General features: G+C 40.3%; 440 protein-coding genes, 2 rRNA genes, 5 pseudogenes and 5 riboswitches (2 of these 452 running past the window's edge). Of the genes and pseudogenes, 150 read left to right on the top strand and 297 right to left on the bottom strand.

Translation table 11 applies throughout. From position 1 onward, the window contains the following. From AUO94_RS10890 to AUO94_RS10875, 4 genes are all read right to left on the bottom strand, one after another. Positions 1-142 carry the 5' portion of a metal-sensitive transcriptional regulator gene (locus tag AUO94_RS10890; RefSeq protein WP_049693154.1) on the bottom strand. Its footprint begins 119 nt before the window's first position, so the window shows 142 of its 261 coding nt (coding positions 1-142); its start codon is at positions 140-142; its stop codon lies off the left edge, out of view. A 144-nt stretch (positions 143-286) separates the two neighbouring features. Further along, complete coding sequence (locus tag AUO94_RS10885; protein ID WP_058384237.1) at positions 287-670, bottom strand: DUF302 domain-containing protein; 384 nt, start codon at positions 668-670, stop codon at positions 287-289. Between the two features lie 169 nt (positions 671-839). After that, a complete protein-coding gene (locus tag AUO94_RS10880) occupies positions 840-1,289 on the bottom strand; it encodes an OsmC family protein (protein ID WP_058384236.1) in 450 nt (149 codons plus the stop codon). Between the two features lie 14 nt (positions 1,290-1,303). Further along, positions 1,304-2,245, bottom strand: a complete 942-nt coding sequence (locus AUO94_RS10875) for a carbohydrate kinase family protein (protein WP_058384235.1) — start codon at positions 2,243-2,245, stop codon at positions 1,304-1,306. Positions 2,246-2,387: 142 nt separating this feature from the next. Between AUO94_RS10875 and AUO94_RS10870 the strand changes: the two genes are divergently transcribed. Continuing rightward, positions 2,388-2,951, top strand: a complete 564-nt coding sequence (locus tag AUO94_RS10870; protein ID WP_058384234.1) for a GNAT family N-acetyltransferase — start codon at positions 2,388-2,390, stop codon at positions 2,949-2,951. Between the two features lie 150 nt (positions 2,952-3,101). Here AUO94_RS10870 and AUO94_RS10865 read toward each other — a convergent pair whose 3' ends face one another. The 4 genes from AUO94_RS10865 to AUO94_RS10850 form a co-directional block, all read right to left on the bottom strand. Continuing rightward, a complete protein-coding gene (locus AUO94_RS10865; RefSeq protein WP_058384233.1) occupies positions 3,102-3,923 on the bottom strand; it encodes a MetQ/NlpA family ABC transporter substrate-binding protein in 822 nt (273 codons plus the stop codon). 12 nt (positions 3,924-3,935) lie between these two features. After that, positions 3,936-4,607, bottom strand: coding sequence for a methionine ABC transporter permease (locus AUO94_RS10860; RefSeq protein ID WP_058384232.1), 672 nt, complete (start codon positions 4,605-4,607; stop codon positions 3,936-3,938). Further along, positions 4,597-5,610: a methionine ABC transporter ATP-binding protein gene (locus tag AUO94_RS10855; protein WP_058384231.1), complete on the bottom strand. Its 1,014-nt coding sequence runs from the start codon at positions 5,608-5,610 to the stop codon at positions 4,597-4,599. Before AUO94_RS10855 ends, AUO94_RS10860 begins: the two co-directional genes overlap by 11 nt. Positions 5,611-5,678: 68 nt before the next feature. After that, a riboswitch (SAM riboswitch) is annotated at positions 5,679-5,782 on the bottom strand. Between the two features lie 49 nt (positions 5,783-5,831). Continuing rightward, positions 5,832-6,620 (bottom strand): carbon-nitrogen family hydrolase, encoded by a 789-nt coding sequence (locus tag AUO94_RS10850; RefSeq protein WP_058384230.1) that lies wholly within the window; start codon positions 6,618-6,620, stop codon positions 5,832-5,834. A gap of 85 nt (positions 6,621-6,705) precedes the next feature. Here AUO94_RS10850 and AUO94_RS10845 point away from each other — a divergent pair, with 85 nt between their 5' ends. Continuing rightward, positions 6,706-7,869 carry a pyridoxal phosphate-dependent aminotransferase gene (locus AUO94_RS10845; RefSeq protein ID WP_058384229.1) on the top strand — a complete coding sequence of 388 codons (1,164 nt, stop codon included), beginning with the start codon at positions 6,706-6,708 and terminating at the stop codon, positions 7,867-7,869. Positions 7,870-7,935: 66 nt separating this feature from the next. Here AUO94_RS10845 and lepB read toward each other — a convergent pair whose 3' ends face one another. Continuing rightward, the gene (lepB, locus tag AUO94_RS10840) at positions 7,936-8,469 is read right to left on the bottom strand and encodes a signal peptidase I (RefSeq protein WP_058384228.1); all 534 of its coding nucleotides are present in this window, start codon (positions 8,467-8,469) and stop codon (positions 7,936-7,938) included. A 253-nt stretch (positions 8,470-8,722) separates the two neighbouring features. Between lepB and AUO94_RS10835 the strand changes: the two genes are divergently transcribed. Together AUO94_RS10835 and AUO94_RS10830 are read left to right on the top strand one after the other, a co-directional pair. After that, on the top strand, positions 8,723-9,742 hold the full coding sequence (locus AUO94_RS10835; RefSeq protein WP_058384227.1) for an SEC-C metal-binding domain-containing protein: 1,020 nt from the start codon (positions 8,723-8,725) through the stop codon (positions 9,740-9,742). A 445-nt stretch (positions 9,743-10,187) separates the two neighbouring features. Then, positions 10,188-10,691, top strand: coding sequence for a DUF421 domain-containing protein (locus tag AUO94_RS10830; RefSeq protein WP_058384226.1), 504 nt, complete (start codon positions 10,188-10,190; stop codon positions 10,689-10,691). Between the two features lie 44 nt (positions 10,692-10,735). Here AUO94_RS10830 and AUO94_RS10825 read toward each other — a convergent pair whose 3' ends face one another. After that, positions 10,736-11,215, bottom strand: a complete 480-nt coding sequence (locus AUO94_RS10825; protein WP_058386830.1) for an acyl-CoA thioesterase — start codon at positions 11,213-11,215, stop codon at positions 10,736-10,738. Positions 11,216-11,309: 94 nt separating this feature from the next. On the opposite strand from AUO94_RS10825, the gene AUO94_RS10820 reads away from it, so the two are divergent. Continuing rightward, the gene (locus AUO94_RS10820) at positions 11,310-12,113 is read left to right on the top strand and encodes an AAC(3) family N-acetyltransferase (protein ID WP_058384225.1); all 804 of its coding nucleotides are present in this window, start codon (positions 11,310-11,312) and stop codon (positions 12,111-12,113) included. Between the two features lie 41 nt (positions 12,114-12,154). On the opposite strand, the gene AUO94_RS10815 is transcribed toward AUO94_RS10820, so the two are convergent. The 4 genes from AUO94_RS10815 to adh form a co-directional block, all read right to left on the bottom strand. Continuing rightward, positions 12,155-12,745: a Fic/DOC family protein gene (locus AUO94_RS10815; protein ID WP_058384224.1), complete on the bottom strand. Its 591-nt coding sequence runs from the start codon at positions 12,743-12,745 to the stop codon at positions 12,155-12,157. Continuing rightward, positions 12,738-12,926 (bottom strand): hypothetical protein, encoded by a 189-nt coding sequence (locus AUO94_RS10810; protein ID WP_058384223.1) that lies wholly within the window; start codon positions 12,924-12,926, stop codon positions 12,738-12,740. Before AUO94_RS10810 ends, AUO94_RS10815 begins: the two co-directional genes overlap by 8 nt. Positions 12,927-13,331: 405 nt before the next feature. Then, a complete protein-coding gene (locus AUO94_RS10805; RefSeq protein ID WP_058384222.1) occupies positions 13,332-13,694 on the bottom strand; it encodes a DUF779 domain-containing protein in 363 nt (120 codons plus the stop codon). A 52-nt stretch (positions 13,695-13,746) separates the two neighbouring features. After that, positions 13,747-15,267, bottom strand: a complete 1,521-nt coding sequence (gene adh, locus AUO94_RS10800) for an aldehyde dehydrogenase (RefSeq protein ID WP_058384221.1) — start codon at positions 15,265-15,267, stop codon at positions 13,747-13,749. Between the two features lie 209 nt (positions 15,268-15,476). On the opposite strand from adh, the gene AUO94_RS10795 reads away from it, so the two are divergent. After that, positions 15,477-16,184 (top strand): pseudouridine synthase, encoded by a 708-nt coding sequence (locus tag AUO94_RS10795; RefSeq protein WP_058384220.1) that lies wholly within the window; start codon positions 15,477-15,479, stop codon positions 16,182-16,184. A gap of 13 nt (positions 16,185-16,197) precedes the next feature. Then, positions 16,198-16,914, top strand: coding sequence for a DUF6904 family protein (locus AUO94_RS10790; protein WP_058384219.1), 717 nt, complete (start codon positions 16,198-16,200; stop codon positions 16,912-16,914). Positions 16,915-17,020: 106 nt separating this feature from the next. On the opposite strand, the gene AUO94_RS10785 is transcribed toward AUO94_RS10790, so the two are convergent. From AUO94_RS10785 to AUO94_RS10725, 13 genes are all read right to left on the bottom strand, one after another. Then, positions 17,021-17,320 (bottom strand): cupin domain-containing protein, encoded by a 300-nt coding sequence (locus AUO94_RS10785; RefSeq protein ID WP_058384218.1) that lies wholly within the window; start codon positions 17,318-17,320, stop codon positions 17,021-17,023. A gap of 95 nt (positions 17,321-17,415) precedes the next feature. Next, positions 17,416-18,285 (bottom strand): glycine betaine ABC transporter substrate-binding protein, encoded by an 870-nt coding sequence (locus AUO94_RS10780; protein WP_058384217.1) that lies wholly within the window; start codon positions 18,283-18,285, stop codon positions 17,416-17,418. Between the two features lie 15 nt (positions 18,286-18,300). Next, positions 18,301-19,137 (bottom strand): ABC transporter permease, encoded by an 837-nt coding sequence (locus AUO94_RS10775; protein ID WP_058384216.1) that lies wholly within the window; start codon positions 19,135-19,137, stop codon positions 18,301-18,303. Beyond that, positions 19,134-20,327: a quaternary amine ABC transporter ATP-binding protein gene (locus AUO94_RS10770; protein WP_058384215.1), complete on the bottom strand. Its 1,194-nt coding sequence runs from the start codon at positions 20,325-20,327 to the stop codon at positions 19,134-19,136. The genes AUO94_RS10775 and AUO94_RS10770 overlap by 4 nt, the downstream gene beginning before the upstream one ends. A 32-nt stretch (positions 20,328-20,359) precedes the next feature. Beyond that, entirely contained in the window at positions 20,360-20,827 is a 468-nt protein-coding gene (locus tag AUO94_RS10765) for a thioesterase family protein (protein WP_058384214.1), read from the bottom strand. A gap of 23 nt (positions 20,828-20,850) precedes the next feature. Beyond that, positions 20,851-21,831, bottom strand: a complete 981-nt coding sequence (locus AUO94_RS10760; protein WP_058384213.1) for an L-carnitine dehydrogenase — start codon at positions 21,829-21,831, stop codon at positions 20,851-20,853. After that, entirely contained in the window at positions 21,831-22,724 is an 894-nt protein-coding gene (locus AUO94_RS10755) for a beta-keto acid cleavage family enzyme (RefSeq protein WP_058384212.1), read from the bottom strand. The genes AUO94_RS10760 and AUO94_RS10755 overlap by 1 nt, the downstream gene beginning before the upstream one ends. Positions 22,725-22,974: 250 nt before the next feature. Continuing rightward, on the bottom strand, positions 22,975-23,598 hold the full coding sequence (locus AUO94_RS10750; protein WP_237150107.1) for a TetR/AcrR family transcriptional regulator: 624 nt from the start codon (positions 23,596-23,598) through the stop codon (positions 22,975-22,977). A 116-nt stretch (positions 23,599-23,714) separates the two neighbouring features. Next, positions 23,715-24,131: a CBS domain-containing protein gene (locus tag AUO94_RS10745; RefSeq protein WP_058384210.1), complete on the bottom strand. Its 417-nt coding sequence runs from the start codon at positions 24,129-24,131 to the stop codon at positions 23,715-23,717. 150 nt (positions 24,132-24,281) lie between these two features. Continuing rightward, positions 24,282-25,004 carry an amino acid ABC transporter ATP-binding protein gene (locus AUO94_RS10740; protein WP_058384209.1) on the bottom strand — a complete coding sequence of 241 codons (723 nt, stop codon included), beginning with the start codon at positions 25,002-25,004 and terminating at the stop codon, positions 24,282-24,284. Positions 25,005-25,016: 12 nt separating this feature from the next. Continuing rightward, a complete protein-coding gene (locus AUO94_RS10735; RefSeq protein ID WP_058384208.1) occupies positions 25,017-25,685 on the bottom strand; it encodes an amino acid ABC transporter permease in 669 nt (222 codons plus the stop codon). Between the two features lie 28 nt (positions 25,686-25,713). Continuing rightward, positions 25,714-26,553, bottom strand: a complete 840-nt coding sequence (locus tag AUO94_RS10730) for a transporter substrate-binding domain-containing protein (protein WP_058384207.1) — start codon at positions 26,551-26,553, stop codon at positions 25,714-25,716. 75 nt (positions 26,554-26,628) lie between these two features. Next, positions 26,629-27,471 carry a MurR/RpiR family transcriptional regulator gene (locus AUO94_RS10725; protein ID WP_058384206.1) on the bottom strand — a complete coding sequence of 281 codons (843 nt, stop codon included), beginning with the start codon at positions 27,469-27,471 and terminating at the stop codon, positions 26,629-26,631. Between the two features lie 498 nt (positions 27,472-27,969). Between AUO94_RS10725 and AUO94_RS10720 the strand changes: the two genes are divergently transcribed. From AUO94_RS10720 to AUO94_RS10705, 4 genes are read left to right on the top strand one after another with little or no spacing between them, the layout of a single operon-like run. Next, complete coding sequence (locus AUO94_RS10720; RefSeq protein WP_058384205.1) at positions 27,970-28,719, top strand: carotenoid biosynthesis protein; 750 nt, start codon at positions 27,970-27,972, stop codon at positions 28,717-28,719. Further along, positions 28,716-29,390 carry a lysophospholipid acyltransferase family protein gene (locus AUO94_RS10715; protein WP_058384204.1) on the top strand — a complete coding sequence of 225 codons (675 nt, stop codon included), beginning with the start codon at positions 28,716-28,718 and terminating at the stop codon, positions 29,388-29,390. Before AUO94_RS10720 ends, AUO94_RS10715 begins: the two co-directional genes overlap by 4 nt. Further along, the gene (locus AUO94_RS10710; RefSeq protein WP_335339245.1) at positions 29,387-30,493 is read left to right on the top strand and encodes a glycosyltransferase family 2 protein; all 1,107 of its coding nucleotides are present in this window, start codon (positions 29,387-29,389) and stop codon (positions 30,491-30,493) included. Before AUO94_RS10715 ends, AUO94_RS10710 begins: the two co-directional genes overlap by 4 nt. Further along, positions 30,490-31,983: a phytoene desaturase family protein gene (locus tag AUO94_RS10705; RefSeq protein ID WP_058384202.1), complete on the top strand. Its 1,494-nt coding sequence runs from the start codon at positions 30,490-30,492 to the stop codon at positions 31,981-31,983. The genes AUO94_RS10710 and AUO94_RS10705 overlap by 4 nt, the downstream gene beginning before the upstream one ends. 549 nt (positions 31,984-32,532) lie before the next feature. Here the strand turns inward: AUO94_RS10705 and AUO94_RS10700 are convergent. From AUO94_RS10700 to AUO94_RS10635, 14 genes are all read right to left on the bottom strand, one after another. After that, a complete protein-coding gene (locus AUO94_RS10700; protein ID WP_058384201.1) occupies positions 32,533-33,366 on the bottom strand; it encodes a phytoene/squalene synthase family protein in 834 nt (277 codons plus the stop codon). Continuing rightward, complete coding sequence (locus AUO94_RS10695) at positions 33,363-34,820, bottom strand: phytoene desaturase family protein (RefSeq protein WP_058384200.1); 1,458 nt, start codon at positions 34,818-34,820, stop codon at positions 33,363-33,365. Before AUO94_RS10695 ends, AUO94_RS10700 begins: the two co-directional genes overlap by 4 nt. Further along, positions 34,817-36,343 carry a phytoene desaturase family protein gene (locus AUO94_RS10690; RefSeq protein ID WP_058384199.1) on the bottom strand — a complete coding sequence of 509 codons (1,527 nt, stop codon included), beginning with the start codon at positions 36,341-36,343 and terminating at the stop codon, positions 34,817-34,819. The genes AUO94_RS10695 and AUO94_RS10690 overlap by 4 nt, the downstream gene beginning before the upstream one ends. Positions 36,344-36,597: 254 nt before the next feature. After that, on the bottom strand, positions 36,598-37,164 hold the full coding sequence (locus AUO94_RS10685; RefSeq protein WP_058384198.1) for a 3D domain-containing protein: 567 nt from the start codon (positions 37,162-37,164) through the stop codon (positions 36,598-36,600). Between the two features lie 248 nt (positions 37,165-37,412). After that, positions 37,413-38,858, bottom strand: coding sequence for a DEAD/DEAH box helicase (locus tag AUO94_RS10680; RefSeq protein WP_058384197.1), 1,446 nt, complete (start codon positions 38,856-38,858; stop codon positions 37,413-37,415). A 142-nt stretch (positions 38,859-39,000) separates the two neighbouring features. Next, positions 39,001-40,872, bottom strand: coding sequence for an alpha-E domain-containing protein (locus tag AUO94_RS10675; protein ID WP_058384196.1), 1,872 nt, complete (start codon positions 40,870-40,872; stop codon positions 39,001-39,003). Next, complete coding sequence (locus tag AUO94_RS10670) at positions 40,865-42,328, bottom strand: circularly permuted type 2 ATP-grasp protein (protein ID WP_143039484.1); 1,464 nt, start codon at positions 42,326-42,328, stop codon at positions 40,865-40,867. Before AUO94_RS10670 ends, AUO94_RS10675 begins: the two co-directional genes overlap by 8 nt. A 107-nt stretch (positions 42,329-42,435) precedes the next feature. Next, positions 42,436-43,077: a hypothetical protein gene (locus tag AUO94_RS10665; RefSeq protein WP_058384195.1), complete on the bottom strand. Its 642-nt coding sequence runs from the start codon at positions 43,075-43,077 to the stop codon at positions 42,436-42,438. Between the two features lie 122 nt (positions 43,078-43,199). Then, entirely contained in the window at positions 43,200-44,108 is a 909-nt protein-coding gene (locus AUO94_RS10660) for an HD domain-containing phosphohydrolase (RefSeq protein WP_058384194.1), read from the bottom strand. Between the two features lie 82 nt (positions 44,109-44,190). Then, on the bottom strand, positions 44,191-44,649 hold the full coding sequence (locus tag AUO94_RS10655) for a hypothetical protein (protein WP_058384193.1): 459 nt from the start codon (positions 44,647-44,649) through the stop codon (positions 44,191-44,193). Between the two features lie 358 nt (positions 44,650-45,007). Further along, on the bottom strand, positions 45,008-46,495 hold the full coding sequence (locus AUO94_RS10650; protein ID WP_058384192.1) for a glutamate synthase subunit beta: 1,488 nt from the start codon (positions 46,493-46,495) through the stop codon (positions 45,008-45,010). Positions 46,496-46,558: 63 nt separating this feature from the next. Further along, a complete protein-coding gene (gene gltB / locus AUO94_RS10645) occupies positions 46,559-51,139 on the bottom strand; it encodes a glutamate synthase large subunit (protein WP_058384191.1) in 4,581 nt (1,526 codons plus the stop codon). A 258-nt stretch (positions 51,140-51,397) separates the two neighbouring features. Further along, positions 51,398-53,170 carry a DNA helicase RecQ gene (gene recQ, locus AUO94_RS10640; RefSeq protein WP_058384190.1) on the bottom strand — a complete coding sequence of 591 codons (1,773 nt, stop codon included), beginning with the start codon at positions 53,168-53,170 and terminating at the stop codon, positions 51,398-51,400. Positions 53,171-53,326: 156 nt separating this feature from the next. Further along, the gene (locus AUO94_RS10635; RefSeq protein ID WP_058384189.1) at positions 53,327-53,683 is read right to left on the bottom strand and encodes a helix-turn-helix domain-containing protein; all 357 of its coding nucleotides are present in this window, start codon (positions 53,681-53,683) and stop codon (positions 53,327-53,329) included. 410 nt (positions 53,684-54,093) lie between these two features. On the opposite strand from AUO94_RS10635, the gene AUO94_RS10630 reads away from it, so the two are divergent. After that, positions 54,094-55,590, top strand: a complete 1,497-nt coding sequence (locus AUO94_RS10630) for a peptide MFS transporter (RefSeq protein ID WP_058384188.1) — start codon at positions 54,094-54,096, stop codon at positions 55,588-55,590. A gap of 286 nt (positions 55,591-55,876) precedes the next feature. Here AUO94_RS10630 and AUO94_RS10625 read toward each other — a convergent pair whose 3' ends face one another. Beyond that, on the bottom strand, positions 55,877-56,518 hold the full coding sequence (locus tag AUO94_RS10625) for a pentapeptide repeat-containing protein (RefSeq protein WP_058384187.1): 642 nt from the start codon (positions 56,516-56,518) through the stop codon (positions 55,877-55,879). A gap of 70 nt (positions 56,519-56,588) precedes the next feature. Next, positions 56,589-57,278: a universal stress protein gene (locus tag AUO94_RS10620; RefSeq protein WP_058384186.1), complete on the bottom strand. Its 690-nt coding sequence runs from the start codon at positions 57,276-57,278 to the stop codon at positions 56,589-56,591. Between the two features lie 312 nt (positions 57,279-57,590). On the opposite strand from AUO94_RS10620, the gene AUO94_RS10615 reads away from it, so the two are divergent. From AUO94_RS10615 to AUO94_RS10580, 8 genes are all read left to right on the top strand, one after another. Continuing rightward, positions 57,591-59,993 carry a Na+/H+ antiporter subunit A gene (locus AUO94_RS10615; RefSeq protein ID WP_058384185.1) on the top strand — a complete coding sequence of 801 codons (2,403 nt, stop codon included), beginning with the start codon at positions 57,591-57,593 and terminating at the stop codon, positions 59,991-59,993. Further along, complete coding sequence (locus AUO94_RS10610) at positions 59,980-60,402, top strand: Na(+)/H(+) antiporter subunit B (RefSeq protein WP_058384184.1); 423 nt, start codon at positions 59,980-59,982, stop codon at positions 60,400-60,402. The genes AUO94_RS10615 and AUO94_RS10610 overlap by 14 nt, the downstream gene beginning before the upstream one ends. Before the next feature lie 3 nt (positions 60,403-60,405). Beyond that, positions 60,406-60,744 (top strand): Na(+)/H(+) antiporter subunit C, encoded by a 339-nt coding sequence (locus AUO94_RS10605; protein WP_058384183.1) that lies wholly within the window; start codon positions 60,406-60,408, stop codon positions 60,742-60,744. Continuing rightward, positions 60,737-62,221, top strand: coding sequence for a Na+/H+ antiporter subunit D (locus AUO94_RS10600; protein ID WP_058384182.1), 1,485 nt, complete (start codon positions 60,737-60,739; stop codon positions 62,219-62,221). The genes AUO94_RS10605 and AUO94_RS10600 overlap by 8 nt, the downstream gene beginning before the upstream one ends. 31 nt (positions 62,222-62,252) lie before the next feature. After that, complete coding sequence (locus AUO94_RS10595) at positions 62,253-62,738, top strand: Na+/H+ antiporter subunit E (protein WP_058384181.1); 486 nt, start codon at positions 62,253-62,255, stop codon at positions 62,736-62,738. Next, the gene (locus tag AUO94_RS10590) at positions 62,735-63,019 is read left to right on the top strand and encodes a Na(+)/H(+) antiporter subunit F1 (RefSeq protein ID WP_058384180.1); all 285 of its coding nucleotides are present in this window, start codon (positions 62,735-62,737) and stop codon (positions 63,017-63,019) included. The genes AUO94_RS10595 and AUO94_RS10590 overlap by 4 nt, the downstream gene beginning before the upstream one ends. Further along, the gene (locus tag AUO94_RS10585) at positions 62,997-63,347 is read left to right on the top strand and encodes a Na+/H+ antiporter subunit G (RefSeq protein ID WP_058384179.1); all 351 of its coding nucleotides are present in this window, start codon (positions 62,997-62,999) and stop codon (positions 63,345-63,347) included. The genes AUO94_RS10590 and AUO94_RS10585 overlap by 23 nt, the downstream gene beginning before the upstream one ends. A gap of 243 nt (positions 63,348-63,590) precedes the next feature. Beyond that, positions 63,591-64,778: a CDP-glycerol glycerophosphotransferase family protein gene (locus tag AUO94_RS10580; protein WP_058384178.1), complete on the top strand. Its 1,188-nt coding sequence runs from the start codon at positions 63,591-63,593 to the stop codon at positions 64,776-64,778. 190 nt (positions 64,779-64,968) lie between these two features. On the opposite strand, the gene AUO94_RS10575 is transcribed toward AUO94_RS10580, so the two are convergent. Next, entirely contained in the window at positions 64,969-65,724 is a 756-nt protein-coding gene (locus tag AUO94_RS10575; RefSeq protein WP_058384177.1) for an exodeoxyribonuclease III, read from the bottom strand. A gap of 242 nt (positions 65,725-65,966) precedes the next feature. Between AUO94_RS10575 and AUO94_RS10570 the strand changes: the two genes are divergently transcribed. Then, a complete protein-coding gene (locus AUO94_RS10570; protein ID WP_058384176.1) occupies positions 65,967-67,244 on the top strand; it encodes an MFS transporter in 1,278 nt (425 codons plus the stop codon). A gap of 210 nt (positions 67,245-67,454) precedes the next feature. On the opposite strand, the gene AUO94_RS10565 is transcribed toward AUO94_RS10570, so the two are convergent. The 11 genes from AUO94_RS10565 to AUO94_RS10515 form a co-directional block, all read right to left on the bottom strand. After that, on the bottom strand, positions 67,455-68,174 hold the full coding sequence (locus tag AUO94_RS10565; protein WP_237150106.1) for a YkuS family protein: 720 nt from the start codon (positions 68,172-68,174) through the stop codon (positions 67,455-67,457). A gap of 88 nt (positions 68,175-68,262) precedes the next feature. Next, positions 68,263-68,751 (bottom strand): energy coupling factor transporter S component ThiW, encoded by a 489-nt coding sequence (gene thiW, locus AUO94_RS10560; RefSeq protein WP_058384174.1) that lies wholly within the window; start codon positions 68,749-68,751, stop codon positions 68,263-68,265. Beyond that, positions 68,748-69,365, bottom strand: a complete 618-nt coding sequence (gene thiE, locus AUO94_RS10555) for a thiamine phosphate synthase (protein WP_058386828.1) — start codon at positions 69,363-69,365, stop codon at positions 68,748-68,750. The genes thiW and thiE overlap by 4 nt, the downstream gene beginning before the upstream one ends. Positions 69,366-69,384: 19 nt before the next feature. Beyond that, positions 69,385-70,230, bottom strand: coding sequence for a bifunctional hydroxymethylpyrimidine kinase/phosphomethylpyrimidine kinase (gene thiD, locus AUO94_RS10550; protein ID WP_058384173.1), 846 nt, complete (start codon positions 70,228-70,230; stop codon positions 69,385-69,387). After that, positions 70,227-71,012 (bottom strand): hydroxyethylthiazole kinase, encoded by a 786-nt coding sequence (gene thiM / locus AUO94_RS10545; RefSeq protein WP_058384172.1) that lies wholly within the window; start codon positions 71,010-71,012, stop codon positions 70,227-70,229. Before thiM ends, thiD begins: the two co-directional genes overlap by 4 nt. A gap of 1 nt (position 71,013) precedes the next feature. Then, positions 71,014-71,697, bottom strand: coding sequence for a thiaminase II (gene tenA / locus AUO94_RS10540; protein ID WP_058384171.1), 684 nt, complete (start codon positions 71,695-71,697; stop codon positions 71,014-71,016). A 128-nt stretch (positions 71,698-71,825) separates the two neighbouring features. Further along, a riboswitch (TPP riboswitch) is annotated at positions 71,826-71,929 on the bottom strand. A gap of 121 nt (positions 71,930-72,050) precedes the next feature. Beyond that, positions 72,051-72,608, bottom strand: a complete 558-nt coding sequence (locus AUO94_RS10535) for a hypothetical protein (protein ID WP_058384170.1) — start codon at positions 72,606-72,608, stop codon at positions 72,051-72,053. 209 nt (positions 72,609-72,817) lie between these two features. Then, entirely contained in the window at positions 72,818-73,891 is a 1,074-nt protein-coding gene (rlmN, locus tag AUO94_RS10530) for a dual-specificity RNA methyltransferase RlmN (RefSeq protein ID WP_058384169.1), read from the bottom strand. Between the two features lie 269 nt (positions 73,892-74,160). Continuing rightward, on the bottom strand, positions 74,161-75,684 hold the full coding sequence (locus tag AUO94_RS10525; RefSeq protein WP_058384168.1) for a succinyl-CoA:acetate CoA-transferase ScpC: 1,524 nt from the start codon (positions 75,682-75,684) through the stop codon (positions 74,161-74,163). A gap of 286 nt (positions 75,685-75,970) precedes the next feature. After that, positions 75,971-76,615 (bottom strand): LytTR family DNA-binding domain-containing protein, encoded by a 645-nt coding sequence (locus AUO94_RS10520; RefSeq protein WP_058384167.1) that lies wholly within the window; start codon positions 76,613-76,615, stop codon positions 75,971-75,973. 99 nt (positions 76,616-76,714) lie between these two features. Beyond that, positions 76,715-78,217, bottom strand: coding sequence for a succinyl-CoA:acetate CoA-transferase ScpC (locus AUO94_RS10515; RefSeq protein ID WP_058384166.1), 1,503 nt, complete (start codon positions 78,215-78,217; stop codon positions 76,715-76,717). Positions 78,218-78,635: 418 nt separating this feature from the next. On the opposite strand from AUO94_RS10515, the gene AUO94_RS10510 reads away from it, so the two are divergent. Both AUO94_RS10510 and AUO94_RS10505 read left to right on the top strand, forming a co-directional pair. Continuing rightward, positions 78,636-79,835: an MFS transporter gene (locus AUO94_RS10510; protein WP_058384165.1), complete on the top strand. Its 1,200-nt coding sequence runs from the start codon at positions 78,636-78,638 to the stop codon at positions 79,833-79,835. Positions 79,836-79,971: 136 nt separating this feature from the next. Then, entirely contained in the window at positions 79,972-80,859 is an 888-nt protein-coding gene (locus AUO94_RS10505; RefSeq protein WP_058384164.1) for a MerR family transcriptional regulator, read from the top strand. Positions 80,860-80,913: 54 nt separating this feature from the next. On the opposite strand, the gene AUO94_RS10500 is transcribed toward AUO94_RS10505, so the two are convergent. Both AUO94_RS10500 and AUO94_RS10495 read right to left on the bottom strand, forming a co-directional pair. Continuing rightward, positions 80,914-81,099 carry a hypothetical protein gene (locus tag AUO94_RS10500; protein WP_008498283.1) on the bottom strand — a complete coding sequence of 62 codons (186 nt, stop codon included), beginning with the start codon at positions 81,097-81,099 and terminating at the stop codon, positions 80,914-80,916. Positions 81,100-81,191: 92 nt separating this feature from the next. After that, the gene (locus AUO94_RS10495) at positions 81,192-82,490 is read right to left on the bottom strand and encodes an NCS2 family permease (RefSeq protein ID WP_058384163.1); all 1,299 of its coding nucleotides are present in this window, start codon (positions 82,488-82,490) and stop codon (positions 81,192-81,194) included. A gap of 601 nt (positions 82,491-83,091) precedes the next feature. Between AUO94_RS10495 and AUO94_RS10490 the strand changes: the two genes are divergently transcribed. Beyond that, positions 83,092-83,901, top strand: a complete 810-nt coding sequence (locus AUO94_RS10490) for a nuclease-related domain-containing protein (RefSeq protein WP_237150105.1) — start codon at positions 83,092-83,094, stop codon at positions 83,899-83,901. Positions 83,902-84,654: 753 nt separating this feature from the next. On the opposite strand, the gene AUO94_RS10485 is transcribed toward AUO94_RS10490, so the two are convergent. The 6 genes from AUO94_RS10485 to AUO94_RS10460 all read right to left on the bottom strand — a co-directional run bounded on the left by AUO94_RS10485 (position 84,655) and on the right by AUO94_RS10460 (position 92,752). After that, positions 84,655-85,866 carry a NupC/NupG family nucleoside CNT transporter gene (locus tag AUO94_RS10485; protein ID WP_058384162.1) on the bottom strand — a complete coding sequence of 404 codons (1,212 nt, stop codon included), beginning with the start codon at positions 85,864-85,866 and terminating at the stop codon, positions 84,655-84,657. A 546-nt stretch (positions 85,867-86,412) separates the two neighbouring features. Then, positions 86,413-89,460 (bottom strand): efflux RND transporter permease subunit, encoded by a 3,048-nt coding sequence (locus AUO94_RS10480; RefSeq protein ID WP_058384161.1) that lies wholly within the window; start codon positions 89,458-89,460, stop codon positions 86,413-86,415. 100 nt (positions 89,461-89,560) lie between these two features. Further along, positions 89,561-89,806, bottom strand: coding sequence for a hypothetical protein (locus tag AUO94_RS10475; RefSeq protein WP_058384160.1), 246 nt, complete (start codon positions 89,804-89,806; stop codon positions 89,561-89,563). 121 nt (positions 89,807-89,927) lie between these two features. Continuing rightward, positions 89,928-91,094, bottom strand: coding sequence for a TraB/GumN family protein (locus AUO94_RS10470; RefSeq protein WP_058384159.1), 1,167 nt, complete (start codon positions 91,092-91,094; stop codon positions 89,928-89,930). Positions 91,095-91,237: 143 nt separating this feature from the next. Next, complete coding sequence (ypfJ, locus tag AUO94_RS10465) at positions 91,238-92,083, bottom strand: KPN_02809 family neutral zinc metallopeptidase (RefSeq protein WP_058384158.1); 846 nt, start codon at positions 92,081-92,083, stop codon at positions 91,238-91,240. 57 nt (positions 92,084-92,140) lie between these two features. Beyond that, complete coding sequence (locus tag AUO94_RS10460) at positions 92,141-92,752, bottom strand: class I SAM-dependent methyltransferase (RefSeq protein ID WP_058384157.1); 612 nt, start codon at positions 92,750-92,752, stop codon at positions 92,141-92,143. A 105-nt stretch (positions 92,753-92,857) separates the two neighbouring features. Further along, positions 92,858-93,036, top strand: a riboswitch (Lysine riboswitch). A gap of 127 nt (positions 93,037-93,163) precedes the next feature. Here AUO94_RS10460 and dapA point away from each other — a divergent pair. Beyond that, the gene (gene dapA / locus AUO94_RS10455) at positions 93,164-94,054 is read left to right on the top strand and encodes a 4-hydroxy-tetrahydrodipicolinate synthase (RefSeq protein ID WP_058386826.1); all 891 of its coding nucleotides are present in this window, start codon (positions 93,164-93,166) and stop codon (positions 94,052-94,054) included. A 48-nt stretch (positions 94,055-94,102) separates the two neighbouring features. Here the strand turns inward: dapA and AUO94_RS10450 are convergent, their stop codons facing one another. The 5 genes from AUO94_RS10450 to rpmG all read right to left on the bottom strand — a co-directional run bounded on the left by AUO94_RS10450 (position 94,103) and on the right by rpmG (position 97,510). Next, entirely contained in the window at positions 94,103-94,942 is an 840-nt protein-coding gene (locus AUO94_RS10450; protein WP_058384156.1) for an STAS domain-containing protein, read from the bottom strand. Positions 94,943-95,074: 132 nt separating this feature from the next. Next, positions 95,075-96,013: a GGDEF domain-containing protein gene (locus tag AUO94_RS10445; RefSeq protein WP_237150104.1), complete on the bottom strand. Its 939-nt coding sequence runs from the start codon at positions 96,011-96,013 to the stop codon at positions 95,075-95,077. A 13-nt stretch (positions 96,014-96,026) separates the two neighbouring features. Continuing rightward, positions 96,027-96,839: an alpha/beta fold hydrolase gene (locus tag AUO94_RS10440; protein ID WP_058384154.1), complete on the bottom strand. Its 813-nt coding sequence runs from the start codon at positions 96,837-96,839 to the stop codon at positions 96,027-96,029. A gap of 204 nt (positions 96,840-97,043) precedes the next feature. After that, positions 97,044-97,313, bottom strand: a complete 270-nt coding sequence (gene rpsN, locus AUO94_RS10435; RefSeq protein ID WP_058384153.1) for a 30S ribosomal protein S14 — start codon at positions 97,311-97,313, stop codon at positions 97,044-97,046. Positions 97,314-97,360: 47 nt separating this feature from the next. Further along, positions 97,361-97,510, bottom strand: a complete 150-nt coding sequence (gene rpmG, locus AUO94_RS10430) for a 50S ribosomal protein L33 (RefSeq protein ID WP_058384152.1) — start codon at positions 97,508-97,510, stop codon at positions 97,361-97,363. Positions 97,511-97,726: 216 nt separating this feature from the next. On the opposite strand from rpmG, the gene AUO94_RS10425 reads away from it, so the two are divergent. Next, the gene (locus AUO94_RS10425; protein ID WP_058384151.1) at positions 97,727-98,527 is read left to right on the top strand and encodes a YsnF/AvaK domain-containing protein; all 801 of its coding nucleotides are present in this window, start codon (positions 97,727-97,729) and stop codon (positions 98,525-98,527) included. A gap of 132 nt (positions 98,528-98,659) precedes the next feature. Further along, positions 98,660-99,466: a DUF2382 domain-containing protein gene (locus tag AUO94_RS10420; RefSeq protein ID WP_058384150.1), complete on the top strand. Its 807-nt coding sequence runs from the start codon at positions 98,660-98,662 to the stop codon at positions 99,464-99,466. A gap of 38 nt (positions 99,467-99,504) precedes the next feature. Here the strand turns inward: AUO94_RS10420 and AUO94_RS10415 are convergent, their stop codons facing one another. Beyond that, positions 99,505-100,131, bottom strand: a complete 627-nt coding sequence (locus tag AUO94_RS10415; RefSeq protein WP_058384149.1) for a Yip1 family protein — start codon at positions 100,129-100,131, stop codon at positions 99,505-99,507. A gap of 212 nt (positions 100,132-100,343) precedes the next feature. On the opposite strand from AUO94_RS10415, the gene moaC reads away from it, so the two are divergent. Continuing rightward, positions 100,344-100,829, top strand: coding sequence for a cyclic pyranopterin monophosphate synthase MoaC (moaC, locus tag AUO94_RS10410; RefSeq protein WP_058384148.1), 486 nt, complete (start codon positions 100,344-100,346; stop codon positions 100,827-100,829). 89 nt (positions 100,830-100,918) lie between these two features. Here the strand turns inward: moaC and AUO94_RS10405 are convergent, their stop codons facing one another. Genes AUO94_RS10405 through modA form a run of 5 tightly spaced genes read right to left on the bottom strand, consistent with a single transcriptional unit; the run spans position 100,919 to position 104,610 of the window. Beyond that, a complete protein-coding gene (locus tag AUO94_RS10405) occupies positions 100,919-101,419 on the bottom strand; it encodes a MogA/MoaB family molybdenum cofactor biosynthesis protein (RefSeq protein WP_058384147.1) in 501 nt (166 codons plus the stop codon). 18 nt (positions 101,420-101,437) lie between these two features. After that, positions 101,438-102,457: a ThiF family adenylyltransferase gene (locus AUO94_RS10400; RefSeq protein WP_058384146.1), complete on the bottom strand. Its 1,020-nt coding sequence runs from the start codon at positions 102,455-102,457 to the stop codon at positions 101,438-101,440. A 59-nt stretch (positions 102,458-102,516) separates the two neighbouring features. Next, on the bottom strand, positions 102,517-103,155 hold the full coding sequence (locus AUO94_RS10395) for an ATP-binding cassette domain-containing protein (protein WP_058384145.1): 639 nt from the start codon (positions 103,153-103,155) through the stop codon (positions 102,517-102,519). A gap of 4 nt (positions 103,156-103,159) precedes the next feature. Continuing rightward, complete coding sequence (modB, locus tag AUO94_RS10390; RefSeq protein ID WP_058384144.1) at positions 103,160-103,843, bottom strand: molybdate ABC transporter permease subunit; 684 nt, start codon at positions 103,841-103,843, stop codon at positions 103,160-103,162. Then, the gene (gene modA, locus AUO94_RS10385) at positions 103,840-104,610 is read right to left on the bottom strand and encodes a molybdate ABC transporter substrate-binding protein (RefSeq protein ID WP_058384143.1); all 771 of its coding nucleotides are present in this window, start codon (positions 104,608-104,610) and stop codon (positions 103,840-103,842) included. Before modA ends, modB begins: the two co-directional genes overlap by 4 nt. 381 nt (positions 104,611-104,991) lie before the next feature. Between modA and AUO94_RS10380 the strand changes: the two genes are divergently transcribed. Together AUO94_RS10380 and AUO94_RS10375 are read left to right on the top strand one after the other, a co-directional pair. Continuing rightward, a complete protein-coding gene (locus AUO94_RS10380; RefSeq protein WP_058384142.1) occupies positions 104,992-105,930 on the top strand; it encodes a Gfo/Idh/MocA family protein in 939 nt (312 codons plus the stop codon). A gap of 380 nt (positions 105,931-106,310) precedes the next feature. Beyond that, the gene (locus AUO94_RS10375; protein ID WP_058384141.1) at positions 106,311-106,982 is read left to right on the top strand and encodes an HAD family hydrolase; all 672 of its coding nucleotides are present in this window, start codon (positions 106,311-106,313) and stop codon (positions 106,980-106,982) included. Positions 106,983-107,024: 42 nt separating this feature from the next. Here AUO94_RS10375 and AUO94_RS10370 read toward each other — a convergent pair whose 3' ends face one another. From AUO94_RS10370 to AUO94_RS10350, 5 genes are all read right to left on the bottom strand, one after another. Further along, complete coding sequence (locus AUO94_RS10370) at positions 107,025-108,083, bottom strand: LLM class flavin-dependent oxidoreductase (RefSeq protein WP_058386825.1); 1,059 nt, start codon at positions 108,081-108,083, stop codon at positions 107,025-107,027. A 190-nt stretch (positions 108,084-108,273) separates the two neighbouring features. Next, complete coding sequence (locus AUO94_RS10365; RefSeq protein WP_058384140.1) at positions 108,274-108,576, bottom strand: methyltransferase domain-containing protein; 303 nt, start codon at positions 108,574-108,576, stop codon at positions 108,274-108,276. A 194-nt stretch (positions 108,577-108,770) separates the two neighbouring features. Further along, complete coding sequence (locus tag AUO94_RS10360) at positions 108,771-109,988, bottom strand: CynX/NimT family MFS transporter (protein ID WP_058384139.1); 1,218 nt, start codon at positions 109,986-109,988, stop codon at positions 108,771-108,773. 265 nt (positions 109,989-110,253) lie between these two features. Then, positions 110,254-110,646 carry an RDD family protein gene (locus tag AUO94_RS10355; RefSeq protein ID WP_058384138.1) on the bottom strand — a complete coding sequence of 131 codons (393 nt, stop codon included), beginning with the start codon at positions 110,644-110,646 and terminating at the stop codon, positions 110,254-110,256. Positions 110,647-110,651: 5 nt separating this feature from the next. Further along, complete coding sequence (locus AUO94_RS10350; protein WP_058384137.1) at positions 110,652-111,041, bottom strand: DUF4181 domain-containing protein; 390 nt, start codon at positions 111,039-111,041, stop codon at positions 110,652-110,654. A gap of 88 nt (positions 111,042-111,129) precedes the next feature. Here AUO94_RS10350 and AUO94_RS10345 point away from each other — a divergent pair, with 88 nt between their 5' ends. Beyond that, complete coding sequence (locus tag AUO94_RS10345; protein WP_058384136.1) at positions 111,130-111,474, top strand: hypothetical protein; 345 nt, start codon at positions 111,130-111,132, stop codon at positions 111,472-111,474. 77 nt (positions 111,475-111,551) lie between these two features. Next, positions 111,552-112,148: a hypothetical protein gene (locus AUO94_RS10340; protein WP_058384135.1), complete on the top strand. Its 597-nt coding sequence runs from the start codon at positions 111,552-111,554 to the stop codon at positions 112,146-112,148. A 44-nt stretch (positions 112,149-112,192) separates the two neighbouring features. On the opposite strand, the gene AUO94_RS10335 is transcribed toward AUO94_RS10340, so the two are convergent. Next, a complete protein-coding gene (locus tag AUO94_RS10335) occupies positions 112,193-112,927 on the bottom strand; it encodes a glucose 1-dehydrogenase (protein ID WP_058384134.1) in 735 nt (244 codons plus the stop codon). 157 nt (positions 112,928-113,084) lie between these two features. Here AUO94_RS10335 and AUO94_RS10330 point away from each other — a divergent pair, with 157 nt between their 5' ends. Continuing rightward, a complete protein-coding gene (locus AUO94_RS10330; protein WP_058384133.1) occupies positions 113,085-113,669 on the top strand; it encodes a TetR/AcrR family transcriptional regulator in 585 nt (194 codons plus the stop codon). Positions 113,670-114,039: 370 nt separating this feature from the next. Here AUO94_RS10330 and AUO94_RS10325 read toward each other — a convergent pair whose 3' ends face one another. Both AUO94_RS10325 and AUO94_RS10320 read right to left on the bottom strand, forming a co-directional pair. Next, the gene (locus tag AUO94_RS10325) at positions 114,040-114,408 is read right to left on the bottom strand and encodes a DUF4181 domain-containing protein (protein ID WP_058384132.1); all 369 of its coding nucleotides are present in this window, start codon (positions 114,406-114,408) and stop codon (positions 114,040-114,042) included. Between the two features lie 49 nt (positions 114,409-114,457). Continuing rightward, the gene (locus tag AUO94_RS10320; RefSeq protein ID WP_058384131.1) at positions 114,458-114,829 is read right to left on the bottom strand and encodes a DUF4181 domain-containing protein; all 372 of its coding nucleotides are present in this window, start codon (positions 114,827-114,829) and stop codon (positions 114,458-114,460) included. Between the two features lie 367 nt (positions 114,830-115,196). On the opposite strand from AUO94_RS10320, the gene AUO94_RS10315 reads away from it, so the two are divergent. Continuing rightward, the gene (locus tag AUO94_RS10315) at positions 115,197-116,429 is read left to right on the top strand and encodes an AI-2E family transporter (protein ID WP_058384130.1); all 1,233 of its coding nucleotides are present in this window, start codon (positions 115,197-115,199) and stop codon (positions 116,427-116,429) included. 40 nt (positions 116,430-116,469) lie between these two features. Here AUO94_RS10315 and AUO94_RS10310 read toward each other — a convergent pair whose 3' ends face one another. Then, positions 116,470-116,892, bottom strand: a complete 423-nt coding sequence (locus AUO94_RS10310; protein ID WP_058384129.1) for a MarR family winged helix-turn-helix transcriptional regulator — start codon at positions 116,890-116,892, stop codon at positions 116,470-116,472. A 112-nt stretch (positions 116,893-117,004) separates the two neighbouring features. Here AUO94_RS10310 and AUO94_RS10305 point away from each other — a divergent pair, with 112 nt between their 5' ends. After that, positions 117,005-117,991, top strand: coding sequence for a YhdH/YhfP family quinone oxidoreductase (locus tag AUO94_RS10305; protein ID WP_058384128.1), 987 nt, complete (start codon positions 117,005-117,007; stop codon positions 117,989-117,991). 443 nt (positions 117,992-118,434) lie between these two features. Here AUO94_RS10305 and AUO94_RS10300 read toward each other — a convergent pair whose 3' ends face one another. Then, positions 118,435-121,359 (bottom strand): DEAD/DEAH box helicase, encoded by a 2,925-nt coding sequence (locus AUO94_RS10300; protein WP_058384127.1) that lies wholly within the window; start codon positions 121,357-121,359, stop codon positions 118,435-118,437. A 44-nt stretch (positions 121,360-121,403) separates the two neighbouring features. Beyond that, the gene (locus AUO94_RS10295) at positions 121,404-121,799 is read right to left on the bottom strand and encodes a (deoxy)nucleoside triphosphate pyrophosphohydrolase (protein ID WP_058384126.1); all 396 of its coding nucleotides are present in this window, start codon (positions 121,797-121,799) and stop codon (positions 121,404-121,406) included. A 281-nt stretch (positions 121,800-122,080) separates the two neighbouring features. Between AUO94_RS10295 and AUO94_RS10290 the strand changes: the two genes are divergently transcribed. The 3 genes from AUO94_RS10290 (at position 122,081) to AUO94_RS10280 (ending at position 124,449) form a co-directional block, all read left to right on the top strand. Then, positions 122,081-123,034, top strand: coding sequence for a carbon-nitrogen hydrolase family protein (locus tag AUO94_RS10290; RefSeq protein ID WP_058384125.1), 954 nt, complete (start codon positions 122,081-122,083; stop codon positions 123,032-123,034). A gap of 51 nt (positions 123,035-123,085) precedes the next feature. Further along, positions 123,086-123,484, top strand: a complete 399-nt coding sequence (locus AUO94_RS10285; RefSeq protein WP_058384124.1) for a RidA family protein — start codon at positions 123,086-123,088, stop codon at positions 123,482-123,484. Positions 123,485-123,657: 173 nt separating this feature from the next. After that, entirely contained in the window at positions 123,658-124,449 is a 792-nt protein-coding gene (locus AUO94_RS10280; protein ID WP_058384123.1) for a putative hydro-lyase, read from the top strand. Positions 124,450-124,515: 66 nt separating this feature from the next. On the opposite strand, the gene AUO94_RS10275 is transcribed toward AUO94_RS10280, so the two are convergent. Beyond that, a complete protein-coding gene (locus AUO94_RS10275; RefSeq protein WP_237150103.1) occupies positions 124,516-125,877 on the bottom strand; it encodes a M20/M25/M40 family metallo-hydrolase in 1,362 nt (453 codons plus the stop codon). Between AUO94_RS10275 and AUO94_RS17090 the strand changes: the two genes are divergently transcribed. Next, positions 125,858-125,983 carry a hypothetical protein gene (locus tag AUO94_RS17090; protein WP_237150102.1) on the top strand — a complete coding sequence of 42 codons (126 nt, stop codon included), beginning with the start codon at positions 125,858-125,860 and terminating at the stop codon, positions 125,981-125,983. The genes AUO94_RS10275 and AUO94_RS17090 overlap by 20 nt on opposite strands. A 350-nt stretch (positions 125,984-126,333) precedes the next feature. Further along, on the top strand, positions 126,334-128,733 hold the full coding sequence (locus AUO94_RS10270; protein ID WP_237150101.1) for a putative bifunctional diguanylate cyclase/phosphodiesterase: 2,400 nt from the start codon (positions 126,334-126,336) through the stop codon (positions 128,731-128,733). A gap of 76 nt (positions 128,734-128,809) precedes the next feature. On the opposite strand, the gene AUO94_RS10265 is transcribed toward AUO94_RS10270, so the two are convergent. From AUO94_RS10265 to kdpF, 7 genes are all read right to left on the bottom strand, one after another. Next, positions 128,810-129,415 (bottom strand): flavin reductase family protein, encoded by a 606-nt coding sequence (locus tag AUO94_RS10265; protein ID WP_058384122.1) that lies wholly within the window; start codon positions 129,413-129,415, stop codon positions 128,810-128,812. 402 nt (positions 129,416-129,817) lie between these two features. Next, positions 129,818-130,360: an NADPH-dependent FMN reductase gene (locus AUO94_RS10260; protein WP_058386823.1), complete on the bottom strand. Its 543-nt coding sequence runs from the start codon at positions 130,358-130,360 to the stop codon at positions 129,818-129,820. A gap of 65 nt (positions 130,361-130,425) precedes the next feature. After that, entirely contained in the window at positions 130,426-131,409 is a 984-nt protein-coding gene (locus tag AUO94_RS10255; protein ID WP_058384121.1) for a ring-cleaving dioxygenase, read from the bottom strand. Positions 131,410-131,808: 399 nt separating this feature from the next. Beyond that, complete coding sequence (gene kdpC / locus AUO94_RS10250) at positions 131,809-132,447, bottom strand: potassium-transporting ATPase subunit KdpC (RefSeq protein WP_058384120.1); 639 nt, start codon at positions 132,445-132,447, stop codon at positions 131,809-131,811. A 12-nt stretch (positions 132,448-132,459) separates the two neighbouring features. Further along, positions 132,460-134,526, bottom strand: coding sequence for a potassium-transporting ATPase subunit KdpB (kdpB, locus tag AUO94_RS10245; protein WP_058384119.1), 2,067 nt, complete (start codon positions 134,524-134,526; stop codon positions 132,460-132,462). A gap of 15 nt (positions 134,527-134,541) precedes the next feature. Then, entirely contained in the window at positions 134,542-136,236 is a 1,695-nt protein-coding gene (gene kdpA, locus AUO94_RS10240; protein ID WP_058384118.1) for a potassium-transporting ATPase subunit KdpA, read from the bottom strand. A gap of 26 nt (positions 136,237-136,262) precedes the next feature. Continuing rightward, a complete protein-coding gene (gene kdpF, locus AUO94_RS17820) occupies positions 136,263-136,337 on the bottom strand; it encodes a K(+)-transporting ATPase subunit F (protein ID WP_078080859.1) in 75 nt (24 codons plus the stop codon). 264 nt (positions 136,338-136,601) lie between these two features. Here kdpF and AUO94_RS10235 point away from each other — a divergent pair, with 264 nt between their 5' ends. Continuing rightward, entirely contained in the window at positions 136,602-139,313 is a 2,712-nt protein-coding gene (locus tag AUO94_RS10235) for a sensor histidine kinase (protein WP_058384117.1), read from the top strand. After that, entirely contained in the window at positions 139,306-139,998 is a 693-nt protein-coding gene (locus AUO94_RS10230; protein WP_058386822.1) for a response regulator transcription factor, read from the top strand. Before AUO94_RS10235 ends, AUO94_RS10230 begins: the two co-directional genes overlap by 8 nt. Before the next feature lie 489 nt (positions 139,999-140,487). Here AUO94_RS10230 and AUO94_RS10225 read toward each other — a convergent pair whose 3' ends face one another. From AUO94_RS10225 to AUO94_RS10210, 4 genes are all read right to left on the bottom strand, one after another. Next, positions 140,488-140,994 carry a CueP family metal-binding protein gene (locus tag AUO94_RS10225; protein ID WP_058384116.1) on the bottom strand — a complete coding sequence of 169 codons (507 nt, stop codon included), beginning with the start codon at positions 140,992-140,994 and terminating at the stop codon, positions 140,488-140,490. A gap of 287 nt (positions 140,995-141,281) precedes the next feature. Then, entirely contained in the window at positions 141,282-141,941 is a 660-nt protein-coding gene (locus AUO94_RS10220) for a potassium channel family protein (RefSeq protein ID WP_058384115.1), read from the bottom strand. A gap of 102 nt (positions 141,942-142,043) precedes the next feature. Beyond that, the gene (locus AUO94_RS10215) at positions 142,044-142,811 is read right to left on the bottom strand and encodes a TerC family protein (protein WP_058384114.1); all 768 of its coding nucleotides are present in this window, start codon (positions 142,809-142,811) and stop codon (positions 142,044-142,046) included. A 743-nt stretch (positions 142,812-143,554) separates the two neighbouring features. Continuing rightward, positions 143,555-144,124: an NADPH-dependent FMN reductase gene (locus AUO94_RS10210; protein ID WP_058384113.1), complete on the bottom strand. Its 570-nt coding sequence runs from the start codon at positions 144,122-144,124 to the stop codon at positions 143,555-143,557. 437 nt (positions 144,125-144,561) lie between these two features. Between AUO94_RS10210 and AUO94_RS10205 the strand changes: the two genes are divergently transcribed. From AUO94_RS10205 to AUO94_RS10185, 5 genes are all read left to right on the top strand, one after another. Next, the gene (locus AUO94_RS10205) at positions 144,562-146,985 is read left to right on the top strand and encodes a PAS domain S-box protein (protein WP_058384112.1); all 2,424 of its coding nucleotides are present in this window, start codon (positions 144,562-144,564) and stop codon (positions 146,983-146,985) included. A 216-nt stretch (positions 146,986-147,201) separates the two neighbouring features. Beyond that, entirely contained in the window at positions 147,202-147,876 is a 675-nt protein-coding gene (locus AUO94_RS10200; protein WP_082707530.1) for a response regulator transcription factor, read from the top strand. Beyond that, entirely contained in the window at positions 147,873-149,246 is a 1,374-nt protein-coding gene (locus tag AUO94_RS10195) for a sensor histidine kinase (protein WP_058384111.1), read from the top strand. Before AUO94_RS10200 ends, AUO94_RS10195 begins: the two co-directional genes overlap by 4 nt. A 131-nt stretch (positions 149,247-149,377) precedes the next feature. Next, complete coding sequence (locus tag AUO94_RS10190) at positions 149,378-150,412, top strand: ABC transporter permease (protein WP_058384110.1); 1,035 nt, start codon at positions 149,378-149,380, stop codon at positions 150,410-150,412. Position 150,413: 1 nt separating this feature from the next. Beyond that, a complete protein-coding gene (locus tag AUO94_RS10185) occupies positions 150,414-151,088 on the top strand; it encodes an ABC transporter ATP-binding protein (protein WP_058384109.1) in 675 nt (224 codons plus the stop codon). 84 nt (positions 151,089-151,172) lie between these two features. Here AUO94_RS10185 and AUO94_RS10180 read toward each other — a convergent pair whose 3' ends face one another. The 3 genes from AUO94_RS10180 to AUO94_RS10170 all read right to left on the bottom strand — a co-directional run bounded on the left by AUO94_RS10180 (position 151,173) and on the right by AUO94_RS10170 (position 153,624). Continuing rightward, positions 151,173-151,733 carry a copper resistance CopC family protein gene (locus tag AUO94_RS10180; protein ID WP_058384108.1) on the bottom strand — a complete coding sequence of 187 codons (561 nt, stop codon included), beginning with the start codon at positions 151,731-151,733 and terminating at the stop codon, positions 151,173-151,175. A gap of 70 nt (positions 151,734-151,803) precedes the next feature. Next, positions 151,804-152,130, bottom strand: a complete 327-nt coding sequence (locus tag AUO94_RS10175) for a hypothetical protein (protein ID WP_058384107.1) — start codon at positions 152,128-152,130, stop codon at positions 151,804-151,806. A gap of 132 nt (positions 152,131-152,262) precedes the next feature. Continuing rightward, complete coding sequence (locus tag AUO94_RS10170; protein WP_058384106.1) at positions 152,263-153,624, bottom strand: hypothetical protein; 1,362 nt, start codon at positions 153,622-153,624, stop codon at positions 152,263-152,265. A gap of 348 nt (positions 153,625-153,972) precedes the next feature. Here AUO94_RS10170 and AUO94_RS10165 point away from each other — a divergent pair, with 348 nt between their 5' ends. Genes AUO94_RS10165 through AUO94_RS10150 form a run of 4 tightly spaced genes read left to right on the top strand, consistent with a single transcriptional unit; the run spans position 153,973 to position 158,405 of the window. Beyond that, positions 153,973-155,583, top strand: coding sequence for a diguanylate cyclase (locus AUO94_RS10165; protein ID WP_058384105.1), 1,611 nt, complete (start codon positions 153,973-153,975; stop codon positions 155,581-155,583). Beyond that, positions 155,580-156,632, top strand: coding sequence for a HEAT repeat domain-containing protein (locus AUO94_RS10160; RefSeq protein WP_058384104.1), 1,053 nt, complete (start codon positions 155,580-155,582; stop codon positions 156,630-156,632). Before AUO94_RS10165 ends, AUO94_RS10160 begins: the two co-directional genes overlap by 4 nt. Next, positions 156,632-158,029 (top strand): glycosyltransferase family 2 protein, encoded by a 1,398-nt coding sequence (locus AUO94_RS10155; protein WP_058384103.1) that lies wholly within the window; start codon positions 156,632-156,634, stop codon positions 158,027-158,029. Before AUO94_RS10160 ends, AUO94_RS10155 begins: the two co-directional genes overlap by 1 nt. 19 nt (positions 158,030-158,048) lie before the next feature. Next, on the top strand, positions 158,049-158,405 hold the full coding sequence (locus AUO94_RS10150; protein ID WP_058384102.1) for a response regulator transcription factor: 357 nt from the start codon (positions 158,049-158,051) through the stop codon (positions 158,403-158,405). Positions 158,406-158,569: 164 nt separating this feature from the next. Here the strand turns inward: AUO94_RS10150 and AUO94_RS10145 are convergent, their stop codons facing one another. Next, complete coding sequence (locus tag AUO94_RS10145; protein ID WP_058384101.1) at positions 158,570-161,428, bottom strand: ATP-binding protein; 2,859 nt, start codon at positions 161,426-161,428, stop codon at positions 158,570-158,572. A 314-nt stretch (positions 161,429-161,742) separates the two neighbouring features. Here AUO94_RS10145 and AUO94_RS10140 point away from each other — a divergent pair, with 314 nt between their 5' ends. Continuing rightward, entirely contained in the window at positions 161,743-162,228 is a 486-nt protein-coding gene (locus AUO94_RS10140) for a nucleoside deaminase (RefSeq protein ID WP_058384100.1), read from the top strand. A gap of 109 nt (positions 162,229-162,337) precedes the next feature. On the opposite strand, the gene AUO94_RS10135 is transcribed toward AUO94_RS10140, so the two are convergent. After that, positions 162,338-162,769 (bottom strand): Lrp/AsnC family transcriptional regulator, encoded by a 432-nt coding sequence (locus AUO94_RS10135; RefSeq protein WP_058386820.1) that lies wholly within the window; start codon positions 162,767-162,769, stop codon positions 162,338-162,340. Positions 162,770-162,927: 158 nt separating this feature from the next. On the opposite strand from AUO94_RS10135, the gene AUO94_RS10130 reads away from it, so the two are divergent. The 3 genes from AUO94_RS10130 (at position 162,928) to AUO94_RS10120 (ending at position 165,402) form a co-directional block, all read left to right on the top strand. After that, complete coding sequence (locus AUO94_RS10130) at positions 162,928-163,524, top strand: beta-class carbonic anhydrase (RefSeq protein ID WP_058384099.1); 597 nt, start codon at positions 162,928-162,930, stop codon at positions 163,522-163,524. 127 nt (positions 163,525-163,651) lie between these two features. Continuing rightward, complete coding sequence (gene cynS, locus AUO94_RS10125) at positions 163,652-164,095, top strand: cyanase (RefSeq protein WP_058384098.1); 444 nt, start codon at positions 163,652-163,654, stop codon at positions 164,093-164,095. 104 nt (positions 164,096-164,199) lie between these two features. Continuing rightward, positions 164,200-165,402, top strand: a complete 1,203-nt coding sequence (locus AUO94_RS10120) for an MFS transporter (protein WP_071152776.1) — start codon at positions 164,200-164,202, stop codon at positions 165,400-165,402. A 128-nt stretch (positions 165,403-165,530) separates the two neighbouring features. On the opposite strand, the gene AUO94_RS10115 is transcribed toward AUO94_RS10120, so the two are convergent. The 5 genes from AUO94_RS10115 to AUO94_RS10095 form a co-directional block, all read right to left on the bottom strand. After that, positions 165,531-165,764, bottom strand: a complete 234-nt coding sequence (locus AUO94_RS10115) for a hexameric tyrosine-coordinated heme protein (protein WP_058384097.1) — start codon at positions 165,762-165,764, stop codon at positions 165,531-165,533. A gap of 181 nt (positions 165,765-165,945) precedes the next feature. After that, positions 165,946-166,152 (bottom strand): hypothetical protein, encoded by a 207-nt coding sequence (locus AUO94_RS10110; protein ID WP_058384096.1) that lies wholly within the window; start codon positions 166,150-166,152, stop codon positions 165,946-165,948. Between the two features lie 93 nt (positions 166,153-166,245). Further along, positions 166,246-166,671 (bottom strand): DUF4064 domain-containing protein, encoded by a 426-nt coding sequence (locus tag AUO94_RS10105; RefSeq protein ID WP_058384095.1) that lies wholly within the window; start codon positions 166,669-166,671, stop codon positions 166,246-166,248. Positions 166,672-166,704: 33 nt separating this feature from the next. Next, positions 166,705-167,661, bottom strand: a complete 957-nt coding sequence (locus tag AUO94_RS10100) for an ABC transporter permease (RefSeq protein ID WP_058384094.1) — start codon at positions 167,659-167,661, stop codon at positions 166,705-166,707. Then, on the bottom strand, positions 167,654-168,574 hold the full coding sequence (locus AUO94_RS10095; RefSeq protein WP_058384093.1) for an ABC transporter ATP-binding protein: 921 nt from the start codon (positions 168,572-168,574) through the stop codon (positions 167,654-167,656). Before AUO94_RS10095 ends, AUO94_RS10100 begins: the two co-directional genes overlap by 8 nt. A gap of 352 nt (positions 168,575-168,926) precedes the next feature. Here AUO94_RS10095 and AUO94_RS10090 point away from each other — a divergent pair, with 352 nt between their 5' ends. Next, positions 168,927-170,456 carry an FAD-dependent monooxygenase gene (locus AUO94_RS10090; RefSeq protein WP_058384092.1) on the top strand — a complete coding sequence of 510 codons (1,530 nt, stop codon included), beginning with the start codon at positions 168,927-168,929 and terminating at the stop codon, positions 170,454-170,456. 76 nt (positions 170,457-170,532) lie between these two features. On the opposite strand, the gene AUO94_RS10085 is transcribed toward AUO94_RS10090, so the two are convergent. The 3 genes from AUO94_RS10085 to AUO94_RS10075 form a co-directional block, all read right to left on the bottom strand. Further along, the gene (locus AUO94_RS10085; protein WP_058384091.1) at positions 170,533-172,083 is read right to left on the bottom strand and encodes a PTS transporter subunit EIIC; all 1,551 of its coding nucleotides are present in this window, start codon (positions 172,081-172,083) and stop codon (positions 170,533-170,535) included. 208 nt (positions 172,084-172,291) lie between these two features. Continuing rightward, a complete protein-coding gene (locus AUO94_RS10080; protein WP_058384090.1) occupies positions 172,292-172,981 on the bottom strand; it encodes an N-acetylmannosamine-6-phosphate 2-epimerase in 690 nt (229 codons plus the stop codon). 19 nt (positions 172,982-173,000) lie between these two features. Further along, positions 173,001-173,843 (bottom strand): MurR/RpiR family transcriptional regulator, encoded by an 843-nt coding sequence (locus tag AUO94_RS10075; protein ID WP_058384089.1) that lies wholly within the window; start codon positions 173,841-173,843, stop codon positions 173,001-173,003. 994 nt (positions 173,844-174,837) lie between these two features. Here AUO94_RS10075 and AUO94_RS10065 point away from each other — a divergent pair. Then, on the top strand, positions 174,838-175,389 hold the full coding sequence (locus AUO94_RS10065) for a helix-turn-helix domain-containing protein (RefSeq protein WP_058384087.1): 552 nt from the start codon (positions 174,838-174,840) through the stop codon (positions 175,387-175,389). Between the two features lie 8 nt (positions 175,390-175,397). Here AUO94_RS10065 and AUO94_RS10060 read toward each other — a convergent pair whose 3' ends face one another. After that, on the bottom strand, positions 175,398-175,658 hold the full coding sequence (locus AUO94_RS10060) for a hypothetical protein (RefSeq protein WP_058384086.1): 261 nt from the start codon (positions 175,656-175,658) through the stop codon (positions 175,398-175,400). Next, positions 175,658-176,590 (bottom strand): MFS transporter, encoded by a 933-nt coding sequence (locus AUO94_RS10055; protein ID WP_058384085.1) that lies wholly within the window; start codon positions 176,588-176,590, stop codon positions 175,658-175,660. The genes AUO94_RS10060 and AUO94_RS10055 overlap by 1 nt, the downstream gene beginning before the upstream one ends. A 684-nt stretch (positions 176,591-177,274) precedes the next feature. Here AUO94_RS10055 and AUO94_RS10050 point away from each other — a divergent pair. Further along, a complete protein-coding gene (locus AUO94_RS10050) occupies positions 177,275-178,681 on the top strand; it encodes a DHA2 family efflux MFS transporter permease subunit (RefSeq protein ID WP_058384084.1) in 1,407 nt (468 codons plus the stop codon). A 52-nt stretch (positions 178,682-178,733) separates the two neighbouring features. Here the strand turns inward: AUO94_RS10050 and AUO94_RS10045 are convergent, their stop codons facing one another. Together AUO94_RS10045 and AUO94_RS10040 are read right to left on the bottom strand one after the other, a co-directional pair. Continuing rightward, positions 178,734-179,141 (bottom strand): DUF4181 domain-containing protein, encoded by a 408-nt coding sequence (locus tag AUO94_RS10045; RefSeq protein WP_058384083.1) that lies wholly within the window; start codon positions 179,139-179,141, stop codon positions 178,734-178,736. 13 nt (positions 179,142-179,154) lie between these two features. Beyond that, positions 179,155-179,352 (bottom strand): DUF6366 family protein, encoded by a 198-nt coding sequence (locus AUO94_RS10040; RefSeq protein WP_058384082.1) that lies wholly within the window; start codon positions 179,350-179,352, stop codon positions 179,155-179,157. A 237-nt stretch (positions 179,353-179,589) separates the two neighbouring features. Here AUO94_RS10040 and AUO94_RS10035 point away from each other — a divergent pair, with 237 nt between their 5' ends. Both AUO94_RS10035 and AUO94_RS10030 read left to right on the top strand, forming a co-directional pair. Continuing rightward, positions 179,590-180,774: a MalY/PatB family protein gene (locus tag AUO94_RS10035; RefSeq protein WP_058384081.1), complete on the top strand. Its 1,185-nt coding sequence runs from the start codon at positions 179,590-179,592 to the stop codon at positions 180,772-180,774. A gap of 25 nt (positions 180,775-180,799) precedes the next feature. After that, positions 180,800-181,123, top strand: a complete 324-nt coding sequence (locus AUO94_RS10030) for a hypothetical protein (RefSeq protein WP_058384080.1) — start codon at positions 180,800-180,802, stop codon at positions 181,121-181,123. 82 nt (positions 181,124-181,205) lie between these two features. Here AUO94_RS10030 and AUO94_RS10025 read toward each other — a convergent pair whose 3' ends face one another. The 4 genes from AUO94_RS10025 to AUO94_RS10010 all read right to left on the bottom strand — a co-directional run bounded on the left by AUO94_RS10025 (position 181,206) and on the right by AUO94_RS10010 (position 186,935). Next, positions 181,206-182,708: a BCCT family transporter gene (locus AUO94_RS10025; RefSeq protein WP_058384079.1), complete on the bottom strand. Its 1,503-nt coding sequence runs from the start codon at positions 182,706-182,708 to the stop codon at positions 181,206-181,208. 148 nt (positions 182,709-182,856) lie between these two features. Further along, complete coding sequence (locus tag AUO94_RS10020) at positions 182,857-183,807, bottom strand: ribose-phosphate diphosphokinase (protein ID WP_058384078.1); 951 nt, start codon at positions 183,805-183,807, stop codon at positions 182,857-182,859. Between the two features lie 379 nt (positions 183,808-184,186). Beyond that, positions 184,187-186,616: a DEAD/DEAH box helicase family protein gene (locus tag AUO94_RS10015; RefSeq protein ID WP_058384077.1), complete on the bottom strand. Its 2,430-nt coding sequence runs from the start codon at positions 186,614-186,616 to the stop codon at positions 184,187-184,189. Continuing rightward, positions 186,609-186,935, bottom strand: coding sequence for a nucleoside triphosphate pyrophosphohydrolase (locus AUO94_RS10010; RefSeq protein WP_058384076.1), 327 nt, complete (start codon positions 186,933-186,935; stop codon positions 186,609-186,611). Before AUO94_RS10010 ends, AUO94_RS10015 begins: the two co-directional genes overlap by 8 nt. A 347-nt stretch (positions 186,936-187,282) precedes the next feature. On the opposite strand from AUO94_RS10010, the gene AUO94_RS10005 reads away from it, so the two are divergent. The 7 genes from AUO94_RS10005 to AUO94_RS09975 all read left to right on the top strand — a co-directional run bounded on the left by AUO94_RS10005 (position 187,283) and on the right by AUO94_RS09975 (position 192,529). Next, on the top strand, positions 187,283-188,218 hold the full coding sequence (locus AUO94_RS10005) for a DNA/RNA non-specific endonuclease (RefSeq protein ID WP_058384075.1): 936 nt from the start codon (positions 187,283-187,285) through the stop codon (positions 188,216-188,218). Positions 188,219-188,266: 48 nt separating this feature from the next. Then, on the top strand, positions 188,267-188,668 hold the full coding sequence (locus AUO94_RS10000; RefSeq protein ID WP_058384074.1) for a DUF4362 domain-containing protein: 402 nt from the start codon (positions 188,267-188,269) through the stop codon (positions 188,666-188,668). 1,301 nt (positions 188,669-189,969) lie between these two features. Continuing rightward, positions 189,970-190,173 (top strand): hypothetical protein, encoded by a 204-nt coding sequence (locus AUO94_RS09995; RefSeq protein ID WP_237150100.1) that lies wholly within the window; start codon positions 189,970-189,972, stop codon positions 190,171-190,173. Between the two features lie 150 nt (positions 190,174-190,323). Beyond that, positions 190,324-190,692 carry a hypothetical protein gene (locus AUO94_RS09990; protein ID WP_058384073.1) on the top strand — a complete coding sequence of 123 codons (369 nt, stop codon included), beginning with the start codon at positions 190,324-190,326 and terminating at the stop codon, positions 190,690-190,692. Between the two features lie 222 nt (positions 190,693-190,914). Beyond that, on the top strand, positions 190,915-191,145 hold the full coding sequence (locus AUO94_RS09985) for a hypothetical protein (protein ID WP_058384072.1): 231 nt from the start codon (positions 190,915-190,917) through the stop codon (positions 191,143-191,145). A 95-nt stretch (positions 191,146-191,240) separates the two neighbouring features. Next, entirely contained in the window at positions 191,241-191,696 is a 456-nt protein-coding gene (locus AUO94_RS17815) for a glycosyl-4,4'-diaponeurosporenoate acyltransferase CrtO family protein (protein WP_058384071.1), read from the top strand. Between the two features lie 323 nt (positions 191,697-192,019). Further along, the gene (locus AUO94_RS09975) at positions 192,020-192,529 is read left to right on the top strand and encodes a MepB family protein (protein WP_058384070.1); all 510 of its coding nucleotides are present in this window, start codon (positions 192,020-192,022) and stop codon (positions 192,527-192,529) included. A gap of 273 nt (positions 192,530-192,802) precedes the next feature. Here the strand turns inward: AUO94_RS09975 and AUO94_RS09970 are convergent. Further along, positions 192,803-193,437 (bottom strand): annotated as a pseudogene (locus AUO94_RS09970) (copper homeostasis protein CutC). 352 nt (positions 193,438-193,789) lie between these two features. Here AUO94_RS09970 and AUO94_RS09965 point away from each other — a divergent pair. Beyond that, positions 193,790-194,170, top strand: a pseudogene (locus AUO94_RS09965) (VOC family protein). A 59-nt stretch (positions 194,171-194,229) separates the two neighbouring features. Here AUO94_RS09965 and AUO94_RS17420 read toward each other — a convergent pair. Beyond that, on the bottom strand, positions 194,230-194,661 hold the full coding sequence (locus AUO94_RS17420; RefSeq protein WP_237150213.1) for a DUF5412 family protein: 432 nt from the start codon (positions 194,659-194,661) through the stop codon (positions 194,230-194,232). A 286-nt stretch (positions 194,662-194,947) separates the two neighbouring features. Here AUO94_RS17420 and AUO94_RS09955 point away from each other — a divergent pair, with 286 nt between their 5' ends. The 5 genes and pseudogenes from AUO94_RS09955 to AUO94_RS17275 form a co-directional block, all read left to right on the top strand. Next, complete coding sequence (locus tag AUO94_RS09955) at positions 194,948-195,235, top strand: hypothetical protein (protein WP_058384068.1); 288 nt, start codon at positions 194,948-194,950, stop codon at positions 195,233-195,235. A gap of 46 nt (positions 195,236-195,281) precedes the next feature. Next, positions 195,282-196,244 (top strand): DUF3885 domain-containing protein, encoded by a 963-nt coding sequence (locus AUO94_RS17065; RefSeq protein WP_082707526.1) that lies wholly within the window; start codon positions 195,282-195,284, stop codon positions 196,242-196,244. Positions 196,245-196,480: 236 nt separating this feature from the next. Next, complete coding sequence (gene relB, locus AUO94_RS09945) at positions 196,481-196,693, top strand: type II toxin-antitoxin system RelB family antitoxin (protein WP_058384067.1); 213 nt, start codon at positions 196,481-196,483, stop codon at positions 196,691-196,693. Between the two features lie 36 nt (positions 196,694-196,729). Beyond that, positions 196,730-196,963 (top strand): type II toxin-antitoxin system RelE family toxin, encoded by a 234-nt coding sequence (locus AUO94_RS09940; RefSeq protein ID WP_470382004.1) that lies wholly within the window; start codon positions 196,730-196,732, stop codon positions 196,961-196,963. 210 nt (positions 196,964-197,173) lie between these two features. After that, positions 197,174-197,251 (top strand): annotated as a pseudogene (locus AUO94_RS17275) (AbrB/MazE/SpoVT family DNA-binding domain-containing protein); the annotation flags it as partial. 353 nt (positions 197,252-197,604) lie between these two features. On the opposite strand, the gene AUO94_RS09935 reads toward AUO94_RS17275, so the two are convergent. Further along, entirely contained in the window at positions 197,605-197,901 is a 297-nt protein-coding gene (locus AUO94_RS09935; RefSeq protein WP_058384065.1) for an AbrB/MazE/SpoVT family DNA-binding domain-containing protein, read from the bottom strand. Positions 197,902-198,141: 240 nt separating this feature from the next. On the opposite strand from AUO94_RS09935, the gene AUO94_RS17270 reads away from it, so the two are divergent. The 4 genes from AUO94_RS17270 (at position 198,142) to AUO94_RS09920 (ending at position 199,252) form a co-directional block, all read left to right on the top strand. After that, on the top strand, positions 198,142-198,282 hold the full coding sequence (locus AUO94_RS17270) for a hypothetical protein (protein ID WP_156423942.1): 141 nt from the start codon (positions 198,142-198,144) through the stop codon (positions 198,280-198,282). Positions 198,283-198,343: 61 nt separating this feature from the next. Further along, positions 198,344-198,544 (top strand): hypothetical protein, encoded by a 201-nt coding sequence (locus tag AUO94_RS09930; RefSeq protein ID WP_058384064.1) that lies wholly within the window; start codon positions 198,344-198,346, stop codon positions 198,542-198,544. Positions 198,545-198,601: 57 nt separating this feature from the next. Further along, entirely contained in the window at positions 198,602-198,781 is a 180-nt protein-coding gene (locus AUO94_RS09925) for a hypothetical protein (RefSeq protein ID WP_058384063.1), read from the top strand. 18 nt (positions 198,782-198,799) lie between these two features. After that, positions 198,800-199,252, top strand: coding sequence for a GNAT family N-acetyltransferase (locus tag AUO94_RS09920; protein ID WP_058384062.1), 453 nt, complete (start codon positions 198,800-198,802; stop codon positions 199,250-199,252). A gap of 351 nt (positions 199,253-199,603) precedes the next feature. Here the strand turns inward: AUO94_RS09920 and AUO94_RS09915 are convergent, their stop codons facing one another. Continuing rightward, positions 199,604-200,812: an ABC transporter permease gene (locus tag AUO94_RS09915; protein WP_058384061.1), complete on the bottom strand. Its 1,209-nt coding sequence runs from the start codon at positions 200,810-200,812 to the stop codon at positions 199,604-199,606. Then, positions 200,799-201,698: an ABC transporter ATP-binding protein gene (locus AUO94_RS09910; protein WP_058384060.1), complete on the bottom strand. Its 900-nt coding sequence runs from the start codon at positions 201,696-201,698 to the stop codon at positions 200,799-200,801. Before AUO94_RS09910 ends, AUO94_RS09915 begins: the two co-directional genes overlap by 14 nt. Before the next feature lie 301 nt (positions 201,699-201,999). On the opposite strand from AUO94_RS09910, the gene AUO94_RS17630 reads away from it, so the two are divergent. Beyond that, entirely contained in the window at positions 202,000-202,161 is a 162-nt protein-coding gene (locus AUO94_RS17630; protein ID WP_335339249.1) for a hypothetical protein, read from the top strand. A gap of 97 nt (positions 202,162-202,258) precedes the next feature. Here AUO94_RS17630 and AUO94_RS09905 read toward each other — a convergent pair whose 3' ends face one another. From AUO94_RS09905 to AUO94_RS09855, 11 genes are all read right to left on the bottom strand, one after another. Then, a complete protein-coding gene (locus tag AUO94_RS09905; protein ID WP_058384059.1) occupies positions 202,259-203,263 on the bottom strand; it encodes a histidinol phosphate phosphatase domain-containing protein in 1,005 nt (334 codons plus the stop codon). Continuing rightward, positions 203,263-204,030 (bottom strand): DeoR/GlpR family DNA-binding transcription regulator, encoded by a 768-nt coding sequence (locus AUO94_RS09900; protein ID WP_237150099.1) that lies wholly within the window; start codon positions 204,028-204,030, stop codon positions 203,263-203,265. The genes AUO94_RS09905 and AUO94_RS09900 overlap by 1 nt, the downstream gene beginning before the upstream one ends. Positions 204,031-204,041: 11 nt before the next feature. Continuing rightward, a complete protein-coding gene (locus tag AUO94_RS09895) occupies positions 204,042-205,046 on the bottom strand; it encodes an ABC transporter ATP-binding protein (protein ID WP_058384057.1) in 1,005 nt (334 codons plus the stop codon). Then, positions 205,043-205,828 (bottom strand): ABC transporter permease, encoded by a 786-nt coding sequence (locus tag AUO94_RS09890; protein ID WP_058384056.1) that lies wholly within the window; start codon positions 205,826-205,828, stop codon positions 205,043-205,045. The genes AUO94_RS09895 and AUO94_RS09890 overlap by 4 nt, the downstream gene beginning before the upstream one ends. Further along, a complete protein-coding gene (locus AUO94_RS09885; protein ID WP_237150211.1) occupies positions 205,828-206,604 on the bottom strand; it encodes an ABC transporter permease in 777 nt (258 codons plus the stop codon). The genes AUO94_RS09890 and AUO94_RS09885 overlap by 1 nt, the downstream gene beginning before the upstream one ends. Before the next feature lie 129 nt (positions 206,605-206,733). Further along, complete coding sequence (locus tag AUO94_RS09880; RefSeq protein WP_058384055.1) at positions 206,734-207,561, bottom strand: alkaline phosphatase family protein; 828 nt, start codon at positions 207,559-207,561, stop codon at positions 206,734-206,736. Then, positions 207,551-208,645 carry an ABC transporter substrate-binding protein gene (locus AUO94_RS09875; RefSeq protein ID WP_058384054.1) on the bottom strand — a complete coding sequence of 365 codons (1,095 nt, stop codon included), beginning with the start codon at positions 208,643-208,645 and terminating at the stop codon, positions 207,551-207,553. Before AUO94_RS09875 ends, AUO94_RS09880 begins: the two co-directional genes overlap by 11 nt. Before the next feature lie 738 nt (positions 208,646-209,383). Next, positions 209,384-210,193, bottom strand: coding sequence for a hypothetical protein (locus tag AUO94_RS09870; protein WP_058384053.1), 810 nt, complete (start codon positions 210,191-210,193; stop codon positions 209,384-209,386). Positions 210,194-210,292: 99 nt separating this feature from the next. Continuing rightward, entirely contained in the window at positions 210,293-210,604 is a 312-nt protein-coding gene (locus AUO94_RS09865) for a TIGR04104 family putative zinc finger protein (protein ID WP_058384052.1), read from the bottom strand. 4 nt (positions 210,605-210,608) lie between these two features. Further along, complete coding sequence (locus AUO94_RS09860) at positions 210,609-210,884, bottom strand: hypothetical protein (protein ID WP_058384051.1); 276 nt, start codon at positions 210,882-210,884, stop codon at positions 210,609-210,611. Positions 210,885-211,351: 467 nt separating this feature from the next. Next, positions 211,352-212,422 carry an aldo/keto reductase gene (locus AUO94_RS09855; protein WP_058384050.1) on the bottom strand — a complete coding sequence of 357 codons (1,071 nt, stop codon included), beginning with the start codon at positions 212,420-212,422 and terminating at the stop codon, positions 211,352-211,354. 205 nt (positions 212,423-212,627) lie between these two features. On the opposite strand from AUO94_RS09855, the gene AUO94_RS09850 reads away from it, so the two are divergent. The 4 genes from AUO94_RS09850 (at position 212,628) to AUO94_RS09835 (ending at position 217,029) form a co-directional block, all read left to right on the top strand. Then, positions 212,628-213,446 (top strand): alpha/beta fold hydrolase, encoded by an 819-nt coding sequence (locus AUO94_RS09850; RefSeq protein ID WP_058384049.1) that lies wholly within the window; start codon positions 212,628-212,630, stop codon positions 213,444-213,446. Between the two features lie 132 nt (positions 213,447-213,578). Beyond that, positions 213,579-214,397 carry an aldo/keto reductase gene (locus AUO94_RS09845; protein WP_058384048.1) on the top strand — a complete coding sequence of 273 codons (819 nt, stop codon included), beginning with the start codon at positions 213,579-213,581 and terminating at the stop codon, positions 214,395-214,397. Positions 214,398-214,665: 268 nt separating this feature from the next. Next, a complete protein-coding gene (locus tag AUO94_RS09840) occupies positions 214,666-216,000 on the top strand; it encodes a hypothetical protein (RefSeq protein WP_058384047.1) in 1,335 nt (444 codons plus the stop codon). Between the two features lie 57 nt (positions 216,001-216,057). Beyond that, positions 216,058-217,029: a class F sortase gene (locus tag AUO94_RS09835; RefSeq protein WP_058384046.1), complete on the top strand. Its 972-nt coding sequence runs from the start codon at positions 216,058-216,060 to the stop codon at positions 217,027-217,029. A 67-nt stretch (positions 217,030-217,096) separates the two neighbouring features. On the opposite strand, the gene AUO94_RS09830 is transcribed toward AUO94_RS09835, so the two are convergent. From AUO94_RS09830 to AUO94_RS09820, 3 genes are read right to left on the bottom strand one after another with little or no spacing between them, the layout of a single operon-like run. Next, entirely contained in the window at positions 217,097-217,588 is a 492-nt protein-coding gene (locus tag AUO94_RS09830; protein WP_058384045.1) for a methylated-DNA--[protein]-cysteine S-methyltransferase, read from the bottom strand. Next, complete coding sequence (locus AUO94_RS09825; RefSeq protein ID WP_058384044.1) at positions 217,585-218,481, bottom strand: DNA-3-methyladenine glycosylase family protein; 897 nt, start codon at positions 218,479-218,481, stop codon at positions 217,585-217,587. The genes AUO94_RS09830 and AUO94_RS09825 overlap by 4 nt, the downstream gene beginning before the upstream one ends. Then, positions 218,478-219,047, bottom strand: a complete 570-nt coding sequence (locus AUO94_RS09820) for a bifunctional transcriptional activator/DNA repair enzyme AdaA (protein ID WP_058384043.1) — start codon at positions 219,045-219,047, stop codon at positions 218,478-218,480. The genes AUO94_RS09825 and AUO94_RS09820 overlap by 4 nt, the downstream gene beginning before the upstream one ends. 220 nt (positions 219,048-219,267) lie before the next feature. On the opposite strand from AUO94_RS09820, the gene AUO94_RS09815 reads away from it, so the two are divergent. Then, on the top strand, positions 219,268-219,624 hold the full coding sequence (locus tag AUO94_RS09815) for a hypothetical protein (protein WP_058384042.1): 357 nt from the start codon (positions 219,268-219,270) through the stop codon (positions 219,622-219,624). A 70-nt stretch (positions 219,625-219,694) separates the two neighbouring features. On the opposite strand, the gene AUO94_RS09810 is transcribed toward AUO94_RS09815, so the two are convergent. The 15 genes from AUO94_RS09810 to AUO94_RS09740 all read right to left on the bottom strand — a co-directional run bounded on the left by AUO94_RS09810 (position 219,695) and on the right by AUO94_RS09740 (position 233,051). Next, positions 219,695-220,381, bottom strand: a complete 687-nt coding sequence (locus tag AUO94_RS09810; RefSeq protein WP_058384041.1) for a FusB/FusC family EF-G-binding protein — start codon at positions 220,379-220,381, stop codon at positions 219,695-219,697. A gap of 151 nt (positions 220,382-220,532) precedes the next feature. Next, entirely contained in the window at positions 220,533-221,276 is a 744-nt protein-coding gene (locus AUO94_RS09805) for an SDR family NAD(P)-dependent oxidoreductase (protein WP_058384040.1), read from the bottom strand. A 105-nt stretch (positions 221,277-221,381) separates the two neighbouring features. After that, positions 221,382-222,224, bottom strand: a complete 843-nt coding sequence (locus tag AUO94_RS09800) for an ABC transporter permease subunit (RefSeq protein WP_058384039.1) — start codon at positions 222,222-222,224, stop codon at positions 221,382-221,384. Further along, a complete protein-coding gene (phnE, locus tag AUO94_RS09795; RefSeq protein WP_058384038.1) occupies positions 222,224-223,012 on the bottom strand; it encodes a phosphonate ABC transporter, permease protein PhnE in 789 nt (262 codons plus the stop codon). The genes AUO94_RS09800 and phnE overlap by 1 nt, the downstream gene beginning before the upstream one ends. A 12-nt stretch (positions 223,013-223,024) precedes the next feature. Further along, the gene (gene phnC / locus AUO94_RS09790) at positions 223,025-223,807 is read right to left on the bottom strand and encodes a phosphonate ABC transporter ATP-binding protein (protein ID WP_058384037.1); all 783 of its coding nucleotides are present in this window, start codon (positions 223,805-223,807) and stop codon (positions 223,025-223,027) included. Positions 223,808-223,884: 77 nt separating this feature from the next. Next, entirely contained in the window at positions 223,885-224,925 is a 1,041-nt protein-coding gene (locus AUO94_RS09785) for a PhnD/SsuA/transferrin family substrate-binding protein (protein WP_058384036.1), read from the bottom strand. Between the two features lie 102 nt (positions 224,926-225,027). Further along, positions 225,028-225,843, bottom strand: coding sequence for a PHP domain-containing protein (locus AUO94_RS09780; protein WP_058386817.1), 816 nt, complete (start codon positions 225,841-225,843; stop codon positions 225,028-225,030). Continuing rightward, the gene (locus AUO94_RS09775; protein ID WP_058384035.1) at positions 225,833-226,558 is read right to left on the bottom strand and encodes a phosphonate C-P lyase system protein PhnL; all 726 of its coding nucleotides are present in this window, start codon (positions 226,556-226,558) and stop codon (positions 225,833-225,835) included. Before AUO94_RS09775 ends, AUO94_RS09780 begins: the two co-directional genes overlap by 11 nt. Before the next feature lie 577 nt (positions 226,559-227,135). Next, positions 227,136-228,317 (bottom strand): phosphonate metabolism protein PhnM, encoded by a 1,182-nt coding sequence (gene phnM, locus AUO94_RS09770; RefSeq protein ID WP_058384034.1) that lies wholly within the window; start codon positions 228,315-228,317, stop codon positions 227,136-227,138. A gap of 13 nt (positions 228,318-228,330) precedes the next feature. Then, positions 228,331-229,170, bottom strand: coding sequence for an ATP-binding cassette domain-containing protein (locus AUO94_RS09765; protein WP_058384033.1), 840 nt, complete (start codon positions 229,168-229,170; stop codon positions 228,331-228,333). Further along, positions 229,163-230,029, bottom strand: a complete 867-nt coding sequence (locus AUO94_RS09760; protein WP_058384032.1) for an alpha-D-ribose 1-methylphosphonate 5-phosphate C-P-lyase PhnJ — start codon at positions 230,027-230,029, stop codon at positions 229,163-229,165. Before AUO94_RS09760 ends, AUO94_RS09765 begins: the two co-directional genes overlap by 8 nt. Next, positions 230,019-231,134, bottom strand: coding sequence for a carbon-phosphorus lyase complex subunit PhnI (locus tag AUO94_RS09755; RefSeq protein ID WP_058384031.1), 1,116 nt, complete (start codon positions 231,132-231,134; stop codon positions 230,019-230,021). Before AUO94_RS09755 ends, AUO94_RS09760 begins: the two co-directional genes overlap by 11 nt. Beyond that, positions 231,135-231,731: a phosphonate C-P lyase system protein PhnH gene (gene phnH, locus AUO94_RS09750; RefSeq protein WP_058384030.1), complete on the bottom strand. Its 597-nt coding sequence runs from the start codon at positions 231,729-231,731 to the stop codon at positions 231,135-231,137. 37 nt (positions 231,732-231,768) lie between these two features. Continuing rightward, positions 231,769-232,191 carry a phosphonate C-P lyase system protein PhnG gene (phnG, locus tag AUO94_RS09745; RefSeq protein ID WP_058384029.1) on the bottom strand — a complete coding sequence of 141 codons (423 nt, stop codon included), beginning with the start codon at positions 232,189-232,191 and terminating at the stop codon, positions 231,769-231,771. A 182-nt stretch (positions 232,192-232,373) separates the two neighbouring features. Beyond that, complete coding sequence (locus tag AUO94_RS09740) at positions 232,374-233,051, bottom strand: GntR family transcriptional regulator (protein ID WP_058384028.1); 678 nt, start codon at positions 233,049-233,051, stop codon at positions 232,374-232,376. A gap of 240 nt (positions 233,052-233,291) precedes the next feature. On the opposite strand from AUO94_RS09740, the gene AUO94_RS09735 reads away from it, so the two are divergent. Further along, positions 233,292-234,329, top strand: a complete 1,038-nt coding sequence (locus tag AUO94_RS09735) for a PTS sugar transporter subunit IIC (RefSeq protein ID WP_058384027.1) — start codon at positions 233,292-233,294, stop codon at positions 234,327-234,329. Between the two features lie 66 nt (positions 234,330-234,395). On the opposite strand, the gene pabB is transcribed toward AUO94_RS09735, so the two are convergent. From pabB to AUO94_RS09630, 20 genes are all read right to left on the bottom strand, one after another. Beyond that, positions 234,396-236,039 (bottom strand): aminodeoxychorismate synthase component I, encoded by a 1,644-nt coding sequence (gene pabB, locus AUO94_RS09730; RefSeq protein WP_237150098.1) that lies wholly within the window; start codon positions 236,037-236,039, stop codon positions 234,396-234,398. A 90-nt stretch (positions 236,040-236,129) separates the two neighbouring features. Continuing rightward, positions 236,130-236,753: an anthranilate synthase component II gene (locus tag AUO94_RS09725; protein ID WP_058384025.1), complete on the bottom strand. Its 624-nt coding sequence runs from the start codon at positions 236,751-236,753 to the stop codon at positions 236,130-236,132. 251 nt (positions 236,754-237,004) lie between these two features. Further along, a complete protein-coding gene (locus AUO94_RS09715) occupies positions 237,005-237,352 on the bottom strand; it encodes a GNAT family N-acetyltransferase (RefSeq protein ID WP_058384023.1) in 348 nt (115 codons plus the stop codon). Positions 237,353-237,378: 26 nt separating this feature from the next. Continuing rightward, positions 237,379-237,783, bottom strand: coding sequence for a DUF1259 domain-containing protein (locus AUO94_RS09710; protein ID WP_058384022.1), 405 nt, complete (start codon positions 237,781-237,783; stop codon positions 237,379-237,381). A 456-nt stretch (positions 237,784-238,239) separates the two neighbouring features. Beyond that, the gene (locus AUO94_RS09705) at positions 238,240-238,692 is read right to left on the bottom strand and encodes a flavodoxin domain-containing protein (protein WP_058384021.1); all 453 of its coding nucleotides are present in this window, start codon (positions 238,690-238,692) and stop codon (positions 238,240-238,242) included. Then, complete coding sequence (locus AUO94_RS09700; RefSeq protein WP_058384020.1) at positions 238,673-239,719, bottom strand: ribonucleotide-diphosphate reductase subunit beta; 1,047 nt, start codon at positions 239,717-239,719, stop codon at positions 238,673-238,675. Before AUO94_RS09700 ends, AUO94_RS09705 begins: the two co-directional genes overlap by 20 nt. Before the next feature lie 12 nt (positions 239,720-239,731). After that, a complete protein-coding gene (locus AUO94_RS09695; RefSeq protein ID WP_082707524.1) occupies positions 239,732-242,017 on the bottom strand; it encodes a ribonucleoside-diphosphate reductase subunit alpha in 2,286 nt (761 codons plus the stop codon). Between the two features lies 1 nt (position 242,018). Then, the gene (locus AUO94_RS09690) at positions 242,019-242,504 is read right to left on the bottom strand and encodes an acyl-CoA thioesterase (protein WP_058384019.1); all 486 of its coding nucleotides are present in this window, start codon (positions 242,502-242,504) and stop codon (positions 242,019-242,021) included. A 148-nt stretch (positions 242,505-242,652) separates the two neighbouring features. After that, a riboswitch (cobalamin riboswitch) is annotated at positions 242,653-242,829 on the bottom strand. 96 nt (positions 242,830-242,925) lie between these two features. Beyond that, a complete protein-coding gene (locus tag AUO94_RS09685) occupies positions 242,926-243,702 on the bottom strand; it encodes a PAS domain S-box protein (RefSeq protein ID WP_058384018.1) in 777 nt (258 codons plus the stop codon). A 208-nt stretch (positions 243,703-243,910) separates the two neighbouring features. Beyond that, entirely contained in the window at positions 243,911-244,096 is a 186-nt protein-coding gene (locus tag AUO94_RS09680; RefSeq protein ID WP_058384017.1) for a DUF3934 family protein, read from the bottom strand. 86 nt (positions 244,097-244,182) lie between these two features. Next, a complete protein-coding gene (locus AUO94_RS09675) occupies positions 244,183-244,788 on the bottom strand; it encodes a TetR/AcrR family transcriptional regulator (RefSeq protein ID WP_058384016.1) in 606 nt (201 codons plus the stop codon). 22 nt (positions 244,789-244,810) lie between these two features. Continuing rightward, on the bottom strand, positions 244,811-245,548 hold the full coding sequence (locus tag AUO94_RS09670) for a GTP pyrophosphokinase (protein ID WP_058384015.1): 738 nt from the start codon (positions 245,546-245,548) through the stop codon (positions 244,811-244,813). 262 nt (positions 245,549-245,810) lie between these two features. Continuing rightward, on the bottom strand, positions 245,811-246,287 hold the full coding sequence (locus AUO94_RS09665; protein WP_058384014.1) for a glutathione peroxidase: 477 nt from the start codon (positions 246,285-246,287) through the stop codon (positions 245,811-245,813). A 39-nt stretch (positions 246,288-246,326) separates the two neighbouring features. After that, positions 246,327-246,764: a MarR family winged helix-turn-helix transcriptional regulator gene (locus tag AUO94_RS09660; protein WP_058384013.1), complete on the bottom strand. Its 438-nt coding sequence runs from the start codon at positions 246,762-246,764 to the stop codon at positions 246,327-246,329. Positions 246,765-246,787: 23 nt separating this feature from the next. Further along, the gene (locus AUO94_RS09655) at positions 246,788-247,207 is read right to left on the bottom strand and encodes an organic hydroperoxide resistance protein (RefSeq protein WP_058384012.1); all 420 of its coding nucleotides are present in this window, start codon (positions 247,205-247,207) and stop codon (positions 246,788-246,790) included. A gap of 145 nt (positions 247,208-247,352) precedes the next feature. Next, on the bottom strand, positions 247,353-247,910 hold the full coding sequence (locus AUO94_RS09650) for a methyltransferase family protein (protein WP_058384011.1): 558 nt from the start codon (positions 247,908-247,910) through the stop codon (positions 247,353-247,355). Between the two features lie 230 nt (positions 247,911-248,140). Beyond that, the gene (locus AUO94_RS09645; protein ID WP_058384010.1) at positions 248,141-249,793 is read right to left on the bottom strand and encodes a b(o/a)3-type cytochrome-c oxidase subunit 1; all 1,653 of its coding nucleotides are present in this window, start codon (positions 249,791-249,793) and stop codon (positions 248,141-248,143) included. Then, entirely contained in the window at positions 249,790-250,263 is a 474-nt protein-coding gene (locus tag AUO94_RS09640) for a cytochrome c oxidase subunit II (protein WP_058384009.1), read from the bottom strand. Before AUO94_RS09640 ends, AUO94_RS09645 begins: the two co-directional genes overlap by 4 nt. A 25-nt stretch (positions 250,264-250,288) precedes the next feature. Further along, positions 250,289-250,411 carry a hypothetical protein gene (locus AUO94_RS09635; RefSeq protein ID WP_058384008.1) on the bottom strand — a complete coding sequence of 41 codons (123 nt, stop codon included), beginning with the start codon at positions 250,409-250,411 and terminating at the stop codon, positions 250,289-250,291. 149 nt (positions 250,412-250,560) lie between these two features. Further along, positions 250,561-251,262, bottom strand: coding sequence for a Crp/Fnr family transcriptional regulator (locus tag AUO94_RS09630; RefSeq protein WP_058384007.1), 702 nt, complete (start codon positions 251,260-251,262; stop codon positions 250,561-250,563). Between the two features lie 185 nt (positions 251,263-251,447). On the opposite strand from AUO94_RS09630, the gene AUO94_RS09625 reads away from it, so the two are divergent. Together AUO94_RS09625 and AUO94_RS09620 are read left to right on the top strand one after the other, a co-directional pair. Beyond that, positions 251,448-251,912, top strand: a complete 465-nt coding sequence (locus tag AUO94_RS09625) for a universal stress protein (protein ID WP_058384006.1) — start codon at positions 251,448-251,450, stop codon at positions 251,910-251,912. Positions 251,913-252,279: 367 nt separating this feature from the next. Continuing rightward, a complete protein-coding gene (locus tag AUO94_RS09620; RefSeq protein WP_058384005.1) occupies positions 252,280-253,602 on the top strand; it encodes a murein hydrolase activator EnvC family protein in 1,323 nt (440 codons plus the stop codon). Here the strand turns inward: AUO94_RS09620 and AUO94_RS17810 are convergent. Then, on the bottom strand, positions 253,567-253,779 hold the full coding sequence (locus AUO94_RS17810) for an RNA polymerase sigma factor (protein WP_418054988.1): 213 nt from the start codon (positions 253,777-253,779) through the stop codon (positions 253,567-253,569). The genes AUO94_RS09620 and AUO94_RS17810 overlap by 36 nt on opposite strands. 1,414 nt (positions 253,780-255,193) lie before the next feature. On the opposite strand from AUO94_RS17810, the gene AUO94_RS09615 reads away from it, so the two are divergent. After that, a complete protein-coding gene (locus AUO94_RS09615; protein ID WP_058384004.1) occupies positions 255,194-257,194 on the top strand; it encodes a sensor domain-containing protein in 2,001 nt (666 codons plus the stop codon). A 99-nt stretch (positions 257,195-257,293) separates the two neighbouring features. Beyond that, the gene (locus AUO94_RS17625) at positions 257,294-258,802 is read left to right on the top strand and encodes a GGDEF domain-containing protein (protein WP_082707522.1); all 1,509 of its coding nucleotides are present in this window, start codon (positions 257,294-257,296) and stop codon (positions 258,800-258,802) included. Positions 258,803-258,912: 110 nt separating this feature from the next. Here the strand turns inward: AUO94_RS17625 and panB are convergent, their stop codons facing one another. From panB to AUO94_RS09580, 6 genes are all read right to left on the bottom strand, one after another. Continuing rightward, positions 258,913-259,749, bottom strand: coding sequence for a 3-methyl-2-oxobutanoate hydroxymethyltransferase (panB, locus tag AUO94_RS09605; RefSeq protein ID WP_058384003.1), 837 nt, complete (start codon positions 259,747-259,749; stop codon positions 258,913-258,915). Positions 259,750-259,965: 216 nt separating this feature from the next. After that, the gene (locus AUO94_RS09600) at positions 259,966-260,499 is read right to left on the bottom strand and encodes a GNAT family N-acetyltransferase (RefSeq protein WP_058384002.1); all 534 of its coding nucleotides are present in this window, start codon (positions 260,497-260,499) and stop codon (positions 259,966-259,968) included. A 29-nt stretch (positions 260,500-260,528) separates the two neighbouring features. Next, complete coding sequence (locus AUO94_RS09595) at positions 260,529-260,879, bottom strand: DUF6176 family protein (RefSeq protein WP_058384001.1); 351 nt, start codon at positions 260,877-260,879, stop codon at positions 260,529-260,531. After that, entirely contained in the window at positions 260,880-261,362 is a 483-nt protein-coding gene (locus AUO94_RS09590) for a GNAT family N-acetyltransferase (protein WP_058384000.1), read from the bottom strand. Further along, positions 261,359-262,138 (bottom strand): alpha/beta hydrolase, encoded by a 780-nt coding sequence (locus AUO94_RS09585; protein ID WP_058383999.1) that lies wholly within the window; start codon positions 262,136-262,138, stop codon positions 261,359-261,361. The genes AUO94_RS09590 and AUO94_RS09585 overlap by 4 nt, the downstream gene beginning before the upstream one ends. Positions 262,139-262,147: 9 nt before the next feature. Next, entirely contained in the window at positions 262,148-262,834 is a 687-nt protein-coding gene (locus tag AUO94_RS09580; protein WP_058383998.1) for a Type 1 glutamine amidotransferase-like domain-containing protein, read from the bottom strand. Between the two features lie 250 nt (positions 262,835-263,084). Here AUO94_RS09580 and AUO94_RS09575 point away from each other — a divergent pair, with 250 nt between their 5' ends. Next, positions 263,085-263,696, top strand: a complete 612-nt coding sequence (locus AUO94_RS09575; protein WP_237150097.1) for a nucleotidyltransferase domain-containing protein — start codon at positions 263,085-263,087, stop codon at positions 263,694-263,696. 16 nt (positions 263,697-263,712) lie between these two features. Here the strand turns inward: AUO94_RS09575 and AUO94_RS09570 are convergent, their stop codons facing one another. From AUO94_RS09570 to gnd, 10 genes are all read right to left on the bottom strand, one after another. Next, on the bottom strand, positions 263,713-264,258 hold the full coding sequence (locus AUO94_RS09570; protein WP_058383997.1) for a GNAT family N-acetyltransferase: 546 nt from the start codon (positions 264,256-264,258) through the stop codon (positions 263,713-263,715). Positions 264,259-264,294: 36 nt separating this feature from the next. Further along, positions 264,295-264,834: a GNAT family N-acetyltransferase gene (locus AUO94_RS09565; RefSeq protein ID WP_058383996.1), complete on the bottom strand. Its 540-nt coding sequence runs from the start codon at positions 264,832-264,834 to the stop codon at positions 264,295-264,297. A gap of 44 nt (positions 264,835-264,878) precedes the next feature. Continuing rightward, a complete protein-coding gene (locus AUO94_RS09560) occupies positions 264,879-265,283 on the bottom strand; it encodes a GNAT family N-acetyltransferase (protein ID WP_058383995.1) in 405 nt (134 codons plus the stop codon). Further along, positions 265,276-265,428 (bottom strand): hypothetical protein, encoded by a 153-nt coding sequence (locus tag AUO94_RS17415; protein ID WP_169793174.1) that lies wholly within the window; start codon positions 265,426-265,428, stop codon positions 265,276-265,278. Before AUO94_RS17415 ends, AUO94_RS09560 begins: the two co-directional genes overlap by 8 nt. A gap of 31 nt (positions 265,429-265,459) precedes the next feature. Continuing rightward, positions 265,460-265,927 (bottom strand): DUF4181 domain-containing protein, encoded by a 468-nt coding sequence (locus AUO94_RS09555; RefSeq protein ID WP_058383994.1) that lies wholly within the window; start codon positions 265,925-265,927, stop codon positions 265,460-265,462. 243 nt (positions 265,928-266,170) lie between these two features. After that, on the bottom strand, positions 266,171-266,602 hold the full coding sequence (locus AUO94_RS09550; RefSeq protein WP_058383993.1) for a DUF4181 domain-containing protein: 432 nt from the start codon (positions 266,600-266,602) through the stop codon (positions 266,171-266,173). Further along, positions 266,592-268,262: an FAD-binding dehydrogenase gene (locus AUO94_RS09545; protein ID WP_058383992.1), complete on the bottom strand. Its 1,671-nt coding sequence runs from the start codon at positions 268,260-268,262 to the stop codon at positions 266,592-266,594. The genes AUO94_RS09550 and AUO94_RS09545 overlap by 11 nt, the downstream gene beginning before the upstream one ends. A gap of 445 nt (positions 268,263-268,707) precedes the next feature. After that, entirely contained in the window at positions 268,708-270,252 is a 1,545-nt protein-coding gene (gene gntK, locus AUO94_RS09540) for a gluconokinase (RefSeq protein ID WP_058383991.1), read from the bottom strand. A gap of 66 nt (positions 270,253-270,318) precedes the next feature. Further along, positions 270,319-271,659, bottom strand: coding sequence for a GntP family permease (locus AUO94_RS09535; protein WP_058383990.1), 1,341 nt, complete (start codon positions 271,657-271,659; stop codon positions 270,319-270,321). Positions 271,660-271,751: 92 nt separating this feature from the next. After that, positions 271,752-272,636: a phosphogluconate dehydrogenase (NAD(+)-dependent, decarboxylating) gene (gene gnd / locus AUO94_RS09530; protein WP_058383989.1), complete on the bottom strand. Its 885-nt coding sequence runs from the start codon at positions 272,634-272,636 to the stop codon at positions 271,752-271,754. Positions 272,637-272,762: 126 nt separating this feature from the next. Between gnd and AUO94_RS09525 the strand changes: the two genes are divergently transcribed. After that, positions 272,763-273,614, top strand: coding sequence for a MurR/RpiR family transcriptional regulator (locus AUO94_RS09525; RefSeq protein ID WP_058383988.1), 852 nt, complete (start codon positions 272,763-272,765; stop codon positions 273,612-273,614). Between the two features lie 44 nt (positions 273,615-273,658). On the opposite strand, the gene AUO94_RS09520 is transcribed toward AUO94_RS09525, so the two are convergent. Beyond that, the gene (locus AUO94_RS09520) at positions 273,659-274,261 is read right to left on the bottom strand and encodes a zinc-binding dehydrogenase (RefSeq protein WP_058383987.1); all 603 of its coding nucleotides are present in this window, start codon (positions 274,259-274,261) and stop codon (positions 273,659-273,661) included. A gap of 363 nt (positions 274,262-274,624) precedes the next feature. Here AUO94_RS09520 and AUO94_RS09515 point away from each other — a divergent pair, with 363 nt between their 5' ends. After that, the gene (locus AUO94_RS09515) at positions 274,625-275,851 is read left to right on the top strand and encodes a dicarboxylate/amino acid:cation symporter (protein ID WP_058383986.1); all 1,227 of its coding nucleotides are present in this window, start codon (positions 274,625-274,627) and stop codon (positions 275,849-275,851) included. Between the two features lie 87 nt (positions 275,852-275,938). Here the strand turns inward: AUO94_RS09515 and AUO94_RS09510 are convergent, their stop codons facing one another. Further along, positions 275,939-276,508 (bottom strand): class I SAM-dependent methyltransferase, encoded by a 570-nt coding sequence (locus AUO94_RS09510; RefSeq protein ID WP_058383985.1) that lies wholly within the window; start codon positions 276,506-276,508, stop codon positions 275,939-275,941. Positions 276,509-276,667: 159 nt separating this feature from the next. Between AUO94_RS09510 and AUO94_RS09505 the strand changes: the two genes are divergently transcribed. Then, positions 276,668-277,261 (top strand): histidine phosphatase family protein, encoded by a 594-nt coding sequence (locus AUO94_RS09505; protein WP_058383984.1) that lies wholly within the window; start codon positions 276,668-276,670, stop codon positions 277,259-277,261. On the opposite strand, the gene AUO94_RS09500 is transcribed toward AUO94_RS09505, so the two are convergent. Beyond that, on the bottom strand, positions 277,255-278,067 hold the full coding sequence (locus AUO94_RS09500) for a PP2C family serine/threonine-protein phosphatase (protein ID WP_058383983.1): 813 nt from the start codon (positions 278,065-278,067) through the stop codon (positions 277,255-277,257). The genes AUO94_RS09505 and AUO94_RS09500 overlap by 7 nt on opposite strands. A 159-nt stretch (positions 278,068-278,226) precedes the next feature. Between AUO94_RS09500 and AUO94_RS09495 the strand changes: the two genes are divergently transcribed. Continuing rightward, the gene (locus AUO94_RS09495) at positions 278,227-278,571 is read left to right on the top strand and encodes a heme oxygenase (RefSeq protein ID WP_058383982.1); all 345 of its coding nucleotides are present in this window, start codon (positions 278,227-278,229) and stop codon (positions 278,569-278,571) included. Positions 278,572-278,670: 99 nt separating this feature from the next. After that, on the top strand, positions 278,671-279,870 hold the full coding sequence (locus AUO94_RS09490; protein WP_058383981.1) for an MFS transporter: 1,200 nt from the start codon (positions 278,671-278,673) through the stop codon (positions 279,868-279,870). Between the two features lie 157 nt (positions 279,871-280,027). Here the strand turns inward: AUO94_RS09490 and AUO94_RS09485 are convergent, their stop codons facing one another. Next, positions 280,028-281,077, bottom strand: coding sequence for an NAD(P)/FAD-dependent oxidoreductase (locus AUO94_RS09485; RefSeq protein ID WP_058383980.1), 1,050 nt, complete (start codon positions 281,075-281,077; stop codon positions 280,028-280,030). Between the two features lie 131 nt (positions 281,078-281,208). Here AUO94_RS09485 and AUO94_RS09480 point away from each other — a divergent pair, with 131 nt between their 5' ends. From AUO94_RS09480 to AUO94_RS09465, 4 genes are all read left to right on the top strand, one after another. Continuing rightward, complete coding sequence (locus tag AUO94_RS09480) at positions 281,209-282,000, top strand: ABC transporter ATP-binding protein (RefSeq protein WP_058383979.1); 792 nt, start codon at positions 281,209-281,211, stop codon at positions 281,998-282,000. 5 nt (positions 282,001-282,005) lie between these two features. Beyond that, positions 282,006-282,932 carry an iron-hydroxamate ABC transporter substrate-binding protein gene (locus AUO94_RS09475; RefSeq protein WP_058383978.1) on the top strand — a complete coding sequence of 309 codons (927 nt, stop codon included), beginning with the start codon at positions 282,006-282,008 and terminating at the stop codon, positions 282,930-282,932. An 88-nt stretch (positions 282,933-283,020) separates the two neighbouring features. Next, positions 283,021-284,019, top strand: a complete 999-nt coding sequence (locus tag AUO94_RS09470; RefSeq protein ID WP_149456873.1) for a FecCD family ABC transporter permease — start codon at positions 283,021-283,023, stop codon at positions 284,017-284,019. After that, on the top strand, positions 284,016-285,023 hold the full coding sequence (locus AUO94_RS09465; protein WP_058383976.1) for a FecCD family ABC transporter permease: 1,008 nt from the start codon (positions 284,016-284,018) through the stop codon (positions 285,021-285,023). Before AUO94_RS09470 ends, AUO94_RS09465 begins: the two co-directional genes overlap by 4 nt. 47 nt (positions 285,024-285,070) lie before the next feature. Here the strand turns inward: AUO94_RS09465 and AUO94_RS09460 are convergent, their stop codons facing one another. Together AUO94_RS09460 and AUO94_RS09455 are read right to left on the bottom strand one after the other, a co-directional pair. Next, positions 285,071-285,430, bottom strand: a complete 360-nt coding sequence (locus tag AUO94_RS09460) for a potassium channel family protein (RefSeq protein WP_058383975.1) — start codon at positions 285,428-285,430, stop codon at positions 285,071-285,073. A gap of 120 nt (positions 285,431-285,550) precedes the next feature. Beyond that, positions 285,551-286,543 carry an EAL domain-containing protein gene (locus AUO94_RS09455; protein ID WP_058383974.1) on the bottom strand — a complete coding sequence of 331 codons (993 nt, stop codon included), beginning with the start codon at positions 286,541-286,543 and terminating at the stop codon, positions 285,551-285,553. A gap of 228 nt (positions 286,544-286,771) precedes the next feature. Here AUO94_RS09455 and AUO94_RS09450 point away from each other — a divergent pair, with 228 nt between their 5' ends. Beyond that, positions 286,772-287,308, top strand: coding sequence for a dihydrofolate reductase family protein (locus AUO94_RS09450; RefSeq protein WP_058383973.1), 537 nt, complete (start codon positions 286,772-286,774; stop codon positions 287,306-287,308). A 122-nt stretch (positions 287,309-287,430) separates the two neighbouring features. Here AUO94_RS09450 and AUO94_RS09445 read toward each other — a convergent pair whose 3' ends face one another. From AUO94_RS09445 to AUO94_RS09435, 3 genes are all read right to left on the bottom strand, one after another. Continuing rightward, positions 287,431-287,919 (bottom strand): hypothetical protein, encoded by a 489-nt coding sequence (locus tag AUO94_RS09445; RefSeq protein WP_058383972.1) that lies wholly within the window; start codon positions 287,917-287,919, stop codon positions 287,431-287,433. 199 nt (positions 287,920-288,118) lie between these two features. Further along, complete coding sequence (gene chrA, locus AUO94_RS09440; RefSeq protein ID WP_058386815.1) at positions 288,119-289,312, bottom strand: chromate efflux transporter; 1,194 nt, start codon at positions 289,310-289,312, stop codon at positions 288,119-288,121. Between the two features lie 23 nt (positions 289,313-289,335). After that, complete coding sequence (locus tag AUO94_RS09435) at positions 289,336-289,644, bottom strand: PadR family transcriptional regulator (RefSeq protein WP_058383971.1); 309 nt, start codon at positions 289,642-289,644, stop codon at positions 289,336-289,338. A gap of 288 nt (positions 289,645-289,932) precedes the next feature. Between AUO94_RS09435 and AUO94_RS09430 the strand changes: the two genes are divergently transcribed. Then, on the top strand, positions 289,933-290,232 hold the full coding sequence (locus AUO94_RS09430; protein ID WP_058383970.1) for a hypothetical protein: 300 nt from the start codon (positions 289,933-289,935) through the stop codon (positions 290,230-290,232). Positions 290,233-290,744: 512 nt separating this feature from the next. Here the strand turns inward: AUO94_RS09430 and AUO94_RS09420 are convergent. Then, entirely contained in the window at positions 290,745-291,428 is a 684-nt protein-coding gene (locus tag AUO94_RS09420; RefSeq protein WP_058383969.1) for a hypothetical protein, read from the bottom strand. Between the two features lie 261 nt (positions 291,429-291,689). On the opposite strand from AUO94_RS09420, the gene AUO94_RS09415 reads away from it, so the two are divergent. Further along, positions 291,690-292,049, top strand: a complete 360-nt coding sequence (locus tag AUO94_RS09415) for a hypothetical protein (RefSeq protein ID WP_058383968.1) — start codon at positions 291,690-291,692, stop codon at positions 292,047-292,049. A 346-nt stretch (positions 292,050-292,395) separates the two neighbouring features. On the opposite strand, the gene AUO94_RS09410 is transcribed toward AUO94_RS09415, so the two are convergent. Next, positions 292,396-292,644, bottom strand: a complete 249-nt coding sequence (locus AUO94_RS09410; protein WP_058383967.1) for a hypothetical protein — start codon at positions 292,642-292,644, stop codon at positions 292,396-292,398. A gap of 468 nt (positions 292,645-293,112) precedes the next feature. On the opposite strand from AUO94_RS09410, the gene AUO94_RS09405 reads away from it, so the two are divergent. Then, the gene (locus AUO94_RS09405) at positions 293,113-294,462 is read left to right on the top strand and encodes a transposase (protein ID WP_058383966.1); all 1,350 of its coding nucleotides are present in this window, start codon (positions 293,113-293,115) and stop codon (positions 294,460-294,462) included. 415 nt (positions 294,463-294,877) lie between these two features. Here the strand turns inward: AUO94_RS09405 and AUO94_RS09400 are convergent, their stop codons facing one another. Continuing rightward, a complete protein-coding gene (locus tag AUO94_RS09400; protein ID WP_058383965.1) occupies positions 294,878-296,590 on the bottom strand; it encodes a sensor histidine kinase in 1,713 nt (570 codons plus the stop codon). Beyond that, positions 296,577-297,293: a response regulator transcription factor gene (locus AUO94_RS09395; RefSeq protein WP_058383964.1), complete on the bottom strand. Its 717-nt coding sequence runs from the start codon at positions 297,291-297,293 to the stop codon at positions 296,577-296,579. Before AUO94_RS09395 ends, AUO94_RS09400 begins: the two co-directional genes overlap by 14 nt. 176 nt (positions 297,294-297,469) lie before the next feature. On the opposite strand from AUO94_RS09395, the gene AUO94_RS09390 reads away from it, so the two are divergent. Continuing rightward, the gene (locus AUO94_RS09390; protein WP_058383963.1) at positions 297,470-298,159 is read left to right on the top strand and encodes an ABC transporter permease; all 690 of its coding nucleotides are present in this window, start codon (positions 297,470-297,472) and stop codon (positions 298,157-298,159) included. Next, a complete protein-coding gene (locus AUO94_RS09385; protein ID WP_058383962.1) occupies positions 298,159-299,064 on the top strand; it encodes an ABC transporter ATP-binding protein in 906 nt (301 codons plus the stop codon). Before AUO94_RS09390 ends, AUO94_RS09385 begins: the two co-directional genes overlap by 1 nt. A gap of 300 nt (positions 299,065-299,364) precedes the next feature. On the opposite strand, the gene istB is transcribed toward AUO94_RS09385, so the two are convergent. The 5 genes from istB to AUO94_RS09360 form a co-directional block, all read right to left on the bottom strand. Then, positions 299,365-300,138: an IS21-like element helper ATPase IstB gene (gene istB, locus AUO94_RS09380; protein WP_058383961.1), complete on the bottom strand. Its 774-nt coding sequence runs from the start codon at positions 300,136-300,138 to the stop codon at positions 299,365-299,367. After that, entirely contained in the window at positions 300,135-301,667 is a 1,533-nt protein-coding gene (gene istA / locus AUO94_RS09375) for an IS21 family transposase (RefSeq protein WP_058383960.1), read from the bottom strand. Before istA ends, istB begins: the two co-directional genes overlap by 4 nt. A 622-nt stretch (positions 301,668-302,289) precedes the next feature. Continuing rightward, positions 302,290-303,153 (bottom strand): polysaccharide deacetylase family protein, encoded by an 864-nt coding sequence (locus AUO94_RS09370; protein ID WP_058383959.1) that lies wholly within the window; start codon positions 303,151-303,153, stop codon positions 302,290-302,292. A 170-nt stretch (positions 303,154-303,323) separates the two neighbouring features. Further along, a complete protein-coding gene (gene rsiV, locus AUO94_RS09365) occupies positions 303,324-304,196 on the bottom strand; it encodes an anti-sigma-V factor RsiV (protein WP_058383958.1) in 873 nt (290 codons plus the stop codon). Next, on the bottom strand, positions 304,193-304,690 hold the full coding sequence (locus AUO94_RS09360; protein ID WP_062429933.1) for an RNA polymerase sigma factor SigV: 498 nt from the start codon (positions 304,688-304,690) through the stop codon (positions 304,193-304,195). The genes rsiV and AUO94_RS09360 overlap by 4 nt, the downstream gene beginning before the upstream one ends. 857 nt (positions 304,691-305,547) lie before the next feature. Between AUO94_RS09360 and AUO94_RS09355 the strand changes: the two genes are divergently transcribed. Continuing rightward, positions 305,548-305,979: a MerR family transcriptional regulator gene (locus AUO94_RS09355; RefSeq protein WP_058383957.1), complete on the top strand. Its 432-nt coding sequence runs from the start codon at positions 305,548-305,550 to the stop codon at positions 305,977-305,979. A 71-nt stretch (positions 305,980-306,050) separates the two neighbouring features. After that, positions 306,051-306,899, top strand: a complete 849-nt coding sequence (locus AUO94_RS09350; RefSeq protein ID WP_058383956.1) for an aldo/keto reductase — start codon at positions 306,051-306,053, stop codon at positions 306,897-306,899. Between the two features lie 506 nt (positions 306,900-307,405). On the opposite strand, the gene AUO94_RS09345 is transcribed toward AUO94_RS09350, so the two are convergent. From AUO94_RS09345 to AUO94_RS09325, 5 genes are all read right to left on the bottom strand, one after another. Next, the gene (locus AUO94_RS09345) at positions 307,406-308,077 is read right to left on the bottom strand and encodes a DUF1129 family protein (protein ID WP_058383955.1); all 672 of its coding nucleotides are present in this window, start codon (positions 308,075-308,077) and stop codon (positions 307,406-307,408) included. Further along, positions 308,074-308,406, bottom strand: a complete 333-nt coding sequence (locus tag AUO94_RS09340; protein WP_058383954.1) for a PadR family transcriptional regulator — start codon at positions 308,404-308,406, stop codon at positions 308,074-308,076. Before AUO94_RS09340 ends, AUO94_RS09345 begins: the two co-directional genes overlap by 4 nt. Positions 308,407-308,976: 570 nt before the next feature. Next, the gene (locus AUO94_RS09335) at positions 308,977-309,549 is read right to left on the bottom strand and encodes a uridine kinase family protein (RefSeq protein ID WP_058386813.1); all 573 of its coding nucleotides are present in this window, start codon (positions 309,547-309,549) and stop codon (positions 308,977-308,979) included. A 72-nt stretch (positions 309,550-309,621) separates the two neighbouring features. Further along, positions 309,622-310,053, bottom strand: coding sequence for a nucleoside 2-deoxyribosyltransferase (locus AUO94_RS09330; protein ID WP_058383953.1), 432 nt, complete (start codon positions 310,051-310,053; stop codon positions 309,622-309,624). A gap of 311 nt (positions 310,054-310,364) precedes the next feature. Beyond that, positions 310,365-311,231, bottom strand: coding sequence for a helix-turn-helix domain-containing protein (locus AUO94_RS09325; RefSeq protein WP_058383952.1), 867 nt, complete (start codon positions 311,229-311,231; stop codon positions 310,365-310,367). Between the two features lie 538 nt (positions 311,232-311,769). Between AUO94_RS09325 and AUO94_RS17805 the strand changes: the two genes are divergently transcribed. From AUO94_RS17805 to AUO94_RS09315, 3 genes are all read left to right on the top strand, one after another. Next, entirely contained in the window at positions 311,770-311,892 is a 123-nt protein-coding gene (locus tag AUO94_RS17805; RefSeq protein WP_169793191.1) for a DUF5412 family protein, read from the top strand. A 21-nt stretch (positions 311,893-311,913) separates the two neighbouring features. Next, the gene (locus tag AUO94_RS09320; RefSeq protein WP_058383951.1) at positions 311,914-312,774 is read left to right on the top strand and encodes a polymorphic toxin type 44 domain-containing protein; all 861 of its coding nucleotides are present in this window, start codon (positions 311,914-311,916) and stop codon (positions 312,772-312,774) included. 507 nt (positions 312,775-313,281) lie between these two features. After that, on the top strand, positions 313,282-313,734 hold the full coding sequence (locus AUO94_RS09315; RefSeq protein ID WP_058383950.1) for a DUF5412 family protein: 453 nt from the start codon (positions 313,282-313,284) through the stop codon (positions 313,732-313,734). A gap of 370 nt (positions 313,735-314,104) precedes the next feature. On the opposite strand, the gene AUO94_RS17505 is transcribed toward AUO94_RS09315, so the two are convergent. From AUO94_RS17505 to AUO94_RS09300, 3 genes are all read right to left on the bottom strand, one after another. Next, on the bottom strand, positions 314,105-314,398 hold the full coding sequence (locus tag AUO94_RS17505; protein ID WP_058383949.1) for a hypothetical protein: 294 nt from the start codon (positions 314,396-314,398) through the stop codon (positions 314,105-314,107). Between the two features lie 440 nt (positions 314,399-314,838). After that, on the bottom strand, positions 314,839-315,582 hold the full coding sequence (locus tag AUO94_RS09305; RefSeq protein WP_058383948.1) for an amidohydrolase family protein: 744 nt from the start codon (positions 315,580-315,582) through the stop codon (positions 314,839-314,841). Between the two features lie 1,096 nt (positions 315,583-316,678). Next, complete coding sequence (locus AUO94_RS09300; protein WP_058383947.1) at positions 316,679-317,029, bottom strand: hypothetical protein; 351 nt, start codon at positions 317,027-317,029, stop codon at positions 316,679-316,681. A 1,111-nt stretch (positions 317,030-318,140) separates the two neighbouring features. Here AUO94_RS09300 and AUO94_RS17755 point away from each other — a divergent pair. Then, on the top strand, positions 318,141-319,913 hold the full coding sequence (locus AUO94_RS17755) for a hypothetical protein (RefSeq protein WP_335339243.1): 1,773 nt from the start codon (positions 318,141-318,143) through the stop codon (positions 319,911-319,913). Then, complete coding sequence (locus AUO94_RS17750) at positions 319,877-321,328, top strand: hypothetical protein (RefSeq protein ID WP_335339242.1); 1,452 nt, start codon at positions 319,877-319,879, stop codon at positions 321,326-321,328. The genes AUO94_RS17755 and AUO94_RS17750 overlap by 37 nt, the downstream gene beginning before the upstream one ends. A gap of 107 nt (positions 321,329-321,435) precedes the next feature. Here AUO94_RS17750 and AUO94_RS09290 read toward each other — a convergent pair whose 3' ends face one another. Next, complete coding sequence (locus AUO94_RS09290; RefSeq protein WP_058383946.1) at positions 321,436-322,305, bottom strand: hypothetical protein; 870 nt, start codon at positions 322,303-322,305, stop codon at positions 321,436-321,438. A 47-nt stretch (positions 322,306-322,352) separates the two neighbouring features. After that, a riboswitch (cyclic di-GMP riboswitch) is annotated at positions 322,353-322,440 on the bottom strand. 130 nt (positions 322,441-322,570) lie between these two features. Between AUO94_RS09290 and mgtE the strand changes: the two genes are divergently transcribed. Together mgtE and AUO94_RS09280 are read left to right on the top strand one after the other, a co-directional pair. Beyond that, positions 322,571-323,929 (top strand): magnesium transporter, encoded by a 1,359-nt coding sequence (mgtE, locus tag AUO94_RS09285; RefSeq protein ID WP_058383945.1) that lies wholly within the window; start codon positions 322,571-322,573, stop codon positions 323,927-323,929. A 135-nt stretch (positions 323,930-324,064) separates the two neighbouring features. After that, positions 324,065-324,478, top strand: a complete 414-nt coding sequence (locus tag AUO94_RS09280) for a DUF4395 domain-containing protein (RefSeq protein WP_058383944.1) — start codon at positions 324,065-324,067, stop codon at positions 324,476-324,478. Between the two features lie 49 nt (positions 324,479-324,527). On the opposite strand, the gene AUO94_RS09275 is transcribed toward AUO94_RS09280, so the two are convergent. The 8 genes from AUO94_RS09275 to mnmH all read right to left on the bottom strand — a co-directional run bounded on the left by AUO94_RS09275 (position 324,528) and on the right by mnmH (position 336,429). Continuing rightward, positions 324,528-325,805 carry a glutamate-5-semialdehyde dehydrogenase gene (locus tag AUO94_RS09275; RefSeq protein ID WP_058383943.1) on the bottom strand — a complete coding sequence of 426 codons (1,278 nt, stop codon included), beginning with the start codon at positions 325,803-325,805 and terminating at the stop codon, positions 324,528-324,530. Between the two features lie 28 nt (positions 325,806-325,833). Then, the gene (gene proB / locus AUO94_RS09270) at positions 325,834-326,604 is read right to left on the bottom strand and encodes a glutamate 5-kinase (protein ID WP_058383942.1); all 771 of its coding nucleotides are present in this window, start codon (positions 326,602-326,604) and stop codon (positions 325,834-325,836) included. 545 nt (positions 326,605-327,149) lie between these two features. Beyond that, complete coding sequence (locus AUO94_RS09265; protein WP_058383941.1) at positions 327,150-328,547, bottom strand: alkaline phosphatase; 1,398 nt, start codon at positions 328,545-328,547, stop codon at positions 327,150-327,152. Positions 328,548-328,721: 174 nt separating this feature from the next. Further along, positions 328,722-329,927: a multidrug effflux MFS transporter gene (locus AUO94_RS09260; protein ID WP_058383940.1), complete on the bottom strand. Its 1,206-nt coding sequence runs from the start codon at positions 329,925-329,927 to the stop codon at positions 328,722-328,724. A 211-nt stretch (positions 329,928-330,138) separates the two neighbouring features. Beyond that, the gene (locus tag AUO94_RS09255; RefSeq protein ID WP_058383939.1) at positions 330,139-331,212 is read right to left on the bottom strand and encodes a branched-chain amino acid aminotransferase; all 1,074 of its coding nucleotides are present in this window, start codon (positions 331,210-331,212) and stop codon (positions 330,139-330,141) included. A 143-nt stretch (positions 331,213-331,355) separates the two neighbouring features. Further along, positions 331,356-331,970, bottom strand: coding sequence for an NUDIX hydrolase (locus AUO94_RS09250; RefSeq protein WP_058383938.1), 615 nt, complete (start codon positions 331,968-331,970; stop codon positions 331,356-331,358). Between the two features lie 86 nt (positions 331,971-332,056). Further along, positions 332,057-335,209 carry a DEAD/DEAH box helicase gene (locus tag AUO94_RS09245; RefSeq protein ID WP_058383937.1) on the bottom strand — a complete coding sequence of 1,051 codons (3,153 nt, stop codon included), beginning with the start codon at positions 335,207-335,209 and terminating at the stop codon, positions 332,057-332,059. A gap of 170 nt (positions 335,210-335,379) precedes the next feature. Continuing rightward, the gene (gene mnmH / locus AUO94_RS09240) at positions 335,380-336,429 is read right to left on the bottom strand and encodes a tRNA 2-selenouridine(34) synthase MnmH (RefSeq protein WP_058383936.1); all 1,050 of its coding nucleotides are present in this window, start codon (positions 336,427-336,429) and stop codon (positions 335,380-335,382) included. Positions 336,430-336,633: 204 nt separating this feature from the next. Here mnmH and AUO94_RS09235 point away from each other — a divergent pair, with 204 nt between their 5' ends. After that, complete coding sequence (locus AUO94_RS09235; protein ID WP_058383935.1) at positions 336,634-337,617, top strand: cation diffusion facilitator family transporter; 984 nt, start codon at positions 336,634-336,636, stop codon at positions 337,615-337,617. 63 nt (positions 337,618-337,680) lie between these two features. Here AUO94_RS09235 and AUO94_RS09230 read toward each other — a convergent pair whose 3' ends face one another. Next, entirely contained in the window at positions 337,681-338,562 is an 882-nt protein-coding gene (locus AUO94_RS09230; protein WP_058383934.1) for a Cof-type HAD-IIB family hydrolase, read from the bottom strand. 317 nt (positions 338,563-338,879) lie between these two features. Between AUO94_RS09230 and glcT the strand changes: the two genes are divergently transcribed. From glcT to AUO94_RS09215, 3 genes are all read left to right on the top strand, one after another. Continuing rightward, positions 338,880-339,722 carry a glucose PTS transporter transcription antiterminator GlcT gene (glcT, locus tag AUO94_RS09225; RefSeq protein WP_058383933.1) on the top strand — a complete coding sequence of 281 codons (843 nt, stop codon included), beginning with the start codon at positions 338,880-338,882 and terminating at the stop codon, positions 339,720-339,722. A 157-nt stretch (positions 339,723-339,879) separates the two neighbouring features. Beyond that, the gene (ptsG, locus tag AUO94_RS09220) at positions 339,880-341,916 is read left to right on the top strand and encodes a glucose-specific PTS transporter subunit IIBC (protein WP_058383932.1); all 2,037 of its coding nucleotides are present in this window, start codon (positions 339,880-339,882) and stop codon (positions 341,914-341,916) included. Between the two features lie 197 nt (positions 341,917-342,113). Beyond that, the gene (locus AUO94_RS09215) at positions 342,114-342,656 is read left to right on the top strand and encodes an ECF transporter S component (RefSeq protein WP_058383931.1); all 543 of its coding nucleotides are present in this window, start codon (positions 342,114-342,116) and stop codon (positions 342,654-342,656) included. A 399-nt stretch (positions 342,657-343,055) separates the two neighbouring features. Here the strand turns inward: AUO94_RS09215 and AUO94_RS09210 are convergent, their stop codons facing one another. The 9 genes from AUO94_RS09210 to AUO94_RS09170 form a co-directional block, all read right to left on the bottom strand. After that, positions 343,056-344,555, bottom strand: a complete 1,500-nt coding sequence (locus tag AUO94_RS09210; RefSeq protein WP_058383930.1) for a malate:quinone oxidoreductase — start codon at positions 344,553-344,555, stop codon at positions 343,056-343,058. A 273-nt stretch (positions 344,556-344,828) separates the two neighbouring features. Continuing rightward, a complete protein-coding gene (locus AUO94_RS09205; RefSeq protein ID WP_058383929.1) occupies positions 344,829-345,968 on the bottom strand; it encodes a mannitol-1-phosphate 5-dehydrogenase in 1,140 nt (379 codons plus the stop codon). Positions 345,969-345,973: 5 nt separating this feature from the next. Next, on the bottom strand, positions 345,974-348,061 hold the full coding sequence (locus AUO94_RS09200) for a BglG family transcription antiterminator (RefSeq protein ID WP_058383928.1): 2,088 nt from the start codon (positions 348,059-348,061) through the stop codon (positions 345,974-345,976). Positions 348,062-348,157: 96 nt separating this feature from the next. After that, positions 348,158-350,071 carry a PTS mannitol transporter subunit IICBA gene (locus AUO94_RS09195; RefSeq protein ID WP_058383927.1) on the bottom strand — a complete coding sequence of 638 codons (1,914 nt, stop codon included), beginning with the start codon at positions 350,069-350,071 and terminating at the stop codon, positions 348,158-348,160. Between the two features lie 184 nt (positions 350,072-350,255). Beyond that, a complete protein-coding gene (locus tag AUO94_RS09190; RefSeq protein WP_058383926.1) occupies positions 350,256-352,730 on the bottom strand; it encodes a sensor domain-containing protein in 2,475 nt (824 codons plus the stop codon). A 469-nt stretch (positions 352,731-353,199) separates the two neighbouring features. Continuing rightward, complete coding sequence (locus tag AUO94_RS09185; protein ID WP_058383925.1) at positions 353,200-354,378, bottom strand: ankyrin repeat domain-containing protein; 1,179 nt, start codon at positions 354,376-354,378, stop codon at positions 353,200-353,202. 19 nt (positions 354,379-354,397) lie between these two features. Then, positions 354,398-355,618, bottom strand: coding sequence for an amidohydrolase (locus AUO94_RS09180; protein WP_058383924.1), 1,221 nt, complete (start codon positions 355,616-355,618; stop codon positions 354,398-354,400). A gap of 22 nt (positions 355,619-355,640) precedes the next feature. Continuing rightward, positions 355,641-356,867: an amidohydrolase family protein gene (locus AUO94_RS09175; protein ID WP_058383923.1), complete on the bottom strand. Its 1,227-nt coding sequence runs from the start codon at positions 356,865-356,867 to the stop codon at positions 355,641-355,643. Positions 356,868-356,935: 68 nt separating this feature from the next. Beyond that, positions 356,936-358,507 (bottom strand): glutathione ABC transporter substrate-binding protein, encoded by a 1,572-nt coding sequence (locus tag AUO94_RS09170; protein ID WP_058383922.1) that lies wholly within the window; start codon positions 358,505-358,507, stop codon positions 356,936-356,938. 260 nt (positions 358,508-358,767) lie between these two features. On the opposite strand from AUO94_RS09170, the gene AUO94_RS09165 reads away from it, so the two are divergent. The 8 genes from AUO94_RS09165 (at position 358,768) to AUO94_RS09130 (ending at position 367,019) form a co-directional block, all read left to right on the top strand. Beyond that, entirely contained in the window at positions 358,768-359,670 is a 903-nt protein-coding gene (locus AUO94_RS09165; protein ID WP_058383921.1) for an ABC transporter permease, read from the top strand. 28 nt (positions 359,671-359,698) lie between these two features. After that, positions 359,699-360,619 carry a nickel ABC transporter permease gene (gene nikB / locus AUO94_RS09160; RefSeq protein ID WP_058383920.1) on the top strand — a complete coding sequence of 307 codons (921 nt, stop codon included), beginning with the start codon at positions 359,699-359,701 and terminating at the stop codon, positions 360,617-360,619. A 16-nt stretch (positions 360,620-360,635) separates the two neighbouring features. Beyond that, complete coding sequence (locus AUO94_RS09155) at positions 360,636-361,652, top strand: ABC transporter ATP-binding protein (RefSeq protein ID WP_058383919.1); 1,017 nt, start codon at positions 360,636-360,638, stop codon at positions 361,650-361,652. Further along, entirely contained in the window at positions 361,652-362,647 is a 996-nt protein-coding gene (locus tag AUO94_RS09150) for an ABC transporter ATP-binding protein (RefSeq protein ID WP_058383918.1), read from the top strand. The genes AUO94_RS09155 and AUO94_RS09150 overlap by 1 nt, the downstream gene beginning before the upstream one ends. 149 nt (positions 362,648-362,796) lie before the next feature. Beyond that, positions 362,797-363,552 carry a sensor histidine kinase gene (locus AUO94_RS09145; protein ID WP_058383917.1) on the top strand — a complete coding sequence of 252 codons (756 nt, stop codon included), beginning with the start codon at positions 362,797-362,799 and terminating at the stop codon, positions 363,550-363,552. An 8-nt stretch (positions 363,553-363,560) separates the two neighbouring features. Then, positions 363,561-364,253 carry a response regulator gene (locus AUO94_RS09140; protein ID WP_058383916.1) on the top strand — a complete coding sequence of 231 codons (693 nt, stop codon included), beginning with the start codon at positions 363,561-363,563 and terminating at the stop codon, positions 364,251-364,253. Then, complete coding sequence (locus AUO94_RS09135) at positions 364,250-365,593, top strand: sodium:solute symporter family transporter (protein ID WP_058383915.1); 1,344 nt, start codon at positions 364,250-364,252, stop codon at positions 365,591-365,593. Before AUO94_RS09140 ends, AUO94_RS09135 begins: the two co-directional genes overlap by 4 nt. Further along, complete coding sequence (locus AUO94_RS09130; RefSeq protein WP_058383914.1) at positions 365,580-367,019, top strand: cytosine permease; 1,440 nt, start codon at positions 365,580-365,582, stop codon at positions 367,017-367,019. The genes AUO94_RS09135 and AUO94_RS09130 overlap by 14 nt, the downstream gene beginning before the upstream one ends. A gap of 36 nt (positions 367,020-367,055) precedes the next feature. Here AUO94_RS09130 and AUO94_RS09125 read toward each other — a convergent pair whose 3' ends face one another. From AUO94_RS09125 to AUO94_RS09105, 5 genes and pseudogenes are all read right to left on the bottom strand, one after another. Further along, positions 367,056-368,270 carry an amidohydrolase gene (locus AUO94_RS09125; protein ID WP_058383913.1) on the bottom strand — a complete coding sequence of 405 codons (1,215 nt, stop codon included), beginning with the start codon at positions 368,268-368,270 and terminating at the stop codon, positions 367,056-367,058. Positions 368,271-368,376: 106 nt separating this feature from the next. Continuing rightward, the gene (locus AUO94_RS09120; RefSeq protein ID WP_058386812.1) at positions 368,377-369,891 is read right to left on the bottom strand and encodes a glutathione ABC transporter substrate-binding protein; all 1,515 of its coding nucleotides are present in this window, start codon (positions 369,889-369,891) and stop codon (positions 368,377-368,379) included. Between the two features lie 108 nt (positions 369,892-369,999). After that, positions 370,000-371,520: an amidohydrolase family protein gene (locus AUO94_RS09115; protein ID WP_058383912.1), complete on the bottom strand. Its 1,521-nt coding sequence runs from the start codon at positions 371,518-371,520 to the stop codon at positions 370,000-370,002. Beyond that, positions 371,517-373,031 carry an amidohydrolase family protein gene (locus AUO94_RS09110; RefSeq protein WP_058383911.1) on the bottom strand — a complete coding sequence of 505 codons (1,515 nt, stop codon included), beginning with the start codon at positions 373,029-373,031 and terminating at the stop codon, positions 371,517-371,519. Before AUO94_RS09110 ends, AUO94_RS09115 begins: the two co-directional genes overlap by 4 nt. A 244-nt stretch (positions 373,032-373,275) precedes the next feature. Then, positions 373,276-373,616: pseudogene (locus tag AUO94_RS09105) on the bottom strand (winged helix-turn-helix transcriptional regulator). Positions 373,617-373,773: 157 nt separating this feature from the next. On the opposite strand from AUO94_RS09105, the gene AUO94_RS09100 reads away from it, so the two are divergent. Beyond that, entirely contained in the window at positions 373,774-374,268 is a 495-nt protein-coding gene (locus AUO94_RS09100) for a lactoylglutathione lyase family protein (protein WP_058383910.1), read from the top strand. A gap of 85 nt (positions 374,269-374,353) precedes the next feature. Here the strand turns inward: AUO94_RS09100 and AUO94_RS09095 are convergent, their stop codons facing one another. Further along, a complete protein-coding gene (locus AUO94_RS09095; RefSeq protein ID WP_058383909.1) occupies positions 374,354-375,166 on the bottom strand; it encodes a MerR family transcriptional regulator in 813 nt (270 codons plus the stop codon). Between the two features lie 80 nt (positions 375,167-375,246). Here AUO94_RS09095 and AUO94_RS09090 point away from each other — a divergent pair, with 80 nt between their 5' ends. Further along, complete coding sequence (locus AUO94_RS09090) at positions 375,247-375,681, top strand: GNAT family N-acetyltransferase (RefSeq protein ID WP_058386811.1); 435 nt, start codon at positions 375,247-375,249, stop codon at positions 375,679-375,681. 53 nt (positions 375,682-375,734) lie between these two features. On the opposite strand, the gene katG is transcribed toward AUO94_RS09090, so the two are convergent. The 11 genes from katG to AUO94_RS09045 form a co-directional block, all read right to left on the bottom strand. Further along, positions 375,735-377,951 carry a catalase/peroxidase HPI gene (katG, locus tag AUO94_RS09085; RefSeq protein WP_058383908.1) on the bottom strand — a complete coding sequence of 739 codons (2,217 nt, stop codon included), beginning with the start codon at positions 377,949-377,951 and terminating at the stop codon, positions 375,735-375,737. A 238-nt stretch (positions 377,952-378,189) separates the two neighbouring features. Continuing rightward, on the bottom strand, positions 378,190-379,383 hold the full coding sequence (locus tag AUO94_RS09080; RefSeq protein ID WP_058383907.1) for a DUF4317 domain-containing protein: 1,194 nt from the start codon (positions 379,381-379,383) through the stop codon (positions 378,190-378,192). Positions 379,384-379,536: 153 nt separating this feature from the next. Beyond that, complete coding sequence (locus AUO94_RS09075) at positions 379,537-380,022, bottom strand: nucleoside deaminase (protein ID WP_058383906.1); 486 nt, start codon at positions 380,020-380,022, stop codon at positions 379,537-379,539. A gap of 29 nt (positions 380,023-380,051) precedes the next feature. Further along, positions 380,052-380,669 carry an NAD(P)-dependent oxidoreductase gene (locus tag AUO94_RS09070; RefSeq protein ID WP_058383905.1) on the bottom strand — a complete coding sequence of 206 codons (618 nt, stop codon included), beginning with the start codon at positions 380,667-380,669 and terminating at the stop codon, positions 380,052-380,054. 285 nt (positions 380,670-380,954) lie between these two features. After that, positions 380,955-381,914, bottom strand: coding sequence for a nucleoside hydrolase (locus tag AUO94_RS09065; protein ID WP_058383904.1), 960 nt, complete (start codon positions 381,912-381,914; stop codon positions 380,955-380,957). A gap of 49 nt (positions 381,915-381,963) precedes the next feature. Then, positions 381,964-382,377, bottom strand: a complete 414-nt coding sequence (locus tag AUO94_RS09060; RefSeq protein WP_058383903.1) for a MarR family winged helix-turn-helix transcriptional regulator — start codon at positions 382,375-382,377, stop codon at positions 381,964-381,966. A 144-nt stretch (positions 382,378-382,521) separates the two neighbouring features. After that, a complete protein-coding gene (locus AUO94_RS09055; RefSeq protein ID WP_058383902.1) occupies positions 382,522-383,823 on the bottom strand; it encodes an MFS transporter in 1,302 nt (433 codons plus the stop codon). After that, a complete protein-coding gene (locus AUO94_RS09050; RefSeq protein WP_058383901.1) occupies positions 383,816-384,613 on the bottom strand; it encodes an SDR family NAD(P)-dependent oxidoreductase in 798 nt (265 codons plus the stop codon). Before AUO94_RS09050 ends, AUO94_RS09055 begins: the two co-directional genes overlap by 8 nt. Before the next feature lie 32 nt (positions 384,614-384,645). Beyond that, on the bottom strand, positions 384,646-384,813 hold the full coding sequence (locus tag AUO94_RS17535) for a hypothetical protein (RefSeq protein ID WP_218916858.1): 168 nt from the start codon (positions 384,811-384,813) through the stop codon (positions 384,646-384,648). A gap of 62 nt (positions 384,814-384,875) precedes the next feature. Further along, positions 384,876-385,013, bottom strand: coding sequence for a hypothetical protein (locus AUO94_RS17260; protein ID WP_156423940.1), 138 nt, complete (start codon positions 385,011-385,013; stop codon positions 384,876-384,878). Positions 385,014-385,292: 279 nt separating this feature from the next. Further along, positions 385,293-385,964 carry an ankyrin repeat domain-containing protein gene (locus tag AUO94_RS09045; RefSeq protein ID WP_058383900.1) on the bottom strand — a complete coding sequence of 224 codons (672 nt, stop codon included), beginning with the start codon at positions 385,962-385,964 and terminating at the stop codon, positions 385,293-385,295. Between the two features lie 101 nt (positions 385,965-386,065). Here AUO94_RS09045 and AUO94_RS17395 point away from each other — a divergent pair, with 101 nt between their 5' ends. Both AUO94_RS17395 and AUO94_RS09040 read left to right on the top strand, forming a co-directional pair. After that, the gene (locus AUO94_RS17395) at positions 386,066-386,203 is read left to right on the top strand and encodes a hypothetical protein (RefSeq protein ID WP_169793172.1); all 138 of its coding nucleotides are present in this window, start codon (positions 386,066-386,068) and stop codon (positions 386,201-386,203) included. Between the two features lie 411 nt (positions 386,204-386,614). Continuing rightward, positions 386,615-387,304 carry a class I SAM-dependent methyltransferase gene (locus AUO94_RS09040; RefSeq protein ID WP_058383899.1) on the top strand — a complete coding sequence of 230 codons (690 nt, stop codon included), beginning with the start codon at positions 386,615-386,617 and terminating at the stop codon, positions 387,302-387,304. Between the two features lie 136 nt (positions 387,305-387,440). On the opposite strand, the gene AUO94_RS09035 is transcribed toward AUO94_RS09040, so the two are convergent. Further along, the gene (locus AUO94_RS09035) at positions 387,441-387,812 is read right to left on the bottom strand and encodes a winged helix-turn-helix transcriptional regulator (RefSeq protein ID WP_058383898.1); all 372 of its coding nucleotides are present in this window, start codon (positions 387,810-387,812) and stop codon (positions 387,441-387,443) included. A gap of 207 nt (positions 387,813-388,019) precedes the next feature. On the opposite strand from AUO94_RS09035, the gene fdhA reads away from it, so the two are divergent. Then, the gene (fdhA, locus tag AUO94_RS09030; protein ID WP_058383897.1) at positions 388,020-389,237 is read left to right on the top strand and encodes a formaldehyde dehydrogenase, glutathione-independent; all 1,218 of its coding nucleotides are present in this window, start codon (positions 388,020-388,022) and stop codon (positions 389,235-389,237) included. A gap of 317 nt (positions 389,238-389,554) precedes the next feature. On the opposite strand, the gene AUO94_RS09025 is transcribed toward fdhA, so the two are convergent. The 4 genes from AUO94_RS09025 to AUO94_RS09015 form a co-directional block, all read right to left on the bottom strand. Beyond that, complete coding sequence (locus AUO94_RS09025) at positions 389,555-391,063, bottom strand: DUF1846 domain-containing protein (RefSeq protein WP_058383896.1); 1,509 nt, start codon at positions 391,061-391,063, stop codon at positions 389,555-389,557. A 596-nt stretch (positions 391,064-391,659) separates the two neighbouring features. Beyond that, complete coding sequence (locus AUO94_RS09020; protein WP_058383895.1) at positions 391,660-392,964, bottom strand: GTPase; 1,305 nt, start codon at positions 392,962-392,964, stop codon at positions 391,660-391,662. A 228-nt stretch (positions 392,965-393,192) separates the two neighbouring features. Further along, complete coding sequence (locus AUO94_RS17700; RefSeq protein WP_257721241.1) at positions 393,193-393,321, bottom strand: hypothetical protein; 129 nt, start codon at positions 393,319-393,321, stop codon at positions 393,193-393,195. A 1,099-nt stretch (positions 393,322-394,420) separates the two neighbouring features. After that, complete coding sequence (locus tag AUO94_RS09015) at positions 394,421-395,872, bottom strand: ATP-binding protein (protein WP_058383894.1); 1,452 nt, start codon at positions 395,870-395,872, stop codon at positions 394,421-394,423. A 269-nt stretch (positions 395,873-396,141) separates the two neighbouring features. On the opposite strand from AUO94_RS09015, the gene AUO94_RS09010 reads away from it, so the two are divergent. After that, the gene (locus tag AUO94_RS09010) at positions 396,142-396,456 is read left to right on the top strand and encodes a hypothetical protein (protein WP_058383893.1); all 315 of its coding nucleotides are present in this window, start codon (positions 396,142-396,144) and stop codon (positions 396,454-396,456) included. 120 nt (positions 396,457-396,576) lie between these two features. After that, complete coding sequence (locus tag AUO94_RS09005; RefSeq protein ID WP_058383892.1) at positions 396,577-397,524, top strand: PIN domain-containing protein; 948 nt, start codon at positions 396,577-396,579, stop codon at positions 397,522-397,524. Between the two features lie 139 nt (positions 397,525-397,663). On the opposite strand, the gene AUO94_RS09000 is transcribed toward AUO94_RS09005, so the two are convergent. Next, entirely contained in the window at positions 397,664-398,776 is a 1,113-nt protein-coding gene (locus AUO94_RS09000; RefSeq protein ID WP_058383891.1) for a YecA family protein, read from the bottom strand. Between the two features lie 317 nt (positions 398,777-399,093). Between AUO94_RS09000 and AUO94_RS08995 the strand changes: the two genes are divergently transcribed. Continuing rightward, on the top strand, positions 399,094-399,822 hold the full coding sequence (locus tag AUO94_RS08995; protein ID WP_058383890.1) for a M48 family metallopeptidase: 729 nt from the start codon (positions 399,094-399,096) through the stop codon (positions 399,820-399,822). A 21-nt stretch (positions 399,823-399,843) separates the two neighbouring features. On the opposite strand, the gene AUO94_RS08990 is transcribed toward AUO94_RS08995, so the two are convergent. From AUO94_RS08990 to AUO94_RS08975, 4 genes are read right to left on the bottom strand one after another with little or no spacing between them, the layout of a single operon-like run. Then, positions 399,844-402,774, bottom strand: a complete 2,931-nt coding sequence (locus AUO94_RS08990; RefSeq protein ID WP_058383889.1) for a type I restriction endonuclease subunit R — start codon at positions 402,772-402,774, stop codon at positions 399,844-399,846. Continuing rightward, positions 402,771-402,995, bottom strand: a complete 225-nt coding sequence (locus AUO94_RS17800) for a restriction endonuclease subunit S (RefSeq protein WP_058383888.1) — start codon at positions 402,993-402,995, stop codon at positions 402,771-402,773. Before AUO94_RS17800 ends, AUO94_RS08990 begins: the two co-directional genes overlap by 4 nt. Beyond that, entirely contained in the window at positions 402,986-404,128 is a 1,143-nt protein-coding gene (locus AUO94_RS08980) for a restriction endonuclease subunit S (protein ID WP_058383887.1), read from the bottom strand. The genes AUO94_RS17800 and AUO94_RS08980 overlap by 10 nt, the downstream gene beginning before the upstream one ends. Continuing rightward, a complete protein-coding gene (locus tag AUO94_RS08975) occupies positions 404,118-405,599 on the bottom strand; it encodes a type I restriction-modification system subunit M (RefSeq protein WP_058383886.1) in 1,482 nt (493 codons plus the stop codon). Before AUO94_RS08975 ends, AUO94_RS08980 begins: the two co-directional genes overlap by 11 nt. A 692-nt stretch (positions 405,600-406,291) precedes the next feature. On the opposite strand from AUO94_RS08975, the gene AUO94_RS08970 reads away from it, so the two are divergent. Next, the gene (locus AUO94_RS08970) at positions 406,292-407,038 is read left to right on the top strand and encodes a hypothetical protein (protein WP_058383885.1); all 747 of its coding nucleotides are present in this window, start codon (positions 406,292-406,294) and stop codon (positions 407,036-407,038) included. A gap of 175 nt (positions 407,039-407,213) precedes the next feature. Beyond that, on the top strand, positions 407,214-407,816 hold the full coding sequence (radC, locus tag AUO94_RS08965; protein WP_058383884.1) for a RadC family protein: 603 nt from the start codon (positions 407,214-407,216) through the stop codon (positions 407,814-407,816). Between the two features lie 78 nt (positions 407,817-407,894). Here the strand turns inward: radC and AUO94_RS08960 are convergent, their stop codons facing one another. From AUO94_RS08960 to AUO94_RS08950, 3 genes are all read right to left on the bottom strand, one after another. Continuing rightward, positions 407,895-408,464: a MerR family transcriptional regulator gene (locus AUO94_RS08960; protein ID WP_058383883.1), complete on the bottom strand. Its 570-nt coding sequence runs from the start codon at positions 408,462-408,464 to the stop codon at positions 407,895-407,897. A 104-nt stretch (positions 408,465-408,568) separates the two neighbouring features. After that, on the bottom strand, positions 408,569-409,147 hold the full coding sequence (locus AUO94_RS08955; protein ID WP_058383882.1) for a recombinase family protein: 579 nt from the start codon (positions 409,145-409,147) through the stop codon (positions 408,569-408,571). 264 nt (positions 409,148-409,411) lie between these two features. Further along, a complete protein-coding gene (locus AUO94_RS08950; protein WP_058383881.1) occupies positions 409,412-409,699 on the bottom strand; it encodes a hypothetical protein in 288 nt (95 codons plus the stop codon). Positions 409,700-409,902: 203 nt separating this feature from the next. On the opposite strand from AUO94_RS08950, the gene AUO94_RS17040 reads away from it, so the two are divergent. Continuing rightward, a complete protein-coding gene (locus tag AUO94_RS17040; RefSeq protein ID WP_156423939.1) occupies positions 409,903-411,603 on the top strand; it encodes an S-layer homology domain-containing protein in 1,701 nt (566 codons plus the stop codon). Beyond that, positions 411,590-411,841: a DUF3006 domain-containing protein gene (locus AUO94_RS08940; RefSeq protein WP_058383880.1), complete on the top strand. Its 252-nt coding sequence runs from the start codon at positions 411,590-411,592 to the stop codon at positions 411,839-411,841. Before AUO94_RS17040 ends, AUO94_RS08940 begins: the two co-directional genes overlap by 14 nt. A gap of 151 nt (positions 411,842-411,992) precedes the next feature. Here the strand turns inward: AUO94_RS08940 and AUO94_RS08935 are convergent, their stop codons facing one another. Next, positions 411,993-412,559: a hypothetical protein gene (locus tag AUO94_RS08935; RefSeq protein ID WP_058383879.1), complete on the bottom strand. Its 567-nt coding sequence runs from the start codon at positions 412,557-412,559 to the stop codon at positions 411,993-411,995. Positions 412,560-412,562: 3 nt separating this feature from the next. Beyond that, positions 412,563-413,462 (bottom strand): replication initiation factor domain-containing protein, encoded by a 900-nt coding sequence (locus AUO94_RS08930; RefSeq protein ID WP_058383878.1) that lies wholly within the window; start codon positions 413,460-413,462, stop codon positions 412,563-412,565. A 527-nt stretch (positions 413,463-413,989) separates the two neighbouring features. Between AUO94_RS08930 and AUO94_RS08925 the strand changes: the two genes are divergently transcribed. Then, positions 413,990-414,658: a helix-turn-helix transcriptional regulator gene (locus AUO94_RS08925; RefSeq protein WP_058383877.1), complete on the top strand. Its 669-nt coding sequence runs from the start codon at positions 413,990-413,992 to the stop codon at positions 414,656-414,658. Positions 414,659-414,665: 7 nt separating this feature from the next. Beyond that, positions 414,666-415,697 (top strand): annotated as a pseudogene (locus tag AUO94_RS17620) (recombinase family protein); the annotation flags it as partial. 612 nt (positions 415,698-416,309) lie between these two features. On the opposite strand, the gene rlmH reads toward AUO94_RS17620, so the two are convergent. Together rlmH and AUO94_RS17030 are read right to left on the bottom strand one after the other, a co-directional pair. Next, complete coding sequence (rlmH, locus tag AUO94_RS17615) at positions 416,310-416,789, bottom strand: 23S rRNA (pseudouridine(1915)-N(3))-methyltransferase RlmH (RefSeq protein WP_082707516.1); 480 nt, start codon at positions 416,787-416,789, stop codon at positions 416,310-416,312. A gap of 89 nt (positions 416,790-416,878) precedes the next feature. Further along, a complete protein-coding gene (locus AUO94_RS17030; protein ID WP_071152944.1) occupies positions 416,879-417,043 on the bottom strand; it encodes a CxxH/CxxC protein in 165 nt (54 codons plus the stop codon). A 387-nt stretch (positions 417,044-417,430) separates the two neighbouring features. Between AUO94_RS17030 and AUO94_RS08915 the strand changes: the two genes are divergently transcribed. Continuing rightward, positions 417,431-418,180, top strand: coding sequence for an SDR family NAD(P)-dependent oxidoreductase (locus AUO94_RS08915; RefSeq protein ID WP_058383876.1), 750 nt, complete (start codon positions 417,431-417,433; stop codon positions 418,178-418,180). Positions 418,181-418,362: 182 nt separating this feature from the next. On the opposite strand, the gene AUO94_RS08910 is transcribed toward AUO94_RS08915, so the two are convergent. The 14 genes from AUO94_RS08910 to rpsF all read right to left on the bottom strand — a co-directional run bounded on the left by AUO94_RS08910 (position 418,363) and on the right by rpsF (position 433,149). Further along, positions 418,363-419,565 carry a S1C family serine protease gene (locus tag AUO94_RS08910; protein ID WP_049693586.1) on the bottom strand — a complete coding sequence of 401 codons (1,203 nt, stop codon included), beginning with the start codon at positions 419,563-419,565 and terminating at the stop codon, positions 418,363-418,365. Positions 419,566-419,911: 346 nt separating this feature from the next. Then, entirely contained in the window at positions 419,912-420,700 is a 789-nt protein-coding gene (locus AUO94_RS08905) for an MBL fold metallo-hydrolase (protein WP_058383875.1), read from the bottom strand. Between the two features lie 13 nt (positions 420,701-420,713). Continuing rightward, positions 420,714-421,520, bottom strand: a complete 807-nt coding sequence (locus AUO94_RS08900; RefSeq protein WP_058383874.1) for a two-component system regulatory protein YycI — start codon at positions 421,518-421,520, stop codon at positions 420,714-420,716. After that, positions 421,507-422,850 (bottom strand): YycH family regulatory protein, encoded by a 1,344-nt coding sequence (locus AUO94_RS08895; RefSeq protein ID WP_237150096.1) that lies wholly within the window; start codon positions 422,848-422,850, stop codon positions 421,507-421,509. Before AUO94_RS08895 ends, AUO94_RS08900 begins: the two co-directional genes overlap by 14 nt. Next, on the bottom strand, positions 422,841-424,667 hold the full coding sequence (gene walK / locus AUO94_RS08890; protein WP_062429931.1) for a cell wall metabolism sensor histidine kinase WalK: 1,827 nt from the start codon (positions 424,665-424,667) through the stop codon (positions 422,841-422,843). The genes AUO94_RS08895 and walK overlap by 10 nt, the downstream gene beginning before the upstream one ends. A gap of 4 nt (positions 424,668-424,671) precedes the next feature. Further along, entirely contained in the window at positions 424,672-425,379 is a 708-nt protein-coding gene (gene yycF / locus AUO94_RS08885) for a response regulator YycF (RefSeq protein ID WP_058383871.1), read from the bottom strand. A 286-nt stretch (positions 425,380-425,665) separates the two neighbouring features. After that, a complete protein-coding gene (locus tag AUO94_RS08880; RefSeq protein ID WP_058383870.1) occupies positions 425,666-426,952 on the bottom strand; it encodes an adenylosuccinate synthase in 1,287 nt (428 codons plus the stop codon). 131 nt (positions 426,953-427,083) lie between these two features. Next, complete coding sequence (gene dnaB, locus AUO94_RS08875) at positions 427,084-428,439, bottom strand: replicative DNA helicase (RefSeq protein ID WP_049693565.1); 1,356 nt, start codon at positions 428,437-428,439, stop codon at positions 427,084-427,086. Positions 428,440-428,451: 12 nt separating this feature from the next. Continuing rightward, complete coding sequence (gene rplI, locus AUO94_RS08870) at positions 428,452-428,901, bottom strand: 50S ribosomal protein L9 (protein WP_058383869.1); 450 nt, start codon at positions 428,899-428,901, stop codon at positions 428,452-428,454. Continuing rightward, on the bottom strand, positions 428,898-430,874 hold the full coding sequence (locus tag AUO94_RS08865) for a DHH family phosphoesterase (protein ID WP_058383868.1): 1,977 nt from the start codon (positions 430,872-430,874) through the stop codon (positions 428,898-428,900). The genes rplI and AUO94_RS08865 overlap by 4 nt, the downstream gene beginning before the upstream one ends. Positions 430,875-430,888: 14 nt before the next feature. After that, positions 430,889-431,848, bottom strand: a complete 960-nt coding sequence (locus AUO94_RS08860) for a YybS family protein (protein ID WP_058383867.1) — start codon at positions 431,846-431,848, stop codon at positions 430,889-430,891. A 203-nt stretch (positions 431,849-432,051) separates the two neighbouring features. Beyond that, the gene (gene rpsR / locus AUO94_RS08855) at positions 432,052-432,288 is read right to left on the bottom strand and encodes a 30S ribosomal protein S18 (protein ID WP_006830564.1); all 237 of its coding nucleotides are present in this window, start codon (positions 432,286-432,288) and stop codon (positions 432,052-432,054) included. Between the two features lie 49 nt (positions 432,289-432,337). Then, entirely contained in the window at positions 432,338-432,811 is a 474-nt protein-coding gene (gene ssb / locus AUO94_RS08850) for a single-stranded DNA-binding protein (RefSeq protein WP_008497641.1), read from the bottom strand. A gap of 50 nt (positions 432,812-432,861) precedes the next feature. Then, entirely contained in the window at positions 432,862-433,149 is a 288-nt protein-coding gene (rpsF, locus tag AUO94_RS08845; RefSeq protein WP_058383866.1) for a 30S ribosomal protein S6, read from the bottom strand. Between the two features lie 179 nt (positions 433,150-433,328). Here rpsF and AUO94_RS08840 point away from each other — a divergent pair, with 179 nt between their 5' ends. Further along, entirely contained in the window at positions 433,329-433,886 is a 558-nt protein-coding gene (locus AUO94_RS08840; RefSeq protein WP_058383865.1) for a DUF3267 domain-containing protein, read from the top strand. Positions 433,887-433,903: 17 nt separating this feature from the next. Here the strand turns inward: AUO94_RS08840 and AUO94_RS08835 are convergent, their stop codons facing one another. From AUO94_RS08835 to rpmH, 15 genes are all read right to left on the bottom strand, one after another. Further along, positions 433,904-434,284, bottom strand: coding sequence for a gamma-glutamylcyclotransferase family protein (locus AUO94_RS08835; RefSeq protein ID WP_058383864.1), 381 nt, complete (start codon positions 434,282-434,284; stop codon positions 433,904-433,906). Between the two features lie 598 nt (positions 434,285-434,882). Next, the gene (ychF, locus tag AUO94_RS08830; protein WP_058386809.1) at positions 434,883-435,983 is read right to left on the bottom strand and encodes a redox-regulated ATPase YchF; all 1,101 of its coding nucleotides are present in this window, start codon (positions 435,981-435,983) and stop codon (positions 434,883-434,885) included. Positions 435,984-436,071: 88 nt separating this feature from the next. Continuing rightward, positions 436,072-436,272 (bottom strand): DUF951 domain-containing protein, encoded by a 201-nt coding sequence (locus AUO94_RS08825; RefSeq protein WP_058383863.1) that lies wholly within the window; start codon positions 436,270-436,272, stop codon positions 436,072-436,074. Positions 436,273-436,287: 15 nt separating this feature from the next. Further along, positions 436,288-437,178, bottom strand: a complete 891-nt coding sequence (locus AUO94_RS08820; protein ID WP_082707515.1) for a mechanosensitive ion channel family protein — start codon at positions 437,176-437,178, stop codon at positions 436,288-436,290. A gap of 18 nt (positions 437,179-437,196) precedes the next feature. Beyond that, entirely contained in the window at positions 437,197-437,910 is a 714-nt protein-coding gene (locus AUO94_RS08815) for a DUF554 domain-containing protein (RefSeq protein ID WP_058383862.1), read from the bottom strand. A gap of 128 nt (positions 437,911-438,038) precedes the next feature. After that, a complete protein-coding gene (locus AUO94_RS08810) occupies positions 438,039-438,872 on the bottom strand; it encodes a ParB/RepB/Spo0J family partition protein (RefSeq protein WP_058383861.1) in 834 nt (277 codons plus the stop codon). Beyond that, positions 438,865-439,626, bottom strand: coding sequence for a ParA family protein (locus AUO94_RS08805; protein ID WP_058383860.1), 762 nt, complete (start codon positions 439,624-439,626; stop codon positions 438,865-438,867). The genes AUO94_RS08810 and AUO94_RS08805 overlap by 8 nt, the downstream gene beginning before the upstream one ends. A 219-nt stretch (positions 439,627-439,845) precedes the next feature. Next, positions 439,846-440,712, bottom strand: coding sequence for a nucleoid occlusion protein (gene noc / locus AUO94_RS08800; RefSeq protein ID WP_058383859.1), 867 nt, complete (start codon positions 440,710-440,712; stop codon positions 439,846-439,848). 79 nt (positions 440,713-440,791) lie between these two features. After that, positions 440,792-441,505 (bottom strand): 16S rRNA (guanine(527)-N(7))-methyltransferase RsmG, encoded by a 714-nt coding sequence (rsmG, locus tag AUO94_RS08795; protein ID WP_058383858.1) that lies wholly within the window; start codon positions 441,503-441,505, stop codon positions 440,792-440,794. A gap of 93 nt (positions 441,506-441,598) precedes the next feature. After that, a complete protein-coding gene (gene mnmG / locus AUO94_RS08790; RefSeq protein WP_058383857.1) occupies positions 441,599-443,488 on the bottom strand; it encodes a tRNA uridine-5-carboxymethylaminomethyl(34) synthesis enzyme MnmG in 1,890 nt (629 codons plus the stop codon). A gap of 22 nt (positions 443,489-443,510) precedes the next feature. Next, on the bottom strand, positions 443,511-444,896 hold the full coding sequence (gene mnmE / locus AUO94_RS08785) for a tRNA uridine-5-carboxymethylaminomethyl(34) synthesis GTPase MnmE (RefSeq protein WP_058383856.1): 1,386 nt from the start codon (positions 444,894-444,896) through the stop codon (positions 443,511-443,513). Between the two features lie 312 nt (positions 444,897-445,208). Further along, positions 445,209-445,949: an RNA-binding cell elongation regulator Jag/EloR gene (gene jag, locus AUO94_RS08780; protein WP_058383855.1), complete on the bottom strand. Its 741-nt coding sequence runs from the start codon at positions 445,947-445,949 to the stop codon at positions 445,209-445,211. Further along, positions 445,946-446,725, bottom strand: a complete 780-nt coding sequence (gene yidC / locus AUO94_RS08775; protein ID WP_058383854.1) for a membrane protein insertase YidC — start codon at positions 446,723-446,725, stop codon at positions 445,946-445,948. The genes jag and yidC overlap by 4 nt, the downstream gene beginning before the upstream one ends. Positions 446,726-446,785: 60 nt before the next feature. Beyond that, the gene (rnpA, locus tag AUO94_RS08770; protein WP_058383853.1) at positions 446,786-447,127 is read right to left on the bottom strand and encodes a ribonuclease P protein component; all 342 of its coding nucleotides are present in this window, start codon (positions 447,125-447,127) and stop codon (positions 446,786-446,788) included. Between the two features lie 81 nt (positions 447,128-447,208). Further along, the gene (gene rpmH, locus AUO94_RS08765) at positions 447,209-447,346 is read right to left on the bottom strand and encodes a 50S ribosomal protein L34 (protein WP_038705267.1); all 138 of its coding nucleotides are present in this window, start codon (positions 447,344-447,346) and stop codon (positions 447,209-447,211) included. A gap of 491 nt (positions 447,347-447,837) precedes the next feature. Here rpmH and dnaA point away from each other — a divergent pair, with 491 nt between their 5' ends. The 9 genes from dnaA to AUO94_RS08725 all read left to right on the top strand — a co-directional run. Continuing rightward, positions 447,838-449,181, top strand: coding sequence for a chromosomal replication initiator protein DnaA (dnaA, locus tag AUO94_RS08760; protein ID WP_058383852.1), 1,344 nt, complete (start codon positions 447,838-447,840; stop codon positions 449,179-449,181). A gap of 172 nt (positions 449,182-449,353) precedes the next feature. Then, on the top strand, positions 449,354-450,490 hold the full coding sequence (gene dnaN, locus AUO94_RS08755; RefSeq protein ID WP_058383851.1) for a DNA polymerase III subunit beta: 1,137 nt from the start codon (positions 449,354-449,356) through the stop codon (positions 450,488-450,490). A gap of 106 nt (positions 450,491-450,596) precedes the next feature. After that, the gene (yaaA, locus tag AUO94_RS08750; RefSeq protein WP_058383850.1) at positions 450,597-450,836 is read left to right on the top strand and encodes a S4 domain-containing protein YaaA; all 240 of its coding nucleotides are present in this window, start codon (positions 450,597-450,599) and stop codon (positions 450,834-450,836) included. Next, a complete protein-coding gene (gene recF / locus AUO94_RS08745) occupies positions 450,826-451,938 on the top strand; it encodes a DNA replication/repair protein RecF (RefSeq protein ID WP_058383849.1) in 1,113 nt (370 codons plus the stop codon). Before yaaA ends, recF begins: the two co-directional genes overlap by 11 nt. 149 nt (positions 451,939-452,087) lie before the next feature. Beyond that, a complete protein-coding gene (gyrB, locus tag AUO94_RS08740) occupies positions 452,088-454,016 on the top strand; it encodes a DNA topoisomerase (ATP-hydrolyzing) subunit B (protein ID WP_058383848.1) in 1,929 nt (642 codons plus the stop codon). 30 nt (positions 454,017-454,046) lie between these two features. Then, positions 454,047-456,629, top strand: a complete 2,583-nt coding sequence (gyrA, locus tag AUO94_RS08735; protein ID WP_058383847.1) for a DNA gyrase subunit A — start codon at positions 454,047-454,049, stop codon at positions 456,627-456,629. A gap of 524 nt (positions 456,630-457,153) precedes the next feature. Next, positions 457,154-457,372, top strand: a complete 219-nt coding sequence (locus AUO94_RS17250) for a hypothetical protein (protein WP_218916857.1) — start codon at positions 457,154-457,156, stop codon at positions 457,370-457,372. A gap of 379 nt (positions 457,373-457,751) precedes the next feature. Beyond that, a 16S ribosomal RNA gene (locus AUO94_RS08730) occupies positions 457,752-459,301 on the top strand. A 198-nt stretch (positions 459,302-459,499) separates the two neighbouring features. Then, positions 459,500-461,373 (top strand): 23S ribosomal RNA (locus AUO94_RS08725) (it continues 1,059 nt past the right edge of the window). Together the 16S and 23S rRNA genes form the textbook arrangement of a ribosomal RNA operon.

The raw sequence follows: 461,373 nt of genomic DNA, 5'->3' as shown, positions 1-461,373 counted from the left end.
CACGGTCTACTGCACTTCTTACTGCTGAAAGTTGCATAACGACATCTCTACACTCTCCGTCGTTTTCTACCATTCTAATAACACCCCGAAGCTGACCTTCTATTCTTTTCAATCGATTTTCAACAAGTTTGTCGTATTTCATATTATTGATGCCTCCTATTAATAAACGAAAGGATTCTTGCTTACCTTTATAATATACCCCTAAGGGTATGATGTCAATAGATGAGCTTACAACAACAATCACGTTAAACTTCGGGGATTAACCTTTATAAAAGCGTCTGACTTTTTATGCAGACTGGTCGATGCACTTGATCAAACGTTCTTCAATATCCTCAGCAATCGACTTGATGGTTGGATCTTCAACCATACCAATCAAAGCAGTAGGCTTCGGCATTCCAATTTTCACACCATCACTTTCTTTATACACTACGATTTTACACGGTAAGAAATAGCCAATCATTAAGTTTTCCGATAACACCCGATTCGCTTCTTTTGGATTACAAACCTCTAGAATTCTATAAGGCGTATCGAAGTCTTCCCCTTTTTCTTGAAGTTTGGCAGTTAAATCAAAATTCCAAAGAACACCAAATTTCTCCGCCTTTAAGTTTTCCTCTAAAGCTTCAACCGCTTCGTTTACTGTTTTTAATGTATCTACTGTGTAATTAAACATGTGTTAGTTCCTCCTTTTGTTTTTCGCTCTATCAGTACCCTACCCGGTATAAATCCACCTAAACATTGCACTGTCAGGATTTTCTCAAAAAAATAATAGACGAAGAAAAAGAAAACCTTTTTCTTCGTCTATTATTTTAAAGGTTTCCGGGGCATGCCTATACTGAATCTCAGTTTTCTTTTCTTATATCCGCTTGCAATTCAACTTCCACATTACCTTTAATCGCACGTGTAATCATGCAAGAGCTTTCAGCTTTTTCTGCCAGTTTCTGAACTAATGCTAAATCCTTGTCAGAAGCAGTCGCTTTTAAAACCACTTGTGGTTTGTGAATAATGCGCTTGTACGTAACTACGCCTTTTACGACTTCTACAATACCTTCTGATTCCATCGTTAAAGAAGATTTTTCTACCTTGCTGCGCTCCATCATAGCGGCAAGTGTAATAATGTAACAAGTAGCCGCGGCACCCAACAACATTTCATCAGGATTTGTGCCGATTCCGGGGCCATCCATTTCCGGTGGAATCGATATCTGAGTTTTTAATCCGCCTACTTCAATATCTCCTACGTCGTTGCGTAGACCCGGCCAATCTGCTTTTAAATGAAAACTATGCAAAGTCATAAAGTTTCTCCTTCTTAATCCTTATTTTTCTCAATCTCTTCAATACGCGGCATTGCTGTTAACGCACCTGTTTTTGTCGTACAAAGTGCGCCCATTTTATTACCAAAGTCAGTACAGCGAATCACTTCCTGATGTGTTTTAGGCAATCCAAACAAATGGATGTATCTGAGAATACCAGCCATGAAGGCGTCACCCGCTCCTGTTGTGTCTACCGGTTGCACAGGAATAACCGGTACGTGAAAGGTTTGATCTTTACAAACGGCATACGTGCCATTTTCACCATCTGTAACAAAAACCAACGGAATATGATTATGGGATAATTGGGTAATCCCATCTTCCATTCGTTCCGTTTCCATTAAAAAGGCAAGTTCTTCTGTCGTTAGTTTAACAATGTCTGCCGATGAAAGAAAATCCAATATGGTTTTGCGGCAAAGGTCTTCGCTTTCCCAGCGCAATGGTCGAATATTAACGTCATATGAACAAAGGACATCATATTCCTTTGCTAGTTTTAATGCCTTTTGAGTAGTGGCTCTTGCTTTAGGATGAAAAAGAGTTCCTGAACAGAAATGGAATACACTAGCATTTTCAAAAGCTTTTGGTTTTAGTTCATCGCTCGCTACTTGAAGATCAGGAGTTTTGTTAACATATGCTGAGAACACACGATCAAATTCAGGCGTCAAATGAATGTAAACACCACTCACCCTCTTTTCGGGTACCTTGATGGCATAAGTTAAATCTACGCCCTCCTTCAGTAATTCGTTTCGTACAAAAGCAGAAGTCTCGTCGTCTCCTGTAATTGTAATAAATCCTGACGGCACACCTAAACGGCTAACGCCTGCAGCCACATTCACGGTAGCTCCACCAAGATGACGTTCGAAAGTATCATTCGCGGCATTGGTCGCTATATAATCCACAAATGTATCTCCGTATGTCAGCACATGTTTCGTATTTACCATCCGTAGACCCCCTTCGTGTTAATAAACGCCTTCATTGATATACTATATGTTGAACTACTTCTCTATAGCTCAGCTTTTACACTTCTACGATCTATTATTTCAGTCTAAGCAGGTTTTAATCAAGTAACAGGAGGCATACTACATGAATATTATTATACGACAAGCGCAACCCGATGACGCAAAAAAAGTCGCACCACTCATTATCAATGCGATTGGAGACATCGCAAATCACATGACTGCACAAAAAGAATCAGCAGCGGTACTTGAAAAAGTGGAGGATATGATTCGTGGAGAAAATACACGTCATAGCTACCGTTATACATACGTTGCATTAGTAGATGGCAATATTGCTGGCACTTTGGTGCTTTATCACGGCAATCAAGCTGAAGCACTAGATCGCTACTTGGCTGATCAACTGAAAAAACAAGGGCACAATCGTTCAATTGAGCCAGAAGCTCATACCGACGAGTGGTATATCGACACTGTTTCAGTCGATTCTTCCTATCAAGGCCAAGGAATTGGCTCAAAACTTTTCCAATTTGCGGAGGAGCTGGTTTCTTCTCAAGGAGGAGGCAAACTTTCGTTAAACGTTGATATTGATAAAGACGGGGCGATTCGTCTTTACAAACGTCTAGGCTATTCTATTGCCGAACCTTGGACTATTATTGGTGAGCCTTTTCATCATATGGTTAAAGAGATTTCTTGAGCATTTAACTTTTCGTTTGCTTGTGTTCTTTATTTCTTCCCATATATATAGAAGAAAGCCGCTTCAGATTTTTCATCTGGAGCGGCTTTCTAGTTGTACTGGTCTTACTAATTCAACGTGAAGAAGCTTTCATACAATTAGATTCATTGTTTATTTAGCCAGCCATTCAGGCTTACCAAAACCAACAAATTCTTCATCGATTACAGCTTCAAATTCTTTTGATTCTACAACTTCTATTAAATCTTTAGCAAAATCACTATCTTCATTCTCTGCGTTCACTGTTACTACATTACGGTATTGGTCAGGCATATTTTCAAGTGCTAGTGCATCCAGTAGATCCATTTCAGCTGCTAGTGCAAAGTTTCCAGGAACAGCGGATAAATCAGATCCTTCAACTGCACGTGGCAATTGCCCAGCTTCGATTGGCTGGAATACTAGGTTTTTTTTATTTGTAATAACATCTCTTTCGGAAATCTTTAAATCATCCACTTCTGGGTCTACTTCGACTAGGCCTTGATCTTCGAGAATTTGTAAAGCACGTGCTGCATTAACAGGATCATTAGGAATGGCAATAGTCGCACCGTCTTCGATATCTTCTAACGCGTCAAATTGATTGGAATAAAGGCCCATTGGCGCTGTTGGTACGACGATTAAACCTGATAAATCCATATTGTTTTCTTTTTCAAAATTCTCTAAGTAAATTGTATGCTGGAATAGGTTGGCATCAATATCGCCGCCGTCAAGTGCGATATTTGGTTGAATGTAATCGCTAAACTCCACAATTTCTACCGTATACCCTTTTTCTTCTAAACCAGGCACAATTGCCTTACTCAACATATCACTGTATGGCCCCGCAGTAGCACCTAATTTAATATCTTTTGAAGTTTCTCCTGTTGATTTACTTTCTTCTCCACTACCACATGCTGCCAAAGCCAATGCGCTCGCTGCTACTATTAATCCTAGTTTTTTCATTTTGCTCTCCCCTTATCGTTTATCGATGACTTTCGCCGTATAATCGCCTGCCTGTTGAACCAATTGAACCAGCAGAATTAAAATAACAACAGTCACAATCATGATGGTGTTATCATATCGGTAATAACCAAAGCGAATAGCTAAATCTCCAATACCTCCGCCTCCTACTACACCTGCCATAGCAGAATAGGCCACTAAGCTGATGATGGTCAATGTGACGCCTTGAACAATACTAGACTTTGCTTCAGGCAGCAGCACACCTGTAATGATCATCCATGGTGTAGCTCCTACTGCAATAGCTGCCTCGATAACTCCTTTGTCAATTTCGCGAAGTGAATTTTCTACAATGCGCGCGAAAAAAGGAATTGCTGCGACAGATAGTGATACACTGGCCGCAACCGGGCCAATTGTTGTTCCTGTGATAAATTTCGTTAACGGAATAAGTGCCACTAACAAAATGATAAAGGGAATAGAGCGTACAATGTTTACAACAAAGCCCACTACCGAGTTTACCGATCGATTTTCAAGAAACAGACCGCGATCGGTTATGAATAACAAAATTCCGAGCGGCAAACCGACAATCAATGATACCGATAATGAGATGCCGATCATCATTAATGTTTGGAAAAATGCTGTTTGTATTTCTGGCCATAATTCAATAATTCGTCCCCATTCAATTTCCACTCGATATCACCTCCACGATTGCTGCTCTGTTTTCCAAATACTTCAATGCCTCCATAACTTCCATTTCAGCGCCTTTTAACTCCATAATAAAGACGCCAAGCGGTCGTTCTTGAATGTACTCGATAGCTCCGTGCAAAAAGTTGCCTTTTACCGAAAAGTTCTGCAGCATATCGGAAATGACGCCTTCGCCTGCTACGCCACCTTTGAACAGCACTTTCACTAAAGTTCCTTTAAATTCTTTCAAAATATGTACTGGAACATTAAAGGATACGACACTAGAAATAAATTCTTTCGTTAGCTCCTTTTGAGGATCTGCAAAAATATCGTAAACTTGTCCTTCTTCAATGACACGTCCGCCTTGCATGATCGCCATTCGATCGCAAATTTCTTTAACTACGTTCATTTCATGCGTAATTAGTACAACTGTAATTTTCAATTTACGATTGATGTCTTTTAATAACCGCAATATAGATAACGTCGTATTAGGGTCGAGCGCGGATGTCGCTTCGTCACACAACAAGACTGCTGGGTTGTTTGCTAATGCTCGAGCGATACCAACTCGCTGTTTTTGACCTCCACTCAACTGTGCAGGGTAGACATCCCGTTTATCTGACAAGCCGACCATTTCTAATAGCTCTTCTACGCGGATTTTAATGTCTTTCGTAGGTGTACCTGCTGCCCGAAGTGCAAAAGCAATATTGTCATAAACCGTCTTCTGGCTGATCAAATAAAAATGTTGGAAAATCATACCAATTTTCAATCTCGCTTTTCTTAATTGATTGCTGCTCAACTTCGTTAAGTCTTTGCCATCGACTACGACACTGCCAGAGCTCGGTCGTTCCAGCAAGTTGATGCAGCGAATCAGCGAACTTTTACCAGCTCCTGAATAACCAACAATCCCAAAAATTTCACCTTTTCCTACTTTCAAAGAAATATTGTCGACTCCAGTAACGGTGCCATGTTTAGTGGTATATGTTTTTGTTAAGTTCTGAATATGTATCATGGCTTCCTCCTGGCAACAAAAAGATGCCTCTTTCATCAAGAAAGAGGCATCGAAAAGTTTATTTTCTCGACTTATCTTCCGGAACATTTTACATTCCGCAGGACTTGGCACCTTCCCAAATGGGGGTTGCCGGACGTCATAGGGCCTACCCCTCGGTCTCTCTTGATAAGTTAGTATATTAGATTGAATTTCATATTACAGACATAGATTCAGAGTGTCAATCAAATTTTAAATGTTTCGTACAATTTTTCACGACGATCATCAAAGACCGGAATCCGTTTTCGGACTTTCTCTACTTCGTCCAAATCAATTTCCACATACCCCACGCCTTCGTCTTTTTGCATATCCAAGCGAACTTCTCCCCAAGGAGCTATGACCATCGTACTGCCGCCAAATACATTTTTCGGATCGCTGCCGACGCGATTCACAGCAACGATAAAGCACTGATTTTCAATTGCACGAGCTTGTAAAAGAATACGCCAGTGGTCAATTCGCGCTTCTGGCCATTCCGCTGATACGAAGATCAGTTTCGCTCCATTTAGTGCTTGTGCACGAATCCATTCAGGAAAACGAATGTCATAGCAAATAACTCCGCCATAAACAGTGCCGTCCAGTTTAAACGTCCCAAGTGTATCGCCTTCTTCAAGATGAATATGCTCATCCATTAAACCAAAACGATGTGCTTTGTCGTATTCTGAAACAAGTTCACCGTTTTTATTAACGACATACATCGTATTATAAAAGCCGTTATTCTTCTGTGTTGAAACAGAACCTCCGACAATATTCACAGCATGTTCTTTCGCAAAACTTTTCAGTAGCTCTACAGTTTGGTTAGTGCTGTCTGCTAAAGTACCAAGCTCAGTCAGTGCATATCCCGTGTTCCACATTTCTGGCAAAACAATTGTCTCCGCTCCGTTAGCGGCTGCCTCCGTTAAATAATTTATGACTTGCTGATAGTTCTGTTCGGGCTCTCCGAATATGATATCCATTTGAACACATGCAATTTTCATGTTTTCTCCTCCAGTAGACAAGCTAATCTAAATTCTATAAGATTCGGAGTAGATGTGCAATTATTTCGAAAATGAGGAGAATTTTATGGACTTTTCAAATCGCTTACAAAACTTACCTACTCAGTTTTTTGCTTCACTAGTTGCCAAAACGAGCAAAGCCGTCGCTGAAGGACGCGATGTCATCAATCTCGGACAAGGTAATCCCGACCAACCAACACCCGATCATATTATTAAAGCATTACAAACGGCGGCGGCTGATCCGAAGACACATAAGTACTCACCTTTCCGCGGCATTTCAGAATTACGTCAAGCTGCTGCGAATTTCTATAAACGCGAATATGGTGTAGACATTGATCCTGATTTAGAGGTCGCCATTTTGGCTGGAACCAAAATTGGACTTGTTGAATTGCCCTTGGCATTGCTTAATCCGCAAGATCTTTTGCTGCTGCCGGACCCGGGCTATCCTGACAACTTTTCCGGTGCTCCATTAGCGAATATTGACTACGAATTGATGCATCTCCACCCTGAAAATGGTTATTTACCAGACTTTAATGACTTGTCAGAAACTGTTTGTTCACGTGCAAAATTAATGTATTTGAACTACCCCAATAACCCGACAGGCGCCGTTGCAAATAAAGAATTTTTTGATGACACCGTCGCTTTTGCAAAAGACCATAACATCGCTGTTGTTCACGATTTTGCATACGGCGCCGTAGGATTTGAAGGAAAAAAACCGGTAAGCTTTTTGCAATCTGAAGGTGCCAAAGAAGTTGGGATTGAGATGTATACGTTATCGAAAACTTATAATATGGCGGGATGGCGAATTGGCTTTGCTGTGGGGCATTCGAAAATGATTGAAGCTTTAAATCTAATCCAAGATCATTTATTTGCCGGTTTGTTCCCTGCTGTCCAATTAGCTGCTGCAGAAGCTTTGAATGCGGATCAACAATGCGTAGCCGATTTGGTAGATTTGTATGAAAAGCGACGTAATGTGCTCGTAAAGGAATGCACGCGTATTGGCTGGAATATCGAAGCACCTCAAGGCTCTTTTTTTGCTTGGCTGCCAGTGCCGGAAGGCTTCACCAGTATCGAATTTGCTGATTTTTTACTTGAAAAGGCAGCTATTTCAGTCGCAGCTGGCAGCGGTTTTGGTGATAGCGGAGAAGGATTTATTCGCGTTGGGTTATTGGTTGATGAAAACCGAATCATCGAGGCAATGGACCGTATTGATAAACTAGCACTATTTTAAACTCAAAAAAGACAGCAATCCGTGTTAAAGGGTCGCTGTCTTTTTAAGTTTTAGCGTGACTGTTTTTTATTCTACGATACCCATATGGCTAAAAGGCGCAATTCTGATTTTCACTTCTCCGACAATAGATTTTTCAGAAATAAATCCTAAAATCCTTGAATCCGTACTGTTTAAGCGGTTATCTCCTAAGACAAAATAAGATTCCGCAGGTACAGTGAATTCCTTGAAGTCTTCAGTTAAACGAATCATTCCACGCTGTTTCGCAGTTTTTAAGTTGTTTTCTAAATAGGGCTCAACTTGAGCTTTACCGTTTAGATACAATTGGTCGTCCACCATCGAAATGACATCTCCTGGTACACCAATCACACGTTTAATGAAATTGACGTCATTTGGTGCAGTGAAAACAATCATATCAAAATTTTCTATTGTGTATATTTTCGCTAATACAACTTTGTCATCTTCTTCAAATGTAGGCATCATCGATTCACCATGAACAGCTACCGGCTCAAACAGAAAATGCCGAGATAGCAAGACAATAAGTACCGTTACTAAAATGACGCGCATCCAGGAAATCGATTCTTTTACTGGATCTGTATACATATTGTCACCTCCTGCTTGTCGTTACTCACTGTATTATAATACGCCTTCAGCTTCGTGCATACTTTCTAGTAGTTGTCATACTGCCTATTGTTCAAAAAGGTCATCAACTTACAAAGGACTCCACCTCATTTTTCTAAGCACAATCATCATGTATATCTGCTATTTCCAAGGACCATACTGGCGTCTGAATCGTCAGACTTTTGAGCCCATCGCAATTTTATGTTACACTCAATAAAAAATGTAGGTGATTAGAATGGTAGGAAGAAATGATCCATGTCCATGCGGCAGTGGCAAAAAATATAAAAAGTGTCACGGGAAACAGCAAACTGTGTCTATCAATGATTTGATTAATGAAGAACTATTCAAAGTACGCCAACAGTTCTTCTCGGAAAACCCAAACCAGACACATATTACTGAGTTCCGTGAATTGCAACAAGAATGGCAGCCACATCTAATGAAATCGATGGCTGAAAACGATGCGCAAGCATTTGTTATTGAGAATTTCCTGTTTATGAAAAAACCCGAATTGTGGGAAGAATTTTTAACAAAACACATTGACCTTGCTCAACGTCCAACAACAAAAGAAGTACTTGGAAATTGGAAAGACGTAAAAGTATTCCTTGGTCAATATGTTAAAGGCGATACTGAGAAAGCTCAGTTTACAGACGTCTTCACTGGTGAAACGCTTGAAATGGCAGACCAGCCTCCAACTGATATGGAAAATGGACAAGGTTTACTGGCTATCCTTCTTCCAGACTCTCGTGTTGGAGAAAAAGGCGTTCTTTTCCTAAATGGCTATTTAACCGTTGTTGGAGAGTTTAGTCCATTCTTCGAACAATTAAAAGCACAAATAGCTGCTGAAAATGCTACGCAAGATGAAAGCTATTTACGCGACAACTATTTACCAATTGTTGAACAAATTGTTAAGTACTCAACAGGCAGCGTAGAAGAAAGCATTCAGCTTTCTCCAGAACATGACGCTGTTATGACTGAACTTGATAAGCATATCGAGCAGGCAGAGTTTGATAAAGAAACTGTCGACAACATTACAAGCATTTTAAACAGCTACCTTGTCAGTCAACAGCCGACTGTTCAAAAACCCGAAGCGCTTGTTGCGGGGTATTGGAGATTCTTGCAGGATCACGAACTGATTGAAGGTCCGATGCTTTCTGCAAAAGACTTAAGTGAAAAATTTGGTGTATCTTCTAGCACGATTTTAAAGCGTTCAAAAGAATTTAGCGCATACTTCGAAGAATTGTTAGCCAAAAAATAAAAGTTTATCGTGTGAGATATTCTCTTAACGAAAATTACAAAAAAAAGAGTAGCCTCGGTTACTCTTTTTTTGTGTGTTTTTTTAAGTAATGCATACACCTAGCATCATTTTATTATCAGCTAAACATAATTTAATGGGTTACTCCGATATCAAGATACTTATTTTTATTTCTCTTTAAGAGAAGTTTAAATCATTCTCACTGTTTTTCTGCTTATTTTGTGTTTGTTGATAACCCTAAAGGGAATTATAGAGTCGAATAGCAAAACGCTTGAAAACCCGTTATTCCACATAAACTCTCTAACTACCTAGCCTTATGCACAGTAAAATGGATGTTTCTGTGTGCTATGTGGATAAGATGTTTGAATTTTGTTAATTTTATCATATGAATAGGACTTATTAACATGTGGATAAGTTCTATTGAAAGACACATAAGAGGAGGAATTACATGTTTGAAATTACGCTCACTAGCTTTATTCGAATTGTCACTGTCGGTTTTTTAGCTTACGTGGGACTTATTATCTTACTTCGTGCCTCTGGTAAACGTACATTAACTAAATTAAATGCCTTCGACTTAGTCGTAACTGTTGCTTTAGGTTCAACACTCGCCACCATATTATTAGACAGCAGCATTAGCTTACTTGAAGGAATGACTGCATTTGCGTTACTGATTTCCCTGCAGTATTTACTTACTTTTTTTTCGGTTCACTCCAAATGGGTGAACAACGTCATCAAATCAGAACCACGTTTGCTATTTCTGGATGGAAATTTTTTAAGAAAAGCGATGAAAAAAGAACGAATCAAAGAAATGGAGATTTTACAAGCCATCCGCAATACAGGATTTGGTTCTACCGAAAAAGTAAAAGCAGTCGTTCTCGAAACGGATGGGAGCCTATCCGTTATTAGTAGCGAAACGGGCAACGCATTAGAGAACGTAAATTCTGAAAGTTAATCGAACAAAAAAGGTGTATGGAGTTTAATCCATGCACCTTTTTCTTATGTTCTTGGTGTTTTCACTCTCATTTTTCGGTGTTCGCGTCTTGCAGGTGCTGTGTTAAAAAAGAGTTTTTCTCCTGCAGATTCCGGTAATACGGGTGGGACAGGAGTTGGTTTTCCGTCATCTCCCATTGCAACCATGGTCAAGAAGGATTCCGTTGTTAGCTTTTCTTCACCCGTTTGCAGATTTTTCGACTTTACTCGAACATATACCTCCATCGAAGTTCGGCCGGTTGACGTGACATTTGCTTCGAGTTCGAGTACGTCTCCAACACGTGCTGAAGACAAAAAGTCCACAGAATCGATCGATGCAGTTACAACTACTTGACGGCGTGCATGTTTCATTGCCGTGATCCCTGCAATTTCATCGATATAAGCTAATACTTTGCCACCAAATATGGAGTCCATATGATTGGTATCGGGTGGGAGGACCAACTTTGTTTGGATTGTTCTTGATTCTTTCATTGGTTTTGCTTCCATTTTCATCATTCCTTTCTCTATTGCCCTAACATCAGAAGTTCCCCAAAAACAGTGGGCTTTCCTATATACTATATTGAAATGAGGAGGATGCTTTATGTCAGAGTTATTGAATATTTTAAATACCCCTGAATTCCAATCAAAAACAACTATAAAGCATCAACTTCGGCAACTAGGCATTGTTGCTGGAGATGCGTTAATGGTTCATTCTTCACTGAAGTCCATGGGATGGATCGCTGGAGGTGCTCAGGCGGTCGTTGAAGCGTTGCTTGAAACAATTACAGAAGCAGGCACAATTGTCATGCCTGCGCAGTCTACGGACAACTCAGACCCTAGTTACTGGATGCAGCCACCAGTCCCTGAAAATTGGCATCAGCCAATACGCGAACAGCTTCCTGCTTTCGATCCCCACTTAAGCGGATTACGCGGCATGGGGAAAATTGCAGAATGCTTCCATAGCCATCCTGCAACTATACGTAGCCCTCACCCTTCGCATTCCTTTGCAGCCTATGGAAAACAAGCTGCTGAATGGATGAGTGAACAACCCCTCGAGGACTCTTTCGGGGAAAACTCGCCGCTCGCAAAAATGTTGCAAGTAGATGTGAAAATTTTATTTATTGGTGTTGGCTTTGATTCGTGTACGGCGCTTCACTATGCTGAATTTGTTCAAGAAAACCGACCTACTATACCGCAAGGCGCAGCTGTTTTGAAGGATGGAAAACGCGCTTGGCAAACTTACGACTGTGTGGATATGGATTCAGACCGCTTCCCAGAAATTGCAAAAGCTTTTCCAGGTAATATTTCTGAAGGTTTGCTCGGGCAAGCTGAAACCCGTCTTGTAGATATGAAACCCCTTGTCGAATTTGGAATCGACTGGCTTCGGGAACATCCTATAACGTAACATGCAGAAAATGCCAGTACTCTCTGAGTAACTGGCATTTTTCATGGCGTAATGATGTCGTCCAACAGTCTTTCTAGACGGTTATTATCTTTATTAAAGGAATCGACAAAAGCATTAATAATCTCAGCGGGCTCTGGTACTTTTCCCCAATCCAATCGATAACCCGCATTGAGTACCAACTGGCGCGCAAATTCGCGAACACTGCGTCCATTACCTTCACGAAAAGGATGTAAAGCATTCAATTCTGAAAGAAAATAAGCAAGTCTTGAGATCAGCTGACTTCGCGGTAATTTCTTCAAATAATTTTCCGATTTTAAGTCAGTAAAAATTTTTAGCAACTGTGCTTCTATGTGTTTAGGATGAGCAAAAGAAGAAGAACCTTTGGAAATCATTTCTTGTCTCAATTCTCCAGCAAACGGATAAACGTCCTGAAGGATATATCGGTGGATGGCTAAAAATGCGTTAATATCCAAAAGATTTATCGGTTTCTGCAGTTGAAGTTCCGAAAGACGAAGCAACGAATAAACTTTCTCCAATTCTTTCAGTTTTTCTTCATCTTCTACATGAAATAAATTAATCAATACATCAGTCCCAGAGTAACAATACATGGAAGTGTGCTGATAGTTAGACATCAAACTTCCTTTTGATGGCTTGATGGAATTGTGCTTCCGTCCGTTCACCAGTCAATACCGACCGAACGAAATTTTCATCCTCACTTGTTACTTCAAATCCTTCTGTAACTAAAGAATGCGAAGCGTAGGAAATCGCATGATTGGCTTGTTCGCGAGAAACTCGGTTCACTAATTTCGTCAACTGGATAACCACCTTTCATGCTAAAATTATACCATTTTACTAGCCTACTTTCTATCTTCACCCCTTGTTCCATATGGCTTAAACTAATGATTTCCACTTGTAGACATTCTACAAACTAGCTATGCTTTCGGGCCTACAGGATGTGGGTCATGCAACTGGTGCTTCAGGACAACGCGGTGCCAGTTGCCAAGGGCTCGCGGGAGTCTCTACTACTTTTCTCCATATCTTCTAGTTAACAATGGAAACATAGACAATGCCTTCTTATTCAACAGGTTACCTAGCGCAAGCTGGGCAAAGCGGTGTAGAAAAGTCGGTTTCTTTCATTCAACTTATATGGAGCGGCTTCTCGAATATCAAAAAATTTATAAACAGTAAAAAACCGGATGCATTTGCATCCGGTTTTACTCAAGCTTGTTGCTGTAATTCTTTGGTTTCATCTGAAGTGAAAGCTCTCGATCTCGTTAAAAATCGTTTACCCTCGACTCCTTCCAGCGAGAACATTCCGCCGCGTCCTGGAACGACATCAATGATTAGCTGCGTATGGCTCCAATAGTCAAATTGGTTTTTGTGCATATAGAATTTGCTGTCTCCGATAACTCCCATCAAAATATCCTGATCTCCGATAAACAAGTCACCTTCTGGATAACACATCGGTGAACTGCCGTCACAGCAGCCACCTGATTGATGGAACATAACCGGTCCATGCTTTTCTTTCAGCAATTCAATCAATTCAATAGCAGCATCTGTCGCAATAACGCGTTCGACCATTGCTATCCCTACTTTCTTGGTTCACTGAAACACTTGTAGACTTCCTCTAGAATCAAAAGAATCCTTGTTTATCTTCACTATAGCTAACTAACATATTTTTTGTTTGTTGATAGTGGTTGAGCATCATCAAATGGTTTTCACGGCCAAAGCCTGACATTTTGTATCCACCGAAGGCTGCGTGAGCTGGATATTGGTGGTAGCAGTTTGTCCATACGCGTCCTGCTTGAATGCCACGGCCAAAGCGATAAGCTGTGTTGGTATCACGCGTCCAAATTCCCGAGCCTAATCCGTATAGCGTGTCGTTGGCAATTTCAAGCGCTTCTTCTTTCGTTTTAAAAGTCGTTACGGAAACAACTGGTCCAAAAATCTCTTCTTGGAAAACACGCATTTTGTTATGGCCTTTAAAGACTGTTGGTTGAATATAGAAGCCTTCAGAGTAATCACCCTCTAATTTATTGCGATCGCCTCCTGCAAGAACTTCAGCTCCTTCTTGCTTGCCGATATCTAAGTAGGACAAGATTTTCTCCATTTGTTCTGTGGAAGCCTGTGCTCCCATCATTGTTTCTGGATCAAGCGGATTTCCTGTTTTGATGGCTGCTACGCGCTTTAGTGCACGTTCCATAAACTCATCATAAATGTCTTCTTGAATTAACACACGAGATGGGCATGTACACACTTCGCCTTGATTCAATGCGAACATGACAAATCCTTCGATCGCTTTGTCAAGAAACGCATCGTCTTTGTCCATTACGTCTTTAAAAAAGATATTCGGTGATTTCCCGCCCAGTTCCAGTGTAACTGGAATCAGGTTTTGAGATGCATATTGCATGATCATACGACCTGTAGTCGTTTCACCGGTAAATGCTACTTTACTGATACGCGGACTTGAAGCAAGCGGCTTACCTGTCTCAAGACCAAAGCCGTTAACGATATTCAAGACTCCAGGAGGCAAAATATCCCCAATCAGTTCAGCTAACACTAGAATACTTGCCGGCGTTTGTTCAGCTGGTTTTAATACGACACAGTTACCCGCAGCAAGAGCAGGTGCTAGTTTCCAAACAGCCATTAATATCGGAAAGTTCCATGGGATGATTTGAGCAACAACACCAAGTGGCTCGTGGAAGTGATAAGCTACAGTATCATTGTCAATTTGGCTTAGCGAACCTTCTTGTGCCCGAATAGCTCCAGCAAAATAACGGAAATGATCGATTGCCAGTGGCAGATCGGCGTTCAAAGTTTCACGTACTGCTTTGCCGTTATCCCATGTTTCAGCTACAGCGAGCATTTCTAGGTTTTGCTCCATACGATCTGCAATTTTAAGCAAAGCATTGGCACGTTCAGTAACTGAAGTTTTTCCCCAAGCTTCTTTTGCCGCATGTGCTGCGTCAAGAGCCAGTTCTACGTCTTCTGCAGTGGAGCGAGCAATTTCCGTAAACTTCTTACCAGTTACCGGTGAAACATTATCAAAATATTGCCCTTTAACAGGTGCTTTCCACTCTCCATTTATAAAGTTGTCATACTTATCTTTAAATGTAACTTTTGAGCCTTCTGTATTCGGCATTGCGTAGACCATTCCCATTTCTCCCCTTTACTCGTATTACCGTTATGTACGCGCTTACATTATTTCAGCTAACCCAAGGCGCATCAATAACAGCTTCCCTTCTATATTGTCAAACTAATCTAAAAATTGCAACTGTGGAACATCAAATTTTTTTATTCGCTCACGCAGTTGATGTATAATAAGAGCGAGACTAGGAAATATGGAACTGAGAGGAATTTATTATGCGAATCAATAAGTTTTTGAGCGAAACAGGCATTACTTCAAGACGCGGAGCCGATAAGTTCATTGAAGCAGAACGTGTGACGATTAATGGCAAATTAGCCGAACTGGGTAGCCAAGTCGAATCCAACGACGAAGTCCGAGTTGATGGCAAAATCATCGAACAGCCCAAGCAACAATACGTCTATTTGGCATTAAACAAGCCCATTGGCATTACCAGTACAACAGAACGGCATATTGACGGAAATATTGTTGACTTCGTTAATCATCCAGAACGTATTTTTCACATAGGACGCTTGGATAAAGATTCAGAAGGACTTATCCTATTGACTAATGACGGAGATATCGTCAACGAAATTTTACGTGTTGAGAATGAACATGAGAAACAATACATCGTCAAAGTAGATATGCCGATCACCGAATCCTTTTTAGCAAAAATGGAAGAAGGTGTCGAAATTCTCGATACAAAAACACTTCCAGCAAAAGCTGAAAAGTTGTCTAGTTACACCTTTAAACTAACCCTACGTCAAGGTTTAAATCGCCAAATCCGCCGCATGTGTACAGCGCTTGGCTACGAGGTTCGGAGTTTACAACGAGTCCGCATTATCAATATCTTTTTAGAAGATCTGCCTGTTGGAGAATGGCGCGATTTGACTGACGCAGAACGAAACGAGCTATTCAATCAACTCGGTTACACACCAAAACGTTGAGGAGGCTATTAACATGCTGAATATGAAAAGTACACCGAACCATACAGGCGTTAAAGTCAGCGGCGATTACTTCGATTTAGACGAACTCAACGTGGCCATTTATAAAATGATTGGTCAGGAAGACCAGTACTATGGTTACGAAGGATCGCGGATGCGAATCCTTAATGCAGCTTATCAAATTCGCCAAGCTGCTCAAGGTGATCGCAATGTAGATTTTGTTTTTAACGGACTGCATGAACATACGATGAAACAGCATGGCTTGATCGCTCCCAACAAGAATATTTATTTTTCCACAGAAATACTATGGCCCGAATTAATCTACGCCGCTATCGCTTTGAAGGATTTCGTCAACTTCTATCAAGAAGATAAAAAATTTCCACTGTGGGATGTTCACTTACCGACCATTTTCCGCTTTCAATCCTTGGTCCTCGACTGTCTCCAGGGACACGTGCCAGCTGAAGAATTTGACGTTATCCTAAAAGCCTTTAATCAACCTGCTTCAGTAAATGATTACGCAATTCAATATGTTGACTTACTGAACTTGAAATACATTGGCATGACGAAAGAACAACGTGAAAAAAGTCTGTCCACTATCGCAATGAAAATCGCCGTACAAGATCAAGATTACACGGCCTTCCGCAATCAAGTCATTGCCGCCGCAACACCTTACAAAAAGCCAATACATGAAATCGACATAAAGGCCGAGTACCCAGAAAAATTTGAGTGGTAACAAGAAAAGCAAAGGCTGCCATGTAGATTCGACAGATATAATGGAATTATAAGAAGCCTAAATCTAAAAAAGTAAAAAGCTCACGCTAACGATGCGTGAGCTTTTTTCATTGGTTAATTTGCAGAACCAACAAATCGCTTGGTTCAATAGCTAGCAAACTGTGTTTTTCTTTTGGACTCATATGCAGAATATTTTCAGGTGTTACGACTACCGTCTCACCTTCTACACTAAACGAAACTTTACCACTCCGTACGATAATGATGACATCAGCCACTGAATCATGTTCTGCAATGTTTTCACCTGTTTGTAATTGCATATTCACAACCTTAGTATTGCCAAAACTTAAGGCTTTTTGGACATGCTTGTTTTTTTCACCTAATAGATTAGGCGTTCCAATCATTTCCATTTATATCACCTCGCTCCCTTTTCTACCTATATACCCGTTATAACCAAAAAGTGTATTTCCTATTGGTTAAGCAATAGGAAATACACTTTTTCAATTTACTTACCTAACATTTCATCTACCTTGTCCTGATTGTTGTCAATCCATTCTTGTGCAACTGTTTCAGGATCGTCACCTTCTTCAATCTTCACAATCATTTCTTCCACATCATCAATTGAAATACTCCAGTTACTTAAGAATTCATAAGCTTCTGGTGCATTCCCTTTTAATTCATTGTTCGTGATGACTTCAACAGAAGAGGTTTCGAAAAATCCTTTTTCATTCGTCAACACTTTTAAGTCAAATTTGTTGAACATAGTATGTGGTCTCCAGCCATAAAAGACAACCGGTTCTTCATCAGCCATCATTTTTTGAGCCTGAGCTAGCATACCGCCCTCTGAAGAATTTACTTGTGTCATATCAAATTCATAGGCTTCAAGAATTTCGTTACTTTCAATCGTTGCTCCTGCCCCTGCTTCAATGCCATAAAAATTATTGCCAAATTCAGCTTCGCGACCTTTTAAGTCTTCAACAGTATTGATATCTTCCATGTAAGTAGGAACCGTCCAGCCTGTTTCTCCATCCGGATAGCTTACAGAAGTACTTGAAATGGTGTCTTCGTATTTATCAAGATATGTTTGGTGGATCGGTACCCATGCATCCATAAATACATCAAGATCTCCACGAGACAAGCCCGTATAAACGCTACCTGCATCTGCACTTGTTTCAACAACTTCATAGCCCATATCTTTTAAGATCAAACCAGCAATTTTTGTTGGTGGTACAGTACTGGTCCACGGAGTTACACCGAAAGTGATTGTTTTTTGTTCGGCACCTTCTGCTTTTCCTGTTTCTTCTTTATCAGAACCACAAGCGGCTAATACTGCAACCATTAATGCAATCATTGTTACAAATAAAATCTTTTTCATCATTCATTTCCCCTTTTATTTTTTATTTTTTTGAACCAATCCTTGAGTAATGCGATCCATTACAATAGCTAACACAACGATACCTAAACCGCCTGTCAGGCCAAGTCCCACATTTACCGTAGAGATTCCTTCAAGAACTACTGAACCAAGTCCAGGTGCTCCAATCATTGAAGCAATAACTGCCATTGATAAGGCCAGCATCATCGTCTGATTGATTCCTGCCATAATTGAAGGCATTGCTAAAGGTAACTGTACTTTATAAAGCAGTTGCCATTTAGTCGAACCAAAAGCTCTTGACGCTTCGACAACATCCGCAGGAACCTGCTGAATACCGAGCGTTGTCATCCGTACTGCTGGTGGTGTAGCAAATACGAAAGTAGCAATTACGGCCGGAACATTTCCAAGCCCGAATAAAAGAATAGCCGGTATTAAATAAACAAAACTTGGCAAAGTCTGCATAAAATCCAAAATCGGGCGAACAATGCTAGCCATCGTTTTGTTGGTAGCTGCTAATATTCCAAGTGGAATACCGATAATGATGGATATCAACGTAGAAACGATAACGATGGATACCGTCTGCATTGCTGCTTCCCACAAATCAACAGATCCCAGATATAAACTCCCAAGCAAAGCGAACAACGCCAGTCCTTTACCAGAGAATTTCCAAGCAATTAATACAAGAATTAGCACAAGCACTTCTGGAGGAGCTGCAATCAAAAAATCCGTTACACCATCGACAAAAGTACGAAGGCTATTGCTAATACTATCGAAAAAATCACCTGTGACCGGTAATAGCCAATCATCTACAAATCGATTTGTCCATTCTTCAAGAGGCAATGTGAAATAATTCATGAGCTAGTCACCTCACCTTTCCCTAACACTAAGCCGGAAAGAATAGAAACACGTGATACGATGCCAAGTAACTTTCCGTTCTCTATTACTGCCAGTGGATATTTCGCTTCGACAGCCACACCAAAGAGGTCATTTAAAGGGGTATCTGGAGAAATTTCGTGAATATCTTTAATTAATACCGTTTCAATTGCCAATTCTTTTTTATAAGCATTGATGGCATTGTCGATTGTTAACAAACCTTTGAAATTTTTCTCCTTATCAACTACAAAAATACTTGAAACTCCGGCATCTTCCATTTTGCGGACAGCAGCTAACGCACCGCTTTTATCCATCATGTGAACAGCTGGCTTTTTCATAACATGAGAAGCCATAAGAACTTTGGAGCGATCTACATCTTTAACGAAATTTGACACATATTCATTCGCAGGATTTTCTAAAATTTCATCCGCTGTTCCTACCTGAACAATTTCACCGTTTTTCATAATAGCGATTCGGTCTCCAAGTTTTAACGCTTCATCCAAATCGTGTGTAATAAACAAAATGGTTTTCCCTAATTTGTTCTGCAGATTTAACAGTTCGTCCTGCATTTCTTTACGGATTAATGGATCTAGCGCACTGAATGCCTCATCCATTAAAAGAATATCCGAATCATTAGCGAGTGCACGCGCAAGACCGACGCGCTGCTGCATTCCACCACTCAGCTCTTTTGGGTAACTGTTTTCATACCCATGCAAACCAACATCTTCAATTGATTGTTGAGCGCGCTTGTTGCGTTCTTCTTTTTTGACTCCTTGAATTTCAAGACCATAAGCTACATTTTGCAAAACAGTTCGATGTGGAAACAATCCGAATTGCTGAAATACCATGCCTAGCTTTTTCCGTCTCGTTTCAATCAGTTTGTTTTTTCCCATTTCCACAATATTTTCGCCATCAATTAGCACTTCACCTGAAGTCGGCTCGATTAATCTGTTTACTAAACGGATTAATGTAGATTTCCCACTTCCTGACAATCCCATAATAACAAAAAACTCACCTGCTTCTACCGAGAAAGAAGCTTGATTAACCCCCACAGTCATTCCAGTTTCTGCTAAAATATCATCTTTTTGTTCACCGTTCATAAGTCTTTTCAATCCTTGTTGCGGATGAGAGCCAAAAATTTTTGTTAGGTTATTTACTTCTATCTTTTTCATCAACATACCCCTTAATTTTTTGTTTCAGATGATCATCGAAAGCCAATCTTTCTGCCTGCTTGTTCTGGTACCGGTTGTCCTTTTTGTTGTGTTCTTAGCACTTCTATTGCTATTGCTATCGTTTCTGGAAACGGTGTAGGTTTTCCTAGTACAGAATCCATTCCCATCCACATTTGTTCACTTGTCGCGACCAAGTCACCAACTGAGTTATTCATTGTCAAAAAGACATGTAATCTTTTCGCATCACAATTCAGCAGCTTCACCCTAATTGCTAAGCTATCGTGTTCATGGACTTCCTTTAAGTAGCATAAATGTGTTTCTAGCGTGAAGATCGTGTAATTTAGTTGGGTTCGAACATTTCCAGTCAAGCCCAGGAATCCGATAAAGCTATCCGTTGCTTGGCTAAATACTTTTGCATAGGCCGCATCATTCATATGACCATTGTAATCAACCCATTCACTTTGAACTTTTTCTTCATATAGAAAGGTCGAACGTGCCACACCTCTTCCCCCTTCCCAATAATCTATTTTTCAACTACTAGTTTTTTAGTTGCTGTAGTTTCTGGCCAATAAGATTCAACCAAACTTAGTAGCTCAACTAAAAATTCGTTGCGTTTATTTTCTAACTCACCAATCGTTACGTCACCTGCATGGCTTTCGCATCCTGAAATAACTTTTTCTTTTAATTCATCCGTTAGTTCAGGGGCCTCTAGTTTGGTCCAAGGTAGTTTTAGTGCAGGACCAAATTGTTCAAGCATGTGACGCATTCCTTTTTCGCCGCCAGCAAGATGGAATGTTAAGAATGGTCCCATTTGAGCCCAACGCAAGCCTGCTCCATAAATGATAGCAGCATCTACTTCTTCAGTAGTTGCAACTCCGTCATTTACCAGATGCAATGCTTCTCGCCACAATGCTTCCATCAACCGATCTGCCAAATGACCTTCGATTTCCTTTTGAATAATCAACGGCTTCATCCCTATACTTTCATAAAAGCTTTTAGCACGATCCATAACGAGTTGATCCGTTTTCCTACCTGCTACTAGTTCAACCAAAGGCAATATGTAAACTGGATTAAAAGGATGTGCTACGATCAGGCGTTCAGGATGTGCTAAACCTTCCTGCAAAACACTCGGCATAATACCTGAAGTGCTCGACCCAATAATAGCGCTTTTCTTAGCATGTGCATCAATACTTGCCAATACGGCTTTTTTCAAGTCTTCTCGTTCTGGCACATTTTCTTGGATTAAATCAGCATCACAAACGGCTTTTTCAATAGTCGGCATAAATGCGAGACGGTTTCGATCCGCACCTTCTGCTAAGCCTATCTTCTCTAAAGATGGCCATGCCTGTGCTACGGCTTTTTGGGTCCGCTGCTCTGCACCTTCAGAAGGGTCAAATGCGATGACGTCATAGCCTTGAGCTAAAAAGCGAGCTATCCAACCATTACCGATTACACCTGTCCCAATTACCGCCACTTGGTTTATCTGTTGCAGATTATTCCCCATTATTTCTCACCTCTATAAGGATTTCTCAAGTTAAAGTGGATACGCGCTTCTTGCGGCGTCATCACTTCTACATGTGCAGCGTGCAGCTTTGTTACCGCTTGGTCAACAAGTTGTTCGTTGCGTGCAAAAATTCCCTTTCCTAAATAAAGATTATCTTCAAGTCCCACACGAACATTTCCACCGTTTTGTGCGGCCATTTCCAAAATCGGCATTTGCATCCGTCCGATACCAAAAGCTGACCAATGAGCATTGTCTGGAAGACGATTTTTCATGTACAACATCGTTTCTTCGTCAGCTTCTGCTCCCCACGGAATGCCCAGACAGAATTGGAACATCGGATCCCCATCAACTAGACCTTCTGCTATTAATTGCTTGGCGAACCGAAGATGTCCCGTATCGAAACACTCAAGCTCTGGCTTCACGCCGCTTTGTTGTATAAGCCTTGCCTGTTCACGTAGCCAACGAGTTGGGCTCATATAAACCATATCGCCAAAGTTGACACTTCCACAATCTAACGTACACATTTCTGGAAGCAAACTGCCTATTGGCTCGTGTCGTTCTTCAGGCGTTTGCATATCTGTACCTTCTGCGCCCATTGAAGGGTTTGACAGATTAGGGATAAAGTCTCCTCCACCACCAGATGTAATATTGATTATTACGTCTGTTTCAGATTCACGAATACGTTCAATAATTTCTCGGTAATGATCTAGACTATGGCTAATACCACCTGTTTTAGGATTACGTGCATGAACATGTGCAACAGTTGCGCCTGCTTTTGCAGACTCAATTGCAGAGTCTGCTATTTCTTTGGGTGTCACAGGAACATATTGATTTTTCCCTGCTGTATCCCCAGCTCCCGTCACGGCTACTGTTAATAAAACTTTTTGTGTCATATAATCTCTCCCTATTTGATCTTTAGGTATGTACTCTAAGTTAAATTACTTTTTATTCCATATAACCAATTAAGTGTTTTTTATATTTTAAACTGTACCATCCAGACGGTATTGTTTCAAGGCGATTTCCCTCGTAAACGTCTCAACTAGTCTATAGAAAACTCCTTCATCCTAGACGCGGCTTGGCTTTAACCCATTATTAAAAAAATTTAAAAAAATCACACCATTTTGTTAAATGGTGTGATTTTTATTATTCATCTATCCAATTTTTTAACTTCATATAAATTTCCTGCTTTTTTTCTTCACCTAAATAATGTATATCAAAAAGTTCAGACAACCAAATTCCATCTGTCGCTAAACGAATAATAGTAGCTTTAATAGGATCGATACCATCGCCTTCAATTTCATCTTGCCATTCATTATAGAGGTCACGAATTGGATCCAACAAATCAGAATTCACAGCTTTAGCGGCTAATAAACCCGCATGCATTTCTTTATTTGGGTATGGATTATTAAAAGTTACATCAGCGTATGCGCGAATCCATTTCCCTTTTTCTTTGGATGATTCTTCTACTGAAGTTGCAATTTTATGACGGTAATTTTCAGCTAAGTGGTCTACCATTCCTTTGACTAAAGCTTCTTTTGAGGGAAAATGATAAAGCAATCCACCTTTACTAACTCCAGCTTCAATAGCCGCTGCTTCTAACGTCAAATTAAAAATGCCCCGTTCACTGACTATTTTGGACGCTGCATGAAGAATTTCAATTTTTCTGGTTGCTCTAGCCATATGCATCTCCTCTATCAGAATAGATTTTGTTATAACTATACTCCCCGGACGGTTTTTTTTCAAATTATTTTCTAGTTTTACAAGCAATCAAGAAACAGAGCATTCGTTACATGTGTTTGACAATTGATAAATGTTGCCTTTCATCAACTAATCTATTATTTAAAGAAAAAAATCGACTCCATGAAGAATCGATTTTCTAGCTTTTAGTCTATTTTGGAAATGTTAACGATCGCATTTTCTGCGTGCTGGGTTTTTAAAACGTCTTTTGCAGCTAGGTCGCATAAAGAGACTATGCCAATTACATGTTCATCTGCAACAATCGGTAGCCGATGAATCTTATGTGCGGCCATCAACTCAGCTGCTTCTTCGATTGTTAACTTTGCCGTTCCAGTAATAACTTCTGCCGATAAGATTTCCGATATGGGCGCATCATTCGGAATTTGTTCAGCCATTCCTCGAATGACAATATCCCTATCTGTAACGATGCCGACTAGGCGGCCTTCTTGACAAATAGGAATAGACCCTACATTGATTTCCCGCATCTTCGAGGCAACTTCTTGAAGCGTTGATTCAGGTTTACATGTTTCGACATCAACCGTCATGATTTCTTCGATTTTCATCCCTTCTGCCTCCTTAAACGATTTCATTACTATACCTTAGCCTTTTTGGAAGCTAGCAAACATCAATTGTGAAAACAAAGAAGGAATCAGTTCATTTGAACCGATTCCTTCTTATTTCGCATAGTATTTTCAACCTATTTGCTAGCCTTGCTATTCAACTAGCTGAATAAATTGTTTTGTCCGTTCGTTTTGCGGATTTTCAAAGAAGTTTTTGGGATCTGCCGATTCAATAATTGTTCCTTTATCAATCATAATAATACGATCCGCTACTTCTTTAGCGAATTTCATCTCATGAGTCACAACAACCATCGTCATTCCTTCTTCAGCTAGTTGTTTCATAACTTGAAGCACTTCTCCAACTAACTCTGGATCTAGTGCTGAAGTTGGTTCGTCAAAAAGCATGACTTTTGGTTCCATCGCAAGTGACCGCGCAATGGCAACACGCTGTTTTTGTCCGCCCGATAGTTTGCTTGGATAGACATTTGCTTTATCTTCCAACCCTACTTTTTTCAACAATTCCATACCTAAAGCTCTCGCTTTTTCCTTTTTCATCTTTTTAACAGTGATCGGTGCTTCAATTACATTTTCCAATACCGTCTTATGAGGAAATAAGTTGAAATGTTGGAACACCATGCCGACTTCAGCGCGAATGTTCGTTAAGTTGTCTTTTTTCGTATTTACCATATGACCATCAATGGTAATTTTTCCATCATTAATCATCTCAAGAAAGTTAAAGCATCTGAGAAGTGTACTTTTACCAGAGCCACTGACTCCAACAAGGACAACCACTTCTTGGGGCTTTACGTGAAGGTCTACCCCTTTTAACACCTCGAGGTCACCAAAAGATTTATGAATGTTTTCTCCAATAATCATGTGTGTTCCCCCTTAGGCTTTATCGACATCGAGTTTATTTTCATACCAACGCAATAGGTACGTGAAAATCATTACTAGTACCAAGTAATAAAGTGCAACAACTAAGAAAGATTCAAAAGGTTGGAAAGACTGTGCTGCTTCACGGTTTGCGAGCGCAAAAATTTCCGATACCCCAATAATATAAACAAGAGATGAATCTTTTAATGTGATGATAAACTGGTTGCCAAGTGGCGGAATTGAGCGACGCAACGCCTGTGGAAATACAATCCGTTGCATCGTTTGTTTCCGGTTCATCCCGAGCGACATACTCGCTTCACGCTGACCAGGGTCAACGCCTTGAATCGCGCCGCGGAAAATTTCGGCAATATAAGCCCCGTTGTGAATACCTAAAGCAATTGCACCTGCCCAGAAATTATCCATCGTATAAATTTCTACTATACCAAAGTACAAGAACATAATTTGAACGATTAACGGTGTACCTCGGATAATGGTGATATAGACATTCGCAATGCCCTGTAAAATTTTCGATCCTGAAATTTTCATCAATGCAAAAACTAAACCAATCACCGTACCTAGAATAACACCAATCGCAGTCAATTGAAGCGTGACAACGGTTGCTCTCAGAAATCCTGGATAGGTCCGCATGAACACTTCATAGACTGTTGAAAATAACTCTAACATAGACACCACTCCTCCTTATCCCAAATGATTACTTGAGGATTTCTACCCCTTCAAGATCTACATCAAGGAGGTTACGGCCAAACCACTTATCTGAAATCTCTTCGTATGTGCCATTTTCAACGATTGCAGCTAGTGCTTCGTTTACTGCAGCTAATAGTTCTTCGTCTTCTTTGTTAATTGCAACTGCTGCTTGTTCAATCCATAATGGATCTCCTACCATTTCGACTTCAAGTCCAGCGTTTTGTGCTTCAAATCCTACTACATCGGCAGTGATAACTGCGTCTAAACGGCCTTCAATCGCCAAATCTTGCAATGCGACAACATCACTATTGTAATACTGGATATCGTCTGTGTATTTTTGTGCAGCTGTGTCGTAGGTGCTTTGTCCGACAACGCCAATTTTCGCACCTTCAAGATCGGCTTCAGATGTAATTTCTGTATTGCCTGCTCTAGTGAAAATCACACCACCTGAGTAGTAGTAAGGATCAGAGAATGAAACTTGTTTTTCACGCTCTTCTGTAATCGCCATCGATCCGATAATTGCATCGAAACGATTTGTCGTCAAGCCTTGAAGAATGGTTTCCCAAGGTGTTGTAACCGGATTTGGTTCTAGTCCCATTTCTTCTGAAAGTGCGTTACTAATATCAATATCAAATCCCGTCAAGTCGCCACCTTCTGTAAAGTTGAATGGCTTATAAAGACCACTCGATGCCGTAGTAAATTTTCCTTCTTCAACCAATTTCAAATCGCTGCTTCCGCCTTCTGTGTTTGATCCTTCTTCCGAACTAGTTGAGTCGTCTCCTCCACAAGCTGCCAATAGCATTCCCGCAGAAAAAATTACGCTTAAAAATGATAATTTCTTTTTCATTTTGCTCTCCCCTTTTCGTTTATAGTTGACCAAATCGCCAAGGCGTTCCGGAAATTCCCAGTAAATTGAATACGATTAAATAAAAAGATTTCGATCTTTATAGACTGCTTCCACTTTTGCTAAATTACCATTCACTTTTGCATGCTCCTTAACGTAAACAAACCGCATGATCGAAGTTAAAAGTGCATGGACAGAAGTATACGAATCAATATTCAAATTTGAATTAACGGATACAGTCAGTGCGTAGTCTGCATAAGACATCGCTGGAGAATCATTTGAATCAGTCAAAATGATAACTTCAGCTCCTTGTGCTTTAGCAGTTTTTAATGTATCGATAACCATTCGGGTATATCGCGGAAAAACAAAGGCAATTACCAAATCTCCTTTTTTCAATTTCGATAGCTGCGTATAGTATTCTCCAGTCGAAGGATACATTGTTTCCGTATGACCAAGTACCAGGTTCAGCCAATTAGCGAACCAATGGGCTATCCCATAATCAAAAAAATTGCCAGTTACATAAATCTGATCTGCTTGACTGATTTTGTCGACAACTTGAAGCAGTTTCTCCTCATTTATCGATTTCTTCAGTTTGACGATACTCAAAATGTCTGCGTCCAGTAAATTCTCCAAAAAAGACTGATCATCAACAGGTTCTGGGGTATTCTGCTCCGCTTTCTCCAGACGTTCTTCAGCTAGTTTCCGCTGCACAACTTGTTGAAATTCTGCATATCCCTTGTATCCAAGTTTTTGCGTCCACCTAATTACCGTCGATTCACTGACATTGACTCGCTTGCCGACTTCAAGAGCAGTAGAAAATGCTAAGAAAATAGGCTCTTTGAAAAACAAATCACCCACCTTTTTTTGGCCTGAACTAAAATCTGGATAAGAATTAGAAATACTTCGCAGTAAATCCTGCATATTTAACGCCTCCACTTGAAGAACACACTCATTTACTCTCTAAAGTATACTATCATGCAGGAAAACCTGCAATAGTTTACAGAAAATTCTACAGAAATTATTTTCTCAGATTATTTATAAACATGCATAAATAGCCACCCGCAAAGGAATAGATACACTCATTCAAAACAAAAAATTTAGTTTTTTTAGTTTGATTGCTTACATCAGTTTTGCGAAAACAACAGTTGATACAAGATAAAAAGTGGAATAGCATTCGCTTTAATGCCAAAAAGGCCTAGATTATTGTTTTAAAGGTTCGTTTACAGAATAGTTATATCAGAGCAATGTCCCTGACAAATAACTATTATGTCTAATTATCCTCTTCAAAGATTAGGCTTCTTTAGACAATTCATAGGAAAAATCCACTGCTCTTTTCTATCTAGCATCGGTTCTTTTCGTATTTCTCTTTCTCTCCTGTATAATATTTGTATAAGTCATTTTATTGAGGGGCTGTTTATCGTGTGGGAAAATCGGATATTTAAACTTTTTATCTTTTGGTATGTTTGCGGCATCATTTTACTCGGCTTTGACATTTTGCCATCTTGGCTTGAATGGGCCAATGCATTCTTTTTGATTTTAGCTGGTACATTAGGCTTTTTGTATTTCCTTAAACGTTTTGGTGTTGTTGGTGGTTCTGTGCTCGGCGTCTTTGTATTCTTTTCAACATTTATTGTGGAATGGGCAGGTTCGGACAGTGGGTTCTTATTTGGTTCTTATGATTACACAGATCGTTTTGCCCCCAATGTATTCGGTGTTCCAATTGCCATAGGTTTCGCTTGGTTAATGGTCATGGCAACCACCCATGTCGTAGCGCGTTGGATTGTTCCGAGCGGTGGCTTAGTGTATGCCATTGTCGGAGGCATTGGGGCTGTAATTATTGACTTGATTATTGATCCAGTAGCCTATCAAATAAAACAATATTGGATTTGGGCTGATACCGGACTCTATTATGATATTCCTTGGACTAATTTCTTTGGTTGGTTTGTCGTAGCATTCGTTCTTCATCTGATTATCGACTTGATGATGAAAAAACGAAAGATGATCATTACTAGCAACTTAGCTGAAAAACGGATGGTTCTTCTCTATGTATTGATGATTGCCATGTTCGTCATGCTTGGCGCAATCGGTGGTTTAACCTTAGCTGCTATTTTAACCACTTGCTTAACTGCCGCGATTGTCTTGCTTGCTTGGAAGAGGAAACCTGTATGATTAGCGCGAAAAAATCGGCTTTATTTGAGGCAGGATTCACGATGTATTTGACGCCGCTCATCCGGTTTTCCTTTTCTCGGATACTTGGACAAGGAGTAAAGCCGATACCGGATAAGCCCGTTTTGTTTATTGCTAACCATAGTTCTTGGTGGGACGGACTTGTTTTTTTCTACTTAAACCGTACAGTCTGGCATCACGATATTCATATGATGATGCACGAAGAAGGGCTTAAAAAACATTCTTTTTTTCGCTACCTTGGAGCATTTTCTATTAATCGTCAAAAGCCCAAAGAAATTTTGACTTCGCTTCAATACGCTGAAGCATTACTAAAGCAAGGAAAGTCCGTTGTTCTTTTTCCTCAAGGCGATGAATTTCATCTCGAAACAAGGCCACTCGCTTTTCAAGCAGGAGCCGCTTACTTAATAGAACATTGTCCAGAAGTCCCTATTGTGCCACTCAGTTTCTATTACTCTTTTGGACATCAGCAAAAACCCGAGCTGTGGATTCAACAGCACCAACCGATACGAGCGAGTACGCTTGAACATATGACACGCAAAGAAAAAACGCTTTATCTTCAACAACTTTCCACAGAACAACTTGATTCCTTAAGAAATACAGTAATCAGCGAAAACAGCGAAACATTTTATTCTCTCGGAAGAAGAAGAAAATGATGATGGCTAGCTATATCGGAATCCACTTATTTTTCCTAGCCTGGATTATTATCAATCGTTTGTTTCTTCCAGCTCTGTCTAAACATCCAAAACTTTCAGCTGAGCCTTTGGTATCCGTTTTAGTTCCCATGAGAAACGAGGAGCGCAATGTTGAAATTCTTATAAAATCCTTAAAGAATTCCTCTTACAGCCGTATGGAATTTATTGTCCTAAATGATCAATCGACGGATGGCACGCAAAGGGAGTTGGAGCGCACAATCGCTGGTGACGACCGTTTCACTATTTTACAAGGCAACGAATTGCCTGTAGGTTGGGTTGGAAAGGTGCACGCTTGTCACCAATTGCAACTCGCCGCTTCTGGAAACTATTTACTGTTTGTCGATGCTGACGTTCGTTTTCGTCCACAAGCCATTGAGCAGTCACTGGCGTTAATGCAGCGAAAAGGTACGCAACTGCTCACTGGCTTTCCGGCTTTTGATGTCACTCCTTTTCTAAGTAAGCTTCTCGTACCGATGCTACATTTTGTAATTTTATTCCACTTGCCGATTGCACTGGCCAATTACACTAAATTCAAAGCGGCTACAGCAGCTAACGGCATGTGGATGATGTTTGAAAGAACCAGTTACAAAAAAATTGGCGGACATGCTGCTGTCCGTGATTCGCTAGTCGAGGATGTTCATATCGCACGTCAAGTAAAAGCTCACGGCTTTAGTGTGGTGTTAGCGAATATTACGATGTCAGTAAAATGTCGAATGTATGAGACGAACGCTGAAGTGTGGGAAGGATTTCTTAAAAATAGCTATGCAGGAATCGGTCGCTCTCCGCTAATGGCCTTCTTTCTTATCTTATTTTATTCGATATTTTACGTTCTCCCTCCATTTTTAGCTATTTACGGCGTATTCAGTGGCTCTTACTGGTGGATTGCCCCTTACGCGTTGACAGTTGTTCAGCGCTGGTACGTAGACATGGTCACCAACCAACGTTGGTACTTGTCTTTCCTGATTCCCCTTCAAGCAGCAGCTATGCTTGCCGTATTGGTGGAATCGATGCGAAAATCCTTGAAAAAACAGCCTTATTCGTGGAAAGGAAGGCATTATTCATGAAAAAAATCGTTATAGTCGGTGGCGGATTGGGTGGACTTTCTTCCGCAGTAACGCTTGCCCATGCAGGGTTCGATGTAGAACTTTTTGAAAAAAACAATCATCTTGGTGGCAAACTTATGCCCGTTAAACTGGGAAGTTATCATTTTGACTTTGGTCCAAATACCATCACAATGCCAGATGTCTTCAATAGTGTCATCTCACAGACTGGCGAAAGTCCACAAGATTACCTGAACTTCATTCCGTTAGAAGTTCATACTCGCAATCATTTCCCTGATGGTCGTGCATTTGACTTTACTAACAATCAACAACAAATGATTTACCAGCTTCAAAGCTTTGACCCTGTAGCCGCTGAAAAATACAAGGCTTTCATAAAAGAAATCAGTCGCTTATATGCATTGTCAAAGCGCTATTTCTTTCCGGTAACGTTCCAATCCTGGCGTGATTATTTATCACCTTCTCTTGGCTTTGCGCTTTTACAAGTACGCCCAGCAGAGTCCATGCATCATTTTTTCCAGCGCTACTTCACCGAGCCTTACTTAGTTCAAGCATTTGACCGCTATGCCACATATATTGGTTCTTCACCTTACCGGGCACCCGCCACTTTTTCCATGATCGCCTATTTGGAATTGGTTGAAGGTGTCTACTATACAAAAGGTGGAAATACCGGAATTGCGGATGCTTTTGCTGCTGTTGCTAGAAAATCAGGTGCTCGATTGCATACCGGTACAGAGGTTGCAAAAATAGTAACAGCTGATAAAAAAGCAGTTGGCATTGAACTTGCAGATGGTACCCACGTTGCTGCTGATTTGGTTATTTTAAATGGAGACTTATTATCAGCGTTTCCCGCTTTAGTTGAAGAAGCAAAACGTCCTTCTTTATCCGATGCGAAAGTGGCAGCTTTCGAACCATCAATATCGGCATTCGTTATAACTGTCGGTTTAACTAAACGACTCGATATTTTGAAGCACCACAATGTTTTTTTCTCATCGAATTATCAAAAAGAGTTTAGCGATTTATTTGAGGCTTCTGCATATAGCGACGAACCCACTGTCTATATTAGCAACTCGTCCTATACGGATTCTTCCGTTTCACCAGATGGCGACAACCTGTTTATCTTAGTCAATGCACCTGCACTGACTAAACAAGGACATCTTCAAATTGATCCTGAAGCTTACAAGGAACGTATTTATGACTTCTTGTTCAGCTATGGCGTCGACATTCGTAGCTATTTAGCAGAAGAAAAAATTTTCACCCCTACTTTTATTCGTGAAAAATTCGGTTCATTCCGCGGAGCTTTGTACGGTCCTTCTTCCAATAAGCGAAAAGATGCCTTTTTGCGCCCCGCTAATGCTAGTCGTGATATTCAAAATCTCTATTTCGTCGGTGGAAGTACTCATCCCGGCGGTGGATCGCCAATGGTTGTGTTAAGCGGACTGAACGTCGCCGAAAAAATCATTTCAGCTTCTAAAAAAAGGGTTTCGTTAAAGTGACATACCTGCATAACCTAAAGATAAAAAAAGACACGTAAACACAAGGTAAAAACTTGTGTTTACGTGTCTTTTTTCTAGAGAATTTATCTAGTTCGTTCATAGCGTCACTATGAGCCTGATTTCCCTATGGCCTCATCGCTGCCTGTTTCATTAAAAGAAACTATACTACATGTTTGGTTGCAAGTCATTGTCTTCATGATTTGCGCTCTCTTTCAATCGATGACTCCTGCTGTGCGGCAAAGTGCGCCGCTTCGCCAGATCGTCTTATGCCCGGCAGAGCTACACGGGTGCTTGCGCTTTTCTTTTTGTCCAGCTCCAGCACCCAGCTCTTTGGGTCATAAGCCACTCCTGCTGTGCGGCAAAGTGCGCCGCTTCGCCAGATCGTCTTATGCCCGGCAGAGCTACACGGGTGCTTGCGCTTTTCTTTTTGTCCAGCTCCAGCACCCAGCTCTTTGGGTCATAAGCCACTCCTGCTGTGCGGCAAAGTACGCCGCTTCGCCAGATCGTCTTATGCCCGGCAGAGCTACACGGGTGCTTGCGCTTTTCTTTTTACAAGCAAGCTAGGATTGCTTGTTTTGATTTGTCTGGTACGTAATGCTTTTCGCTGAAGACATTGTATTCTTTCAAGCGGATGGTCGAAAGGATTTCCCGGTATACGAGTGCTGCCCCTTTGACTGGAACTCTTGAAGACAATGGGTAGTCTTGAATTGTTTCAAACGCTTTTTTATAATGAAATTCAGCTTCGTCTGCTAAGCATTCCCAAACAGCAATAAATTGCGGACTCACAATTCCAGATCGCAGCTCATCTTCGTCCAGTTCGTATTTATGCATAATTTCTTCCGGCAAATAGATTCTACCCATCTCTAGATCCTCTCCGATATCACGGAGAATATTGGTTATCTGCATAGCATAGCCAAGAGAAATAGCACCTTCTTTTAGAACGGCTGTTTTACCTGGCGCCAAAATTGGCAGCAGCATCAGTCCGACTGTACTTGCCACGTGATAACTGTAGTTCAACAGTTCTTCCATCGTTCGGTAGCGGTTGATCGTCAAATCCATTTCTTGCCCCGTGATCAACCCTAAAAATGCCTCGACATCCATTTCATAATTTTCGAATACGTGAGCAAGCGCCACCCACATCGGATTTTCAGAATCATAAACGCCTTCTATGAATTCATTAAAATCGTGCTTGAATTGCTCGAGCTCTTCTTTTGAATTTAGTCCTTCGTCGACAATGTCGTCAACTGTACGGCAAAACGTATAAACGGCCCAGACAGCTTTACGCTTTTCCTTTGGCAATAAAGAAAAAGCTTTATAAAAACTTTTCGAATGCATAGCAATAACTTTTTCACAGGAGGTATAAGCATCTTTTAAGTCCATCATGCGTTGCCCCTTTCCTTTGCAAAATCGCTTTGTATTTGCTCTGCTAGCAGTTTTGCACCTTGCATGACAATCGGTATTCCTCCTCCTGGATGAACTGAGGCACCAACTGCATACAAATGATCTGTCTTAAATGGTTTGACTTGAGGACGAAAAACGCCTGACTGGAACAAAGTCGGACCGATTCCAAAACTGCCTCCTTTAAACAAACCAAAAGCTTCTGCTTCTTTAGGCGTCCGAATTTCCATCCACTCGACTGCTTCTCGGAAATTTGGAAAAGCTAACTTCTCCATGCGATCAATAATTTTGTCAATCCAGACGCTATCGTTTGCCCAGTCGATATCTGTTCCTGAAGGTACTGGAACCAATACATAAAGAACACCTTTACCTTCTGGAGCCAACGAATCATCTATTTTCGATGGATGGAAGGTGTAGATGGCCGGATTTTCCGTTTTCTGCTTTTTCACGAATACATCATCCATATGATCTTCATAGCTATCACCCATGAAAAATTGATGCACATTGCCTTCTTCATAAACCTTATTTAGTCCAAAATACAACAAGACACATCCTGAAGAAGCTGTGTACTTTCGTTTTTTCTGCGCTGGCACTATTTTTTCGATACCTGGAAAATCACCGTTATAAACAATCGCGTCAAATGCTTCAAAGCCTTCTGCCGTCTCAATTCCTTTTGCTTGCTGATTTTCTGTGACGATTTGTTGTACTGAACTCTCTGTTTTAATCGTGACGTTATTACGTGCTCGTAATTCTTTTTCCAGAACTGGAATCAAGCTACCGTAGCCACCTTTTAAATAATACACTCCGTGTTCATGTTCGCTAAAAGGAACAAGAGCATACATCGCTGGAGCACGAAAGGGATCTCCACCGATATACAAAGATTGTAAGGAATACGCTAATTGCAACCGTTCATCCCGAAAGTAATTCGACATCAGCTTATTAACAGACTGGTGAGGTTTTAGCTTTAATAGTTTTTTTATATTTCCCGCTGTCCAAAAATCGGCTTTTTTTACAAATGAATGTTCTAAAAATGAGGACTTGCCAATTTTAAAACGTTCACGCCCTTCTGAGATAAATCGAAGAAATCCTTCTTTTTCAGTTGGAAAGACGTTTTCGATTTCTTGTAACTGACGATCAATATCTGGGTACTTGGTATACACCGTACCATCTGGAAAACGAATTGAATAAAGTGGATCACATAATAACAATTCGATATCCTCTGCTTGAATCCCTGCTTGTTGGAGTAGTTCTTGAAACATTTCAGGTAATAAGACGATGGTTGGACCTTGATCTACTTTGAAACCGTCTCTTTCTACGAAAGTTAAGCGACCGCCCAGCTTCTTCTCTTTTTCCAAAATAGTAACGTCAAATCCCATATTCGATAAATATAAAGCGCCCATCAGACCACCGACGCCACCACCGACCATAGCTATTTTCATGCAAATCCCTCCATTTTAGGTAGAGGTAAAATTGGTATTCCTGTTTTTCCGTGTTGCTGAAGAATGCCGTTAGCTGTTATGCGCGCAGACTCCAAAATAGTCGGCAACCCACTTCCTGGATGAGTTCCCCCACCAACCAACCAGCAATTCCCTAATTCTTCAAATTTATTGTGAGGACGAAATACCATCATTTGAGTTAGTTGATGTCCAAGGTTAAATGTTGCTCCTTGATAAACTGAATAATCCTCTTGCCAACCCATAGGTGTCAGCATTTTTTCAACTTCTATATGATTTCTCAAGTCTTTAAATTCCGTTTTCTCTTCAATCGTATCCAATACCAATTCTCGGAACGCATGTTGTTCATTTTCCCAGCCAATATCACTAAAATTATTAGGCACAGGTGCTAAAATATAGAGCGCTGATTTCCCTTCTGGTGCCAAGGTCGGATCAGTGACACTAGCGTTCTGCACATAAATCGAAGGGTCTGCTGAAAGAATACGAGACTTCGTCATCTCTTCAACATTTCTTTTGTAATCTTTTGCAAATACAATTGTGTGATGAGAGAGATCGTATTTTTTATCCAATCCTAAATACAACATAAATGTTGAGCAAGAATATTTTTTCTTTGCCAATTTTTCAGGTGTGTATTTTTTCAGAATCCCCGGTTCCACTAAATTGTTCATCGCGTGAGCAAAATCCCCATTAATGATTACTTCGTCCGCTATTTTACGCTCACCATTTTCAAGGTCTACGCCTTTAACTTTGCGATTTTCAATCCATAATTTCTTTACACCCGTACTCGTGTGAATTTTCCCACCTAATTCTTCTACCACTTTTGCCATCGCTTGTGATAATTGATTGACTCCACCAATTGGATGGTAGATGCCGTAAGCATGTTCCATATAGGAAAGAATTGAAAAAGCACCAGGGCATTCCCACGGCGACATTCCTAAGTATTTCGATTGAAAAGCAAACGCCATTTTCATCCGTTCATCTTTAAAGTAGCGAGATAATACGTCGTACAAAGTTTTGTTTACTTCAAGTTCTGGAAGAGCTTTTAAAACTTTCGGGTGAACCATATCAAAATAACTGTCCATCTTCGATTGCAACATAGGCGATAAGGCTTCTAGCTTTTTCCCTGTTTCTTTCATGAAACGTTCATATCCGTCTCCATCACCTTTAAAGTTCTCATTTATTTGTTTCTTCATCTCTTGATTATTCCGTGTCATGATCAAATTTTGATCTTCAAAAATCAGCTCATACATAGGATCCAACTCAACTGCATCCATATAATCTTTTAAGTCGCGTCCAGTAGCTTCAAACAGTTCTTCTACCAAATGCAACATACTTAAAAAAGTAGGCCCTGTATCAAAGGTAAAGTCACCAAGGCGCAGTTCGGCATTTCTGCCTCCGACCCATGGTTGTTTTTCGTAGACGTCTACTTGATAGCCTTTACTGGCCAGTAGCATAGCTGCAGCTAAACCGCCTGGTCCAGCTCCTATGACAATCATTTTTTCCGGCATAACAGATGCCCTCCATTTCGAATCACCCTAAAAGTTCTACATTTACTATACAAATATTATACCGTGTAAGTTAATAAAAGACTATTTATTTGAGTTTACCCTCTTTTGATCTTTTCAATGTGCGGCTCAAGTAGATAAACCCATTTTAAGAGAACGACCTGTAATTGTATTTTTGTAAAACACGGATTGAATATCAAGTGACACCTCTTTTTAACTAAAAAAACTCCGACTCATGAAAATGAGTCGGAGTTTTTTTAGTTAAGTATTTTTATTTTTACATTTTTGCGTCCCCACTTAAGTGCTTTGCTTTGAGTTGGGATGAAAACGTCAATTTTTTTACCTTTGATAGCGCCGCCCGTGTCCCCAGCAACCGCATAGCCATAGCCTTCAACATGAACTTTCGTCCCTAGCGGAATGACCTTCGGATCTACTGCGATAACTTTTAGTCCAGGATTCTTCTTTAAATTAAGTCCAGTTCTTGTCACTCCTGAACACCCTTTGCAATATGCTGTATAGGCTGTTGAACTAACTGTAAACTCTTTTTTTACCGATCCACTCGTAGCACGTGATGGAGTCTGTTTTTTAGAAGCTGGCTTTGCTGTTGTTTTTTTCAATTTGAGTTTTTGTTTTGGATGGATTGTATTGGATTTTAAGCCATTCCAAATCTTTAAATTACTAACCGATACTTTCTGTGTTTTCGCAATCTTATATAATGTGTCCCCACTTTTTACTGTGTAAACATTAGTTGCAGCTGAACTTACAATCGAAGTGCTTAGGAATAAAACCAGTGCAAAACTCAATACGATTAATAGTTTTTTCAATCCGCTATCCCCTTTGCTTTTTCTAAGTACAACCAAAATAGCACGGCAATATTACAGACGTGTAACAATAAAGAACATATTCCATTACAATAAGAATTCATTTTGTGACATAAGTATTGTATAGACATATTTTTTAGCCTAAATAATGGTATATAAAAAGACTTTTTAACTATTTCATATGTTACACAGCAATTTTATTTCCAGGAAAATAAAAAAACCACAGACTTTTAAATGCCTGTGGTTGCTACTTATTTATTTGCTTTGTGCACTTTGAGTGTCTTTCCTTTTATGGTTTTATCTTTCATCGCTTTTAGCACCATAGGGCCTTTGCCGTTCAAAATATCAATATACGTCACTGTATCTTGAATCTTAATAATTCCAATGTCTTCAGCTGTCACTCCCGGAATGCTCGTCAAAGTTCCAACGAAATCAAAAGCACGAAGTTTCTTTTTCTTGCCCCCATTAAAGTACAACTTAAGAATATCTTTATTCACTTGCTCATTTTTATTTCTTTTGAGTTTTGGACGGCTTTCAAGCTTCTCAGTAAACGCAGGCATTGCACGATCCACATCATTAACTGAAGGAGCTGTTCTACGCGGAATTTCAAATCCGATATAATCTTCGATTTCCGCAAGAAATTTATCTTCGTTTGGTGTTACAAACGAAATCGCTCTTCCTGTTTTACCCGCACGTCCGGTACGTCCTGAACGGTGCACATAACTTTCTTTCTCCATTGGCAAGTCATAATTAATGACGTGCGTAATACTGTCAATATCAATTCCGCGTGCTGCAACATCTGTCGCTACTAAGTAACGGAATTCTCCACGCTTAAAATCGTTCATGACTGCTGTACGATCTTCTTGAAGCATACCACCGTGCAATTTATCACAAGTATAATAATGCTTTTCCAATTGTTCCATGACAAAATCGACATTGTCTTTTGTGCGACAGAAAATGATGCAGCTATCCGGATTTTCAACAATTGTTACGTCACGTAACAGCGAAAACTTCTTCTGTTCAGCAACAACAAATAACGAATGATCGATTTGAGCTGTTAAGCTTTCAGTGGCAGCAATTTCTATATGCTTGGGATCAGTCATGTATTTTTTCTGCAGTTTTTCTACATTTTCAGGCAAAGTCGCTGAAAACAGCATGGTTGTGCGCTGCTTCGGCAATTTGTTGATAATAGCCTCTACTTGTTCGACAAAGCCCATATTCAGCATCTCATCCGCTTCATCAAGAACCAAGTACTCTATACGCTCTAAGTTCAATGTTCCACGTTCAATATGATCAAAAACACGGCCCGGTGTTCCAACGACGACGTGACATTTTTGCTTGAGTTCAGCCTGCTGATAAGCAAAAGGCTGTTTACCATAAACTGCCGCCGCTTTAATGCGTTTAAAGCGGCCGATATTTGTTAAATCTTCTTTTACCTGATCTGCTAATTCTCGCGTTGGTGTCAAAATTAATGCTTGCGGTTTGTTTTCTTCCCAGTCAACTAGTTCGCAGATTGGAATTCCGAACGCTGCTGTTTTACCGCTTCCTGTTTGCGACTTTACCGTTAGGTCAGTCTTTGACAATGCTACAGGAATCACTTTACTTTGGACTTCTGTCGGTTCTGTATAGCCCAGTCCTTCAAGAGCCTTTACAATTGGTTCACTTACTCCGTACTCACTAAACTTTTTAATGTTCATAATCATTCTCCATCTCCGTTCAAAAATTTCAGGTTCTCCTATTATCGCACGGATTAGAAAATTCTGCAGTTAAACGATTATTAAGTTTTATCCAGCTTCGTCAATTACTAATAACAGTAAAAATCGTGTGGCACAAGAGTTACTACTGATCCATAAGGCTCACTGAGACTTTAACATCCAACGATTGGCTTCCCCCACGGTAAACCCCTTGAACCGGGCTGACATCGTTATAATCCCGACCAACACCAACCCGAATATGGCTTTCCAACGCTTCCACATTATTAGTAGGATCTAGACCGACCCAACCGATGCCCGGCACCATTACCTCTACCCATGCATGACTCGCAGCATCACCCACTAGTGCAGAGTTTTCGCCTACATACAAATAGCCACTAACGTAACGCGCCGGTATGTGCTTGCAACGCAAAATCCCTAACATCACGTGCGTAATATCCTGACAAACACCTTTTCTAAGGTTAAAAGATTCTTCCGCTTTCGTATCGACAGTCGTAGATTCGCCATCGTACGTAAAATGCTGATGAATGTATTCCATTACATCAATTGCATATTGCACTGGATTCTTCATTATTCCAAGTTCACGATCGATTTGACTCATTTGCTCCACGGTTAAGTAGGTATATGCTGTATTACTCAAAAACGCTAAATAATGCTCACCGAATAATTGCGAATGAAAAATAGCATTCATTTCTGGTGAGTAATCAATTCTGTGAATAAACGGACTTTTTTGAATGCTGACAATTGATGTTGTCTTGACTTCAAGATGTTGATGGTGCTCAGCAATAAAAAATGTTTCCACGTGATTGCCCCAAATATCGATATGTTCTTTCGTCAAAGAAGCGGGTGTAATGTCGGCACGGTAAGATAAAAGTCGCTGACATTCATCGGTTCTTGGCTTTAACCGAATTGAATTCATGCTTTGATCAACAATAGTTTCATACTCGAAAACATTCGTATGTTCAACTTTATATTTCATAGATGTTATTCCTTTCGCGCCCATGCTTTGTGATTGGCTGGACTCTACAGAGTTTATCTCAGAATCGCTTAAATAATAGGTTTTCGAAAAAATGTGTCCCACTTCATTACAGCCATTTTGGAAGTCGTTTAGAAAATCCATAATTTCGTCCGAGCTTAGCTCATCTATACTAATTTCTTTAAATTCCTCTTGCAACTGATCTAATTTTGCATAGAGTTCCCATGAATAATGAGAAATTTTCCCACCTTCCAATTCATCAATTGCTTGACGAACGTGCGCAAGGCAATAACGAATCGAACGCGGAAAATCAGTATTCGCAATCAAAAACGCCAACACTCTCTTTGGCTTCATCTGCGGTGGATTCATTTTTAAATAAGCATTGTACCCATTCGTCATTCGTAAAGCAGCTAGCCAATAATAGTAATCTTCCGATTGGGTTTCTACCGACCGTTCTCTTGTTCGCTCGCAAACGACATTTAAAATACGTGCTGTTTTTTCTGCGCGTTCCAACCATTTGGCTATTTTGATAATTTGGTAAGGAACACCACGCGGCATCGAAGATTCAACGATTCCTTGCGTAATCAATGACGTTAACTTGACCTGTTCAAGAAATAAACGCATTTCTTGAACTGTACAGCTTTGCTGATCCATTTCCTTTAACATTAAGTAACAGCGATTCCAAGCTTCCCAGTAGTCATCAGGAATATGATCTCTGCTAATTCTTGCATTTTCACGGACAACTTTTACACAGCTTGCAACAGAATTAAAATTACTTTTCTCCATCGCTAAATAATAAACAAGCTGATCTTCTTGGTAACTAGGCATCGATTTGATTTGTTCCATTGTCTCTGTTGAAGCACAAATTTCATAAATAAGTTTCCAATCACTGCCACCGACTAGTTCTTCGTCAGAAGCTTCGATCATTCGTAATAATTGAACATCTAAAATTCGCGCATTATTTTCCGCTCGTTCAACATTTCTTGACATCCAATACAACGAATTCGCTACACGACTAAGCATTAGGAGTCCCCTCCTCTTCTCTTTTCTTAAATACCCATGTATCTTTTCCGCCACCGCCTTGTGAAGAATTGACGACAAGCGATCCTTTTTTCAAAGCAACACGGGATAGTCCGCCCGGCATAACCTGTGTATCTACCCCTCGGATCACAAACACTCTCAAATCAACATGGCATGGATAAAATTCTTCTCCTTGGTATGCAGGAGCTCTAGATAGTTTAATCGTAGGTTGAGCAATATATTGATGAGGGGATTGAATAATTTTTTCTCGGAATTCTTCGATTAGCTCTTTAGATGCATGTGGTCCGACTAACATGTCGTAGCCACCTGAAGACCCTACATTTTTGACTACTAATTCGTCTAGATGTTCTAAAACCCATTCCCGTTCTTCAGGTCTATCGAGTAAATACGTTTTTACATTGTCAATGATCGGCTCTTCGTTCAAATAATAGCGAATCATATCCGGAACATAAGCGTATATCGCTTTATCGTCTGCCACACCATTGCCAATACCGTTCAAAATCGCCACATTGCCTTTTCTATAAGCCAGCAATAAACCAGGAACGCCCAAAGCAGAGTGAGCCAAAAATGCTTCAGGATCTAAATAATCATCATCAATTCGACGATAAATAATATCGACACGCTTTAACCCTCTCATCGATTTCATATAGACAATATTCTTTTTAACAATAAGGTCCCTGCCTTCTACTAAATCGATTCCCATCTGTTGAGCCAAAAAGACATGATCGTAATAGGCAGAGTTGTACATACCAGGTGTCAACAAAACGGCAAAAGCCTTATCTTTTCTTGATTCTGGTGCATGATCTAATATCGCTTGATGCAAATGAGACAATTGGTGCTCGAGGGTGTGAACTGACTGACTGGCAAAAAATTCGGGGTAGACTTGACGCATGACATAACGGTTTTGATAGACATAAGACAAGCCAGACGGATTGCGTAAATTATCTTCAAGCACATGGTATTTTCCATTCTCATCACGAATCAAATCAATGCCCGCTAAAAAAATATGATTTTTTAACGGAATATCAATTCCCTTTATTTGTTCATCGTAATAATAGGGATTGTCTTCGACTAGTCCTCTCGGAACGATTCCATCTTGAAGAATCCGTTTGTCATGATAGACATCTTCCAAAAATTGATTGAGTGCTTCCGCTCGTTGAATCATTCCTTTTTCAATCACTTCCCAGTCTTCAGAAGGAATGATAATGGGAACAAAATCAAAAGGCATGGTTCTTTCAGTGCCCACGTTATTGTTGTAGACAGTGAATGTAATTCCTTGCCTTAAAAAAGACAATTGAGCTGTTTCATGCTTTTCTCTCAGCTCTTCTTCTGAAAATCTTTGAAGGACGTCAAAGAAATTTCGGTAATGTGATTTTGGTTTTCCATATGGCGTAAACATTTCATCAAAAAATGCGCCCGTTGAATAAGTTTTAAACAAGCTAGCATCCCCTTTCGTTTTTCGAATATTCCGATAAAATAAGAAAGAAAAAAACTATGCCGTTTCTGCAAACGTGCATAGCTTTTTCTTCTTTTATTATATCAAATTCATTTTCCGAATGTTGAATCATCTTTAGGTAAATTATCTTTTTTCGACGAATTTTCCGATAAGTTCTTTTTCAAGGAATCTGTATATTCCGTACTTCCACCAAATGTTTCCTTGGTGTTAGAAGAAGAATTGTCTTTGCCAAATGTTGAATCATTCTTTTTCTCTGAGTCATTCGACACACCTTTTTTTAGTGACTCTGTATATTTGGTGCTTCCTCCATAAATCCCACCTGTTGGTTTGTTGGTGTTAGGAGAAACACTTTCTGTAGAACTTGTATCGGTTTTATCAGTAGTTGAATGAGTACGCTTGTCAGCATTCTTTCCAACTTCGTCTTGTAATGTTTTGTTAGCTTTATCCAACGCATCCTTTTCCTTGTTCATCATGTCTTGTTGTGCATCAATTGCTGTTTTCACTTTTTCAACAGCTTTGTTAACTGTGGGTTTCACTTTATCTACCATTCCACCAGATTGCTCATTTAAACGATCGAGCCCTTTTTTAATATTCGCTTTCATATCTGCTTTGCTCGTTTGAGAGGTCCCACTTGTTCCTGTTTTCTGCTGAGTCATTGCCGAACCAATTAATGCACCGAGGCCAATTAATACAAGTTTACCGAACACGCCACCTGATGATTTTCTAGCCATATGAATTCCTCCTCAATTGTATAAATGATTGTGTATAAAGTATTGACTAAATGAGACACTCTTAAACATTTTCGACAAAACAAAAGACACCTCAAAATATTTCAGGCGTCTAGATTTAGCATTTATAAAATTAGTTTGCCTTCTTCTTTTATCACTTGTTCGAAGGCGTTAACAACTTCTCCATCGTATTGAATCCCAATTAAATTTTTGATTTCGGTCATCGCATGTTCAGCAGAAAATGCAGATCGGTACGCTCTGTCTTCTGTCATCGCATCGAATGTATCGCATACCCCGATAATTTTAGCTTCTAACAATATTTCTTCAGCCATTAGTCCAAATGGATAGCCTTTTCCGTTAACACGCTCGTGGTGTTGTTCAACGATAGCTGCAATTTCTGCATAAGGTGTTTCTCGAATCATGTTAGCGCCGTCACCTGGATGTTTTTTCATCAAATCGAATTCTTCATCTGTTAACTTTCCTGGCTTTTTCAAAATTTTTTCCGGAATGTTAATTTTGCCAATATCGTGCAAGATAGAAGCTAATAACAAATTTTCCATTTGTTCTTTTTTTAAGTTCATTTTAGAAGCTGTTTTCACAGCGTAATTTGATACACGAGCACTATGATTGAAAGTATATCTATCTTTTTTTTCAACTGCTTCTCCGATACTTCTTAACTTACTTATTATATTACTTAAATAATGAAAAACTGGAACAGTAGAAACAGACAAAAAAGTTAAGTCAGCTAATGTTTTGAATTGTACTGTACCCTCAAGGTTTTTCGCAGAAATAAAATCATTTGTCCCAAGCTGTACGATACTACCATTTATATTAGCCTCAATCTCGCCACTCAATATATAAAAAAATTCTTGAGCTTCTTTATCTTGACTAGGAAATAATACAAATATACTATCCTTTAATATCGTTTGCTTCATTAATTCGATACCATTTCCACGACCTAACAGACTCAGCGTTGTTGCACCATTATTCACTTTTTCAAGATAGCTGTCTGTTAATATGTTCAAGCCTTTCACCGATACACTTCCTCTATTAAAAATATAAGAGTATAGAAAACTCTCTATACTCTTGTATCACTTTATTTTTTTGATAATATTATTACCAGCCCACAACTAATATAGGGTCAATTAACTCAGTGCGATCGGAAAACTCAACGGTTTCTAAATATATCTCTACTATTAATCCCGCTTTCTCAGCCTTTTCAATTCCTTTAATTGTCATTCTCTCAGTTTTCACTTTTAATTGGCTGATTAACTTATCAGATTGTTTTTTGTAGTCTGCAGTTAATTTGGCTTGTTTTGATGAATTTTGGTGTTTGATCAAATCTTTATTGTATCTATTGTATAATTTTTCATATTTGATAACTGTCTTTTCAATTTCTACGAAAATTTTTGCATTCGTTTTTTCCACTTCTGCTAATGCTTTAGCTATTTCTGGCGTTACTTCTTCTGAGTCATATTTCACAGTTTGAATATTAGTTTGTGCAAATGTACTCGTACCTAAAACCATAGCTATCATCAATGAAAATAAAACAGCGATTACACTCTTTTTAAACATATTTCTCCTCCTCGTTCAATTTAATTAGTAGAAACCGAAAACTCAAACTCTTGCAAACTAAAATAAATAACATACCGCTTTAATTTTACTTAAAATACCAACTATTACCTTCTATAGTATACACTTATTGGGTTTTTAGCACAACCAGATACTATATTTTTTAGACAAAGACATTTTTTCAAATGAGTAAAACAGAACTGGATTAAGTAATTATCAAATTACTACCAAATTTTAAAAACCTTATATTTGTGATATAATTTATCATTTTATTCATACTTAGATGTCATTTTCGCATAAAAAGCTGCAGCAGAACTTGTTATCAAGTTCTGCTGCAGCTTAAAATCCAAAATTCTATTCATCACGGTAACACAGTAGAACCCATCAAGAACCGGTCACATTCACGCGCTGCTTCCCGTCCTTCATTTATTGCCCAAACAATTAAACTTTGACCACGGCGAACATCTCCTGCTGCAAATACACCTTCTACATTAGTCGTGTATTTTCCATACTCCGCTTTTACTCGGGAATTTTTCTCTGTCTCGATCTCTAATTGTTGAATTAGGTCTTGTTCAGGTCCGCTAAAGCCGATAGCGATTAAGACCAAATCCGCTTTCCAAACTTTTTCAGTGCCTGGAATTTCCTCGCGGATCCGGTTGCCTTGCTCATCTATTTTCAATTTCACATTAACGGTGTGCACTTCCTTGACTTGCCCTTCGCTATTGCCAACAAATTTCTTTGTCATAACCGCGTAAGCTCGCGGATCTTCGCCAAAAGTAGCAGCCGCTTCTTTGTGGCCGTATTCGACACGGTGAATTTTCGGGTATTGTGGCCACGGATTGCCTTTTTCGTCACGAATCGCGCCTTTTTTATCGTAGACATCAAACTGAACGAGACTCTTGCATTCGTGACGAACAGACGTCGCTAAACAATCTGTCCCGGTATCTCCACCTCCAATGACAATGACGTTTTTATCTTTAGCCGAAATATAATTGCCATCATCAAAATTCGAATCCAGCAAACTTTTTGTACTCGCGTGCAGGAAGTCCATGGCAAAATGGACGCCCTCTAATGCACGACCTTCTACATCAATATTCCGATGGACGGTTGAACCGGTACACATGACTACTGCATCAAAATCATTCTGCAATTTAGCAGAAGGGTAATTCTTCCCAACTTCTACACTTGTGATAAAAGTGATGCCTTCTCGCTCAAGAATCTTGACACGTCTTGTGACCATATCATATGACAGTTTCATTTCTGGAATTCCGTATGTCAACAAGCCACCCACACGGTCACTTTTTTCGAAAACCGTTACTAAATGTCCTGCTTTATTCAATTGAGCAGCGGCAGCGAGTCCAGCTGGTCCAGAACCAATCACTGCTACTTTTTTACCGGTTCGCGTTTTAGGTGGTTCAGGCACAACCCACCCTTCTGCAAATCCACGTTCGATAATGGAACGTTCGACTGTACGAATGGCTACAGGGGGTGCATTGATGCCTAGTACACAGGCGCCTTCACACGGAGCCGGACAAGCCACTCCTGTAAATTCAGGAAAGTTGTTTTTCAGGTGCTCACGGTGTAACGCTTCTTTCCATTGACCGCGGTAAACAAGATCATTCCATTCTGGGATGAGGTGATTTACAGGGCAACCGGTCGTTACATTATCTAGTTCCATTCCGGTATGACAAGTTGGCACTCCACAATCCATACAACGTGCCCCTTGTTTTGCTACTTCTTCATCTGACAAAGGAATTGTATAGTCGTTCCAATCCTTTGTGCGCTCACCGGTTTTACGCTCTTTGACTGTTTGTCTGTCATATTCCATAAATCCAGTTGGTTTCCCCATCGTTTCCCTCCTATTCACAATTCATTCTATTATATCTGCAGATTCCTGCTGTAATGTTCTCACCTAAACTCCAGCCATTTTGCTTTCTTCAAACGCTGCCATTTCAGCTTCGTCTCTTGCCATGCCACTACTTTGCAACTTGCTGATTCGTTCATTGATTTGCAGATAAGCTTTCGGAATGACGCGCACAAATTTTGCGGAGTAAATCTCCCAATGCGCCAGTAACCGTGTTCCATTGGTACTGCTCGTATAATGCACATGTTTTTGGATCATTTCTCGCAACTCTTCAATTTCTGCTGGATCGGCAAGCGGCTGCAAATGAACCATTTCTGGATTGCAGCGTTCACTGAATGTCCCTTCTTCATCGAGAACATATGCTATGCCACCTGACATACCAGCCGCAAAGTTTTTACCCGTTTGTCCAAGAATGACTACTCGACCACCTGTCATGTATTCACAACCATGATCGCCTACGCCTTCGACAACAATTTTCGCGCCACTGTTTCTGACCGCAAAACGTTCGCCTGCGACGCCATAAATATAAGCCTCACCTGCAGATGCCCCATAAAACGACACGTTACCAATAATAATGTTTTTCTCAGGTAGGAATGTTGAATCCAGTGCTGGATAAACCATAATTTTACCGCCTGACAAGCCTTTACCGACAAAGTCATTGGCATCTCCTATTAAATTCATCGACATCCCTTTTGGAATAAATGCGCCGAAGCTCTGTCCTGCAGATCCTTGGAAGTTTAAGTTAATCGTGTCGTCAGGTAAGCCTTCTGCACCATAACGCTTGGAAATAGCACTGCCCACAATTGTTCCTGTAGCTCTATGAATATTCCGAATAGCTGTTGCCACTTCTACACGTTCACCTGTTTCAATGGCTTTTTTGCAACGTGGCAACAGTTCCTGATAATCTAATGTTTGTTCTAGTTCATGATTTTGTTTGACTGTTGCATAACGTCCTACTTTTTCCGGTAGATTTGGCTGGTACAACAATGCACTCAAATCAATGCCGCCTGCTTTCCAATGATCAACTGCCTGATTCGCTTCAATAACGTCTGTTCGACCAATCATTTCATTGACTGTACGAAAACCAAGTTCTGCCATTAATTCGCGGGCTTCTGTCGCAATAAAACGCATGAAGTTTACGACATGTTCCGGATCTCCACCGTACTTCTCGCGCAGTTCTGGATTTTGAGTGGCAATGCCAACTGGACATGTATCCAAATGACACACTCGCATCATAACGCAGCCCAGTACGACAAGTGGTGCAGTAGAAAACCCGAATTCTTCAGCTCCAAGTAGAGCTGCTGTTACTACATCTCGACCTGTCATCATTTTGCCGTCTGTTTCTACGATAATTCGGTCACGCAAGCCATTTAATAGAAGAGTTTGATGCGTTTCAGCTAATCCAATCTCCCACGGCAAACCGGTATGCTTCAAACTAGTCTTTGGTGCAGCTCCTGTGCCGCCATCATAACCACTAATCAACACGACATCTGCACGACCTTTTGCAACACCTGCTGCAATTGTTCCAACCCCAACAGCCGATACCAACTTGACGCTAATTCGTGCATCTGGATTTGCATTTTTTAAATTGAAAATCAATTCTGCTAAATCTTCAATCGAATAAATATCGTGATGTGGAGGTGGTGAAATAAGCTCGACACCTGGAGTTGAACCACGAACTTCTGCAATCCATGGGTAAACTTTCTTACCTGGCAAATGTCCACCTTCTCCCGGCTTCGCTCCTTGCGCTACTTTAATTTGAATTTCATCAGCATTCACTAAGTAATGACTCGTTACACCGAACCGCCCAGAAGCTACTTGCTTGATAGAACTTCGGCGATTATCTCCATTTTCATCAGGAATAAAGCGAGAAGTCTCTTCTCCACCTTCTCCTGAATTGCTCCTCCCGCCTACACGGTTCATCGCAATTGCAAGAGCCTCATGCGCTTCTTTACTAATAGAGCCATATGACATAGCACCTGTTTTAAAACGCGCACAGATTTCTTCAACCGTTTCTACTTCTTCAATTGATACTGGCGTCCGCTTTTTAAAGGACATTAAACCTCGCAACGATTGAAGGTTGGCTTTCTCATCTGTTAGTAAGTTCGTGTATTTCTTGAAAACTTCGTAGTTATTCGTTCGGCATGCATGTTGTAATGTATGAATGGTTTTCGGATTGTATTGATGATTTTCACCATTTTCGCGGTATTGAAATTCGTCACCGGATTCTAATGCTTGATTGTCACCTTGAGCAACTGGATAAGCTATTGCATGTCTCATGAGAACTTCTTTTGCCATAATATCGAGACCAATTCCACCTAGTCGAGAAGAAGTCCGAGTAAAGTATTTATCAATTACATCCATATGAATACCGACTGCTTCAAAAATCTGCGCACCCCGATAACTTTGAATTGTCGAAATTCCCATCTTAGACAATACTTTGATGATTCCATCCGTAACAGCTTTCACATACGTTGCTTGCGCTTCTTCAAAAGTAACATTGTGTATATCTTCAATTTCAATCAAGTTTTCAATTGTATCAAAAGCTAAATATGGATTAATGGCTTCCGCACCATAACCTAGAAGAGCAGCAAAATGATGAACTTCACGAGGTTCTGCAGATTCCAACAAAATACTCATCTGTATGCGTGTATTCTCACGAATCAAATGGTGATGCAAGCCCGAAACCGCTAACAGTGCTGGAATCGCTGCATATTCTTCATTTACTCCGCAATCAGATAAAATGATCAGTTTTACGCCTTTTTTAATTGCTTGATCCGCTTCTGCAAAAACTGCATCTAATCGTTGTGCCATTGCCTGTGTTCCACCGTTTTTTGCAAATAAAATTGAAATCGTAGCAGCTTTAAAATCAACAATCGATTGCTGTCGTAACTTTTCGAGCTCAAAATTAGTTAAAATGGGTGTTTCTAAGCGGATGTGGCGGGCACTTTTAGGAGTTGGCTGAACCAAGTTAGCTTCTGCACCAATGGTTGTGCGTGCTGCCGTAATTATATGTTCACGAATCGCGTCAATCGGTGGATTCGTTACTTGAGCAAATAGTTGCTTGAAATAATTATAAAGAAGTTGTGGTTTTTTCGACAACACAGCTAATGGCGAATCATAGCCCATTGAACCAACAGGATCTTTGCCTTCAGTCGCTAGTGGCTTGATTATTTTTTGAACTTCTTCCATTGTATAACCGAAAGCTAGCTGTCTTTTAATCAACGCTTCTGTTTCGTTAAAGTTGGATGGTTTCAAAGGCTCTGGAAGATCATCCATATCAAACATATTTTCTTCGATAAAATCTTTATAAGGAAGTTCTCCGGCAATTTGAAGTTTGATTTCTTCATCCGGAATAATCTTTCCTTCTTCTAAATCGACTAATAGCATTTTACCTGGACGCAGACGATCTTTGTAAATAATGTCATCCGCAAAAATATCCAAAGCCCCTACTTCTGAACCCATGACAATCATGCCACTCTTCGTCACGTAATAACGAGCAGGACGCAACCCGTTGCGGTCAAGACACGCCGCAATTTGTTTACCATCTGTAAAAACAAGCGCAGCTGGTCCGTCCCAAGGTTCCATTAATGTGCTGTGGTATTCATAAAAATCTCTTTTCTCTTTTTTAATAGTTGGATCATTGACCCAAGGTTCTGGCACCATCATCATCGCCGTATGCGCGAGCGATCTGCCAGATAAATGCAAAAATTCAAAGCAATTATCGAACATAGAGGAGTCACTGCCAGTTTCATCGATAACCGGCAAAACTTTTTGAAGGTCTTCCGCATTAAACGCTGGAGATTCGCATAGTACTTGACGGGCGCGCATCCAATTGACGTTTCCTCTTAAAGTATTAAATTCACCATTGTGGATTGAATAGCGGTTAGGGTGTGAACGCTGCCAGCTTGGGAAGGTATTTGTACTAAAACGGGAGTGGACGAGAGCCAATGCTGATTTGAATTCAGGATGGTTGAGGTCAATATAAAACGAGTCTAGTTGTTCTGGGATTAGCATACCTTTATAAACAATCGTACCTGCTGAAAGACTACTAAAGTAGACATCTTTAAACTCTTCTTTTCCAAGCATGGTCTGCTCAATTCGTTTACGGATAATGTATAATTTCCGCTCAAGGTCTATCCGATTTTCCAATCCGTGCGCAGCACCAACAAATACTTGACGAATAACAGGTTTGGTTTTTGCTGCAACTTTTCCAACAAACGAATCATTGACCGGAACTGGACGCCATCCAAGACAAATTTGACCTTCTTCTTGAATAATTTGATGAATCATTTCCTTGGTTTTCATTCGCAAATCGTAATCTTGTGGCATAAATAGCATACCAACGCCATACTTGCCTTCGTCAGGCAAAGTGATGCCTTCTTTTTCACATTGTTTCAAGAAAAAACGATGAGGAATCTGAGTTAAAATTCCAGCTCCGTCTCCAGTGCTCGTATCAGAAGATTGGCCACCACGGTGTTCCAGGTTGCACAATATATTGATTGCATTTTGAACGATTGCGTGCGATTTTTCCCCGTTAATATTGGCGATCATTCCTATTCCGCACGCTTCGTGCTCTTGATCTGGATGATACAGTCCTTGTGGGATTGGATACTCTTTCTTGCTCATCAAACCGCCTCCTTCATAACACTCAAGTGTCATAATATTTTGATAGTATATCATAAGTCTGAATATATATACAATTCGATAGAGTAAAAAAATAAAATTTATAAAGCCAAATCCCTATGACCCAATTGAAAACGCTTCCACTTAACATAGTATTGAACACTATTTTCCATAGCAATTTAATGTATATTTATGCATACTTATTATTTTCAAAATAAAAAAACCTCACTATTATTTGAGGTTTTCCTTGTTTATGGTTATTCATTTATTTGGAGCATCAAACGAATGGATTGCTTGTAAAAAGGCATCGCCATACTTTTCAAGTTTGTTGGCACCTACTCCATTGACTTCCAAAAATTCAGCATCATTCTGCGGTCTTCTAGCTACCATATCTTGCAAAGTCTTATCAGAAAAAATAACGAAAGGTGGAACACCATCTTTATCAGCCAAACTTTTCCGTACTACACGTAATTCTTCGAATAAAGGATCGTTAGCAGCGATTTGCTTTGTCACGACTGCTCCTTTTCTAAGGACCTGACGTTTACCGAGCAAGACATCTCTGCCCCCAGCTGGAACGTAGATAGTTGGGAATGAGCCTTGTTCGACCGCTAATAATTCTTGTGAAATCATGAATTCGATTAAATTCGAAACTTCTTTGGAGTTTTGGTGTTTTAAAATTCCGTATGTTGACAGCTTATCGAACTTGAAATCTAACACTTTTTTATTGCGTGACCCGGTCAACACTTGAGCTGTCATCACTTTACCGAACTTCTGCCCCATCCGAATGACACACGACAAAACCATCTGAACGTCTTTAGTAACATCTAAGCTTTCACGATCATCTATACAACTTCCACAATGCCCACACGTTTCTGCTGCGGTATCTCCAAAATAGTGAATGATAAATTGTTGGAGGCAACTTTCTGTATGACAGTAATCGACCATTGCCTGTAATTTCACTAATTCTCCTGGAATGCGGCTAGGATCTTGTGCTTGATCAATTAAAAACCGCTGCGTTTGAACGTCCTGCGAAGCATATAACACAATACACTCACTTGGCAGGCCGTCTCGCCCAGCACGTCCTGCTTCCTGATAATAACTTTCCATGTTTTTCGGAAGCTGGTAATGAATAACAAACCGAATATTGGATTTGTCTATCCCCATTCCAAATGCATTGGTGGCAACCATGACCGTCACTTCATCATTCAGAAAACGCTCTTGACCACTCTTTCTTTCATGATCAGGCATACCGGCATGATACTTGGCCGCTTTAATGCCTTTTTTAAGTAGCATTTCGTATACCGAGTCTACTGTTTTACGAGTAGCCGCATAAATGATTCCGGCTTCCTTATCGTTTTTTACCACATATTCTTTCACGAATCGCTCACGATCTTGCCCTCGTATGACGGAAAATGTTAAATTAGGTCGTTCAAATCCCGTCATGATTGTATGCTGCTCTTCAATGTTCAAAATTCGGCAAATGTCTTCCCGCACTTGAGGTGTTGCAGTGGCAGTCAGAGCCAGTACTGTCGGATTGTTCGGAAACAATTCTGTCATCCGGCTAATCAACCGGTAACTCGGACGGAAGTCATGCCCCCATTGTGAAATACAATGAGCTTCATCGACAGCAATCAACGGCACATGAACGCCTTGCAATTCATTAAGGAACATCTCTGAATCCAATCGCTCAGGTGCAATATACAGTAATTTGATCGCTCCACGCTGTACGTCCATTAACGTTTCTCTCACTTCATCAAAATCGAGAGAACTATTTATATAAGCCGCCGGAATACCAGCGGCCAAAAGTGCATCTACTTGGTCTTTCATCAGTGAAATCAATGGTGACACGACAATGGTGGTGCCTTCCATAACAAGCGCTGGAATTTGGTAGCACATAGATTTCCCTCCGCCTGTCGGCATGACGCAAATCGAATTATGTCCTTCAAATACTTGCGTAATAGCTTGCTCTTGACCTACTCGAAAGGACTCATAACCAAAATGGGACTGCAGTAATTTTTTTGCGCTTTCCAACAAAATAGAACACTCCTAATACTCGTATCGTATGAGTTAGCTTACCACATTTCCGCACCTTTTTCTGTGACAGAATCTTAAGAAGAAATGGAAGGCACACGCAAAAAAATGCCCACTCCAATTTAAAAGGAGCGGACATTTTATTAACTCATCAAGCAATCAAGAAGTCGCGGCTCCATAACTGCCCATACGCCGTTTAACTTGAATGAATGATGCAGCCTCAGCAATCTCAGTTTGGTTTAGTGGCTGGTCATCTAGCATTAAATTGTAGTCATTTAAGAAACTAGTATTTTGAAGATCAACATTGATAGTCCGTTCGTCGCGATCCAACAAACTGTCGACCGAAATCTCAAAATAATCAGCAAGTCTTTCAAGATGCACTACAGAGACTTGTTTTTTCCCACTTTCATAAGCCCAAACCGTACTTTTTGCAAAGCCGATTGCTTCTGCCAATTCTTCAGTAGATAGTCCTTTAGCTTCTCTTAAGTCCTTGATTCGTTTACTTAATTGTTTCATTGTATACTCCTGCTCCCTAAATAATATTCTAACTATTTTAAATATACTGCACCTTGCGCTTTTTCACAATCTTTTTTGGATAATTCTTTAAAAAAATGTGAATAATTAGTGAACACCATCTACAAATCCCTAATTGTGGTAATTACTTAGTTTTTTATATCCACTAAATTTATCATATTAAAAAAGATTTCAAATAGCAGGTAAATAGACTCTTTTAAGAAAAAAATTCTTTGAGTTGCAAATTACCTTAAAATAAAATTTGAATTTAATAACTATTCTAAAAAAACTTATTTTATTTTCTTCTTACTTTATTCAAGAAAAAGAACTTTTATATACTAAAGAAAAATAAATTTTGATTTTTTCAACTAAAAAAAGTATTATGTTAGAATAAACAATTGGAGGTTAGTATGATGTCTGAAAAGTATTCAAGGCAAGAAATTGTTGAAAGTGTTCCTCAAAAAGGCTTTTTTGGTCATCCCAAAGGACTATTTACGTTATTCTTCACAGAGTTCTGGGAACGGTTCTCCTACTATGGGATGAGAGCTATTCTAGTTTTTTATATGTACTACGAAATGTCCGCAGGTGGTCTTGGTCTAGATAAAACGACTGCACTATCCATCATGTCTGTATATGGATCACTTGTTTATATGTCTGGAATTATCGGCGGCTGGTTAGCCAATCGAATATTTGGTACGTCGAGAGCTGTATTTTATGGTGGCGTTCTCATCATGCTCGGACACATTGCTTTAGCGATCCCTGGAAACCTTGCTTTATTCTTCGTTTCTATGGTGCTTATTGTTCTAGGTACGGGTCTTTTGAAACCAAACGTATCCAGTGTTGTAGGTGAAATTTACGCTGAAAACGATGACCGCCGCGATGCAGGCTTTAGTATTTTCTATATGGGGATCAATATGGGTGGGTTTCTTGCCCCGCTAATCGTTGGTACTGTCGGCATGCAAATCAGCTTCCATCTAGGTTTCAGTCTTGCAGCTGTCGGCATGTTCTTAGGTTTGGTAATATTTTTAGCTACTAAAAAGAAAAATCTTGGTTTGGCAGGAACTGTTGTACCCAATCCTTTGTTGCCATCGGAACGTAAGAGAACGATTAAAATTTTCACGATTGCTACGTTAGTTATTGCAGCAGTTGTTGCTATCGGTATTCCAACTGGATTACTAACTTTTGACAGCTTCGTTGCGATTGTTGGTATTTTAGGTATTTTGATTCCGACCGTTTATTTCACAGTTATGTACCGCAGTAAAAAAACAACCGATGTGGAACGTTCACATCTACTGGCTTATATTCCATTGTTTATCGCCTCAGTCATGTTCTGGGCGATTCAAGAACAAGGTTCAACGATTCTTGCTGCGTATGCGGATACTCGTACGGACCTTGAATTTGCAGGAATCACTATTTCTCCTGCCTGGTTTCAGTCTTTAAATCCATTATTCATCATTATGCTGGCCCCGGTCTTCGCTTGGCTATGGGTTAAACTTGGAAGCAAACAACCATCTATTCCACAGAAATTTTCACTCGGCCTGTTGTTTGCCGGATTATCATTCTTGGTAATCTTATTACCTGCTTATTTTGGTGGCGCTTCAGCACTAGTCAACCCACTTTGGTTGGTTCTAAGTTATTTCATCGTCGTACTTGGCGAACTTTGCCTGTCTCCAGTAGGACTATCGGCAACAACCAAATTAGCACCTGCCGCTTTCTCAGCGCAAACGATGAGTCTGTGGTTCCTTTCAAATGCTGCCGCTCAAGCAATCAATGCGCAGTTAGTTAAGTTCTATACAGTAGAAAATGAAATGATGTACTTTGGAATCATCGGGGGAGCTTCCATCGCCCTCAGCATCCTATTGTTCATCTTCGCACCACGCATTCAAGGATTTATGAAAGGCGTTCGTTAAAGCAGAAGCAGCCATGAAGCCCCGACAAGCATAAGACGCTCTGACTGTGCGACGTGTTTTTAGTCGCATAGTCAGAGTGACTTCTAGATCCTTAGAAAAGCGGAAATGGCTTATAATAAAAACATGAGGCTGTCCATAAGCCCCTAACATAAAACAGACGGAGAAAAAGAAAATCTTTTTCTCCGTCTGTTTTTTTGAATCCCGGCCGACAAAAGGGGCTGCATTCAAAGTCATTGTTCATGACCTTTTGAATGCAGTCCCTTATTTTCTTATGTCTTCTATAAGATTACCTATTTTCGACAACCAACCCCATTTGTCGTGCAAAGGCGATGGCTTGATCGGGTGATACTTTACAGCCCCGCAATTTTTCAATCGATACTTGGATGCTTTCAAAAGTATTGGTACTCAGATCGATTCCCTTTAAACTCGTTTCTGTAAAATTAATATCGTTCATATCGCACATACTGAATTCACTGCTCTTTAATTCCATCTCATAAAAGTCTGCAAAACGCAGAGAAGAAGAAACAAAACTCACTGTATTGCATAGAGAAAAACCGAAAGTTGCATAATTCATCACACACTCATCAAAAAGAGTATGACGAATTCCGGCTTCCGCAAAATTTGTGCCGAGCAATTTAGAATTGCGGAATTCAGTTCGGTGAAAAACCGCACGACTCATATCCATATTCGACAAATCACAATTCAAAAAAACAACATCAACAAATTCTGAACGCGGCCAAACCGTTTCAAGAAAATGAACGTTTTCAAAAACGACCCGATCGATATGAAGAGCTTCTTCTGTACTAAAATCAATGGTCTCCTGTGAAATTCGGCAATTGCTTATGTACTGATCATCTAAAGCTTCAACAAAAGAACACGTTTCTAATTCCTTTGGAAGAATGGGTGCTAATCTTTTAGTCTTCTTCATGATTTACTGATTCTCCTTTTAACTAAACAAAAGACTGCTCCAGTGGCGAAGCAGCCTTTTGTTAGTGGATTTATTTTCTTACCAATTCTTTGTCTAAGCACTTATCAATAACTTCAGGCAAATCGATCCGATCTTCTGTTACTTCTACCTGATACAATTTATTATCATGCATAAACTTAAAGACCCCGTTATCAAAATCGGTACCGATTTCTTTAAAGAAAATCCCTTCAAGCTGACAGTTTTTTGATTGTGTAAAGTTAATTTTATAGCTGTTCTCGTCTTTTACCAAGTAACAGCGAACCCCTTTTTCAAACTCGTCTCCTTCGACACCTTTTACTGTGCGTGCCAATGAAACGACATGCAAATCTACAAACGGAATTTCGCGCAGTAGCATGTTAAGGAACGAACCTTTAGTAATTTCTTCCCATCTGCTTTTAGCAGTCTGCCCCATAACAATTTGCGTAATATTGAATTTATGAGCCACTTCCGCAATCACTTTTGCAGAGGGGCGTTTTTCATTATCACGAACAATAAATTCTTCAGCTTCGTACTCTTCGGCAAGCTCTTTCCATCTTTCAATATAAGATGCTTTCTGAGCGTCAAATTCATCAACGGACGCTGCATCTACCGTTAGAATATACAAGGGACAATCTAGCATGGTAGCCAGTTTATTTCCTCTATTGATTAATCGCTCTCCATTCGGTCCGTAAAAAACGCACACCAGAATGCTTTCATCCATTCGTCCTCTGATTTTTTTCATTTATGTTCACCCCCCTGAAAATATCATTCCTATCCTGACATTCAAAACTATGAAATTATACTTCTTCTGTTGTAGAAAATCAAGAGATTATGGCCAATTTTAAACTTTCTATCCCTATAGATTTTCAGCATTTTTCAATTCAGTATTGGCTAGCAAATGAAAAGTCTGTGGACTTCCTGTATAATTTACAATGATTGTGTTGCGTACTTCAATCATCTTACTAAAAAAGCAAAATTTTTTCCTTTATATATACCCGCTCAATGGCTTTTCCATACACAATTGCTCGTCTATTCCAATACAGGAGGTTCTGCTGTGCATCTATTGATTTTAGCTATCTTCATTCCTTTTATTGCTACTGCTCTGATTCCACTCATACATAAACGAATAGGCTCGTTGCATATTGGCTGGCTCGTGCTACTCGTCCCACTCACTTTGTTTGTTGTGTTCGTCATCCAAATTCCCGCTGTTGCAAATGGTGAAACTTTCATCCAGACAGTCGATTGGATTCCTTCATTAGGCATTAACTTTACCGCTTATCTTGATGGCCTCAGTTTGATCATGGCTTTATTGATTACCGGTATGGGAAGCCTTGTCGTTCTTTACTCCATCTATTATTTATCATCATCCGACTCATTCCCTCATTTTTACGCTTATCTGTTGCTATTTATGGGCGCTATGCTCGGAGTCGTCCTATCTGATAACCTCCTTGTTCTGTATATTTTCTGGGAATTAACCAGTATTTCTTCTTTCTTGCTGATTGCTTTTTGGTATCATCGCAAAAATTCCCGTTATGGTGCTCAAAAGTCATTGTTAATTACCGTCTTCGGTGGTTTCGGAATGCTTGCTGGATTTTTAATGTTGCATTCGATGACTGGTACTTTCAGCATCAGGGAAACTATTGCTGTCATCGGCCAGTATACAGATTACGCCCTGTTTTATCCAGCTATGTTCCTAGTGCTGCTCGGAGCATTTACAAAATCGGCACAGTTCCCCTTCCATATTTGGTTGCCCGATGCGATGGAAGCACCAACACCCGTCAGCGCTTATCTTCATTCAGCGACGATGGTGAAAGCCGGACTTTATTTGGTTGCTCGTTTTATACCGATTTTCGGCGGCACTGCTGCCTGGTTTTGGACGGTGACCATCGTTGGACTTGTCACCCTGTTCTGGGGAGCCTTCTGCGCTGTGCGGCAAACAGATTTGAAGGCGTTGCTTGCCTATTCCACAATCAGTCAACTCGGCTTGATCATGAGTCTATTCGGCCTCGGTTCAGCGGCTTTGCATTTTGGTGATGGTGAGCGAGGTGCTTTGTACGGCTTAGCTATTTTTGCCGCCTTATTCCATATGGTCAACCATTCCACATTTAAAGGTGCGCTTTTTATGGTCGTCGGCATTATCGATCACCAAGTTGGAACTCGTGATATACGGCGATTAGGTGGCCTTTCGGCATTTTTGCCTATCACGTTTACATTCGCTGTTATTGGTAGCTTTTCGATGGCTGGACTGCCGTTCCTTAACGGATTTTTGAGTAAAGAGATGTTTTTCACAGCGACAGTTGATGCGGTCAGTCTCCCCGCTTTTGGTGTTTCTACATGGGGGTTGCTGATTCCAGTAATTGCTTGGATTGCTTCTGTCTTTACTTTTATCTATAGCATGATTTTCGTGTTCCGCACTTTTTTCGGAACACCACAATTAAAGAAGTTGGATCGCAAGCCAATAGAGCCATCAATTGGCATGCTCATTTCTCCAGCTATTCTCTGCATATTGATTGTGAGTCTGTTTTTCGTCCCTAATCTGCTCGGTGACTATTTACTGAAACCTGCGATGAGTGGCATTATTCCTGGAATTTCAGGAGCGGCTCCGCAAATTTCAGCATGGCACGGTTTTAATACGGAATTGTTTATGACACTGGGGATTATAGTAGTCGGTACTTTTCTTTTCCTTACTTTCCGCAGTTGGCATAAGATTTACCTGCTTCAGCCAGCAGGATGGAATTTTACTGTACTGTACAATTCTTTTCTAAAGGATTTGAAACGCGTAGCCAATTGGCTGACTACGCGTTACATGACAGGTCATCTGCCTACTTATTTTGCCTATATCTTTGTTTTTTTCATCGTAACTTCTGGGGGGGCCTTGATTTTTACTGGTGCGTTATCAATTGATCTGACAGCGGACTCGCCCATTAGTTTTTATGAAGGCATGCTAGTTGTGGTGATGGCCATCGCGGCCATCGCTATCCTATTTGCAAAATCTCGCCTTACAGCCATCTTGCTAAATGGTGTGCTGGGCTTTTCCATCGCTATTTTCTTTGTGTTGTTCCGAGCACCCGATTTGGCATTGACGCAATTGGTTATTGAAACCGTAACTACCGCCTTATTTCTTCTCTGCTTTCACTTTTTACCGGAATGGACAAAAGAAGATTCTCCAAAATGGATTAAAGTTCGGAATGCGATGATTGCCATCGGAGCCGGTGTCACAGTTACGTTGATTGGCCTAACAGTTAATAGTGGCACATTATTTGACAGCATTTCTGGTTATTTTGAAAATTCCTATGAACTGACAGGAGGAGACAACATCGTCAATGCGATTCTGGGTGATTTCCGCGCTTTCGATACGATGCTTGAATCACTGGTCTTGTTTATTGCCGGACTCGGTGTCTATACATTAATCCGTTTAAAGCTGGGAAAGGGGGCGGACAAAGATGAACATCAATGATGTGATTTTAAAAACCGTCTCAAAAGCTGTTGTTTTAATCATTTTAACTTTTGGTATCTATCTGTTCGTATCCGGACATAACCAGCCGGGTGGTGGATTTATTGGTGGATTGGTTATTGCTTCGGCTTTTGTCTTAATGTTTCTATCCTACGACTCGGAAACCGTCAGTGAAGCATTGCCCATCGATTTTAAGAAGCTTTCTGCACTCGGTGTATTGTTGGCCATGATGAGCGGTGTAGCTCCTATGTTTTTTGGTGGCGCATTTCTGAGCCAAAGCTTCGGCTACTTTGATTTACCGATCTTTGGGAAAACTGAGCTTGCCACTGTCACCATATTTGAAGCTGGTATCGCATTAACCGTTATTGGCGTTGTCGTGAATATTATTCTAAGTATAAGTGAGGATGAGTAGCCTGTGGAATCATTGATCATTATTTTGGTCGGCGTCCTTACCACGGTCGCCATCTACCTCGTATTATCAAAAAACGTAGTGCGTGTCATATTAGGGACGGCCATTCTGTCTCATGCTGTTCATCTGCTGATTTTGTCGATGGGCGGCTTAAAGCTGGGTACGGTTCCGCTGCTCGGTGAAGAAGCTAAATCCTACGTGGACGCACTGCCTCAGGCATTAATCCTAACAGCCATTGTCATCAGTTTTGCTGTTACCGCTTTTATCCTAGTGCTAGCCTACCGGGCTTATCAAGAGCTGGGTACCGACAATTTAGGAACAATGAGAGGTTCTGATGATGAATAACATCTTAGTTCTTCCCATGTTACTCCCGATTATTGTTGGTGTATTATTGATTTTTCTCCGGACCTACGGACGTATCCAGGCCTGGATCAGCATTGCAGCTATGGTTATGACTGCAGGAATTTCTTTCTATCTATTACATACGGTACAGACCGATGGAATTTTCCGTTTGGATTTTGGCGGCTGGGAACCGCCCTTCGGCATTTTATTCGTTGCGGACTCCTTTTCTATTCTGCTGGTGCTGACTTCTAGCATTGTGACAGCTATCTGCTTAAGCTATGCATTAATCTCCACTAGCAAAGAATTACAGACCATGTATTTTTATCCGACCGTGCTATTTCTGATAGCAGGGGTCAATGGCTCATTCTTGACTGGTGATTTATTTAATTTGTTTGTCTGTTTTGAAGTAATGCTATTGTCTTCTTATGTACTACTGACTTTAGGGAATTCCAAACGTCAATTACGAGAAGCTGTAAAATATGTCTCTATTAATATCGTCTCTTCCTGGTTTTTCCTTGTCGCCTTAGCTTTTCTCTATGGAACGCTCGGCACGTTGAATATGGCACATATAGCTGAACGAGTTGCAGAAGTTGGTCAAACACCGCTTCTGACAACCATCAGCATCGTCTTTCTAATTGTTTTCAGTTTAAAGGCTGGTTTACTTCTGTACTTCTGGCTTCCAGGGTCTTACAGTTCACCACCTGTTGTTACTTCCGCCCTTTTCGGGGCACTACTAACGAAGGTTGGTATTTATGCCCTGTTCCGTATCTTTTCATTGATTTTTTACCATCAGCCAGAAATCACACATACTATCATCGGAATTATGGCTGCGTTGACTTTAATCGGCGGTAGCTTAGGTGCAATCGCCTTTAACGATATCCGCAGCATTGCAGCTTATAACGTTGTCATTGCCGTAGGGTTCATGCTTGTCGGTTTGGCAATCGCCACACCCGAAGCAATTGAAGGAGCTATCTACTATATGATTCATGATATGGTTGCCAAAGCATTGTTGTTTCTACTTGTTGGTACGATGATTACGCTGAGCGGCACTTCGAAAATGGCAGGAATGAGTGGACTCATGAAGAACTATCCGCTACTTGGTTGGTCTTTCTTTATCACAATGCTATCGCTTGCCGGAATTCCTCCCTTCAGCGGTTTTATCGGCAAAGTTCTGATTTCGAGTGCAGCAATCGATAGCGGTTCCTATGTATTGTTGACCCTGGCACTATTATCGAGTATTTTTGTTCTTTACTCATTGCTTCGCGTTTTTAAAAACTGTTTTTGGGGTGAGACAATCGTCAGTAAAGAAGAACAGCTGCCACTGCGTAGAGGTGTCTTGTTGCCTTGTTTGGTGCTTGTATTCCTAACTATCGGCATTGGCTTAGGCACTGAAGGTCTGTCGGTTTATGTCACAGAAGCTGCTGAAACATTACTGGATCCCGGTATTTATATCAATGCAGTATTAGGCATCCATCAGTAAATCCATTCTCGATTGAAAGGAGTGAATCCAAGTGCCAGCTCAGTTTCTATTAAATATCACCATTGCCTTGCTATGGACATTATTAATGGATGAAGATGCTTTTTATATCACAACTTTTCTTAGCGGTTATTTGATTGGTATCGGCATTCTTTTTCTGATGCACCGTTTTTTTGGAACTAAGTTTTACTTGCTGCGCGTTTACTCTACCATCAAATTGCTGCTGATTTTTGTTTCGGAACTTTTCCAATCGAGCCTGCTGATTATGAAACAAATTTTAAGTCCAAAGCTGAATATAAAACCTGGCATCTTCACTTATGAACATAGTATGGAAGGCGATTACGAATTGACCACACTGGCCCTTTTGCTAACCTTGACTCCTGGTTCTGTCGTTATGGAAGTCTCGCCAAATGGTAAAATTTTTTATATTCATGCGATGGATGTAGAAAGTTCACGTGAGGCCGTACTGAAGTCTATCAAGGCTTTTGAAAAAGCAATTATGGAGGTGACAAGAAATTGATAAACACATTATTAACCATTGCTCTTTCCCTTTTCATCCTAGCGATCATTCTGGCACTTTACCGAATCATCCGTGGACCTTCCATGCCCGATCGTGTTGTCGCACTGGATATGATCGGTGTCAATTTGATTTCGGGAGTAGCTGTTTTTTCTGTGGTTCTTCACACGCATGCTTTTCTAGAAGTTATCTTGATTGTTGGAATTTTAGCATTCATCAGTACTCTTGCCTTGGCACGTTTTGTTGAAAGGGGCGATATTGTTGAGCATAAACACAATCGCTGAATATTTCGGAGTTGTTCTAATTCTAATCGGTAGTATCATGGCTGTAATCAGCGCCATTGGAATTCTTCGGTTGCCCGATGTCTACACGCGTTCACATGCTGCTACGAAAAGCTCTACACTCGCTGTTTTGTTATCGTTATCTGGAACCTTTATCTATTTCTGGGCATCTGAAAACTTTATCAGCGTCAGGCTCCTATTAGGTATAACCTTTGTTTTTTTAACTGCGCCGGTTTCGGGACATCTGATTACACGAGCTGCATACCGATCAAATGTTAAATTGGCTGACTCCTCTACTGAAGATGCATTAGAAGAATTGTTTAAGAAGTAAAAAAAGTGGTGTGGCGCCTTCTGCTATCCCACTTTTTTACTCCTAAAGCGCTTAGTAGCGTTATTTCGTCAATATGGAATTGCACATCTACAATCGACATCTTCTTCTTGAATCGCTGTCTTTGGCTATCGTTCTCGGCAGTTCCCCCTTTTAAATCCATTTTTTTGCTAACTGGCAATAGACAAAGACTGTGATATGTGGAAAACTAAAGTAATGACAACTAGTAGAAAGCAGGGCTTTTAGATGAGTATAGAATTAAAAGAAAAAAGGAGATGGGATCCTTTAAAGGTATTTTTTAAGGTTTCAATTGCCTATACTCTTTCCTTTTTTGTAAAGAACAAAGATGGAAAGAAAATTGCTTTAGTCGGTGGAAATCTTGGAGAAAAATACGAAGACAATGCCGCAATTTATCATAACTATTTATTGAGTAACCATAAAGAACAAGTAACGGCTTATTGGATGTACGATCCAAAAACTACCTATGCTAAAAACGAGAATATTGAAAACGCTGTTTCGCTTGGTAGTTTCAAAAACTATTTGCTGTTTTTTCAAGCTGATTATACATTCCATGGACATTCTCTTCTTTACGATATTGTTCCAGCAGCTGATAAATTTCTTTTTCTCAACCGGAAAACGATCATCACGCACATTAGCCATGGCATAGAAGGATTCAAGAAGATTTTGATTCAAAAAGAAGATATTCCTTTATTAAAAAGAACAGATTATTTCAATTGCGCTTCCCAATATGAATACAACTTGAAGCTGAATGAATGGGAAATGCCTGAACAGAAACTAATTATAACTGGCTTTCCTCGCTTTGATCGGTATCCCCAAAATCAGCCACCTAAAGAAGTCAAAAACATTTTAATGATGATGACTTGGCGTGAATGGCTTTTTGATTTGACTAAAGAACAATTTGTTGACAGCGCTTATTTTAAAAACACAACCGGCTTATTGGAGCACAAAGGTATTCAAAAGCTCCTCGCCGATCACCATCTTCATTTAAATATTGCATTGCATCCTTTCATGAAAAAATTTGAAAGTTACTTTACCAACTTAACAAATGCTGAAAACGGCATTACATTTATCGACTCTAGTCAAGAAACAATTGCTTATTCGATTGATCATAATGACATGTTATTGACTGATATCACCAGCGTGTCATGGGACTTCCTGTATTTAAATAAACCTATTATATTCTTCATGTTTGATCAAGAAGAATATTTAGACAAAAGAGGATCTTATTTAAACATGGATACAGACCTTAGCGGATATAAAGCAAATTCAATCGATCATGTTTATGAATACTTGAAAAAAATCATCGAAGAAAAAATCACTTGGAACGAGTGGTACCCAAAAGCTACAGCTTATATTGATTATTTCGACCAAGATAATTGCAAGCGCCTGACAAAGCGTGTTATGAAGCTTTAATAGTTCCACGTGAAACTTATAGATATCCTATACATTTTTAAAATTAAAATGGCAGAGAAAAATTATCATTTTCTCTGCCATTTTTTCTTTTTATGCAGTTTCAACATACCGATCAAGTCGAGAAAGTACGAAAGAACATTCCGGTATCGTTGCACAAACTTTGTAGAAAGCCATTTCCGATTAACATTTTTTACAGTTTTATCTGCAATTCTACCGGACAATGATCTGATCCCCATGTGTCTGCATGTATTTTTGCGCTTGTAAGTTGAGGTACGAGCTTTTGAGAGGCGAGGAAGTAATCAATTCTCCAGCCAACATTCTTTTCACGACAATTAGAGCGGTACGACCACCACGAGTAAAAGTCAGTTTCTTCCGGATGAAAATGGCGGAATGTATCCACAAATCCACTTGATAAAAACTGCGTCATTTTGCCACGTTCTTCAGGGGTAAACCCTGAATTTTTCTTATTCGCTTTCGGATTTTTCAAATCGATTTCTTCGTGTGCCACATTTAAATCTCCACATAAAATAACCGGTTTTTGGTTATCCAACGCTTTCACAAATGATAAAATAGCCTCTTCCCACAACAACCGATAAGCTAAGCGAAGCAATCCGTGCTGCGAATTTGGGGTATATACCGTTATAACATAATGGCTATCGAACTCTAATGTAATCATTCGTCCTTCCGTGTCGTGTTCTTCTATACCTAAACCATATTGAATCGACAACGGCTTTTGCTTCGTAAAAATAGCGGTACCTGAATAGCCTTTCTTATGGGCATAATTCCAATATGTATAATAGCCGGGAAGGTCCATTTCTATTTGCCCTTCCTGCAATTTGATTTCTTGTAGGCAAAATACATCTGCATCCACTTGAGTAAAAAAATCCATAAAGCCTTTTTTCATAACAGCGCGAAGGCCGTTAACATTCCACGAAATTAATTTCAATGATGCCCCTTCTTTCTTAACCCTCCCTTAGTTTAAAGGAAGCATAGATTAGACTCAACCAATCACTTATAACACTTCATTTATGTAAAATTTCTGTATTTTTTAAAACATTCCGCATTATTCAGAAGGAACTTCTTGTACAATAAAGTTATCTTGTAAAGTAACATGCTACGTGCCCGAAATGCAGTCTCTTGAATATAAAAATTTCGATTCCGCATCTCAAAGACAAAGGAGGAAAGAACATGAAAAAATTTTCGAAAGAGGAGAAAAGCTGGGCACTATATGATTGGGGAAGTTCTGCTTATACCCTAATTATCACGACAGCTGTATTCCCTATTTACTATAAAGCCTCTGCCACTGAAGCCGGTGTTAGCTTAGCCAATTCAACTGCTTATTTAGGTTATACCATTGCTATTTTTACCTTTATTTTAGCGATGATTGGTCCCATATTGGGTACTATTGCGGATTATGAAGGATTGAAAAAACGATTTTTCGTCGGCTTTTTCATATTAGGAACTGCGTCAACTGCATTGCTGGCTTTCGTACCCAGTGAAAATTGGTTACTCATGTTGATTTGCTATGTCTTCGCCGCTCTTGGTGCGACAGGTGCTAATTTGTTTTACGATGCATTTATTGTAGACATTACGACAGAAAAACGAATGAACAGCGTCTCCGCATTTGGATACGGACTCGGATATATCGGCTCGACCATTCCATTTATATTATCGATTGCTATTATTATACTCGCTCAAAATGGTCTGTTGCCCATTTCTGTAACTATCGCTAGCCGTATCGCTTTTATGATCACCGCCATTTGGTGGATTGCTTTTTCAATCCCCATGTTTCGCCATGTTAAGCAACTGCATTATATTAAACGAGAACCGCGTCTAGTTCGCCAAAGTTTTAAACGGTTAGGAAAAACGCTCCGGGAAATTCGGCAATACCGAGCATTGGTCTTGTTTTTAATCGCTTATTTCTTTTATATTGATGGTGTTGGAACCATTATTGCGTTGTCGACTGCATACGGCACTGATTTGGGATTAAATTCATCGAGCTTATTGATTGTCTTACTGGTTACACAAATAGTCGCTGCGCCATTCGCCATTCTCTACGGTCGTTTGGCTAATCGATTTACCGGAAAAAAAATGCTTTACGTAGGAATTTGTGTTTATATCGTTATTTGTATCTATGCTTATTTTCTGGAAACCATTACGGATTTTTGGATTTTGGCTATGCTGGTAGCAACAAGCCAAGGGGGCATTCAAGCATTGAGTCGTTCTTATTTCGGAAAACTCGTCCCTAAAGAAAATTCCAATGAGTTTTTTGGTTTTTACAATATCTTTGGGAAGTTTGCCGCAATCCTTGGTCCTTTGCTTGTAGCTATTACTTCTCAAGTGACAGGTAAATCCAATATGGGTGTGTTCAGTCTGGTTATCTTATTCGTCATCGGACTGATCGTATTGTCTCGTGTACCTGAACCAACATCGCATGACTCTGTAGACGAAGTATCCGAGGTCTAAAGTGACTAAACGACAACAAATTGAAATCAAAAAAGGTGCCTTCCAACTGAGTTGGGGCACCTTTTTATCATTATTTTTTGTTAGAGTTGTCTGCTTTAACTGTTACGTTGCCAGCATTGTCTTTTTTGATCGTTGCATCTTTCAAATCGACCACTTCGGTGCCGCCTGTTTCTTTGTCGGCTTCTTTATTAGCTTTTTTGATTTCTTTTTCTACTGCTTTTTCAGCTTTCTCGTGTTCTTTCTCAGCTTTCTCTTGCTCTTTTTCTTCTTTTTCATTACTTTTTCTTGCTCTTTCACTTCTTTTTCAATAGCTTTTTCTTGTTTTTCAACTTCTTTTTCTTCTTGTTTTTCTACACGTTTTGCCTTGAGTTCGTCAGCTTTGTCTTTCGCTTTTTCGGTATAATCGCTTGCTTTATCTTTAGCAGTTTCTGTATAATCACTTGCTTTTTCTTTTAGTTGGTTTACTTTGTCCTTCACTTGATCTACTGCACCGCCTGAACCTTCAGCGTTGTCTTCTTTTAAAGCCATTGCTTTTTCTTTAACGATTTCTTGAAGTTCTTTGCCGCTCTTTGGTGCGAATAACAATCCAGCTGCGGCTCCAATAACTACACCAGTTGCTGCGCCAGCTAAGAAGCCGCCACCGCCACCGCTTTCTTTTCGTTCAGCTTCAGTTGGTTGCGGCTCTTGAATTTTCCCACCGCGCACAAGACGTTCTTCTACTTCTTCCACGATTTCATATAATGTACGGCCTTTAGCTTCGACAAGTGACACGCTCATGTGATAGTCAGCTAAATCTGCTTGGTCTCTCACAACAATAACGTCGTAATCAGTAGAATCTACTTTGTCTTCAAGCATGTCTGCCTGGTACCCCTTTTTCTCTAACGCTTCACGTACCGATGTAAATGGATGCTCGACTGCAATTTTCACCATATTCTGTCCACTCCCTTTTTCTAAATGTCTATATCTTTCATTTTCCCTTATTTACGAAGTTATAAACACGTTTAGAAAGCTCTATGATTTACTGCCAGGCTTTTGGAGTCTGGGTCTTCATGAGACGCGTTGCCAACACAACACCTAACACGGCACCAGACAAACTGGAAATAAAAAAAGGTGGCACAAAAAATAAAGCGCCAAATTCAGTGCCAAGGAAAAGCTGTGCATAAGGAACCGCTACTAGTGAAGCAATGAGTCCAGTGCCTACTACTTCTCCTAGAGCAGCTAGCCAAATCTTACCGAACTTGGCATACATAATGCCGGCTAGGCAAGCTCCAATCATTCCACCAGGAAAAGCCAATAACGAGCCGGTTCCCGTTAGTATTCGAATGACCCCGGTCATAAAGGCAATCAACACAGCCGGACCTGGCCCCAGGAGAACTGCTGCAATCACATTGACCGCGTGCTGAATTGGATAGGCTCGAGCAATTCCTGCTGGAAAATAAACAAAAGCAGAACCTGCCACTCCAATCGCCACAAACATCGCCATAACGACCATTTTTTTCGTTGTCATGTTCTATGCTCTTCTTTGCAGGGAACTTGTAACAGTTGAATGCGTTCTGCAATATCCGCTGCTTCTGTGATTGCGGTTATAACGGCAATTCCTGAAACGCCTGCTTGCCAAACTTGATGGGCATTTTCAGCAGTAATGCCGCCGATGCCGACAATCGGTAAGTTAGGCAATTCATTTTTAACTGCTAAAATTTCTTTGACGCCAGCCGGTTTTTTGGCATCTGCTTTTGAAACTGTTCCAAAAATCGGACCCATTCCAACGTAATCTGCTCCCTCTCTACTAGCAATTTTAGCTTCTTCTACAGAATGAACAGAAACGCCTAAAATTTTGTCGGCTCCGATCAGTTGACGAACTTCTTGCGTCGCTGCATCATCCTGACCGATATGAACACCATCTGCTCCAATACTACATGCCAGCTCGACTTGATCATTGATAATAAACGGCACGCTGTACTCACGACACAATCGCTGGCAATGTAACGCAAATTCAAGTAGTGCTGAACCCGTCAATGCACCATCACCTTTTTCTCGCAATTGGAAATGGTTGATGCCGCCCCTTAATGCTGCCTCGACTACTTGCAAAGGGTCTCGAACTCCTGAGTTTTTTGAACCCATAATAAAATAGATGGATGATTTAGTAGAAAACTTCAATTTTATGTGCCTCCCTCTTTTCTACTATCCTAGCTTTATATGCCGCATGGTTTGTGGGTCCATGACCTTGTCCAATATTCAGTGGTTCACTAAGAGCCGCTTGAATAAATTGTTTGGCCGTAAAAATAGCGTCTTTTAGTTGCTGACCTTTTGCTAGCTCTGCTGTCACAGCCGCTGCAAACGTACAGCCAGTACCATGCGTTTGTTTTGTTGAAATCCGAGCTGATCGGTACACGAACGATTCCCCATTTGCCTGCAAAAAATAGTCTTCTGCATAGTCTCTATCCATTGCATGGCCACCTTTAATAACGACGGATTTCGCACCTAGTGACAAAATTTTTTCAGCTGCATGTTGACGACTACTAACATTTGTAATGGGGATGCCCGTCAAAGCTTCTGCTTCTGGAATGTTTGGGGTAACGAGTAATGCCAGTGGCAATAAATGCGTTTTCACTGCATCTACTGCTTCTTGCTGCAATAAATCCGCGCCCCCTTTAGCAATCATGACGGGATCCACAACGACATTTTTCCAGTCGAACTTGTGAATTGCGGTTGCCACTTCTTTAATAATTTCAGAATTGAATAACATACCTGTTTTTAAAGCCGTTAGTTCAAAATCGCTAGCTACCGCTTCTAATTGCATGTGTACGGCTTGTGCCGACATTGGGTAGATAGCGGAAACACCCATCGTATTTTGAGCAGTTACGGCCGTAATAACAGAGGTGCCATAGACATCCAGCTCTTGAAACGTTTTCAAGTCTGCTTGAATGCCTGCCCCTCCTCCAGAATCGGATCCAGCAATTGTTAAAGTTTGCGGTGTTTTTGTCATAGCACTCTCTCCTGTAAATAAATTTGTTCGGCGACTTCGCCGTCCGTTAAACTGGCTAGTCTATTCATGAAAGCAAGTTGAAAATCTCCAGGGAGACTCACGCTTTGACTAGCTAGTTCACCAGCAATCGCAAAATAGCGCAAAATAGCGCTCACTGTTTCTAACGGATTTTCAGAATCAACAGCAAGACCTGCAGCGACAACGCTACTCAGTAAGCAGCCTGTTCCTGTAATCGAAGCCATAATCGGACTTCCAAAAGGAATTTCATCAACACAGTCTCCGTCTGTCACACAATCTATTTTGCCCGTGACCGCTACAATCAAGCCCAACTGTTTCGCAGTAGACATAGCAAGCTCTTTAACGTCTAGAAGCCCCTCTCCGGCATCAACACCTTTAGACTGCCACTCTTTACCCGCTACAGCTGCGAGCTCTCCTGCATTGCAGCGAAGAACGCTGACGTCAACTGTCTCTAAAATTTCTCGAACAGCATGGATTCGGAAGTTACTTGCTCCTGCTCCAACAGGATCTAAAACAACCGGGATGCCCAATTGGTTTGCCTTTTTTCCAGCGATCAGCATACTTTTCAGCGACTCCGCGTGTAAAGTTCCAATGTTTAATGACACTGCCTGTGCTAATCCAGCGAGTTCCTCTACTTCTTCAGGCGCTTCTCCCATGATTGGAGAAGCGCCTATTGCCAATAGACCATTCGCTTGAAAATTCGAAACTACATGGTTTGTGATGCAATGAACCAACGGGTTTTTTTGTTTTATTTGTTGAAACATGTTAAACACCTACTTTTTGAGTTGGCTCTATAGACCAGGATTCTTGTCTCCAGGCTTGATCCCAAAAGTTCAATTCATAATAACTGCTTTTGCGGAAATGGTCTTTTAATTCTTTACGGCGTGCTTCTGGCAAGTCTTCTGACAACTGATTCATCCGTTCAATTTGTTCGTTGACCAGTTCACCAAATTCTTCGGACCCGTAAGTCTCAATCCACCGGTCATAAATCGGATGATCCGGTTTTGCATGTTTCAATCGCTCACCGATTTCGTAATACAACCAGTAACAAGGCAATATGGCTGCTAATACATCTGCCAATTCCCCTGCAGATGCGCGGTACATATGAGATACGTACGCATACGCTGTAGGTGAAGGTTCGAATTGGGACCAGTCTTTTTCCGTAACACTTAACATTTTCATAAATGATTCATGTAACGATAGCTCGGCTGTACTGGTATGTGTCGCATGAATTGCAAAGCGTTGCGTCGTTTCCATATCCTTTGCTTTAGACGCACCGAGTGCCTGAATTTTAGCAAAATGGGATAAGTAATAAGCGTCTTGCATGACATAAAAACGGAATATCTCGACTGGTAATGTCCCATCTTCAATTCCCTTTACAAACGGATGATCAAAACTTGCTTGCCATAAACTGTTACATTCTTTTCTCACTTCTGTACAAAATGTCATTTTCCTATCTCCTTTTCTGTATCTAGTTTCCGTGCCTTGCTCTGACAGGCACGGTCAATTTTCTTGCACAAAATAAAAACGCCGCTCCCCAATAAAGGGAAGCGGCGTATGCAGTCGATAAGAAAATAGCAGACGTTCCGCCACTTCCCTCCGCTGGTATGATCCAGATCAGGTTCAAAGGGTCCGAGCTTATGCTCATCTCAGCCGATATCCGGCTCCCCTAGTGGTGTTTTTAATTATGTTTTCGACATCACTATATCATAGATTCTACTAATTCTATAGTCTTTATACAATTCTTTTTGCTGGTTTGGTATAGAACTACGTGTACTTCTAAATGGTGTTCTCCAAAAACATTAATTAATAAACACGTCAATGTCATTTTTATTTTTCTCGACTAATTTTTCTACTAACCTATTATAGTCTTCCCCAAAGTCATCCATCCATGTTAGATCATTAACGTTTCCTCCCCCTAGTTTCTCCTCAAGATACGTATTGATATAAGCATTTTGTTCATTAATTTTTTTACCGTATTGCTTTTGGAATTCTTCGGGTGACATATCTAGTTTTTCAGCTTGAGCGATAGCATACGCACGCACTTGCTTTCCACCTTCATCTTTTGTATTCGCTGGAGGAAGTTTTTCAAATTCTTCCGAGGTTGTTTCTCCTGTAAGATGTGGAGAAATATCAAGGTTCATTTCCTGTACCTCTTGTTTGATCAACTCTACAGCTATTGCTGAATCCAAGTAATCTAATGCGCTATCGTCAGGATATAAAAATCGTAAATCCCCTATTGTAATTTCATGATTATTTACAATAGCGGCTACTTCATCATCTTCGTGTGTTGAAAGGCCGCTACAACTAGCTAAGGTGACTGCTCCAAGCAAAATTACTGTACACAGAACTTTCTTCAATCCCCCACTTCCTTTCTTAACCCATTATTTATAAACTTTTGACCAAAAATAATCGATTAGATAAATTACTCGTGCTACTAAGATTCATACGTTCTTAATGTTCAGAAAGTTTCATTTACTAAAAAAGTATTTTTTGAAAGACCATTGTTTAAAATAGTTTGTTTTCAGCATAAAAAAACGTTCCTGAAAATCAGGAACGTTTTTGCTTATTAAACGGTTACTTCTTTTTTCTCTTTTTTGATTTGCTTGCTTCGTAACTGTCCACAAGCAGCATCGATATCGGCGCCTTGCTCGTGACGTACGCCACAGTTGATGCCTTTTTTCTTCAATGCATCGTAGAAAGCACTAATGGCTTCTGGTGTACTTTGTTGATATTGATCGTGCTCATCAACTGAATTGTACGGGATCAAGTTCACGTATGACAAGTGACGCTTATCTTCTAGCAATTTCGCTAATTGATGCGCTTCTTCTACATGGTCATTGACGTCACGCAATAAAATATACTCAAACGTGATGCGACGGTTGGATTTCTCTAGGTAATAATCGATCGCAGCCATCAATTTCTCGATTGGATATGCTTTATTGATTTTCATAATACGCGTACGCAACTCATTAGTCGGTGCATGAATTGAAATTGCCAGGTTTACTTGTAAGCCTTCATCTGCATAATCGTAAATTTTTGGCACGATACCGCTTGTTGAAACGGTGATGTGTCGAGCTCCGATAGCCAAACCTTTTTGAGAATTAACGATGTTTAGGAAGCCCATCAAATTCGTATAGTTATCAAATGGTTCGCCGATACCCATTACGACGATGTGACTCACACGTTCTTCTTTTTGCTGTGTGTCAAAATGCGCTTGCACTTGCATAATTTGCTCAACGATTTCGCCCGCGTTTAAATCGCGGCTCTTTTTCAATAGTCCGCTGGCACAGAAACTGCAGCCAATGTTACAACCCACTTGTGTGGTTACACAAACAGAATTTCCGTATTTAAAACGCATTAATACCGTTTCGATCAAGTTACCGTCTTGCATTTGGAAAAGAAACTTAATCGTGCCGTCTGCAGATTCTTGCTTCACTGTTTCTTTCAACGTGCGAATCGCAAAGTTGTCTTCTAGCAACTGAACACAGTCTTTCGACAGATTGTTCATTTCTGCGAATTCAGTGACGCGTTTTATATACAACCAATCCCATACTTGTTCCGCACGGTATTTTTTCTGACCATTTTCTAAAAACCAGTCTTTTAACTGGTCTATCGTTAATCCATAGATGGAATTTTTCATTTAAAGAACCCTCATTTCAAATTTCACAATTGCTTATTATAATACTAAAAATAACGCTTGACAACAACTATTTTTGTTTAGACAGAAAAATCTGATTAATAAATGCTTTTATACCGCCTATTTCAAAAATAAAAAAAGGTAAAAAGAAGGATCTTTCCTATACGGAATTGCCTATTTAATTGAAGCTTATTGGAAACAATAAAACCAGGCGCTGTTAAGCAGACCTGGTTTCATTGATTTTTATAGAAGCGTTTTATTTCCAAACTATTTTACACAGATACGGCTGCCTGCTGTTTTTTCTGTAGCATGGTACCGTTTTTTGCTAAGTCCGTGTGCCAAGAGAACGCTTTTTCTAAGACATGTGGAGTTTGCCCACCGCGTGTTAGCGCTTCGTCGTAATACGCGCGAAGTTGTGCACGATACGATGGGTGTACACAGTTTTTCAAGATAACTTCCACGCGTTCGCGCGGTGCTAAGCCACGAAGATCTGCATAGCCTTGTTCCGTGACAACGACATCCACATCGTGTTCTGTGTGGTCAACATGCGAGACAAATGGAACGACGCTTGAAATATTTCCACCTTTGGCAATTGATTTTGTTACAAAAATCGCCAAACGAGCATTGCGCGCAAAATCACCTGATCCGCCGATGCCGTTCATCATGTTAGTGCCTGAAACATGCGTCGAGTTAACATTTCCATACATATCAAACTCTAATGCGGTATTAATCGAAATGAGTCCGAGACGGCGGATAATTTCCGGATGATTGGAAATTTCCTGTGGACGCATAATAATTTTGTTGCGGTAGTTTTCAAATTCCCCAAAAACTTGTTTCATTTTCGGTTCGGACAATGTAATTGAGCAACAAGATGCGAAATTTACTTTACCCGCATCCATCAAATCAAAAACAGCATCCTGTAAGACTTCCGAATATACTTGTAAATCTTTAAATTCCGAATCAACCATTCCGTGTAAAACGGCATTCGCTACAGATCCAATACCTGATTGCAAAGGAGCCAAGCTTTCTGTTAAGCGACCTGCACGAATTTCAGCACGTAAAAATTCAAGCAAATGGCCAGCCATAATTTCTGTATCTTCGTCAGGTGGCACGATAGTTGAAGGAGAGTCCAATTGTTCAGTAAAAACAATGCCTCTCACTTTTTCCATATCGATCGGGATACCAACTGTGCCAATGCGCTGATCAACAGCGGTTACTGGAATTGGCAAGCGCTCACCTTGTTTGCCTGTATCGTAGATGTCGTGCAAGCCTTCAAATAATTGGGGCTGTGCCATATTAATTTCAACGATGATGTTTTTAGCATGTTTCGCAAACACTGCCGAATTTCCAACAGAAGTTGTCGGAATGATCATGCCGTCTGCTGTAATAGATAACGCTTCTACAATAGCAAAATCAATCGGTTCTGTAACGCCTGTACGAACCCATTCTGCCGTGTGTGACAAATGATGATCGACAAACAGCATTTCGCCGTCATTAATTTTTTTGCGCATTGCCGGTTCTGCTTGGAATGGCAAACGTTTGTTGACAATCCCCGCTTCTGCAAACAATCGATCGATATCTGAGCCTAACGAAGCGCCTGTGAAAACATTCACTTTAAAGCTTTCATTTTCTGCACGTTTCACCAAAGCGAAAGGAACCGCTTTCACATCTCCAGCACGCGTAAACCCGCTAAGTCCAAGTGTCATGCCGTCTTGTATCCATGAAGCCGCCTCTTCAGGTGTCACTACTCGCTCCTGCAACTGTTTGGCTTTGATTCGATTAACTTTCTGTTCCATTGTAGATCACTCTCTTTCACTATTAATTTTAATGGCTTTTTTAAAATAAAGCGTTTTCATGAGCGTACGCTCAGTTTAAAATCGCATTTCACGTAAAAAAGGGTAGAGCATGTCATTATCGATTATCTTTTAATTATTAGATAATTTTAACTTATCCTGTTAAAAAACTGAGTTTTACAGCACGGACAAGCGTTAACTGTCACAAAGCAGAGAAACAGCTGTCTCAAACAGCATTTTTTTAAGCAAAAAAAAGCGCATGATCGCTTTTCGCGGACATGCGCTTTTCTTAAAACCCTAAAAGTTTTCGGAAATAGCTAGAATAAGACTGACTGACGGGGATTCGTGCTCCGTTATTCATTGCCAAAACAAATGTGGAATGTGTATCTGGGTAAATTTCTTCTATATGATGCACATTAACAATAAATGAACGATGGCAGCGGATAAATGATTCACGTGGCAGTATAAATTCAAATTCCTGAAGAGAGTTTTTATTGGTGCCCGAATAGCCTTCTGCATGAACATGGGTTTTGCGATCTTTGACTTCCAAATACTTCACTTCTGTAAAAGGAATCGGCTTCCAGCCATCTGGACTTTTCACAGTAACCACTGACTTCCCTTCAGTAAATGCCGGATAAATGGCCATGACACATCCTTGCAATTTACCTTCATGTTCAAAAGGTACAGCCATGCCGTGATATGGAACACCAAAAATTTCACGATTAATGAATTCAGACGTTTTCTGATTTGCCAGCAATGCTTTGTGTGCAATCGTTCCAGGCTTGACCAAATCGCCTGGTTTGATTTTTAAATCTACTCGCTTACTTGGACGATAGTAAATATATTCTTTTGTATTTGTAACGGCTATTGAAATTTCGTCAGAGAATAATTCTCCCATGACATCCAATAGAGAACCTAGCGTAAAACTTTCCATTCGAATCCTCCTGTTTAAACTCATCCTTCTAATTATACATGAACTAGCTTTCTTCTATAAATAGAAAAACCAGCCCTTTAAAGGGACTGGTCTATACGGCTACTCCGGTAGAAGCATCGTACCGCTAATTGTTAAATTTGCATGCCATGAAAATGCTTTTTCCAGTACATGAGGCGTTTGTCCACCACGTAATAGTGCTTCCTCATAGTAAGCGCGCATTTGATTGCGGTACATTGGGTGCATGCAGTTGTCAATAATTAGAGGAACCCGCTCACGCGGAGCGAGCCCACGTAAATCTGCATACCCTTGTTCAGTCACAACGATGTCGACATCGTGCTCAGTATGGTCAACGTGCGTGGCGAATGGCACAATACTCGAGATGATGCCGCCTTTGGCAATCGATTTCGTAACAAATATCGAGAGACGTGCATTGCGAGCAAAATCACCAGAACCCCCAATGCCATTCATCATTTTACTGCCTGAGACATGCGTTGAATTGACATTGCCATAAATATCAAATTCCAATGCTGTATTAATGGAAATTAACCCAAGTCGGCGAATCAATCCGGGATGATTCGTAATTTCTTGTGGCCGCAAGAGGATTTTATCACGATACTCTTCAAAGTTTCCAAACACCTGATCCATTTTTTCTTTAGACAATGTAATCGACGAAGCGGAAGCAAATTTCACTTTCCCAGCATCAATCAAGTCAAAAACAGCATCTTGAAGAACTTCTGAATAGACTTCCATGTCTTCAAACTCCGAATCAATTAAACCGTGCAAAACAGCATTTGCGACCGAACCAATTCCCGACTGCAAAGGAGCAAGCTGATTAGTCAAGCGTCCCGATGCGACTTCCGAGCGCAGGAAATTCAGGAGATGTTGAGCCATCACTTCGGTGTCGTCATCCGGTTGCAGAATAGTTGAAGGAGAATCCGGCTGATCAGTAAAGACGATCGCTCGGACTTTTTCAAGATCCACGGGTATCCCGATTGTTCCGATTCGATCACTAACATGTGCCAAAGGAATCGGCGAACGCTGACCTTGTTTTTCAGGTTCATAAATATCGTGTACGCCTTTAAACAGTTGAGGCTGCGAAAGGTTGATTTCTATAATAACGTTTTTGGCGTGCTTGACGAAAACCGAAGAGTTGCCAACCGACGTCGTTGGAATAATCATGCCGTCTTCTGTAATCTCCAATGCTTCAATAACCGCGTAGTCGATTGATTCGATGACTCCAGCCCGGATCCATTCAGCCGTTTGTGATAAATGGTGATCAACAAACAGCATATCCCCATTATTTATCTTTCTGCGCATAGCCGGATCTGCTTGAAACGGCAACCGTTTGTGCACAATTCCTGCTTCTGCCATTAATTTATCGACATCTGAACCTAAAGAAGCCCCAGTAAAAACATTTACTTTAAACTGCTCTGTTTCAGCGCGGCGAACCAATGCATAAGGAATTGCTTTAGCATCTCCCGCACGTGTAAATCCACTTAATCCGAGCGTCATTCCGTCTTTGATCCAAGACGCCGCCTCATCCGCAGATACCACTCGGTCCTGTAATTCGATAGCTTTGATACGATGAAGTTTATTGTCCATCCTTATCACCTTTCGGAGGCTTTAGTTTTTGTTAGCCTATACATTAATTATATCTTATTCATTGGTTCATCGACTCTATACTAAGCTTCCAAATACAGAGTTTTCCTGCTATTCTTCACAGTCCTGCAACAAAACACAAGAACATTTCATTAAATTAATTCTTTATTCTTGCAATCAAAAAATGTAATTTTTTCAAGCTTATGAATTTTTGTGGGTACTCGAAATTCTTGTCTTGTTAACACGTGGAGTCTTTTCTTAGTTAACGTAAATTTCGATTTCACTACTCTTTTCTATGGATTTAACAGATGGAAAATATAGCAAGACTGTTCCATTGACAACAAGTTTCTACTGAAATAACATTGAAAAGTTATAGAAAACAAATTTGTACGAACATATAGAAGAAAAGAGGGTGCGCAACATGTCTGCAGACCAAAAAAAGAAGATTTTCATCTTAATGATTAATATGTTTATCGCGGTTGCAAGTTTTGGAATTGTTATTCCGATTCTGCCTTCGTACTTGGTCTCAATCGACCAAGGCGGCATGGCAGCAGGCCTGATGATTGCTATTTTTGCCGCTTCCCAATTTATCTTTTCCCCAGTTGCTGGTAAATGGGCCGATCAATACGGTCGCCGAAAAATGATTATTTACGGTTTATTTGGATTAACCATCTCCATGTTTGTTTTTTATGCTTCTGATTCTATTTGGATTTTGTATTTTTCTCGTGTCATCGGTGGCGTTGGGGCAGCGATGCTGATTCCAGCGATTTTTGCCTATATCGCAGACATTACCACTTTCGACCAGCGCGCAAAAGGAACGAGCATGGTTTCTGCAGCGATGTCGCTCGGCATTGTGGTTGGACCTGGAATTGGTGGATTTTTAGCCGATTACACCTTAAAATTACCTTTTCTCGTCTCAGCACTCGTATCACTAGGAGCTGCTGTTTTTTCTGTCATTTGGTTGAAAGAGCACGACGCTACAGATGCCAATCCTTCACTGGCTGCAAAGTTAACCGATGAAGAATCTATGTTCACTAAAATTGGCCGCTCCACCAAGATGCCGTATTTTATTCCGTTAATCATTACTCTCGTTATGAGCTTTGGTTTGCTAGCCTACGAATCAGTAGTTGGTTTGTATTTAGACAATCAGTTCGATTCCACGGCGAAAGATATCGCTGTTATGATTACTGCAACAGGCGTCGTCAGTGTAATTGTGCAATTATTTGTTGTAGATCGGATTGTTCGCCGTTATGGTGAAGTGTCCATTTTGGTTGCATTTCTTGGCGTCGCTGCATTTGGCTTTTTGCTGTCTCTTTTTGCTGGAAGCTATGCTATGTTCTTTGCTGTTTCGCTAATCATTTTCCTTGCTACTTCTATTTTACGACCTGTCTTAAATACACTGATTTCCAAAATGGCTGATGGTGAAGTTGGCTTTGCGATGGGCATGAACAATGCCTATATGAGTATCGGAAACGTAATTGGTCCTTTACTAGCAGGTGTTCTTTACGATATTAATATTGTCTATCCATTCATTTTAGGACTGATTATGTTACTGATCACATTGTTGATTACTACAGCTTGGCAACGCTCACGTGCCGCAAAAAATTCGGCAGTTATCTGAAACGGATTCTCACCAGAGAGTTCGTTTTTTGTTGTTTTTATCACTTACGGTGTCCTGCTTTACGGCTCTAACGATACGTTGTATAATATTTGTACAACATGCACGATAAATCTATAAATAGAATGAAGGTAATGCTATGTATAACATTAAAGCAGCTGCCAAAATTTTAGATATGCCGAAAGTGACAATTCGTTCTTGGGAAACGCGTTATAGTGCGATTACTCCTGCCCGAACAGAATCTGGACATCGCTTGTATTCGGATCAAAATCTGGAAGATTTGAAATGGCTAAAAATACAAGTACAAGGCAACGGCATGAAGATAAGTGAAGCTGTAAAAAAACTACATGCTTCACGCAAGAAGTTTATTGTTCCGAATAACGAACTTCCTAACAGAGAGACATTAGAATACGGCGAACAAATTGATCAACTTTTTCAGGCCGCTGCCGAAATGGATACGGAACGCTTTAACTATTTGTTGGATTTGCATTTTTCTTTATTTCATCATCAAACAGTCTTTTTTTATATTATTGCGCCACTGATGGTGCGAATTGGAGAGGCTTGGGAGAACGGCATCATTAGTGTTGCTCACGAACATATGATTACCCATATCGTTCAACAACGCTTTAATCAGTTTTTCCGCATTTTCCCAATTTCCCCAAACTTGCCAAAAGTCATGGCACTTAGCCCAAGCGGTGAACAGCACCAGCTTGGCTTACTGCTGTTTACTTTGTTCTTACGCGAGAACGGTTTTTCCGTAGTTTACATTGGACCGGATACGCCTCTTGAAGGCTTAGAGGAAATGGTCGCTAAACAAAATTTCAAATTACTCTGTATGTCCATCGCTTCTCCTAAGATGTTGCCACTGGCCAATGACTATATCGACGCTTTAGCCAAGGCAAATCCAGAAATGCATTTTGTTCTTGGTGGGCAAGGTGTGGACTGCGAACAAACTAAAGAAAATCGCTGGTATTTAGGTAGCGATGTAAAAGTTTGGCAGCAGTGGTTAGATGACCAAAAGTTTTAACGCCTATACAAAAAACTCCTTCAATAATGAAATTGAGGGAGTTTTTTTTGTGTTTTATTGCCAATCAAGATCTTGGTAGTCTTTTTGGTATGGTCCGTTGTCTGTGACTTCTGAGTGATAAAGCGCTTTTAACGCAAAGCCTTTTTCAAGCTCCATCTCATCCTTCAGCACTTTCAACCGTTTTTTCAATTCCGGATGATCACTGACCAATTGCTCCATTTTGGATTTGTTGTATTTCATCTGTATCCGCTCCTTTTAGATCTTCTTGTCTTTATTGTACACTGCTGCAGAAAAAAACGCACTTGCTCAGCAAGTGCGTGACCATCTATTGTTTATCCTAAATAATGAAAAACAAAATTCGCCAGGAATAAACTAGCGATGACGTAGAGCGTCGGAGATACTTCGCGTCCTCTGCCGACAGCGATTTTTAAAATCGGGTACATAATAAAGCCGATCGCGATTCCATCGGCAATGCTGTACGTAAACGGAATCAACGCCACAATTAAAAGCGCTGGAAAGCTTTCCGTCATATCGGTCATATTAAGGCTTTTAATGTTTTGCAGCATCAAAAAACCAATGATGATTAAGATTGGCGCAATTGCACTATCTGGTATCAGCTTGATGACCGGAATGAAAAACGAAGCGACCAAAAACAACAATCCCGCCGTAATCGACGTTAATCCCGTCCGGCCGCCAGCTGTCATGCCCGCAGCACTTTCAACTGTCGCTACAGTTGGACTCGTACCAAAAATTCCCGACGTCATCGCAGACACAGACGTTGCCTGAAAAGCACGACTGAATTTCTCAGGGCGCTCAATAAACGCCACTTGCCCATGAACCAGCCCAATGTTTTCAAACACTAGCACCATGGTCAGAGAAAATACCGCAACCCAAAACGTGGTAGACAGGATATTGCCAAAAGACAAAGCCCCAAATACTGCAAAAGCTTCTGTCGCGTTGATCGACGACTCGTTCATGCTGCCAAAGTCGATAAGGCCGAAAAACGCCGCGATGACTGTTCCCACAACAATGGTAATTAGGAAATTCCCTGGCACATTGCGAATAAACAACACTACCGCAATAATAACCGTCAAAACAGTGGCCAATACATGCGCATCCGCAAGTGAACCAAGTGCCAAAATCGAACTCGTGCCACGCTCAACAATGCCGCCTTTTTCTAGACCAATCAGCATAAGAAATAAGCCGAGCCCGACAGTGATGGCTTCTTTCAGCGAATGCGGCACGGCGGCACTCAGCATTTTCGCAAAACGCGTAAAAGCCACCGCCACAAAAATCACACCGGAAACAAACACTACCGCTAGCGCTTCCTGCCAAGACAAGCCCATAGACTGAACCATCGTGTACGAAAATAGCGCATTAATGCCCATACCTGGCACTAACAAAATCGGTGCATTGCCCCAAAAGCCCATGAGCAAACAGCCAAAGACCGACGCCACAATCGTCGCAACAATCGCTGCTTCAAGCGGCATGCCGGCTTCCGACAAAATCAGCGCATTGACGGCAATAATGTAGACCACCGTAAAAAAGCCGATTAAGCCCGCTGTCATTTCACGCTTAACTGTCGTGTCATTTTCCTGAAGACCGAAAAACCGATCCATCCAATTAAACATCGTCATAACCTTCTATTAAATTAGCCCTCTCCCTACCCGCTCTGCCTATCGAAATAGGTAAGCCAAGGTAGGAGTGTAATCTAAAAAGAAGACACTGTCAAGGTGTTTCGCTTGGCGGGTGGGTATTTGGGATGTGAGTGTGCGTATTTCTCCACGACCGTGCATATGCCTTCGCTGAACGTGCGTATTTCTCCACGACCGTGCGTATCCCTCGCTGAACGTGCGTATTTCTCCACAACCGTGCGCATGCCTTCGCTGAACGTGCGTATTTCTCCACGACCGTGCGTATGCCTTCGTTGAACGTGCGTATTTCTCCACGACCGTGCGTATCCCCGAAAAACTAGTTGGTTTTATCGCTTTTCGCTCGCGAAAAGCCGGTAATTAGGGTTTTAAAAATAAGCTTTTGCAAGAAAGCTGCGAGTGCTATAATTCAAGTAATTCACACAAAGGAGGGAACGACATAACGAAAAAAATTAGTTTATTAACACAAGCAGATGCTTTAACGTTACTTCTAGCAAGGCTTAGCTGTCACCATCCACAACGGCAATTTCTTGAAAGGGAGCTCTACTGGATTACGGCGGGAAAGCGTGGAGAAAATCGGATGCAGAAGAAATTCAATGAATTCCATTTTGAAGGAGAGTTTCATATCTTATGGGATGTAAACTTGAAAATCGACAACTGGTCTGTCCAAATGGATGGTCTATTGCTGACTAAGCGTTGCGTAATCATCATTGAGTCTAAAAACATTAGTGGCCAACTCCATTTTGATGAACAGACGGATGAATTTTTCCGTATTAATTCCGCAGGAGAAAAAACGGTTATGGAAAATCCGAAAATCCAGCTGAATAAGCATATTCGTTTTCTGACACAATATTTTAAACTGCATAAAATTAATTTACCCGTATCTGGCTTGGTTGTTTTCACCGCTAAAGACAGTGAATTTATTTCCAAACCACGCGGTGTTGCTAGTTGTAAGACTTACCAAATGATCGAATACCTTTTGAAAATTCTACAGGCTTTCCCCCTCGAAGCCGAAATGATAAAACTGACCAAACTCAAGAAATTGATTTTGACCAATCAAACCCCTTATAAAAAACTCCCTTTGTGCGCTTACTATTTTATTGATCCAATAGATTTACAACCTGGCGTCTATTGTCAAACTTGCAAAGCTTTTACGATGCAACGGAACAAGCGTAGCTGGGTTTGCGATTATTGCGGAGTACGAGACGCATCTGCGCACCTTTTGGCTCTTCAAGAATATTTCACGTTTGTAGGGCCGACCATAACAAATCAAAAGCTTCGTAATTTCTGCGGATTCGCATCACGTGCGGTTGCCACCAGGTTGCTTGGTCAATTGGATTTAGAGAAAACCGGAGAATCAAAAGCCTCCTCGTATTGCATACGAGAATAATGCAAAAGCTTCCCGTTAGAGTGGGAAGCTTTTTTGCTGAGTTTTTTGAACGTGCGTATTTTTCTACGAACGTGCGTAAGTCTCGCTTGAGCGTGCAGAAATCTCGGTGAACGTGCGTATCTGCACCCCGAGCGTGCGTATTTCTCCCCGAGCGTGCATATGCCGCAGCTATTTGTCGCTCACCCTTCATTCGCTTCACGCACACAAACCAAAATCCAGATGCCTCGCTTTTCGCTGGCGAAAAGCACTAAAATCTAATTTTTTCACTGAACGTGCGTATTTCTCCCCGAGCGTGCGTATGCCGCAGCTATTCGCCGCTCATCCTTCATTCGCCTCACACACACAAACCAAAATCCAGATGCCTCGCTTTTCGCTGGCGAAAAGCACTAAAATCTAATTTTTTCACTGAACGTGCGTATTTTTCTACGAACGTGCGTAAGTCTTCGCTGAACGTGCGTATTTCTCCACGAGCGTGCGTATCTGCATCCCGAACGTGCGTATTTTTCTACGAGCTTGCGTAAGCCTTCGCTGAACGTGCGTATTTCTCCACGAACGTGCATATCTGCATCCCGAACGTGCGTATTTCTCCCCGAGCGTGCATATCTGCATCCCGAACGTGCGTATTTCTCCCCGAGCGTGCATATCTGCATCCCGAACGTGCGTATTTCTCCCCGAGCGTGCATATGCCGCAGCTATTCGCCTCAAAACCTAAAAAGGACCTGCAATAGCTGCAGGCCCTCATTAGTTTATTTTTTACACGAACATTCCGGCAATTGCTGCACTCAATAATGAAGCGAGTACACCCGCCGCAACGGCGCGCATGCCAAGACGAGCAATATCTGAACGACGACTTGGTGCGATCGCACCAAGTCCGCCAAGTAAGATTGCCAATGAGCTTAAGTTTGCGAATCCGCAAAGAGCAAAGCTGACAACGATGACCGTTTTAGGTGACAAGTTGGCAATTTCAGGAGCAAAAGCTGAATACGCAACAAATTCGTTAAGTACTAGCTTCTGTCCGATAAAGCTACCCGCTTGGACTGCTTCAGCCCAAGGTACACCAATTGCCCATGCAAGCGGTGCAAAAATGACACCTAAAATACTTTGGATAGTCAAACCACCAAAACCGAACCATCCACCGATGCCGCCAAGTACACCATTTAGTAAAGCAATTAATGCGATAAATGCAAGTAACATCGCGCCCACATTTAACGCCAATTGAAGACCGTCAGACGCACCACGTGCTGCTGCATCTACGACGTTAACTGAAGCTTCGTCTTTTTCCATAACAAACTCTTTTTCTTCGACTTCTTCTGTTTCCGGCATCATGATTTTAGCCATGATCAACCCGGCTGGAGCAGCCATGAAACTTGCAGCTAACAAATATTCAAGCGGTACACCAAGAAGTGCGTAACCCGCCAGAGTAGAACCTGCTACAGAAGCCAGTCCCCCTGTCATAACTGCAAATAATTCGGACTTGGTCATCCCCGCGATAAAGGGGCGAATGACTAGCGGTGCTTCTGTTTGGCCAACGAAAATATTCGCTGCTGCTGAAATTGACTCTGCTTTACTCGTTCCAAGAAGCTTCGATAATGCGCCTCCTAGAATTTTGATGACAATTTGCATAACACCTAAGTAATATAGTACTGAGATTAAAGAAGAAAAGAAGATGATGATTGTCAAAACTTGGAAGGCAAAAACAAATCCAAATCCACCAATGTCAGCCGCTGGACCAAATAAGAAAGCAATTCCTTCACCTGCATAGTCAATTACATTTTGGACTTTATTCGAAAGACCTAACAACATTTTTCTTCCAAATTCCCATTCTAGTACCATAAATGCAAATGTAATCTGGATGGCTAATCCGCCGAGAATTGTCCGTGGCTTGATAGACTTCTTGCCGCTTGATAATAAGAAGGCGATTCCAAGAACAACGAATACGCCAAAGATGCCCCACAATAAATTCACAACTTCACCTCATCTATATATATTTTTATCAGAAAATTAAGCAAATACATTGTTTAACTCTACTGTCGTCAGACATCTTACCAAATCTAGTGAAAGAAGTAAATGACTATCGTGTGACAAAATGATAACGCATACATTGTCCACCTATCCCGCTGTGACACGCTTTGTTTCATTTTTTTAGTCTCTTCCTTCATTAAAGTAAGTCATTTTCTTAGAAAAAAAGCTGAAACTACTCCGATAATACTTCGGATGTTCACTCCAGCACCTGAAATCTGATTCTTTGTCTGTCGTATTCACAGTATGGCTTAAGTTATTCATGTTACGAGGTGAAACTGTAGCGCGCAGAATCGGATTGAGCATTGCCGGAAAGACTCAGCCCTACGCACTAGCAAAAACGAAGCTTTCGCCATGTCACCTGCTTGTTCTGTTGAATCCCCTTTATAACTCACTCTTTCGATCAACGTTACTTTATTACTGATCTGCTCACTTTCAAATACTCATCATTCAAATAAAAACTGCACAACCCAAAGGCTGCGCAGTCTATTGTTATTCTGTCACTTGATTTCTGCGACGGTTCACACGGTAAAATACCAAGTAAAGTGATGGAATCATCACCAGTGTGAACAAGCTTGAGAATGCAAGTCCTGCAATGATTGTAATGGCTAATGGTTCAAATAATGGATCTCCTGATAAGGCGACTGGCACGAGTGCGATGATTGACGTGATAGTTGTCAAAAGGATTGGTTTGATACGGGCATAGCCTGATTCGACAATGGCTTCCTTAATATCAAAGTCTCCTGATAGACGACGTGTTTCTACAAAGTCAATCAACACAACTGCGTTTCGCACAACAATCCCTGTCAGGGAAACAATTCCCATAACGCCAAGGAAGCTTAGCGGTGTTTGCGTTAAGAACAATCCAAGAATTGCACCAGAAATACCTAAGTAAACAGCGATCAACACAAGGAATGGTAAGCTAAACGATTTAAACTGGAAAGCAATAACTAAGTACACTAACAAAATGACAACTAAGAACAATAGACCAATTTCAGCAAAGAAAGCTTCTTGATCAGAGTTTTCTCCACCTGTCGATAATTCGTAGCCATCTGTCAATGACTCACGCTCTTTGTCAATGACAGCCAACATTTTGTTTTCAAAGTCATCAATGTCACCAAATGCACGAATTGTAATCGAACGGTCTCCTTCTTTATGCGGTACCTGTGACAATTTCGTTGTGTCTTCTGGTGTTAGCAACTCATTCATCGGCACCAATGTCGGTGGTCCTTGTTCACTAAGCGCCGGAACTTCAAACTGAGACAAGTCAATTGGTTGACCATCGTCAATGCCTGATTGCTTCAAGAACACTTGGTATGGCATTTGACCTTCATAAATAGTGTAAAGAGGCACACCTTGTGTCAACAGCTGGAGTTGATTGGTCACTGAACTAAGCGCGATTTTGTTTTCTTGTAGCGCCTGTTGATCTGGTACATACTCAATCGCTGGAACCGCAGCTCCTAAATTATCGGTAACAATCGTAGCGCCTTCTGCCAACAATTGCGCTTTTAATCCATCGCGTATAGACGCCAATTCTTCAATATCTTCACCTGTAATATCCACTGTAACTGGAGCTCCTACAGGTGGCCCTTGTACAATCGTATCCAAGAAAATTTCGGCTTCTGGGAAACGTTCACGCAACTCGGGCTGCCATTTATCGATAAAGTCCGAAGCGGTTGTTTGCTCACGATCAATACGGAATACCACTTGACCGGTGTTGCCTCCTGTGTTGTTCATTGAAGAGGCAAACAAGTTTGGTAATCCTTCACCTGAAAAGATTGAAATTTCAGCAATGTTATCATCTTCAGATTTGACTTCTTCCGTTAAGTTAGCAAGAAATTCATCCGTATTTTCAATCGTTGTGCCTTCTGCAAGGCGGACGTTCATCGTTACCTCTTCACGGTCAGCTGCTGGGAAAAATTCAAAAGGCGTAAAGAGCGCAAGAGATAATAATCCTGTCGCGACTAACAAGCCTCCGACGCCAACAAGTAGAGGGCGTTTTAATACGCCACGCAATACTTTATTCGAATAAAACAACGCAATTTTCTCGAGTGGTTTCCCTAAGAATCCAGGGGTATCTGAAATTTTCTTTGCTCTTCGTTTCGTTTTCAAATATTGCATCATGGGTACAAGTGTAATCGACAGCACCGTTGAAGCTAATATTGTCGTAATTAAAATACTTGGCAAGGCCTTGATAAACGCACCATTACCGCCTGATAGCAATAACAATGGAGAGAATGTCACGACAATTGCCAAACTAGAAGAAATAATCGACGGGTATACTTCACGGACGCCGGTAATCGCTCCATCGCGAGCGGAATCCCCTAGCTTATAACGCCGCTGAATATTATCGTTAACAACAATACTGTCATCGACTAAAATACCGATGGCAATAATGAGGCCAATCACTGAGATTTGGTTCAAGTCAACGCCTAACCACGGAATTGGGATCATCCCGATGAGTACGGAAGCTAAGACAGTTAACGCGACTGCAAAAGATCCATACAACGTTAATCCAGCTGTTGTGACGATCAAAACAGCTAAGACAGCGATGGCCAATGAAACATATAGGCTGTCGAAGATTTGATTCACATTATCAGCTTGAGATTCGTATTTCTCAGCTTGAACGCCAGCTGGAAGATCAGCTGCAAATTCTTCAATAACTTTAGAGACCTTATCATCTACAGAAGGAACGTCTTGTGCCGTTTGCAAAAAGACCGTATACGAAATGGCGTCTTCGCCTTCAAACGTTACAATGTCTTCTGTTTCTTGATCTACCGTCTCGATCGTTGCAACATCTTCAAGTGGTACTGCTGCTGCACCTACTTGTAGTTCTTTTAGTTTGTCGATGCCTTGACCTTGTTGCACAGTTAGGCTCACTTGCTCGTTGCCATTATCATGTGTGCCAAGTGACAATGGCTGATTTGCTTGTTGAAGCGATTGGAGTACTTCAAATGGCTGAAGCCCATTAGCGGCTAGTTCTTCACTATTGAGTTCAATTAGAACTTGCTGTGAGTTTAATCCTTTAACCGTTGTTCCAGCAACTCCTGAAACGGCTTCTACTTCTTCAGAAAGCGTGGCTAACGCATCTTCCATATTTTTCAGTTCTTCTTTATCCCCATAGAACATGTACGACACTAAGGGGAAAGTTAAATCTAGTTTTTCCACCGTTGTTTCTGATGCGTTATCAGGAAATCCTGATGTCGCATTTCCTACTTGTTGCTGGATACTGTTGATTAACTCATCCGGATTCTCACCATCTTCTATTTCCAGTGTAATGATGGAAGCAGAATTGGCAGACACGGATTGCAGCGATGCAATGCCATCTACTTGTTGGATTTCACGCTCGAGCAGATTGGTGATGGACGTTTCCACTTCCTCAGGCCCTGCACCTGGCAAAATTGTTGAAATTAAAACAAGGTTTGATGGGGTTTCCGGAATCTCACGTTGCGGTAATGTGATAAAGACATATGCCCCAACGATCGATAAGATTAAAATTAAAAATATGAATAACTTGCTTCGATCTAATAGATATTTCATTGGCCTGTCTCCTCTGCATTTTTTGTATAACAATTGTATAACTATGGCTTTGGAATTACCAGTGGCATGCTTAGAAAAATCGGCTGAAATTACCAGCCGATTACGAATTGGGTGTCTTTTGCTGTTTCATCAAAAAAGCAGCAACCAACAAAAGGATCGGCAACAAGATACCAAACTGGAACCAAACTCCATCTCCCCCCATATAAATAAGTAGCATCGGTGGAAGCAAAGCAATTCCGCTCCAGGCTAACGCTTGCCAGGAACCCCTCCAGAAACCAATTATTGCCAACACGACGGACAAAATGACCAACGACCACAGTAAAATGCCTACTAGAAAAAAGCTCATCTCCATGCGCCTCCTTATTTCTAATGATCTTTTGTTATATATACCCGTTCTTAAACTATCAGCAACAATAGAAAAACAAAAAACCGGACAGCAAAGTTTCGCCGTCCGGTAGGAAATCTACTTATAGGTTTTGGAAAAACAAACGAATAACGTCTAATCCACCAATTACATTGCCTGCTGCCGTACCCAAATTTGTTAACACCACAACCAGTAGAACACGCGTAACTTTATTGTCCCAAAAGCCTTTAAGCGTAAACACGTCCTTCGATAAAGTTTGGAAATCCCCAACGTTCGGGCGACGAACATAGGCTTGTGCAAGTCCTGAAAACCAGCCTGCCGCTAACAATGGATGTAGTGCACCGATCGGACCCCCGACAAAAGCAGTGAGAATTGCTAATGGATGACCGAAAGCTACAGCAGCACCTATTGCCCCAAGACATGCGGTCCAAAGGATCCAGCTAATCGTTTGGTCGAGACCAGCCGCAGGGTTATTCATAAACGTGATGGCAATCATAGCGACCAATGCTAACGGAATCGCCCAACCGATAACTTTCGGCCACTTTGATTTGGCTGGAACTTTTGACAGTTCTTCCAAATCGTGTTCGTTGTGGACTTCTTTAATGATTCCTGGAACATGTGCTGCACCAAGAACCGCGACAATTTTTTGACCAGGAGCTTCTTTAATTTTTTGCGCCAAATATTGGTCTCGTTCGTCAATGAGCGGCTCTTTCAGTTTAGGGAAAGATTGGGTAAAATCATTCATTACCGCGTTGAGGGTATCCTGTGACTTCATCTTTTCCAAATCTTCTTCTGAGATCGTCTCTTTGCTGAAAATACTAAAGAATACGGAAGTCAGCAATTGCGCTTTCCCCATAAAACCGATATTGCCCCAAATGCGCGAAAACGTTACTTGAATATTGCGGTCAGCGAGTACCAATTCTGCGCCAGTTTCTTTAGCAGAAGCAATCCCTTGAATCATTTCTTGTCCAGGTTTGATGCCAAACTGATCTGCAAGACGGTTCTGAAAAGAGGAAATAGCCAAATTCATGAGTAACAAACTTGCTTTTTTGTCTTTGATCACTTTGAAAATGTCGGTTTCTTTCCATTTGCTGTCTTGAGTTACCGATTCATAGCGCTGCGCATCTAATTCGATGCATACCGAATCCGGTCGCTCGGTTTCAATGACGGCTTTCACCTGCTCTGCACTAGCTTTAGAAACGTGTGCCGTACCGATTAGGATTAATTCTTTGCCGTTGTATTCTAGGCGTGTGATATTGTCATCCAACATGCTGTACTTCCTTCGCAGAGCTATATTTCTTTCCATACGAAATGAAAAGACTGTCTATTTTATATAATGAATCACATCAGCAAAAATATCAATGCTGCACCCTTTTATTTGCATGCTAAAAGTGATTTTCACTTTAGGTGCCATCACAAATCAGTTGCATTAAACGTGTCGCCTTCTTTTAAATTACCGGCTTGAAAGCCTTTTTTAAACCATCGCTGGCGCTGTTCGGAACTACCGTGTGTAAAACTCTCAGGTACAACGTAACCACGGGACCGCTGTTGAATGGTGTCATCCCCTACCGCACTTGCCGCTGTCAATGCTTCTTCTAGGTCACCTTCTTCTAAATAGCCCATACCTTGCGCATGGTGGGCCCAGACGCCCGACAAATAATCCGCTTGCAACTCCAAGCGTACTTGCACTTTATTGTATTCTTCTTCACTAAGCTGGCTGCGAAGTGGCTGCACGTCTTCCATAACACCAAGAAGATTTTGAACGTGGTGTCCAACTTCGTGTGCCACGACATACGCCATGGCAAAATCACCGGGTGCTTGAAATTGGGTTTGTAGGTCATTGTAAAAACTCAAATCAATATAAAGTTTGTAATCGCCTGGACAATAAAAGGGTCCGACGGCTGCGCCTGCTGTTCCACAGGCAGACTCGACGCTGCCACTATACAAAACGAGTGTCGGCTCAACATATTCCATGCCTTCTTCTTTAAAAACTTCTGTCCAAACTTGTTCCGTATCCGCTAGAACGACTGACACAAATTCAGCCAATTCTTCTTCTTGTGGAGTTGATTCGTAAGACTGGTTTGAAGTCGTTCCTGAGGATCCACCCAATTGATCAAGAATGACACCTGGGTCGCCTCCTAAAAAAGCCACTAATAACACAATTAAAATACCGCCGATGCCGCCTCCTGCTACTAGCGCTCCACCTTTCCCTCGCCGATCTTCAACGTTTCTACTGGCTTTTCTACCTTTCCATTCCATAGGGGTCCCTCGTTTCACAATTGTTTTACTGTAAACATACCCTTTAGAGCACTAGTTCTAATCCATTTTAGACAATCGATAAATTAAAAATCGTTCGCGCGGATCTTTATGGAAATCCGACAATTGAATTTCTTCTATTAGCTGAAAAACTCCGTTAGTTTCCAGATAATCACTGTAGTCTTGAGAGGCAAAAAACAAAATCACGTCTACCGTCCGTGGAGATTTTTCGACTGAAGCTAAAATTTTATTCACAAATGCGATGAATATCGCCACTGAAAAAGGGTTAAAGAAATAGAATACGGTATCGTCTGCTGTAACTGGGTATTTCTGAGCTAAGCAATTACAAAAGTTAATGTGAAACTCTGCACCTTTGTGCTTTTTCGCGTACTGTTTTTTATTTTCGAGGGCTTCTGTGTAAAATGTCGGATTCATTTCGATGCCTACACTTTTTACACCAAAAAAATGATGCACATAAAAATTCAAGCGCCCTTTTCCACAACCAACATCAACGATACAATCTTCAGGAGACAGGCTATAATGCTCAAACAATTTGTCGAGTAAATCGTAAGGTGTAGGCTCATAACGATTATGATGCAAAGAGGCGTTAAATCCTTGCTGGTTTCCTGTTGTTGCAATCACTAGCAGTTGGTCATAGGCTTGCTCACTCATTCTATCTCTCCTCGGCTATAATTTTTTGCGTTCTTCATCTTGCAATTAATAGAAACATTTGTTATAGTACAGCTAATTCAATATTTCTTGCTCTTGTTTTTACAAGAGTAGGATAGAGGCGCAAAAACCATTAGTACGCAAAACGAGGATGATGAGATCCGTTGACGTTTGCCGAAAGGGGGATTTGCCGAAGTGGCGGAGATCTCACATTTCCGTGCGCTGGGTCTGCATTTAATAAATGCAGGACTGTCATATAGGAAACTATATGGAGGGCTATCTGATGTACAGGAGCAAATGGTAAACATTGTTTCTACTGCAGCAACAGGACCTCCTGTTGCTGCTTTTTTGTTTGTTCCTGACTGGCCTCTCACCTCTAAGCTTCGAAAAAAATTAGAAAAGGGTGTGTTCTGTATGAATTTCGGCCAAGTAATTACAGCAATGGTAACACCATTCGACCAATACGAGGAAATTGATTTTCCGGCAACGCAAAACTTAATCGAGCACTTGATTGCTAATGGATCTGACGGTCTTGTCGTCGCAGGAACTACAGGCGAATCGCCAACTTTATCGATAGAGGAAAAAATAGAATTGTTCCAGTTTACCGTCAACACTGTTGCCGGACGGATTCCGGTCATCGCAGGAACCGGCTCGAACAATACGCGGGCATCGATTTCTTTGACTCAACAAGCAGAGAAAGTCGGCGTAGATGGCATTATGCTAGTTACGCCTTATTACAATAAGCCTTCACAAGAAGGCATGTTCCAACATTTCCAAGCCATTGCGGAGTCGACTCATCTACCTGTCATGCTCTATAACATTCCAGGACGTAGCGTCGTTAACTTGCTTCCAGAAACCGTCATCCGCTTGTCTCAAATTAACAATATCGTTTCTATTAAAGAAGCGAGCGGTGATTTGGATGCTGCTTCAGAAATTATTGAACACACAGCTGAATCTTTTACTGTCTATAGCGGCGATGACAGTCTGACTTTACCGATGCTGTCTATCGGTGGTGCGGGCATCGTTTCGGTTGCTGCACATATTATCGGCAACGATATGCAAGACATGATTACGAGTTTTAAAACAGGTGATGTGAAAACAGCAGCAGCTATTCATAGACGGTTATTGCCAACAATGAAAGCATTGTTCGCTGCGCCAAATCCATCTCCAATCAAAGCAGCACTGCACATGACAGGTGTTTCGACTGGGGGCGTTCGGTTACCAATGATTGCACTGACTGACGAAGAAACCCTGACGTTACACAAGTCTTTACCCAGTCTGCATTCAGAAGCAGTAACAAATTGACTAACTAAAAAAAAACGCTGAAGTCTAGGAACTTCAGCGTTTTTTTAGTTAAGTGACATTCATCTGATGTAAGACGCGTTTCAGGCTGCCACCAATTTCAATGTCTTTTAAATCGACGCCAATACCAATAAGCATCGCTGCAATTTCTGGACGGATTCCCGTGAGAACCGAGCGTATACCTACGAGCTTTAGCGACTGGATGATTTTAATAATTTGTTCTGCAACGATTGAGTCGACTCTCACGACACCTGACAAATCTACAATCAATACCGTAATTTTTAGTTGATTTGCTGCTAGTAAGGTTTTCTCCAGTATATAACGAGCTCGGTCCATTTCAATGCTACCCACTAGTGGTAAAATGGCAATCTGATCACTGACCGGGACAACGGGTGAGGAAAGTTCAAGAAATTCTTTTCTTGCGCAGTTCAATTTTCGTCGATATGAAACTGTGTAGGCTTCTGTATAGGAAACAGCTGCATAATCCAGTAACGAATGAAAGGTCTCCATACTATCAAAAAGAATTTGAATGTTAATCTTCTTGTGAAGGGCTTCTGTTTTGATGACTGTTCCGATGTGTTTTCGAAATAAAGAAACTTCGGCAAGTGCGTCTTCTAGCGATCGATTGTTTTCAAGAAAAAAATCACCTGTTTTTTCTCCCCATTGTTGAATCTTCGTATAGACCTCTTGAATATTGTAACTATTGCTAATGGATTGTCCGATCAAATCCACAAAATCAGTTCGAATGTTATTTACAACTTCAATGAAGGCTTTCGTCATTTGCAACTGCTCAGCCTGAAGATTCGCGCTGACTTCTTCATGGATCAATTGTGCGATCAATTCTCTATCTGCCGACACGCGTTCCCCCAATAACCGATTCTCTTTTTCCATAAGTCCTCCAGAGGCAAAGATATTTTGTACGCTAATTATAGCTGTTAAATGAATGGTTGCAATGAGTCCAGTTCCCTATTTCTCCCAATAAATAAACATCCGTTTTTAAAGACGGATGTTAAAGGTAGTTCTTTATTCATTGCCAAAGACACAATTTCTTCCATTAGCTTTTGCTTTGTACAGAAAACTGTCAGCTCTGGATAGCAAGCTTCCTACTTCGTCTCCAAGCGCATAAACGGCGACACCGATACTTACCGTGATGGGTACATGCATCCAGTCAGCAGCTTCTATGTGTTTACACAAAGAGTCAGCCATAGCTAAGCCTTCTTCAATTCCTGAGTCTGGCATCACGACGACGAACTCTTCTCCTCCGAGACGTGCTACAATGCCAGCCGCTCCAACTTTCGTTTCTAGATGCCACGCTAATTCCTGCAATACTGCATCACCTATTTGGTGACCATATGTATCGTTAACTTGCTTAAAATAATCAATATCCAAAATCAAAAGAGCCACTTTTCGACCATTTTGCGCCTGCAGTAAAAAGTCATGAAGTCGTTCTTCCAAATAGCGACGATTTTTCAAGCCTGTTAGCGAATCCGTAATGGACAATTGTTGAAGTGTCGAGTTGAGATCAATCAGTTGTTGCTGTTTACTTTCTACTTCGCTCATTAAGTGTTGTAGTTTCTCATAGGCTTCTACTGTTTCACGGTTGATCTTTTCTGCATTACGTTTGGCTAATAGGAGTTCTTTTTCATATTCACCACGAACACTCATCTGCATCAATGCACATTCGTACAAACCATTTTGCTCTACTGCATTCATCAAGACTGGCATATGTCCTGCCGCACTTTTCAAGGTCAAAAACATTTCATTTACGGTGCCATGCATTTTAATAGAAGGAGTAAAGTACGTTTGGAAATACATCCGGGAAGCGATAGTCAGTAAATCATGGATATGCTGCGGATTTTCTACGCTTGTCAAATTCCGCAACGTGCTATTCATTTCAACGACACGCAATTCCTGGTCCAGAACCAAATAACCACAAGGGGCTCTATCGAGTTGCTGTTCCACGATTTTCACTCCTCTATTCTGCTAAATACGCCTTAATGCGTTTTACCGTTTCCTCTGAATCACTCAAATGTGGATTGTGTCCCATTGCTTCCATTACAACCAATTGACTACCTGAGATATGATCGCGGAGATATTGACCAATTTCTAATGGTACAATGGCATCAAATTTTGGTTGAAGAATCAACGTAGGTACTGTAACTTTATCTAATTGGTCACGAAGATCTGAAGTGAATGTTACTTCAGCGAATTGACGAGCAATCATCGGGTCATTTGAACACAATAATTGCTCAAAATCCGCAGCCAGTTCAGGACGTTCCTCGTTTTGCATGACGACAGGCGCCAAATACTTCGCCCATTCTTTATAGTTTATTTCCATCATATCCAATAATTCATCGATATCAGATTGTTCAAATCCACCATTGTAGCCAGGTTCGTTCAGATAATAGGGAGATGGTCCAATCATAATCATTTTCTCCATCAACTCTGGACGTTCGATTGAAGCAAGCATCCCAATCATAGCGCTGACAGAGTGACCAATAAATAAGATTTCCTCAAGTGCTAACGCAGCGCAAACTTCTAGAAGATCCTGTTTGTAACCGTCTAACGTGCTATAGCGTTCGGTCGAATAAGCGGCCTTATCACTTTTCCCTGCACCGACATAGTCAAAAGTGACAATTCGATAATCTGCTGAAAATTCTACAATGGTATTGTCCCAGACTTGCTGATCGCAGCCAAAACCATGACCAAATACTAAGGTTTTTTCACCTTGACCAATAACCTGAACGTTATTGCGTTTTAAAATATCATTTGCTGTTTGAACTGTCATTCTAATTACCACCCTTTGTGCATTTCTTATTGCAAATTTTTTCTTATATATAAGTTAAATATATCCTAATCATAGCATCAAAAGTTATATTTAAAAGAGCCCGGTAGAAAAAATTTTATTAGTTAAAACACTTTTTTTTGTGATAGTTCTATATAAATTAAAAAAACAGCAGATTTTTATCTGCTGTTTTTGATTGGGTTTGTTTTACCAACTTGCTTTTTTAACGCCAGGAATTTGACCTCTATGCGCCAATTCCCGGAAGGTAATACGCGACATCCCAAATTTCCGCATATATCCACGTGGTCTTCCTGTCACCAAGCATCGATTAGCTAGACGAGTGGGAGAAGAATCTTTCGGTAAATTGGTTAATGCGTGAATGTTCCCTTGTTCTTTAAAGCTTTGTCGCTGCTCAGCAAACTGCGCGACTAGCTGCAGTTGCTTATTATGACGTGCTATTTTTGATTTTTTAGCCATGAAATTACCTCCAAAAGTAATTGCTACGTTTTATACTACACAAAAAATTATTTTGTTTCCCGGTGAATAGTAACTTTATTAAGACGTGGGCTGTATTTTTTTAACTCAATGCGCTCGGGGTTTGTCCGCTTATTTTTCGTCGTACTGTAATTCCTGTCGCCTGTTTCTGTACACGCTAACGTGATATTGACTCTCATCTTTTCCCCTCCTTTTGTACATTGTCGTCCATTTTCACAAATAGTAATCATTACGTTTTATAGTGTATTAAAAAGTTAACAGGAAAGCAAGCGTTTATTTTCAAGCTATAGCATTTTTGCTTATTCAAAACCAATGGGTTTGTTCTGAAAAACAACAGGGTAAATTATCACTACCTTGCTCTATAGGTGATCTATCACTATTAGGAGGAATTAGAAATGACAAACAAAGAAACAGTAATGATTCAATCATATGATGTACAAGCAGAAGTTTTACACAAAATTAGCGAATTAAAAGCACAAGGCTATAAAGAAGAAGATATGTATGTGATCGCTAAGCGTAACGATCAGCTATCTATGGTTCAAGGCCAGACAGATGTTCATTTAAATGTCCAGGATGATGAAGATATGATGGACAAATTCAAGTCATTCATTTCTGGTGGAGACTCGACGCATGATGCATTTATACAAATGGGGTTAGGAAGCGGCGAAGCAGACGAATATTACAGACAAGTCGAAAACGGCAAGTTAGTGCTTTACGTGAATAGCGATTACGGCGCATCGTACAAGCCACACACTTATACTCAAACAGAGGCGCGAGCAACTACTGCTGAAGAAGAACATCTACGTCTTCACGAGGAACGACTAAGCGTTGACAAAAAACGGGTTCAGACAGGTGAAGTAACTGTCGGAAAGCACGTTGTCGAAGAACAACAAACTCTCGAAATTCCAGTTGAACGTGAAGAAGTTTATGTAGAACGTCGTCCGGTAAACGAAGAAGTCCACTCTAATACAACTAATTCAGCAAATATAAACCTTTACGATGATGAAGAAACGATTCATATTCCTGTTTCAGAAGAGCGTGTCAACGTCCGTAAGAAAGACGTCGTTAGTGAAGAAATTATTGTCGGTAAACGCACAGTTCAAGACTCCGAACTGGTGAGCGAAACTGTCCGACACGAAGAAGCGGATATTGATGAACTAGTAAAACCGAAAAAAGATGAGCGCGATTTATTTTAATGGGTAAAAAAGCGTATCCGGACGATTTTGTTCGGATACGCTTTTTGATGTTGAGGTTTATCTAGAACGTGACTACGGGTAAATGAGCCTTAACAAAGCAATTCGGTACAATTGACAGGGGAGGAATTGGGCATGGATAAAAAAGAAAACAAACGCATTGGATTATTTGATGCGCAAGCACAAGTGCTGATTACAGTCGGTGAACTCAAAGCAGTAGGATACGAAGAAGAGGAACTGTATTTAGTATCAAAACATGACGAACAAATAGAGTTGCTAATCACGCACACAGCTGTCCATGTGGATACACAAGACCGGGACAATTTCAAAGGCAAAGTCATTGCTTTTTTAGCCGGCGATGACATCACAAAAGATGCCTTTAACCGGATGGGATTGAGCGCGGAAGAAACAGATTATTATTTCCAGCAGGTTGAGAATGGTAGACTCCTCCTTTACACAAGCAGCGAACCCTTGTCTGCACTTCAATCCGAACCCTCTTCGCCAGCTGAACAAACAAATAAAGCTATTGCTACTGAAGAACAACGCCTTGCCTTACACGAAGAACGGCTAAGCATTGATAAAGAAAAAGTTCAGACAGGGGAAGTCCAAGTTCATAAAAAAATGGTCGAAGAAGACAGAGAAATTCAAGTACCTGTAGAGCGCGAGGAAATCGTCATTAACCGACGTCCCATTACTGAAGAAACAGCTAATGAAAAAAGTGAACATACATTAACACCGCAGCAAGCGTATGAAAAAGGCGATGCCATTTACATTCCGCTGTCCGAAGAACGTTTAGATATTGGCAAAAAGAAAGTCATTCGAGAAGAAATTGTCATTGGCAAACGTACCGTTCAAGACGTAGAGGTTGTCAAAGAGACGGTCCGTCGAGAAGTAGCCGATGTTGAAGAAACTGGAGTTGTTCATAAGGTAGAAAAACCATAAAACAAGGCAGCCTTATTGGCTGCCTTGTTTTTGATAACTTACATAATTGTCGTTAGAACCGCGGCAATAATGGCCACAATGACTCCAATAAACACGATCCCAGGAAGAACAATGATGAAAAACCCTTTCCAAGCAGAAAGTCTATGTGCTTCTCCTACAGCTTTACACTGAACAACAAACGTCCAAATAGACACTACCCCTAAAATAAGAAAAAAAATCATTGACAGTAGATTCGTATCTTCAAATGGCAGTTGGTCAGACTCTACAAAATAAGTTTCCGGAAATACGAGCATCCAAAATAACAGAAGCGGAAAAAGCCAGATTTGTGGAATTTGTCCTGTTAAAATTGCACGAAACATTTCAGTATATGTAGCTTCGCCTTTAAATAACCGACCTACTAACAAATAAATACCAGCTCCAATCGCGGTACTTACTACAGCCCCAATCGGTCCACCTAGTAACGCTAGCAAAAGAATTCCCCATACAGGAAGAAATAGCTCTGAATCCAGGCTACTGAGAAGACCTCCCACAAAGCCTGACAACACGATTAATAAAAAACTAAAATTAGACTCTTTTTCTTCAATCACATATCGAACGGTCTCGCGCGGACGTGTCCAAATAGCCGTAAACGGATTCAAATTATCTTGGTACTCTGTCGTTTTCAATTGATCTCCACCTTTTTTTATACTCTCTCTATTCAAACATACTGGAATAATAATGTAAATATTAGAAAATACAGCCATCATAAGAGTTTATTCAACCTACGCGGTGTTAAGCATTCTTCTCGCAAACATCGGTGTAACCGGATTGAATAGTTAAAGCAGTCGATATCCGTCATGCTATACTGACATTATTCACTCGCGAAAGGATGATTTCATTGTCAAAACTCACACATTTTAATGCCCAAGGTCGTGCCAAGATGGTCGACGTCTCCGACAAGAAAGACAGTGTCCGCACAGCGCGTGCGACTACTTCTGTCTTGTTAAACAAAGCAATTTATCAACAAATTAAAGAGGGTACCAATAAAAAAGGCGATGTTTTTGCAGTTGCTCAAGTAGCTGGCATTATGGCAGCTAAAAACACTTCACAAATCATTCCGATGTGTCATCCATTAGCACTTAGTGGAGTCGATATTGAATTTGAATGGAATGTTGATGAAGAAAAAAACCATTTCGAAGTGTTGTTGACCGTTGCTGTAAAAACAAAAGGACCTACAGGGGTTGAAATGGAAGCCCTTACCGCCGCTTCTGCTGCTGCACTGACGATTTATGATATGTGCAAAGCTTCTGGCAAAGAAATGGTCATTGGACCGACGATGTTGCTTGAGAAAACTGGCGGGAAATCTGATTATGCGCGTGATTAAATTGTTACTTTATGAATTTAAAAACCCTGTGGTAATGTCATTCAACTGACAATGCCACAGGGTTTTTCAATCAGTGATTATGAACGTGATTAATGTTTCGTCAATTCCGAGTAAATATGCTTAATCTCCGGTAAAATCAATCGCTCCATCGCCAGCTTTACAGCGCCGCGAGATCCTGGCAATACAAAAATGGCTTTGTCATTGGCTACTCCTGCTGCCGCTCGGCTAAGAAGTGCTTTAGTGCCGACATCTTCAGTGAAGCTTACGTAACGAAAGAGTTCTCCAAATCCGGATATTTCTTTTTCAAACAGCGACTGAACAGCTTCTAAAGTGACATCGCGTTTCGCTATTCCCGTTCCACCAGTTGTAATAATCGCATCTATATCATCTTGCTCCAACCAGTCAGAAATCCTTAATCGAATGCTTGCAATATCATCCTGAACGATCGCATAATCCCTAACTTCTAGCGCATTATCTTTAGCCATTTTCTGTACGAGCTGACCCCCAGTATCCGTTTCTTCTGTCCGGGTGTCACTAACAGTTAATACTGCAATGCGCACTTGATGGTCTGTGTGAAACGTTTCCGACATCCAATCTCCCCTTTCTGATTAGCCAAATACTTGGTGATATAATTTCCGACCTTCTGCTATATTGTGAACGCCGTGAATTAGCAAGCGGCCATTACCGAACAAGACCATGCGATGATTGAATACTTTCAGTTCAACAAAATAAGGCGTTCTTTTTACACCAGCTGCTAATCGGTTGCCGACCTTTTCGGCGTCGTCTAACGTAATCGGACGGTTCGCATCAGGCAATATTTGTACAGCATCGCGTCCGCATAAAACGGCATAAGCACTTGCGACTGTCTCGTTGAGTGACGGGAATACCGCATCTTCTCCGCACGTTTTGCAGTTAGGATCTTTAATGCGCGAAACGCCAATATCTATTTGACTATTGTCCCATAAATTGAAATGATGGATTTTTTTACGCAGTGCATCACGGTTGTTACTCAACCATTTTAATGCTTCGGTGCATTGTAACGCAGCTGTTACTTGAACAGCTGGAGAGATAATGCCGACTGTATCGCACGTTTCATTAATGGCAGGAAGCACCGGTATTAAGCAACGAAAACATGAGCTTTCTCCTGGCACAAATGGAAACACAACACCTGAACTGCCAACGCAAGCACCGTATATCCAAGGTACACCAAATTTTACAGAAGCGTCGTTGATCAACAACCGTGTTTCAAAATTATCCGTCGCATCCAAGATCAAATCACTGACTGCTGCCAACTTTTCCATTCCCGCTGCATCGAGATGTTCTAAATACGTAAATAATTGCAAATCGCTGCGGATGGCTTTTAGTCTTTGCTCAGCCGCTGCCACTTTGGGCATCATTTGACGCGCATCTTCTTCCGTAAATAATTGCTGGCGCTGCAAATTGGATACTTCAACGTAATCACGATCGACCAAATGAATCGTTCCAATACCAGCTCGTGTCAAGGTTTCTGCAATCGCTGAACCTAAAGCTCCGCAACCAACAATGGTAACGGCCGCAAGTGATAAGTGTTGCTGCCCCGACTCACCAAGCGGTTTGAATAAGACTTGTCTTGAATAACGTTCATCCACTGTGATTCCCACTTTCTAGCCGCTTGATCTCTCAAACGATTTTATACTTTTCTATATTCTCAGCGCACCGTTTCTTCAGTCATCTGTCCTTTTTCAATTCTCATAATACGGTCGGCTAATTTTTCAGCGTCCGCAATTCGGTGTGTTACGAAAATAATGGGAATCTGCCACTTTTCGTGAATTCGCAACAGTTCATTTTGGCAGCGGTCACGATTGGCATCGTCCAATGCTGAAAAAGGCTCATCCAACAACAAAATATCGGGTTGTGCGGCTAACGAACGCGTCAATGCGACACGCTGTTTTTCGCCACCTGAAATTTGGTGTGGGTATTTTCCTAACAAACCTGTAATGCCAAGAATTTTCGTTAATTCCGTAATATGTGCAATAGCGCTTTCTCTTGGCACTGCGTAAAGAATGTTTTGTTCTACGGTCAAGTGCGGAAATAGTGCATAGTCTTGAAATAAATAACCAACTTTGCGCTTTTGTATTTTTAGTGGCTTTTGATCATCGCTATAAAATTTTCGTTCATTCAATGAAATTTCACCAACATCCGGATGGACAATACCTGCGATGCAGTTTAATAGCGTCGTCTTACCCGAACCAGAAGAGCCAACCAATGCTAAAATTTCCTTATCCAATCTAAATTGCATCGTTAAACTAAAATGCTCTAATTGCTTTTTGAAATCCACTTGCAGCATTTGCTCATTCCCTTCCGATTCGTACAGCGGTCTTTTTACGCCAATAATTCACCCACGTAATTGCAGCTACTCCGAGTGACGACACAATCAATACCCAAAACAAAGCTTTTTCCATATCGCCTGCTTCATAAGCAAAATAAATAGCCAGTGGTATGGTCTCTGTTACCCCTGGAATATAGCCGGCAATCATTAGCGTCGCACCAAATTCACCGATGCCGCGTGCAAAAGCTAAGATTAATCCGGCCAATATACCCGACCAGGCAAGTGGAAACGTAATGGTCCGAAAAATTCGCCATTCAGAAACGCCCATAGTTCGCGCTACATTTTCCCAGCGCGGATCTACTTTTTCAAAAGCGGCGAGAACACTTTGATACATAAGCGGCAACGACACAACAAACGAAGCAATTGCTGCACCAATCCATGTAAACACTACGCGAAAGCCGAACCACTGTTCAAGTAACATACCTAGTGGCCCATTTACGCCAAACAACACAATTAACCCAAAGCCAATTACTGTCGGTGGCAATACTAGAGGCAATAGGATCAACGCTTCAAGAAAACTTTTGCCGAAAAAATCACGTCTCGTCATAAAGCGAGCCAGCGCAAGACTCACGACAAACACAAATAACGTTGAAATCACTGCGACTCTGAGCGATAACCAAAGTGGAGACAAATCATAAGCCATCATGGCGTTTCTCCAGCTGGGGACATAAATCCATATTCTTTAAGAATGGCTTGCCCTTTTGAACTGGTGACAAACTCTAAAAAAGCAGTTGCTGCAGGCTGATTTGCGGAATCTGCAACGACTGCCCCTGGATAGATAATAGGGTCTGTCTGCCCTGGCACTTCAAGTGTCCCACTTATTTCCCGGGAAATAACCGCATCTGATGAGTAAATAATTCCGAGTTCTGCATTTCCGCTTTCCACATAAGTAACGACTTGACGAGCATCTTTTGCATAAATTAGACGAGCACTAAGGGAGTTCCACAAGTTTTCGTTTTCTAATGCTTTTTTTGAATAGGCGCCAAGGGGAACACTGTCCGGTTCTCCAATCGCAATCTTTTCTTCTGTATTCAAGACGAGTTCTTGAAAATCAGTTGTTTCCGGAAATTCTTCTAATGACGCTAAAACGAGCTGATTTTCAGCAAACGGCTCAACGCTATCTATATTTATTAATTGTTGGGATTCCAGTAATTCCATATCTGTTTCACTAGCTGACAAAAACAAGTCGGCCGGTGCGCCTTGTTCAATTTGGCTTCTCAACTTACTAGATGAGCCATAATTGAAGGTCAGCTCAATATTCGGTTCGATTTCATGAAATTGCAGTTCCATTTCTTTCAGTACATCTGTCAGACTAGAGGCTGCTGAAACTAACAATTTTTCGTCATTTGCCGAAGTATTGCTACAACCACTCATCAACAAAGCCAAGCTTATAAGACCCATCGTTTTTTTCATTTTAAGGACTCCTCATGCATTAAAGTAGAGCTCAGCTATTCCAGTGAAGCTTCTGTACTTACAGTATAACTTCCGTAGCAGAGAAGCTGAATCATTTTCCGAACAAACTTTAGAAAGAACATCCCTCCCAGCTTGTAGACAAAAGAATAGTAATTCATTGTCTCGTATTTATGTGGGATCCTCCGCATCAAACGGACGCTTTCCGCGGACGAAGCGCTGAGCCCACGGAAAGCGAAGTGGTTAGCCCGCTTGGAAGTTATACACCGCTATTCACTTTAATGAGACTTTTTCTACAGTCTGATCCCTCCCGCTCTTTTGGGAGATATTTAGGTTAGAATAGAGAATGAGAATCGTATCTATATTTATATTGGAGGAGTTACAATGAAGTTTGGCATTATCGGCACAAATTGGATTACCGACCGATTTATTAAAGCGGCTAAAGAGCATCCTGAGTTTACACTTGGAGCTGTATATTCCAGAAAGTTAGAAACTGGTAACGCATTTGCAGAAAAATACACGATTGAAAACGTCTATACCGATATGGCGGCTATGTTCAGCAGCGGACAGATTGAAGCGGTTTATGTCGCGTCACCTAATGCTATGCATGCCGAGCAAAGCATATTGGCGATGAAGCACGGCATTCATGTTCTTTGTGAAAAACCGGCTGTTACATCAATTGAAGAAATGGATCAAATTATTGAAGCTTCAAGAACATACAAAACCACTTATATGGAAGCGATGAAATCAACATTGGTTCCTTCTTTTTTGAACTTGAAGAAAAATATCGATAAAATCGGACCAATTCGTCGCTTTGTGTTTCATTATAACCAATATTCTTCACGTTACGATAAATACAAAGAGGGCATTATTGAAAATGCCTTTAAGCCTGAACTTGGCAATGGTTCTAAAATGGATTTAGGCGTTTATTGCATCGCGCCGATTATTCATTTGGTTGGCGCCCCTGAGTCAGCAATGAAAAATCAATTACTATTATCGACAGGTGCCGATGGGCAAGGCAGCATGATTTGGAATTATGCGGATATGGAAGCGGTTATTATGTATTCGAAGATTTCGGATTCTTTTCTGCCAAGTGAAATTCAAGGCGAGAATGGCACCATTGAAATCGACCGCATCAGTGATCCGAAAAATATCCTTATTAAGTACAGAGACGGTCAGACTGAAGACTTGTCTGTAGCGCATGACTTTGACTCGATGTATTATGAGTTGGCAGAGTTTATCAGCTGCGTGAAAAACGAGCAGTTAGAATCAACGATCAACACACACGCTATTTCTCGTGAAGTGACAAAGTTGTTGGCGTAGGGTTTAATTCAGGAAAAAAGAAAGCGATGCAGGCGAACACTTTCTTCTTTGTAGTCAACGCATTTCCTACCTTTTTCAAGCGAATGAGCATTGCCAAAAAGCACAATGGGGTTGCTTTCCGTTCCAGCGCTCGCTTTCCGCGGGCACGGCCTCAGCCGCTTCACTCACTGCGTTCGCTCCAGGGTCTTCAGCTCGTGCTGTTCCGCAGGAGTCGAGCGCTTGCACTGCAAGCATTTGATGAGATTAGCTACAGAGAAAATCGGCAAACATCTTCGCGCTCTCTTCTAGGTGTGTTGTACTTAAGATATTCAGTAATAGAAATAGAGTATCTTTAATTTTGAAGAATAGCTTATTCAATTAAACAGCAAAGGACGTGCCTTATGATAAATGGAATTATATTTGATTTTGACGGATTGATTTTTGACACAGAAACACATCAGTATCAACTTCTTCAAGAAATGTTTGCCGAGTATAATAGCGAATTGCCACTAGGTATGTGGCAAAATGAAGTAGGTACAGATGGTTCGTTTTCACCGTTCCATTATATGGAGCAGCAAATTGGTAAGCCCGTAGAACATGAGTTACTAAACAAACAATATAAAGAAAGATTTCTTTCTGTTTTGTCTAAAGAAAAACCACGCGATGGTGTCGTTGAGTACTTGGAAACAGCAAAAGAAATGGATTTGAGAATTGGTTTGGCATCGAGTTCTAGTTATCGCTGGGTTTCGGGTCATTTAAAACGCCTAGATCTGTATGATTACTTTCAGTGTATCCGAACATCAGACCATGTTGAAAAAGTAAAACCCGATCCTGCTTTATATCTACAAGCAGCCGAGCATTTGGATTTAGCTCCTGAGACATGTCTTGTTTTTGAAGACTCGGCTCATGGTGCCACAGCGGCAAAACGCGCGGGTATGAGTTGTGTAGTGGTGCCGAACAAAATCACAAGCACAATGAATTTTGGTCACGTAGAGCACCGCCTGGATTCGATGGCGGATATGCCGTTGAAAGATCTTTTAGACTTTGTAGCGACTGTAAAAGTAAAACAGTAAGATTCGAAAAGATGGTTCAGGCGAAATGCCTGAACCATCTTTTTATTTTTTCATCGTATATTTCCGAATCGCTGGCAAAATTTCTGTACCAATCAAGTCGATATTGCGCTTTAAGCGGTCAATCGGCACGCCACCAAAATCCATTTGCGCGATATAGCGTTGATGACCAAACAGTTCATGTTGGTAAAGGATTTTTTCGATAATTTGCTGGGGACTGCCGATGTTCATGACGCTATCCATTTGTGCACCGTGCATGAATGCCGCTTGTGGGTAACCTTGTCCATTGGTTTTTCGCATCCCTTTATCCACATGTGGATAAACTTCTTCCATGGCTTGTTGAGTTGTTGCGGCCACGTTGAAAAACCCAGCAGTCGCAACAGGTAACGCAGAGGGACTAAAGCCACTTTCTTCCGCGGCTTCGCGGTAAGCATCAATCGTATGTTTGAATGTTTCTGCAGGACCGCCGAGCGTCGCAAGCATCATCGGCACACCCGCATGCCCTGCTTTAATCGCACTTGCTGGGTGTCCACCAACCGCACGCCAAATGGGAAGCGAACCTGTAAGCGGACGCGGAATAACTTGTGCGCTACGTAACGGAGCACGAAACTGCCCGCTCCAATCGACCGTTTCTTCTTTGTTGATTTTTAGCAGTAACTCAAATTTCTCTTCATACAATTCTTCGTAATAACGGATGTCGTAGCCAAGCAAGTCAAATAATCCAACACGCGACGCTCGCCCCGCAATAATTTCTGCGCGGCCATTTGAAATCAAATCGATGGTCGCGAAATCTTCAAACACACGTACCGGATCTGACGTGCTAATAATAGTAGAAGAGCTAGAGATTTTGATATTTTTCGTTGCTTGCGCAATCGCCGCGAGTACCACCGTATGCGCTTGAGTGGCAAAATATTCTTGATGGCTTTCACCGACACTGAAAAAGTCGAGTTCCGCTTGATCTGCTAGTTCTGCCAAGCCAATGATTTCTTGAATGCGCTCTCTTGCAGAAATCCGCTGCCCAGTATGCGGGTCTGGCAGATGATCTCCCAAAGTATAAATACCAAATTCCATGCCTTTGTCTGGATTGATGCGGTACTGTTCCATATCCACTGTCCTTTCTATTCCTTGAATCATATTTATACTTTTTGTTTTATTTGTGTAGCAGCAATCGCAAAATAGGTACCGGGTTCCTCTGAAAAGATTACGCGTTCAAAATGAGCGTTAATTCCAGCGTTACCTATTAGTTACCCATAGAAAACTACACGCATTTTGCGCTGTCAAATTCATAGAAAATCTAGTCGTCTTCTCCACACATAAGATAAGTGTATTCAACTTCCGTTACTTGGTCTTTTGTGTCTAAGTCATAGCTCCATTCCAAATAGCGCAGGCCATCGGAGTTCAAATGTTTTTTAGCATTTTTCATTACCGTGAGTAAATCATTTTTATCCGTAAAATAAGAAATTACGTCATGAATAAATACCAAATCAAAATCGCGCCCTGCGTCGATGATCCCCATTTCGCTTTGCATATGAAGACAATCTGGGTTCAACTCCCGACTCACTTCCAACATATTTGGTGACAAGTCCGTCAAAGTCATTGAAAAAAACTTTTTAAAGTAAAAAGCATTGCTGCCACCAGTTGGCCAACTCCTTGTACAGTTTCACGCGAATCACCCTTTCGCTTTTCTATCATTATATAACTTGGCGAGAAGATTGTACTCTAGTTGATTTTCTCCATAAAAAAGACTTTCCTTATGATAGGAAAGTCGAGTGATAAAAGCTTATCGTGCATTTATGCTATTATTTTAGCTCGTTCTGCAATTGTGCCTTCTTTACCAGAGATGATCCCTGCAATCAAGATAACAATAGATATCAACATCAAGAATAACAGTGGCAATGTCCAACCGCTGCCGATATCGTACAAGACGCCTGCAAAAACAGGACCAATAGCTGCCAGCATATAACCAAATGATTGAGCCATCCCTGACAATTCTACTGCTTCTTTTGCATCTTTCGTTCTTAATGTAAAGAATATCATTGAAAGACTAAATCCACTTCCTCCAGCAATTCCGAGACACACGGCCCACAACGGAACCAGCACCATACTCCCAAAAAGCAAGCCCGAAAAGCCGGTCATAAACAACAAAGCTGTAGCAATCGCAAGACCGACTTGATTTTTTAACTTCTCAGCAATCACGGGAACTACGAACGTAGTCGGAATAATGGCCGCTTGCATTAGAAAGACCATCCATCCGGCAGAACCGGCATTGTACCCAATCGTGTTTAGTATATCTGGCATCCAGGCGACTAAGGTATAAAAGACTAAAGACTGTCCTCCCATAAAAAGAGTGACACTCCAAGCAAGCGGGGATCGCCATAACTTGGTTTTTTGTTTTGGTTGTATCGGTGCTTTTGACACGGCTCCTTGCTGTTTGCGCAATTGCGGAAGCCACACGATTAAGGCAATGGTGGCAAGTAATCCCCAAATCCCAAGGGCACCTTGCCACCCCATATTACCGATACCAGAAATCGGTACACTTAAACCAGAGCCTAACGCACCGAATATATTCATAAAGACTGCATATATACCCGTCATGACGCCGATTCGATATGGAAAATTCATTTTGATAATTCCCGGGATCAACACATTTCCTATAGAAATCGCCAATCCGATGAGAAGTGTTCCGATAAACAGGAAACCAATTCCCGTTACAGACCTTATGGCAATTCCGATAATTAGAAACACCATGGATAAGGCGATTGTCCATTGCATGCCAATACGATTTGCGATTTTCGGTGCAAAGGGAGAAAGCACAGCAAAAGCGATTAAAGGCAATGTCGTAACCAATCCTGCGACCGCATTGCTTATAGCAAGATCTTCACGGATAAACGACATTAACGTACCCACCGACGTGATCGGCACACGTAAATTTGCTCCAATTAACACAATACCAATCAACAATAACCATCCAGCTTTTTCAGTATTGTTTATTTCTATTTGTTTCTTCATACAAATCCTCCAACAGCTTACTTTTATATTCTTTCGAACCATCTAGTTCATCGTTTTGACGTATACGTGTGCACTTGTCACCCGGCAAAAAATGATGGAATGACTAGCACCTTGGATATTGTAGCGCTAAAAAACAAGATTGTATATCGATAGAATATATTCTCACAAATCAAACGAGTAGGATATGCCGGTAGATTATGTCTTGTATCTTGCAATATCATTTTCAAAACAAAAAAATCTCTCCTTGAATAAGGAGAGATGACCGTCAATCTACTTCTTTAACGACTGTGTGCGCATAAAGATCATGTGGGTATTTTTCACCTTTGTAACTATCGTAGCGTGCTCGATTTTTCACATACATGAAGGCACCTATCGTATCTCGGTGCACGATGTGTTTGAGAATTTGTTCTGCGCTTAGCTCACCACCGGCTTCATCTTTTAACGCAATGCCTACCGCTTTCTGTCCGACTGTTTGCCCGTTCACTCGTAGCTGCGCATACTCAAGCACCCAGAAAACTAATGAAGGCGAAACTATCTGGTGAAAAAACGGACTTTTTATTCTCTTTTTTAATAACAGTTCTGCGCCCAATGACACAGTCGCAGCAATCACCGAATCGATCAACAACGCTTTGGCTCTCTTTTTCGTTACCCTATACATAGTCATTACCCTCCCGTTGTAAGTAATAAAGCAAAAATTAGTCCAACAAATACTGTTTCAGTCCAATCATACCAATAGCGCTCTTTGTCTCTATGGAGCACCCACTCTTCAAGCCCTGTAACAACTGTTTGGAGAACAAAGAGACCTGCTAAAGGACTGATCTGGACAGCTAAAGAAAGTTCTGCAAAATCTAGTTCTGCAACTAGGTACATACACGCGTAAATAAAACCGATGAAAATAACTCCTTGCAAAATCAGTACGTAACGATTTTTGTCTTCGTGAAAAATACTTCTCGAACCTCTTTTGATTCCACGCTTTTTCTTTAAATATACGTCCGAGAAAAGAAAATAAGAAATGACAAGAACAAATAACCCCATATACATCACAACTTCCATATGCAAGCACTCCTCTACCTGTTAAAATTCTACAAAAGAGACGATTTCACCTGCTACTTATTTTTCTACGTGATTGGAGGCATATGCATTGGAGACGGATACAGATTCACTTGTCACTTTCCTCATTGCGTTTGGTGTACCCATTGCAATGATGACATGGGCTTATTTCAAAATGAACGCGACTGACCAACAGTCTGTAAAGTCTGATTTTACATCGCCAAAATTCCTAGTAAGTATGGGCTCGTTTGCTTTAGGGGCTTTTCTTATCGAATTCAGTGATACCTTTGCTGTTCCCATGATCAAAACAATGGGCCTTGTGTTACTAATTATAGGTGGCATTGGTTCAAGCATTGTCACATGGAAAGCTAGTAAAGTCAGAAGCTTACTAATTCTCGGTTTGTTTGCCCTTATGGTTTTTTTCCATGTTAGCTAAACCACTCGTTCGTTTGTCTATAGCTTTTTAAGGGAACTAGTCACTTAATAACTTTACTCTAAAAAGGAGTGCTACCCGTGATTTTTTTGATTGTCTGGCTACTACTAATCGGCTATGCTGTTTTTCTAGCACCTGGTGGCGAAACAGATCCAATCTTGTCGAGCATATTCAGTGGCGACCTCGGTGCCATTGATCCGCTCGTGCTCGCTGTTTTCAATGCGCTCGGCTTGTTTCCACTGGTTTTTTTGACTTTGCTGCTACTCAATGATCGACAAAAATGGCCGGCGTGGCCGTTTGCACTGCTGTCTTTCGGTATCGGTGCTTTTTCACTCTTACTGTATTTCGCTTTTGGCAATCGACACACCGACAGAAAATTACGGACTCCCGACTGGCTTGCTCGCTTTCTTGCTTTCCGCTTTTGGCTGGTTGTGCTTATGGTGTTTTGGTTAATCAATGGCCTGACATTATTGCAGGGGTTTTCATTAGCTGCTTACCGCGAAGCTTTTTTCGCATCAAGCCTGGTATCTGTCATGACTGTTGACTGGTTTGTGCTATGGGGCTTATCCGTCTATGCTACTTATCATTTTTACCCACACGCGAAACTCAAAGCGCTCGCTTGGATTCCAATTATTGGACCCGTACTCGTATTGTTTTTAAACAAAAAAACAAAATAAAAAGCCGTTACGCAAATTGCAGCGCACCGGCTTTTTATTTTTTTTTACTGAGCTGTTAGTCCACCATCAACAAGAAACTCTGAACCAGTAGAGTAGCTTGCATCGTCAGAAGCTAAGAATAATACCATGTTCGAAACTTCTTCAGATTGCGCAACGCGCTTCATTGGAATTGTTTTTGAAAATGCTTCTACAGCTGCTTTTGTATCTTCTTGAACAACCATTGGCGTTGCGATAACGCCTGGGTGTACAGAGTTTACACGAATACCGTAGTTTGCGCATTCAAGTGCTGCTGCTTTTGTCATGCCGCGAACTGCGAATTTTGTATCTGTGTAACCGATTGCTCCACCAACCATCCCGTTCATAGAAGAAATGTTGACGATCGAACCGCCGCCTACTTTTTGCATAGCTGGAATGACTGTTTTCATTCCAAGGAATACAGATACTTGGTTAATATCTACAATGCGACGGTATTCTTCTTCTGTCGTTTGTAAGATTGATTTTGCCATCGTAATACCGGCGTTGTTAACCAATACGTCTACTTGACCGAATGCTTTTTCAGTTTCTGCTACTACTGTTGCCCAGTCTTCTGCGTTTGTGACGTTTTGCTTAACGAATAATGCATTGTCTCCAAGTTCTTTCGCTAGCGCTTCGCCTTTTTCTACGTTTAAGTCCGTAATTACCACTTTTGCGCCTTCTTCGATAAATTTCTTCGCATGTGATGCACCCATACCTTGTGCCGCACCCGTAATAATTGCTACTTTGTCTTGTAATCTTGCCATTTTCTATTCCTCCTGTGGTTTTACTGGAAAACGATTCATAATTAAACTACACTTGTAAGTTAACAGATAAATATTCAGTTTGTCCAATGAAAAGATTCCGTGTCATACTTAAGTCATAAATGGCTTCATTTTCTAGATACAAAAGGAGGAACATAAGGTGAACAGCACAGAAGACCGCCGTATCCTGCGAACACAAAAAAAGTTAAAAACAGCCTTATTGTATTTATTGAAAGAAAAAGAACTGAAACAACTGACTATTACAGAAGTCGCGAAACGCGCAGACTGTAACCGGGTGACGTTCTACTCACATTATAAGGATTTGAACGACTTGCTCGCAGCTATCGTGACAGATCACTTGGAGAGTCTCGCGAGTTATTTCCGTAAGAGCTTTCAGGATCTTAAGCGTTTTTCTTCAACCGACATACAGCGCCATTTGCCGATTTTTGAACACATTTACCAACACCAATTTATCTTCCAACTGATTATTAAAGGAGAAGTACTGCCTGGTTCACAAAATCAATTTTGTGAAACCCTCATTCAGATATCCGCTACAGAGCTGCAATTGGAAGAAACAAGCGACTTAGAAATTCCCACACTCAATTATTTTATGACCTACGGTAGCTTAGGTTTTTTCTTTTATTGGATCCAGCAAGATTTTAAAGATTCTCCCAAAATCATGGCGGGTAAACTTGCGCAACTTCATGGCAAAATGTATGACGGTTCGGTAGTGTTGGATAACTAGTCCACATGAGAATGAATAGTAGTGTATACTTCCAAGCGAGCTGACCACTTCGCTTTCCGTGGGCTCAGCCCGCTTAGAAGCAGGCGGCTTTAATCAAAGAGAGCAGACTATTTATCCGTTTCTTACTTTGAGATGCTGAATACGTGTAGCCTCGACACTCCAGGATTCGAAGGGCAAAGCGGCGAAGGACAAAGAGGTGCTCCTGCCGGATAGCGAAGCGACGAAATCCACTCGGGCGATTAGCCAGAGTTAGTTCGGGGCAAGCCCGCGGAAAGCGACCGACTGGAGCGCAGAATCCGGTATAAACAAGAGAAAAGAATATTCATTCTCTACTGATTATGCTTATGCTTTCGTCATAGCGAGATCTCTTTTAAAAGTTTGCAAGCGTCCATTTCACAACTTCAACCAACCCAACTAGCGACAAGACAAAAACAAGATTTAAAACTAAGCTAATAACAGATCGTTGCGTATTTCTAACATAACCCCATTCAAGAACAGCCTGGAACAATGCTACTATTCCAAAAAACAATAAGACATTTATGTAATTGATCGTTACCTCGTTTATCGACAAAAGTATAAGTACAATCAAGCTCGTGACAAGGATCCATCCTACCCATCGCTCGATTTTCTTTACGGGCGCTGCTTTTCGGTCTACTCCGTGCTTTTTCTCTATTCGCTGGAGCAAGAAGCCAATAAACAGCAGAAGAGCACCAAGTCCAATTAGTATAAACGCCTCCATTTCACTCTACCTCCTCAAAAAATCAATTTGCCTGAAAGTTTTTCATCTACTAGCTTACTTGTAAGGAAGCCAACGTCATGAAAACGACCAAGGTCACTGCTACGATTGAAAAGTACAGAAGTGACGCCTGATACTTTCGAGATCCTTTTAAATACTTCCATTCTAAAATAATTTGCATGGCACTCCCCACAAAAAAAATACAAAATACCCAAAAGAAAAATCTTTCTAATGAACCTTGGAACATTAAAGCTATGACAATGATTGCAGCTACAGTCAGCAGACCATTCCAACGCTCGAATTTGTTAACCGGGACTCCCGCATGTAATTCTTTATCAATCCCAAAGCGCTTTTTCAAAAATATTCTTAAAAAATGAAAGCCGAAAATAACGACTAGCCAAACAAACAAAAAACTTGTATCCATATCTCGCACCTCCTAACCGCTTGTCTATTCTACGAACGAAAAGAATTGAGGTTTCGGTTTTTTCTGCTCTTTAATTTAGTGGATAGTGAAGGAGAAGTTGTTTAGGGATTGGACCTAACCTTGAATATGTGGATGATTTCACGTAGAAACGGGGATAACTATGTCATTTTGTCATTCTCTGCCACTTATCCACATGTGGACAAATACGTTAGAAATTTACGACAAACTTTCAACATAACTAGAAACAATTTGAAAGAAAAATTCTTTTTAGTGTGAAAAATCGGCTATCCGGGTATTTTAATCTTACTATAAGAAATGGAATTTCAAAACGAGACTAGCTAGAGTTAGTGAGAAAGAGGTGGACATGATGGAGCAAGATAAAAACAAGAATGCTTTTAGCCATGCAGCTTCCTGGTTTACAAAATGGGTGCTGAACAACAAAGCGGTAGCCATACTGATTATTGTTTTGTTGATTTTAGTAAACTTGCTACTGTTACCAAAAGTTAGTTTTATATTCCGGCCATTCACTGCTTTTTTCGATGTCATGGGGCTGCCATTAATCATGGCGGGGGTCTTTTATTACTTGCTTAATCCACTCGTTAATTGGATGGAAACGAAAAAATTCCCACGCTCGGCTAGTATTTTAATTGTCTTTGTAGTGATTGCTGGGTTGCTCGCTTGGGGCATTGCGACATTGATTCCGATTATCCGAGAACAGACAATAAGTTTACTTGAAAACTGGCAAGACTATTTGAATACCTTTGTCTCTCAAATCGATAGCTTTTTCCAAAGTAATTTGCTGTCACAACTGCAAACGCAGCTAACGGGAGGAACAGAGAACTTATCCACGTCCATTACTAGTCAAGCAGATAATGTGGTGGGGACGACCGTGACTGGCCTCGGTAGTGTCTTTGGCGTCTTGTCGACAACGTTACTCGCTATCATCACGACTCCATTTATTCTTTTTTACTTGCTGAAAGACGGCCACCATCTGCCTTATCACATTATGAAGCTCGTACCTTCGCATATGCGTGAACATAGCTACCTGTTGTTGCGCGAAATGAACTTGCAGATTAGCCAGTATATCCGAGGACAATTGATTGTCGCCTTTTTTGTTGGACTGATGTTCTGGATTGGTTTTAGCATCATTGGACTCAAATACGCGTTAACCCTAGGTGTACTGGCGGGCATTTTGAACTTGATTCCTTTTCTTGGATCCTTTATCGCTTTCGTTCCTATCGTTATTATCGCGATTGTCGTCCATTCGCCGTTTATGCTCGTTAAAGTACTGATTGTCTTTTTTATCGAACAAACTTTAGAAGGGCGCGTTATTCAACCGCTTATACTTGGCAGTAATTTACAAATTCACCCTGTTACCATCATTGCGGTTTTGTTGACTGCGGGGAATCTCTTTGGTATTTTCGGCGTCATTCTCGGAATTCCGGCCTACGCCGTCCTTAAAGTAATTTTGAGTCATCTGTTCACCTGGTACAAGTCCTACACCGGATTATATGCAGATACTTACAATCCAGCACCAGAGCCGCCCATTTCAGAAAAGAAAAAGAAAAAACAGCTTAGCTTAAAAAGAAAATTACGATAAGAAAGAGCTACCGAATCCCTCGATTCGGTAGCTCTTTTAGTTAATAAAAATCAGCTTGTATGATACTTGCTAATGATTTCTTTAGCACCACTTTATCGCTATCTGAGAGAAATTGCAGCACTGACTCATTTAGCTGTTCAGTCGTTGCTTCTACGTCTTGTTGAATCGCTTTCGACTTTTTCGTGGTGGCTACTAAAATGTTTCGGCGGTTTTCAGGATCGATTGAGCGTTCGATAAAGCCTGCTTTTTGCATTTTATCTAAAATTCCAGACACCGTCGAAGCTTCCAAATGCATCATGGCACCAATTTGTTTAGGAGACATTTCACCTTTTCTCCATAAACAATTTAACACTCCATATTGAGCTGGGGTTAAGTTGTATTCTTCTAATAGCTTGCTAAAGTGTTTAAACACCTTGTTTTGGCTAATACTCAGTAAGTAGTTAATACACTCATTTAGTTCCATTTGATCTCCTCCATCTTGACAATATCCATCTTATCATGTTAGGTTTTGTATTCAAATAGTTTTGTTGCAGAACTATTCTGCAGAAACAACAAATAGAGAGGGGCAATTATTTATGAATCCGTTTAAAGCAATTCGAGTTAATGAACAAAATACTGAAGTCACTTATGATTTAGAAGAGGTCACCATCGACCAACTCTCAGAAGGTGAAGTCTTAATCAAAGTTGCCTACTCCTCCATCAATTATAAAGATATGTTAGCTGTTCAAAAAAATACCGGGGTGATCCGCAATTATCCGATGACACCAGGAATCGATTTGAGCGGAACAATCCTTGAGTCGACAGATTCACGTTTCAAAAAAGGGCAAGAAGTCATCGTTACAGGCTTTGCCATGGGCATGAGCCACACAGGCGGTTTCTCAGAATACGCACGTGTCCCTGCAGATTGGATTGTCCCATTGCCTGGTAACTTGAGCTTAAAGGACGCGATGGTCTTCGGAACAGCTGGATTTACTGCAGCACTTTCTATTGGTGCGTTGGAAAAGAGCGGAATGGACGCAGCGAACCATCCCGAAATTTTGGTTACCGGTGCAACAGGCGGAGTCGGCAGTATCGCACTTCAGATTTTATCGAAAATGGGCTTCCAAAACATTTCGGCACTTGTTCGGAAAGACAACCAAGTTGAAGTCGCAAAATCACTTGGCGCAACAAACGTCGTTTTCGCAGATGACTTAGGTGAATTGCAAAAGCCATTAAACAAAACACGTTTTGATTATGTGGTCGATACAGTCGGTGGAGATGTTGCCGCTGTACTCATTCCTCAACTTGCTTACGACGGCAGTATGAGTATGTGTGGCAACGCTGGTGGCTTGCAAATCACGACTACGGTCTTGCCCTTTATCTTGAGAGGTGTAAGCTTGCTTGGTATCGATTCGGTGAACGTACCGATTCACAAGCGTGGAGCTATTTGGGAGAAGATGGCCAACGAATGGAACATCACCCAAACGACTTTAACGGATGAAGTAACGCTTGAAGAATTGCCTCAGACGATTGAAGCGATTAAAAACGGCCAGCATTTAGGAAGAACGATTGTGAAGTTGTAGGATTTTCAGGGAAAACAGCATAAAAAAGAAGGGTTGTCTCAAAAGGTCATAAAAAATGACTTTTGGTGACAGCCCTTTTATTGTTCTCGAAAAGACCGGCTAATTTTCATTGCGGCGGACGCTTTCCGCGGGCACGGCCTCTGCCGCTTCCTTCGCTCCACTCAGTCCAGTGGCTCCAGCTCGTGCTGTTCCCGCAGGAGTCGCCGCCTTCATTTCAATCAGCCTATTCTAAAATGGAGATAAAGTAAAAATTAATAAAGTAAAATCAAGCATTAATCGTACTTATAGAGACTCACGAGACAGCAGTTTTTTATGTAAGCACATTTTTTACCTGCTACTTTCCAGTCATGCGAATCACGTATCTAGTCACCGATTACTGTACTCATTGCCGGCAGTGGTGAATCTAAATACGTGTCTTCCCTTTGCAAGAGCTGATGTTAAAATCAATTTTCTTCACTCGTAATGTAGTGATACAACTTACTTTCCACAGTATTCTCTAACGCTAAATGCATATGGACTACCGGGATTTCTTTTAGATTTTTATCCGTCATTAACGCTTGCTCGATGTTTTCTTTATCTGGAAGAGCTTGACCCAAATAATAAAAATCGCCACCCTCGTCGTCATCCTTTTTGATAAACAAATGAAGATCAATATTATTTTCAGCAGCATCTATAATGGTTTTTACTTCTCCAGATGCTAAAGTGCGATTACTTCTTGTTGACCATTTAAAGATTTCAGGACTGATAAAGCCTTCTGTATAGGCGACGCTCGATTCTACTTCATCGTTTTTGTGATACGTAACAAAAATCGGACAAGAACCGTGCTTTGTTTTATAGCCATAAATCGTGGAGCTTTCATCGCTTGACCAGTTTAATAAACGGCACGCATCTTTACGCGTGTATTTTTTATAAAGTGTTAAAGCACGATTACATTCGTAGCTTTTGCTCAATTCTTTAGCACTCACTATTAGATCAACAAACATTTTTCGGAAGCTCGTATTCTTCTTTAAGCTTTCTTGAATATCTTCATTAAAATAGATGCTGCTTTCTCCAAAGACCACAAGTGGTTTATTGCCATATTTTTTACGTGGACCTTGGTTGAAAAAGCTTAAACCTAAGATGCGCTCTACCGAAGCAAAAGTGTCCGAATTGACCGTACAGTTATGGGATTTTACAGATTGCTCGTAAGTGCCCAGCGTGACTTGGTCTTTTTCCACTAATAATTCAAGCAATAGGATCTCATGCAGCCTTTTGCCGTTTAGAATTTCCTGAGATAACATAGTTAGTATCTGATCTTCGTATTTATTTAATACCTGTTCTGTTTCTTTTAATTTTAATAAAAACTGATAATAATTTAAAAAGAGATTGTAGCTTGCTTTATTCTTTTTATGAGTTTTCACTATTATCATAGGATCAATAGAGTTGTGAATTATAAAGTCTTCAAATCGAGGAATTTTCCCTAGTCGATTTTTCAATTCAAAATAAGCCTCTCTTAAAATTTTTATATTGACTAGTTTACTTTGACTAATAGAACTAAAAATACGATTTTTCGCAATTTCTTCAAAATTCACTGTGGAAATCCCTCTGATGTAGCTAGTGTCTTTCATTCGGCGGCGAATATTATCCTTGTTTTGTGAACGCTCACCTGACAACGCGACCGGAATGAGGTAGTTATTTTTATAGTTACCGATGAAATCAATGATGGTTACGAATTCTTTTGATCCGTGCTTGCGAAGACCACGGCCCAACTGCTGGATAAAAATAATGCTAGACTGTGTTTGTCTTAGCATAACCACTTGATTGACACTCGGAATATCGATTCCTTCATTAAAAATATCGACAGTTAAAATATAATCAATGATGCCATTCTCTAACCGGTCAACGTGTAAAATTCGTTCTTCTTGCGAATTTTGGCCAGTCAATGCTACCGTCTTTAACCCTCTACGATTCAATTCTTCTGAAAGCTTGATAGCTTCCTCTTTTCGGCTACAGAACATGAGCCCTCTCACTTTTTCACCTGAATGTCCATAGTAATTGATTTTTTGCAGAAGATGATCGACTCGTTCTTCTGTTATCAATTTCGAAAAAACGGTCGCTTCGTCAATCACGCCTTCTTCATACTCAACGTCGGTTACGCCAAAATAGTGAAACGGACAAAGCATGTCTTCTTCTAATGCCTCTTGTAAGCGAATCTCATACGCAACGTTATAGTCGAATAGCTCATATATATTAAAATCATCGGTTCGTTCCGGTGTTGCCGTCATGCCCATGAGAAAATTCGGCTGGAAATGCTCGATGACTTTCTGATACGACTTAGCTCCCGCTTTATGTACTTCATCAATCAAAATATAGTCAAAAGCTTGCGGATCTAGTTGATTGAGCGTCGCTTCTTTTGAAATGGTTTGAATCGTCGCAAACAAATAACGCGCATCCGTTTCTCTCAAATTTCCTGAAAGAATTCCAAAATCACTTTCCACTCCGCCCAGTATTCGAATAAAGTCCGACTTTGCCTTTTGAAGAATTTGTTCTCTGTGAACGATAAATAGCATTCTTTTTGGAGCAAAACTTCGGACGTCAAAAGCAGATAGATAAGTTTTCCCTGTCCCCGTCGCCGAAATTACCAAACCTTTGTCATTTCCAGCTTCACGTACTGACTGTATTTGTTGAAGAGCAGCTTCTTGCATTTTGTTCGGCTTGATATTGATGGCTTCTTTTAACGGATTTTCAGTATACACTTCGGGAAATTCAGCTATATTTTTTAATTCTTTGCGGTATTCAATCGGTACATAAGATTGTTCATAGTTTGTAATCCACTGTTCTGTTAGTGGTTGTGCACTTTCCCAAACCTCTTCGAATTGCTGATAAAAATGGTGGACCAATTCTCCGTTTTCATGAGAACTCAATTTGACATTCCACTCATAGTTCACTTGCAAGGCTTGTGCCGTTAAATTAGAACTGCCGACAATTAACGTCTGATGCGTTTCATGTGAAAAAATATAACCTTTTGAATGAAAACCTTTTATGTTCGATAACCTGACTTCCACATTATTGATTTTCATAAGTTCTTTAAATACTTTAGGCTGATTGAAATTTAAAAAAGTCGAAGTTAAAATTCTTCCTTTGATTCCTTTTCGGTCAAGATCCGATAAATGCGTTTTTAAGGTCGCCAAGCCACTTTCTGTCACGAATGCTACAGAAAAGAGAAATGATTGACAGCTATCTAACTCTTCTGTAATGGAATTCAACACAGTGTCATTTGTTTTCGTATTATTGATCAGCAAAGTTGGCTTGAAACGTTCACCACTTGGTTTTGCTTGGTCGATAAACCCTTTATATAGAGAGTCTTCTAAATTCTGAAGAAAATTCATACCTATCCCCCGCTTTTCTTTCAGCCAATTTTATATCTCTAAACTTAAGCATACTGTTTTAGTTTTTGTATCGCTGGAATATCTGCTGGCGCCCATTCTAGCTGCTCGAGTTCGTGCGCTTCTAACCATTCGATTGCTATATGTTCTGTTAATACTGGAGTTCCTTCGACTAATTGGCAGTAAAACGTAGTTAAGTGAACAATACCAAAGTCGTATTTATACACCGTATGTTCTACTTGTTCACCAATTTCTACTTGGCAATGCATTTCTTCTTGGATTTCTCTTCGCAACGCTGCTTGTGGCGTTTCAGTTTCTTCTATTTTGCCTCCTGGAAATTCCCATAAACCAGGCAAACTTTTTTCCATTCCACGTTGTGCACACAAGATTTTGTTACCGTCTTTAATAACTGCCCCAACGACATGTATGTTTTTTATTTTCATTTTTCTCACCTACTTTTATTTTCATTTAAGTTAAAGCAGTGGTAATAGATTGATTTAAATTTGATATAATTTAACTGTTGCAAAATTCAGATTTGGAAAAACGGTTTAATTGTTACGATATAAGTTATGTCTTCTTATCAAGGATATATACAATGCAGCTTTGGATCAAGTCAACTTTCCACTATTTCTATTTTATGGAATATTTTTTGTGTATATTCGAAATTTTTTTCAAACGAGTTGGGATTTTTCAAAACACCTATCAGATAGGAAAGGATGATCACATGAAAAAAATCACGAAATTCAAAGTAGCCGTCGTGCAAGCCGGTGCTGAAATCATGGACAAAGAAAAAGGCGTAGCCAAAACGGTTCGTTTGATTCAAGAAGCAGCTAGGCAGCAAGCTAACATTATTGTCTTCCCAGAAGCATTCATCCCCGCCTATCCGCGTGGTATGTCGTTTGGTGCAGTGGTTGGCAGCCGTGATTGGGAAGGTCGCAAAGATTTTCGTGAATACTGGGACCATTCCATCACAGCACCTGGTCCTGAAACACAAGCGATTGGCAAAGCAGCGAGACAAACGGGAGCTTACGTCGTAATCGGTGTCATCGAAAAAGACTCGAACGGTAGCCAAGGCACGCTGTATTGCACGGTCTTATTTTTTGGACCTGATGGCGAATTGCTCGGCAAGCACCGTAAGTTAAAACCGACCGGGTCGGAACGTCTTATTTGGGGACAAGGCGACGGCAGCACATTGCCAGTTTTCGAGACACCTTACGGACGACTTGGTGCGTTAATTTGCTGGGAAAATTATATGCCCCTCGCACGTGCTGCAATGTATGACAAAGGCATCCAGATTTACGTTATGCCAACTGCTGATGGACGGGATACGTGGACGTCAACGGTTCGACACGTAGCGGCAGAAGGGCGTTGCTTCGTATTGTCGTGCAATCAGTATTCAACAAAATCAATGTACCCAGAAGCTATTTCGTCACGGGCTGAATTTCAAGAGTTGCCAGAGGAAATGTCTCGTGGCGGAAGTTGCATAGCAGGACCTCTAGGGGAGTTGATCGTCGAGCCGGTGTACGGAGAAGAAACCATTCTCTACGCCGAACTCGATTTAGACCAAATCGCCGAAAGTCAGTTTGATTTTGACGTATCGGGACATTACGCTAGACCGGATGTTTTTCAGTTGAGTGTCAATGAGAAAGCGCAAAAAAACGTGGTGTGGAACAACTGATCATCCTTTCTTTTTCTAAAAATACAATTGCAAAGAAAGGTGGGAAGCCTAGTGGAAAACGATAAAATCACCAGACGCAATCCCATCGGTATGCCGAAACCCGTCGGCAATTACACACACATTACGAGAATCCCCAGAAATGCAGAGCTGTATGTGACTTCGGGGCAAATTGGTCTAGATGCGAACGGCAAGCTTCCTAAGGGATTCCATTCTCAAATTACCAATACAGTTAAAAATATTAAACAAGTTCTCTATTCAGAACAGTTAACTGCTGAGAATATCATCAAAGTAAATATATGGGCTACCGAAAAGATCGATTGGGATTTCTTATATGCTGAATGGTCACAGCTATTCGGCACTGATTATCCAGCCATGACGATTGGGTACATTACAGAACTGGGGTTGCCCGACATCAAAATTGAAATTGAAATTTGGGCAGCTCAAGTTTGATCCACTATGAAAAAGCACAGCCAGAACGGAGTACCGTTTTGATTGTGCTCTTTATTGTTTTATTTGATGTATAAAATAATGATCAGATGTTACTTTTATTGCTAATCAGTAACCTCACATAACAAGACTACCAATTGATAAAACTCACGCTTTCAGATGGGAGAAGTTCGCAAATGATCAACTTACAAAATTCCACACCAGAAGAAATCCGGCAGCTGATTCGAGAAGGCAATTTAAAGAGTCCTACTTCGGGGATGGCGAATGGCTTTTTGCAAGCTAACCTTGTCGTTCTTCCAAAAGACATGGCGTTCGATTTCCTGCTATTTTGCCAGCGCAACCCAAAATCTTGTCCATTAATAGACGTCACCGATGCCGGTTCATTTACACCTGTCCAATCCGCGCCTACAGCAGATATAAGAAGTGACATTCCGCTTTATCATGTTTACCGAGACGGGAAATTAACGGAAACGCTGACAAACATTACGGAGCTTTGGAATAATGACATGGTCGCGTTTCTCATTGGTTGTAGCTTTACGTTTGAAGAAGCTTTAGTCAACAATGGCATTCCGATTCGCCACAACGACGAAGGAATAAATGTACCGATGTACAAAACATCTATTCCAACCATTAAAGCCGGAATATTCGAAGGACCCACTGTTGTCAGTATGCGTCCTGTTGCCGAAAAAGATGTGGTACGCGCTGTGCAAGTAACAAGTCGTTTTCCAACCGTCCACGGTGCACCGCTCCATATTGGCAATCCGGAAAGTATCGGTATCGACGATATAAATCAGCCTGACTACGGTGACCGCGTGACGATTAACGATGGTGAAGTGCCGCTTTTTTGGGCTTGCGGGGTCACGCCACAAGCCATTGCTGCACATGTCAAACCGCCATTCATGATTACTCATGCGCCAGGGCATATGTTTATTACAGATATAAAAACCGAAGAAGTCGGAGTCATATAAGTTCAGATAGAACAAAAAGCACAGCCAAACGGGGGTCCGTTTTGGCTGTGCTTTTTGTTTTTGTCATTAAACTGTCTCAAGTACTTTTTTACACAAACTCTTCATCAAACTTTCCAGCATATGCGGCGTATGAACAAAAGCACTGTCCATATGAAGCCGCTCTGTATACTGATGAGCGTCTTTGCCGAACGGACCAACATTCAACACAGGCGCTTGTAGCTCAAGCATGTCGGCAAACGGAATGCTATAGGTTTTTCCCCATACAGGCGTGTTGCATTCATACGAGCTCCATCCGTTACCAGGGTCGCTATAATTAACATAACTCAAATCGCAAAGTCCGTTAAAATAGTGAACTTGATCAACTTCAACGCCATTTTCTGCGGCTGTTCTTTTTACAGTGGCAATGCACTCCATGATAAATGGATCTTCCGATGAATTGACTGCCGGATAATAAGGCGGTGCAAACAACAAGATGATTGCTGGTGCTAATTCGTGACATTGAATCATCAGTTTATCAGCAATACGCAACGATTTCTCGCGTTCGTCCCATTCTGGATGTGCTAAAATTTCTGCTTTTAGTTTTGAAACAAAGCGAACACCGCGTTTCGCTTCTGCATACTTAAGTAACTGCTCAAAGCGCAATACCTGTACTTCCCCAATGCCTTCGATCCCTTCACGCCTGCATAGTCCGCTATATGCCGTATTACACATAGTCGCCGCTTGCATTGCCGTTTGTTCAAACAGTTCCATCACTTCGGCAGCATTTCGTTTCATGAGAAAAACATTATACAAAGCAGTTGCTCGGTAAGGTGTTTGTGTCGAATACTGCATTTTCAAATCTTTTTGTTGAAGCGAAACCGGTAGCGGTGTACTTTCACCAAGATCACTTTCGCGGTATAGAGCGTTCCACTCCATCGCTTGCGATAGAAAAGAAGCCATGTAATTCGCTGTCATGCCTTTTAACGGTTCACCCACATGCGTTTCTTTGCCATAGAAAAGTGCAGCTGGCATGATTTTTCCGAGCGTCCCCGAATAGACGTAATGCTTTTCGTCACCCGGTTTTTGTGAAAATGCCGGCTCACTGTTAAAGAACATCTTGTACGACAAGCCGCGCTCTTCGCGTAAGTTAACAAGCTCACTCACCGCTTTACGCATGCCCATTGAGTTAACTTCTTCGTCGGGCACAGTCAATAACACGAGGTTCAGCGGCCAGTTTTCCGTACTGGCTTTTTCAATGAGTGCCATATGGAGAGCCAGCCCCATTTTCATATCCATCGTGCCACGGCCAAATAAGTAGTTACCTGACTCGAGATCTGCACGCGCCTCTTCTGGAAGATCGTCTTTTCGCTCAAACAGCTTTTTCGTCACTTCTTCTGTTGGCGCTTCTATCCTTAATCGTTTTGGAAAAGTGCAAGGTGCTCTTAGCATCGGTGTTGTCAGCTATAACTTGACAGACGAGCGACTTGCGTTTCTAGCACAGCAAGTGAAAGAAACAAGTCAGCGTATTTCGGCTAAATTGGGCTATAACTATTAGCTAAAATGAAAAAGACTTATTCCCAATAGTAGGAATAAGTCTTTTTAAGTTGGATTATCGTTGATTTCCTCTCCTTTAATCCGTTCACTGAAAAGAACACACCGAAAAAACTGACGACAGGAGGGAGTCAGTCTTTTTGTCGTGAGTTTTAACACATTACGTTAAATGAATAATTTGGTAGGCTATTGGACTTTTAAAATCATATCAAATAAAGAATAATATTTATTAAGTAAATGTTATTTTATGGGATATATCTATTCCTTTCTTTCAGAAAATCTTTATACTTAAGAAAATACGAGTGAATTTCCGACCTTGATACTCTAGCAGTTAATTCTGCTCTCTAAAAAGAGGTGAAGCATATCGAACGTTCCAACATTAAAAGTAAATTTTCTAGCTATATCTTTCTTCATATTTCTATTTACTACGCTTGGATTTTGTTTAGCGATAGCAACGAACGTACTTTTGTATTGGTCGAAAACCTGATTTCGTGGCTTGCGCCTATCGTTGCTTGTGTCACGTTGTTTATCGTCTCCCGTCAATCAGTTGGCAAAAACCGTCTGTTTTGGTTACTGCTTTCTTTAGGAGCTTTCAGCTACGCAATCGCTGAAGGTATTTGGGTTTATAGCCATAACGTTTCATATGAAGAGCCCAATTATCCAGGGTGGCCAGATGTCTTTTACTTTTTCCAAATCTTTTTCTATTTAGCTGCTGTTGTTTACCAGTTTAAGCAAAAGAAAGAAATTTCTTATGAAATTAAATTTATTTTCGATATGATGATTATCATTACTGTTTCTACCGCTCTCAGCTGGCATTTTTTGATTCAGTATTTACTGATGGAAGAATCTTCACCAATGATGCTCGTTGTCTCTATAGGTTATCCACTTGGAGATTTGTTGTTGCTATTTGGTGCGATCAGTTTTTACATTGGCTTTTCCCACTTGTTACCAGCACGTGTGTTTGTTTTAATCATTATCGGCCTAACTTTTCAGATTTTTGCCGATACCGCTTACCTGTATTCAACAGTTACTGATACTTATGGTTCGGGTACTTTATATGATCCATTTTGGTCTCTTAGTCTGTTACTAGTGGCACTTGCTGGCTTGCATGCTCTTGATCCTTTACCCAAAAATGGTTTACAAGCAACTTCAACAAGGGCACATGAACGAATTTCAATTCGTATGCTGTTACCGTACCTGAGTCTCCTTCTTCTATTCACCATTATGCTTGTTGAACAAAGAGAAAACATGAAGGGCTTGATTGCTGGCGCTTTTGTGGCGGCTGTTCTTATTATTACGAGACAAGTTTTTACGCTACGTGATAATCGGAGACTGCTATTCAACTATGACCAGCTAACCTCTGTCCTTGAGCATAAAATTGAACAACGAACAGTAGAAGTCACTTCTAAAAACGAACAGCTAGAAAAAGCGGTCAAACAAATGGAGCACATGGCTTATCACGACGTATTAACCAACCTTCCAAACAGAAGGCTATTCGTTGAAAAAGTGGAGAATTCCATAGCAGTTGCCAAACAAAATGGTCAAAAGCTCGCTGTCGTATTCATAGATTTGGATCGTTTCAAAAATATTAATGATACATTCGGCCACGAATTTGGAGACTTATTGCTTCAAGCATTTTCGCAAAAAATATTGGCGAATTTGCGTCCGATTGATACCATTTCTCGACAGGGCGGTGACGAATTCACACTTTTCCTTGCTGATATCCATCTTAAAACAGACGTTATCCCAATCATTCGTAGGTTACAGTCTGATTTTGCAAAGCCTATGAACATCAATGGGCAAGAATTGCCTATCTCGATGAGTATTGGCATTGCCATGTATCCAGAAGATGGAGAAACACCAAGCGAATTGCTAAAACATGCGGACAGGGCCATGTATAGTGCAAAAGCAAAAGGCAAAAATAATTATCAATTTTTCTCAACTGATATGACTTTCGTTACTTCCAGTAAATTAGTATTAGAAAATGATCTGCGTCGCGCTTTTTCCAATGAGGAATTCTTTCTTCATTATCAACCACAAGTTTGTGCTTCGAGTGGTGATGTTATCGGAATGGAAGCGTTGATTCGCTGGCAAAAAGCAGAGGGTACCATCGTTTCTCCCGCAGAATTTATTCCTTTGGCTGAAGAAACTCGCTTAATTCTTCCTATTGGTGAATGGGTGCTTTATACAGCTTGCAAGCAAGTAAAAGAATGGCATAATTCTGGATATCCTCACCTGAAGCTCGCTGTAAACTTATCGCCCCTTCAGTTTTTGCAAGACGATTTGTTGGAGACGATCAGTCTGGTATTAGCAACTACCCACTTTCCAGCAGCTTTGTTAGAACTAGAAATTACGGAAAGTGTGGCGCTTGATGATGCGGAAAAAGCCATTTCTCGAATGCACGCATTGAGAAAAATGGGCATTCAGATGGCGATCGATGATTTTGGAACTGGCTACTCATCACTAAACTATTTGAAACGTTTCCCACTCAACAACTTGAAAATCGCTCAACCTTTTGTCCAAGACATGACCACAAATCCATACGATAAAGCACTCGTCGAAGCGATGATTTTTATCGCTCATAGCTTCGATATGTCAGTAATTGCAGAGGGTGTGGAAACTGAAGAGCAATTGGCGCTACTAAAAGAATTGGGCTGTGACGAAATCCAAGGCTACCTCTTTAGCAGACCGCTACCTGCTGATCGTTTTACTCAGTTGTTGGTCACCGGATTCCCTTCAGTCAACATGATTTAGTCTGTTCCTAAAAATTCATCAACTAAAAACAAGACAAGCCGCTATCTGACAGCGGCTTGTCTTGTTTTTAAATTCTTTATTTTGGACGTTCCATTGAAAAAATTTCGCCGATCGCTGCATAATTTGTTCCTGCTAACCGGCTTACAGCATCCAGTCCTTTCGGATCGATGCGTCCTTTTTCGTAAATAGCTTCGTCAATGTGGAACTGCACAATTTCCCCAATGAACAAATCACTGCCTGCACCGTCTCCACCTAACGCAACTGACTCTACTAAGCGGCATTCCATACGAATTTTCGACTCGACGATGCCTGGAACCGATACGATTGAACTCGGCACTTGCGTCAGCCCTACTATTTCGACTTCGCTTTCTGATGGAGGCAAAGAAGCGGCTGTTTCGTTGATTTTTGTTACATTGTCACGGTCTACAATATGCACGACAAACTCACCGTTGCCATAAATATTACGAGCAGTGTCTTTCATGCCACTTGCTGGTCGTTGAATCGCAAGCGACACCATCGGCGGATTGGAAGACACAACATTGAAATAGCTGAACGGTGCACCGTTAACGACTCCTGACGCGGATTGCGTTGTGACAAACGCGATGGGTCGTGGAATAATCGAGCCCACTAATAGTTTGTAATTGTCGCGTTCCTCGTTTTGTTCCGGATCAATTGATATCATGCTTATCCACTCCTTTACTAATGAGATTGATCTTTATAAATGAGCTATTTTTTACATATCGCTTTGGGCATAGCTTCCGTAAGAAATGTTCTGCAATGGCTATTCCACAAACCAGCTACGCTTTCCTGCGAGCTTGCACCAAACTAACTCGGACTTTACGCCTGAGTGGATTTCGACACTTCGCTATCTCGCGGGAGTCTACGCTGGTTTGCTCCATAGCCTGATGATTTGTTAATTGAACAGGCTAAGAAAAAATTGCGCTAGCTTCGTTGCAAAACGTCCGTTTGCAGCGAGTTCTTCTTTCATTCAACTTATTTACTCAATTTACGTCATCTATAACCCATTGTAACTAAAAAACAGAATGCGCGGATAGTTACGCACATTCTGTCGGTTTAGAGAAGATTAACGGATTGTTTTCAATGCTGTTGACCACGGAATTACTTGGTCGAGCATTTGATTGACGGAATCTGCTTGAACCGGTGCAGCTTTTAGCTCTGCGCCATTTTCAAAGTCTGTGAACAATGACAATGCTGGATGAACGCGAACGTCCGCTACAGATAATTCACCCAAAATGCCCCGTAAATGTTCTGCAGCACGCGCTCCGCCGACAGATCCGTACGATACGATACCCGCTGCTTTATTGTTCCATTCCACGCGTAAATAATCGAGTGCATTTTTTAGTGACCCTGTAATGGAATGGTTGTATTCTTGTGTAATAAAGACAAAGCCGTCTTGTTTAGCAATCGCTTCAGACCAGCCAGCTGCTCCGGATGCGTCGCCACCGTTTTCGCCAAGAAGCGGCAATTTGTATTCAGCAATATCAATAATTGTATAGTTCGCGTCACCGCGTTTGTCTGCTAATTCTTTTACCCAGTTGCCTACTTGTGGGCTTAAGCGCCCTTCGCGTGTTGATCCTAAGATGATGCCGATATTTACTGTTGTCATTGTTATTTCCTCCTCTTGTTTGGTTCCGAACAATTTACTCATTATGCTTGTTCTTTTTCCCATTGTTACAAAACCTCTTTTTCAATCGTCTGTGTGCTGCGTACCGTATTGATTGGACGAACTAATTGTTCAATTTCCTCACGTTTTGGTTCTAAAAATGGTGGCAAAGATAATTTTTCTCCGACTGTTTCATAAGGTTCATCCCCCATGAAGCCCGGTCCATCCGTTGCCCATTCAAACAAAATGCCTTGTCCCACTCGTGCATACAATGATTCGAAGAAGAAACGATCGACGTAACCGGATGTATGGAACCCAAGACTTTGCATCCGGTCGATCCACTCTTGCAATACGTCAGTATCTGCTACACGGAAAGCCGCGTGGTGAACTGTACCAAAGCCTTGGCGTCCAGATGGCAACGATGTGTTATGCTCGACAATTACTTGTGCTCCGTTTCCACCTTCTCCTATTTCAAACAAATGGAAAGCATCTTCTTTTGCAATTTCGCGCATCAACATTGCATGTTCTAATACTTTTTTCAAGCTATCAAAATCTGCGATTCGAATATGCACGGGGCCAAGTCCTGTAATCGCAAACTCCAGTGGAACAGGACCATTTTGCCACGGTGTACCGGACGCTACGCCTCTGTTGTTTTCGTCTGAAATCAGCATGTACTGCTGATCGTCAAAATCAACAAACGAAATCGTTTTTTTGCCGAATACTTCTTCGATACCTTTATGTGCCACTTGGTATTTGTCAAAACGTTTGATCCAGTAATCGAGTGCGCTATCCGTTGGCACGCGGAAAGCTGTTTTGTAAATTTCGTTTGTTCCGTGCACGCCTTTTTGAATGTTCGGGAAGTCAAAGAACGTCATATCTGTTCCCGCTGACCCTTTATCATCTGCAAAGAATAGATGATACGTTTGGATATCGTCTTGGTTCACCGTTTTCTTGACAAGACGCATGCCCAATACATACGTAAAAAATTCATAGTTTTTTTCCGCGCTGCTAGTGATGGCTGTTACGTGGTGAATTCCTTTTAATTCGTTCATCAAATTCTCTCCTCTTTCTGAAAGCAATTAATATCTCGAATTCGAGATATATAGCTAAAAAAATTTAGTCGTTCTATAATTTTCAGTGGCTCAACGGAAGCTTATTAAATTTCACAATTAATAAATCCAAGATTCTATCAACACAAACTATCTCGAAACAATTTATCTTTAATTCGAGATAATAATACCATGTAGTTTTTGGGGTGTCAACTAGTTGAGTTGGTTTTTCTAGTTTGATGTTTAATTGGTTCTGCTGTGATATAAAAAACTGATTTAGGTTGGTAGTTGAGAACAATCAAAACTATACATAAAAGAAAAAGAGCATCTTTTTAAGTTACATTAGATGCTCTTTAACAACTTATACTTTGTATTGATTTTTATGAACTGCTAGCAAAAAGATTATTTTTCATTTATTTTTTGAAAAATAGCTATATTTGACCCTAAAACATTCATCTTATCTTCACCCAATAATCCCAATACTTTATTTTCAGTATTGTCCAGCACAATCGTATTTATTTCCTTTATAGATAATCCACTTGCTTGTGCTACTCGGCTCACTTGAATCTGTGCAGCTTCAATACTAATATGAGGATCAAGACCCGACCCAGAGGCAGTCATCAAATCTGCTGGAATTTGCTCGCGTTTTACATCTGGATTAGCATTCAAAAATGCGACTATGTCTGTTTCAATTCGTTTCTCCAGTTCTGGATTAGAAGGTCCATAATTATATGTCCCCGAGCTAACACCTCCAAAAGCTATGTCGCCATTTACATCCGGTAAGGTATCTTCTTTTGTATAAACATTGTAATTAATTGCAGATATCCGACCTGAAAAATAAGCTGGATTTGTGAACGCTTGTCCCACATTTTTAGATCCCACTACTTTATCGTCAACCTGGATTAAATTACCGTTTGCTTGTTGTTTGAAAAACACTTGCGCAACACCAGTGACTGCAAATGGATAAACTAGCCCGCATAAGATGAACAACGAACACGTTATAAACATGGCTTGTTTTGTATATTCAAAAAGTCCTCTCATTTCATCTACCTCCTATAAATTCATCATAGTTAAAATAGGACTTGTCAGTATATCAAGCAATTTAATGCCCACAAAAGGCGCAATAACCCCACCTAGACCGTAACGTAGCAAGTTCCTAGTTAATAATTTCTCTGTACTCATGGGTTTGTAAGAGACACCTTTTAACGCAATAGGGATGAGCAATGGAATGATGATTGCGTTAAATAACAATGCGGAGATAATCGCACTTGTTGGTGAATTTAAATGCATAATATTTAAGACGTCCATCTCTGGAATCGCTACCATTAGCATCGCTGGTAGGATTGCAAAGTATTTTGCAACGTCATTGGCAATACTAAAAGTTGTCAATGCACCTCTAGTCATTAGCAATTGCTTTCCGATTTCTACAACTTCAATAATTTTGGTTGGATTCGAGTCTAAATCAACCATATTTGCCGCTTCTTTGGCCGCATTTGTTCCAGAATTCATCGCTAATCCAACATTGGCTTGCGCAAGTGCAGGTGCATCATTTGTACCGTCACCAGTCATAGCGACAACCTTCCCAAGCGCTTGCTCTTCTTTAATCAAATTGATTTTGTCTTCAGGTTTGCTTTCTGCAACAAAACTATCAACACCTGCTTCTTTTGCAATTGTGGCTGCTGTCAATGGATTATCCCCGGTGCACATAATGGTTTTAATACCCATCGCGCGTAGTAGTTCAAAGCGTTCTTTTAAACCAGATTTCACAACATCTTTTAAATAAATGACGCCCAGTATTTTTTCATCTATGGCAACTACTAACGGGGTTCCACCAAGAGATGATACTTGTTGAACGATGCCCTCCAAGTCTTTCGGTATCACTTGATTGGCAGCATCACTCATTTTTTTCATTGAATCGTAAGCGCCTTTTCGAATTTTTTGACCATTCTCTAAATCCATCCCACTTATACGCGTCTGGGCTGTAAATACTACGTGAGTGCTCGTTTCGACAAGTTTTTTTTCATCATTTTTTTCAATACCTAATGTAGTTGCAAGAGTTAAAATGGATTTACCTTCCGGTGTATCATCTTTTAGTGAACTTAGCCATGCAGCACGTAGAAGTTTTTTCCGATCAATACCCTGTACTGGCAAAAACTCTGAAGCTTGACGATTTCCATAAGTAATTGTCCCCGTCTTATCTAAAATCAAAGTATCTACATCTCCACAGGCTTCCACAGCTTTTCCTGACATTGCAATTACATTAAATTGCGTCACGCGATCCATACCTGCAATTCCAATTGCCGATAATAGCCCACCGATTGTTGTTGGTATTAAACAAACGACTAACGCAATAAGTGTTGAAATGGGGATATCAACATCTAAATAGATGGTCATAGGGTAAAGTGTGACCACAACTAGTAAAAAGATAATAGTTAAACTGACTAATAATGTATTTAATGCAATTTCATTTGGCGTTTTTTTACGCTTTGCTCCCTCGATTAACGCAATCATCTTGTCTAGAAACGATTCTCCTGGTAACGAAGTGATTTCAACTTTCAACCAGTCACTTGTTATAGTCGTACCACCGGTAACTGATGAAAAGTCTCCACCACGCTCCTTCACTACCGGAGCAGATTCACCAGTGATTGCAGATTCATCAACAGTGGCAATTCCATCCACTACCTCACCATCGTTAGGAATGATTTCACCAGTCTTTACTAAGACAACATCTCCCTTTTTAAGATCTTCAGCTTGTTTCATAAGATGCGTACCATCAGCCATCACGACACGTGCATCTGTACTTGTTTTTGTCTTCTTAAGTGTCTGTACTTGAGCCTTACCTCGACCTTCCGCAATTGCTTCAGCAAAATTTGCGAAGAGAATTGTGATAAACAAAATAGCCGCAACGAGCGCGTTATAAAGACGTGCATACTGAACGCTACTATCCTCTAATAAAGCGGGAAAAATAGTTAATACAAGAACAAAAATAAAACCGATTTCGACTACGAACATTACCGGATTTTTCACCATATAAACGGGATTTAACTTTTTAAAAGCTGCTGTAATGGAACTTTTCATAATTTCACTTGTGATAAAACTTTTTTTAGATACAGTCTCCATCGTTGTCTCTCCTCGTCAAGAACGTATTTGCAAGTGTTCTGTAATTGGACCGAGTGCCAAAGCCGGTAAAAATGTCAAAGCACCAATCATTAGTACAATTGAAATCAGCATGAATGCAAACATTACGTTATCTGTTTTTAATGTTCCAGCCGTTTCACTGTGTAGTAACTTAGTCGCAAGCATAGAAGCAATAGCCAGTTGAATAATAATTGAAAGATAACGACCAAAAAACATCGCTAAGCCCGTTGTCACATTCCAAAACGTTGAATTATCCGCTAATCCTTCAAAGCCAGAACCATTATTTGCTGAAGAAGAGGCGTACTCATAAAGAATTTGTGACAACCCGTGTGCACCTGGATTTGTAATACCTGCGATACCTGCCGTAGTCGAAATTGCAATTGCTGAGAAACTTAAGATAATTGCCGGATGAATTAAAATACACAGCGCGATTAACTTCATTTCTTTCTCCTCAATTTTCTTACCTAAAAACTGCGGCGTGCGTCCAATCATCAGACAAGCAATAAAAATTGTCAGCAAGACATACATCATCATATTCATCAACCCAACACCTTTACCTCCAAACACAACGTTAAGCATCATATTAAATAATGCAACCATACCTCCAATTGGCGTTAACGTATCATGCATATTATTTACAGTACCCGTTGTAAAAGCCGTTGTTACAGTAGTAAATAAAGCCGATTGTGCAATACCAAAACGCATTTCCTTCCCCTCCATACTACCCAGTTCCTGAGTAATACCGAGTGAACTAATGATTGGATTTCCTTCACGCTCTGCCATATAACAAGCAGTTAAGCCAGCCAGAAATAAAATTCCCATCGCAGCAAAAATAACCATTCCTTGCTTTCCAATTAAGGCTCTCTTACGTCGAGCTGCAACCATTAAGCCAAACGCAATAACGCACGCCCCTGGCAGTATCATCATAGATAATATTTCAATAATATTTGTTAACACAGTCGGGTTTTCAAATGGCGTCGTTGAATTGGCACCGTAAAAACCGCCGCCGTTTGTACCAACGTGTTTGATAGATTCTAAAGATGCCACAGGCCCAAGGGCAAGATCTTGCATCTTTCCTTCAATAGTTTGAACAGTTTCGTTTGCTTTAAAAGTTTGCGGTGTACCCTGGAACACTAAAATCATTGAAACAATAAATGAAATCGGCAGTAACACTCGAGTGATTACACGTACCATATCGACAAAAAAATTGCCGAGTGTATCTTTTTTTGCTACTAAGCGTCGACAGAATGCCATGCACGCCGCGTAACCCGTTGCTGCAGAAGTGAACATCAGAAATGTAATAACAAGCATTTGAGACAAATAACTTAGTCCTGATTCACCGCTATAATGTTGTAGGTTTGTATTGGTAATGAAGGAGATAATCGTATTAAATGATAACGTTGCTTCCATATTAGTAATTTCATTTGGATTTAAAAATAAGACTGACTGAATACGCAGTACAATATAACCGATAAATACCATGAGCGCATTCGAAAGAATGAGTGCCAGCACATATTGTTTACCAGTCATATCATTTTGCTTAACACCAGAAATTTTGTAAATAACTCCATCGATACGATCCATAACCGGATCTAACCATGTTTTTTCGCGCATTGTTACATGATATAAATAATGGCCTATTAACACGACCATAGGTAGATAGATAAGTAATACGAAAGCGATTTGCCACATTTTCTTAACCTCCTATTGGCTTATTACTATTTTTCTGGGTAGAGTAATGCATGACCTAAATAGACAAACAATCCAACGATAATGAGGATAACAACCCACATAAAATCTCCTCCTACTTATTTTCTTTCTGATAACACCAATTAGTAAAACCGTAGAGACTAGTAAAGCAAATGCCGAGTAAAGCGACCATATAAACATCCATCACATCTATCACCCTTTCTACTTAGTAATTATTTTCATCATACTGCTTGTTAAATTAACGTAGCGTTAGAGAAAGACAAATTGTATTAAGACAGTATTAAGATGCCAATCTTAATACTGTCTTAATGATAGTTCGCGGTATAATCAAGAAGAGGTGAAGACTGATGGAAGACAACCGGCCGAATCCAGAAAAAATCTTAGCAAAAATCAAACAACAGCAGATGGACTTAGAAAAAGGAAAGTTAAAAATATTTCTTGGGTATGCGGCAGGTGTTGGTAAGACCTACGCAATGCTAGATGCTGCGCATCATGCAAAAGCGCTTGGAATAGATGTAATAATTGGCTATATTGAGCCACATATCCGACCAGAAACCACAGCTTTACTCAACGGTCTTGAATCCATACCACCAATTAAAATCGACTACAAAGAAAAGACCTTCAAAGAACTCGATATCGATACAATTCTTAAAAGAAAGCCTTCAATTGTAGTGATAGATGAGTTAGCACATAGTAATGTTCCAACCATGCGTCACTTAAAGCGCTTCGGCGATGTAAACGAATTATTAGCACAAGGCATTGATGTTTATACCACCGTTAACATTCAACATATTGAAAGTCTTCACGATTTGGTCGAAGAGATTACTGGAGTCAATGTGCGCGAGCGTATTCCAGATTTTATGATTGACAATGCCTCTCAGATTAAGCTTGTCGATATTGAACCAGATGATCTGATACAGCGATTAATAGAGGGGAAAATTTATAAATCTGAACAAGTCAAATACGCAATGGATCACTTTTTTCAAAGAAAAAATCTTGTTGCACTTCGAGAAATTGCACTTCGTCGTACAGCAGATACCGTTTATCGTCGAACGGCTCACGAAGCGGGTTCATTCGGGACCAGCGGGCATATAGAAGAACACATATTAGTTGGTATAAGTAGCTCGTCTACTAATCCTAAAGTGATACGGTCAGCAGCACGACTTGCCCAAGCCCTTCACGGGAACTTCACCGCTATATACGTACAAAAAGATGATAATGATCGGTCTTATCCTTCAGACTCACAACGAATTCAAGAACATAGCAAATTAGTAGAACAGCTTGGCGGGCGCGTTGTCAGTATGCAAGCAGATGATGTCGCTGCGACTATCGCAAACTATGCACGGATGAGTGGTGTAACAAATTTAGTAATAGGGAAGTCGGTAACTAAAAATCGATGGTGGTCTACAAATTTTAAAATAGCTGATCAGATTAGTAAGTACGCGCCTAACTTGGCGATGTTCATTGTCGTAGATGAACATCAAGAACCAAAAGGTTTTCTTCCTGTAAAGCCACAGTTTTCACTTGACTGGAACGACTTATTAAAGATGATAGTAATTTTTATTGCGGTATCAGCAATCGGTTTGCTTTTCTTTACATTTGGCGTAGGTGAATCGAATATTATTACTATTTATATTTTAGGAGTGTTAGTACTCGCCTTGTGGTCAAGTGGGTGGATGGTCAGCATAGTCAGTTCGCTAATTGCCGTATTACTTTTCAATTTTTTATTTACTGAACCCAGATTTTCGTTTGAAGCATATCATCGGGATTACGCAATGACGTTTCCCATCATGTTCATATCTGGTTTTATTACAAGCAGTTTGACACGAAAAGTAAAAAAACAGGCTAGGGAAGCGATACGCAAGTCCTATCGAACAGAAGTATTGTTAGAAACAAGTCGCAAATTAAACTATGCAAAATCGCTGGAAGAGATTATTACAGAAGGAATGTCTCAAGTTGTAAAACTCATCGAACGACCTGTTATTTTTTGTGAAATTGCAAACGAACTCATCACACATTCAGTAGCTTCGTCTTCTGACGTCTTAACAGCTCAGGAAAATAAGGAGCTACTCTCCAAATTCCATAATGCCAACGAGCGTGGTGTAATAACGTGGGTAGCAAATAATAACCAACAAGCAGGTATGACAACTGATACGTTTCCTGAAGCGAGCGCTTATTATGTTCCATTTTTTTCTGGTGAAAGTGTTAAAGGCGTCCTCGGTATTTTACTACCCATTGAAGTGCCACTACCCGCTTTTGAACGTCATATTTTGAATGCTATTCTCAATGATTTTGCGTTTGCACTAGATAAATGGTATTTGCAAAAAGCGACCGAAGAAGTAAAACGAGAAGCAGAACTAGAGCAAATGAGGGCTAATTTATTGCGTGGGATTTCACATGATTTGCGTACACCTTTAACAAGTATTTCAGGCAACGCAGATATATTATTGACTAGCTCAAACAAAATTACCGATGAACAAAAAAATCAGTTGTATCATGATATTTACAGCAATTCAAAATGGCTCGTGCAGTTAGTTGAAAATTTACTAGCTGTATCTCGATTGGATGAGGGGAAACTCGCGATTGAAATGCAGCCTGAGATTATGCAAGATATTATGCAAGAAGCTCTTTTACATGTAGTTCACAACAAAACCACACACCGTATTTCATGCCAAGTCGAGCCTGCATTAGCAATCGCGATGATGGATGCTAGGCTGCTCATCCAAGTACTAATTAATCTCATTGATAATGCATTAAAGTACACACCTGTAGGCACTGAAATAAGTTTAAAAGCTGAGGAAATTGATGATGATATTCAAATTACTGTTAGTGACACTGGACAAGGTATTGACGACACATTGAAATCCATACTATTTGAACCTTTTACTACAGGAAAAATACATCGAAGTGACAGTGGTAGAGGACTTGGACTTGGATTAGCATTATGTCAGTCAATCCTACACGTACACGGTAGTCAATTGACGGTATTGGACAATCATCCAACAGGTACTATTTTTAGTTTTATGCTAAAAAAAGGAGACATTAATGACGATGAATAAACGAATTCTTGTGGTAGAAGATGATGTTGCAATTGCAAATTTAATTAAAATGACATTAACAGTGAATGGATATGAACATGAAATTGCAACTAATGGTGAGTCTGCACTGCAAAAGGTGCTCTCCATTCAACCAAACCTTATTATTCTAGATCTTGGGCTGCCTGACTTGGATGGAATTGATGTGATTCATAAAGTCCGAAGCTGGTCACAAACACCAATCATTATAGTAAGCGCTCGAGGAGAAGACCATGACAAGATAAATGCGCTTGACGCAGGCGCAGATGATTATGTAACAAAACCGTTTAGCGTTGATGAACTTTTAGCTCGTATTCGTGTGGCTCTTAGAAGAAATACGATCGAACGCAACTATGAGAACGAACAACCGGTGTTCAAAAATGGTGACTTATGTATTGATTACTTAGCAAATACCGTTTTTATCGGTGGACAAGAAATTCACTTGACTCCGATTGAATATAAATTACTGATTGTACTTTCCAAAAATGTAGGAAAAGTTTTGACGCATAACTTTCTATTAAAAGAAGTTTGGAAGCATGTATCTCAATCTGACGTTCCGAGTTTGCGTGTATTTATGGCCACTTTACGAAAAAAAATCGAAGAAAACCCTTCAGATCCAAAATACATTCAGACCCATGTACGTGTTGGTTACAGAATGCTAAAGCTTTAATTTAAAAAGGCTGTCCCATAAGGTCATGAAAAATGACTTCTTGAGTGCAGCTCTTTTTGCCTACTACAGAATAGGCTGATGTCTACTTTAATGGAGTCAAAAAAGATGAACCAGCCTTTGCCTTTTCCAACGATCATCCCGATCATCTACAGAAGTACGCGACAATACTTGGTGATTGATGCAATTTTTTATTGGAAGGATTAGTTGTTACTTTAGAAGTGACTTCCCTCAATTCAGAACTTTATTGTGTTTACCATAATTAAGTGAGAAACTAAAAAACATCTTCGAGATGCTAGACTTTAAAAGTACGCGAATGCAAATCCGATCCCCCAAAAATTAGGCTGCTTGCGCCCAGGAAATCCAGGGCGCAAACAGCCTAATGACAATGTTATATAAGTTTCTCAACTCATTATGGTCGTGTAATTCATGCCAATTTTTTCAAGACACCAAGCACAATGTTAAAGGAAGTTACACTAGTGAACTTTCAACTTAGCTCAGCAGTAAATCGGTTAAACAAGTAGGATCGCCTGCAAATGTAGAAAAGCCAATCTCTCCCTTTTTACCTTCTGCTTCAATTTCAATTGTGTATGTTCGGTCACGAGGCAACCAGAGGTCGATAAACCCGTTTGCCGGCGTTGTCATCACTTCGTCTACATAAACTTCTCCTTGATCATCTATAATCTTTACCATCATTTCTTTTTCTGCTAGCTCTCCTTGGCATCCCGTCAAACTATGAATTTCACAAGGATGTGTGTATGTCTCATAAGGTGCGATTGAAACAAAAAACTCTTCTCCTGCTAACGGATAGACAACTGTTTCTCCCTCGTCTTCAACCGTTAGTTCTTGATCATCTATCGAAGCTGCACTGACTTTGTCACTCCCACTTAAGTCAGACACTAACTCCTTTACTTCAGCTTGGGTTAGCGATGGTTCCTCCGTACATCCTGCTAGTAACCCTAGTAAAGCCACCATAATCACAAAAAATGGAACTCTCATAGTATCTCTCCTCTCTTCCTTACTATAGCAAAGTTGGTTCTTGCATTATGCGTTAATTCTTACGACTTTATGAACCTAGCTATTTACACAAAAAAGAAGGAACTCCAGCATGACTGAACTGAGCTCCCTCTTTTGCTATGACTTCTCTAGCGTTTCCTTCGACACAACCATACGCCATTACTCAAGACGATAATTCCAACTCATCACTATACGTTAAGAAAATCGTTTTAGCTTACTGTTCGTTACCTTTGTTTAGCCGTCTCTTTCTAAAACCAAACAGGGGAAAGCTATGACAGTCCTTTTTCCTCAAATTGCTTTAAATCATCTTTATGGCCCATCAAGACCAGAATATTTCCTTTGACAATCTCATCTTCTGGACTCGGGGCAATGTTGACATCTTCAAAACGTTTAATCGCCAGTACCGTGCAATTAAATTTGGCACGAATATCAAGCTGAAACAAGGTTTTTCCTGAAATAGACGGGGGAGCGACCAATTCGATGATGCTATATTCCTCCGAAAGATTAATATAATCAATGATTTTTTCAGAGTTTAGGTGATGTGCCATACGAACTCCCATCTCGTATTCCGGTTGAATCACTCGGTCTGCTCCCACCTTCTCAAGAATTTTTTGATGTTGCAAGTCTCTAGCTTTGACCCAGATAGTTGAAATCCCCATTTCCTTGAGGATTAACGTACATAACACACTAGATTGAAGATTATCTCCAATAGCTACAACGGCGTGTTCAAAATTGCGCACTCCTAATGATTTCAATACATTTTCATCTGTGGCATTTGCTATAACGGCTTGAGTCGTACAATCCGAGACTTCATTGACTTTCTCTTCATCCGTATCAATAGCGAGTATGTCATGTCCTAATCGATTTAACTCTCGGCACATGCTTGTCCCAAATCTGCCCAGTCCAATAATAACAACTTCTTTTTTCAACTTATTTCCTCATTCCTTAAGTATGTGATTACTATAGCAACATATTTAAATGAACTTTTTTCCTTAGATTCAACATACATGTGGCCTTTTGGATACTGCTTTTTATGCTTGCTGTTCTTTTTTCTTTTTGATACTTATTAATGCACCTACTGCAACGATTCCAAGCAGCACTCCCCAGAAAATAAGTTTCCACTCTGTAGAATGAGCAAAATCATATGGGATAATCCCGAGCTTCTCATGTCCTAGCGTAAGTACGGTCAACTTAACACCTACCCAACCAACAATGATGAAAGCAGTTGTTTCTAACTGCGGATAATCGGCTAAGAGTTTGACGAATTTGTGGGCGGCAAACCGCATTATAACGAGTCCAACGAGTCCGCCTGCCAACATGACTGCGAACTGACCCGAGTTAATGCCGCCAATTTCACTGACACCGAACAACTCCAAATGAGGCAAAGTAATCGCCAATGCAACAGCTGCTAGCATTGAGTCAATCGCAAACGCAATGTCCGCTAGTTCAACTTTTAATACAGTCATCCAAAAACCGGAACCTTTTGTCGCCTCTGGTTCAAGGCTATGCTCTTTTCTTTTTCGCTGATCATAAATATGCTTAAACGCGATAAACAGTAAATACGCAGCACCTAACGCTTGAATCTGCCATACGTTTACCAATAGTGTAATCATGAACAAAGCTGCAAAGCGAAAAACAAATGCTCCTACTAATCCGTAAAATAACGCTTTTTTCTGTTGTTTTTCTGGTAAATGCTTGACCATAACCGCCATAACGACTGCGTTATCTGCAGCTAACAACCCTTCCAACGCCACCAATACCAGCAACACCCATACGTACTCCAATAAAATCGCTTCCATCTTTCATCCTCCTCTTATTTTTTGCCAACAAAAAAGACCCTTGCCTAATAAAAGGCAAAGGTCTCGCTAAGCAAAATTTTGCTATCACAACCGATGGCTACGAACCATGTAATGACGACTGTGAAATAGGTTTCCCTATAGCTACTCCCCCTTGACGTGATGTCAAAGTCTATTGAGTTGTGTGATTAGTATAACACCTCCTGACCTACCGACTAACTAATAAATGTGTCTAAAAAAAGATTTCTTTCAAGAGTCTTGCCTGCGCATAATTATTGAATTTTTAGGGAATATATTTAGAAATAACTTGCAAAATTTAGGCAAGAAGATGTTTGGGTCTCTAAAGTGAAGTTCATTACTTCCACGGCCATTTTGACCGGAATCGCTCTTCTAGCGAAAGTTAATGAAACGATTTGTACATTGCATATTACGTATTAATCATTGGTGACTCGATTTTCAGGTGATTTCATTGCTGTTCACTACTAAAGAAAAAAGCTTATTGTGCAGAGTTGGCTTACACACGTTCGAACAAGGTATTTTAAGCCTCTACACGCTTCTTCGAATTCCAGCAAATTTTGAATGCGTGAATCTTTTTCTTAAGCTCTAAATGTCATTAACCCCTGAGGTAAATTCATGTGCAAATCTCCTGTTTCGCCACCATTCATGCATCACATTTTTTCATGTTGATTAAACTTTTCATGCAGTCCGAGCAATCCAAAAATTCGGATTGCTCTTTTCTCTACTAACTATTCATTTTTATTTCGAAGTGGCTCAAACGCATTGGTCCACGCATTCACTTGATCAAGCAAGGTCGTCACTGATTTCGTATGAAGATCTGCCGGTTTGAACTCACTCATTTTCACAAAATCCGTAAATAACGACATAGCCGGATGGGTTCTGACCGTTGCGATTTGTAACTCTGCTAAAATAACCCGTAATGCTTCAGCTGCGCGCACGCCGCCTGACGAACCGTAACTGACAATTCCTGCTGCTTTGTTGTTCCATTCCGGATACAAATAATCGATCGCATTTTTCAAGGCAGACGTTACACCGTGATTGTATTCCGGACAAATAAAGACATAGCCATCGAGTTCCGCAATTTTTTTCGACCACGGAATGGCTTCAGGTGTTTTATAATCCTGACTATATGCTGCTGAAATGGGCTCTGCGTACATCGGCAACTTGAATTCTGCCAAATCCACTACTTCGTATTCAGCGTCTCCACGCTGATCAGCAATGTCTTTCACCCACTGAGCAACTTGCAAGCTATTACGTCCTGGTCGTGTACTGCCTGTAATAATCCCGATTTTTGTCATGAATGAGTTCCTCCTCAAATTGTGATGCGGTCTTAGCTCTATGAACCTTCACTCCTTGATGTCTCTTCATCATAAGGGAAATATCTCTCCGTTTCAAATCAAATGACAGAATACTCTTTCAATAGCTAGTGATGTATAAACTTATATTCAGTTATCCCCATTCCACTAAATCGAAAAATAAAATCTCCTCTCTTTGCCATGACACGATATAACTTAAAGCGATATTTCAGAAAACTATATCTTGTTGTTAGTTAATCCACTAAACTGGAGAAAGATGTTAAATACTTACTTTTAAGTAGCGATCAACTGATAGGAACAATCGACTTGACTGGAGTTGCAAGTGTCAAAAAAACTGTTCCAATCATGCATTTTCACAATACAATACATAGATTTTGAATGAAATAGTGGCTTTCTGTATCGAAGGGAGATCAAGAAAATTGAAAAACTTTTTAGACAAATCAAAACAGCCTATTTTACTTTCTACTGAACTTTTTGACTTGATGCAAGATGCGATTTTTTTGGTAGCCGAAGATTACGAAACATTCCGTTATGTTTACGCAAATGCAGCTGCTTTCAAAATTCTCTCACTCCAACAAACAGATATTGGCAAAAACATAGAAGATGTCCTATCTCCCGCGCGAGCTCAAATCCATTTTGAGTACTATCGTAAAGTTCATTCTTCACAAACATCGATCGAAATGATTGAAAGTATTGAAACCGAAAGCGGAGAAATTTTAGGAGAAGTTGTACTCAATCCCATCTTGACAGAAGACGGCTACTGCCACTATATTTTAGCCACCGTAAAAGACATTACAGAACAAAGGAACAAAGACAACATGCTGCAAGAAACGCTTCAATCTTTGGATGCAGAACGACAAAAAGGAATATCTATTTTTGAAAACAATATTCATGCTGTATTCGAGTTTGACCAGCAAAAGAAAATCGTCAACGTAAATGCTAAAGCTATTGAAATCACCGGCTTTAGTAAAGAAGAATTGCTCGTTCAATCTTTGTTCTCCTTAACTGTCGAAAACCAATTAGTAGCTACACTTTCGAATTTCGAACAGGCTTTAGCAGGAATACCTATTGAATTTGAAATGACTCTTTATACAAAAACACATGAAGTAGTTGTTTTTCAAGTGAATACGGTTCCTATAGTTATTGAAGAAACGTTAACTGGAGTCTATGCGATTGCCAAGAATGTTACCACACAGAAAAAAACAGAGTGGCTTTTGCAAGAAAGTGAGCAGCGCTATAAATCACTAGTCGCTAACCATCCTTACGGAATTTTTGTTTTTGACGAAAAGGGGCATTTAAAGAACGCAAATCCTGGAACAGAAAATATTACTGGGTATTCTGTAGAAGAATTGCTCGAGACATCCTTTATAGCCATGATTATCCCGGATGAACTAGAAAAAATAAGTTATCATTTTCACGAGACAATCACTAACAATAAGTCCGAGCGTTATGAATTTGCTTGCCATCATAAAAACGGCCAGCTCATTTATCTTCAAGCAACAAATATCCCCCTCGTCTTACATGGTCAGTTGGTTGGAATTCATAGCGTTGTGACCGACATCACTGAAATTACACAGGCTCAACAAAGCTTAACTAAAACAAAAGAAGAACTTGAAATCTTTTGGAAAAATTCCGCAGTTCCCATCTTTTATATTGATGCACAAGGAGATATCTTAAAAGTAAATCCTGCATTTGAAGAAACATTTGAATTTACAGAAGAAGAAATGATAGCCGGTAAAGGGACTATTATTCCGAAAGGGATGAAGTCAGATCAACATCATATTGTGGAAAGAATTTTAAAAGGAGACACGGTCAAATCTCATGACACACTCCGTGTAACCAAGTCAGGGAAATTACTAAATATCATTTCTTCTTATTCACCTGTGCGTAACGAGAGGAAAGAAGTCGTTGGAGCAACCATCATATACAACAATGTATCCGAACTTAAAAAAATTGAAAAAGAACTTCAAAAAAGCCAAGAGAAATACAGATTGATCACAGAGAATACATTAGATATCATTACACTAATGGATCTTTCTGGAAAAATCGAATACGTCTCTCCTGCTAGCGAAAAAGTTCTAGGATTTTCTGATCACGTATACATTGGGAACTCCTTTACTCAAAATATTCATTCAGAAGACGTTTTGCATTTATCAGATCGTATTACGGCTCTTCTTAATGGAGGAAAGCCGATTCCATTAGACGTTTGTTACTTGCACCGGGATGGTCACTACATTTGGATGGAAGTTTCTTTTAATCCGGTCTTTTCAAATGGAGAAATGATTCAATTGTTTACACTTGCTAGAGATGTTACAGAGCGCAAAAAACTTCAAAGTGAAATTGCAAAAATGGCTTTTTATGACCATTTATCAGGAATTCCTAATCGACGCAATTTTGATAGCAAATTGGAAAAAGCCTTTCTACAAGTTGATCCATCAAGCAAAAAAATCGCCCTTTTAATGCTTGATGGACGTAAGTTCAAACAAATTAATGACCAATTTGGCCACGATGCGGGAGATGCCGTCATTAAAGAAATGGCTAGGCGACTACAAGCTTGCGTTCGTCCGTGTGATACGGCTGCACGTTTAGGTGGAGATGAGATGGCTGTTATTTTGCCTGATATCGACTCTGTAAAAACCGCGATTGATACCGCTAAACGAATTTTAACGTCATATGAAGCTCCATTTCTTTTTAACGGCTATAAAATTACGATGGGCGCAGGCATCGGAATTTCCTTATATCCCGATCACGCTACTAGTGAAAAACAATTGATTAAATGTGCCGATTTAGCTTTGTATGAAGCTAAAAAAATTGATCGCGATGCGTATAAAGTTTATGAATAGGTCTGGCAACTAGTAGGCATCCCTTCGTTAATCCATTAGTAGATGCACCAAATAACATGCAGGCTTTACCAAAAAGATGCTCCACACAAAACAGAGGCAATCCCTGTTTTGTGTGGAGCATCTTTTACTGAGGATGACAGAAAAGACCGCGCCCTCTTCCTAAATCCGCACTTTCACCAAATCACTGTATAATACAAATCAAGGAGGCTGATTTCAATGATTCGAATATTAGCAGTGGATGATGATATGCATATGTTGAATTTTGTTGCTACCGAACTTCGCCAAACAGGCTATGAAGTCCTAGAAGCAAACTCAGGCGAGCAGGCTTTACAACTCTTGGAATCCGAAACAGTCGATTTAGCAGTTGTTGACGTAATGATGCCAGGCATCGACGGCTTTGAGCTGACACGCATACTTCGCGCAGACTATAAGTTGCCCGTAATTTTACTAACAGCTAGACATCATATCGAAGATAAAGAACGCGGATTTTCAGCTGGTTCTGACGATTATTTGGTCAAGCCGTTTGAAGCAAAAGAGCTTTTGTACCGAGTCAAAGCTATTTTGCGACGGTACAACCATCCTGAAAACGACTTACTAACTGTAGGCTCTTTAACTATCGATTTAAAAAGCTATGAAATCAGATCGACTACCGGTATGTTATTTATTCCGTTAAAGGAATTTGACTTACTGGCACTTCTCGCTCTAAAATCTCCTCAAGTTGTAAGCCGAGACCATATCATTGAGTCGGTTTGGGGCATTGATTTTCAAGGAGACGAACAAACGATTAGCGTTCATATTAAACGACTGCGTCAGCGTTTAGAGCGGTTTGCACCTGACGTTCGGATTGTCACGGTCAGAGGCGTGGGCTATAAGCTGGAGGTTGTTGGATGAGTCTTTATGTCAAATTTATTTGGTTTACTTTCGCGACAATGCTCGTTAGTAGCAGCATCGCATTTTTCGGAATGAATGCTTATTATCACAGTCATTTAAAAGAACAAAACAATGATAAAAACATGGCCATTGCGTTGTCTTTTGCAGATTTTTTAGATGGAGAATCTACAGAACGAGCACAAGCCACTTTGACAATGCTTGGCGATGCTGGCTATCAACTTTATGTAACAAACGGTGACTCCGTAGAACGTTTTGGCGGCGACTACCGGGATGAGTCAATTGATCTAGCTGATATTCAACAAGTGCTTGCTGGAGAGTCCTTTAATGGGATTCGTGAGTTCCCTCGCGAAACGTTCGTTACTGGTTTTTTTGCCAATGAATTGAAAAACACAGTGGGTGTTCCAGTTGAATTAGACGGTGAGCCCTATGCACTCTTTATGCGACCTGACATTAAATTACTATTTCAAGAACTTCACTTACTATTTGGTGGCTTGGCAGTAGGCATTATTTTACTTAGTTTTATCGGCATGTTGATCGTTGCACGCTTGCTAATACAACCGATTACAAAATTGACCGAAGCGACTGAAAAAATGGGAACGGAAACGTTTGATGTGCCGCTCACTATCCATCGCAAAGATGAAATTGGTCGTTTGGCTGATCAATTCTTAACGATGCGTTCGCGAATCGAACAATCCACCTTAAAACGCAAAGAATTTGTCCATAACGTTTCCCACGATATTCAGTCGCCGCTCCACACTATCCAAAGTTATCTGGCCTTGCTTCAAAAAGAAGGCCTTCAAAAGAGCGAAAAAGAACATTACGCCGCGATTATTCAAGATGAAACAGCACGCTTATCTCTACTCACAAAGCAATTGCTGACTCTAGCATCCTTTGACGCAGAATCTGCAGAGCTATCTGAAAGAGTGCCTGTACACCAGCAACTTCAGCAAACCCTTTCGCACCTGCGCTATGCTTTTGAAGAAAAAGACATTGGCATTTCAGCGCAACTAGAAACCGGGACTGTAAAGGGAAATGCCGTTCTTCTTCAAACCGTCTGGGAAAATCTTTTGACCAATGCCATCAAATACAGTGAACCGGGAAGTTCTATCGATGTCCAGTTACGTATTCACTCTGGACAACTCCTGTTAGCCATTCAAGACGAAGGCATCGGCATGTCCCCAAATGAAGTCGAACACGCCTTTGACCGATTTTATCGTGCAGACCAAGCACGGACTCGCTCATCAAAAGGGTCAGGCTTAGGGCTTGCGATTGTAAAAGAAATTGTAGAGCTTCATAGCGGAACGGTCCTACTATCCAGTGTTCCGGGAGAAGGCACTACCGTACAAGTAACACTCCCTTTGTCCGAATGACCCGTACTTTAAAAAGCCGATTTTCTCTTCTACAGAGAAAATCGGCTTTTTTATCATTGTCACCCTCTGTTCATCTTCCGTTCATCTACGAGCGTTAAACTTAAGTTATTAAAGAAAACGGAGGCGCTATGATGAATATCGCATGGAAAGAAATTAAAAAAAATAAAGTACGGTTCGCAATTTTAGGTTCAATTGTTTTTCTCGTTAGCCTTTTAACATTTATTATTTCAGGACTAGCAAATGGGCTTTCTCAAGATAATGCAGCGCTTATTAAAGATTTACCAGACGGCCAGTTTTACATGGCTGAAGATGCGGAAGGCACCAATAATTTATCGCGTATCAATGTAGAGATTCAAGATGAAATGCTAACAGAAACCAAAGATGCCGTTGCTTTATCCATTCAAATGGGCTTTTTGAATGATGAAGAAGACAAACAACGCAGTGTTGCGTTTGTTACTTCTACAGAGTCCCCACTGTTTGAAGATGTGAAAAAAGGCGAAATCGTACTCGATCGCTCATTAGAAGAAGCGGGCTTACAAGTGGGCGACACATTAACAAATGACCAATTCAGCGGCGAATTTGTTGTAAAAGATTTCGTCGATCAGCAAAAATACAGCCATGCCCCTGTTGCTTTTATTAATATGGACAATTATAAAGAAATGTACCGCACCACTGAAATGCAAATGCTATTTGTTCCTGAAAGTGATACGTACCCGACCATTGCTGGCATGCAATCTTTTACGAACAAAGAGTTTCTTTCGGCTATGCCAAGCTATAGTGCCGAACAACTATCACTTAACATGATTGTTTGGTTTTTAGTAGTCATTAGCGCTTTATTGTTCGCTATTTTCTTCTATATGATGAATGTACAGAAAATAGGCTTGTATGGCATATTGAAAGCCATTGGCGTGAAAACCAGTACCTTGTTTAAAATGATGTGGATGCAAATGTTCTTTATTACAGGAATTGCGTTGGTCTTTTCAATTACACTGAGCCAACTTTTCAACCAATTTGCACCGGCTGGCATGCCATTTAGCTTAACAGCTACCGTAACAATTCAGCTATCGATTGTATTCTTAATCATCGGGTTTATTGGAGCTACGTTATCAGGCATTCAAATTAAAAAAGTCGAACCGCTACAAGCGATTCAACAAGGAGAGGTTTAAAATGACCATTTTCACAGCTCAAGAAGTGAGAAAGACATTTACCAATGGCGAAATAGCGGAAGAAATCTTGAAAGGCATTGATCTTTCACTTCACGAAGGCGAGATTACCGCACTTGTCGGGGCTTCTGGTTCCGGCAAGAGTACGCTACTAACCATTGCTGCAGGACTACAACCAGCGACGGATGGTCAAATTATTTTTGACGGTAAAAATTTGACTGCGATGAATCCAGGACAAATCCGAGAAATTCGGGCAAGTGAGTTTGGCTTTATCTTTCAATCCGCACATTTGGTCCCTTTTCTGACAGCGCAAGAACAATTGCTATTGATGCTTGAAGTGTCAGGATCCAAATTAACCAAACAGCAGCAAAAAAAAGAAGTGCGCGAACTTCTAGAACAAATTGGGATGAGTCACAGAAAAGATGCGTATCCGGCATCCATGTCAGGCGGAGAAAAGCAGCGTGTGGCGATTGCGCGTGCCATTATCCACAAACCTAAAATGCTGTTTGCCGATGAACCAACGGCGAGCTTAGATTCAAAGCGCTCGAAAGAAATCATGGAGCTGATTCAAAATTTGACCAAAACTTTGGGTATCACTACGCTATTAGTTACACATGACGAAGACATGCTGTCATATGCTGACCATATTGTTACGATGAAAGATGGTTTGGTTGAGTAGTTGGTCGTCATTCCATTAGGCAATTGCACAAAAAGAGAGGCAGCTTTATTAGAAGCTCCTCTCTTTTTTTGCTTAGCTATCATGTTATTTTTTCTTCATAAGTCGATACCCAACAAATCCAATGACCAGAACGGCTAACACTAGCAAAATGGTAACTAATGAACTGCCTTCATCTTCTGAAGAGTTGTCTACAGTTTGAGCAGTTTTTTCTTCTGCCACTGATGCTTCTTTTTCTACAGCTGGTTCTTCTACTGTTTCAGTTGCCGGCTCTTCTACCACTGGCTCTTCGGCTACCGCCTCAACATTCAACTCAAACGACACAATTCCTTCTATTGGATGGCCATCTACACCGATGATTTTCCAGTTAATCGTATACGTATCGTTCGGTAGCTCTTCTGTTATCGTCCCTGTCATGACTTCATCTGACAGTAAAACTTCATCAAACTCGTAAGTAGTTCCTTCGCTTTCTAATGTCATTGTGCTTCCTTGTTCAACGACAGTTCCGAAAGTCAGAACCACTTCTTCTAATGATTCAACCACCACTGACCCTTCTGCAGGTGATGATGAAGACAGCGTTGTGTGTGCTTGGCCAACTAATGGCATTGAGAAGAGCGTTAATACGAGTAGTAGGATAATTTTTTTCATCTTTAGTCGCTCCATTTCCTGTTTTTAAAATTTAAAATCATCAACTCTTTATTGTTTCTTTCCTCAAACTTTACTTTGTCTCTTTTATCACCTTGCGAAACAATGATGTAACAAAAGGGACCGAAAGAAATAGCAACCCAACTATTTTACCATGAAAAGGTTTTTCTGCCGAAATTGATACGACCTTCTCCTCAAACACCGTAGTCAAAATTCTTTTTTTCATTTGGGCTGAAAACACGCCATCATTCATGAGGGAAGGGAGTTCACTTATGAACTGCATAAGTTCCTGACACTCCTGACAAACCTCTAGATGCTTTTCAACCTTTTCTTCCCACTTTCTTTCAAACGGCAAAGACCTATTGATGCAATCTACAACAAAGTCACATCCCATCTCCATAATCGAATACCTCCTCTTGTATTCAGTGCAAGGTTTAATGTAATAGCTTTCCAAATAAACACAACTTCCTTAAGCGAATGCGATAAAAAAAAGCTAGCCAGTTAGGCTAGCTTTTTCCGTTTAAACTAACGCTTATTGCTTGCGTGTACGAACTGCGACTACGGTCGTCAATGCCGCTAACATTAAGCCGGCCAGTACCCACATGAATGGGAATGATCCGGTATCAGACATACCACCCATGCCTGTTTTTGGCATTTCGGCTGGCATTTCAGTCGCGCCGAATTGGTCTGGGAATTGATCGACAATCGCTGCTGACAAGCCGGCTGCTGGCATTTGCATATGTGCATACGCCTCGCGAATCGAGCTGTACGCTGCGTCATAATCGCCCGCTACATACGAATCAAATGCTGCCAATAGTTGCCCAACATGGGCAGTTAAACCTTCTTCCAATGCTGCTGCAGGAACGCGACCTTCTGTTGCTGCGTCTAAGAAGGCTGCTTGGTCTACGATGTACTGATCAAGCTCGGCACGTGCTTGTTCTTGCCCTTCTTTGTTGCCTTCACCCGTTGCTGTTACGTAATCCACAAAGTAACCAATGTGCGACTTCCATGTTTCTTCAAACTGTGCACCGGCTTCGTCGCCGTAAACCGATCCTACGGCTGCTGACAAGTCATCGGCGTTCGCAAGAAGTGCCCCTGCTGCTTGGTCAAAACTTTCAGCACCGTCCGCGCCGTCTTGCATCGCCATAACCGCAAGTCCTGCGTGTTCAGTGAACGTTTGGTTCAATGTTGCACGCAAATCAATGGCCGGTGTATCGGCACTGGTGTTGTCAAATTTGTCCGGGAATTGCGTCGTGATCGCTACTGACAAGCTTTCGGCGAACATGCTCATGTGTTGAATCGATTCGCGCTCAAGTGAGTAAGCTTTTTCAAAATCGCCGGCTACATACGCGTCAAACGCCATGATCAACTGATCGACGTGCATGTCCAATCCTTCTTGAACCGCCGCTGCTGGCAAGAGTCCGCCTGTGGCAGTATCAAAGAATTTCGATTGTTCGACTTTGTAGGTTTCCAGTTCTGCTAACGCTTGATCTTTGCCTTCTTGGTTGTCTTCAGCGGTTGCTGTCACGTAATCGACGAAATAGCCGATGTGCGACTTCCATACTTCGTCAAACTGTGTGGCGCCTTCTTCCCCGTAAACTGAACCAACAGCTGCAGACAAGTCGTCAGCGTTTGCCAGTAACGCCCCGGCTGCTTGGTCAAAATCTTCTGCCCCGTCGACGCCTTTCCGCATCGCTTCAACTGCTAGAAATGCGTGCTCTGTTAAGGTCGTATCCAGTGCGATGCGCAGTTCCGCCGCAGGTGTTGTCGTGCTTACTTCCGTTGCGGTTTCGCTTGACGCAGAATGACCGCCGTGGCTGTCGGCAAGTGCTGCCGTTGGTACAAGTAACGCTAGGCTAAGTGGTAGGGCTAACAGTAATTTGTTTAATTTCATACTAAAATCGCTCCCTTTTTCTTGTTTTTTTTAAGTTATACAGACATAACGCAAAGGGCATTTGTTTAGATCACTTTATTTTTAAAAAGATGATTTGGTTACTTCCATACATATAGGAACTTCTTGTAATTTGGACGATAGACACTATCCATAGACTGATCTAAACAACTTGTTCCAGTAAGCTAGCAATCACAAAGCACACAGCTACTATCCTTTTAAACCAGGAAAGCATCATACTTCTTATCCGTAAATATCGCGAACTATCTTAGTTATACATCACTACATAAAAGGAATTTATATAGTATAGTGGAAGTATCTAGATATTTTTTCAAAAGAAGGTGAATGATAATGGCACCAACAAATTATAAAGTTTTGCTTTCTGATAGAGTGGAGCAAGATTTTTCAAAATGGTTTAAGCAAAAAGAAATTCAAGAGCGCGAAGTTTATCGTTTTTTGCATACGATGAAAGGTACTGCAGGAACCATTGGACTTATGGAGCTATCTGACTTTTGTGGAACACAACTCGAGCATTTTTCAGAAGACAGCATCCGTTTACTGCCCGTTGATTCATTAGAAGAATTCATGTTGACCTTAAAAAGTTTTTTTGTAGTAGAGGACTTTTCTCCAAACGTAGAAGTAATTGTAGATTTAGAAGAACACGCGCTTACTAAAAAATCATTGGTGTTAGTTATTGATTCTGATCCAGAATTTGCATCGCACATAAAAGAATCATTGGAAGAACAAGGAGTTCCTGTCGTGATTGCACTTGATGGTAAAAAAGGAATGGAGTTCTTTTATACCCTTCAACCGCAAATGATCCTAGTTGACTCAAACTTACCAGACGCAGATGGCTTTAAGTTGGTCACTCAAATTCACGACGCTGCTCAAAGCCGTTCCCTTCCCATTGCCGTCGTCAGTGAGGACAATCACGTGGATAACCAAGTTCGAGCAATGGAAATAGGCGCAACAGATTTTCTTCCTAAGCCTTTGAATATGGCTATTTTTGTGCCTTATGTGATGAACCGGCTGCGTAATCAAGAACTGATCTTACAAGAAACACTTTTTGATGAGTTAACTGGAGCCGGAAATAGACGGTACTTTAATGATGTATTGGTACAAATGACGAATTCATCAGAAAGAACAAAAAACATCTTCACTCTTGTTTTATTTGATTTGGATCATTTTAAAAAAGTAAATGACAGTTACGGTCATCCTGTAGGCGATGACGTTTTGCGGACATTCGGTCAGCTTTTCCTAAAAATGAAAAGACAATCAGATTATTTCTTTAGATACGGCGGAGAAGAGTTTGCTTTGATTCTTCCAGATACAAAGGCACTAGATGCCAAAGTTTTAGTAGAACGAATTCGCATAGCCTTCGCGAATATGACTTTTCCAAATGACACACATGAAACATTTCATGTTACGTTTTCTGCTGGAATTAGTCAGTACCGACTAAAACAAGATACTTTAGTGAGTACGGCAGACCAAGCTTTGTATCAAGCTAAAAAGAATGGCCGAAATCAGACGATGATTTATGAAATGGCTAGTGAAGATTTAAGACGTCATCTCAATATCATCATTGTCGATGACGATTCGCTCGTACGTAGACTGGTTTCAAAACAATTCTCTACTTGGAAGCCAGATGATTTTGATCTCTATATAAAAGAATTTGCTGATGGTGTTAGTTTTATCGAGTCCGAATGGTACACACCGGATGAAAATTATATGATTTTACTTGATGGCGTCATGCCGAAAATGGATGGGTTAGAAGTATTAAATCATGTGCGGAGTCAGTACCCTAACGAAAACATTGTCATTTCTATGTTGACGTCACGTACAAATGAATCGGATATCGTTCTCGCTTTGAAGAGTGGTGCAGATGACTATATCGTTAAGCCATTTTATGCACAGGAAATTGTGGCACGTGTTCAACGCCTAACGATGAGGATGTTCAATTGACTATATACTATCTATGGATTGTCGTTGCTGCACTGTTTCTTAGCCAACTTGTTCTTCTGTTCATTTTAGCTTGGCGAAAACAACGTTTACGGACGAAAGAACAAGCTATCCACGCGCAATATGAAGCCTTAACCGATTCATTTAGTACCTATATGCTAGACCCTTCTGATGAAAAGTTTAGTCAAGAACTACGCAGCAGTTCCTATAAGGAAGTAGTTCTTGAACACTTATTAAACGGTTATGTTTCTGTTACAAAAGGCAGTAGCACATCTCCCCTTGTCGCAAAACTTTCAGAAGATTTTTTGACCGAACGTTATACGAAGCAACTCGAGCGTAAGAGCTGGGCTATTCGCATGAATACATTGTATTTTATCGAAGATTTTCATATGCAATCCCTCTCCCCACTGCTTAAAGAAAAACTTCACAAATCGGTTCGATTGGATCAAGAAACGCAACAACTTATTCGAACCTTAGCCTCGTTAAACGAGTCGGAAACTGTTTCTGCGTTAGCAAAATATCCCGATGCACCTGTTCGCTTGTACATTGACGTATTCAAGCGAATGGAATTGAGTACGCAAGAAAGAGCATTGCATGCTGCTCTACAAGCTGATCACGCGAATAAAACATTGAAATATGCTGCGATTTCTTATATCGGAATGGCTGGATTAACAGCATTTCTCCCTCTGATTGAGAAAGAATTAAACAGTCAAGACAGCGAAATACGAATTCAAGTTTTAAAGTCAATTTTACGTTTACAATATATAACGACACCAAGCTCATTAATGCCATTTTTTCACTCTACCTCTTGGCAAGAGCGCATGTTCGCTTCTCGAATTGCGGGAAGACTTCAGCTATCCCGCTTTAAAGAAATACTTGGTGAACTACTTGGCGATTCAACTTGGTGGGTACGTTATTCATCAGCTGAAGCTTTGACACAGTTTTCAGATGGGGATATTTTACTCACCCATTTAGCTATTAACCACCCCGATCGCTTTGCTCGAGACATGGCAGCTCAGTGGGAAACATTCCTTTTAGGAAGTGAAAAGTAATGCACACGTTTTTTGAAATTTTAGCCTATGTAATTATTTTTTACATGATTTTTTCAAGCTTAAGTTATGTAGGTCTTTTCATGCTCGCATTCGGAAAAGTAAAAAAAGAGAGCAAGCTAGACCGTAGAGAGTCAACCGAAGACATCTTGAAAAATCCGTATACGTACCCCGTTTCTATACTGGTTCCCGCTTACAATGAAGAGGTAGGTGTCGTTAGCACAGTACGTTCGTTGTTAGCACTCGAATATCCCGAAAAAGAAGTTATTGTAATTGACGATGGTTCGAAAGATTCTACCTCTGAACGAATGATTCAAGAGTTTAACATGGTTCAAATCCCTTTTGCTGTTCGTACACATATACAAACAGCAAAAATCGATGCAATCTATCAATCTTCCATATTCCCTTACATCCGCCTGATTAAGAAGGCCAATGGCGGAAAAGCAGATGCGCTAAATGCCGGCATTAACCTGTCCTCTTATTCCTATTTTTGTGCGATTGACGGCGATTCCATTTTAGAAAATGATGGACTGCTTAAAACGATGAAACCCATTATCGAGTCGGATGGACAAGTTATTGTAACCGGCGGATCGGTGCGGATTGCAAATGGTTCCACCATTTCGAGAAGTAAAGTAGAAATTATTGATCTTCCAAAGCATCCTGTTGTGCTTATGCAAATTATTGAGTACTTCCGCGCATTCTTAATCGGCAGACTAGCTTTGAGCCATTTGAACATTTTACTTATCGTCTCTGGCGCTTTTGGCGTATTTAACAAAGAACGAGTTATACAAGCCGGCGGATACAACAAAAACACAGTCGGTGAGGACATGGAACTGGTCGTCAGGCTGCACCGACTTTTACGAGAAGAAAAATCCAAACAGCGCATTGAATACGTTCCCGATCCAGTTTGTTGGACCGAAGCCCCGGAGTCACTTGAAGTTCTTAGATCTCAAAGAGTGCGATGGCAACGCGGATTATTCGAAACTTTATGGACGCATAAAAAAATGATGTTCAATCCTAAATATGGCGCAGTTGGATTGGTATCAATGCCTTATTTTCTTTTCGTTGAACTTCTCGGCGCAGTCTTTGAATTTTTTGGTTATTTCATTATTGTTGGTGGCCTTTTCTTTTCTTTGGTCGATCCACAAATTGCCGGCATTCTGTTCTTAGTGACAGTTTTATATGGCTCTCTCATTTCGGCATTAGCTGTCTTATTAGAAGAATTAACACTCCACAAATATCCAAAAACGTCTCATTTAGTACGCCTATATTTTTGGGCATTAACAGAAGCTTTTTGGTACCGCCCGCTAATGGTGTTGTGGAGAATTCAAGGCATTTTTGCCACTTTTCGCAAACAAGCGCATTGGGGCGATATGAAACGCAAAGGAATTTCGTCTTAATTTTAGGAGGTAAGCTTAGTTGAAAAAAATATTAGTAGCAGATGATGAAGACATTTTGCGCATCCTCATTACGGATACACTTGAAGACGATTTTGATATTGAAGAAGCAGAAGATGGCAAAGAAGCGCTTCAAAAAATTAGAGACAACGATTACGATTTGATTGTTCTTGATTATATGATGCCTTACTTAACAGGCCTCGAAGTATTAGAAGCAGTAAGAAACGATCATAACACCACCAAAGTGCTGATGCTGACGGCTAAAGCACAAGATGCGGACCGGGAAAATGCGATAGCAAAAGGAGCGGATTATTTTATGTCCAAACCATTTAGCCCAATGGAACTGCTCACACTTGTCGAGAACATATTAGCTTCATAAGAAAAAACGAACAGATCCTTTGAGGACCTGTTCGTTTTTTGTGAAATTACTTTTTAAAATTTCGAACCAAATAGAAAATTCTACCTGGTTGCTTAGCGCCGGCGCATCCACGTAAGCGAAGCGGTATCAAAAAATCGGTTTCTTTCGTACAACCTGCACACTCGCTATTCGTTATCAATATAATCTTTTCTAGCGTAAAAAATAACGCCGTCTTCATCTTGACCAGCCAATAGCTTTTTCATTACTTTTGATAAGTTAATTGGCGCGTATGGTTTTGTTAAGTAATGGCTAATTTTATTGATTTTCTTGGCATCAGAAGAAGGATCTAGCGCAGAGGAAATGACGATTGGGATGTTTTTGGTTAAATCATCCGCTTTCATCATGTCGACAAGGTCCCAGCCATCCATTTCTTCACCGAGCATAATATCGATAACTGCTCCTACTAGCGGTGTGCGTTTTGCTTCTTCAAAGGCGGCTTTTGGACAAGTATGGTAAATCACTTTAAATCCGTTGACCTTTAGTTCTTCAGAAAGTAAGAGCGTCAGACTCATATCATCTTCTACGATCATCACTGGCGGATTTTCTTCTGCGCCTTCGTGAGTCGCGTGTCCTTGCAGTTTAGAAACAAGCGGCAACTCAAAATGAATGACTGATCCTATTCCTTCTTGCGATTCTATCCAAATTTTTCCGTCGTGTTGAAGGATAATTTCCTGACAAATTGCAAGACCCAGACCAGTTCCACCAATTTTTCGGCGTGAGCTGTTATCAATACGCTGGAATTTAGAAAATAGTTTTGGAATATCATCAGGTGGAATACCGATTCCTTCATCTTCTATCGATACACGCAAGTTGTTCGCATCGTTTTTGATAGAAATGGTCACTTTACCACCAAGTGGTGAAAACTTAACAGCGTTGCCGATTAAATTCATCAACACCTGGGCAATACGCTCTTGATCTCCTTCAACAATCACGTCAGAAGCATCGTCCACAAAGACAATTGAATGATCTTTTTGCGTACGGAATTTCTCAGCAGTTTCGATGATGATTTCATTGAGTGAAATTTTGTCCATGCGATAGACTTGGTCTCCAGACTCCATTCGTTGCAAGTCTAAAAAGTCATTGATAAGGTTAGTTAAACGTTTCGCTTCTTTGTAAATGGTTTTTAAATAGCGTTCTTGTTTTTCTGGCTTGAGTTGCTTGTTAAGCAATAACTCGGTGAATCCGAGAACACTGGACAATGGTGTTCGAAGCTCATGGCTCACGGTACTGACAAGCTCAGATTTCATTTTATCCACTTCGTGTTCTCGCGTAATGTCTCGGTGGACAAAAATAGTACCGGTTTTTTCATTTTCTACAATGACCGGTGTACTGTAAACATCGATCACGCGCTCATACGGTTCTTTTACAGTGTACTGGAATGTATTGGCTTCTCGGTCTGTTTCGCGAATGCAGTTAGTTAAAAACGTAAACATCGATTCAGAATCAGTGGTCTGATCAGACATGCCCTTAATCCATATGTCTTGAGTAATCGAAGTATCCAGTGGTGCCTCGCCACAATTTAGCATTGTACACATGGTGTCGTTGCGCTGCACCATGTCTCCATTTTTCGAAATAAATTGAATGCCTTCGTTTATATTATTGATAATTCGTTCATTTAGCGTCCGCTCATGGATGGCCGCATCGTAAAGTTGAATGCGATCAATCGCTAAGTGAATGCGGTTTAACAATCCACTAATATCTTGTTCTTCTTCAGTTGAAAAAGTTCTGCCTACTCGCGATAAGCCAATTAACGCAATATGATCATTTTCTTCGTTTTTCACTGAAGCATATAGATCATGGATATATACAGTATCAGCAGTAAATCCTTTTTCTTGCTGCGCTTCTCTTTTTACAGTAAACGATTGGCGATCTTTCAATCTAGCTTTCAAATAATTGATTCGTTCTTCTTGAAATTGCTTGAACATGATAGCTGTAAATCCTTTTAACGTATACTCACCAGTTTTAGGCAACCACAGTACTCCCGTATCAACTTCATACGTATCATTAAAATATTCAAGCGTTGCATTGATCAACTTCTGTTTATCCAACGTAAAAGACAAAATATGATTTAGCTCATTAAATCGAATCAACCGTTCTTTCGTTTTCTCGGTTTCTTTTAAAGATGCCCCGAGCTTCGTTTGTTTTTCTTGTAATTCTGTCTCGTTTAAAAGCAACACTTGGTTTTGAGAAGTTAACTCTTCTTGGTTTTTTTGAATGGTGTTGATCATTTCATGGAAAGTCTTAGACAAAACGCCTAGTTCATCTGAGCGTTCGAGTGGTTTGTAGGCGACTTCCTCTCCTTGCACAAATCCTTCAATTGATTTTTGCATTCCTTCGATAGGCTTCACAATATCGTTTAAAGCTCTTAAAATAATAAAAACAATGACGATAAATAAAAGAACAAACAAAAGAATTAAGACAAACGAAAAAGTTTCTGCTTCTTTGAGCATATCTTCGTTTAATTTATTCAATGTATTTTCATTAGCCGCTTGATATTCCTCAGAAAATGCTACAAATTCATTTACTGCAGTGTTCGTACCGCCTTGAGATAACTTCCGTAATTCTTCGTAATCATTATTCCGAACAGCAGCAACTGCAGCAGGAAAGATTACTTCTTCGAATGTACCAACAAAATCACTTAACTCAACAAGCCGCTCTTTTTCTTGTCGCGTAATTGATAGATCATTCATGTCAACGATTGATTTTTTTAAATCCTCTAGCTCTGTATATGACATAATCAATTCTTGTTCGTTTTGAAAAGCATAAAATCCTCTAGTTCGGAAAAATAATTGATTTAATGAATGCACAAGACTTCTAAGTGTTTCTTGTTTTTCTGTGAGTTCTGTAAATTCGTCTAGTTTTTCTTGTTGTTGGTTGTTCATATAGAAGTAAATCCCAATAATTAGTAAGCAACAAACAAGGACAGATGAAAATGTTAACCGCAAATATTTATACCTAATCCCTTTTTCAAATGAATTCTTCATGCATTTCCTCCTTGATGTCTATAGACTTCCTGTTTCGACAAACAGCTTTTACTTGCAGCTATTATCGCTTACATGCACTTAAGTTGTTGCAGGTACTTTCACACTCATGAAATGGTCACTCATAAAGTCGAGTCAATAGCCAATTTTTTCAAAATTAAACCTTCATTAGTATATGTTTTTATCTTGCATTTACAGTATACGACATTAACATTTTAAAAAAACATTTTTTTACTTTTAATATTGTTAAAAGTTTAACGAACTGGAGAGGTGGGAATAGTTGATGTATTGAAAAGAACGAAATTGCTTTTGAGAGGATGGATAACTTGGATATTATTGAACGAGTCATTCAATTAGCCAATAACAATGTAGCAGAAGGCGGCAGACCTTTTTCATGTATCATTACGCGTGGGGATGAAATTATCGCTGAACGCGCAAACCAAGTTGCGCAAACAAATGATCCCACTGCACATGCAGAAACTCTTGCTATTCAAGACGCCTGTAAAAAGCTCGGAACTGAACATTTAACAGATTGCGAGATTTACATACTGGCCAGTCCGTGTCCAATGTGTTTAGGCGCGATGTATTATTGCAGCCCGCAAAAAGTCACTTACATCACAACTAGAGAAGAGTACAAAACCTATTACCGTGACGATCGAAAATATTTTGAGTTAGAAAATTTTTACGATGAGTTCTCAAAATCCACCGATGCGCGACGCCTTCCGATGACACAAGTTGATCATTCGGAAAGATTAGCCCCTTATAAACTGTGGAACGAAAAACATGGTACAAATAAAGCATAGAAAAACAAACACCCCGGTCTAAGCACTTATCAAAAGTGCTTAGACCGGGGTGTTTTTAATTTGGATATGACTTTACATTATGAACAGGTGAACATATAAAGGTAAACTGTCACTTAATTTTACCTATTGATAAGTTAATACGATAATTTCCGTATGTTAAAAGACGTTCGAGGAACATCTCCAGCTCTTCATTCGAACCAAAATGCCCAGTCAATAAATAACAGCCATCTCCGCTCGTACGGTGCGCTTCAGAGATGGCCTCTTGTGCTTTAAAAAAGTCATGAAAGGTTTTGTGATCCGTCGTTTCGACGAAGAACGTGATAAATGCTGTGATCGGCTGTATTAGCTTTACGCGATTTATGGCGATTGTGTACTGTTCAATAATCCCCATATCTTCCAACCTTCGAATCCGATTTCCCACAGCTTGCCCAGTCATGTGTACTTTTTGTCCAATTTCTTTCCACTGTATTCTGGAGTTTTCTTTTAATAATGCCAGTATCTCAAAATCTATGTGATCAATGATAATTCCCAACCCTTTCATCATGAAAGTTGAACGTCAAAAAGCGATTCGCCAACTTATTCTTCTTTTGTCTACGACTATCTATACTTGGTTTATATCCTGTTTCACTAATTGTTTAGCCATATACATTTAGTTCATTCCTAAAGAAATAAGATATAAACCAAAAGGAGGTTATATGAATGTTACTACAGGAAATTTTAGAGCACAATGACCAGTTCGTAGCAAAAAAAGAATACGTACCTTATGAAACTACTAAAATGCCACAAAAGCGAATGGTTGTCGTGTCATGCATGGACGCTCGTTTAATTGAGTTGCTTCCAAAAGCGTTAGATATACACAATGGGGATGCCAAGATTATTAAAAATGCAGGCGGAACTATTAGCCATGCGTTCGGCAGCATTATGCGCAGTATTGTTACTTCAGTATACGAACTGAATGCTGAAGAGATTTACATTATTGGACATCATGGATGCGGCATGAGCCAAAGCAATCCACAAGGAACACTGCAAAAGATGGTCGATCGCGGTGTGACTTCTCCGATGGTTCTTTCTGCTATCGAATATGCGGGTGTTGACCTGCACAAATGGTTGTTCGGATTTGATGACGTCGTTGACTCCATAACTGCGAACACCGAATTAGTTCGAAACCATCCACTCATTCCTAAAGATATTCCCGTACACGGTCTTGTTATTGACCCGCAGACAGGAAAACTAGATGTCATCGTTGATGGATACAAAGATTTAGCAAGATCTGTTGAATTGGAGCAATCACTCTAGAAAGACGTTTTGTTGTCAGTGTCTTATACTAAAAATCGGTAAAATACAGTGCACACTAGAGGAGATGCCCAGGAGCATCCGTTCCACTTATATCAAAATAAATGAAATGAAAAGGGAGTTTTTATAAATGAATAGAAAAGAAGCAACTCAAAAAATACTTGATGCTAAATTTGCAAAAGGATTAACATGGAACGAAATCGCTATGGAAAGTGAAAATGCTGAAAGTTGGATCGTCACTGCTTTATTAGGACAAGCTACAATGACTCGTCCAGAAGCTGAAAAAATGGGAACATTATTAGATCTTGATGAAGAAGTCGTACAAGCTTTGACGCAAATCCCATTCCGAGGCGACGCCATACAAATGCCCCCTACTGATCCAGGTCTATATCGTTTGTACGAAATGGTATTGGTATACGGTCCTACCATTAAAGAACTCATCCAAGAAAAATTTGGCGAAGGCATTATGAGTGCGATTGATTTTGAACTGGATATGCAGAAAAAAGAAGATCCAAAAGGAGATCGTGTCGTTCTAACATTGAACGGAAAGTTCTTACCTTATAGAAAGTGGTAATGAATTACTATAGTATGGAATAGAGTTAGTGTAGTTTTTTTAACGCACGTTCGCATTAGAAAAAGCTATACAGCAAATAAATAGATAGATAGAGGAACCAGTATATGCTCAATAACATAAGCAAGCAAAAGTCTGTTCTAATTATCTTCGCTATTTTTGCGATATCTATCAATATGAGACCCGCCATCACATCAATTGGTCCCATGCTTGAAACGATTCGTGAGCAACTGACCTTGTCTAATGCACAAGTTAGTTTGTTGACGGCGGTTCCAGTTATTTGTATGGGTGTTTTTGCCACGATGGCTCCCGTATTAAACCGGAAATTCGGATTAAAACGGACGATTTATGCGATGCTCATTTTGATTGGACTCATGACTGCGTTACGAGGTTTTGTTTCCAGCTTTATCGTTTTAATCGGGACCGCATTAATTATTGGTATCGCGATTGCGGTAATTGGCCCCCTTCTTTCCGCGATGATTAAACAGTATTTCCCGGATCGCGCGGCAGCCGTCATTGGCGTTTACTCACTCGGTATGGGAGTAGGTTCTGCAGCTAGTGCCGGATTAACCGTTGTGTTTTTTGATAGAACCGGGTCCTACTTGTTGGCGCTTAGTAGTTGGTCTGTGCTGACACTTTTTGGTTTAGTTGCGTGGTTTTTCGCGATGAAAGGACCTATCGAAGTACGTCAACTCGATTCCGTTGTCGCGAAAGAGCATCAGAAAAAAATACGATCTCCGTGGAAAACACGCAAGGCCTGGCTATTTTTATTATTCTTCGGGTTACAGTCATCTGCGTTTTTCTCGATCATTACATGGCTCGCACCAATTGCGGTTGCGGCTGGAATGACCTTGCTGCAGGCAGGATTGTTGCTTAGCATTATGACGACCGTTCAACTGTTTTTGAACATCCTTCTACCGTTGCTCATGGAGCGTTTTCCCGCACGGAAGTTTTGGTTGTTGCTTATGCTAGTTGCAGGGACGCTCGCAGTCGCCTTGTTTTGGACAGGGATTCATCCACTCATGTGGACAGGTGCCTTTATTATGGGTATTCCGCTTGGCGGATTGTTCCCGATTGCCCTGCTGTTGCCACTGGATGAAACAAAGACAGCTGAAGAAGCTAGTTCCTGGACGGCCATGATGCAAACCGGTGGATTTATCATAGGTGGACTATTGCCACTTTTGATTGCAGTTGTTTACGACGTGACCGCAAATCATCAGTATACGTTCGGTATTATCTTGTCGCTATACGTAATGATGTTCATCTTGACGTTTATGATTGGTGATAAAAAAGTACGTGAAGATCACTAAAAAAGTACAACCCCCACAAAGAAAATAATTCTTTGTGGGGGTTATGCTGTTCACATCGATTATTTCGTATTCGGCTATTGCTGGGAAATCAGACTTTAATCAACGGTCAATCAATTTTTTACTAGTACTTACTCTTTCCAATAATTATTAGCTGCAGCTACTGTTTGAAAATTGATCGCCACCACTTGGGAAGCTAAAGTTAAACTATCTGCGTTACTTGCGTAGACTGGACGTAACTTTTTACGGATACTTTCATCTGGTTGCGTCATTCCTACAGCTTTCCGTGCCAATTTCACTGCTAATTCGTACCCTTCCTCAGGTGTATCCGTCTTTAACGTTGGTAACCACGATTCTCGACTCATCTAAATCCCTCCTAAAAATTCTTCGTTCGATTTCTAACATATTCGGTTTACTGCTTCATCTACTGCTAAAATTTTCAAAATAAACGTGAACAACACTTATAAATGATCTAATATTAACACACTTTTCAGAAAACTTAAAAGAGATTCTAATACCAAGCTGCGCGTTTGCTTACTAACTGATTTAGTTACCTCCCTTTTGTTTTTTTCGATCGAGAATTAGCCAAATATAATAAGTAATCACTCCAATAATCACCATTAACGTCGGGATCAGCTGAAGCTCATTCGGTAAAAATAGATACAATAAGATTGCTCCGATGATTAACGGGATCATTGTAGCAAAATAGACGCGTACTCTGTTATTTTTAAAACTCATATCAAACCGATTCATAGTTTTCTCCCTCTTTTCACCAATTTCATTAAGTTAAAAAAGACAACCTGGAAGATACACTGATATCTTCTAGGTTGTCTTTTCAGTTCACACTTATTCTTCAATCACTTGCTTAGACTTACGAATAAGAGCCATCACGCCCGCAATAAGATAAAAGAGTCCAGCCAAAATACCGGCTCCACTTGTAACAATTGCGACGATCACTGCGGTCGCAATAAAGATGATGCCAGCCACTACCCGCTTTTCGTTGCCTTTTAGTAAAACGATCGCAACAATCCCTAAAATCACGGCCACAACAGAAGCGATTGCGAACAACCAGCCGCCCGTCCCTAATGCATCTAGCATAACTTCCATATCGCTCATACCAAGTTCAGGATTTTGTTCAATCGTTTCATTGAACACCTCTTCCATTAACCCTTTATTATTCTGAAGCCAAATCATAAACCCACCTAAAGCTGCGGTAAACGCGTAACCCAAGGCACCGATAACGGCTAATACAATTTCTGCTGTTCGTTTCATCATCATCCTCCTAATGTTAATCCTATACTTGATTTATTGTCCTGCAATGTCCCGTTTAGTAAACGCAGTCCACGCTGCACCAATGAACAAGGCGAAATAGACCAACAAAACGACAATCGAGAACGTTAGTGTCATGCCTTCAATCAGTGGCTCTGCACCGTCCATATATTGCTTTAAATTCGTATTGGCGAACAAAATGTACTTAGACCATCCGTACTGTGAGAGGAACGCAACAATCGCATTGCCCGCCATCATTAAGAAAATCGCTAAGCCAATTGCCATGCTACTGCTTCTAAAAATGGCAGAAATCATAAATGCGAAAGTTGCCATCATAACGAGTGTTATGAGACTCAATCCGTAATCTTGCACAATTTCACCTAACACGCCATTTTGGCCAAAGCCACCCGCTTGTTGCTGCACGATAGAAGGATTCACCCCGTTAAGGCCGAATAGTATGGCTCCAACAACTAAAGAAGTGACAAGCAGGAAAACGAGCAACGTCAGTGCGAAAATTAGCACCGAGGCATATTTGGAAAACAAAATCTTAGTGCGTGAAATCGGACGAATAAGCAATAGCTTTATCGTGCCCCATTTAAATTCATTTGAAATAATTCCTGCTGCGACAATAATGGTAAACAAGCTAATGACTGATGAAAGAAAACTATTTTCTAACACATATTCCCAGCCGTCATAAGGCTGCGGTTTAATATTGTTTTCTAGATAATAGTTGTTTTCTTCAATAATCACCGGATTGGAAAATTGCAGAAATTCATCTTCCTCCATTTCAGTCGCCAGCTGTGCATTTTCCGCCTGCACTTCTTCCTGCCAATTGTCGCCGTATTCTTTAAAATCAGTTTCAGGACCCATAAATTTGGTTATCAGTCCGCCGCCTATAACAATAAGTGCTAAAACAATAAACATAATCCATGTCGATTTTTGGGCATATAATTTGATTTGCTCGTTCCAGATTAAGTTCATAAAATTACTCAATGGTATTCTCTCCAATCAAGTCGAAAAATTTATCTTCTAACGTTGCTTGTAACACACGAACACCGTAAATATTAATTCCTTGTTCGATTAAACTCTTTAAAACAGCGGGAATTTCTTCGTGTTTAATGGATATGGACAGCTCTTTTGCCGTCACTCCAATTTTATTTGTGGTCTGCGTTTCCAAATAGATTTTAGCAGATTCAAGTGGCTCTGCTTCAATGAATACTTCTTTTAACGCTTCATCGTTTTGGACGCTCCGAACCGCTTCAATCGCAATCAATTCCCCGTTTTTAATGACACCAATCCGGTCACACATCAATTCAATTTCTGTTAGTAAATGACTCGATACGATGACCGCGACATTTTCTTTTTCAGCTAAATTGCGGATGTATTTACGAATTTCTCGAATTCCAGAAGGATCGAGACCGTTAGTCGGCTCATCTAGTATCAAAATCGACGGTCCGTGCAGCAATGCTTGTGCAATCCCTAGACGCTGACGCATACCGAGTGAATACCTTCCTACTTTTTCATGAATCGCATGTTCCAACCCAACGAGTGAAATTACTTGTTTCATGCGATCTTCCGTAACGTCGTTAACCATTCGTGCATATTGCTTTAAGTTGTTCCAACCACTTAAAAATGGGTACATTTCGGGATTTTCGACAATTGCCCCAACATGTTGAATGGCTCCTTTAAAATCGGTTTTAATGCTTTTTCCTTCAATCAGCACATCACCTTCTGTAATATCGATTAAGCCGACCATCATGCGAATGGTTGTCGTCTTGCCCGCTCCGTTTGGCCCTAAAAATCCAAACACTTCTCCTGCTTGAATTTCAAAATCTAGCCCTTTAATAATTGGCTTTTTCCCAATGGTCTTTTTTAAGTTGACCAATTGCATTGCTGGTTTTGACATAAACTCGCCTCCATAAATTTTCTTCCCTTTACTTTACGAACCAAAAGAAGGAAAGTTCCTATAATTGGGAAATTAGATAAAAAAAAAGCGAAGTAATTCTCTCTTGCGGCTCGCTGCTTTCTACAGGATTACAATTTTTTAGTCCCAATTTGCTTGAACTCGTCTGATTAAGGATATAGTAGCAGTACTAGATAATTTTTTCACCAGCTTTAGAAAACGTCTCGATAGGCTGGAACAAAATTCGATCAACTCATTGCAGTTGCGTTTCTCTATTCTTTATCGACACTTCCTTAAATTAAACGAATACATTCTCATACCAATTAGTTGTTCTATTCGATAGGAGGTCTTCATCGTGAAACCACAAGTATTAATCGTAGGAGCAGGTCCAACAGGACTTGATCTTGCTTACAGCCTAGCACGCTTTCATATTCCTTTTCGGATCATCGAAAAAAAGTCCGGAACCGGTACAGCGTCTCGTGCACTCGCTGTGCATGCACGGATATTAGAGCATTACCAACAGCTCGGCTTATCTAATAGAATCGTCAGGAAAGGGCAACCCATTTTATCGCTCGATTTGAGTGATGGGAAAGAAGTCAAAGCCAATTTGAAATTTCACGATTTTGGTAAAGGCTTGAGCCCATTTCCATTAATCCTCAGCTTGCCTCAAGATGAACACGAAGAAATTCTTGTTGATGAATTGAAAAAACTCGGAATTAGCGTGGAGTGGAATACGGAACTGTCTTCTTTTGTAGACACCGGAGAAGGCATACGCGCGGTTTTAAAAAAAGAAGGAGCCCCTGAAGAAACTGCTGATTTCGCTTATTTATGCGGATGCGACGGTGCGGGAAGTACGGTACGAAAAGGACTAAACTTTGAATTTCCCGGTGGTACGTATAAGCAGTTATTTTTCGTCGCCGATGTCGAAACCGAAAAATCAGAAGTGGAAATGGAAAAAATGGATATGTATATGGATGATGACGGTTTTATGTTGTATATGTCTGTAAGAAACGCACACACAAAAAGGATACTTGGAGTTGTGCCTGAGGAACTCAGTGAGATTCCGGATGTTGAATACCACCATATGAGCGATTATATCGAAAGGAAAATTGGAGTAAAAACGTCACAGGTCAACTGGTTTTCTACTTATCGCGTCCACTACCGCGTCAGTGAGCATTTTTCCAAAGGACGTTGCTTTATATTAGGTGACGCAGGACACCTTCATAGCCCTGCAGGCGGACAAGGCATGAATACGGGTATTGGCGATGCCTTCAATTTATCTTGGAAGCTCGCAGCAGTGCTCCATGGAAAAGCTGCCTCATCCTTACTCGAAACTTATGAAACGGAGCGGATTGCTTTTGCGCGGAGATTGGTTGCGACTACTGATAAAGCCTTTCAAACCATCATCAATCAAAAGCTTCGCGGCACTTTATTGCGTAAGTTTATCGTACCGTATGTCGTGCCTTCGTTATTCAAATTTTCGCTTACTAAACTGAATGCCTTTAAAGTGTTATCTCAAATTCACATTAATTACCGGGACAGTGCCTTAAGTAAAGGAAAAGCGGGAAAAATTTTTGGAGGTATGCGTTTGCCATGGATCGAACTTGCTGACAGCAGTAACTTTCAAGCCTTGCAATCGGTTGATTGGCAAATCCATATTTATGGCAAAGCCAGTCAAGAACTAAAAGACTTCGCTGACATGCAGTCGCTTGAGGTCCATGAATTTGCGTGGCAAGCTACTATGAAAAAAGCAGGATTTCAGCAAAATGCATTGTATCTTGTTCGCCCGGATGGTCACGTCGCTTTAGCGAGTACAGCGCAAGACATTGACGCGTTGAAAAACTATTTGGCTAGTTTTGAAATAATCGCTTTTCATGCATTGTGATTTTACAGTTCAACAAAACAGAGAATCCTGCCGATAGTTAAACTCGACAGGATTCTCTGTTTGATTATTTCTACTGTTATTGCTCAAGTATCTCTTCAATTTCATTTTTAATAACCGATACTTGCGGTCCGTATACAACCTGTACACCTGTTCCGTTCATAATAATTCCTTTACTACCCGTCGCAGGAAATGCCTCTTTTTGTACAAGTTCTGGATCTTTAACCGTTACCCTTAAGCGAGTTGCACAATTATCCAGATCCACGATATTTGCTTGTCCGCCAAATGCCTCAATGATTGTATGTGGACGGCTCTGTTGCGGATCAACCGAAACCGCATTTGCTGCGGGTGCGTCCATTTTTTCATCTTCACGACCTGGCGTTTTGAAATTGAATTTCTTAATCAAAAATTTGAATACAAAATAATACATGAAGAACCAAACAATCCCAAGCGGAATCACATATATCCAGTTTGTTTTATCCTGACCTTGTAACACTCCAAATAAGATAAAGTCAATAAATCCTCCTGAGAACGTTTGACCAATTGTGATATTAAAAATATCCGCCATCATGAAGGCTAGACCATCAAAAATCGCATGAACTAAATACAAGACCGGCGCGATAAAGAGGAAAGAGAATTCTAATGGTTCGGTAATTCCCGTTAAAAACGAAGTCAATGCTGCAGATAACATAAGCCCGCCCACGACTTTTTTGTTTTCAGGTTTTGCCGTATGATAAATTGCTAATGCAGCACCTAACAAACCAAACATCATCGTAATAAAGCGACCAGACATAAAGCGTGATGTTCCTTCAAAAAAGTGAGTAGTCGAAGGATCACTCAACTGAGCAAAGAAAATGTTCTGTGTTCCTTGTACGAGCTGACCACCAATTTCAAGTGACCCGCCAATCCCCGTTTGCCAAAAGGGCAGATAAAAAATGTGATGCAATCCAAAAGGACCAAGCATTCGTAGAATAAAGCCGTAAATGAAAGTGCCAATAACACCCGTTGCGTTAACTAAACCGCCTGCCTGAGTAATCAAGTGCTGGAATAGCGGCCAAATAAAATACAACGCCGTTCCTAATAGAATGGCCGAAAAAGCAGTCACAATCGGAATAAAACGAGAGCCTCCGAAGAATCCTAAGTACTGGGGCAACTCAATTTTATTAAATCGGTTATGCAACAGCCCTGTCATGATCCCAACCATAATTCCGCCGAACACACCCATCTCGAGCGTTTGAATACCAAGCGCCATCCCTTGTCCAGCGCCGGATAACGCCTCAACAGCAAGTTCATCGTTGATGATTAAAATCCCATTAATTGATGCGTTCATCACGAGGTAGCCGATAAGTGCAGCAAGACCGGCCGTCCCTTTGTCTGAACGTGCTAAACCAATAGCAATCCCGACTGCGAAAATAACAGGCAAGTTCGCAAAAATAATGCTTCCTGCACTACTCATAATTGTAAATATCGCTTGTAAGAATGCGATATCTAGAAACGGGTAAGTACTTACTGTATTCGGGTTCGATAGAGATCCACCAATTCCAAGCAGTAATCCTGCTGCTGGTAGTATCGCAATGGGCAACATAAATGACTTTCCAAATTGCTGTGCTTTTCCAAATAAATTTTTCAACTTACAAACCCCCTTGATGATTTACATTAGATAATTTCGATTCTGCATACTGCGTACCAAAATTAGATTTCATTTTCAGTAACAGCTAGAAGCTAAAATATTCTATGCTACTCTTTTTGACAACCTCAACTTTTCCCATCACACCATCAACCAAAGAACAACTACTAAAAGAAATAGTACATCTAATCGCGCACTATACTTTTACGTTTTATTTATTCAAACTTGCAACAAAACGTTTGGTGATTTCTCTTGGCCGCGTAATAGCAGATCCTACGATACACGCATGAGCTCCATAAGCCATCGCTCTTTCTAATTCTTCCGGCTTCCAGTATCCTCCTTCTGCCATTACCGGTGTATCTATTGCTTCAGCAAGAGATTTGATCAGGTCGGTATTCGGTAGCACGTGGTCTTTTGTGTAATCCGTGTATCCCGATAATGTAGTTGCCACTAAGTCAAAGCCCAGCTTACTTGCTTTTACACCTTCTTCGAACGTTGAAATGTCTGCCATTAACACAACATCTGGAAAAATTTGACGAACCTCTACATAAAATTCATCCAGTCGCTGTCCGTTTGGCCGCAACTGATCTGTTGCATCAAGAGCAATGATTTCTGCTCCTGATTTCACCACTTCTTCGACTTCTTTTAACGTTGCTGTGATGAATACTTTGCTGTCATCGTAATCTCGCTTAACAATGCCGATAACTGGCAAATTGACTGATTTTTTAATGGCACTGATATCTTCGTAACCATTAGCTCTAATGCCTACTGCTCCACCTTCTTGAGCTGCCGCTGCTAGTCTAGACATGATATAAGAGCTGTGTAGCGGTTCGTCTTCTAATGCTTGACAAGAGACAATTAGACCACCCTTTAGTTTTGCTAACAATAATTGTTTATCCATAATGACTACTCCTTAATGTTTAATAAAGTTTATTTGCTGTGTTTTCCGAAATTTTTAGTTGTATTACTTTTGCTTCTTGTTCATTTTTCAACGCTAATCCTGTGCAAATAAGATCAATTAAAAATAACTGCGATATTTTTGAAATGAGCGATCCACTGTCTAATGGGCTTTCTTTTGAAGAAGATAGTAAGACTAAATCAGCGAATTTTGTTAAAGGGGATTTTGTATAGCTCGTCAAAGCAATAACTGTTGCTCCGTTCGATTTCGAAGCACTTACGGCGTCTACAATGTCTTTTGTACTGCCTGTCAAACTAACCGCAATAACGACCGTTTTTTCCGTCATAGAAGCTGCCCGCATCATTTGGAAATGCGAATCGGTGATGATACTTGAATTTTTTCCGATACGCATCAACCTATTTTGCATGTCTAGTGCTGCAATTCCTGATGAACCAATACCAAAAATCACAAGATCTTCAGAAGCTGCTATTTTAATGATGGCTTGGTCTAGCAAATCTTCTTCTACCACTGCAGCAGTATCTGTAATTACTTGAATCACATTATTTTTCACTTTATCAACATAGGTGTTTTCTACCGCATCGATTGTGGTTAATGAAAGTTCTTGAGCAAGCATAAACTTGAAGTCTTGGAAGCCCTTGTAGTCTAATTTTCTAAAGAACCGCAATAATGTAGCTTCTGCCACAACACACGCTTCTGCCATTTCTGTTAAAGAGTGATAAAGAACTTTCTCTTTGTTCGCCAAAATGTATTCGTAAATTTTTATATCTGATTTTGTGAAGTCTGCTTTCATTTGTGCCATTAATAGCGTCGGTTTAAGACCGACCAACTTTGTTTGTGTTTTCATTTAGCAACTCACCTCACTTATCGAAATTCATATTTTTTGCAGCCCGATAAATTCTAAAAATGTTTCAATTCTTTAATGAAAGTGCTTACAAATAATGAAAGCTGACTTTCATTATTTATTTATTTTTGACAAAGAACCTTCACTAAGTTATTGTAAGTATACTTTTATGAGAGTTTTCTGTCAATATTTTTTAAAATTTGATAGTTAGTTGTCAGCAAATCACCTTAAAGAATCAGCTACATAAACTATTCTAATGGTTCGTTTGCCACTCACTTTCGAGTTATCAGGATACTAATCGGTCTTGCATATCCTGGCACAAGTTTTTAGGTAAGAAAAAGCAGCAAGGAAAACGCCCTTGCTGCTTTTAGAAATAATAATGGATAGCTACTGTAGACTGATTTCTTCTGGTTTCCGAAACAAGATTCACACGTAGAATAGGCTTCATTTTTTAAGTAGACCTTGATTTCAGTCATCCTTCTTCTTTTTGGATAACACATTTTAATATGTACGATTTCCCCGCCTTCTCTTTCTCTTTTGCATACTAAGCATATTGATTTTTCGTCGAACCATAGATTTGCCTCTGTGAGTAATATTTTAGATATGCTGCTTTCTTTATGATTGGGTACTTTTTGATCTTCTTAATTTATTAATCATTACTCCACTTAGGAGAGTGATCACTATTAAAACATAGGATAGTTGTGTTAAAAACTGAACTCTTTCAGTAGCTGGGTGAATGAATATAAAAATACCAATTCCCATACAGACGATTGCTGAAGCCATTCCTATTATTAGTAATGCTAGCCTGAAAATTTTCATATGCTTAAAGATCACTCCTTTTTAGGTAATACGGTTGGGATTGATGTAAGTTTCATAGAGCGAGTTTCTCTCTGTAGATATAAAAATAGTCGTAAGCCTCACTTTATCTTCATCAGCCATTGTTAAAAAGAATTAATCCGTTAAAATTAATTTATACGAAAGATAAAGGAGTGGACTCATGACGAGTAATTTTGATTTGATGAAATTGATTGCTGACCCTAAAATAGAGGCGATTTTGTACTCGATTCAAGCTGTAGACAAAACTGTGAAAGAAATTGCTAGTGAATTGGATGACAAGCCTTCGAGGCTGTATTACCCGATCCAAAAGCTTTTGGATACAGGACTTATTCAAGTGAGTGAAGAAAAACAAGTTGGTAACTTAATCGAAAAATATTACTCTTCTCGTCAATTGTTCGCTACTAACGAAGAATTTATGAGCATTGAAGGAGAACTAGCTCGCACAAATTCGGCGGCGCTACTATCTCATATGTTTCTAACCTTCAACAAAGGCGCGAATTTGCTGAAGGCTGATTTAGAAGACACAGGTGAAACGCGTGCCATGTACCGAGAAGCGACAGTTTCTCTCACACATTCCGAATGGCTGAAGATCAATGAGGAAATCGAAAAATTGATCAGTAAGCGCTCTTCTACAGATGACAAGACAAACTATACGTTTTCTATCCTAACTTATGAAACAGACGCAAAAGCCAGTAAGCCTAAAAAAGCTTAATGGCTTTTTTATTCTTGTAATTGAATGTCTTCAATTTTCGGCAAGGAGCGAATGTTTTTATTGAACAAAAAGTAAAAAACAATGGCCAGTAAACCTGTTGAACTCACTAGCATCATGTTCCCAACACCAATGACAGGCGATAAAATTCCGCCAAGCAAGGCACCGAGCGGCATGGCAGATACTAACATACTATCGATAATCGACGACACTCTTGCTAGTAAATGCTCTTCAATCGATGTCTGCAAAAACGTGATTAATAGAATGCTCATCATTCCAAAAGGAAGGTGGAGATTCCGTTGTGACTCACCAAAATGGATGAAGACCACAATAAAAATGACAGAAGTGGCAAAACAATCATCAAAATCCCTAACGGATATCTCATTACTTTCACTACTAGTAAAGATCCTGCCAAATTGCCGAGTGTGATGGCGATAATGACGATGCCGTATTGTTCAGCTCCTCCTCTTTCACTGGCGTAGACTGGAAGAATAGCTTCAGCCATACCAAAAGAAAAGTTAGCGATTAAAAACGGCAAGCAAATAAAGACAATTTTTGATTTGAAAAAATACGCAAATCCAGTTTTCAAACTGGATTGATACTGTTCCCAATTTCCTGTTGTTTGTTTTGCCTCTCCTGTTGTCGACTTTATCTTTAGCATACTAAAAAATATGGCTGCTACTAAAAAGGTTAAGGCATTAAACAAGTAAATATTTTGTACGCCAATGGTCAAAATAAACCCAGCAAAAACAGCTTTCATCGAGATATCCACCAGTTGTTGTGAGCTGCTAATTAACGAGTTAAACTTTCCTCTCTCTTCTTTCACAACGATTCTAGGTACCACCGAAATTTCAGCAGTTCCTTGAAAATTTTCAAGAAATGAAATGCAAAACATAATTCCGAGAACAAGAAAAACTGATTCGTATCCGTATCCGATTCCTATAGGAATCAACAGCATTAAAAAAAATTGAAAAAACTGTGCATAAATCAATACTTTCGCTTTGTTCGTTTTTTCAATCAATGGGCCTAAGAGAAAATTAAAGCAGTTGGGGATCATGACAATAGCTACTGCCAAACCTGTATAAAAAGCATTTTGACTCAGTTCAAACACGTACCAAATTACGGCAATTTCATATAGACTGTCACCGGATGTAGAAACCAGCCTTCCCCAAAAAAGATTTCGGATATTTTTATCTTTTAACAACTCATCACCTCCACAAATAATATTTATCGTTAAAATATATTTTAACGATAAATATTATTTTGTCAACGGATTTTAAATAAGCTTATAGTCGTCTATTGTTCCTGGATCGCTGCTCCGTTAGAAAATACATAGAGATTCTACTACGAAAGGTCCTATATTCACCCGTTGTCTATGTTAATGTTACTTCAATCCTTTCTGTTGTTAGTCATCTATGATTAATTTTTTGGATATGCAACCAACAGCTTGCAAATCGATGATGCTTTTATGCGCCCGTTCTAAAAATTAATAGCACCGGTGAATAATTACTTTCATTTTTTTTATTGTTGGCGCTAAAACTATTGAGATTTTTGGGAAAGTGGTAGCACACCTTTAAAAACAGCTTGTTCCCTTGCTACGACTGGCTATTCCAAAAATTCTCAGACAGTAGGATTTCTATACATGTAAAAAGGTAGCGCTATCATTTTAATCATTGGTGAAGATATTCTTTTATATTCAGTTCACTGCATTTTCTTTCCATCAAATATGGCCAAACTGTGGATGATATGCTTTTCATCCAGTCAAATTATATTGAGTTTTCTAAGGATTTTTTGCTATAGTTGCAAATGGACTTATTGATTTTATTGAAAAGCTCGGAACGTCAAGAAAATTGACAAGTCAAAATTACAGATAGAGAGAAGTTGCGTTATGGAATCTCATGTACACGTAAAAAGACCGAAATTGATTGCCGCTATTTTAATGCTCGGATCCTTTATCGGGTTATTCGGCGAAACTGCATTGAATATGGCGTTGACTAATATTATGGAGGATTTTTCGATTAGCGCGAGTACCGCACAGTGGTTGACGACCGGTTATTTGTTGGTATTAGCCGTCTTAGTGCCGTTGTCTGCGTATTTGGTTCGTTGGTTTACTACACGCCAGTTGATCGTTTCAGCACTGGTTATTTCTTCACTCGGTGCGACGCTCGCTGCTGTGGCACCGAGTTTTTCAATCCTGTTAGCTGGTCGGTTGATCCAAGCCATCGGAACCGGAATTTTTTTACCGTTGATGTTCAGTGTGGTGTTAATGATCTTTCCAATTCAAAAACGAGGATCGGTAATGGGCATTGTCGGGCTAGTGCTAACGAGTGGTCCGGCTCTTGGACCTACACTAAGCGGATTAATCATCCAGGTCAGCAGCTGGCATTATATTTTCTGGGTAATGATCGCGTTAAACGGGTTTTTACTACTGGGTGCATTAACGATTGAAAATGTTTCAACGATTTCCAAACCTAAAATTGATGTGGCTTCGTTGGTATTATCCACCATCGCGTTTGGAGGAATTATTTATTCACTGGCGGCATTAGCAGAAACGTCTCTTACCGCGCCGCTCGTCTTTGGCCCATTAACTGCAGGATTTATTGCCTTGTTGCTGTTTATCCTTCGCCAGCTGAAGATGTCGCAGCCAATGATCGATTTGCGTGTCTTTAACTACTCGATGTTCTCATTAGGAACCTTGCTTATGGTTGCTACTCTTTTTGTTATTCTCTCGGTATCGATTTTAATTCCGATCTATTTGAAGAGTGTACTCGCTTACTCATCGATTGCTGCTGGTCTGTTGATGTTACCTGCTAACCTATTAAACATCCTCATGGCGCCTATCGTCGGCTCTAGCTTTGACCGTGTGGGTGCACGCCTCTACACACGTGTTGGATTTGCCTTTATGACAGTAGCGGCCATTGCGTTTATCGTTATTCTGTCAGCTACGACGCCGGTATGGCAAATCATCGCAGCGCTTTGTGTCCTGTACTTAGGGATTTCCATGGCCATCATGCCCGCACAAACCCATGCGATGAATCAGTTGCCACCAAATTTGTATGCAGATGGCTCAGCCGCTATGAATACATTGACTCAAGTTGCAGGTGCTGCTGGGACAGCGATTGCTATTACCTTGTTTACAGCCGGCCAAAAAAATTACATTGCAGAGTTTGGTGCGCTCAATCCTGCAGAATTTTTAGCGTTTGGGACAAATTTCGCGTTTTATGCGGTATTGGTAGCAGCCATCGTTGGATTAATCGGTTCTCTGTTTATTCGCAACAACAAAGCTGTAAATTAACATAAAAACACACCAAGCCGTTGAAAGCTTGGTGTGTTTTTATGGTTATGGATCAACCAATCGTAAGCAAATCGAATTGAATCGTCGCAACAATTGCCGCAATAACCAAAATGACGATTTCACTCATGGTCAATATCCATTGTTTTGGATTATCGGTGTATTTCCATTCAAAAAAAGCCCTGACAGAGTAATCAATAATGGTGAATGCACCCCAAACAACAAGGTAAAGAGCGATTGGGTATTGTTTATACAACACGAAATAGATCGTGAAGATCATTCCAACCATCGTTGCGATTCGGATTCCCCAGTCTATTTTTTTATGTAGCTTGTTTATATGATTATAAGAAAGCCAATCAACTTTTTCTTTCTTAATAGCAAATACTTTTCTCAACATCCATTTCACCAACCAAATTACGCCGAACAAAACTGCCAAAAACAAACCGAGCGCTAGCACATTCATCTGAATTCCCCTTTCAACTAAAAAACAACTGATAAATGATGTAGCCTATTACTAATACTAAGATTAACAAAGCCATTCCTTTCCAACCCATATCACCCGCTGCGCCTGCTCCGTTGTCGAAGCCATCTCGCAAAGTTCCACCCGGATTGTTTTTCAATTCGTCTCGCTTTAAACTTTCTCTCATTTGCTGAGGTGTCTTTTTTTTCGCCATATGGATTTCCCCTCCTAAGTTTTCTAATCATTCGATTATGTCATAGTTTCGCATTTTGGTCTTTCCTTGTCGACGAAGACTCTAAATGCGCATCTCAAAGCTATATTCGCACAAAAGGACCTTGAAAGATTGGCTTGAACGGGCTATGCTCTCATTATCTACTATGACAATTTTGTTTATTGCTTTACGATTAAAGCGAATGAATTTCTAAAATTATTTGATAAGGGAGATACGAAAATGACTTTTTTCCAACATATACACGACCGAAAAAATACCCGTTCCGTTAAATGGGACACAATGGAAACAAGATACGGTATAGAAGACAGCTCAGACATTTTGCCTATGTGGATTGCCGATATGGATTTTCCTGCACCACCTGCTGTCTTAAAAGCCTTACACGACCGAGTAGAACATTCGATCTTTGGCTATTCGTTTATGTGTGAAGAATGCCGAACAGCTGTGATTGATTGGCAGAAAAAACGAAACGATTGGAAAATCGAATCAGATTGGCTGCTTTTCCATCAAGGGATTATTCCAGCCATCGCTTCAATCATTGAGACTTTCACAGAAAAACACGATAAAATAGTCGTCACTACACCGGTCTATCCTCCCTTTTTCGAGTTGGCTGAACATCAAGATCGAGAAGTAATCTATTCACCACTAGTTGTTCAAGATGGCCAATACGTCATAGATTTTAACGATTTTGAAGAAAAACTGCGAGATGCGTCTCTTTTCATTTTTTGTAATCCGCACAACCCCGGCGGCCGCGTATGGACACCTGAAGAGTTAACTGAAATCGTCCGATTGTGTAGCAAACACGACGTTCTTATTATTTCAGATGAAATTCATGGCGATTTAATGATTAAACCTCATCGTCACACGCCGCTCGCAAAAATTGCTGGCGCTGAAAGCGATAGAGTCTTTACCTGCATGGCTCCTACGAAAACATTTAATTTGGCTGGTATTCAAGTGGCCATGATTGTTGCCACAGACAAAGAAAAACGCGACAAGCTTGAAAAACATGCACTGGCTCATGGTTCTGGCATGCTCAACGCGTTTGCACCTGCAGCTTTGACTTCAGCATATAATGAAAGCGAGTCTTGGCTTGAGGACATGCTGACGACGATTTCTGACAATATCGATTTCGCCAGCAGTGAATTGCAGAAAAAAGTTCCTGGACTGCGCGTTATGAAGCCACAATCGACTTATTTGTTGTGGCTCGATTACAGTAGACTCGACTTAACAGAAGACGAAGTCATGAAAAAACTATTGTTTACTGGAAAAGTTGCACTAGAACCTGGAAGCAAGTACGGATCTGCTGGACTGGGGTATTTACGATTAAACGCAGCTTGTCCTCGTGCAACCTTAGCTGACGGAATAGACCGAATCGCCTTAGCCTTAACAAACAAGAATCCTAACTGATTTTTCAAAGGAGACTGAAACTAAGATGACCAAGAAAATGATCATGGTGTTCATTGTTGCTTTATTCCTCGCCGCTTGTAGTGACACCGCACCTCCAAACGAAACGGTAATCGCCGGTCACGAAGAATGGGCTTCATTGCCTGAATATCCGACAATCATAGAAGAAATCGAAGACGGGGACTATAAATTCGAGACGGTTTCGGACAATCAAGAAAAACGAATTCTGCTCCTTAGTGACAAAGAAGGTGTCGAACAATACAAATCGATCTTCATCAAAAATACAGATCGACTCATCCTCACCGATATTGATGACGGCGGAGAAATTTTTAACGCTGTTTTAAAGCAATGAATACAAAATCACACAAAAAGCCTCCAAGCATTCCACTAAAGGAATACTTGGAGGCTTTTTGTGTGATTATTTCTACTCCCGATTAAACTGTTTTCTTTTTGCTTTCGATTACCTTTAACTCTGCTTTTAATGCTTTTAACAGTGCGAATACCATAAGCACCATGACCAGAGAAAATGGCAAAGCGGCAATGATAATCGTATTTTGAATGGCTGCTAGTCCACCAGCCGACAAAAGAATTGCCGCGATAGCTGATTGCAGAACACCCCATACAATTTTAACGCTATTGTCAGGCGTCAACGAGCCACCTGTCGACTGCATGCCAAGAACGAATGTCGCAGAGTCAGCAGACGAGATAAAGAACGTCAACAGCAACATAATGGCGATGATGGACAAACCAAAACCAAATGGCATTTCATTGAACATCGTGAATAACGTTGTTTCTACAGCGCTGGTCGTCAAATCAACAACGCCTTTTTGCTGGATGTCGATTGCTGTTGCACCAAACGTAGAAAACCAAATCGCACACAATACCGTCGGCAGAAGTACCACAAAGATTAAAAATTCGCGGATTGTTCTGCCTCTAGAAACACGGGCGATAAACATACTTACGAATGGTGACCAAGAAATCCACCATGCCCAGTAAAAGATCGACCAAGCGTCTAGCCATTCTCGATTGCCGCTATTAAAGGCTTCTGTATTGGTGCTGAGTGGAATTAGATTTTGGATATAGGCACCAAAGGATTGCGTAAAGACATTAAAAATGAGTAAGGTCGGTCCCAAAACGACGACGAGTAAAAGCAAGACGAGTGCTAACACCATATTGATATTGGACAAGTACTTAATCCCTTTTGAGAGTCCAGACCATGCCGAAATAATAAACAACACGGTAATAATCGCAATAATAATCAGTTGACTCCAGTTGTTATTGGGAAGACCGAACAAATACGTGAGTCCCCCGTTAATCTGGACGGCACCAAACCCAAGTGAGCTGGCTACGCCAAACACGGTTGCGAAAATCGCAATCACGTCAATGAGCGTTCCCCAACCACCTTCCATTTTCTTACCGAATAGTGGTTTCAAGGTGCTCGAAATCAAGCCCCGTTCACCTTTGCGGAATTGGAAAAAAGCAAGGGCCAACGCGACGATTCCATACATAGCCCAGGCATTAAAGCCGTAATGGAAAAAAGTTCGTTGCATGGATTCTTTAAAAGCAGCTTCTGTTTCAGGATCTGCCGTTGCGGGTTGAATGGCGTAATGAGACAGCGGTTCATAAGAGCCGTAAAAGACGAGGCCAATTCCTAATCCTGCCGAAAAAAGCATCGCTACCCAAGTGGCTCGAGCGAATTCAGGACGGTCATTAGGTTTACCTAAGCGGATATTGCCGTAGGGGCTAATAATGAGGAATCCAACAACAAATAAGATGACGGTCATGATCAGCATATAATACCAGCCGAATACAGTACTCAGTACGGAAGTAATCGAGTTTGTCGCTTGTTCATACGCAACTGGCATTAATGCAGCAATCAGCACAGCAATCACGACAAGTGAGATGGTAATGTAAAATACTTTTGTGACTTTTTTCATATCGTTCTCCTTTTCGTTTTATTGTTTACGCATTTTTAAAGATAACGTATCAGGAGAATTGCGTCAAATTAGGCAAAATTCAGTTTCTCTAACAAAAACACCGCAGAAAATTAATTCTGCGGTGTTTTACTGGAGCCTTTTCTTGTCTTTATTCAAACAAAGGCGTTACGGGTTTTTCGTTGTGAACGTGCTCAATCGCTTCTGCTAATAAAGGAGCGACTGACAGAATGTTGATCTTCGAAGTACGTTTTTCTTCAGGCAAGTAAATCGTATTCGTCACGACAAGCTCTGTAATCGCTGAGTCCTGGATTCGTTGAACGGCTTGGCCAGATAACACAGCGTGCGTACAGCAAGCATAAATCGCTTTTGCCCCGTTTTCCACAAGCACATTAGCAGCTAAGGAAATCGTCGTAGCCGTATCGATAATGTCGACAATGATGATGACGTTTTTGCCTTTAATGTCTCCGACAATGTTCACCGTTTCGGGCTCATCTGGGTGCATCCGACGTTTGTCGATAAAGCCGATTGGCACGTCTAAATGACTTGCCAATTTACGCGCACGTCCAAGTCCTCCGTTGTCGGGAGCGACGACTATGGCATCTGTTAATCCTTTGTCCAAAAAATGCTTTTCTAAGATTTTGCCACCTAACAATTGATCTACTGGGATGTTGAAAAATCCTTGAATTTGAGGCGCATGCAAATCCATAGTGATGACGTGCGTTGCGCCTGCTTTTTCCAGCATATTCGCAACAAGTTTCGCCGTAATCGGCTCACGCGAACTGGCTTTACGGTCTTGACGGGCATAGCCGTAATACGGAATGACCACATTAATGGTTTTTACAGATGCTCGTTTTAAGGCATCAATCATGATCAACAGTTCCATAACGTGTTCGCTACCCGGTTGAGATGTCGACTGTACGACGTAAACATCTGCACCTCGGACGCTTTCTTGAATATGAATTTGAACTTCCCCATCGCTAAAATGGGTAATCGCGCTTTTACCCATCTCACAGCCAAGTAAATCCGCAATTTCTTGGGTCAATTCTGGATTCGAATTCAATGTAAACAGCTTAAAGTTTGTTCCTAGTTGATAAGCCACTTGATAGCCCCCTTAGTAATTTTTTTATAAATTTGATGGATGACTAGCTCTTATGCAGGTCAATCTACTGGCATTTGACTTGCAGCAGTTGGTTTTATAATAACCTGTTCGTAGGGTAATAGCCATAGATAAAATGTGGAGAAATCGCATCAGGCGAACGCTTTCTTATTTTTAATCAAGTATTTTTTACTTTGTTTTTTCTGGGAACGAATATAGAGAGAGAGCTGCGTTCTTAATTGCTTTTCGTTCCAGCACTTACTTTCTGCAGGAGTCGAGCAGTTGATGAGGTGAAATGAGACTTTCAGAAACTTATTCACACATTCACTGCAACCTGACCGATCATTCCATCTAAGTAGTGCCAATCCTCAAATAGATGGAATTAGTTTTTTGCTGAAAGTATTGATTTTCGTTCAAAATAAGCATGCAGTCTGTACGCCGTTATTTCTTGAGTCCAGTTGTACAAAGGCTCTCTTTCGGCATTAGATGGATGCAACTTGAATTTAAAAACACCATTTTCAAAAGAAACCACGTCATTTTTATCACTTTCGCTCCATTTCGTCATTGGCATCTGCGAAATCAAATCAGCCGTTTTCTTCTCGTCATATATACGTAATCTTTTTCCTTGTGCACCGCTCCAGTCGATATTCATACGGTAGTCCCTTTCCGTTAAATAGCTGTGAAAAAAAGGTGCTACTTCTTTTGGAGTTGTTGAGTCTAGCCAGCTTTCTGTGCCTTTTGACAGCATATAACTTAAAACGACCAGCTTATAGCTTTTGGTCATTGCTGTTTGTTCAACTTCTAAAAACCAACTCTTGTATGCCAGCCATACTTGTTGTTCTTCAGTCGTTAATTCATTGGCATAAGCAAGCATTCCGAAATAACTACCAAACTCTTGCTTGACTATTTTGGAGTCCGTGTTTGCATGAAGATGAAATTCAAGATAAGTGGGACGTCTTCCTGCTTCTTTTTTCAACTCATGGTAAGCCGTAACTAACAAGTCTTTACGAGGCGCTCTTTTTCTGCGCATTTCTTCAAGCAAGTTGATTACTTGCAAGTCCAAGTTGAACTCACACAAAGTAGGTACAAGTGGCGCAATAGGGTTATTTTTTGTCATATTGTCTTTTGGATCAAAAATAGCCAATTTCAAATCCGCATTCCGATAATTGCCGATAAAATCAATAATGACACAATGTGACTTTCCTTCTGCAATTCGCAGACCTCGCCCAATTTGCTGCGTATAAACAGCTAGTGATTCTGTCGGTCGAATAAACAACAGTGTATCTACTTTTGGAATATCGACTCCTTCATTAAATAGGTCTACCGTGAAAACAACTTCAAGTTCTCCCGTTTCTAATTTGGAACGGGCTGTTTTTCGCTCTTTTGGATGAGACTCTCCGTGAAGTGCGATAGAACGCACACTTTTTCGTTGGAAGAAGTCATTCATATAGACAGCTTGTTTAACAGAAGAGCAAAAGACAATGGTTCTCGTCTGTTTGTGACGATTCCATTTTTCGTAGATCTTTTGCGCAAAACTATCACGTAACTGTAACTGAAGCAATTCCTGTTCATCGTAGCGCGTTCCTCTCCATGGAATAGCTGAGTAATCGCTAGCATCATACACTCCATAATAGCGGAACGGAGAAAGCCAATTGCGCTCAATAGCATCTAAAAAATGAATCGATATCGCGACGTTTCCATCGCATAAGGCATAGACATCTTTATTGTCCATACGATCAGGTGTTGCGGTAATGCCTAGCAAGAATTTAGGTTCGAAGTGATTTAGTAATCGTTCGTAAGTTGGTGCCGCTGCATGATGAAATTCATCGATGACAACTAAATCAAACGTATCCTTTTCAAACCGATCTAAATGATACTGACTTCCTAATGTATAAATAGAAGCAAAAATAAAATCTGCGTCCGTTTTTTTCTCTAAAGCATTATAAAACGCGTTCGTCCTATCGGGATGAACATGCTTGAAGGATTGCTGGGCTTGCATCAGAATTTCTTCTCGGTGAGCAACAAACAACACCCGTTTAAATTGATCCGCAAAAAAAGCGGCCAAATACGTTTTACCTAATCCGGTTGCTAATACGACCATTGCCCGGTTGTAATCTTCGGCTAGCACATTATCCAAAGCGTCGAGCGCTTCTTGTTGTGCAGGTCTTGGAGAAACGGATGCACCGTAAGCTTCTTGAGTTTCCGCCACTTCGGGTTGTTGTGGGAGAATCGGACCGACTGTCATTTCAACTTCTTCTGCTTCTGACCACACCGGACTGATGGGTCGTTTTGTATTTGCTGCTGTATGTAAGAACCGATACTCTGCCAGCGTCTCTTTGTTTAAAGACACCGTTTGCTCGGCATAAAAATATTTCAAAAATTGAGTTGTCGCTTCCTCAAAAACTTCTGCATCAACAGACGTTGGCGCAATTAAATTCCATTCAACTCCATTGGTTAAAGCAGTAGCTGATAAATTAGAAGATCCTATTACTAAATGGGACGTTTCTGTTCCTCGAAACAAATAAGATTTGGGATGAAAAGAAGTTCCACCACTCTTCCAAATTCGAATTTCAGCAGAAGACAACTCTTCAAGCAGTAATTGCAGTGCATCTGGCTGTGTGACAAATAAATAATCGCCTACCAGTAGTTTAATCGGTACGCCTCTTTTTGCAGCTTGCTGCAAGAAAGGAATGATTTTTTTCACGCCTGACTTCATAGCGAAAGCTGTAATCCACTGAATTTCAACTGCTTCATTTGATAATCTCTCTAAATGTGAAACAAGCTGAGAAGTAACCAGTTCCAGCTTAGTCATCTTCTACCTCGATTAAAAAGATCCGCTTTTCAAAACCGCCACGTTTCTCAGCTTTCGCCTTGCGCACTTTTTCTAATTCGTCAAAAGAAGAACCTTGAACCTTTATTGCTGCGTGGAGTAGTTCGAGGATGTCAGCCAGCTCTTCAATAGCTTCTTCGTTCGTATTCGCTTCATTATATTCATCAAGTTCTTCGCTGAGTTTCTTTTTTACTTCTACTTCGTACTCTTCTTTCAGTAAAATACGTGTTGAAAATTGTTTACCTGTTTTAGTGATCACTTCGGGTATCCCGTCGCGTACTAGTTTGTTGTAAATTGGCATGGATGGTCTCCTTTTCAATAGTATTTATTTACATTATTTTAACATATACTTCGTGTTTCTCTGCTCTAAAAATCACAGTACTTGTACTTGTTATTTAAGTTTCCCATCGAAGTCTTGCTACTGAACCTCCAAAGAAAAACATACCACGCAACCCCTTGTTTCCAATTTACTATAACTCTAAATCCAGTGTATTTTTGTTATTATACAACTCGATTCAAGTTGCTCTTTCCGAAAGTATTCCTGTAATAAAGTTGCTTTTATAATATACTAATATTAGGAAAAAATATTAATCACTGTTAAATCATGAGATTTTTGATTAGCATGAAACAATTAGAGGAGTTTTTAAAATGAAATGGAACCACTTAATGATCCTTTTGCTATCTGTCTTTCTAGTCGGCTGTACCGATGTAGAAGAAACAGCCATTACAAACACAGAGGCACAGGAAGTACCTGCAGATGAAGCAAATGATAATCGCGAAAAAGAAGAACCTGTCACACCAGCTGTTGAAGAGCAAGCTGTTGAAAAAACACCAACAAAAACAAGTGATGACCTTTTAGCAGGATACGACCTAATCGAAGTCGATGGCGGGGATTTGTCGGGCTCTCGTGAACCTAATGTCGCCGTGAACATTGGCTTTGGCGATCGTGACTATTGGGCATTTACAAACGAATACGGACAATTGGAACGGGTTGTTGCGGACGAAATCGTTTTGCAGGATGACGATACCGAACCTGTCTTATCGACTGGCAGGTACTATTCGGACGAGGCAAAGGTGCCGGGTGTGGAAAGTGATCTATTAGATGAAGGGCATGTCCTTGCCGATTCACTTGGCGGGGTTTCGAATGCTTATAATATTACGCCGCAAGAAAGTACGCTCAACCGCCATGGGGATCAAGCGTATATGGAAGATGCCATCCGCGATGCCGGTGGTGCTACAGATTTTGAAGCCATTATTACCTATACAGATACAGAAACTCAGATCCCATCGAGTTATCAATACACCTACACATTAATGGGCAACGAAATTGTTGATACGTTTGATAATGTGAACCCTGATGAAGTAAACGCATCACTCGGGTTAACAGATAGCGAGCCGACAGATTCAGCTAGTGCAAGCAGCGCTACTACAATTGAGGATGTTTCTAACGTGGATACCAATGGCAACGGACAAGTGACGATCAAAGAAGCCGAAGCAGCCGGATTTAGTATGCCAATTATGAGCGATCATTGGTTGTACCCACATATGCGTGATAACGATAACGACGGGATGGTAGGTGAGTGATTTTCTAGCTCACGTGAAAATTGTCCCTTGTTTCAGGAGGTTAAGGTATTGAAAAAAGGGTTCCTTTTAATTTTACTGACCATTTTCTTAAGTGCATGTAACCCCGTTAAGGATAGCGATATCGTGCTCGAGCAAAAGGAAATAACAACTAATTCGGAGAAGTTTGAAACGTTTATCAGAAATCTTGAAAATGGACAAGAAGATAAAATACGCATTGTCCAAAGAACTACAGAAGGCGATCCAATTTTTAATACACTAGAATATAATGGTAAAACTATTACATATACGTATGACAACTCTCGGGATAAATTTGGTGATTCAAATACGGGATTAGAAAGTGGAACTTGCGAACATCTAGAAAGTGAAACGAGCGAAACAGGTAGAATCTACCGTTTGAGCGGTTGCTCTTCTGAAGTCGGAGAGTATTTCGAGTTTGAAGTTCTAGAGTAACTTTTTAATGACTGGAGAAAACATCAATAAATTTCAGCAGAACGAAACTTGGTATCACTGATGAGTGGTTGAATTTTTTAATTAGGTAGATTTGAATTTCTGAATTGGTTTATAAATTAATAAGCTCCTCAACTTTTAAAAAGGCTGAGGAGCTTATTTTTTTGTAAATTTTTATGCTTCACAAGCGAAATCATCTTTATCACGATCATTTTCGATTGGTAGGCAGCATGGCCCTTCTGAACTCCTCATGGATAACCAGTTCGAAGTTCTGTGCAATTACTGAAGTTTCCTGAAGCGACCCAAATATTAGCAGCAACCTCTTGTGCAGCTTGTTGTTCAAGTACTAAGTTTTCAGTAGCTGCTACTTGCTCAGCTTTTTTCTGAGTAGCTATTCTTTCTTTTTCTTCAGCTAATCGAAGCTCTCCTAACTTAGCTTCTTTCTATTTTGCAATGGCAACCTCTTCATCTACTTTAGCCTGTTCTTCAGACTCTTCTATCGCTGCTAGTTGCATACCTTTCTGTGAGTCTGTAGTTGTGTCTATGAAGATAAATGATATGAGAAAAAACTACCAAAGCCCACATGATTTTTTCGATCTTTTAGTAAAAATTTCTTAGTAAATCTTCTAATACCCCAAATAAAAACTCCATAACTTCATAAAGAGATACCTTCACACGAAAGACTCCTCACTCATTCTGTTAAAGAAATACATACTGTTTCTACAGAAACGATCGCATTTTCTTGTGAAGAAAACGACTCGATTCCCTCCTATTACTAACAGTTGCAACATACGTTCTTTAACCGTTTCAAACGAAATAATGAAAAAGTGAAACGAAACCATAAACTCGTTCGTATAAAGTAATAACGTCTCAAAATCCACGCTAATCGGAATCAACCGGCGAGCCCTGTCAGCGTATTTGTTCCCTCGCTGTATCAAGCAACGTTTAGATGCGGAAACCTAGGTTGATTTTGCATTTACCCTTAGGCGCTTAGAAATCGTGCTGATTCATATTTTGTTGAATCAGCACGATTGATGAATAGGATTTTAGAGATACTGGAAATTAGTCCTATTGAGATGTATTTTCTCTTGTCACTGCATTTATCGAATGGGCGATGAGTCTGTACGATTATGAGAAAAATACTAAGTATCTCAAGAGATATGAGTGGTTCCAAAGGGATTTGGCGTCTACTGAATACCAAGAATTAATTTTCGGAAATGATGATGTTCGTTATTCTTATTGGAACACGCTAAATTTAGACTTACTGCATTTTTAGTAGGCTGTTCCAGACAAAGGAGACTCTAATGAGCGGTTTTTTCTTAATCCTTATGGGATTTTTTATTGTTGGTGCAAACCTTACGGGATTTATCTTCTATAAAAAGAGGGCGAATTTATACGATGCCGCTTTTATCCTATTTTTATTAGCGGTTTTGTTTGGAGCAATCGGTGGTTTAATCGCACTTTTAGTTATCCGTGACGCTCTCCATTATTTTACGGCTTGCAAGTAGGATACTATTTACTAATAAATAGTATTGTTACTTTCTTGATTGCCCTTGTTGTAACTGCAATACAAAGATATAACCACAATAAATTATAGTTCATGCTTGTATTCAAGTAACGAGTGCAGTTGTCGAGAATTTTTTTAAGGAGAGTGGCTAATGTTTATAAAGAAACGCACATTAATAATACTCACTACTTTGATTTTGATAATAAATGGTGTTTTAATTTATTCTTTATACTTTAGTAAACCGAGAAACTCACTTGAATTATATCAAGCTATTGCTTTTGCAGATGATTTCGAACAAGTTCAAAACTTAAATTTGGCAGGCTATGAAGATAATTTTAAGAAAGAAGACTTTGATTACATTAAAAGTGAAAAGTCGATTGCAAACAGCATAAGCCAAATGACGTTGTTTGCGTATGACGAAAAAACTTATGTCATTATGACTTCTCCTGGAACACGAAAATTAAAAATTTTAACAGTAGAAGAGTTACCGAAAGATATAAGGGATTATTTTAGTGAATGACTAGAGTGAAATTTCATTTAATAATAGTGCGTTGGTTTTTACTCAGCCTTTGCATCTTACTTGTTTTAACGTTTTTTATTCAGCAATTTTTATAAGGCGTAATCTATGAATGCGGACTGATGTCATTCCATATCCCAAAACCGAACATGGTTATTGGTTAAAAGAAAATGTGCTCGACGCAATTAGCAGCTGTTTAGAATTTACCTGGAAAGGATGAGTTTTATGTTATCGATACTTTCACAAAACAAACAGAGCCTGATGAATGTAAAAGATGTTTCGGTAAAAGGAAAATACATTCAAGGTTTTGTCGAAAACAGCTTTTTAGATCAATGGAATAAAACGATTGGGAAATATGAATCCAATGAAAGAGCCATCGAAATTCTTAGTGAACTATTTGCGAAAATCGAAGAAAGCCCTGGTTCTGCTGTGACGTTTACTATGCCTCAGAAGTAAGTCAGCACCACGAGCCTTAACCGAACGGGTCATCTTTCTAGTAAAATATGCTGAAGTTTAATTAGGGGGGTGAACATTTGTCAGTTACCATCTAGATGATCCTCATTTTGGGTGACACTCAACTACAGCGTCACATATTGCCTAAAGAAACTTTCCAAAACAATTTCTTTTTCAAAGAAAAAGCATTCGAAAGTAGACCATCCAAATCAATCCGAATTAAAAAACGGAAAGATAAATTGCCGGCGATGAATGCCACGCTTAAAAACTTAAAAACCAAGCTAACCTCCGACTATCTACATACACTAATTATGCAACCCTATTATGCTGAATTTGGGCACTTAACTACTGCTGTATTGGATTTTCTTTGTCTAGTAGTTAACCCAAATGCGTATTTACTAATGGCTTTTATTTGTTCCATCGTTAATTTTTTCATTCATATTCCCTACTACTTAATTCAAAGGTATAATCGTCCGAGATTACTCAACGTGAAATTCAGGAAAGGGTACTCTTCAACAAATGAGCTAGATGAAAGTGGAAGGGAGGTAGGATAGTGGGTGAAATAGACAAGCGAAAGAGATTGAGCGAAGAACCTTTTGCCTTTGAAGTAGGGAAAAAAGGAACGGTAGTTATGTTTTTGGTGAGAAACAAATTAAAATAATAAGAGACAAAGAAGCTGAGCGTCTCATAGCTAAAATCAGTAAAGTTGAAAACAATATTACAGAAGTACAGTTATTATTGGCTAAAATTACTGGCAACTTCAAACATGGCAATGAGAAACTTGGTAAAAACAAATCGAAATAAGTGTAAGAAATTGGCGGGAGAACAATATCGGCCATTTTCTATTTTTATCACTATGAATTTCAGGAGTTGTAGCATGAATGATTTTTATACAGCATTAACCTATTTAACTAACACACTGTATAAACCCTATAATTTGGTGGTAACGTCGATTCAAGAAGAAAAACAAAACGCGATGTATGGTGCAGGTACATTTCAACTATCCTTTAGAACCATTCGATTCCGCGTAGCGAATGTCACACCCAAAAAAACAGGGCAGTTTGTCGCTTTTTGGGAAAAAGACGAAAACAATGAAAACCAACCTTACTTGTACGACGAAGCACCGGATTTATTGGTGGTAATCGTATTTAAAAACGGCCATGACTTTGGTCAGTTTGTCTTTCCGAAAAAAGTTCTTCTTAAACACACCATCCTTAAATCTAGTGTCACCAAAGGAAAAATGGCCATGCGGGTCTACCCAAGCTGGGATCATCCCACTAGCAAACAAGCGATAAAAACACAGCAATGGCAGCTGCCCTATTTTATTGATATGCGACTTTCGAAGCCCTTACTCAAAGAAAAAATCACAGAATTGTATTGCCACTAACATTTGGGATAGCTATTAATTGCGATGAAAATGTAGAAAGCCGTAGTCAAAACATGGTTGTTTTTGACTACGGCTTTTTTCATTTTTTAATTTAGCTTGTGGTGCTTCCGAAGAAGTAAGGAATCAGAGCTTTAACTGCTCGCTAGGGTCATTGATGAGAAACACTTGCAAAGACCTTATACTTACAGCAAAATCATCCGTAAACTCCTGAATATTGGCCCTTGTCTTCGGATCTACCCTTTTTTCATCCGTTCTTCTGGTGGATGTTCTGTGCTAAGCCTTCATTTCTGTGACTTGCTCCATTACTTCTTTGTCAAACCCTTCTGCATAAGAACCATTTTTTCGGACGCCGCTCCCCAAATGATACTCGCTAGCCCTCACAGTTTGATGGATTTCTTCTATATTCGTCGGCGTTAATCCCCCACCACACAGAATAGACGGGCCTTCCATCTCTTTTGATAACTCGACTAACTTTCTTAACTGGTTCTTGCCTTTCAAACAATCCACATGACCACCAGATGTTAAAATTCGTTTCACTTGTTTTTTGTAGTTCGCTAATGCCCTATATGCATACAGCTGATCGTCAATTTCATCAAACGCGCGGTGGAATGTGATATCGAGCTGATCAGACACCGCAATGACTTTTTCTAGTGCTTGTTCATCTATTGCGTAATCCTTTGTTAAAGCTCCAAATACAATTCCGTGACCACCCAAATTCAACACATTTTTGACATCTTCGATGATTGTGTTCATTTCTGAATCGCTATAAAAAAATCTCGACTGTGAGGACGTATCATTACTTGAACCGGTACCGTCACACTGTTCAACACTTGCTTGATGGTTTCAAAGCTCGGTGTTAACCCTCCCTCATCGATGGAGGAGACAAGTTCTAGTCTAGCTGCTCCCATTTTTTCTGCTTGGATTGCTTCCTGTTCATTTTGTACAATGACTTCTATACTCATTTTTCATTTCCTTTCAGACTGGACGATTATACTGAACCCCAGTGCGCCAGATCCATCATAATCTTCTTTTTCATAGCTTTATCGTATGGGTCCTATAAACGCATCCCATTATGTTGCACATTCTTTTAACTTTTATCTTTGCCTAGAGTCATTTCACTTTTCCTATGCATTTCCTAATTTCCTTGCTTTTCCACCTAACAAGAACGGTATTTACTACTGGTCGCCTAGGTTCATTGAAATACTTATTAATTGATAACTAAAATGGGTAAACTTAAAAAAAGAAGGAGGAGAAACCTTAATGATTAACAAAATCGGTCAAATTATGCTTTATGTAGACGATCAAGAAAAAGCAATACGTTTTTAGACAAAAAAAGTAGGCTTCAGTATTATTGCAGAAGAAACTACTCATGGCATGAGATGGATCGAAATTGCTCCATCGAAAGACTCAGAGACAAGTATTATTTTACACGATAAAAAAGTAATTGCTAAGATGTCTCCGGAACTAAATCTAGGTACACCCTCTTTAATGTTCTCAACCGGAAATCTCGATAAATTATATACCGACTTAACAAATAAAGGCGTTACTACCGGAAAAATAGTGGAAATGCCTACTGGCAGAGTATTCAACTTTGCGGACAGTGAACAGAATTACTTTGCAGTTATGGAAGCAGGCAAGTGAGTTTTTGCATCCACATCTAGTGGCAATGACTAAAGCAGCACCGCTTTTGCGACGCTGCTTTAGTTTTCTTTCCGAAAATCGTAGCTGTCCTCATGAATCGTTAACACCATGTTGTTAATAGCTAGTGTTTCTTCATCTACCCACTCGACATTTAATGGTCCATCTACGAAGTTATAATAGATCGTTTCTGATTTCTCACGGTCTTTATCAAAAATGGAAACTCTCACATTTTTATAATCGATCAATCCCGAATAATGATAAATTCTCACTTCATATTCCCCATTAGGCGAAGTTAATCTTTCGTTTAGATAGCCCTCTGGTAAAAAACTTGAGTTGAACTGCCAATTAAGAGCGTAAAAAGAAACTACGATTGCACCTGTAACTACGACTACCAAATTCCTTCTCGGGAAAATTTTGTCCCTTTTAAAGAGATTTATACCAAGTCTACTTATTAGAATGATCAATAAAATGACGGTTAGTACCAAAACCATAAGAACAGCTATCGTTAAAAAATGAAACAAGTCATTATTCAAATTACGACCTCCACATCTGCAATCCATGCCTTCTTTTTTATATGGCGTAGGATATCTTTTATTACTAACGAAATACTTTAGTAGGAGGATTCAGAATATGGAGAGGAGAACTAAAAAAGGAACTTTTTTTCAAGTCTTTTCAATCCTGTATATTTAAGTAAATTTCCATTTGTATTAAGAAACTAATTGCCTGCCCATTCTGTCTTACTTACTAATCATGTTTTGCGTAAATGGAGGGATAGCTATGTGGTTTCTACTAGGCGCTATGGCAATAATAGCAACTTGTATAAATCTTGCTATGTATGCGACAGGCAAAGATTATAAATTGGCGATGGCCATGGGCTTATCTTTTACAGCGTTAACTGTAGTCGCGGATTATAGTATGGTGTCGAGCTGGGTAGAGGCGGAAGATTGGTCTGCTTTACTAGATGTAGTTCCGATAATGGCAGGCGCGTTGTGGGTGTTAACCATCCTATCGATTTTATTGAATATAACGCCTATTCTGTTAGAACTGAAAAACAAAAATAAATAGGATTAATTCAAATTTAGGACAGAATCCATTTAAGAAAGGAATACGAATGAAAGAGACCTTATTGAAGTACCTAGAAAGCAATTTCCCTAACTTAACGAGTGAGTTGTATGTAAGGTTTGATCTAGGCAGTCCGCATGAAAATGGAACTGAAGCAAGAATCGATCAAGTTACGACAAGAGTGACTAGCTTGTTCGAAGAGGTATTCAAGCCGGACGAGTTTATTTATCTTTACATCAAAGATTACGGTGGGACAGAAGATAGTATGTTTGGAAATAACACACCAACGTATCTTACTGATTTACTAAGTAACCAAAGGATTGAAGAGGACATTTTGTACGATATCGATGAGGATGTTGACGAGTTAACAGGCAACACGATAGAACTAAAAAATGAATTCAACGTGAAAATTGTCTATGCAAAATTAGCCTCTATTCACTACCGAGAAATACTGAAAGGCATTGGGAATTATGAGCAAGGTCGAGATCCTTCTATTGGCGAATCTGTATACTTTATGAACACAGAAAAAGACCTCGTATTTCACATGTACGACGATCGTGGATGTGACGTTTTCGGCTTAAATAAGGATACGCTTGCCCCCCTATATCATAAGTTCAGAAAGTGGATTTTAGACTATAACCGGATTGAAATAGATTATGCTTTTGAAGAAGGATTATACACTTACGTTGAAACTACTGATGAGAAAGAGAAAAGAATTAAAGCCGACCAGCTACAAGTAAAAGAAACGAACATTGATTTATTTCAGGACAATACTTGTCACATCACCCATACGCTTGTCATACCGAATGACAAGACAGATGAGTGTATCAATGAACTATCTGAAACTGGTTTCACTCTTTTTATCGATACGAAAAATTGCGCGTGTAGCCATTTAAAAGTAACCAAAACAGACGCTTTGGCCGTTATTGATTACCAAACTGAGCTTATGTCTTTGTATTCGAAGAAATATGAAGGCGCGTATTTAGGATGGTCTGTGAGAAAAGCTTTTTAGTTAAGGTTGTGGTGGAGACGGTTTTAGTACAAAAATTTCGAAGGAATAAGTGAATTCAAAGGAAAGATTTTACTCGAAAAATCAGTATCGATATTCCTCTATTTTCTCTATCAAACTGCGTATATGTATTGAACTTCAACGAGAATCGCTGTATACAAGAATTCAAAATCTATCATTTTACAAACAAAACAAAATGTAATACAATGTATTACAAAGAGCAGAAGGGGGTTTTATTCATGGCCACTATTTCTTTGCGTGTGGATGACCGCGACAGCAAACTCATCCGCGACTACGCCAAACTGAAAAACACATCTGTTTCGGATTTGATGCGGAATGCCATCATCGAGAAGATTGAAGATGAACTGGATGTCGAAAACTTTGACCGGGTCCTTGCCACTATGGAAACAACCCATTCCTTGGATGACGTCAAAAAAGAATTGGGTTTATAACCAACGATGTATGCAGTTCATTTCTCAGATGTCGCGTTGAAGAAATTAAAAAAGATGGACCGGTACCAGGCCTCTCTCCTGATTGGCTGGATTGAAAAGAACTTGAAGGATACCGACGATCCACGAATACAAGGCAAGGCATTTGTTGAAAACCACAAAGGCAAGTGGCGTTACCGGGTTGGTGATTACCGTATTTTAGCGTTGATCGAAGACGAAAAGATCATTATTACCATTATCGATGTTGGGCATCGAAAAGATATCTACGAATAAGAAGACAGGTGCATGCGCTTCAATAGGCTGCACCTGTTTTTCATATTCCACAGTAAGCATTTGACTGGAATGACCGTCATGAAAATCTTTATATCAATTGGTTTCTCCTCGGACTATAACCTCTTCCAAGCGGTTCATAAATTGGACGCGTTGCTTCATGAATAAGTAGAATGAGTAAGAGTATGATGATTACAGAAATGAAGGAGTCTTATGATGAAGAGTACCTGTATTATGAGGAAAGTCGATCAGCTTGGCCGCATTGTCACGCCGATCGAGTTGAGAAGATCCAAGAGTAGCCACTTTCGATGAAAAATTATATAGTGAAGCTTACAGAACCTACCACGCCTCTTCACAATGCGAATCACGGTGGATCGTTTTATTTCCTCATTTATTCATCCAATCCTGCATTTTATACATTTTTGATTAATTGAATTTTGCTGTTCATTATTTCATCTTCGCAAACTTCCACATGTGTTAGGGAGAAGTTTGTTAATCTTTTTTTGCATTGCTACTAACTTTATTCATAACATACGGATAAACGCAAAAATCGGGATAAATCATTCCATTAGAAAAAGACTGCCGGGTTTTGATGCTCTGACAGTCTTTTCTTCATTCACTTCCCATGTATTTAACGATTTCGGTCATTCCTTCTTTGTTGATCCAAGATTCGCTTTCTTGTTTTGCAGCTCTTGCAAGAGAATGCGCGCGCCTGTCAGACTTAAGGTGAGCCCTGGCGCAAATTCTTTGTTTTCCACTAATACCTCACCTGTTACCAAACAAGCACCGGCGGGTTGGTATTTTCTCAACACAATCACATCTTCTTCTACTAAAATCTCCACGGGATCTCCAACGCTCATTTCCATTCCGCTTCTCAGTTCTTTCGGAATGACGATGCGTCCAAGTGAGTCTGTGTTTCTTACGATTCCTGTAGTTTTCATGGGCACACTCTCCTTTTGTTACATACACGTTCTGGTCAGGTTCCTTCCTTACCGAAAGGAACGCACGTTCTCATTATATCACTTCCCTGCTATTTCTGTGCTTACATTTTAGAAAAACTCCAGAGAATAAGTCTATTTTTTTAGCCCTAGGCATTTTGCTTGAAACAATGAAACGAATGCGTAGCTGATTCGTAATAAGGTTATAGACATTTTGGATTTTTACCAAGGAGGAACAGGCACATGAACAAAAAAGCATGGAACTTGATGGGATGGAGCAAGACCGTCATTCAAGTAGTCGCTATTATTCTAGCGTTGTACCCTGCGAAGTTTCTGTACGCCCGCGTTGTGCATAAGGCTTTTGATGACGTGAAAATGGAATAATCTTGAAGCTTGAGTGTTGGTTCATCTCCAGCTAGTGTTGAGGCCATAGGAGTGAATGCGCATGAACCACCCAAAATTGGTTTTCTTCGATTACTTCATTTTGTTTCCCGTACTATTTCTGTTCAGTTCGTTGCTGTGGCGATTTGTCATTCGAAATGGTGAGTTACTCATTGTCGCAGCAGATGCGTTAGCTATTTTGGCTATTTATTATTTTTTCGTCAGCACTTTTTTGGTTACTCGGATGAAGGGGTCTTCGTCCTGACGGCTACCTCGAGCTTTACTTTGGATCAAGGATGGATATAGAACAGGAGGACTAGAATTGAAAAAATATTACGCCTACCACTCGCTAATTATGGCAATTTACGCCATCGTACTTCTTTACTGCCTGCTAAATAACCGATTTGTACCGGTTTTGATTGTGGCCATACTTGGCATGCCACTCATGATTTTAAATTACAAGAAAAATCATCCAGCTAGCAATCGTAAAGTCGTCAAATAAAAAAGGAGTGAATTTCGAATGATTTTCCGAAAAGCTGTTATAGAGGACCTACCTAACATTGTTCAGCTTCTAGCAGATGACGAATTGGGTACTACGCGTGAACGGTATGAAACTCCTTTGCCAGACTCTTACATCGAAGCGTTTAACGCGATAGAAGCTCAAGTTGGAAACCAGCTCCTGTTAGCTGTTGAAGGAGCTTCGATTATTGGCTGTCTTCAACTGACGATTATTCCGGGTCTAGCAAGGCAAGGCATGAAACGCGCCCAAATTGAAGGTGTGCGTGTTGCTCAAAATCAGCGTGGAACCCAAGTTGGCGAAGCTTTGTTTAAAGAAGCAATGGCCATTGCCAAAGCCGAACATTGCGGACTCGTTCAGTTAACCACAGATAAAAAACGGAAGGATGCTCATCGTTTTTATGCACGATTAGGATTTATCGCAAGCCACGAAGGCATGAAATTCATTTGTCCATAAAAAAAACCTTGCTTTCGCAAGATTCTAGACTGTAGACAAAGTCTTATTAAACTGAATAGTGATGTATAATCTCCAACTGAGCTGGCCACTTCGCTTTCCGGTGGGCTCAACTTCAGTCAAAGTGAGATTCTTTAGTACACTTCACCATAAAAATACATGATCAAGCCTTTTCATCTACTCACTTAAGGATTCGGAGCACCAAGTGGCGAAGGGCAAAGATATGCTCCTGCATCGCTGCGCTAGCTTCGTCGCAAAGCGTCCGCTTGGTGCGGAGAATCCTAGATGCATACAAAAAAATGAATAATTATTCTTTTGTCTACAAGCTGAATCTTGCTTTCGCAAGATTTTTTTTTATTTTTTAAACGATTTGACGACGTCTTTGAACTTGAGGCGGTTGCCGTAATTCAAGGAACCGAATTTGTAAATATGAATCGATAACGCGGCGAACAATACGACGGTCCCCACCATAATCACACTTGAAATGAGCAGAGAAGTCATCGGCACACTGGTCAGCATATACCGAATCGGCATCGTAAATAGTGAGATAAACGGGATAAACGAAGTGACTTTTACGACTGCGTTATCAGGTGCGTTCATCGCAAATGTGGCGGCAAAGTACGCCAAAATAAACAAGAACGTAATTGGTGTTACGGATGAGTTAACATCTTCTACTTTGGACACCAAGCTGCCTAATGCGGCGTAAATAAACAAGTATAAAATATACCCCATTACGGAGAACAAGATGTACACGAGCAATACGTCCCCTGTCATTGATCCTTGCACCAGGTCTAGCACAAACTGTGGGTAATTTTCTTTGTTTAACATAAACCCAATGACCCCAAATAAGAGAATGGCAGCGACTTGCAGCATTCCTGTTAACCCAACTGCTCCTACTTTCCCAAGGATGAGGGTTCGGGGGTTACTTGAGGTAATGAGTAGCTCCATCGTACGGGAATCTTTTTCTCTCGCTACGGATGTCGCGACGTTCGCCCCGTAAAGCAGAATGAGCATGTACATCGTGATCATGACTGCAAACGCAATGGCGGTGCCTGACTGGGCATCTTTTCCAAGAAATACCGTTTCTTGTTCGATTGGTTGCGCTAAAATTTCACGAACTTCTTGACTGTCGATGCCTTTTTCGTCAAACAAACGATTTTCGTTCAGTTGCTTTAACTGCGATTCAAAAACCAGTTGCTCGGTCGAATCCGTCGTGCTGTCAAAAGAGATGTAGGTGTAGCTGTCGTAATCTTTTACGACAAATCCGGCTGTCTCCTCTTCGTTTTGTATGGCTTTTCTTAATTCGTCTTCGGTTGCGTAGCTTTCTTTTCCAAACACCGGACTGACGGCGTCTTTGATTTCTTCATTTTCATAGACGACGACAAGTTCTTCGTTTTTCGCAGCGTCTTCTTCTGTTTCGTCGCTTCCAAACCAAATCACGAAGCTCGGAATGGTGGTGATGAGCAGCGTAATAATGCACATGATGGCCGTGGTAATGAGCAAGCTTTTCTTTCGAATCATGCCAAGAAATTCAAACGCAAAAACGGTTTTAAGCTTTTTCATTTTGATCACCTGTTTTCTCAATGAAGATTTCTTGGAGACTTGGTAAGTAATCCATAAACATTGTAAGTTCTATTCCTCGGCTAAATATGCCTTCCACAAAAGAACGTTTGGTTTCGTTTGGTTGAAGCGTTAAAATAACATCTTGTTTTTCAAGAGTATAGTCATAGCCTGACAGAAAACTTACGTTGTCTTGATCTGCAAACCGTAAGCGCAGCTTGCCTTTGCCCATTTTCTTTCGAATGTCGTTTAAATCTCCATCTAATACAATCTTGCCATCATTAATAATGGCAATATCATCGCAAAACGACTCGATGTACCCCATTTGATGGGAAGAAAAAATAATGATGCGATCTTCTCGAATGTAATTTAATAACGAATCTTGGAAAATTTTTGAGTTTACCGGATCCAGTCCTGAAAACGGCTCATCCAATATCAAAATATCCGGTTCGCAAATAAACGCTTGCGCAATTTGCACTTTTTGTTGGTTCCCTTTAGACAGCGTATCGAGTTTTTGGTCTAAATAAATCGCAATGCCAAATTCTTCTGCCCATTTTTTCATGGAATGCTCGGCATCTTTTTTATTTGCCCCGCGCAGCTCCGCAAAATAAATCAACTGATCTTTTACTTTGAATTTCGAGTACATGCCGCGTTCTTCAGGCAAATAGCCAATGCGGTAATCGGTCGGATTGAATGTTTTGCCGTCTATTGTAATCGAACCGGTATCTCCTTCAAACACATCCATCAAAATTCGCATAGATGTCGTTTTTCCAGCACCGTTTCTTCCTAAATAACCAAAAATCTGTCCTGAGTTAATCGTTAAGTTAATGCCTTTTAACACATGTTTGTTGTTAAAGGATTTGTTTAGTTCTTCGATTACGAGCTTCATATTGACACCTCCACAGAGTAGATTGATCTCTTTGAATCTATCTTAACATAGAACTTTTCCCATTATAACCCATCTTTATTTTATACTGTTTTCAAAATGAACTTTATAAGTTCAGGCTGTCCCTATGTAAGCGGGTTACGTGTTGCGAAAAGTTTTGTCTTTCATTTTATTGGTCCTATTCTTAAGTGCCTGTAATCCTGTTATGGATAGCGACATGCTGTTCGGGCACGGAGAACTCATCATTAATTCGGATAAATTTAGAGCATTTACCTGAAATCTTACAAATGAAAAAGAAGATAAAATCTGTATTTTTCGAAGAACTACAGAGGGCGATCCAATTTTTGATACATTAGATTATAATGGCGACAATGTTGCGCATACGTATACTAATTCTCATAATGAAGTTGGAGGTTCCATATCGGAACACAAAATAGGTGAGTATGACGGACTTGCAACTACATGATCATGACATTAAAAACGCACTGAACCTTAAGCTTAGGGTTCAGTGCATTTTAGTACCTGGTTTTCTTGTTCATTATTTCGTTTTTAGGGTCGCTAAATCAGATAAGATGGGATTTTTTTGCTCGCTGATCAAAGCTTACTAAGCTTTTCACACCTAGTTTTTTCAACATTTCCTTATTATCCGCAGTGTAATTCCCAAGATCGTCGGGGTAATGGCTATCAGAAGATAAGGTAAATTCGACTCCTCGTTCTACTAAAGTAGTTAAGAAAGACGGTCCTGGACACATCTCTTTTACTGGGTACCGATAATACAGCCCTGCATTCACTTCAGTTGCCGTGTTTGTTTCGACAAGTGCGTTGGCTATCTTTTCATGCCATGCTTGGTTAAAGCTTATATCTTGTACTTGGTAGTTAAAGACTTTTAAGTTGTCCAAATGAGCGACAAAATCAAATAACTCTGAACGAATTGCGCTTTCTACTATGATGTAAAACCGATTATACAATTCTTTTAGATCATATTTTAGAAACACATCCGCAGTTTGAGGATTATCGAATCCCCAACCATCGACAAAGTGAACAGATCCGATAACAAAATCCCACGCGTATTCTCCTAATAATTCGGTTAGTTCCGTTTCGCATCCTTCAAAATAATCCGCTTCTATTCCGAGTTTTAACTCAATTCCTTGTAGCCGCCATTTTTCTTTTTCTTTTTCGATCACCTCAACAAAATCAACCATATTTTCGGTCATGACATGATTTAACCACGCTGATTGAACCCTTCCGATTGGGTGTGTAGGATCCAAAATCATATTCTTTTCAAAATAACTCCGAGTTTCTTTAAAGCGGTATAAATGATCCACGATGCCAACTTTCTTCAAGCCTAATTGCTTTGCTTTTTCTAAATACAAATCCAACCAAAAACTGCTAAAGCAACCGTGGTCAACTCGCTTTTGCAATTGCTTTGTTTGCCAGCGCATAAATGCTTTTGACCCTTTTTCTAAATCGGCCGGTGCTCCAAAAGATGACAAAGTTTTAGCCGTTCGTTCCAACCACTTGACTGTATAGGGTCCTTCTTCTAAGTGAACATGAAAATCCATTTTCATTATTCTACTCCACCTTTCACCACTGTCCACAGCGACTCGTATTCCGACCAGTCTTCTGGACACGATTGATCGCAGAGCACTTCTGTTAGTTCGTCCAAACTGCAGATGCTGTAAAACGATTGTTCTCCAATCTTAGTTGCATCAGTTAATAAGATCCTGCTGTTGCTTTGTTCCACCATCTTTGACGATACGATTGATTCATCCATATCAAAGTCAAAAACAGTTCCATTTTTCACTCCGCCACACGATAAAAAAACTTTGTCGAGACTCATTTTCGTTAACCACTCGACAGTTACCGGTCCTGCCACTGAAGACTGTGCCGGATTGGTGATGCCTCCGAGTAACAATACTTTTCCGGTTATCCGTCTTTCTTCTAATGCTAGATTAAAACGTTCGGCAGCAGCAAGCGAATTTGTTACGATCGTTAAGTTGTGCACGCCCTCCAAATAATCGGCCAAATGCACAGTGGTCGTTCCTACATCAACGGCAATGGTATCCCCATCTTCAATGCGGCTAGCAGCGGCTTTTGCAATTAGTTGCTTGGCTCTTTTTTGCATATCCAGTTTCCGCTTAAACTGCGGTTCCGTTCGAAGTTTCAAAAACGGAATAGCCCCTCCGTGAACTCGAGTTAATAATTGGCGATTTTCCAATTCGCCCAAATCTCTACGTATCGTTTCTGGTGCGACGTCCAGTTGTTCGGCAATATCCATAACCGATATTTTCTGTTTTTCTTGTAATTGCTTAACTATGTATTGAAATCTCTCCATTTTTAAGTAGGTCATTGCAGATAAATCACATCTTCCGGAGAGATATAGCAGTCGTATTCTTTTCCAACTTCGATAGACTGTCCGCGACGGTGCAATTGCTCGACAGAAAACTCACGGTCTCCTGACAGAAAAACCGTTCGAATAACATTCCCACTCATGACTGATTTTTTAGCAACCGCTTTTATCCGGTAGTCAGCGTCAGTTCCTTCAAACGATATTGCTTCCGGACGAATGGCTAGTTTGTCGCCTGTTTTCGTTAAGCCTTTTCCAATCAGCTCTTCTAATTGTGTTTTGCTAAAAACATTGTAATGTCCGATAAAATTTGCAATAAATTCAGTTTGGGGCTTCGTGTAAATGTCAGTAGGCGTTCCACATTGCGCAATTTCGCCTTTATTCATGACGAAAATCTTGTCAGAGACGGCCATCGCTTCTTCTTGGTCATGCGTCACGAGAATCATCGTAATCCCCATTTGACTTTGAATCGAACGCAGATCCGCTTGCAGTTTTTTTCGAATTTGTGCATCCAACGCACTTAATGGCTCATCTAAAAGTAACACTTTCGGTTTAACGATTAACGCACGCGCTAAAGCAACTCGTTGCTGTTGACCGCCGGATAATTCGTGAGGATATGCTTTTTCTTTATCGGATAGGTGAACAACTTCTAAAATTTCTTTCACTCTTTTTTTGATTTCTGCCGCAGGTGTTTTATTGATCGTTAAGCCGAATGCTACATTTTCATGCACTGTCATATTAGGGAACAAGGCGTAGGATTGAAACACCATGCCTATTTCACGTTTTTTGGTCGGAACTTTTTCCATGTTTTTGTCTTCAATTTTCACACTACCAGACGTTGCTTCTGTTAACCCTGCCAGTATTCGTAAAATGGTGCTTTTTCCACATCCGCTCGGCCCTAAAAGGGTAACGAATTCTCCTCTTTCAATCGACATATCAATCGAAGAAAGAACCGTCGAGGTGCCGTAATTTTTTTGCAAGTTTTCTATTTGAACATAACTCATGACTTCACCAGACCTTTCGATTGTTTAGTCAACACGGAGATCGCCAATGTCAAAATCCCCATTAAAACAAGATAAACAAAGACAACGGCACTTGCTATATGTCCGCTTGTACTCAATTTTTCCATCAAGTAAATTTGAACGGTTTCAAATCGCGAGCCGACAACTAAGTTAATCAGCACAAATTCTCCAAATAAAATCGAGAACGATAACAAAGCACCAACAAATAATCCTGGATATATGGCCGGCAGCAAGACTCTAACAAAAGCTTGACGTTTTGAAGCACCTAATAATTCCGCTGCATCTAATAATTGTTTGGCATTAACATTTCTAAGACTGTTGCGAGTTCCTTGATAAATGTACGGAAAAATACTGATGATATAGACACCTAACACTGCCAAAATCATCGGTATCCCTAGTTTCGTATATGTACGGATCAAGCCAACCGCTAAAATAACACCCGGGAAGGCATAAACTAACACAACAATGGTTTGCATCCATTTTTCATATTTCGGAAAATACAGCACAATCACAAATATTGCGGGGACTACGAAAAAAAAAGCAAGAACTACAGCACTCCCTGACAACAATACCGAACGTCCAAACGCTTGGATAAACTCCACGTCTTGAAATAGAATCGCAAGCCATTTAAAAGTTAACCCTTCTGGTAAAACTGTCCTGTTCCATTCCGTCGCAAAAGCATAAAACGCAGTGGCCACAATGGGCAATAGTAAATACAACATGAGAAACAGCAAGAACAAGTCAGCTACTCCCTTTTTCTTCATCATAGATTTCTCCTCGTTTTCTTAATGCTCCATTCACTGAGAACCATTGCCGAAATCATCGTGGCTCCAAGTAACACGGCGATGGCACTGGCCAGTTCCGGTTGGGCAAAAATATCACCCGATAGCAACGTTCCAATTCGGATAGCTGCTAAATTATAGTCACTTCCCGTTAACGCATAGGCCGATGCATAAGCGCCCATTGCATTCGCAAACAACACACTAAAAGTCCCCACAATTCCTGGGAGCATCACTGGAATACCGATTTTCATCCAAAATTGAACTGTATTCGCACCTAATAAGGCAGCAGCTTCTTTCCATTGCTGTTGAATTCCATAATAAATCGGATACAGCAGCATGAGGGATAATGGCAACTGAAAATAAATATAAATCAGTAGCAAGCCGCTCCAGCTATATAGAGAAAAAGAAGCAAGCGCATCTATGTTCCATTTCTCAAACAATAAGGTAAACAGCCCACTGTTGCCAAGCAACACAATAAATGCAAAAGCCAGTGGAATACCTGAAAAATTCGAAGTCAAGTTGATCATGACTAAAATTCGCTCTTTTACGGGATCTGTAAAGCGCATCATCGCGTAAACCGCAAATAACGAAACGACAAGCGCGACAATCGCAGAAACAGCCGATAACGTAATGCTGTTTTTGAATCCTTGTAAGATATAACTGTTGAACAAAGCCGTTTTGTACTGATTTAACGTAAAGCCCTCGCTGTCAGTAAAACTCGATAAGAACATATTCACTAAAGGCAAAACAAAAAACATCACGATTAATAGCATGAACGGAATAAGTAAAAATAAGGATTTATTTTTAGGTGTCAAATGATCACTGCTTCCATTAAAATTGTCATTTTACTTTTTTCTATATTTAGGAATCCTCTCAAGTACTGCTCGTTAAGCCCGCTGACATTCCTCTAGCTGTAGCGGCAACATAGCTTTTGACGGTTCGATTTCTAATAACTGACAGACTAGCGGCGCAATCATCAATTGTGAAACGAGTTCATCAGATATTCCCGCAGTTATTTTTTCTGAGACAATAAACAATGGCACATGGCGATCTTCCGCTGTATTTCCGCCATGATTGCCATCTGCCGTCATTCCATGATCCGCCGTAATAATAATGTCGTACCCTCTTTCTTTGCACAACGGGATAAACGTTGATAGCAATGCATCCACAGCAAGTACCCGATTCCGGTATTCTTTTGAATCTGCAGTAAATTTGTGACCGTCATCATCTACGTTCATCGGGTGAATATAAAGAAAATCAGGTTGTTTTTTTTCCATGAGCCACGAGGCTTCCGCAAACAAATGGCTATCGGGGTAATGATCTTCAAAGTAAAAAAATCCATTTTCAATCGGCAATTCCGTATCTAGTTGAATGCGATCTTGAATTTCATTGAAAGGAGCGGAATTATACAATTCACTTATCCAATGATAGGCGGCAGCGGCAGTAGTTTTCCCGCCGTCTTTCGCCAAATGGAATAAACTTTGTTGCGTGGATAACCGTACCGTTCGATTGCTGTTAACCCCATGGACGATAGGAGGTGTACCTGTCAAAATGGTTTCGTATAAAGGCCTGGAAAGTGATGGAACTTCTGAGCGCACTTTATAACGCGCAGCTTTTTCATGTTCTACTAAATGTTGTAAATAACCCATATGGCTACAAGCCGTATCAAACCGTAGAGCATCTATAACAATCAGAACCACGCGATTAGTTGCCATGGATTAATACCTGTTCTTGCCACATTTGAGGAATATTCTTGGTTGCTTCTTCCCAAGCCGCTTGGTCTTTAACTGGCTGTGTGTTGGTATACATTTCATCCGGTAATAGCATTGCTTTTACTTCTGATGAAAGTTCTACATTTTCACGAATAGGACGAGCATAGCCCTTTGCTAAATTTTCTTGTCCTTCATCTGACAGAATATACTCTCTTGCCAACATCGCAGCATGAGGATTTTGAGCATACTTGTTAATTACTGTAGCGTAACCTGACATAATGGATCCTTCTTCAGGAATGACAATATCAAATCGGGATTCATCGATTTGATTGCTATAGCCTAATGCATTGAAATCCCACATGATGGCAACATCAATCTCGCCTTTTTCAAGGTTTGCGACTGTTGGATCTCCTTGCAAACGTCCTTGTTCCGCCAATTCCGCAAAAAAGTCGATGCCTGGTTGCAGATTATTTTCATCTCCACCAAAAGCCATTGCTGCCCCTAAAATAGCAAATTGTGCTTGATTTGCCGTTAAGGCATCACCAATGCTTACGATATATTCACCGTTTTTAAGGTCTTCCCAAGATTTCGGGGGATTTTCAACATTGTTGGTATCGGTTAGGAATGCCATCGTTCCGGTATAGCCAACGATCCAATGCCCTTCATCATCTTTTGCCCATTCCGGAATATCCTCCCAGTAACTTGTTTTATACGCTTGCGTCAATCCTTTTTCTTCAGCAATCGGTCCAAATGCGACTCCGACATCGCCAATATCAGCAGAAGCATTGTCTTTTTCCGCTTCGAACTTTGCCAATTCTTCTGCACTCGACATATCTGTATCGGTATGAGTTATGTCAAACTCAGTTTCTATTTCACTCCACGTTTCTACCCAGTTTGCCCATGTGTCAGGCATGCCGACAGAATTTACTTCGCCTTCTACTTTTGCTTTTTCGATGACTTCTTCTTTCGTTAAGGAATTTCCATCAACTTGTGCACTTACACTTTCTTTATCACCAGAGCATGCCGCCAATACACTTACTGCCATAATTCCCAACACACTCTTTTTTAAAATTTGCTTAAAGACCATTATGAAACCCCCTATTTGTTTTTGTTTGTTTTTGTTTGATTACACTAATAACCATAACGAACAAACATTGAGCCAGTATGGAGTCTTTACTAACGATTCGTAAAGATTGTTAAGGGAGTGTGAAGAACATATAGGGTTACTTCTTTATTTCAATATAAAAAAAGCACTGAATTTAGAACTTTAAAATAGCGCTAAATTCAGTGCTATTTTGTTCCCACAGGTTTTGTCATCTTCCATTATTTTTATGATTTTATTGAACAAGATGCCTAATTCTACAACTGCTAGTAGCGTAACTACGATTGGCCACAAAATAGTTCATCCTTTTTTCGTAATTACGAGCGGAATGAAGAGAAATTCCGGATTTTGTAGAGGTTTTATCGCCATAGATTTCGTATGTGGTGTGAAACTCTTTTGAAATCAATGCTTTCCACTTATTCCACTCGAATAATCCCCATTTATTTGGATATACTGTCGAGTGTAGTAGAAATACTGTCCGTTTTGGACCCAATACTGTCCGAATGGGGATGAATACTGTCCAAATCACGCTATTTACTAGCGAATCAAATTTTCACGAGATAAATTTAAAGTTGTGAAATAGCCTCCTTATTAAAATCAATAATCTCGAAAAAGTTACTACCCAATCTTTTACCGAAAGAACGGTTGTAGAGAGATAAATTAAAACAGCCACAAAATCTCTTCGAAGGAGACTTTGTGGCTGTTCTCATTTAACTACTTTTATTAACTTGTTGTTCTCGGAAAAAGCCTTTTGTCGTTTGTGAAAAATGTCCATATGCTGGAAATCAACAATAAGACGATTCCAGCCACTAAAACTGCTTGAATCGTTGTTATCATCGATGCGTCTAATACCCCGCTCGCGTACGCGCTATAGATACCAAAGAAAGCCCATGCGATTGGAAGTGGAAATGCGGCGTTTTTGTATAGAGCCAAGTAGTAGAACACAAATCCAATAGCAACAAACAAAATGATGATTGTCCAAATGGAGTCGGATAGACCGAATCCGCCCCACTCTTGTTGGACTAAAAATAACGACGAGTTAACGATTGTCGCGATAAAAACCCATGAGCTGTAAAGGGTAAAACTGATGCCTGCCAGCGTACTCGGAAATTGAGAGCGATTGTTCGTGATCTTTTTGACGATCAAGATCAATGAAAACAGCAATCCCAAAATCAGTAAAGTTGAAAGTCCAAGTAATTCGTAGGAGAACACGATAATCCACGCCATATTGAATACTGCACTGGCAATAAATAAGGGCGATACCAGTCGAATGAGTTTACCTACATGTTGATCTTTTCGTTTAATAAAGAAATAAACCAATGTCACTAGAAGTAGCGTATAAATCACGCCCCAAATCGAAAACGTGAAAGGTGCCGGTGAGATGAGCGTCATATACTTGTCTGATAAATCCTTTTGACTCATGCCATTAAAAAATCCAGACGACCCAAGATAATTTACCCCTAAGGTTAGGAAATAAAAAATCAAATTCAAGATGGAGAACAGCATTGTTTTTTTACGTGTTTTTTCGTCCATAAGGATTGCGCCTCCTGATTTATAGTTTTCAAAAATTGCATCGCTTTAATAAGTTTTCTCTTATGTACACTCTACTAAACAAAACAGTGAGTATAACCCCTACATTTTATAAGTCGACATAGGGTCGTCATTCGAAAGTTTCATCATAAATGGATACACCCCTAAAAACACGAGCATTAACGCGATTGCAAGAAAGAAAATGCCTAAGCCATCAAGGTCTAAAATTAGCGTTAATGCGATAATGAGCAATGCTGGCATGTAACTAGAAATGGCGGTTAGCTTTCTCGACTTGGGTATGGGGTATTGGGTCTTTTCGCAATAAGGACACTTGGCTTTATTGCGAAACTTGACTGTATTTTTCACCCCCGTTTTCCACGGCCATTTTTGACCACAATTTTCACAAGTTGGCATGATTTCACTCCTTCCCCAAATGATTTTCTCGATGATCTGTTTGCATATAGCGAACAAAGTAAGCACCAGTGATTAGCAATGCTAGGGTGAGCGCCATAGTGATAACACCGAGAAAATTTAACCAATAGCCGACTAAGTTAACGATACTGATTAGTAAAAAACAAATCGCTGTCACTCTACTTTTAGGGTCTGTATGGGTTGTCTCTTTCGTTTTGATGATTTTATTGATTGAGATGCTTAATGCTGCGACTGCTAGTAACGTAAATACGATTGGCCACAAAATAATGCCTCCTTTTATTTCCTGTACCTGTATTTACGAGTCGAATAAAGAGAAGTTTCGGATTTTCTCGAGGTTTTATTATCAGAGACTTCGTATACTGAGAAATCCCATTGACATCAATATTTTTTACTTATCTTCCGCTCGTCATTTCCAGTTATTTGGGTATACTGTCCGATTTAATAGAAATACTGTCTGATTTTGCTCAAATACTGTCCGAATGGGACTGAATACTGTCCGAATCATAGCAGTTACTAGCGAACGAGATCTTTTCAGCCATTGATATAAAGTGGTGAAATGACTACATGGTCTTAGAAACATTACTTTTCATTCAACTCGTTAGACAAAAAATAACGACACATCATCAATTAACGCAACAAAGACTGCCAGTTTTTTATGACCTGGCAGTCTTTTGGGGTACTCATTATAATATAAGAATTCCCACGTCTCTTCTTTATTAAACCTACGGATTAGTCATCAATGCCCAACGATTGTTTATACCCTGCTAAATACGTTTTTTCAGACGGGCTGCCCATGTCAAACGAATTCATGGCGCGGTGCCAGTTCGGATAAAGTGGAGCTGGTCGTGCCACCGATTCAATGCGGTCATGCTCTTCTTGTGTTAGTTGAATTTCAAAAGAAGCAATGTTCTCTTTTAGCTGTTCTTCGTTGCGCGCAGCGATGACAATCGGACCGACATTTGGCCGGTCCCGGACCCATGCATAAGCAATTTGCGGCACTGACGCATTGTGATTGGCTGCGACTCTTTCTAACGCATCGATTACTTGGTAGAGCCGTTCCTGATTTTGCACCCACGGTTCTGGCCATCCAGCTCCTTGACGTCTATTCGCCGGTGCTTGTTTGTTGCGGCCAATTTTGCCGTTTAGCAGTCCTTCACCGAGTGGACTCCAGATCATTGAGCCAATGCCAAGCTCACTGCCTGCGGGAAGTAGTTCGTATTCTGCTTCTCGTGCTTCTGGTGTGTAGTAAATTTGTTGGGTAATGGGTGGAATAAAGCCAGATCGCTCTGCAACCGTAAACGTTCGCGCCAGTGCCCAGCCGCTATAGTTTGATACGCCCCAATGGCGAATTTTGCCGGATTTGACGATACTTGTCATGGTTTCGACTGTTTCTTCGACCGGCGTTTGCCCATCCCACAAATGAACAAAATAGACATCAAGATAATCTGTACCTAACCGCTCAAGTGATTGGTCGATAGATGTTAAAATATTGCTTCTTGAAGCTCCTCTTGCGTTAGGGTTTTCTCCGAGTGGAAAGCCTGTTTTCGATGTCAGCAATAATTCGTCACGGCGCCCTTTAATGGCTGACCCCAACACGCGCTCTGCATCGCCTTTTGAATACAAATTGGCAGTATCAAACATGTTGATGCCGGCCTCAAGTGACATGTCTACCATGCGCCGTGCTGTTTTTTCGTCGATATTGCCTGCAGCGTCAAAGCCATTTGTCCCGCTAAAAGGAACCGTTCCAAGTATGTACTTCGGAACCCGCAAGCCTGAATTCCCCAAATAGATATAGTCCATGATTGCCTCCTTATGAATCTGTATTTTCTACTACTAGCTTACCCCTCTAATGTCTCAGCAAACCAAATGGTCGTGACGATTAAATTATGACTTTGATTTGTATAAAAGGATTCTCCGACAATCTCTCAATTTCCAGTAGTTTACTTTAGTGCAACAAAGGGAAGCACTACATTAATACTGTTTTACATTAAAGGAGGAGAATTTGGTGGGACATTATATTGAAGTGGAAGATGGCGTAAACGTTTATGTGGAAGACATTGGATCGGGGCAACCGGTCGTCTTTATTCACGGCTGGCCTTTAAATAGCAAAGCATTTGAGTCGCAAGTAAGCGTGCTTGCGGAGCAAAAATTTCGATTTATCGGCATTGACCTGAGAGGTTACGGGAAATCAGACAAGCCGTGGTCGAGCTACGATTACGACATGGCAGCAAACGACGTCAAAGCCGTTGTCGATTATTTGAAACTTGATCATTTTGTGCTTGCCGGATTTTCCATGGGTGGTCCGATTGCCATTCGTTACTTAACAAATTTCAAGCAGCAAGGCGTCGATAAACTGATGCTATTAGCAGCAGCGGCTCCATTATTTACGCAACGCGATGATTTTAAACACAACTTGAAGCCGGAAGAAGTAGACGGCATTATTGACCAACTTAAAGAAGATCGTCCGGCCTTTCTTGGGCAATTCGCGGATATGTTCTTTGAACAGAAAAAGTCACCGGAATTTCTGCATTGGTTCCAAACGCTTGGACTCGAAGCCGGTGCTCACTCAACCATTAAATCCGCGATTGCCTTAAGAGATGAGGACTTGCGCGACGAGTTAGCAGGCATTACTGTGCCAACGGCTATTTTCCACGGGAAAAAAGATCAGATCTGTGCTTACGAACTGGCTGAAGAAATGGACAAACAAATCCCCAACTCAGTGCTCGTTCCTTTCGAAGACAGCGGCCATGGCATTAACGCAGATGAACCAGAGCGTTTCAATAATGAGTTGTTAAATTTCCTTAAGAGTTCTGATGAAAACTAAAGAACCTGCGCAACATGAAACCTACTGGGCACCTGGACGACAAATCGAGGTGCCTTGTTTTATTGTTTATAACTTTTTTAAACAGCTTATATTCCACACCTAGTTGCTAAATCAAAAGGAGGAAATTATTTAATGGCAAACGATCAGGTTTTCACATTTCATAATGGGGTTGCAGTTCCCAATATCGGCTTTGGTACGTGGCAAATTCCAAACGAAGAAGCTTACGGTGCAGTGACGATTGCATTGAAAACTGGCTACACGCATATTGATACGGCGTTAGCATATAAGAATGAAGAAAATGTTGGCAAGGCGATTAAAGATTTTGATATTTCCCGGGAAAACGTTTTTATTACTAGTAAGCTACCTGCCCAAACAAAAGGATATGAAGCGACTCTAGCGGCTTTTGAAGAAACCGTTTCAAATCTCGACGTGGATTTCTTAGATCTTTATTTGATTCATGCGCCGTGGCCTTGGGATGACATTGGCAAAGATTGCACAGAAGGCAATATTGAATCGTGGAAAGCGATGGAGAAGCTTTATAAAGAAGGCAAAATCCGCGCAATCGGTGTTTCCAATTTTGCGGAAAGCGATATTCAAGCACTTATGGATGCTTGCGAAATTGTGCCAATGGCGAATCAAATTCCGTTTTATGTCGGACGCGTTCAAAAGAGCTTGCTAGCGTTTTGTGCAAAGCATAATATGGTGGTCGAAGCTTATTCTCCGCTGGCGACTGGTCAAATTTTGGATAGTCCTAAACTCAAGAAAATGGCTACAAAATATGACGTAACGCCTGCGCAATTGTGCATTCGTTATTGTTTAGAAAAAAACACCTTGCCCCTTCCGAAATCGACAAACGAAGAACGCATCTTAGAAAATAGCCAATTGGATTTCACTATTTCTCCAGAAGACGTTCAAATACTAGATGCTTTTGAAGATATCCGCGCTAAATAGTGATAAAAACCGCCCTCGGGTGTTTTTTTCAAGAGAATTTCATTTTTTTGCACCATTATTTCCAGTTAATTGGATATACTGTCCGAATTAGAACAAATACTGTCCGTTTCGCGTCAAATACTGTCCAAATGAGACTGAATACTGTCCAAATCACCCCATTTACTGTCGAAACGAAATTCCCTGCTAATTTTTCAACTAACATGTGATCTAAATTTAAACCCTCTCCGTTATGTCTGTAACAGATTAAAAAAAGAGGAGTGTTTTTATTATGAAATGGAATAAAATCTTAGTACCTGTATTAGGGGCAGCGCTTTTAATACCAGGCATGGCAACAAACGTATTGGCGGCTGAAGCGTCCCCAACTGAAACGACAGGCGTGGAACTTCGCGCAACATTGGACTCATTATTATCGGAGCATTACGCATTGGCTGTCGATTCGATGATGAAAATTTACGATGAAGACGGAGCAGCAGAAGCGGCAATTGCAGCGCTTGATGCGAACGCAGCGGACATGGAGCCGGTGATTGCTTCTGTATACGGTGAAGAAGGCGGAGCGGCATTTGTGGAAATTTTTGATAAGCACAACACAGGAACAGACGATTACGCTGCGGCAGTTAGAGATGGCGATGACGCAATGAAAGAAGAAGCGTTAGACGAAATTCAATCTTTTGTTGATGACATGGGCGCATTTCTTGGCACAGCGACAGAAGGCAATCTTCCAGAAGACGGCGCAACTGCAGCTCTTCGCGAGCACGAAGATTTTGTCCAAAATACATTTGATCTTTACGTAGAAGGCGACTATGTTGCGGCTTATACGTCTTACCTAGATGGCTTTACACAAATCTTCGGAGCCGGAAGCGCTATCAGTGGTGCCATTTCGACTCAGTTCCCGGATCAGTTTTCAGATCCAAACACACCAGCTGGTGATTTCCGTTCCACTGTAAACCGCATTGCTGCTGAGCATTTCGCTTTAGCACAATTGAGCATGACAAAAGGGTATAATGGTGCTGAAGACTTTGACTTTGCCGATTGGGCACAGGATCAAAACACAGAAGAGTTTCGTGCAGCACTTGCTTCTGTTTATGGTGAAGAAGCCAGCAACCAATTTGTTGAACTTTGGAACAACCAACACATTTCCGTTCAAGGTGATCTTGTTATCGCTGTAGCAGCTGACGACAAAGAAGCTGCTGACGAAGCGACTGCTACGTTGACTAACACATTTGCAACGGACCTTGGAACATTCTTAAACAGCGCAACAGAAGATCGCATGCCTTTAGATGAAACAATTGCAGGCGTAAAAGCACATGAAACTTCAGTTATCGACACGTTCCAACAATACGTATCGGGTGACTACGAAATGTCTTACGAAACATACCGTACAGGTTATGCAATTATGTTCGATATCGGTAAAGGATTGAGTGGCGCAGTTGTTGATCAATTCCCTGAGAACTTTGAAAACACTGCACCTGAACAAATGCCAGCCACTGGACTAGGTGGTACGGCTAACCAATCGAACTCGATGATTCTTTGGATTACATTAAGCACACTGATTCTTTTGGCAGCTGGTACAATTACTTATCGCCAAACAAAAAATCAGCAGTAAAATTTCAGAGAGAGCGAATTGCTCTCTCTTTTCCCGATTGGAAAGGAGGAATGACAAATGAAGCAGCTTGTCACTATAACTACAGCCGTAATTTTATGTCTTGCTTTGTTTATCCTATTGAAACCTTTGGCCGCTAGCCCGACTTTTGAAGAGCAGATGGAGCAGGTCAAAAAAATTGAAGAGAAAAAAGAAGTTCCTAAGAAAGAAGAAGTAACAGGCAATTATGTTGATAAGATTGCTGAGTTCCCCATTCTTCCGGAACAACGTGAAAAATTACAAATGCTACAACGCGAACGTCAGCAAAGCATACAGGGGATGGAACCTTCTCAAATTAAAATTCCCTCAATCGGCGTCGATGCAGCTATCGAGTCAACGGGTATTTTAGACAATGGCCAAATGGGAGTTCCTGAAGATGTAGATCAAGTTGGCTGGTTCGAGCCTGGTTATAAAGCTGGCGCAAAAGGCCACGCTGTTTTAGCAGGACATGTTGACAGTTTAACGGGTCCAGCTGTTTTTTATGAACTCGATAAAGTGAAAGTCGGAGAAACTGTAACAGTAATAGGTCCAGATGGCCGTGAAATGATTTACGAAGTTAAAAATTTAACCAGCTATGAAACAGATGATGCACCAATCGAAAAAATATTTGGTAGCTCAGATAAACGACTGCTTAGTTTAATTACTTGTACAGGGGATTACAACCGCGACATCGGCTCTCACGAAGAACGTTTAGTCGTGACAGCTGAATTGGTTTCTGATTCTAGTGTGACAGACAAGCAGCCGGCGTCTCCAGAAAATGTTGTCGCTACGGATTTCAATCTTTCATGGCATGCCGTTCGTGACGATGCGATTATCGGTTACCGCATCTACGAAGAAAATATTCAAACAGGCGAATTGAAAAAAATTGAAACTGTTTCGTTGTTTGATAGAAAAAACGTTTCTATTAAAACAGATGACACAAAGCGTTACCACGTCTCTTCTGTCGATGTTGACTTGAACGAATCTAAAAAAGCATTAGCAGTAAAGAATTAATAAACACACCATTAAAATAAAAATGCCGAAGAAAAGTGAAATACTTTTCTTCGGCATTTTTTAATTGTTACTTAGACTGATTTTCTTTATAGGCTTTCTCGTGATCCAGTAGCCATTCTTTTCGGGGCAACGTGCCAGCATAACCCGTCAGTTTACCGTTTGCTCCAATAATTCGGTGGCATGGTACGATAATACTGAGTTTGTTTTTGCTGTTGGCGTTGCCTACTGCTCGAACCGCTTTCTCGCTGCCAACCGCTTTGGCGATAGCGCCGTAAGAGACAGTTTCCGCATAAGGTACATCGGTTAACGCAGTCCACACTTTTCGTTGGAATTCGGTTCCTGTAGAGAGAAAAGGAATCGTGAATTTCATGCGTTGCCCTTTAAAGTATTCTTCCAACTGTTGTTGGCAATCGGTGATGACTTGCGGGCTATCTGGAGAAATCGGATAGTTAATTTCACTTTTCTCGCTAAACGAGATCGACAGAATTGCCTCGTCTGTGCCAACAATTTCGATGATGCCAATCGGTGATTCAAATTCAACCTGATGCAAGTGGCTCATAACAAAGACCTCCATAAATAGAATGTGGCATAGGCTTCCCAGCCTCGCCATTTTTCCGCAAATTTTGTAATTTCTACCTGTGTTGGTTTTCGCTCCATGTTCAACTGAACTTTTAACGCGTTGTGTAAGCCGACATCTGCGAGCGGAAAAGCCGTTTGGCTGTGCAGGCATTTCATCATGACATAGTTGGCCGACCAGGCGCCAATGCCTCGGATTTCCAGTAACGAACGCTCCATGTCCTGTTCTTGTAGTAATTGCTCTTTGCTCAGCGTACCATTTGTCATCGCTAAAGCAATGCCCAAAATGTATTCTGCTTTTCGGCCAGTTAGTTGCAATGCTCTTAAGTCAGTAACAGACAATAAGGCAATTTTCTCGGGACTTGGAAAGGTCCAATAACGTTCCTCTTCATAAATCAACGACTCTCCATAACTTTCAACAAATCGTTTCTTTAATGTATAAGCGAAAGTCAGATTGATTTGTTGACCCATAACTGCCCATACTAAGGCTTCAAACAAGTCTGGAACACCGATGACTCGTAAACCTCGGTACTGCTGGACCAATGTACTTAATAGGGAGTCTATTTGTGCCATTGCGTAAAAATCCTGAAGATCCGTCTGCAGATCAAACCAATCCTCAACGTAAGCTCTAACCAATTCGCTATTGGTGGCAGTCGGCGCTCCGAGCGGAAACGCCAAGCGCAAAGCACCCTTTACTGGGGTCATGTGGAACAAGACGAGTTCATTGTTAAGCTTTAGCACCTTTGTCACACGAGCGTTTTGAACCCGGTACAAGTTTTCTTGTGAAGATCTGCCAAGATGAACGAGACATTCCACAAAATTAAAATCAACAGGTGTCGAAATTTCCATATACAGCTCACTCTGCTTTTTCATCATAAAGCAACAGGCTCGCTCAGCTTGCGAAATTCACTTGGCGAGTGGGCTTTGAGCTTACGGAATATTTTATAAAAATTAGAGGGACTTTGAAATCCCACACTAAAGCATATATCAAGATTGGATAAATCTGTAGACACCAATAGCTGTACCGCTTTGTCGATTCGAATTTTCTCTAAACAAGAGCGCGGTGTTTCGAGGGTCTCCTGCTTAAATACACGCTCTAAATAAGAAGGACTCATGCCGACATAATCCGCTACTTCCTGTAGACTGATGCTTTTTCTATAATGATTGGTTAAGTAAGTCATCACTTCACGCGTAAGCTCTTCGGCAGGAGAATATTCGGTTTCAGGTTGACATCTTTTACAAGCCCGAAATCCTTTTGCCTGTGCTTTATCCATAGTCGAATAAAATTCAACATTGATCTTTTTAGGCTTTCGAGAACGACAAGAAGGTCTGCAGTAGATTTTGGTCGTTTTCACCCCAGTGTAAAAAAGCCCATCATACTTTCGGTCACAAGCTATAACCTTCTCCCACATTTCATCAAAAGAAAATGGCAGTGTCTCCATGATGTCACTTCCTTCCGCTCCATTCTTAAATTTTCGTTTCCTGATTTATTCAGCTAATCTTCTTCAACTTTTCACTGTTTTTCTTATTCTATAGCCCTCCAGCCGAAGATGCATCCTCAATCTTGCCTTTTCAGTCTAAAAAATCTCAAGCGAAAGAATTTTATTTTTCTTCACCTTCTTTTATAATGGGTAACATGTCTATGAAAGAAGGAATAATAGTATGGTAGAAATTTTATGGTACATGTACGCTGCTTTTCTGGCCACATCAACGATTGGGTTTTTCATTCACGGTGGCTACAAAAGTTCTGTTTTTCTAATTGATCTGGCATTCACAGTTATTGCGTGGATCGGCTTATTCGGCTTTGTCACGCACTCTCAAATTTTTACGCCCATTGTCTGGCAAGTTGTTTTGGCTGTAGTGGTCGTGTGGGACTTGCTGTTTTTCTTCTTTATCAAAGCCCGATTTACTGAAGAAGAAGCTGAAGCTGGAACTCTGTCTATGACCGTTTTTTCTGGACTGCTGATGCTCGTATTGCTCGGTCCTCTCTATTATGCGTTGTTCCAATATGCATTTTAATAGCTTGTTCTCTATGAAAAAATCGCCCCAACATCGTTTTGCGACTGTAGGGGCGATTTTTTGTCTTTCGCTATTTCTGAAACTGTCCAACAAAGTCATTTAGCCGGTCTAGTGTTTTGACCTGACCGTTACAGACTTCAGCGTCTTGGCAAATATAATTGCCACGTTTGATAAACTGTTCTGACCCTGAAGTTTTCGTTTTGGCGATGAACAGCCCCACTTGGCTATGACTATTGCAGATGGTGCAAATGCCTTGCTTTGTACTGCGCGTAAAGCTTCCTTGAACGCCAATCAGCTGATCTGTTAAATCGGCTACTAAATACATCAGATTAGCACTTTCTGTCCAAGCAAGATAAGAAGTTTTATAGAAGTTCGTATTTTCTAGCTTTGGCCCTTTTAGCTTTTTCGCTTTAGGAAATAATTTCTTCACGTTATCTGCAGTAACTGCTTTAAATGGCACGATGTACGGCTGGAGCTGTTCTAAAAATGATTCCGCATCGCTCAGTTCCTTGACTTGTATCAGTGGGTTGAGAATTTTCTTTTGTTGATCGGTAAGTATCGGAAATTGTTTAAAGACTTTTTCGTGCGCAAGATGCCGCAATACACTCAACACTTCTGCATCAGTTGCACTCGTCTGCCCTACTACTAAAATCTTTGTTTGGTCTTTGATAAAATTGTATTGATCATTCCGAATAAAAGCTTTTGGGTTCTCTACTGCGCGATTAATAGGATTATCTGTTTCTGTTGCATGGATCATGCCATCACTCCTTACATTTTTTATGTCTATAAGGAAAAAAGTTGCTTGTGGTTTTATTTTACTTTATCCCGTATAGGTTTTCCATTTAGCCGATTGTCGATTAGAGACATAAAAAAAAAGCCGCGCGTGGCAGCTCTTTTGGTTTGCTTATTTACTGCGTCGTATAACCACCGTCGACCATTAACGTGCTGCCAGTCACAAATTCATTTTCAACTAAGAACACAATCGCGTGTGCAATTTCTTCTGGTTGTCCGAGCCTACCGACAGGATGCTTATCCACTAAAGCATCATAAAAATCACCCAAAGCTTCTTTACTAACCATGCCTGATTCTACATAACCTGGTGCAACCGCATTAACCCGAATTTTGTGTTCAGCGTATTGCAATGCCAACGATTTGGTCATAAGGTTTACAGCCCCTTTTGAGGCGTTGTAGGCAAAAGCGCCACCTTCTCCAACAGAGCCTAAAATAGAAGACGTGTTGATAATAACCCCACCATCCCCATGTTCTAACATGTTTTTGATCGCATGTTTGGCTCCGAAAAAGACACCGTCTTGATTGATGGAGATGACTTTATGATAGTCTTCATACGTCAACTCATGAGTAACACCTAGTACACCGATGCCTGCATTATTGACCATGATGTCAACTCTGCCGTAACGTTCGACTGTAGTAGCGACTAATTGTTCAACCGATTCTTCACTTGCTACATCCACTTTAACAAACACAATTTCAGCATCGCTTTGTTCTAGTTGCTGTTGTGCTTGCTTGCCGCCTTCTTCGTTAAAATCCGCAATGACTACTTTTGCGCCTTTATCAAGAAATGCCTTCGCTGTTGCCAAACCAATTCCGGATGCGCCACCTGTTACGATTGCCACTTTTCCTGCTAAGTTCATCTGTTCTGCCTCCTTGGATTGGAAAACTCTGTCACTCCTCATTAAACCTTAATGGTCTGAACATTACAACTTTTTATTTTAAGTTACTCTTTCTTTTCATCTCTTTTATTTAGCAGCTGGGAAGTAACGGTCTTTCATTTTTGTTGAGAAAACCTCCAAAATGATGGCGAAAATTAACACCATATACGTAATCATTCCTACTTCACGTAAATCGAAATAGAATCCCGAAGCCATAAATAATTCGAAACCAATGCCGCCCGCTCCTGCAGCTGCTCCCATAGCCACAGCCATAGAGAAATTAATTTCAAAACGGAGGAACGTCCAAGACAGTAAATACGTAAAAGTTGAAGGCAAAACGGCATGGATAACGATATGCCACCAATTAGCTCCTGTTGCGCGTAGGGCTTCAATAATACCTTGATTTACTTCTTCAAATGCTTCTGAAAAAGCTTTGACCAAGTAGGCAATCGAGTGAAACAACATCCCAAGTATGGCCGCCTCGCTACCAAGTCCTGCAGCAATGGCAAAGATTAATACCCACAGGACCGTAGGAACCGCTCGTATAAAAGCCACCATGATACGCACTGTTTTTGAAATCCAAGACTTAGATAAATTGGCAGCTGCAAGCAAAGCTAGGAAAAAAGCAATAATTCCTCCAAGAATTGTCGATAAAAAGGCCAGTCCTAGCGTGACACCTAGTTGATAAAAGGCTTGTCCCCATGTGAAATGGCTAAGCGCCGGCTCCAAAAACATTGTTTTTAAGTTATCAAGCGTTTCTGGAATAGCTGTCGTCAAATCAAGTCCTGTGTAGTCAAATAGCAAAAAGGCAATGACCGTCAATATGACAAGCGTGGTAACCGTCCATTTCATGATGCGTTCGGGTCTGCTTCCCATTTTGATGGCTATTCGTCCACTTGCTCCGCGTTTTATGTATGTACTTGCCTCCATTAAATAATCACCTTCCTGATATAGTTTGACATCAGCTCGATGACAATCACCGCAAGAATGATGCTAAAGGTAACGAGAGCCACAGCATTGTAATTCAACGTTTTATAATACAAGTCGAACGTGTAGCCAATGCCGGTACCCGTTAAAATACCTACTAAGGTCGCACTGCGAATATTAGTTTCAATCATAAACAAGATCCAACTGATCAGCTGGGGCAAACATTGCGGCACAACCGCTTTAAAAACAATTTGAAAATATGTCGCCCCGGTTGCGCGTAACGCCTCGACAGCACTTTGACTCGCTTCGTCTATGGACTCGATAAAAGCTCTCGTTAAAAATCCGACAGACCCTACGAACAAAGCCAAGTATCCAGTCATTGAGTTTTGTCCAAATGACAGCAGTAAAATTAGCGCCCACGCCACGACTGGAATATTCCGTGATACAGATGCCACAAAGCGTGCAAATGCACCCCAAATTGTGCTCCTCCCTGTCGTTTTTGATCCCATCAGACTTAAAAAGAATGCGACGACTGTTCCTGTAGTCGTGGCTGCAATCGATACAAGAACAGTTTCCAGCAATTTCTCCAAAATGGTTGGCAGGCGTTCCCATGTTTCCTGACTAATCCACATATTCGAGAAAATCCATGCGATGGCTTTTGGCAAAGTCGCAATGCCATGAAAAATGTTGAAGTCGGTAATTGTGATAGAAGCAAAAGTCATCACAGCAATCAGAAAGACAAAAAAGATTGTGTGCCATTTGCGATTGGCTTTTATTGTTTTTTCACTCACTGTAGTTGCTCCTTAAACCGTAATCAATTCTCTGATTTCTGGGCTCGTCTGTGTCTCAGTACCGTAAATGATGTCCGTGTGACTTCGGTGTAAGCGGTAACTTGGTCCATCAAACACGATTCCGCCTTTGTTCAATCCAATGATTCGGTCGGAATAACTTTTGGCAATTTCAACTTGGTGAAGATTGACGATACAAGTGATGCCGAGTTCTTGTGTAATCGATTTTAAATGATCCATGATAACTTTTGAGGCATTTGGATCGAGTGAGGCAATCGGTTCGTCACATAAGACAATTTTTGGTTCTTGAATCAGTGAACGCGCGATACCGACGCGTTGTTGTTGACCGCCACTTAATTGATCGCACCGTTTATAGGCGTGATCTTCAATGCCTAGCTTTTCCAACAAGAAAAAAGCGTGTTCTTTTTCTTGTTCTGTAAATCGACCCAATACTCCTTGAAATGTCGTTTTATAGCCAAAGCGACCATGCAATACATTTTCAATGACCGATAAACGGGGCACTAAATTATAATGTTGAAAAATCATGCCCATGTTAGTACGCAGTTTTCGCAGTTCTTTTTTATTCAAATCGCCTACGTTCTGACCGTTAAAAATAACTTGTCCTTCATCAATTTCCACCATCCGGTTAATGCATCGAAGTAGTGTCGATTTTCCTGCACCAGAAGGTCCGATTACAGAAAGAAATTCGCCAGCTTCCACTTCAAAATTCAGCCCTTGAAGAATTTTCGTATGGGGATTATAGGATTTACCAAGATCTTTGATTTGCAATAAAGCCATGCTCACCGTCTCCTTCTCGCCTCGTTTGTCAGACAGCGCATTCCCAGTAGAAGGAATGCGCTGCTGTCTTTTGGTTGTTACTTCGACAATTTACGAATTGCATCAAACCACTCATCTTCAACTGATACAAATCGTTCGTTTGCTGACTTGAAGAACAATCCTGGTTTTCCGGATTCTTCCGGAACGAATATTTTTTCATTGTTTGCAATTTCGTCTGAACTGAATAGTTCTTTTAACGTATCGTAATCTTCTTGACCCATCACGTCTAAATTGGCTACAAATGGTGCATTGAGCACAGGAATAACATCCATCAATGCGAATTCACTTCCTGCTACTGTGTTAAATGGTTCAGTCGCATCGTCTTTAACTTTATAGATCGAACCGACTTTATTGGCTTCGCCTTCTGTTACTTCTACGTAATTTTCAGCACAAGTGTCGCAAAACGATGCCACTTCTACACTGTCGTTTAGTAAATTAACAGCTGAGCCTTGGTGAGAATTCCCAAAAAGCACTTGAGAAAACAACGGACCACCTTCCATCAAATCTTCTGCTACTAAGTCTTCATAACCCGGCTTGTCAGCAAAATGATTGATGATGGTAGAAGATGGGATAACAAACCCTGATGTAGAGCTATTAGAAACAAAGGACATTTTTTTTTGCTCTAATGTGTCTAGTGAGAATTCTCCATCCACCATGAACTCTTCTTGGTTGTCCGCATTGACTGCTAACCAACTGTGGTAGACCGCGTCGTCAAGCGTGCCAGATTCTCCTGTTGGTACGACTAAAGGTTCAATTGCATCATTGCCATTTTTGGCTTCAATATAGCCTTGCGCGCCCATAAATGCCAAATCCGCATTATTGTTGACCATGGTTTCAATCGCAATGGCGTAATCGGTTGTTAACTGATGTTCGACTTCTTTACCGGTTGCTTGTTCGATGGCTTCTCCAATTTCATCACGAGATGATGTCATATCCGATCCAGACTCATTTGGATACCAAACTACTTTGATCACATCGTCAACTTCTGATTTGCCTGCCTCTGCGTTGCCATCTGTACAAGCACCTAATAGTAAAGCTAATCCTACAAGTATAGCCAGTGCTGAACTTCTCTTTGTCATAGTCGATTCTCCTTTGGGTTTGTCTGGAATAGACAAGAAATTCTATTTGTTGGTTACAGTACAACATATTGCCACGACAAAATACTGAAATTTACAGGAACTTTACAGAGTTTTAACGATGGGTAGATCTTCAGGACTAACAATCGCTCCAGGCTCTACTGCTGTACCGAAAGCGCCGTGATAATCGCTACCACCGGTCATGACCAAACCGTATCGCCTCGCTAGTTCTTCTACCTTCTGCTGATCTTCCAGTGAATGATCAAAATGATTACGTTCAATTCCACCAAGACCTGCATCAAGTAATTCAGGTATCAAATCAAATGAATTTAACTGTCCAGGATGTGCCACAACTGCTACGCCTCCATCAGAGACAATGGCCCGAACAGCATCAACCGCTGCGACATACTCAATGTCACCTGCTGCAACGCCATTCCCTTTAAATAGACGTTTGTAAAGGGTTTGATATTCTTTAGTGATGTAATGATCATCTGTTAATTGTTGCATGATGTGCTGTTTGTAAACGGTGGCTGAAGGGTTAGCCGATTCGATAACTGCTTCTACATCCAATTGAAATCCTGCTTCTTTGATCCTGTCCATCTGCCACATTGAATGGCTGTGGCGAAGTTCTGATAGTCCTTTGCATAACTTAGAAATAGCGGATGCTTCCGGACGGAAATGATAGCCGAGTATGTGCACTTTTCGCTGTCGTTTGAAATCATAAGCCGAAATTTCAATGCCTGGTATAGCTTGTATTCCATAGGCTTCAGCGACACGTTGCTGCTCTTGCCAACCCGCAACTGTGTCATGGTCGACAAAGCTGATAGTCGTGACTCCTGCTTTTTCGGCTTTTTTTATGACGTCTGTGACCGAATCTGCTCCGTCTGAATAGTGGCTATGTACATGCAGGTCAGCTTTCAGTGCCAACACCTACTTTGTCAGTAACGGTCAGTGTTCTTGTTTGCATGTCGTAAACTTTGTCGCAAAGCCCTTCCATGAATTCAATATCATGAAAAATTCCAACAAGTGTCGTGCCATTCGCTTTTAACTTTTCAATAATTTCCCGCACTTTCAGTTTTGATTGATAATCAAGGCTGGCAGTCGGTTCATCGAGCAAGAGCAAGCGCGGTTTTTTTACAGTTGCCATCGCAATGTTCAAACGTAACTTTTCACCGCCTGAAAATGTATTGGGGTAGCTATCCCAAAGTTTCGGATCAATTTCAAAATGAGCCAATGCTTTTTCCGCTTCTTCGTGTGCGATTGATGCTGCTGAACCCATTTCTAGTAAAGCGTTGGTTACCAATTGACGACACGTAGTTCTCGGCATGACGTTCAAAAACTGTGATACGTAGCCGATTTCATATTTTCGCAAATGGAGCATTTGTCGTTCGGTAATATGTGACAGGTCGATTTTTCCGAAAGCCGCAGAGTTGTAGAGAATTTCTCCGCGGTCAGGTAAGTATGTACGGTAAATGCTTTTCAGAATGGTAGATTTACCGCTACCGCTTTTTCCAACGATGCCAATGAATTCGGCTGCTTTTAAGGAGAAGTTGATGTCTTTTATAGCTGGCATTATTTTGTTTAGATGATGAATTGTGAACCGTTTCTCGAAGCCTGTTATTTCTAACATTGTCATTGTATTGCCTCCTGTTTTTAGCTTGAGACAGCTGCTTAGCGTGGATGCGCTCGTGTTCCCTAGGAGTCGAGCGCCTCCACGTCAAGGCAACCAGCGAGAACTACCATAGTCTTCTTGGGTTGTGGAATCGTTAGACGTCGTCACATTCCGTTACTATGTGTAGAAACTTAGCTTATGCCCGTCGAATCTACACGGGCGCTTGCGCTTTTCTTATTGTCCAGTCTCCAGCGCCCAGCCCCTCGAGTCGCTTCAGCTTGGCCACTAATGGCTGAAGAACGCCATGACTGGCCAAGCTTCCAGCGCTTGTCGGAGCTACACGGGCGCTTGCGCTTTTCTTTGTCCAGTCTCCAGCGCCCAGATTCTAGGGTCATAAGTCAACCCAGCTGTGCGGCAAAGTACGCCGCTTCGCCGGTTTGGCTTATGCCCGTCGAATCTACACGGGCGCTTGCGCTTTTCTTTGTCCAGTCTCCAGCGCCCAGATTCTAGGGTCATAAGTCAACCCAGCTGTGCGGCAAAGTACGCCGCTTCGCCGGTTTGTCTTATGCCCGTCGAATCTACACGGGCGCTTGCGCTTTTCTTATTTAATTCGGTAGTTTGTTGTGGTGATCAATACGCCGTTGACCATTGTGGTGGTTAGCATTGGGTAGCCGTCGTCCATTCGCTCGATTACTAGGAGGTCCGCTCTTTTCCCGACTTTAATGGAGCCCAGTTCATCGTCCATTTTCACTGCTTTTGCGGGATTCAAGGTAACCATCATGAACATCTCGTGTAAGTTGTTGCCATACTTTTCGTGAAGGTCAAAGACGGCGTGCAGCAACGCGGGTGGGTAGTAATCGCTGCATAAAATGTCCATACACCCTTGGCTGATAGCTTCTGCAGCGGATAGGTTGCCTGAATGCGAGCCACCTAGCATGACGTTTGGAGCGCCGGCAATGGTATGAATGCCCAATTCTTTTGCTTTTGCCGCAACTTCTAGTGTGATGGGAAATTCGCTGATGGTTGTGCCAAAGCTTTTTACCAAATCGAGTTTTTTAATGTCATCGTCATCATGTGAAGCGACCGCGATTCCATGAGCCCGTGCAATATCTGCTACTTCTTTTATTTTTTGAGTTGTTAGGCATTCCATGCTTTGTCGCTCTGCAATGAGGACATTGACGTCTTCATCTGAAATGTCTCGGTAGCCCTTTAACGTTTCTCGGTAGACTTCTAGATTGCGGTACTGGCCTTGCCCGGGTGTGTGGTCCATAAATGACAGCAAATGTACTTTGCCATCTTCAATGTTTTTCACCAACTGGTCTACTTCATCGATGTTGTCGATTTCAAAGCGTGCATGCAAACGGTGGCGAATTAAATGCAGTCGGTTATGCGTCTTTTCGATAGCATCTACCATTCGCTGGATGTTCGTAGGGTTGCGCATCGGCTTGTGTGAAAAGACATCTTCTTTATAGAACGATAGCGAATGAAACATTGTCGTGATGCCATGGCTGATGAGAATTTTTTCCGCTTCTCGTAAACTAATATCAAAATCCATCATGCTTGTCGGACGCGGTGAAGCGATTGTTTCGATGTAATCAGAATGAATGTCGATAAAGCCGGGAGAGATGTATCCTCCGCGGGCATCAATCAGTCGGGCTTCTGGATAATCACCGATTTGCTCTTTAGGAATGATTGCGCGGATAAGTTCTCCTTCAACTACCACTACAAATCCTTCTAGTATCGTTTGCTCGGTTACGATTTTGCCGCTATGAATAATATACAAAGTATCGATCCTCCTAGAGTAGTGAGTACACAAGTTGCTGCGTGTACGCATGTTGTGGGTCTTCTAATACTTGATCGGTCAATCCTTGTTCGATAATTTCGCCGTTTAGCATGACAATCGTTCGGTCTGCAAGCATGCGAATAACTGCCAAATCGTGTGACACAACGATCATGCTGATGCCAAGTTCCCGTTGTATTTTTTTAATTAAATCCAAAACATTGGCTTGTACAGATAAATCGAGACCGGTCGTCACTTCATCTAAAAATAGAATAGGAGGATTATTTGATAATGCTTTTGCGATTTGAACGCGTTGCTGCATTCCTCCTGAAAAATTGCGTGGTTCTTCTTTCATGCGGTGGAGTGGAATATGGACATTATCAAGCAATCTTTTACTGATCATTTCCATTTCTCCAACATTTCGATTGCCTGCTGCAATTAGTTTTTCAGCAATATTTCCGACAGAAGAAAAATTCATTTTTAACCCATGGACTGGATTCTGATAAACCATTCCGTAGTCGTGGTTGCGAATGGAACGCTTTTGTTGAGAAGACAATTCAAATACATTGATACCAGCTAAAGCGGGTTTATCAATATACGCATTCCCTGACGCAACGTCAGTGTCAAAGTAAAGACATTGCATTAACGTTGATTTCCCGCTTCCGCTTTCTCCGACAATTCCTAGAATTTCGCCTGGGTATAAATCAAGAGATACATCGCGCACTGCATAAACTGTGCCACATTTCGCACAGAAATTTTTCTCTAATTGAGCGGCATCCAAATTGTCGCAATGGGGACAACCGGGTCCAAATTGTTTGCGTAAATTGCGGACTTTCAAAATGGGTTCTTCACGCATAGCTGCTCGTCACCCCGACTTTCTCTTTGCTGTTCAACTGATCCATACAATAACTCGTGTCGTTGCATTGGTAGACAGTTTTCCCTGTTTCTTGATCAATTAATTCATCTAAGAAAACGTCTCCTGTGCCGCAAAGACGGCATCCTTGTCCATTAAATGATTCGACAGCAAACGGATAATCATCAAATGCTAATGATTCGACAGCTGTATAAGGTGGAACGGCGTAAATTTTCTTTTCACGTCCCGCACCGAGTAAAATCAAGGCTTCTGAATGATGCATTTTAGGATTGTCAAAACGCGGAATCGGACTTGGTGCCATGACATAGCGTCCATTCACATAAACTGGATGATCTGCATAAGTTGCGGTTTTGCCGTATTTCACAATTTGCTCGAACAACATTAGCCAAGCTCCGCTATAATCATCTTCAGCATGCATGCGCTTTGTTTTGTATTCGCTTGCTTCAACAGGTCGCAAAGGTTCAGGTATAGGTACTTGAAGAATTAGGATTTGATCTTTTGTCAACGGCACTTCAGGGATTCGGTGGCGTGACTGAATCAAATCAGCATTTTCAGTTTGATCAGTGAGTTGAACACCTGTCGTTTCTTGAACGAGTTTTTTAATACTGACTGCATTGACTGACTCGTCAGCCCCTTGGTCGATGACTTTTAGTACATCCGATTGGCCGATTAAAGACAGCGTCAACTGCAGGCCGCCTGTTCCCCAACCACGTGCAATCGGCATTTCCCTTGAAGCGAAAGGTACTTGGTATCCCGGAATCGCCACAGCTTTCAATGTAGCTCGTCGAATCTCTTTTTTAGAACCTTCATCAAAAAAGGCAAAATGCGTATTAGCTCTCAACTGCCGTTCCCTCCTTTTTTACTTGGCGAATACTGTCTAGTTTAGATTGAAACGTGACGTAATGCGGTAATTTCAAATGAGAAATAAAACCAGTAGATTCTACTGAATCGATATGTAATAAGACGAACTCCTCGTCATGAGTTGGGAATTCGGTGTTTGGATGTTCTAGGCACTGATCTAGAATACTCATCGCAATCGCTTTGGTTTCGTTTTGGCCGTAACAAACACCGTAACCAATTTCAAATTCCAATGCATCTTCATTGTTGGTGTTTTTTACAGTGACCGGTACAAATGACTCTACTTCGGTTATGCGTATTTCACCGATATAAAATTGGTCTTCGGGGTCCAAATCCGTTTTGTTCGGATGAGCTGTATAAATGGGAACTTTTCCGACACGAACTTCGCCGACAGTCGGATGGACTTCTCCGTATCCTCGTAACGATGCATATCCAAATGAAGTAACAGCTCCTGTTTGGCCCCGTGTCATTACTTGTAAACGGGCACTTCTCGTTGTTGGAAACTGCAAACTTTGTTTAGTAACATCAGTAGGTTGCGCATTATCCGGTTCGAATGTTTCGAACAAGCCTTCTTCACGTAGGTAGTCGACAACTTTTGGGAAATAGACAACCTCTTGTCCCGATTGGATGACTGACAAACTGTCTCGGTAATCTTGCAGCCACTTTCGATTAACTTCAGCGTTTTCTTCCATCATTCCGAAGTCCAGCAAACGGTGTGTGTAATCGTACGTAGCACCTAACAATTGGCCACCGGGAATGTCTTTAAAGCTTGCCGATATTCGCCGTTCGACAAGCATCGTCTCAACTTCGACCGTCTCACTATAGTAATGACGCGGCAAAGTCGAACGATGCGCACGCATCAAGAAAACGGCTTCTTCCATACTGCCTTCACCTTGTTTGATAGCCAAAGCTGCTAGTTCTGGTGAGTACAGACTGCTTTCCGACATTACTTGATCCACCATACTGCCCATTGTCGACAAAATTGTCTTGATTTCCAAAATTTCTTGACCTTTTAATCGTTCGTACGTCAGGCGTTTAATCGAAGCATCAATCGCCTGAGTTCCACCTTTTACAGGAACATAGCCCATCTATTTCACCTCCATCGGAATTGCCGAAACGCTTCTCGGTATACAAGCGATTTGAGCCGCTTTGTCTGCAAAAATGAGATCGATGCCCATTGGATACTCTTTGATGCGACTGTCTCTCGTTTGCCAAAACTGATTGGATTGGCCGGTTTGTAAGTGATCTTCTGTCCGTATTCCTGGTCCAGTCAACTGCAGGGGCCCTTCATTAACCAAATCCGCACTTTCAATGATCCAAGTTGCCGATTGATGCGGATCAATCAAATTACCGATTTTGCACTGTATCATCGCCTCTAAAATGTCTATTTCTTTATCATCTTTTAAGACGATAATAAAATCGGCTTCTTGCACTGATACAAAACGAGCTGAAGTATACTCAGAAATTTTACCGATTAAGTCTGTTCTATTTTTCGCTATTACATGAAACGTGACTTCAGCATCCAACAGTGCCATCGCACTCAAAATAAGTGCGTCCGTACAGCCAAAATCAATGTCCACATTTTTTGTTTGTTGTTTAATGGTAGAAATAGTTCCTGGTCGTGACATACTATGTACTATTTTTCGATAAACTTGCTGCAAGTCATGTATTCGATCAATCGCCATATTATCTCTCCTGCTCAGTTAGTTTTTAGACTGTTGCTTAGACTTCCATCGTTTCGAAGTTAACTTTTGTTTTGAAAAGTTCAGCTTGTTGCTGGGCTTTGGCTTTGTTGATTTGCCGTTCTTCTTCTAGTAATCTTAGTTCCCAATCCTGCATTTCAGGAAGTTGCGCTTTAAAGGCTGCATCAATAATCGCCAAATATTCAGCGCGCAGTTCGTCCATTCCGACTATTAGACCTGTCCCAATTTCTCCTGAAATTTCTACTTTTGCTTCTGTTATTAGGACTTCCCCCATATAAAACAAAGAGTTTTTAGCAGATTCTCTCATCTTCACCATAATCATTCCTTGTTCAGGAGCTGTTACTTCACGACATTCGTATTTATTTGTGACACTGGTTGCCATTTCTTTTGCCAATCTGCCATCGCCTTGAATAAGAATTTCTGTTCGTCTGCGTCTTTTCATGTTCACTGCCTCCTCGTCTGTAAGTTCATCGTAACTTGTCGCCAAGTGGCCGTGTTTTAAGCTGTCGTTAAGCTTTTGTAAAGGCGCTTAACAATTGGACAACCCAAAAAGCAGGTAGAGGAAACTGAATCGTTTTCTCTACCTGCTTTTATTTTTATTATGTATGAGCGAGTGTGACTTGTTTAATTCATCGTAATATCGTATGTAAATTTATCACTGCGATACAAAATTTTTGTATGCTCAAGCACTTTACCCGTCTTTTCATCAATACAGTCATTCTCTACTAGCAAAAGAGGCACCATGCTTTTACAAAGCAGGAGCTGTTGCTCTGCCGAAGTTGGAAAAGAGATGCTTAATAAGGTGTTGCTGTCGACAAATTTGCTATAGCCATGTTGTCGATAGTATGCAAACATTGAACGAATATGAGGTCCTTCTGTTGCTATTTCAGAAAATATTTTCTCACTGACAAAAGAATGATGAATAGCAATGGGCTGTCCACCGATTATCCGAATTCTTGAAACCTTGTAGACCTTGTCTGTTGGTTCACACTCCAACAACTTGTAAATTTTTTCTTCGTACGGAGCTTCTTCACAACAAATAAGACGCGTCTTCAAATCATAACCGGCTTGCTGCATTTTTTCAGTAAAACTCACTTTTCCGGTTAAATGCAACTTAATCAGCGTAGACTTTTCTTTTAAAAATCTTCCTTTGCCTTGTTTTGAAAAGATAAAACCACGTTCTTCTAGCTTAGTCAACGCTGCGCGGACAGTCATACGGGGCACGCCATACCAATTCGCTAGTTCGTTTTCTGAAGGCAATTTTTCACCAGCAACAAACTTTTTTAATGTGATTTTTTCCATTAACTCATCTAAAATTTGCGTCTCTTTATCAACCGAAATAAATACCCCTCCCTTTTCTATCTACTTTCACTATGGTCATTATACGCTATTTTCAATTTTAGTTAGTTTATTGTCTTTATTCTGCTCAATTAAATACTTTCGTACACCAACGCGTTAATTCACTAAATTTTCATTGCTTTATACTCTAGTATTCATTATAGTAGTAACATAATTTAACTAAGCAAGGTAGGAGTTGCAGAGATGAAAGAGTTTATGAGTAAACTGTTGAATGGTGTAAGTATTGGCGTGGTCGTAGCCCTAATTCCCAACGCATTATTAGGCGAGATTTTAAAGCTATTGATCCCGCACTTTCCTCCATTGCAGCATTTGTTTGATATTACAATTTTCACCATGAGCCTATTGCCCGTAACAGTTGGCGTCATGGTTGGTATTTCTTTTAAATTAACTCCAATTCAAACAGCAAGTGTCGGCATTGCAGCTATGGTTGGTAGCGGTGTCGTCGAAAAAACGGCAGAAGGCGTTATGACGTTAAATGGGATTGGCATTGTCGTCAATATTGCCATTACAGCGGCATTGGCAGTGTTGTTTGTCCAATTAATCGGCGATAAACTAAAAGCGTACGCGATTCTATTAATGCCTACTTTAAGTATTATGATTCCCGGAATGATTGGTTATTTATTGCTACCAATGATGAAACAATCGACTGGGTTGATCGGCTCACTGGTTGCGCATACTACTTCTTTGCAGCCCATAGTAATGGGGGCTGTTATTGCAATGATTTTTTGCGTTGTCATTCTACTCCCGGTATCAACCGTTGGGATTGCTACAGTTATCATGCTGTCTGGTGTCGGGGCAGGCGCTGCAAATTTGGGGATCGTGGCAGCGGGGATCGGCTTGGCTATTTCGAGCTATAAAGCCAATTCTCTAGGAACCGCACTCGTGCACGTACTCGGGTCTCCAAAAATTCAAATGAAAAACTTTTTAATGAAACCACAAATCGCCATACCCATGGTCATTACAGCTGCTGTTCTAGGCGCTTTGGCCGGCATCTTGAACATACAAGGCACTCCTTATAGTGCCGGTTTTGGATTGTCTGGTCTCGTTGGTCCATTGAATTACATAAACCTTGCAGAAGGTGGTTGGAGTGGCCGTAATGTTGCAATCATGCTCAGTACATTTCTAGTACTTCCAGTCATTTTGAATGTTGGTTTGCTGTACATCTTCACACGTAAGCTGAAAATAATTAAAGCTGATGATTACAAAGTTGATTTTGAATAAAAACGAAAAAGCCCAGCGAGAGAATTTTTTCTCGGCTGGGCTTTTTCATTTTCACACGCTACAGCGTCAAACAGTTACACCGTAGTCATTTACTAGCTCTACAGCTAGCCATCCTCGTACACTATTGACCAACCATAAAGCGTCGCAGTCAGCCAGTTCTTCTTTAGTTATCATTTTTTCTTCGATAACTTGCTGGTCCACCAATTGCTGTCGAAATGTTCCTGCTAACAAGCCGCAAGAAACCGGAGGTGTAAAAAACTTACCGTTTTTTTCGAGCACTGCATTTCCAATCGTAAATTCTGTAATCTGCTGCTGTTCATTCCATAAAATGGCCGAAAATATTCCTTCTGGTAGTTTTCCAGACGCCTGCTCGTATACATCACGATGCGTCGTTTTATGGAATAAAAACGGATCACGACTATTTACCGCGCGAGGCGCCCATATGCACTTGACTGGTTGAGCGATGGGTACTATGTTTTGTGCTTGCAGTTCTATTTGACCGTCTTTATCCACTAGCAACCGAATTTTGTATAGCCCCACTGCATGTTTCTCTGCAAGTCTCCGTAATTCACTTTCGATTTTCCGAATATTTCCCGGGAAATGAAAATATTCTGCGGAATCTTTAAGACGAGCTAAATGATACGGCAGCAATGGATAATTTCCGTCTTCTAGTTTCAAGGATTCTAACAAATGAAACACAGGCCGTTTCGCTGTTAGCACTTGTGCCTTTGTATGAAGTTCTTGAAATTCCCCTTCAGAAGTTGAATCCCATGTAATACCCCCACCCACTCCGAAACGCGCAGTATCTCTTTCTCGGTCGATGACAACGGTTCGAATTGGCACATTAAAGACGGCTTGTTTTTCAGGCGTTATAAATCCGATAGCGCCACAATATACTTCTCGTGGTGTTTGTTCTAAATCAGCTATGTATTTCATCGTGCTAATTTTAGGTGCACCGGTAATCGAACCACATGGAAATAAGGCTTGAAACCAGTTTAAAATTGTCGCTGTTTCATCTAGTTCCGCTTGAACTGTAGATGTTAACTGATGAACTGTTGGATACGTTTCTACTGTAAACAGTGCCTCTGTTTTGACTGTTCCTTTTTTAGCTAATCGGCTCATATCGTTTCGAAGCAAATCAACAATCATTAAATTCTCAGCCTGTTCTTTTTCAGAACTTACTAATGCCTTTACGTGCTCGTTATCTTCATATGTCGTGCGACCTCTTGATGCTGTGCCTTTCATTGGTTTGGCAGTAATTTTGCCTCCCTGCACTTTAAAAAACAGTTCTGGAGATGCGGAAAGTACACGGAACCTGCCGAGGTTTAAATAGGCCCCGTAATCTGCTTGTTGATTTCTCGCTAGTTGACGATAAAATGCCAAATCGTTCCCTGTGAACTTTGCAGACAGCCGTTCTGTGTAATTTACTTGGTACGTGTCACCTCTTTCAATTGCCTGCTTGATTTGCTGAATGCCTGTTTTGTAGTGATCGATAGAGCTCGTCATGTTCCATTCTGAAACGGCATATGTTTGTAGTTCTTCAACAGGTGCATATTGTTGGGGTTCATTGAAAATGCCAAACCAAACGAGTGGCATTTCCCCTCGTGACTGCACGCGCATTTCGGGGTGAAAAGCTGGAGCTGCTTCATAAGAAACATAGCCCGCTGCGTAAAAGCCATCTCCGACTGCCTTCTCTACCTTATCCATCATTGTTGGGACTTCTTCTAATACAGCTGTTTCGAAGATGCTTACTGGCTCGCTAAAAAAAGCGGTTCAATTTCGCCAGCTTCATTTCGAAACTCATACAATAGGTGAGGGTTTGACATTTCCAGCACCTCCCTTATTATTTTCTTTCCACCACTTCGCAAGTTCATAGCAATTTTTCAGCATGGCAAAGCCTTCAGCTGTTAAAATCGATTCTGGATGAAACTGTATGCCTTCAACCGGCATGCTTTCGTGCCGAACGGCCATGACAGCTCCGTCTTCTGAACGTGCGGTCACGATTAAACAGGTAGGAAGAGGTTCTTGTGCTACTAGTGAATGATAGCGAGTGACAGCTGTTGGATTGGCTATTCCTTTAAACAATCCGTCTTCATCATGCGTTAAGATGGAAACTTTCCCGTGCATTGGCCGACTTCCTTTTACAACCTGTCCTCCAAAATGTTCAATAATGGTTTGATGGCCAAGGCAAACACCTAGTATTGGGATCTGCCCACTTAGCTCTGTCAATACAGCTTGACTCGCGCCAGTTGCAGTCGGACGTCCAGGTCCAGGTGACAGTACAATGAGGTCCGGCGCGAGGTTTTCTAGTCGTGTTACAGTAAGTTCGTCATTTTGAAAAACGATTACAGCGTCGTCTAACTGCTCAAAATAATGAACGAGATTATAAGTAAATGAATCTTGGTTATCGATGATGATAATCACGGGCACACCTCTTAACTCTACTTTAGTGAATCGTTTCGCTATTTTTATTATACGCTGTGAAAAGCGTTTGATGGAAATTTATCCATAGCAAATACAAGAGCTTGAGCAATGTCTTTGCGACGAATTTAGCGTAGTGATATTTGCCCTTTTCCGCCCCCGTTCCAATTAGCCTGCTTTTACTAAGGCTACAAAATAAAAATTGATGGAGGAAAACCAATCATTTTTCTCCATCAATCTATTTTGAACCCCCTTTATGCGCTGCACTTCGTCATAAAACTCTTTGTTTCTTTAGAAGGTTTTGCTTGGCGGTTCCCCATTACTCTTCCGACAGATACTATCATTTCATGACCCATACCTTCTCCTCGAAATGAAGGAAGCACGGAAATGTGCTGGACTGTGTAAAACTCGTCGTCTTCTACGTGAATACCAATAATGCCCACATAGTAATTGTCTGCTTTCCAGAAGAAAAGTTGCCAATTCGGACGCTCGTTGTATAGCGCCATCGTCTTTTTCAACTGTTTCACATTTCGCTCTTGGGGCATGTATGCTAGCAAACCCATTGCAATTTTTTCATGCAATTTTCTATATCTGTGAATCATCAATATCCCCCTCTTTCGCTAGTCCTTCAAACTAAAGAATTTTGTTGAATGGCATTGAGCGCAGTTGATAGTCTCCTAGCAAAATCTTCAGGTGGTTCTTCTGACGACAAGTAAACGCAGATGATGTCCGGATTCGTATCCACGCGATGCTGATAAGTTGTTGGCAATGGAATCGGGTATTGATGAAGCGCATTGATAAACGAATCTAGCTCGCTTGGCAGCAAAAAAATCTCTGCCTGATTGAGTGCATCTCCATTTTCTTGTACATGTTTAAAAGAAATATCGTGATCTAACGTACAACTAAAATTTTTATTATGAGAAACAATATTGATCGTTCTTTTTCTTTTAACTAAACATTCTCCTGCCTGTAACTCTACTTCTGCGTTCATCAGTATGCCTACTCGTTCAGCTAATTGTTGCAATTGCTTCATCCAGCTCACCCTCTCTATTTTTTGCCCAAACTTATCTATCCTTTTGGAAAAGAAATGTAGACAGAAAAACGCCGAAAAGAATCGTACGATTCTCTTCGGCGTTGTTTACAGCACTATTGTCTGTTACATCCAGCCAAATCATTAACGGTATATATGATTACATTTATAGACATCTATGGAGTAGATTTTTTTGACGGGAACGCCGAATTTCCGTACTTTTTAATCTGCTCTCTCGTATAGGTGTATCTAGCATCTTAAAATACAGCAAATAAAAGTTCACAACAAAAAGTTCCAACGTTTTATACGACTGGAAGTAGAGAGAATTTACATTTTCGCTCTTTTATCTTCTATACCCTGTTTCCGCAAAGTAAACACTTTTTGGAAAATAAAAAAACCCTAAACGGCTCACGTTAAAAGTGGCTATCGTTTAGGGGTTAGTTCATTATCTTGGTTTTATCATTTAGTAGATTGAATCAGCTCAGCTAATTTTTCACAGCGAATAAAGTCACGCGGCTGCGGTGTTAATTCTACTTTCAAACTGGCAACTAGTGTTGTCTTTACGTACAGCATGTCTCGAAAACGATCGACTGCTCCACAAAACTCTGCGAAAAAACTATCGCCCGTCCCGAAAACCGCCGTCTGCAATTCTTTGTGTTCTAGTTTTTCAATCGCATGATATAAATCGCGCAGTTCTCCAGGAATTTCACCACTTCCCCACGTATACGTTCCAATTAACAGCGTATCGAAATCCGACAAGGCTACTAGTGGAAAATCTTCTATTTTGTATAGCTCGGTATGAAGTCCTTGTTGCAAAATAGCTGCTTGCAGCATCTCTGCTAGTTGTTCTGTGTTGCCGGTAACAGAAGCATAGACAATCGCCAGTTTCGGCTTATAGCTCGTCAAAACCATTCGACTGCGACACTTTCGTATACGTGCGTGATTTCTGTTCAAAGAAATCCGATTTTGTGTCGTTCATCATGTCATCACCAAATACGTGAATCCAAGGCATCGGATTGCTGCGTTCTTCGTATAAATTATCTAGTCCTAGCTGACGCAGACGCTTATTGGCCAAATACTCAACGTAGCCCTCAAACTCAACTAAATCCAAGCCCTCAATATCAGCCAAAATGTAATGCGCCCATTCTTTTTCTAGCTGTACCGCTTTGTCGATCGTTGTATAAATATATTGAATGTTTTCATCTGTATGCAATTCCGGATTTTCTGTCAGCATAATGCGGATAAACTGCGCGATAAAATACGCATGCTGCATTTCGTCGCGTTGAATGTAGCTGATCATCGTGCTGGTTTTCAACATTTTTTGCTGACGCGCCAAATGGTAGAAAAACGCAAAGCCCGCATAAAAATAAATGCCTTCTAAGTTAATGGAATTGACGCTCAGCTTAAACAAGTTTTGCGGCGTTGGGTTTTGGCGAAATTCTTCGTATGCATCCAAAATTAACTCATTTCGTTTTTGAACAACCGGATCGCTTTTTGCTTGATCAAAGCGCTCGTTTTGTTCGCTCACTGAAACAAGTGAACTTAAAATATACGAATACGACTCGGTATGAACGGCTTCTTGTTGAGAAATTACCGCAAATATTGCTTTAAAGCTCGAATCGGTCACGTAATCCATTGCTTGACTCATCGTTGGTGTTTGCAAGCTATCGAGTGAGGCGAGTTGCGTATTGATACGCAAAAAGACGTCTTTTTCCACACTGCTCAAGCTATCCCATTGCTTAATATCGTCTTGCATATTAATTTCTTGCGCTTTCCAAAAGTTGGCTAATAGCGCTTGATACAAATCGTACATTTGCGGATACGCAATGTCGTTCCAATTCAATAACCCCGAAGACTGACCGTTTAACACGCCAGTCGATTTATTCGGATGTTCTGGATTTAATAATTTAATCTTTTTTAACGGTTCATGTATCGTCATGATCATTCTCCTTTAGCTTTGACACGCTTCGCATTCTTCGATTTCCGCTTGCGATGTACTGCGAACATAATAAGTCGTTTTCAAGTTTTGCTTCCATGCTTCTAAGTGCAGCTCTAATAATTCTTTTGCTTTAATCGTGTGCGGGACATAAAAGTTAAAGCTGATGGATTGATCAATATGGCGTTGACGTGCTGCATTTTGACGAATGCTCCATTTTTGATCAAGCACATGACGTGAACGACGATAGAAATCATACGTATTGTGATCCAAGTCAGGTGCAGTCACTTTAAATTTGAAGTTCTTTTTCTCTTCAGCGTATTCAACGGCGTATAGCGGATCGATGCCATCTGTTGAACCACCGATTTTCGCAGTTGATGAGTTCGGCGCAACAGCCATCATCCAGCCGTTTCGAACTCCTGTTGTTGCCACTTGTTGTTGCAAGTCGTTCCAGCGCTCACTCGTGTAGTTGCGGCGTTCAAAATACTCGCCTGTGTGCCATTCTGATCCAGAAAATTGACTGAACGCACCTTTTTCTTCCGCTAATTGCATAGAAGCACGTATCGTTTGATAAGCAATTTCTTCGTAAAGCTTATCGGCAAACTCAACCGCTTTTTCACTTTCCCAATGGATGCCTTCAAGTGCAAGTAAGTGGTGCCATCCGAACGTTCCTAAACCAATTGCGCGGTATTTTTTATTTGTTGCTTCAGCTTGTCCTACTGAAATCGTATTTAAGTCAATGACGTTATCAAGCATGCGTGTTTGAATCGGTACTAAACGCGCTAATACGTCAGCTTTGACCGCTCTTGGCAAGTTGATTGATGACAAGTTGCACACCACAAAATCGCCTGGCTTGCGGATCATAACGAGGTTGCCGTCTTCATCAGTATATTCTTTAACAATAGTAGTAGCTGACATATTTTGCATAATTTCTGTACACAAGTTACTGCAATAAATCGATGTCAGCCCGCGACCTCTTGTGTGCTTGTTCGGATTTTGACGATTGACTTCGTCACGGTAAAACATATACGGTGTGCCAGTTTCTAGCTGAGACACCATGATGCGCGCCATAATTTCCATTGCGCGATACGTTTTACGCGGCAATAACGGATGATCAACTGCTTCTTGGTATTTTTCGCTAAAGTATTTGGAATCTTTTTCATCGTAAAAATCTTCAAGTCCTAATGCGTTGCCATTCGCATCTTTCCAGCCCATCACTTGCTTGACTTGGTGTGGACAGAACGTATGCCATTCCCCAATACTGCGTCCGTTTTCGTCTTTTTCTTGCAGACGCTCCATAAACAAATCTGGAATTGATACACCTGTGAAAATATCATGTGCTTTGCGGCGCTCGTCGCCATTATTGGTTTTCAAATCCAAGAAGCCGTTCATAATGTCTTTATGGAAGACGTCTAAGTAAATCGCGACTGCTCCTTGACGCTGACCTAGCTGATCGACACTGACCGCTGTATCATTAAGCAAACGAATCCACGGTACGACACCCGAAGAATTGCCTTTGAATTTTTTAATGTCTGAGCCTAACGCTCGCACTTTGCCGTAATAAATGCCGATGCCCCCACCATCTTTACTAAGGCGCGCGATATCCCAGTTGTTTAAGTAAATGCCGTCTAAAGAATCGTCTACCGTATCGATAAAACACGAAGACAATTGCCCAAAACTTTTACCTGCATTCGATAAAGTTGGAGTCGCAACGGTCATATACAAATGACTCATCGCCCAATACGCTTCTTTAACGAGCTCTAATCGACGCTCTTGCGGCTCATTTTGCATTAACGTCATGGCAATAACTAAAAAGCGCTCTTGCGGAAGTTCAAACAACTGCCCTTCATAGTCTTTTGCCAAATAACGATCTGCCAGTAAAAACAAACCGATGTAGTTAAATAGCAAATCCCGACTCGGCTCGATTTCTTGACCTATTTCTGTAATCTCTTCTTGAGAATAAGAAGCTAAGAGCTCTTTTGAGTAGATCCCGACTTGTGTTAATGCTTTGATTAACTCATAAAAGTCACCATATTTTTCAGTAGCGGAATAATTGCGGCTGCTTGCGGCTTTCTTATACAAATCACTGACATACAACTCTGCCGCTACGTAAGTCCAGTCTGGCTCGTCCATTGTGATACGATTTAATGCATAAAGTAAGGATTGCTCGCCTTTTGCTTGTTCAGCGAGTTTTGCTGCTCGCTCTAGTAGCTCGCGCGTATCTAGTCCATAAACCTCAGTTGCTCGCTTGAGCGCTTTTTCTACTGCGTCCATTTCTGTTGTATCTGTTTTCATATTCATATCAGCATAACTCCTTTGCGAATTCGTTCACTTTCATGCGTCGCTGTTTCCGCTCCTGTGCGCTTTTAAATAATTCTTTTTCAGCAGGAGTTTCTGGTATAACACCAACGACCGGTGTCGGTTTGCCGTCACTGTCGACTGCAACCATTGTCAAAATAGCTGTCGTCGTCAAATTTCTATTGCCGGTTTCAATCTGCTGACATTCTGCTTTAACATACACTTCCATCGATGTTCTTCCTGTCGATATTACAACACCTTCTAAGATGAAAATGTCCCCTACTTTAGCGGAAGATAAAAAATTCACCGTATCAATCGAAGCTGTAACGACTGCTTTTCCGCTGTGCCTCATGGCAGTAATAGCGGCAATTTCATCAATATACGCGAGTACGGTTCCACCGAATATCGTTCCTAAATGATTCGTATCAGGTGGCAACACTAACTTTGTTTGAATGGTTCTTGCCACACCTGCTGCTAATGGTTCTGTCATGATTGCATTTCCTCCTTCTATGTAAAACAAAAAAACCCATCCTCTCAGGGAGGATGGGGTGGAAAACGCAGAATAGCGGAGAAAGGCAGCAAAAAATAGCTGCTCGCGCAGAATATCTTCGTTATCCTTCTCAACTCCCGGAGAAGATCATAAACTTAGAACAAAGGCAGGTTTCCTGGCTTGTGCGTCATCCTCTGCTATCTCCTTCCCGTCCATTGGACAGTGGATTGTGATAGCTCGTCAGCACTTACAGTTGCGGGTACAGCTCCGGTATTACCGGATTCCCTTTTAAGCCTTTTCAGGCACCTTTATCACTATTTTCACTACATATAGTTATCTGAATAATAAAAAACACTAAATGTTGTATCTATACACTATAAACCACTTTCATACTTTTAACAAGACTATTTACAAACTCGTGTTAATTAGCCGTCAAATATTGTTTTAACGCTTGTTTTACGGTACTCATTGTCTTTAGTTTGCTAAAGTCTACGCGCACATCGACAGCTTTTAATGCCAGTTCAGGACGAATTCCTGTAAAAATAAGCTGAATGCCTAACAAGCGCATGATTTGATCAATTTTGTATAGAAATTCTGCAACCACATTATCAATATTATAAATCCCTGAAACATCAATAATGAGACAATGCAAATTTTCTCCTTGAACTTTCTGCGGGATAATATCCAGCAGGCGCATACTCCGATCCCCATCGACTGATCCTACAAGTGGCAACACAGCTAGTCCATCAATAATCGGAACAATTGGTGCTGAAATTTCGTTTTTAAGTTGGCGTAAGTCATGCGACATTTTTTTCTGAAGCGTGATATCACGCATAGTGGACTGGATGGCTACCGTTTCTCCGTACTGAACTGGGTAACAATACAATTCAACATCGGCTAAAGTCCCGTCAAAACGTCTAACAGTCGTTTCCATCAACTCTCCAATTGTACGATTTTCCATCCCTTTTTGAATTCGCTTCGTAATTAATTCTTTGTAGTCGTCTGTAAAGACCTCTACTACATCTGCGCCCACAACTTCTTCTTGCTTCGCTTTAAAAAATTCAGCACCTGATTGGTTTATATATAAAACCTTCTGATTTGAATGGATAATTGTTGTTTCGTCAGAATAATTCACAATGTCCTGATACATTTTTTCTTTTTCTGGAATACTTGCTAACGAAGTTGGTGCATTCGGCATATCCCTTCACCCCTTCCGTTTCGGAAACTATCTACATCCTATTTTACACTTTTTCGAGAAAACTTTCAGTGTTAAGTAACACGTAAAAACAGCTGATCTATTCTTAATCCTTTCATCACTTATAAGACAGAAATTTCTTATCGTCCACTAGAAGTTCACATCAAATTAAAAAGAGTTGCCGGTTAAGCAACTCTCTCTACTTTCCTATCTATGCATCGACCCATTCAGAAGCTAGTTCTTTTTCTGTTTTCGGCTCGTCCGCTTTTTTAGTATTTTTGCTGGTATACGGTTTAAAACTCTTCGCTTTGTTGGCACCGGATTTCCAGCGAGTCCATCCTTTTTTGCCAGTTCCCTGACCCGTACCACTTTTCGGTTTCGCTTTTGCTTTGCTCATTTTAATCACTCCATTACTGCTACATTACTGCAACGATGAAGTACATCTTATCACATCAAGCCGTAAAATTAAACAAAATGTTCTTGTTAGACACGGGAAAGCCCTGTTCTCAACAACTTTAATTCTAATTCGTAATTTGCAATAGACTCATCAATCGTTAAGTTTTTAGCGAAATATTCAATCCAATTCCTAACGGTCACCGACATCATAATTTTAAGCAGATGGTATAGTTCTTTGTTTCCAGAAACGTTTAACTTGGTCGTATCGATCAAAAGGCTAATCGCTCGGAATTCTTCTGCAGACTCTTCTTCATTGACAATTTTAATAAATTTAGTTTCTACTTGTTCTGTCATATTCAAAAGGACGTTTCGTTTAAAGTCGAGTAATTCTTCTTCGTTTACGGTAAATCGGTAAAATTCACTAATAGCTTGAAATAGATCCCCACTTTTTTTCTGCAATATTGTTTTGAAAATTTGTTTTTGTTCGACCGCGTAGCCATTCAGCAAGTAAAAATAAAGATCTTCTTTCCCTTCAAAATATTGATAAAAGCTGCCTCGAGAAATCCCCGCTGCTTTAACGATATTAGCAATAGAAGCCTCTGACAAAGATGCATTTGAGAATTCCTGTTTAGCTGCTCCAATCAAGTGCTGTTGCTTGTCCTTAGGTAAATTATAAAAGGTTAGTTTTGGCATCGCTGTCTTCCTTTCTATCAACTTATGTCATTCTATTTAACGTGAAATTAGTTGGTAAACGGAACCGTTCTTTATCAATCAAAATCTCAGAAAGATCTTCATCATCACCAATCTGGTCTTTCAACTTGTTCATACGCAGCTGAATTTTTTCCATTTTGCGATCTAATTGTGCTGCTGATTCTGCCGATTCTTTCAACTCTCTAATAATATCAACGGGAACTTCTTTATTGTATTTATAGTAGATTTTATGTTCGAGGCTGGCCCAAAAATCCATCGCAATGGTTCTGATTTGCACTTCTACACAAACTTCTTCCACGCGGTCCGACATAAAAACAGGAACCACCAGCAATAAATGCAAACTGCGGTAACCGTTTGGCTTTGGATTCTTGATGTAATCCTTCACGTCAAGAACTTTTAAATCAGCTTGGTTTTGTAGCATTGTACTTAGCCGATAGATATCCGTTTCAAATGAACACGTAATTCGAATTCCCGCTATGTCTTTAATCGTCTTTTTTACATCTGAACGCGAAAGCTCAATTCCTTTTTTTGTCGCTTTTTTCATAATACTTTCAGGAGATTTTACTCTTGAACTGACATTTTCAATCGGATTATAATCATGAACAAATTGGAATTCCTGTTGTAAGATATTAATTTTTGTATTTATTTCATCTAATGCGAACTTGTAACCCATCATAAATCTCATAATTTCTCTTTTAGAATCTTTCAATTTTCGTAAGTCGTCTTTTATACTAGCTTCCATTTTGTTGTCCCCTTCCATTTTCAAACATTCACTTTATCAATCTTCAACTATGAACCTGCTCTGCTCAATTTTGATTTTCCAGCGTACAGTCGTAGTTTTATTTTTATATTTCTAAACCGAACGCATACGAGTGACACCTTGTCACTTTCACAAGTAAAGCTTAACATGACAGAATGTCATATGTCTAACAAGAAGTGACAACATGTCATATCCACATATAAAAAGAGCCATACCCGATCGAGTGGGCATGGCTCTTTGCTGGTTACTTGGAAAGTACTTTCTGAATGTCCTTTTCAAACGATTCAGGTGTATCTTTTGGAGAAAATCGTGAAACGATGTTACCGTTCTGGTCAATTAGAAATTTCGTGAAGTTCCATTTGATACCACTTGTCAAAAATCCTTTTGTGTTGCTAGTCAAATAGTTAAAAAGCGGATGTGCGTCTTCGCCGTTCACTTTTACTAAGTCATGCATAGGAAAAGTAACACCATATGTCATACGACAAGCTTCTTGCGCTTTTTCTCCAGTGGCTTCTTCTTGTTTAAATTGATTGGACGGAAATCCTAAAACCATTAATCCTTGGTCCTTATAATCTTCATACATTTTTTCTAAGCCATCAAACTGATCTCTCAGCCCACATTTTGTGGCGGTGTTAACAATTAACATCGCTTTTCCTTTATATTCACTTAACTGATATTCTTCACCATTCGGTTTCGGTACGGCAATATCGTAAATATTCATCTGCCATCACTCCTTATTTAGTGATTCAAGCCATTTTCCTTACAAATCCATGGTTTTGAAAGCGGCATTCAACTCTTTTAAGTTTTTCATCAACGCTATTGCGTTGACCCCCATAAAATTGCAGCTAGTGACTTTCTCAAAGACAGCTTGTTCAACCGCTAATTGTTCGCTTTTGGCCTTTTCCGTCAACGAAATGACAAATGCACGCTTATCCGTTTCGGACTGCTGTTTAATTAGCCTACCACGTTCAATCATCCGGTTAAGAATAGGATTTAACGTTCCTGTGCCAAGTCCTAGTCGCTCACCGATATTTTTTGTTAGCAGTTTGTCTTCATCCCATAGAACGAGCAACACGAGATACTGCGTAAATGTTAGGTTGAACGGCTCTAGTGCTTTAGCATACATTTTCGAAAAATTACTGGAAGCTTTATACACTTCAAAGCATAATTGCTGATCCAGTTTTGTTGGTTTTTCCATTCTTCTCTCACCTACATGAATTATTATAGAATGCTTAGTTCCACATCCACAGATCCTTGAATCGCTTTTGAGTACGGGCACGTATGATGTGCTTTTTCAACATATGTCCGCTTTAACTCTTCACTAATCCCAGTAATATCAACAACTAGTTTCACAGCTAGTTTCACACCGCCGTTGTCTTTATCCACAATCAGCGCAACAGTCGCGGTTACTTCGCTTTTCTCTATGTCCACTTTGTCGGCTTCTAGTACCAATTCCAACGCACTGTTAAAGCATGCGCTATAGCCTGCCGCAAAAAGCTGCTCAGGATTTGTCGCAGTTGTTGCGCTTCCACCAAGAGCCTGTGGTTTTGCTACGTCCATATAAAAAATGTTATCCGGTGAATAAACCGCTCCGTCTCTTCCGCCTGTATTAATCATTGTTGTTTCAAATAGTGTTTTCATTATATATGTTCCTCCATCCATTTATATCTTACACGATCTACATTAAATTATATCGTGTACGATGTAAAAGAAAATGCTCACACTTTCAATAAAAAGCTATTATTCTCCACAGAAGAAAATAATAGCTTTTGCTCAGATCTTATGATTAGTAAATAAACGGAATCAATCGAGCGCGCTGCTTCATCCACTGCTCATAATCAGACCCAAATTTCTCAATAAGCAACGCCTCTTCATAATTGATGCGTTGAAGTAATGCCCAAATCATGGCACTCCCTCCCACAACGGCTGCAATCATACTGCTAAAGAAAAGCGCCATGCCAAGTGTGATCAACAACAAACCCGTATACAATGGATGCCGTAGCTTCTGGTAAGGCCCGGTACTGACGATTTCATCGCCTTCTCGAACTGTAACGTAACGTGTGAATTGTGTTTTCAAGTGTAAAATTCCCCAAAACCGCAAAAACACACCCGCAGCAAGTAAGATGACACCTACTAGTTGCCCGACAACTACGAGTGATTCAAACGGTGCCAGTTCTTGCAATGCAAAGGCCACTAGAATTGTTGCGATCAATACGCCGAAAATCGAAAAAAAGGTACGTTTTTCCAACGAATCGCCTTGGCCAATCCCACGATTGCGAAAAATTAGAAATTCACTTAGCCAAAACACACTTATTGCTGTAAACAGCCATTCTAAAATCGTCATCGCATAAGCCTCAACTTCCTGTCTCTTTCTTTCCAATATATCGAAAGCTGCCACACAACACAATTGCGACTACTCATAAAATTAAAAAGACAGTCAAGAAATCACGTAAACTGATTTCTTGACTGCCTCCTGTTCAATCTTCTATAGAAGAGATTTCAACTAACATTGCAGTAAATGCGATAAACACAACCATTAACGATAAAACCATTGTGAACATTATTCTTCAACTCCTACCACGTTTTGAATCCTTCTGAGCCTGGCGGTGCATGTTGAATCATATGTGTTAATGGAATTGCATAGGCAAGTACAATCAGTGCCAAAGCAAGCCCAATCCAAATCCACCAATTTTCTAACCATTTCGGTGTATTGCTCATATCACTTTCAGCCAACGGAAACTCAACCCTATCTTTCGCTTCAACAGCTTTTGGCGAAAGGAACATCGTCATGACAACGATGTAAATCAAGATCATTGCCGACACAAATAAAATGCTGCCGCCAATTGCCATTGTGACATGATTGGTTAAAATACCATCAAACCATTCTGCTGAAGAGGGATGATTGTTATAACTAGAGTAAGCGGTTCTTCTTGGTGCTCCGAGAAGACCTAATAGATGCTGCGCTGTCGACATTAATAGCATTCCGATAGACCACGTGATAATTTGCACCAGTCCTAAAACTTTCATAGACTTAGTAAATTTACGACCCGTTAAATAGGGAATCAGCCAAAATGTTACGCCCATAAATGTCATCGCTACCGGAGTTCCTACAGTAATGTGGAAATGTCCAACAATCCATAATGTATTATGAACCACTTCGTTTAACTGGAAACTTGCATTGATAATTCCGCCAGCTCCACCGGGAATAAAGAACAGCATGGCGATAAAAATAGACGTAAAGCGAATATCTTTCCAAGGCAATTTCGTAAACCAACCGAAAAGACCTTTGCCGCCGTTTTTACGACCTGCAATTTCAAACGTTGCAAACATCGAGAACGCCGTCATTAAGGAAGGAACAATGACCATGAACGTCAAGACCACTTGAAGAAACTTCCAAAAATTTGAGATACCGGGTTCTGTCAACTGATGATGAAAACCAACTGGAATTGAAAATAAAATAAACAGAACGAAAGACAACCGTGCCAGAGAATCACTGAATACTTTTACACCTAGTAGTTTTGGTACAATTACGTACCAAGCCATATAGGCTGGCAGCAACCAAAAATAGACAAGTGGATGACCAAAATACCAAAATAACGAGCGGCTGAGTTCGACGTCAATTGTATCGGTCCACCCGAACGCCCACGGAATGTATTGGAAAAGCACAGTCGCTACAACACCTAGACACGCGATGATCCACATAATTATGGTGGTAATGGTCATAAAGGCAAACAAAGGACTCAATTGACCTTTGTTATTTTTACGCCATACGCGGTAATGACCGACCAATGCGAAACTACTAATCCACGTTCCAATAATGACCAACGCAAGTCCGACATAGAAAAAGCCGCTTGCTTTTAAAGGTGCATAAAATGTATACATGACAGAGGCTTGTCCAGAAATGATCATGACCGTTGCCATAACAGTCCCAAGCAACGTCACCCAAAAACCAATCCAAGAAAACAAGCGAACTTTAGGTCCAAAGCTGCCTAAGCTTTTACTCATACCTGTAATAAAAAATCCGAAAATAAAAAATGTCGTATAAATAAGTGCCAGTAAAACACCATGTGCCGTTAAAATCTGATAATAATCTAACCACGCTGGTAATTGAAGTGCATCATTTCGGATAAATACTTGAAGAAGTCCACATAAAGTTCCGATTAAAAACGCAGTATACGCGACACCGATATTCCATAAAGCAATTTTTCGATCCTGCAAAGCAATCATTCTTCATACACCTCTATTTCTGTATACATCATATGGTGACCAGTCCCACAGTATTCATTGCAAAGAATCAAATACGTACCGGGCTTTTCAAACGTGTAAGATTTTGTCGTAATGCGACCTGGAACGACCATCATATTGACTTTCGTGTTATCAATTGTAAAACTGTGAACTACATCGGTGCTGGTCACTTTAAAAATAACTTCCTTGCCCACTGGAACTTTCAATTCCGGTGCGGTGTATCCAAAGGCCATCGCCACAATTGTTGCTTGATAGGTGTCGTCATCTAATTGAGTAACGCCCGGATTGTCAAACGGTGCCGTTTCATTTACCTTTTTGGGATCAATGGTTTCCATTCCTCCAGCAGGTGTGTGATTCTGAGAAAATGCACTCACTCCTACTACGCTTAAAAATACAACTAGAGATGCGATCCCTAACGCGAGCCAAATTTTTTCATACTTATGCAAATGCATGTTAACCTACTCCTTTCGTCATTTCTTAACGAGCTACATACAACAAATAAACAGCGACCCACATCACCACAATGATTACTCCCACGATAAGAACACTTGCGAAAGTTCCGTTAAGGTTCGTCTCCGGCTCTTGCTTTTCTTGACGCATTTTCCCTCACCTCTTATTCCTATCATCATTACTTTTAGACTATGCTATCTTGAGGTTTCACACTGTGATATTTCTCACACTGCACATCTTTTTTTAACAAATTCACAAATTCACAACAAAAAAAGCCCACCACATGGGCAGGCTTTTCACTAATCGATTTTGCATAGGTAAATGGGACAGTTTTCACAATTTGTTTCTGTTTTTAAATGTTCCACGTCATGCAGAAGAATTTTTCCTTCAGACAAGCTCAGTGTTCCATTTTTTTTCAAATTTCCGAGTAGACGATTAACTACTTCTCTCGTCATCCCACAAAAATTAGCCAGCTCTTGATTTGTCAGCACCATATCAATCAAAATTCCTTTTTCTGTTTCAACTCCGTAGCTATTGGTGAGCCTGATTAACGTTGAGTACAAAGCTCCTTTTTTACCATGAAGCAATAAATCACGAAATTTTGTTTGGGTTTTTTGCTGATCGATGCCCATCCATTTCATAAAATTCATCGCAAGCTGACTATTCAGCAGCAATGCCTCTTCTAAATCTTTCATCCCTATATGAAAACATACGGTCTCTTCAACTGCACGAGCATCTAACATATATGTTGGTGCTTCAGAAAAAATAGTGACTTCACCGACGAGCTGATCTGGACCACAAATTTTTAGCGTAAGTTCACGACCGTTCGGCGTCACTTTTTCAATGCTAATTTTACCAGAGCGAATAATAAAAATTCCCTCGACCCTATCTCCTTCACGAAACAAGTAATGATCCTTTTTAAATTCTTTAACTTGATGGCGGATAGACAGCAATTCTTCTATTCCTGTCAACGACTTCGTGCTTTCACTGCTTTTTTTCATCTCGCACCAGCCTCTCCTGCTGTTTTCCGAACTGTTCAGTTTGACTCATCTTATCATAAATCTCTTGTTATTTATTCGGAACTTCACCATTCGGACATCTATCATGGAAAGATTATGACAAATAAGAAGGAACTCCTTTAACTTATAGCGAATCACTAGCTATAGAGACGAGGAGGAATCGCAAAATGACGTTAAAATATTCGAATATTTTAGTAGCAGTAGATGGCTCTGAGGAATCAGAACTTGCTTTTAGAAAAGGTGCAGCCGCAGCTACGCGCAATAACGCCACTTTGCATTTGGTTCATATCATCGATAATCGATCGTTCGGTTCTATCGAAGCTTACGATCGCACCATTGCAGATCGGACGAAAAAAACTTCTGAAGAATTATTAGGTAAGTACAAAGAAGAAGCATTAGCTGCTGGTGTCGAAAATGTAAATGTCATCATTGAATATGGTGTACCTAAAATCGTTATTCCAAAAGAATTAGCACCCAAACTACATGCTGACGTTATTATTTGTGGAGCAACTGGCTTAAATGCCGCTGAGCGATTCATAATGGGCAGCGTCTCTGAAAGAATCGTTCGCACAGCTAAATGTGATGTGTTAATCGTGCGAAGAGAACAACCTGACTTATTAGCAACCGACTAACAACAGCCTTCTCCCATAAAATTGGGAGAAGGCTTTTTTGATTAGTCACTATCTATCACAACTCCCCCTCATAATCATCCTCCATATTAACCATTCAATTAATTAGAAAAAATATAATTTTCAAAAAACGTAAGCTATATGAACGTTTTTTCATTATTAAATGACAATTTACTGTTATTTCGTGATGTTTTGTCATGTTCGAATTCAAATTGATAAGAAACTGTAATAATAAATAGGTTTATGCGGTGTTACAATAAGTCTGCTGGATTTTTCCTGAACGAAACAACTAGGCATGAAAATTCTCATTAAGTAAAATTTTTTAAAACAACTCATAGATAGTCACGGACAACGAAAGGGGAGCAAAAGCTTGAATACATTATCTAAATTTCTAACGATCGCTTTATCGGCTGTGTTGGCTTTAACGATGTTTTTGCCTGCTGCAAGCGCAGATAAATTAAGCGATTTAGAGAAACAACAGCAAGAGGTTAAGCAAAAGCAAAGCGAGTTAAACTCCGGTATCCAACAAAAAACAAACGAAATTTCTCAAAACCAAACCACGCTCGAGAAAATCATCGCAAAAATCCGCGAGTTGGATAATCAACTCATCGAAACACAAGACAAAATCGACGTTGCTCAAGCAGAAATCGACCAAACAAAAGTTGAAATCGACGAATTGCAAAAGTCGATTAAAGAACTTGAACGAAAAATTGCAGAACGCGAAGAACTTTTAAAAGAACGTGCACGTGCCATTCAATTAAGTGGTGGATCAGTAGACTACATAGATGTGCTTCTTGGCGCAAATAGTTTTGTTGATTTCATTGACCGCTTTTCAGCAGTCAACATCTTAATCGAAGCAGATCGTGAAATCATGCGTGAACAAGCAGCAGACAAAAAACTTCTTGCTGAACAAAAAGCGGAAGTAGAAACAAAGTTAGCCGAGCAGGAAGCTCAAAAAGCGGAATTAGTCAATTTGAAAAATTCACTAGCCTCTCAGAAAAATGCACAAGCAAAACTTGAAAAAGACTTAAAAGCAGAACAAGCACGTTTAGCTAAAGAAAAATCAACGCTTGAAACAAAACATAGTGAAACACTAGATATTAGTGCAGCTCTTGAAAAGAAAATTGGTGCAGAACAAGCACGCCTGGCAGAAGTCGCCCGTAAAGCAGAACAAGCACGTTTAGCTAAAGAAGCTGCTGCACGTAAAGCGGAAGCTCAGCGTCAAGCATCGGCATCAGCTACAGCACCTGTACAAGCGGTAGCTCCACCTGCTTCTAGCGCAGGCAGTTCAACATTTATCTTACCTGCATCTGGACGCTTTACTTCTGGCTTTGGCGGAAGAGACATCGGCGTAGGCGCAGAATCCCATCTCGGAATGGATATTGCGAACGTAACTGGAACACCTATCTCTGCTGCAGCTAGCGGAATCGTTTCTTATGCTGGCAACATGGGCGGATACGGCAACGTTGTGATCGTTACACATTCTATTAATGGCCAAACACACGCTACGGTATACGCTCATATGAATTCCATCAACGTATCAGTAGGTCAATCTGTTTCACAAGGTCAACAAGTAGGCGGCATGGGTAGCACTGGTCGCTCGACTGGTACACACCTTCACTTTGAAATTCACGTAGGACCTTGGAATGGCGCACGTTCAAACGCTGTTAACCCTTCTCCTTACGTACGATAATAGAAAAAAAAGCCGAATTCTCAGTGGAGAATTCGGCTTTTTTTCTATTGATCGTTTATTTTTTTGAATAAAATCAATCGATGTGTTAATAACAATTCGGTAAAACCACGTTTTTAAATAATTAATATCGTCTAGTCGATCAATCGAATTGAGAGCTTTCACAATAGCATCTTGCACAATATCGAGTGCTGTATCTTTGTTTCTTACATAGCTATAAGCAAGTTGGTAATGCGATTTTCGATTATAAATTCTTCTATGAGTTTAAATTTTTCTGCTTTTGTCATGACAATTTTTTCACCTTTTCCAATTTCCAACATGTCGCGTACACGTTCTTATGATTTGATGGACTAGACAACCAAAAATTTTGAATTGTCCTTCTTTTTTTCAACAGGAAGTATTCATTTGTAAATCGGTAATTCTGTTATGCAATCCTCTATTTTACTATCTTTTTTCAGGGAAACTAAGACACGACTCCTAAAAAATGACGTTTGGTGACAACCTTTTTACCCCTTGGGAAATAACTGGCGGATGTCCCCTAGCTGATTCTAAAAAACGGACAAAAAATCGCCTTTTCTTTAAAAATAGAAGTTACCATACTACTATTTAAAAAACAGAAAAATTTTATGGAGAATTTGGAAATTTATCTGGCAACCTTGAAAAACATACACAGATTTTGGAATTGTGACATTGGCTCACCCTCTTCTGAAAGTAGATGGTAAGCCTATGGAACTGAAGCTCATGGCAGTCAAAGACTCTAAATTTAATAATAGCGCAATATTTAAATCTCGAGCCGCTCGAGTAATGACTCCAAATACCCGATAAACCTACTAAAGAGCTTGTTCAAACTTCAATTGCTTTCTCTTTTTAAATAATAAGCAGCTAATGCAATTGGTATACGTTCTGTATAAGGTAAGCTAGCGCAAAAGCTCACTTAATTAAGTAGAACCCCACCACCTATTGAAAGTGGTGGGGTTCTACTGTTTAGCTATTCTTTTCTTCTATTCTACTGTCCTTTTTACATTCAATTGGTAAAATAAAAAATAATTATTTATTCTTACTATATAATTTATTCACCAATAAAATCTTAGGTTCAAAATACCTATATTATATTATACATGAAGACTATATAATTCATTTTAATCCATTTAAATAAGCATTTGTGTCTAAAAATTATTAAAAAATAAATATATATTAAGTATAAACCCCAATTAATTAGATATTTCATATTAACCGAGTTAGCAAAAAAGCATTATTATTTTCTTGTGATGTATGTACATTTTTAAAATGGATTATATGTAAAAAGATATAAAAACTCTCATTATATAAGTTAAGAGATCATTGCCTATTTTGGAGAGTATATAGAATAAGGGTTGGAGATTACATTTCTCCAATCTTTTTATTGCGCTTTAAATCCTTGGACACTGAATATCATCGTTTTACTAGCGGATGAATATCGATTTATTAGTAATGATTATGTAAAAGATAACATCCAGTTTTAATAAAGATGGACTATCTTCGATAATTGTCAGTTAAGCAGCCATAAGTAACAACGTACTTAAAATACAGTGAAGATAGATAGGAATGACTGAGTATGCAAAACATCGAACAACAAATTCAGGAGTTAGATGAAACGCGAGAAGATTTTGTTCTGATTTTGAACACAGAGGGGTTCGTTGCCCATTCTAGCCAAAATTGGAGAGTGTATTGTCAGAGTCGTCAACTGCCAACTGCTCTTTGGAAAGACGGGGGAAACTACTTCAAATGTCTGGAAGAAATGAAGAAATTCAACGAGTTACAATCTATAAAAGATATATTGGCGGGAAGCGAGAAGGAAGTAATTCAGCTTGTGCTTTTCTACGATCAAGAAACAATGGAGTGCCTTTCTGTGAAATATAAGCCTTTTTCACTCGACAGTAATTCAAAAGGAATTATCCTTTATAAACAGTTGTTGACCAACATGTCCTCATTAAGTTGTCTGAAGACAGAAGTTGTTCTCGAGAATATGGCAGATGCCTTTTTCCTTCTCGATAACCAAATGAGGTTTCACTTTTTAAATTCTGAATCGGAAAAAATTCTTCAGCGTAAAAAACAAGAACTGATTGGTCGAAGTATTTGGAGTTGCTTCCCAAAAGCTGTTGGAACTAAATTTTATTCGACTTATATCCGGGCAATGCAGGATCGGGTAACTCTACAATTTGAAGAATACTATGCGCCATTGGACACTAGATTTCGTGTCAAAGTTACACCAGTTTCTGATGGTGGACTCGCTGTTTATTATCAAAAAACTCATAAGAAAGAAACTCTGGAAACAAAATTTCTAAAAATCCCTTCTACTGATTATCTAACCGGCTGGTTAACCCGGATAAAATTTGAAGAAAGTATTGAACAAATTCTGCAAAAAGAACTCCCTTTTTCTCTCGTCTATATTAACCTAGATAATTTCAAGCATATTAATACACTCTACAATCACAAAACTGGAGACCAGGTTATTAAAAAACTCGCAGAAAAAGTAGAAAACTTGCTGTCTTCTCAAGATTTAGCTGGTCGACTTGATGGCGACGAACTCATTCTTCTCCACTTGCATCAACTAAAAGAGGAAATTGAAGACTTCCCGCAAAAGATTCGGAATGTCTTTCCTCATTCTATGATATTAGAAAGCGGTAAATCGATTACAGTAAACGCCAGCATTGGCGTTTCTTCCTATCCTCAAGATTCTTACAGTGCCGAAGAACTGATCACATATGCTGAGACGGCAATGCGAAAAGCTAAAGAACAAAACGGTTCTTCTTACTCCCTTTTTCACTCAGGGATGGGAATTGATTTAGCTCGTCGATTTTTGATTGAAAAAAGTCTGGCAGGTAATCTCCAAGAACTTGGCTACCACTTTGTTTTACAACCACAAATTAACTGTGAAACCGGTGACCTCACCGGCGTTGAAGTACTGTCACGATGGAATCATCCAACCCTCGGTCCTATTTCTCCTATTGAATTCATTGGCATCGCTGAAGAAACCGGAACTATATCACGTTTAACAAACCATTTGCTAGAGGAAGTTTTTACTTTTATCAATAAAGAGAAAAAACACAGTAAAAGTTTTCCTAAAATAGCTATTAATGTAACTTCGTCGCTACTTACAAGTCAAACTTTTTTTCATGATTTGTTTCTCTTAATGGAAAAAAACCAGATTTCTGCTGAACAGATTGAACTTGAAATCACAGAAAGTGTAGAACTGACCGGTTCGGAACTGACACTAACTAACTTGATGACCTGCAGATCAAAGGGAATCTCAATTGCTTTGGATGATTTTGGTACCGGTTTTTCTATGTTAGCCTATTTGGTAGATTATCCTATCGATAAAATTAAGTTGGATAAATCGTTTATCAGCAAAATTGGTCAAGATGCCCGATCCGAAGCAGTTCTCAAATCACTGATCCAGTTTGTTAAAGGGATTGATTGTCAATTGTTAGCTGAAGGCGTTGAAACACACGCAGAAGCTTTATTCCTTCAAGAAAATGGTTGTTCTATTCATCAAGGTTATCTTCACGATAAACCTTTGTCACCTGAAGCTTTCAGCAAAAAATATTTTATTTAATAGAGAAAAGTTAAAAAAGCAGTATGAACTTATGAGGATTACCCATAATTCTTAGAAGTTTAGATATCCCACCATAAAGAAATTGGAGTGTAGTGTGCTATGGGCAATAACCTTTACTTACCAAACAAAGAAAGTGTAGCCGAGCTGATTAATGCGAAGAACGAATTGATCTTTCAAAGCAAAGAAAAAGCCGATCGGGCTGCTGAATTAGTCATTGCGAATCAAGAGCTCGTTTTTCAAAATGAAGAAAAAGACAAACGTGCGGCTGAGTTGATCATCGCAAATAAAGAACTAGTCTTTCAAAATGAAGAGAAAGATAAACGGGCTGCCGAGTTAGTCATTGCGAACAAAGAACTAGCCTTTCAACATGAAGAAAAAGACAAACGTGCGGCTGAGCTAGTCATTGCGAATAAGGAACTGGCTTTTCAAACTAAAGAAAAAGCAAAGCGTGCCGCTGAATTAGTCATCGCAAACAAAGAACTGGTCTTTCAAACTGCTGAAAAAGCAGATCGTGCGGCTGAATTGGTCATCGCAAATAAAGAGTTAGTCTTTCAAAATGAAGAGAAAGATAGACGCGCGGCTGAGTTAATCATTGCGAATCAAGAGCTGGTTTTTCAAAATGAAGAAAAAGACAAACGCGCGGCTGAGTTAGTCATTGCGAATAAGGAACTGGCTTTTCAACATGAAGAAAAAGACAAACGCGCGGCTGAGCTAGTCATCGCAAACAAGGAACTGGCCTTTCAAACTGCTGAAAAAGCGAATCGTGCAGCAGAACTGATTATCGCAAATCAAGAATTGATTTTTCAAACTGAAGAAAAAGTAGAGCGTGCCGCAGAACTCGTTATTGCCAACAAAGAGTTGATCTTCCAAACTGAAGAGAAAGCGGACCGTGCGGCAGAACTCGTCATTGCCAACAAAGAGTTGATCTTCCAAACTGAAGAAAAAGCGGACCGTGCGGCAGAACTCGTCATTGCCAATAAAAAAATCATCTTTCAAACCGAAGAAAAAGCAGATCGTGCAGCCGAGTTGATTATTGCGAATCAAGAGCTGATCTTTCAAAATGAAGAAAAAGATAAACGGGCAGCTGAATTAACTATTGCGAATCAAGAACTGATCTTCCAAAATGAAGAAATTTTATATCTTAGCTATAATGACCAATTAACAGGTTTGTATAATAGAAGATTTTACGAGGAAGAACTAGAAAGAATGGATACAGCAAAAAATCTGCCTTTGACCATTATAATTGGAGATGTAAATGGTTTAAAACTGATTAATGATTCGTTTGGACATTCCATGGGTGATGTCTTATTGAAAAGATCGGCCGAGGTAATCAAACAAGGCTGTCGGACAAATGATATTATTTGCAGAATCGGTGGCGACGAGTTTGTTATTCTATTACCTAATACAGACTCTTCTGAAGCAGAGCTAATTATTGAACGCATTAATGAGTTGTCGGCACTAGAAAAAGTAGGTTCACTTAGTGTTTCTGTTTCCTTTGGTCATGAAACGAAGAACAACAAGAATCATGCAATTCAAGAAGTATTCAAACGAGCAGATAAACATATGTATCGTAATAAGCTTTTGAGAGGCAACAACTATAAAATATAGAAAATTTTACTCTAAAAGGTAAATCCCCCTTCTTATAGGTCTATGATGCAGTAGTTTAAAGAGAGAAACCCCGCTATCTTTTTCAAGATGGCGGGGTTTAGCTTGTTTACCTATTCTTTTCCTCCATACAACTGCTGGAGTTCTTCTTCCCTCATCGTAAAGCGGTGTTCCTCCGCAGGAAATGTGTTTGATTTCACTTCATTGACGTACTGAATCAAGCCGTTTTTTATGATCTCGCCTGTTTCTGCATAAGACCGTACAAATTTCGGCAAATGGTGCGATCCGTATTTCAAGGTGTCGTGATAAACCAAAACTTGGCCATCTGTTTCACTGCCCGCTCCAATGCCGATGACCGGGATGGTGAGAGCTGTGGTGACTTTGTCAGCTAATTGGTACGGAATACATTCCAGAACCAGCATACACGCTCCTGCTGCTTCACAAGCTTGTGCATCCTCAATTAGCTTTTGTGCGGCATCTGCGGTTTTCCCTTGAACTTTATAACCGCCTAGAACACCTGCTGACTGAGGCAGCAATCCGAGATGCGCAACAACCGGAATGCCGGCACGTGTTAATAATTGTATGGCGTCAACTACCTCATCTGCACCTTCTACTTTTACCGCTTCCGCTCCAGTCTCCTGAAAAATTTGAACAGCGTTATCCAGTATACGTTGTGCGCTTCCATGAAACGAAGCAAATGGCATATCTACCACTAAAAATGTGTCGGGAGCTCCGCGACGAGCTGCTTTTCCGTGATGAATCATGTCATCTACGGTTACTTTTACAGTAGAATCATATCCAAGAACGACCATTCCTAAAGAATCGCCGACTAAAATGACATCGATTCCAGCTTCTTCAGCAAGCTTGGCTGACGGGTAATCATAAGCGGTCAGCATGGCGATTTTTTCGTTTTGTGTTTTCATTTTGATGAGTGATGCGGTATTCTTCATTTTTTTCTCTCCTTTTGGGAGGAAAACCAAAAATAAAGCCCATCTTTCCAATTTTGGACAGACGGGCAGAAAGTTTATTGTAGGTTTTCTCCGTCCCTGTCGATTTAAGATCAAGGCAGAACTATGCAGTTGTTGAGCAATTTTGGGGGTGCAGTTCAGCAAGGATACTGCCCTTCATGTCACTATAGCAGAAGTTGCGTTAGGAGAACACGAATACTAGCTCATGTATTCAGTTTTGAGAATACTGTAGAGCAGAGAATCGCGCCAGCCTTTTTTCATTTGTAAGTTTTGGCGAAGCAGTCCTTCTTTTACCATTCCTGATTTTTCTAGAACGTTTTGCGACCCACTGTTTTGAAGATCACAACTAGCTGAAATTCTGTTGAGTTCTTTGTTTCTAAACCCAAATTCGAGTAATAATAATGTGACTTCTGTCGCAATTCCCCTTCTCCAAAAATTCGGATGAAGAATATAACCGATTTCACCTGACTGGTTCATGTTATCTATTGCAGAAAGCTCTCCCGCTCCAATCACTTCGTTTGTTTGTTTCCATACCACTGCAAAAGTAAAACTCGTACGAGGGTTTGTTACCTGTTGCTCTAACACATCTACTAGATATTGTTGCGTTTCTTTTTCTGTATTAGGTCCCCATGGTTGGTATTGAGTAACTATTTCCTGTGAGGCATAGGCATGTACAGCTTTCCAATCCTCTTTAATAAACTCTCGCAAATAGAAGCGGTTTGTTTCAAGCATTACTTGTCTCTCCTCTAATTCCACTTTTATCAATTCATTACAGACCTTACTTTTTTCTGGATCATGACAAGCTTTGCTTCTAAGTCAACTGGCGAGTAAGTCGAATCGATGCAGTCGTTCCAGTATTCCATATGCTTTTGATCCACTTCATGACTTGAGTTTTCCAACTCTGCACCCCCTTCTCCTTGTACCGAGTACCAGTAAAGATAGGTGTTGCCATCAAGTGTTTCGCTAAAAATTGTTTCGACGAACATTTTTTCATCCTCAAGTGTAAGCAATACATTATCCATTTGCTTTTCTAAAAATCCCATCCATTGCTCAACTGCAACTTCCTTTCCCTGTTTCACTTTAAATCTTGAAAGCTCTGTAGTTAGTTTCATTTAGTCCGCATCCTTTGCTATTTTGTTAAAATAACCTAATGTCGCGTTAGAATTTAAGGATTGAGTCACTCCTGTTGATTGATATCCTAATTTTTCGTAAAACCTACAGGTTGCTTCTTCTTCTAAAATGGTCGCGAGCTCCCAAACATGCGCTTCTGCATGCTGTTCTTCAACTAGCTTCATTGCTTCTTTAGCAATACCAAGACCTTGGAACTGTGGATCTACAAATATAGGACTAATCCAAAAACGGTTTTCTCCGCCGTACTTGACGCGTATTGCGCCTACCATTTTCTGTCCTTTTACGATTTTGTAGAAAAATGAGCCCGACATTGTGATTCGAGTGAGAACTTGTTCCAGTGTTTCGTTCGCAGGATTTGTCTGTATGTCTTGATATTTTACTAATAGTGGCATGAAAGACTCTTTTTGCATTGCTAAAATAGACGGGGCATCCGAAACTTCTGCTTTAATTAATTCTATTTTCATAAAAGCACCTCGTTTTGTAAAAAACTAAAAAGCTCTGGAACTCTTTTCTGAAAAGAAAGGTAGTTGTGTTTCTCCCCTTCTAATATGTTAAAAGTGACAACAGAACACTTTCTGTTCAACTTTTTTGCAACCCTCTGATTCGAAACCAAAAATTCATGGCTAGTGGTTGAATTACTCCCCGCTTCACTTGTACCGCAGTCCATATATAGTGAAGTTAGTACAGATAAGTCTGTTGTATCTATCAACTCTTCGATTTTTTCTTGATTGGCATAAAATCCGGCTGAAAAAAGAATGATGTTTGTGAATATATGCGGGTAAATACAAGCTGCGTATAAAGTAATCAACCCGCCAAGCGAAATTCCAGCCATTGCTGCATGACTTTCTTGTGTTGGGTACGTTTTATCAATATAAGGTTTCAGTTCTTGAACAATGAATTGTATGTAGCTCGCTCCATTGCTTCCAAAAGACGTTGTTTTATTCTCTAGAAATTGTTTGCTATATGCTCCATTTCTCCAAGGACAATATTCGTTTTTTCGTTCTTTGCTATTTTGATCTATCGCTACAACGATTATGTCTAAATTATTTATATCTAAATAATGCTCTAACTCTAGAGACATCCCACCAATTGCAGTATCATTTCGAAAAACATTTTGGCCATCGTGTATATACAATACTGGATACTGCTTATCAGTTAATCGGTAATCTTTAGGTGTATAAACTCGAATCATTCGATTGTCTTGTAACTTCTCTGATGTGATCGAAAAAATATCCATCATTGTTGCAGATCACTCCCCCAAATACTCAACCGCCAATTCTTCTTCTCCACCTTTAAACACACGGTACGCTTTGGCTGAGGGTCTTGAGCTGACTACCTTTTTAATTTTTTGGTCGATATAATGAACAGCCGCTCCGTCGTCTGCGGCGATGCCGGATTGCATTACCCCTTGGTTCACAAACTGACGATAGGCCGGTCTTCTTTCAGCTTCGCCGTCGTAATGCGGACAATGACTTCCTCGTAAAAAGCCGAGCGCCTCGAGCGGTTCGAGTTTGTCACCATACGAATCGGTAACACCCTGTTCGTACCAGCAAATTGAACCTGCGCTGAGTCCTGCAAGAATGACGCCTTGTTCCCAAGCCTTTTTCAAAATTTGATCCAGTCCCCACTCTTTCCACAGCACCAATAAGTTTTTCGTATTGCCGCCGCCTACATAAATAATGTCTTGCTGTAATACAAACGCTTCTAAGTTTCGTGTATGTGGTTTGAATAAAGACAAATGACTCGGCTCACAGTGTTGTTGATTGAAAAAATCATAAAATTTTTCAATATAACTAGCTGCATCTCCGCTTGCTGTTGGGATAAAACAAACTTTAGGTCGCGTTTTACCTGCTTGTTTGAGTATGTATTGATCGAGGAGTGGATTGTCGGGTTCCATCGAGAACCCACCACCGCCCATCGCAATAATTTGGCACATATTTTAAATCCTCCTCTATAAATAATTGGGATATTTATCCTTATTTGATACAATTAAAAAATTCAATTATTGGAGGAATCGATTATGCTCATTCAAGAAATTGCTGTACAACAAATTACGGCTAGTTTGATACAAAGTTCATATGTGCGAGCTATTTTTCTGAAGGGATCGATGGGTAGGAACGAGCACGACGAGCATTCAGACATCGACCTGTATTGGCCTGGTCGACCAAGAACAAGAATCGTTATTTTTGAAAGAGCGGCTGTCTCACCTTGAAGCGTATCGCCCTGTACTATTTCAAGACGACATCTTCATCATCGCGCCACAGCTTATAGTAGTTTTTGATAATTTCCTGCATATCGATTTGTTTACGGTGACAGTAGAATCATTCACGGCAAAAGATTTTTTCAAAGTCGTTTACGATCCTGAAAATTTACTTGAACAATTCGTTGCGTCGCAAAGTCTTACGCTGAGTAAAGAGGAATACACCGACCATGTTATTGATGTTGCTTGGTTTTTATTCCAATACCGGAAAGCCGCTGCACGAGGAAATGAGATTTGGGCGGTAAAGATGCTGTCGCAAGTCCTCGAACATCTCTCCCGGGTTTTACTATATCGGTATACACCCGAACGCGCGCAACTTGGATTGAAAGCAATCAGTCGCTCACTGCCCAAAACTATTTTTGCAGAAGTCGAGAAAATGTCGACCTTAATGACGCCAGAAAATCACGCACAAGCCGCTTTAATTGTTCGGCGTCTTTTAGCAAAAGAAATTGGCTGGATTCATCAGCACATAACTGACCCTAATAAAATAATGACCTTGATGCAAAAGATGATTACTGAACGAGTGGAAAGCACATAAAATGATGCTTTTTAAGCTAGCTAGATGACCATTCCGGTTTTAATAAAGAAAAGATCAACGCATCATGAGATTGGTTCCGTTGATACAAATAACCACGCAGTTTTCCTTCTACTGTAAAGCCTAGCTTTTGTAACAAACGATTAGATGACGTATTTTCGGGAAACGTTACAGCACCCATTCGATATAAATCGAGTTCTGTAAAAGCATAGTTTAGCACGCTGTGTATAGCTTCTTGCATGAATTGCTGACGCCAATAATCTGGATGTAATTCATAGCCAATCTCTGCTTTCTTTGCTTTTGGATTCAAGTTATTCAAACCGATTGTTCCGATAAACTGGTTTGTCTCTTTAAGGCGAATCGCCCAGCGTATGCTTCGGTTCACTTCAAAACTAAGACGGAATGAACGAATAACTTCTACAGCTTCTTCTTCGTAACTCAACGAATCCATTCCGTAATATTCGGTCACTTTGTCTCGCGACATGATGTCGAAAAATCGCACCGCATCGCTTTCTTCAACTTGGTTTAAACGCAGCCTTTTTGTTTCTAATAGAGGAAATATCATCGCTCTGCTCCTTTTTGATTGCATAATCGTATAGTATTAAAAGTCTCTTGGGTTGATGATTGCGAGTATTTGATGGTCTTGCCATTTGCCGTTAATTTCAACATTTTTTGAAGCAATACCTTCTTGATGGAAACCTGCTTTTTCCAACACGCGAACTGAAGCGTCATTTCCTGGCATAACGCCTGCTTCGATTCGGTGTAGCGCTAGTTTTTTGAAAGCATATGCCACGGTCAGCTCAATTGCTTCTGTCATATAGCCTCTACCGTTATAGGTTTTGTCTAGCGCATATCCTAGTATGGCGCTTTGCAACGGTCCTCTAATCACTTGCACTAAACTAATTGTTCCAACCAACACATCGGTTTCATTCTCAAAAATTCCAAAGCTATACGATAAATCATCTTCTTTTTGATCGGCATAAATTTCAATAAGCTCCCGCTGCATTTCAAGCGTATAGAAATCCGAATAACGCGTAACCGAGTAGGCTTCAAAAAAGTCACGGTTTGCGACCTCTAGCTTTAGTTTTTCAGCAGCATCTCTCGGCTGAAAAAATCGGATATAAACCTGCTCACTTCTCATTAGGAAATCACTCCTTTAGATTTAAACGTTTCACGTGAAACAGTTTACTCTACTATTGTCTTACGAAAACCGTACAATGGCCGATAGCTCTGCGCTTCATAAAAACTACGTGAAGCATCGCTAGCTAGTAATTCCAAACGAGTTTTCGGATATAGCTTGTGAGCATAGCGCAGCATCTTTTTTCCGATGCCTAATTTACGATGATCTTGGTTTACCAACAATTCACAAATATAGAGAGAAATAAAACCATCTGTTAATCCTCTTAAGCACCCAACGACTCGTCCATCGATTTCAGCAACCACAGCCACCGTAGAATTTGCCCAAGCCTGCTGTGTCTCTTGCTTCTTTTCAACGAGATTGTTCCATCCTTGCTGCTTGTTCAACTCATGAATCGTTCGGAAATCAGCTTCGTTGTATTTCCGAATGAGCACATCTTTTTGTTTATTCATTGGATTTTTTCAGCAAAGCGATGATTTCTTCGTTTTGTTCTATCTGTCTTTCCGAATTACTGCGGATGATCCGTACCCATCTCAATGCCATCGCAGCAATAAAAACTGGCACTAATAACGCAAATACTGCGATAATGTCTCCCATATTTTTTCCTCCTTTATTATGACTACTGAGCTTAGATTCCTGGCGAAAAGATCAGCAACAACGTAATGATAATCCCGCTAGACATTCCTAATCCCAATAAGGTATACAGATAATCATTGGGATTCTCTGCATATTTTCTCTCAAATCCAACCTGGATAATTGTCGGTAAAAACGGTAAGGCTGCGACTGGTAGCAAAAAAAACAAATTTATAGATGCATTCGTATTGAAAAGGATAAACGTTATGACTGTCAAAGCAATACCTGACCAGAGGCTAATGATTTTGTCCCACTTTTTGTGAAGATCGTTTACATAACTATCCGTAGACGATTTGTTTTTTTCTACTTTGAGAATTTTCTTTAGAACCTTGTCCACTAGGTAAATACTGGCTATGCTTCCACCTACGAAAAAGATAAAGCGAAGCGCCACTTCACTTTCAGAAAGCTCACTCCCGACTACAGCTGCAAGATGGACTCCCGCTACAAACGCACTGAATTCCATTTAGATATCTCCTTCGAAGTTGAATAATCTCGTAATGTCTTTTATCGTATCACGAGCGTATGGAAAATTATAGATATTTTCTGATAATTCTTTTTATCTTGTTAGTAAAGGCTCATGTATGGTCGTATTTTTCTTACGCCTACACAAGCTCCTCTAAAGCGTACTGAACGGTTTTATTCAACTATATTAAGGTGCGACAAAAAAACACCCAGAACCTGCTTTCAGCTACTGGGCGTATCTACCTTAGATATTAAACACCACCGAAAGGTAGTCTGGAAATAAACTCACCCCAAAAGTAATTAAAATAATGGTTCCAGTTACCGATTCCAATAGCGTATACAAATAGTCATTGGGATTTTCAGCATGTTTTTTTTCAAATCCTAAACGGACCAATAGCTGTATACTCCCCAACAGCACAGAAACCAGTAGGATATAAAAAACGGCTGCTGGACCATAATTGATCGCTACAAGCGATATGATAAAGACTATTACCGCTGAGAGGCCATTCAATATCCGATCCCATTTTTTATGCACATCATTTACGCGAGTGTCTGAAAAAAATGCTTTTCTCTCCACTCCAAGAATTTTTCTTAACAACATGTTGACTAAAAAGATACTCGATACGACTCCAAGTAGGAAAAGGAAAATCCGCCATCCAACATCTTCAACAATCACTCTCAGCACCTCCTTCGCTCGCCACCGCTCTCCCCGCTACTCTCCCAGAAAACAGGCAGCTACCAAGAAAAGTTCCTTCTAATGAGCGATATCCATGGACACCCCCGCCACCAAATCCGGCAACTTCTCCTGCAGCATAGAGTCCAGGTACCGGTTGACCGGTATCACCGAGTACTCGTGCGGATAAATCCGTTTGCAGACCACCTAAAGTTTTGCGGCTCAAAATGTGTAAACGAACGGCAATAAGCGGTCCTTTTTTACGATCCAGTAATTTATGCGGTGCCGCTACTCGAATTAGACGGTCTCCCCGGTAATTTCGAGCACCGCGCATCGCCGTAATTTGCAAATCCTTAGAGAATTTATTATCGAGCTGCGCATCTCGCGCGCTAATTTGCTGCTTGATTCGAGCAAAATCCAATAAGTTTTCTCCCGTTAATTTGTTCATACGTGCGACTAACTCTTCCAGTGTCTCTGCGACAACAAAATCTTCGCCTTTATCCATAAAAGCTTTTACCGGTGCTGTTGCTCCTGCCCGGACTCGAGACAAGACTTGAGGAATGCTTTTGCCGGTTAAGTCAGGATTTTGCTCAGATCCTGACAGCGCAAACTCTTTTTCAATAATTTTCTGCGTCAAAATAAACCACGAATAACTGTAGCCCGTTTTTTGGATAGTCTCAAGTGTTCCGAGCGTATCAAATCCCGGGAAATTAGGCGCAGAAAAACGTTTACCTGTTGCATCAAACCACATCGAAGACGGACCTGGCAAAATTCGGATGCCGTGTTTGTTCCAAACCGGGTTCCAATTCTTAATGCCTTCAGTGTAATGCCACATCCGGTCACGATTAACGATTCGCCCACCTGCTTTTTCGGTAATAGCCAGCATACGTCCATCTACGTGCGCCGGAACTCCTGTGAGCATGGTTTCTGGTGCTATACCCAAGCGACTTGGCCAATTTTTTCGAATCAATTCATGGTTGGCACCAATTCCGCCACTTGTGATAATGACTGCTTTTGCTTCACACCGAAAATTGCTGACAACGTTTCGTGAACTGGCTTCTCCACGCTTTACATCACTCGTCTCTAATAACGATCCTGTCACACCGGTTACTCGCCCACCTTTTATCATTAATTCATCTACTCGGTGCCGTGGCTGGTAATCGATTAACCCATTCTTGATATGTTCCCGAACACGTCTCTCAAACGGTGCGACAATTCCCGGTCCTGTTCCCCAAACGATATGAAAGCGCGGCACAGAATTGCCATGTCCTTCTGCTAAATAACCACCCCGTTCTGCCCATCCAACGACAGGAAAAAATTTGATGCCCATATCAGCAAGCCAGTTTCGTTTTTCATAGGTTGCAAAGTCTACGTAGGCTTCAGCCCATTTCTTGCCCCAATAATCTTCATCTTGCTCTTTATCAAAACCAGCTGCCCCAAGCCAGTCTTGCCAAGCCAACTCTTTTGAATCATTAATGCCCATTCTCCTTTGTTCCGGTGAGTCGACTAAAAACAGTCCGCCAAAAGACCACCACGCCTGTCCGCCAAAAGAAGCTGCTGGCTCCTGGTCTAGTAACAACACTTTTTTGCCAGCGTCTGCGATTTCCGCAGCCGCCACTAACCCTGCAAGCCCCGCTCCTACCACAATCGCACTTGGTTCCATTTAGACATCCCCTTTGATGTTCAATGAGTTTTTCGTTTTATCGTATCATGTACGTTTGGAAAATTATAGATATTTTTCATTATTTTCTGATAGTTCTATCTACTATGCAACTAAATTTGCTGGAACGCGCGTATTTTTGTTTTACCGTGCGTATATCTCCGCTGAACGTGCGTATCTCCTGCTGAACGTGCGTATTCTCCGTTGAACGGGCGTATCTTCCGTTGAACGTGCGTATCTCCTGCTGAACGTGCGTATTCTCCGTTGAACGCGCGTATTCTCCGCTGAACGGGCGTATCTTCCGTTGAACGTGCGTATCTCCTGCTGAACGTGCGTATCTCCCGCTGAACGTGCGTATTCCTCAAAAATCGCGTACAACCGCACCTACCCACAAGAAAATCGACAAAAAAACACCCCAAACCAGCAAGACTGGTCCAGGATGTTGCACTTACTCTAAATGCTTTCGTTGAAAATCGGCAATGCTCTCGTATTCTGCTGTTAAAAGGCGCGACAAGCGGATATAAATTGGCAAGAGCTCACGATATATACCAGCTGACGTTTCATCTGGCTCATGCGTGTGCGTTTGGCCGATCATTTCGGAAACGATACTGAAATCATCAACTTCGCCGATCGCATACATGCCGAGAACGACTGCCCCGAGACACGAGCTTTCAAAGCTTTCGGGAATAACTACGGGTTTATCGAAGACATCAGCCATCAGTTGACGCCACATTCCTGAACGAGCAAAGCCGCCAGATGCTTGGATACGTGTTGGTTCGCCGGTCAATTCCTCGACCGCCAGCAGGACGGTATACAAATTAAAGACAATACCTTCTAACACAGCTCGAATCATATGCTGCTTTTTATGATGAATGCTCAATCCGAAAAACGACCCACGCGCATTCGCGTCCCATAGAGGAGCTCGCTCTCCTGTTAAATAGGGATGAAACAGCAAGCCGTCTGCTCCAGGATTGACCGTCTCAGCGATTTTCGTCAGCACATCGTACGGATCAATGCCGAGACGCTTCGCGGTTTCCACTTCAGATGAAGCAAACTCGTCACGTAGCCAGCGCAAGACGATACCGCCATTATTGACAGGTCCGCCGACTACCCAATGATTTTCCGTTAAGGCATAACAAAATGTCCGTCCTTTTGGATCGGTTTTCGGCTCGGTCGTGACCGTACGGATGGCCCCACTTGTGCCGATTGTTACAGCTAGGACACCTGGTTCGATGGCATCTACTCCTAGATTTGCGAGCACTCCATCACTCGCGCCAATAATAAATGGAACGTCTTCAGGAATGCCCATAAACAAGGCGTGTTCCGAGACGAGACCTGTCAATTGATGGGTTGTCGGAACCGGTCGCGCCAACTGTTCGGGCGTGATGCCTGCTACTCCCAACGCCTCTTTGTCCCAATCCAGTTCCCGCAAATTAAATAATCCGGTTGCAGACGCAATTGAATGATCAACAACGTACTCTCCAAACAATTCCTGAAAGACAAATTCCTTAATGCCAATAAACTTAGCAGCCTCTTCAAAAACTTCCGGCTTTTCGTCTTTTAACCACAACAATTTGGATAGTGGCGACATCGCGTGAATCGGCGTACCTGTGCGCAAGTAAATTTCGTGGCCATTCAGTCGTTCTTTGATGTACTTCGCATGTTTTGAACTTCTCGTATCGGCCCATGTGATGCTTTGCGTTAGCAAATTCCCCTTAGCATCCACTGCAATCAGACTGTGCATGGCTGAGCTAAAAGATACGAGTTTCAGTTGATTCGTATCGATTTCACTTTTACGGATGGTTTTTCGAACGGAACTTAACACCGCTCGGAAAATCTCCTCTGGGTCTTGTTCGGCCACTAACGGACTTGGCGTTTCGAGCGCATAAAAAACCGTGTCTGCCGCTAGGATTTTACCAGATTTATCAAACAAAACCGCTTTGGTGGAAGTCGTACCAATGTCTACCCCAAGATAATATGACTGTTCAGGCATAAGAGCCCTCCTCTATAGACAAGAAGAGAAAAAGGCGAAATCCCCTTTTTCTCTTTCAAGTTTAATTTAGATAAAAAAGCTGATGATTAACACTACCACGAAACCGGTTAACCCGATAATGGTTTCCATAACCGTCCAGGATTTTAAGGTATCCTTGACGTCCATTCCGAAATATCGGTTAACCAACCAGAATCCAGAATCGTTGACGTGTGATAAGACGGTCGCGCCTGAAGCGATAGCAATAACAATAAGTCCGAGAGCAGGTCCGGTCATACCAACGATTTCAAGAAGTGGCGTGATCAGACCCGCTGCTGTTACCATCGCAACCGTTGCAGATCCTTGCGCAACACGAACTGCTGCGGCGATTAGGAATGCTAAAACGATTGGCGGCAACGATGAATCGCCCATCATGTCACCAAGCACTGCACCAACTCCCGAGTCGATTAATACTTGTTTGAAAACGCCACCTGCTCCTGTGACTAAGATGATAATCCCAGCAGGCTCAAGCGCTTTAGTAGCAATGTCTTGTACTTCTTGACGCGAATAACCACGTTTTGTCCCAAGTAGATAAAACGTCAGCAACGTAGCAATTGTCAGCGCCACGAATGGATGACCAAGGAACGTCAAAATCTCACGAACCATATTGCCTTCTTCTAGTAAGACGGCTGACAGCGTATTTAATAGGATCAATACAAGTGGAATCGAAATCAACGAAGTGATCATCGCAAAACTTGGTAGTTCTTTATCGTATTCCTTTTTTTCAAGTTCCATATAATCTGGAATTAACACATGAATTTTTTTGCCGATAAAGCGACCAAACACTGGCCCTGCTAAAATCATCGCTGGAATACCCGCAAGCACACCGAACAAAATAACCCAACCAAGTTCCGCCCCAACCAGTTCAGCAACCGCGATCGGTCCTGGAGTTGGTGGGATAAAGCTATGCGTAACGGCTAGACCCGCAAGTAGCGGAATTCCGTAATGCAAAAGCGACTTGCCTGTTTTTCTAGCCAAACCGTAAACGATTGGTACTAAGATGATAAAACCAACATCAAAAAATACAGGAATCGCAACAATAAATCCCGTAACCCCTAATGCCCATGGTGCTTTATCTTCACCAAATTTACTAATCATCGTAGAAGCCAAACGTTCTGCTCCACCCGATACTTCTAGCATTTTACCGAACATAGCACCAAGACCTACTACGACAGCAACAAAGCCTAGTGTGCCTCCCATACCATTTTGAATGGATGTAATGACTTCGTTAAGTGGCATGCCCGCCGCAATACCTACCAATAAACTGACTAGTAATAATGCTACAAAAGCGTGTAATTTCGTACGAATAACTAAGAATAGCAATAAGAATATACCTGCAAGTGCGACCATAATCAACGTTGAACCTGACAAATTTTCTCCCCCTCAATGTGTAACTAATTTATAGTTGGGTATTCCGCAAACCAACTTCATTTTTGCAAGAGTCTCTTTTCACGAAGTAAAAGTTATTTCTTCTCTACTGCGTGTCCACCGAATTCGTTGCGTTGTGCGGCTACGACTTTTCCTGCAAAAGTATCGTCTTCTAATGAACGGTAGCGCATCATAAGTGACAAGGTAATTACCGGTGCTGGTACATTTAAGTCGAGTGCTGTTTCCACTGTCCACTTTCCTTCGCCTGAAGAGTTCATCACCCCTTTGATGCCCTCTAGTTTCGCGTCTTTAGAAAATGCATTTTTGGTCATTTCCATTAAGTAGGAGCTGATGATCGAGCCATTGTTCCAAACGTCAGCAACTTTCTCAAAGTTATAATCAAATGGACTTTTGTTGAGAATATCAAAGCCTTCGGCAATTGACTGCATCATGCCGTATTCAATACCGTTGTGAATCATTTTCAAGAAATGCCCACTACCTGCTTCACCCGTGTACAAATAACCGTCTTCTACAGAAATGTCTTTTAAAAGGGGCTCGATGGTTTTGAACTTCTCTGCGTCGCCACCAATCATCGAACAAATACCATGACGTGCTCCATCTGTTCCACCACTCGTTCCGCAATCAAAGAAGAACATATTATGTTCTTTTAAAATCGCCGCGCGTCGTAATGTATCTTTGTAATTCGAGTTTCCACCATCAATAATGGCATCCCCCTCTTCAAGCAAAGGGATTAATTGCTCGATAACTGTTTCTGTAATTTCGCCTGCAGGTACCATCAACCACAGCGTGCGCGGTGCTTCTAGTTGCTTGACCATTTCTTCAATAGAAGAAACTTGTGTGAAACCGCTTTCTTTGATTTCGGTATGGCTGTCATAGCCGATCACCTCATGGCCGTGATCCACTATATTCAGTGCAAGATTTAATCCCATCTTGCCTAACCCTATAATCCCAATTTCCATTGTAGAATCCTCCTCATAAAAAAGAATTTTTTTCTTTATTAAGTTCATTGTATCAAATATTTTTCCGCGCGCAACATGTTATTGTATAATAGACGAAACTATTTAGACAGAAACGAGGCGCGGAGTATGAAAGAACAGCAATTTGCGCTGGCTGCCATACGCGGTAGTTACCGCCATTTTAGTGAAAAAGAAAAAAAGATTGCCGATTATGTCTTACATGATCCAAAAAACATTATTCATTTGACCATCAATCAAATCGCGGATGAGTTGGGATTAGCTGAATCGACTATTTTCCGCTTTTGCCAACGAATAGGCTTTAAAGGTTTCCAAGCATTTAAAATTTCGCTTGCTGCGGAAGTCGTGGCGCCTTTAAAAGATATTCACGAAAAAATTGAAGACGGCGACAGCATTCGCGTTGTCACCGAAAAAGTATTCCGTTCCAACATCAAAACGCTTGAAGATACGCTTCAAATTGTGGATGCAGAAGCGATGGAACAGGCGACCCATAAACTGATGAATGCTCGAAAGATCGACTTTTATGGCAATGGTGGTTCTGCCATGGTCGCGATGGACGGCTACCATAAATTTGTTCGTTTAGGTCTTCACGTTTCCATGAATTTGGATTCTCATATGCAACTGATGGCCGCTTCTCAACTGCAATCAGATGATGTGGCGATTGTTATTTCTCATTCAGGTTCGACTACTGATGTTCTTGACGTTCTTCATGTGTTGAAGGAAAAAGGCGTTACCATTATCTCTGTCACAAATTTTGCCAAATCGCCTTTGTCTAAGGAAGCGGACATCGCTCTTTATACCGTTTCAGAAGAAACTGATTTTCGTTCTGAAGCATTGGCTTCTCGTATCGCCCAACTGAGTTTGATCGATGCGCTTTATACCAATTTAATGATTGCTCGCGGCACTGACGGCAAAAAAGCACTTCAAGACATGCGCGAAGCGATGGCCCATAAACGGTTATAACAACAAAAAGCTCACTCCTTTTGATAGGAGCGAGCTTTTTTTAATCAGGCTTCTTCCATAGAAACAACAAGCTTTCCTCTTGCATGTCCTGTCTCTGTTTTCTCTAACGCATCCAGTGCTTGTTCAAACGAGTAGACGTGTTCTATTACTAGATGGAGCTTTTTTTCTACCATATCTTGAATCAGCATGTTTACTGCCTCTTGTATGCTGAGTTGATGCTGCATTTGCTCTACTTTAATCTCTCTTTCCGAATCTACTTTGTCACCTGAAACCGTTACTACTTTTCCGCCAGCTTTTACTATATCCATGCTATCTTTGCTTGTTCCGCGGTGAATAGCTAAAGCTGCCTCTACTCCTTCTGGCATCCATTGTTTGATTTGATCTTTCCATTCAGCAATTGAATAATCAACTGCTTTTTCAGCTCCAAGTGACAGTAAGTGTGGATGATTTTTGCTGGAGGCAGAACCAATTACTCGAATCCCTCGGTTTTTCGCCAATTGAATCACGATTGTTCCAATTGCTCCTGAAGCCCCAGCTACAAATAACGTATTTCCTGGTTTAAGGTCAAGAGTCCGCAAGCTTTCTAAAGCGGTTTTTCCGGCTACTGGGATGGCGGCACCTTGCGTAAAACTAATGCTATCGGGCATTGCTAGTTCCTGTAATTCAACTCCCTAAGTTAATGCACTTGTTTTGACATAAACTTTCATTTTCTCCAGTTTTTGAATAGGATAGTCAATCGATAAGTTCTTATTATTTGAATATTCAAACTAAAAATCATTATACTTACTAGTATCTCAACAAAATCTTATGATTCAAATTTTATGAACTTTTATTGAAAAAATAATGTCATTGAAAATCGTTAGTGAGCAACTCAGTGCTTGTCAGTCAAGAATTCTATTGGTCATGCAAACAGATGCTTTGACATTAAGCTATAGACTGTTATAAATTAATGAAATGAATCCCGATAGATTTTATAAGGATTAACAGTAATTGAAAATAGGAGTGAAAATATGAAAGCTGTATGGAATCGATACCTTACGACATCATTGATTTTGAAAATCACAATTGCACTTATACTCGGCGTTGCCGTTGGACTAATTTTTGGAGAGCAGGCGGCTGTTTTGGCTCCGCTTGGTGATTTGTTACTGAACTTGTTAACTTTCTTAATCATTCCGTTAATTCTTTTCACAATGATGGTCGGCATTAACCAATCATCCATTGGAGATCTTGGACGAATGGGTGGAAAAGTGTTTATTTACTACACATTGAGTTCTGCTTTTGCCATTATTGTGGGCCTCGCAGTGGCTAGCTTGCTACAGCCTGGCATGGGGATGCAATTACAAGGCAATGAAACCTTTGATGTTCCAGAAAACCCAGGAGTCATCAATGTGCTATTAAACATTGTTCCTTCTAATATTTTCACAGCTTTTACTGAGCTTAACTTGCTCGGCATTATTTTTACCGCTTTTGCTTTTGGCATTGCATTGTCTTACATGCGCAATTCCACTGAATTGGGAAGCTTAGGCGAACATTTGTACAAAACCGTTAATGCATTAAACGAAATGACGTTGATCGTACTGAAAGCGGTTCTGCAGTATGTACCGATTGGGATTTTTGCTATTATGGCAAAAACCGTTGGAAGCCAAGGCTTAGATACGTTGTTTTCCCTAGGTGAGATGATTTTAGTGTTATATGCCGCATTACTTGTTCAAATTCTGCTCTATGTATTGCTTCTATTCGTGTTTAAAGTGAATCCGTTAGAATTTTTCAAACAAGCACGGACGCCGATGCTGACTGCGTTTGTGACACAAAGCAGTTCTGGTACGTTGCCATTAACTTTGAATGCTGCTAAAAACTTAGGATTATCAAAAAGTTTATACGGCTTTAGTTTACCGCTCGGTGCCACAATCAATATGGACGGCGCAGCAATACGAATTGCCGTTTCTGCCGTTTTCGCAGCAAATCTTGTTGGAGACCCACTGAGTCTTTCTGAAATGCTCATGGTTGTCCTTGTCGGTACGTTGGCATCTATCGGAACTGCCGGCGTTCCAGGTGCTGGGATTGTCATGATTGCTACCGTATTCGTCCAGCTAGGATTGCCAATAGAAGCTGTCGCATTACTAACAGCTATTGATGCAATTGTAGGGATGGGTGCTACAGGGCTTAATGTTACGGGAGACCTAGTGGGTACGACAGTGATTGATAAAAATGAAAAGAAACGACAAACTGTATCATGACTGCTAAATAGATAAAATCCCCCGAACTGAGCACTAGCTCAGTTCGGGGGATTTTTTTAATGTATTTCTACAAGTTGCTAGTATGTTCTACAAATTTTTACTAGGCTTTCCTTTTTTAACAGCAAGCAGATGGTATTCCACACTCGCTTCACAGTAGTCTGTATATTCATCGATAAGGATTTCCCATTCAGATGGCGACTCGTCAATAATTTTCTTTAGAATCTTTTCACCTTTATCGCCTTTAATGATACAGTTCACGAAAACTCCGCCTTCTTTAAGCTGAGTTAGGATCATCTCTACAAATTCGGTTTCTTTTTTTAAATCATTTTTGTAAAAATGCAACATCGAATCTAGTAACACCACATCGATATCTTTTGAAATTTGATATGTGTATACATCACCAACTATTCCTTCTACAGTTAACTCTCTCTTCTTAGCTTCTCGATTCAACTGTTCGATACCAACAGCCGAATGGTCAACTCCAATTACTTTGTAACCAAGCTCGCCTAGTGACAATGCATCTCTTCCTTGCCCACAACCTAAATCAACAACAGTTCCTTTAGGTTGAAAAGTCGAGAAAAATTCCAGTAGCCCCGGATAAGGGTTTCCAAAATAGTTTTCTTCTTTATAATAACCATCATATGCTACTTTTTTCATCTGAACCCACCTCTATTAAAATCTTTTTTTCACTTAGAAAGCAACAAGTCATTCGCTAGGATAAATCGACTCTTAATCTTTCTCCTAACCTATTCGCCTTGTTGTATCCAATCTTTTTCAGTTATCCTATTACAGAGTATAACAAAGGAGTTGGCTTGAATGACAACTATTGGATTTGTACGGCATGGTATCACAGATTGGAACATACAAGGCATCGCGCAAGGTTCTGCAGACGTTGCCCTCAATGAAACGGGCAGACAACAAGCCGCGTCACTTGCAGAACGACTCGTTTCTGAAGAAAAATGGGATGTCATCATCTCTAGTGATTTAGCACGTGCTAAAGAAACCGCTGAAATTATTGGTAACACGCTTGGTTTACCCGTTCATCATTTTGAACCACGGCTGCGTGAGCGAAGTGGTGGCAAAATCGAAGGCACAACAGAAGAAGAGCGTCTTGAAAAATGGGGAGCCGATTGGCGTACCTTAGATTTAGCGATGGAAAACTTGGAAGACGCTGCTGAAAGAGGACTGGCCTGTGTTCAAGATGTCTTAGAACATTTCAGTGATCAACGCGTATTGCTTGTCAGCCATGGCGCTTTGATTGGTCTAACGTTGCAAAAACTCATGCCTGAAACGTTCCAAAAAACGTCTATGGATAACACCTCTATCACGTTATTAACGCATACTGAAACTCAATGGCGTTGCTCTCTATTTAACTGCACAACGCACTTAGTAAAAAGCGAAAGCTATTGATTGCTAGCGTAACTTGCTGCTTCTGCAATAGTTACTTTCCACGAAACCACTGTCGTGCTGTCACGAACGTGGTTTTTTTGAATTGTAGCGAGTAGAGCACTTACGCTATCAGTGGTAGCGGTGTCCTTGCATTGTTGCCAAATACTGTCGGGTTCAGAAAATACGGCGCCAGGACATTCTACCAGTCCATCTGTCGTCAGCAAGAGCTGATTTTCTCCTTGCCGTAATTCTCGGACACCGCTACTAAAACAGGGCACCGCTTGTTCAAAAGTATTTACTTGTCCAATCCATTCATAAAACTGTCGTTGGTTAAGTTGATACTGTCCAAAATCGATCAATTCGGGATGAAACAAGTATAGTAGGCAATCACCGACAGAAAACCAGTAAAGGTACTTTTCTTTTCTCACCGCAATTAGACAAGCTGTCTCGCCTTCAACACGACGACATGCCTCTAAAAAACTGTCTTCTTGAAACAGTTGCAGCAACCTTTTTTCTAATTCACTAAAAACCCCAACACTAACCTTACCAGATAGTAAAGAAGCGACAATACTCATATTTTTTTGAAATTGCCTAACAACCAATTCAGCACTTTCAGCTGAACGATGGGCATCCAAAATCATAACAAATTCCCAACCTTCTTTTTCGTCCATCCAAATCAAGCAACCGTCTTCATTTTTAACTTGGCCAGCTGTAGAATTTCCACCGAATCGGCCGAGTACCAAATGGTTGAATTGCTGAATGTCTAGTTGATCAATATAAGCGTTATTGCTCCCTATCCAACTGATGATTTCTCTTTGACGTGGCATGAAAACCCCTCTTTCCCTATTCTTTCAATTATAAATGACGGCTAGTAAATTAAATAGAAAAAGAATTCGGTACTAACAGCACAGACATTTATATCCAAAATGTGATAAAGTGAATAGCAGTGAGCAACTCAAATTCGAACGCAAAAGGAGAGATTCTTCATGTATATCGTAACCAACCGCATCAAAATGAAATCCGGATTCGCAGAAAAAATGGCGCCTAACTTTTCACGCCCTGGTGCTTTACAAGAAATGGACGGATTTATAAAAGTTGAAGTCGCAATTACACAAGATTCGACTGAGTACGATGAATTGAATGTCAGTATGTACTGGGAGACTCTTGAAAATTATGAAGCATGGAAAACGAGCGACGTCTTTAAAGAAGCACATAAACGTCCTGCAGCAAGTGCTGACAGCAACGAACCGAAAAAAGAATCGCCAATGCTTGACAGTCAACTGACTATTACGAAAATCGTTGGCCTACTTGAAGCCAAAACTTCAAACTGATAAAAACTGACAGATAGCCTCGAGTTGGCTGTCTGTTTCTTTTGTGCCTATCTACCTCCCAGCCTTACGAATTATTTTACTTAGCAAGGAGCATTTCTATTGAACACTTCAAAACCTACTTTATGGACAAGAGATTTTATCCTCACTTCGTTAGTGAATTTCTTTTTAATCCTTATTTTTTATTTATTAATGGTAACCATCGCAGTTTATGCGGTTGCAGAATACGGCGCTTCAACGAGCGAAGCTGGACTAGTGACAGGAATATTCATCTTAGGTGCATTGACGGGTCGAATTTTTATTGGCCGCAGCATCGATAAAATTGGCCGTAAAAAAACGCTGATTATCGGCACGACCTTGTTTACATTGACAACTTTTTTTTACTTCTTAAATTTCGGACTGCCGTTTTTAATGGCCAACCGCTTTCTTCATGGCATGACTTTGGGAATGGCGAGTACGGCTGCAGGAACGATTGTCGCACAAATTATTCCCATGACCCGTAAAGGTGAAGGCATCGGCTATTTTAGTATGAGCTCAACATTGGCAGCTGCTTTCGGACCATTTATTGGCTTGATGTTGAGTCAATATAGCAGCTATGAAATGATCTTCTCTGTTTGTCTAGCTCTTGGTGTGGTCAGCCTAGTCGTCTCTTTGTTAGTTTATGTACCTCCAGTCGAAGTGCCATTAACAAAGAACGTTACGAAAGGGTTTGAAATCTCAGAATTTGTTGAACTGAAAGCAGTTCCTATTGCCATCGTTTGTTTAGTGGTTGCGCTTTGTTATTCAAGCGTCCTATCATTTATCAATTTTTATGCGATGGAAGAAAACCTTGTACAAGCTGCTAGTTACTTCTTCTTGGTTTATGCAATTGCGATTTTGCTATCTCGTCCATTTACAGGACGACTTATGGATCTAAAAGGTGCTAATTTTATTATGTATCCAGCGTTCGCTCTTTTTGCAGCGGGATTGTTTTTATTAAACGTCTCCAGTAGCAGCACCGGATTATTGGTCGCAGGTGCTTTAATTGGATTGGGATTTGGTAATATGCAGTCAACCACTCAAGCTGTCGCGATCAAACTGACACCCACGCATCGTATGGGGCTTGCCACTTCAACATTTTTCATTGCGATGGACGCTGGATTAGGTTTTGGTCCCTATCTTCTCGGCTTTATCATTCCGGTGATCGGCTATAACTCACTCTATGGAATACTAGGGTTTGTGGTACTTGCAACTGCATTTTTATATTATGTATTGCACGGTAAAAAAGAACGAGCTGATGCAGTAGCATTAGGGTATAAATAATTAAAAAAGAGGCTGTCACATAAGCGTCTAAAATAGAACAGACGGAGAAAAAGAATACTTTTTCTCCGTCTGTTTTTTGAATTGTTGCCGACAATGGATAAAATAGCTGTTTTCCAATTGAACGATGAAAGATAGACGTCGACTAACTTCTACCTTCTCATACTAACAGTTGCTTAACCAATTCTTTGTTGCGTTTTTTGAACACTTCATTGTGAGAAGAAACCATTGCGATTTTATTCGCATCCGGCTGAATATATTGCTTGGCTTTGTTGACTGCATTTGCCGCATCGTGGAATGTCCCAGCAATCAAATTCAATTTCCCTTCATGCTGCAGAATGTCACCGGCTGCAAAAAGACCTTCCTCTGAAGATTCACTATTCGACGTACCTGCGATGTAATAATCATCGGCAACTTCAATGTTCAATGGGCTGTTGCCGAGTAAACTAATGTCGCGTTCATACCCGTGGTTGATAATCATTTCATCGATTGGCAACAGCTGTATTTCTTTTGTTTCCTGATGAGTGAGTTCAACAAATTCAATGACATCTCGATCGTCTGAAGCGATCAAACGTGTAATATTCGTATGAAGGCAACAAATAGCCGATCCATTCATCAACTGTGTCACCTGTGCTTCGTGTCCGGCAAGCTCTGGTTTCCGATAAGTGACATACACTTGTTTGGCAAGTGGCTCAAGCTCATTGGCCCAATCGATTGCCGAATTTCCACCGCCCGAAATGAGAACGATCTTGTCTTTGAATCGTTCAAGGGACTTGACCGTATAATTCAAGTTCGACACTTCAAAACGTTCGGCCCCTTCAATCTTCAGCTTTTGAGGGTTCAAAATACCTCCACCCACAGCTACAATAACCGTTTTTGATAAATGAATCTGGCCGGAAGAGCCAATTAGTTCAAAAAAACCATTCTCGTTTTTCGCTATAGCCTCTATTTTTTCATTCAATACGACTTCTGGTTGGAAGGTTAGCCCTTGTGCAACTAGTTGATCAATAAGCTTTGCTCCTTGAATTGGTGGCTGTCCTCCTACATCCCAAATCATCTTCTCCGGGTACACATGAATTTTACCGCCCAATTGTGGCTGAAATTCAACAAGCTTGGTTTTCATTTCTCGTAAACCACTATAAAAGGCTGAATATAAACCCGCAGGACCTCCACCTATAATCGTTACATCAAAAAGCTCTTTTTCCACCATCTATCTTCACTCCTATCGCATTGTATTTCTATTGACAACCTTATAATTTAGTCTTATAGTATTGATTGTACTGAAAATGATAATCATTATCAATGAAAAAGATAATAAATTTAAATTAGGAGGTTTTTTGGATGGTGCGTTTGTTCACCGAGGAGCTAACTATTAGCTATGGAGACCGCTTGATTGTCAAAGATTTGACTGTCCAAATTCCAGACAAAAAAATTACGACGATTATTGGTTCAAATGGCTGCGGCAAATCAACGCTGCTAAAAGCGATTACTCGTGTGATTCCGCATCAATCCGGGACAGTCGTATTAGACGGTAGTAATATTGCACAGGAGAATACGAAGTCGCTAGCCAAAAAAATGGCGATTCTTCCTCAAACGCCAGATAGTGCCGCCGGATTAACCGTTGGCGAGCTAGTTTCTTACGGACGATTTCCTTATCAGAAAGGCTTTGGCCGACTTTCTAAAAGAGATTATGAAATCATCAACTGGGCGCTTGACGTCACCGGCACGCAATTTTTCAAATATCATCCGGTTGACGCTTTATCGGGTGGCCAACGCCAGCGCGTCTGGATTGCCATGGCTCTGGCACAGGAAACCGAAATGATTTTTCTAGACGAGCCTACCACATACTTGGATATGGCTCACCAATTGGAAATTCTCGAACTGCTTCAGCAGCTAAACCGTGAACAAGAGCGGACCATTATCATGGTGCTCCACGACCTGAACCAAGCAGCACGTTTTGCAGACCACATCATCGCCATGAAAGACGGACAAATCATTAAATCTGGCAACTGCCATGAAGTCATTACTCAACCTGTTCTAAAAGAAGTATTCCGCATCGACGCTGACATCGGGCTCGATCCGCGAACACAAAAACCGATGTGCATAACATACAACTTAGTTAAAGGAGTTTAACCGATATGAAAAAAATTATTTTACCGCTATTCTTATTTACGTTACTGCTAATCCTGGGTGCCTGTAATTCTGAGTCAACTGCTGAGGAAACGACTGCTGGAGAAAGTGACAAAGCTCCTGATACAATTACATATGAATCTGAAAGCGGTCCTGTTGAAGTTCCTGCGGATCCACAACGCGTTATTGTTCTTTCCACGTATAGCGGTGACGTGATGTCTCTAGACGTTCCTTTAGTAGGCGTCGATTCATGGTCAAAAAACAACCCGCGTTTTGAAGAAAAGTTAGTAGATGTAGAAGAAGTGGCAGATACAGACCTTGAGAAAATCATTGAATTAGAGCCGGACTTGATCATTGGCGGTTCAACCATTAACAACATCGACAAATTAAGCAAAATCGCACCGACTGTTACTTTTACTTATGGCAAATTGGGTTATTTGGAGCAACACCTTGAAATCGGTAAAGTCCTCAATAAAGAAAAAGAAGCACAAACTTGGATTACCGACTTCCAAGAACGCGCACAGCAAGCGGGAGAAGACATCCGCGCTGAAATCGGTGAAGATGCAACCGTTTCGGTTATTGAAAACTTTGACAAGCAACTGTATGTTTTCGGCGACAACTGGGGCCGCGGAACAGAAATTCTTTATCAAGAAATGAAACTAAAAATGCCTGCAAAAGTGAAAGAAATGGCGTTAGCGGACGGTTATTACATGTTGTCTCAAGAAGTGTTACCGGAATACATGGGCGACTACGTCATCTTTAGCAAAGACAGCACACAGGATAATTCGTTCCAGGAAACAGACCTGTACAAAAATACACCTGCTGCCAAAAACGGACAGATTTTTGTGGCCAATGCCAAAGAATTTTATTTTAATGATCCGATTACACTGGAATACCAATTGGAATTCTTTATTGAAAACTTTTTAGGTAAGTGATGGAACATCGATGGGTTTAACGTATCTAACAAAAAAGAGGGATTCTGCTGAAGAATCCCTCTTTTATTCTTAGGAAAAGATGATGACAATGACACTTAAAATTCCCTTCCCAATTAAATTAACGTTGAGTCTAGCCTTACTTGTACTAACCTTAATTGTTTCATTGATTTTCGGCGCAGCAGATATTAGCTTAAAAGAAGTCGCACTCGCTTTGTTTTCGACTTCTTCTAGTGATGGCATCGGGGTAATTCGCGAAATTCGACTGCCTCGTGAAATTGCTGCTGTTTTTGTTGGCGCAGCACTCGCCGTTTCGGGTGCCATGATGCAAGGCATGACTCGCAACCCGCTCGCTGACCCTGGGCTACTCGGCTTAACAGCTGGTGCGAATGCTGCGCTTGCATTTACTTTAGCGTTTGTTCCTGCTGCTAATTATTTCGGCATCATGATTGCTTGCTTTATCGGTGCGGCAGTCGGTGCAGCGTTAGTGTTCGGGATTGGTGCTGCTAAAAAAGGTGGGTTTTCGCCATTTCGTATCGTGCTCGCTGGTGCGGCCATATCTGCGTTTCTGACAGCGATTGCGGAAGGCATTGGTCTTTACTTTAATATCTCTAAAAACATTTCACAATGGACAGCAGGCGGTTTGATCGGTACCTCCTGGGGACAACTGCAAGTAGTTGTTCCTTTTATCGCTGTGTCTTTATTGATTGCTATATTGCTGTCACGGCAATTGACCATTCTCAGTTTGAGCGAAGAAACCGCCATCGGTCTTGGGCAGAAAACAGCACAAATCAAAGCCATTCTCTTTGTTATCATCACATTACTTGCGGGGGCTGCTGTTGCACTTGCTGGTAATATGGCCTTTATCGGCTTAATGATTCCTCACGTCGTAAGAGCCATTGTGGGGACTGATTATCGGTTTATCATCCCCATGTCTGCAGTAGCTGGAGCCATTGGGATGCTGTTGGCTGATCTGATCGGCCGAACAATCAATGCACCGTTTGAAACGCCAGTCGCAGCAATTATTGCGATTATCGGTTTGCCTTTCTTCCTCGTTATTGTCCGTAAAGGAGGCAAAGCATTCGCATGATTCATCCAAGCTTACGAAAAAAACAACGAATTTCGTATTACCTATTACTGACGTTAATCTTGTTGACTGCCATCACGAGTATGGGCTTAGGTTATTCTCCTATCTCCTATGACCGCTTAGTGCCTGCACTATTGGGAGAAGGCACTTTTAAAGAAGAATTTATCCTGTTTTCCATCCGGCTGCCACGTATTTTAATCACCTTGCTTGCCGGAATGGCATTGGCTTTGTCTGGAGCTATTTTGCAAAGCATCACACGCAATGACCTTGCAGATCCTGGCATTATCGGTATCAATTCAGGTGCCGGTGTCGCCATTTCAGTGTTCTTCTTATTTGTTCCTGTAGAAGCTGGTGCTTTTGCTTATTTGCTTCCTATCGTGGCTTTTGTTGGGGCACTTTTAACTGCTGTCTTGATTTATGCATTTTCATACTCTCGCAGTACGGGGCTGCAACCTATTCGTTTAGTGCTCGTCGGAATTGGGTTTTCGATGGCATTGTCTGGCGTCATGATTGTACTAATATCTTCTGCTGAACCGGAAAAAGTCGATTTTATTGCCAACTGGCTGGCCGGTAGTATTTGGGGGGCGGATTGGCCATTCATCTTGGCTATTCTCCCTTGGCTAGTCGTCTTAATTCCTTTCACTTTATACAAAGCAAATCGCATGAATGTTCTTGGTCTTAGTGATCCGGTGGCTGTAGGCATTGGTGTCTCTATTGAAAAAGAACGCATAATCTTGCTACTGGCTGCTGTCGCTCTAGCCGCATCTGCAGTTTCTGTTACCGGTGGAATCGCATTTATCGGCTTGATGGCACCACATATTGCGAAAGCCATTGTCGGACCGCGGCATCAACTATTCTTGCCGCTCGCCATTTTAATCGGTGGCTGGTTGCTGCTGCTAGCTGATACCATCGGACGGAATTTGCTCGAACCTTCTGGTATTCCAGCAGGTATTATGGCTGCGTTGATCGGAGCTCCTTATTTCGTTTATCTGTTACTAAAAAAATAAACACACAGCAAGCTTCATAAACGAAGCTTGCTGTGTGTTTTTGTGATTTATTTTGGAGCTATTGTTTCGTCTTTTACAACTGGTCGCTTTTTTTCATTGCGCATTTGAATAGACAATTGCAAAATCAGGCTCAACATGACCCCGATTCCGGTAATCGTATAAAAAATCGTGAAAATTTTACCGAAGTCCGTTGAAGGCTCTAGCGTCGCCGAACCAACTGTTGTCAAAATCGTTACACTAAAATACAATGCATCCACTACAGAGAATCCTTCTACAGTTGAATAGAAAATAGTGCCCGATACTAACATCATGATTGTTAACCCGAGTAGTACTTGGAACTCTTTGTTTCGAATTAATTGAAAAAAAGTTTTTAGCATTCGTCTTAACGTTAAAACAAACGATATCATCCTCGTGTTCCCTCTTTCTATTGCTAAGTTAAAAATTTAGCATTTCTACAGTATACGTTTTTTTTTTTATAAAAGCCCAACAACCACATACGGTTGTTGGGCTTTTCATTAAGGTCTTGTTCATAGTTTAGACAAAGGTTTTGCTGCTGGCTTACCAAAATAATAGCCTTGGAACAATTGATAGCCGAGCTTTTTCAGCCATTCAAAATCCGCTTGTGTTTCAATTCCTTCTGCTAACGGAACAGAGCCGATTTCTTGAGCTTTTTCTAAAAATCGCTTTGCGACTTTTTGCTTTTCTGTATCTTCAGCGACATTAAAGACATATTGCATGTCTAACTTCATGTAATTTGGCTTTAAGTCGGCTAGTAACTCAATCGTGCTATAGCCTTCACCCACGTCATCTAATGCGTAATCAAATCCTCTATCTCTATAGTAGCGCAAGATTTTCTTTAAATGATTAAGATCGTCTACTTTCTCAGTTTCCACCACTTCAAACACTAGAGATTTTGGATTTACATCCAATTGCTCAGCTAATTCAATAGTTGAACGTAAGCAAAATTCGGGCGAATAAATCGAAGTCGGAATAAAGTTAATGAATGCTTTTTCTCCATTGAGTGCTGCTGCATATTTTACCGCAGTCATTCTACAGACTCGGTCTAATGCATATAAACGTCCACGGGTCTTAGCTGCTGGAAAAATTTCGTTTGGATAAATCATCGACCCGTCTTTGTGTTGAAAACGCGCCAACATTTCATAAGCAAAAATGTTTTCATCTGCATCTACTATTGGCTGATAATGACAAATGAGCCGCTCTTCTTTAATGACCTCGTCGATCCATTCAGTTGCAAACACCGCAGGCATGCCTTCTAACGGCTGCCATGTCTCTTGGTTAATACGGAACACCACTTGATTTACATCTAGTAAATCACTGCAAAAATCGAGAAATTCTCTAGCACCTTTTTCATCTATTTGTAGCTTATTTTTTTTTTGCACAACTTCTATTTCTCTTCTGTTCAAATGATCTACAACTATCTGCAACGCCGAAAGATTAGTTTCCCCTTCCAGCTTAATTTCAAATTTGATGGCCGCCACTGCGCAGCTATTGCATTGCATAATTTATCACTCCTCTTTTACAGTAGTTATAGTTTACTTTAAAAACACTAAAAACTGTTAATATTTTATAAATAAACCCAATTTTTCTTTATTATAATGTTTTCAATCGTTTGGCAACGACAGTCTACCTTTATCAGTTTAAAGGAGATTTTCTATTGAGCTAGAATTATTTCTAATACATAGATTTTTGTTCACCCGCTCTTACTTCATTCACAAAGGAGAATGATTATGGGAAAAATTGTTGTCGTGATGTATGTAACACTTGATGGAGTTATGGAAGAACCTTCTTGGACTGCACCCTACTGGGATGATGAGTTAGCTAAATTCCAGTTGGAACTGTTATTTAGGAGTGACGCACTTCTACTTGGCCGAGTCACATACGAAGGATTTGCTGCAGCATGGCCAGCAGCAGAAGATGAAGAGGGATTTGCAGAACGAATCAACAAATTACCAAAGTATGTGGTTTCTACTACCTTGAAGCGCACAGAGTGGAATGCCCGCTTGATTACCCGCGACATACCGCAAGAAGTCAGCAAATTGAAAAAAACAGGTCAGCGTTTAGTAGTCTACGGCAGTGCAGAACTCGTTGAATCTTTGCTCAAACACGATTTAATTGATGAACTACATTTAATGACATTCCCGCTCGTATTAGGTGAAGGCAAGCGGCTGTTTAAAGAAAATGCTGATCAGAAAATGTTCAATCTCAAGAACATCCGTTCAACAGATTCTGGCGTCTTAATTGCCAGTTACACACCGGATAAATAGTAGCCTGTCACTTTAGTTGCTATTTCGCACATGTTTTGTTGCATTTAATATTGCAATCTAGGGAGAAATTTAAACTAAAAAGAACGCTATCGAAAGTAATCGATCAAGCGCTCTTTTTTAGTTTAAAGTATTTTCTTTCTACAATTTTTACTACTATTCCAAATCACACCGAAAATATAGCAAACTAATATAACGAGAATAAAAGTCAATGGATTAAAAAAAACAGAGTTGGAAAAGGCATTCCATAAAGAAATCTGAGAAACATCATCAAAATTCTCTTGTCTCTGTATGATTTCGTTTCGTAAAGCTTGAGCTTTTAAAAAAGTGTAAACAACTATGCTTATTGTTGCTACTACACTAAATACTAAGCTGATAACAAGAGTTCGTCTCTTTTTATATCTTTCTACAAACCGCATGGAAAGTTCTGTAGTGCCATATAAAAAATAAAAGAAAAATGGCATGAGGAAAACTAGAATAAACAGTGCTGGGTTACCATTACCACCGCCAGTGCCATCTTCTTCAATAGATTCAGTGAAGATGTTCATTCCATAGAATCCGATTAAAACTGCCAGCAAAGAAACAATATACAAAAAAAGCAGCAACTTTCTCATAAAAACTTCCCCATTCTTGAATGTTTAGAAGAGAAAAGCCTATTAGCTCCTTCTCTTCCGATAATCTGATGATATGTAAACTAAGTAATCGACTTTAGAAAATAAAACATCCTTTTTCTCAAGTAAAGTTGAAAAATAAATTCGAATACTTAAAGAATGTCTTTTTAATCGATTATTTACTCATTTTCTAGGTATTCGCTTAGAATAAAGTAAGCAAAGAACCGCCTATTGCTCCTGTGACAACTACCAGCCATGGTGGCAATTTCCAATAAGCCAACATACTGAATAAGACAGCTGCCAAAGCGAAATCCTTTGCTTCTATGATGGAACTTGTCCAAATTGGCGTGTAGAACGCAGAAATTAAAATCCCCAGAACTGCCGCATTGACCCCCATGATTGCACCCTTTACTTTCCGATTTGCGCGCAGTGCATCCCAAAAAGGCAAGGCTCCCACAATCAACAAGAACGCCGGTAAAAAGATAGCGAAAGTAGCGAATAGGCCACCAATCCAGCCATTCATGACCGTTCCTAAGTAAGCTGCAAAGGTAAACAAGGGTCCCGGTACTGCTTGAGTCGCCCCGTATCCAGCCAGAAAGGCTTCTTCACTCAACCAGCCTGTCGGGACAAATTCCTGCTGCAAAAGTGGCAAGACCACATGTCCCCCACCAAAAACCAATGAGCCAGCACGATAAAAACTATCGAACATCGCTACCCAGTATGAGCCGGTAACTTCTCGGAGAATTGGCAGAAAAAAAAGGAATCCAAAAAATAACACCAAGCAAGCAGTTCCTATCTTTTTCGTAATTGGAAATTGCATCTGTCCCTCTGTTGTTTCGGCAGTGTTTTTATACAGAATATAACCAATTAAAGCTGCAATCAAGATGACACCCACTTGCGTAAAAGCAGTCTGCCAGAAAAGCGTCCCAATCAAGGCAAACAAGACAATCGCTTTCCTCTTCAAGTCGGGTGCAAGATTTTTTGCCATACCTAAAACGGCATGAGCCACTACTGCGACAGCAACAATTTTCAATCCTTTTAGCCATCCAGCATCCGATACATCAAAACTTTGTAATAGCAACGCAAATAGAATCAACGCGATAACCGATGGAAGGGTAAAACCAATGAAGCTCACGATTCCCCCTGATACGCCTGCACGCATCGCTCCAATTCCGATCCCTACCTGGCTACTAGCAGGTCCAGGAAGAAATTGAGCTAGCGCAACTAGATCCGCATAACTTTTCTCATCCATCCATTTTTTTCTTCGTACGTACTCTTCATGAAAATAGCCTAGGTGCGCAATAGGTCCTCCAAATGAAGTAAGTCCTAACCGGATGGAAACAATAAAGATTTCCAGTAATGATTTGAAACTGACAGTCGATTTTTTTCGATTCATCATTCTCTCTTCTCTCCTTTGATTCAGTCTTTTATCTCCTTAAACAGTTCATAGGCTTTTTTTTGAGCCTCAACTAAAACGTGTTCCCCTTTTTCCGTAATACTATAGTACTTCCGGATTTTACCTTCTACGTTCCGGTCTTCTCTCATCAGCAAGCCATCGGATTCCATAGAATGAAGAATCGGATAAAGCGTTCCCGGTCCGATGCTGTAGCCATGTTCCTGAAGTTCCTCCAGCATCCAAACGCCATAAATCGGCATCACTTTAGCATGATGCAAGATATGGATATGAATAAATCCCAAAAAAAGTTTGCGAAGCACTTTGTCTTCCATTCTACTTCTCCTTTTAATAACGGTTTCCAATATTGAATTCCGATATTAGTGTTTGTTATTAAGATAACATAAAACTTTTATACTATCAGCGCAATTCCATAAAATTTACAGTCATTTAACATTAAAGAAATAGGGGGGAATACTATTTCGATGAAGCGTTCGTAAAAGTACAGTTTTCTGAACGAATATCAAAAGTCTTACTGACTTAATACATTTTCAATTTTATAGATAAATCAAAAAGTCTTTTAAAAAGTATATAATGCACATAACTTAAAGGAGTGGATGGAAATGGCGATGAGAATACTTGATATCCCCACAACTTCGATTTCGAATGTCAAACGGTCACCCATGGAAGTTTTTCAGAAAGCCGATCAAGAAGCTGCTGGCGTGTATGTCTTCAACCGTGAAAAGGTTGTCGGTGTGATGCTCACCCAAAAACAATACGAGTCCTTGAACAAAGAAATAGAAGAACTTTACGATCAGCTGGCTGATTTGATGGCTGAAAAACGGCTGCTGACAGAAAATGTCTCTACTTTTTCAGACGTGGAAGTTCGCGGTGCGATTGCTACTGAATCCCCCTATCATTGATGAAGAAGACGGGTGGGAATAACCGTTGTATCAGCTTGAACGGAAGATTATGAACAACTTGATGGCAGCCAAAAGATTTTCGTCAATAAAGCGCTGAATCGAATCAAATTGAGAGGGATGGAAGCGGGCCAATCCCTTCACGGCAATTAGGCGCAATTCAACAAGCTGAAAACCAAGAAGATGGGCCTACGGATTATTTTCAGAGAAGCCGAGGCGACCATCCAAGTGATTCAGATTGTAGCCATTGGGAAACGCGATAAAGAAAAGATTTATAAGTTGGCTGAAGAGCGATTAAGCTAATTGAAATGAAGAACAGGTTTTCCCGACTAAAAAGAGTCCGGCAAAGCGAGCACTTCTACAGTGCTCGCTTTGCCGGACTCTTATTTTGTTGAAACAGATATTCTTTAATTTGATGACTACAACTTCCGATAATCTGGAATATGCAAACTCATAAAAACCTTAGCTAAAAGCTTAAGAAATTAACGGCTAGTGACCCTTTGCACTTGCATGTGTCAGTACAGTCCCGTACCACTCAATTGAACCAGGGTTTTAATGATGTACCTTTTTCCAAGCTCCTCATCATTAAAATTCTTTTCGTCGAATGTCTGGCCTCTCTCCCTGAAAAAAGTGTGCCATTTGCCGTCTTTTTTGTAATAATGGAAGCCTTCAATTAGCATATCGTCGCGTGTCGAGCCACTTTGCGGAAGACCCTGTTTCAATGCATAGTCATAGACTTCATCCATGCTTACTGTAAAAACTTCAGCGTATTCACGAATTCGCATATCTTTCACACCCAATGTTTCACAAGCAAATTGTAAGGCATTTCCCCGGAGCAAGATTTGTATTTGGGTTTCTTTATCAACTAAAACTTTGCCTTTCTTTTTTGACGCCTCCTCGATCCAATTGCGTTCAGGTAAGGCACTTTTTATGAACAAGACTCTTAGATGTTCAATCGCTTCACTCCGACTAGAAAATACCGTAAAGGGATAGGGCATGTCTCCTTCTTCTTTCCACACCGCCCATTGACCATCAGGAAGCTCTGTCGCAAACCACCAGTCATCCACTTCAGTAAAGAACATGGCATAGGTATTTCCTTGAGCTTCTTTCCATGTTTTATAACCCATTAGTAACGCAAACTCTGTTGATGACAGCCCGTAATCTCTAGAAAATAATCTCTTAAAAAGTTTTTCAATCATTCTAAAAGCCCTCATTTCATTTTGATGCATTTTGTATGAATGACGAAGGAGAATGTTCAAGTACAAACAATTACACATGAAACTGGGACAATTAACATGCACGATTTAAACTTTGCGAGTCTCCTTAAGTTTATAGGAGTTGATTCCGTTATGGTACTGTGTACTTATCAGTGGAAGTCCCTATTTTGAACAACCCATTTCGTATGATGTGAACGAAATGCATGAGTAACTACACTAATAGAGCTTTAAAGGAGGATAATGATGAACTTATTTTCAAAATTCAGTGAAGCGAACGTTAAAAAAATGACGAATAAGAAGTTATATGAGCGACTGACACGATTAAACAATGAAAAGTGTCCGGATTTGAAAGCACTAACGCTAATTCAAGCCGAAATTGCTCAGCGAGATCCAGCAGAGTATGAATTGGGGAAAATCGAAGCCGAAGTGGAAAAGTCCCACCGGCATGCCGTTATGGAGACTACGGACATTCTCTACCTGGAAATCAAGTATAACGAGGACTATCTCGCCAAGCCAGAATCCGAAACGGACCCATACGAGCGCAAGCTTCGAGCCGCCCAGCTTGAGATGATTCAGAAAGAATTAGGCCGTCGGACAATTTAGGACAGTGGCTTAACGAAGATAAAGAAACATGCTGAAAAAGCACGTGGCGTTAAAAAATATGCATTCTATTTGAAAATAAGAACGCGCTTAATTCTACTTTTTAAAAGAACTTGTCAAAGTTCACTTTTCCAGATGAAGAGAAAGAGAAAAGCTCACTTCTCGCTTTTCCCTTTCGATAACTCATCATATGTAAATTGTAAACTATGAAGCACGTTCAGTATAACGGTTTTGGATCTCTGCTTTCATTCCAAGGGTAGTAGATTAATAAATTTTTGACAGATGATTTCGAGATGAAATTGAAAAACATTGTATACAATTCGATTCTTCCTATTAAAATAGTTCTAAATTATAGTTTACTAAAATCTGTTCCGATTATTAGTAGATAAGCCATTCCTAACATGGCCATATTTGATATAGTGCCTATAAAAACATACCACAGTTCTTTGGAGGCCAAAGCAAATCCTATTCCTAATAACGAAATTAAACCAATTATAATTGCATCTATTTCATTATCTATTGGTGAAAAGAAAAAAATCACACTTGTTAATGCTGTAATTATTGATAAATATCCTAATACATTTCTTTTTTTCTTCATAATGATTGCCTCCCAAAAAACAGAAAAAGCTTGTTTTTATATTTTGCGATTTATCTTAATAGTTTTACTTGCCTTATGTGTAAAATATGGAGCATCCCATTTTTTCCATTGTGGCGAATCTTTCTCCTCAACAGGGCGAATTGCTAATTCTTGATTTCTCTACATATGAATTCGCTTTCCAATTTTTTATTCGTACTGCTGAAAAGAAGATTAGATTATTCTGCTTTTCAACCACCTTATCTATTTTTGAGTTTTCATATCTATCATGCCTTGCTATGTAGTGGTTTAATTCTATCATTAAGTCTTTTTAAATTATTGTTTTTTTCGAAATACTTAATAAATGAATCAATTTCATAACTCCGAGCCCTTGCGGCTCTAAGGGTAAAATCCTAAGAAAATAGAGCACCTCCCCAAATCCTGTATAATGAGAGTTACGACACAAACATTAACAGACTGGAGAGTTGCCCTATGCCTATTATACGACAAGAAAGCCTGTTTGACATGCAAGTTTTATATGACTTGGAACCTACCCACCGGTTCAACTCAATTTTATCGGGAATTGATATCCATCCAATTCTTAATGTTGTGACGAAAAAGTCTCGTTTCGGACCACCGCAAACCTTGAATTACGCGGCGATGATCTATTTGCTGATTGTGCGGATCACCGAACGGATTCCCTTCATCAAAGATTTGGTCAAACGCTTGGAAAGTGATTTGCGCTTCAAAGTGGACTGCGGCTTTTTGGTATCGGACGAGATTCCTTCGGAAGCTTCTTATTCACGTATGATTACGTGGGTCAGCGAATCGGATGCCTTGGAAATTGTCCAGGAATGCACTCTTTTGATGGCCATGTCTGAAGGGTTCATCTCAGATGAAATTGTTGCCATAGACGCCACCCATGTCGAGGCACGTGACTGTGCGCCACAAAAGAAAGAAGCGGTCGAAAAAGAAACGAAAAAGCGTGGCCGCAAAAAGAAAGAAGAACGGGAACAATGGCTGGCGGAAAAGGCGGAAGAAGAAGCGAGTCTTCCCTTATATGAAAAAAAAATTGCCGATCAGCTGGATATTCTGCTTTCGGAACTGCGAGCTTCAGTTCCCATACACCCCGAATGGGGAGTGAAAAAGAATAGCGAAGGAAAGAACGTGTTCTGGTTTGGATTCAAAATCCATCTCGCCGTTGGGGCAGAAAGCCAGTACATCCTTCAGTCTCTATTTTCTTCGGGCAATCTGAATGACGGAAAAGCCGCCATCCCGCTACTTAAAGGAATACAGGAACGGTTGGCTTCGCTCAAAATCGCTTATGCCACAATGGATGCCGGATACGACTACGCTCCGATTTACGAACAAGTTTACCGGATGGGCGCCCAATCAGTCATTGCCTACAATAAAAAGAACGAACCAGAACCAATTGGATTTGATCGTCATTTTGCGCCAACCTGCGTCTGCGAACATAGCTACCGATATGACAGTTTCGATAAAAAGCACGAAACCCTTAAGTATACGAGGCCAAGCGAATGCGCGGACTGTCCGTTAGCCCACGACAGCTTGTGCCAAAAAGTATACAAAAAGAAAATCACGGACGATCTCCGCAAATACACGGCGCCGGCAAGAGGCTCGCTGAAATGGAAACAGCTCTACAAGGCACGAAGTGCCGTTGAAAGGGTCAATGCCTATTTGAAAGGGTATTTCCTCTTAAATCAGATTTATCATCGCACTGGAAAGAAAGCCAAATTGCATGTCGATTTGGTTCAGTTAGCGTATAACGCATCCAAACTCGCCATCGACCGTTTAAAAGTTCTTCAAACAATCGCAGCGTAATTCACCATTTCATTCGTTTTTTTAAGGAATCATCGATTTTCGGCTCTTCTATGATTTTTTAAAAGTGCGCATTATGAAATTGATTCGAACAGATAAGCGTTCGTAAAAGTACAGTTTCGCAAACAAAAAGGAGAAAAGATGCGCTACGTACAGCCCCTTCTCTCCTTTTCACTATAAGTAGCTTCCGATAAGGTGTCATATGTAAACTCTACCTTAGTTCTTCTCAAGATTCTTAAAAAACAAGCACAATATTTTGCTATACAGTTCTGGTTGTTCAGAATGAAAAAAGTGAGAAGCAAAAAGGAATAGTAGATGCATGGACATTTTATTCCATTGAGAGATGAGATATAGCCACTTTTGTCTCATTGAGATTTCCCTAATCTACTGTTAGCCGTATGCAGAATGCTTTTTTCCCTTAAACCGGTACAATAACCCGCACTGCAGTACCTTTTTCCGGCATACTTTCTACATGGATTGAACCATCATGCAACTGGATCAGCTGTTTTGTAATTGCCAGACCAAGCCCTGTACCCGTACTCGTGTCATGGGTATTAGTGCCGCGGTAATAGCGGTCGAAAAGTTTTTCCATTATTTCCATTTCCATCCCTTTTCCATCATCTTCAATTAACACAACAAATAAATGCTGTTCAATAGTTGAGACGGAAATTTTGATTTCTGTTCCTGACGGATTGTATTTCACTGCATTCGCGATTAAGTTATCGATGATACGCTGAAACCACATCGGGTCAATATTCACACGAATGCTTTGAGGAGCCGCCACGAATGTAAACTTCAGCTCTGTGTTCGAAGGATCATTGATGAAATGAATGACAATGCGGCGAATGAATTCATTGATGTCTATTTGTTCCTTAGCCAGCGGCAGCGCTTGATTTTTCAAACGGAAAGTCAAGGTCAACTCCTCAAGCAATTCCATCATATAGAAGGATTTTTCATTCATAATTGAAGCGAATTCCCGGGTCTCTTTTGCTGACCATTCGTAATCGGATGACTCGAGCATTTGGGCATATCCTGAAATGGATGATAGCGGCGTTTTCAAATCATGCGACAGTCCGCTAATCCAGTCTTCACGGGTCCGCTCTAAGGTTTTCTGCTGATGCTGATGAATCTTCAATGTTGCAGTCAACTGTTCAAGCGTGTCGATCAGGTCTTTATAAAGACGATACTTCTTTTTGATCTTTCCTTTTTTATTGGTGATCAAAGAGCCTTTATTCTCATTTGTGGGCTCCTCGTATTGACCATTCCCTAAATTTTGGATCCACTGCATCATCACAAGGAGTGGGGCACCAAATTTCCGTGCATACCAAAAAGTCCCTATAGCTAAGAGAATCAATGTTGTTAAAGCGAACAAGAAAAGATTCTGATTTGAGAATGTTGTTCCCCAAGCTGTCGATGGTACGTTTTTGAGTCCCGTGACTACCGTCAGTCCCGTTTCCGTATTTGTCAAAGATGCAAGCCACTGATTCTCACTTTGCAGCTCTCCTAACTGTTGCATTGTATACAGGCTACTTTCACTAACTTCTCCATAGGTGTCCAGGACCTTGCCTTCAGGACTGAGTAGCTGAATCCATGCTTTTTCTTTCTCGAGCTCCTCTTTAGTTCCAAGCGTTAAATTCAAGTTTTCCTGTTGCCAGTCGATAACTGGTACCGCAGACTCCAATAAATCTTCAGCCATGTTATTCCTGCCGTATAACAATAAAAGAGGGGCCATGTCCAAAAACTCAATTTCCCAATAAGTAAATTGTTGGTTATCTTCTAGGCTTCCCCATAGCCGATCCGTAAAATCACTCACAGTGAATTGGGTCGGCAGCACTTCTGGTGCGTTAAAAGAATCAAGGATAGCTCCGTCCGAATCCAATAGAATCAGCCAGCCATTTTGGCTTTCCGCAAGTTCCTCCAAATTCTTTTTAAAGAAATGGTTATTGTCATCCAGAATGATTCGATTGGTAAAATAGCTAGCATCAGCTTCAGCCAGGTCAGTTTGAATCTCGTCTTCTGAGATGGTGAAGCCAATCACTGCCCAAACTATAAGCATCCCTACAAGGAAAATCAGCGACAGCAAGAACAGCTGAATGAAGAACTGAACCATAAAGCGCTTATAAAGATTCATGGGTTCCTCCTTCCGGAATGAACTTGTAGCCCAGTCCTCTTACTGTGACAATAAACTTCGGATTGCTCGGACTTGCTTCGATTTTTTCTCGTAACTTTCGGATGTGGACCATCACCGTATTATCTTCTCCAAAAAACTCTTCGCCCCACACCTTTTCGTAAAGCTGGCTCTTGCTGAACAATTGATTAGGGTGCCTGCAGAAAAACAACAGCAACTGATACACTTGGGCTGGGAGTTCAACGGGCTGTCCATGAAGTCTCACTTCTCCAGCATTCGTATTGACGGAGAGTGGACCAAATTCAAATAAGTTCGCTTCGACCCGTGGTACGCTTCCAAGACGTCTTCGAAGGTGCACTTTGATGCGGGCTGCAACTTCTAGTGGATTGAACGGTTTGGTGATATAGTCATCCGCCCCCACTGCAAATCCCGAAAGCTTATCCAAGTCCGTCGACCGTGCTGTCAGAAAGAAGATTGATGCATCGGAGATTTCTCGAATAAGCGGACAGACTTCAAAGCCGCTGCGACCGGGCAGCGTGATATCTAGTAAAATCAAATCATATGATTTCATCTTGCACAAAACCAAAGCCTCTTCTGCTGAGCTTGCTGCATCAATATGGAAGAAATTCTCTTTTTTTAGAATCGTAATCAGCATATGTAAAATCGCTTGCTCGTCTTCAACAATCAATAATTGCGGTTCTTTCATTCTGCCCCCCCTTTCCAAATAGTTTCCTGTTAACTATAATATCATTCACTAACTTTAAAAAAAGGAGAATTAAGGAAGAATTAAGGTAACGTTTCTTTCTCCTTAAGGAAAAGGTTCTATAATAAAAGCAGGCCTCACTTAGAGGGCAACGAAAAGAACCTTGGAGGGAATCCACTATGATCGCAATCGGAAAACGAGAGTTTATCAGTATGTTTAAAAGCATCAAATCTATTCTTATCATTGCTATATTGCTCACTACTTCCTATTACTCAGCGAAGTACTCGCAAGTTTTGACTACGGGCATCTCTATGACAGAAAAAGAAATGTCCGATATCCATACCGGTGGACTTCTACTTTTGCTACTGTTATTCGGCCAGCTGTTCGTGATGGGACTTTCACATGACAGTATCAACAAAGAGAGCCACGAACGAACTATGCGTTTTTTGGTTACCAGGACTTCTCGGCTTCGTATTATACTTGGTAAATTTGCCGGCACCTGGCTTTTTTGGTTTACCTGCATCCTCATTTCATTCTTGTTGATTGGTATGTTTTCATTGAAATTCAATTTTTTTATCTTTTCACAAGTGATTGCTTTATCAACATTCCAAATTGCTTTGACAATTTTGTTGTCCATCATGATTCCTAAACCTTCTATAACAATGTTCTTGGGTATATTGGTTGGACTGCTGTTTCCAATTCTTAGCTTATGGCTTGTGTTTACAGACAACAATTGGATTAGCTGGCTCAAGTTTGCTAGCCCCTATTACTATTTGGTTGCAGACAATTACCTGTTTTTGATTATTTTTGGTTTGGCTGGATTGATACTGGCAGCTGCAATGGCGATTTTTAATAGGAGGGAATTTTGATGAAAGCAATTGAAACGAATATGTTAAATAAAACCTATGGCTCTACCCCTGTAGTCAACGGGATCAGCCTAGTTGTGGAGAGAGGAGAAATTTTCGGCTTTCTTGGCCGCAATGGCGCTGGCAAATCTACATTCATCAATATGCTGACAGGTATTACTCACCCGACGAGCGGAAGTTTTTCTCTCCTTGGCGTCGATGGTCCCAATGAACGCATTAAAAAGCACATCGGTGTGATGCCGGACTATTCTACACTTTTTAATTCAATGTCGGCAATGAAACATTTGAAATTTCTTTCAGCTCTGTCTGGTAAATCAGTCTCTGAGACAGAGTGCCAGCATGTCTTAAAGCTTGTGGGTCTGGAAAATGAGGGCAAAAAGAAAGTCAGTAAGTTTTCATTCGGGATGAAGAAAAAACTGGGCATTGCACAAGCCATCATTCACAATCCAAGTCTTGTTTTTCTAGATGAACCAACTTCGGGGCTGGATGCTGAATCTGCTTTACACATACATAAGCTGATTGGTTCATTGAAACAACAAGGAAAGACCGTTTTCATGACATCCCACAACCTTGATGAAGTTGAAAAAATCTGCACCACCATCGCTATCATGAAAGACGGAGGCATCGTCAAAAGTGGTACGATGGATGAACTGCGTGCATATTATCGGTCTGCGATCACCGTTCAGCTAAAACATGATCCAATTCCGACTGGCGAAGCTCAAAAGCTGTATGCTTGGCTGGAAACTGCCGGGACAGAAATACAACAAACAGCATCCTTCACCACTATCACTGTTGACAGTGAACAGAAAATAGCTGAACTCATCCGCGCTTTCACGAATTGCCATGTGAACATTTTTCGTGTGGAAGTCAATGAACCTTCTTTAGAGGAAATGTTCTTGGCTGAGTAGACATTGAGTTATTGAAAACACAGCCACAACGAAATGGCTCCATTCATTTCCTTGTGGCTGTGCTTTTTTTGATTATGAAGGAGAACACTTACGCTCATGAGTTGCAGTTTTTGGGATGAAATTTCCCACTATTATTTATTACTTGTTCAGGAAGTAATTTCATTAAATGCTTTCACTCAAAGACTGGTCAATATGACTCTACTTATACTCTACTTATTGATTATAGAAGCAAAACTCTACTCTTCCTTCTCTCGTTAAGGTCCTTGTAACCGTCAAGTAGAAACAAACAGTTTTTCACAATTAAGATTCAACACCTTGATTGCTAAATAACGTTTTTCTGTATCTCATTCGGATGCTGTCTTGCTTCTCGTCAAATGTAAGAATCTCACTTCGATGAAGTAGGCGGTCTAAGATGGCGGTTGTTAAGGTCTGATCGCCTAAGAATTTCCCCCATTCGGCTGGACCTTTATTTGAAGTCAAAATGAAGGCCGCTTTGTCGTACATTTCATAAATGAATTGGAAGAACAGATGAGCCTCTTGAGGCTCATAAGCCATGTACATGACATCATCAATGATGATTAGATCAGAAGTGGTAATCCGCTTATATCTCGTTTTTGACTTGCTCGTGTATTCTTTTGATTTCAACACATAGATAAGGCGCTCCATCGATACAAACGACACCTGATACCCACGCTCGATGGCGTGGATACCTAAAGCAGTCGATAAATGAGTCTTGCCCGCGCCTGTCGGCCCCCTCATGATCAACGTAAAACAGTCATCGACCCAAGACAGCTCCTTTAACACATTCAGCTGCTTTTCACCGATAGCTGTCTGTTCTTCCAGGCGAAACTCCTCGAATGTAAGTAATTCAGGGAACTCTGCCCATTTCATGAGCTTTTCGCTGGTTTTGCGTTCGCGACAACGCATTTCATAACTAAGCACTTCATGGATAAACTCATGATACGTCCATCCCTTTGCCTCGGCTTCGCGTAGAAAACTTGGCAGTTCTTTGGCCGTTTCTGCCAACCGCAAGGTTCGGCACTTTTCTTGTAATTCTTCGTAGGGAAGACTCATTGGTTCTCACCTCCTTGAAGGACGGAGAGGTAAATATCCGCTGTTCGTTCGGGTGCCACGAAGTCTTTGTACTTCTCGTTGATCGTGCCGGCTTTCTTTTGCTTCTTTTGGCTTTCTATCTCTAACGAGATAGTGATGTCCCGTAAATCATTGGCGCTCGTTAGCTTGAGCCGTTTCATCTCATCCAGCGCTTCATCGACAAAGTGAGGGTGATTTCCAATGACAGATTGCACGACTTTCAATTGGTCGACCAAATGGCGGGGATACCGTTCGGTCAATTGCTCAATGAACCAGGTGCTTGTTTCTGCATCTGCTAATTGGTCTTGAATTTGCTGGATTAAATCATCTCGTTTGGTCTGATTTCGTTCACGATGGGTAGGGTCCGAAATGACTTCTCCTTTGCCCTTCGCCAATCGGTGTTTCGCTAATATCTCCCCATGTTCCTGGAGACGTATGTACAGGTAGTGGTTATCCGTCTGAACATAAGCGATATTTGGCGCACCTTTACGGTAAGTGCCACGGGGCACACTGTAACGGTTTGAGTCGAAACGAATGACATTGTCATGCTTGATATCTCTTGTTATACTCGAAGTGAAGACTTTTTCAAAAATGTAAGTACCAGAGACCTTTTGCAGGTGTTGCTTTTCCAGGGCGTACACCTCGAAGGGTCTTTTTTTGATGTTGTGATGAACTTTGTAATTACCGGTTCGTTCCAGCCACTTCATGCAGGCAGCTTGCCAATCCATCAAATTATCAAAGGTTCGGTTTTTAACAAAGTTGTTTTTGACGTATTTCACGACTTGTTCGATTTTTCCTTTCGATTGCGGATCCGACTTCCGACAAAGATAGACTTTGAATTTTCGTGTCTGTTGGTATTTGGTGAATTCCGCTGTCATGATCAAATCTCCCGAATTCTCACTAACCATTAAGAGCCGGTCTTGGTCATAGACGATTTCTTGGCACATGCCCCCAAAATGGCGAAAGGCATTCTCATGCATATGTATTAAGTCGCTTGCCCGGAAGGGTCGATCCAGAAACTCCACATACTTGAACCTCGAATGCGCTAACACAAAACCAATGAAATACACCTTTCGGTATGTCTCTTCAGTGGTTAATACCTTCTTCTCTCCAAAGTCTACTTGCATCTGTTGGCCCATCGGAAGTTCTGGAACTGCACTGAATGTGCGCTCTGCAGCCTGCTTAGGAATATGATAGACTTCCCGCAATTCGTTCACATAATTCCTGACGGTATTTTCAGCGATGGACTTTACACCCAATCGTTCCTCCAGCCAATCAAAAATCTGTGCACCTGTCAGATCGGGATGCTCTTTTAGCCAGCTGACAATCTCCTCGTGGTAAGGATCCAATTTCTTGCTTCTGCTTTGCAGCGAAAGAACGAATTTACAAAAATCATCAGGTGTCATATTTCCGTAGTCAATCACACGATTTCTAGATATCTTCAGCTTTTTCGCAATAGCGCTATTTGAAAAACCCGCGCTGCGAAGTTGGTGAATCTCGTTGTAAATCATAAACTTTTCCACTCCTCATTCCTCACTTTCAATAGACTCTCTCAAGTATATTAAAAGTGAATCGGTATCGGTAAACTGTTGAGTCTTATTTGGTGGAATCTGTTTACCGTTATTTGTGGAAAACTGTTTAGTCTAGTTTAGCGTTTACAGTCCTTTGTAGTTTAAAACGTTCTTAAAGAATGTAGTAATCGAGAAACAGCATTCGTAAAAGTAGATTGTTATAGACAAAAGAGGAAGTTAAGTGCCAATCGGCATCCATCCTCCTCTTTGTGTTTTGCTATTGAAATTACCGCTACTTCCGATAACTTATGATATGTAAACCTATGTTATTAGGTATACTGACTGCCGGAACTAATTAAAAATTTTATCGTTATATGAAAAGGAATTCCCAATATTCTTTACGCAGAGCTGATTTTCAAATCAGTAAAATGTCAATACACTAAAAATTTAGAAACTATTCATATCCTTCGGTAAAAAAATTAAATCTACCTTCTTCTATATTTTTGGGAAGAATAAAAGTCAAAAAGTAATCTTCATCATATTTATAGGTAATTTTGAAAAGCCAATTTTCTTCAATTTACATGTAAAAGTACTATTTAATATTTAATTTGGGAGTAAGCGATTAATTATTTAAATCTGAAACTGTAACGAAAGTATAGCCCTCACTTTGTAAGTAGGCCAGAACTGCATCGAGGCCATCTGCTGTAGATTGGTGAATATCATGCATAAGGATCGTACTTCCTTCTTTCGTTATATCTTTAACGTGAGTAAGAAGTTGTTTTGAATCGCGGTGTTTCCAGTCGAGTGTATCGACATCCCAAAAGATGAAAGGCAAGTCTGTCTGGTTCCGAACAGTTCCATCTACCGCTCCATAAGGGGGTCTGAATTCAGTTGCTTTTTGACCGGTAGTATTTTCGATTATAGCAGATGTCTCAGCAATTTCATTTTGCGCTGCTTCTGCACCTAAGTTTGTCAAATCAAGATGACTCCAAGCATGGTTACCAAGCTCATGACCTGCTCTCTGAACATTTTTTGCGATTTCTGGATATTTTTCAACCATATTGCCAAGCATAAAAAATGTTGCTTTTGCATCGTATTTTTTTAATATCTCAAGAATTTGCATTGTTACTTTCGGATGCGGTCCATCATCGAATGTAAGGGCTACTTTTTTATTGCTATCGACATAATCCCCTTTTATTTCTTCGTCTTTGGCAACATACTTAGTGCTATCTTTCTGATTTAGAGAGGAAGCAGTATTTCCTTTCTGTAAAGAAGTTTCGGAAATCAGATTTCCAAGCGTATTGCTATTTACCAATTCGAATTTATGGGAGTCCGTAGTTTCGATTTTAGTCGAAGCCTGAGTAACGGCCGACTCTTTAGTAATCAATGTAATTAAACTCATAGTGGATATGGGTAGTGCAATCATAACAATTAAAAATGTGATATCAATCCAAAAGTATCGATGATTTCTGCGTGCTTTTTCCAAGCTAAAAACTCCTTCAGTACTTATATAACAATTTAAACAGGTGATTCAAATTAATAGTTTAGTATAAGCAATATATTTATGGGGACACCGTCTTAAAATCCAACTCGACAATTTATTTTGCAAAAGTAGCAAACAGGTGAATGTGTTTGCTACTTTGAAATGCAAAGAAATTAGTTGATGTATACGTCACTGACCAACAAATTTCTCAGTATATCCGAAGGAATCTCGAATGTCACAATCCCCATATAACCTGGTGCCACTTCATACTTGTCGAATGAAATAACAAGTTTATTAGTAGTAGTAATATAAAACCCTTGTTCAGGATTAATTTCTTCAAAGTCTAATTCCAATCCATCAAACGAGAAATAATAGATCTCATCATCCATTGACATTTGTCGGTTCATTTCTCTCGCTATATACGAACTAATCACCTCGATATATTTATCATTTTCAAAAAGACTTGGAAGTGTTATCAGTATATTTTGTTGTTTATCAATGGTGTCATACTTCATCGTTGTTGAAGATGAACCAACAGTATTCACTTCATAGCGAGCAATTGATAGCAGTTGCTCGCTATCTGCCAGTACTTCGTAGCCTGAGTCAACTCCAAGATGACCACCTTCTACTTCTTTCATTTCAGCAACTTCTTCTTCAAATCGTTCGTAAAGCGCCTTATTTTCCTCGATATATTTGTCGTTCAATGAAGCCTGTAGCTCTTTATTTTCTAAACCATCAATCGCAGGTATACTAAAATTGGCTTGATATGTTGCTTCATCAACAGTTAAAGTTTGAACAGTAAAAATTTCCACAACTTCTGCTAACCCTGGGATATTCGCCATCGCTCTGGCCATAGTCGGACTCAAGTTAATACTGCCAATAAATAAAATAGTGGCAGCTGCTGCTATAATCAACCATTTCTTTAGAATTGGGCGTTTCTTCTGCTCTGCTTTAGCTTGACGAATTGAATCTTTTACGATGGCCTGCAACTCGGATGGAATTTCTACCGCATGATAATCTTTTTTTAACTTTTCTATTTTTTTCATAGTTTAAAATCCTCTCCAACTTCAACGCGTAGTTTTTTCAACACGCTATAGAGTCTAGTTTTAACGGAATTAATATTTTGCCCAGTTATCTCTGCAATCTCGTCGATTTTTAAATCTTCGAAAAAACGAAGAATGATAAGTGTCTTGTATTCTGGAGTTAAATGATTAATGGCAGCTTGCAAATCCATATCGGGTATTTCATCCTCTAACTGTGGCAAAAGTATACTCAGAATATCATCGTCCATAACCTCCACCCGTTTATGTTTTCTAATGAAATCCATGGAAGTATTGATAATAATTCGGTAGAACCAGGTTTTTAAATAGGAGGTTTCTTCTAGACTATCAATTGATTTGAGTGCTTTGAGTATGGAATCCTGTACAATATCTAACGCATTTTCTTTATTTTTAACATAGCTGTATGCTAGGCGATAATGAGATTCTTGATTTTTTATTATAAAATTCTCTAGGAGTTTATAATTCCCTTTTTTCATCATGACGAAGTAATCACCTTTTTCTCTATTAACATGTTGTGAACACATTTTTTTAATTTTTACAGTTTAGTTATTAGACGGACGAGCTTCTTAAAAAGTTTGCCTAAATTATAAAGTTTCCTTTGTCAATTTACACTAAACAGAATTATTCTATTCGGGTGACCCCCAAATGCTTCCAAGAGTGTGCCGTAATCTTGGTCTGTAGTGGAATGTTACTCTGCCTGGCAGCTACTGTGGGTTGAGTCCATCATTATTATTCTGATTTTCTAGAGATACCCAAAGGTACTGATAGAAGAACTAATTGGCCTTACTAATTACGTCTTTTGACCATTTAAAGATATGGGATTTCAAAGAAAATCATTCAAAATAGAAATATAACTTAATCCAAAGTAAAGTAAGCGGAATAATATCCCTCAGAAGTCATTAAATTGCCGCACGTCTTTAGAGGCCTTATGAGTCAACTGAATAGAGTATATCCGTCTAGCTTAATTTGACAAACGGAATCTCGTAAAACTGTTCCCCTGTAAACACTTCTTTATTTTGTACGACTATTTTAAAAACGGTATAAATGGGTGCTCATGAATAAGTAAAATCAGTTACTGGGACTATATTAAAGAGCGTTTGTAAAAGTTCAAATTTCAAAACAAAAAGAGACTCAGGTTTGAGCCTCTTCTTCCGATAATGTGTCATATGTTAACCTAACATTTCTTTCTCACGTTAAGTATTCCACCAGATGCGACTTCTCTGTATTTTGCGGATTCTTTGTGCAATGCTTATTGTACTTGCAGAAAATAGAACGATAGTAGAATTCCATCGTACAGTGTAAGATGCAACTACCAAAAGTTAAGGAAGGCGATACCATGAACAGTAAAAAAGTTGCCGACATGTTCGGCTTGTCCGTCGATACACTTCGCTACTATGAGCGCATTGGGGTGATCCCACCCGTCAATCGGGACGAAAACGGCTATCGCAATTACCAGACCCATGACTTGAACTGGGTTTTTCTTGCGAAAAGTCTTCGCTCTGCTGGATTGCCTATTGAGTCGCTGATTGAATTTACAGCACTTGCCGGACTGAGTGGAACGCAAAACGTAGCCGAGGCGCAAAAACAAATTTTAAACAACCAATTACAGGAAATGGATAAAAAAATGGCCGAGATGAAAAAAATCCGTGCCATTCTGCAATATAAAGTCGATACCTATGATGAACACTTGGACAAGTTTAAAAGTGGAGAGCTTACACTCGAGAATGTCGAGAAGCTGTGGGAAATGAAGCATTCTCTAGCAGATTGAGCAAAGGTCTTGCTATGGAGGCCACTCCATAGTTTACAGTAAGAGGGAATGAATTCTAAGGAGGCAAACAGATGAAAACAGTCCAACTCAATAACGGTGTGGAAATCCCGATTCTCGGTTTTGGCGTCTTTCAAATTCCACCGGAAGAAACAGAACAGGCCGTACTCGATGCGATTCAGGCAGGCTATCGCCATATCGATACAGCGCAAGCCTATATGAACGAAACCGAAGTTGGTTTAGGCATCAAAAACTCAGGTGTGGCACGCGGCGAGCTGTTCATCACCACCAAGATCTGGATTCAAAACGTTTCGTATGAAGGCGTCATGGACTCTTTCCGAGGTTCCCTTGATCGCCTGGGCCTCGACTATGTGGATCTGCTGCTGATTCATCAGCCTTACAATGATGTGCATGGGGCGTGGCGCGCAATGGAAAAACTCCAAAAAGAAGGAAAAATCCGAGCAATCGGCATCTCCAACTTTGCCGTGGACCGTGCCATGGATTTAACGGTCTTTAACGAAATCACACCTGCTATCAACCAAATCGAAATCAATCCCTTTAACCAGCAAACGGAAGCGATTGAAGCGTTAAAAGCCGAAGGAATCGTTCCGGAAGCCTGGGCGCCCTTTGCAGAAGGAAAAAACAACATTTTCCAAAATGACGTTCTCAATGAAATCGGGACGAAATACAAAAAATCCGTCGCCCAAGTGATTGTTCGCTGGCTCGTGGAACAGGACGTTGTGGTTCTGGCCAAATCGACGAAACCGGAACGCATGGCAGAAAATATCAATGTCTTTGATTTCAGTTTATCGGACGAAGACAAAGCAGCCATCGCCACTTTAAATCTGGGCGAAAGCCAGTTCTTCTCTCATGCGGACCCGGACATGATCAAGATGCTTTCTGCCAATAAATTAAACCTCTAATACCTGCTAGCAGTGAGAAACAGTAATCTTTCTGTCTATATGGAAAAAAGGGGCTGTCCCATAACTACAAAATATAAAACCGGCAAAGAAAAGGAACCCTTTTCTTTGCCGGTTTTTAAACGAGCTGACTGGAATGGAAGCGGCGACTCCTGCGGGATAGCGCAGTGCCGAACTAACTCGGGCATTTAGCCCGAGTTAGTTCGGCGCCAGTCAGCCACTTTTGGGACAGCCCCTTTTTCTATTTGCTTTGAATAACCTACTACCGATAAACTGCTGATATGTAAACCTAATACTTTACTGTAGATTAAGATTCTTCTTTCGGGGAATTAACTAATATTCCACAAAATCTTCCTTGTGACGACTACCACTAAACATGATTAGAAGAGATGCTCTATTTTATCTAAGAGCTACACAGACGCGGAATAATGAAATGAAATTAACTCACTTACTTCCTTTAAGAAAGCCCTCAATAGTAACATCTCTATTGAAATCAGACATATTTATTCTTATTTCAAACGATCCATCACTTTATCTCCCGCCAGCAAAACGAAACCAAACAACACATACATCCACCATTGCAAACTGATTTCCGGACCAAATTCTGGAACAAGCCAAACCAGCAGTAGTATAACTGCAAATAGAGTGGCACCGAACAAACCGGCTTTCAAATATTCGATGATTCGACTCCTCTTCGGACGGAACAAAGAAGAACGGATTAATTTAAAGATAAACGATACTGCTATTAATGAAAGAATCGCAACGGTTACAAGTATTGTCAGAATATTACCTAAAGAGAGCGTCGTATCCACTTCAAGGAAAAATGACAATGCGATATAGATAATCCCTAATGTAATACTGAAAAAACCTGCTATGCCTAACATTTGGGACAGGACGAAGACAGCCACATTGCGCTTTTTCTCCTTGGGCAAAGCGTCTATCAGTTCATCCGCGTATGCCTGTGGTCTGTCGCCAAACAAATCCTTGCCTGTTTTGCCTTCATCCTGCGATTCAAGCAGATGATCCAGTAAATCCATCAATACTTCTTCCCCTGACTGCTCATCAACCCGCAGATCCGTGCGGATGTAAAAAAGAAATTCTTCATAAAACGCCAGGTTTTCTTCACTCAGCAATTCACGCTTTTCGTTATTGTCTTTGATTAATACTTTCACTGACCTCATAAGTCCTCGCTCCTTTTTAATAATTTACTAACAGGTGCGGCAATTTCTTCCCATTCACTGGATATTTTCCTCAATTCCTCTTTTCCACTGTCTGTCAAAAAATAATATTTCCGGTTTGGCCCGGATGCTGAAGGTCTCGTTTCTCCGTAAATAAATCCATTCTTCTGCAGCCGCAATAAAACCGGATAAATGGTTCCATCGCTGATGTCCGGCAATCCAATATTCTGGAGCTTTTGCGATAGTTCATAGCCGTAAACCGCATCTTTCTCTACTACGGCCATAACGCAGGCTTCGAGTACCCCTTTCAATAATTGGCTTCTAAGCGTCAAAGCATTCACCTCTTTCAGTACTCGGTATACCAAGATAGCTAATCAAAAATTTAACTACATTGTTTTACCAAGTAGTTGTTTAAAGTATAAAATTATCTGAATTTATTGTCAAGACTAAAGTTGCATTTGATGTTTTTCCTTCTCATTTACTAACTGCAAATTAATAGATGCTTTCAAGTATGTCAATAAAAGCGAATTCGCCTGCTTGAAGCCTAAGCACACCAAATAAATTTTTATAAGTTATTGGTGTGTTCATAAAACTTCTGCTTTCTACAATTTCTGTATGATAAAGAAATCCCAATCATTCGCTTATACAGAGTTTCTCATAGAATCCAATTTATTTTCTTCAACGAATAGAATGAAAAACTTAAAAATAACCGTTCGTAAAAGTACACTTACATGAACGAAAAAAGAAGATGCTTAGGACCAGCATCTTCTACAGTTTGCTTTTATAGACTTCCGATAAGCTGCGATATGTAAACCAATAATCAATAAAGTTCTCGCTAGCCCACGATCTGAATCATGCTGTTTATGCTTCAATTAGCTATTCATAATTACAAATTAAAAAGTTCATTTCGTTCCGTTAACTACGAGGTCTGCTTTACTAATAGGGTTATGTTCTTTTACATACAGGTCTTCTGAGATCATCCAGTTATTTTCCCACGTATCGCGCGCATCCTCTCCGTCTCTTTCAAGTCCTCGTGAAAGCCTCACATCTCGTGGACAATCAACCCATATTGTATAATCATATTTATCCACTAATTCATTACGAAGGGAATAAACGCCTTCTATTACAACAATTCCTCCAATGGGCACTTTATGCCATTCCGTTAAATCGTCCTTCTCCCAATCATATCTCTGGTAACACCCTTCTTTGTTTCGACTAATGGGTTCAATAACTTCTTTCAGCATACGTACCCAATCAAAATCAGCGCCAATAGCTTTCTCTTTGGGATGACTGTTTATTAGTTGTGACGACGGCAAATAAAAATCATCCATATGAACAATTGTTACGTCCGAACATTCCTTCTTCAAGTGGTTTGCTAACGTACTTTTGCCTGAACCTCCACAACCATCTATTCCAATCAGTAAAGTCTTCTGTTTTTTTGGTATCGAGCTAAATGACCCTACCAATTGTTCCAAATTACCAAAGTCGCCTTTTTTATTTTTGAAGTTCACTTTATCACCACTTTTCATTTTCTATATTAGTTCTTCCTAGATATCTCCAATTCTGCTTATAACATTGTCTGAAGCAGCAATTTTATTCACTAGTTCCTCAAGGGTCCCATAACATTTTTCTACTTCCGGTAAATGATAAAATGTGCTTGTCGTTTCAACATTTTTAATTGCACCATCTTGTGAGTATAGAAAAACCTTCTTTTTCTGTCCCAATGCAATTCCTAACTCAACATGAGTACCTTTTCCCCCTGGCAGTAAAACAACAACAAAATCCGATTCCATTACAGCTTCTTTTTCACTTTGCCCTATCTCTATTAGATCCTCCAATGTGATTGTCTGTTCTTCTTTTGCTTTTTCGTTTCTAGTCCAATCGTAAGTGTGAAGATATCCTTTATCTATTAATTGATTAGTAACGTAATTAACTGCTTCAATATTTCTAAAACTTGATGCCACATAAAACTTCTCCATATTTCTCAACTCCTCTTCAGCTATAAACTATTTTCTTTTTACTTTAACATATATATCCAATAGCAAAAGACTTCTCAATATAAGAAGTAGAGATTCGAAGAGCATTTATCTAAATATCAAACCGTTCGTAAAAGTACACCTAAATGAACGAAAAAAGAAGATGCTTAGGACCAGCATCTTCTCCAGTTTGCTTTTATAGACTTCCGATAAGCCACGATATGTAAACTGCATACCTAATTAGGATTCTCTTCTAGTTCATTTATACAAGATATTTTAGGCTCTCAATTGCACCTTTCTATAACAAAACACTGTCATTCAAATTTTACTACTGAAGTATAATAGTTATATTCTTTCCGTATACGCTCCCAATATTCTGCATCTTCATAAAGCAGCGTTAAATTTTTTGCTTTTTCTAAAAAAATGATTGAATCTTCTTTTCCAAGGTGAAAGCTACATATTGCTTTTCTTGAAAAGTATAAGGCTAATATAGTGTAGTTCATTTTTTTTTTGTATTTTTCAAGTGAACCCTCAATAATTTCAAGAGCTTTTACATAATTTCCTTCCTTTATTAATAGTAGTGATAAATTTATTGCAAATGAAGTTTTAAGAAGTTCTGCTTCTCGAAAATCTTTATACTTATTAAGCCTGGTTAATACACTTTGAGTAAATTCAGTAGCTACATTAACTGGAAATAAAAATAATATAGTATTAATCATACGAATATCATTCAAATACCATTGTTCATATTTTGATATACGGTTCCAAATTGGCTGGATTATCCTTTTTGTAAGTTCGATGTCTCTCGTTAAATGTAGCTGCAAAAATGCATTGCAGACAATCTGAATTTCTTCAATATCTAAATCTTGTTTCTTTTTTAAAAATTTTGCTATTGCTATACTCATTTCTTCTAATTTTTCAATATTATTATAATTTAAGGTGAAGAACTGTTTGATAATCAGTTGCTTCGCTTCATAATTATAACTATTTCGAATAAAAATTACCTCTTCAAAATCAATGTTCAAGTTATTTAGAATCTTAATGTAGACATCTGTCTCTAAATTATTTAATCCTGCTTCAAATTTAGAATAGCTACCTTGAGAAATAATATTTTTAGAGACACTTATTTGGGTAAAGCCTCTATTTCTTCGAATACGTTTTAAAACCTCTCCTAAATACATGGCAATCTCCTCTAAAATATTCTATCTAGAATATTTCGTTATCGATAGTAAATTATCCTTTACGATATAGAAAAAAGGGGGGATGAAAATGGAAATTTTTCAAATACTTATAGATATTTGGATTATAGTAGGAGGTTAAACTTCACCTTAATTAAATGGTATAATTGCTTGCAAATTCGAAGGTGTGAATGTGAGTAATGAACTGTTTAATTTATAAACAATATTATTTCTATTTATTTTATTAGTATCTGTAATACTTTTTATGATTCTTTTAATTCGAATCGTTAAAAACCTTTTTTAAAAAGGATGAATTTTCCAACAAAAAAATAGGCGCAATTCTTATAGGTATACTTTTAGTTTCTATATACCTGCTTAACTGGCAGTTTAATTTGAGATTTTTACCTGAGGGCTATCTTATTCAGGAAATATCATCACTCGATGAAGAGTATGAAGCAAGAATATATTACTATTCCGGATTTATCGATTACAAAAATGTTAGAGTTTCAATATTTGATAAAGATAGCGAAGATTAAGAACTATATATTACAACTTCGTAGATGGACCATTAAACGTTGAATGGATTAATGAAGAAACAATATCAATTAATAACATGGAACTGAATATTCGTGAAGATAGTTATGATTTTCGGAAGGAAAAATAAAACATTACTTTGGAGGAACTTATGAAGAAATATCATCTGATACCAACTTTATTTATTGCGTTTCTATTAAGCTTTTCTATTTCTCACTCTGTAGATGCATCTGAAAAAACTAATAATATTCAAGAATTGCATGATTTGATTATTGAACAAAATTTAGTAAGGTTAAATGAAAAGGGTCAGCTTGAGATAAACGAAAAGGCCAATGCAGAATATCTAAAAGTAAGTATGAGTCTATTTAATGATTATACTGCTGATTTGAAAAAAATGAACACACTTGTTGAAGATGATCTATTAACATTTGATGAAAATTTCCAACCAGTGATTTACAGCCCAGAAGAAATATCTCAAATAGTATATGAGAAATCTTTAAGTAATCCTTCCGAAAGAATCATCATTGATAATCAACCTGTTACCATATTTGCAGATCCAAGTGCACCACCTTCAAGGAATATAAAAAACCTAGTTATTGCTAATAGAAATAACCTTGAATCGTTTCTTAGTTCCCAAAAATCCCTTGTTAAGTGGGGTGGAGGAAATCCATACACAGCAACAATAGGATATTTTGTAGGAAAAGTAAAACCAAAAGGTTCTTGGGATTATAAAACTGTTTCCGGCTATGCGCCATGGTATAAGAAATTTTTAGGGACTTTTTTTGATGGAACTAAAGTCATTGATTCCGCTTATATTGGCAATTACAATTACGGTTATACAGGGGAATTGTTGTTTAGTAAAAAGGATCTGCTTGCAGCTGGAGACGGAGTCTCGATTATTACTTCTTTTATGACTAATATTCAAAAAGGAGAGTTCAAGGCTTCGCTTGATAGTGAAGGAGATAAAGCTCCTGTTAGAAGAGGTTTTGACAATGCTGTAAAATATGACTAGTTTTTAAGTTACGCCGATTGTAAAATTAAGCTAATGAGTACAGTATGGAAAAACAAATTTCCTTTGAAATATAGAATGTGAAATTATGTATCTTCGTGAGAAATATACGTAACCGTCCAATAGTGAACACATTCTAATAGAAAATTTATCATGAGATACTCTTTCCAGAATTGAATTTCTGGGAGGAGTTTTTTTGTAAGAAAAAAGAAAAAGCACTGTATTGTGAATTGAACTCCAAATGGTAGACACTTTGAAAAAAAGCGCCCCATTTATTGATGGCCCAATTCATTTATAAGTTTGCAAAGGTTTGTTAGGTTTATTTAACTTCCGATAAAGTTTCCTCTTGCCTTCTATACTATTGCTTGTTGCAACTTTGCTTCAAAAGCAAGCGTCTAGTTTAATAAGAAATCTTTTAAAATGAGTATGAGGGATAATAAAACAAAAATGGTAAGTCAGGTGAAGAAGAGAGTAAGAAACACAATTAAAACTTGAAGGATGTGAAGGAATATGGTGAAAATCCTCAAAGTAACTTTAGTTCTGGCTTTACTATTTTGCCTATATTTAATCTACACACATTTTACATATGAGTTTTACTATACGAACGGTGAAAAAGATGGAGATATAGTCACTTCACCAAATGAGGCATATTCTGCTCAAGTTTATTACCAAAATTATGGTGGAGCAGCAGGTGGAGTCAATGCGTTTGTTAATGTTGTATTTCATTTAGAGGGCGATTTAGAACGAACAGTTTATTTTAGTGATGCGAAAGGGCGCGTCCAGTTAAATTGGCTTGACGATGATTTACTTTCTATCACCAATTTTGATGAATACGGGGATAGAAGTATTGAATTGGTTGTAGAGAAAGAAATTTATGATGAAGATGGCGGGGCATGTGATACATACAAAATTAAACAAAACTATGTATGTTTCAGTAGGGATCACGTTAAAAACGGTTCATAAACACGGCATTTAAAATAACTGTTGCTTTAGTTTAAGGAGCTATTGAAAATAAATAATAGAAGAAAAATCTCGATTTAAACTGAATTGAGATTTTTTAATTTCTATTACTACAATTGTCAGCACGATATGCCGCGTCCGATAACTTCATGATATCTAAATTTAAATTCAATACTGAATTTATTCGAATAACGAGCTGCAAAGGAGTATTCCTTACCACAATCTAAGCATCTGCGATCTTTGTTATCTTCGCCGTAGATCCTAAGTTCCTTTTGTTGTCCACAAACCTGGCAACTTTCGAAATATATTTACGGTAAAATACCTGCTGTTGCTAATGGAACCTACTCATTATCATATAGTTTTTTGTCATCCCCTAATCAATCAGGATTAAATTTCCATCTTGATTCAATCCATAGTTCCCACTGTCAAGAAGATCGAAGCCATCATATTTTTTATCTATTTCTTCGATCACCTCTCTCAGTTCATTTGTCAAACAGTTATCGGTTTCAAGTTCAAGATTATAAGTTTCATCCCTCTTTAGAGGTAACGGCTCATAAAATGGCTGAATTGACAGCTTTTCGTCTGTATGTAATACAGGTACTAAAAATTGTGTCTTTCCTTTTCGGTTCAATTCTTTGTATATTTCTTTTTCTTTTATGCTTTGCAAATGTCCTATTTTATGTAAATGCTTTTTAACGACTAAATTTTTGTATTAGTAAACTTTTCTCGTAGACCCTATTCCAATGCAGTTTTGACTGTTCATTATTTCTGATGCATTATTTATCACTTCTTCTATTTGATTCATCTGACTCTATTTCCTCCCTGTCCTATTCAATGCTTTATTTTATGAATTATTATATTTTGATTTTATTAATTTTAACATAATTTCCCTTTATGTAATTCTACTAGCAAAAACAAGATTTATTATAACCGTTCGTAAAAGTACACTTCCATGAACGAAAAAAGAAGATGCTTAGGACCAGCACCTTCTCCAGTTTGCTTTTATAGACTTCCGATAAGCTGCGATATGTAAACTTATAATTTAAAAATTTCTAGTATAGATAATCGTTAGCTTCATAATATTTCATTAATTCTTAATTTAATTTTTCATTTTAAGTACCACTTGAGTGCATTTCTATAGAGTACGTTTTCAGCTTGGTCTTGTTCAAGTGCCTGATGAATTAAGGAGACATCGGAATGCTGGAATGGCACTTTTGCTCTTGTAGAAGGTAAATCTGTTCCGAACATCAGGGCGTCAGGGTTTATAGAATAAATAGTTCGAATGGCTTCTGCTGCATCAAAATCGATTCTTCCAAAGCCAGTGGCTTTTACTTTGATTCCTTTTTCAACTAATGATAAAAGAGTTGAAAATCCCTCTTTGGATAATCCAAGATAATCAACGGAAACAGCCGGAAGCTTCGCTACTTTCTCTTCAATTTCGGTTAGATCCCGGGAATTAATGTAAAGTTCCGTATGCCAGTTAACCAGTTCGTGAACTCTTCTCGAAAAGTAATCCAACCGTGAAAGGTCCTCTGAACCACCCCGATTCACATTAAATCGCAATGCCCGAACCCCAAGTTTATTTAATTCGATGATTCTATCGTCTGAAGTATCATGAGTGAGTTGAGTAACTCCAACGAAGTTGTCTCCTAATGTTTTTAAAGCGTCTATCAGGTAAGATTGATCAAACGCTTGAAACGAACCGGAAACTACAGCACCACCAACTACATCAAAGTGCTCGACGCTTTTTAAGTAATCATTTCTAGTAAAAGCCTCTGGCATAAAACCTTGATTTTCTATCAAAGGAAATCTTGAATCTATAATATGTAAGTGCGCATCAAAAAACTTCATTTCCATATTCCTCCTTTTCTTCTAACCCAAGCATATAACTTAATGTACTATAAGTAAAATTGATTAAATTAATGAATATACATAATTTTTACTTATATATTTTTGTTTTGAAATTTATTCAAAATTACTGTTGTAGCATTTTAAAACTGCATTGAATTTAACCGTTAGTAAAAGTACACTTAAACGAACAAAAAGAAGGAAGGAAGCTTAACCTAACACTTCTCCCCTTCCTATAATTCTCGATATGTAAACCTACACCTTTTGAGATTCAAGTTTGAAAACCTTACAAAACAGCATTCTGAATGTATCATTTTTTCTAATGAAATTAGTTCGGAATGATTTTCTGGGGAAGCCAGTAGAATCAAGAAAATGAATGTAACTTACTTACACTTAAGTTACATTCAGTTTGAGTAGAAAAATCCATATGAAGTTCTTTTTTAGAAAAAACGAAACCTTACTGGAAATAAATAGGTATAACAAAGTGCATTATTATTTCTTTAGCGTATGTATGAAAGGTGGAGAAACCAATTGTTCATTTATTTTCTAGTAACGTTCGTTGTCGTCTTTTTAGCTATTTTAATCATTAATTTTATCGTGAATAAACTTTTAAGAATAACGAACAAGACTCATTGGGTAATGTCCATCGTTGCAAGTTTCGTGTTCACATTAATTTTCATAGCAATACTTGGCTTATAAACATTCAAATTCATCAAAACATCTTCTCTAAATTTCTCTTTTTTAAGAAATGAAACTTTACTGGGAATTAATTGGTATAGTAACTCTACGGATGATTTAAAAATAAAGAGTACCGAAAAGGAGGATCTGATGGGAAAATATGTAAGTACCATAACGATACTTTCAATCCTTTTATTGCTATTAGTTGCTACTAATCAAATTACTTTAGAAGTATTTTTTCTAATATTTTCTCCCTTAAGCATCGGAATGTTAGTTATAGGAATTGTAGAGTTGAAAAATACGGTCCAGAGTAAATGATTAAAGCACTCAATCTGCCATTTTCATTAAGAACGAATGTAACTTAATTCACATTAAGTTACATTCAAATCAAAGAATTTATAAAACTAAAGTTGAACTGAAATTACTTTGCAGCATCGTTTTTGTTGTATAAATGGTTATAGCTAATGACCAGAAAAATGAAAATAAATACCAGTAGCATAAAACTTCTAGCATTGAATCCATCAGTCGCTGAAGTTTCATCAAGTATAATGCATACCGCTATAGCTAATATGCTAATGACACCAAAGAGAATAAATAATGGCTTGCGTGTTGAGAAATACTCTTGCTTTACTTCAATTACTAAATAAACAATTGTGAAGATAAGTGAAGCAATACGAGTTAGAAATAAAACTTCATACTGAAGAAAAAACGTTGCAACTAAAAAGCCGATCAATGCCAAAATCACGATTATAGTACTGATATTTTTTTTCATCCTAAACTCCTCATATTCATTCTTGTCTAAACAATATTTTTTAATACTTTAACTAAGTGTGAATGTAGCTTAAGTGCACTTAAGCTACATTCACATTCCAGTCTTTTCAGCAAAAAATCTAATTAAATTTTTTCGGGAGTTTCACAAAATCCTCCAGATCAGTTTGTAGCTCATTGATTTTTTGATTATGACTCATGCTCAACTCGATACTCTACTTAAAAGTCAGTGGTAAAACGAAAAATTAGTAACTACACGTTTAGGAGTTTGAAAACCTTTCAAGTTATTGTTTTCCCTCAAGTTGCTTTATTCTTTTTTCTAGCTTTTCAACTTTGGAAGTATTAAGTACTGCTATAGCTAAGATTATCATCATTAAAGAGAATAAAAATATCGTCTCCATCAGTTCTCCTCCTTGCATATCATTATTTTAACTAGATATAAATTGATAAAAATGAATAATTTGTTAATTGAATTATAACAATATTTCTTAAGTATAAATACCTGAAACTAAAATCAATGCAGTACAAATAAAACCGTTCGTAAAAGTACACTTTTACGAACGCTTTAAAAAGAACTAAAAATGACCGGAAAAAGCGTTCGCAAATGTAGTAAATCAATTTACGAACGTTCGGGAATTGCAGACGCTTTTACGAACGCTTTTTAGTTAGAATAAGAGGAAAGAATCGTTTACTGAGATGAATTATGCACCATCGCAAATTTGATTGCATACGCGTCAAATTGGAAGCACTGATCGGAATATTTATTTAGATAAGCAGCATAGTAAAAATTTCGAGAGTTCCAACTACCAATTACTCAAACACGTTATTCGAAAAGTCGACATAGTAGTGATAGATATGCGATTACTCGGTACGACTCCATATAAAGATAGTGTGTAGAACCTTTATTGCAGACTCTTTCGTCAGCGTCTTTCTACGTCCGAATGGCTAGATCATTCGCCTTCTTACGTCATTGATACATTCTCAAGCAGTGTCCCAATTTTCTTGTGATAAAATTTGGCTCTTTAAAAAATCAGGTAATTTCTTTCTATTTATAGTGACTTTTAAGCTATAATGACTTGTGAGTTATATTTTGTAAATAGAGAAGAGTGGTATGTATGAAAAAGACATTTCTATACTTATTCGGAGTCATTATTTTGTTGGCACTCCCTATTATCATATGGTTTTTTAAAGATGAAAAAACAGTCACTATTGCAATCATTGATAAAACGGTTCCTACTGAAAGCTACCGGGAGCATAAAGGCCTGACTTGGCTATTAAATCATCAACGTTACGTAAGTGAATCTGGAGAAGCTTATCTGGCCGACACAGATTATTATGGCTTCGTCCCTAATGAAAAAGAAGAAAGCTACACTACTCGTGATTTACCCGGAGACTTGTCTGGAACTGACCTGATCTATCTTGCAGATTCCTACGGAGTTTACGAAGAAAATTTACCATGGCAAACGACCGAGAAAAAGCCTGGCAGTTCATCCATGATTACCGGCGGACTGAGTATGGCTGAGTGGAACACGATTAAGCAACAAGTTCAAGCTGAAGGCACTGATTTGGTAATGGAGTTTAATACATTTGCTTCTCCAACGCCTAAAGAAGTCGCAACAGACATAAACAAATTTCTTGGCTTGGAGTGGAGTGGCTGGAGTGGTCGTTACTTTGTCGATCTTGACTCTTCTGACAGTGAAATCCCTCAATGGATTATTGATAACTACGAGAAAAATGAGGCCAAGTGGCATTTTAAAGGTGCTGGATTTATATTGGTTAATGACGATACCGGCGAAATTGTAGTTCTTTCTGAAGAAGCAGGTGAAATCGGTTCTGACGGTCTTCATCTTACCTTTACTGAACAAGGCACCGCTCAATTCAACTTAACGGATAGCCCTTCTTTTGGTTATTGGTTTGATATTAATGAAGCCACTGAAGGAACGGATGTCTTAGCAGATTATCAGTGGGACCTGCAAGCTACAGGTAGTGAAAAGCTAGAAAAAGCAGGAATTCCACAGAGCTTTCCAGCTGTATTCCACCAGTCTAAATACGGTGCAGATCTATACTATTTTGCAGGTGATTTTGTCGATATTGACGATGTTCCAAACTTTTACCGTTATTCTGGTTTTGCAAAAATGCGCTCATTCCTTTCCATGGAATCGTTAGATGCTGAAAAGAGTTTTTATTGGAAGACCTATGTACCAATGATGGAAGCTATTTTAGCAAATGCAGAAGACAAAGAATCACAAGTTACAGCAGTTAAAGAAGTTGCTAAGGAAGAAGGTATTTCTTATCCTTCCCGTGTAAACGGACAGACATTCGAAGTGTATGAAGATGGCGAATGGCAGCCATTTACGATTAAAGGCGTTAATATGGGCATGGCTAAGCCCGGAACGTTTCCTGGAGAAGCCGCAATCTCGCGTGATGAATACGACCGCTGGTTTAAAGCAATCGGTGAGATGAATGCCAATGCGATTCGTGTGTATACGCTTCACCCGCCTGCTTTCTATGAAGCATTTGCTGCTTATAATGCAAGTGCTAAACAGCCACTTTACCTGTACCACGGCGTCTGGATTGATGAAGAGCCACTAGTTGAAACACTCGACGCCTTTACTCCTGAGATTACTGAGCGTTTCCAAAATGAGGTTCAGAAAATAGTAGACGTTATTCACGGTGATGCTGTTGTCGAACAAGAACCTGGCCATGCATATGGTACCTACAAAACTGACATCTCCTCTTACGTTATTGGTTGGATGATTGGTATCCGTTTACGGTTCAACAAATGGAACTTGATTATCCTGAGCTTGGTGATTTTCAAGGTACGCATGTATACACAGAAGAGGCCAACCCGATGGAAAATTGGTTGGCACAGCAGCTGGACTTGTTAGCATCGTACGAACTAGATACCTACCAAAGTATGCGTCCTTTGAGTTTTACTAACTGGGTAACGACAGATAATGTGGACCAACCAGCAGAGCCAAGTGAACAAGAAGATATGGCAACTGTCGATCCAAATCACATTAAAACCAAAGGCATCACGGATACAGTTGGCATGTTCGCTTCTTATCATGTTTACCCGTACTATCCAGATTTCTTGAATTTAGAAGAACGATACACTGAATACGTAGACCACCGCGGGGAATTCAATAACTACGCCGGCTACTTGAAGGATTTGAACGATTCTCACGATATGCCAATTGTCATCGCCGAGTTCGGTATTCCTTCTTCTCGCGGCATGACTCATGAAAATCCGTTCGGTTGGAACCAAGGGTTTATCTCTGAACAACAGCAAGGCGAAATCGTCAGCCATATGTATGAGGATATCCTTGAAGAAGGACTGATGGGCGGTATGGTTTTCACATGGCAAGATGAGTGGTTTAAGCGTACGTGGAATACGATGGAGTATGACAATCCAAACGAACGGCCATTTTGGTCCAATGCTCAAACAAATGAGCAGCAATTCGGATTGTTGAGCTTTGATCGTCATAAAGTGAAAGTCGATGGTGAAGATGATTGGCAAGATGGGCAAAAGCTATACAAAAAAGACAACGGTGCCCTCAGAACCTTGACCATGGATTCAGATGAGCGCTACGTTTACATCAAAGCCCAATTCGATCCTACCGATAAAACCTGGTGGACTGAACAGGATTTCAATTTGTACTTTAGTATTCGTGAAGACCAAGGCATTGCAGTTGATGCGTTGGGAAAAACAGAATTTCTCGCAGATTTTCAGTTGAAGATGAACGATTTAAAACAAGCACAAATGCAAGTTGCAGGCGATTACGACAGCTTCTATTATGATTATCACAACCGTTTAAAGATGATTCCTGCAGAAGAAAATATTGAATCGACTTTCCATCCGATTCGACTCGCATTGAACAAAGAATTTGTGCGTCCCGATACTGGAGAAACACTGCCATTTTCTTCTTATGAAACCGGTGTTTTCCGATTTGGTATTGCCAATCCGGAGCATGAAAACTATGATTCTTTGAACGATTATTACTACGATGAAAAAACAGGCATCATGGAAATCCGAATTCCTTGGATGTTGCTGAATGCTAAAGATCCCGCAAAACGAGAATTTACAGGGGATCTTCAACAAGACGGCATTGAGGCTTCGAGAACAATTGAAGGAATAGATGTCGCTGCTAGTTTAACGGATGATAATGGTAAAGCAACTGAAACCTTTACTACAACTCAAGCAGCCCAGTATTCATGGGACACATGGGGACTGCCACAATCCAAAGAACGCTTGAAGCAATCGTATTACATTCTTCAAGAAACTTTTGGCAACACTCAGTGATATAAACCGGACATGTTAGTAGCGTGTCCGGTTTATGGTTTTATAGATGAGTAAATCATAAAAAAAAACAGCGAGGTTGGCCGGCATGGCTCAACCTTGCTGTTTTTTTAGGGTGTCATCGTTTTCCAGCTATCTACGTGGTGAATCGCGACGCCGCCAAAACCAGTTATCCCTGCATAGTGTGCAGTTACTGCAGCTAATTCACCTTCCATGAAAGTTTCGCCCTCTTCATAGAAAGAAATGTTGTCGCCTTCATCAGTCTCACCAGTTTCAACTCCGACTACTACTGATTTGCCGTATTTTTCTGCATAGGCCACTTCGTTCTTTACAAGTTCTGTAATCAAAGCAGCAGAATCTCTATAAGCCATCAAGGTCACACTATGTGTGTTGGCAATCACCCACTCAGCAAGTATCCCTTTGCCATAAATATTTTTATAAGTGATTTCATCAAACCAAAAAGGCAAATCTGCTTCAAGGGGTAAGTTCATTGCAGCTGTACTAGCACTAGCTTTACTCAAAAGGGCTTGATAGGATTTTACAGTGGCCGCTCGGTTCGTATTCCAACCGCTATAAAGGTAAGGCTCTACATTCAAATGAACACCTGCAAATTTTTGAGCTTGCAAAGCACCTTGTTGATAAGACGATAACCAGTTCATCAACCGATCTTGCTTGGTAAAGCCCTTTGGTGCTACCCAGTCACTAGCACCGTCCAATGCGTAAATCGTCATTCCTAATAGTCCCGCTTTTTCAATAAACCTTTTATAGACATCCACTGGAATATCCGCGTCAATCTGCACGTAGACTTTATTGACATCCTTACTGTCTAAAAAAGCAAGGGTTCCCGCTTCATCGCTATAAATCATCCACGGATTCCATAACCAGGTAGCTTTGACTTCCGTCTCAGCTGCTTGTGCACTCACTCCATTTTGTGTCAGCATAATTAACAAACACACACCTGCCATTATTATTTTTTTCATCTTCTGATATCCTCCCATTCCGTAAGCCGGAGCTCAAAGAACGAGACCCTGGCAACCAGACGACCTTGCGTTTTTCAACGGGTAGGCTCATGGCTTTGCGTCCTCCTCTTTCGATAGAGTTTGCCTTTTTCAGATTTTCATTATTATATGTTAATTTATGAGATTTTACTACCTTTTTTAAATAGCTCTTTCAAATTATGAAGTTTAAGGCAATAATCAACAGTAGGATTTGTCTACATCTTTTATTACTAAGGAGTGACCTACAATGTCTACAGCAATACGTGAAGACGAAATTACATTGGCATTAATTCAGTCTTTACAAGAAGGCAATAGTAATGAATTTCAGGCAATATTGAGTGAACTCCAACCTTACGATATGGGTGTTCATTATCGACATTTGCCAGAAAAACATCGAAACAAATTTTTGTTGTATTTAACGATTTTTCAACTCACAGATTTAATGCAAGAGCTGCCTAAAACAGAGCAAGCCGAAATTCTGCAAAAATTGGGTGTAGAAAAATCAAAAAAAGTGTTGGATCGTATGGATAACGATGATTTGGCTTTATTCTTAGATGATTTAGAGCCTGATCGCATTAACGAATTGTTATCTCAAATTAACCAAGACGATTCTAAATTTGTTCAAAGAACGATCAATTATCCGCCAGAAACTGCAGGACGTCTTATGAATAACCGTTACGTATGGATTCCACGGCATTATACAATTCGAGATGCTATTGATAAAATCAAGCATTTTGCAGAAATAGCGGAGTATCTCAATTACCTTTACGTAGTAGACGAAGATAAAAAACTACGCGGCGTGATTTCCTATAAGGATTTAATTCTTGGAAATCTTGAGGATAAAGTAGAAGACATTATGTACAACCGCGTCGTCAAAGCTGATGTATTGATGGACCAAGAAGATGTGGCACACATCATTAGCCGCTATGACTTTGTGACATTGCCCATTGTGGAACATGATAATACACTCGCAGGGGTTGTAACGGTTGATGACGTCATTGATGTCGTGATGCAAGAAGCCAATGAAGACATTGAAAAACTTTCGGCATCTGGTAAATCGATTGATTTTAATACTCCGGCTTGGACGGCAGCTTATCGTCGCCTTCCTTGGCTAATCCTCCTGCTGTTCATTGGTCTATTTTCAGGCAGCATCATTAGCCGTTTTGAAGATACGTTGCAAGCAGTTGTCGCATTAACCTTTTTTATGCCGTTGATTGCTGGGATGACTGGAAATACCGGCACACAATCCCTATCTGTTGTTGTTCGTGGACTAGCTTCGCAAAAGCTAGATTTCAAGCAAACCGTTAAACTGATCATCCGAGAATTATGGGTCGGCATCATTATTGGCGTGATTTGTTCTGTTCTTATTTTATTGATTGCTTATGTATGGCAAGGTAGCTTTATTTTAGGAATTGTCGTGGGTGGCTCTCTATTAATGACTTTAATTATTGGTACTTTAGCCGGAACTATTATCCCACTGATTCTGTACCGATTCAATATTGATCCAGCCGTTGCTTCCGGTCCACTGATTACTACCATCAACGATATTCTATCTCTGCTCATTTATTTTGGAATGGCCACACTGTTCATTTCACAATTGATGTAAGAAAAGTCCTGAGTAAAACTTTCACTAAAAATAATTACTGACTCAACGTATGGTGATTCGCACTTTTTCAGGCAAATAACTTTATACCAAGTAAGACACTAGGTATAATAGGTTGTAATCGAAGGAGGTGCGCTTATGACCATTCCAAAACCCCTTGTTCAAACCAATCAGACGTTTGTTGTCGTTACTGTCGTAGCGGCGTTGTTGTTCCATCCAGCCATTTTACTGTTGCCGTTTGTTGTTGGAGCTTATACATTAGTGACAAAGAAAAATCCAGTGATTCAATTGGGCCATCTCTTTTTGAAAAAGCCGGCGGCAAGTTATCAGCAAGAAGATAAAGATCAGCAATTGTTTAACCAGTGGATTGCGACAATTTCCTTAGGACTGTCCTTGATTTTCTTTTCTTTTGGCATACCATCGTTGGGCTTTGTCTTCAGTATTATGGTCATTATCGCAGCAGGTGTTGCGTTGATGGGCTATTGTATCGGCTGTACGATTCGCTTCCGGTACATGATGTGGAAGCATAATCGAACAAAAGTGCAGGTATAAAAAAGACAGGGAGCAACTTGCTCTCTGTCTTTTTTCGATGATAGAACCTTTACTTTACTTGGCCATTGCCACGCACGATGTACTTAGTCGATGTTAAAGCAGGCAAGCCCATTGGTCCACGTGCATGAAGTTTTTGCGTACTAATACCAATTTCGGCACCAAAACCAAATTCAAACCCATCTGTAAATCGAGTGGATGCGTTGTGATAAACAGCGGAAGCATCGATTTCCATAAAAAATTGATCGACGTTTTCCGAGTTTTTCGAAATGATTGCTTCGGAATGCTTTGTACCATACGTATTGATATGCTGAATCGCTTCACTGACACCAGCTACAATTTTCATCGCTACCTCTAATCCCAAGTACTCCGTTCCCCAATCCTCTTCCTTTGCAGGGATAACATCAGGAGAGCGTTTTTGTACGGATTCGTCCCCATGAATAGTTACTTGTTGAGCCAGTAGCGCACTTAGCAACAGTGGCAAATGCTTGTCCGCCCAATCTTTATGAACCAAAATACTTTCACAGGCATTACAAACAGAAGGTCGCTGTATTTTAGCATTTAATGCGATATCAATCGCCATTTGAACAGTTGCTGTCTCATCAATATAAATATGGCAATTCCCTGCTCCCGTTTCTAATACTGGAACTGTAGCGTTTTGAACGACCCTCTGAATCAATTTAGCGCCTCCACGAGGAATGAGCACATCTAAATATTTGTTGAGTTTGAACATATGAGAAGCTGCTTCTCTACTTGTATCTTCCATCAATTGTACCGAATCAATAGGCAATTCACTGTTCTCAAGAGCTCTGTGAATCACCGCCACGATGGCTTTGTTGGAGTGTATTGCTGTAGAACTACCTCGCAGTACCACTGCATTGCCGGTTTTTAAGCACAAACTAGAAGCATCAACAGTAACATTCGGACGTGCTTCGTAGATCATTCCCACAACGCCTAAAGGCACACGAATTTTAGACATGGTTAAACCGTTTGGCCGTTCCCACTTTTCTAATACTTCACCAACAGGATCTGCTAGTTTTGTCAATTGAATCAAGGCATCAGCCATTTCCGTTAAGCGGTCTCCATCTAATTTCAAACGGTCTAGTAACGACTCACTCATGCTATTTTGACGTCCTACTTCAATATCTTTGCTGTTTTCCTCCAAAATAAAGGCTTGTTCTTTTAGTAATTGCGCTGAAATAGAACGCAATGCATTATTTTTTTGCTTTGTTGTCGATTTTGCTAATATTGCTGAAGCTTGTTTTGCTAGTTGCGCTTTTTGTATCAGTTCACTTGTAGACGTTTGCTGTTCTTGGAGAAGTTCAGTCATTCTGATGCCCCTTTCGATTTTCCATGCTTCAAACACTCATTGTCGTTTTTACGCCAATATAAGTTCCATCGCCTTTGCCTTTGAAAATATCAACTAATTTTTCACTGCCCGTTCCCGAACCGATAAATACTTGAACTCCGAAAGCTAACGCCGTTCGAGCTGCTTCAACTTTTGATTTCATACCGCCTGTACCCACAGTGGAGCTATCTGAGGAAGTGGCATCTATTAATTCATCGGGGATTTCGTGAAGGTGAAGGTATTTTTGCGCTTGCGGATTTGTTCTCGGGTTGTCCTGGTAAATGCCGTTAATATCTGTCAAAATCATTAAAATATCTGCATGCACAAGACCACTGACCAATGCTGATAACATATCATTGTCACCAAAAGTCAGCTCTTCTGCGGAAACCGAATCATTCTCATTGATGATAGGTAAGACGTTGCGTTCTAATAACTTGGAAATTGTCGCATTGGCGTTTTTATAAAGATCTTTCGTCAGCAGTAACTGTGCAGCCACAATACGGTGTTTCTTGCATTCGTCTGCATATGCCTGCGATAATAGGCTCTGCCCCACTGCTGCTGCTGATTGTTTGTCGACCACTGTGTCCGGTCGCGATAAATAGCCCATGCCCATACATCCCGCAGCGACTGCTCCAGACGATATCAATATGACTTCATGTCCATGTGTTCTTAAGCTGGCCAGCGCATCCACATGCTCGCGTAACTTCTCAATCGACAGTTTGCCTTCATCGTCCGTTAATGAGCTGCTGCCGATCTTCACTACAATCCTTTTCTTCTCCACGTACAGTCACCACCCGTTTTTGATAAATAAAAAAGTTCTTCCATTTTATCTAAAAGCGGAAGAACCTTAACTCCATGACTCTTTCGACAAGTTTATGTGAATCTCTTTAATAGAGTTATTATGCACTTTCTTGTATTTTAAGTCAATAAAATAAAAAGAATATTTAAATTTTATTTTATTTAACAGTATTCACTTAATATTCTTTATGTATATTTATGCATAAAATAAATGACTCTATAAACTTTTTAGATTAAGGGAAATTTAATTACGTCAAGACAATTAAAAAAGCATGGAATACTAACTCCATGCTTCAGACTGTAGACAACGTCTTATCAAACTAAATAGTGATGTTTAATCTCCAACTGGGCTGGCCACTTCGCTTGGTGCGGAGAATCCTAGGTGCATACAAAAAAATGAATAAGTATTCTTTTGTCTACAAGCTGAAACAGACTCATTGAGATGAGTCTGTTTACATGGATCACTTAAGCTATCGCTTGTGGCAATCTTTTGGTCGCTTTTATGGGCAACAATTCTTCCATTCGATTTTACTTGTCATCAATTGTGACTTTTGCTTTTAGTAAATCAAAAATGATTTTAGCGTGATCTGTATTATCGAGCTGCCCTGCAAACTTTCGACTTGCCGGACCGTATGCATAAACGGGTACATCTTCTCCCGTGTGACCACTAGTTGTCCAGCCCGTGTGTGAGCGTTTATCAAAAATCTTTTCAATAGAATCATCGATAACTGTAACGTCATTACTCTTTTCCACTTTTTTTACCATGTCCACTTCTTCAGCAGTTAGATCCAGATCAATGTACTCGTGTAAGGTTTCTTCAACACTAGCACCGTCAACAATTTGCTGCGCCATGAAGTCTGGCGTACGCTTTGCCGCTTTAATCGGTTCCATAAGCCAATTGTAAACACCATCTGCACCTATCGAAAAACCGCCTGTCGAATGGTCCGCAGTTGCTACGACTAACGTATTCCCATCTTTTTTAGCAAATTCTATTGCTGCCTGAAATGCTTTGTCGTAGTCTTCCATTTCGCTCATTGCGGCTACGATATCATTATCATGTCCTGACCAGTCGACTTGGCTACCTTCTACCATGAGGAAGAATCCATCTTTATCCTCTGACAAACGATCAATTGCGGATGTCGTCATTTCTTCTAATGAAGGAATGTTCTCATCACGGTCGACCATTTTAGGAAGACCTGCGGGTGCAAACAATCCAAGCACCTGCTCGCCATCGTCACTGAGTAATTCGTCTCGGTCAGTGACATAGCTGTAGCCGTCTTTTTGAAACTCTTTCGTAAGGTTACGGTCTGTTCGATCGAATAACTCGGTTCCTCCTCCTAGCAGAATATCCACTTTGTGCTCACCATCAATTAATTCGTCGTAATAGTCATCGGCAATCGCGGTCATATTTTTTCGTGCAAGATCGTGAGCTCCGAATGATGCCGGAGTTGCATGTGTAATTTCAGAAGTTGCAACCAATCCTGTGGCTTTGCCTTTTTTCTTTGCAGCTTCGAGTACTGTTGTCACATTACTTTCGTCGTTGTCGACAGCAATCGCATTATTATAAGTTTTGATACCCGCAGCCATAGCTGTTGCAGCCGACGCAGAGTCAGTAACATTTTCTGTAGGATCATCGGGATAAGTCGATTGCTGGCCGACTAAATATGAATCAAAAGAGATTTCTTCAACTTTTTTAGTAGAAACATCATCTTGTAAGTAGCGATATACTGACGTATATGAAGTACCTACTCCATCACCAATCAAGAAAATAATGTTTTGTACGTTGTCCTTTTTATCCTCTTTGCTTTGGTTGCTACTCGAAGAATTGGCTTTAGTCGATAAAGTAAAGGTCGTGATTCCAGTAATGGCCAATACTGATACTAAAGCAATTGGCAGTACTTTTGTTTTCAACTTTTTACGTATCATTTTTTCTCCTCCAGTCAATTCTAGCTATAAGTTCAGTATAAGGATCGTTTATTAAGTTATGGTTGAGGAATTGTTTAGCTTTTGTAAAATAATAAATAAAGCATTTTAGGCAACACAAAAGGGGCTGCACTCAAAAGTCATTTGTTCATGACCTTTGGAGACAGCCCCTTCTACTTAATTAGCAGTAGATGAAGGTGTATTTTTTGCTAATAGTAAATACGCAAGTAGGGCGATTGTGCACATCGAAAAAATAACAAGTCCCATCGGAACAGCCGTATTTTCTCCGGCAATCCCTACTAACGGTGCAGTCGCAGCCCCTAGGATAAAAGGCAATAGCCCAAGTAACGCAGAAGCACTTCCTGCTACGTGACCTTGACTTTCCATAGCAAGAGTAAAAGAGGCTGTCCCCACTACACCAATCGACATGATGAAAAAGAAAATTGGAATCACCACTGCCCACAGAGGTCCTTGTATGAACACGACAGCTAATAACACTGCACCAGCAAGCGTTGCGGTATAGAGAGCCGTTTCTAAAAGTTTCTTTTCAGACCATCTATAAGAAAATCGGCCAACAGCGTAGCTACCCATAATCAGCCCAATGCCATTCATCCCAAAGAGCACACTAAACATTTGAGGGGAAGTCCCGTAGATGTTTTGATAGATAAAAGGAGTACCCGATACATAAGCAAAAACACCGCCGATTAAAAAGCCTTGTGCTAACGCATACCCTGTAAATTGGCGATTTCTTAAAATTCCTGCAAAGTTACCGAATGTTGATTTTAGATTACTTGGTACTCGTTTTTCAGACGGTAAACTTTCTGTTAAACGAAAAGCCGAAAGAAGTAACAGAACAATTCCTAGTGTCGTTAACAGCATGAAAATCCCTTTCCAATCTGCAAACAATAAGACGCCGCTACCAATAGAAGGCGCAATTAACGGAACTAAATTACCAATAACCATTAATAACGCAAATAACCGTGTCAGTTCTGGTCCACTACTGACATCCCGCACAATTGCCCGGGAAATAACAAGTCCACCAGAAGCTGCTAAGCCTTGTATAAAGCGTAGGAAAACAAATAGATAAATGTTCGGAGCAAATATACAAGCGATTGATGCGACAATATAAGCCACTAAGGAAATTAATAACGGTTTTCGCCTTCCGTGCATATCGCTAAGTGCGCCAGCAATCAATTGGCCGATTGCTAGTCCTAACAAGCATGCTGTTAAGCTTAATTGAACAGAACTAGCATTTGTTTCATAAACGTCCGCTAAAATTGGGAACGCTGGTAAATACATATCAATGGTAAATGGCACTAAAGTAGTCAACGCACCCATCAGTAAAATAAATTGGTTGCGTTTTAGACCAGTTGAACTTCCCACTCGTTTTACACCTTCTTTTCTTCTATTACTTATCTATGCTAAGCAAGCTTTAGTCAGCTGCACGCAGTGACATTTTCTGTTTTGTGATAAAAACTCAGTTTGTCTCTGTAAGTTTTATGAATGACATAACTAAAAAACCCATAGCTATTAGTTTATCACAATGGATAAGCTAACAGCTATGGGTTGAAATAGAGCGATTAAAAAGATTTTTTCATTTTACTTCTACTGTCCAACCAAGTGTATCTTCAATTTTTCCTGTTTGGATTCCCGTAATCGTATCGTATAGCTTCTGTGACAACTCACCAATTTCATGGTTATTAACGATCATTTTTTTACCTTTGTAGTTTAGTTCTCCTACCGGTGAGATAACTGCAGCTGTACCTGTACCAAAGACTTCTTCTACGTGGCCCGCTTCATAAGCTTCATACAACTCATCAATAGAAACGCGTTTTTCTGTTACAGCGATTCCCCATGTGCCGAGCAATTCAATAATGGACATGCGCGTAATGCCTTTTAAGATACTACCATTTAACTCAGGTGTTACGACTTCCCCATTTATTTTGAAGAAGATGTTCATGCTGCCAACTTCTTCAATGTATTTTTTCTCAACACCATCGAGCCACAAGACATCCGCGTTGCCTTCTTTTTTAGCATCTGCTTGTGCTTGGTAGCCTGACGAATAGTTTCCTGCTGTTTTGGCCATCCCCGTTCCGCCTTTGACAGCGCGAGTAAATTTCTCTTCTACATGAATGACTACTGGCTGAAGACCGCCTGAGAAATAAGAGCCTACCGGCGACAAAATGACCATATATTTATAGGTTTGAGAAGGTCCGACTGCCAAATTTGCATCTGTTGAAATAATATAAGGGCGGATATAAAGAGAAGTTCCAGGCGTTTTGGGTACCCACTCTTTTTCCAGTTTGACTAATTGCATTAAATGCTCGAGCGCTAGTTGCTCATCGATTGCTGGAATGCTTAGACGTTCGCTAGAAAGATTGAGACGTTCAAAGTTTTTCTCAGGACGGAATAATAGAATGCGGCCGTCTTCTGTATGATAAGCCTTCATGCCTTCAAAAACTGTTTGACCGTAATGGAAGATCATCGCTGCCGGATCTAAGCTAATGGGTCCATAGGGTACAATTTTAGGATCATACCAGCCTTTTTCTGTTTGGTATTCGAGCATATACATATGATCTGTAAAGGTAGTCCCGAATGGCACTTGGTCTTTCACCGGCTTTTCTTTTTTGCTGGTATTGTTAATAACTTCAAGTTGCTGTGTTGTCATTGTCAGGACTCCTTCTATCAAAATAATTATAATTATCAGTTATATGAATAATTATACACGTTCATTCTCTTCTTTAATAGCTTCTCTATGCATTATTCTAAAATCATGATAAAAGACCTGTTTTTTCAAAAAAAAAAGACCATTCAGCGAATGATCTCAATAAAGTGTGCCAGAATCTTGGCAGTTAATCCCCAAATGACTTTGTCACCATAAATGTAAAAATACTCATCTACCTGGCGTGTTCGCCAATTGTAGTTTTCGCCTCCAGCAATCAAATCAAAAGGAAAACTTTCTTCTGGTTGGATATCAAAATTGACACGATAGATTTTCGGTTCCTTTTCCAAGAAAAAAGATAGTGGCACCGTAAAAATGCTGTCAACTTCCGGTGGATTAGGAGTGAATGCCGTTTCTGGATTAATCACACCAGCGAATGTGTAGACGATCATGCCAAAAGGCGAAACGATATAGTCCAACGGATAGATATCTGAGATTTCTGCTCGTTCTATTCCCAATTCTTCAATTGTTTCACGGACTGCCGTGTCTTCTTCTGTCTGATCCTGAAAATCAATTTTCCCACCTGGAAAACAAATTTCTCCGGGCTGATTTCTAAGATCGTAAGAACGAACTTCAAAGAGGACATGGATTTCTCCATCTTTTTCGATAAGAGGTAAAAGAATTGCGTATTTCGAAAATTCCTTATTTCCTAAAACTTCAGGAGTGCGGTTTTTTACTTTTTTCAGCATACTTTGTGGATCCATATCAACACCTCATCTCTTCTTTCCATTTTATCAAATTCAACTCGAAAATTCCTTTTCAGAAAAGACCTTGTGGCGATTCAAATTGACTATGTCATCAAAATTTCTCGGATATCCTCTGCCGACATCGCCTTTAACGGTTCTTCCCCCGATTGGATTACATCATCAATCAAGTTTTTCTTTTTCATTTGCAGTTCATTGATTTTCTCTTCAATAGTCCCCTTAGCAATTAATCGGACAACTTGAACTTCCTTTTTTTGTCCCATCCGATGGGCACGATCTGCTGCTTGTTGCTCGACAGCTGGGTTCCACCAAAGATCATACAACACCACTGTATCCGCACCTGTTAAATTCAAACCGGTGCCCCCCGCTTTTAAAGAAATCAAAAATAACTCACCTTGACCCTCATTAAAACGTGTGCATAAGTCTACTCGTTCCGCTGGCGGCGTTTGACCATCCAAATAAAAGTAAGAGACCCCTTCTTTTGTTAATTGATGACCAATCATGCCGAGCATCTTAGTAAACTGTGAAAAGACTAGCACACGCCGGCCAGTCAGTCGGCATTCCTCTATGAGCTCCATCAGTTGGTCAAACTTAGCAGATCCTCCATTATAGTCTTCCACAAATAATGCCGGATGGCAGCACAATTGACGCAACCTCGTAAGACCTGCCAAAATTCGAATTCGGTTTTTTTGAAAGCTATCTTTGTTTAAATGCTTCAGCGCATCTTGTTTTAATTCAGCTAAGTACGCAGCGTATAATTGTTTTTGTTCTTTTTGTAGTTCTGAAAATCGAATCGTTTCTACTTTATCTGGAAGTTCTGTTAACACCTCTGCTTTGATGCGCCGCAAAATAAATGGTCGAACTCGTTTTTTGATGCTGTCACGTCTCATTTCGCTAAACAGCCTACGATTTGGGAGAAGTTCAGGAAATATCACGTTGAAAATCGACCACAATTCGTCTAAAGAGTTTTCAATTGGGGTTCCGGTCAATGCAAATCGGTAATCTGCTTGAATCGCCTTAACTGCTTTTGCTGTTTGCGTAACCGGATTTTTAAAAGCCTGGGCTTCGTCCAAAAACAAAGTATGAAAGCGTTGATCTCGGTATAGCACTTGATCCATGCGCATTAAAGGGTAAGAAGTAATGATAACGTCCGACTCTTGCATTTTTTTAATCGACAAAGCTCTTTGTCTTTTGTCACCGTCTATAATGCCAGCTTTAATGCTTGGTGCAAATTTAGCTAGTTCGTTCAGCCAATTGTAAACTAGCGACGAAGGAGCAACTACGAGTACAGGTTGCCGCTGCTTCCGAATCTCGGGGAGTACCGATACGATAAAAGCGATGCTTTGCAAGGTTTTTCCAAGCCCCATGTCATCAGCCAAAATACCACCGAATTGGTATTTCGCGAGCAGCTTAAGCCAACGAAAGCCGGCTTCCTGATAATCTCGAAGAACTCCATTTAAACTTTCTGGTATATCTGTAGTCAATTTTTCTGGACGATTCAAACTTTGCAACAAACTGGAAAAATCTGCGCCTGGATCGAGCAATTGTCCATCTTCTAGTGAAGCGACTACTTGCAACCCATGGATCAATGGAATTCGGATCTCTTCTCTTCCAAAATTAGTTGCAGTAACAGCCAAGTCACGTAAAAAATCACTCAACTCAAGGAATTGTTGTGTTTCTAAAGACATTAACGTTCCGTTAGGGATTCGGTAAAATGGTCGTTTCTCTTCTAACGCCTCCAAAATTTTCTTGATTTCAGATTCTGGAATGTCTTGTAAGTCAAAGCGGAACTCTAGCCAATCTGTACGTTCACTTATTTCCACCTTTACTTTCGGACCACCATATTTTTTTTGAACGCGCATTTTTACAGCAGTTGTTGCAAATACCTGCATCAATTCTTCGAGCACAGGCATAACGTGATAGAGAAAATGATACTCCGCTTCCTCGTCTTGCATATAGAAGCCGCCATCGGTTTGTGTAAACTCACTGTCTTTCATAATTTGTAGAATATCTTGTTCTTGGTGACGTTGTCTACGGATCCCCGGATAATGGCGAGGTCCACCTTCTGCTTCTTCACATGGATTAATAACTAAGTGGCCATAATGGAATTCCACTCCGGCTAGTAAGCGATGTTTAATGCGATCGAGGAATAATTTGGCACGAAGAGGCGTTTTCACTAATCGATCTGCTACTGCGTCTGCAATATACACGTTTCCCAAACGTTCTAGTCCAGGTACGACTGTCGCCATGAAATGATCGATTTCTTGTGCTGAGATAAGCAACTGATCAACGGAGTTTGGCAGAAATTCCTTTAGTTCTGTTAAGTGTCTAGCGTCTTCTTCGGCCAAATAGAACAATGCCTCATCCGCAATTGCCATTTCATAATCTTTTAGAATTAGCACTTCTTCGAGTCCTTCAACATCTAGCCGGAACCCTCCAGAACGATGCTCAGCAAAATGAAAAGACAAAGGCAATTCTTTTTCCACGCGAATGCCGTCCGTAATGACTCGGTCTCTAACAAGTTTGACGTAAGGTGCGGCTTGAAGTAACGGCAATAACCGCTCCCAATCCGGAGCTGCCATGACTAGCAGTTCTGTGCCTTCTGTTCTTACTGCGCCAGCAAGTCGAGTCCTTGCTAAATAATCGAGCACTGTTGTGGTTTCGTCTTGCAGACGATGCTCTTCCGGTGAGTAATAAAAGCCAGTAGACTCGCTATAAGTTTCTTCCGCTCTGACCGCCTTTAAAAACGTATCGAGATCACCAATAGTTGCTAAATGTTCAATACCCGCAGCGACTCGTAAGGCGAGTGCGTGATCGTTTTCTCCCGACATCACCGGCAACAAACTAAATTCAATGTGAAGCAATTGCCGTTTATCAAAATATTGGCGTCCTTTCGTCCCATTCTTCTGTCGCGCAAACAAATCCAACATTTTCACAGCTGGATTCTCACGTTGTTGCATGTCATCTATCGCTAGTAAAACTCCTGCAATATGATGGCAATAGGTCTGCACAAAACCTACCGGTGGACAGCTACAAGAAGCGAGGATTTCACCATCCTCCTGTTGTTCAACGCTCACGTAAAATTCATTACGTCCTGTAACAACAGCTTTTATCAGTCGGTCATCACTCAAATCTAGCAATAGCCGAATTTTTCCAGCTTGAATAAAGCTTTTGCCTTTTTTATAAGCCGCGATTCCGCATAATTTTTTTATTTTTATTTCATTAAGTGAAAAATTCATGATAGTAGTTCCTTTCCAGGACACTCGAATACCGGTGACAGTTGTCTTTATTATCCCCGACTGCGGAGGGTGAATCAACTTCTCTACCTGTTCGACTTTGATAGTTAAAGAAAATCCCCTCCAACAAGACGTTGGGGAGATTTTTTTTGATTTTAAAAGTTACTTATCATTTATATGATTGGAGATTCTTCAATTTTCGGAATCTGTTTTTTTATCGCTTCAATGGCTTCTTCTAAATTCCTAACTTGCAGTACTTTTTTTTGCGCATCAGGATATTGAAGACCTGTATGTTGATAGCGTGAATCGTAATAATACTCCAGCAGCAATCTTACTGCAGAGGGAAATTCACCGACTTCTAAAGCTACTTCAATTTGCTTTGAAATGTTTAAAGGCATCCGTGTTTTGATTCGTTGAAAAGCTGCGATACACTCGGCTTGGTATTCCACTGGACGGTAATCTTCAATAATTTCTTTGATTCGTTCTTCCATGGGCATGTCGATGATCAGTTGAACGCTATTGGCTTTCAATTCTGTTAGCCAACTCGGAATGACAATTTTCCCGATTCTCGCGCTTTCGGCTTCAAAAAGAATAAATGGAGATTTCTCTAGCTCTCGGCATTGCTGGACTAGCAGCGAATCAAACATTTTCTGATTATGTGGCTCAACGCCAATATGACCGAAAATCGAACCTTTATGATTGGCCAATCCTTCTAAATCGATAACCGGATAGCCCTGCTTTTCCAAAGCTTTTAAAATTCTTGTTTTACCTGTACCGGTTAAGCCGTTCAATACATATGCTTTAAAAGGCGCTTCTGGCTGGTCGAGCTGGCTCACAACCCATCTGCGGTATTCGCGAATTCCGCCCTCTAAGCGACTGACGTGAACGTCCATTAATGACAAAAGTGTAGCTGTAGTGCGGCTACGCATGCCACCGCGCCAGCAAAAGACCGTTTTGCTGCCTTCAACCTGCTTAAACCGTTGAACAAATTCTGGTAATTTAGCTGATATAATCTCCAGACCTCGTACTTTTGCAGCTTCCACACTCGCTTGCTTATAAAGAGTTCCAATTTCTGCTCGTTCTGTATCATCGAAAAAAGGAATATTGATGCTGCCTGGTATTGAAAAATTCTTATACTCCGATGGCGACCTGACATCGATTAGCACCATCTTTTTCTGTTCACTTAAAGGCATCAAATCATTTACTGAAATATTGCTAAACATCCTTTTTCCTCCAAACACGCGCTTGTTTTACGTATTGTAACAGTATACACCCATATGGAACGGTTTTCTTTTTTGATTGCTCATCAGATTTTCACCGTTTTATTGTTCTCTGCCAACTGCTCTGTGTTTCAACTTCGGGACTGAGGGAATCGAATTAACTAATGGTAAATTATCAATGTCTCATGGCTGGAAGGAGAAAATAGTATGAGGGAACTTTTCGGATTGATGAAATTCGGTACAAGGTCGGCTTTATGGGCAGCCGTTATTAATAGTGTCGTTGCCATCATCAAGACGGCAGCCTATATGATTACTGGGAATGTCGCGATGTTTGCTGAAATGATGCATAGTTTTGGTGATGCCGCCAATCAATTTTTTGTGTTTATCGGCTCCGCATTGAGTAAGAAAGAACCCACAGAAAAATTTCCTGGAGGATTTGGACGTTTGGTCAATCTCGTCCTGCTCGGTGCCGTATTGATTGTTGCTGTCTTAGCTTATGAAACAATTGTTGAGGGAATTCATCACATTTCGAATGCTACACATTCAGAAGATTGGTTTTGGTTGAATATTGGTGTATTGGGTGCTTCGGCGCTTCTTGAAGCTGCTGTTCTTTATAAAGCCATGAAAGAAATTACGGAGCACCTTCCAAAAGAACAAGTTAAAGGATTTAAATTGATTCCAGAAAGCTATAAACACGTGAAAGATGCTAAACCTGCTTCGAAATTGGTCTTTTTAGAAGACAACGTTGCAGTTGGTGGAGCGGTCCTCGCCATGCTGGCAATTATCGTTGCGACATATACACCTTTCCATAGTGCGACAGGCTACGCTTCGATTATTATTGGTGTTGCACTTGTTTTGGTAGTCGGTCGTATCTTTATGGATAATGCAGCCGGTGCACTTGGTGTAGCTGATGTGAAAATGCAGGCACGGATGGGTGCTCGAATTTTACAACATCCACACATCAACGATATTCAAGATCTGGACGTCATTAAAGAAGGTGAAAGTCTTCATGTTGAACTCAAAGTTGAAGTAGATTCCAATATGACCATTAAAGAAGCAGATGATATTCGAAATTATATTGAGAAGAAAATAAAAGAAAGCGTAAAAAATGTAACAGATGTTATTATTGAATTTGACGACGATGATGATATTGATACATGGAGCAGTATCTCTCCTAAAGATAACCAATAGTTTCGTGGTTTCATAAAAAATAACCCAAACTGGAAAATGAAAACATCTCCGGTTTGGGTTATTTTAAGCTCTTGGTGATTTCTTAGCGATATTTGCCAACACACTCGTTTTCAGGTAATGGTAAACACCGTTTTCATCACAAGTAAACGCTGTGACTTCATCCACTACTGCTTGAATGTGAGCGGGGGCGTTTTTCATTGCTACAGCGTGAGATACGTATTCGAACATTTTCACATCGTTGTCACTGTCTCCAATGGCGAGTGTTTCACAGCCGATTAACCCAAAGCGTTCCAGCATTTGAGCGATTCCAGACGCCTTGCTCACATTCGCGACCATTACTTCCATATTATTTGGAGAAGAGGGAGTCATCGTAAACTGCATAAGCTTTTGTAGCTCTTCTAACTCTTGTTTCCAGTTGTCGATTTCATCGCGAGTTCTTGCAAAAAAATAAAATTTGGAGAAATGACTCTCTGTTAGTTCCTCTACCCATCTAATATCTTCTTTGATTGCTTGTTGGCGTGAAATCCATTCGTTCGTCTGTACCGATTCGGGCTTGGGATCGCGCACTGCAGCTTCGACAAATTCTTTGTCCTGCTTTAATACTTGCTGGGATTGACCATGCGGAAAAAGTTCGTAATAGATTTTATGTTCACGCGCTTTCTTGATGATGGCTTCTACTAAATCCAGCGGAAGAGAGTGCTCAAAAACTACTTCGTTTCCAATGTAACCCGCCATGCCGTTTGCGGTAATGATGCCATCTACCATAAACCCTTCCGGTAGCATCCCTACCAGTTCAGCAGAAGACCTTCCTGTCGCCACAAATACGAAAATACCTTCATTTCGCAGCTCATCTATAATTTGTTTCGTTTCTGCACTCACTTTGTTGTGGTGATTTAAAATTGTTCCGTCCATGTCCAAAAAGACGGCTTTAGGTTTGATTGACACGTTATTACCTCCTGTTGATTAAAGACAACTAATTAATACAAGTATACGTCCTGTTATTTTTAAACTCAATGAATCTGCCGTGCCGCCTACCGTATCTACACCGATTAAAACTCTGGTACCTTCTTTAAGGCATCCAAATAGCTAGATATCCTTAGTTCTAGAATATAGCGTAATAAATTTCTATTGCGAATAGACAGAAAATGTTAGAATGACGGAAAGAGGAATTTCGAATTTTACGTATGGTTCACAGAAAATACGCCTAACACGCAAGAAATATCCAGCTGTTACATAAGTTGAAGCTGCAGATGGAGGCTAGTATGGAACAAATTTTAATCATTCAAAAAGTATTGAATAATAATGTTGTGATTGCCCACCATGATACCTATAAAGAAGTCGTATTAATTGGCAATGGCCTCGGATTCAATCGAAAAAAAGGAGATTCGATTCCTTTTGACGAAGCAGATAAAACATTTTTGCTAAAAGACGAAAATGAAATGGAACAATATGTCAATCTACTTCCTTATATTGAGGAAAAGCTCCTTATCTTTATTCATGAACTCCTTCTTTTCATCGAGGAAAAAATGGATAAGCAATTGAACGAGCATATCCACGTGGCTTTGACTGATCACATTGCGTTCGCCATTAATCGTGCGAAAAAAGAGATTCAATTCTCCAATCCTTTTTTATTTGAAATTGAGTCACTGTATCCAAAAGAATACTTAGTGGCCAAAGACGTTGTGACAAAGGTGGAAGAGCGGACAGGCGTTTCTTTTCCAGAAGGTGAAGTTGGTTTTATCGCGCTCCATATTCACAGTGCGGTAACAGATAAGTCTTTACGCGACATCAATCGGTACCATGCGCTGATTTCAAAAATGGTGAATATTATCGAAGACAATCTTGATATTCAATTGGAAAAAAACAATATTGACTATCATCGTCTCATTCAACACCTTCACCGCGCGATTGACCGAGCCGCAAAAGGCACGTTGCTTGGTGAAGAAAATAAATTAGCTGCTATGTTGAAAAGTGAATATCCTGTATGCTATAATCTTGCCTATAAGCTCATTAAAGTCATGCAAAATCAATTGAATAAGCCGGTAGATGAAGCGGAAGTCATGTATTTGACCATTCATCTGCAACGCTTAACACATAAATTCTGACATACGTGTTACTGATTCGATCAGGCATGAGTATGAAAAGATGAAAAGTTGACTACTAGGACAAACCTGCCCTCTGACAACTTTCCCTTTTCTGCTCATGCCTTTTTGTATCCATTCAATTGTTTTTTCATAGTTAAAACATAAAGGAGGAAGTTATATGTCATTCAATTTTTTCGGTACTTTGCAAAAAGTAGGTAAAGCTTTAATGTTACCTGTCGCACTCTTGCCCGCTGCTGGTATTCTGTTAGCTTTTGGTACTAGTTTTGCACAAGAATCATTTTTGGAAGCGGTTCCTTTTATGGGAGCTAACTGGATTCAGCAATTATTATTCGTTATGGCAGAAGCGGGTGGCGTTGTTTTTGACAACTTGCCTTTACTATTTGCTGTAGGTGTCGCCATTGGTCTTGCTGGCGGTGACGGGGTAGCAGGACTCGCAGCCATCATCGGTTACTTGATTATGAATGTCACGATGAAGGCATTTGGTGGAATTACGCTGGAAATGACGACTGATCCAGCATACGCTAATGTATTAGGCATCCCTACGTTACAGACCGGTGTTTTCGGCGGAATTATCGTTGGTGTCTTAGCCGCTTTCATGTACAATAAATTTTTCAATATCCAATTGCCACAGTTTTTAGGATTTTTTGCTGGAAAGCGCTTTGTTCCTATCGTTACGGCTTTCTCTGCTGTTTTTCTTGGCATTATTATGTTCTTGGTTTGGCCATTCGCTCAAACTGGATTAAATACACTTTCCCATTTCATGTTGGAGACAAACCGTACGCTTGCAGCTTTTGTATTCGGTGTTATTGAACGCTCTCTGATTCCATTTGGATTGCACCATATTTTCTACTCGCCTTTCTGGTTTGAATTCGGTCAATACACAACTGCGGCTGGTGAAATTGTCCGCGGCGACCAACGGATCTTCTTTGCTCAATTGCAGGACGGTGTAGACTTTACGGCGGGTACATTTATGACCGGTAAATTTCCATTCATGATGTTCGGCCTTCCCGCTGCAGCACTTGCTATCTATCATTGTGCACGCCCTGAGAAAAAGAAAATTGTTGGCGGTATTATGGCCTCAGGTGCGTTGACTTCTTTCTTAACTGGAATTACAGAACCACTTGAGTTCACATTTTTGTTTGTAGCTCCTGTGTTGTTTGGTATTCATGCTATTTTCGCAGGATTGTCGTTTATGACGATGCACTTGCTCGATGTTAAAATCGGAATGACGTTCTCCGGTGGACTGATTGACTTTTTGCTCTTCGGTGTTTTACCCGGTAGAACAGAATGGTTCTGGGTCATCGTTGTCGGTCTCGTGTTCTCGGTCATCTACTACTTTGGTTTCCGTTTTGCCATCTTGAAATTCAACTTGATGACACCTGGACGCGAACCAGAAGAAGAAGGCGACGAAGAGATGGAAGAAATCGGCGACTTGCCGTATGAAATTCTTGCTGCCATGGGCGGACAAGAAAACATCAAAAACCTTGATGCTTGTATCACACGTCTGCGCGTCAGTGTAGCAGATAAAGGAAACGTCGATAAAAAGAGATTGAAAAAACTTGGCGCTTCCGGTGTCATGGAAGTCGGCAACAACATTCAGGCGATCTTCGGACCGGTTTCGGATAGCTTACGCGGACAAATGCAAGATATCATGAATGGTAAATCCCCTCGTCCAGCTTCCAAAACTGCTGCTCCGACGGAAAATACAGTTGCATCGGCGACGCCATTAGAATTCAATAGCCCGATTACAGGTGAACTTCTTCCAATTTCAGAAGTTCCGGACCAAGTATTCTCCGGCAAAATGGTTGGAGATGGATTTGCAATTAAACCGACAGAAGGAAAAGTTTTTTCTCCGGTAAACGGAAAAGTTGTTACGGTCTTCCCTACTAAGCACGCTATTGGGATTGCGGCAGACAACGGTACGGAAATTCTAATTCACATCGGTATTGATACAGTCCATCTAAAAGGTGAAGGGTTTACATCGCATATTGAACAAGGTGACTTGGTAGAGCAAGGACAACTCTTGATGGAAATGGATCTTGATTATATCGCTGAACATGCGGCTTCCATCGTTACGCCCATCGTTTTCACAAATCTTGAAGAAGGCCAGTCAATCAAACTCCTAAAGTCTGGTGCAGTGACAGCTAAAGATACAGGAATTATGGAAATTATCCACGGAGAACCTGTTGTTTGACTTGATACCCCTACTTAAAAGCCCAGCTAGACTCGGAAACTTTCCGAATCTAGCTGGGCTTTATCGTCTTATAAATTTCTCCTATCAATTTAAAAATACAATCTGACCTCTAAGTTTTGTTCGGAATTGATACTTTTAACTAGTCCAATCCTCTGCTAATGTTATGTGAAAATGAACAGATGGGAAGGTTACTAACGATGCAAAAAACGACTAGCTATTCACCTGCCGCTAATTCACGGACACTCGATTTGATTTTGAGCGCTATGGCCATTGCCCTTGTCTTCGTCGCTACTTTACTACTAAATATTCGCTTGCCAATTGCTGCAAACGGCGGCCTTGTCCACCTTGGTACTGCGATGCTTTTCATCATCGCCATTCTTTTTGGTCCTAAAAAAGGTTTGATTGCCGGTGCAATCGGCATGGGGCTATTTGATTTAGTTTCTGGGTGGACTTTATGGGCGCCCATTACAATTGTGGCTCGTGGTCTCCAAGGTTACTTAGTCGGAAAAATTGCTTGGTCTGGTGGCAGAAATGGTAGCAGTACAGCTTTCAATATTTTTGCAGCAACTCTTTCAATTCCGCTGATGGTTGCCATTTATTACGTCGGGGAAGCTATTATCTTTAGCAGTTGGATTATTCCTGCTGCTTCGATTCCCGGAAACCTAGTTCAAAACTTCGTCGGACTGATTATTGCCATTCCAGTTGCAGTTGCCTTGAAAAAAACTCCATTCTTTAAATAACACAACCGGAGAAAAATAGTTTTTGAATTGCCACTGGGAATGTAAAAAGTAGAATTTAAAAGGGGCTGTCCCATAAGTCCCTAAAAAGACGATGAAAAAGAATTTTTTTCATCGTCTTTTTTTGTGATGAGCTTCCTGAACGCAGTTAACGATGCCGTATGCTTTTAGAAGATTGTAGGTCCATGCCACAATTTCGAACGTCGTATACACTTTATCGAGGCCCGAGAGGAGGAATCGACGGAACGACGCGTGGTGAAGACGGCAGCCGGCTGAGGCCGCGCCCGCGGAAAGCGTCCGTCGGAATGGACAGCAGCTATTTCTCAGCCATACAAAAAAGGGCTGCCCTGAAAAGTCATTTTTCATGACTTTTGGGACAGCCCTTTTGATATATTTTTCTACTTAAATTCCGATTGGGCTTTTTTCATCCAATTGCAACGCTTTTGCTGTTGAAGTATGGATTTCTTGAAGAAGCTCAGGATTCTCAGCCAACGAGATGCCGTAAGACGGAATCATCTCTTTGATCTTCGGTTCCCATTCGCCCACATGATCCGGAAAACATCTTTGGAAAATTTCAAGCATGGCATGAACAGCCGTAGATGCACCTGGTGAAGCGCCTAATAAAGCAGCAACCGAACCGTCCCTAGAAGTAACAATTTCCGTACCAAACTGAAGAGTTCCTTTGCCTTTATCCGTATCTTTAATAACTTGTACACGCTGTCCTGCGACTACTACATCCCAGTCTGCAAGTTTGGCAGTCGGAATAAATTCGCGCAGTTCTTCCACACGTTTTTCATTGGACAGCAATACTTGCTGAACCAAATATTTTGTTAACGACATTTCTTTCGCCCCTGCAGCAAGCATGGTAAAGACGTTATTTGGTTTTACAGAACCGAGTAAATCCATGTTTGAGCCTGTTTTCAGGAATTTCGGTGAAAATCCTGCAAATGGTCCGAACAATAATGATTTCTTGCCGTCAATAAAGCGTGTATCCAAATGCGGTACGGACATTGGCGGAGCGCCAACTTTTGCTTTTCCATATACTTTTGCATGATGTTGCTCTACAATTTCAGGATCGTTGCAAACTAAGAACAAGCCACTCACCGGGAAGCCGCCAATATGCTTAGACTCAGGAATACCCGTCTTTTGAAGCAAAGGCAAACTTCCGCCACCGCCGCCGATAAAGACGAAGTCCGCGTTATGGTACTCAATTTTGTTGTTTTCAAGGTCCTGAACTTTGACTTCCCACGTGCTATCACTACTACGTTTAATGTCTTTAACTGCATGGTTGTAGTTCATTTCGACTTGTTGCTCTTCCAAATGAGTAAACAGCATTTCCGTTAAAGCACCAAAGTTAACATCCGTACCCGTATCAATTTTGGTTGCCGCCATGGCTTCAGTTGAAGTTCGACCTTCCATAATAAGGGGAATCCATTCTTTCAACTTTTCTAGGTCAGCTGAATATTCCATGCCTTTAAATAAAGGACTTTTTGATAATGCTTCAAATCGGTTGTTTAAGAAACGTACATTGTCTTCTCCTTGTACCAAACTCATGTGCGGAATCGACATAATAAAGTCCTGTGGATTAGCAATGCGTTTGTGATTTACAAGAAACGACCAAAATTGTCTCGAAAGCTGAAACTGTTCATTGATGCTACTCGCTTTTTTTATATCGATAGAGCCGTCAGCTTGTTCAGGTGTATAGTTCAGCTCGCAAAGTGCTGCATGTCCTGTTCCAGCGTTATTCCATTCGTTGGAACTTTCGGCTCCTGCTTTTTCAAGTTTTTCAAACACTTTAATATTCCAGCTAGGGGCTAACTCTTTAAGCATTGCTCCCAAAGTCGCGCTCATAACTCCAGCGCCGATCAAGATAACGTTCTTGTTTTTTTGTTGGTTGTCCATTATAACCTTCCTTATCCCGTATATTTGCAAATAGGTGCAGCTTGCTCCTGATCAAATAATACAAAAAGCCAGGCTCAACCGTAAAACACACCTTTTCTGCCTCAATTTAATAATTATATCACATTTTCCGATTCGACCTATGTGGTTTTGCCTGTCAATTATACCTTACTTAAAGCCTGTAAAAAAGAAAGACCTCCAGCGCAATTGGAGATTTACTCGAAGCAATTAAAAAAGCCACTACTTTTTATCAGTAGTGGCCTTTTCCGTTGGATTTTACCCTTGCAGCACTTTATAATGACGAATAACTTCTTTGGTAACATCGCTATCTTCAGCGAGGCCACTAAACTTCTGTAACGTCTCTGCAAGTCCATGTTCACGAATCATTTCTTGGATTTCCACCGCTTCTTCATCTTCTGGGTAATCGAATAATAACGCAGCTGCAACCGCATTCGCTAGATGTGTGTACGGCAATCCCGCTTTTTGCGCTTGTGTAGCTGGTCGAATTAGCCGATCTTCAGGTCCTAGCTTACGAATAGGAGCACGTCCGACTCGTGTCACGCCATCGTTCAAATAAGCATTTTTAAAGCGCTCGATATTTTTATCAATATAGGCCAAATGCTCAGCTTCATCAAGTTTGTATTGCTTTATTAAATAAGCACCTGTTTCTTTTAACGTCGCTCTTACTTCCCTAACAATTTCTTCATCGCCTAAGGTTTCATCAATGGTCGTTTTTCCCGCTAAATAGCCCAAATAAGCAATCACGGCATGACCAGTATTCACGGTAAACAACTTCCGTTCGATAAACGGTGCAAGATCTTTGACTATTGTCATGCCAGTTACTGGCGGAATATCCTCTGTCGTTTCCACGACCCACTCGTAATACGGTTCAACTAACACATCCAATGAATCCTGATTTTGGATTGGCACAATGCGGTCAACCGCTGAGTTGAAAAAGCAAATTTTCTCTTCCAGTTGGGTTTTCGTTTCTTCGTCTAGATTGTCCAAAATGTGCTGCTTTAGTATGTCGGTCGCCCCAATTTGATTTTCACAGGCAATAACATAAAGCTTATCCTCTGTTGCCGTGATGCGCTTAGCTAAACCACGGGCAATTAACGGGGCAATTAACGGCAAAATATTCGGACCGATGGCAGTGGTTAAATAAGTTGCTTGTTGAATCGCCTCAATGACGTCATTTTCATGTGTCCGGTTGTTAATACCCGAAACATTGGTGATCGCAATGGTTTCTTCCTGCGATTGTGCCAATTTTACTTGATAGCCTTTTTCTTCATTTAACTTATTGATTACTTGATTTGCAACATCCACAAACGTTACGTGATAGCCCGATTCGGAAAATAACGCACCGATAAACCCTCTACCAATGTTTCCCGCTCCAAAATGAATAGCCTTCTTCACTGTCATCATTCCTTTATCAACTTATTTTGTAAATAATCCAAAAAGAGTTCTTCTAATTTTTGCCGAATTACTTTTTCGTTAGCTGATGTGTAAATCATCATAGACCTTTCGCTTTCAATCAAACTGGTACTGATTAAACTTAGTATTTCCTGCTCTCTAGCTGTCAGCAATGTAGGGGCTAGCATTAATAAGAGGTTTTTTATACGCATTTCTTTCCCATCCATCCCTCGAACAACAAGAGCGGTATCGAGATGAACAACTTGAAACAATAGCCCACGGATAGAGTCGTCACGACAATGAAAAAGAGCCATATTCGTATCTGGAATTCCAAGTCCACCTTTTTTCTCTCGTTCTTTTAGTTCATGCATGGCAGCGTCAATGTCTGTAATAAGTGCTTCTTTTTCAGCCTGTTCCATTACTTCCCGCAAAACTTGCCAATGATCTGTAGCAAGCTGTGTGTTAATGACTTTAAAATTAGTTAACAGTGTATCCATGCTTACTTGTACTTCTTTAATTTCCCTCAGTACGTTTTGAATATTCGGCTTTTTGTTAGCAGTTACCGACCGGTCAGAATTCTCAAGATCCAAATATCGTTTCTTACTAGTAATTTTTTCTACATTTTTTTGCAAATAGTTTTCAATATAGCCAATATCTTGATCACTCAATAAAGGACTAACCATAATATAATCCACTTCTGTTACAGGCAATCTAATTGTCGAAATGACTAGATCGTAATCTTGGAAATGAGCTGTCTGAAATTCGTTAATAGAAAGAATTTCAACTGAATTGATTTCAGGAAGTTCTTTTTGAATCCGACTGGCTAGCATTTTAGAAGTTCCGATGCCTGTTGGACAAATAACAACTGCATCAATCCGAAGCCTTTCTTCATTCATCAGTAAAGCTGAGCCGAAATGCAGGACGACATAGGCGATCTCACCTGCCGGAAAATCCAAATCCTCAAATTCACTTTCTAAACTTTGCTTGACTGCCATAAACAAAACGGGGTATTTTCGCTTGATCTCGTCTGTTAACGGATTAAAGGATTCTAGTTTTTGGTTTAAACGGAAAATCGATGGGCCCATATGCGCAAGCAACCCTTGGTACAATGAAAAGTCATCGACAAGATCTACATGTAGTTGCGCTGAAACGTCGCGGATTAAATTTTTTATCAATCGACCTAGCAAGACGCTATCGTAATAACCCGTATCAGCCGCTTGAACTTTTGACCCTTTTAAAATCACTGATAAAAAATAGATATCTTCCGCAGTCAATGGAATAGAAAGCTGCTTACTCAACTCTCGACAAACTGCATCCATCAATTGATGTTCGCGCTCAGTGCCATACTCTGGTTGTTCTTCAAGTTCAATCGGAAATCCATTTTCCGTGCGCTGTACTGTCAAGCAGCAATAAACAACCAGGCCAATATAATCTCTATCCGCTAACTTCGTTTGTTCTTTATTGATTTTCTGGTCAACTAATCCATCCACGACAATCATGTATCCCGGTAAAAAATAACCGAGAATTTTTTGTTGTTGTTTTTTTCCTTGTTGAAGAAAATACAAACTTTCAACCATCTCTTCGTAAAAAAAGGACAAAACATAACTTCCTAAAGCATGACGCTTGTCGGTCTCTCTACCAACCACTTCCACACCTACGCCACGTGTTCGTGATAACTCAACTGAAAACTTCCCTAACCAGCTTATTAGATCCTCTAAATAAACGGTTAGTGTAGCGGTGCTGACACCTAGATTGTTGGCGAGCATTTGCTTTTTAAAAAACGGGCCTTCATGCAGCAAAATTAGGAGCAACTTCAATTTTCTCTCCTCTGCTGTTTCATCTGCCGGACTGGTCGTTATCAAATTTTGTATGAGACGATAAACTTGATCGTTGGGTCCTTCGATAAAAAGCCCTTCATCCGCGGTACGTTCCACCGTCAAGTCGAATTGCTGCAATAGCTTTCCTACTGATTTTAAATCCCGCTGAATGGTTCGAGCACTAACATCCAAATAGGAAGACAGCGAATTTACCGTATGTTTTCCAGAGGTTTTAACAATTAGCTCGATTATGGATTTTTCTCTAAACGTGATAAACATGCAGCTCACTCATTTCGCTTTAAAATGCCTTCAACAAGACTGGGAAATGCAAATAGCACAAAAAGGCAGGAGCTCCCGCCTTTTTGTTGTTGTCATTTAATTGCTGTTAATGATGTCGATGATTTCTTTAGCAGATTTCGCTGCTACGAGTCGATCGACATTGTCTTGGTCCGCACAAACGACTGCGATTCCTGAAAGGATTTCTAAATGTGTGCCATCTTTTCCAGCAATCCCAAAAATCATTTTTGCACGCTCTCCATCAAAGTCTACTCCATTTGGGACTTGAACAACAGTAAAGCCAGACTTGATGACTGCTTTTTTCGCCTCTTCTGTGCCATGAGGAATGGCAACGTTATTGCCCATATATGTCGTTGTGATTTCCTCACGCTTGAGCATATCCCCCACATAAGATTCTTCCACATAACCCGCTTTTACTAATGCCTGTCCAGCAAATCGAATAGCTTCTTCTTTTGTGCGGAATCTTTGTCCGATAAAGACATTTTCTTCAAGCAACAGCTGATCCTCTTCAGCGCTGCCAGCGACAACCGCTCGATTTTCTTCCACCACTTCTTGCTCTTCACTCGTCGCATCGTTTTGTAAACGCTCGATCAGCTTGTCGTATTCCGGACTCGATAGAAAATTGTCAACTGAAATATGATAAGCAGCTGGCACCTTATTTTCAGCACGCGGTGTCAATTTTTCCTGCGTAATGACGATTTGTGAGTCACTTGGAATTGTGCTGATGGCCGTATTTGTGACGACTATACCTAATCCTGCCTCTTTTACTTTCTTACGTAATAAAGAAGCACCCATAGCACTTGATCCCATCCCGGCATCACAAGCAAAGACAATTTTTTGGACATTTCCAGGAAATACACTGCTAGTAGCTGTAGCTGTTGGAATTATTTCCTGGGAAATAGAACTCTTCTTCCCTTTCATCTGTTCCATTTTCTTTGTTGCTTCTTCGATTCCTTCATCTGTTTGTTTGCTTGATTTTAAAACGATTGCTGAAATAACAAAAGATACGGCCGTTGCAACAAATACCGCAGTAAAGTTGGCTAAGTATGCCAATCCTTCAGGTGGTGTGACCGCTGCAATGGCTAAAATACTTCCTGGTGATGCAGGCGCAACCAATCCGCCACCCATTAACACAAGAGTAAAGACGCCACTCATCCCCCCAAAAATTACGGCCAACAACAACATTGGCTTCATTAGTACATAGGGAAAATAAATTTCGTGAATTCCCCCGAAGAAATGAATGATCGCTGCTCCAGGTGCCGATTGTTTCGCAATTCCTTTTCCAAAGAACATAAAGCCCAGTAGAACGCCGAGTCCTGGACCTGGATTCGCTTCAAGTAGAAACAAAATTGATTTTCCTGCTTGTTGAACTTGTTCCAAGCCGATCGGTGTCAAAACACCATGGTTAATTGCGTTATTTAAGAACAAAATTTTCGCAGGTTCAATCAAAATACTCGTCAATGGTAACAATCCAGCTTCTAACAACCAGTCTACACCTGAAACGAGAACGCTCGTAAAGGCACTTACAGCAGGCCCGATACCGAGAAACGCAAAAATCGCCAGTGCCCCACCCAGAATTCCTGCAGAGAAGTTGTTGACCAACATTTCAAAGCCAGTCCGAATTTTCCCATCAATCAACTGATCAAATTTCTTGATCACATATGCACCGAGAGGACCCATAATCATAGCACCTAAAAACATAGGTGTATCAGGAGCCCCAATAATGACACCCATGGTCGCAATTGTTCCGACTACTGCACCTCGCTGGTCATAAATCAAGCGCCCACCTGTATAGCCGATAAGAAGCGGCAGCATATAGTGAACCATTGGTCCAACTAATTTCCCAAGCTCTTCGTTAGGAAAGAACCCTGTTGGAATAAACAAAGCTGTGATTAATCCCCACGCAATAAATGCACCAATATTCGGTAAAACCATAGAGCTCAAGAAGTTCCCAAACTTTTGTATCCCGACCTTTGTTTTCGAATCGTTCATGTGATCCTCCCTTTCTCAAAATAGTTAGTTATGTTGTTTCTTTATCATAGTTCATAATTGGAAGCGTATTCAATAACAAGCAAAGTCAACTTTGTCGTTCCCTTCACGACAAGACTACTGTTTCTGTAGGTAGCAAAAAAAGCTGTCGAGAACTCAACAGCTTTACATTCATTAGAACTAATTTTTAATTGTCTGTCACCCCTAAATAATTAGGAGGAACGTAATCCATTTGTGAGCTTTTTAGCAAGTTAGCATTAAAGTTCTCTTTCAAAAACTTCGTCATTTCATTTCGATTTAAAGGTTTGGCATACAAATACCCTTGTACTTCATTACACCCGATAGCGGTTAAGTAATCTTGTTGCTCTACCGTTTCCACTCGCTCCGCAAGCGAAACTAACTTTAAGTTTTTGGCCATGACAATGATGGTATTGATGATGGTTCTTGCTTTTTCATCGGTTGCAATGTCTTGAACAAGAGAACCATCAATCTTCAAGCGATCGATTGAAAAGTTTTTTAAGTGATTTAACGAACTATAGCCTGTCCCAAAGTCATCCATGCTAATTGAAATGCCGAGATTTCTTATCTTATCAAAAATATCCTTGGCATATTCTACATCTCGAATAGCCATACTTTCCGTTATTTCTAAGTCGAGCATGTCAAGAGCATAGCCCGTGTTTTTAACTATCTCTTCAATATTCTTGATAAAGTTCTGGTGGAAAAATTGTTTAATGGAGACGTTTACACTCAAGTGCAGTTTCTTGTGTCCTGCTTCTTGCCAAATTTTAACCTGTTTACTAGACTCTGCTAACACCCACTGCCCCAATTCAATAATCAACTGGTTTTCTTCCGCTGTTGCAATAAAATCTTCTGGACTGATCAACCCTTCCTCTGGATGATTCCATCTCAATAAAGCTTCTACGCCAAATACTTTTCCAGTCGCGAAATTTATCTGAGGTTGATAATATATCTCGAATTGCTTTTCTTTTACTGCTTTTCTCATATCTGCTTCTAACAACAATTGTTTAGGGTTCATTTCTTTCAGGTGATTTTGATAAAACTCATACATGTTTTTACCCTTTTCCTTAGCACTATACATCGCCGCATCCGCAAATTTCATCAAATCTTCTCCAAAGCAACTATCCTGAGGATATAAAGCTATTCCGATACTTCCTGTTATGTAAAATTCCTGATTTTCGAGAAGAAACGGCGTTTGTATTTGACTTAAAACATCTTCTACCTGTTTTTCGAAATTTTCATGTGATGAAATATCCGAAAACAGAAAAGTAAACTCATCCCCGCCTAACCTTGAAATGACTAGGTCTTGTTTGTTCATAGCGGTAAATCGATTTGCCAACACCTGAAGCAAATGATCTCCTGCTTGATGACCCAATATATCGTTCACCAACTTAAAACGATCCAAATCCAAGAAACACACAGCCATCTGTGCGTCGGGGCTAGAAGCAGTAATTCTACGACTTAACTCTTCTTCAAAAAACCTTCTATTTGGTAAGAGAGTGAGTGGATCATGGTAAGCCATATGATGAATTTTTTCTCTCGCCTCAACAATTTCCGAAATGTCTTTTGCAAAAATAGTGATATGTGTTAACTCTTCTTCTAAAAAATTAGGCACTAACGTGATTTGTACATTGACCTCCGTTTTCATACGAGTGAGTAACTTCGTTTCGAACATTTGTGATTCCCCATTAAAGGCTATTACCGATAAACTTAGAAACTCATCTTTTCGTTGAGCATGAATCAATTCACTAAACGAAGACAATTCTTTTAACTCCTTTAGTTGAAAACCTAACATTTCTTGAGTCGCCTTATTAATTTTAGTTATTTTCCCGCTCGCATCTAGCGTAAAAATCGCAATCGCTTGGTTTTCAAACAGTGTCTCGTATTGATGCTTATTTTTATTTATCAGCTCTTTTTGTTTTTCACTATAAAAGTCTGAAACAAAACCTGGGAACAGTTCTAAGAATACTAAGCCAAACACGTTGATCGTTAACGGCAATAGCGTGTCATTTAGGTAAAGCCAATTAGAAATCGGAATGTCACGATTATTAAACAGATCTATATTAGAAAATAGCGTAATGCTGGAAAACAATGTAAATCGAATGCTCGCGAATGCGATGCCAACTGCAATACTTCCGTAAATGATCCAGCTAATATTTACTTTCTCAATTTTTCTCAACTGCCGTATAAATCGAAAAGTGGCAATTGTGTTACCTAACAGCAAAATGTTCGCACTAACAAATAATAAAATATTCATTTTTAGATTCTTCTCGACCATTTCCGTTCGAATATCAATAAAGTTAACTAAACTAATGCAACAAGCAAAAATGATGGCGCCCAACAATAATTTTTGAAAGGAAATTTCTTTAGAACATATCGCAAGTACTGCCGTATAAACCGCAAAAGAACTGAAAAGAAAAACAAAGATACCCGTTAGTAAACTACTCGGTGAACCAATGTCTAAAAAGGAAGAGTCGAGATAAGTAAAATAAATGATGGCTCCAACAATAATTGAGAGAATGCGTACTTTGTTTTTGTTCTCTCTTGTGAAATCTACTTTTCTTATGACTGTAATACCAATAAAGGCCGCTATACTGGCAATTGTAATTGATAACATGTAATCACTAAGTGAATAGTAATCCACTACAAACCCCTCTTTTCTGACCAATTACACAGATGACAAATAATTAATACGACATACGTAACGAAAAGTTTATTTAGCAACATTTACGAATTTCGATTTATAGTTCATACACATCACTCTTTTAGATTCCAATTCACATGTATCTAACGAACTAAATTACACCCATAATACAGGTATATCTGCTGATTATCAATAGCTGTACTCTGATAATTCAGTTAGCTGAATGTATCATTACTTTTTTAATGTTAGCAAGTACCTCTCATTAATGCGGTAGTCGAAATTTAGATAGCCTTATTTAATTTTTTTATTTTGTATAACGGATTGTCAGCAAAAAAATAATAGTACTCGCTTCTTGTCTAGCAACATCGTTTAAGTAGCCAATACTCCGTTATTTTTCACCATGACAAAAAGGCAGATCATTTTGATCTGCCTTTTTGTCATGGTGAAAAGAAAAAAAACGAGAATTTTACTAGCCTTTTTTTCCGCTCTTGTTCAGTAATTCAATGGAACGATTTTTATGCTCTGTGAATAACTTATTGTCGGCATCTAATGCGATAGCTAAATCCATCGCTTGGATTGCCTCACTGTGACTCGCTATCGCTCGTAAACTATTTGCTTTATGAAATAGGTAGTCAGGGCGTGCTGGTGACTTTTCTAACAGCCGGTTCATCACACAGACTGCTTCTTGATGTCTGCCAAGTTCGCGCAAGTAATTAGATTTGTGATACAAGAAAAAAGAAGCTGCAGGATTTTTTGTGATGGCCTTGTCAAATACGTTCAATGCTTCTTCTGGCTGCTCCAATAAGCGATAGCAATTTGCGATGTAGAAATAAAATTGGCTGTCTTCATCATCTAATTCTATAGCTTTTCTATAAGCTGTTATCGCAGAACTGTATGCTTTTGTTTCCTGCAGCATTAATCCTTTCCAAAAATACCGTTCACCGTTATTTTTGTCGGTTGAAAAAGCTTTTTCAACCATCTCTAACCCTTCGTCATAGTTTTCTTTTTTATAAAAAGATGACAAATTGACTTCTCCAGAACTACCTTCTATCGAGTTTCCTTCAAAAAGTTCTATTATAGTCGTTTGCTTTAGTTGATAAGCATGGTCATAAGCGTTTAACCCTTGGCGATCTTTAACTTGAAAATCGGCACCTGCTTCTAGTAGTAATCGAACGACGAGCGTATACAAATGACCTCCATCGCCTAAAATAACGGCTTCATGGAGAGCCGTCCAGCCGAGTTTGTTTACATGATTAACTGGAACACCTGCTTCTAAACAGTATTGAACCGTTTTGGCATAGCCTTTTTCGCTAGATGGTAGCAATGCTGTACCACCAAATCGATTTACACCGGTAACATCTGCACCAAATCGCGTCATCAACTTCAATGTAGCTGAAAAACCATTGGCTCCTGCTGCAATGAATGGACTTAATCCCGTAGAATCTTTATGATTCGGATTACTTCCTTCTTTTAATAGAAATTCAGTTATTGCAAAGTGATTGGATAAGACAGACCGCATCAATGCGGTCTGTTCAAATTCATCTTTGTATTGAATACTAACTTTTTTCTCTAGCAACATTCTGACTTGTTCTACATCTCCCGAGGCACTTGCTGACAAGAGGCGTTTATCGCTAAAATCTATCGTCATCTACTTATCCACTTTTCTCTTAAAGTTCTCCGTATACTAACTTACCACGGAATACGACAGCTTTTCTTTCTGGCGTACGAGCCACTGCTTCAGCAGAACATGAGGCTTCTACAAAAACAAAATCTGCATCATCGCCAACAATTGGCCACAATACGTCCCCTTTATCGGATAACGGGGTAATTCCATTTGTGATAAACTTCAATGAATTGGCCAAGCCACGTTCGTCACTTTTCCGGAATACTTCACTATACAGCGAAGCTTTTTCTAGCAAGTCTCCTGAGCCATATGGCGACCAGGAATCATAAAATCCGTCACAGCCAAAATGAACGTTTACGCCTTGTTGATCTAATAGGGCAACAGGTGGCATTGTTTTTGTAATCGGCACAGTCGACATAACAGCCATCCCGACTTCTGCCAATTCTTTTGCTATTTTCTCTTGCTGAGCAATTGGCGATTCACCCAAGTTAAACGCATGACTGACGGCGACACGATTTTGCCATTGTGCTTGTTTTGTTAATTCGATTAGCTTCTCGGTCGTATAATACCCGACTTGTCCGCTGTCATGTAAGTGAATATCGATATCGGCATCGAATTCAGTCGCGATATTCATCATCGTATCAAGTGACTTTTCAATGTTTCTATCGATACCAGCTGGGTCTAATCCACCAACCATTGTCGCACCCGAACGCATGGCTTTTTTCATCAATCCAGGAACCTCTCCATTTAATAGACCATGTTGGGGAAACGCCACAATATCGTAACTGAGCTGATCGGAATGAGCTTCTAATACCGAGCGTATGCCTTCTAGATTTTTAAGCCCGACGTACGGATCAATATTTACGTGAGTTCGGATATGAGTCGCGCCTTTTGATTGAAGTAACTGAATCATTGCTGTGGCACGTTGCTCGGTCGTTTCGGAAAGCTCTTCTAGTTCAATAGCTTCCAAACTCAATCGCTGTTTTAAACTAGAAACCGGCTGGCACGCTTTCCAGTCGAGCGAAAGATAGGTTTTATCTAAATGATTGTGCATTTCTTTAAAAGAAGGCAGACCGAGTAGCCCTTTGGCATCCATCGTTTTTACACCTGTTTCAATGGTTTCAGTGGCTGGCTTTTTTTCTGTAATTTTACCCTCTTCAATCTTTAAATGATAAAGAGCAGTGTTTGTTTCTAGTGAGTTGTTGGTGCATGTACTCAATCCTTTTTCTAAAAGAACATTTTTTATCCATAATGCTGTACTCATCAAATTTCCTCCTTCTACCGGTTCACTGCATTTGCGGCAGTTTATTTTTGATTTCTTGACCTTTGAAAAAGACAGCTTTTATGTCAGCTCTTCTGGCAATTGCCTCTGCTGTACAACTTGCATTCACTAAGATCATTGATGCAGTATCACCAATTTGTGGCCATACTCTTTCTCCTTGTTCGTTAAGAGGCGTTATTCCACCTGTAGCGTATTTCAAAAGACGATTTAACGAATATTCATCAATGTATTTAAAGCGTTCTGCGAGAGTTGCTAATTTCCGAATCGTATTTCCTGTGCCGAATGGTGACCAATGATCCGTAATGCTATCATGACCAAGCGAAACTTCGATACCCGCCTGATCTATTTTTGCAACTGGAATGGTTGGACGATTAATAGGAATCGTCGTCGTTACATCAATCCGGCTTTCGCGCAAGTCAGCAAGTGTTGAGGCAAGGACATCTCCCTCTAAATCACCTAATGCTATGCCGTGACTTATCGTTACACGTCCCTGCATATTTGCTTGTTTCGTATAGTCCGCCAGTCGACTAAAGGTGAAAGCACCGAGTGTATCTGGGTCGTGCAGGTGCAAGTCAATGCCTGCATTATGCTCGGCAGCTATATCGAACACCGTTGATAAAGAGCGTTCGATGTGGCGATCCACTGTTGCTGGGTCTACGCCACCCACTAAAGTCGCTCCGTTTTTCATCGCTTCTCTCACTAATTCTACGGAATCGCTTCTAAGCAAGCCGTGCTGAGGAAATGCGACAACATCGTAGGTGATGACATCTTTGTAGTTTTCAAGTGCTCGCATCGTTGCTTCAAGGTTTTTCAATCCGATAACCGGATCGACGTTGCAATGCGTGCGAATATGCGTATGACCATTGCGAATCAGCATGTCAATCATGTTTTCTGCTCGTTGTTGTGCAGTTGGCAACAGTTTAGGTAATAGCTCTTTTTCTTCTTCTAATCGCGTGAAAATGCCTTTCGTTATAGGTGTGCACGCCTTCCACGGTCCGCTGTAAAACGTTTTGTCGATATGAATATGCATTTCGCGTAAAGAAGGCAGAAGAAGTTGATGTTCGGCATCGTATTTTTCTACCAAATTGTTCGGTAATTCCTTAGAAATAGACTTAATTTTGCCTTCTTCAATTTCTAAATGGACGATTTCTGTTTCAGTTCCAGTAATGCGATTGCCATCTCTTTTAAAGCCCTTTTCTAATCGTACGTTCATTAACCAGTAATTTTTCATGTTCGTACCTCCATTGAAAAACAGAAAGAGCACTAGGCATAGTGCTTTTTCTGTTTATTTTTTTAATATTATTCAGCAATTTTCACTTTGTCGATCATTAAATAGTTTGCAGCATTCAACCAGTAGCCGCTGACCTTTTCATTGTGTACTGCCATATGTTCGTAATTGCGAATGGGTACGTATACGGCATCGTCAAGCTCCATTTGTGCCAGTTCTTCATAAATTTCCAATCGCTTGTTGTCGTCTGTTTCTTCACGTGCTGCTTCAATCAATTTGTCTACTTCTGGATTGCTGTAGTAGAAAGAGTTACCAGCAGGTCCTTGTGACGCCGTATGGAACAGGTTGTACTGATTGTAATCGCCATCACCTGTCGCATTACCCCAACCACTAATATACATCTGTTGCTCTCCAGCGTTTGTCATTTCAATAAACGTTCCGTATTCCACTACTTGAATTTCTACTTCGATGCCAATTCCTTTTAATTGAGACTGAATAACTTCTGCCATATTGATCCGTTCTTTTCTGTCGCTTGTCAGCAATGAAATTTTCAAGTTCTCTGCTCCAGCTTCTTTCAGTAATTTCTTCGCTTCGTTTAAATCGTATTCTGCAGGTTTGGTATTTTTACTATGGCCAAAAACTTTCGGGCTCATCGCCGAGTTTGCCAAAGTTCCTACATTGTTATAAACACCTGAGATAATCGATTCGCGTTCGATAGCATGACTGATTGCTTTACGGACACGTACATCATTCAACGGTGCTTTTTGTGTATTAAATCCTAGAAATTCTACTGCAAGTCCTTCTGTACGTGTAAGACCCATCGTACTTGAAGCTTCAATTCGTTCGATTTCAGTGACTGGAACTTGGTCATTAATGTGTGCTTCTCCGGTTTCAATCATTGCAAGTCTTGTTGCATCTTCTGGTACAACTTTGAAGACGACGCGATCAATGCTTGCTTTTTCACCCCAGTATTCTTCGTTTCTAGTTAATGAAATTTCTTGACCGCTTTTCCACTCTTCAAAAACAAATGGTCCAGTTCCAACTGGCTTATCTCTCAAAGACTCTGGATCTTCCGCTAATGCTTTCGGACTTAGGATACTGCCTTCTTGACTAGCTAAGATAGATAGCAGTGGTGCATATGGGTAGTCTAAAAGAAATTGCACAGTAGTTGGATCTACTACTTTCACTTCTTTAATCATTGAAAATTTCTCGCGTTGTGGCGAACCTGTTGCTGGGTCTAACAGACGGTCGAATGTAGCTTTAACCGCTTCTGCATCAAATGTAGCTCCGTCGTGGAACGTTATTCCTTCATTCAATTTGAATTCCCATGTCTTATCATCAATCACTGTCCATTCTTTAGCAAGTGATGGCTGAAGTACGAAATCTTCATCTGGCTTTACTAAGTTTTCATATACTTTCTGGTAGTTGATATTCGCGGATGGGATATCCGTGATGAAATGTGGATCTAAGTTAGTGGCATCTGAAAGTCGAACGATATTCAAAGTGCCTCCTGTTGAGTTCCCATCGGCTGATGCTGCTTTTTCCGTTGATTGTGAAGAACTGGTCGAACATGCTGCCAGTAGCAATAGAACAAACACTAACATAGAGCCTAGTACAACGTGCTTAAAATTGTTTCTCTTCATAAAGTCTCCCTCTTTCTCCTTTTGATTTTGTTGCCTTTACCGATGAGCAGTAACTGTTTACCTCAAGCTCATTCTTAATGATAAGAGAATAGTCCGAAGATTTTTTACATTTTATCTACAAATAATTTAACTATTTCGACTACTAGTGACAATTCCATTTACTTTCAGTGAGATTCTGATAATTTGAAATAAATCGCCTGCTACTTTTCGGTAAGAAGCAGAAGCTTTCTTTTAAAAATAATCAGTTTCGGAGGGATAGTATGAAAATTGAAATGGACAAAGAAAAACCGTTACTAGTTACGCAAACAATCGATCACCCGAGGCAATCCGTATTTGGCAGTTTCTTTTCTGTCTTTATGGAAAACAAAGCTGCAGTCGTAGGAGGCCTCATTATCCTCTTCTATATCTTCATTGCCATTTTCGCACCTGTTTTAGCTCCCTACCATCCACACGAAATCAATTTGGACAATAAACTAATCCCCCCATCAATGGAGCATTGGATGGGGACAGACGATAAAGGAAGAGATATTCTAAGCCGGATTCTTTACGGATCTAGGTTGTCGATGGGAGTAGGTTTTGCTGCTGTTGCCTTTGGCGGATTTTTTGGTATCACGCTCGGATTAATCGCTGGTTATTACGGAAAATGGTTGGATACGATCATTATGCGTTGTATGGACGTCCTCTTGGCTTTCCCGGGAATTCTACTAGCACTTGCAATCGTCAGTGCATTAGGGCCAAGCCTAATCAACGTAACCATTGCAGTTGGAGCCTTTTCAGTTCCTCTGTTTGCACGAATAGTAAGAGGTTCTACATTAGAAGTAAAACAACTGGAATACATTGACGCGATTCGTTCACTTGGAGCAAGAGACGGCACGATTATTTTCAAGCACATTCTTCCTAACATCTTGTCACCGATTATTGTTCAAGGAACATTACGCGTAGCAACAGCGATTTTATCAGCTGCTGGTTTATCTTTCTTAGGATTAGGCGCTCAGCCACCTTCTTCAGAATGGGGAACGATGCTCAGTAGCGGACGAGATTTTCTTTTCACCGCTCCATACATCGCCATCTTCCCAGGTCTTGCTATCGCATTTCTGGTTCTTGGCTTTAACATCTTCGGCGATGGTTTACGTGATGCATTCGATCCACGTATGAAAAAATAATACTACTCACATAGAGGAGGTCCTTTCCATGCTCATGTTCATTTTAAGACGTCTATTCCAAACAATTCCCGTCATCTTCGGAGTGACGATCGTGGTATTCATCATCATGCAGCTCGTTCCCGGTGACCCAGCCGTCCTATTAGCTGGTGAAGGTGCCACACAAGAAACAATCGAAGCGCTTCGAACGCAACTTGGTCTTAACCAACCCTTGTACGCCCAGTACATTGACTATGTCACCAATATATTCCGTGGTGATCTGGGAACTTCTTTAAAAAACAATCAGCCAGTACTTGATGAAATCATGTTGCGACTACCGATTACACTAGAATTGGCTATCTTTAGTACAATCATCACGATTGTTCTTGGAATGGCTGCTGGCATCATTTCAGCAGTAAAACCTTACTCCATTATCGATACGGTCGTAATGGTTATCGCCCTTTTAGGAATTTCTTTACCGAGCTTTTGGTTTGGTTTGATGCTGATGTACGGATTTTCTGTAAAGCTTCAACTATTCCCGGTTGCCGGTTGGGATAGTCTAGCGCACATTGTCTTGCCTGCTTTCACACTCGGTGCAGGTGGTGCAGCTATCGTTGCGCGAATGACTCGCTCAAGTATGCTTGAAGTGATCCGTCAAGATTATATTCGGACTGCTCGAGCAAAAGGCGTGAAAGAACGCGTCATTATTTACAAACACGCCTTACGCAATGCCTTGATCCCCGTTATTACAGTTATCGGTCTTCAGTTCGGAGCGCTACTGGGTGGAACGGTACTCGTTGAATCTATCTTTGCCATCAATGGCCTTGGACGAATGATTGTCGATTCAATCAGAATGCGCGACTTGCCAATGGTTCAAGGTGGCGTATTGGTTGCTTCCTTAGTTTTCGTAGCCGTCAATTTACTCGTAGATGTTTTGTATAGATTCTTCAATAAACGGATTGAACTAAACTAAAAGGCGGTGCATTCAAATGGAACCACGTGAAACTATTTTAGAAGTTAAAAATTTAAAAACTTATTTCCATACAAAGCGCGGCATTAGTAAAGCCGTTGATGGCATTGACTTTTCACTCAAAAAAGGAGAAACCTTGGGCATTGTAGGTGAGTCTGGTTGCGGCAAAAGCATTACGTCTCTATCGATTCTTCGGCTGATCCCAACACCACCAGGGAAAATTGAAGGCGGTCAAGTCTTGTTTAAAGGTAGAGACTTAGTCACGCTTTCTGACAGTGAAATGCGTAAAATTCGTGGCAATGAAATCTCAATGATTTTCCAAGAGCCAATGACTTCCTTGAATCCTGTTATTCCTGTCGGCGAGCAGATTGCAGAGGCTATTCGGCTCCACCAGAAAATGAACAAAAAAGAAGCCCGTGCGAAAGCCATTGATATGCTGAAATTAGTCGGCATTCCTTCTCCGGAAAAAAGAGCTAAGCAAGAGCCTTTTCAATTAAGTGGTGGAATGCGACAGCGTGTCATGATCGCCATGGCACTTTCTTGTAATCCCGAAGTACTGATTGCAGATGAACCCACAACGGCTTTAGACGTAACGATTCAAGCACAAATTTTGGAGCTGATCAAAGATTTACAGGCAAAACTAGGAATGGGCGTCATCATGATTACTCACGACCTGGGTGTAGTCGCAGAGACATGCAATAAAGTCGCAGTCATGTATGCAGGGAATATCGTAGAATATGCAGCTACGCAAAATCTTTTTGATGAACCTAAGCATCCTTACACACGAGGACTTTTAGCATCTCTCCCAAAAATTGATGAAGATAAAGAAGAACTGTATACAATTGAAGGCAGCGTACCAAGTTCTTACAGCATGCCTGAAGGATGTCGCTTCGCATCCCGTTGTCCGTTTGCGGAAGCCATGTGCCACCAGAAACAACCTGAACTTCTTGAACACCAAGATGGTTCGAAAGTTCGCTGCTGGATGTACTCAAACGAATGGACAGGTGAAAAACGACAAGAGGAGGTATTCAGCTAATGCAGACAGTTGAAGAGAAAAAAGTTTTATTGGAAGTTTCAAATCTGAAGCAATACTTTTCTGTAAAAAAAGACTCGATCTTTCAGCCGAAGGCATATGTTAAAGCAGTTGATGGTATTTCTTTTGTCGTAAACGAAGGCGAAACGCTGAGCATTGTAGGGGAATCTGGTTGTGGAAAATCGACGACGGGTCGTGCGATTTTAAGACTCGATGAACCGACAGACGGCAAAGTGCTTTATGCAGGAAAAAATATCGTGGATTTATCTAAACAAGAAATGCGTGAACTGCGCGGCGACTTGCAAGTCATTTTCCAAGATCCTTTTGCTTCGCTAAATCCGCGGCAAACGGTCAAACAAATTCTTCGGGAAGCGATGACTATTCAAAAATCCGTTACTAAGCCCCTGCAACACGATCGAATGATTGAGTTATTAACGCTAGTTGGCTTACCCGCAGAAGCGTTAGACCGCTATCCTCATGAATTTAGCGGTGGGCAGCGCCAACGAATCGGCATTGCGCGCGCGCTTGCAGTAGATCCGAAACTAATCATTTGCGACGAAGCTGTATCGGCACTTGATGTTTCCATTCAGGCTCAGATTTTAAATTTATTAAAAAAATTACAAAAGCAATTCAAGTTGACTTACCTCTTTATCTCTCATGATTTAAGTGTTGTACGCTACATCTCTGATCGCGTAATGGTTATGTATTTAGGAAAAATTGTCGAAATTTCAGATAAAAAAGATTTGTTTGACGTTCCATTGCACCCTTATACGAAAGCTCTGTTGTCTTCAATTCCTGTACCCAATCCATCTGTCAAAAATGAGCGGATTTTACTGAAAGGGGATGTACCATCTCCTATTAATCCACCAACTGGCTGCCGCTTCCACACGCGCTGTCCATTTGCTACAGATCGGTGCAAAACAGAAGAACCGGCTTTACAAGAACTTCGCCCAAACCATTTTGTCAGCTGTCATTACGCAGAAGAACTATTGGGATGAAAAAGTTCTTTACCGTATGAACAAAATAATGTGATATAACTATTGAGCATTTCTGAATATTGGAGTAGGTTTAGGTAATAGCCCTCCAAAACAGAATGCTCTACTTTCATTCTTCCTCACATTCAGTTAAGCAAGGAGCAGTGCATGCGATGCTGACGATCGAAGCTTTTTCTTTTTATATTATGATGTGTGTACTGGCTCCGCTCATCGGTGCCTTCACATTATTATTTTTGTTTGTCTTTGAAAAACGGATTGATTTGATTGAAAAAGAAAAAAATGAAATTGTATTAGAGAGTGAATTACAAAAAGCTCTCTACAATCAGCTAAATCAAGAAATACAGCCTCATTTCTTTTTCAATACGATGAATTCTATTTTGAGTTTGGCTCGACTTGAACGAAAAGAAGAATTGATTTATTCAATCGAGACATTCTCCAAGCTTTTAAAGCATAAATACAAAACAAACACGACATTTATTACGATTGAAGACGAATTATCGTACGTCGTTTCTTATTTAGATATCCAAAAAATTCGCTTTCGAGAACGGCTTGATTATCAAATTGATAGTGAGCCAGTTGTTCAAAAAGCGATTACCTTACCCTTTTTAATTCAAACACTCGTTGAAAATGCCTTTAAGCATTCTTTCGAGAAAAAAGCCGGAAAAGCTGAACTTCACATAGTCATCTCAAAGCAAGAATCTATGCTTTGCATTCTTGTTGCTAACAGTCTGCCAAACGAAGAACAGCAAAGTTCAGCCGATGCTGGAACTGGACTTGCTAATATTTCCAAAAGATTGAATTTGTTGTTTCCAGATGATGAAACATCTGTTGATATAACACATTCAGAAGATTGGACAACTGTACAAGTACTATTTCCGCTCGTTTATCAATTAGATTTAAAGGAGTGAAGCTACTGATGAACATCCTGCTTGTCGATGACGAACCACTCGAACTAGAACAAATGGAGTATTTGATCAACAAAAATTTTCCGATGTGGGATATATACAAAGCTCAAGATGCTTCTCAAGCAATGAAAATAGTCAATCACTCCGATATTTTTTTAGCATTTTTGGATATTCAATTACCCGGCAAAACCGGACTTGAATTGGCCAAAGAAATGCAAGCTGTTTCCGATGCAGATATCGTCATGGTAACAGCTTATCAAAGCTTTGAATATGCTCATACCGCACTGCGACTAGGAGTTGTCGATTACATTACAAAGCCCGTAATCGAAGAAGATTTAGTAAAAGTATTAAATAATTACTCACGACTCACCCATTACTCGCATCAAATCCAACAATCAATCAAATTAATTCATCAAAATTACGAAGAAAAAATGACACTGCATTTTTTGGCAACCAAAATCCACATCAATCCTGCTTACTTAAGCCGGAAATTTCAAGAAGAAGTGGGCGTTGGTTTTTCTGAATACGTAAATAATTACCGCTTAATGATGGCTAAAAAAATGTTAATTGATCGACCAGAAGCCAGCATCGGAGAAGTTTCCGAAAAATGTGGATTTAATAGCCAGCATTACTTTAGCCAAATGTTCCGAAAAGAAACTGGATTATCACCCAGAGACTTTCGACTAAAGGAGACTGGGCATTGAAGAAAAAAGGGTTTGATTTTTATATTCAAGGAGCTGTTCAGCTGGGAATTGCCTTTGGAGTCGTTAGCATACTGGCTAGATGGATTACCGGAAATACCATTCTCTCTTCTCCTCAAACACTCATTCGATACGGTTTAATAGGTGGAATTGGCTATGCATTTATGGGTGGTCTTGCTTTGGTTCTCTTTGGCTTTGTTGCTCGGAAAATCAGCTATACTTTCACAGGCCAAATGACCATTGGTGATGTGCTCAAACAAAAGCTGAATCCGTTCGGCTACTGGTATATGATGATTCTGCTATTTGTGATGGGATTCTATGCACTGTTTATTCAAACCATGGGTGCCGGCTTGCTGCTATACATCCTTTTTCCTTTCCCTCTTTTCATCGGAATGACTGTTTTTTTGTTGCTGCTGTTTTTGATTGGCGGAATAGGTGGCCTCTACCGAATCCACCAATTGGCAGGAATAAGTGTCATCTTGATTTTTGGAACGATTATTCTCATTCCTGTCTACTTGTATATGCACGAAGGGGTTACGACGATTTTTGAAGGCATTCGCCTTTATCACCCCTACTTATTATTTACAAAGAATAACGAATCGTTATGGTTTATTTCAACCGGGTTACTGGTTTTTTTCGGACAGATGATAACGGATCGAGCTACATGGCAACGAGTATTTATCATAAAGAAAGAAAAAGTTAAAATGGCTTTTGTCCTTACTGGGATGATTTGGTTAACAATTCCCATTGCGATTACTTCACTTTTTTTGCTAGCCATTTCTGGTCGTTCTTTTGACAATCCTTATTCTCTTATTTTCGAACTGATTAGCATTTTAAATTCTACTGTTTTAATTTTTATTTTCGTCCTTTTTTGCTTTGCTGCTGTCATGTCTGCTGCAAGTTCAGAACTGCAATCATTGAATTCTCTGTTTATCCGCAATGTTGTGGCAGAATTTAAACCATTGTCGACCAAACAGCAATTCAAGTATAAAAATAGCTTCTCTATCGTACTGATTGGGGTCCTCTTTCTGGCCGCACTTTTCTTAACACCTTATCCTACTCAATTATTGTTTTTCTTTGGCAATATTTATAGCTCTATGATTTTTGCCATTCTCTATATCGTTTTCAACAAAGATAACGAAACACTTCCTCCGGTTCTTTCTTCCTTTGTTGGAATCGTCGGTGGGTTTATCTCTTCTCCGTTTACAACTTATTTTGAATCAGTATGGATCAGTTTTTTACTTTCGGGAATTCTTTGTGGCCTGTTCCTTATAAAAAAATCCATTCAACAACATTCCCCCGCGAGTTTAAATTCGGAGGAGCAACCTTATGATGCAAACTAATCAAGAGACTAGTCCACGCTCTTCAATTAACAGTGATTTACTTCCGACTGCTGTCGAAAGTCGCACGTGGAATTTTAGTAATTATTTTTCGGTTTGGATGGGTTCTGTTCATAACATCCCGTCTTACGTTACGATTGGTGGTTTTTTTGCATTAGGACTTTCTACTGGTCAGGTTTTTGTGGTAATTTGCTGTGCGGCTCTGCTTGTAGCGGGATTACTCGTTCTTAATGGTCATGCAGGAAATAAATATGGCGTTCCGTTTTCAATTCTTTTACGCGCTAGCTACGGCAGAAAAGGGGCTATTCTGCCAGGGGTTTTCAGAGGGATTATCGCAGGGATTATGTGGTTCGGCTTGCAAACCTATGCTGGCAGCATTGCAGTTTCCATTTTTATTGGCACATTTTTCCCAGAGTATTTGACACTCGGTGGCAATTTTCTTTTTTTCGGTTTGAGTTTATCTAGTCTGCTGTCTTTTTTGTTGTTTTGGCTTATTAATTTACTATTTGTTTTTGCTGATGTTACTACACTCGGTAGGCTGACCAAAAGTGTGACAGTTCTTGTCTTTGTCGTTTTTGGTGGCATGTCCATCTGGTCGATCCAATTAGCTGGTGGCGTAGAGATGATTTTGACTTTCGAACCCTCTGCTGGTGGCAATGTGAATTTATTTCTATTGGTTTCTTGTGTTTCTGCTATCGTTGCTACGTGGGTTGCGCCGATTTTAAGTGTTTCCGATATTACGCGCTATTCAAGCTCTAAACGGGCACAGGCAGGTGGACAATTCATCGGTATTTTAGCCACTTATCTATTGTTTGCTTTCGCTAGTATCTCCATTATTATTGGTTCTGAAATTGCTTTTGGTGTCCCGGTCTGGAATGTGCTTGAAGTGGTCGATAAATTCGATAATGTCTTCGCTGTCATTCTTTCGCTGACGACATTAGCTCTTGCGACTTTGTCGGTGAACATTGTCGGAAATGTGATTCCCGCTGCCAATCAATTAACCGCGCTTTTTCCAACCAAATTAAATTTCAAAAAGAGCGCGCTTGTCGTAGCAACTTTAGGCATTCTATTATTGCCTTGGAAGCTGATGGAGAACCCGACGAGCATCTTCATGTTTCTTAATATGGTAGGAGCATTGTTAAGCCCTGTTATTGGGGTCATGCTGACGCACTATTACTTTATAGCGAAAAAAATGATCAATCTAGATGCGGTATATGGACTCCCAGGAAAGCAACCGCTCGCTTCTTTTCAAGTTCCCGCATTACTAGCAACTTTACTCACCGGTGGACTCAGTCTACTCGGTAGTAGAGTTGCTGCACTAGAAGTGTTTTATACGATTTCCTCACTTCTTGGAATTGTTGTCTCCGCTTGCTTATACATCACGTTCTATTCTATCCAAACAACTTTTAACCTTAAAAAAATTCAGTAAAAAAGAGAGAATGGCAGCTATTCTCTCTTTTTTCTTTTAATTTAATTGTCCCGCTACGAGTGATCCTTTATGAAAAACAGCTGTGCGTTGTGCTCGTCTTGCTACAGTCTCTGCAGCACATTTAGCACCCACTAAGACAAAGCTAGCCACGTCACCTTCTACTGGCCACACCTGCTCCCCGTTCGCTGTCAGAGGGGTAATGCCATCGGTTATGAAACGCAACGCCTGAGACAGCGATAACTCGTCTGTCCAACGATTGATTTCTACCAACCTTCCGAGTCTTTCTAAGACATCTCCGTTTCCTGTAGGCCACCATGAGTCATAAATATTATCGTTTCCAAGTGAAACAGTCACTCCAACTTCGGCTAGTAAACTAACTGGCGGGATGTTCCTTCCAATAGGTACACTCGAAATAATCGATACTCCTGCTTCTTTTAAAGACTCTGCTACTGCTCTTGCTTCTAAAGGGGTTACATCACCGAGTCCGAAGGCGTGGCTGATTGCTACTCTTCCTTGCCAGCCCGCTTCTATCGTTAAGGCAGCCAAGCGCTTCATAGTAAACGTCCCTAAATGACCTGGGTCATGCAGATGCAAATCAATTCCGACGTTTCCCTCAACTGCGATATCCATTAATTGAACGAGAGACGCTTCGATATTCAAATCAACTGTTGCCGGGTCGACTGATCCCACTAATCCCGCACCGTTACGCACAGCTTCTCTCATTAACCCAACTGTATTGCCATAAAGTAAGCCGTGCTGAGCAAAAGCGACAATTTCCGAATCGACTTTCTGCTCATAATCAGCTAATGCAGTCTGAACCCCACTTAAATTCTCCAGTCCAACTTCTGGATAAATATCGACATGCGTCCTAACGGCTGTCGAACCGTGTGACAGTAACACGTCTAGTAAATTTTTCGCTCTATCTACTGTGTTCGTTTCAATCGATGCAAGAATGTTTTTTTCTATAGTGCTTCTTTCAATGACAGAAGAAGCAGGTAGACAGGCGCGCCATGGTTCTCCCATATAGGTTTTATCAAGGTGAACGTGTTTTTCTTTAAAAGCAGGTAACACGAGCAGTCCTTTACCATCCATCGTTTTCACGTCTTTTGGAAGTGCTTGTTCTGAGTCGATTATTTCAGCAATTTGGCCTTCTGCAATTTTCAAATGAAATAACTTTGTCTCAGTAGCCCTTACTTGCCCATTTTCTTTCACATACCCTGTTTCGAGTAAGACGTTCTTCAATATGTACATGTGGAGCCTCCTATATAAGTTGATATGAACTTTTATCTTTCCAACTAGATTGTTTACTACCCTATAAGAAAAAAGGGGTATCCTTTTGGATATCCCTCATTACTTATTACTTTATCGATACGTTATTGATTTCCAAATACCCAGATGGACTAATTTCAAAACCGCTAACATCTTTGGACATTGCTGCGACATTCTCGATTACGCGTATGGGAATGTACACTGCTTCTTCCATTTCAATTTCTTGTGCTTTTGCGTATAGTTCAATCCGTTTTTCAGAATCTGCTTCTTTTCGTGCTTCTTCAATCAATCCATCCACTTCAGAATTACTATAAAATGATGTATTGCCACTAGCCCCTATTGAGCTTGAATGCATCAAATTATACTGGTTATAATCTGCATCTCCTGTGGCATTTCTCCAGCTAATGATAAACATTTCCGTGTCGCCAGAATGAGTCGATTCAACAAAAGTTCCGTATTCCATCACTTCAATTGTTACTTTAATACCAATTCCCTTTAGTTGTGATTGAACTACTTCCGCTAAACTAATTCTTTCTTTATTGTCCATTGTCGACAACTTAATTTCGAGGCCATCAGCATAACCGGCTTCAGCCAGTAATCTTTTGGCTTCAGAAAGATTGTATTCATAAGTTTCTAGTCCTTCGTGATAACCAAACACTTTAGGTCCTAATAATGAATTTGCTTCCCCACCGACATTATTGTAAACGCCTTTTCGGATTGCATCCATTTCGATCGCGTGTGAAACTGCTTTTCTTACTCTAACGTCATTAAAAGGTTCTTTTTCAACGTTAAACGTAATGTATTCCGTTCCAAACCCTTCACTTTGATAAACTTTGGAATTTTGAGAAGCATTGACCCCATCAAACTGGGCGATAGACAAAGGTTCAGCAATATGAGCTTCTCCTGTTTCAACCATTGCTGTACGCGTCGTTTCTTCTGGTACAACTTTAAATTCGACTCTTCCTACTTTGGCTAGTGTGCCCCAATAGTCTTCGTTTCGATTTAAGATAATCACTTGTCCAGGTGTCCATGATTCAAAGACAAATGGTCCTGTGCCACTTGGTTCTTGAATATCTTCTCCGCCAAACTCTTCAATTGCCTTCGGGCTGATGATGCCACCTTCATGACTTGCTAAAATTGAAAGAAGTGGAGAGTAAGGCTCCGACAATAAAAACTGAACCGTATAATCATCAATGATTTTTACTTCTTCTACCATCGACAATACTCCTGCTCGAGGAGAACCCACTTCTGGATCCAATAATCGATCAAATGTTGCTTTTACAGCTTCTGCTGTAAAGTCCGTTCCGTCATGGAATTTAACATCTTGACGAAGCTTGAATTCCCATGTTTTATCGTCAAGCTGTTCCCAGCTCTCTGCTAACAATGGTTGCAGTTCTGCGTTTCGATCGCGACCAACTAAGCCTTCATAAATTTTTCCATGAGTGACACTCGCTGCATTGATAGTTGACATAAATTGCTGATCCAAACTTTCAGCATCTGAAAGTCTTGCGATAATTAACGTATCTTCAGAACCGGCAGCTTTTACTTCGCCATTTTCTGTTGATGCGGCTTTTTCTCCGGTAGAGCAGCCTGCCAGAGCCATCACAAGTAATGCTGAAGCTATCCCGTTTCTTATCCATTGGACCTTGTTCAAATTATTTCCCCCTCGTGTTTCGATTTTGTTAGTTCATTATAAAAAATATTCTGACAATTAAGTTTCAGTATCTTTACTGATTTTTACACAATCTTTACTTAAATTTTTTTCAACTGAGTCAACAACAGAAAAGGAAGAGGGAAACAGCTTTTCTTCTCCTAACTGTTGGTAATCTCTTTGTAAATAACCCCTTTTCATTTTTTCGAAATAGCGCTGAGCTTTTGACTGCAGTTCTTTCAAATCAATTTGAGGAATTTGTCTATCTTTCATAACTATTTTTCCATTTATAATAGACAGTTTAATATCTCTCCCTGATCCGCTCATAATCATTGTTCGAATAGGATCGTCACTTATCCCCATATGATATCCTTCTAAATCGACGACAATGATGTCCGCTTTTGCTCCTACAGCTAACCTACCAAGGTCTTCTCTACCTAAAAATTTTGCGCCACCTAGAGTTGCCGCTCTGAAAAAATCAGCAAAGGATGAACTTTCGACATCCTTTTCGTGCATACGGGAAATCATACTGCCTGCTCGAATGTTTTGGAAGATATCCGGAGGAAAAGTATCTGTCCCGATAGCTACGTTTACGCCTGAACGTTTGTATTTGGCAAAGGATTCTAGCCCGCTACCACGCCTTCCCATAATGACCGGACAGTGAATCACCGTTGTGCCGGTTTCAGTTAATATGTTGATATCATCACCTTGGCCAGTTTCCGCTTCACTATATCCTGCTATAAAATTAGCATGTGGAATGCCTGTTTTCGGTCCTAAAAACCCTACATTTTTGAGGTATTGAATTGGTGTGACGCCGTGCTTTTCAACGATGGTGTGGTATTCAAAACTTCCTTGTGCAGCGTGAAGTTTAATCGGAACTCCTAATGACTCGCTATAAGCTTTTGTCTGTTTCAAACTTTCTTCTGTCTGGCATTCAATTCGCTCTGGTGCAAGCATGCCTCTCACTAAATCGTCATAGCTGCCGTCAAATTCTTCGATAAACTTAACTGCTCGATCAAGACCTTCTTTGCCACTTTCTTCGTCCCACATTAACTGAATGGTGCCATCTGGTTGTACGACGCGCATACCCGATTGGTAGCTCGGTCCCAAGTATATTCTTAACCCTAAATTTCCTGCATAATGCGCAGCTGATGCTAATTCTTCATAAGTCTCTGCCCATTTTTTATAAAAGACGGACGTAATCGGCATAGCTGTTGTAATGCCGTTTAAGATTAATTGGCTATAGGCATAAAGAGATTTAAACGCTTCTTCCTCTTCTGTCATGACTTCCTGTGGACCATTCTTCATGTATTTTTCAGACCATAAAAGATTTTTTGATTTTTCATTATCTGCTTCTACGTGAATAATATCGTGGTCGATATCGCCAAGTGCATTTAAATCAATAAATCCTGGGCTTATCACGGCGTTTCCACAATCGATGGTTTCATCTACAGACTCGGTGTATTCTTTTCCTACATAAATAATGGACGTTCCTTCATAAACAACTTCCGCATCTTTTAGTATGACGTGATCCTCACCGTTATAGCCGATAACATATTGCCCTTTTAATTTTGTCTTCATGTAAGTTCCTCCTCTGTAATAGCAAACACATAGTCTGCTTCATCAAATCGTTTTTCGTCAACATAAGCGCGCGTTGACCCCCAGAAATATTTGGTTGGGGTCATGTATTTTTCCAAGCCTGCACGCTCAATTGTTTCCAAAGCTTCCGCATTCGCTTCTTCAATGATTTGGTTTTCTTCAACAGTCGTTACTTTCCGGTCAGTCATTAACACTTTTCCATCCACGATGACATGATTCACATCGTTTCCAACTGCTTGGTAAACTAAGCGGTGAATATGCATAGTTTCAGGAGTTAAATGTGCTTGTTTCATATTTACCGTGATAATATCTGCTTTTTTCCCAATTTCAGTCGATCCAAGCTCGTCGTCCCACCCTATACATTTAGCTGCATCAATGGTGACCATCTCCAAAAGCTTGCCAGGAGGTAAATAATGCTCATCCATCATAGCCGCTTGATGAATCAATTGCGTTTTTCGCATCGCTTGAAACAGATCAAAACTAGTTGAAGGTGAAGTGCCATCTGTAGAAATGGCAACTGTCGCTCCAAGTTCGATGAGCTCTACAATCGGTGTTCTTGCTGTCATCTGAGTGATGCTCGCACTCGTACTGACGTTGGTTCCGGTATCTGCTAGAATTTTCACTTCATCAAAAGAAATCCCTCGACAATGTTGCAAATGAACGTCTGGTCCTAATAAAGCATAATCCTTGTCTTGAATTGCCATGTGAATCATTCCACCAAATGCATCCGAATGGATTCTCGTTTTGTACTTGTTGGCAATTTCTCTAATTTTACGTGCTTGGTAGCGGTCATGGTCAGTTAACTGATGCAACCTAGACGGCGGTGTAGGACCAGAACCTTCTATCGATGTCACAATGACAAAAGGGGTAACGAAAGCTCTTGTCCGGTCGTCATTGGCATGGTTCAACGCTTCAACAACCGCTTCTGTTCCTTTTAGTACATCTTGATAATCAACTTCTTTTGTAATTCTTTTGCCGTTTTTCCAGCGGCTGTATAGTTTCGGCCACTTAGGGTTGGCAGGCCCCGTACAGACGACATTGCGAATTCCGACTTCGTTATAGGCCTTTGCATGATTTAATGCAAAAATAGGGTCATCTGCTCTTGGTGTCGAACCGATCACGGAGACACCGGTCGTAATGCCAGCTTTTAATCGTTCTAATGCGGATACCTTTCCTTCGTAATACCAAAAATCATCTGTCACATAATGATTGTATGTATTGGTCATAATGGGCATCCACTGTTCCAGGTTGTCCATGGCGATTGTTTTAAACATCGAATGACCTCCATGACCATGAACATCAATCAATCCAGGTAAAATGCAGTGGTGCTTGCAATCGATCAGTTGTTTAGCTTCGTATTTTACTTCCAACACTGCAGTAAGCCCAACATCCAAAATTTTTCCATGATGAACCGCTACGGCTCCACCGTAAATAATACTTCGTTCTTTATTCATTGTGATTAGCGTGCCATTTATTAAAAGCAAATCAATCATGGTGCCACTCCCTCTTTATAAAGTTCTACTATCAAGTTAATTATTCATTATAGAGAAAAACTCGAGTGTTTAATTAAGCGAATAATACAACTTTTTAAACTATTTATACTTTTTTCGTTGTTTTTAGAAAAAATTCTTTATTTATTAACATCTCTTCTACTTTTAGAAGTTGATTTGCGACACAAGCAACTAAAAAAAGAAAGCAGCCAAATGACCGCTTTCCTTTCTTAGTTTATTTATCTGTTTAGTCTCCACTTATTTCGATATCATTTTCACCCGCATATTGTTTTGTCCAGTCACACAAATCATGAATTAGTGGAATAAGACTTTCTCCGTAATCAGTCATAGAATACTCTACTGTAGCTGGTACGGTCGGATACACTTTTCTAGAAATGATACGGCTACTTTCAAGCTCTTTCAGTTGCTCCGTAAGTACTTTTTGGCTAATTGTCGGAATGCTTTTTTTAGCTCGCCAAATCTTTTACTCCCATTGATTAAGTACCAAAGAATCATCAATTTCCACTTTCCACCGATCAAATCAATTGTCAGCCCTAAAGAGCAGATATAGCTATTTTTAACTCCCATTACATCTCTCCTTATCCTCTCGGTAGTCACATTTTCGTAACTATACCACTTAAATGTGCCGTATTGTTATTCTAAAAACTCTTTTGTATGATGAAGATGTCCAGGATAATAAAGATCAATCGTCATACTATATAAAAAACAGATAGGAGCGATCAATATGGCCTACCCAAGAGCATTTTCACACATCGGATTATCGGTCACAGATTTAGACAGAGCCGTCACATTCTATAAAGAAGTTATGGGCTGGTATGTAATTATGGAGCCGGCAGAAGTAAAAGAAGAAAGTGACACACCCATCGGGCAAATGTGTATCGATGTGTTCGGCGCCGGATGGGGAACGTTCCGCATCGCACACATGGCAACTTCTGACGGGACTGGAATCGAAATCTTCGAATTTCCGAATAGCGAAAAACCCGAAAATAATTTTGAGTACTGGAAGTCAGGCGTCTTCCATTTTTGCGTTCAAGATCCAGACGTAGAAGGATTGGTTCAAAAAATAGTTGAACATGGTGGCAAACAACGGATGCCAATTAGAGAATACTATCCAGATGATAAGCCTTACAGAATGTGTTATGTAGAAGATCCGTTTGGCATCATATTTGAGATTTACAGTCACAGCTACGAAATCACTTATTCTTCAGGAGCGTATTGATAACTAAACAACCTCACACTGAATTTGAATTTAACTCCTCTGCATCTGTTAGAGGAGTTAACTTCATAACTTGAGCTTTAATTTTTCATTTTAACTGAACAAGAATCTTCGTAATGTAATGATCCTCGCCACTTTTTACTAACCCATCGTATATATACTCTTCCATGATATAATCGCCAATTTCATAGTGATTCCTGCGAATTTCTGAAAATAGCCGTTCATATGTGACATGGATCGTGTCTTCTTTTCCTAAATGATAGCCAACTGCATACATTCCTGCTGCGATTTTAAAAAATGGCTGACTTTTTCTTTGCTCTAGCTGCTTCATGTAGAGATAACTATAATTCGTATACTCGCCTTTTACTACTTGTTCGTGCAAAGTCATTCCACCAATTTGAAAGCCTGTATCTAAATTCTGTTCATTTAATGTATTGATGAATTGCGTGACTACCTTTGCAAAATCGTCGTCGTTTATATCGGTTATATTTGGACTCAGATACAAAAAACTTTCGGACAAGTAGAGAAAGCTAACTTGATGGAAGTCTATTTCTTCAGCCTCTTCTAGCAAGTTGATTTTTACATCCATCATCATTTCCAAATGATCCAACATTCTTTTTTTCGTCCGCACTTTTTCTTTTTGCTCAATCATCAAAGAGTGAAACAATTCAGGTGACTTCTGTTCCATATAGCTTTTAATTTCTTCTAATGACATCCCGAGTTCTTTTAGTAGATAAATGACATTGAACACCTCCAGCTGCCGAAACGAATAAAAGCGGTAACCTTTTTGATTGCGATAAGCTGGTGTTAACAAGCCGATTTGGTCATAGTAAATAATTGTTTGCTTATTAACTTTACATAATTTTGAAAAATCTCCTGTTGTCAAATATTTTTCAGTCACATGGAGGCTCCTTTCTTGACTACCTAGTTACTATATACCTTAAATTTTATCTATACACAAGAAAGAAAGGTTTTGACATGATGTTTACTGGAATTCGAGCGATTACAGACTCGAACAAACAAGAAGTTTTAAATTTAAAAGTGGCAGCGCAACAACGAGGATTTATCGAATCGGTCAGTCAGTGTTTACTAGAGGCTGAACAAGACACACGTTACGTCCCTTTGGCTTTATACAAAGAGAATAAAATTATCGGATTTTCGATGTACGGAAAATTTGATGAGCAGATTTGGTTGGATCGTTTTTTAGTTGACGAGCGTTTTCAACAACAAGGACTGGGACGTTATTTTTTCTGCGTACTTGTTGACTATTTAACTGAACTCTATCCTAAAAAACCTATCTATTTAAGTGTCTTTGAACAAAACAAAGTAGCCATTCGACTTTATCAAAAACTAGGGTTTGGTTTTACGGAAGAAGTAGATGAAAACGGTGAAAAAATTATGATTTATCCGCATTAATGCACAAAAAATCCCAATCAGCAGCATTCGCTGCTGATTGGGATTTTCTTTACTTAGTTTTGTAGATCAAAACGATCGGCATTCATCACTTTGTTCCAAGCTTTGATGAAATCACGAGCGAATTTCTCTTTGCTATCATCTTGTGCATATACTTCTGAAATAGCACGCAGAATTGAGTTTGAACCAAATACTAAGTCAAAACGTGTAGCTGTACCGACTACTTCACCAGTTGCATTGTTTTTACCTTCGTATTTATTGAATTCTACTGGCGTCCAGTCGATGTTCATATCCAATAGCTTAACGAAGAAATCATTTGTTAACGCGCCGCTATTAGTAGCAAAAGTTCCTTCTTTTGCGCCTTGATAATTTGCATCTAATGCACGCATACCGCCAATTAATGCGGTCATTTCTGGCGCTGTTAAGCCAAGTAGTTGTGCTTTATCAAGCAACATTTCTTCCGGGCTTACTGTGTATTCTTTCTTCTGGTAGTTTCTGAAACCATCTGAAACTGGCTCTAACACATCAAAGCTTTCTGCATCTGTTTGTTCTTCAAGAGCATCTCCACGACCTTGCGTAAATGGAACAGCTAAATCGAACCCAGCTGCTTTGACAGCTTGTTCAAGGGCTACATTTCCTCCAAGTACAATCAAATCAGCCATGCTTACTTTATTGCCAGTCGAAGCTTTAAGGTTTTCGTAAACAGCGAGCACTTTAGCTAATTCTGCTGGCTCATTTGCTGCCCAGTCGCGTTGTGGAGCAAAGCGAATACGTGCTCCGTTGGCACCGCCACGTTTATCTGAATTTCGGTATGTGCTAGCAGAAGCCCAAGCTGTTTTAACGAGCTGTTGCGAAGTTAACTCACTCGCCAAGATTTTCTCTTTTAGCTCATCCAACTCTTCAGTCGTTAATGTATGTGTTGCTGCTGGTACTGGATCTTGCCAAATCAATACTTCTTCTGGAACTTCTGGTCCCCAATAACGTGCTGTAGGTCCCATGTCACGATGAAGAAGTTTGAACCAAGCACGCGCAAATGCATCTGCAAACTCATCCATGTTCTCATAATAGCGACGAGAAATTTTTTCGTATGCCGGATCCATGCGAAGTGCCATATCTGCTGTTGTCATCATTGTTTTCACTTTAATAGAAGCATCTTCTGCGTCAGGTGCCATTTGGTGTTCTGACAAATCTTTTGCTGTCCACTGGTACGCGCCAGCAGGAGATTTTGTTAACTCCCATTCGTATTCAAACAATTGCTCGTAATAGCCATTGTCCCATTTTGTTGGGTTAGCCGTCCAAGCGCCTTCAATACCACTTGAAATTGTATCACGGCCTTTACCAGAACCGTGCGTGCTCTTCCAGCCAATTCCCATATTTTCCATTACGGCTGCTTCTGGATCGTCTCCTACTTCAGCAGGGTCTCCCGCTCCGTGTGCTTTACCAAACGTATGGCCACCTGCGATTAGCGCAACTGTTTCTTCATCGTTCATTCCCATACGTGCAAAGGTTTCACGAATATCAACAGCACTAGCAAGAGGATCCGGTTTGCCGTTTGGTCCCTCTGGGTTTACATAAATTAAGCCCATCTGTACCGCAGCGAGAGGGTTTTCCAAATCGCGTTCACCTGAATAACGATTATCTTCTAACCACTCTTTTTCGTTACCCCAATAAACATCTTCTTCTGGTGCCCAAATGTCTTCACGTCCTGCTCCAAATCCAAAGGTTTTAAAGCCCATCGACTCAAGTGCTACGTTACCCGTCAATAGCAATAAATCGGCCCAAGAAATTTTGCTGCCGTATTTTTGCTTGATTGGCCATAACAAACGACGTGCTTTGTCCAAGTTTACGTTATCTGGCCAGCTATTTAATGGCGCAAAACGTTGGTTTCCAGTAGAACCGCCTCCGCGACCGTCTGCAGTTCGGTAAGTACCTGCATCGTGCCATGACATACGGATGAATAACCCGCCGTAATGACCATAATCCGCTGGCCACCAGTCTTGGCTATCTGTCATGACTTTGTGCAAATCTTGCTTTAATGCCTCATAATCCAATTTCTCGAATTCTGCTTTGTAATCAAATGCCTCTCCTAGAGGATTTGTTTTAGTGTCATGCTGATGGAGAATGTTGACATTCAGCATGTTTGGCCACCAGTCTTTGTTTTGTGTTTTTCCTGGCTTGTTTGAAGTCGTGATTGCACTATCTTTATGGCCACCTGTTACTGGGCATTGACCTTCTCCTGCTGCAGTGTGGCGCTTTTCTTCATTGTTTTCCATCTTTTAAAACCTCCTATTGAATAATGAAAACTAGTCGTACGTGTATTGATTGAGTGAAGATTAATTCTTACATTAGAATTATACTAAACTAGAAGGAAACTGAACAGTAATAAGCGTCTAACAAGAGAACCAATGTTTCATAGCCTCCTTAAATTAAATCAAAAATTCCAAATTTAACAAAAGTAGATATCTTTGCTTTTGTTAACTTGCATTTCGTTCATGTTAGTCATGCACTTTTTTACTCCAACAACTCTTCCGAAATCAGTTTAAAGCCCTCAATCATCGTATCTTCTTCTACCTCGATCAAGATACAGCGTTTGCCATCGTAATTAACTTGTTTGACGTAACGTAAGTCTTGAGGGCTGATGGCGATATCCGCTACTTTGGTGCTAATTTTGATGGATTTGGATGCATAACTTGGCACGATATGACTTGCTTTCATTTCATAGGTTTTGTCTTCCACTACGCTTTGGAACGCTCTTTCTACCTTTTCCGTGCTCACATCTTTTACACCGCTTGCTTTTAGTACACGCGTAACTTCTGTGACATCCAAAGTAGGCGGTTGCTCATCTTCGTCATCACTTTCTGCTTTGATGACTAGCATTTGATTGATTTCATCATATAAACCCGCAAGCGTTCTCGAATTGACTTCGTCACCAATGACCGCTTTCACAATTTCTTCAAACACGGTCTTTTCTTCTTCAGCTGTGAGAATTTCATCGCCATTTAGAACATTTTCGATAAATTGATAATCCGGTTTGTTTGTTTTACCAGCAGCATACAAAATACGGTTAATGTCTGCCGCATTATCTGTAAAACTTGGGAACAAGAACCCCCCGATTGGTGCAGATAGCTTAATAACAGGATCCATTAGCACATTGGACTTAAATTCTTTCTCCGCAAAGTCAAACACTAAGGAGCTTTTCGGCAGTTCCGTTTGGTTCATGCTACTAAGAATAAATGAAGTGGTGTACATTTCATCTCGGAAATCCATGTCCGATTCGTCCGTCTTGCGTTTGGTCGTCTTAAAATAGTTGCCACGAATAAACGTAACGACCATATCCTTTTCGTACGGGTGGTCTTCAACCATTTTTAAGGCGATACGCTGCATGTTTGTTTTCCAGTCACTAACTTCGTCTGCTTGAAGTCCTTCATATAAGAGTCGTTGTGTATGATCTACTTGTCCTTCTTCTTGCGGTTGAAATTTAACTTCAAACAGCTTTTCATCAAGCTTTCCGCCTAAAACTTTTTTGAAATTGGCCAGAAACAATTCTTGTTGTTCCCGGTCTAACAAAGAAAATGAGCGGCTCTCTTCGTGATAGATTTCACTGCTTTCTTGTTGGATGTAGACATTATAAATTTCACCAATTTTCAGTAAATCTGTATCTAACTTAAATCGTTTGCGGATATCGGCTATCTCTTTTTTATTCATTGCTATTTCCAACTCCCTAACTAATAAACTCCATGTCATGACAAAAGAGCATCAAAGCGATAGGTTCGCTTTTGATACTCCCTTATTATAACAATGATTAGACAGTAACAAAAAGTGAAAAAGAAATGCCTACATTAACCTCAACTATTTGTTTTAACGTTTCATTTCAAATGCTCTCTGATGAAGTCCACGCATCTGCTCTGTCAGTTCAGAAGCAGGACCGTCGACAACTGTGTCTTTAATAACTTCTTCAATAGCTAACCTTCGAACACGCGATGAAGCGGTCGCACCCATTTCACTCAACCACTCAGCTGATTGCTGTGACGAGCTTGCATAGACGATTCTTCCTAAACCTACCAATCCGTGAGCTGCTGCACACATCGGACAATGTTCGCCTGACGTATAAACCGTCGCTGTGCTCCGTTCTTCCGGCGACAAGTGATTCGCGGCCCAGCGTGCAATCGCAAACTCCGGATGCTGGGTATGATCGCCGCCTGCTACGTGGTTATGGTCTTCAAAAAGAACGGCTCCCTCCACCGAAACAAGAATAGACCCATACGGCTCATCTCCTTTTTCAAGGGCGGTTTCCGCCAACTCTACACAACGTCGCAAATACGTTAAATCCTTTTCGGTAATCATCTTTACTCCCCCTTTTTGTTCGTAACACGTTAACTAGAAATTCCAACCGACGCGTTTTCGTACTGTGCATCGCTTAAGGCTTTGACGATAAAATGCGCAACATCCGCACGAGGAATTGATTTCGACTTATCCGGCACACCTGTCGTAGCTTCTTTGTACTGCCCTGTAAACGCGCCATTTGTTAATCCCATCGGTCGAACAATGGTAAAGGTCAGTCCGTGTTCTTGAATCAAATCTGTAGCTGCTCGGTGATCGATTAGCGGGTTCTTCAGCATCTTCATGATTAGCTTTCCACTGACACCTGTGAGTTCATTATGAACACCCGCAGATGCCGTGTAGACAATGCGCTTCACACCGTGGTCCTCCATGCCTATGACAATGTTTTTTGTCATCTCTTGAAGTTCTGTTGACTGCTTCATTCCTTGACTAGAGCCTAAGCACGATACAACTGCATCATGCCCTGCAATGGCTGCTGAAACTTCTGCTGTGTTAAAGGCATCTCCTTGGACAACAGTTAAATTCTCGTGTGTTACTTGTAACTTCGTTGGTGTTCGGACAAATGCCGTAACCTCAAATCCACTTTCTACTGCTTGCTTGACAACCGATTGACCTACGCCACCCGTAGCACCGAATACGATAATGTTCATTGCGTTTCACCCTACTTTCTTATGATTGGTATACCCTTTTTTCATTTAAAAATCAATCTATCTTAACTGTCTAAAAAAATGCACACCGCGTTCAGGATTCTGACACCGGCTCACAAGCTTTTAAAAATAGCTCGTATCGCCAAGTCCTTTATACATTCTCGCCCACGATTCAAAAAACAGACGGAGAAAAAGAACATCTTTTTCTCCGTCTGCTTTATTTTAGCGGCGTATGGGACAGATCCTTAACTAAAAAGACATGACCTTAAAAAATAACGTCAACTACACCTACTGAAGTCGTTCTGAAATAACCTTTACTGCCTTCACAAACTCTGCAACGAATGCTTTGCGGTTAACGCTGTGAAGAACATGCACATTTGGCGTTTTCCCTGAACGATTCGTATAGTCAACGACTGTCGCACCTGCTGCTAGTCCTTCTAAAGCGACTTCTACAAAGCAGTCCTGACCTTCGAAAAACTCCGGTTTCAATAAATACATAACGGCGCAAACATCATGGAAATGCAGCACTTGATCGTAATTTTCTTCATGGAAAGAGGTTCTCTTGATGACATCCAAATAATACGTCACCAGATGATAAGCTTTCTCCGCAAACTCCGTACCAATGTTTAAAATGCTTTTTGCTTCGTCGATTGTGACAAACGCTTTATGAGTGACGTCTAATCCACTCATGACAACCGGTACACCCGAACGGAACACAATCTCTACTGCGTGTGGATCGACGTACGCATTAAACTCCGCAGTAGGTGACATATTACCTCCTACTGCCGCTCCACCCATCCAGGAAATCCGCTCAATTTTTGGTTTTACTTCAGGGTGCGCAAGCAATAACGCCGCCACATTGGTTAGGGGTCCTGTTGCAACAATGGTGATTTTCTCATCACTCGCCATAATCGTTTCCAGCATGGCTGTGACAGCTGGTCGTTTACTAACTGGTAAAGTCGGTGCTGGAAACTGCACATTGCCAAAGCCGCTTTCCCCGTGAATGTCTTCTGCTACTTCGAGTTCACGGAACATCGGCTGCTCCAATCCACGTGCAATTTCAACGTCGGCTCCGATATAACTTAAAAAAGAACGAGCGTTGTAATTTGTCTTGTCTTGAGAGATATTTCCTGAACACGTGGTAACAAGTCGTACGTCCAGTGTTTCACGATTAGCAAATGCTAAAGTTAGCATCATTGCGTCGTCGATTCCTGGGTCTGTATCGATGATGATTGGTAATCTTGTCATAGAGTGAGCCACCTTTACATTTTTAAGTATCGTTGCTTGCAGGAACGCTTTAGTTACTTAATTTGCGGTAAATTTTTAGTAACTGATCTCGTTCTTCAGTGGTTAGGGTTTCAAATAATTTTTTTCGCAAAGTAACACCTTCTTTGTTAGCTCTTTTGACCATCTCTACCCCTTTATCTGTAATGGATAAAATAATCATTCGACGATCGGATTCAGACGTTGTTCGGACGGCTAACTTTTTACTGATCAACTTTTCTGCCAAATGGGTAATCGTTGGAGGAGTTAAGCCTACTTCTTTGGCAATATCCGAAGGAGAGCTTTTTCCGTGTACCATCAAATGAGCGAGCACCAAAATGTGAGAAACCCCCAAGTCTTCATTAAATGATTTGTTCCACTGAACAATTAAGTTATCGGTTACTTTATCCATATTGTGTATAATTTCGAAAATAGTTTGTTCACTCATGCTAATGAATCCCTGCTTTCTACTAAATAAGAGCCCCTATTGGCTAGGGGCTCTTATTATACATATTTTAGGCGCAACTTGAAACAAGCATACCATAAAGAGAAGACCTATCCGGAAAAAATATTCCATATCCTCTCCACTTATTTATTTTTTCCAAGCACCGGCTGCTAGTAGTTTTTCTTTTCCTTTGAAAGCGTATAGAACTGCTACAATCGCGAGCACTAACATGACAAGAATGGTATACAATCCACCTGAGTAGCTGCCTGTAAATTGGAAGATGTATCCGTAAGCAGGTAAGGCAACGATTGCAGCAATCGCCAATCCTAGTGAAGCAGTAGAGTAAATTTGGCTGTAGTCTTTATTACCAAACAAACTTTGTGTCAATGATGGCGTCAGCGTTCCAATGCCACTTGTTACAAAAGCAAACAACACAAGTGCAACAAAAATAACGGTAGCGCTTGAAGTCACAAACAATAACAGTGAAATCGAAATCAATCCTAAGCCCATCGTCATAATGGTCGTGTTTCGAGATCCAATTTTATCGTTTAACATTCCGATAATAATTGCACCCAATACCACACCTAACATATAAACACCCATTGCGGTTCCTGCAAATTCTTGTGTAAAGCCTTTATCGACAATATACGATGGAATGTGCATCATAAAGCTCGCAACGGAAGTAATAAGGAAGAAAAACAGCATCAATGCATAAAACGAAGACGATTTTTTCGCATCGCTCATCGCAATTCCTTCGTTTTGTGTTTCACTTGAAGATCCTTGGTCGGCGATTTCCGTGTCCGTCATGCCGTAAGGATACAAGCCTTTGTTTTGAGATAATTTTTTAATAAGAAGGAGCGTAACGGGAATCACGACAATGATTGCTGTAATCCCTACTGCCATATACCCGTATCTCCAGCCTTGGTTGACGATTAATGAACCAATAACAGGCTGTGCAAATGCACCGATTAACCCGCCAGTTGCTGTCAAAATGCCCAGTGCCAATCCGTTATTTTTTCTAAACCATTGGTTGATTAAAACCGGTCCTGCTATAACGTTAATAAAAATAGCACCAAACGCTAATGGAACAGCCAAAATATACCAGCCCCATACTGAATTCATCAGTCCGAACGCCGCAAACGAACCACCTTGTAAAATAATCGCGACAATCAACAATAAACGAATATCGTATTTCGCCATTAACTTACCCGCAACAGGTAGTAATATAATCGTAACAACTGCAGATATACTCATGTACAAGGTTAAATCACCAATACCAATACCCAACTCTTTTGAAACAGGTGTTAAGAACAGACCGGACGAGTTATTGACTACCCCTTTACCAAACGCGACGATGATACAAAGACCAATCAGCACCAACCAAGCTGCATGAATTTTACTTTTACTTGCTTTTACTTTTTCTTCTGGCTTGACCGTTGTATTAACCATTCATCTGCTCCTTAAAATCGGGAATGGTCGGATTGCTTAAATAATGTCCGCCTTCCACTTTAATCGTTTGACCGGTAATAAATTTCGATTCATCTGATGCTAGGAATAATACCGTATTTCCAATATCGTCTGGCTCACCGTGGTAAGGTAACTGGTTGTATCTCATAAAGGTATCCAACAGTTCTGGAGACAAACTATTTTTAGCAGCTGGCGTTAAAATCAGTCCAGGCGCAACTGCGTTACACCGAATATTTTGCTTGCCGTATTGAGTGGCAATGTATTTTGTTAAGTTAATGACGCCCGCCTTTGATGCTCCGTATGCTGTACGAACAGAGTCGCCTGCAAATCCTGCCATAGACGTGGTATTAATAATTGCGCCGCCGCCATCTTTGATCATATGCGGAATCGCAAATCGGCTTCCTAGAAGCACGCTCTTCAAATTCAAGTCCATTAAGCGGTCCCATTCTTCAAGATCCAAGTTGACCACATCGATATCTTTTCTCAAGTTGGTTCCACCAACATTATTCACCAAGACATTGATTTTTCCGTACTGTTCGACCGTATACTCTACAGCTTCTTGAATCGAACTTTCTTTACTTGCATCCAGGAAGATCCCTAGCGCATTACCGCCTTGTTCGTTAATCTGTTTTGCTGCTTCTTGCGCGCCTTCTAGATTAAAGTCTGCAATGACGACTTTTGCGCCTTCTTTAGCTAATAAACTTGCAGATGAAAGCCCAATTCCAGAAGCGCCACCTGTTACTAATGCTACTTTGTTTTCTACCCTAGCCATTCCTTTTCCTCCTCTTCAAAATTAACGTAGTTTCATGCTACTGCCATCAACCAGCCATGTTTAACCGGTACTACTAACCACATCTTTACTGGCCAAGAAAACGGCTGCTGTTCCGAATCGCCAATGCGACCAAGTAGAATAGTGTTCATCATGGCTTCGTACATTATTTGTGTGTTTGCAGCACTCACCATTTGTTGCACATTTTCTTTTGCAGATATATCTCTACTGAATAGAGCGCCTTTAGTGTACTGATTGATTTCGGCTACAGTTTCTTGACTTTTTCTTCATTGATACCGACAAGTGCAAATCGTGCTCCTTCTTTTGCTATTGCAAGCGCAATGATTTTGCCAATCTCTGAAGCGCCACCGATAGTAATCCCAATTTCTCCTGCTAATTTCATAATAATGCATCATTTCCTTGCAAAATACTTAGATATCTAAATATTTGACATCTAAATATTATCAGCAGCCTATATATATTACAACATAATTATTTTATTTCAAGATATCGTGCAATTTTTTGGCATAGAGAAGTTTTTTATGGATTACACTCTTGTAAAAAACACGCGATTTTGGGTTCAAGCGAATCGTCTAGTTAAATTCAGTAACGTTAAAAAAGACGATTCCCTCTTGAACGGAATCGTCTTTTCGGTATCAAATTTTTCATGTCCTTCTCTGCCTCAGTCTTCTAACAGTTCGACCATTGCGGTATAGCCTTTTTCTTTCGCGTAATCGAGTGCTGTTTTACCCGAGTTGTCCCGAAGTTCTTTATTGGCATGAAATGTGATCAATTCCTGTACAATTTGCTGATAGATTTCTGAACCATCCGTCAGAGCGACTGCTTCAATCAATGCGGTATAGCCAAAATTATTTTGATGATCGATATTTACGCTACCGTCTTCTAACAGTAGCTTAACATTGTCTAAATGGCCTTTTTCAGCAGCCGGTATTAATGTATTGCCACCATAGCGATTCACAATTGTTTGATTGGGCTCGGCATGCTCCATCATATAAGCTAAAATTTCTGTTTTTCCTTGTGCACCTGCATATAGATAGGCACTATCTTGAATATTATCTTGTTGATTGATGTCTGCTCCCGCATCAATTAACAGTTTCGCGATTTCAATGTAATTGCTATGCGTCGCAATTAACAATGGCGTTTCTTTTTTCGTATTCGTTTCATTTAGTGGATACGACGGATCCTGTAAAATTTCTTGCACCTTTTTTACCTCGTTGTCTTCGACTGCTTGAATCAGTCCACCTGAGTATTGCTCCACATTGCTTTCCCCTTCCTGACTACATCCCGTGATTAGCAAGAACATGCTTGCGACAAGGCCTATAAAACGGTTCATGCAAAACCTCCCTTACGCGATACCACATTAGAAAACAGCAAAGTACCATTCAAGTAGTCTCTGCTTTATACTAATCATACTTACTGAAGGGGGCAGACACAATGTCCGAAATGGTCAATGATTTGAAAGAAGCGTTAATCGCGAAAGCCAAATGCCTATTTACGAGTTCGCTGTATCTGCTAAAGTACATGGCGATTGTTTTAGTGCCGCTATACATCATTTATTTAGTTCTGAATTAACGCACGTTTAAAGGCGAGTTCCTTTTGAGTAGAATCGCCTCAATGCTTCCTACGTCATTAAACCCATTGTATCAATCCAGGGTATTCTAAAATAAAATTCTGCAAGCCGTTTTAAATAGGTTAATTTGAAAGGGATTTGTTATCTTTTATTGAATTAGTTCCTATCATCATTTACCTCACTCGTTAGTTCCAAAACCGCTATTGCCTTCTTCCATCATCTAGTCCAAAACCTTTACCTCCTCCGACAAATTGGAACATGGAATTTCCGCTCCTTGTATAATTTTTTTGAAAGGTGGATGATTTCACAAAAAATCTTAGGCTGAATAAGAGTGTACCCCGCTTCGTTTCAAGGGAAATGTATAAATTTTCTCGCATATCTTAAACAAAATTTAAAATCTTAGGAGGGTAATCATGAATAACAGCCAGCCCGATTTTAATTCTGATTTTGCTCAACATTATGATTCTTTTATTCGTATAGCAGTGCCTGCTTATGACCAATTGTTTTCGATGGCGGACTCTTTTTTCTCCCTATCGAAAAAACCTTCTCCACATCTGCTGGTCGTTGGAGCCGGAGGAGGGGCCGAGCTGCTTTACTTTAGTCAAACTCACCCTAATTGGTTTCTAACCGGAGTTGATCCATCCGAACAAATGCTAAAAATTGCTTCGTATAAAATTCAGCAAGCAGGTACCGAAAATCGCGTTACCTTGCATCAAGGGTTTCTTCATGAATTGCCAACCGCCCCCAAATTCGACATGGCTACCTGTATTCTGGTTCTTCAATTTCTACCGGATGACCAGGCAAAGCTCAATTTGTTAACGAGCGTGGCTAATCGATTGGAACACGGGGATCCCTTTATTCTTGTGAGCATATATGGGGACAAGCAATCGATTGAATTCGAAAAAAATTTTACTGCGTGGAAAGAACGTTTTCGAAGTCATGGGATAAATCCTGAAAAGAGCGAGGATGTACAAAGAATTCTTAACATGCCTCTCATCTCCGAAGAACGGATACAAGAATTACTCGAAGAGGCCGGTTTTCAAAACATTGTTAACTTTTACTCTGCTTATCAAGTTGGCGGTTGGGTAGCTGAGTTGAAATGATGCATCTGCTTGCATTTCCCACCACTGCTCCGTTTCCTGAGAAATAAGTTATGTTTTGTGCTGATTATAGAAAAAAGGCAATACTCCTCATGCGATGGATTATTGCCTTTTTTCTTGGAGATTCAGATGGGATTCCTCACACATTTTTCGCAATAGGAAAGTGTTTGATGTTTTTCTTTCCCCATTCATCCATCATTAAAACGATTGGAATGAGGCTTTCTCCTAAAGTGGTTAGTGAATATTCTACTTTTGACGGAACTTCAGCAAATACTTCCCGGTGAACGACCCCGTCCTCCTCCAACTCTCTAATTTGAGTAGTCAGTACCTTATGCGAAATTTTGGGAAGCAGGCGGTTAATCTCACTAAAGCGCAAGACACCCTCTGTTCCCAAATAGTAAATAATAATAATTTTCCACTTGCCGCTAATAATCGATAAGGTCAGTTCCTTTTCACAATTAAATTCGCCACTCTCAATTTCCCTTTTTATTGCTGACCGCAGATCACTCATGAAACTGCCTCCTTCTTCCATTTCCTTCTGAAAGTATCCTTTAGGTAACCTTCTCACAAAAAAGTGCGTTCTTCCATTAAAAAGAATTATAATTTAGAATATAGAGAATACTTAATATAAATAGTAAAATTTTGTCCCTTCTTCGATGCTGCCCTGGTGTAAAGATGTGATCTTTATCTGTACAAAATTAGATAGGAGCTGACAGAAATGGCAGGAAACAGAGCGGTTGTATACAGAGGTACTGGAACGGTAACAGTTGAAGATATAAGCTACCCTGAATTAATCATTAGAGATGGTCCCGGGGTAAATCCATTGAATGTCGGGCGTAAATGTGAACATGGAGTGGTGGTAAAAGTCGTTACCACCAATATTTGCGGAAGTGATCAACACATGGTGCGTGGCCGGACAACAGCTCCTGAAGGCCTTGTACTCGGTCATGAAATTACAGGAGAAGTCATTGAAGTCGGTCGTGATGTGGAATTTATCAAAAAAGGTGACCTGGTGTCGGTACCATTTAATATTGCTTGTGGCCGCTGCCGCAGCTGTAAAGAGCAAGACACTCATATTTGTGAGAACGTCAACCCAGATCGTCCCGGTTCTGCTTATGGCTATGTAGACATGGGTGGATGGGTCGGCGGGCAATCGGAATACGTGATGGTCCCTTATGCAGATTTTCAGTTGCTGAAATTCCCGGATAAAGATCAAGCGATGGATAAAATACTTGATTTAACGATGCTTTCCGATATTTTCCCGACGGGCTACCACGGCGCTGTGAGTGCGGGTGTGAAACCAGGAGCTACTGTCTATGTTGCCGGGGCTGGTCCTGTCGGTTTAGCCGCTGCCCACTCTGCCCAGCTACTGGGTGCATCTGTTGTTATCGTAGGGGACTTAAACAAAGAACGCCTTGCACAGGCCCATAGTTTCGGCTGTGAAACGGTCAATCTTCGTGAACACGCAAACCTTGCGGAACAAATTGCTCAAATTCTAGGCGTCCCAGAAGTGGATTGCGCGATTGATTGTGTAGGTTTTGAAGCTAGTGGACATGGCGAGGGAGCTGGTGAAGCACCGGCTACTGTATTAAATTCCATTATGGAAGTTACGCGTGCAGGCGGACGTCTTGGTATACCTGGACTCTATGTAACCGGTGATCCAGGCGCTGCCGACCAAGACGCTCAAAATGGAACCTTGAAGGTGCGCTTAGGACTTGGCTGGGCAAAAGCTCATACGTTTGTAACGGGCCAAACTCCGGTTATGAGGTACCATCGTGACTTGATGAAGTCGATTTTAAGCGGCAAAGCACAAATTGCCAAAGCGGTAAACGCAACGGTCATTACGTTAGATCAATCACCAGAGGCATACGCTGAATTTGACCAAGGGGCTTCCAAGAAATTTGTTATTGATCCTCATGGGCATTTTAAAAAGTAAGTTGCTTGCTCCTGTGCTTATGGAAAAACAGCGAGGCTCATTTCCTTTTGAATGATGCGTGTTTGGCTAGTAGATTCCCCAGAACCAAGCATTAATATTTTGATATAAAAAAGCTCTAGGATGATGATCCTAGCGCTTTTGCGAAGTTGCGTTACTAAAAAGTCTACTAGCTCTTTATAGAACTAATCTGTCCTTGCTTAATTCAATTTTAAGCTGAACAAAGACACCGCAAGTTCAAAATAATCATAACTGTATACATGAAAAACACCTGCCTCAGACTTCTATGTAAGAAGAAAAAGGCAGGTGTTTTCTAAAATCTAATTGTAATACAGGTTCTCAGTTGGATAGATCGAATCATTGGTGATGTCGATTCCAAGCTTCTTAAAAGTCTGTTCGTTTTCTCTATTCAATATGACCGTGGAATGAGCTTGGGTGTCTTTTAAATTTGGCAATTGCTTATAAGCCAGCTCAGAAGTAGGATTGGTGACCGCACTGATTGCCAGTGCAATGAGCACTTCATTGGCGCTTAATGTTGGGACACGGCTGTTCAAGTCATCCGTTTTCAACCGTTGAATCGTCTGTAAAATCATCGGCGACAACAAATTAATTTCATCGGAAATATTGGTCAATTTCTTCAACCCATTCAGAATCGCGGCTGCCGAAGCATCCATCAAAGTTGTCGTTCGACCGGTGATTATCTCGCCATTCGGCAGTTCTATCGCAATTACGGCTTGTAGATTCGTGCTGTCAATTTGCTCTTGGATTGCTTTCGCATAATTACGGGCCGGCAATACAGGTATCCGATCCTCTTTCTTTAAATCGGTCTCTTCCAGAATCACTTGCATGTGGCTTACACTGTCTTCATCGGCAAGCCCTTTTTTATAGTCATTCTCTACGACGAAACTGCGCCGAATGATTTCCTGCTTGGCAGCTTCCTGGACAACCCGATCGTCGGTGATGCCCGATTTCAGACGATTGACCCCCATATCAGTTGGTGAGCTATAAACAGACGCTTTACCGGTAATCCTTTCGATAATCCGTTTGATGACAGGAAACGTCTCAATATCACGATTGTAATTGATCGCTACTTTTTCATATGCTTCATAGTGATAATTATCAATCATATTTACGTCTTTCAAATCGACGGTAGCCGCTTCATAAGCGATGTTTACCGGATGCTTTAACGGCAAATTCCAAACCGGAAACGTCTCAAACTTGGCATAGCCCACTTCATTTCCAAGTTTATTCTCATGGTACATTTGGTTAAGGCAGGTGGCAAGCTTTCCGCTACCTGGGCCAGGGCCCGTCACTACCACGATTGGCTTTATCGTTTTAATATAAGGGTTTGTCACAAATCCCTCTTCCCCAAGGACCGCGTCCACGTTTGTCGGATAACCTTCGATTTCACGGTGAATACAGACGCTAATTCCACTTCTCTCAAGCTTAGTCATAAATACTTTGACTGTTGGTTGCCCTCGATAACGAGTGATTAAGACACTGTTGACAGAAATGCCATATGCCCGATATTCGTCAATTAAGCGCAAGACATCTTGGTCATACGTGATGCCGTAATCTTCACGGACTTTGTTTCGTTCGATGTCTCCAGCGTAGACACAGATGATGATTTCCGCCTTTTCTTTCAGTGTATGCAATAGTTTGATTTTGGCATCTTCATCAAACCCAGGCAAGACACGCTTGGCATGTTTGTCGCCTATCAATTTTCCGCCAAATTCCAAGTAAAGTTTATCGTACTGCTGTACCCGTTCTAGAATGTAGGCTGATTGTTCTTGTAAATATTTCTCTGAATCAAATCCAAGTTTTTTCATTAATTTTGGTCCCGCTTTCTTTGCTGCAAGCTTTCTCTTAACGCAATAGATAAAAACGCCTTAAGTGAAAATCCTAGCTAAAATTCATCTTCTACCATTATATAGCTTTTAAAAAAAAGAGAAAGGAAAATTGCCTCGGTCCGTTCGATGATTGAGTGATTTTAATAAGCGCAGTCATAACCTTATCATCCATGTATTCAAACAAAATAACGAAATTTAGACCCGTATTTAGCAAATCCAAATAGCCTAAACTTTATTTCCTTTTGATGGTTTTCAATAACTGAATTGTTTTTAGCGTTTGAATAAAACATGGATAAGTTAGCGTTTGGTAATGATATAAACCTCATTTACTTATGATATGGCTCACCATAACATTGGATAGGGTAAACAAATAAATTTTAAAGAGAGGCAGTTATCCACTGCCTCTCTTTAAAATTCTAAATCTATTTTATTAAAATATCCGTTCTAACTAATCTAATAAAAAATTTCAGTATAGACACGACCTCTTATTGTGCAAGGAATTACAATTAAGTGATTTTTTATGATTAATTCCCATATTAGTTATCTTAGAATTTAATTTCACTAACTCACTCTTCTTAATCAGGAGCTTTGTCTTTACCTTCTTCGCTAGCTTTTTTCATTATTGTTTCTAATTCTTCCTTTCTTTTTTTATCTATGTAGTATGCTTGAGCAGTTTTCCCAATGGCATATGTGCCAGAAAAAGCTATCGTACTACTCACTACACTTCCTGTCCCCGGTATAACTAAATTAAGAAACTTACTCCCTTGTTGAGCTAAAGTTCTTAAACCATACCCCAATATTCCAACTCCACCAATACTAAGTAAAAACTCTTTTGCACTTTCCTTATCGATGTCAGCGCCACTTAAATAAGCAATAAATGTAACTAATATCAACTGTAAAGGAACAAGTATAACAATATCACTGAATGGAATGGGGCTCAGTGCTATAGTAGTACTTGCAATAGCAAAGCTGTTAACAAGAATGTTCGAAATTTTTCTTACTGCTTTGTCGATTCTTGTTGTCATCATTAAATAAATAGAAGCTCGAAAATCTATATTACTTTCTAAAAAATCTATCAGTTCATCCATATTGTATCTTCCATCAAAATCAATATGCAGATCTTGTTGTTCTTCTTCGCTTAATAAGTGCGGATCTTCTCTGTCCCATTCTATATATGTCGAAACTGGTATCACCGTTGAACTATCTACCTTTAAATTTTTTAATAAGTTTTCCATCTGTTGCTTTTTATCTTCTATATTTCTTAATTTTGAACTTGTATACTTGTCAGGTTCCTTTATTCTCGATGGTTCTAAATCATCTACGTGTGTCAATACAGTAACTAACGGAATTTTAATGCCGATTTCTTCATATACATTTTTTATATAATTTACATCTTCATCCATTCTTGCGCGTTGTGTAGCATCGGATAGGAAAAGAACAGCATCTGGATCGAAATCTTCTATTGCTTTTTTTAAATCTTCTTCTGCTGTTGTTTCTCTTTCATTTGAAGATTCCGCAATACCTCTTGTATCTATTACTTCAAATAGAATATCTCCGTCAGCCTCATAGTTATACCTGCTCAGTTGAGTAGTTCCGATTTCTACAGGACTTGTCTTTGCTATGTACTTACCAAAAATCGCATTAATTAGACTGCTCTTTCCTACCCCTGTTCTTCCTACCATAATAAGTCTTGGCGGTCTTCTTTCTTTTATTCCTGAGATGACTTCCTTTATTTCTTTATTATTGAATATGACCTTTTTTACTTGCTCTTTCGCACCTTTTGGTAATTTAACTGGAAGAGAGTCTATTAATTCATCTAAGTTATCATATAAATTTATTATTCTGCTCAACCTGAGTTCTAACATTTTTTTATCTAGCATCTCTTAAATCCTCCAATGAAGTTCTCTGTATTTGTTACACTGCCATACAATAATATCTGTATAAAATATGTGGCTATATATAATAATAACGATTTTATGACTTTTATTTGTTTTCAGTATTGATGTGTGGCCTGAATTCTACTCCCCGACTGCTTATTAGATATGGGGATACAAGTATCCATCTCACTCAGTATTGCCATCTTAATTTGGAACTGGTCATACTTCTATTTAATTAATATCATTCTCTTCGTTGTCCCCATCTCCTCTACAAGATAAACATAGATTTCCATTCATGAAATCTCTATTATAAAAATCTCCACATTCGAGACAACGGATTTCCTCAAAACTTTCATTCATCGATATAACCTCCTATTATTCCACTTAAGTTTTTTAATTTTTTCTTACTAATAAATCCTTTTATAAGTAAGGTACCTTAACCTTTTACAAGGTAGAAAGTTACTTAATTAGTATGATTTTTTTAACGAGACTTGCTGACTAAGACCTAACTTTACATTGAGTCACAAGTAGATACTTGAGCTATAATGTAAATTCAGCTATCTAATCACTAACTCAAGATCTATTATATATTGGGATACTACAATCTATTGTTGATTAAATAAGTTAATCAACATAACAAATATAATTTAACTACTGATTCCATTTCAATAATTCCTTTTTTCTGACTATACCTTAGATAAGATATTATATATATCTTTTTTGTAAAAATATACTAAAATTAACCCTAATATACTCTTTGTGTTAAAAATTAGACAGATATTAATTATATTTGTATACGAAGAGTCAGTGGATAATCGCATTGAACATTAACTTTGAACGCGCAAACAATAGGATTTAAAAAAGATGACTCCGGCTTAATGCCGAGGTCATCTCATAGCAGTCTAGCTGCAGGGTATACTATTGTATAAACGGTTTATTAAATGAGAATCTGCATTTATATCTGTTCTTTTATATTATAGCTACTGTTTCATTTTCTATTTAAAGAGAGATTTTTAAGTTAAACATTTGCATATTGCCATTTACTCATTAAAATTCAAAATACTACCTTAATACAAAGGTTTATTGATTTTTTTCTGTTTCAATTTTCCCTAACAGTTCACTTCTTCTATCTTTATCACATAACCATCACATAAGAAAACACTTTAATTTTAGTACTTAGAGCTGTTCTTTTTTCTCTTTATCACATAACCATCACATAAGGAATTACCTTTAACATCAATGCTTAGAGCTGTTCTTTCTTTTCTCTATCACATAACCATCACATAAGAAAACACTTTAATTTTAGTACTTAGAGCTGTTCTTTTTTCTCTTTATCACATAACCATCACATAAGAAATTGTCTTTAACATCAATACAGAGAGTTTGTTCTTTCTTCACCTCATAACGTAACCGGTCACATAAGAAAATAAGTTACTAATTTACATCTTAATAAATAAACTTATCCCCAAAAAGGTACATATTTAGCATGTCTCTTAGAATTACTATCTGGATCATAAGGCTTTATCAGCCCTTCGCCTATAGTATCGTTTATTATTCGGGAGACAATAGAATAGTTTTGTTGTCGTACATTCAATCGTTCTCTCAAGCTCTGATTTGTCATATTTTCGGAAGAGATATGCTTTAGGCAACAATGTTGATAACAGGCTCTTATCTTGTCATCTCTATTCATATCGTTGAGATTTTTGTAAGCATACAAAGTGACCTGCATTGCATTTTCATTCTCTGTAAATTTGGGCGCAGGCAGTTGATACTCTTCTGCTAAATTAACTATTTTATCAATACCACTGCCTCTTTCCTCACAAATATTAAGCCTTCTCATAAAATAGGCTAATTGTTCATTTCTAGATTGAGGTCGATGGTCAATTAAGCGAAGAGTACTCATCAGTGGCTTACCTGGGTTACTAATTTCAATCCTATCAGAGAAAATTTCAATCATGGGACCTGTACCACGCTCATGAAAGTCTTGATGGATTAATGCGTTAGCTACTGCCTCTCTAATAGCTAATTCAGGATACATTTTCACTTCTTTTCTAAAGGCTGCCCCTATCTCTTCATTAGTAGGAAGTTGGTCATTAATATAGCTGATCAATCCTTCGAAGCCTAAGGCGTATCCTTTGCCATCGGCCTGTTCTTTAACAGTATGGAGGCGATTTTTTCCTTTATAAATAATTACTCTAATTGCCTTACGAATTAACTTGGGGAAATTTGTTAAATCTTTAGCAAAAAGAATAGCTCCCAAGTTTGTAACATTATAGCTCTTTCCAACTTTTTCAATCAATTTTTCCTCTTCAAATTTCTTTAGAATCCCATACTTATCGGTGGGAAGACTTACATTTAATAAACTAAAATAAGAAGGGTAATCTAACAATTTTAATACTTCATCTTCGTTGAGCGACCCTAATGCTTCCAGTTCTTCAAAAGGTTGATTATTAGTTTTAGTCCAAATTTTTCTTTCCTTATCCGGATAGTGCGATAAATTGTTTTTATAAGAACCAACTCTAATATAAGCAGTACCATCAAAAGAAATAGGTCTGCTTATTGCAGCGTCAATTTTAATGATTGCTAATTCAAATCCATTGTAGTCAAACTCAAAAAATTCGAAATCTGTTTTGGGAGAAAGTTTAATTGAGAGCCAACTTTCTAATTCTTGTTGTTTATGTTTGGTAGCTGAAGGTTTAAACGCAGTACCTACTACTTCTTGATCGTCATTTATACCATATACCAGGTAACCAAATTTTTGTTCATGTAGACAAGCAGAGTTAGCGAGCGCTGATATATATTCTCCAATCAGCGATGGTTGATCATTATTTACTTTGAACTCAACTATTTCTGTTTCTTTTGGCAGTTCTAAAAACCACTCAACTAAATTATATAATCCCTCTTTATTCAAGCGTTCACCTTCTTAGTCAATTTGTCGATAACTGATGTAAATTATTTATTTAGACAACGCTTATAATATACTTCTAGCTTAGTATATCATTATATGCTTCAATACTTTAAATCCGTCTAAACGACTTTACTAAGAAAGTTTTAGAAGGTATACCAGTTATCGAAAATAAAGCAGTACCTATTGGATAAAATGACATTTTCAAGCTTTATACTCTTATTTAGAGTTAGTAATACAATTGATATTCGTATTCTATGTACAGGAGGTTTCTTATGAATAGATTAAAAACTTTAGAGGCTATAAAAAAAGACATTGAAGAGCTTCAAGCTTACGTAAATTTGGTGGAGAATTATCCAACGGAAACGTTAGAGAATAGGATCATTAAAACCTATGCTTGTACCAATAGTCTTGCCAAGGTATTAGCAGATGTTAATGCTCAACTGGAAAAGAACGAATCTCCATTAGTCGACCATTCTTTTATTACTAATTTCATTAAAAGTCCTCCTATTGACAAATTGCATAGACTTGTCAGAACCAATTACTTATCAAAAACTAAGCACAACCATAAAAAAATTAACTCTATTTAATATACGAGTTCCTTTACCCATCTTATCCTCACGAGAAGCAAGGATACTAAGTGATGTAAATAATACCATTAAAATCAAGATTTAAGTTGATTCAGTAATATGACGAGGAGATTAATTAACATGGACAAACAGAATGCATTAGTCGTTGATACAAACATACTTATAGATTTTCTAGAGCCTGGTAAATATTCGGAAGATAGCTTTTACACCTTCCTAATGCGTTTAAATGGATTTACTCATCTAATGTTACCGCAACAAGTTCTAGCTGAGTGGAATCACCTTAAAAATAATAAGATTCAGCAATACGAAGACCAAATTCTTTTAGATTTCATAAAATATAATGACCTCCTTAAATATGTACCAGAACAACATCAAAAGGAAGAATTATTACATCAACTAAATACTATTAGAAAAATTTCTTTGAGAGCCTATCGCTATACTTATGCAGTAAGAGCAAAACACATCGACAGAATTATTAATAGTTTTGCTGTAATTATTGAAAGAAATCCTGATATAGACCGTTTAGTTGTAGACTTTGCAATAGAGCAACAACCTCCATTCTTTTCCATGGAGCTAAAGAAAGATAACACGAACAAGAAATCAAGCAAAAATGAAAGTACAGATGCCGTGATTTTCTTTACAATCATTGACTACTTAAAAAAACATCGCAACAATTATAATAAGGTAGCCTTCCTATCATGTAATTCAAAAGACTTCAGTGAACCAAACAACCCTAGCAAAATACATTCAAATTTAGAAAAATATATTGAAGAGGTCGAAGTTGAGTTTTTTAACAACTTAAAAGCAGCACAGAAACTACTCAAATATAATGATACGGAAGAAGCTTCTTACAAAAATCTGGTAAAAATAATTGTCACTTCTAATGCTGATAGGTATCAATATCTGACCGATGAATATTTTTGTGATTGTAAAAATCCAGATTGTGATAATGAAGTACATATTAATTCAGATTCAATTTTGATGGGTCAATATTATCACTTAAGGTGTCCTAAGTGTGAATACACTTGGGATACTGGTGATCATATATCGACTAGTATGGATTACTAAAAATATTCATATAAAAATATAATCTTATAAAAATAAGTTATATTTCTATTCCCAAGCTTACATTATGCTTTGTATTAGTTCCTTCAAGTATCATCTCATCACTCTTTTAAAATTATTCAATAATTGAAAAAAAAGAGAACTACGGCTCAATATATCTGTCCTGATATATTTTTGAAAGATCAGTAAGACTGTTCCCGTTTGCAATGGGGAAAATATCAATCATTGCTGGAGTAATAAAATCCTTATTAATTTTCCAGCCATCCTTAAATTGTTCAATTGGAATGATTGTTTCCGGATGGGCCGCAATTCTAAAAATATGAGGATGAAAAAATTCTATATATTTAGTTCCTTCTTGGTTATGGTAAACAGATGGAACAGGAGCTATCAGATTGATATCAAGATAAAAAATTAGTCGTTTTTCCCGTTTGTTTGCTGGTTGATTGTATATATCTACAAAGGACAACTGTGTTTCATCATCAGTTCTAAAAGCTGCTTGAGATATATCACGCATTGCAACAGCAAACAAATCACTTTCATATTTGAGTTCAGGTAGGTCAGTGAAATATGTAAAGCGGGTTGTATTTAACTCTCTGGTACTCCCTTGAAGGTCGTAAGGAGATGACCAAATGGATTTACTATTTGTTATTCCTTCATGACCGGAAATTGAAGTATGGTGAAACAGCCTTAGATAAGCGTGGTTTAAAATACTTATGTGTGGCACTTCTATCCGATTAAGTGGCTTAGAAACTGAAATAGTACAGTCAGCAATATGCAATTTATTCTTTTCGATATTATCTTTGATTCGAACTTTAATTATGGCTCCCGTTTGGTAATCGAGGTTGCATCGCACATTCCATTGATGTACTTCTTCAGTTTGCAGCTCAAGAACAAAATCTAAGGTTTTGGGTCTAAGAAAACGTCCATTTATCTCAATACCATATAAATAAAAATTTCGAAAGGCATTCCATTCCCTTCTTGGAGTCGATAATAAAGCAAAATATACCTTGCCAGAGTATTCCTCTTGATACCTATTATCTACAGAAAACTCACTTTGCCGCACTGAAGGGTTTTTCCTTCTAGTTGATGAAAGAAATGAACCACAGCAATTAATAGGATTTAAGCTACTCCCGCAAAGGCACTCTATAGAAAGATTATTTGATAACTCAGAAATTTTCTTTATATTTAGATGACATTTTTTATATTTCTTTCCACTGCCGCAAGGGCATAACTCATTTCTCCCAATCCTAGACATTTTTCTCCTCCTTATTACTTTTTAATCATAATTATTTACAAAATATAAAATGCTTTGTCATAGATTGTAATTAAAGATAACAAAATATCACCAGGTTTTTGAAATTTTAAAGCGTTCTTCTCTGTTTATCTATAATTTCTCCAGCACCAACTACTCACCTTCAAATTTATATCCCTCGACAGATTGTGTGAATTAACATTTCCCGTAGGTATTTCCAAGCCAAGCTACTGCAAATTATCCTCTACTTTGTCATATATCTATTTTTAATTTATAATACAGATGAATCAGATCGCAACCTAGAAAGAGGCGACACAAAAATGCCTAAACTGGTATATGGTACAACAACGATTGATTACACCCTTGAATATCTAGAAAAGAAAACGGATATATCTGTCACAGTCGAATGGCTGGATGGAGTAAACGTAATGGCTCCTACAGGAATCACTGAAGAAACCTTGCAGCATGCTTTATATAAAAAAGCACCATGGATATTACGGAAGTGGAACGAACTTAGTGAAATAAACGGAAACGTGCCAGTGAAAGAATTCTGCAGCGGAGAAAAGTTCGCTTACTTAGGCCGCCAATATCGATTGAAGGTCATAAAAGGAACAGAAGTGGCAGCACCTTCTCTTCACTACTCACAAGGGAAATTTATTGCGAAAGTATCTTCCTCACTTTCCCCTTTGGAAAAGAGAGATCTAATGAACAAACAGTTCAAGCAGTGGTACATTAAAAATGGAGAAAAGAAAGTAAAGGAAAGAGCCGAAATCTATTCTTCTAAGATGTTAGTAAAACCATCTAAAATCGCCCTAAAAGAACAGAAAATGCGCTGGGGAACTTGCACCCCTACTGATGCCATCTACTTAAACTGGCGGCTTGTAATGGCTCCTATAGCGATCATCGACTACGTACTTGTCCATGAACTTGCCCATATCAAACACCCTAACCATTCACAGGAATTTTGGCGGTTTGTGGCCTCTATTTTGCCTGACTATGAACAACGGAAAGAGTGGCTACGGGTGAACGGCCCACTGCTTACTCTCTGAATCAAAAAGAAGCGTATTTTATTACCCGTAATGAATTCTTGCCAAATCCATCATTTGCTGGGTAATCCCTTCTAACTTATCCATCGGAAAACGGCTGGCCCGCAGGTGCTTCTTGATTTCTCTTCGCATCTGCCGCTGAACTTCCTCTTTTTCCTTCCATTCCACCACCGCCTGCTGTTGAATGACGGCTGTGATGATTTCGGTCAAGTCCTTCGCCGCCTGTTCTTCTCCAGGCAACTCTGTTTCCAGCAGTTGATAAAACGGAAATTGTTCTTTTTCAAGACCATGTGCTTCACTTATCTCTGCGACATTCCGAAGCTCCCCAATCATTGCATTAAACCCTTCGATCAAATCTTGAATTTCCATCTGTTTGTCTTTTCTTGCCTGAATCAGCTGTTCGAGTCTCTCCCTTAACGAAGTATAGAACACAGGATTCTCATCAATCTTGATTTTGATTTCATGCTTGATCGCATGTTCCATCTCAGAGGCTTTGGCTTCCTCGGACTGCGTCTTCTTCAATTCTTCGTCAAACCCATTGGATAAGATATTGATCGGGTCGTGTACCATTTGTATCGAGGAAGCCCGCAAATGTTCGGCAATCAGCCGCTTCACCTTTTCGCCGCAATCCGATATGTCCGTCAATTCCTCACGGTAGCGGGACTTTGTCAACTGCTGGACTTTTCCTAAAAACTTCAAATCTGCAATATACGGCTGTGCTTTCGGATTCGGCATAATCATGTCCATGCTTTGGGCAAATCGCTTGAACGCAGTATCAAACTCATGTCGGACGTCTTCTGGCTCCAGCACCTGAATGCACGCTTCCACATTCCCTTTATTGATGTAATCAAAGTAATGCATGGCGGTACGGTGACGGGACTGGAGCCTGGGGATTTCACTGTCGATCGGCAAAAGCGCTCCCCTAATGTCTTGCTTGGTAAAGATGCCAAGCGCCTGTTCCAAAAACTTCGACACACCGAAATAATCGACAATCAGTCCATATGTCTTGTTTTTGTAAGTTCTATTGGTCCGCGCAATCGCTTGAAGAAGGTTATGCTCTTTCACTGGCTTATCCAGATACATCACCTGTTCAATCGGCGCATCGAACCCCGTCAGCAACTTATCACAAACAATCAACACCGACAATTTATCTTCCTCCATCGGTTTCTTGAACCGTTCAATCAGCTGTTTCTCTTGTTCTTTTGTTATATGGTGACTTTTGAGTGGCTCTTGGTCGTTATGCGCAGCCGAAAAGATCACGGCAGATTCGATGTCACTCAAGTCGTCCAGCTTCTGCTTGTATAGAACAGCTGCTTCCCTCGTGACCGCAACGATCTGTGCTTTAAAACCGTTGGGCTGGATGTGCGTTTCGTAATGTTTGATCAAATCCAGGACAATCTGTTCGATGCGCTGCGGGGAAGCAATGATCGCTTCTTCTTTGGCATATTTCTGCTTGATTCGTTCACGGTCCTCATCACTGTAGCTTCTGAAGTTACGGTCAAACAACTCATCCAACGTCTCGCCTTGTACATGAAGGTCCGTCATCCGTGACTCATAAAAAATTGAAACGGTCGCCCCATCCTCCACTGCCTGTTCAATCGTATACTTATCGATATAAGGTCCGAATGTCTTGGTCGTGCTTTTGTCTTCTTTATCAATGGGCGTCCCTGTAAAACCTAAGTAACAGGCATTCGGCAAAGCTGTGCGCATATTGGTAGCCAGACCTTTATACTGGCTTCTGTGGCTCTCATCCACCATCACAAAGATGTTTTTCGATTCTGATAGGAGTGGATAACCCCCTTCCTGCCGGTCTTCCTGAAACTTTTGGACAAGCGTCATCACTGTGGAACCCGGACCCTGCTGCAACAAGGTTTTTAACTGAGATACGCCTGCAGCTTGTCTGGGATTCGGGAAGCCGCAGCGCCTAAACGTATTCGAAATCTGTTCATCCAGATCTTTACGGTCGGTGACAATTACCACAGTCGGGTTTTCCAACGCTTCGATGCGGCGCAGTTTTACAGCAAGATATAGCATGGTCAGTGACTTGCCACTCCCTTGTGTATGCCAGACCACACCGCCTCGGTCTACAGGCGACTTCGCATGAAGAATGCGGTCGATTGCTTTATTGACGGCACGAAACTGCTGGTAGCGAGCCAGCTTCTTGATCACTTTTCCGTTTTCTGGCTCATAGACAATAAAGTTCTGAATCAGATCGAGCAGGTTCTTCTTTTCCAGCATTCCTGCCGCCAAGATATCCTGTGGTGTTGGGGTGTCGCTGATTTCGGCAGCTTTCAATGGATACGGATCTTTCCATTCGCCGAAGTGCTGTGCCTGCGCACCAATCGTTCCTGCCTTCGCACGGTCATTGCTTGTGGCAATCATCAACTGGTTGTAATGGAATAGCCGTTCTTTCTCTTCTTGATAGCGCCTGAGCTGCTTCACCGCCTGACCGATCTGTTCATCAACATGCAGGAGTGGGCTCTTGCATTCAATCACTACTAACGGTAATCCGTTAACGAATATCAGGAGATCGGGACGGACGGTTCCTCTGGCATCGGTAATCGAAAACTGGTCCACCACAAGGAATTCGTTATTTTTAGGACGGGCGAAATCTATGAGGCGCACCGTCTGATTCTTCTTCCCTTTACCTAGATCTTGTTGGATTGAGATGTAGTTGACCAATTCATAATGGAACTTCTCATTTGCTTCTATCAGACTCGTCGCTTCAATGTGCAGAACGGAACGGACTACTCTTTTCAGGTTGTTTTCATCAATCCAAGGATTCAGCTTTTGGATGGCAGCAGTTAACCGCCCACGAAGAATTACATCACTTATGGTTTCCCTCTCTGCATCCAGCGCTTGGCCAGGAAGGTAATCGTAATCCATGTCCTTTAGCTGGTCAATCAGTCGATTTTCCACCAACTGTTTTTCGTTCCAGTCCTTTATGACTGTCATGAAAGAATCACCTCAGGGTTGTTGGTTTGAACACGAGTTTTACCTGTTAAAAGTTCCTGCATCAAACCTCTTTTTAGCAGATGAAGGCATACTACATATTGCTTTTCATTTTGAAGCCTAACGTCGAATGAATGAAGAATTTCAATTATCTTATATTGCTCTTCTATGGGGGGACATGGGAAAAAGAGGCTCTTCAATGTTTTACTGTTAATTACCCCCATTGTCCCCCCTGGCTCAAACCTCTTAATTGATTGTAAAAAGGGGAGGAAGACATATAGTATTTATAAAAATTTACTGCTGCCTTAGTTTCATCGAAAGAAATTTTTAATAAACGAGGGTTTATTATTCCAGGTTCATAATCCTCTGGAACAATAGCAATCTTCCCAAAAGTACCAACAAGACTAATTAACAAATCTCCTGGTTTTATTTCAAAACCTTTCAATTCCTCGAATTTTTTTTCATCAATATAATAATTTCCAATAGAAAAATCATTAGGAATAACTTGTTCCTGGCCATAGACTTTATATCCTCTTTCGACGTAAAATTCCTTTTTTAAAGACGAACCAAAAGGACCAGGTTTAATTGCATTTTTTTGGTTTCCAACAATATCAACTAGCTTTAAAACTTCCCACTCTTCTGGAACTTCTCCTAGAGCAGTAGTTTTAAATTCCGTATGGCCAATACCTTTTGTTAAAAGCTGTTGCATTAATCCTTTTTTCACTTTTTCTGTTTGTTCGATAATTGCTTCGGTTTTCTCAATTGCTTCATCGACCGAAGTGAGGATTTCTGCTATTTTTTGTTGTTCCTGAATTGGTGGGATTAAAGCTTTTATTGTTTTTATATTAGATTTGGATATCCCAAACACAGTTGAACCAGTAGCAATTTTTATAAATTGTCGCTTAACAGAATTAGGTTTCAAAAAATACTTTTTAAAACCATTATCGAGTAACTTTTTACGTTGTTTCGCAACAATAGTGTGAAGTCCAGACACAAAAGGCTTGTTTTGGGTATTTATAATTACTACACTTTTCCCTATCCCTTCATAATCTTCAGAAGCGTCTGCAAAAACAATATCTCCTGTCTCAAGGAAAGCTCCGCTCTTAACTTTAGTAGGATTAATATTAACTCTAGGCAACCAGTCAGTATCCTTCTCCGCACTAAATTCACTTTGGTTCTTTTTGTGAATATCACCGTAATGCAAATATAGTAACCCTTCGTCACTCAAAGCCGCACGAGAAAAGGACATGCCACCATAGAAATCAAATAAGTCTCCCATCGATATTATCTTCCAGCCTTCAGGAGTTTCTGTACTGTAGGTAGTTTCAAACTCTTTTCGATTAAACTTATTCAACATACCCCAACTCCTTCAAATAGCCATTCATAACTGTCTCTAGCTCTTCTCGTTCTTTTTCTAACATGCGGAGTTCAGCAACAGCTTCTGCTACTTCAATCTGCACTTCCTCTTCTGCAATATCAATATAACGAGCGATGTTCAGGTTGTAGTCATTTTCCTTGATTTCATCTAGTGAGACTGGACGACAGTATTTCTCTACTTCTTCCCACTTGTCGAAGGCTGCAATAAATTTATCTATGTCTTGTGCCCGTAAAGTGTTCTGGTTTTTGCCTTCCTGATAGTCGGACGAGCCGTTCAGGAAGAAGACCTTACCTTTTTTCACTTTTTCTTTATTACGGTTTAAAATTAGAATAGAGGCGGGAATTCCTGTGCCATAGAAGAGATTAGATGGTAGGCCGATCACTGCTTCAATCAGATCTTCTTCAAGCAACCCTTGTCGAATTTTCCCTTCTGCACTCCCACGGAACAAAACACCATGCGGCATTACAACGCCCGCTTTTCCTTCGTGATTTAGAGTTGCGACCATATGCTGGACGAATGCCAAATCCCCTTTGTCTTTTGGCGGAATGCCAAATCGGAAACGGCCATAGGAATCGGCTTCAGCTTCTTCCCGTCCCCAGTTGCTCAGGCTGAACGGCGGATTGGCGATTACACGATCATATAAAATCAATTCTCCGTCTTCCACAAGTTTCGGGTTTCGGATGGTGTCACCTTTTTCAATACGATGATCACTTAAGCCGTGGAACAATAAATTCATCTTGGCTACTGCCCAAGTATTCAAATTCCGCTCCTGACCATGCAGAGTTAGGTTCTTCGGGTTGCCTCCCTGGGACTTGATGTAATCCACCGATTGGATCAGCATACCGCCAGAGCCGACAGTTGGATCACAGACACGCATGCCTTCTTCAGGCTTGATGAGGCGTACAATGAGTTCTACCACTTTGCTTGGCGTATAAAATTCTCCACCTTTTTTGCCCGCATCATCCGCAAACATTTTAATCAAATACTCATAAGCCCGCCCCAGCATATCGGGTTCGGATAGGTTTTCGTTCTTCAAGTCCAGCGCTGTAAAATGCTGTGTCAGCTTCAGAAGCAGTCTGTCAGGCAGCTTTTCCTTGTCGTTGAAGTCGATATTCGCTAGAACCCCTTGCAGTGAGGGATTCTCTTCTTCCAATGCTTCAAATGCTTTATTGATTGCATCCCCGATATCTTGGGTTGTTGTTTGGATGGTTTTCCAGCGTGCCCGCTCCGGGACAAAGAATTGGTGTTCATCGCGGTCGTGCCAACCGTAATCCGATCCTTCCTTCTCTTCAATATGCACTGCCGTTTCCACAAATACATCGCTCAACCGTTTTAAAAACAGTAATCCAAAGATGTAATTCTTATAGTCAGAGGAATCAATACTTCCTCGTAAAATATTGGCTGATTCCCATAAATGGGATTCTAATTGTTGCTGTGTTAATTGGCTCATTTTCAGTTCCCCCTAGTTGCTTTCTTGTTTCATATTAACATCTCCTGCAAGTTTCCCCTACCCTTTTAAGGTCATAGCAATACGTGGGGAATTTCATATATTGAGGAAGTCGATTTCTTTTTACTTTGGAATACTAGTTTTCTGAATATGAAGACTTATATAACGTTCTCTCTTTGTAAAGCTAGATATTGAATAAATAACATTATCTGATTTGCTACTAACGTCGCTAGCCATAGCTTCTTGTTTCGGTCCCTGATCGCGGTTCAGATAGAAACATGTCTGTACAGTCTGATTTCTTAATCGTCTTTCTCTTTTATACAACATCTATAACGGTGAAGAGAAAACTCTGCATAATAGAAGAAAAATTTATAAATTTTTTTCTGTCGGCACCTAGTACTTAGTAAGGTTTAATTGATACCGTTCCGAGCCCCACCCCTTTAGAAAGAAAGTTTACTTTTAATTGTACAGCTTAATTCTATAGCGAATTCATAATCGATTCGACTTTGCAATAGCTAGACCACTCTCCCATATTGGAGGGTGGTCTATTTATTTACAGAGATGACAGGCGTGGTGAGAGGAGCGCATTCCAGGAAGGGAGGTTAGCACTTAGATTAAAGAAAGAAGGTGATGCTAGAAGCAACGTACTCAAAACAATTGCATTGAAAACCAATCTATCAATAGGAGGTCTAGTAATGAAGAAGTATTTAAAAGCAAATACGGAATTGCTCAAGGCGGTAACGACTGGAAAATGGCGCAAGAGAGAGACGGCAATTACTACTTCGCTTAAGACGGAACAATCTAGGATGCAAGATTTCCTAGCCAATGAAATGGTAGAAGGGATTGATTACGGACATTTTCAGAACTACTCCAAAGCTGTTCTGTTAAAGCCTGGTGCAGAAAAGCTCTGTAATGCATACGGGTTGTCTAAATTAGCGGAGGTAATTCAACGAACCGAAAATTGGGAGTTAGGTGTCTTTTCATATGAAGTTAAAGTGGTCTTGATTGATAAAAAGTCCGGCATTGTCGAAGCTGAAGGAATCGGCTCCTGCAATTCAAAAGAGGGACTATTCAAGGAAATCGATGTATACAACGCTGTTAATATGATTTTAAAGACTGCAAAGAAGAGAGCCCTTGTTGATGCAGTATTGTCCGCTTTAGGAGCCACCCATCTCTTTGCCCTAGACTTAGTAAGCTTACCCAACACAAGTGAAATAGAAGTTGCTCTTGATCCGGCTACTGAACGGCAACTCAAGGCCATCTTTCGCATCGTTAGAGAGATCGGCCTATCAGCTGAACTTGCTAAAGGGTTAATGCAAGAAAAGTACCGAGTAAATACTAGTAAAGATTTATCAAAAGTTCAGGCTTCCGACTTCATTCAGGACCTGCTCCATTTAAGAGATGCCTATAAGAATTCAGAACAGTCTCTTGAAAATCAATAAAAGCCCATTAACTGTATGCCAACAGTTAATGGGCTTTTTGTATTTCTTGTTTATAGACTTCTCAGCAAGTACTTATCTACTTAAGTAAATCGCGCCTATTCATTTTCATTCAATCAGAAGAGACCGTCTTTGTCTCTTCTGTTTTTATTTCATTAAATATTAGGAGGTTCTATCAATGACTACATTCAATAGAGAGACGTTCAAATCTTTACTGGCTACAACACTTCGTGAGAAAGAAAATAGCTATATTGATGAAATCTTTAAGCTCTACCCTTCTCTACAAGATCTGCTGTTAGTGACAGAAGAGGAACTAATGAATATTCGAGGCATAGGTAAAGTAAAGTCAAAACAGATTCTGGCAGCTCTGAAATTGGCTCGCATGAATCCGTGCCCAATTGAAAAGCGATATACTATCCGCTCACCACAGCACGCTTTTGAATACTTGAAGGAGATGCAGTATTTGACCCAGGAACACTTTGTCGTATTAGGATTAAATATAAAGAACGAGGTTTTGTTTAAAGAAACCGTCTTCGTCGGCTCCCTCAATGCATCTATTGTGCATCCCAGAGAGACTTTCAAGAAATTAATACGCTGTAGCTGTGCAAGCGCTATAGTAGCTCATAATCATCCTAGTGGACATCCAGAACCAAGTCCTGAAGACATTCAAGTCACAAAAAGGCTAGTAGAAGCCGGAAATATCGTAGGGATTGAAATACTAGATCACATTATTATCGGTAATGAGAGGTATATCTCTCTGAACGAGAAAGGACATATTTAATAAATTCCCCTCTAAAAGAGGTGGCTTAATATAGCTGCCTCTCACCTATAAATAACTTGGGACATATAGTGAGTAGTATTATCTAATGCCTTTCTTTTTAAGAGTTAGAATGCCTACCATTTCCTCGGAATTCTCGATTTCCCCTAATGTTCTTGCTATAAGTTCTTGCTGTAAAACAATCAATTTATTCATTCTTTCTAATGTCTTCTTCAGTTCATTGTTAGCAGACATGATGTTATTAGATATTTCTTTTTGTTGATTAACTATCAATTCTTGGTTTTCCAACTGCTTGCTTTGAGTTTTAATGTGCTCAGATTGAAGTTGGACAAAACCTTCTAGTGTCATTGTCATCAAAGAATGAGTATCTTGTTCTCTTTCAAAATAATTCTCCATAGCGTCCTCCGCTATACTTTCTCTGATCCACTCCACCACAGCTTTCGCATTCCTATCAATCGTCATTCCATTTAATTTCTTATAAGAAATTAACCTTAAAAATGCATCCACATCCTTTTCTGTATATAGCCTGTGACCTTGATTATTCTTATTAAATATATATCCATGTTGCTCTAAAGCCATCGCGTACTTTCTTAGGGTAGATACTTGAATTCCTAAAGCTAGTTGCATATCTAAATGACTAAAGTTCGACACGCCGCTACACCTCTTTTTTACAGCTTATTATATCATTTAATTCAGAAAAATCAATATACAACATAGCGGTATAGCGCTTATGGTAATTTAAGATTCTTTTAGATTTAAACTTGTTCCTCTTTGTTTGATTCTTTTAACACTTTATAAACTGTACTTCTGCCAATATGAAAGCGTTGAGCAATATCCTGCGCCCCTTCTCCGGCTTCATAGAGTGTCTTAATACTTCTTTTAGTCTTCGTATCTAGGGGCTTTCTGCCACCTATTCTACCTCGCTTACGGGCTGCCTGAAGACCTGCTACAGTTCTTTCTTGAATAATGGAACGTTCAAATTCAGCAAAGACAGCGAGCATGCCAAACATTGCTTTCCCAGCTGCTGTTTTAGTATCAATTTTGTCATTTAAACTAACAAAATCTACCCCCCTTTTTTCTAACTCATCTGTTACTTCATATAATTGTCGAGTCGATCTCGCTAAACGGTCAAGTTTATAAATAACAAATGAGTCACCTTTTCTAGCCATGCGCAGCGCTGTGTGAAGTTCTGGTCTGTTCTTCTTACCGCCACTTTCTTTTTCCAGGAAAATCTCTACTTTCTCTCCGATTTCTAAGGCGTACTTAGTAATAGCATCTACTTGCACATCTAAGGATTGGTCTTTTGTAGAAACTCGAGCATATCCAATGATCATAGCAGTCTACCTCCATAGGTTTAGTAGAATTGATTATAGACGATTTTATAGACAACAAAAAGCCTTATTTCAATCCATCTTTAAATATCCATCAAATATTCGTTTAATAGATTCTGAATTGGATAGTCGTTCTCACTCCAAGAGCTTCTTATGAGAGTATTATAACAAGACGAGTAATATGGTGAAATAAATAAAACTCCTTCTATCTAATAAAGATAAAAGGAGTTACTACTCAAAATAAGCTTGTATGACTACTAATTGGAATCACATTGTTAATAAGAGTAAATTATGTGGAGATATATCAGCTACATCCTCAACAAAAATTTCCGCATCGTCGTAATTATAGAACTCAATTTCCTTTAACTTCCGAACGAAAACCCATTTATCATTTTCATATTCCATCTGTAGGAGTTGGATTATGGGTCCATCCCAATAATATTCTCCACTAATTACAACACCAATAGACGGATGCTCTGGATCATATAACGTTGTTATCACATTTTCTTCCTCTTGCATTACTTGTAGACCTAATTTTTCTTCTTGTAAACCCATAACAAACATTCCTCTCTTTTTACAACTAAACTTAATACTGGTTTTACTCAATATTAAGCTTTGCTGTACCTGTTATATTTTTGTATATTTCAATAAAATCTATATGATAATTCCTTATTTTCACAAATTCATAGTAAAATCTATAGACTTATTTTTGACTCGTCTATATGATAAGAGTAAATAAAAGGAAATGAGGAGAGATAGTGAAAAAAATACTAATGTTCGTGTTGTCCATTGTCTTGTTGTTATCACTGGCGCCAATGAACAATGCAGAAGCCGCCACGTACAGCGATGTTCCCGTGAATCACCGATTCTATGACGACATCGCTTATCTGTATGAAAAAGGCGTGGTGGGTACCAGTTCGAAGTATGGGGTGGATACACCGATTACCCGTGAATCTGCGGCGATCATGATTGCCAAAGCCCTCAAATTGAATGGCACGCGCACCAGTACGCCATTCAAAGACGTGCCAGCTTCTTCGCCCGCGTCTGGCTACATTAACTCCGCTGTGAAAGCCGGTGTGATCTCCGGTTACCCAGACGGGACGTACCGGCCAAAAGGCATCGTCAACCGCGGCGAAATGGCCATTTTTATTTCGCGTGCCTTTAACCTCACGACCGAATCGACTAAATCATTTAAAGACCTTAGCCCAACCATGAAAGCCTACCCGTATATCAAACGCATCATCCATGCAAACATTACGGTAGGGAATTTAGATGGAACATACCGCCCGAATGAGACCATCACCAAAGGGCAGCTCTCGGCTTTCTTAACACGTGCCATGGTTATGAAAGAGACTGGCAATAAGCAGGCTAAGGTTCATTTCATTAATGTGGGCCAGGGTGACTCTATTCTGATTCAATCCGGCAACGGCAAGAACATGCTGATTGACGGCGGCACAAAGTCTCAAGGACCGAAAGTCGTATCATTCTTGAAATCTAAAGGCGTGATCAAACTCGATGCTGTTGTCGCGACGCATCCGGATGCTGATCATATTGGCGGATTAATTTCTGTCTTGAACAGCTTCCCTGTTACCAAGTTCTACGATTCAGGCAAAGTGCATACTACCGATACGTACTATGAACTGCTTCAGTTGATTGATACAAAGAACATTGCGTTTGAAGTACCAAAAATGGGACAGAAACTGCCATTCGACAGTGTTTTGGGCGTTCAAGTGCTAAATGTGGACTCTAAAGCTAGCGACAATAACGACGCATCAATTGTCTTGAAAGCCAAATACGGAAAAGTCAGCTTCTTGTTGACGGGCGATGCGGATGTTGCCATCGAAAATACGATGCTACCTAAATATGACTTGAAGAGCACCTATTTGAAAGCTGGACACCACGGATCTAATACCAGTTCATCGTCCAATTTCATCAACGAGGTTTACCCTATGGGTACCGTTCTATCCTACGGAAAAGACAACTCCTACGGTCACCCGCATAAAGAGGTTGTTTCTCGACTGACAACTGTAAAATCGAAAATCTATTCGACAGCTGTTTCCGGGGATGTGACAGTGACAACAAACGGCCAAGCACACAGCGTAAGTGCAAAAGCATGGACACCGCCGACCACTACGCCAACGCCACCATCAGCCGGCACCACAGGCAAGCTGCAGGTCGTGAAGAAAGACTTGTCGACTGAAATCGTTTCGATTCAAAACGTCGGAACAACCGATGTGGCAATGGCTGGGTGGAAGCTCGTTTCTGTCCAAGGAAACCAGTCATTCACGTTCCCAACCTATACGCTAAAAGCAGGAGCGAATGTCCATGTCACCAGTGGACCAAATGCAAAGTCAGGCGGTAACTACTTAAAATGGACCACAGCCAACATATGGTTAAACAGTGGCGATCCAGCTAAACTCTATGATTCTAAAGGAGCGCTAATCCATGAAGTCAAATAAGTACACCCTGGATCGATATGATGAAGAGTTTGCCGTTCTAGTGGAAAAAGGCAATGAATCTCACCAAAAGCTGATTGAACGCTCTAAATTAGAAAGCTATGCAAAAGAGGGCGATATTCTTGATGTCGAATGGAATCCCGATGGTACCTTTAAAGAAGCTTCCGTACTTGAAACTGAAACCGAGGAACGCCGGGTACAAGTAACAGCGTTAATAGAGAAATTAAAGAATAAGAAGTAAGAAACAAGCCATCGAATGATGCTCATCATTCGATGGCTTGTTTTATCTTATGCAGTTGTGTAATACCACTGTAGTATAACTACGAACTCCGTCTTACCTCTATAACTCCATAATTAACTTGCATGTTATAGAGATTACAAAAATAAACCCTCTATTCAACGTTGAGCTTGTCAATTGCTTTTTTCACCTTACTACGAGTTGAGCCCCAATATCTATAACCCAAAGATAGTCCTTTGTTATTTAAACGCGATACTCCTGGCCGTTCCATAAATCCACCTTCTAGTGCAATCAAGCGTCTGTTTCTATCACTCTTAACTGTGGCCATTATATAATCGACTAAGACATCAGTATTAGGCATAAATTCTCTACTAGCATATTGTCTATCAAGACCTTCAGTAATTTGAAGATATTGTTCGATTTCCAATCTGCATGGAGAGCCTATTTCAATATGCGAAGTATTCTCGCTTTGATGGATAACACAGTACTTACTGTGGACACATCTCTGCAATTTACATGGAAGAATTGTCTTCATATTCATTCCATGTTTTAAGCTATTGAGAGCACGCTTATCATAGTATTCGAATGGCATAGATTCGATCATTTTATACAAAAAATCTGTAACTCTATCTCTATCTATTCCATATTCTTCTTCTAGAATCTTAAGAAGCATTTCGTTTCGTTTTTGTTCGTTTAATTCCTTAGCCTGTTCAATGTCCATGTTCTAGGCCTCCCACTTAGTCATTTGTTTATTGAAAATATCAGATATGAACTCAACTCTACCCTTTAAACTCAATTCTTTAATGATTCTGGGTCTCGAACAATTAGGAATAGCCTTCATTGTTTGGTAAACATCGTTTTCAATATAGCCTAATGACTGCTTTCCTCTTAGAGTCTTTAAAAAATCCTCTTTTGGAGAATCTATTAATACTACGTCTTTAAAAGGAATAAGGGATTTAAAATCTAAATTCATGAAACTGGTTAAAGGTATTTCCTTTTGTTCGTAAAACTTCAACCTCATTTCTAGACGAACCATAGTATGACCGAGGCGAATTTTTCTCTTCTTCATCAACTCTTGTTCCTTGTCATAAATCACCAACTGCCTTTTGCTTGTAGATGAGCCAAAATAAATAGTTCCCTTGTATTTCTTCTCTCGGCTTCTAAAATTAGGAGCCCAGCAGGTCTTGGCTACCTTAGAAAAAGTATGATGATCAATGTCTACTTTTAGATCAATATTGCGTATGTAGATTCCATCAAAGCGACCAAATATGAAGAAAATCCATTTCAGTATTTGTTCTGGTTTCATACAACCTATCGAAGGATTAATACGTACCCGATACATACGAGTATTTTTGTATCTGCGTTTACGCCATACACTCACCGCGCCAAAACCTATAATCTCGCTATGAGCAGTGGACTTATGACTTGCTGCAGAAGAGAAGGTAGCCACTTCCTTTGCCAACTCCAAGAATTGATCTGTTAAAAGGTGATCACTACTAAAGACAATTCCATCACAAGGACTTTCTAAAAAAGACGTTTGCAACTCAAAAAGAGAGGCGTACTCTTTCTTTTTACTCCTTTTACTGATTGATGTGTTCCAACTATCACTCATTTTATGCTTCATTCAAGGCACTCCTACAGTTAGTTGTAGACCTTAATATATTTACATTAAAGCCCCCCTTAAGCACAGATAACTCATCATAAACATACAAGGGGGATGGGGTATTTCGTTTATGATGAATAGATGAAGAGGCAAGTAATATGCATCGTTGTAGCTAATACTCTCTTTAATTCATTTATTAAATAGCTTAGGTTAAGAGAATGGAGACAATAAGGAATTTCTTACTGTTTCTATTCTCAAATTCAATAAATTATAAAAACAGTTAAGTCGAATCTATTAAATTACGTTCAGAATTTTTGGTGATAAGCTTGGCGACTTCTATTAAAAAAGATTTTTTTAAATTATTATGTTCAGAGACATTTGGCACGACTCTGGTTGATTGACCCTTTTGATAATCAATCTTTTGATGAGCGTAGTTGTGGGAATGCATTTTTCTTCCTCCTAAATTATAATGTTTTACAATTATAATGTCGTATGTTATTTTTAATCTATCAGGTAATTGATTAATTGTAAAGAGAGGAGTTTTTATAATGACGAAAATGTTAATTGAAGGAGAAAATTTGAAGTTGTTAGCTTCTATGCCTATTGGGATGCGAGTGAATTCTTTTAGAAACAAATTAGGGGAATTGGAAGGCAAAGTTATTACCATTGCTGAACTAGCAAGGGAGATTGAAGTTACACCACAAACCCTATCATCTGTAGAGCGAGGGGTCATTGTCAGTCCTTCTTATAAAGCAATATATAATTTATCTAAGTTTTTCAATGTTCCTCTGGAAGTCTTCGACGATGATTATTACATAGGGAATCCAAAGCCTTTTTATCTTGGGAAAAGCGAAAATACAACAGAGGTTCAAGAAAACGTGGATTTAGAAGATTTGCAATACGAGGAGAAATATAAGTTAGGCGCTATATACTACCAAGTTTTCGAGGGCAATACTATGAGATTTATTGAACATTTTATTTCTAAAAGTTGGATTGATGATGCCTCCATGATTCAGTTACTTGCAAGAAGTAACTTTGAATTTAAATTACTTAATACTGTGAGTGAAAGTAAAACACCACTGTTTATTAAAGAGACTATTGGCTCATACAATGATGTATATAAGAGATACGTGGAACTGAATTATAAAAATTCACAACTATTCTCTGAGGACTTCAAAGATTTACTTATCACTAACCTAGAGAAAAATCGAATATGAGAGGAGGATGGATATGAAGAATAGAGATACCAATAGTGCAGCGATATATGTAAGAGTAAGTACTGATGAACAAGCGCGTGAAGGCTTCAGTATAGAAGCACAGATAAGTGCTTTAAAGGCTCATGCAGCTCATTTAAACATAGAAATAGTAGAAGAATACATTGACAACGGAATCAGTGGAAAGAGCATCGAGAAGCGTCCTGCAATGCTTAAAATGATGAGTGATGCGAAGCAAGGAAAATTCGATACCCTTTTAGTCTACAAATTGGATAGGCTAACGCGAAGTCTCCGCGATGCTTTAGAAATAAGCGATGAGCTCGAAAAACATAATGTGAAACTCATAATTCTTCAAGAAAACTTTGACACCACTACCCCAATAGGTGCTCTAATGTTTCAATTCATGGGATCATTGGCTGAAATGGAACGAAAAACCATCGCTGAAAGAGTAAAGTTCGGAATGACTCAAAGGGCTAAAGAAGGTAAAACCAATGGAGGCGCTTGCTTAGGGTATGTGAGCATCAACAAAGAGCTTGTCATTTGCGAAGAAGAAGCAGTGATTGTAAGGGATATATTCCAGTTGGCAGAAGATGGATTGGGGTATAAAGCAATTAGTAACAGATTAAATGCCAAAGGATACAAGACAAAAAGAGGTTGTTTATTTTCTGTAAATGGAGTCAAGCAGATACTTGACAATCCTCGCTATATTGGTAAAATCTCTTTCAATAAATATGAGAACTGGAGTGAAAAGAGGAGACAAGGAAAAGGTTTTGAAATTCTTCTTACTGATGGAATACACGAGGCTATTATTTCTGAAGATCAATGGAACAGCGTGCAGAGCATTCGTAAAACCCGTACATGTAAGCCTGCCAAATCGAAAAGCCCTTATCTTTTAAGTAACCTGTTAAAATGTCCTTCCTGTGGTCACGGGATGGTCCCGCAAAGTTCAAATTCATATCGCTATTATGTATGTGGCCAATATAAAAATAAAGGTCGCGCTGCTTGTCTCCCATACTCTACTAGAGCTGACTATGCAGAAACAAAGACTCTAGAACTAATATCAAGCTTGGTATCTTCCCCTATCATCTTGAAAGATGTTATTCAACAGGTGAACCTGCAAAGAGCAAATGCACTAAAGCCTATTCTTTTAGAAAAGAAGGCTTTAGAAACCAGTCAAAAACAACTTCACAAAAAAATTGACAACTTACTCGATGTACTCGCAAAAGAACCTACTCTTTCTTCGTTGTTCCCAAAGATAAAGCATTTGGAAATGGAAAAAGAACAGATTCAAGGTAATTTACTTAATCTTGAGAGTCAGCTATCGATAGCTGATACATCACCTGTCGATTCTGAAGCACTTTATATGCTGATAACAAATTTCCAAGAAGTGTTAGCTCAAGCAGAGTCAGAAGATCAAAAATCATTGATACGTCTCATTATTAAAGACATCCAAGTCACTGGTGATATGCCGCGAGGCAGTACGTGTCAAATTACGAAGATAAATCTTCATTTTGACTTTAACATGGAAGAACAAAATTACACTTATGAATTACTTAATAGACTGTATCCTGATCGTCATCAGCAGATTACTCAGTATCAGACTACTAGTAAATATAAACAAGGGACCCAATTATGGCCCCTTTTTATTTTACCCTTACTTATGGTACGGTTCCCCCTTCATAATCCGAAACGCCCGATAAACCTGCTCCACCAATATCAACTTCATCAATTGATGAGGAAACGTCATCTTCGAAAACGACAACTTTTCATCAGCCCGCTTTAACACTTCGTCATGTAACCCGAGCGATCCGCCAATCACAAAGACAATTTTGCTGCGGCCGTAAGTCATTAACGACTCGATATCTTTTGCGAGCTGCTCCGAGGTTTTCATTTTGCCGTCGATCGCTAAGGCAATGACGTACGCGTCAGCGGAAATTTTCGCCAAAATTCGGTCGGCTTCTTTCTTTTTGACGATTTCCATGTCTGCATCACTCAACTGCTCTGGTGCTTTTTCGTCTGCTACTTCGATTTCATTTATTTTTGAATAGCTTCCCAGTCTTTTTATATACTCTTCAATACCTGATTTCAAATATTTTTCTTTCAACTTTCCTACACTGATAATTGAGATATTCACATCTTATCCCCCTTTACATTAAATTTACAAACAAGTTATGCACATATGTTATGCACATATCCACAGGTTTTTCTACATCTTGTGCCAGATCATTCGTTCGCCACAAGATACGTTGCAGCCTCTTCACAGTAATCGCATACTGTGGATAACTTTTCTATTTCTGATAATTCTGTAAGTATGGGGTAGCTTTTCACTTCAGCTACAAACTTGTCTAAGGCATGCTCTACATGGGTTTTACAGCATTTAATCTCCATTTTTTTCACTCCTTTTAAATTCCGAATATTCCACACAGTTATACACATTTTGTTCCTTTTATCCACAATCTATTTTAACAGAAGCAAAGAGTTACGAATAGCGAAGCTTTTGTTGGCCTGTGGATTGTTAATAATAATTTAACACGCAAAAAGTTATCCACATATTATTCTAACTTCTCTTCCGCTTCTTACATTCTAAAATCTTGATATTTGAATAGTATTTGTTCAAGACAATAAAAAAAACATTCATAGATTAAATCCTTCCCAATCAAGATGAAGTTCATGTCTTCCTTAAATAGCTTATACTCAGATTTCCTTTGCCTATACGAATGTTATATACTGATTTCACATATCTATCACTTTACTATTACATTTGGAGGAGATCTCATGATGTTCGAAAACAAAGTAGTAATTGTTAACGGTGGAACGGATGGAATTGGTAAGGAAGTCGTCTATTTCTTTTGTAAAGAAGGGGCTACTGTTCATTTTACCGGAAGAGATCGCGACAAAGGCTCTCAAGTAGAAAGTGACTGCAACGGCAGTGCTCAATTTTACGAAGTGCATAACGAAAACGTAGATGAAATCGAAAACTTTTTTAAAACACTTGAAACTAACGAACACCCTATTGATATTCTATTCAACAATGCGGGCATTCTATCTACAGGAATGGGGCCTTTGTCTCGAGTAAAGCTAGATGACTGGAATTACTTAATCGCTGTCAATCAAACGGCTATCTTCCTCTACATGAAATATTCTTTACTTGTGATGAGTAAGCAACGAAGTGGAGTCATTATTAACAATGCCGCGATTCTTGGAAACGACAAGGTTAATCCGATGCTACCCGCTTATAGTGGAACAAAAGCAGCCGTTGTCGCGATGACTCAAAGCACGGCACTTCGCTTTGCTAATCTGGGAATCCGCGTCAATTGCATATCTCCTGGCCCTACAGAAACCGATTTATCCATTAACGCATATGGTGGAAAAGAGAATTATGAAAAGCAATCTAAAGGACACCCTAGAGGAAGTTACGGGAAACCCAGTGAGATTGCAGAAGTTGTTTTGTTCTTAGCTTCAGACAAAGCATCTTATGTAAACGGTGCGGAAATAGTCGTAGACGGTGGCTATTCCTTAAAATAAACAAATTCAGGATGCAAAAAAAACAATTTTCCTATCTTAAAAAGAACCTTTCACTAGCGAAGGCGCCTACCCCAAAGCGACCGGAGCGATGGATTTCCACAAAAAACTGCAGACCCCTCGAATCAATCGAGTTTGTCTACAGTCTAAAACCTGCATAGAAGCTTCTATGCAGGTTTTCTATTTTACAATGCTGAATTATCCACAAGCTCTAATTCAAATTCCATCAGTTCTCCGTTGCGATAAGCGCTAACTTTCAATAGATCTCCGATTTTCTTTTCATTATACAAATGCTGACGCAGCTCAATGATATCTGCTATGGCAACTCCGTCCATCTCCACAATGACATCAAACTGTTCCATGCCGGCAGCTTCTGCTGCAGAGCCTTCTACTACAGAATTCACCACAACGCCCTCTGTGACGTCTTCAGGAAGCTTTAATGTCTCTTGACGATAGACTTGAGGCACTTGAGCTAAATCAAGCAACGTAACACCCATTGATGGCCGAATCATCTCGCCTTTCTCTTCGAGCGAATTAATAACCGGTATCGCTGAATTGATTGGAATGGAAAAGCCGATTCCTTCTACTGATGATGTTGCGATTTTCATTGAATTGATGCCGATCAACTGTCCAGCCAGATTAACCAACGCACCGCCGCTATTCCCCGGATTAATCGCAGCGTCTGTTTGAAGTACTTCTGCCTGCCAGTCTTCTTGTCCATCACCGTTCAAATCCACTGGAACCGCACGATCTTTTCCTGAAACGACACCTGTTGTCACCGATCCTGAAAAATCGAGTCCTAATGGATTACCAATCGCGATAACCGCCTCGCCTTGTTTCAACGCATCCGAATCTCCAAATTGAGCAACCGCCTGTACCTTCGCTCCATCCATTTCCAGAACAGCAAGGTCCGTCCAAATATCGCTACCCACTACTGTCGCCTCGACTTTAGAACCGTCTGACAAAGTGACTTCTACTCCCGTCGCACCATCGATTACATGATGGTTCGTCACAACATATGCTTTGCCGTTATCATTTTTATAAATGACACCAGAGCCTGTTCCAACAGCTTGCTCTTGTTGAGGTGCTTGAGACCAAAAATCTCCAGCCGATTGCAAATTGGTAACGCCCACTACCGCATCCGCTGCTATCTCAACCGCTTCTGTCACATCAGTCGTAATATCAACCGAAACCGCTTCTGAACGCCCTTCCGCTTCCTGCTGAACAATCTGTGTCTCACTACTACTATCCGGTCTCAATTCCGGCATCGAATAAAACAATAACCATACCAATAATGCACCTACTACCACTCCGCCTAAACCTGCAGCAAACGCACCTAAACGACTAGGTCTCTGCCTACCGTTCGGTGTTTGATTGTAATAACCCACCGCACTCATCCTTCCTCTATCTTCTCTATCTGTTTACCCCGCTTGAACCATTTATAAGACCTTTATCATTTCAGTTTAAAAATTTCACGTGACCAAAGCAAGTCGGAAAACTTGGTTCCTCCCTACTCATCGTTTATAGAACATCCTCTAGCTGCTTGGAGTGTAAGCGCTCGACTCCTGCGGGAATAGTGCTAGCCGGAGCCACTACTGAGCAAAGCGAGGGAAGCGGCAGAGGCTGCACCCGCGGAAAGCGAGCGCTGGAACGGAAAGCTTGCTTACAAATTTCAATGTACAACAAAAAAAGCCATCCGAAAGTCACTTTCATGACCTTTGAACAGCTCTTCTCTTATACAACAATCAACTTAGTCGGTATATTGGCATCGGTATCAAACAAATTCACGTATTCGCCCGTAATAATCCCTTTCGACTGCAAAGTTTGTTCAACACTCATGCGCGCCAAATCCTTCATATTATTATCCTTACTCAAATGCGAAAGATAAATACGCGTCGGTTTTTCAGCAAGTACTTCGCTCATCGCGACCGCTGCATCTTCATTGGACACGTGACCGACATCGCTTAAAATTCGACGCTTAATCGACCATGGATAACGCCCCATCTGCAACATTCCAACATCGTGATTGCTTTCAAACACATACGAATCCGACGCTTGAATAACACCTTTCATCCGGTCGCTGACATAACCTGTGTCTGTAATCAACGACAGCTTCCGGCCGTTTGCATGAAAGACATAAAACATGGGGTCTGCCGCATCGTGCGACACCGCGAACGATTCAATGTCCATCGAACCAAAAGTTTTTATCGTATCCATATCAAAATGGAAGCGCTGCTCTACTGGAACCGCTCCGATTAACCCGTCCATCGCAGTCCACGTTTTCGCATTGGCATAAATCGGCACTTTGTGTTTACGTGCCACAATGCCGAGTCCTTTAATATGATCACTGTGTTCATGTGTCACCAATATTCCATCTAAATCGCTCATTTTTTTACCGATTGCAGCAAACAACTCTTCCATCTTACGACCGCTGAGTCCCGCATCGACTAAAAAAGAATGTTCGCCGTTTTCGATGTAAGTAGCATTGCCGGTTGAACCGCTGGCTAATACACTGAATTGCATAGCAAAAATCTCCCTACTCTATTTCTTCTTGTTTGTTCAATTCGATCACGCCATCTTTTACAGCATTTACGAAATAATCCTCTCGACTACCATCCTTGAGTTCTGCTTCAACATGCCAAGTCGGCACAAACATTTGCCGATTTTTTGATACTTGTACATGTACGGAATAGCCAAGTTCTGTTTTAACGATTTTCAATCCAGGCTTCAACTTGTTTTTTTGATACAGCGTATGAATAGCTGTTACAGCTGTTACTAATTCTTTGGATTCCTGATTTTCGATAACATCTGTGAACATCGTTTGATCGTAGCGGACGATATCCCCTTGGTCGTTCCAATAAACCGTTACTTTTCCACTCTCACTAAAATAAAGAATTTCACCACCAAAGGTTTGGAAAAAAACGGCTCTGTTTTGTTCTTTATCAATTTCCCACAATTCATAAGAAGTGCCTTCGTAAACAGTTTGTTCCATGAATGCATTCAAGGCTTCTACGCTCTCTGCTTCTCCAGTTGGAGAAACCGCTTTTTCAAAGGACACCTGCAGCTGTTTTCCATCTTGAATATTAACTTGAACGTTGTCTTTTGGTGCATCTTTAGAAGTGAAGATTTTCGTCTCACCGCGAATATAAGGCATGCCTTCCAAGTTTTCAGGAAGATTTGAATACGTAATTTTATCTGCAGCTAATTTTTCATCCACTGATGATTCCGAAAGGACTTCTACATTTTTTGCCTCTGTATAGCGATTTAAATACAGCGAATACAAAAAGACATTCAAAATAGAAAAGACAATAATAAAAATGGTTTTGGTTTTATTCCAATCCAAGTTCGCGTCCTCCCGTCAATTCATTCGTCAGCTCTGTCCAACTACCATTCGCTTTAAAATACCATGCGGGCTCAAAAACAGCTACAGTGACGACAGAATCTCCTTCTCTTCTTGTTAATGTATAGGCAAGTGTAATATCGGTTATAGTGGCTAGTTCTTTTTTATCCCCTTGGCTTAAAGCTTTCAGCACTTCTTCTCCCGACATTAACACTCTGGGCTCTTTTTCTGCTTCAGTTTCTAACTGATAGGTCGGGCGAACATAACTATAAACTTGTTCTTCGCCTTCATCTATCCCCCACTTAATATCCAAATCAGTCGTTGTGGAAGTGCTAAAGACCGGTAAATCGCCTACGTATAATTGATACTTAATTTGCTGATTTACTGAATTCATTCCTGCGAATAAATACTTATCCGTCCAACCACCATGCGCATTAACGTAGCTGAGAGAATCGAATAACAAGTCAGAGGGAATAGCTGGATCAGATGTTTCAGCTTTTGGCTGGATATAGCTAATACTTTTAGTCGTTAAGTTTTCTCTCATTAATGCTCCAGAATCGTCTGTATACTCTTGTGTCATTAAGTCCGCAGATAATCCAAGTGAAGGACTGTCGAGCAAAGCTTCAGCAAATTTTGCATTCGGCGTTTCCTCTAGTACATAATCCACACTTTCTTTCTCAACTTGGCCTTTTTGTACATAAATCGGCAAAGTGCCAATTGTTTCATCTGTTACGTAAGTTTCGTAGTTGGCAGCTTGATCTCCAATTTCCGTTTGAAATTGATCCAGATCTTCTGGACGAATATCTGCTTTGTAGATTCTTCCAGACAACGTATTGATAAAGTACAAGGTCGGTTGACCATTCGCCAGTGTTTCCCATTCGATGATAAGCCTGTCAAACGAAGATTCTGGAATTGTTGCATCCACGATATTGTTAATCGAATCAAATACAGGGAGTGGAACCAATCCTGGATAGTAAAGAACTGTTCGCTTAGAACTATGCATATAAGACGTTAACGTTGCAGGAGGTGCTTCTTCTTGTACCAATCTTATATTCTTTATTTCCCATTGCTGCAATGAATCGACCAGCACTTCGATATTGGTTTGATCGACTGTTCCAGTCACTAACTCCTCATCATGAAACAGCAGTTTTACCGGACGAACAATTTCTTCAATATTCTTAGTTTCTGCTATCGGTGTTTCTACTGTCGTCGATGGTTCAATGGTTTTGTGCGTTGGAGTGAAAGTCCAGATCGTAAAGGTCAATGCCAGACTAAGTAGAATCAGCAAAAATAAGGCAACTGACTTAATTAGCTCTACATATTTCAATCCCACTCACCTCCATCATCCATCTCGAATGGCAGCGTAAAGAATATATTGGTCCCTTTTCCGAACTTGCTCTCTGCCCAGATGACACCACCATGCGCATTAATCATTTCTTTAGAAATGGCCAACCCTAAGCCGGTTCCGCCCATTTCGCGAGATCTCGCGCGGTCGACACGGTAAAAACGATCAAAAATCCGATCGACATTTTCTTTCGGAATCCCCATGCCTTGATCACTAATTTGAATCAACAAAGATCCTTCTTCTACAGTCATATCAAAACGGACTTTGCCACCTTTTGGAGAGTACTTCAAGGCGTTGGAAATAATATTATCGATTACTTGCGTTAATTTATCGGGATCAATTTCGACAAAATACTGCTCTTTTGGTAAATGACGTTCAAAATCCACTTTGTGTGATTTCGACATTTCAAAACGATCAATAATACGATTGAAAAAGACATTAAATTCAACCATTTCCTTGCTCAATTCCGTCTCACTAGAATCCATTTTCGATAATTTCAACAAATCATTAACAAGTCGAATCATTCGTTCTGTTTCTGTTTGTGTGACATTTAAAAAGTTTGGTGCCAAGTCTGGATCTTGCCACGCACCGTCCGCTAAGGCTTCTAAATAACTGCGCATCGTCGTTAATGGCGTCCGCAATTCATGTGATACGTTGGCGACAAATTCGCGGCGTTCCATATCAATTTTTTCCTGCTCCGTATTGTCATGCAATACAGCAATTAATCCATTAACAAAACCTGTTTCCTTTTGGATAACAGAGAATGTTGTCCGAAGCAAAGTGCTTTGATCATAAGAACTAAAATCGAGCGTTATAGCTTCTTTCATATCTATCAAATCTTCAAAAGTATATTCTTCATCGAGACCTAGTATGCTTGTTACAGGACGATTTATCACCGTTTCACGTGAAACATTAAGCAATTGCAATGCCGGATCATTAATTAAAATAATTCGACCTCGTCGATCAGTTGATAATACACCGTCTGTCATATTCGAAAGAACCGAAGCCAATTTACGTCGTTCACTTTCAGTAGACTGTTGGGATTCCTGCAGCCTATTTGTTAAATGGTTAAAAGCACGAGCAAGCTGGCCAATTTCGTCATCGCTATAAACCCTAACTTTGCGTGAAAAATTCCCTTTTGCCATAGCCTGCGCCTGTCTACGCATGTCGACAATTGGTCGCGAAATCGTTTGGGCAACTAGAATACCTAAAATTGCCGTAATTACTAGCGATATGGCCGTACCAACAGCGAGTATCGAGTTAATGTCGTCCATTTGGTCATATACATTTTCAATTTCTGCCACGACGTATAAAGTTCCGAGGAACTCTCCACCGGCGGCAACAATTGGCAAGGTACGGACCCAAATACGCTCTTCACTGTCAGGATCAACATATGTCTGCTCAAGTCCGATTTCTCCGATAATGGATTGCCGCACTAAATCATTTGTTGAACGTTGACCGATCAGCGCTTGGTTTTCGATTACCGAAGACGCCAGAATACTGTACCGCGTGTTAACAACACGGATTTCACTAATATCATCCGATTTAAAACCATACAATACCGTCCGCAAAGTTTGCTCGAGCGTCAAACTTTCTTCTGTACGTTCTTTAATCATTTCTTCCCGCACACTAAATTCGATAATTTCCATACGATCTTCAATTGAATTTTCGAAATTACCTTTTAGCGTTTCTTCAAGCTGTTGAGCGAAGTACAGTCCTATGATCTGCATCGCTAGTAAAATCAGCAGAATATAAATCAAAACAAATTTCACATGTATCGATTTTAAAAAATTAAATTTTGACATTTAACTACTCCTGTTCAGGATTTCGTAAATAATACCCTACGCCACGTCTTGTCACGATCCATGCAGGATGGCTTGGATTGTCCTCGATTTTTTCACGTAAACGACGCACTGTAACGTCTACTGTCCGGACATCTCCAAAATAATCGTAGCCCCACACAGTTTGCAACAAATGCTCACGTGTCATAACTTGTCCAATGTGCTTGCCAAGATAGTGAAGCAACTCAAATTCACGGTGAGTCAGTTCGATCGTCTCGTCACGCTTTAAGACTAGATACGCATCTGGCTGAATCGTCAAAGAACCAACTTGAATATCATTTGAATTGGGTCCTTCTTCTTCAGCTGGTGCAATGTTTTGACGACGTAAATTCGCTTTGACACGGGCAATCAATTCACGTGTTGAAAATGGCTTTGTAACATAATCATCGGCACCTAGTTCTAGGCCCAAAACTTTATCGATTTCTGAGTCTTTTGCCGTTAACATAATGATGGGGAAATCAAATTTCTTACGAATCTCACGGCATACTTCCATGCCGTCACGGTTTGGTAACATGATATCCAGCAACATTAAATCCGGCTGAATTTCTTCTGCAATTTTGATCGCTTCGTCCCCGTCATATGCACATACGACGTTAAAACCTTCTTTTTTTAAGTTGAATTGCAAAATATCTGCAATTGGTTTCTCATCGTCTACAACTAGAATTGTTTTACTCATCATTTTTCTCCCCTTTTTCTTTCAACTTGACACCCTTTTTCTTACCGTTGCACATTCTTTACTACCCTATACTTTATCATTGTTCAGACTAATCCGCATCTATCTGTAGCTAAACACCGTGCCCATTCAACTGCCTAAAAATTAATTGTCTCTCTCAAAACATCAAAAAGCAGCCGCTCATAGGCGACTGCTTGGTAAAAACGATATAAGTTGAGTCAAGGGTAAAAATTGAAAAGCTCGTTAGAAGAAAACACGAAAAGCATTTATCTGCAGCAATTTAATAACATTATCTCCAAACACTTGTCACAATGTTTGTTTGGTTACGGTCAGGACCGACAGAGAAAATCGAAATTTGAACGCCTGTCAATTGTGCAATGCGCTCCAAATAATGACGTGCATTATCAGGAAGCTCGTCTAACGATTTGCAGCTCGTTACGTCTTCCGACCAACCTGGAAGTTCTTCATAAACAGGCTCGCATTCAGCAAGCATACGCAAGTTTGCTGGATATTCTGTAATTAGCTCTCCGTTATGACGATAAGCTGTACAAATTTTCACGGTTTCAAGACCTGTTAATACATCGATTGAGTTAACTGTTAGATCTGTCAAACCACTAACACGTCTTGCATGGCGGACAACTACACTATCAAACCAACCAATGCGGCGTGGGCGTCCAGTCGTAGTTCCGTATTCTTTACCAACTTCGCGGATTTGTTGACCCACTTCGTCAAACAATTCTGTTGGGAACGGGCCGTCTCCGACACGTGAAGTATAAGCTTTACAAACTCCAATAACATGCTGAATTGTTGTGGGACCAACGCCTGCACCGATTGTCACTCCACCCGCTACAGGGTTCGAAGATGTCACATACGGATAAGTTCCTTGGTCGATGTCGAGCATCACACCTTGAGCGCCTTCAAACAATACACGGCGACCATCGTCGATTGCATCGTTCAACACTTTTGATGTATCTGTTACGTATTTAGCGATTTCTTGACCATATGCATAATATTCTTCCATAATTTCTTCTACAGTAAAACCTTCTGTTTCATAGAATTTCTCAAACAGACGATTTTTCTCTTTTAAGTTCATGCGCAGTTTTTCCTCGAACACAACGTGATCCAATAAATCCGCCATGCGAATTCCGACACGTGCTGCTTTGTCCATATAAGCAGGGCCGATGCCTTTGCCCGTTGTTCCGATTTTATTTGCTCCGCGGCGTGCTTCTTCCACTTCATCTTGCTTGATGTGGTATGGCAATAAAACGTGTGCGCGGTTAGAAATACGCAAGTTCTCCGTTGTTACGCCACGGTCATGAAGACCTTTTAACTCTTTCACAAGTGCTTTCGGATCTACGACCATACCGTTACCGATTACAGATGTCTTATCTTTATAGAAAATCCCTGAAGGAATCAAATGCAGTTTGTACGTTTCTCCACCAAAAATAATGGTATGTCCAGCGTTGTTTCCGCCTTGGTAACGTGCAATTACTTCTGCATGTTCAGATAGAAAATCTGTGATTTTCCCTTTTCCTTCGTCTCCCCATTGCGTTCCTACTACTACGACTGATGTCATAATCCGCACCTCCGTTAGGCATATGCCCTATCTCAAACAGTTTTTATTGTACCAATTAAACGGGAAATCGTCAATACGCAACAGAAGAAAACACGAACATATAAATGTGTTACCACATTTAATGTTCGTGTTTAAAAGTCTCCACCTGATTCATGTTGACTCCAATCGATGGTAACGAATTTATTATATTCTTTCACAAATGCCAGTTTTACCGTACCCGTTGGACCATTACGTTGTTTGGCGATGATGATTTCGATCATGTTCTGATCTTCGGTTTCTTTGTCATAATAATCTTCACGGTACAAGAAGGATACAATATCAGCATCCTGCTCAATACTTCCTGATTCACGTAAATCCGACATCATCGGCCGCTTGTCTTGCCTTTGCTCGACTCCACGAGATAACTGAGACAACGCAATAACCGGTACCTCTAACTCACGAGCTAAGCCTTTCAACGAACGGGAAATATCCGATACTTCTTGCTGACGGTTTTCTCCTGAACGTCCAGGTCCTTGAATTAGCTGAAGATAATCAATCATAATCATGCCAAGTCCATATTCCTGTTTGAGTCGACGACATTTGGCACGAATATCGTTCACTCGAATTCCGGGCGTATCATCGATGAAAATTCCAGCATTTGATAAACTACCCATAGCCATTGTCAACTTGCGCCAATCTTCGTTTTGAAGTGCCCCTGTCCGTAATACCTGTGCATCGATATTACCTTCCGCACATAGCATACGCATGACGAGCTGTTCAGCACCCATCTCCAAACTGAAAATCGCGACGTTTTCGTCTGTTTTCGTTGCAACATTTTGTGCCACGTTTAAAGCGAAAGCGGTCTTACCAACAGAAGGCCGTGCAGCCACGATAATCAAGTCGTTTCGCTGAAATCCTGCTGTTACCTTATCAAGGTCACGGAAGCCTGTAGGGATCCCTGTAACGTCTCCTTTGCGGGTATGCAGCAATTCGATATTATCATAGGTCTTAACTAAAACGTCTTTGATGTGAATAAAATCGCCGGCATTCTTACGATTCGACACTTCCATCATTTTTTTTTCAGCTTCAGCAAGCAAGGCTTCTACTTCGTCTTCACGTGTAAACCCATCCTCTACAATCGTTGTCGCTACTCGAATGAGGCGGCGCAATATCGCTTTCTCTTCCACAATATGAGCGTAATGCGCAACGTTTGCTGCCGTTGGTACGGCGTTAGCGATTTCCGTTAAATAAGATAAACCGCCAACGTCCTCTAATTCTTTTTTGACAGAAAGCTCTTCTGTCACAGTCACAACATCAATTGCTTTTCCGTGATCCGCTAAATTCAGCATCGTCTGGAAAATCTTTTGATGGGCAATCCGGTAAAAATCTTCTGCCATGACGATTTCAGCAACCGTGATCAGAGAAGGTGGTTCTAAAAAGATGGCACCAATCACCGATTGCTCAGCTTCATGGTTGTGCGGGGGGACACGATCTATCGTTTCGTTCATCGGTGTCTCACCTTACGCTTCTTCGGTAACGTGAACTCGAAGTGTAGCGGTCACATCCTGATGCAATTTTACAGGAATATTCGTATAGCCAAGCGCGCGAATGGCATCGTCTAATTCCATTTTACGTTTGTCTAATTTGATACCATTTTTCTTCTCAAGAGCTGTCGCTACTTGTTTCGTCGTAATTGATCCGAAAATACGTCCGCCTTCTCCAGATTTAGCAGTCAATTCGATTGTTAAGCTTTCTAGTTTTTCCTTCAACTGTTCTGCTTCTTGACGCTCTAGGTCAGCTTCTTTTTGCTCTTTTTTCTTTTGTCCGTCCAATTTGCTAATGGTTGCTTGGTTTGCTTCAATCGCCCAATTGTTTTTCAATAAGAAGTTATGCGCATAACCATCCGCTACGTTTTTAATTTCACCTTTTTTACCTTTACCTTTTACGTCTTTCAAAAATATCACTTTCATTCGTTTGTTCCTCCTTCAGTATCTTCTAAAATTACCGCTTTTAATTGTTCAACGGCTTGTTCGATTGTGGTATTCGGCATTTGAGTGGCCGCATTGGTTAAATGACCGCCCCCACCGAGATTTTCCATAATAATTTGAACGTTGACTTCACCTAGTGACCGTGCACTGATGCCAATGCCACCTTCTGTACGCTCAGCGACCACAAAGGATGCATTAACATCTTTCATCGTCAGCAGGATATCTGCTGTTTGAGCAATCAGAACAGGACTGTAAACGCGGTCAGACTCACCTCTTGCAATAGCAATGCCTTCACCGGCAAATTCTACTGTCTGAACGATTTTCGCACGTTCCACATACGTTTCCAAATCTTCTTTTAGAATGCGTTGGACGAGCACCGTATCAGCTCCGTTCGAACGCAAGTAAGACGCAGCTTCGAATGTTCGAGCTCCTGTTCTCAGTGTGAAGCTCTTCGTGTCTACTATAATACCAGCCAACATCGCTGTCGCTTCAAGCATTGATAACTTTTCATGCTTTGGCTGATATTCGATGAGTTCAGTCACCAATTCAGCTGTTGATGACGCATAGGGCTCCATATAAACAAGCATTGTATTGGTAATAAATTCCTCGCCTCTTCGGTGATGGTCAATTAAAACAACGCGTTCCATCCGTTGCAGCACACGTTCATCGATGACCATCGATGGTTTATGCGTATCTACGACCACAAGCAGTGAATGCTCGGTCATATTTGCTAACGCTTCTTCAGGCGTGATAAACTGCGCAAACAGTTCAGGGTCCCCTTCAATGGCTTCCATCAACCTCATGACGCTACGATCGTATTCATCAAAATCAAGAATAATTCGTCCTTTGACTTTATTCATGGCCGCCATTTTTGCTACACCCACTGCAGCACCAATCGAATCCATATCCGGCATTTTATGGCCCATGATAAACACTTGATCACTTTCTTGAATCAAATCACGCAGCGCATGCGAAATAACGCGCGCCCTGACACGTGTTCGTTTTTCAACCGGATTGGTCTTGCCACCATAAAATTTCACTTTTCCACTCGGATGTTTAATAGCGACTTGGTCTCCACCACGTCCGAGAACTAAGTCAAGTCCTGACTGAGCCAGTCCACCAAGCTCAACTAGCGACGCAGAACCAGCACCTACACCGATACTCAACGTCAGCGCTAAATTATCTTTAGATGTGACTTCACGAATATCATCCAAAATAGCGAATTTCGACAACTCCAGCTCTTTTAAAATCGATTCATTGAAAACAGCCATAAAACGCTCAGAAGAAATGCGTTTCACGAAAATGCCATGCTTTGCGCCCCATTGATTGACGAGCGACGTTACTAAACTACTTAAATTACTCCGCGTCTGGTCGTCCATTCCTTGTGCAAGTTCATCGTAATTATCAATGAATAAAATACCGATAACGGTACGATCCGCGTAATAAAGCGTCTCAATCTCTACCTGCTCCGTAATATCAAAAAGATAAAACAAGCGATCGTCCGCTTTATAATAGACACGGTATTTCCGATCTCCTAACGCGATCGTCATTTCTGTCGTTTCTTCAGATTTTACTAATGGATGAAAATCATCAGAAAGTGTATAAAGTGACTCTCCAATTAATGAATCGTACTTAAGGGTCGAAGTCATATAGGGATTTGCCCACTCAATATGATAATGTTCATTGACTAGCAAAATTCCGATTGGCATCTCGAGCAATGCTTCCTCGCCGACTTTCTTCATTCGGTAAGACAATGCTTCAATGTGTTTTTCAGTAGCCTCATAGACTCTTTTTTCTGTTACCCAAGTTATGGTAAACACTAGCACAAAAAGCAGTATAAAGATGCCAGCTGCCCATTCCGACCAAAGTGAAATTAGAATGGATGCGGCCATACCAAGAACTAGCAAGGCGATAAGTGGATATCGAAGTTTTCTTTTTCTGAAAAAAGCCGACATTATTCTTCAGCTCCTTATTTTCCTTTAAATTCGTGCGCTCGCTTGACCCACCCACGGATATCAAATCCAAGGTCTACGATTCCGACAATACTCGTGAATGACTGCAATGGAAATGCCAACAATGTCACCAGTACGGTTACCCATTTCGGCCAATTTTCCTGATGGATGTAAAAATGATAAAAAGAGACACCTTGCAGGAATAATAGGAATTGGAGCAGCACGGATGCATTAATGAAAACCATATATGCCATTGTTCCGGGTTCAAAGTCCGATAATAATGACACCAGCAACACGATTAAATAATACCATAAAACAGATTTTGGTAATCGCATATTTCGAAAAGGTGGAAACTTAGGAGCTGTAATGCCAACACGTTTTAATATAGGCAACACAATTAATAGCAACACCCATACCGACATGAAAACACCCAATACCAATAACACAGGCACTAAAGTTTCGAACGACTGCTGCAATTGAACAACCAGTTCGTTGTATTCTTTTATCGAAGCTTCGGAAGCTCCTAAACTTTTCATCATTGAACCTGTCTGCTCATAAGATTCATCGAACATCACCATAAATTCTTCTAATACATTGATACCAAATAGTACAATCGAAGCCACATATTGAATCATCAATGATGCTAAAAGAACGATACTGGCACCCATGAACATGAATAATTTACTTTTCTTATAATAAATTGAAAGACCAATTGCTAAGCCGAGTGGTACATGAATTAACGCTAGTGGTACTGATAAAAGACCACCAATGATAAACGATAGCACCAGACAGACCAACGCAAAAAGAGCAGAAGCTTTCCACGGATACTTCGCGCTGTACCAAGCGACGGGCAATGCGAGAATTAACGTACTGACTATACTCAAAACGGGCACATATACCGAGATTGCTAGCAAGACTGTAAACACTGCTGCCATCATTGCCCCGTTTGTAAGTTGTCGTGTTTGTTGATTTTGCATATGACTGTTTTTCCCCTTCTTTCGGGTAGATTTCATCCTTGTAATTGTACCATGATTCAAGAACCTGAACAAAACGAGCAGTACCATAGAAAGCCATAGCTACTTTGAATCCGATGAAGACACTAAAACACTCTTCTACGACTAATGCTGTCTATTTCAGCACACAAAAAAAGACCGGTTTCCCGGTCTTTTCAGAATCATAATTATCTTTCTTCCGCAACAAACGGTAGAAGTGCCATGATACGTGAGCGTTTAATAGCGATTGTCAACTTACGTTGCCATTTAGCGCTAGTGCCTGTAACACGACGTGGCAAGATTTTCCCTCTTTCAGAAATGAATTTCTTCAAAAGATCAGTATCTTTATAGTCAATGTGCGTGATGTTGTTGGAAGTAAAGTAACAAACCTTTTTCCGTTTTTTTCCTCCGCGACGTGGTGCCATATCGAATTACCTCCTTTACTTAATAGTTAATCGTCAGTTCCAGTCCATCTTAGAACGGTAAATCGTCATCTGATACTTCGATCGGACCGCTACCGCTTGAGAATGGATCTTCATCTACACGAGTATGGTTTTGCTGACTTGGGCTCGGTGATTGGTTCTGTTGATAGGAAGGCTGCTGCCCTTGTGAACGATCCGTATTAGCGCTTTTCGGTTCAAGGAATTGAACACTGTCCGCTACTACTTCTGTTGTATAGACGCGTTTCCCGTCTTGTCCCTCGTAGCTACCAGTCTGGATGCGGCCTTCAACACCAGCCAAGCTTCCTTTTTTCAGGAAGTTCGCTGTATTTTCAGCTTGTTTGCGCCAAACAGTACAATTAATGAAATCAGTTTCGCGTTCACCTTGAGCGTTGGAGAAAGTCCGATTTACAGCAAGTGTAAAACGAGCAACTGCCGCGCCGCTTGGTGTGTAACGAAGGTCTGGATCTTTTGTCAGTCTTCCGACTAAAACAACTCGGTTAATCATCAGAATTCAACCTCCTTCAAGTCAAAAAAATTTCAGTGCCAGTATCCTGTTTACGCGTCTTTGCGTACAGCGATATGACGAATAATGTCTTCGTTAATGTTCGCAAGACGTGTGTATTCGTTGATAGCTTCAGAACCAGAATTGATTTTAACGATCTGGTAGAAACCTTCACGCAAATCGTTGATTTCATAAGCTAAACGACGTTTACCCCACTCTTTCGACTCGATGATTTCAGCGCCGTTAGAAGTAAGGATGTCGTTAAAACGCTCAACTAGAGCTTTTTTCGCTTCCTCTTCAATTGCAGGCTGAATGATATACATTAATTCATATTCTCTCATCGTGTTGTCACCTCCTCATGGACTTGGGCCCTGCTGTATCCAGCGGGCAAGGAGCAAGCAATTCATAAATATTACTCACATCACAGTATTGTATCATAACTACAAAGCTCCCGCAAGCATGATTTTCCATTTGAAATCATCTATACTTTTCTGCATAGACTGTTAAAGGATGTGAAACGATGCCCCCTAGCCATATTATCGAATTGAAAATGGACGAGATCGCGCCAAAAGCACTTGGATTCAATGTAATCTTGTTGTTTGCATTTGCAGCTGCTTATCATTTCTTCAATGAATCTTTATCGTTTCGTTTTTCATTGACTGCCATTTTGTCATTTCTACTCGGCTATGTGGTTTTAATTGTCGTGCATGAGCTTTTTCATTTGATTGGTTTTGTACTGTTTGGAAAAGTTCCAATTTCTTCGTTGAATTATGGTGTCAATTTGAAACTGGGTATTGCTTACGCTACTACGACTAAACCCGTTCAAAACCATGCCATGAAGAAAGCATTACTGCTTCCTTTTTGGACGACTGCTTTTCTTCCTACGGTGATAGGATTTTTGTTTGATAGCCAGGTTCTCGTTTTATTAGGCGCTATGCTTACTGCAGGAGCTTTTGGCGACTTTATCATGTATCGTGAATTGCGCAAAGAAAAAAGCGCGGCATGGGTCGTTGATGACCCTTCACTGCCGCGCCTCCATATTTACAATCAGTATCCCAAAAACGACAGCACCGATTAATCGGTGCTTTTCTTTTCTTATCTAACCAGATGAGTAACTTCCCATTTCCCAGTCAAAATTTGTTTTTTTACTAACTTTTCGTCTTTTGCTATATAAACAATTGTTTCGAAAGATTTGTTGCCCGCCTCTACTTCAATCGTTACCTTATCGTATAAATCTGTTTCAGGATTTCCAGAATAATCCTCAAGATAGTCTAAAGCTGGCCATAAAACATCCGGGATGTCGTAAATCTCCCCTTCAATTTGACCAGCACCCGATAACACCATTGCCGGATAACCCATTCCCGTGTCGTACAAAGTTCCTTTTGTTACCGCTTGTTCCTCCACCAATTCAGCTTCTTCCAAATAACAATGATACTTCCCGCCGCGCTTAAGCGTTCCGTATGCAAATAACAACATTTCCTATTCCTCCATACAAAAACCGGATGCGGCAAGGCACCCGGTTGCTTTTTTAGTTTTGTCGTGCTTTGAAACTAGATGCTTCGATAGATAACAATCATTGCAGCTTTTGGACTTATCTAGCTCCGGTAGCCAGATTCTCGGGTCATAAGTCAACCCAGCTACGTGGCAAAAAGCGCCACTTTGCTGGTTCGCCTTATGCCTGTCGAATCTTAACGGCCATCCTCGCTTTTAGTCTTATCTAGCTGCGGTAGCCAGATTCTCGGGTCATAAGTCAACCCAGCTACGTGGCAAAAAGCGCCACTTTGCTGGTTCGCCTTATGCCTGTCGAATCTTAACGGCCATCCTCGCTTTTAGTCTTATCCAGCTGCGACGCCTAGTCCCTCGAGTCGCTTCGACCCTGCCTGCAATGGCAAAGTACGCCATTACCTGCAAGGTCTCCAGCGCTTGTCGGGACTGAACAGGCGCCTCCGCTTTTAGATTTATCCAGCTGCAACGACCTGCTCCTCGGGTCATAAGCCACTCTGGCTGTGCGGCAAAGAACGCCGCTTCGCCAGATCGTCTTACGCCTGTCAGAGCATAACGGTCGTTTCCGCTTTTAGACGTTAAATCTAAATAGCATGACGTCGCCGTCTTTGACGATGTATTCTTTGCCTTCTTGACGTACTTTCCCTGCTTCTTTTGCTGCTGCCATTGATCCGATTTCGACCAAGTCATCGTAGGCAACTGTTTCGGCACGGATAAATCCGCGTTCGAAGTCAGAGTGAATAACGCCGGCACATTGTGGAGCTTTCATGCCTTTTTTGAATGTCCATGCACGCACTTCTTGAACGCCTGCGGTAAAATAAGTTGCTAATCCGAGCAAGCTGTATGAAGCTTTGACCAATTGGTCCAACCCAGACTCTTTAATGCCCAACTCTTCAAGGAACATTTCTTTTTCCTCGTCTTCAAGTTCAGCCATTTCTTCTTCGATTTTCGCACAAATAACGATGACGTCTGCATTGTCTTTTGCAGCAAAATCACGAACTTGTTGAACGTATTCGTTACTGTCAGCATCTGCAATTTCATCTTCTGAAACGTTTGCCACATAAAGCATCGGTTTGATTGTCAATAAATTCAAACCTTTTGCAATTAACAGCTCATCATCCGTAAATTCGATTGAACGTGCCAATTGACCATTTTCAAAAGCTTCGCGTAATTTCATCAGGACTGGCTCTTCTGCAACAGCGTCTTTGTCTTTTTGTTTTACTAACTTCGCTGCGCGGGCAATGCGTTTTTCGATGCTTTCCATATCTGCCAAGATCAATTCCAAGTTAATCACTTCAATATCAGAAATCGGGTCTACTTTTCCGGTTACGTGCGTGATGTTATCATCAGCAAAACAACGGACCACTTGGCAAATTGCATCTACTTCACGGATATGAGACAAGAATTTATTTCCTAATCCCTCACCTTTACTAGCACCTTCTACAATTCCTGCAATATCAGTAAATTCAAAAGCCGTCGGTACAGTTTTTTTCGGATCTACTAATTCCGTCAATTTGTTAAGACGCTCATCTGGAACTTCAACAATCCCAACGTTTGGATCTATTGTACAGAACGGGTAGTTTGCCGCTTCGGCACCCGCTTTAGTTATTGCATTAAATAATGTGGATTTCCCCACGTTTGGTAATCCTACAATCCCTGCAGTTAATGCCATAGGATGCACAACCTTTCCTCTATATAAAACGAATTATTTTTTACACAACCATTTCATTATAAGAACGAAACCTGGAATTGTCCATTTTTCATTCTGTTTCGGACTTAATTAGAATCTTTTTCATCTTTTTATTAAACTCCATACGCGGCAACATGACGCTATGTTGACACCCCTCACACTTAATGCGAACATCCGCTCCCATGCGAATAATTTTCCAGGCATTGGCTCCACAAGGATGGCCTTTTTTCATTTCAACTATATCGTTCAGCCCAAACTCCTTCATTTCCATGAGTCTGCCTCCCTTTTACGTTTTAGCATTTCTTGCTGTGGTCACTTCTTCTGGAGATCGCTGCATCATTACCATACGCGGATAAGGAATTTCAACTCCACGTTGGTCCAAAAAGTCCTTCAAATCGCGACGCATCCCTCTCGCGACAGCAAAATGCTGCATTGGTAAAGTTTCTGCTGTAATCCGCATAACAATTTCAGTTGTCGTTAAATTTTGAACACCTAATAGCTCCGCTGGCTTAATAATCTGTTCATAACGATCTTGCAAACCATTCAAAAATTCCATTATGAGCTTTTCAACGCGCGTAATATCCGATTCATAAGAGATGTTGACATCGACCACTGCGATAGAATTGTGAATTGAAAAGTTTACAACGTCCATTATGTTGCCATTCGGGAAGATAAACAGTTCACCCGTCCATGCTTTTACTTTGGTCGTACGTAACCCGATTTCTTCCACGGTTCCTTCGGCAGCACCGATTCGAACATAATCACCTACAGAAAATTGGTCTTCAAAAATAATAAAGAAACCCGTAATCACATCTCGCACTAAGTTCTGAGCACCAAATCCGACTGCTAAACCTAACACACCAGCACCTGCAATCAAACCGGTAATATCAATCGTGAAAGTTGACAAAATAGAAACTGCCGCTATGAAATACACGACATACGCCACGACGTTTGATAATAATTTTGATAAAGTTTGCTGTCTTCGCTCGTTATAAAGTAGCGGACCTTTAATACGTACAGAAAAAGTTTTTCGAATCAATACACGTAATACTTTCACCAGTACAACCGCAGCTACAGTAATCAACACGACTTTTAATAAAACAATGATTAGACCTATCCACATTGCTTCGTCCGCGAGAACATTAAAAATTCGTTGCATCATTTTCTCAACGCTCACTCTTTCACCTTCCCACACTTACATCAAATTAAATTTATAAATAATTGTAACGACCACTCCAACAACAACTATACCTGGCAATAAATTCGCTACTCTAATTTTTGTTACACCCATCATATTCAGACCAATTGCAACGATCATCACTCCACCTGTTGCACTCATTTCCAATATGAACATATCGAGTGCTACATCAGGAATTGCTAAGCTAATTTGAGTTGCAAACAAGGCGATTAATCCTTGATAAACAAATACTGGAATCGCTGCAAGCATAACACCAAAGCCAAGTGTAGATGCTAAAACGATGGAAGTAAATCCATCAATTATCCCTTTTGAAATTAATACGCCATGCTCATTACTCAAGCCACTTTCCATTGCTCCGATGATTCCCATTGCTCCAATTACAAATATTAAAGTAGCTGTTACAAATCCTTGAGCAAGGCTGCCATTACTTTCTTTAGCTCCAAGCATGCGTTCAATCCAATGACCAAAATCGTTCAACTTACCTTCTAAGTTTGCCCATTCTCCAATAACTGCGCCCAACACTAAACTAATAATAACAATTATAAAGTTTTGACTTCCCAATCCCATTTGTAGACCAAGCACAATTACTGCTAAGCCAATAACATACATGACCGTCTCTTTCATGTTGTCAGAAATATTGCGAAGAGCTCTTCCAAGAATGGTTCCCACTACAATTAAAACAGCGTTTATTAACGTCCCTAAGAGAACCACTACATTTCTCCTCCTCTACAAGTTTCCTCGTCTACTGCAAGACAATCTTCTCCCTCTTTTCAACGTTCTATTTGGTTTCTCACTTATCAAAAACAGAACCTATTCCCTTTCTAAGGAATAGGCACTTGTCAGCTTAACAATTCCAAAATTCGCTCCAGGTCATCTTCAGAGAAAAATTCAATTTCTATTTTTCCTTTATTCTTATTTTTTTTAATCTGGACTTTTGTGCCAAAACGATCTCTTAGTTCAGATTGTTTTTCTTCTATAAAAATATCTCTCTTTTTTTCAATTGTTTCACGTGGAACATCTTCATTTAAACGCTGTACCAAATTCTCTAGCTGACGAACGTTCAAGTTTTCTTTAACCACTTTTGTGGCTGTTTCTAAAATGATTTTTTTGTTTCTCAAGCCAAGAAGTGTACGCCCGTGCCCCATTGACAATTCCTTGTCAGAGATAAGTTTACGGACCGTATCAGGCAACGCTAAAAGCCGAATATGATTGGCAATATGCGGACGACTTTTACCTAAGCGAAAAGCAAGTTGTTCTTGCGTTAAGTTTAATGCTTCCATTAGTTTCTGGTAAGCTTCTGCTTCTTCAATTGGCGTTAAATCTTCTCGTTGAAGGTTTTCCAATATAGCAAGTTCCATCATTTGTTGGTCCGTCAACTCTTTAACAATCGCCGGAACTTTTTTCAACTTAATCAATTTTGCTGCCCGGAAACGACGTTCACCAACAACCAGTTCATATTTTTCTCCCACTTTTCTTACAACAATCGGCTGCAAAATCCCATGTTCTTTAATAGATTCTGCCAACTCCTCCAAAGCTGCTTGATCGAAAAATTTTCGTGGTTGATACGGATTTGCTTGAATTTCACTTGTATTAAGTTGATTTACTTTGTCTGCATCATTGCTTGCCTCTCCTGGAAACAACGCATTGATGCCTTTCCCTAAACCTTTAGCCATTATCAATCACTTCCTTCGCCAATTCTAAATACACTTCTGCGCCTCTGGATTTTGGATCATAGATAATAATTGGCTCTCCGTGGCTCGGTGCTTCACTCAATCTTACGTTTCTAGGAATAATTGTTTTATAAACTTTATCTTGGAAGTATTTTTTCACTTCATCAATTACTTGCATCCCTAGGTTTGTTCGTGCATCGTACATGGTCAATAAGACACCATCAATCATCAAATCGTGATTTAAATGTTTTTGCACTAAGCGAATTGTGCTCAATAATTGGCTCAACCCTTCTAATGCATAGTATTCACACTGTACCGGAATAATAATTGCATCAGATGCTGTTAAAGAGTTTAAAGTTAGTAATCCCAATGAAGGTGGACAATCGATGATTATGTAATCGTACATATCTTTGACTTCTTCCAGTGCATTTTTCAAGCGAGCTTCTCTTGAAATGGTAGAAACTAATTCAATTTCAGCTCCAGCAAGAGAAATTGTCGCCGGAACTACATGTAGATTCTCCACTTTTGTTTCCATTATTGTGCTTTTCACATCTATATCGTCAATTAACACTTCGTAAATGCATTTATCCACGTCGCCTTTGTTGACTCCTACCCCACTGGTCGCATTTCCTTGAGGATCTACATCTATTAAAAGAACTTTTTTGCCTAAATATGCAAGGCAGGCACTTAAATTTACTGAAGACGTTGTTTTTCCTACGCCGCCCTTTTGATTGGCGATCGCAATAGTTCTACCCACACTTGCACCAACTTTCTCTATTACTTTCTTTATTTTACTGCGGAATCTTTGTTTTAGCTATTTTATTACTTATAAAGCACAGCATTTTCAAGGAATAATTATAGACAAAAATCATAACTTTGACTTATACTAGCTTCCATTTTTCTATTGTATCAAAATTTTTCAACAATACGACGATGGAGCCATTAAAAAAACTCTTTCCATACAGGAAAGAGCTTCTCATGATTTTTTTTTCGGAATTTTTACTGTGATTTGATAATATTCTTCGTATTCTTCTTCTTCTGTTGTTAAATCAATGCCGCTTTTAGTAACCATACTCAGTGATTCTTTAATCGTGTTCATTGCAATTCGCATATCTCTGCTAATTGCTTTTCTTCGGGCCTTTGATTTTTTTGGCTCATTTGAAAGCAACTTACTGACTTTTATCTCTAATTGCTTTACATTTAAACTTTCTTCAATCGTTTCATCAAACAGCTTTTTTTGCTGCTCTGCATCTTTTACTTGTAACAATGCTCTAGCATGTCGTTCTGTTAGTAATCGCTTTAACAATGCCGTTTGAATTTCTTCAGGCAACTTTAGTAACCGTAGCTTGTTGGCAACTGTCGACTGTCCTTTACCTAGACGCTGCGCCAAAGCTTCCTGCGTAATTTCTTGTATATCAAGTAAATTACGATAAGCATGTGCCTCTTCTATCGAGGTAAGCTCTTCACGCTGAAGATTTTCAATCAAAGCTATAGACGCAGTTTCTTTGTCACTCAAATTCCGGATGATGGCTGGCACTTCTGTCCATTCGAGTGATTTCATTGCACGAAAACGACGTTCTCCTGCAATGATTTCATACTCTCCTTCAACTTCAGACTTCCTAACTACGATTGGTTGAATCACTCCATGAACATGAATTGTCCGTGCAAGTTCTTCAATTTTTTCTTGATCAAAAATTGTTCTTGGCTGAAATTTATTTGCATGTATTTTGTCGAGCGGTAATTTGAGTACTTCTTCTGAAGACTTGTGTTCTACCGCTTCTTTTTTTGCTGTCTCATTTGCTTTATCGCCGCCTCCGAAGAAACGTGAAAAAGGACTTTTCACCTTCAAGCACCACCTTTTACAAGCTCACTTAGCTGTTAAATCTTGATCGCTGTTATTTTTAAATGTTTCACGTGAAACATTAAGAGATAGGTGATTTGTTTGGAATTCCAGCTTTTCGCGGATATTTCTTTGGTGTGTCTTTGAACTTTTTAAAGACTTGAATGTACCGTTCGCTTTCCTCTATAGGCAACAAGAAAGAGTGAACAGCTTCTAGTTTTACGCCAAGTTTCTGCAATGCTTTTTCCGCATCTTCCAATTCATCCGCCGCTGAAGCAGCTTTCATTGCTGCAAAAACTCCGCCCTTTTTAACTAAAGGCACACATAACTCGGCTAACACTGACAAACGAGCTACAGCACGAGCCGTTACGACATCGTATTTTTCGCGGTGAATAGACTGTCCGAAATCTTCTGCTCTTGAATGAATAAATTGCACTTTGGTCAACTCAAGCTCTTTACTTAAATGCTCTAAAAACTGAATTCGTTTGTTTAAAGAATCAACGATTGTAATTTCGATATGTGGAAAACAAATTTTTAATGGGATACTGGGAAATCCGGCTCCGGCACCCACGTCACAAATTTTCATTGATTTTGTGAAATCTAAATAAAATGCTGCTGTAATCGAATCGTAAAAATGCTTTAAATAGACAGCGGGTTGTTCGGTTATGGCTGTAAGATTCATTTTTTCGTTCCATTCGACCAATGCCTTATGATAAATACGAAATTGCTCTAGTTGTTGTTCAGTCAAGAAGATTCCTTTTTCACTGAGAGCATCTTTAAACTGTTGTTCGTTCAAACTGACTTCCCCCTTCTTGCAAGTTTTTTATGTAAAAAAGAAATGAGCTGGTGTGAGCCAGCCCATTCTGTTGTCTAGCTTATGGCTTTACTGTCATACTGAGATTTTCGCAATCTTTCCTTGTTCAATATACACCAATAAGATGGATATGTCAGCCGGATTCACACCTGAGATGCGAGTAGCTTGTGCGATAGACAGCGGACGAACTTCTGCAAGTTTACCTCGAGCTTCAGTCGCAATTCCGGAAATCGCATGATAATCAATATTATCAGGAATTTTTTTGTTCTCCATTTTTTTAAGTTTATCGACTTGTTGCAACGACTTCTCGATATAGCCTTCATATTTAATATGGATTTCGACTTGTTCTTTTACTTCAGCTTCCAATTCTATCGTTGAAGCTGTCAGTTGTGAAATCATGTCATAAGTCATTTCCGGACGTTTCAATAAATCCGCTCCGCGAATACCGTCTTTCAATTCACTGCCGCCTGCGTCACGAATCACTTGCTGAGTCGTTTCGTTTGGCTTTATCATAATGCCTCTCAAACGCTTAATTTCTTCTTCAATACGCTCTTTTTTCGCAAGGAATTTCACATAGCGTTCTTCTTTAACCATGCCGATTGCATAAGCCAGTTCCGTTAAACGCATATCTGCATTGTCATGACGAAGCAATAAGCGATATTCTGCACGAGATGTTAACAAACGATAAGGTTCGTTTGTCCCCTTTGTTACCAAATCATCAATTAAGACACCGATATACGCGTCAGAACGACTCAAAATAACTTCTTCTTTGCCGAGAACTTTCGCTGCTGCATTGATTCCCGCCATTAGTCCTTGACCAGCTGCTTCTTCGTAGCCAGACGTTCCGTTAATTTGACCAGCCGTATAAAGATTTTCAATTTGTTTTGACTCTAATGTTGGCCATAATTGCGTCGGAACGATGGCATCATACTCGATGGCATAACCTGCACGCATCATTTCAGCCTTCTCAAGCCCTGGAATCGATTCTAACAGCTTCCGTTGGACATGTTCAGGCAAACTTGTTGAAAGACCTTGTACGTAAACCTCGCGCGTATTACGCCCTTCAGGTTCTAAGAAGATCTGGTGACGTGGTTTGTCATTAAAACGAACGACTTTGTCTTCAATTGAAGGACAATAACGCGGACCCGTTCCTTTGATCATTCCAGAATACATCGGTGATAGGTGTAAATTATCATCAATTACTTGATGCGTTTGCTCATTTGTATAAGTTAACCAGCATGGCAGTTGATCCGTGATATATTCTGTCGTTTCATAACTGAAAGCGCGAGGTACATCGTCTCCAGGTTGAATTTCAGTTTTGCTGTAATCAATGCTGTTACTGTTAACGCGCGGAGGTGTTCCCGTTTTAAAGCGGACTGTTTCAAATCCAAGTTTTTCTAGATTTTCTGCCAATTTAATGGAAGGTTGCTGATTATTTGGCCCACTTGAGTAACGCAAATCGCCAATGATAATTTCACCACGCAGAAATGTTCCAGTCGTGATAACGACTGATTTGGCACGATAAATGCCTCCTACTTGTGTGATCAACCCTTGAATTTTACCGTCTTCAACAATTAGTTCCTCAGCTATCCCTTGATGCAAGGTTAAATTTGGGGCTTCTTCCATCAGACGCTTCATTTCCTGCTGGTAGAGCACTTTATCAGCTTGTGCGCGTAGTGCACGTACAGCTGGTCCTTTAGCGGTATTCAACATTCTCATTTGAATGTGTGTTTTATCGATCACGCGTCCCATGGCTCCGCCAAGTGCATCAATTTCACGTACAACAATACCTTTCGCCGGCCCACCAATTGATGGGTTACAAGGCATAAATGCGATCATATCCAAATTCATCGTCAAAACAAGCGTTTTAGCGCCCATTCGTGCAGAGGCAAGAGCAGCTTCCGCTCCTGCATGTCCTGCTCCTACAACGATGACATCGAACGTACCTGCTTCATATTGTGGCATGTTCGTTCATTCCCTTCGAGTTTTATTTCCCTAGACAGAACTGAGAAAATAATTGGTTAAGGAGGCCATCATCTGCGGTGTCTCCAATAATTTCCCCAAGAATTTCCCATGTTCGAGTAACGTCAATTTGAATCATGTCTACGGGAACTTCCATTTCAGCGGCCTCTATAGCGTCTGAAATGGTTTTGTGCGCCTGGTGCAGCAATGCAATGTGGCGCACATTGGACACATAAGTCATGTCCCCGGCCTCTATTTCTCCCTGGAAAAATAGAGCAGCTATCGCTTCTTCAAGTTGGTCGATGCCTTCTTCTTCGATTAACGAAGTCGTTACAAGCAATTTATCGCCTGCAAGCTTCTGTACTTGACCTAAATCTATTTTCTGCGGCAAATCGGTTTTGTTAATAACAACGATATAGTCCATGTCTTTAACTGTTTCAAACAACAACTCATCTTCTGGAGTCAGCGTTTCTGCGTAATTCAGCACGTAAAGAATCAAATCTGCTTCCTTTAGTACTTTTCTTGAGCGCTCAACACCAATCCGTTCGACAATATCTTCCGTTTCGCGAATCCCAGCTGTATCAACTAAACGCAATGGAACACCACGGACATTTACGTATTCCTCTATTATATCACGGGTTGTTCCCGCTATTTCGGTGACAATGGCTTTATTCTCTTGAACAAGGCTATTTAATAGCGAAGATTTCCCAACATTGGGGCGCCCCAAAATAACAGTTGAAAGTCCTTCTCTCAAGATTTTTCCTTGTGATGAGGTCTGCAACAGTTTATCAATTTCCGAACGGACCCACTTCGATTTTTCTAGCATAATTGGACGTGTCATTTCTTCTACGTCGTCATATTCTGGATAATCGATATTGACTTCCATTTGAGCAATCGATTCAAGTAAAGCTTGGCGCAATGTGCCAATTAGTTTTGATAACTTGCCTTCCATTTGGTTAAGTGCAACATCCATGGCACGATCCGTTTTTGCACGAATCAAGTCCATCACTGCTTCTGCTTGAGATAAATCGATTCGGCCATTTAAAAATGCTCGTTTCGTAAACTCACCTGGTTCGGCAAGTCTTGCTCCTGCACGTAGTACCAATTCAAGCACACGATTGACCGACACAATTCCGCCGTGGCAGTTAATTTCTACAACATCTTCACGGGTAAAGGTTTTTGGTGCTTTCATGAGCGATACCATGACTTCTTCCGCTACTTCTCCTGTTGTTGGATCTTCAAGGTGTCCGTAATGGATTGTATGCGTTACTTGGGAAGCTAGCGCTCTTTTGCTTGGAGCCCGAAACAGCTTGTCCGCAATTGCAACAGCTTCAGGACCACTCAAGCGGACAATTGCGATTGCTCCCTCTCCACTCGGTGTCGATATGGCAGCGATTGTATCGAATTCCATGATGCTTCCTCCTCTTAAGAAAAGCGACAGCGGCTGTTTTGCAGACCGATATAGCTTGACAGTTGAAAAACAGCATCGCTCGCTCTGTGGATAAAAACAGAACAGCGAGGCAGCTTAATGATCAAAATATATATTCACAGCTTTATTTTCGCTTAAAAAAAGTTGTCCACATGTGGACAACCAGTAAATGAACGTGGCTTTCTAACATATTACATTAGCATAAACCACTCCAAATCAAAAGACACAGAGCTCCATTTTGATAAATTTCGTCAATTTGGCATAAAAAAGCCCACCAAATTGGCGGGCTTTTTATTATTTATGAGGTTTGATGACTAGGTAGCGGTTTGGATCTTTGCCTTCCGAATGCGTATCGATGTCTAAACGTCTTGATAATGTCTGATGGATGACTTTTCGTTCAGAGGATGGCATTGGTTCAAACTGAACACGCCCACCGGTCCGAATTGCCTTGTCTGCCATTCGATCTGCTAATTGTTCTAGCGTCTCTTGGCGACGTTCACGATAATTCTCAGCATCTAGTTGAATCATCATAAATTGATTTGAATATTTATTGGCAACCAATTGAGCTAGTTGCTGAAGGGAATTTAAGGTTTGTCCTCGTTTGCCGATCAGCATCGCTACTTTTTCACTTTCAAGATAAAAACTGACTTTTTTGCCACGCTGTTCATGTGTAATCGATAAATCTTCAATTTTCATGCCTTTAGCAATGGATTGAATATAGTTTTTTGTTTCTTCAATGGCTTGTTCGTTAGAGAGCGCAGGAACTTCTTCCTTTTCTCCTTCTTTTTCAAGCAATTCTCCAGGTATTTCAAAAATTTCAGTCGTTTGTTCGAGTGTGTCACTATTTTCAGGAGCAGCTGTTTTTTCAATTACGGTAACTTCAACTTCTGCTTTTTTAGCACCAAAACCGAAAAACCCTTTCTTTTCTTGCTGAATGACCTGGATTGTAACTTCTTCACGTGGAACTTGGAGTGTTTCTAATGCTTCAGATATCGCGTTTTCAACAGTTAAACCCGTTTGCGTAATCTGTTTCACTTTTTAGCCCCTCCTGCTTTCGTTTTAACAGGCTGTTGTGTCTCTTTTTTCTCCCATGGACGATAAATAACCAAGTTTTGAATAAGGGAAATAACATTCCCAATTACCCAGTACAATGTCAATGCAGATGGCAACACGATACCAAATCCGATAATCATTACCGGCATGAAATACATCATAATTTTCATTTGAGGATTATCCATTGCTGGTCCAGTACGCAATACGACAAATTGCATCAATCCAGCAATTACCGCTAAAATAATACTCGGTTCTGCTAATGGAAAAATAAGGAATGACCCTAAATCGATTTCAGGCGTATTATTCATACGACTAATTGCGTGATAAAAACCGATCAGTACCGGCATTTGAATCAAAACAGGCAAACAACCCGCCATTGGATTGACGCCTCTTTCTTGGAACAAAGCCATCATTTCTTTTTGATATTTCTGTTGTGTGACAGCATCTTTTGACTTGTATTTTTCTTTTAACTTAACAAGTTCAGGCTGTACTTCTTGCATACGTTTCGAACTCTTCGTCTGTTTGATCATTAATGGCAGCATGACCAATCGAATGATGATCGTAACAGCAATAATCCCGAAGCCGTAAGTTCCTAGTAAACCTTTAAAGAATTTAATAGTTGATACCAGTGGCCAGACAATAAATTCATTCCAAAATCCTTCACTTTGATCACTAATCGGCTGATCGAACTCTGTACAACCCGAAAGCAGCAAGGCTACCGCGATCAATGAAATAAGCAGAACTAATTTCTTATTCACCCTTCTTCCCCCAAACTAATTTCAATTACTTCTATAATAACATCTATTCTGACTAGTCTTCTACTTCTTCGGCAATGTACGGGCAATCTTCAATACATGTTCGAGACTTTTCTTGCTTTCATGAAAATCCAATGTGGCCGCCTGTGGTCGGGCGATGATAATGTAGTCTGCATTCGGCAATAGTTCGTCTTTCAATTCCAAGAAAGTTTGCCGGATATAACGTTTCACCCGGTTACGTACTACCGCATTTCCTACTTTTTTACTGACGGATAGTCCTATGCGAAACTCTGGCTGCTCACTCTTTAGCACATAAACAATAAACTGCCGATTCGCAAAGGATTTTCCTTTTTTAAAGATTTGCTGAAATTCTTTATTCTTCTTGATCCGTTGATCCTTGTTCATTCTTTCACCTGCTTATTTTAATACCTTTTCGCCAAAATCAAGCAGAAAAGAAAAAAAAGACCACTGATGCGGTCAGTGGACTTAAGCTGATAATACTTTTCTTCCTTTACGGCGACGAGCTGCGATAATGCGACGTCCGTTCTTCGTGCTCATACGTGCTCTAAAGCCGTGTACTTTGCTATGCTTACGTGTATTTGGTTGGTATGTGCGTAATGTCATATATGACACCTCCTATATTGAGAGTTAACTATTTATCTAAAGACAGTCTCGACTATTATAAAGGCGCAAGGCTATAAATGTCAATGTCTCATTAAAAAACAACTCAAAAACCTCTTCTTCCTTATTGATTAAGTTATACACAATTTGTAACTGTATCTCTTAGCCTCCTGTTTACTATTTTTACGATGAAAATAATTATCCACAAGCCTTATCTACAGTTTTTTAACATACGAACCCCTTGTGGATAGTTTATATGTGCAGAAAAAAAGTTATGTGGATAACTTAAAGAACTTCTTGTATTGTCTATTCTTTTTTGGTAACATTAACTTGTTTTCACTTGTTAATAGTTTTCACTCTAAATAAGTTATCCACAAATTGTGGGTAAGGTGTGGACAGTTATTCCCCACCTTGTTTATGAATGTTATCCACAAGCTGTGATTTTGTGTATGATATACTTTAAAATATAGTTTAAATATAAAGGAGAAGAGCTATTGGAACACTTAGACGAACTTTGGTCGAGTGTCTTAGCCCAAGTTGAAACTAAAATCTCCAAACCAAGTTTTGAAACGTGGTTAAAATCAACAAAACTTTTATCCTATCAGGATGATACAGTCACCATTTCAGCGCCCAATTCTTTTGCACGTGATTGGTTGGAAAACCATTATGTACACTTGATCACCGGAATTTTATCAGATTCCACTGGCGATGATATGATGATTAAGTTTGTTGTGCCCAAAGATCAGGATATGGATGATTTTCAACTCCCTGCGCCTCGCGTTAAACCGGGTCAAGACCAGCAGCAAGAGTTTTTGCCTGGCATGCTGAATCCTAAATATACTTTCGATACGTTTGTAATTGGTTCAGGCAACCGCTTTGCGCATGCCGCCTCTTTGGCCGTGGCCGAAGCACCCGCAAAAGCTTATAACCCGCTGTTTATCTATGGGGGAGTTGGACTTGGTAAGACACATTTAATGCATGCTATTGGACATTACGTCCTCGAACACAATCCGAATGCGAAAGTGGTTTATTTGTCTTCGGAAAAATTTACAAACGAATTTATTAACTCAATACGTGACAATAAAACGGGCGAGTTCCGCGATAAATACAGAGGTGTCGACATTCTTTTAATTGACGATATTCAGTTTTTAGCGGGGAAAGAACAAACACAGGAAGAGTTTTTCCATACGTTTAACACGCTGCACGAAGAGTCCAAGCAAATAATTATCTCAAGTGACCGACCGCCAAAAGAGATTCCTACACTAGAAGATCGATTGCGTTCTCGTTTTGAATGGGGATTGATTACAGACATTACACCACCTGATTTGGAAACCCGTATCGCTATTTTGCGCAAAAAAGCAAAAGCGGATGGACTGGATATTCCAAATGACGTCATGACGTATATTGCGAATTCTATAGATTCGAATATTCGTGAGCTTGAAGGAGCATTAATCCGCGTTGTGGCTTACTCTTCTTTGATTAATCGTGATATGAGCGCTGAGCTCGCTGCTGAAGCTTTAAAAGATATCATGCCAAACTCAAAGCCAAAAGTTATTACAATTTTAGACATTCAACATGCTGTTGGTGATCAATTCAACGTTAAATTAGAAGATTTTAAAACAAAACGTCGCACAAAAGATATCGCATATCCGCGTCAAGTTGCGATGTATTTGTCACGTGAGATGACTGATTTCTCTTTGCCTAAAATTGGAGAAGAATTTGGTGGACGTGATCATACAACCGTCATTCACGCTCACGATAAAATTTCAAAAATGTTAAAAGACAATCAGCAACTTCAACAAGATGTTAAGGACATCAAAAACGCATTGGGCAAGTAAATACCTTGTGGATAACCCGATAAATTAGCAAGCAGTTTATGCACAGTTTATCTACATGTGGATAAACTGCTTTTGTTGACTTTTTAAGGCTTATCCACATATTCACAGCCCCTACTACTACTATTACTTTAAAAGCCTTTAAATAAAATATATATATAAGCGAGGTTCGAGAATGAAATTCGAGATAAAACGTGAACGATTAGTTGAAGGATTAAACGATGTAATGAAAGCAGTAAGTTCAAAAACAACGATTCCGATCTTAACAGGAATTAAAATGGATGTATCTTCAGAAGGAATGAGATTAACTGGTAGTGACTCTGATATCACGATCCAAACATTTATTCCAGCAGAAGAAGATGGAGAGCAAATCATTCAGGTAACTGAAGGAGGAAGCATTGTTCTTCAAGCGAAGGTTTTCGGAGAAATCATTCGTAAATTGCCAACTAACGAAGTTGAAATTGAAATCACAGGAAATTTCCAAACGCATATTCGTTCAGGAAAATCTGAATTTCATTTAATCGGCTTGGACGCAATGGATTATCCACAATTACCAGACATTCAAGACGATCGTTTGTTTACAATTCCAGCCGATTTACTAAAAACAATCAACCGTGAAACAGTCTTTGCTGTATCAAGTTCAGAAACACGACCTGTACTCACAGGTGTTCATTGGGAAGTAAAAGATGGCGAACTTATTTGTGTGGCAACCGACAGCCATCGTCTGGCACGTCGAAAAACAAAGTTAGAAACACTACCAGAAGGGGAGTATAGCGTTGTTATCCCTGGAAAAAGTTTGACTGAATTAAATAAAATTCTTGATGACACTTCTGAAGCAGTAGAAATCGTCATGACAAATCAACAAGTTTTATTTAAATCAAAACACATTCTTTTCTTCTCTCGTCTATTAGAAGGAAATTATCCTGACACTACTCGCTTAATCCCAGCAGAATACAAAACGACTGTAACTGTTAACGGACGTTCCCTTTTACAAGCAATCGATCGTGCGTCTTTGTTAGCAAGAGAAGAACGCAATAATGTCGTGCGTTTCTCTGCGAAAGCAGGAAATGAAGTAGAAGTTTCTTCTAATTCACCAGAAGTAGGTAAAGTAGAAGAACAGCTACAAGCACAAAGCATCGAAGGAGAAGAATTAAAAATCTCTTTCAGCGCGAAATTTATGATGGATGCGCTAAAAGCAATTGATGGACAAGATGTTATTATTCAGTTTACTGGGGCAATGCGTCCTTTCATTTTAAAATCAGCTTTAGATGATTCGATTTTGCAGCTAATTCTTCCTGTCCGAACATATTAAAATTAAATCACACCCTCAGGATAGCCATATAGGCTATCCTTTTTACTTTTTAGCTAAAATAGGGTAAAATAGAGGGATAGACTATGAATCGAAGGATGAGTGCATTTTGAGAGAAATCGGGATTGAGACTGAATATATAACACTGGGACAATTATTGAAAATGACGGATACAATAAGTTCAGGTGGAATGGCTAAATGGTTTTTAGGGGAACACGAAGTTTTTGTAAACGGTGAAGCTGAAAGCCGTAGAGGACGTAAGTTACGTCCGAGTGACCTTATCAATATTCCAGGGTTTGGAGAATTTCGTATCGTGACTGCTGAAGGCATGAGCTTCGATGCGGATTGACCGCCTCGAGCTTGTCAATTATCGAAACTACGAATCACTAGAACTAAATTTTTCTCCAGAGATTAACGTCTTTATAGGAGAAAATGCACAAGGCAAAACGAATATCATGGAATCACTTTACGTTTTATCCATGGCTAAATCGCATCGCACGTCAAATGACAAGGAACTGATACGCTGGGAAGCCGAATATGGTAAAATTAAAGCTGATGTTTACCGTAAATATGGTAAACTGCCCCTCGAAATCACCTTGTCAAAAAAAGGTAAGAAAGCAAAAGTCAATCATTTAGAACAACGTAGACTGAGTGATTATATTGGCCAATTAAATGTTGTTATGTTTGCTCCAGAAGACTTACACCTTGTAAAAGGAAGTCCACAAGTGCGCAGGCGTTTCATTGACATGGAAATCGGACAAATTTCTCCAGTTTATTTGCATGATTTAGTAACTTACCAAAAACTCCTCAAACAAAGAAATCATATATTGAAACAGCATTACGGAAAACAAACAATTAATGACGTTATGTTCGATGTCTATACAGAACAATTCATAGAAGCGGCTGTCAAAATCATTCGTAAGCGATATCAGTTCATGGAGCTTTTGCAAAAATGGGCTGAACCAATCCATCACGGTATTTCTCGTGGATTGGAACAACTTCAAATCCGCTATCAACCGATCAGCGGTTTAAAGCCTGAATGGACGCCGGAAGAAATGGCGTCTTTTTTAGAGCAGAAACTGATAGAAGTGCGAAAACGAGAAATTGAACGGGGAGTGACGCTTGTCGGTCCTCACCGTGACGAACTTCAATTTTTTGTTAATGGCTACGATGTTCAAACTTACGGTTCGCAGGGGCAACAGCGCACCACAGCTTTATCGTTAAAACTCGCTGAAATCGAACTGATTAAACAGGAAGTTGGAGAAGCGCCTGTGTTATTACTTGATGATGTGCTCTCTGAATTGGATGATTACAGACAATCTCACTTACTGAATACAATTAAAGGGTCTGTTCAAACTTTTGTTACGACGACAAGTGTTGAAGGAATCCAACATGAAACCATCCAAAGTGCACGTCTTTTCGAAGTTTCCAATGGAAAAGTTAAAGCATAATGTTATTGGTATTTTTACAGCTGAAAATTATAGGTTTTTAGGTACTTACACCTGTGAATGTCTAAATTATTGTGAAATATCGTCCACAGGTTATGTTGATAAATGGAATTCCGGATTATGAAATGCGTAAGAAAGAGCAGGTGAATGGAATGGCTATGGAAGAAAAAGGTTTGCAAGAATCATATGAAGCGAGTCAAATTCAGGTATTAGAAGGATTAGAAGCTGTTCGTAAAAGACCAGGTATGTATATTGGTTCTACAGGTTCAAGAGGTCTACACCATTTAGTTTGGGAAATCGTAGATAATAGTATTGATGAGGCACTAGCGGGTCATTGTACCGAAATTAAAGTTTCCATTGAACCCGATAATTGGATTCGCGTAGAAGATAACGGACGTGGAATTCCTGTTGGTATGCAGAAAAAAATGGGACGTCCAGCAGTAGAAGTTATTATGACTGTTTTGCACGCAGGAGGTAAATTTGGCGGCGGAGGTTACAAAGTATCTGGTGGTCTTCACGGCGTAGGTGCTTCTGTAGTAAATGCTTTGTCAGAAACGACAGAAGTATTCGTTAATCGCGATGAAAAAAGACATTATATTAAATTTGAACGTGGTGCGGTAACAGAAGAACTAAAAGTAATTGGAGATTCAGAGCACACAGGCACGACAATCCGTTTTAAAGCGGATCCAGAAATTTTTACAGAAACGACTGTATATGAATTCGATCTTCTAGATCATCGCTTACGTGAACTAGCTTATTTGAATCGTGGCTTAAGAATTGTCATGAAAGATGAGCGCGAAGGCGAAGAAAAAGAGAAAGTTTATCATTTTGAAGGCGGCATTAAGTCGTATGTCGAACATTTAAATAAATCCAAAGATCCACTCCACGACGAGGCTATTTTTGTTGAGGCTGAAAAAGAAGGCATTACTGTTGAAGTAGCGATGCAATACAATGCTGGCTACGCAGCCAATATTTTCTCTTTTGCTAACAATATCAATACCCATGAAGGCGGAACACACGAATCCGGCTTTAAAACTGCTTTGACACGCGTAGTTAATGACTATGCTCGTAAAAAGAGCATGTTGAAAGAACAAGATCTAAATTTAACCGGAGATGACGTGCGCGAAGGATTGACTGCAATCATTTCCATCAAACACCCAGATCCACAGTTTGAAGGCCAAACAAAAACTAAACTTGGCAATACGGAAGTCAGTACTATCGTTAATAATTTATTTTCTGGCGGGTTTGATCGATTCTTGTTAGAGAATCCTACCGTTGCAAAGAAAATTGTTGAAAAAGGGATTATGGCTTCCCATGCACGTATGGCGGCTAAAAAAGCTCGTGAGTTTACGCGTCGTAAATCAGTTCTTGAAGTATCAAGTCTGCCAGGTAAACTGGCCGATTGTTCATCTCGTGATCCTAAAATTAGTGAAATTTATATCGTTGAGGGCGATTCAGCTGGTGGATCTGCAAAATCAGGCCGAGATCGTCATTTTCAAGCGATTTTGCCATTGCGCGGAAAGATCTTGAACGTTGAGAAAGCTCGTCTTGACCGAATTCTCACGAACGAGGAAATTCGCAATATTATTACAGCACTAGGTACCGGTATTGGTGAAGAGTTTAATCTTGAAAAAGCACGTTATCATAAAGTTGTTATTATGACCGATGCGGATGTTGACGGCGCTCATATTCGTACGCTGTTATTAACTTTCCTTTTCCGTTACATGCGTCCATTGCTTGAAGCTGGTTACATTTACATTGCCCAGCCGCCGTTGTTCCAAATCAAACAAGGCAAGCATGTGGATTATGTTTACTCAGATGAGCAATTAAAATTAGCACTTGAAAAATTGTCTCCAACGCCAAAACCGAATATTCAGCGGTATAAAGGATTAGGAGAGATGAATGCGACACAGCTGTGGGACACAACAATGGATCCGGATGTGCGGACTTTGCTGCAGGTTACATTAAACGATGCCATGGTAGCAGACGAAACTTTTCATATTTTGATGGGAGACGACGTTGAACCACGCCGTAACTTTATCGAAGAAAATGCGAAATACGTTAGAAACTTAGACGTTTAACAGGTATAGAGTTGAGAGGAGGCTGCGGATATGGCTGAACGGCCGAGCAGTGGTGTTGAAGAAATAAATATAAGTACGGAAATGCGGACTTCATTTTTAGATTATGCGATGAGCGTTATTGTGTCGCGTGCCTTACCTGATGTGCGTGATGGATTAAAGCCTGTCCATCGCCGTATTCTTTATGCAATGCATGATTTGGGGATTACGGCAGATAAAGGATATAAAAAATCAGCGCGTATCGTTGGGGATGTTATTGGTAAATACCATCCGCACGGTGACTCAGCTGTTTATGAAACCATGGTTCGTATGGCGCAAGATTTTAGTTACCGCTATATGCTTGTAGACGGGCACGGAAACTTCGGGTCTGTCGATGGGGACTCAGCTGCGGCAATGCGTTATACAGAATCCAAAATGTCGAAGATTTCGATGGAATTATTACGCGATTTAAATAAAAATACGGTTGATTACCGCGATAACTATGATGGACAAGAAAAAGAACCAATTGTGTTGCCAAGTCGTTTTCCAAACCTTTTAGTAAACGGTACGTCAGGGATTGCGGTTGGTATGGCTACCAATATTCCACCGCACCATTTGGGTGAAACAATCGATGCTGTTTTAGCACTCGCTGATAATCCTGCAATTACAACCGAAGAATTAATGGAGCATATTGAAGGACCTGATTTCCCGACTGGTGGTATTATCCTTGGTCGGAGCGGAATTCGTCGCGCCTATGAAACAGGCAAAGGTTCTGTGTTAATTCGTTCGGTTGTTGATATCGAAACAAAAGCGAATGGCAAAGAAGTTATCATTGTCAACGAAATTCCTTTCCAAGTAAACAAAGCGCGATTGATTGAAAAAATCGCGGAACTTGTCCGTGATAAAAAAATCGATGGAATTACGGATCTCCGAGACGAATCTGACCGTAACGGTATGCGCATCGTGATTGAAGTACGTCGAGATGCTAGCGCCAGTGTTCTCTTGAATAATTTGTACAAACAAACAGCGATGCAAACCAGCTTCGGTCTTAATATGCTAGCACTTGTGGACGGTCACCCAAAAGTTCTTAGCTTAAAAGAAATTCTTTTCCATTACCTTGAGCACCAGAAAGTAATCATTCGTCGTCGTACGCAATTCGAATTGACAAAAGCAGAAGATCGCGCTCATATTCTAGAAGGTTTGCGCATTGCGTTAGATCATATTGATGCGATTATTGCATTGATTCGTGGCTCACAAACAGCAGAACAAGCACGCAACGGCTTAATGACTGATTTCAATTTAACTGAGCGTCAATCTCAAGCGATTTTAGATATGCGTTTGCAACGTTTAACTGGGTTGGAAAGAGATAAAATCGAAGAAGAGTATCAAGCATTGGTGAAACTAATCGAAGAATTGAGAGATATTCTTGCGAATGATTATCGTATTCTTGAAATTATTAAGGAAGAAATGCTTGAAATTAAAGAACGCTTTAGTGATAAGCGTAGAACGGAAATCACAACTGGCGGAGCAGAAATGTTTGAAGATGAAGATTTGATTCCAGTGGAAGCAACAGTGTTGACACTGACTCATAACGGCTATATCAAACGTTTGCCTGCTAACACGTACCGCAGCCAAAAACGTGGTGGGCGCGGCGTACAAGGAATGGGCACGAATGAAGATGATTTTGTGGAACATTTACTGTATACGTCGACACACGATACGATTCTGTTCTTTACAAACAAAGGCAAAGTTTATCGTAAAAAAGGGTACCAGATTCCTGAATACGGCAGAACTGCCAAAGGCTTACCTTTAGTCAACCTTCTTGAAATTAGCAAGGAAGAAAAAGTAACAGCTGTTATACGCGTCGATGAATTCAAAGAAGATGCGTTCTTCTTCTTTACAACACGTGAAGGTGTTAGTAAACGGACACCTGTCACGAATTACGCTAATATTCGACAAAACGGCTTGATTGCTATTAGTCTTCGTGAAGAAGATGAGTTAATTTCTGTGAAATTGACAGATGGTACGAAAGAAATAATCATCGGTACTCGAAACGGTGCTTTGATTCGATTCCCAGAAACAGATATCCGCAGCATGGGTCGAACAGCTAGTGGAGTTCGTGGCATTCGTCTTCGTGAAGGCGATGCAGTGGTCGGCATGGAGATTTTGGATCCTAACGACAATGTATTGGTTATCACGGAGAAAGGATACGGGAAACAGACAAAAGAATCTGAGTACCGCGTCCAATCTCGTGGTGGTATGGGCATCAAGACGTGCCAGATTACAGATAAAAATGGGCCACTTGTTGCGGTGCGAACTGTTAATGGCACAGAAGACATTATGTTAATCACTGTTAACGGTGTTTTGATCCGTATGGATGTTGAAGATATTTCGACTACAGGTAGAAGTACGCAAGGCGTCCGTTTGATTCGATTGGGCGAAGATGAAATTGTTGCTACTGTAGCTAAAGTTAAAAAAGATATTGAGTTACCTGAAGATCTGGAAGAAATCAATGGAGATGTTGATGAAACCTTGATCGAAGAAAGTGCTGAAGCAGATGTCTATGAAGCAGACGATGTCGTTGCTGATGAAAAGATTGATGTTATAGAAGAAACTCCAGAAGAAGACGAAGGATAAGAAGTAATAAAAAGCTCGCTGATCAAATTCAGCGGGTTTTTTTGTGCGAAGATTTAAGACGTACTACTATTGAAGCTGCCCGAAGTGGCGAGGAAATTTTACAAAGCAACAGACTGCATGAAAGTTTGCTAGATTTTCAACGGATAACTAATATGCGTCCAGTTCATTCTGATTTAGAGAATCTTTCTGGAGCTTGCTGAAGTTGGAGCAGTGAGTGAACCACAACGCTTTCAATATTTTTTGGAAATGTTAACGCTGCTGGTTATTCATTTTAATATTATTGTTTCAACAGTTTCAAAACAATATCTAAAATTCTATTTGACGAAATAGATGGTAGAAATCTTGTTTAAGTAACTCAAAATAGCATCTCTGATTTTTTGTTTGGATAGAATTTTCAAGCATTGTCCTAACTTAAAGAGAGGATTATTTTTCTAGTGATGCAAGGTGGTGATTCCGGAGGTGTGAAGCTATGTTATATCTGGAAGTGAACCCATTACTAGGGCGTTCTCTTCATATAACAGGGTGTGACTAGTTGGAAGAGCTTTTCATTACCTAAAGAAATAAACCAGATGTATAACAAAACAAAACAAAACAAAACAAAACAAAACAAAACAAAACAAAACAAAACAAAACAAAACAAAACAAAACAAAACAAAACAAAACAAAACAAAACAAAACAAAACAAAACAAAACCTATTACAGCTAGAATACAACAACATGGTAAGCAAAAGTTGCTCTTTTAGATTAGAAAAATTGGGACAAGGATTTCGTTTCAAACGTTTCAAAGTAGTGTATTTCATAAAGTTAAAGTTTTTTTGCATAAACTGTTGACTCTTATATAACAGCATGGTATATTAGTTGAGTCGCCAATGAGCGCGGCAAACAAAAACACAACAACTTGAACCTTGAAAACTGAACAGCAAAACGTCAACGAAAGACGTCACGAGCACTTCGGTGCGAGAACGGCTTTTGCGAAGTTTGCCTTATGGCAATCAGAGCAAAGTTGTTTTCCTTCTCGGTGTTCGTGACGACAACTTACTGATCAGCATCACGCAGATCAAAGCGAATCGTGCGTCTTCGGACGGCGATACGCCAGCAGTATTGAGCAATCAACACTACTCTATAATGGAGAGTTTGATCCTGGCTCAGGACGAACGCTGGCGGCGTGCCTAATACATGCAAGTCGAGCGGAACTTTGGGAGCTTGCTCCCATTGTTTAGCGGCGGACGGGTGAGTAACACGTGGGCAACCTGCCCTGCAGATCGGGATAACTCCGGGAAACCGGTGCTAATACCGAATAGTTTGCGGCCTCTCCTGAGGCTGTACGGAAAGACGGTTTCGGCTGTCACTGCAGGATGGGCCCGCGGCGCATTAGCTAGTTGGTGGGGTAATGGCCTACCAAGGCGACGATGCGTAGCCGACCTGAGAGGGTGATCGGCCACACTGGGACTGAGACACGGCCCAGACTCCTACGGGAGGCAGCAGTAGGGAATCTTCCGCAATGGACGAAAGTCTGACGGAGCAACGCCGCGTGAGTGACGAAGGTTTTCGGATCGTAAAACTCTGTTGTGAGGGAAGAACAAGTACCAAGTAACTACTGGTACCTTGACGGTACCTCACCAGAAAGCCACGGCTAACTACGTGCCAGCAGCCGCGGTAATACGTAGGTGGCAAGCGTTGTCCGGAATTATTGGGCGTAAAGCGCGCGCAGGCGGTTCCTTAAGTCCGATGTGAAAGCCCACGGCTCAACCGTGGAGGGTCATTGGAAACTGGGGAACTTGAGTGCAGAAGAGGAAAGTGGAATTCCATGTGTAGCGGTGAAATGCGTAGAGATGTGGAGGAACACCAGTGGCGAAGGCGACTTTCTGGTCTGTAACTGACGCTGAGGCGCGAAAGCGTGGGGAGCAAACAGGATTAGATACCCTGGTAGTCCACGCCGTAAACGATGAGTGCTAAGTGTTAGGGGGTTTCCGCCCCTTAGTGCTGCAGCTAACGCATTAAGCACTCCGCCTGGGGAGTACGGCCGCAAGGCTGAAACTCAAAGGAATTGACGGGGGCCCGCACAAGCGGTGGAGCATGTGGTTTAATTCGAAGCAACGCGAAGAACCTTACCAGGTCTTGACATCCCACTGACCGGTGTAGAGATACGCTTTTCCCTTCGGGGACAGTGGTGACAGGTGGTGCATGGTTGTCGTCAGCTCGTGTCGTGAGATGTTGGGTTAAGTCCCGCAACGAGCGCAACCCTTGATCTTAGTTGCCAGCATTCAGTTGGGCACTCTAAGGTGACTGCCGGTGACAAACCGGAGGAAGGTGGGGATGACGTCAAATCATCATGCCCCTTATGACCTGGGCTACACACGTGCTACAATGGACGGTACAAAGGGCTGCAACCCCGCGAGGGCAAGCCAATCCCAGAAAACCGTTCTCAGTTCGGATTGCAGGCTGCAACTCGCCTGCATGAAGCCGGAATCGCTAGTAATCGTGGATCAGCATGCCACGGTGAATACGTTCCCGGGCCTTGTACACACCGCCCGTCACACCACGAGAGTTTGTAACACCCGAAGTCGGTGAGGTAACCCTTGTGGAGCCAGCCGCCGAAGGTGGGACAGATGATTGGGGTGAAGTCGTAACAAGGTAGCCGTATCGGAAGGTGCGGCTGGATCACCTCCTTTCTAAGGATAAATTCGGAACCGAGCTTGGCTCGGGGTTGACGTTTTGCGTTCAGTTTTGAAGGTTCACCTTCAGGCGGCAACGCCTTTTTTTGTGACTTTCACTCTTGTTCTTTGAAAACTGGATAAAACGACATTGAAACAAATGCAAGTAATTCAAGTACGCGTGACGATTTCGTCACAACTTTTTAATTAACCAGTGGTTAAGTTAGAAAGGGCGCACGGTGGATGCCTTGGCACTAGGAGCCGAAGAAGGACGGCACTAACACCGATATGCTTCGGGGAGCTGTAAGTGAGCTGTGATCCGGAGATTTCCGAATGGGGGAACCCACTGCCTTTAATCGGGTAGTATCCATGTGTGAATCTATAGCACATGAGAAGGCAGACCCAGGGAACTGAAACATCTAAGTACCTGGAGGAAGAGAAAGCAAATGCGATTCCCTGAGTAGCGGCGAGCGAAACGGGATCAGCCCAAACCAAGAGGCTTGCCTCTTGGGGTTGTAGGACACTCTATACGGAGTTACAAAAGATAGGATTAGGCGAAGCGACCTGGAACGGTCCGCCGCAGCGGGTAACAGCCCCGTAGCCGAAAACCCTATCCCTCCAGAGTGGATCCTGAGTACGGCGGAACACGTGAAATTCCGTCGGAATCTGGGAGGACCATCTCCCAAGGCTAAATACTTCCTAGTGACCGATAGTGAACCAGTACCGTGAGGGAAAGGTGAAAAGCACCCCGGAAGGGGAGTGAAATAGATCCTGAAACCGTGTGCCTACAAGTAGTCAAAGCCCGTTAATGGGTGATGGCGTGCCTTTTGTAGAATGAACCGGCGAGTTACGATTGCATGCAAGGTTAAGCTGAGAAGGCGGAGCCGCAGCGAAAGCGAGTCTGAATAGGGCGACAGAGTATGCAGTTGTAGACCCGAAACCAGGTGATCTACCCATGTCCAGGGTGAAGGTAAGGTAACACTTACTGGAGGCCCGAACCCACGCACGTTGAAAAGTGCGGGGATGAGGTGTGGGTAGCGGAGAAATTCCAATCGAACCTGGAGATAGCTGGTTCTCTCCGAAATAGCTTTAGGGCTAGCCTCAAGATTGAGAATCCTGGAGGTAGAGCACTGTTTGGACTAGGGGCCCATCCCGGGTTACCGAATTCAGACAAACTCCGAATGCCAGTGATTTATGCTTGGGAGTCAGACTGCGAGTGATAAGATCCGTAGTCAAGAGGGAAACAGCCCAGACCACCAGCTAAGGTCCCCAAATATCCGTTAAGTGGAAAAGGATGTGGCGTTGCTTAGACAACCAGGATGTTGGCTTAGAAGCAGCCATCATTTAAAGAGTGCGTAATAGCTCACTGGTCGAGTGACACTGCGCCGAAAATGTACCGGGGCTAAACGGATTACCGAAGCTGTGGATGGATCTCGTTAGAGATCCGTGGTAGGAGAGCGTTCTAAGGGCGTTGAAGTCAGACCGGAAGGACTGGTGGAGCGCTTAGAAGTGAGAATGCCGGTATGAGTAACGAAAGACGGGTGAGAATCCCGTCCACCGAATGCCTAAGGTTTCCTGAGGAAGGCTCGTCCGCTCAGGGTTAGTCGGGACCTAAGTCGAGGCCGATAGGCGTAGACGATGGACAACAGGTTGATATTCCTGTACCACCTCCCCGCCGTTTGAGCAATGGGGGGACGCAGAAGGATAAGGAGAGCGTGCCGTTGGTTGTGCACGTCCAAGCAGTGAGGCGTGAAATGAGGCAAATCCCATTTCTAATACGTTGAGCTGTGACGGCAAGAGGGTTTACCCTTGAGTCCCTGATTTCACACTGCCAAGAAAAGCCTCTAGCGAGGCGGGAGGTGCCCGTACCGCAAACCGACACAGGTAGGCGAGAAGAGAATTCTAAGGTGAGCGAGTGAACTCTCGTTAAGGAACTCGGCAAAATGACCCCGTAACTTCGGGAGAAGGGGTGCTCTGGTAGGGTGAATAGCCCGAGAGAGCCGCAGTGAATAGGCCCAGGCGACTGTTTAGCAAAAACACAGGTCTCTGCAAAACCGTAAGGTGACGTATAGGGGCTGACGCCTGCCCGG

Source organism: Planococcus kocurii, from assembly GCF_001465835.2.
Taxonomy (GTDB): domain Bacteria; phylum Bacillota; class Bacilli; order Bacillales_A; family Planococcaceae; genus Planococcus; species Planococcus kocurii.
This window is presented reverse-complemented; position numbering and strand designations above follow the sequence as displayed.

What these genes read in the sequence shown, in the direction of transcription:
- AUO94_RS08980 (WP_058383887.1), bottom strand. Translation starts at nt 404,128, where the DNA reads ATGTTGAATAAGTTTAATCGAAAAGAGTTTGAAACTACCTACAGTACA.
- AUO94_RS09475 (WP_058383978.1), top strand. Translation starts at nt 282,006, where the DNA reads ATGAAAAAAATTATTTTACCGCTATTCTTATTTACGTTACTGCTAATC.
- AUO94_RS17420 (WP_237150213.1), bottom strand. Translation starts at nt 194,661, where the DNA reads ATGGTTTTGGTACTAACCGTCATTTTATTGATCATTCTAATAAGTAGA.
- AUO94_RS09875 (WP_058384054.1), bottom strand. Translation starts at nt 208,645, where the DNA reads ATGGTCTTTAAGCAAATTTTAAAAAAGAGTGTGTTGGGAATTATGGCA.
- AUO94_RS10180 (WP_058384108.1), bottom strand. Translation starts at nt 151,733, where the DNA reads ATGAAAAAAATTATCCTACTACTCGTATTAACGCTCTTCTCAATGCCA.
- AUO94_RS09415 (WP_058383968.1), top strand. Translation starts at nt 291,690, where the DNA reads ATGAACTTATTTTCAAAATTCAGTGAAGCGAACGTTAAAAAAATGACG.
- AUO94_RS08865 (WP_058383868.1), bottom strand. Translation starts at nt 430,874, where the DNA reads ATGTCGGCTTTTTTCAGAAAAAGAAAACTTCGATATCCACTTATCGCC.
- AUO94_RS09140 (WP_058383916.1), top strand. Translation starts at nt 363,561, where the DNA reads ATGAACATCCTGCTTGTCGATGACGAACCACTCGAACTAGAACAAATG.
- AUO94_RS10725 (WP_058384206.1), bottom strand. Translation starts at nt 27,471, where the DNA reads ATGCAGGATTTACTGCGAAGTATTTCTAATTCTTATCCAGATTTTAGT.
- AUO94_RS10480 (WP_058384161.1), bottom strand. Translation starts at nt 89,460, where the DNA reads ATGAAATATCTATTAGATCGAAGCAAGTTATTCATATTTTTAATTTTA.
- AUO94_RS09110 (WP_058383911.1), bottom strand. Translation starts at nt 373,031, where the DNA reads ATGATTGATTTGCTTTTAATAAATGGCACGCTAATCACAATGAATAAA.
- AUO94_RS09990 (WP_058384073.1), top strand. Translation starts at nt 190,324, where the DNA reads ATGTTTATAAAGAAACGCACATTAATAATACTCACTACTTTGATTTTG.
- mnmH (WP_058383936.1), bottom strand. Translation starts at nt 336,429, where the DNA reads ATGTTTAGCAATATTTCAGTAAATGATTTGATGCCTTTAAGTGAACAG.
- ychF (WP_058386809.1), bottom strand. Translation starts at nt 435,983, where the DNA reads ATGGCATTAACTGCAGGGATTGTAGGATTACCAAACGTGGGGAAATCC.
- AUO94_RS10130 (WP_058384099.1), top strand. Translation starts at nt 162,928, where the DNA reads ATGTTACTACAGGAAATTTTAGAGCACAATGACCAGTTCGTAGCAAAA.
- AUO94_RS10735 (WP_058384208.1), bottom strand. Translation starts at nt 25,685, where the DNA reads ATGTTAGAGTTATTTTCAACAGTCTATGAAGTGTTCATGCGGACCTAT.
- AUO94_RS10300 (WP_058384127.1), bottom strand. Translation starts at nt 121,359, where the DNA reads ATGAATTTTCTTCAGAATTTAGAAGACTCTCTATATAAAGGGTTTATC.
- AUO94_RS10145 (WP_058384101.1), bottom strand. Translation starts at nt 161,428, where the DNA reads ATGAAGAATTCATTTGAAAAAGGGATTAGGTATAAATATTTGCGGTTA.
- AUO94_RS09465 (WP_058383976.1), top strand. Translation starts at nt 284,016, where the DNA reads ATGATTCATCCAAGCTTACGAAAAAAACAACGAATTTCGTATTACCTA.
- AUO94_RS10035 (WP_058384081.1), top strand. Translation starts at nt 179,590, where the DNA reads ATGACTTTTTTCCAACATATACACGACCGAAAAAATACCCGTTCCGTT.
- AUO94_RS10015 (WP_058384077.1), bottom strand. Translation starts at nt 186,616, where the DNA reads ATGACTAAGCTGGAACTGGTTACTTCTCAGCTTGTTTCACATTTAGAG.
- AUO94_RS09460 (WP_058383975.1), bottom strand. Translation starts at nt 285,430, where the DNA reads ATGATATCGTTTGTTTTAACGTTAAGACGAATGCTAAAAACTTTTTTT.
- AUO94_RS09455 (WP_058383974.1), bottom strand. Translation starts at nt 286,543, where the DNA reads ATGCAATGCAATAGCTGCGCAGTGGCGGCCATCAAATTTGAAATTAAG.
- AUO94_RS09055 (WP_058383902.1), bottom strand. Translation starts at nt 383,823, where the DNA reads ATGGTTAATACAACGGTCAAGCCAGAAGAAAAAGTAAAAGCAAGTAAA.
- AUO94_RS17800 (WP_058383888.1), bottom strand. Translation starts at nt 402,995, where the DNA reads ATGGGGGTAATTAACAGTAAAACATTGAAGAGCCTCTTTTTCCCATGT.
- AUO94_RS10870 (WP_058384234.1), top strand. Translation starts at nt 2,388, where the DNA reads ATGAATATTATTATACGACAAGCGCAACCCGATGACGCAAAAAAAGTC.
- AUO94_RS17030 (WP_071152944.1), bottom strand. Translation starts at nt 417,043, where the DNA reads ATGGAGATTAAATGCTGTAAAACCCATGTAGAGCATGCCTTAGACAAG.
- AUO94_RS10210 (WP_058384113.1), bottom strand. Translation starts at nt 144,124, where the DNA reads ATGACAAAAATCGGGATTATTACAGGCAGTACACGACCAGGACGTAAT.
- AUO94_RS17260 (WP_156423940.1), bottom strand. Translation starts at nt 385,013, where the DNA reads ATGAAATTAGCAGGAGAAATTGGGATTACTATCGGTGGCGCTTCAGAG.
- AUO94_RS09900 (WP_237150099.1), bottom strand. Translation starts at nt 204,030, where the DNA reads ATGGAGAGATTTCAATACATAGTTAAGCAATTACAAGAAAAACAGAAA.
- AUO94_RS10370 (WP_058386825.1), bottom strand. Translation starts at nt 108,083, where the DNA reads ATGGAACAGTACCGCATCAATCCAGACAAAGGCATGGAATTTGGTATT.
- AUO94_RS10705 (WP_058384202.1), top strand. Translation starts at nt 30,490, where the DNA reads ATGAAAAAAATCGTTATAGTCGGTGGCGGATTGGGTGGACTTTCTTCC.
- AUO94_RS09245 (WP_058383937.1), bottom strand. Translation starts at nt 335,209, where the DNA reads ATGAATTTTTCACTTAATGAAATAAAAATAAAAAAATTATGCGGAATC.
- AUO94_RS08880 (WP_058383870.1), bottom strand. Translation starts at nt 426,952, where the DNA reads ATGACATCAGTCGTAGTAGTAGGAACGCAATGGGGAGACGAAGGAAAA.
- AUO94_RS10320 (WP_058384131.1), bottom strand. Translation starts at nt 114,829, where the DNA reads ATGGATACAAGTTTTTTGTTTGTTTGGCTAGTCGTTATTTTCGGCTTT.
- AUO94_RS09690 (WP_058384019.1), bottom strand. Translation starts at nt 242,504, where the DNA reads ATGACAGAACCATTAGCAGCAGGTGTGGCAAGAACCATTCAAACAAAG.
- AUO94_RS10815 (WP_058384224.1), bottom strand. Translation starts at nt 12,745, where the DNA reads ATGTCTAACTATCAGCACACTTCCATGTATTGTTACTCTGGGACTGAT.
- AUO94_RS09930 (WP_058384064.1), top strand. Translation starts at nt 198,344, where the DNA reads ATGAACCACCCAAAATTGGTTTTCTTCGATTACTTCATTTTGTTTCCC.
- AUO94_RS10630 (WP_058384188.1), top strand. Translation starts at nt 54,094, where the DNA reads ATGTCTGAAAAGTATTCAAGGCAAGAAATTGTTGAAAGTGTTCCTCAA.
- nikB (WP_058383920.1), top strand. Translation starts at nt 359,699, where the DNA reads ATGCTCATGTTCATTTTAAGACGTCTATTCCAAACAATTCCCGTCATC.
- AUO94_RS09485 (WP_058383980.1), bottom strand. Translation starts at nt 281,077, where the DNA reads ATGGTGGAAAAAGAGCTTTTTGATGTAACGATTATAGGTGGAGGTCCT.
- relB (WP_058384067.1), top strand. Translation starts at nt 196,481, where the DNA reads ATGGCCACTATTTCTTTGCGTGTGGATGACCGCGACAGCAAACTCATC.
- AUO94_RS09895 (WP_058384057.1), bottom strand. Translation starts at nt 205,046, where the DNA reads ATGAGTTATGTTCAAATAGAAAACTTGCAAAAAAATTACGGCACCTCG.
- AUO94_RS10795 (WP_058384220.1), top strand. Translation starts at nt 15,477, where the DNA reads ATGCGAATCAATAAGTTTTTGAGCGAAACAGGCATTACTTCAAGACGC.
- AUO94_RS10460 (WP_058384157.1), bottom strand. Translation starts at nt 92,752, where the DNA reads ATGAGTGAGCAAGCCTATGACCAACTGCTAGTGATTGCAACAACAGGA.
- AUO94_RS10820 (WP_058384225.1), top strand. Translation starts at nt 11,310, where the DNA reads ATGTCAGAGTTATTGAATATTTTAAATACCCCTGAATTCCAATCAAAA.
- AUO94_RS10880 (WP_058384236.1), bottom strand. Translation starts at nt 1,289, where the DNA reads ATGACTTTGCATAGTTTTCATTTAAAAGCAGATTGGCCGGGTCTACGC.
- AUO94_RS08940 (WP_058383880.1), top strand. Translation starts at nt 411,590, where the DNA reads ATGAAGTCAAATAAGTACACCCTGGATCGATATGATGAAGAGTTTGCC.
- AUO94_RS10510 (WP_058384165.1), top strand. Translation starts at nt 78,636, where the DNA reads ATGTCTGCAGACCAAAAAAAGAAGATTTTCATCTTAATGATTAATATG.
- AUO94_RS10140 (WP_058384100.1), top strand. Translation starts at nt 161,743, where the DNA reads ATGGATAACTTGGATATTATTGAACGAGTCATTCAATTAGCCAATAAC.
- AUO94_RS09385 (WP_058383962.1), top strand. Translation starts at nt 298,159, where the DNA reads ATGAAAGCAATTGAAACGAATATGTTAAATAAAACCTATGGCTCTACC.
- chrA (WP_058386815.1), bottom strand. Translation starts at nt 289,312, where the DNA reads ATGAATCGAAAAAAATCGACTGTCAGTTTCAAATCATTACTGGAAATC.
- AUO94_RS10580 (WP_058384178.1), top strand. Translation starts at nt 63,591, where the DNA reads ATGAGTATAGAATTAAAAGAAAAAAGGAGATGGGATCCTTTAAAGGTA.
- AUO94_RS10730 (WP_058384207.1), bottom strand. Translation starts at nt 26,553, where the DNA reads ATGAAAAAGAAATTATCATTTTTAAGCGTAATTTTTTCTGCGGGAATG.
- thiD (WP_058384173.1), bottom strand. Translation starts at nt 70,230, where the DNA reads ATGACAAAAACACCGCAAACTTTAACAATTGCTGGATCCGATTCTGGA.
- rsiV (WP_058383958.1), bottom strand. Translation starts at nt 304,196, where the DNA reads ATGAAAAAAATAGAAAAGTTAAAAAAAGATTATCATGCGGTAGAAATT.
- AUO94_RS10235 (WP_058384117.1), top strand. Translation starts at nt 136,602, where the DNA reads ATGGAAGACAACCGGCCGAATCCAGAAAAAATCTTAGCAAAAATCAAA.
- AUO94_RS09560 (WP_058383995.1), bottom strand. Translation starts at nt 265,283, where the DNA reads ATGAATAAACAAAAAGATGTGCTCATTCGGAAATACAACGAAGCTGAT.
- AUO94_RS09830 (WP_058384045.1), bottom strand. Translation starts at nt 217,588, where the DNA reads ATGAGCCACTTGCATCAGGTTGAATTTGAATCACCGATTGGCATCATC.
- AUO94_RS10420 (WP_058384150.1), top strand. Translation starts at nt 98,660, where the DNA reads ATGGATAAAAAAGAAAACAAACGCATTGGATTATTTGATGCGCAAGCA.
- AUO94_RS09595 (WP_058384001.1), bottom strand. Translation starts at nt 260,879, where the DNA reads ATGAAACTAACTACAGAGCTTTCAAGATTTAAAGTGAAACAGGGAAAG.
- AUO94_RS17700 (WP_257721241.1), bottom strand. Translation starts at nt 393,321, where the DNA reads ATGAATGAAAGTTTTGAGGAAATCCGTTGTCTCGAATGTGGAGATTTT.
- AUO94_RS09590 (WP_058384000.1), bottom strand. Translation starts at nt 261,362, where the DNA reads ATGAAAATAGAATTAATTAAAGCAGAAGTTTCGGATGCCCCGTCTATT.
- AUO94_RS09500 (WP_058383983.1), bottom strand. Translation starts at nt 278,067, where the DNA reads ATGCCACGTCAAAGAGAAATCATCAGTTGGATAGGGAGCAATAACGCT.
- AUO94_RS10805 (WP_058384222.1), bottom strand. Translation starts at nt 13,694, where the DNA reads ATGGTCGAACGCGTTATTGCGACAGATGCTGCTATTGAATTGATTGAA.
- AUO94_RS09650 (WP_058384011.1), bottom strand. Translation starts at nt 247,910, where the DNA reads ATGACGATTTTAGAATGGCTGTTTACAGCAATAAGTGTGTTTTGGCTA.
- AUO94_RS08810 (WP_058383861.1), bottom strand. Translation starts at nt 438,872, where the DNA reads ATGGCTAAAGGTTTAGGGAAAGGCATCAATGCGTTGTTTCCAGGAGAG.
- thiM (WP_058384172.1), bottom strand. Translation starts at nt 71,012, where the DNA reads ATGTTTCAACAAATAAAACAAAAAAACCCGTTGGTTCATTGCATCACA.
- AUO94_RS09065 (WP_058383904.1), bottom strand. Translation starts at nt 381,914, where the DNA reads ATGACAAGATTACCAATCATCATCGATACAGACCCAGGAATCGACGAC.
- AUO94_RS10845 (WP_058384229.1), top strand. Translation starts at nt 6,706, where the DNA reads ATGGACTTTTCAAATCGCTTACAAAACTTACCTACTCAGTTTTTTGCT.
- AUO94_RS09635 (WP_058384008.1), bottom strand. Translation starts at nt 250,411, where the DNA reads ATGCGTCAAGAAAAGCAAGAGCCGGAGACGAACCTTAACGGAACTTTC.
- AUO94_RS10170 (WP_058384106.1), bottom strand. Translation starts at nt 153,624, where the DNA reads ATGAAATTAAACAAATTACTGTTAGCCCTACCACTTAGCCTAGCGTTA.
- rlmN (WP_058384169.1), bottom strand. Translation starts at nt 73,891, where the DNA reads ATGAAAAATTCCATCTATGGATTAACGATAGACCAGTTAAAAGACTGG.
- AUO94_RS09070 (WP_058383905.1), bottom strand. Translation starts at nt 380,669, where the DNA reads ATGAACATTATCGTATTCGGTGCTACGGGTGGCGTAGGTCAATCGGTT.
- AUO94_RS09435 (WP_058383971.1), bottom strand. Translation starts at nt 289,644, where the DNA reads ATGGAAGACAAAGTGCTTCGCAAACTTTTTTTGGGATTTATTCATATC.
- AUO94_RS08935 (WP_058383879.1), bottom strand. Translation starts at nt 412,559, where the DNA reads ATGGACATTGAACAGGCTAAGGAATTAAACGAACAAAAACGAAACGAA.
- phnG (WP_058384029.1), bottom strand. Translation starts at nt 232,191, where the DNA reads ATGAAAAGACGCAGACGAACAGAAATTCTTATTCAAGGCGATGGCAGA.
- AUO94_RS09920 (WP_058384062.1), top strand. Translation starts at nt 198,800, where the DNA reads ATGATTTTCCGAAAAGCTGTTATAGAGGACCTACCTAACATTGTTCAG.
- AUO94_RS09115 (WP_058383912.1), bottom strand. Translation starts at nt 371,520, where the DNA reads ATGAAGACAAAATTAAAAGGGCAATATGTTATCGGCTATAACGGTGAG.
- mgtE (WP_058383945.1), top strand. Translation starts at nt 322,571, where the DNA reads ATGTCTACAGCAATACGTGAAGACGAAATTACATTGGCATTAATTCAG.
- AUO94_RS10005 (WP_058384075.1), top strand. Translation starts at nt 187,283, where the DNA reads ATGAAATGGAACCACTTAATGATCCTTTTGCTATCTGTCTTTCTAGTC.
- AUO94_RS10875 (WP_058384235.1), bottom strand. Translation starts at nt 2,245, where the DNA reads ATGGTAAATACGAAACATGTGCTGACATACGGAGATACATTTGTGGAT.
- AUO94_RS10600 (WP_058384182.1), top strand. Translation starts at nt 60,737, where the DNA reads ATGAATAACATCTTAGTTCTTCCCATGTTACTCCCGATTATTGTTGGT.
- AUO94_RS10405 (WP_058384147.1), bottom strand. Translation starts at nt 101,419, where the DNA reads ATGTCGGAAACGTTTCACACAGACCATCAAGTGCGCATTGCAGTATTA.
- AUO94_RS10135 (WP_058386820.1), bottom strand. Translation starts at nt 162,769, where the DNA reads ATGAAAGGGTTGGGAATTATCATTGATCACATAGATTTTGAGATACTG.
- gltB (WP_058384191.1), bottom strand. Translation starts at nt 51,139, where the DNA reads ATGAGCAAGAAAGAGTATCCAATCCCACAAGGACTGTATCATCCAGAT.
- AUO94_RS09835 (WP_058384046.1), top strand. Translation starts at nt 216,058, where the DNA reads ATGAAGCAGCTTGTCACTATAACTACAGCCGTAATTTTATGTCTTGCT.
- ptsG (WP_058383932.1), top strand. Translation starts at nt 339,880, where the DNA reads ATGTCATTCAATTTTTTCGGTACTTTGCAAAAAGTAGGTAAAGCTTTA.
- AUO94_RS09005 (WP_058383892.1), top strand. Translation starts at nt 396,577, where the DNA reads ATGGACAAACAGAATGCATTAGTCGTTGATACAAACATACTTATAGAT.
- AUO94_RS09670 (WP_058384015.1), bottom strand. Translation starts at nt 245,548, where the DNA reads ATGGAAGCTAGTATAAAAGACGACTTACGAAAATTGAAAGATTCTAAA.
- AUO94_RS09040 (WP_058383899.1), top strand. Translation starts at nt 386,615, where the DNA reads ATGAATAACAGCCAGCCCGATTTTAATTCTGATTTTGCTCAACATTAT.
- AUO94_RS10185 (WP_058384109.1), top strand. Translation starts at nt 150,414, where the DNA reads ATGACCATTTTCACAGCTCAAGAAGTGAGAAAGACATTTACCAATGGC.
- AUO94_RS10770 (WP_058384215.1), bottom strand. Translation starts at nt 20,327, where the DNA reads ATGAAAAAGATAGAAGTAAATAACCTAACAAAAATTTTTGGCTCTCAT.
- AUO94_RS09935 (WP_058384065.1), bottom strand. Translation starts at nt 197,901, where the DNA reads ATGAAAACTACAGGAATCGTAAGAAACACAGACTCACTTGGACGCATC.
- AUO94_RS10835 (WP_058384227.1), top strand. Translation starts at nt 8,723, where the DNA reads ATGGTAGGAAGAAATGATCCATGTCCATGCGGCAGTGGCAAAAAATAT.
- AUO94_RS09975 (WP_058384070.1), top strand. Translation starts at nt 192,020, where the DNA reads ATGAATGATTTTTATACAGCATTAACCTATTTAACTAACACACTGTAT.
- AUO94_RS09700 (WP_058384020.1), bottom strand. Translation starts at nt 239,719, where the DNA reads ATGACGATACATGAACCGTTAAAAAAGATTAAATTATTAAATCCAGAA.
- AUO94_RS09265 (WP_058383941.1), bottom strand. Translation starts at nt 328,547, where the DNA reads ATGATACGTAAAAAGTTGAAAACAAAAGTACTGCCAATTGCTTTAGTA.
- AUO94_RS10315 (WP_058384130.1), top strand. Translation starts at nt 115,197, where the DNA reads ATGGAGCAAGATAAAAACAAGAATGCTTTTAGCCATGCAGCTTCCTGG.
- AUO94_RS09155 (WP_058383919.1), top strand. Translation starts at nt 360,636, where the DNA reads ATGGAACCACGTGAAACTATTTTAGAAGTTAAAAATTTAAAAACTTAT.
- AUO94_RS10780 (WP_058384217.1), bottom strand. Translation starts at nt 18,285, where the DNA reads ATGAAAAAGATTTTATTTGTAACAATGATTGCATTAATGGTTGCAGTA.
- AUO94_RS09090 (WP_058386811.1), top strand. Translation starts at nt 375,247, where the DNA reads ATGTTTACTGGAATTCGAGCGATTACAGACTCGAACAAACAAGAAGTT.
- AUO94_RS10520 (WP_058384167.1), bottom strand. Translation starts at nt 76,615, where the DNA reads ATGGAAAGTTTTACGCTAGGTTCTCTATTGGATGTCATGGGAGAATTA.
- AUO94_RS09275 (WP_058383943.1), bottom strand. Translation starts at nt 325,805, where the DNA reads ATGACTGAACTTCTCCAAGAACAGCAAACGTCTACAAGTGAACTGATA.
- AUO94_RS09315 (WP_058383950.1), top strand. Translation starts at nt 313,282, where the DNA reads ATGGTGAAAATCCTCAAAGTAACTTTAGTTCTGGCTTTACTATTTTGC.
- AUO94_RS09570 (WP_058383997.1), bottom strand. Translation starts at nt 264,258, where the DNA reads ATGATATTTCCTCTATTAGAAACAAAAAGGCTGCGTTTAAACCAAGTT.
- AUO94_RS08995 (WP_058383890.1), top strand. Translation starts at nt 399,094, where the DNA reads ATGCCTAAACTGGTATATGGTACAACAACGATTGATTACACCCTTGAA.
- rpmG (WP_058384152.1), bottom strand. Translation starts at nt 97,510, where the DNA reads ATGAGAGTCAATATCACGTTAGCGTGTACAGAAACAGGCGACAGGAAT.
- AUO94_RS09350 (WP_058383956.1), top strand. Translation starts at nt 306,051, where the DNA reads ATGAAAACAGTCCAACTCAATAACGGTGTGGAAATCCCGATTCTCGGT.
- AUO94_RS10190 (WP_058384110.1), top strand. Translation starts at nt 149,378, where the DNA reads ATGAATATCGCATGGAAAGAAATTAAAAAAAATAAAGTACGGTTCGCA.
- AUO94_RS09565 (WP_058383996.1), bottom strand. Translation starts at nt 264,834, where the DNA reads ATGAGAAGTGAGCAGGTTTATATCCGATTTTTTCAGCCGAGAGATGCT.
- AUO94_RS09580 (WP_058383998.1), bottom strand. Translation starts at nt 262,834, where the DNA reads ATGTGCCAAATTATTGCGATGGGCGGTGGTGGGTTCTCGATGGAACCC.
- AUO94_RS09470 (WP_149456873.1), top strand. Translation starts at nt 283,021, where the DNA reads ATGACACTTAAAATTCCCTTCCCAATTAAATTAACGTTGAGTCTAGCC.
- AUO94_RS10830 (WP_058384226.1), top strand. Translation starts at nt 10,188, where the DNA reads ATGTTTGAAATTACGCTCACTAGCTTTATTCGAATTGTCACTGTCGGT.
- AUO94_RS17815 (WP_058384071.1), top strand. Translation starts at nt 191,241, where the DNA reads ATGATCCTCATTTTGGGTGACACTCAACTACAGCGTCACATATTGCCT.
- AUO94_RS10350 (WP_058384137.1), bottom strand. Translation starts at nt 111,041, where the DNA reads ATGGAAGTTGTGATGTATATGGGGTTATTTGTTCTTGTCATTTCTTAT.
- AUO94_RS10790 (WP_058384219.1), top strand. Translation starts at nt 16,198, where the DNA reads ATGCTGAATATGAAAAGTACACCGAACCATACAGGCGTTAAAGTCAGC.
- panB (WP_058384003.1), bottom strand. Translation starts at nt 259,749, where the DNA reads ATGAAGAATACCGCATCACTCATCAAAATGAAAACACAAAACGAAAAA.
- AUO94_RS09410 (WP_058383967.1), bottom strand. Translation starts at nt 292,644, where the DNA reads ATGAAGAAAAAAAGAAATGTATTAGGATATTTATCAATAATTACAGCA.
- AUO94_RS10050 (WP_058384084.1), top strand. Translation starts at nt 177,275, where the DNA reads ATGGAATCTCATGTACACGTAAAAAGACCGAAATTGATTGCCGCTATT.
- AUO94_RS10710 (WP_335339245.1), top strand. Translation starts at nt 29,387, where the DNA reads ATGATGATGGCTAGCTATATCGGAATCCACTTATTTTTCCTAGCCTGG.
- AUO94_RS09515 (WP_058383986.1), top strand. Translation starts at nt 274,625, where the DNA reads ATGAAAGCTGTATGGAATCGATACCTTACGACATCATTGATTTTGAAA.
- AUO94_RS17395 (WP_169793172.1), top strand. Translation starts at nt 386,066, where the DNA reads ATGTCCGAAATGGTCAATGATTTGAAAGAAGCGTTAATCGCGAAAGCC.
- AUO94_RS09600 (WP_058384002.1), bottom strand. Translation starts at nt 260,499, where the DNA reads ATGCTTGAAACAAACCGCTTCTATTTGCGAGAGTTTATTAAAGAGGAT.
- AUO94_RS10290 (WP_058384125.1), top strand. Translation starts at nt 122,081, where the DNA reads ATGAAAAAAATCACGAAATTCAAAGTAGCCGTCGTGCAAGCCGGTGCT.
- rplI (WP_058383869.1), bottom strand. Translation starts at nt 428,901, where the DNA reads ATGAAAGTGATATTTTTGAAAGACGTAAAAGGTAAAGGTAAAAAAGGT.
- AUO94_RS10155 (WP_058384103.1), top strand. Translation starts at nt 156,632, where the DNA reads ATGCACACGTTTTTTGAAATTTTAGCCTATGTAATTATTTTTTACATG.
- AUO94_RS09890 (WP_058384056.1), bottom strand. Translation starts at nt 205,828, where the DNA reads ATGAAGAAAAAGGGAGTAGCTGACTTGTTCTTGCTGTTTCTCATGTTG.
- AUO94_RS09020 (WP_058383895.1), bottom strand. Translation starts at nt 392,964, where the DNA reads ATGCTAGATAAAAAAATGTTAGAACTCAGGTTGAGCAGAATAATAAAT.
- AUO94_RS09755 (WP_058384031.1), bottom strand. Translation starts at nt 231,134, where the DNA reads ATGGGCTATGTTCCTGTAAAAGGTGGAACTCAGGCGATTGATGCTTCG.
- AUO94_RS09175 (WP_058383923.1), bottom strand. Translation starts at nt 356,867, where the DNA reads ATGAAAAATTACTGGTTAATGAACGTACGATTAGAAAAGGGCTTTAAA.
- AUO94_RS08925 (WP_058383877.1), top strand. Translation starts at nt 413,990, where the DNA reads ATGACGAAAATGTTAATTGAAGGAGAAAATTTGAAGTTGTTAGCTTCT.
- AUO94_RS10355 (WP_058384138.1), bottom strand. Translation starts at nt 110,646, where the DNA reads ATGTATAGGGTAACGAAAAAGAGAGCCAAAGCGTTGTTGATCGATTCG.
- AUO94_RS10010 (WP_058384076.1), bottom strand. Translation starts at nt 186,935, where the DNA reads ATGCCAATTTACAACAAACTAGTACGCGACGGGATACCCGAAGTGATC.
- AUO94_RS10075 (WP_058384089.1), bottom strand. Translation starts at nt 173,843, where the DNA reads ATGAAAACACAAACAAAGTTGGTCGGTCTTAAACCGACGCTATTAATG.
- AUO94_RS10105 (WP_058384095.1), bottom strand. Translation starts at nt 166,671, where the DNA reads ATGAAACGAACAGCAGAAATTGTATTAGCCGTTATCGGTGCCTTGGGT.
- recF (WP_058383849.1), top strand. Translation starts at nt 450,826, where the DNA reads ATGCGGATTGACCGCCTCGAGCTTGTCAATTATCGAAACTACGAATCA.
- AUO94_RS10775 (WP_058384216.1), bottom strand. Translation starts at nt 19,137, where the DNA reads ATGAATTATTTCACATTGCCTCTTGAAGAATGGACAAATCGATTTGTA.
- AUO94_RS10650 (WP_058384192.1), bottom strand. Translation starts at nt 46,495, where the DNA reads ATGGGGAAACCAACTGGATTTATGGAATATGACAGACAAACAGTCAAA.
- AUO94_RS10375 (WP_058384141.1), top strand. Translation starts at nt 106,311, where the DNA reads ATGATAAATGGAATTATATTTGATTTTGACGGATTGATTTTTGACACA.
- AUO94_RS09180 (WP_058383924.1), bottom strand. Translation starts at nt 355,618, where the DNA reads ATGAGTACAGCATTATGGATAAAAAATGTTCTTTTAGAAAAAGGATTG.
- AUO94_RS10620 (WP_058384186.1), bottom strand. Translation starts at nt 57,278, where the DNA reads ATGAAAAAAATCAGAGGACGAATGGATGAAAGCATTCTGGTGTGCGTT.
- yycF (WP_058383871.1), bottom strand. Translation starts at nt 425,379, where the DNA reads ATGAGTAAAACAATTCTAGTTGTAGACGATGAGAAACCAATTGCAGAT.
- AUO94_RS09210 (WP_058383930.1), bottom strand. Translation starts at nt 344,555, where the DNA reads ATGGACAACCAACAAAAAAACAAGAACGTTATCTTGATCGGCGCTGGA.
- radC (WP_058383884.1), top strand. Translation starts at nt 407,214, where the DNA reads ATGACTACATTCAATAGAGAGACGTTCAAATCTTTACTGGCTACAACA.
- dnaN (WP_058383851.1), top strand. Translation starts at nt 449,354, where the DNA reads ATGAAATTCGAGATAAAACGTGAACGATTAGTTGAAGGATTAAACGAT.
- AUO94_RS09995 (WP_237150100.1), top strand. Translation starts at nt 189,970, where the DNA reads ATGAGCGGTTTTTTCTTAATCCTTATGGGATTTTTTATTGTTGGTGCA.
- AUO94_RS09290 (WP_058383946.1), bottom strand. Translation starts at nt 322,305, where the DNA reads ATGAAAAAAATAATAATGGCAGGTGTGTGTTTGTTAATTATGCTGACA.
- AUO94_RS10275 (WP_237150103.1), bottom strand. Translation starts at nt 125,877, where the DNA reads ATGCTAAGAGCACCTTGCACTTTTCCAAAACGATTAAGGATAGAAGCG.
- AUO94_RS09215 (WP_058383931.1), top strand. Translation starts at nt 342,114, where the DNA reads ATGCAAAAAACGACTAGCTATTCACCTGCCGCTAATTCACGGACACTC.
- AUO94_RS09955 (WP_058384068.1), top strand. Translation starts at nt 194,948, where the DNA reads ATGTGGTTTCTACTAGGCGCTATGGCAATAATAGCAACTTGTATAAAT.
- AUO94_RS09655 (WP_058384012.1), bottom strand. Translation starts at nt 247,207, where the DNA reads ATGAAAACACTATTTGAAACAACAATGATTAATACAGGCGGAAGAGAC.
- AUO94_RS09695 (WP_082707524.1), bottom strand. Translation starts at nt 242,017, where the DNA reads ATGAATATGAAAACAGATACAACAGAAATGGACGCAGTAGAAAAAGCG.
- gntK (WP_058383991.1), bottom strand. Translation starts at nt 270,252, where the DNA reads ATGCCTGAACAGTCATATTATCTTGGGGTAGACATTGGTACGACTTCC.
- AUO94_RS09100 (WP_058383910.1), top strand. Translation starts at nt 373,774, where the DNA reads ATGGCCTACCCAAGAGCATTTTCACACATCGGATTATCGGTCACAGAT.
- AUO94_RS10305 (WP_058384128.1), top strand. Translation starts at nt 117,005, where the DNA reads ATGAATCCGTTTAAAGCAATTCGAGTTAATGAACAAAATACTGAAGTC.
- AUO94_RS09430 (WP_058383970.1), top strand. Translation starts at nt 289,933, where the DNA reads ATGGCGATGAGAATACTTGATATCCCCACAACTTCGATTTCGAATGTC.
- katG (WP_058383908.1), bottom strand. Translation starts at nt 377,951, where the DNA reads ATGGAAAACAATGAAGAAAAGCGCCACACTGCAGCAGGAGAAGGTCAA.
- AUO94_RS10490 (WP_237150105.1), top strand. Translation starts at nt 83,092, where the DNA reads ATGCAGAAGAAATTCAATGAATTCCATTTTGAAGGAGAGTTTCATATC.
- AUO94_RS09345 (WP_058383955.1), bottom strand. Translation starts at nt 308,077, where the DNA reads ATGAGGTCAGTGAAAGTATTAATCAAAGACAATAACGAAAAGCGTGAA.
- AUO94_RS10395 (WP_058384145.1), bottom strand. Translation starts at nt 103,155, where the DNA reads ATGCTGCAAGTGGATTTCAAAAAGCAATTAGAGCATTTTAGTTTAACG.
- phnH (WP_058384030.1), bottom strand. Translation starts at nt 231,731, where the DNA reads ATGGCGATTGATCGAATACATGACTTGCAGCAAGTTTATCGAAAAATA.
- rpsR (WP_006830564.1), bottom strand. Translation starts at nt 432,288, where the DNA reads ATGGCACCACGTCGCGGAGGAAAAAAACGGAAAAAGGTTTGTTACTTT.
- AUO94_RS10115 (WP_058384097.1), bottom strand. Translation starts at nt 165,764, where the DNA reads ATGAGTCGAGAATCGTGGTTACCAACGTTAAAGACGGATACACCTGAG.
- AUO94_RS10215 (WP_058384114.1), bottom strand. Translation starts at nt 142,811, where the DNA reads ATGGAAGCGATTTTATTGGAGTACGTATGGGTGTTGCTGGTATTGGTG.
- AUO94_RS09305 (WP_058383948.1), bottom strand. Translation starts at nt 315,582, where the DNA reads ATGAAGTTTTTTGATGCGCACTTACATATTATAGATTCAAGATTTCCT.
- AUO94_RS10095 (WP_058384093.1), bottom strand. Translation starts at nt 168,574, where the DNA reads ATGTCAAAACCAGCAATGCAATTGGTCAACTTAAAAAAGACCATTGGG.
- AUO94_RS10655 (WP_058384193.1), bottom strand. Translation starts at nt 44,649, where the DNA reads ATGTTTAAAAAGAGTGTAATCGCTGTTTTATTTTCATTGATGATAGCT.
- AUO94_RS09280 (WP_058383944.1), top strand. Translation starts at nt 324,065, where the DNA reads ATGACCATTCCAAAACCCCTTGTTCAAACCAATCAGACGTTTGTTGTC.
- phnC (WP_058384037.1), bottom strand. Translation starts at nt 223,807, where the DNA reads ATGGCTTTATTGCAAATCAAAGATCTTGGTAAATCCTATAATCCCCAT.
- AUO94_RS10325 (WP_058384132.1), bottom strand. Translation starts at nt 114,408, where the DNA reads ATGGAGGCGTTTATACTAATTGGACTTGGTGCTCTTCTGCTGTTTATT.
- modB (WP_058384144.1), bottom strand. Translation starts at nt 103,843, where the DNA reads ATGATGGCTTATGATTTGTCTCCACTTTGGTTATCGCTCAGAGTCGCA.
- AUO94_RS09870 (WP_058384053.1), bottom strand. Translation starts at nt 210,193, where the DNA reads ATGGACGAAAAAACACGTAAAAAAACAATGCTGTTCTCCATCTTGAAT.
- AUO94_RS09715 (WP_058384023.1), bottom strand. Translation starts at nt 237,352, where the DNA reads ATGATTCACAGATATAGAAAATTGCATGAAAAAATTGCAATGGGTTTG.
- AUO94_RS10715 (WP_058384204.1), top strand. Translation starts at nt 28,716, where the DNA reads ATGATTAGCGCGAAAAAATCGGCTTTATTTGAGGCAGGATTCACGATG.
- AUO94_RS08990 (WP_058383889.1), bottom strand. Translation starts at nt 402,774, where the DNA reads ATGACAGTCATAAAGGACTGGAACGAAAAACAGTTGGTGGAAAATCGA.
- AUO94_RS09640 (WP_058384009.1), bottom strand. Translation starts at nt 250,263, where the DNA reads ATGCATTTGCATAAGTATGAAAAAATTTGGCTCGCGTTAGGGATCGCA.
- AUO94_RS09405 (WP_058383966.1), top strand. Translation starts at nt 293,113, where the DNA reads ATGCCTATTATACGACAAGAAAGCCTGTTTGACATGCAAGTTTTATAT.
- AUO94_RS08835 (WP_058383864.1), bottom strand. Translation starts at nt 434,284, where the DNA reads ATGTTGTTATTTGCATACGGAACGCTTAAGCGCGGCGGGAAGTATCAT.
- AUO94_RS09740 (WP_058384028.1), bottom strand. Translation starts at nt 233,051, where the DNA reads ATGGAAAAAATCACATTAAAAAAGTTTGTTGCTGGTGAAAAATTGCCT.
- AUO94_RS09585 (WP_058383999.1), bottom strand. Translation starts at nt 262,138, where the DNA reads ATGATGGATATTTTTTCGATCACATCAGAGAAGTTACAAGACAATCGA.
- AUO94_RS09675 (WP_058384016.1), bottom strand. Translation starts at nt 244,788, where the DNA reads ATGCCAAAACTAACCTTTTATAATTTACCTAAGGACAAGCAACAGCAC.
- AUO94_RS10470 (WP_058384159.1), bottom strand. Translation starts at nt 91,094, where the DNA reads ATGTTGGATGACAATATCACACGCCTAGAATACAACGGCAAAGAATTA.
- AUO94_RS10045 (WP_058384083.1), bottom strand. Translation starts at nt 179,141, where the DNA reads ATGAATGTGCTAGCGCTCGGTTTGTTTTTGGCAGTTTTGTTCGGCGTA.
- AUO94_RS10690 (WP_058384199.1), bottom strand. Translation starts at nt 36,343, where the DNA reads ATGCCGGAAAAAATGATTGTCATAGGAGCTGGACCAGGCGGTTTAGCT.
- AUO94_RS10740 (WP_058384209.1), bottom strand. Translation starts at nt 25,004, where the DNA reads ATGATTATTGGAGAAAACATTCATAAATCTTTTGGTGACCTCGAGGTG.
- AUO94_RS09010 (WP_058383893.1), top strand. Translation starts at nt 396,142, where the DNA reads ATGAATAGATTAAAAACTTTAGAGGCTATAAAAAAAGACATTGAAGAG.
- AUO94_RS09680 (WP_058384017.1), bottom strand. Translation starts at nt 244,096, where the DNA reads ATGAGCAAAGCAAAAGCGAAACCGAAAAGTGGTACGGGTCAGGGAACT.
- AUO94_RS09660 (WP_058384013.1), bottom strand. Translation starts at nt 246,764, where the DNA reads ATGGAAAAACCAACAAAACTGGATCAGCAATTATGCTTTGAAGTGTAT.
- AUO94_RS09630 (WP_058384007.1), bottom strand. Translation starts at nt 251,262, where the DNA reads ATGAAAAAAAGCAGTGAAAGCACGAAGTCGTTGACAGGAATAGAAGAA.
- AUO94_RS09495 (WP_058383982.1), top strand. Translation starts at nt 278,227, where the DNA reads ATGTATATCGTAACCAACCGCATCAAAATGAAATCCGGATTCGCAGAA.
- AUO94_RS10700 (WP_058384201.1), bottom strand. Translation starts at nt 33,366, where the DNA reads ATGATGGACTTAAAAGATGCTTATACCTCCTGTGAAAAAGTTATTGCT.
- lepB (WP_058384228.1), bottom strand. Translation starts at nt 8,469, where the DNA reads ATGTATACAGATCCAGTAAAAGAATCGATTTCCTGGATGCGCGTCATT.
- AUO94_RS09805 (WP_058384040.1), bottom strand. Translation starts at nt 221,276, where the DNA reads ATGAACTTAGCAGGAAAAGTGGCAATCGTAACAGGTGGCGCATCCGGA.
- rpsF (WP_058383866.1), bottom strand. Translation starts at nt 433,149, where the DNA reads ATGAGAGAATATGAATTAATGTATATCATTCAGCCTGCAATTGAAGAG.
- tenA (WP_058384171.1), bottom strand. Translation starts at nt 71,697, where the DNA reads ATGACATTTTGTACAGAAGTGAGAAAAGAATGTAACAGTTTATGGCAA.
- AUO94_RS09510 (WP_058383985.1), bottom strand. Translation starts at nt 276,508, where the DNA reads ATGAAAAAAGTAGCATATGATGGTTATTATAAAGAAGAAAACTATTTT.
- AUO94_RS09355 (WP_058383957.1), top strand. Translation starts at nt 305,548, where the DNA reads ATGAACAGTAAAAAAGTTGCCGACATGTTCGGCTTGTCCGTCGATACA.
- AUO94_RS09000 (WP_058383891.1), bottom strand. Translation starts at nt 398,776, where the DNA reads ATGTCTAGGATTGGGAGAAATGAGTTATGCCCTTGCGGCAGTGGAAAG.
- AUO94_RS10850 (WP_058384230.1), bottom strand. Translation starts at nt 6,620, where the DNA reads ATGAAAATTGCATGTGTTCAAATGGATATCATATTCGGAGAGCCCGAA.
- AUO94_RS09545 (WP_058383992.1), bottom strand. Translation starts at nt 268,262, where the DNA reads ATGGAACCAAGTGCGATTGTGGTAGGAGCGGGGCTTGCAGGGTTAGTG.
- AUO94_RS09130 (WP_058383914.1), top strand. Translation starts at nt 365,580, where the DNA reads ATGATGCAAACTAATCAAGAGACTAGTCCACGCTCTTCAATTAACAGT.
- AUO94_RS09665 (WP_058384014.1), bottom strand. Translation starts at nt 246,287, where the DNA reads ATGAATATTTACGATATTGCCGTACCGAAACCGAATGGTGAAGAATAT.
- AUO94_RS10295 (WP_058384126.1), bottom strand. Translation starts at nt 121,799, where the DNA reads ATGAAAATAAAAAACATACATGTCGTTGGGGCAGTTATTAAAGACGGT.
- mnmE (WP_058383856.1), bottom strand. Translation starts at nt 444,896, where the DNA reads ATGGAATTCGATACAATCGCTGCCATATCGACACCGAGTGGAGAGGGA.
- AUO94_RS10025 (WP_058384079.1), bottom strand. Translation starts at nt 182,708, where the DNA reads ATGAAAAAAGTCACAAAAGTATTTTACATTACCATCTCACTTGTCGTG.
- AUO94_RS09885 (WP_237150211.1), bottom strand. Translation starts at nt 206,604, where the DNA reads ATGTTTTTTGTTTTGCCTTTAGTGAATATGTTCTTATCGAGTTTTACT.
- AUO94_RS10440 (WP_058384154.1), bottom strand. Translation starts at nt 96,839, where the DNA reads ATGACAGTTCAAACAGCAAATGATATTTTAAAACGCAATAACGTTCAG.
- AUO94_RS09400 (WP_058383965.1), bottom strand. Translation starts at nt 296,590, where the DNA reads ATGAATCTTTATAAGCGCTTTATGGTTCAGTTCTTCATTCAGCTGTTC.
- AUO94_RS10495 (WP_058384163.1), bottom strand. Translation starts at nt 82,490, where the DNA reads ATGTTTAATTGGATGGATCGGTTTTTCGGTCTTCAGGAAAATGACACG.
- AUO94_RS09390 (WP_058383963.1), top strand. Translation starts at nt 297,470, where the DNA reads ATGATCGCAATCGGAAAACGAGAGTTTATCAGTATGTTTAAAAGCATC.
- AUO94_RS09840 (WP_058384047.1), top strand. Translation starts at nt 214,666, where the DNA reads ATGAAATGGAATAAAATCTTAGTACCTGTATTAGGGGCAGCGCTTTTA.
- AUO94_RS10450 (WP_058384156.1), bottom strand. Translation starts at nt 94,942, where the DNA reads ATGGAAAAAGAGAATCGGTTATTGGGGGAACGCGTGTCGGCAGATAGA.
- AUO94_RS08840 (WP_058383865.1), top strand. Translation starts at nt 433,329, where the DNA reads ATGCCCCCTAGCCATATTATCGAATTGAAAATGGACGAGATCGCGCCA.
- AUO94_RS09445 (WP_058383972.1), bottom strand. Translation starts at nt 287,919, where the DNA reads ATGAGAAAGTTGCTGCTTTTTTTGTATATTGTTTCTTTGCTGGCAGTT.
- AUO94_RS09625 (WP_058384006.1), top strand. Translation starts at nt 251,448, where the DNA reads ATGACGTTAAAATATTCGAATATTTTAGTAGCAGTAGATGGCTCTGAG.
- AUO94_RS10425 (WP_058384151.1), top strand. Translation starts at nt 97,727, where the DNA reads ATGACAAACAAAGAAACAGTAATGATTCAATCATATGATGTACAAGCA.
- AUO94_RS10760 (WP_058384213.1), bottom strand. Translation starts at nt 21,831, where the DNA reads ATGGGGAATAATCTGCAACAGATAAACCAAGTGGCGGTAATTGGGACA.
- AUO94_RS09915 (WP_058384061.1), bottom strand. Translation starts at nt 200,812, where the DNA reads ATGAAAAAGCTTAAAACCGTTTTTGCGTTTGAATTTCTTGGCATGATT.
- AUO94_RS10865 (WP_058384233.1), bottom strand. Translation starts at nt 3,923, where the DNA reads ATGAAAAAACTAGGATTAATAGTAGCAGCGAGCGCATTGGCTTTGGCA.
- istA (WP_058383960.1), bottom strand. Translation starts at nt 301,667, where the DNA reads ATGATTTACAACGAGATTCACCAACTTCGCAGCGCGGGTTTTTCAAAT.
- AUO94_RS09735 (WP_058384027.1), top strand. Translation starts at nt 233,292, where the DNA reads ATGAAAGAGTTTATGAGTAAACTGTTGAATGGTGTAAGTATTGGCGTG.
- AUO94_RS09165 (WP_058383921.1), top strand. Translation starts at nt 358,768, where the DNA reads ATGAAAATTGAAATGGACAAAGAAAAACCGTTACTAGTTACGCAAACA.
- AUO94_RS09060 (WP_058383903.1), bottom strand. Translation starts at nt 382,377, where the DNA reads ATGAGTGAACAAACTATTTTCGAAATTATACACAATATGGATAAAGTA.
- AUO94_RS09420 (WP_058383969.1), bottom strand. Translation starts at nt 291,428, where the DNA reads ATGATTGAAAAACTTTTTAAGAGATTATTTTCTAGAGATTACGGGCTG.
- kdpA (WP_058384118.1), bottom strand. Translation starts at nt 136,236, where the DNA reads ATGTGGCAAATCGCTTTCGTATTACTTATCTATCTACCTATGGTCGTG.
- AUO94_RS10230 (WP_058386822.1), top strand. Translation starts at nt 139,306, where the DNA reads ATGAATAAACGAATTCTTGTGGTAGAAGATGATGTTGCAATTGCAAAT.
- AUO94_RS10745 (WP_058384210.1), bottom strand. Translation starts at nt 24,131, where the DNA reads ATGAAAATCGAAGAAATCATGACGGTTGATGTCGAAACATGTAAACCT.
- AUO94_RS08950 (WP_058383881.1), bottom strand. Translation starts at nt 409,699, where the DNA reads ATGGGTTTACAAGAAGAAAAATTAGGTCTACAAGTAATGCAAGAGGAA.
- mnmG (WP_058383857.1), bottom strand. Translation starts at nt 443,488, where the DNA reads ATGCCACAATATGAAGCAGGTACGTTCGATGTCATCGTTGTAGGAGCA.
- gnd (WP_058383989.1), bottom strand. Translation starts at nt 272,636, where the DNA reads ATGGAAATTGGGATTATAGGGTTAGGCAAGATGGGATTAAATCTTGCA.
- AUO94_RS10175 (WP_058384107.1), bottom strand. Translation starts at nt 152,130, where the DNA reads ATGGAGATGGGATGTGACTTTGTTGTAGATTGCATCAATAGGTCTTTG.
- AUO94_RS08955 (WP_058383882.1), bottom strand. Translation starts at nt 409,147, where the DNA reads ATGATCATTGGATATGCTCGAGTTTCTACAAAAGACCAATCCTTAGAT.
- AUO94_RS09855 (WP_058384050.1), bottom strand. Translation starts at nt 212,422, where the DNA reads ATGGACTATATCTATTTGGGGAATTCAGGCTTGCGGGTTCCGAAGTAC.
- AUO94_RS09615 (WP_058384004.1), top strand. Translation starts at nt 255,194, where the DNA reads ATGCAAAACATCGAACAACAAATTCAGGAGTTAGATGAAACGCGAGAA.
- AUO94_RS10675 (WP_058384196.1), bottom strand. Translation starts at nt 40,872, where the DNA reads ATGCTTAGTCGTGTAGCGAATTCGTTGTATTGGATGTCAAGAAATGTT.
- ypfJ (WP_058384158.1), bottom strand. Translation starts at nt 92,083, where the DNA reads ATGGAATGGAAAGGTAGAAAAGCCAGTAGAAACGTTGAAGATCGGCGA.
- AUO94_RS10500 (WP_008498283.1), bottom strand. Translation starts at nt 81,099, where the DNA reads ATGAAATACAACAAATCCAAAATGGAGCAATTGGTCAGTGATCATCCG.
- AUO94_RS10610 (WP_058384184.1), top strand. Translation starts at nt 59,980, where the DNA reads ATGAACATCAATGATGTGATTTTAAAAACCGTCTCAAAAGCTGTTGTT.
- AUO94_RS10565 (WP_237150106.1), bottom strand. Translation starts at nt 68,174, where the DNA reads ATGGTGAAAATTGCAGTCGAGCATCCATTTACATCGGTACGTGAAGCG.
- AUO94_RS10360 (WP_058384139.1), bottom strand. Translation starts at nt 109,988, where the DNA reads ATGAAGAAACAAATAGAAATAAACAATACTGAAAAAGCTGGATGGTTA.
- AUO94_RS08930 (WP_058383878.1), bottom strand. Translation starts at nt 413,462, where the DNA reads ATGAAGCATAAAATGAGTGATAGTTGGAACACATCAATCAGTAAAAGG.
- thiE (WP_058386828.1), bottom strand. Translation starts at nt 69,365, where the DNA reads ATGGGTTCAAAAAACTCAGGAGTTCGAGACCCTTTGCAAGTAGTCGAG.
- gyrB (WP_058383848.1), top strand. Translation starts at nt 452,088, where the DNA reads ATGGCTATGGAAGAAAAAGGTTTGCAAGAATCATATGAAGCGAGTCAA.
- AUO94_RS09195 (WP_058383927.1), bottom strand. Translation starts at nt 350,071, where the DNA reads ATGAACGATTCGAAAACAAAGGTCGGGATACAAAAGTTTGGGAACTTC.
- AUO94_RS10680 (WP_058384197.1), bottom strand. Translation starts at nt 38,858, where the DNA reads ATGAACATTAAAAAGTTTAGTGAGTACGGAGTAAGTGAACCAATTGTA.
- AUO94_RS09330 (WP_058383953.1), bottom strand. Translation starts at nt 310,053, where the DNA reads ATGGAGAAGTTTTATGTGGCATCAAGTTTTAGAAATATTGAAGCAGTT.
- AUO94_RS09525 (WP_058383988.1), top strand. Translation starts at nt 272,763, where the DNA reads ATGAAAGAACAGCAATTTGCGCTGGCTGCCATACGCGGTAGTTACCGC.
- AUO94_RS08975 (WP_058383886.1), bottom strand. Translation starts at nt 405,599, where the DNA reads ATGAGCCAATTAACACAGCAACAATTAGAATCCCATTTATGGGAATCA.
- AUO94_RS09170 (WP_058383922.1), bottom strand. Translation starts at nt 358,507, where the DNA reads ATGAAGAGAAACAATTTTAAGCACGTTGTACTAGGCTCTATGTTAGTG.
- AUO94_RS10665 (WP_058384195.1), bottom strand. Translation starts at nt 43,077, where the DNA reads ATGGCTAGAAAATCATCAGGTGGCGTGTTCGGTAAACTTGTATTAATT.
- AUO94_RS10280 (WP_058384123.1), top strand. Translation starts at nt 123,658, where the DNA reads ATGATCAACTTACAAAATTCCACACCAGAAGAAATCCGGCAGCTGATT.
- AUO94_RS10570 (WP_058384176.1), top strand. Translation starts at nt 65,967, where the DNA reads ATGAAAAAATTTTCGAAAGAGGAGAAAAGCTGGGCACTATATGATTGG.
- AUO94_RS17270 (WP_156423942.1), top strand. Translation starts at nt 198,142, where the DNA reads ATGAACAAAAAAGCATGGAACTTGATGGGATGGAGCAAGACCGTCATT.
- AUO94_RS17065 (WP_082707526.1), top strand. Translation starts at nt 195,282, where the DNA reads ATGAAAGAGACCTTATTGAAGTACCTAGAAAGCAATTTCCCTAACTTA.
- AUO94_RS09360 (WP_062429933.1), bottom strand. Translation starts at nt 304,690, where the DNA reads ATGATGAAAAAAGGGAATTATAAACTCCTAGAGAATTTTATAATAAAA.
- AUO94_RS08970 (WP_058383885.1), top strand. Translation starts at nt 406,292, where the DNA reads ATGAAGAAGTATTTAAAAGCAAATACGGAATTGCTCAAGGCGGTAACG.
- AUO94_RS09865 (WP_058384052.1), bottom strand. Translation starts at nt 210,604, where the DNA reads ATGCCAACTTGTGAAAATTGTGGTCAAAAATGGCCGTGGAAAACGGGG.
- AUO94_RS09145 (WP_058383917.1), top strand. Translation starts at nt 362,797, where the DNA reads ATGCTGACGATCGAAGCTTTTTCTTTTTATATTATGATGTGTGTACTG.
- AUO94_RS09325 (WP_058383952.1), bottom strand. Translation starts at nt 311,231, where the DNA reads ATGTATTTAGGAGAGGTTTTAAAACGTATTCGAAGAAATAGAGGCTTT.
- AUO94_RS10695 (WP_058384200.1), bottom strand. Translation starts at nt 34,820, where the DNA reads ATGAAAATAGCTATGGTCGGTGGTGGCGTCGGTGGTCTGATGGGCGCT.
- AUO94_RS10885 (WP_058384237.1), bottom strand. Translation starts at nt 670, where the DNA reads ATGTTTAATTACACAGTAGATACATTAAAAACAGTAAACGAAGCGGTT.
- kdpC (WP_058384120.1), bottom strand. Translation starts at nt 132,447, where the DNA reads ATGAGAGGACTTTTTGAATATACAAAACAAGCCATGTTTATAACGTGT.
- AUO94_RS08825 (WP_058383863.1), bottom strand. Translation starts at nt 436,272, where the DNA reads ATGGAAATGAAGGAGTTTGGGCTGAACGATATAGTTGAAATGAAAAAA.
- rpmH (WP_038705267.1), bottom strand. Translation starts at nt 447,346, where the DNA reads ATGACATTACGCACATACCAACCAAATACACGTAAGCATAGCAAAGTA.
- AUO94_RS10310 (WP_058384129.1), bottom strand. Translation starts at nt 116,892, where the DNA reads ATGGAACTAAATGAGTGTATTAACTACTTACTGAGTATTAGCCAAAAC.
- AUO94_RS09505 (WP_058383984.1), top strand. Translation starts at nt 276,668, where the DNA reads ATGACAACTATTGGATTTGTACGGCATGGTATCACAGATTGGAACATA.
- AUO94_RS10635 (WP_058384189.1), bottom strand. Translation starts at nt 53,683, where the DNA reads ATGAAACAATTAAGTAAACGAATCAAGGACTTAAGAGAAGCTAAAGGA.
- AUO94_RS09985 (WP_058384072.1), top strand. Translation starts at nt 190,915, where the DNA reads ATGTTATCGATACTTTCACAAAACAAACAGAGCCTGATGAATGTAAAA.
- AUO94_RS09845 (WP_058384048.1), top strand. Translation starts at nt 213,579, where the DNA reads ATGGCAAACGATCAGGTTTTCACATTTCATAATGGGGTTGCAGTTCCC.
- AUO94_RS09825 (WP_058384044.1), bottom strand. Translation starts at nt 218,481, where the DNA reads ATGATGAAAAAGCAGAGTGAGCTGTATATGGAAATTTCGACACCTGTT.
- AUO94_RS17415 (WP_169793174.1), bottom strand. Translation starts at nt 265,428, where the DNA reads ATGGGAGACATTATCGCAGTATTTGCGTTATTAGTGCCAGTTTTTATT.
- AUO94_RS17755 (WP_335339243.1), top strand. Translation starts at nt 318,141, where the DNA reads ATGAAAAAGACATTTCTATACTTATTCGGAGTCATTATTTTGTTGGCA.
- AUO94_RS09815 (WP_058384042.1), top strand. Translation starts at nt 219,268, where the DNA reads ATGGTAGAAATTTTATGGTACATGTACGCTGCTTTTCTGGCCACATCA.
- modA (WP_058384143.1), bottom strand. Translation starts at nt 104,610, where the DNA reads ATGAAAAAAACGATGGGTCTTATAAGCTTGGCTTTGTTGATGAGTGGT.
- AUO94_RS09775 (WP_058384035.1), bottom strand. Translation starts at nt 226,558, where the DNA reads ATGACAATGTTAGAAATAACAGGCTTCGAGAAACGGTTCACAATTCAT.
- AUO94_RS10195 (WP_058384111.1), top strand. Translation starts at nt 147,873, where the DNA reads ATGAGTCTTTATGTCAAATTTATTTGGTTTACTTTCGCGACAATGCTC.
- AUO94_RS17750 (WP_335339242.1), top strand. Translation starts at nt 319,877, where the DNA reads ATGGAAAATTGGTTGGCACAGCAGCTGGACTTGTTAGCATCGTACGAA.
- AUO94_RS09820 (WP_058384043.1), bottom strand. Translation starts at nt 219,047, where the DNA reads ATGGAGACACTGCCATTTTCTTTTGATGAAATGTGGGAGAAGGTTATA.
- AUO94_RS10030 (WP_058384080.1), top strand. Translation starts at nt 180,800, where the DNA reads ATGACCAAGAAAATGATCATGGTGTTCATTGTTGCTTTATTCCTCGCC.
- AUO94_RS09255 (WP_058383939.1), bottom strand. Translation starts at nt 331,212, where the DNA reads ATGACAACACAGCAACTTGAAGTTATTAACAATACCAGCAAAAAAGAA.
- kdpB (WP_058384119.1), bottom strand. Translation starts at nt 134,526, where the DNA reads ATGGAGACTGTATCTAAAAAAAGTTTTATCACAAGTGAAATTATGAAA.
- AUO94_RS08905 (WP_058383875.1), bottom strand. Translation starts at nt 420,700, where the DNA reads ATGCAATTCAGTGTATTAGCCAGCGGTTCAACCGGCAATGCTACTTAC.
- AUO94_RS10855 (WP_058384231.1), bottom strand. Translation starts at nt 5,610, where the DNA reads ATGATACATATTCAGAACTTAACAAAAACATATACCACTAAACATGGC.
- AUO94_RS09450 (WP_058383973.1), top strand. Translation starts at nt 286,772, where the DNA reads ATGGGAAAAATTGTTGTCGTGATGTATGTAACACTTGATGGAGTTATG.
- AUO94_RS10260 (WP_058386823.1), bottom strand. Translation starts at nt 130,360, where the DNA reads ATGACAACAGTAAATATCGGCATCATCTTAGGATCAACACGCGAAGGG.
- AUO94_RS09035 (WP_058383898.1), bottom strand. Translation starts at nt 387,812, where the DNA reads ATGAGTGATCTGCGGTCAGCAATAAAAAGGGAAATTGAGAGTGGCGAA.
- AUO94_RS10110 (WP_058384096.1), bottom strand. Translation starts at nt 166,152, where the DNA reads ATGAATCGGTTTGATATGAGTTTTAAAAATAACAGAGTACGCGTCTAT.
- AUO94_RS10065 (WP_058384087.1), top strand. Translation starts at nt 174,838, where the DNA reads ATGACGAGTAATTTTGATTTGATGAAATTGATTGCTGACCCTAAAATA.
- AUO94_RS09250 (WP_058383938.1), bottom strand. Translation starts at nt 331,970, where the DNA reads ATGGATCCACAAAGTATGCTGAAAAAAGTAAAAAACCGCACTCCTGAA.
- AUO94_RS09710 (WP_058384022.1), bottom strand. Translation starts at nt 237,783, where the DNA reads ATGAAGCAATTGCAACAATTAGCTGAACGAGTAGGCATACTGATGAAC.
- AUO94_RS10225 (WP_058384116.1), bottom strand. Translation starts at nt 140,994, where the DNA reads ATGAGAGTTCCATTTTTTGTGATTATGGTGGCTTTACTAGGGTTACTA.
- AUO94_RS10475 (WP_058384160.1), bottom strand. Translation starts at nt 89,806, where the DNA reads ATGAGCTTTTTTCTAGTAGGCATTTTACTGTGGTCGTTGGTCATTTTG.
- AUO94_RS09075 (WP_058383906.1), bottom strand. Translation starts at nt 380,022, where the DNA reads ATGATTACCGAAAAGGATTTAACGTATTTGCGACGTTGTGTAGAGTTG.
- AUO94_RS09810 (WP_058384041.1), bottom strand. Translation starts at nt 220,381, where the DNA reads ATGATCCATGCAACAGAAACAGATAATCCTATTAATCGCGCAGTAGAG.
- AUO94_RS09120 (WP_058386812.1), bottom strand. Translation starts at nt 369,891, where the DNA reads ATGGCTCTGGCAGGCTGCTCTACCGGAGAAAAAGCCGCATCAACAGAA.
- AUO94_RS10625 (WP_058384187.1), bottom strand. Translation starts at nt 56,518, where the DNA reads ATGAAGAAGACTAAAAGATTAGCACCCATTCTTCCAAAGGAATTAGAA.
- AUO94_RS09185 (WP_058383925.1), bottom strand. Translation starts at nt 354,378, where the DNA reads ATGACGATAGATTTTAGCGATAAACGCCTCTTGTCAGCAAGTGCCTCG.
- AUO94_RS09050 (WP_058383901.1), bottom strand. Translation starts at nt 384,613, where the DNA reads ATGGCTAGGGTAGAAAACAAAGTAGCATTAGTAACAGGTGGCGCTTCT.
- AUO94_RS10120 (WP_071152776.1), top strand. Translation starts at nt 164,200, where the DNA reads ATGCTCAATAACATAAGCAAGCAAAAGTCTGTTCTAATTATCTTCGCT.
- AUO94_RS09645 (WP_058384010.1), bottom strand. Translation starts at nt 249,793, where the DNA reads ATGATTGCTTTGCAGGATCGAAAAATTGCTTTATGGAATATCGGTGTC.
- AUO94_RS09910 (WP_058384060.1), bottom strand. Translation starts at nt 201,698, where the DNA reads ATGAAGCTCGTAATCGAAGAACTAAACAAATCCTTTAACAACAAACAT.
- AUO94_RS10785 (WP_058384218.1), bottom strand. Translation starts at nt 17,320, where the DNA reads ATGGAAATGATTGGAACGCCTAATCTATTAGGTGAAAAAAACAAGCAT.
- cynS (WP_058384098.1), top strand. Translation starts at nt 163,652, where the DNA reads ATGAATAGAAAAGAAGCAACTCAAAAAATACTTGATGCTAAATTTGCA.
- AUO94_RS10060 (WP_058384086.1), bottom strand. Translation starts at nt 175,658, where the DNA reads ATGAGCATTCTATTAATCACGTTTTTGCAGACATCGATTGAAGAGCAT.
- AUO94_RS09235 (WP_058383935.1), top strand. Translation starts at nt 336,634, where the DNA reads ATGAGGGAACTTTTCGGATTGATGAAATTCGGTACAAGGTCGGCTTTA.
- AUO94_RS08915 (WP_058383876.1), top strand. Translation starts at nt 417,431, where the DNA reads ATGATGTTCGAAAACAAAGTAGTAATTGTTAACGGTGGAACGGATGGA.
- rpsN (WP_058384153.1), bottom strand. Translation starts at nt 97,313, where the DNA reads ATGGCTAAAAAATCAAAAATAGCACGTCATAATAAGCAACTGCAGCTA.
- AUO94_RS09045 (WP_058383900.1), bottom strand. Translation starts at nt 385,964, where the DNA reads ATGAACCGTTTTATAGGCCTTGTCGCAAGCATGTTCTTGCTAATCACG.
- AUO94_RS10365 (WP_058384140.1), bottom strand. Translation starts at nt 108,576, where the DNA reads ATGACTTTGACGGACTTGTCACCAAATATGTTGGAAGTGAGTCGGGAG.
- AUO94_RS10505 (WP_058384164.1), top strand. Translation starts at nt 79,972, where the DNA reads ATGTATAACATTAAAGCAGCTGCCAAAATTTTAGATATGCCGAAAGTG.
- AUO94_RS10825 (WP_058386830.1), bottom strand. Translation starts at nt 11,215, where the DNA reads ATGGAAGCAAAACCAATGAAAGAATCAAGAACAATCCAAACAAAGTTG.
- AUO94_RS10335 (WP_058384134.1), bottom strand. Translation starts at nt 112,927, where the DNA reads ATGGCAAGATTACAAGACAAAGTAGCAATTATTACGGGTGCGGCACAA.
- AUO94_RS09125 (WP_058383913.1), bottom strand. Translation starts at nt 368,270, where the DNA reads ATGTACATATTGAAGAACGTCTTACTCGAAACAGGGTATGTGAAAGAA.
- AUO94_RS09520 (WP_058383987.1), bottom strand. Translation starts at nt 274,261, where the DNA reads ATGCCCGATAGCATTAGTTTTACGCAAGGTGCCGCCATCCCAGTAGCC.
- AUO94_RS09480 (WP_058383979.1), top strand. Translation starts at nt 281,209, where the DNA reads ATGGTGCGTTTGTTCACCGAGGAGCTAACTATTAGCTATGGAGACCGC.
- glcT (WP_058383933.1), top strand. Translation starts at nt 338,880, where the DNA reads ATGGAACAAATTTTAATCATTCAAAAAGTATTGAATAATAATGTTGTG.
- AUO94_RS09080 (WP_058383907.1), bottom strand. Translation starts at nt 379,383, where the DNA reads ATGAATAAAAAAGAGATAGCCGATATCCGCAAACGATTTAAGTTAGAT.
- fdhA (WP_058383897.1), top strand. Translation starts at nt 388,020, where the DNA reads ATGGCAGGAAACAGAGCGGTTGTATACAGAGGTACTGGAACGGTAACA.
- AUO94_RS10165 (WP_058384105.1), top strand. Translation starts at nt 153,973, where the DNA reads ATGGCACCAACAAATTATAAAGTTTTGCTTTCTGATAGAGTGGAGCAA.
- AUO94_RS09705 (WP_058384021.1), bottom strand. Translation starts at nt 238,692, where the DNA reads ATGGTTTTGACGAGCTATAAGCCGAAACTGGCGATTGTCTATGCTTCT.
- AUO94_RS10525 (WP_058384168.1), bottom strand. Translation starts at nt 75,684, where the DNA reads ATGGAACAGAAAGTTAATCGAATCAAAGCCAAACAGTTGCAGGAGCGA.
- AUO94_RS10255 (WP_058384121.1), bottom strand. Translation starts at nt 131,409, where the DNA reads ATGAACGAATTAAAAGGAATTCACCACGTAACAGCCATCACTAGCAGC.
- AUO94_RS10515 (WP_058384166.1), bottom strand. Translation starts at nt 78,217, where the DNA reads ATGGACAATAAACTTCATCGTATCAAAGCTATCGAATTACAGGACCGA.
- thiW (WP_058384174.1), bottom strand. Translation starts at nt 68,751, where the DNA reads ATGACAACGAAAAAAATGGTCGTTATGGCGATGTTTGTGGCGATTGGA.
- AUO94_RS09200 (WP_058383928.1), bottom strand. Translation starts at nt 348,061, where the DNA reads ATGTTTATCACGTTTAGAGAAAAATCCATAATCGAGCTAATTGTTAAA.
- pabB (WP_237150098.1), bottom strand. Translation starts at nt 236,039, where the DNA reads ATGATGGATAAGGTAGAGAAGGCAGTCGGAGATGGCTTTTACGCAGCG.
- dapA (WP_058386826.1), top strand. Translation starts at nt 93,164, where the DNA reads ATGAATTTCGGCCAAGTAATTACAGCAATGGTAACACCATTCGACCAA.
- AUO94_RS09320 (WP_058383951.1), top strand. Translation starts at nt 311,914, where the DNA reads ATGAAGAAATATCATCTGATACCAACTTTATTTATTGCGTTTCTATTA.
- AUO94_RS09300 (WP_058383947.1), bottom strand. Translation starts at nt 317,029, where the DNA reads ATGAAAAAAAATATCAGTACTATAATCGTGATTTTGGCATTGATCGGC.
- AUO94_RS09800 (WP_058384039.1), bottom strand. Translation starts at nt 222,224, where the DNA reads ATGGAGGCAAGTACATACATAAAACGCGGAGCAAGTGGACGAATAGCC.
- AUO94_RS10265 (WP_058384122.1), bottom strand. Translation starts at nt 129,415, where the DNA reads ATGATATCAATTGATCCGGAACAAAACGAGGAACGCGACAATTACAAA.
- ssb (WP_008497641.1), bottom strand. Translation starts at nt 432,811, where the DNA reads ATGATTAACCGAGTTGTTTTAGTCGGAAGACTGACAAAAGATCCAGAC.
- adh (WP_058384221.1), bottom strand. Translation starts at nt 15,267, where the DNA reads ATGGTCTACGCAATGCCGAATACAGAAGGCTCAAAAGTTACATTTAAA.
- dnaB (WP_049693565.1), bottom strand. Translation starts at nt 428,439, where the DNA reads ATGAACGAAACGATAGATCGTGTCCCCCCGCACAACCATGAAGCTGAG.
- AUO94_RS10040 (WP_058384082.1), bottom strand. Translation starts at nt 179,352, where the DNA reads ATGGCGAAAAAAAAGACACCTCAGCAAATGAGAGAAAGTTTAAAGCGA.
- istB (WP_058383961.1), bottom strand. Translation starts at nt 300,138, where the DNA reads ATGAGTCTTCCCTACGAAGAATTACAAGAAAAGTGCCGAACCTTGCGG.
- AUO94_RS09765 (WP_058384033.1), bottom strand. Translation starts at nt 229,170, where the DNA reads ATGCGTGAAGAACCCATTTTGAAAGTCCGCAATTTACGCAAACAATTT.
- AUO94_RS17625 (WP_082707522.1), top strand. Translation starts at nt 257,294, where the DNA reads ATGGGCAATAACCTTTACTTACCAAACAAAGAAAGTGTAGCCGAGCTG.
- gyrA (WP_058383847.1), top strand. Translation starts at nt 454,047, where the DNA reads ATGGCTGAACGGCCGAGCAGTGGTGTTGAAGAAATAAATATAAGTACG.
- AUO94_RS09395 (WP_058383964.1), bottom strand. Translation starts at nt 297,293, where the DNA reads ATGAAAGAACCGCAATTATTGATTGTTGAAGACGAGCAAGCGATTTTA.
- AUO94_RS10755 (WP_058384212.1), bottom strand. Translation starts at nt 22,724, where the DNA reads ATGACACAAAAAGTTTTATTAACAGTAGCCGTGACGGGAGCTGGGGAT.
- AUO94_RS09150 (WP_058383918.1), top strand. Translation starts at nt 361,652, where the DNA reads ATGCAGACAGTTGAAGAGAAAAAAGTTTTATTGGAAGTTTCAAATCTG.
- AUO94_RS10380 (WP_058384142.1), top strand. Translation starts at nt 104,992, where the DNA reads ATGAAGTTTGGCATTATCGGCACAAATTGGATTACCGACCGATTTATT.
- rnpA (WP_058383853.1), bottom strand. Translation starts at nt 447,127, where the DNA reads ATGAACAAGGATCAACGGATCAAGAAGAATAAAGAATTTCAGCAAATC.
- AUO94_RS08860 (WP_058383867.1), bottom strand. Translation starts at nt 431,848, where the DNA reads ATGCAAAATCAACAAACACGACAACTTACAAACGGGGCAATGATGGCA.
- AUO94_RS09685 (WP_058384018.1), bottom strand. Translation starts at nt 243,702, where the DNA reads ATGCCGAATGCACCAACTTCGTTAGCAAGTATTCCAGAAAAAGAAAAA.
- AUO94_RS09785 (WP_058384036.1), bottom strand. Translation starts at nt 224,925, where the DNA reads ATGACAAAGAGAAGTTCAGCACTGGCTATACTTGTAGGATTAGCTTTA.
- AUO94_RS09025 (WP_058383896.1), bottom strand. Translation starts at nt 391,063, where the DNA reads ATGAAAAAACTTGGATTTGATTCAGAGAAATATTTACAAGAACAATCA.
- AUO94_RS10080 (WP_058384090.1), bottom strand. Translation starts at nt 172,981, where the DNA reads ATGGATAAACAATTATTGTTAGCAAAACTAAAGGGTGGTCTAATTGTC.
- walK (WP_062429931.1), bottom strand. Translation starts at nt 424,667, where the DNA reads ATGTCAAAATTTAATTTTTTAAAATCGATACATGTGAAATTTGTTTTG.
- AUO94_RS09555 (WP_058383994.1), bottom strand. Translation starts at nt 265,927, where the DNA reads ATGGAATTCAGTGCGTTTGTAGCGGGAGTCCATCTTGCAGCTGTAGTC.
- AUO94_RS09905 (WP_058384059.1), bottom strand. Translation starts at nt 203,263, where the DNA reads ATGAAAATGGATTTTCATGTTCACTTAGAAGAAGGACCCTATACAGTC.
- AUO94_RS10200 (WP_082707530.1), top strand. Translation starts at nt 147,202, where the DNA reads ATGATTCGAATATTAGCAGTGGATGATGATATGCATATGTTGAATTTT.
- AUO94_RS09880 (WP_058384055.1), bottom strand. Translation starts at nt 207,561, where the DNA reads ATGGCAACTAATCGCGTGGTTCTGATTGTTATAGATGCTCTACGGTTT.